This is a genomic window from Stenotrophomonas sp. 71799_Sma (assembly GCF_056482505.1).
In genome coordinates this window covers 780145-1229643 of sequence record NZ_CM151202.1, presented here as the reverse complement: position 1 = coordinate 1229643, position 449499 = coordinate 780145, and the positions used below count along the sequence as shown (strand labels likewise).

Sequence of the window (449499 nt, the reverse complement as noted above, 5' to 3'; positions counted from 1 at the left end):
TCCGAACCATCGGCATCGGACAGCGCCGCCTGCACATCCAGCGTCAGCGTGCCACTATCAAGTGTCTTGCCGACCTGCACGGCACGGGTAATCACCGGCGCGTCCACTACCGGCGCCACATTCATGAAGAACACGCGCTCGGTCACCAGCCCACCGGCATCGGTTGCGATCAGCTTGATCGCAACGCGTCCGCTGGCGTTGCCCTTCGGCACCAGCGTCACCGTACGCTCGCCGTTGGCCCCCGCAGTGATCGTCGGAGTATTCATCCAGGCCACCACCGTCGTGAGGTCAGTGGCATCCACCGCCACGGCACGTACGGTGACCCCGGATGCCGGGGTCAGGTCATCACCGACGGTGAACTGCAGGGCGACCTGGCCATCCTCGTTGATCGACTGATCCGGCACGATGCTGATCGACGGCAAGCCGTTGCCATCCCAGTAGTGCCGCCACTGGTTCTCGAACGTGCCGTCGGCATGCAGTGCCTGATAGGCCGCGACCGTGGCCGGCCTGGTGCGACCGGCCATCAGCGCGACCAGTGCCTCCGCATTGATCGTGCTGCTGGCGTGCTCGCCGGCCAGGAAGAAATCAATCTTGTAGTTGGCGCGATCATTGGCATTGGTGGTCGTGTACCAGCCCTTGATCGTGGTCACCACGCTGGTGCCGATCACCGAGATCACCAGGTCATCGCCGGTTCGACTGAACCACAGATCATTGCGACTGATGTCGCGATAGCCGATGACGTCGATATCGTCGCCACTGGAGTCGTAGTTGCGGATTTCGTCGGCACCGGAGTTGCGGTCGATCAAGTAGACGTCGCTATCATCGCCACCAATCAGGATGTCGTTACCGGCGCCGCCATACAGGGTGTCATTGCCTGCCTGCGCATCGAGCAGGTCGTCACCATCACCGCCATACAGCGTGTCATTGCCAGCGCCGCCGTAGAGCTTGTCGTTGCCCGCGCCACCCTCGATGTAATCATCCCCCGCGCCACCAGTGATGACGTCGTCGAACCCACTGCCGATCAGGCGCTCGAACGCATCTTCCAGCACATCGCCGGCGGCCGCCCCGCCATGTGTTCCGGTAGCCAGGTTCAGCACGATGCCCGCAGTCGCCGAGGCGTAGGTCAGCGTATCGACACCGGCGCCTCCGGACAGGGTGTCGGCACCGACGCCGCCATCGAGGATATCGTCGCCATCGCCACCGCGCAGGATGTCGTTGCCGACGCCGCCGCGCAGCGTGTCATTTCCGATGCCCCCTTCCAGCAGGTCATTGCCGGCACCGCCATCGAGGATGTCATTGCCGGCGTCGCCGTACAGGCGGTCATCACCGTCTTCGCCATACAGGTTGTCATCGCCATCACCACCACGCAGTTCGTCGACGCCTGCGCCACCGTACAGCGTGTCGCGACCCAGCTCGCCCCACAGTTTGTCGTCGCCAGCCTCACCGCGCAGATTGTCATCGCCATCGCCGCCGTACAGGTCGTCGTTGCCACCGCCGCCGTTGATGATGTCGTTGCCGCCGAGCCCCTGGATCACGTCCCGGTTGGCCTGGCCGACCAGCGTTTCGCCAGCGGCAGTGCCGTACAGGTAGTCATCCCGGTTGACCACGGTGAAGACCAACTGCTTGCTGACGCTCAATCCGGCGCCGCCGCGATCGGTCGCGGTGACCGTCACGGTGACGTTGCCTCCCGCTTCATAGTCAACGATCGCACCGGCCTTAAGGCGCAGCTGGTTGCCGTTGCTGATCTCGAAGCGGCTGTCGGACACGCTGAACACCATCGTGGCGAAATCACTGCCGGCGGTGGTGTCTGGATCGGTGGCCGACAGCGTGCCGAGCAGGATCGCCGGCAGCGCGGTTCCGGTGGGAACGCGATCGGTTTCGCTGAAGCTGGTGGTGGTGGCCGCGAACAGCACCGCCGTCGGCGCTTCGTTCTCATCTTCAATGGCATAGGTGAAGCTGAGCGTCGAGGCCGATGCCAGGCTGCCGTCGTACGCCCTCACGCTGGCGGTCAGCAGCACCTCCTTGATGCCATCGCCATCCAGATCGACCAGGGTCGCGCCCTGCGCGGCGGCCAGCGTCTCGAAGTCGATCGCAACGCCCGCACGCACACGCACCTGGTTGCCCACCACTTCCAGCAGGCCACCCGGGTTGGTCACCAGCTGCAGGGTCGGCGTGGTCTTGTCGGGGTCCCCGATCACGAAGGTGCCCACCACCGTACCGGCCCCGGTCTTCTCGCCGGCCAGTACGGCCGCAGTGTTCGGTGGCCGGGTCGGCGTGAACGGCGCCTCGTTGACGTTGCGGACGTCGATCTTGAAGTCCTTCTCGAACCACGCGCCGGCGCCGTCGGTCACGCGCACCCGGATGGTGTGCGCGGTGGCGGTCTCATAGTCCAGCTTGGTGCCATCACGAACGCTGAGCGTGCCATCGGCGGTGAGCTTGAAGCGGCCGCCGCCATCATTGATCAGGGTGAAGCTGGCCGTATCTTCCGCGCCGTCGCGATCGACATGGCCGAAGCGGCCCAGCGACAGGTTGTTGGCGGCGTTCTCGTCCACGGCCAGCGGACCGGGTGCGAGGATGTCGCTGGGCGCGTCGTTGACCGAGCGCACCTCCAGATCGACGATCTGGTCGGCGGTATTGCCGTCGGCATCGGTGACCCGGACCACGAAATGGTCATTGCCGTGGCGGTCCGCCGCCGGCGTGTAGACCCAGGCGCCGGTGGCCGCATTAAGCGTGACGGTCCCCATGCCGGGGGCGGTGATCACCGTGTACCCGGTGATGTTCCCGTCATGGTCGACGGCATTGACGCTGCCACTGAGCGGCACGTCCTCGTCGGTGGCCAGGTACTGCGTTTCGACCAGCGGTGCCGGCTTGCTCGAGTTCTGCCAGTAGCTGCCGAGCATGCCCTGCAAGCTGGAGGACATCCCAGCCGGCACGGACGCCGACTCTGCCGCCATTGCCGCAAGCAGCGGCTCGGCGTGGGCGAGGAACAGCGAGCCTGCACCGGTCGCGATCTCGGTGATCCGGCTGGCGCCGGTGTAGTAGCCCGCGATGGCGATCCGAGTGCTGCCTCCAATCACGCTGACCAGCAGATCGTTGCCCACCTTCTGCAGCCAGACCTCGTGGTTGGCCACGTTCTGCAGCACGATGCGATTGACGCCCAGTGCGTCTTCGATGCGGTCGTTGCCACCCTCCCGATCGAACAGGTAGGTGTCATTGCCATCCCCGCCCCGCAGCAGGTCGTTGCCGGCCTCACCGGCCAGGGTGTCGTTGCCGGTGCCGCCATCCAGCAGGTCGTCGCCTGCGCCGCCCACCAGGGTATCGTTGCCGGCCTCGCCATAGAGCTGATCGTCTCCGTCCTGGCCCCCCAGGGTGTCATTGCCTTCGCCGCCCCAAGCCTTGTCGTTGCCCACATCGCCGCTGATCTGGTCGTCGCCCAGCCCGCCGTAAAGCTCGTCGGCACCGGCGCCGCCGGCCAGCACATCGTTGCCCCCGCCACCTTCAAGCCGGTCATCGCCGGCATCACCGGACAACGCGTCGTTGCCGTCGCCGCCCATCAGGGTGTCATTGCCATCACCACCGATGAGCACGTCGTCGCCCCCCCGCCCATCCAGCCAGTCGTTGCCACCCAGCCCGATCAAGCGATTCGCGCGTGAATCACCACTGATCGTATCGGCGAAGCCGTCGCTGCCAACTACGTTCTCCAGCGTGCTGACGCCGTTGACTGCAACCAGGGTATCGCCATCGGCGTGCCCGCCCGACAGAGTACCCGCAGCCAGGTCCAGCACCAGCGACGCAGTGGAGGTCACGTATCGGACGGTATCGCCATAGGCTTCACCCGCCACCGCGGCCTGGCCGAGGCTGATGCGATCGCTGCCGCCGTCGAGGATGTCGGCACCGGCGCCGCCCTCCAGCGTGTCGTCGCCGTCGCCGCCCCGCAGCGTGTCATTGCCATCTCCACCCGCCAGCACGTCGTGACCTGCAAGACCCGTAAGCGTGTCCGCGCCATCGGACCCGAACAATACATCGTCACTCGCGCTACCGCCTTGGGAAAGCTGGCGGAACTGGCGCAGATCCAGCACCAGTCCGTCCTTCAACTGCATGAACTCGACGCGACGCTGGGCATTCGTATGATTGGCGAGCTTGATCGTACCGTTCTGTGCGGCGAAGACATCCACCTGGAGCGTCGTCCCGCTCAGCGCCAACCGAAGATTTGAGAGGCTGAGCCCTGCTCCCAGTACCAGCGTATCCTGGCCCCCGTCGGTGGCCTGGAACACTTCGCGCACGATCTGTTGCCCATTTGGCCCGTTTCGCCAGGTCGACGAACGGAACTGCCCCTGCGCCGATGGCCACGTGGTGGAGGCTGGCGCGTTCGCCACTGGGGCGTCAAACAGGAAGTCCACCTTGTCCACGCTCTGGTAGACAACGGTGCCGGATGCGATCTCCTTGACCGTCAACCGATACTGATGCTTGTTGCCCGCCGTTGTCTCGCCAAGGCCCAGATACTCCCAGGACGCCGTGTAGGCTGATCCAAACGTCCCTGAGCTGGACATCACCTCATCCAGATAGAAGGCGCCTTCATAGATGACATCACTACCGTCGCCGACGTTGTACTCATAGGCATCGTCGCCCTCACCGCCGTACAGCGCATCCGCGCCACCACCACCGCGCAGCACGTCCGCGCCGATGCTGCCGCCGAGGCGATCGGCACCGGCACTGCCTTCAATACCCTCGATGCTGCTGTAGACATCTCCCTTGGCGTCGCCGGTATTGGCGAACGTGCCTTCCAGGTAAACGCGCACCGCCGCACTTCCCGCGTAAGAGGCGATGTCCACGCCACCGCCGCCGAACAGGGTGTCCGCGCCGGCACCGCCGTGCAGCAGATCATCGCCCTGGCCGCCGTACAGGATGTCGTCACCCGCACCGCCACGCAGCGTATCGTCGCCTTCGTTGCCCATCAGCAGGTCATTGCCCGCGCCGCCGTCGATGACGTCATCGCCACCGTTGCCGGTCAACCAGTCCTTGCCGGCCGTACCGGCAATGGTGTCATTGCCATCGCCGCCCCCCAGCAGGGTCATGTCGGTGAGCGCATGGCGGCCGGTCGCGGCAAACACCATGTTCTCGATCGATCCACCCAGCGCGTACCAGTCCTTGATCGTGATGCGGTCACTGGACGCCGAGAGGCGCTCCTTCTCACCATCGCGGCCGATCACCAGGCGCAGGTCATTGCCATCGCGCTGCAACATCACATCCTGGATGTCGATGCCAACGCCAAACTCCAGCGAATCAACACCCGCGTTGCGCGCAATCAGGCCATTGAGCGCGCCCTTGTGCCGGCGCAGCACCTGCGCCTCATCATTCCAGTCGTTGTGGCTGATCCAGGTGGAGCCATCGAAGTAGACCACGCCATCCTTGCTGACAGTGCCATCGGCATTGCGCACATAGCCGTTGACATAGGCGCCCCTTTCCCAGACCAGATCCCAGTTGTCGACATAGTCGTCCATGACGATGTCGTCGCCATCGCCGCGCTGGTAGCGGAAGACGTCATCGCCTTCACCGCCCACCACTTCGTCGTTGCCACGGCCGCCGACCACCAGGTCCGAACCCGTACCGCCATACACACGATCATTGCCATCATCGCCAAACACCGTGTCATTGCCCGCGCCGCCCAGCACCTGGTCGTTGCCGGAGCCGCCCATCACCCAGTCCTGGTCGCCATCGCCAGCAACGAAATCGTCGCCCGAGCCACCATTGCCGAAGTCATTGCCGGCCAGGCCCCGGATCTCGTCATTGCCGGCGCCGCCATAGAGGAAGTCCGCACCGTAGGTGCCCAGGATCACATCCGAGCCACCGGTGCCGATGATGTACGAGGTCATGTCGCCGATGCGGATGTCCTCGCCATCGGCAAACCGCAGCCACTCCACGCGATGCGAGGATTCGAACCAGTCCTTGATGGTCAGCTCATCGCCGGTGAGGGTCGCGTTGCCGGCGGCGTCATAGCTGACCAGGGCGATGATCAGGTCGTTGCCGGCACCGCTGGCCGAGGAGCGGCGCATCTGGATGTTCTGCAGCGACAGGCCGGTGCCGAACACGATCGCGTCCTCACCGCCCTTCACCGAACCGTTGACCTCGTACTCGCCGCCACCGGCCCAGTTGCGCGCCAGCTGTCCATTGGCGATCTTGGCGAGGCGATCATTCAAGCTGTCGCCGCTGCCACGGATGGCGCCTGCGCCCTCTTCGTCGTAGATCACGTCGCGGCCGTCACCGAGCCGGAACAGGTACTGGTCCGCGCCGCCCCCACCGAACAGGCGTGCTTCGCCATTGGCACCCCGATCATCGCCGGCGCCACCGGCGATGATGTCGCCGCCCTCGCCACCCACCAGCAGATCGTTGCCGGCGCCGCCTTCCAGCCAGTCCGAACCGGTGCCGCCATACAGGCGATCGTCGCCGGCACCGCCGTCGAGGTAGTTGCCGTTGCCACCACGCGCGGCGATCGCCAGCGCCTGTGCGCTGGCATCACCGATGGCGAAGTTCACATTGGTGACATTGCCGGCGAACAGCACGTCGTTGCCGTCACCGCCAAGCAGCCAGTCATCGAGCAGGCCCCCCACCAGGGTGTCGTTGCCGCTGCCGCCGAGCAGATCGTTGCCGAGGTCTCCGCCGCGGACCAGATCGTCGCCAGCACCGGCATCAATGACCGCAGCGATGCCAATGCGATGGGTGGCCGGGGCGGCCTTGCCATTGATCAGCAGGTCGGTGGTGCTGGACAGCGTGGCACCATTGACGATGATGCTGTCGTTGCCGATGCCACCGAGAATGCGATCCTTATCCGCGGTGACGATGGTGTCGCTGATCGAGAAGAGCTCTTCGTCGCTTCCGCCAGTCAGGACGAACTTTCTGCCATCAATGGCATTGTATCGCGCACTGACGTTCGCGGCGTTCAAGCCACGCCCGTCCAGCTCACCGTCAGGAAGCTGGTCCATCCACGCTGCAAATCCCCCTGTCCAATCGGTCGATGCGCGCTTGTTGAGGCCCAATTCGATCGCACGCGCAAGCGTGATCGCCCATTGAGCTGCCAACCCGCTGTCTGGCGCACCGGCGATGAGCGAATTGACCTGGAAAGGATCCATTACATACTGACCATAATCAGCAGCCATGGCCAAGTCGCCAATCATTGACGTCACATTGAAACCGCGAGGCGAAGGCAACATGCCCAGATGTTGGACGATGGCCCGCTTGATATAGATGTTTCCGCCAACCATCTTGTCCGCCATCCCCGCCAGAGCCAGCGCAGAGCCGTGACCGATAAGCTCCTCAGCCGTCGCAAACCCGACGGGCGTTGCAGACCAGTATCGATAGTCCTTTCCGTAGGTACCGTAGGTACCGCCATCGATGCTGGCCCCCGAAGCCACACGGCTTCCCGACATCTTCAGCACCGCGTTGAGGTTGTCCGCTACGGCATTGGCAAGAACCCTCGCCCCAGCCTTGGAGCCACCCGATCGGGAACGAATGCCGGTGACCACGAAGCCGTCCGATGCCTCTTCCCAGCTGACCGACGCCCACGAACGCGGCTTGCCACTTGAGAAGAACGAGCCAACGAGCCCGCCCAGGATGTAGCCCACCAGCGCACCGATTGCCGCTCCGATTGCGCCATACGCGGCACCTCCGACCTTGCTACCTGCTGCAGCCCAGGTGGTCGCAACGGACGCACCGACATAGGCGCCGATCGCCGAACCAACCTGTGCACCGATTTGCCCTCCGACCGTATCGAACTTGACCAAACTAGCGCCCAGCCGTGCGCCAACGTAGCCACCGACTGCGTTGAATATCTGCGTTGCACCCAGACCTTCGAACACGCTGATCTTGGCACCATCGGCGATCAGGTTCGCATTCTGGATAACTTGACTCAGTGCTGCACCAGCAGCGGTCTGTGCAATTTCACCGAGCGTCCCTTCGATACCCAGTGTCCTGAACAGCTCTGCGGTCAGGTAGGAAGAGACAGCTCCAGCCCCTGCGCTCCTGAGATTGGCCTGAAACTCCTCAGGAAGATCGGCAAGAATGCTGCTGAAGTCCCCACTGGACAGCCGAACCCCGAGGCCCCTGGCCGAGATCGCCTCGGCGAAGTTCTCTCCGATGGTCGACAGCGTTGCCGAGGAAATGACCTGCCATGCCGGGTCATTCAACTTCAGGGCAGAAGAGATTGCGCCACCAATCACCCCACCAAGCGCACCCGCCTGGGCAATCTGCTGCAGGCGCGTACGATCGAAGAAGGCATTCCATTGGTCCGGATCAAATCGCGGCCCCGTCGTGGTTCCGCTGCGCTGGAAGCCGTTGTTCGGGCCACCACCAAGGTCGGTATAGAAGAAGATATCTCCTTTGCCTTGGAATGTCAGACCCGCGACCTCCAGCGCTGCCTCTGTCGTTCCCAGAGCGGCAAGATTGATCTGTACCAGTGCCCTGTCGGGATCCCCGTACTGGTTGTTGTAGCGCTCCATGCGCACAATCAGGCTGACGCCGTAGGACAAGTAGTAATCGGTGTAGGAAGACTTTCCTTGAGGCCCCAGGCTTCCCTTGCTGCCATCAAAGTAGCACTTTGCGAATGCTTCAACGGATTGATCTGAAACATTTGCAGTGAGATCGGCATTCAGCACGATTCCGGCAGCCATCTGATAGACGCCATTGACCTCGATGACGCATCGCGGATTAACTTGGGCCATCCTCTCCAGAACTGCGGCTCGGTCTAGAGGACGGCCTCCACTGTCTGCGATCATCTTGGAAATGTTGGCGTTCCAGCCTCCGATAGCTGCGACAGCCTCATTCCTTCGTGCGGCAGCAAGGAAATTCTGGAGGACCGCGGTGTAATTGCGAGTCTCTGTTCTCTCAAACGCCAGCTTCTCTACTTCTTCACTCAGCACATTCAAGGCAAAGTCGTAGCCTTTATAGTGCGCATGCGCGATCTCGTGCCCCAAGGTATCGCGGAGCTGGTCCATGAACTCAGTGGTCGCGTTGCCCACGACGGCATCCCGGCCTATCGCGAGCACTCCCTCGTCCGACATATGAGCTCTTTCGGTCGCCGATCTAGGCAGCAACTCAATCGTTTTCAACTTGCCCTCGGCAATAGCCGATTCGAAGCGCTTGACCAAGCTTGGTGACGAGGAAATTGCCTGACGTAGCCTCTGCGCTGCGGTACGCGTATCCGCATTTCGCGATGCGAACTGGTCCAGCAAGGTGTTCAACCTGATGCTAAGTTCAGACATTGTCATGCTCCGGCGGGGCTATGGTCAGGGTATCTACACACTGTTCAGGCAGCGCGGCATTGATGGCCGCGTCGAACGTCGTGATATGGACAGAGACGGAACCCCGAGAGTAGGTTCGGGTATCCGGGCTGAGCGGCGCGGCGTTCCTTCCTCCATGGAATCCCGCAGCCAGCATTGAAGACGTCATTGCGTCAGCCTTGAACGTGCATGGCCGTTCAAGATCGTTGAATCGGCGGGACGCCAATGCGTCGAATTTCACCGCGCGACCTTCCCGCCTGTACTCCACCTTGATTGCGGCGGACCACCCTTCACGTGTCAGCAGCCTCGACTGAATCGTTCTCGAGTTGACATCCAGAGATGACAGATGTACACCGAATCTTCGCTCGACATCCGAGCGTTCGACGCCACGCCAACTACCGTGGCGCGGTTGCTCCAGGACCAATGCGATAAGCATCTTCTCCAGCTCGGATGCTGCCCAGACGTGACGCTCCCGCGCGTTTGCCGGGGATGCCGCAGTGAGGCAAAGGACTGAAGCGCCCAGGATTTGCCAGAACGGCATTCTCCTCATCGCTCCCTCCCCGCTTCCTGCACGCGCCTGGACAGCGGCGACAACAGGTATTCAATGATGCGGCGATCACCGGTCTTGATTTCCGCCGTTGCGGCCAGGCCCGGCGCCAGCGCGCGGCGCCGGCCATCCACTTCGATCCAGGGCCGCAGCAGGCGCACGCGCGCCGGATAGCGCAACCCTTCCTTCTCGGTCTGCACCGCATCACGGCCCACAGTCTCGACCACGCCATCCACCACACCGTAGCGGGTGAACGGATAGGCCTCCAGCTTCACCTCCACCGGCTGCCCGTCGCGGACGAAGCCGGCATCGCGATTGGGCAGCATCGCATCGACCACCAGCTCGCCGTCATGCGGCACCAGCACCATGAGCGCGTCAGCCGGCTTCACCACGCCGCCGATGGTGTGCACCTGTAGTTGCTGCACGACGCCATTCACGGGTGCGCGCAATACCGTGTGCCCAGCCTTGTCATGGGCCTTCTTCAATTCTTCGCCTCGCAACGCGCGTGCCGCTTCCGCCTCAGTCAGGGCGTCCAGTGCTTCACGTGCGAACTCGCTGCGGCTCTTGCTCATCTGCTGGCTGGCCGCCAGCTGCGCAGCGGTCGCTTTACGCTGCTCTTCGCGACGGATCGCCAGGTCCTGGCGCATGCCGACAACACGCTCCTTTACTTCGGCCACCTGCAGTCGCGGCACATAGTTGTCGCGGCTCAGCTCCTCCAGCTTGTTCAACTGGTCGGTAGCCAGCGGCAGCTGCTCTTCCAGCTTGGCGATCTCGGCCAGGATCATGCCGTGCTCGCCATCGCGCTGGCTGCGCTCCTGCTGCAAGCCACCCACAGTGGAATCGAACTCGCGCTGCTTGGCGGCCACCAGTGCCTGCTGGATGGCAATGATGCTGTCAGGTGCTCCCTCCGGTGCGATGAAGCGACCGGCCCGACCGGCAACGTGGTCAACCACGGCCTGCGCCCGTGCCACATCGATCTGCGCGGTCAGCAACGCCTGGCGCGCCTGCTCGACTTCGGCATGGCTGACCGTCGGGTCCAGTTCGAGCAGCGGCGTGCCGGCCTTCACCGACTGCCCTTCAACCACGTGGATCGCACGGACCACACCCTGGTCCGCAGCCTGGATCACCTTCACGTTGCCGCGCGGAATCACCTTGCCTTCGGCCACCGCGACCATGTCCAGGCGGCCAAGGCACGACCAGGCCAATGCGATGGCGAGAAAGGCGATCAGCAGCCAGAGAACGGTGCGGCCGATCGGGTTCGGGGGCTTTTCCAGGATCTCCAGCGCCGCCGGCAGGAAGTCCGGCGCCGCCGAGTCGCGTTGGTCCGGCTGCGCACGCTCCGCGCGCAGGCTCTCGCGCAGGATGCCCAGGTGATGCCTCAGTCCCTTCAACATGCGTGCTGTCCTTGGCTGGGCCCGCGGTGGTCAGTTCAGCGGGGCCGCCACGGCGGGCAGGCCCATCTGTTTGGTGTAGAGCAGTGAGTAACGGCCTCCCGCGCGGAGCAGATCCTCGTGCGTGCCGGTCTCGGTGATGCGGCCACGTTCGAGGGTCACGATGCGGTTGGCCTGGCGTACCGCCGAAAGACGATGCGCGATGATGATCACGGTGCGGCCAGCGGACATCCGCTTGAGGTTGTCCTGGATGACTTCCTCGCTCTCCGCATCCAGCGCCGAGGTCGCTTCGTCGAAGATGAGGATCTTCGGGTCGATGGCCAGCGCGCGAGCGATCGCCAGGCGCTGACGCTGCCCGCCGGAGAGGTTGCCGCCGCGCTCGTCGATGCGCGTGTCGTAGGCCTCGGGCAACTCCAGGATGAAGTCGTGCGCCCCCGCCAGCTTGGCCACCTCCACCACCCGGCTCATCGGCATCGCCGGGTCGGCCATGGCGATGTTCTCGCGCACGCTGCGGTTGAACAGCAGGTTTTCCTGCAGCACCACACCCACCTGTCGCCGCAGCCACGCCGGATCCACCATGGACAGATCGACACCATCCACCAGCACACGGCCGCGCTCCGGGGTGTGCAGGCGCTGGATCAGCTTGGTCAGGGTCGACTTGCCGGATCCCGAGGGCCCGACCACGCCGAGGATCTCACCCGGAGCAATCTCCAGACTGACCGACGACAACACTTCCTGCCCCTCAGGCCGATAGCGGAACGACACGTGCTCCAGCGCGATGCGGCCATCCACTGCCGGCAGGCTGGCACGCGAGGGTGAGCTGGCCGGTTCGGTAGGGGAGTTGAGGATGTCGCCCAGCCGCTCCACGGCAATGCGCGCCTGCTGGAAGTCCTGCGCCAACTGCGCCAGGCGCAGCACCGGCCCGGCAACCTGCCCGGCAAGCATGTTGAACGCCACCAGTTCGCCCACGGTCAGCTTGCCGTCAATCACCAGCCGCGCGCCGAAGAACAGGAGTGCCACGGTGGCCAGCTTGTGGATCAGCTGCACCGCCTGCGAGCCCCAGTTGGCCAGCATGCTGGCGCGGAAGCTGGCCTGGATGTAACCCGCCAGCTGCTTGTCCCAGCGGTTCTGCGCCTGCGGCTCGACCGCCAGCGCCTTGATGGTCTCCACACCGGTCACTGCTTCGACCAGGAACGACTGGTTTTCGGCACCGCGCACGAACTTTTCATCCAGGCGGCGCCGCAGCATCGGCCCGACCACCATGACCACCACCGCGTACAGAGGCAGCGTGATCAGTACGATCAGCAGCAATGCAGGGCTGTACAGCCACATCACGGCCAGGAACACGATGGCGAAGAACAGGTCCAGCACGACCGTCTGCGCCGAAGAGGTGAGGAACTCGCGGATGGTTTCCAGTTCGCGCACGCGCGCCACCGAATCGCCCACCCGGCGCGCCTGGAAATAGGCCAATGGCAGATGCGTGAGGTGGGAGAAGAGCTTCGAGCCAAGTTCGGCATCAACGCGGCTGGTGGTGTGCGAAAACAGGTAGGTGCGCAGTCCGCCCATCAGCACTTCGAACACCGAAACCACCAGCAGGCCGAGGGCAAGCACTTCCAGCGTGGTGATGCCTTTGTGCACCAGTACCTTGTCGATCACCACCTGGAAGAACAGCGGCGTGATCAGTGCCATCAACTGCAGGAAGAACGAGGCTACCAACACGTCACGCAGCAGGCGGCGATACTTCACCAGGGCAGGAATGAACCAACCGACATCGAAGCGCCTCACGGCGCCGGCCACGCTTTCACGCGTGGTCATCAGCAACAGGCGGCCATCGAACTCCTGCGAGAACTCGCCAAGGGACAGCGTGACCGGGCGTCCGTCGGCCGCCGCGTCGAAGCACAACACGTTCTCGGCGTCGGCCTTGAGCACGAGCGTATAGCGCCCGTCGGCCAGGCAGGCGATGGCGGGCAACGGATGGTCGCGCAGCGCGGTTACCCGCGCCTGTACCACGCGTGCTTTGACGTCCATCCGCTTGGCCAGGCGCAACAGATCCTGTGTATCGATACGGCCTTCGGGGTGGCCCAGCTGGTGCCGGAGCTGGTCGGGGTCGGCAGGCCGATCCAGAAACCCCAACAGGGCGACGAAGCACGCCAGCGCGCCTCCATCGTCCACGCACAGTGACTCCTGCAGATCGATCCCTGATCCGTTACTGCCCACGTCAACTGCCTTGTTGTCCCCTGGTGCGCGGACTCTAGGGCCATGCCATGGCAGCTGTCCATCTGCTGAATGCGCTTTTGTGCAAATCAGGTCAAAGTGACAAATTGGTCACATTTTTCAACATCAATCCCGTTCATCCAGACAGGAGCGCACCTGCGAGCGGAGGGCCAGCCTCATGGCATCATGATCGCTGCACGTTCCCTATCCGTTCCCATGACGATCAAAGGCAAAGCCACCTCCCTGGACATCGCCCACCTGGCCGGGGTCTCCCAGCCGACCGTGTCGCGGGCGCTGCGTGGCAGCCCGATGGTCAACGCCGAGACCCGCGAGCGCATCCTGCGCATCGCCCGCGAGCTGAACTACAAGGTCGACAAGAACGCCTCCAGCCTGCGCCTGCGCAACGCCGGCACCCTGGCCCTGCTGTTCTTCGAAGACCCGACCAACGACGACTCGCTGATCAACCCGTTCTTCCACTCGATGCTGGGCTCGATCACCCGCGCCTGCGCCCTGCACGGGCAGGACCTGCTGGTCTCGTTCCAGCAGTTGTCCACCGACTGGCAGGCCGATTACGAGGACAGCAACAAGGCCGACGGCATCATCCTGCTCGGCTACGGCGACTACCACGAATCGCGCGACCGCCTGCAGCGGCTGGTTGAACAGGGCACGCACTTCGTGCGCTGGGGCGCCGCCCTGCCCGGCCAGCCCGGCGTCTCGATCGGCAGCGACAACTTCCAGGGTGGGCATGACATCACCACCCACCTGCTGCAGCAGGGCTGCCGCCGCATCGCCTTCCTCGGCCATGCCTCCAGCCATTACCCCGAATTCCAGGAGCGCTACCGCGGCCATGTCGCGGCCCTGCAGGACCACGGCCTGGCTGCGGAGCCGGCGCTGCAGCACGATGCGATCACCACCGAGGCTTCCGGCCAGGAGGCCTGCCAGGTGCTGCTGGCGCGCGGTGAACCGATCGATGCGATCTGCGCCGCCAGCGACCTGATCGCCATCGGTGCGATGCGCGCGCTCCGCGAGGCTGGCCTGCGGGTGCCACAGGACGTGGCGGTGACCGGCTTCGACGACATCCCACTGGCGGCCTCGGTATCCCCGGCGCTGACCACCGTGCAGCAGGACACCAAGCAGGCCGGACAGCTGCTGGTGGAGCGCCTGCTGGCACTGATCGGCCGGCAACCGGTGGAGAGCCAGAGCATCCCGGTGAAGCTGGTGGTGCGGGAATCTTCGCTGCGCGGGTAAGCGCTGCCAGGCCACCGCCCCACGCCCCAACGTGCGACGACGGAATTCTCCCCCCATGACCAACGGCGGATGCGCACGGAAGCTGATGCGCGGATAACGCGCAGACATCGCCCATGGAAAGGTGTACGTCGCATGCTGAAGATCGATTCGCTGTCCAAGACGTACGCCAACGGCGTGCATGCCCTCAACAACGTCAACCTGGACATTCCGCGCGGCATGTTCGGCCTGCTCGGCCCCAACGGCGCCGGCAAGTCGTCGCTGATGCGCACGCTGTCCACCCTGCAGGAGGCCGACAGCGGCACGGCTACCCTCACCATTCCAGGCGAGGCGCCGATCGACGTACTGCGCGACAAGGACGCGGTGCGCCGCCGGCTGGGCTACCTGCCGCAGGATTTCGGCGTGTACCCGAAAGTCAGCGCGCTGGACCTGCTGGAGCATTTCGCGGTGCTCAAGGGCCTGACCCAGCGCGCGCAGCGCCGCGAGGTGGTCGATGGACTGCTGCAGCAGGTGAACCTGTGGGACGCCCGCAAACGCAAGCTGGGCACCTACTCCGGCGGCATGCGCCAGCGCTTCGGCATTGCCCAGGCGTTGCTGGGTGACCCGCGGCTGGTGATCGTCGATGAACCCACCGCCGGCCTCGACCCGGAAGAACGCAACCGCTTCCTCAACCTGCTGGCGGCCATCGGCGAGAACGTGGCGGTGATCCTGTCCACCCACATCGTCGAGGACGTAACCGATCTGTGCCCGACGATGGCGATCATGAACAAGGGCCAGGTGCTGCTGACCGGCCGTCCTGCCGAAGCCATCGACGCCCTGCAGCACCAGGTCTGGCGCAAGCAGGTCGATCCTTCTGAACTGGCCGACCACGAAGCGCGCTACGTGGTGCTGTCGACCCGCCTAGTCGGTGGCCGCCCGGTGATCCACGTGCACAGCGCCAACGACCCCGGCGACGGCTTTGCGGCCGTAGCTCCCGACCTCGAGGACGTGTACTTCCAGCGCCTGCGCCTGCAGGCCCGTGCCCGCGCGGCAGCCTGAGCGGAGCACGCCATGATCCTCAACTTCTTCCGCTTCGAGCTGCGCGAGCAGCTGCGTTCCCCGCTGCTGTGGCTGCTGGCCGGGCTGTTCGCCCTGCTCGCCTTCGCCGCCGCCTCCAGCGACGCCGTGCAGATCGGTGGCGGCACTGGCAACGTGCACAGCAACGCGCCCACCGTGATCGCGCAGATGCTGGGCATCTTCACCCTGCTCGGAATGCTGGTCACCGCCCTGTTCGTCAGCAACGCGCTGTTGCGTGACTTCGAACTCGGCACCGCCGAACTGATCTTCGCCAGTCCGGTGAAACGCCGCGATTACCTGGCCGGACGCATCGCTGCCGCCTTGGCGGCCGGGCTGCTGGTCTACGTCCTGATCGCGTTCGGCCTGTGGCTGGCGCCGTTCATGCCGTGGGTCGATCCCGAGCGCATGGGCCCGATCAGCTGGCAGGGCTATGCGTGGACGTTCGCGGTCATCGTCATTCCGAACCTGCTGTTCACCACCGCGCTGCTGTCGCTGCTGGCGGCGCTGACGCGCTCGATCCTGTGGGTCTACATCGGCCTGGTGGCCTACCTGGTCTTGTACGGCGCCAGCGCGGCCCTGCTGCGCGACATCGACAACACGTGGATCGCGGTGCTGAGCGAACCGCTGGGCATGCGCGCACTCGGCCGCACGATCCGCTACTGGTCCACCGCCGAACGCAACAACGGGATTCCCGAGCTCGCCGGTTACCTGCTGGTCAATCGCGCCCTGTGGTTGGGCGTGGCTGCCGCGCTGTTCGCCGCCACCTTCGCGCTGTTCCGCACCGAACGCAGTGGCAGTGGCCGTCGGCGCTGGGGCCGCAGGCAGGCGCAACCGGTTGCCGATGCCAGCGTGGTCCGTCCCACCCGCGCGACGCTGCCGCGCGTGGTACCGGCGTTCACTGCCACCACGGCGTGGCAGCAGTTCCTGCGCCAGGTGCGCTTCGATACACGCGGCGTCCTGCGCAGCGTGCCGTTCATCGTGCTGCTGGTGCTGGGCCTGGCCAACTTCCTGCCCAGCGCGCTGTTCCGGCAGACCTTGTACGGCACCTCGATCTGGCCGGTCACCTCGCAGATGATCATGGGCTTGCAGGGCGCCTTCAGCTGGCTGCTGGTGATCATCGTGCTGTTCTTCGCCGGCGAGCTGGTCTGGAAGGAACGCAGCGCGCGCATCAACGAAGTGACGGACGCCATGCCGGTGCCGAACTGGGTACCGCTGCTGGCCAAGTTCACCGCGCTGCTGGCGGTGATCGTCTGCTTCCAGACCGCCGGTGCGATGGCGGCGATAGGCGTGCAGCTGGCCAAGGGCTACACGCATCTTGAGCCGCTGCTGTACCTGCGCAGCCTGGCCCTGGATTCGGTGGTCTACATCCTGATGGGCGGCCTGGCGCTGGTGCTGCAGGTGCTGACCAACAACAAGTTCGTCGGCTACGCACTGCTGATCGTGGTGATGATCGGCCAGGGTGTGCTCGGCCTGCTCGACTACACGCAGAACCTGTACAACTTCGGCAGCTGGCCCAACGCGCCCTATTCGGACATGAACGGCTACGGCCACTTTCTGACCGGACAGCTGGCGTTCCAGGGCTACTGGGCCCTGTTCCTGCTGACGTTGATGTGCCTGGCATCGGCATTCTGGGTGCGTGGCGTCAGCCAAGGGCTGCGCCAGCGACTGGCCCTGGCCGGCCGCCGCCTGCGCGGTCCGACCGGCGTCTTCGCTGGAGTAGCGGCCTTGGCCTTCATCGGCGTGGGCGGCTGGCTCTACTGGAGCACCAACATCCGCAACGAGTTCATCTCGCCCGACCAGCAGCTGGATCTGCAGGCCCGCTACGAGCGCGAGCTGTCGAAGTACCGCACTTTGCCGCAGCCTCGCATCGTGGCGGTGGACAACCGCGTGGACCTGTTCCCCGAATCGCAGTCGATGGTGATCGATGCGAACTGGACGGTGCGCAACACGCATGCCGTGCCGATCCAGGACGTGCATGTCTCGATGGGCGACGACAAGCAGCTGGTCGCGGCTGACCTGGGTGGGCAGACCTTGTCGATGCACGACGCCGACCTTGGCTACCGCATCTACCGCCTGGCCGCGCCACTGCAACCGGGTGAAAGCCGCAACGTCCACTTCCGGGTGGTGCAGAAACCCAATGGCATCACCGCCGGCCAGGCGCCGAGCAACATCGTCGACAACGGCACGTTCTTCAACAGCCGCGTACTGCCGTCGTTCGGCTACAACGAAGGCGCCGAGATCAGCGACCGCAACGAGCGGCGCAAGCGCGGCCTGGGTGAGCCGCGGCGCATGCCCAAGCTGGAAGACGAAGCCGCGCGCGCCAACACCTACATTTCCAACGACGCCGACTGGCTCGATTTCCACACCACGGTCTGCACCGCACCGGACCAGGTGGCGCTGGCGCCGGGCTATCTGCAGAAGGAGACCACGGTGAATGGCCGCCGCTGCTTCAGCTACGCCATGGACCGGCCGATGCTGAACTTCTACGCCTATCTGTCGGCACGCTGGGAGGTGCGCAAGGCGAAGTACAAGGACATCCCGATCGAGGTCTACTTCGACCCGGCGCACGGCTACAACGTGGACCGGATGATCGAAGCGGTGCAGAAGTCGCTGACCTACTACGAAGCGAACTTCACGCCTTACCAGCACCGCCAGGTACGCATCATCGAGTTCCCGGGCTATGCGCGCTTCGCGCAGTCGTTCGCCAACACCATCCCCTACTCCGAGGCCATCGGCTTCATCGCCGACCTGCGCGATCCGGACAAGGTGGACTACGTGTTCTACGTGACCGCGCACGAGATCGCGCACCAGTGGTGGGCGCACCAGGTGATCGGTGCCAACGTGCAGGGCGCGACGGTGCTCTCCGAATCGTTGTCGCAGTACTCTGCGCTGATGGTGATGGAGCAGGAGTACGGCCGCCAGCACATGCGCCAGTTCCTCAAGCGCGAGCTGGATGGCTACCTGTCTGGACGCGGTGGCGAGGCCATCGAGGAGCAGCCGCTGGAGCGCGTGGAGAACCAGCAGTACATCCACTACCAGAAGGGTTCGCTGGTGTTCTACCGGCTGCGCGAGGAAATCGGCGAGCAGGCGCTGAACCGCGCGTTGAAGCGCTTCCTGCAGGACAAGGGCTATCAGCAACCGCCGTACACCACCTCACGCGAACTGCTGGACTACATCCGGGCGGAGACCCCGGCCGACCGCCAGCAGCTGGTCACCGACCTGTTCGAGAAAATCAGCTTCTACGACAACCGGGTGATGGCCGCCAGCGCCCGCAAGCGTGATGACGGCCGCTACGAGGTGACCCTGGACCTGCACGCCGCCAAGCAGTACGCCGACGGCAAGGGCAAGGAGAGCGACGGCACGATGGATGACTGGGTCGAGATCGGCGTGTTCGCCAACGGGCCGTCGGGCAAGGAGCGCGACCAGAAGGTGCTGTACCTGCAGCGCCACCACATCACCAGCGCCGCGCCGAAGATCACGGTAACCGTGGATGAAAAGCCGGATGAAGCGGGCTTCGACCCGTACAACAAGCTGATCGACCGGGTGAGCGATGACAACCGACGCAAGGTGACGATGTGAGGCAACGGGGCGCCGGCCTGTCCGTCGGCGCTCCACGCAACACCTGCGGGCTTGGCTCGGCCTTACTGTAGTGCCGAGCCATGCTCGGCACATTGTCCACGACAGCCGCGAAGATTCAGTGCACCGGGGCTTTCGGCCCCAGCAACGCCAGCAGCACATAGACCACGATCGAGGCGGCGGTACCGAGCGCTGCCGGCAATCCGTATACCCACGCCGAACGGCCCTGCTGGCGCGCCCACTGGGCCAGATGCCAGGCCGCGCCCAGATTGATCAGCCAGGCAATGACGAACACCGGCCACAGCACCATGCCCACCGCGCGCAGCAGGGGCATGGAGACCAGTGCGGCAACGATGGCTGCGATCAGGAAGATCAGTGCTGAGCGGGGGTGCCGGGCCGTTGCGGCGCTCATGCGGCCAACCTGCGCACCATCACCAGCACGCGGTGGCTGCGGTTGTCCGCTTCCTGCAGCGGCTTCCAGCCCAACCGCGCATACAGGCCGCCATCCAACGATTCGGTCTGCAGGTACAGTTCGGAAACGCCCATCCGCACCGCCTGCGCCGCGGCCTGTTCGACCAGCGCGCCAGCCAGCCCACGCCCGCGATGACTATCGGCCACGAACACGCTGCCCAGCCAATGCTCGTACTGCGGGAAGGCCTGCATTTCCCGGCGCTTGAGCTGCACGGCACCGACCACCTGGTCTCCATCGAAGGCGGCGATCAGGTGCGGGAAACCCTCGGCGTCCTGAGGTGTGTTCAGCCGCTGCAGTTCCTGTTCCAGCGACAGGCCGGCGTCGCGGCCCCATTCGGCGTGGTACCACCGGGCCAACTGCTGCCGTTCCGGTGCATCGGCGGGTAATACCCTGAATTCCATGGCAATGCCTCGATGGGGAAGCGTTCTGTAGAGTCGAGCCATGCTCGACTGATCTGGCACTGTGCGAAAGGCAGTCGAGCATGGCTCGACTCTACAAATATAGCGCGGTGGCGGTTCAGCCCTGGGCGAAGTCCTTCAGGATCTCGCCCACGCCGCTTGGCGAAATCTCAAAGCCCAGCGAAGTGCCCGGATTGATCACCACGCCATAGCCACCCGGCACACGGCGCAGCACGTCCAGCATCAGCCAGCGGATCTGGTGTTCGGCCTGCTGGCTGTAGATGCCCACCCGCGACGGGTCGGTGAACACGGCCACGTGCAGGGTGCCCTGCTTGTCGAACAGCAGCGGGTCGAAGCCGCTGCCGTCGGGAGTGACCAGGCTGCCGGTCAGCAGCACCACTTCGGAGGCGACGAAGGCCTCCATGAAGGCGCGGATCGGCACCGCCCCGTCCATCGCCGCCTTCAGCAGGGTTTCGATCGGGGTCTGCGGGGCGAGCTCGGTCATGGCGGTACGGCGGGGCGTGAGGGGTGCCTATTGTAGAGTCGAGCTTGCTCGACTGCTCGAAAAGCGTGCCAACCAAGGTTGGCACCCACCAGAGCGGTAGGCAGGTGCCATGGATTCATGGGTTGCCGGCCAGCGGCCGGCACTACCGCCCCAGCCGCTGATCCCGCGCCTTCTGGTCGGCCATCGCCTTGTCCAGCTCGGCCTGCAATGCCGGCTGCTGCACGGCGGCGTCCAGCACGTAGACCTTCACGCCGTGCGCGGGCACGTCGGCCTTCAGGGATGCATCCACCTGCAACGAACCGCCGTCCAGTGCATCGCGCCAGCGGCCCGCCTGCACGTAACGCGACACGGTGAGGGTCCTGGTCCGGTCGCCCTTGTTCAGCAGCACCAGCGCGGTCTGCGCCACGTCGCCATACTGCAGCACGCGGAAGAACACCGCTTCATCACCCTGCAGGCGCTCGTTCACCTGCAGGCCACGCTGCAGCGCGGGCGTGGCTTCGCGCAATCGCGCGATACGCTGCAGCGGCGCGAAGATCGGACTCTCCGGTGCGGCGTCCACACGCGGCTGGCCGAAGTAGGCACGATTGCCGGCATGCTCGGCGCGGCCGCGCATGAAGCCGGTTTCCGAGCCGTAATAGACCACCGGAATGCCGCGTGCGGTGAACAACCAGTTGTGCGCATCGATGAAGCCGCTGTCGCTGGCCTGCAGGCGCGGCATGTCGTGGTTGTCGTAGAAGCTCATCAGCTCGTACGGATTGGCGTACGGGCCGCCGGTCAGGTGCAGTGGCTCGGCCAGGGTTTCAAAGCCCTTGCCGGCGATGCCGAAGGTCTGTTCCAACGCGCCGCGCAACGGGAAATCCAGCACGCTCACGTTGGCATTGGACGGCCAGGTGTGCTCGGCGATGCTCGCCGCGTTGTAGTCGAACGCTTCGCCGAACATGAACATGCCCGGATGTTCAGCGCGGATGCGCTTGACGAAGGCATGCCACCACGGATGCGGTAGCCAGCCGATGGTATCGATGCGCAAGGCATCCACGCCCTGCGCGGTCCACTGCAGGTAAGCACCCACCAGATAATCCATCACCGCCGGATTGTCCTGGTTGAAGTCGGACAGCTCGGCAAGGTTGCCGTCGAAGATCGATCCGTTCTTGCCGTCGACCGGACCGATGTTGTTGTAGAACGCGTGCAGCGGGTTGTGCTTCGGATCCAGCTTCCGCGGTGGCAGGTTCTGGTGGTCGGCGATCAGCGTTCCGTCCTTGTCGAAGATCTGGCCGAACTGCGGCTGCCGCGTCGGCATGGTCCAGGCTGGCGAGCCGTGGTTGCCGACGATGTCCAGCACCACCTTCAGGCCTGCGCCGTGCAGGCCCTTGGTCAACCCCGCGAAGTCCAGGTCCTTGCTGGGCAGGTGCTCATCGAGCTTGTAGAAGTTGATGCCCCAGTAGCCGTGGTAGCCGGTCTTGCCGCGATCGGTCAGCGTACTGGTGCAGCTGATCGCCTTGCTGCCGGTGAACGCCTCGTCCGGGTTGTCGATGATTGGCGTGATCCATACCGCGCCGAAGCCGAGGTTGCGGATGTACTGCGCATTGTCGAGCACGCCGCGGAAGTCGCCACCGAGGTAGCCGATATTGCCGTCCACCTTGTCCGGGCACGGCACCGGGATATCGAAGGTGCGGTGCGTGCCGCCCTGGTCGCGATGGTCGTTGGACGGGTCGCCGTTGACGAAGCGGTCGGTGACCACGAAGTACACCGCATCGCTGGCGAACGGCTCGGTGGTGCCCACATAGTCCGGGCGTGGCGCGGCCGTCGCATGGCCGGCCAGCAGCACCAGGGAAACAGCAACAGACAGCGCACCACGCATCACACCACCTCCGGACGGGACGGAACCCGCAGCACGCACAGGCCGGCGACGAACAGGCTGCAGCCGCCCAGCACCAGCACATGCATCGGCTGGCCACCCAGCCAGGCGCGCAGGGCAAAGCCGAGCGCGCTGGCCGCGACCAGCTGCGGGATCACGATGAAGAAATTGAAGATGCCCATGTACACGCCCATCTTCGAGGCCGGCACGCTGTCGGACAACAGCGCATAGGGCAGCGAAAGAATGGACGCCCAAGCGAAGCCGACGCCGACCATCGACAGCAGCAGCCAGTGCGGGTCGCGGATGAACATCAGCGAGACCAGGCCGGCGCCGCCCAGCCACAGGTTGACCAGGTGGCTCCAGCGCAGGCCGATCGCACGCACCATCGGCGGGATCAGTACCGCGGCCAGCGCAGCGAAGCCGTTGTAGGCACCGAACAGAACGCCCACCCAGTTGGCGCCCTCGTTGTAGGCCGCTGACTGCGGATCGGTCGAGCCGAAGTGGGTACCCGCCACCGCGGCGGTGGTGTAGATCCACATCGCAAACAGCGCGAACCACGAGAAGAACTGCACCCACGCCAAACGACGCATGGTCACCGGCATCGCGCGCAGGTCGCCGACGATGGCGGCCAGCATATGCGTGGCCGGCAACGCACGCGCGGCCGCCAGCAGCAGGCCGTAGCCGGCGCACAGTCCTGCCAGCACATACAGCATCCTGTCGCCCTGCCGCCAGGCGATCAGCAGCGCCAGCACCACGCCGAGCCCCAGCCACAGCGCCACCTGTGCCCACGGCGCGGGGCCACTGATCGCAGCCCCTGCGTGGTGCGCCGGCGGCTCGGCATCGTCAAACCCGGCCAGCTCCGCCGGCGAGTACTCGCGGGTGCTGACCACCGTCCAGGTGATCGCCGCCAGCAGCACCACCGCGCCGAAGTAGAACGCATAGCGCACGGTATCGGGCACTTCGCCGGCAGCTGCGGTATTGGCAACACCGAAGTGGGCCAGGATGAACGGCAGGAAGCTGGCGACGATGGCGCCCACACCGATGAAGAAGCTCTGCATGGCATAGCCGGCCGGACGCTGGCGCGGCGCCAGCTGATCGCCGACGAAGGCGCGGAACGGTTCCATCGACACGTTGATCGAGGCGTCCAGCACCCACAAGGTACCGGCGGCGATCCACAGCGTCGGCGAATTCGGCATCACCAGCAGCGCCAGCGTAGTCAGTACCGCACCGATCATGAAGAACGGGCGGCGACGGCCCCAGCGCGTCCAGGTGCGATCGGACAGGTAACCGATCACCGGCTGCACCAGCAGGCCAGTCAGTGGCGCCGCGATCCACAGCCCGGGCACCGCGTCCATGTCCGCGCCCAGTGTCTCGAAGATGCGGCTGGCGTTGGCGTTCTGCAGGGCGAATCCGAACTGGATGCCGAGGAAGCCGAAACACATGTTCCAGATCTGCCAGAACGACAACTGCGGTTTGACGGGACGACTCATCGTGCGCCCTCTTCCATCGCCACCGGCGCCACCTTCAGCGCCTGCACCTGGGCCTGGTTGAGCACACCCTCACGTCCACCCTTGCCGCCCGTGTAGTGCGCGAAGTGCTGCAGCGCGCTCATGTTGAAGCCCTCTTCAAGCGCGACCGTGCATTGCCCCTTGGGCACCGTGAATGTCGCCGAGGTCGAGTCCTGCATCGCCACGCTGTGCGGCAGAGTGACCGTATGCCGCTGCAATGGCTGGCCCGGGCACTGCAGCACCAGCTGCTTGACCGCAGCGGTGACGCCGGTGTTGATCGGCCCGTTCGCGTTGCGGTACTGCAGGCGCAGGCGCACCTGCCCGGCCTTGACCGAGGTGAACTGCCAGCGTTCCTCGCCCTTCAGCACCTGCTGCGGACCGACGCAGAGCGTCGGGCTGTGCAGCGACTCCAGCGCACCCTCGCGCAGGGTCAGGCTGAGGCAGTGCTGCAGGCCATCGTCGCTGATGTGCACCGGGCCATTGCTGGCGACGAGGGCCCTGCCGTCCTTCCACAGAACCTGCTCGGCTTGCACCGGAACGTTCCAGCCCGTGCCCATGCGCAGGGCCTGCGGTGCCGCCGGTGTTGCGGGCGCACGCGCGTTGGCATCCGCAGTCGTGGCAGCGAAACCGGTTGCTGCCGGGGCAGCGACCAGCTGCACCGTGGTAGTCGTGCCACGTGTGATGGTGCTGCCGGCCACCAGCAGGCCATCGCCCACGTTCTGCGGGCGCTCCAGCACATAGCGCCTGCCGTTGGCTTCCAGCGTGATGCGGGGATGCGTGCCGAACAGCTCCGGCACCAGCACGGCCGGCAGCTTGGGCTGCATGCGGCCATCGTCCTGCACGCCGAACACGCCCTCGACCACCATCGACAGATAGCCGGCCACCGACCACAGCTGGCGTTCGGAGTTGACCACCGGGCCGCTCAGCGCTCCTTCCTCGACATGCACGGCCTGGCTGACCAGTTCGTAGTTTTCCATGTTGGAACCGGCCAGCGCCGCGCCCTGCATCAGCGAACGGATCTCAGCGGCGATGCGCGGCGCATCGTCCAGCTGCCGCGCCGCACGCAGAGAGTACGCGCTGACAAACGGCCAGATCGCACGGTTGTGGTAGATCGGCTGCTGCGATTCCTGCGGCCAGACCACCGGGCTTCCGGCCGGCCCCATCGGGTAAGCGGCCAGCGCACGGCGCGCACGCTCGGCCGGCAACACCTCGGCGAGGATGCCCAGCGACAGGCCGAGCAGATCGACCTTGGCGTAGGGCACCGGGTGCGCGGCTTCGCCGATGTAGCTCATGTACTGGCCCATTTCCTCGCGCCAGAAGCGCGCATCGATCTGCTGCGCCAACGCATCGGCCCACGCCTTGTAGTCAGCCGCGCGGGCATCACCATGTTGGCCAGCCAGGCGTTCGGCCAGGCGCAGCGCCTGGTAGTGCAGCACGTTGGTGGACAGCGCATAGGAATCGCCGATGAAGCGCACGTCCTCGCGGGTCCAGTCCGGATAGGTCTGCTCGCGCCAGTCCAGGAACGAGGTCTCACCACGGTACAGGCCCACCTGCGCGTCGAACACCATCGCGCGGTCCTGCGCCAGCGTGCCCTGCAGCGCCTGCCAGACCTGGTCGGCAAACGCGCGATCGTCCAGCAGGTGGCGTGCCGCCAGGAACCACACCACCCGGTCGCTGCTGATCGGCCAGCTGCCGCCGGAACCGGTGTCCTGCGCGACGAACAGGCCGGGCGTATGGCCATCGCGCGCTGCCGAGAGCTTGAACTGAAGCGACTGCCGGGTGCGCTGCGGGTCCAGCCGCGCCAGCGCCAGGTCGGCGGCGAAGCTGACATCGCGGGTCCACACGTAGGGCCAGCGCGCGCCGGTCTGGAAGCACTCGCATGGCACCGGCCGGCCTTCATCGAACGCGGGATCGCGGATCGCATCCACGCGGTCCTGGTCCATCTCCTGCTGGGCCAGCGCGAACAGTGCATCGAACATCACGCTGCCGGTCTGGCTGCGCATCGGCATGGGCGCGATACGCACCTCAGCCTTCGGCGCATGCAGCACGTAGCTGCCGTTGGCAGCGGCTTCGGCGCGCGCATGGCGGCCGTCGAATTGCAGGTCGGCCGCCTGCGCGGTCGATCCCAGCGCTGCCCCCAGGGCAGCGGTCAGGCAAATGATCTTCAGCATCGAAGCGGCGGACCGGCTTTCGCCCGTCGGCCTCCCTCCCTCTCTGCACGCGTTGTAGGTCCGCACCGTCGTTGTCGGCGGGCGGGCGCGGCCCCTCCCTCAAGGTGCCTTGGCCCCATGGTAGACGCGGGGCTGTCGGCTGCGTCCAGCTGCATACGTATTCATGGCGTTGCGCGGTAGCGGGCCTGCCGCGCTGGCTTATGGTCCGGGTCTGCCAACGGCGCCTTGGGAGGGGAAATGCCGATGTCACCCACTGCTGTACGCGCGGTGTTCGCGCACCTGCTCGGTCTGGCTCTGCTGGGCCTGGCCACGCTGGCGCAGGCCGCGCCGCAGGTGGCCAGCGTCGAATCACCGGGAAAGGTGCTCAAGGTCAGCCTGGTGCTGGACGGTGGCACCGCGCGCTATCGCGTCGAGCGTTTCGGCGAGACCGTGGTGGAAGATTCGAAGCTGGGCTTTGCCTTGCGCGATGGGCGCCTGGACCGGGATTTCGCCCTGCTCGGCCAACAGCAACGCAGCGTCGATGACAACTGGGAACAGCCCTGGGGCGAACGCCGGCTCACCCGCAACCACTTCAACGAACTGACCGTGCAGCTGGCCGAGACCACCGGCAGCAAGCGCCGGCTGGATGTGGTGTTCCGCGTGTACGACGATGGCCTTGGCTTCCGCTACGTATTCCCCGAGCAGCCGAACCTGCGCGAAGCCATCATCGATGACGAGCTGACCGAGTTCGCCATCGCGCAGGATTCCACCGCGTGGTGGATCCCTGCCGGCGAACCGATCCACTACGAGTACCTGTACCAGCGCACGCCGCTGCGCGAGGTTCCGCTGGTGCATACGCCGATGACCCTGCGCAGCCGCGATGGCCTGCACGTGGCGATTCACGAGGCTGCGCTGGTCGACTACGCCGGCATGTGGCTGCGCCGCACCGAGGGCCAGCGCCTGCGCGCGCAGCTCTCGCCCTCGGCCGAAGGCTGGAAGGTGCGCCGCGGCCTGCCCTTCGCCACGCCGTGGCGCACGCTGCAGATTGCCGACCGTGCCGGCGGCCTGGTCGAATCGGACCTGATCCTCAACCTCAACGAACCCAATGCGCTGGGTGATGTGAGCTGGGTGAAGCCGGCCAAGTACCTGGGGGTGTGGTGGTCGATGCACCTGGACAACGAGAGCTGGGCGACCGGGCCGAAGCATGCGGCCACCACCGCGAAGACGAAGAAGGTGATCGACTTCGCCGCCGCACACGGCTTCCGTGGCGTGCTGGTGGAAGGCTGGAATCCGGGCTGGGACGGCATGTGGGTGAGCAATGGCTACGACTTCGATTTCACCCGTGCCACGCCCGATTTCGACATTGAAGCGCTCTCGGCGTATGGCCTGAACAAGGGCGTGCACCTGATCGGCCACCATGAAACCGGCTGCGCCATCGAGCACTACGAGGACCAGCTGGGCGCCGCGCTGGACCTGTATGCGCGGCTGGGCGTGGACCAGTTCAAGACCGGCTACGTCTGTGACGACGGCCAGGTCGACCGCCGCAATCCCTCGGGCGGCCCGCTGTGGCGTGAGTGGCATGACGGGCAGTTCATGGCGCGCCACCATCTGAAGGTGGTGCATGAAGCAGCGCGCCGCCATCTGTCGGTGAACCCGCATGAGCCCATCAAGGACACCGGCCTGCGCCGCACCTATCCCAACTGGATCTCGCGCGAAGGCGCACGCGGCATGGAGTACAACGCCTGGGGCCAGCCGCCGAACCCGCCGGAACATGAGGTCAACCTGGTGTTCACCCGCATGCTGGCCGGGCCGATGGATTACACCCCCGGCATCCTCAGCTTGAAGGGCCGCCACGGCCAGGCCATTCCCAGCACGCTGGCACGCCAGCTGGCGCTGTACGTGGTGCTGTACAGCCCGATCCAGATGGCCGCCGACCTGCCCGAGCACTACCTGCAGCATCGCGAGGCATTCCGTTTCATCGAAGACGTCGCGGTGGACTGGGAGCAGAGCCGCGTGCTCGATGGCGAAGTGGGCGACTACGTGACGATCGTGCGCCGCGACCGCAACAGCCGCGACTGGTTCCTCGGCAGCATCACCGACGAGCACGGCCGTGTGCTGCCGGTGTCGCTGGGCTTCCTGGAACCGGGCGTGCGCTACCGCGCCGAGATCTACCGCGATGGCGAGGGCGCGGATTTCCGCAGCAATCCCTTCGCATTCGCGCGCGAAACCCGAGAGGTGACCAGCGCCGACGTGCTGACGCTGGTGTTGGCACCGGGGGGTGGGCAGGCCATTCGTTTCACGCCGCTTTGAATGCCGCGGTAGTGCCGGCCGCTGGCCGGCAACCCGGTGAACGCGATTGCCGGCCAGCGGCCGGCACTACCGCAAACAGAACCTGAAAGCGATTACATCCCTGCAAACGCCATTGAATACGTATGCAGGGTGATTCCCGCGAAGAACGCGCTGCCTACCATAGCGGCGACGACAGCGGCCACCGCGTCGCACGTCCACGGTCACTCCGGGACGTTCACGAATCGATCTGCAACATTGCCTGGGAGGGGAAAATGTTGAACCACAAGCGCAGCGCGCTGAGCATCGCGCTGGCCGTTGTCCTGGCGCCGACGCTGGCGTCGGCACAGTCCACGCAGAGCACCACCACGCCGGCCGCCACCGCCGCCACCAACCTGGATACGGTGCAGGTCACCGGCATCCGCCGCGGCATCGAGAACGCAATCGCGATCAAGCAGGACGCCACCTCGGTGGTCGAAGCGATCTCCGCCGAAGACATCGGCAAACTGCCCGACGTCAGCATCGCCGAATCCATCTCGCGCCTGCCCGGCCTGGCCGCGCAGCGTGTGGCCGGCCGTGCGCAGGTGATCAGTGTGCGTGGCCTGTCGCCCGACTTCGCCACCACCCTGCTCAATGGCCGTGAAGTGGTCAGCACCGGCGACAACCGCGGCGTCGAATTCGACCAGTACCCGTCCGAGCTGGTCAACGGCGTGACCGTGTACAAGACCCCGGACGCGGCGCTGGTCGGCCAAGGCCTGTCGGGCACCATCGACATGCAGACCGCACGCCCGCTCAGCTTCGGCGAGCGCGTGATCGCGGTCAGCGGCCGCTACCAGAAGAGCTCCCTGGGCCGCGCCGCCAACATCGACCCGTATGGCAACCGTTTCAGCGCCAGCTACATCGACCAGTTCTTCGACAACACCCTGGGCATCGCCATTGGTTATGCGCACAGCGACATGCCGATCCAGGAGAACCAGGTCGGCCTGTACGAGCCCTGGACCACCGAACACACCGACAAGGGCGAGCGTCGCGGAATCGCACCTGGCACCTACTTCACCGATGGCATCAAGGCCCTGCGTCGCACCGGCAACAACAAGCGCGACGGTGTGATGGCAACGATCCAGTTCCGCCCCAGCAACAGCTGGACCAGCACCTTCGATGCGTTCCATACCGAAGCCGAGCAGATCGACACCGCCAACCAGTTCGAGCTGAGCCTCAGCGGCAACGGCGAGGACAGCAACAATCCCAACGCGATCCTGCCGGTGTTCAACAATGTCGGTCGCAATGCCGATGGCAGCTTCACCGGTGGCACGATCAACAATGCGTACCCGCTGGTGCGCGGCATGTACAACAAGCGCAAGGACAAGATCGATGCGTTCGGCTGGAACAACGAGTTCAACGTCGGTGGCGTGAAGCTGGTCGCCGACCTGAACTACTCCAAGGCGACCCGCCGCGAGATCAACCTGGAAAACAACCTGCAGCTGGTGCCGCGCCCGCAGTTCGACACGATCGGGCTGGTGGTGAACAACAACAGCTTCTCGCAGATCACGCCGGGGCGCGACTATTCCAATCCGGACAGCCTGTTCCTGACCAACACGATCTATGGTTCCGGCTACGGCAAGGTGCCAGAGGTCGAAGACCGCTTGAAGGGCGCCAAGCTGGCGGCCACGCTGCCGGTTCCCGAGGCCATGTCCAGCTGGTTCTCCGATGTGGACGTGGGCGTGAACTATGCCGACCGTCGCAAGCAGAAGGCTCAGGCCGAAGGCAACATCCTGCTCGGCGCCCAAGGCGAATCCACCATCGCACCGGACCTGCAGTACCGCCCGGTCAACCTCGGTTTCGCCGGCATCGGCTACATCCCGTCGTGGAATGTGCCGGCAGCCGTCGGTCGTTACATGACCTTCAACCCGGTCGACAACCTGGACTACCTGATTCCGAAATCCTGGACGGTCGAGGAGAAGATCACCACGGCGTGGGCACGCCTGAACATCAACACCGACATCGGCGTGGTCGGCGTACGCGGCAACATCGGCGTGCAGATGCAGCACACCGACCAGAGCTCGGATTCGCGCTACTGGGACAGCTCGCAGCCGGCGGGCAGCAACATCCAGCCCTTCTCTGCCGGCAGGACCTACAAGGATTGGCTGCCTAGCTTGAACCTGGTGTTCATGTTCCCGCACCAGCAGACGCTGCGCTTCGCCGCCGCCAAGCAGGTCGCGCGCCCGCGCGTGGACCAGATGCGTGCCGGCCTGGAATTCGGCGTGGATACCAACAACGGCCGCCCCGGTGGCAGCGGTGGCAATCCGCTGCTGGATCCGTGGCGCGCCACCGCGCTGGATCTGTCCTATGAGAAGTACTTCGGCGAGAAGGCCTACGTGGCTGCGGCGATCTTCTACAAGGACCTGAAGAGCTACGTCTACACGCAGTCGGTGGACAACTACGACTTCAGCGGCCTGCTCGGCAACTACGTGCCACCGCCGGGCATGACCGCACCGGTGCTGACCACCGGCACCTTCTCCACGCCGCAGAACGGCAAGGGCGGCACGTTGAAGGGGCTGGAGCTGACCGGGTCGTTCCCGCTGGAGATGCTGACCGACAGCCTGCGCGGCTTCGGCGTGCAGGCCAGCGCGACCTTCAACAAGAGCGACATCACCATCCTGGATCCGGAGAGTGCCTCCAGTGTGGGCACCGACCCGATCAGCCTGCCGGGACTGTCCAAGCGCGTGTACAACTTCACCGCCTACTACGAGCGCAGCGGCTTTGAAGCACGTGTGAGCCAGCGCCGCCGTTCGGACTTCATCGGTGAGATCGGCAACTTCAACGGCAATCGCACGCTGCGCTACGTGGTGGGCGAGAACGTGACCGATGCACAGGTCAGCTACACCTTCAGCGACAGCAGCAGCCTGCGCGGGCTGACCCTGCTGCTGCAGGGCAGCAACCTGACCAACGAGCCGTACCGCACCTACGCCGGCAGCAAGGACCGCCCGCTGGAGTACATCGAGTGGGGCCGCACCTACATGCTGGGCGTGAACTACAAGTTCTGACCACGACCGGGTAGTGCCGGCCGCTGGCCGGCAGCGACTCATCGGAAACCCGCTGCGCAGGCAGCGGGTTTTCTTTTGCGCAGATGCCGGCCGTTGGTCGGCAAGGCCCATCCACGCATGGCGTGGATAAGGGCCATCCCCAGTAGATCCACGCCATGCGTGGATGCCTTTCGCCGGAAGCCCACCCACAAAAAAGGGACGGGGCGCTTCGGCCCCGTCCCCGCAAGTACCGCCACCGGAGAAAACGGTCAGCTGCGTCGGGCGCAATACACCGCGCGCGGCGGCAGCTGGAGTTCATTGCCCTGCACCGTGCCCGCATCCGGGCCCGGCACCGCCACCTGCTGCCAGTTGCCCGGCGGCAGCGGATGGCTCACCGCCTCGGCCGACAGGTTGAAGGCCAGCAGGAGGGTTTCATCTGCAAGCATACGCTCGAACAGCAGCACTGGCTCGGCGCTTTCGATGAATCGGATGCTGCCATGCAGGAGTGCCGGCTGGCTATGCCGCCAGGCCAGGAACCCGCGGAACGCAGCCAGGACCGAGTCCGGGTCGCGCTCCTGCACCGCCACGGCCGCGGCGCGGTGCTCGGGCGGAATCGGCAGCCACGGCTGGCCGGCGGTGAAACCGGCCAGCGGCGCGTCGGTCCACGGCAGTGGGGTCCGGCAGCCATCGCGGCCCTTGAAGTTGGGCCAGAAGGTGATGCCATAGGGGTCCTGCAGGGCCTCGAACGGCACCTCGGCCTCGGCCAGGCCCAGTTCCTCGCCCTGGTACAGGCAGACCGAGCCGCGCAGCGAGCACAGCATCGCCACCAGCATCCTCGCCAGGCGCGGGTCAGCCGGGTGGCCGCCCCAGCGGCTGACCGCCCGCTCCACATCGTGATTCGAAACCGCCCAGCACGGCCAGCCTTCGGTCATTGCCGCTTCCAGCCGCGAGACCGTGTCGCGGATGTAGGCCGCGCTGTAATCGTCCACCAGCAGTTCGAAGCTGTAGCCCATGTGTAGGCGGCCATCCCGGGTGTACTCGGCGGTGGTGGCCAGCGAGTCCTCCGAGGAGATCTCACCCAGGCTGACCGCCCCCGGGTACTCGTCCAGCAGCGCGCGCAGCCTCTCCAGGAACGGCAGGTTCTCCGGCTGGGTGTTGTTGTAATAGTGGTACTGGTAGGCGTACGGGTTGTCCGGGCTGAAGCCGCGACCGAAGCGCTTCTCCGCCGGCTTGGCCGGGTTGTCGCGCAGCTGCGCGTCATGGAAGCAGAAGTTGATCGCATCCAGGCGGAAGCCATCCACGCCGCGGTCCAGCCAGAAGCGCACGTTGTCCAGGGTCGCCTGCTGCACGTCCGGGTGATGGAAGTTCAGGTCTGGCTGGTCGACCAGGAAGTTGTGCAGGTAGTACTGCTCTCGGCGCGGCTCCCACTGCCAGGCGCCGCCGCCGAACAGCGACAGCCAGTTATTGGGCGGCGTGCCGTCCTCGCGCGGGTCCGCCCATACGTACCAGTCGGCCTTGGGGTTGGTCCGGTCCTGGCGGCTCTCGCGGAACCAGGCGTGCTCGATCGAGGTATGGCTCAGCACCTGGTCGATCATCACCTTCAGGCCCAGACCGTGCGCCTTGGCCAGCAGGCGGTCGAAGTCGTCCAGGCTGCCGAACAGCGGGTCGACGTCGCGGTAGTCGGCGATGTCGTAGCCGAAGTCGGCCATCGGCGATTTGAAGAACGGCGAGATCCAGATCGCGTCCACGCCCAGCGTTGCGATGTGGTCCAGGCGCTGGATGATGCCCGGCAGGTCGCCTACCCCGTCGCCGTTGGCGTCAAGGAAACTGCGCGGGTAGATCTGGTAGATGACGGCTCCGCGCCACCATGGATAGTGCGACATCGACAGCCCCCCTCCGGGCGTGCGGGACCCGCCGGGAGCGGGCCGAAATCCTGATGCCGCAAGCTTAGCGGTGGCCTCACGGGCATGGCGCAACCTGCATACGTATTCACGCAGGCGGCATCCGTGGCCGGGCCGCGGACGCCGGCCTGCCCGGTTTGCGCCCGAATTCACAGGCAACGCCTATAATCAGCGATGAGCCTGAAAGCCTGATCGCATGACCATCACCGAAGACACCCGTCCCGCCCTGGGCCTGCCCCAGATCCAGTCGCTTGCCGCGGCCGACATGGCCGCCGTCGACGCCCTGATCCGGCGCCGCCTGTCCTCGGACGTCGTGCTGATCAACCAGATCGCCGATCACATCATTTCCGCCGGCGGCAAACGCCTGCGCCCGATGCTGGTGATGCTGGCCGGCCATGCGGTCGGCCAGGCCGGCCCGGACCACCACCAGCTGGCGGCGATCATCGAGTTCATCCACACCTCCACCCTGCTGCACGACGACGTGGTGGACGAATCCAGCCTGCGCCGTGGCCGCAGCACCGCCAACGCGCTGTGGGGCAACGCGCCCAGCGTGCTGGTCGGCGACTTCCTGTACTCGCGCAGCTTCCAGCTGATGGTCGAGCTGGAGCGCATGTCGGTGATGCAGATCCTGGCCGATGCCACCAACCGCATCGCCGAGGGTGAAGTGCTGCAGCTGCTGCACGTGCACAACCCGGATACCGACGAAGCCGCCTACCTGCGCGTGATCGAGCGCAAGACCGCGGTGCTGTTCGCCGCCGGCACCCGCCTGGGCGCGCTGGCCAGCGGCGTGGATGAAGCCACCCAGCAGGCCCTGTTCGACTACGGCATGCACCTGGGCTACGCGTTCCAGATTGCCGACGACGTGCTGGACTATTCGGCCAATGCCGAGGAGCTGGGCAAGAACCTGGGTGACGACCTCGCCGAGGGCAAGGCCACGCTGCCCCTGATCCATGCCATGGCCCATTCGGACGCCGCCACCCGCGAACGCCTGCGCACCATCGTGCAGGACGGCGACGCCTCGGCGATGCCGGAAGTGCTGGCCGCGATCCGCGCTACCGGCGGCCTGGAGTACAGCCGCGCGCGTGCCGAGGAATATGCCGAGGCCGCCGAGCGCGCGCTCGATGGCCTGGCCGACAATGATGCCGTGGCTGCCCTGCGCGGCCTGGCCCGCTACGCGGTGCAGCGCTCGCATTGATGGGTTGAGGTGTGCCGACCAACGGTCGGCACGGAAACATCGGTGACTACCGACCGATCGCGTTTACCGCATTGTAGTGCCGGCCGCTGGCCGGCAACCTCATGATGCTGCGGATGTCACGGGAATGCCGGCCAGCGGCCGGCACTACCGCTGCACGGTTCAACGTTTCTCGAAGCGCTCCTCGAAGAACTCATCCAGCGCCTTCCACGCACGCTTCGCCGCGCGCTCGTTGTACTGGCAGCCCGGCGGGCTGTTGGCATCGCGCTCGGCAAAGCAGTGCACCGCGCCGCTGTAGTTGGTGAACTCCCAATCGACCTTGGCCGCGTCCATTTCTTTCTGGAAGCTGCCGATGTCCTCGGCGGTCACGCTGGTGTCGTCGGCGCCATTGAGCACCAGCACCGACGGGTGGCTGCCACCAGCCTGTGCCGGCAGCGGCGAACCCAGCCCGCCGTGCAGGCTGACCACCCCTGCCAGCGGCGCACCGGCACGGGCCAGCTCCAGCACCGTGGTGCCACCGAAACAGAAGCCCACCGCACCGATCCGGCTGGCATCGAGCGGCGCCTTGCCGGCCTGGGCCTTGAGCACGTTCACCGCCTCCAGCGCACGCGCACGCAGCAGCGGCCGGTCGTTGCGGAGCTTGGTCGCCACCGGCCCGGCCTCGGCATCGGTCTTCGGCCGCACGCTCTTGCCGTACACATCGGCCACCAGCACCACATAGTCATCGCCAGCCAGCTGCTTGGCCTTCTCCACCGCCGACTCGTTCACGCCTTTCCAGTTCGGCACCATCACCAGCCCGGGGCGCTTATCGTTGTCGCCGTCGTCATAGACCAGCACGCCACTGAAGGTCGTACCCTGGTGCTTCCACTCCACCGGCTGCGTCTTCATCGCCGCCCACGCCGGCATCGCCGCCAGCCCCAGAACCACCGCCACACCGCATCGCCAACGATTCATGCGCCTGCTCCGCAAGAAAAAGGGGACGGAGGGGATTAAGCCGTATTCGCCCCTCCCGCGTCGCATTCTGCATTGGCGACGTGACGCAGGTGTGGTTGGATACGACTTAATCCCCTCCGTCCCCCTTTTTTCGCATGAATCTTGTTGATCGCTTCCTGTCTGGCCTGATCCCCCGCCTGCCTGCCGAGGATGCCCCGCAGTGGGCCCACGTGCAGGGCGCCAGCGGCGAAGACCTGCAGCGCCTGCGTGCGCAGTGGCCGCAGGTGCCGGACAGCCTGCTGGAACTGTTGTCCCGCGTGGATGGCACCCACTTCCGTGAGTACCCCGGCGGCGAGGTCTGCGTGCTGGTGCTCGGCTCGGACGTGGAGGACGGCGGCTATCCCTACTACCTGCGTTCGGTCGCGCAGATCTTCGAGGACCAGCAACAGTGGGACGACAGCATCCGTTCCATCTACGAAGAGTGGCTGGATGACGAGCCGGAGATCCTGGGTGAGGGCATCGACGCCGATCTGCCGATGAACCGCCGCCTGTGCTTCTCGCACTGCATGAACAACGGCGGCACCTCGATGCTGTACCTGGATTTTGATCCCGCGCCGGGCGGCGCGGTCGGCCAGGTGGTGCGCTACCTGCACGATCCGGACAGCTATGCGGTGATCGCGCCCAGCTTCGATGCGTACCTGCAGCAGCTGATCGAAGGCGGCTACGCGTTCATCGACGAGGAGCAGTAGATCCACGCCATGCGTGGATGAATTTCTCCGGAGGTTGCCGGCCAGCGGCCGGCACTACCTTCAAGCGATACCCAGCCCGGGAATCGCGCTGATGCTCTCCGGGTCAAACCCAGCCAGCTCAGCGAAATGACGGCCACGCGCCACGTAATCCCGGTAGGCACCAAAGCTCGGCGCGCCAGGCGACAGCAATACCACCCCGCCCTCAGAACCCAGCGCAGAACGCGCCAAAGCGATTGCCTCCGGCAGATCGCCGGCGGCGTGCAGACCGAAGCGACCGGCATCGGCCAGCGGCTGCAGCATCGCGTGGATGCGCGGGCCGTTGCTGCCCATCGTCACGATCTCCACCGGCGGCACGTCGTGCGCCATGTGCTGCATGAAATCGGTCCAGTCCAGGCCACGGTCATGCCCGCCCACCAGCAGCGCGATGCGCTGGCCGGCGAAGCACTCCAGCGCGGCCAGGCTGGCATGCGGCGTGGTGCTGATCGAATCGTTGACGTAGGTCAGGCCATCGGCCGCGCCGATGCGCTGCAGGCGATTCGGCAGCGGACGGAAATCCTGCACCGCCGGTGCCAGCGCCACGGCGTCCAGCCCCAGCGCTTCCAGCGCCGCCAGTACCGCACACAGGTTGCCGCGGTTGTGGCGACCCGGCAGCGGCGTGTTGCGGGTATCGAACACGGCCTGCTCGCCGCGATGCACGATGTCACCGCGCATGTGCCAGCCCTGCGGCTGGTTGAACCAGACCACTTCGCTATCGGGCAGCGACAGCGCAGCCAGATGCGGATCGGCGGCATTGAGCACGGCGATGCGCGGTGCGGCTTCAGTCACCAGCCGCAGCTTGTCCTCGATGTAACGCTGCTCGCTGCCGTGCCAATCCAGGTGCTCCGGGAACAGGTTCAGCACCACCGCTACCTGCGGATGGGCGCCACTGCGCGCCACTTCGCCGGTCTGGTAGCTGGACAGTTCCACCGCCCAGTACTCGGGCGCGGGCTGCGGATCCAGCACTTCCAGCAGCGGCAGGCCGATGTTGCCGACCAGGCCGGTGCGGTGGCCGGCGGCACGCAGCAGGTGCGCGACCAGCGCGGTGGTGGTGCTCTTGCCCTTGGTGCCGGTCACGCACACGGTGTCGTGCACGATGCCATCGGCACCCGCATGCTCGGCAAACCACAGCGCGGTGCCACCGATGAAGGTGGTGCCCTGCCCCGCCGCCGCCAGCGCGACCGGCTGGTAGGGGCTGATCCCGGGCGACTTGATCACCACGTCGAACGCGGCCAGCGCTTCAGCAGAAGGCTCGCCACGCACATCCAGCGCGCCCCGCGTTTCTGCGCGTGCGGCCTCGACTTCTGCCGCCGGGCAGAACAGGCTCAGCGGCAGCGTGGGCAGGCGCTCGCGCAGCACCGCAAACGCGGCGCGGCCCTCACGGCCCCAGCCCCACAGCGCAACGCGCTTTCCTTCAAGCTTCGAAATCTTCACGCACCCGTTCCCACAGCGCAGCCGGAACGCGGTGCTCGCCCTGCAGCTGCAGCAGCGGTGCCAGTTCCAGTTCGGCGGCATCCAGCTGCGGCTGGATCTCATTGCAGAAGCGCTTCACCAGCACGTCTTCCTTCCACTCCGGGCGCTGCGCCAGGGTCGCCATCGCCGCACGCGATTCGCGGCCTTCGCCCACGCACTCGAACGGCTTGTGGTCCTGGAATTCCAGCAGTGCATCGAAGCCACCGGCCTGCTCGGCATCGTCCAGCAGGTTGCGGCCAAAGATGCGCACCAGGCGCGTCTTGGGCATGAACGGGGCCAGCGCCAGGAACACGAAATGGCACTTCGGGCAGACACCGCACCAGCGGTTCACCGGGCGCTCGCCGAGGATGTGGAAGTTACGGTTGCAGCTGGAGAAATGCGCGTCGTAGAAATCGGTCTTGGCGAACTGGCGGGCCACTGCCAGCTCCGACATCGGGCGCAGCAGCGAGTAGTACTGCAGGTCCGCCGCTACGTGCGTCTGCACATGGCTGCCGAACGCCTGCTCGAATGCCCAGCCCTTGGACCACTGGTGGTTCACTTCGCCGGTGCCCGGAATCTGGCTGCCGTAGCTGGCCGAACGTTCGTTGGAGAACACCACCTGGTCCACGCCCTGCAGCAGCGCGGCCAGCACCATGATCGCCGAGTTCACCGCAGTGACCGGGATATGCCCGTTCCACGCACCCTGGCGGTTCAGCTCGAACAGTTCCGGCGCCAGCGCGCGGCCCAGGTTCAGCGTCGGCAGGCCGGTGCGTTCAGCGCAGGCACGGATCAGCTGCGAGCCACCGATCCAGGTCACCGTCTCGTCCACGCCGGCACGGCGCAGCGCTTCGATGCTGACCAGCGAATCCTTGCCGCCACCGATCGCCACCAGCGCGTGCGGCTGCAGGCCCAGCACCGGCGCCTGCACTGCCTCGCCTTGCACCGGCAGGCGGAAGCGCCCGCGCAGGTTCAGGCCGTTGCGGTAGGCAAATTCACCCAGGCCATTGAGGTAGACCGTCTCCACCAGCGCAGCGGTATCGGCATCGATGGCGTAGCTGTCGATGCTGACCGTCTCCGGCACGCCCGCCTTGTAGTAGCTGACACCGGCGATCAGGTGCAGCAGCTGCAGCGCGCGCTGCACAGCGGCGGTACGCGCTTCGTCCAGCATGAACGGGGCGCCCGGCACGGTGATGGTTTCCACCATCTCCGGGCCGTCATCAAAGGCGTAGACCAGCTTGGCCACGCCGGTGTCCGCGGCGAATTCGCAGCGGACGAAGCGGAAGCGGGAAACCTGGTGTTTGTCGAAAGCAGTCATGGTGTATCCGGTCAGGCACGGGCCCGCGCGATGGCGCGGGGCGTGTCGGTGGGCGGGTGCAGGGCGCGCGCGGCGATCATTCGATCACGTCTTCGCGCGGCAGCATCCGCTGGTTGTAGGTGTTGGCCATCGAATAGCCGTAGGCGCCGGCATCGGCGATCAGCATCACGTCGTCCGGTGCGGTCGACACCGGCAGCTTGCGGCGCTTGCCGAACACATCGCTGGATTCGCAGATCGGGCCGACCACGTCGAATGCCGCTTCGGCATAACCGCCCTGGCGGCTGAGGTTCTCGATGTCGTGCCAGGCGTCGTACAGGGCCGGGCGCATCAGTGCGTTCATGCCGGCATCCAGGCCAACACGGCGCACGCCGTCCTTCTCCACCACCTGGGTGACATGGGTCAGCAGCACGCCGGACTCGGCCACCAGGTAGCGGCCCGGCTCGATCGCCAGCCGGAACGCCGGGTGCAGCGCCTTGACCTCGGCCAGGCCCTCGGCCCAGGCATCCAGATCGAACGGCTCGTCTTCGTCGCTGTACGGAATCGGCAGGCCACCGCCGATATCGATGGTGTGCACGCTGCCGATGCGGCGGGCGAAGCCGGCCAGCTCATCGCACATCAGGCGCCAGTGCTGCGCGGTTTCCACGCCGCTGCCCAGGTGCGCATGCAGGCCGACCACGCGGCTGCCCAGATCGGTGGCCGCGCGCACGAACTCATCGACGCGGGCGATCGGCAGGCCGAACTTGGAGTCCTTGCCGCCGGTGCGGACCTTGGCATGGTGGCCTTCGCCACGGCCCAGATCCACGCGCAGCCACAGCTCGCGGTTGCGGAACAGGTCCGGCCAGCGCTGCAGCGCTTCGACGTTGTCGACGGTGACGGTCACGCCCAGCGCGAACGCGGCTTCGTACTCGCTGCGCGGGCAGAAGCTGGGGGTGAACAGCACACGCTTGGGCGACAGTTCCGGCAGGTGCTGGAACACGTGCTTCAGTTCGCCGTGCGAGACGCACTCCAGGCCGAAGCCCTCGGCTTCCAGCAGCTGCAGGATGGCCGGGTGGCTGTTGGCCTTGATCGCGTAGTAGCGCTGGTCGATCGGCTTGATCGCGGCCAGCGCGCGGGCACGGGCGCGCACGGTCGGCAGGTGGTAGACATAGCGCGGCGTACCGGCGTCGGCCAGCTGCAGCAGGTGCGCCCGCTGGCCCCGCCACCACGGCGTGCCACGCGGGCGCACGGTGCCGGCGATCTCGCGCCAGCGTGGGCCGAACACTTCGGTCTCTTCCACCGGCATCGCACCGCTGTCGATCAGCTCGGCGTGCAGGATCGGCAGCAGGCCATCGGCATCGGCTTCGTCGATGACGAAGGTCAGGTTCAGGTCGTTGGACGACTGCGAGATCATGTGCACGCGCTCGCGGCCGAAGGTGGCCCACACGTCCGACAGCTTGTGCAGCAGCGAGCGCATGCCGCGACCAACCAGGGTGATCGCCGCGCACGGCACGATCACCTTCACCTTGCAGATCTGCGACAGGTCGGCCGACAGCGCGGCCAGCACATCGGTGTTGACCAGGTTCTCGGACGGATCCAGCGATACGGTGACGTTGGTTTCGGCCGAACCGATCAGGTCCACCGACAGGCCATGCTTCTTGAACAGGTTGAACACATCGGCCAGGAAGCCGACCTGCTGCCACATGCCGATGCCTTCCATCGACACCAGCACGATGCCGTTGCGGCGGCTGATCGCCTTCACGCCCGGGACCGGTGCAGCGCTGCCATCGATGCTGGTGCCCGGCAGTTCCGGGCGCTCGGTATCGAGGATGGCCATCGGCACGCCGGCATCGCGGCACGGCTTGATCGAGCGCGGGTGCAACACCTTGGCGCCAGTGGTGGCGATTTCCTGCGCCTCGTAATAGTCCAGGCGGGTCAGCAGGCGCGCGTCCGGCACGTCCTTCGGGTTGGCACTGAACATGCCCGGCACATCGGTCCAGATCTCCACGCGGCTGGCACCGAGCAGCGCACCGAAGTACGCCGCCGAGGTATCCGAGCCACCACGGCCGAGGATGGCGGTACCACCATCGGCATGCCGCGAAATGAAGCCCTGAGTGATCAGCAGGCGGGTCGGCTGCGCGCGGAAGCGCTGCATCCACTCCGCATCGGCACGCCACTGGCAGTTCACCGACAGCCGCTGCGACCAGTCGCTCTGGTTCGGCTGCGGCGGCATCGCGTCCAGCCACTGGCGGGCATCCATCCAGCCCATGTCCAGGCCCGAAGCGTGCAGATAAGCCGCGCCCAGGGTGGAGGACAGCAGTTCGCCCTGGCCCAGCACTTCGGCCTGCCACTGCAGCGGCCGGGTGGCCGCGCGCGCGTCGTCGAGCAGCCCCTGCAGCGCCGCCAGGCGCTCGGCCAGCACCTCGCGGCCCAGGCCGAGTTCAACCAGGAAGGCCTCGTGGCGTTCGACCAGCGCCGCCACGCGATCACGGCTGTCCGGCGCGCCATCGGCGATCGCGGTCAGTTCGTTGGTGACCCCGGACAGCGCCGAAACCACCACCAGCACGCGCGAGCCGGTCTCTTCCGCACGTTTTTTCGCCAGCTTCCCGATCGTGTCCCAGCGATGACGACGCGACACCGAGGTGCCGCCGAACTTCAGTACGATCCAACGATCGACAAGGGGGGAAGCTGACATGGATTGGCTATGTAGAATGTGGGGAAGCCGCCCTCGGGGGCGGAACCTTTGATTCTAAGCGCAATATCCTCGTAGATGGCCGTCCTCCGTTACCTGCAGCTCGATGTCTTCGCCCCCCGCCCCGGCACCGGCAACCCACTGGGCGCCATCCTGGACGCCGACGAGCTCTCCAGCAGCCAGATGCAGGCCCTGGCCGCCTGGCTGAACCTGTCCGAGACGGTGTTCTTCCTGCGCCCCAGCGCGCCCGGCGCCGATTACCACATCCGCATCTTCACCCCGACCCGCGAGCTGGCATTTGCCGGCCACCCCAGCGTCGGCGCCGCCTGGGCGGCGGTGATCTGCGGCCTGGCGCAACCACGCGACGGTGCCCTGCTGCAGCAATGCGCGGCGGGGTTGCTGCCGGTACGGGTGAGCGGCCCGGCCGAGGCACTGCAGATCCAACTGGCCAGCCCACCGGCGCAGCAACTGGACACAGCGGCGGACGGAGCGCCGGAAACGCTGCTGGCGCTGGCTGCCAGCGGGCACGTACCCGAACTATGGGACAACGGCGCTCGCTGGTGGCTGCTGCCGCTGCGCGACGCCTCCGCCGTACGCAACCTGGTGCCGGACATGGCCGCACTGGCCGACTGGAGCCTCGCCACTGATGCCACCGGCCTGGCCGTGTTCGCCGACGAAGCTGGCACCGACCACACCCGGGTGGTGCGCGCTTTCTGCCCCGCTGATGCGGCCGCCGTACCCGAGGACCCGGTGACCGGCAGCGCCAATGCCCTGATCGGTGCCTGGCTGCGGCAGCGCGATGCCCTGCCGGGCCGCGAGGGCCACTACGTGGCGAGCCAAGGCCGCGAAGTCGGCCGCGATGGCCGCGTGCAGGTGCAGGTCGATGCGCAGGGCACGGTCTGGATCGGCGGCCAGGTGCAGCCGGTCATCGACGGCCACATCCACTGGTAGCGCACGGAAAAAAGGGGGGACGGAGGGAATTAAGTCGCTTATGGCACATGGGGCAAAAGCGACTTAATTCCCTCCGTCCCCTTTTTGGTGCCCCGCGCTACGCTATGCGGCCTGTTTACTGGAGTGCCGCCTGATGTCCACCCGCCGTTTCCTGCAGCTGGATGTGTTTTCCCCGCGCGCCGGCGCCGGCAATCCGCTGGCCGTGGTGCTCGATGCCGAGGGCCTGGACGACGCCAGCATGCAGGCCATCGCGCGCTGGACGCGCCTGCCCGAAACCACCTTCGTGTTCCCGCCGCAGGTCGCCGGTGCCAGTTACCGGCTGCGCATGTTCAGCCCGCAGAAGGAAGTTCCGTTTGCCGGCCACCCCAGCGTCGGCACCGCGCATGCGGTGCTGCAGGCCGGCCTGGCCGCAGCGGTCGATGGTGTGCTGGTGCAGGACGGCATTGCCGGTGCCCTGCCGCTGCGCGTCAGCGGTGAAGGTGCGCAGCAGCGCATCGCCATCCGCACGCCGCGCGCGCAGCTGGCCGAGACTGCCGAGGCGACCGATCCACGCCTGCAGGCCGCACTGAAGGACTGGCCGCTGGGCACGCTGCCGCCGGCGCGGATGCAGGGCGGACGCAGCTGGTGGGTGGTGCAGGTGGCCGATGAGGCCGCATTGCGCGCATTGCAGCCGGACTGGGATGCGGTGGCCGCACTGGCCGAGTCCACCGACAGCATGGGCGTGTTTGCCTATGCCTTCAGCGATGGCAGCGAGGGCTTCGATCTGGCCGTACGTGCCTTCGTCGGCAATGGACGCCGCTTCGAGGACGCCGCCTCCGGTGCCGCCAATGCGGTGCTGGCCGCATGGCTGGACCTGCGCGATGCGCTGCCCCGTGGTCGCGCACCGTTCGAAGTCAGCCAGGGCCGCGAAGTCGGCCACGACGCGCGCCTGACCCTTTTCGTCGATGAAGACGGGGAAGTCTGGTCCGGTGGCCAGGTGCAGACGGTGATTACCGGCACCCTTGATTGGTGATTGTGATGGGGGGTGGTAGAGCCGAAGGCAGCGGCAGGAGCCGCTGCCAACGTCGGATGCGACGGCTCGGAGGGTGGCGGCCAGGAAGGCCGCCATAACGCTGGCCGGCTGTTACCTGGACCTCGACATCATGCGGTTGCCGGCCAGCGGCCGGCACTACCCTCAGCCCAGCTCGGCTTCCAGGCTGATCGGCACCGCGCTCAGCGCCTTGGACACCGGACAGTTCTGCTTGGCGTCATCGGCAATCGCACGGAACTGCGTCGCGTCGATGCCCGGCACCACCGCCTTCACCTTCAGCCGGATCTGCGACAGCTGCGGGCCGCCTTCCAGCGACAGATCGACCTTGGCTTCGGTATCCAGCGAAGTCGGGGTGAAGCCGGCTTCGCCGAGCTTGGCCGACAGCGCCATGGTGAAACAGCCGGCGTGCGCGGCAGCGATCAGCTCTTCCGGATTGGTGCCCTTTTCGTCGCCGAAGCGGCTGTTGAAGCCGTAGCGGGTCTTGTCCAGCAGCCCACTCTGCGGCGTGCTCAACTGCCCCTTGCCCGACTTCAGATCGCCTTCCCAGTGCGCGGTGGCGTGTCGCGAGATTCCCATGTGCTGCTCCTGCGTGACGGTGATGAACGGTCACCCTCGCACGGGAGGCGTTAGCCCTGCGTCGCTCCGCCACACGCCACAGGTCCACCGGAAACCGGACAACTGGTCACTTCTTCGCCAGGCCGGCGCGCATTTTTCCCTTGTTTTCAGTGGTTTCGCGCATTCCTCCGATGGGCGGGCGCGGACCATCGCGCGCGCTGCCACACCCCCTTCCCCCACTGCCAGCCATGTACTGAATCGGCCTGGATATGAAAAAACATGCACTTTCCACGCTTCGGGCTATTGGCGGCGCCCGAGAGTTGCCCTACATTGCGCTTGCCGACGGGGTTCGGCGCCGACCAAACAACCAACCGTTCACGGAACAGGAAACCATGGCAAAGACCGCTAAGAAGGCTGCCCCGAAGAAGGCAGTGAAGAAAGTCGCGACGAAGGCAGCCGCCAAGCCGGCCGCTCCGAAGCCGATCAAGGAAGTGCTGACCAAGTCCGGCCTGGTTGCACACATCGCTGAAGCCTCCGGCGTCATCGCCAAGGACGTCCGCGCTGTGCTGGCCTCGCTTGAAAGCGCCGTCGCCTCCTCGGTGCACAAGAAGGGCGCTGGCTCCTTCACCCTGCCGGGCCTGCTGAAGATCACCACCGTCAATGTGCCGGCCAAGCCGAAGCGCAAGGGCATCAACCCGTTCACCAAGGAAGAGCAGTGGTTCGCTGCCAAGCCGGCCACCACCAAGCTGAAGGTGCGTCCGCTGAAGAAGCTGAAGGACGCCGCGCTGTAAGCGCGCGCCCCAACGCGGATTCCGACGGGACGGCTCTGGCCGTCCCGTTTTTTTTGTCCCAACCACAGCCCGCAACACAGCGTTGCCGCATCCCCGGGAATGCGCGTACAGGCCCGTCGCCATTGGCTGGACGTGGTCCGTTGCGGCCCCGGAACGTACCGGGTGGAACACTGCGTGCAGCCCCGGCCATCGCCGCCGAGCACGGCCTTGACTAAGGTGGGCACATCCTCCACAGCTACGGCGAGCACACCCTCATGGCCAGCCCCTCCACCCGCTACCGGATCTCGGTGACCCCCATCGAAAAGGACGGGTTGCAGTGCACCGGGCGCTGCACCATCGAACTGGAACATCGCGCAAGCCGCGACCTGATGCGCCTGCTGGAAGCAGCACCGCGTACCGCTGGTATCAGCGGCGACGAGCGCGCGACGCTGGTGATCGCCACCCAGCTGCTGCGCGACATCGTGCAGCGCCACGCCGACACCGAAGGGCATGCCCTGGCCGCCATCGCCACGCAGGTGCTGCCGGCGCTGGATGCACTGGAACAGCTGCCCTCCTCCCGCTGATCGCGGAACAGCCGATACACTGCCTCCTTCCGTTCGCCTCGGGGAGGAGGCAGACATGCGCAGGTTCCTGATACTGCTCGCACCGCTGGTGCTGCTGGCCTGTTCCCGGCCGACATCGCAATCCGATCCAGCGGATGCCACACCGTCGGCCACGGCCGAGGCGGCTGCCCGCACGAAGTCGCAGACCGCCGCAGAAGGCGATGCACCGACCGTGCAGGCCATCGATGTCGATCCCCTGTTTGCCGCCGTCGCGGCCGAGGCCGAGCTGCCGGCGGGAATGCTCAATGCCTATGTCATGGCCCTGCTCAATCGCGATCGCAAGGCCGTCGACGCCGCGTGGACCTTCCCGCCCAGCGATGCACGACGCGCCGACGATGCCGCATTGCGCCAGCTCACGGACGTGCGCAGCCTGCGCCTGACCAGCGAACTACCGATCGCGCGCGACGGTCACCAGCCGCCGCAGCTGCTGGAGGTTCCGGTACAGATCCGCGCAGTGACCCCTGAGGGCACCTTCCGCTTCGGCGGCTGGTACCGGGTGCAACCCCGTGCCGATGGCCGCGCCTGGCAGATCCAGTCGGCGCAACTGCGGCCAACGCTGGACTGAACCGTTGCAGCGGCATGCACGCGCGATTCAGCCGGCACGGCTACTCTTTGATTCGTCCATTCATATCCACCGGTCACCGCCATGCGCCTGCGTTCACTGATGACCCGCCTCGCGGCCTCCACCGTGCTGATCGCCGCTGCGATCGGCGCCCAGGCCGCCCCTTCCATTTCCGGCCGCGAACTGTCGGTCGGCGCCAGCGACGTGCAGCAGTACCTCGATGGCAGCTTCCCGCGCACCCAGGACGCCCTCGGCGGCCTGATCGCCCTGACCATGAGTCACCCGCAACTGAGTCTTCCGGCCGGCGAACGGTTGAACCTGGGCATGGATGTGGCACTGGCCACCGCCGGTGGCAACCCGGCCAAGCTGGGCACGGTGAAGCTCAGCAGTGGACTGCGCTACGACGCGCAGACCCAGGGCTTCCACCTGCAGCAGCCGAGCGTGGATGACTTCACCCCGGCCAACCAGGGCGGTCGCCTCGATTCGCGCACCCGCGGCCTGCTCAATGCCTGGCTGAGCGACTACGCCCAGCGCGAACCGATCTACAAGCTGGACCCGGCCGTGGCCGGCCTGCTCGGCGCCCTGCAGGTGCAGTCGGCGCAGGTGAAGAACGGCAAGCTGGTGGTCACCTTCAACCAGAACCTGGGCAACCTGGTGCCGGCAGGCGTCCTGGGTAAGTAAGGTAGTGCCGGCCGCTGGCCGGCACGCTTTTCACATGTGTGCCGGCCAGCGGCCGGCACTACCCGCTGCGGGTCAGCGCTTGGGCTGCAGCATGGTGCCGGTGCACTTGGGCGAGCCGCAGCGGCACTCCCAGATCTTCTTCAGCTTGGCGGTGTGACGCTCGGCCAGGGTGATGCCGTAGTTGTAGGTCAACTCTTCGCCGGCCTTGATATCGCGCAGCGCCTCGATGAACACCTTGTCGCCGCGGCTGTCGCCGTCCTCGTCTTCCTCGATCACCGCCTCGCAGTTCGGGTCGCAGCTGTGGTTGATCCAGCGCGCGTCATTGCCCTTGTAGTTGGCATCGATCACCCAGTCGTCGTTGAGGGTGAACAGGAAGGTATGGCCACTTTCGACGTCGCCGCTGTCATCGGCATCAACGTCGCCGTGGCTGCGCAGCAGGCCCTTGTACTGGATCACGCGCTCGCCCTGCTTGATCGGGGCCACGGCGAACACGCCGTTGCCATGGATGGCGGACTTGCGGGCTTGGATCTTCTTCGGCATCGGCACGGGCTGTTTGCAGCGAATGGAACAGGGATTCTCGCCCATTCCGGGTGATTGCGAAAATCACCCCGTTGGCGCAGCATTGCGCCCTGGCAACGGCCCCGGTGTGTCCTCCCGGCCCGGCCCCAGCGCCGGCTGAATGCCCGGGTTGGATGGCGGCGAATAAAAGCGTACAATTTCAGTCCGCTTTAAGAACCACTCGCATCCCCATGTTGCGCGTCACCAAACTCACCGATTACGCCACCGTCGTGCTGACCGTGCTCGCCGCCCGTCCGGGCGAGGTGCTCAGTGCCACCGAGCTGGCCGAATTCACCGGTCTGGAGCCGCCCACCGTCAGCAAGGTGCTCAAGCCGCTGGCCCAGGCCGGCCTGGTTGAAGGCCTGCGCGGCGTCCGTGGCGGCTATCGCCTGACCCGCCCGGCCATCGAGATCTCGCTGTTCGAAGTGGTCGAAGCGATGGAAGGGCCGCTGGCCCTGACCGAATGCAGCCACGACCACCATCAGTGCGGCATGGCGCCCAAGTGCGGCGCGCGCAGCAGCTGGCGGCTGATCAACGACGTGGTTTCCGAGGCCCTGCGCGATGTCACCCTTGCGCAGATCCTGCCCCCTCTCCCCCTTGCCGATGACGAACAGCGCCGCACCATCGCTGTCGACGTCGTCTCCTGATCCGTAGGCAGCCCCCCATGGCCACCGAAACCATCGAAAACGTCGCCCACGACGACACCCCCAACCGCGAGATCCACGAGCAGCTCGGCCGCAAGTATTCGGCCGGCTTCATCACCGAGATCGAATCGGACTCCCTGCCGCCGGGCCTGGACGAGGACACCATCCGTGCCCTGTCGGCCAAGAAGGAAGAGCCGGAGTGGATGACGCAGTGGCGCCTGGACGCCTACCGCCACTTCCTGACCATGCCGATGCCGGACTGGGCCAAGCTGGAGATCGCGCCGATCGACCTGCAGGCGCTCAGCTACTACTCCGCGCCGAAGGGCCCGAAGTACGCCTCGCTGGATGACGTGCCGAAGGAACTTCTGGACACCTACGACAAGCTGGGCGTGCCGCTGCACGAGCGTGCCAAGCTGGCCGGCGTGGCGGTGGACGCGGTGTTCGACTCGGTGTCCGTCGGCACCACGTTCCGCAAGGAACTGGCCGAGAAGGGCATCATTTTCTGCTCGATGTCCGAGGCCATCAAGGAACACCCGGAACTGGTCCGCCAGTACCTGGGCACCGTGGTGCCGGTGGGCGACAACTACTTCGCCGCGCTCAACTCGGCGGTGTTCTCCGATGGCAGCTTCGTGTTCATTCCCAAAGGCGTTCGCTGCCCGATGGAACTGAGCACCTACTTCCGCATCAATGCCGGCCACACCGGCCAGTTCGAGCGCACCCTGATCGTGTGCGAGGACAAGGCTTACGTGTCCTACCTGGAAGGCTGCACCGCGCCGATGCGCGACGAGAACCAGCTGCACGCTGCGGTGGTCGAGCTGGTCGCGCTGGAAGATGCGGAGATCAAGTACTCCACCGTGCAGAACTGGTACCCGGGCGACGAGAACGGCGTCGGCGGCATCTACAACTTCGTCACCAAGCGTGCCGAGTGCCGTGGTGCGCGCAGCAAGGTCACCTGGACCCAGGTCGAAACCGGCTCGGCGATCACCTGGAAGTACCCGTCCTGCGTGCTGCTGGGCGACGACTCGGTCGGTGAGTTCCACTCCGTGGCGCTGACCCATCACCGCCAGCAGGCCGACACCGGCACCAAGATGATCCACGTCGGCAAGCGCACCAAGAGCAAGATCGTCAGCAAAGGCATCAGCGCCGGCCGCGGCCAGAACACCTACCGCGGCCTGGTGCGTGTGGACCGCAATGCCGATGGCGCGCGCAACTACACCCAGTGTGATTCCCTGCTGATCGGCAAGCAGTGCGGCGCACACACCTTCCCCTACATCGAGGTGAAGAACCCGGGCGCCACCGTCGAGCACGAGGCCACCACCTCCAAGATTTCCGACGACCAGCTGTTCTACTGCCGCGCCCGTGGCATCAGCCAGGAAGACGCGGTGTCGATGATCGTCGACGGCTTCTGCAAGCAGGTGTTCCGCGAACTGCCGATGGAGTTCGCGGTGGAAGCCAAGAAGCTGCTGGAAGTCTCGCTGGAAGGTTCGGTGGGCTGACCGCCCGCCCCTGCCCCTCGCAAACGCATTCTCTTTACCGGCGGGCCGCGGCCCGCCCCACGGAAACCCCCACCATGCTGAAGATCGAAAACCTCCACGCCCGCATCGGCGACAAGGAAATCCTCAAGGGCCTGTCGCTGGACGTCCAGCCGGGCCAGGTGCACGCCATCATGGGCCCGAACGGCGCCGGCAAGTCCACCCTGGGCAATGTCCTGGCCGGCCGCGACGGCTACGAAGTGACCGAAGGCAGCGTGCAGTTCGACGGCGTCGACCTGCTGGGGCAGGACCCGGAAGCGCGCGCCGCCGCCGGCCTGTTCCTGGCGTTCCAGTACCCGGTGGAAATCCCGGGCGTGAACAACACCTACTTCCTGCGCGCGGCACTGAACGCCCAGCGCAAGGCGCGCGGTGAGGAAGAACTCGATTCCATGCAGTTCCTCAAGCTGGTGCGCCAGAAGCTGGCCGTGCTGCACCTGAAGGACGAACTGCTGCACCGTGGCGTCAACGAAGGCTTCTCCGGCGGCGAGAAGAAGCGCAACGAGATCTTCCAGCTGGCCGTGCTGGAACCGAAGCTGGCGATCCTGGACGAGACCGACTCGGGCCTGGACATCGACGCGCTGAAGAGCGTGGCCGATGGTGTCAACGCACTGCGCGCCGCCGACCGCTCGTTCCTGGTCATCACCCACTACCAGCGCCTGCTGGACTACATCAAGCCGGACGTGGTGCACGTGCTGGCCGATGGCCGCATCGTCAAGAGTGGCGGCCCGGAGCTGGCACTGGAACTGGAAGCGCACGGCTATGATTTCCTGAAGGACCGGGTTGTGCCCGAGGCGGCGGTCTGATGAGCGCCCTGCTTGATTCGATGGCCCAGGCCTTCTGCGGCAGCGATGCGCGCCGCGAAGTGCTGGATGCAGCCCTGCGCGACGGCCTGCCGGCCGCCCGCAACGAGGCCTGGAAGTACACCTCGCTGCGCCAGCTGGAACGCCGTGCGTTCGCGGCTGCACCACTGCAGGGCCCGGCGCTGGATGCCGCGCTGCTGGAGGACATCCCGGCACCGCGCCTGGTGTTCATCAACGGCCGCCTGGATGCCGCGCTGAGCGACGTGCAGGCGCTGCCAGCCGGCGTGCAGCTGCAGCCGCTGTCGGCCGCACTGGCCGCCGGCGAAGACGCCGTGCGTTTCCTTGGCCGCCGCTACGAGCACAGCGAGGAGATCTTCGCCCGCCTGAATGCCGCGCTGGCCGATGAAGGCGTGGTGCTGCGCGTGGATGAAGGCGTACAGGTCGACGTGCCGCTGCAGCTGGTGTTCGCCAGCGTTGCCGGCGAGACCGACCTGGCCTGGCACCACCGCCACCTGATCGAACTTCGTGCCGGCGCCAGCCTGGGCGTGGTCGAGCATCGCTTCAGCGTGGGTGACTCCGCCCACCTGGACAACACCGTGCTGCATGCCCACGTCGCCCGTGATGCCGTGCTCAAGCACGCCCGCGTGCAGGCCGGCAGCGCGCGCCAGACCAGCTTCCTGCGCACCGACGCGGTGCTGGCCCGCGACGCGCAGTACCACCGCGTCGACCTGGAACTAGGCGCCGCGCTCAGCCGCCATGAACTGAACGTGCGCCTGGAAGGCGACAATGCCCAGCTGACCGCCAACGGCGTGCTGCTTGGCAATGGCCGCCGCCACGTCGAAACCCGTCTGGGCATCGACCACATCGCACGCGATACCGCCTGCGAACTGCTGTGGCGCGGCGTCGCCGCCAACCGCAGCCGCGTGGTGTTCCATGGTGGCATCCAGATCCGCGAAGGCGCCGATGGCACCGATGCCAACCTGTCCAACAAGAACCTGCTGCTGTCGGCCGATGCCGAGATCGACACCCAGCCGACGCTGGTGATCGATGCCGATGAAGTGAAGGCCGCGCACGGCGCGACCGTCGGCCAGCTCGATGCCAATGCGCTGTTCTACCTGCGCTCGCGCGGCCTGCCGCAGGCACAGGCGCAGGCACTGCTGAGCGCCGCGTTCTGCCACGAGCCGCTGAAGATCCTGCCCGACGCACTGCGTGCGCAGCTGGCACGTCGCCTGGACAAGGCCCTCGCCGAGGCGGGTGTGGCATGAACCTGTCCACGCCGCGACCGATCGAAGAACGCACCGGCGCCCCCGACTGGGACCGCGTCCGTCTCGACTTCCCGCTGTTGATGCGTGAAGTGCACGGCAAGCCGCTGGTCTATTTCGACAACGCCAACACCGGCCAGAAGCCGGTGCAGGTGATCGGCGCGGTGGACGAGTTCTACCGCCGCTACAACGCCAACGTCAGCCGCGCGGTGCATGCACTGGGCAGCGAAGCCACCGATGCCTACGAAGGCGCACGCAACAAGCTGGCGCGCTTCCTCAACGTGCGCCCCAGCGACCTGGTGCTGTGCAGTGGCACCACCTTCGCCATCAACCTGGTGGCCTACTCGTGGGCGCTGCCACGGCTGAAGGCCGGTGACGTGATCCTGATCACGCGCATGGAGCACCACGCCAACATCGTGCCGTGGCAGCTGGTCGCGCAGCGTACCGGCGCCACCATCCGCGTGGCCGAGATCACGCCCGACGGCGCACTCGATCTGGATGCGCTGCGCGCGGCAATGACCCCGGAGGTCAAGCTGCTGGCGGTCACCCACGTCTCGAACGTGCTGGGCACGGTCAACCCGGTGCGCGAGATCTGCCGCGAAGCGCGCAAGCGCGGCATCATCACCGTGGTCGATGGCTCGCAGGCGGTACCGCACCGCAAGGTCGACGTCGCCGCGATCGGCTGCGATTTCTACGCCATCACCGGCCACAAGATGTGCGGCCCGACCGGCACCGGCGCACTGTGGGCGCGCCGCGAGCATCTGGATGCGATGCCGCCGTTCCTCGGCGGCGGCGAGATGATCAAGGAAGTCAGCTTCGACGGCACCGTGTTCAACGATGCCCCGCACAAGTTCGAAGCCGGCACCCCGAACATCGCCGGTTTCATCGGCCTGGGTGTGGCTGCCGACTACCTGCAGCAGCTTGGCCAGGAGAACGTGGAAGCCCGCGAAGCCGAACTGCTGGCGCACTTCACCGAAGAGCTGCGCCGCGTCGACGGCCTGCGCATCATCGGCGAAGCGCCGGAGAAGGCTGCGGTGGTCTCTTTCCTGATCGATGGCGCGCATGCGCACGACCTGGCGACCCTGCTCGACCTGGAAGGCGTGGCCGTGCGCTCGGGCCAACACTGCGCACACCCGCTGCTGCAGTACTTCGGCGTCGCGGCTACCTGCCGAGCTTCGCTGGCGTTCTACAACACGCATGCCGAGATCGAGCGGTTCATGACGGCATTGACGAAGGTGCGAAAGCTGCTGGGCTGAGGATTCGCCAGAATCGGGGAAGTATGAGAGCGCCGCAGGAAACTGCGGCGTTTTTTTATTGCGCGCTGGACGAAAGCAAGCAGAGGCGTGACCGGGAAACACCGAGTGATGCCAGGAACGGGCAATCTCACCGTAATGCCGATCCATCCACCATCAACGGCCTTGAGGCGCCGTCTTTTACATGCCAACAAGCATGGATACCCCGGAGGCAATCAAGAAGACGTACATCATCACGACGCCCCTCAACACCCACCGTTCCCCCTGATGGAGCGTCTGCCCTTTGGAAGTAAGGGCAAGCACTGCAATACCGCGCAAGCACCTAAGCCACCAATCAACCTTGATGATTCCGACTGCAGCGAGTACTTCCGGCCGTTCACGCTCGATTTTAAGCAGTATCCTGTGAGCCGCAGATGCGTTTATCCACATGGCGCCTAGAATAATGGAAGCCAAAATGGGGAAGCTTTCAACAAACCCTGGCACTCAGCTCCTCCTTTTGAGGCTACTCCATCAAATAGCACCTGCACACCCAATCTTCTACGCAGCAAACAGCTATGGAACCGATGCGTTCAAGGGCGCAATATGACCTCTGATGTATTCCGCGGGGCCATCAACGTCCTCAGCTGCGCCAGCAAACCCTCCTCATCTAGCGGCCTTCCTTAATTCCGTCATCAGAGGCAGCAATGCCATCATCAATGTAGAGGTGAACATTGTCTTTGCCAATCAGACGCGCATACAGGGTAACCACCTGATCTGCTCTTACCAGTGCGGAGCAAATCTCTCGAGTAGCGAAGACCCTGTCCCCCGCGACCACGCGTCGCCACAGGTCACCCAGCAGCACGTCATCCGCTGAAGTTAATGTTTCAATGGCTGAAACCTCCCAGATATCTCCAGGTCCCGCGAGCGACTCGAGTGCATCAGCAACTGCTCTCCCTGTAATAGGAAATTGGGCAAACCCTTCACTCATGACCTACCCTCCATTCAATGGTCTTTCATCGCCACGCATTGGTGTTCCGCCCGTCTTATTCGGAACATACGGGTGTTCATGTGGATTCACATGCTGACTTGGGCGACCGTGGTCAGTGAAATCAATGTCTTTCACCGGCTTTCCATCCCCATCGAACTCTCGAGCCTGATCATATCGTGACTTCCTTCCGTCCTTCTGACCAAGCTGAGTATGTGGTCCTTTTGCACCAGGATCCGGGGTGGGATTTCCGTGTTGATCTCGCGGTAGATCTCGATCAGGAAATCGATTTCCAGAACCTTCGCCACCTGCTGATTCCGGCTTAGAACTATCAGGCTTTTTCTCCGTGCGAGGAGAACCTTTGGGAGCAGCCTTGGGAGCGGGCTTTGGCGATGCCTTTGGCAAAATCTTAGGAAGAATTTTCTTTATCAATTCCGCGATTAGCTTACCGATCCGCCCATCTGGATCGGCATACTTGTAAGGATTCCCATTCGCATAGAGATATCTCGCAAAATTTCCTCCCGTCACCGTATCCGCCGCGACGGGATCAACTGAAAGGAATACGCCAGTACTTGGGTCGAAATACCTCTGCTGCATGTAGATCAACCCGGTCCCCGAGTCCGTCACATGCCCCGTATATCCCGGCCCATCCTTCAACGGCCGGTTGACCACCGCCCCATACGGCTCATACACCGTACGCTCGATGACATTTCCACCAGCATCGGTGATCGCCACCGGTGAACCCAGTGCATCAGTGTGGATGTACTCGACGACTTCCTGTGCAACTGCCGGAGCCACGCAGGCCACCAGCACCACCACCGCGAGTACCGCCCGAATCAACAGCGAAGAGAGTCCGTTCATGGCTTAGTCCCAACTCAGTACGCCGCGGGTGACCGGCCGTTCGGCCGACCACGGTGAGCAACCACCTGCGTTGCAGGCACGCACGCGATACTCATGCGCGCAGTATGCCCCGCCACTGTCGTTCACGTAGGTCTGGGGGCCCGTGTACAAACGCTGGCCACCGCCACCGCTTTCGAGCTGATACTCCGTTGCATCTGCCACCGGGCTCCACCCGGCAGAACACTGGACCTGATAAGGCGGCCTGCGTGTGGTCAGCCACTCTGCCAGATAAAGGCTCGTCGCCCCCGGCGGCAACACCACCGCAACAGTCACGACTCCGGAGTACGGACTGCACCCAGCGAAGTTGCACGCCCTCACACGATAGGCGTAGCTGCCTTTGCCACGGCTGGCACCAAAGCTGTTCCCGCCGCCGTTATGCACCACCGTCCAGCCACCACCATTGGCACTCTCCTCCAGCACGAAGCTCTCGCTGTTGGCCGGCACCGACCAGCTCAGGCTGTACTGCGGCACGTTCACCAGGCCCGGCGCGCTGATCACCGGCTCGATCGTCGGCGGCCCGATCACCGCTACCGTCGACGTGGCCGACCACGGCCCGCAGCCTGCGCCATTGCAGGCGGCAACCCGATAACCATAGCTGCCCACACCACGCACAGCGGTGGCATAGGAACCCGCGTTGCCGTCGAACAGCGTGACCCATCCGCCACCATTACTGCTCTCCTGCAAGGTGTAACGCGTGGCACCAGCCACCCCGTTCCAGCCAATGCCGATACTACCCGGCGCAGCGCGTGCCGGCGCAGAGAGACCTGGCGCAGTGGCAGGCGGATACACCACCGTCACCGCAGCCGTGGCGCTGTATCCCGTGCACCCCACCGGGTTACATGCGCGAACCCGGTAGTTGTAGCTTCCCGCTGCCTTGCCACTGAAGGCCTTGGACTGACCGATGGCGTTGTGCACCTGGACCCAAGCGCCGCCATTGGCGCTTTCCTCCAGCTCATAGCGCTCGGCACCGGAGGCCGCAGACCATGCCACGCTGTAACTGCCATTGAAGGCCGTGGCAGGCAGGTTCAAGGTCGGTACGGTGGATGGCGCCAATGCCACGGCCACTGATGCGACATTGCTCCATCCGCCGCACACCGTCCTGCAACCGCGCACGCGGAACTGATAGGTTCCCGTGACCAGACCGGTGCTGGTGAACGATTGCGCCGCGCCATCGAAGACCGTACTCCAGGTGCCTGCAAGGGCACGCTGCAACTCATAGCGGTTGGCACCACCGGCAGGGCTCCAGGTCAGGTTCACGCTGCCCTGGGTGATGTAGCCCGGCGCACTCAGCGCGGGAACGCTGGGTGCGGCTTCACCATGCACCTGGGAGACCAGGCTGCCTGACAGATAGAGATAGTCGGTCTGCTTGCCGGTGCGTTCGTTACGCTGGAATCGCAGCACGCCGCCGTTGTCGTAGAACGAGTAGATTGCCCCCTTGCCACTGGCCCCGCCCTTCACCCGGCGACCGTGGGCGTCGTACTCGTAGCTCTCTGCCGTCCCCGCCGCGCGCAGCCGGTTGCCGTAGTCAAACGTGAAAGCTTGACCATTGCGCACCGAAAGATTGCCCTGCACGTCATAGCCAAGACCGGTCACGGTCGCCCCGGTTCCGGTTTCGATCACGTTGACCAGCCGATTGGTCGGATCGAAATAGTGCGTACGATCGCGGCTGCCAACCTTGGCACGGCGCAGGTTGTCCAGCGCGTCATACTCATACAATGCGTTGCCGAAGCCCGGTGCAGTGACCGTCCGCAACCGGTCCAGGCCGTCATAGGTCATATCCCGGTTACCGGGCGCCCCGGGCAGGCCATCGGAAATGGCCATCACGTTGCCGCCAGCATCGTAGTCATAGCTGTCATCCAGCACTGCGGCCGCTGCGGTGGCATCGCGGCTGCGGTCGGGCAGCCCGCGGGCATTCTGGGTCAACGTGTGCACGATCCCATTGCCATATACGAAGCGGGCCAACGCGCCGTTGGCAAAGTAACTGGCCTCCTTCGCATAGCCGCCGACCGTCGTCGCCCGACCCAGTGCGTCCGGCGTATAGCTGACGACACGCCCACCCGGATAGGTATTGCTGGCCAGTGTGCCGTTGGCATCGTAGCCATAGGCCAGGCTCAGGCTTCCCAGATCCGGATGCTGCAGGGTTTCGCCGCTGAGCAGGCGGCGGCGGTTGTACTGGTAGCGGTTGACGACCATCGGCCGGGCCGGATCGTTCTGCGTGCTGATCTCGGCCGGCAGACCATCAGGCGCGTAGGACCAGTTCTGATTTCCGCGCCCATCCGGGAAGATCAGGGACGACAAGCGGTTGGCGGCGTCGTAACTACGCTTCACCGCACGTCCGCTGGCCAGGGCTTCACTTCGGTTGCAGTCGGTGGTGCTGGTCAAACCCGTGCCGGCCGCCGACCACAGCACGTTGCCTGCCGCGTCGTAGTCCTGCACGGTCGCACCGGTTTCCGGCTCGATGGTCTTGCACAGCTGCTGGTAGCCGTCATAGACGTAGCGGCGGGTGAGCGACTGGCTGCCGTCTGCATTGCGGCGGGTGATCGCCAGCGGCTTGCCCAGCGTGTCGCGCTGGATCTCGGTCACCACGCCTTCCGGGTGCTGCAGCGTCAGCGGCATCTCGTAGCTGGGCTGGTCGTAGGCAAGATGACGGGTCGTCGTGGCCTGGCCGCGGGGGTTGGTCACCTTCACCGACAGGTTGCCCACGTACTCGGTGCGGGTAACCAGTGCCCCAAGCTCGGACGATTGACTGACCACGGTGGGGCGGCCCAACGCGTCGTACTGCGTCGTGGTGCCGGTCAGGGCGGCATTGATATCGGAGAGCTGCCGCGTGGGATACGAGGCAAACACGGTCTTGCCGCTGGTGTCGTAGCGGGTCACCACGGCGCTGTCCAGCACGTTGTTGGCGTTCTCGGTCACCAGCACCGGGCGGAACATCGCATCCAGGTAGGTATCCGTGCGCCGCCCGCCCTGCGTGCGCGAGTGCTTCCATGCGCCGGCGGGCACCCCCAGCTGCGCGCCACCCAGTCGCTGCAGGTCCATGGTTACGCCATTCCAGTTCACGCTGTCGCCGCCAGGGAACTGCTGGCTGCGCAGCCTGCCCATGCTGTCGTAGCTGAAGCTGGTGGTTGCGCCGGTTTCGTCGGTCAGCGAGGTGATCCAACCGTTGTCGTCCACGGCAACCGTGCGCACTGCACCATTGGGCGCTTCGGGCGTGGCCGGCATGCGGAGCTGCTGCGGAACACCACGCTTCCATCCCGACAGATGGCTGGTATTTCCACGGCCATCGGCCACCGAGGCAACCGTGCCGTCGGCTGCGTAGGTCACCTGCTGCGCCAGGCGGCCAAATGCGTAGGCTCGCAGCGGCAGTGCTTTGGCCGTATCGAATTCGGTGCGGGACTGTTCGATGCCATTGAGCACACTGCGCGCCGTCTGGCCGTTCACCCATAGCGCGGGATTGTCGTAGTAGCTGGTGCTGGTGGTGCGACTCTGGCCTGCGGAATTGGCTTCTGCGACGGTGACTTCGCGGACGAAGGCATCAAAGGCCTGCACAGTACGCGTGAACTGCACGCCATCCTGATTCACAACCGTGCTCTGCACTGGGCGATTCAGATGCTCTCCCAGTTCCCTGGCCCCGTACTTGAGATTCCGGCCCGCCTCGCGCGGGAACGGCGCGCTGGCAAGCTGCGCGTCCGGGTAGTAGTTGCTGCGCTCGATGCGAACCACCGCGCCACCAGAGCTGGTAGTCGTGGACAGCAATAGACCGTCGTTGTAGCCGACTTCCTTACCGAATTCGTAGGTCCGAATAACCCCATCGGGTAGGGTTTCAATCGTTATCTTGGGCTCTGCCTGCCCCACCGGAATCATCGGCCACCCGGCCTGGTCGACTCTCCTGTCGTACTGCCACCCCAGATTGGTGTACTGATAGCTCCACTGCGCGGTGGGCATCCCCGGGCCGCTTATCCGCTTTGCCACCAAAGACATCGCGTCCCGATAGAGGGGCGTGAGATTCCATCCGTCGGCCAGCAACTGATCGTCGCCGGAGGTCTGGCAGTTGAACGGAACATTCTTGCGCCCGTGTCGGAACGGTCGAAACACAAAAGTACCGAGTGCGCCAGAGGGATGTGTGACAGTAGCCGTGACCTCGGTCTGCACAATCTTGTTCGTCTTCGCGCACAGCCCAGCGAAGTCCATGTAGGCTGAAGGGTCCTGCCCGGTGTATTCGGGGTACTTCTTCGTCACGTGGACCGGAGGCAGGTCGTAACGCCAGGCGGAGCCATCCGGCAGCGTCACCGACTGCAACACACCGGCCGGAGTGTAGCCATAGGTCCAGGTGCGGCCCGCTGCTGTTGCGGTTGCGATGCGGCCCAGGGAGTCATAGGCAAGGCTGATGCTGCGCCCATCGTTGGCAACGATTCGATCCAGCCGCCCGCCACTCCATTCGTAGCGGACCCAGTTGCCGAAACGATCGACAACCTGGGATGGATAGAGGAAGACCTTTTTCCGTTTCAGCGTGGCATGGGTGATGGTGTCGTAGGGCTGGAGAACGGCAGACTCGTTCTCGCGCGCCACCATCCAGTCGAAGTAGTACTTGGTTCCGTCTGGCGCGTGGCCCAGGAAACCTTCGCCCGGCTGGCCGCTCTTGAGCGCACTGAGGCATGAGAAGAACCATCCCCCTTTTGTGTTCCAAGGCGTTGGCGTGCCAATCTGGGGCGTTGGCTGGCGTGCGTCCCCGCTGCCCGCCAGGACGGTTTCACCGCCTCCGCCCGGCAATGAAAGCCTCACCCCATCCCAATAGGTGTGGGGAGAAAAATTGATGGTCTGGGTATGCTTGTAATTCCAGACATCCAGCGACGGGGGTGCGGTAACTGTCGAGCAACGGGCGCTTGGCATCCAATGCCCGCCGATCGCGGTTTCGGGCTGGTCTCCGTATGTGCCTGAAAGCGACGGAATGTCGAGATCCCAGTTTCCATATTCCTTGTCATTTGCACCGCCGCTGACATCCCCGTAGCTGCGGCTGAGTGAAACCGCGAGCCCGCCATTGCCTGGAATCGAAATATCCGTGGCCTTGAAGCTGATCGAGCCGTCATAGAGGTTGACCTGCTCGCCGAAGATCTCGCCCTTCAGCGGTTCGACAAGGTCCCCGTACTTCAGCCGCTTGTCGTACTCCTGGCGCCAGGTGGGAACGATCTGGGCTGAAACGCCGACCGGTGCCAGCACACACAGGGCAATGACACCGAGAAACAGACCCTTGGCAGCCGTTGCGGCGCGCGGATGAGAAATGAGGCCAGACTGCATGAAGATCCTCCCTGGATCGACGTCCCTGTGTGCCCCACCTGCGCCGAACGGCAGTTGGCCTTCGACCAGGCGGCACCCACTCCGGCAGACAGCCACGCGTTGCTTCACGGTGGGCGGGTGCTGACCATGGATATGAACGAATAATGAAGACGACGTCAACCCTGCGTATTGGCCACACTCGGCAAAGTCGACCCAAGCGGCAGCCTCCCGCGCCCTTCCCCGCTCCACCTAGAATGTCCCCATGAGCACCCTGACCTTCCGCGCCGCCACGCCGGCCGACATCCCCGCCCTCATTGCCCTCGTCACCTCGGCCTACCGGGGTGATGCCAGCCGCGTCGGCTGGACCACCGAAGCCGACCTGCTGGACGGCGCCCGCATCGATGCCGAAGGCATCCAGGCCGACCTGGACCGCCCGCGCTCCACCATCCTGCTGGCCGAACGCGACGGCCAACTGGTAGCCTGCGCCCACGTCGCCGATGTCGACGGCAAGGGCTACTTCGGCATGTTCTCGGTCGACCCGGCCCAGCAGGGTGGCGGCGTCGGCAAGCAGCTGATGGACGCCGCCGAAGCGCACGCCGCACGCGAATGGAAGGTGCCGGTGATGCAGATGACGGTGATCGACGTGCGCGACGAGCTGATCGCCTTCTACGAGCGCCGCGGCTATCTGCGCACCGGCATCAAGAAGCCGTTCCCGTACGGCGACGAGCGTTTCGGCATTCCCAAGCGCGACGACCTGCGCTTCGAAATCCTGGAAAAGCCGCTGGCCGGAGCCGCCGCGTGAGCAATACCTGGACCTTCGTCTGTGCCGGCACCGAGCTGCTGCCGGGTGAAATGAAGAGCGTGTTCGACGAAGTGACCGGCACGCCGATCGTGGTGTTCAACCTCGACGGTGAGTTGTACGCGCTGGAAGACCAGTGCACACATGAAGAGTTCGAGCTGTCCTCGGGCGAGTTCAACACCACCGAGGGCAGCGTGGAGTGCGTGCTGCACGGCGCGCGCTTCGACGTGCGTGACGGCCGCGCCCTGTGTGCCCCGGCCTACAGCCCTGTGCCCAAGTTTCCGGTGAAGCGCGAGCACGACGCTGTCTGGACCCGCGACGACCGGGATTGAGGCGGCGCTCAGCCCAGAGAGCCCCCCCCCCCAGAGGGCGCCCCGCGGGAGAGCATCCACCCATGAGGTGGATCTACCGGAAGGCCATGAGGGCGCCCCCAGGCCGCTCCGGGGCGGCCCCAGCGGCCCGTCACGCCCCGCAGATGCGAATCATTATCGTTGATGTTATTCTACGTAACATCTTCGTAACGACTCCGCCCCCGCGCCATGGCTTCGCCCGCGCCCACCGCCACGCTGTGCCAGCTTGCCCGTCAAGGGTGGCCGCTGCTCGTAGCCGTGCTGCTGACGCTGGTGTTGGGCTGGTCTGCGTTGCATGAAGGCAGGCACACGGCGACCGCCGATGCGCCGACTCTGTATGCTCATGATGTGTCGCCCGCGTCCCCACCACACGTGCTGCCGCACGAACAGGCGATGCACCCCGCTGAATCCGAACCCGATGGCAGTCGCGGTGACAAACCTCGTGCCCTGCGGCGACTCTGCCTGCAGCACCCTGACAATGCACCTGCAGACGCTCCGGCGCCGGTGACACCGACCCCTCCGGTGCTCGCACCGGGCCGGCGCCAGCCCCCATCCCACGCACCGCCCGCGCTGCTGGCCTGACGCTCTGCTGCGCCATGCGCAGCCGCATCCGCACGCCCCCCCCCCCTCGTTCTACGTACTGCTGCCGCGCGGCCCGCGCCGGCCGCCTCTCCCTGTTCCCCTTCTGCAGACGCCCATGAACCCGATCAAGAGCCGCAAGCACGCTTCGCCGCTTCGTACCCTACCGCTGGCCACCGCCAGTCTTGCCGCCGGCCTCGGCCTGGCCACCCTGCCCACGCTGGCCCACGCTGAAGCCACCGACAACGCCCGCACGCTGGACAAGATCGACGTGCACGCCACCCGGGGCTACAAAGCCGACAAGGTGGCCTCGCCGAAGTTCACCCAGCGCCTGCAGGACACGCCGCAAACCATCCAAGTGATTACCAGCGACCTGTTCAACCAGCAGGGTGCCACCACGCTGACCGAGGCGCTGCGCAACAGCCCGGGCGTGGGCACCTTCTATGCCGGCGAGAACGGCAACACGACCACCGGCGATGCGCTGTTCATGCGCGGCTTCGACACCTCCAACAGCTTGTATGTGGACGGTGTGCGCGACCTGGGCTCGATCTCGCGCGATGTGTTCAACATCGAACAGGTGGAAGTGACCAAGGGGCCGGCCGGCACCGACAATGGCCGTTCGGCGCCGACCGGCGCGATCAACCTTGTCAGCAAGCAGGCCAACCTGCAGGACGCGACGTCGGCCAGCATTTCGCTGGGCAGCGACCAGCAGCGCCGCGCCACCACCGACTGGAACCAGTCGCTGGGCACCACCAGCGCGCTGCGCATCAACGGCATGTGGCAGGACAGCGACCAGCCCGGCCGCGACCACGTGCAGAACAAGCGCTGGGGCATCGCACCGTCGCTGGCCTTCGGTCTGGGTACCGCCACCCGCTACTACCTCAACCTGCTGTATGTGAAGCAGGACAACGTGCCAGATGGTGGCGTGCCCACCCTGGGCCTGCCGGGCTGGACGCCGCAGCCGACGCTGGAAGCGCTGGCCGGGCACCCGGTCGATCCGGAGAACTTCTACGGCACCCGCGCCGACCACGATGACGTGACCGCGAAGATGGCCACGTTCCGTTTCGAGCACGACTTCAACGACAGCGTGCGCCTGACCAACACCGCCCGCTGGGGTCGCACCGAACAGGATTACCTGCTCACCGCCTTCATGGGCACCGGCGTGCGCGGCGCAGGCGGCCGCCCGACCGGCAACATCACCTATGCTAACCCGGCCGACCTTTCCAGCTACGCCATCGCGCGCAGCCTGCCGACCTTCAAGGACCAGCGCAACACGATCCTCACCGATCAGCTGAACCTGCGCGCCGACTTCGCCACCGGCGCGGTCGGGCACGCATTGAGCGCTGGCCTGGAATTCACCCGTGAAGAACTGGACAGCTACGGCCAGGCCGCCGCTGCCGGCACCAGCTGGCCCGCTGCGAACCTGTACAACCCGGACTGGAACGTCAGCGGCCTGAACTGGGCGCACAACGGCGCCGATGCACATGGTAAGACCACCACCTCCTCGGTGTACCTGTTCGATACCCTGTCCTTCGGCGAAAGCTTCCTGTTGACCGCTGGCGTGCGTGCGGACCACTACAAGACCGAGTACGCCAGCGCGTCGGTGTGTGGTGGCCGCGGCGGCCCGGCGTGCGGCGGCAATCCTACCGGCACGGTGCTGCGCAACCCGACGCTGGACGCGTCCGATACGCTGCTGAACTGGAAGCTGGGCGCCCTCTACAAGGTCGGCGATACCGTCAGCGTCTACGCCAACTATGCTATCTCGCAGCAACCCCCGGGTGGCGCCAACTTCCAGCTGAGCAGCTCGGCCAGCAGTGCCGACAATCCCAAGCTGGATCCGCAGAAGGCCAAGACCTTCGAAGTGGGCAGCAAGTGGGCCTTCCTGGATGACGCTCTGGCAGTGAACCTTGCATTGTTCCAGACGGACGTGGACAACGAGATCAACACCACCGTGCTCGACGATGCCGGCAACCCGACCCAGACCGGCAGCAAGCGGGTCAAGGGCGTGGAGCTCTCCGCAGTCGGCCGCCTGACCGACAACTGGTCGGTCAGCGCCGGATACAGCCACCTGGACACCGACGTAAGGGAAGGCGCGAAGGTGGCCGCCGATGGCACCACCAACCTGACCTATACCCCGGACGACACATTCACCGGCTGGACCAGCTACACCCTGCCCTACGGCATCACCGTGGGCGGCGGCGTACGCTATGCCGCCGGCATGCACCGCGGCACCGACGGCGCGGTGGGCACCCCGTCGTTCACCAAGTCCTACGTGGTGTATGACGCGGTCGTGTCCTGGGCAATCAATGAGACGATCTCGCTGCGCTTGAACGGCTACAACCTGTTCGACAAGCAGTACGTGGCCAGCATCAACAAGAGCGGCTACCGTTACACCCCGGGTGCCCCGCGCACCTTCCTGCTCAGCGCGGACATCCGCTTCTGATGCAGCACGCGGGGGAGCCCACTCCCCCGCGCCCCCCAAAGGAACCGCCATGCTGCTGCACATTCCCGACGTGCTTTCACCCCAGGACGTGGCGCAGGCACGCAGGCGACTCGACGCTGCAGACTGGACCGACGGTCGCGAGACCGTCGGTGCACAGGGCGCGATGGTCAAGCACAATCTGCAGCTACCCGATGCATCTCCCCTGAAAGCGGAGCTGGGCAGGGACCTACTGGCCGCGCTGAGCCGCAGCCCCTTGTTCTTTGCTGCCGCGCTGCCCCTGAAGATCCTGCCGCCGCGCTTCAACCGCTACAGCGGTGGCGGCACCTATGGCTTCCATGTCGATGGCGCGGTGATGAACCTGGCCAACGGCGAACAGCTGCGCTCGGACATCTCCTGCACCCTGTTCCTGTCCGATCCGGACGAATACGAAGGCGGCGAGCTGATCATCAGCGATACCTACGGCGAGCACGAGGTAAAGCTGCCGGCCGGCGACCTGATCGTGTATCCGTCCAGCAGCCTGCACCAGGTGCGGCCGGTCACCCGCGGTGCGCGCGTGGCCTCGTTCTTCTGGGTACAGAGCATGATCCGCGACGATGTGCAGCGCCGCCTGCTGTGGGAAATGGATGGCTCGATCGAGCGCCTGCGGCAGACCGGCGGTGACGCCGAGGCGGTGCTGCAGCTGACCGGCGTGTACCACAACCTGCTGCGACGCTGGAGCGAAGTCTGAGCCCCATCCGGCCGATCCGCGACAATTTAGCAATCATTCTCATTTGCAACAGCTAACAGCTCTCATTACAATCACGCCCCGTTGATGCCGGCCGCTGCCGGCAGACCCTTGGGGACCCCTGCTTGCTGCGCCCGCTTCGCCCTCGCCCACTCATCCATCGCAAGATGGGCACCGCCATGCGCGGCCAGCGTCCTGCGCTGGCCAGTCTGCTGGCGTGGGTGGCGATGCTGGCTTTGCTGCTGGGCACCCTGCCGCTGCTGCCACACGGCCGGGCCGGAATGGCCGTGCAGATGCCGCTGGAAGAGCGCGGTGGCGAAGCGTCCCCGCAGGAAGAAGCACCGGCCAAACTGCGCCGCTGTGCTGCCGCCCCGGTGAAATCGGCCGAGAAGGCGCGCCCGCCGTTGCTGCTGGCCAGCCAATGGCTGCGCACCGAGCTTGAACTCGTACCCGCCACGCCGGCCATGCCCGGCGTGCGCCCGGACTGGCCGCTGGCCGCTCCGGACACGCCCTGGGCCGACGCGCCCGGGCGCCGCCAGCAACGCGGCCAGGCGCCGCCGCTCGCCTGAATCACGGCCCCGCGTGACCGCCTGCGCGGTCGTGCCCGCACGCCGCTGCCTGCTTCATCCCTGCCGCCCCTGACCGGGCCTCCCCGTGCATGCCGCGCCGTTCGCGCTTGGCATTGCACCACCCTGCATCCTTCGAGGTTACTGCCATGGCCCAGCGCCATCGTGTCCGTTCGTCCCTGTCCCGTACCCTGCTGACCAGCGCCGTGCTGGCAGCCATGACCGCCCCAGCCTTCGCCCACGGTGACGCTTCCGGCGCGCCACAGACGCTGGACAAGGTGGTGGTCACCGCCTCCGGCTTTGAGCAGAAGGTGGTCGATGCACCCGCCAGCATCAGCGTGGTCAGCCGCGAAGAACTCAGCAAGCGCCCGTACACCAATCTGGTCGACGCGCTGCGCGACGTTGAAGGCATCGACGTCGGTCTGGAAGCCAGCGACAAGAACGGCCGTGCCACCATCTCGATGCGCGGCCTGCCCTCCGAGTACACCCTGGTGCTGATCGACGGCCGCCGCCAGAGCAATGTCGGCCAGCTGTATCCGAACAACTTCGGCGGTGGCCAGTTCGCCTACCTGCCGCCGCTGGATGCCATCGAGCGCATTGAAGTGGTGCGCGGCCCGATGTCCACGCTGTACGGCTCGGATGCAATGGGCGGCGTGATCAACATCATCACCCGTCGCAACCAGGACAGCTGGCACGGCGCGCTCACCCAGGGCTTCACCGTGCAGCAGGACGATCAGTTCGGCGATGCACGCACCACCGACGTCTACCTCAGCGGCCCGCTGCTGAAGGACCGCCTGAGCCTGGCAGTACGCGGCAGCTACTACGACGCCAAGGCCTCCAATCCGGAGTGGGATGCACTGACCCTGCCGGACGGCAGCCTGTGGGAGCGCAGCATCGGCTTCGGTGGCGGCGGCAAGTCGGTGGCCAACACCAACTGGAACACCGGTGTGCGGCTGAACTTCCACGTCAACGATGACCACGAACTGTGGCTGGACTACGACGTGTCGCGGCAGAAGTACGACAACAGCGAGGGCCAGACCGGCACCCTCGACAGCCTGGCCAGCCTGTGGCGCGTCGGCAATGCCGTCATCCCCAACCCGAACGGCAGCGGCACCGTCACCCGCCGCGTGGTGCAGCCGCGCGTGGGCTACACCGCCTACCAGCGATACGAGCGCGACCAGTTGTCGCTGACCCACCAGGGCCGTTACAGCTTCGGTACCTGGCAGACCTCGCTGACCCACAGCAAGAGCAGCAACCTGGGCCGCTCGCTGCCGCTGACCCTGGACGAACGCGCCAACCTGCAGACACTGTGGAACGACGTCTGCCGCCGCACCGGCGGCGCCAACAACTGCGCGGCCGGCCGCGGCAATGCACTGGCCGCCCTCAACCCAAGTGAAATGGCACGCCTGCAGGCATTCCTGCCGCGTCCGCTGCGCACCATGGAGCTGGAAGGCTACGTGCTCGACACCATGCTCGACCTCGACTTCGGCGCGCACAAGCTGACCGTCGGCGGCCAGTACAACGACACCGACATGATCGACGGCGTGTTCGGCATGGATGGCGCCGGCTACCGCAGCAACACCAAGCAGAAGCACCGCATGTGGGCGATGTTCGCCGAGGACAACTGGTCGCTGACCGACACCCTCACCGCCACCTTCGGCCTGCGCTACGACGACCACAACGTGTTCGGCAGCCATGTCAGCCCGCGCGGCTACCTGGTGTGGAACGCCACTGACGCCTGGACCTTCAAGGGTGGCGTCAGCACCGGCTACAAGACCCCGCGACCGGATCAGCTGTTCCCGGGCATCACCGGCTTCGGTGGCCAGGGCGTGCTGCCGCTGGTGGGTTCGCCGAACCTGAAGCCTGAAACCAGCACCAACTACGAGCTGGCCGCGTACTACGAAGGCCAGCGCTGGGGCTTCAATGTCACCGGCTTCTTCAACAAGTTCGAAGACAAGATCGCCAGCGGCGGCACGTTCCCGAACTGCGAAGTGGCCCGCGCCGGCAGCGGTTACTGCGTGGACATCGGCCCGGGCTGGGCAGCACTGGGCTACAGCACCTTCACCCAGAGCGTGAACATCGACAAGGCCGAGACCCGCGGTGCGGAACTGGCCGGCCACGTCGACCTGCTCGACAACCTGCAGCTGCGCGGCAACTACACCTGGACCAAGAGCGAACAGACCAGCGGCCCCGACAAAGGGCGCCCGATCTCTGGCACCACGCCGGCAAAGCACATGGCCAACGCCAGCCTCAACTGGCAGATCAACGAAGCGGTCAGCCTGTCGCTGATCGGCGAAGGCCGCTACGACCGCTATCGCGACACCCTCATCGACAGTGCCGGCGCCCGCCACGTGCGCTACTACGAGGACTACACGATCTTCCATCTCGGTGGCAGCTGGAAGGCCACGCCGTGGCTGACGGTCAACGCACGGGTCAACAACCTGTTCGACAAGGACTTCGTTTCGCAGTCGTGCCTGCTGCTCAATCCCAGCGAGTTCAGCTGCGTGGACGACTACGCGACCAAGGACCAGCGCCGCAGCTACTGGATTTCGTTGAACGCGAAGTTCTGATCTCTGCGCCCTGCCCTGGCGGGTGCCGACCTTGGTCGGCACCGCTCATCCACGCATGGCGTGGATCTACTGATCCGTGGGATTGCCGGCCAGTCCGTAGTGCCGGCCGCTGGCCGGCAATTCCCCCCAGGGATACAGAACGACACGCAATTGCGAGCTATTCTCATCAATGATGTAATGGGGAGTCCCCGTCCGCCTCGAACCGTGCCGTGAGCCGTCCTGCCCCTTCCACCGTGCAGCAGCAACAGAACCGTGGCTTCTGGCTGCGGACGCTGCACCAGTGGCACTGGATCAGCTCGGCGGTCTGCCTGATCGGCATGCTGCTGTTTGCGGTGACCGGCCTGACCCTCAACCATGCCGCGAAGATCGAGGCCAAGCCCGAGGTGCAGAACCAGCATCTGGAACTGCCGGCCGCGCTGCTGGGCCAGCTGGGCACGCGCGAGGACGGCAACGCGCCGATCCCGCGCCCGGCCCGGCAATGGCTGGACACGCAGCTGGGCATCGCCATCGGCGGGCGCCCGGCCGAGTGGTCGGCTGAAGAGATCTACCTGTCACTGCCACGCCCGGGCGGCGACGCCTGGCTGAGCATCGATCGCGCGACCGGCGCGGTGGAGTACGAATCAACCTCGCGCGGCGCGGTGTCCTACCTCAACGACCTGCACAAGGGCCGCAACGCGGGCCCAGCGTGGGGCTGGTTCCTGGACCTGTTCGCCGTGGCCTGCCTGGTGTTCTGCATCACCGGCCTGTTCCTGCTTCACCTGCATGCACGGCAGCGGCGCATGACCTGGCCGCTGGTCGGCCTCGGCCTGATGATCCCGCTGCTGATCGCCCTGCTGCTGATTCACTGACTTTCCTTCGTTTCCGGAGCCGCCCCATGCGCGTCACCCTGACCATCGCCCTCAGCGGCCTGCTGGCCACCTCGCCGGCCTATGCCACCACCCTCGACATCAACGTCGAAGTGCCCAAGCTCAACGTGGCCGAGTACCACCGCCCGTACGTGGCGGTGTGGCTGGAAGGCGCCGACCAGAAGGTCGCTGCCAACCTGTCGGTCTGGTACCAGCAGACCAGCAACAGCGAAGGCCACGGCACCAAGTGGCTGCCCGACCTGCGCCAGTGGTGGCGCAAGAGCGGCCGCACCCTGCAGGTGCCGGTGGACGGCGTGACCGGCCCGACCCGCCCGGCCGGCAAGCACGCGCTGTCGTTCAACGACAAGCAGCCGGCGCTGAAGCAGCTGGCTCCGGGCAACTACACCCTGGTGGTGGAAGCGGTGCGCGAAGTCGGCGGCCGTGAACTGCTGAAGATCCCCTTCACCTGGCCGGCCACCGCCGCACAGAACGGCAAGGCGCAGGGCGCCACCGAACTGGGCCAGGTCACCCTCGCCGTCAAACCCTGAAAAGGGGACGGAGGGGATTAAGTCGTAATTCCCCTCCTCTCGCCGCACCACCCTGCATCCACCTGGAGTCTTCCGCATGAAGCGCACGCTCGTCCTCGCCGCCGCTCTGGCCGCTGCCCTTCCCTTCTCCGCCCTGGCCCACAAGGCCTGGCTGCTGCCCTCGCAGACCGTGATCGCCGGCAATGCGCCGTGGATCACCGTCGACGGTGCGGTCTCCAACGACCTGTTCTATTTCAACCACGTGCCGCTGCGCCTGGAGTCGCTGGTGATCACCGCGCCGGACGGCAGCACCGTGCAACCGCAGAACGCGTCCACCGGCAAGTACCGCAGCGTGTTCGATGTCGAGCTGAAGCAGCCGGGCACCTACCGCATCGCGTCGGTCAATGACGGCCTGTTCGCCACCTACGAGCAGAACGGCGAGCGCAAGCGCTGGCGCGGCAGCGTCGCCACCTTCGGCGAACTGCCCAAGGATGCGAAGAAGCTGGAAGTGAGCCAGTCGGTCGGCCGCGTGGAGACCTTCGTCACCAACGGCGCCCCGAACGACACCGCGCTGAAGCCGACCAACCGTGGCATCGAGCTGGTCGCCGTCGGCCACCCGAACGATCTGTTCGCCGGCGAGGAAGCCACCTTCCGCGTGCTGGTCGACGGCAAGCCGACCGCCGGCCTGGAGTTCGAGATCGTGCGTGGCGCCACCCGCTACCGCAACGCGCAGGACGAGCTGAAGGTCACCAGCGATGCCAAGGGTGAGATCAAGGTGACCTGGCCGGAAGCCGGCATGTACTGGCTGGAGACCGGCACCGAAGACAACAAGACCTCGGTGAAGCAGGCCGCCAAACGCCGCCTGAGCTACGTCGCCACGCTGGAAGTGCTGCCGCAGTAATGACGTGGACCGCGATGCCGGGCACGCCCCGGCATCGCGCCTGCAGCACACCACCATGACCGATCCCCTGCTCGACATCGCCCGCCTCGGTGGCACCACCATGGGCACCACCTGGAGCGTGTCGCTGGTCGCGTCGCGCCAGCGCGACCTGCACCCGCTGCATGCTGGCATCCAGGCGCGGCTGGACGAGGTGGTCGCGCAGATGAGCACCTGGGAGCGTGGTTCGGATCTGAGTCGCTACAACCGCGCCGACGCCGGCCAATGGTGCGTGCTGCCGGCCGAAACCCGTCACGTTCTGGTCTGCGCACAGGCCATCGCTTCCGCCAGTGGCGGCGCCTTCGATCCCACCATCGGTCCGCTGGTTGCACTGTGGGGCTTCGGGGCACATGCCGGTGAACGCCGCCAGCCCGACGACGCTACCCTGCAGGCCACGCGTGATCGCTGCGGTTGGCAGCGCCTGCAGTGGCAGGACGATGCGCTGCTGCAGCCGGGTGGACTGGCACTGGATCTCTCTGCGATCGCCAAGGGCTTCGGCGTCGATCACGTGGCCGCCTGGTTGCCTGGACAAGGCATCACTGCCGCGCTGATCGAAGTCGGCGGCGAACTGGCCGGCTACGGCCGCAAACCGGACGGCCAGCCGTGGCGCGTACTGGTGGAATCCGCACCCGAAGAAGACGTGCACACCGATACCCCGCCAAGGGTGCTGGCGCTGGACGGCAAGGCGGTGGCCACCTCCGGCGATCGCTGGCACCAGTATCAGGCCGATGGCGAGGCCTACAGTCACAGCCTGGACCCGCGCTCCGGCAGACCGGTGCGGCAGGTTGCCGCGGCAGTAACCGTGGTGGCCGACGACGCCATGCACGCCGATGCCTGGGCCACCGCACTGACCGTACTCGGTCGCGAACAGGGCATGGCACTGGCCGAGCGCGAAGGACTGGCTGCGCGCTACCTGCAGCGTGCGGCAGACGGCCCGCAGGAATTTCTCAGCAGCGCCTTCCAGCGCCTGCTCGACGAGCAGGACGCATGAGCGCACGTCCATCGCGCGCCTGGCTCGGCAACGCACTGGTTCTGCTCCTGCTGGCAGCGATCGGCTGGGCACTGCTTCGCCTGCATCTCGGCGAAGCGTGGTGGCGGGGCGCACCACCGGCGCGGCAGTCGCAGATCGCGGTGCTCGCCACGGTGCTGTATGCGCTGGCCTGCGCGGCCCTGTGGTGGCGTGGGCGCCCGCGCGACGACGCCGCAACCGGAGACACCGCGCCCATCCTGCTGGTCTGGTCCAGCCAGACCGGCTTCGCCCGCGAACTGGCCGAACGCAGCGCCGAGGCCCTGCGCGGTGCCGGCGCGCCAGTGCGCGTGCGCGGACTGCATGAGGTGGATGCAGCACTGCTGGCTTCCAGCCAGCGCGCGCTGTTTATTGCCAGCACCACCGGCGAAGGCGATCCACCCGACCACGCCCTGCCGTTCCTGCGCGGGGTGATGGCCACCCCGCCCCCGCTGCAGCACCTGCACTACGGGGTGCTCGCGCTGGGCGACCGCAGCTATGGCCACTTCTGCGGATTCGGCCACCAGCTGGACACTTGGCTGCGCCAACACGGCGCGCATCCGCTGTTCGACGCCATCGAGGTCGACAACGCCGATCCGGCAGCGCTGCGTCATTGGCAACAGTTGCTGGGACAACTCGGCGGTAACGCCAGCGAACTGCCCGACTGGAGTCCGGCCGAGTACCAGCCGTGGACGCTGCTGCAACGCGAGCATCTGAACCCGGGCAGCCCCGGTGGTCCGGTGTACTGGTTGCGCCTGCAGCCACCGGCCGATGCAAATGCGCAGTGGCAGGCCGGTGACATCGCCGAGATCGGCCCGCAGCACGCATCGCACACCGTGCGTGCATGGCTGGATGCACAACGCTTCGACGCGGACACCGTGCTGGATGACGGGCAGACGTTGCTGGCACGCGTCGCGCGCTCGCACCTGCCCTCATTGGTTCCCCCGGGTGATCTGCCTGCCTTGCTGGCGACCCTGCAACCGCTGCCGCATCGCGAGTATTCCATCGCCTCGGTCATGGCCGACGGTGCGGTTGAGCTGCTGCTGCGCCGCCAGCTGCGCGCTGACGGTACACCCGGCATCGGCAGCGGCTGGCTGTGCGACCACGCTGCCATCGGCGAACCGGTACAGCTGCGTCTGCGCCGCAACGACAATTTCCATGGCGCGCCCGCCGACGTGCCGCTGCTGCTGATCGGCAACGGCACCGGCATCGCCGGCCTGCGCGCGCATCTGCACGAACGCGTACGCAGTGGCGCACGCCGCACCTGGCTGCTGTTCGGTGAGCGCACCGCCGCGCATGACTTCCACTTCGGTGAAGAACTGCAGGCGATGCTGGCCGACGGCACGCTGGTGCGGTTGGATGCAGTGTTCAGCCGCGATGGCGGTGCGCACCGCTATGTGCAGGACCGGCTGCTGGCCGAAGCGGCAACGCTGCGCCAGTGGGTGGATGAAGGCGCCACGATCCTGGTCTGCGGCAGCCTGCAGGGCATGGCCCCGGCGGTGGATGCAGTGATCGAGCAGGTGCTGGGTACCGCGGGCAAGGAAGCGCTGTTGCTGGCCGGTCGTTACCGGCGCGATGTGTATTGAGGCCGCCGCATCCACGCATGGCGTGGATGTACTGCTCCACTTCAGCGGATGCGAATCGCCTTCTGGTGGGTGCGAACCGCTTTCTGGTGGGTGCGAACCTTGGTTCGCACCATGACGCGGTATCGGCGGCCGCATCCACGCATGGCGTGGATCTACTGAACAGATTCGGCTGGCGCGAGCCGCATTCTGGTGGGTGCGAACCTTGGTTCGCACCATGACGCGGTGTCGGTGGCCGCATCCACGCATGGCGTGGATCTACTGAACAGATTCGGCGGGTGCGAACCGCTTTCTGGTGGGTGCGAACCTTGGTTCGCACCGTGACGCGGTGTCGGTGGCCCCATCCACGCATGGCGTGGATCTACTGAACGGCGTGTCCAGGCATGGTGGCACCCGCACCCCAGTAGATCCACGCCATGCGTGGATAGTGCCAACCGGCGCCCAGGAATCATCCCGCCGCCGCACTGATCCGGATCGCCAGCAACTCGCCACCGCCCTGCAACGCATGACGCTGCCGTGCACCCGCCGCCAACCACGCAGTGTCTCCCGCCTGCAGCGCCGGCAAGCCGCTATCTGCACCGAACTCCGCCTGACCAGCCAGCAGATGCAGCGCCCAGGCCACACCCGGTTCGCAGAAGAAGAACATCGTGCCCACCAGCGGCCGGTGCAGCAGTTCGGCCTGCAGCAGCTCGCGCTTCCACATCAGGTTGAAGTCGTGGGTGGTGCCGTCCACCAATTCGCCGTGCAGCGCTTCCTCACCGGCAAAACGCACACGCCCGTGCGGTGGCAGCACCTCGGCCACACGGCCATCGTCGAAGCGCAGGCGCACGCCATTGCCCTGCAGCAGCACCAGCTCGCGCTCCACGCCGGGGAAGGCGGAGAACGCGGCATCCTGCTCGATCTCGGCCACCGACAGGCGTAGCGCCCAGTCATCACCCTGCGCCGGCAGTCGCAGGATCTCGCGGGTCCAGCCCAGGCCGTTGCGCCAGCGTTCGCGGCGGTAGTCCAGGCGGGAGATCACCTGGCTCGGAGTGTGCAGCAGGGAGTCGATGTTCATCGGCGCATTGCATCATGCCGCGCGCCGTCATGCATCACCGCGTGGCGAGCGTGCCCTGGCCACCGCACTCACCGCCCAGCAGCTGCGAGTGCTTCAGCCAATCCTGGTCGGGGTAGTAGGCGAACACCATCGTGCCGCCACGCAATGCATCGATCAGTGGCTTGGCCACCGACAAGCGCACTGCCGGACAGCCCAGGCTGCGGCCGAGCCGCCCCTGCAGCTGCGCAGTCGCCGGATTCACATAGGGCGCGCCGTGGATGACGATGGCGCGTTCGCGCGCGCGGTCGTTGAAGCCCGGTTCCAGCCCGGCCAGGCGCAGCGAATAGCCGTTGCCGCCCATGTAGGTCTCCTGCGCGGTGAACGCGCCAAGACTGGACATGAAGCTGCCATCGCGGTTGGAGAAGTGTTCGGTGCGGTTCTCACCGCTGTTGCGGCCATGCGCCACCCATTCCTCGAACAGCAGGCGCTGGTGGGCCAGGTCGAACACCCACAGGCGCGGCTCGGTGGACGGCCGCGAATAATCGATCACGCTGAGGCGATCACCATTGATGCCCAGCTCCGGCCGCTGCAGCGCGCAGCGCATGGCGTGCGCCGCCAGCTGCAATACGTGGCGGTCGGCCTTGGGCGCACTGCGCGACAGCAAGGCGGCCAGATCATCGGCACTGGTGGCAAGGGCGGGCGTCTGTGCCAGCGCCGGGGCGCTGGCCGAGGTCGCCAGCAGGCCGAACGCGGCCAGCCGGCACAGGCGGGATGCAGTCATGGGCACAACAGGGGGACTCAGTTGCCCTTGAGGGTGGACCCTGGCGGCTCGGATTCCAAGACCGGCTGCATTCCGGATTCAGCCGGGCTTGGGCGGACCGCCGGCAGCGAGGTCACCAGCAGGGTCGTGCCCGGTACCAGCACCTGGTACAGCTGACGGGCGAAATCGGCCGGCAACGCCATCGGCAGCGAGGGCGTGGCCAGCAGGTCCGGCGTGGCCTGGGCACGGTCCTGGCCCAGCAGCGGATAGGCCGTCCACTGGTGCAGGCGCTGGTTCGCGTCCAGCGGGCTGGGCGTATCGCTGTAGCCCTGCCCCATCACGAACAGGGTGGTGCCCTGGAACGCCGGCAGGGCGTCGGCCTTCAGCGGCGACTCGCCAATCATCACGCCATCGCGCAGCACGTACAGGCGCTGGTCGTGCAGGCTGACCAGGATGCCGACCTGCCCCGCCGGGGCCGCGCTGTCATCCCACCAGGCCTGCGCCGGCGCCGCGCCCTCGGTCTCCGGCAGGGCCTGGCCGCGCGCGTTGACCGGTGCCAGCACCGACGGATAGGCCAGCGTCATCGGCGAGCTCTTGGCATCGGCCACGACCACGGTATCGCCGCGCTGGGTTTCACTGAACAGCTTCTGCGCGAAGGCCTGCGGCAGCCGCACGCAGCCATGCGAGGCCGGATGACCGGGCAGGCTGCCGCCATGCAGGGCGATGCCGTCCCAGGTCAGCCGCTGCATGTAGGGCATCGGCGCGCTGTTGTAGAGGTTGGACTTGTGATCCTTGTCCTTCTGCAGGATGGTGAACACGCCGGTCGGCGTCTCATGCCCGGCCTTGCCCGAGCTGATCGTGGTCAGGCCGATGGCAATGCCGTTGCGGTACACGTAAGCGCGCTGCTCATCGAGGCTGACCACCAGCACGATCGGGCCGGTCGGCGAGATTTCCGGATGCCACAGATACTCGCCCGGCTTGAGGTCGGTCGGTCCGCGCACTTCGGCGGTGCTGGCTGCGGCAGCGGCAGGCTTGGCGGCCGGCGTCGGCGCAGCGGCATGGCCCAGCAGCGGCAGAGCCAGTGCAAGGGCGAGCATCAGGGTGGTGGGGCGGTGCAGAAGCATCCAGCGGGGGTCCTTTCCATGCGGTGCGGCCACCGTACACCATCGACCCGTGGTGGCCGCGGCAAAACCAGGCGCCGGAAATGAAACTGCCCGGCGACACAGCCATGTGTCGTACCGGGCAATCGTTACGTCCTTGTCGGCCTGCTGCCGCCCCCTCGCATCCTGCGCTGTGGGGGTAGCGTTGCATCCTGCACGCGGCCGCGTCTGTCCTGTTTGTATCTCAGCCCCTTCCACAGGTCTGTGATGCCACCATCCTGGTGATTGGTGCCGCGTCCTGCGGCGGTCGGTGGTCACGGCCTTCCTGTCCGTGTCCGGTGAACCAGCCTCCTGCCGGTTCCGACGATTCCTGCTGTCAGCGCCTGGGTGCGGTTCGCACCGGTACCGATCCGGGTACCGGATCCGCCGGCAACAACCTGTTGCCTACGGTGATCCGCTGTCGATTCCGTTCGACGATTGCTTTCCCTATCCCCTTCACCTGCGTCAGGTCCTCGACGCGATGAAACGGGCCGTGTCTGCGCCGGTGCTCGACGATCGCCTCGGCCTTGGCGGCTCCGACCATCGTCAATCCCTGCTGCAGCGCCTGGGCATCGGCGCGGTTGATGTCGATCGGTTCGGCGGCATGCGCCCCAGCGATCCACACGACCAGCACCAGTGCCCTCAACACGACACTCCAAGGCACGACGTGTATCTCCTTGTGATTCTGGCCGTCCCGACCGGCAATCCCGTCGGTAGGAACAGTGTCCGTCACCACATGCACACAGCCTATCGGTTTCCTGGATTTCTAAAAGCCAGCCAAATACCCGACGTGATGTAGGAAAAACCCTACCCGCGGCACAGGCGTAGAATGGCTGGATCAGCCCATGCAACCGGAGTTTCAGATGGACAGCGCCAAGCTCGGCCAATTCGTCAATGACAAGTGGGACAGCGAAATCGTCCCGCAGTTGGTCGACTACATCCGCATTCCCAACAAGTCGCCGATGTTCGACGCCAATTGGGTGCAGAACGGCTACATGGAACAGGCGGTCACCCTGATGGAGAACTGGGCCAAGGCCCAGCAGCTGCCCGGCCTGAAGGTTGAAGTGGTGCGTCTGGAAGGCCGTACCCCGCTGATCTTCCTGGAAATTCCGGCTACCGGCGCCGAAACCGGCGACGACACCATCCTGCTCTATGGCCACCTCGACAAACAGCCGGAAATGACCGGCTGGGACGACGACCTCGGCCCGTGGACCCCGGTCCTGCGCGGCGACAAGCTGTATGGCCGCGGCGGTGCGGACGACGGCTACGCCATCTTCGGCTCGCTGGCCGCGGTGCTGGCGCTGCAGGCCCAGGGCCTGCCGCACGCCCGCTGCGTGGTGCTGATCGAAGCCTGTGAAGAGTCGGGCAGCTATGACCTGCCGGCCTACGTCGACCACCTCGCCGACCGCATCGGCAAGCCGTCGCTGGTGGTCTGCCTGGATTCGGGCTGCGCCAACTACGACCAGCTGTGGTGCACCACCTCGCTGCGCGGCCTGACCGGCGGCAACTTCACCGTGAAGGTCCTCAACGAAGGCGTGCACTCCGGCGATGCCTCCGGCGTGGTGCCGTCCAGCTTCCGCCTGCTCCGCCAGCTGCTGTCGCGCATCGAGGACCAGGACACCGGCCGCATCCTGATCGACGGCATGAACGTTGAGATCCCGGCCGAGCGCCAGGAACAGGCCAAGCGCGCCGCCGAAGTGGTCGATACCGAGATCTTCGAGAAGTTCCCGATGGTCGACGGTCTGCGTCCGATGAACGAGGACCTGACCGAGCTGGTGCTCAACCGCACCTGGCGCCCGGCACTGTCGGTCACCGGCGTCGGTGGCATGCCGGCGCTGGAATCGGCCGGCAACGTGCTGCGCCCGCAGACCTCGGTGAAGCTGTCGCTGCGCCTGCCGCCGACCGCCGATGGCAAGACCTGCGGTGAGCTGCTGAAGGAAGCGCTGCTGCGCGATCCGCCGAACGGCGCGCAGGTCACTCTGGATCTGGAAAAGGCCTCCACCGGCTGGAACGCCCCGGCCATGGCGCCGTGGCTGACCCAGGCCATCGACGACGCCAGCCAAGCCTTCTTCGGCAAGCCGGCGATGTACATGGGCGAAGGTGGCTCGATCCCGTTCATGGGCATGCTGGGTGAGAAGTTCCCGGGCGCCCAGTTCATGATCACCGGCGTGCTCGGCCCGCACTCCAATGCACACGGCCCGAACGAGTTCCTGCACATTCCGATGGGCAAGAAGGTCACCGCCTGCGTGTCCAAGGTGATCAGCGAGCACTACGCCGCCAGCCTGCGCGGCGAGACCAGCGGTTCGCCGGTGGCTGCCGACAGTGGCACCCGCCACGGCGACCACGGCTGCTGCTGAATCCGGCACACCGTGACGGACGCAGCCTGGCCTTGCTAGGCTGCGTCCACCCTTGGTGGAAATCGCGCGCATGAATGGTCTGTTCGGCAGCAGCAGCTGGCTCTACATCATCCTGGTCGGCTTCTTCGTCGGCCTGCTCGGGCGATTCTTCATGCCCGGCAACAACCGCATGGGCTGCCTGCTGACCATCGTGCTGGGCATCGTCGGCGCGCTGCTGGCGGGGTGGTTCGGCCAGTACATGGGCTGGTACGCCCCCGGTGAGCCGGCCGGCTTCCTCGGTGCGGTGCTGGGCGCGGTGGCCGTGCTGGCCGTCCTGCGTCTGTTCAGCGGTCGCCGCTGATCCCGCACCCTCTTCCCTTCCTGTTCCCGACGTAGGCGCGCCCGGCGCGCCCGGATATGCCTGCATGACCGAACCCGCCTCCGATCCCCAGCGCAGCGCGCAGCGCCTGCAGTGGGCCCGTACCCAGCTCGATGACTCCAGTGCGGTGGTCGAACGCGCCTCGGTCGATGCCGGCATGCGCAGCTACTGGCGCACCACCAGCACGCGCGGCAGCCACATCGTGATGGATGCCCCGCCGGGGCTGGAAGATCCGCGCCCGTGGCTGCGCATGCGCGGCCTGCTGGATGACAACGGCCTGCGTGTGCCCGCGCTGCTGGCACAGGATCTGGATGCCGGCTTCCTGCTGCTGGAAGATCTCGGCGGCCCGACCCTGGCGAAGATCCTCGACGAGCGCAACGCCGATGAATGGTTCGGCCGTTCGATCGAACAGCTGCTGCGCCTGCAGGCGATCCCGGTGCCGGCCGACTTTGGCCAGTTCGGCGAAGCACTGCTGCAGCGCGATGCCGGCCTGTTCGACGAATGGTTCCTGCAGCGCCACCTGAACCTGGAACTGGACTGCGGCGAGATTGAAGGGCTGCAGCTGGTGCACCGCCGCTTGATGGACAACGCGCTGGGCCAGGCCCAGCTGATGACCCATCGCGACTACATGCCGCGCAATCTGATGCCGGTCGAGAATGGTCCGGCAGTGCTGGATTTCCAGGACCTGGTGCGCGGCCCGATCGCCTACGATGCGATGAGCCTGTTCAAGGACGCGTTCCTGAGCTGGCCGCTGCAGCGTGTGGACGAGTGGCTGGCGCAGTATCACGAGCGCGCCCGCAACGCCGGCCTGCCGGTGCCCGACCGCGCCACCTTCCTGCGCGATGCCGACTGGATGGGCATCCAGCGCCACGTGAAGATCCTCGGCCTGTTCTGCCGCCTGCGCTATCGCGACAACAAGGGCCATTACCTGGACGACGCGCCGCGCTTCATCACCTATCTGGATGAAGTGCTGCCGCGCTACCGCGAGCTGGCACCGCTGCAGCAGCTGCTGGAACACCGCATCAAGCCGGCGCTGACCGACCTGGCCGCACCGATGCGCGTGGCCCGATGAAGGCGCTGGTCTTTGCTGCCGGCCTCGGCGAACGCATGCGCCCGCTGACCCTGCACACGCCCAAGCCGCTGCTGGACGTGGCCGGCAAACCGCTGATCGTCTGGCACCTGGAACGCCTGGCCGCACTCGGCGTGCGCGAGGTAGTGGTCAACACCGCATGGCTAGCCGAACAGTTTCCAGCGACGCTGGGCGATGGCAGCCAATGGGGCCTGCGCCTGCATTTCATGTACGAAGGGCAGACCCCGCTGGAAACCGGCGGCGGCATCCTCAACGCGTTGCCGGTGCTGGGCGACGCCCCGTTTCTGGTCGTGAACGGCGACATCTGGACCGATTTCGATTTCGCCACGCTGCCGCGCGAGCCGCAGGGCCAGGCGCATCTGGTTCTGGTCGACAATCCGGTTCAGCACCCGAACGGTGACTACCGCCTCGATGCGCAGGGGTTGCTGCACCACGACCGCGAAGGACCGTGCCTGACCTATGCCGGCATCGGCGTGTATCGCCCTTCCATCGTGGCCGACTGGCGCACGGTGATCGGTGATGCACCGGGCAGCGAGCGGCTCCCACCGAAGTTCTCGGTGGTGCCGCTGCAGAAGCACTTCATGGTGCAGGGATTGATGACGGGGCAGCACCATCGCGGGCGCTGGACCGATGTCGGGACGGTAGATCGCCTGCGCGCGCTGGATGCTGAGTTGGCCGCGAACGGCTGAGCCCCTCGTGGCTGGGCTTATTGAAAGCAGAAGCCTTGCTTGGCCGGGCGGGGTGGGCTGCGCAGGGGACGCTGCAAGTCCCCCTCCGGGGCCCGGCCCAGCCGCTGGCGGCTGTGCGTTCAGGCGCTTGCGAAGCAGTGCTTCGCAAGCAAAGCGCCTTCACCCCTGTAAGCTCGGTCGCCGCATCCATGCGGCTCACGCCCCTGCGCAGCCCACCCCGCCCGGCCTCTGACAGTTTCCGTGGGCGACCAGCCACGGAAAAGAAAAAAGAAAAGCAAAAGCGGGTCGCGTCGCTGCGCTTGCTCTGGTGACGACCAACGGTCGTCACCCACCACAAGCAAGACACGTGTCGACCAAGGTCGACACCCACCAACAGCAGTGCAGTATGCAGTCCCGGCAGATCGCGGGAACCTGTCGAAGGCGGGGTGGCTCAGGTTGCGGGGGCGTGAGCGCCATGGATGGCGCGACCGAGGCTACATGGACGTACTTGCGCCGTCCCCCGCAACCTGAGCCACCCCGCCTCCCCTCAGGAAGCCAGCTTCTGCTGTTGCTTCAGCTCTTGCTGTTGCCGGCCAGCGGCCGGCACTACGGCGGGTGCAGGGCGCAGCCCTGCAAAGCAAACCCCACCCTCAGTAACGCGGCCGGCCTTCTTCCAGCACCTGGCGCAGGAACGGCACGGTGATCCGCCGCTTCGCCGCCAGCGACTCCCGGTCCAGCCAGTCCAGCAGCGTGATCAATCCACCCAGCTCGCGACCGGTGTGCGACAGCAACCACTCGATCGAGGCCTCGTCGATCGCCAGCCCACGCCGCAGCGCGCGCTCACGCAGCACCGCTGCCCGTCCTTCCTCATCCAGCGGCTGCAGCAGCACACGCACGCACTGGCCCAGCCGCGAACGCAGATCGGGCAGTACCAGGCCCAGTTCTTCCGGCGCCTTCTGCGCCGTGTACAGCACGGTCACGCCCGCAGCGCGCGCGCGGTTGTGGAAATCAAACAGCGCGATCTCGTCCTCGCGGTTGCCGGCCACCTCGTCCAGGCCGTCCAGCGCCACCAGCTCGCGCGCCTCCAGCCCATCCAACGCCGCGCGTACGCGGCCGGCGGCGCTGGCCAGCGGTACGTAGGTCGGCAGTCGCCCGGCCTGCTCGGCGCTGGAGCACATCGCCAGTGCCTGGTGGGTCTTGCCCGTGCCCGCCGCACCTTCCAGATAAACCCAATCGTGGCTGGCACCCACCGCGATCGCGCGCAGCTGCGCCAGCGCGCCGTCCGGCGCGCCGATGAAGGTCTCCAGGCGCTGGTCCCGCGGGTAATGCAGGGCCAGCGGCAGTTGCGGCACACCCATCACTTCAGGTCGGGGCCCTTGTCGTTCGGAATGATGATATGGGGGGCATCGACCACGCCATCAAGCACGATCGCCGGCTTCTCACCCACGTACAGCTCGCTCTGGCGATAACGCTGGTGCGCGTAGCGCAGCAGCACGTTGGTCACTGCTGCCACCGGCAGCGCCAGCAGCATGCCGAGGAAGCCGAACAGCTGGCCGCCGGCCATCACCGCGAAGATCACTGCCACCGGGTGCAGGCCGATCTTGTCGCCGACAATCCGCGGGGTCAGCACGTAGCTTTCCAGCAGCTGGCCCACGGTGAACACCACGCCGACCAGGATCAGCAGCTTCAGGTCGAAGCCCTGTGCCTGCACCAGTGCGGCGACCACCGCCATCAGGATGCCGGTGGTCGCGCCCAGGTAGGGAATGAAGCTGATCAGGCCGGCAATCAGGCCGATCAGCAGACCCAGCTTGAGGCCGACCAGCGACAGGCCGCCGGCATAGATCACGCCCAGCGCCAGCATCACCAGGAACTGACCGCGGATGAAGGCGCCCAGCACCTCGTTGGACTCACGCGCCAATGCGCTGATGGTGCCGATCTGGTTGCGCGGAATCACCGACGCCACGCGCTCGACCAGCTTGTCCCAGTCACGCAGGAAGTAGAACGCCAGGATCGGCAGCAGCAGGATGTTGACCACCCAGGTCACCATCGCAAAGCCCGAACGCGAGACGTAGCCCATGAACGTGGTGGCGAAGCCGCCGGCCTGCTGCCAGTGGCTGCGCACCCATTCGATCAGGCGGTCCGGGTCCAGCCACTGCATCACTTCCAGGCCGGTCTTCTGCTCGAACCAGGGAATGCCCTTTTCCATCAGCCACGCCTGTGCCTGCGGCGCGACCGCAATCAGGGTGGTGATCTGGCGCTCGATCATCGGCACCAGCACCAGCAGCAGCGCCACGATCACCAGCACCATCGCCGCGAACACCAGCACCACGCCGGTCATGCGCGAACGGCCGGTGGCCTCGATGCGGTCCACCAGCGGATCGCCCAGCCAGGCCAGCGCCAGCGCCAGCACGAACGGGGTCAGGATCGGCGCCAGCAACCACACCACCCAGCCGATCAGGCCGGCGAACAGGATGTACTTCAGGCGGCGCAGGAACTGCGCGATTTCCGCTTCCGGGGTCAGGTTCATCGCAGGCGGTACTCGTTGCTGACCGGCGCAGCGACCGGGGCACCGGTGGTGTCGTCGATCGGCGTCGGCAGGGCCGGCAGCGGTGCGCTCGGCACCAGCACGCCGTTGTCGCCCAGCATGCGGTTGAAGCCGGCCAGGCCGGTGGTCATCTCCAGGCTCAGCTCCAGCTGGCCGGCCGAAGCGTGCAGCGGGGTGACGTTGCGCACCACCGGCACCTCACGCAGGCCGGCAGCCAGGCGCAGGTAGTCGTCGGCACTGCTGATGCCGGTGACCACCACCCGATAGGTGCCGGCCTGGCCGACGGCCGCGCCGGCCTTGGCATAGCGCTTGACCAGCGCATCGGCGGCACCATCGGCACCGGCGGCCATCGCGCGCATGGCGTTGGCGTCCTTGCTGGTCCACTTGTTCAGCTCACGGCCGTTGTCGACGAACACCCAGTCCGCCTGCCAGCCGCCGTTGGCGCGGTACAGCTTGCCGATCAGCTGCATCGGCGGCGAGTAGCGCGAAGAGGCACGGGCCACGGCGGCACTGTCCTGGCGCCAGATGGCACCGGCCAGCGCCTGTTCGGCGGCACCACCGCTGGGCAGGCCCAGCTTGTAGCCGCGCTCGATGGCGCGGTTCAGCAACGGGCGGGCGGCGTTGGCCTGCTGCACGCTGACCAGGCGCGGACCGCTGCCGTCATCGACGGCCAGCCACAGCACCGGCTTCGGTCGCGGCTGCGGCCACAGCGGCAGGCCCAGCGCCGACACCAGCGAATCGACATCGTCCTCGCGGAAGCGGGCCACCAGCAGGGTACGGAAGCTGGGGGCGCCACTGGCGCTCACGCTCTGGTCCTGCTTGTAGTCGTAGCTGGCCACGTAATCCTTGGCATTGCGCAGCGCCTGCGCCACGCCAGGGCGCGACATCACGCTGCGATCGCCGGACAACTTGCCCAGTACAACGCTCAAGGCGCGGGCCAGCGCACCGTTGCGGTCGGCTTCGGCCTGGCTGTTGACGGGCACTTCGGCCTCGTACGCGCCAGTGGCGGTGGCAACATCACCCTCGGTGCGCAGGCCGCTCTGGGCCATCGTGGCCACCGGCAGGCTCAGCGCAAGGAGCAGGGTCAGAATCAGGCTGCGGCGCATCAGGACATCCATTGGCTCGACGTATCCGGGGGAATTGTTGCCCGAATACGGCCTTTGCGCCAATGCGGCCTGTTAAAATCGCCCGTTCAACCCCTGCCAGCGCCGACGCCCGTGACCAACACCCCGTCTTCCGCCCCCTCCCCCCTCACCTACCGTGACGCGGGTGTCGACATCGACGCCGGCAACGAACTGGTCGAGCGGATCAAGCCCCTGGTCAAGCGCAGCTTCCGCCCGGAAGTGATGGGCGGCCTGGGCGGCTTCGGCGCCCTGTTCGACCTGTCCAACAAGTACCGCGAGCCGGTGCTGGTGTCGGGTACCGACGGCGTGGGCACCAAGCTGAAACTGGCCCACCAGCTGAACCGCCACGATACGATCGGCATCGATCTGGTCGCCATGTGCGTGAACGACGTGCTGGTGCAGGGTGCCGAGCCGCTGTTCTTCCTGGACTACTTCGCCACCGGCAAGCTGGACATCGACACCGCCGCGGCGGTCGTGGGCGGCATCGCCAACGGCTGCACCGAGGCCGGCTGCGCGCTGATCGGCGGCGAAACCGCTGAAATGCCCGACATGTATGCCCCGGGCGAGTACGACCTGGCCGGCTTCACCGTCGCCGCGGTCGAGAAGAGCGAGCTGAAGGATGGCGCCAGCGTGGCTGCCGGCGACGTGCTGATCGGCATCGCTTCGTCCGGCCCGCATTCCAACGGCTACTCGCTGGTGCGCCGCATCTACGACCGCGCCGGCCGCCCGGCCGAGCTGGAGCTGGAAGGCGGCGTGAAGCTGGTCGATGCGCTGATGGCGCCGACCCGCCTGTACGTGAAGCCGATCCTGTCGCTGCTGAAGTCGCACGGCGCGGCCATCCACGGCATGGCCCACATCACCGGTGGCGGCCTGACCGAGAACATCATCCGCGTGGTGCCCGACGGCCTCGGCCTGGACATCCAGGCCTCGGCCTGGACCCTGCCGCCGGTGTTCCAGTGGCTGCAGAAGGAAGGCGCGGTCGCCGACAGCGAGATGTGGCGCACCTTCAACTGCGGTATCGGCTTCGTGCTGATCGTGGCGCCAGACCAGGTGGCCGCGGTATCCGATGCGGTCAAGGCGCAGGGCCTGGAGCACTGGACCATCGGCCAGGTGGTCACCGCCGAAGGCGCCGAGCGCGTCCACATCGCCTGATCCCGACAACCCAGGAGCCCGCATGGACGCAACGCCCCCCTTGTCGCCCGACCCCGTGCCGCCGCCGCTGGCGACGGTACCGGTGTTCAACGCGCAGGATGCCGACCACCTGCGCATGCTGGCCATCGCGCACTACGTGGTCGGCGGCCTGATCGTGCTGTTCTCGCTGATCTTCATCATCCACATCGTGCTGGGCATCACCGCGCTCACCGGCAACCTGCCGATGAATTCCGGCGGCCAGCCGTCGTCGCCGGCCGAACAGCGCCTGTTCGGCTGGATGTTCACCCTCATCGGTTGCGTCGCCGTATTCGGTGGCGTCACCCTGGGCGCGTTCGTCGCCTATGCCGGCCGCTGCCTGGCCCAGAGACGCCGCTACCTGCTGTGCCTGATCGCGGCCGGCCTGGCCTGCCTGTTCACCCCCGTCGGCACGGTGCTGGGGGTGTTCAGCCTGATCACCCTGCTGCGCCCGCAGGTGAAGGCCGCCTTCGACCTTCCCGCCACGCCCGCATGACCGCCTCCGGCAATCCGCCGCCGCTGCCGCATCAGACCCTGGCGCAGCTGCAGCTGACCAGCCATCTGCAGACGCTGAAAGTGCTGTTCTACGCGTTGGCCGGCTTCCATTGGTTCGCCACAGTGGCGTTCCTTGGCCTCAGCGGATGGGTGGCCCACTCGCGCGGGCTGGACGATGCCTGGATGCTGACCACGGTCTATGCGTCCATCGCCGTGCTGGCGGCCGTGCTGGGGTTCGTGCAGTTGTATACCGCGCGCCAGCTGTCACATCGCACCGGGCTGGCCTGGTGCCGGCGCGCGGCGTGGCTGGGCGTACTGGCCGGCCCGCTGGGCATGGCCTTGGCCGCCTATGCCTGGGTGTTCCTGTCCAAACCTGACATGGCCGCGCTGTTCGACCGCGGCGACCACCTCAGTGTCTGAACCTGCCGGCAGACGCCCCGTCCTTTCCTGATCGATTTCCCATGTCCGCGCCTGCCCTCCCCACGTCCGCTTCGCCCACCACCCACCGTTTCTCGGGCCCCAAGAAGCTGGCCTTTGCCGCCGTGCTGGCGGTGTTCGCAATCAGCTGGGTCCACCCGCTGTGGCCTACCGAACAGGCCCTGCACAGCACCCTGACCGTGATCGGGCTGGCCGCGCTGCTGTGGGTCGACCGTCGCGGCGGCTGGCTGGGCAACGGTGCCTTCATCGCGATCTGCGGCTTCATCGCCCTGCACTGCGTGGCCGCGCGCTGGCTGTATTCCAACGTGCCCTACGACGCCTGGGCGCAGACGCTGAGCGGCTGGTCGCCGAATGCGGCCTTCGATTGGCAGCGCAACCATTTCGATCGCCTCATCCACTTCCTGTTCGGCGTCTGCTTCACTCCTGCGCTGCTGCAGCTTGCCCGTCATGCGTGGCCGGCGCTGCGCCTGGGCCAGGCCTTCACCCTGGCGGTGATGACGGTGATGTGTGCCAGCCTGGTCTACGAATGGTTCGAGTGGGCCATCGCGCTGGCGCTGTCGCCGGATGCTGCCGAGGCCTACAACGGGCAGCAGGGCGACATGTGGGACGCGCACGCCGACATGCTGATGGCCACCCTCGGCAGCCTGCTGATCTGGCCGCTGATCCGCCGGAGCGCCCAGCAGTGACCGCGACCACCCGCATTGCCGTGCTCGCCTCCGGTCGCGGCAGCAACCTGCAGGCCATCCTCGATGCCATTGCCGACGGCCGACTGCCCGCCGAGGTGGTCGGCGTGTTTTCCGACCGCCCCGCCGCAGAGGCCCTGCAGCGCGTCGCACCGAACCTGCGCTGGGCGCATGCACCGAAGTCCTTCAGCGACCGCGCCAACTACGAGCAGGCGCTCGGCGATGCGCTGGCCGCAGTACAACCGGACTGGATCGTCTGCGCCGGCTACATGCGCATCCTCGGCGCGGCCTTCGTACAGCGCTTCAATGGCCGGCTGGTCAACATCCATCCATCGCTGCTGCCGCTGCACAAGGGCCTGGACACCCACGCACGGGCGCTGCAGGCGGGCGACGCCGAGCACGGTGCCAGCGTGCATCTGGTCGTGCCCGAGCTGGATGCGGGCGCCGTGCTGGCGCAGGTGCGGGTGCCGGTGCTGCCCGGCGATGACGCCGACAGCCTGGCCGCGCGCGTGCTGGCGGTGGAGCATCCGCTGCTGATCGCCACCCTGCAGCTGTTGTGCGCCGGCCGCCTGGCTGAACGGGAGGGCCAGCCGCAACTGGACGGTCACCCCCTGTTTAGCCCGTTGGCCCTAGATTCCGCCGGGAACCTGAACCGGTAGTCCCCATGCACACGCCCCGCTGACTGCGGGGCTGGCATCCTGCCCCCTCCTGCGGTCCCTGTCCTCCATGAAGACCACGACCCTGCTGTCCACTCCATTGCTGTTGTCGCTTGCCGTGTTCCCCGGCGTGGGCTGGGGCCAGGCACAGGCGCCCGCCACCCCGCCGGCACCCGTGCCCGCAGCGCAGCCGCCAGCCGATGCGCCGGCCGTACCGATGCCACCGGCACTGGCCTGGGAGCCACCGCCGCTGCAACCGTTCAGCGCCACCTACCAGGCCTTCTACAAGGGCAGGGAAGCGGGCGATGCCAGCATGCAGGTCACCCACACCGGCGGCAGCCAGTGGCGGGTGGACATGCAGGTGGTCGGCCGCCGCGGCTTTGCCAGCGTGCTGGGCCTGAACATCGAACAGAGCACGGTGTTCGAGGAGCGCAGCGGCGTGTATGCGCCGCTCAGCCAGAGCACGGTGCGCAAGGGCCTGTTCCTGGGCAAGAAGGCGGTCGGCACCTACAACTGGCAGGCCGGCACCGCGCAATGGACCGGTGACGTCAAGAAGGAACGCGCGCAGCCGATCCCGCTGCAGGCAGGCGACCAGAGCGCGCTGCTGATCAACCTGGCGATCATGCGCGATGCGCGTCCAGGCGCCTCCATGCATTACCGCTACGTGGACATGGGCAAGGTCCGCGAACACGACTACCAGGCCGCGCCGCAGACCGAGAACGTCGAGGTCGGCGACCTGTCCTACAACGCACTGCGGGTCTACCGGACCAACGGTGGCAGAAACGAAACCATTCTCTGGATCGCCAACGGTGTCCCCACCCCGGTGCGCATCCTGCAACGCGAAGACGGCGAAGACCGTGTCGATCTGCGCCTGATCGAATACCAAGGAGTCTGAGCATGAATACCCTGACCCGCCCCCTCACCTGGATCGCAGCCGCTGCCCTGACCGTGGCCAGCCTGCCGGCCATGGCGCTGGAACCGTTCAAGGCCGATTACCTGGCCAGCTACATGGGCATGCAGGCCAACGGCACCATGACCCTGGCCAGCGAAGGCAGCAACAAGTGGCGCTACAGCCTGCAGGTGAAGAACCAGCTGGCCGACCTCAGCCAGAGCACGGTGTTCGAGGAAGTGCGTGGCCAGCTGCGCCCGCTCAGCAGCCAGGACCGTTCGGCGCTGCTGGTGAAGAAGCGCAACGTGCAGGCCAACTACAACTGGACCAGCAACCAGGCCACCTGGACCGGTGACATCAAGCCGGATCGCGCTGGCCCGATTGCGCTGAAAGCCGGTGACATGGACGCGCTGCTGATCAACCTGGCGATCGCCCGTGACCTGGCGGCGGGCAAGCCGCTGACCTATCGCATGGTCGACGAAGGCCGCATCAAGAACATGACGTACCGTGTGATCGGCAAGGAATCGATCACCGTGGGCGGCAAGAGCTACGAGGCCACCAAGGTCTCGCGCGCCGACGGCAACAAGGAGCTGATCGCGTGGATCGTGCCGGAATTCCCGGTGCCGGCGCGCATGCTGCAGCGTGAGAGCGGCCGCGATGCGCTGGACCTGACCATCAAGGCGATGAACTGACGCGCGAACCGGTAGTGCCGGCCGCTTCCCGGCATTCTCGCGATGCTCCACGAGGTTGATGGGGTTGCCGGCCAGCGGCCGGCACTACCGAAAAGAAAACGCCCGCTTTCGCGGGCGTTTTCTTATTTCTTCGCTTCAGCCGGTTTCTGTTCCTCGGCCGGCTTGAACTCGGTCCGGCAGTCCACGCGGATCTGCTCACCGGTGCTGCGCCAGACGAAGGTGCGGCAATGACGGTTGCCGTCCTGACTGTCGTTCACCGCGACCGCATAGAACGACTCGATGATCTCGTCACGCGAGACCGTGCCGTCGCCGTTCCAGTCCATGTCCTTCTGCTCGATGCCCTGGGTGATGGCGATGTTGGCGTACCAGGCATAGCCCAGCCACGCCAGCACGATCAGCACCAGCGCCAGCAGCGCCTTGCGACGCGGGCTGAACTTGCCGCGCAGGATCATGGCACGCGCCGGATGGTGGCACCGAGCGAAGACAGCTTCTCTTCGATGTTCTCGTAGCCACGATCAAGGTGGTAGATGCGGTCGATGGTGGTCTCGCCGCTGGCCATCAGGCCGGCCAGGATCAGCGAGGCCGAGGCGCGCAGGTCGGTGGCCATCACCGGCGCGCCGCTCAGGTGCTCGTTGCCACGCACGATGGCGGTATGCCCTTCGACCTGGATGTCCGCGCCCAGGCGCAGCAGTTCGTTGACGTGCATGAAACGGTTCTCGAAGATCGTTTCGTTGATCACGCCCACGCCGTCGGCCACGCAGTTGAGCGCCATGAACTGCGCCTGCATGTCGGTCGGGAATGCCGGGTACGGCGCGGTGGTCAGGTTGACCGCCTTCGGCCGCTTGCCCTGCATGTCCAGGGTGATGCTGTCGTCGGTGGTCTCGATCTTCGCACCGGCTTCGACCAGCTTGGACAGCACCGCGTCCATGGTGTTCGGGCGCGCACGGTTGACCGTGACCTTGCCACCGGTCATCGCTGCGGCCACCAGGAAGGTGCCGGTCTCGATGCGGTCGGGCAGCACTTCATGGCGGCCGCCGGACAGGCGCTCGACACCTTCGATCACCAGGCGGGCAGTGCCCAGGCCTTCGATCTTCGCGCCCAGCGCGATCAGGCAGTGCGCCAGATCGGTCACTTCCGGTTCCATCGCGCAGTTGTCGAGGATGGTGGTGCCTTCGGCCAGCACCGCGCCCATCAGCACGTTCTCGGTGCCGGTGACGCTGACCATGTCGAAGGTGAAGTGGCCCCCCTTCAGCCGCTTGGCGGTGGCCTTGATGAAGCCGTTCTCGACCACGATCTCGGCGCCCAGCGCCTGCAGGCCCTTGATGTGCTGGTCGACCGGTCGCGAGCCGATCGCGCAGCCGCCCGGCAGCGACACTTCGGCGGCGCCGAAGCGGGCCAGCAGCGGGCCCAGCACCAGGATCGAGGCGCGCATGGTCTTGACCAGCTCATACGGTGCGACGTGCTGGTTGACCGGACGCGGGTCGACCACGATCGCGCTGCCGCGCGACAGCGTGCCCTGGTCGATGGTGACCTTGGCGCCCAGCTCGCCGAGCAGCTTCACCGTGGTGACCACGTCGTGCAGGTGCGGCACGTTGGTGATCTCCACCGGCGCATCGGCCAGCAGGGTCGCGCAGAGAATGGGGAGGACGGCGTTCTTGGCGCCGGAGATGCTCACTTCACCGTGCAGCGCAGCGCCGCCGGTCACAACGATCTTGGCCATGTATTCGGGATCTTCTGCGGTTCAGCCGGCTTCGGCCGGGGTCACGGTTTTCAGCGCCAGCGCGTGGATCGCGCCGCCCATCAGGTCGCCCAGCGTGGCATACACCATGCGGTGGCGGGCCAGCGGCATCTTGCCGGCGAAGGCCTCGCAGACCACGGTCGCTTCGAAATGCACGCCATCGTCGCCCTGCACGTCGGCGCGGGCGCCGGGCAGGCCGGTTTCGATCAGATTGCGGATGGTGTCGGCGTCCAACGGGCTTTCCTAATAAAATGTGCCTCCATTCTACTTCCGCTGCGTGGCGTCCGCATGGCCGAATCCCTGTTGCCCCCCCGTTCCGTCGACCCTGCCGGCCTGGTCGCCAGCGGCCGCCGCGTCTTCGAGATCGAGCGGCAGGCGCTGGACGCCGTGGCCGACCGCCTTGGCGAGGCGTTCCAGCAGGCCTGCCAGGCGATCCTGGCCAGCCGCGGCCGGGTGGTCGCCACCGGCATGGGCAAGTCCGGGCACATCGCCCGCAAGATCGCCGCCACCCTGGCGTCCACCGGTACGCCGGCGTTCTACGTGCACCCGGGTGAAGCCGGCCACGGCGACCTCGGCATGATCACCGAGGACGACGTGGTGCTGGCGCTGTCCTATTCGGGCGAGTCGGACGAAGTGCTGATGCTGCTGCCGGTGCTCAAGCGCCAGGGCAACGTGCTGATTTCCATGACCGGGCGCCCACAGTCCAGCCTGGCCACCGCCGCCGACATCCACCTGGACGTGAGCGTGCCGGCCGAGGCCTGTCCGCTGGCGCTGGCGCCGACCTCCAGCACCACCGCCTCGCTGGCGATGGGCGACGCGCTGGCCGTGGCCCTGCTCGACGCACGCGGCTTCACCGCCGACGATTTCGCCCGTTCACACCCGGCCGGCAGCCTCGGCCGCCGCCTGCTGCTGCACATCACCGACGTGATGCACACCGGCGACGACCTGCCCAGCGTGGGCGCCGACGCCAGTCTCAGTGAAGCGCTGATGGAGATGAGCCGCAAACGGCTGGGCATGACCGCCGTGGTCGATGCCGGCGGCGTGCTGATCGGCCTGTTCACCGACGGCGACCTGCGCCGCGCGCTGGACAGCGCGCTGGACGTGCGCACCGCCAAGATCGCCGATGTGATGACGCGCAACCCACGCACCATCGGCGCCGACCAGCTGGCGGTGGAGGCGGCCCGGCTGATGGAGACCCACAAGATCACCGGCCTGATCGTGGTCGATGACCAGGGCCGTGCGGTCGGCGCCCTGAACATTCATGACCTGTTGCGGGCCCGGGTGGTTTAACCGACAGTCCGTAGACCCCATTCAGTCTGTACTGCCCCACCCGAACCCACCGAGCCTGCCGCCCTGATGCCCTGGTCCCCCCTGCCCGCCTTCCCTGCCCACCTGCATGCCGCCGCGGCCCGTATCCGCCTGGCCTGCTTCGACGTGGACGGCACCCTCACCGACGGTCGGCTGTACTACGACAAGGACGGCAACGAGAGCAAGGCATACTTCGTGCAGGATGGCCTGGGCCTGAAACTGCTGCAGCAGCACGGCATCCACCCCGTGCTGATCACCGCGCGCAACAGCCAGTCCGCGCTCAAGCGCGGCGCCGACCTCGGCATCGACACCCAGATCGCCGTGGGCGACAAGCTGGCCAGCGTGCAGGCGCTGTGCGCGCAGCATGGCATCGGCCTGGAACAGGTGGCCTTCATGGGCGATGACCTGCCGGACCTGGCGCCGCTGGGCGCGGTCGGCCTGGCCGTGGCGCCGGCCAACGCCCATCCGTGGATCGCCGAGCGCGTGCACTGGCAGACCCGTGCCGATGGCGGGCGTGGCGCCGCGCGCGAGCTGTGCGACATCCTGCTGGCCGCGCAGGGGCATGTGGATGCGGTGCTGGCGAGGTTCGGCGCATGAACCTGCCGACCGTGAACTGGCGCACCCTGCTCGGCATCGGCCTGCTGCTGGCCGCCCTGCTGAGCAGCTGGGCGGCGCTGCGCAACCGCGACAAGGGGCCAGCCAGTGGCGGCCAGGAAGTGGGCGTGGATTACATCCTGCACGACTTCCAGATCGTCGCCCTGGATGAGCAAGGCAAGGAATCGACCACGCTGCGTGCGCCGTTGCTGGAACGCCAGCGCGGTGACCAGACCATCAACATCGCCACGCCGTTGTTCGAGATGCCGGACAAGGATGGCAGGCACTGGACCCTGCGTGCCGAAACCGGCTGGCTCAGCGCCAAGGGCGACGAGATGAAGCTGCGCGGCAATGTCGCCGGCGACAGCCCGGTCGGCCCGGGCACGGTGCCGACCACCTTCCGCACCGATCATCTGGACGTGTTCCCGAAGGAAAACCGCGCCCGCACCGACGCCCTGGTGACCATGACCCGCCCGGGCATGGAACAGTCCGGCGTCGGCTTCGAAGTGGATTCGAAGAACAACACGTATCATTTCCTCAGCCAGTCCAAGGGCCGCTACACGCCCAAACGCTGATTCCGCCGCCAGCCTGCGACGTCTCCGGACAGGCGCAAGGCCGGCAGCCCCACCCGCCCGCCCCCGGTCCACCCGGGAGGCCCCCACCGGTAGAACGGACCCCGATGAAGATTCCCTTTGCCGCCGTACTCGCGCTTGGTCTTCTTGTCCCCAGCGCCGCCTTCGCCAAGTCCACCGACCGCAACGAAGACATGCACATCGATTCCGGCGCCCAGTCGGGCATGCTCACCGGCGACGGCAAGACCGTGCTGTCGCAGGGCGTGATCATCACCCAGGGCACGCTGGACCTGCGCTCGTCCGAGGCCGAGATCTACCTCAAGGACGGCGAAGCGGTGCGTGTGGTGTTCACCGGCAAGCAGGCCAAGATGAAGCAGCAGCTCGATGATGGCACCTGGATGGACGCGCTGGCCGATCGCATCGACTACGACATCAAGACCGAGATCATCACCCTGACCGGCAACTACAAGGTCACCAGCGCGCGCGGCACCAATGCCGGCCAGCGCATGATCTACAACACCCGCACCGGCGAAATGAACTCCGGTGGTGACGGCAGCCGCGTGCGCACCGTCATCCCGCCGAAGAACAAGACCCCGGCCGCACCTGCGGCACAGCCCAAGGCCACCACGCCGGCACAGCCGGCCGGGAGTAGGAAGTAATGCTCGTCGCCAAGGGCCTGCGCAAGAAGTACAAGCAACGCGAAGTCGTCAAGGACTTCGGGCTGACCCTCGACGCCGGTGAAGTGGTCGGCCTGCTCGGCCCCAACGGCGCCGGCAAGACCACCTGCTTCTACATGATCGTCGGCCTGGTTGCCGCCGATGCTGGCAGCATCGTGCTCGACGGCAAGGACATCACCGGCGACCCGATGTATACCCGGGCCAAGCAGGGCGTGGGTTACCTGCCGCAGGAGCCGTCGGTGTTCCGCAAGCTGACCGTGGCCGACAACATCCGCCTGGTGCTGGAGCTGCGCGAGGGCCTGGATTCGGCTGGCCGCGAGCGTGAATTGAACAGCCTGCTCGACGAACTGCAGCTGGGCCACGTCGCCGACCAGCTCGGCGCCAGCCTGTCCGGTGGCGAACGTCGCCGCTGCGAGATCGCCCGTGCCCTGGCCGCGCAGCCGCGCCTGATCCTGCTCGACGAACCGTTCGCCGGCGTCGACCCGATTTCCGTCGGCGAGATCCAGCGCATCGTCACCCATCTCAAGCAGCGTGGCATCGGTGTGCTGATCACCGACCACAACGTGCGCGAGACCTTGGGTATCTGCGACCGCGCGTATATCCTCGCCGAGGGCAGCGTGCTGGCCCAGGGTTCGCCGGAAGCGATCCTGGACAACGCCGATGTACGTCGCGTCTACCTCGGGGATTCCTTCAAGCTGTGAAGCAGTCGCCGGGTTCCTCTCCTTCCCTTCGGCACAGGCATGAAGACTCGGCTGCAGACATCGTTGGGACAGCAGCTGGTGCTCACGCCCCAGTTGCAGCAGGCGATCAAGCTGCTGCAGATGTCCACCACCGAGCTGGAGCTGGAGATCGCCCAGGCGGTGGAAAGCAATCCGCTGCTGGACTGGGCCGACAGCAGTGACAGCAGCAGCGCCGGCAACGAAGGCAGCGATGGCAACGACGGTGACGCCCCCGCAGAACGTACCGATGCTGGTGACGACTGGGCACCGGCCGAACTGGACTGGAGCGCGGCCGGCAGCGGCGGCAGCTTCGACGATGACGACGACACCGGCAGCGCCGCCGAGCGCGTAGCCGAAACCGAAACACTGGCCGACCATCTGCTGTGGCAGCTGCATCTGTCGCATCTGTCCTCGCGTGATCGCAGTATCGGTGCCGCACTGATCGATGCGCTGGACGACGACGGTTACCTGCGCGAGCCGCTGGCCGGCATCGCCGAAACCCTGTTGCCGGCGATCCACGCCGACGAGGACGAGATCCTCGCCGTGCTGCATCGCATCCAGCGTTTCGATCCGGTCGGTGTGGCTGCACGCACGCTGGGCGAATGCCTGCTGCTGCAGCTGGATGTGCTGGCCGGTGACACGCCCGGCCTGGTGCTGGCGCGACAGATTGCCGCAGGCCCGCTGGAACGGCTGCCGCGCAGCGGCGTCGCCGGGCTGGCCCATGAACTGAAACAGCCCCTGGACGAGGTCGAGACGGCAGTCACCCTGCTGCGCTCGCTGGACCCGCGCCCGGGCACGCAGATCGCACCGCTGTCGCAGGACACCTACGTGGTGCCGGATGTGGTGGTGTGGCGGCAGAACGGCGTATGGCGCGCAGCGCTGGCCGCGCATGCCGGGCCGAAGGTGGTGATCCACCGCGGCTACGAACAGCTGATCCGACGTTGTGGCGACGCCGATGCCGGCTACCTGCGTGCCCAGCTGCAGGAAGCGCGCTGGCTGCTGAAAGGGCTGCAGCAGCGTGGCGAAACCCTGCTGCGGGTGGTACGCAGCCTGATCCTGCAGCAGGCCGGCTTCCTCGAATTCGGCGAGCAGGCGCTGCGTCCACTGACCCTGCGCGAGATCGCCACCGAGCTCGGCCTGCACGAATCCACGGTCTCGCGCGCGATCGCCCGCAAGCACGTGCGTACCCCGCGCGGCACCCTGCCGCTGCGCGCCTTCTTCGCCTCGGGCATCGATACCGAGGGCGGTGGCGAGGCGTCCAGCACGGCCATCCAGGCGATGATCCGGCGCCTGATCGACGACGAGAACCCACGCAAGCCGCTTTCTGACGCCAAGCTGGCTGACCTGCTCAAATCGTCGGGAATTCCAGTAGCGCGACGCACCGTGGCGAAGTATCGTGAAGCCATGAACATTTCCGCCTCGCACGAAAGGGTCAGAATCGCTTGACGCGCCGCCGCGCCCGGCGGAGAGGTTCATTGGCACATCCGAACACAGGAGAAACCCGATGCGCATCGAAACGTTTGGCAAAGATGTCGAAGTCACCCCGGCCCTGCAGTCCTATGTAGAGGAGAAGCTGGCCCGGATCGGCAAACACTTCGACCAGCACTGCGAAGCGCGGGTGACCCTCAAGCTGCAGAAGACCGAACACCACGTCGACGCCAGCCTCAACATTCCCGGCCAGACCCTGCACGCCGAGGCCAATGCCCAGACCATGTATGCCGCGATCGACCTGCTTGCGGACAAGCTTGACCGTCTGGTGATCAAGCACAAGGAGAAAAAACAGCAGCACGCACCGCTGCCGGTGGGCGACAATGGTGGCTGATCGCCACCGTTCCCCGCAGACATGCCCCTGACTGACCTCCTGGCGGCCGTGCAGACCCAGCTCTGCACGGCCACCGACCGCGACAGCGTCCTGCAGGCCGCCGCCGGGTTGCTGGCCTGCCGCCAGGCCAACGCCGAACAGATCTATCTGAACCTGTGTCAGCGCGAAGCGCTGGGCAGCACCGCGATCGGTCACGGCATCGCCATTCCCCACGGCCGCGCGCCAACCCTGGACCGCCCCCGCGGCGCCCTGCTGCGGTTGGCCACCCCGGTCGACTTCGGTGGCGACGAGCCGGTGGACCTGGTGTTCGCCATGGCCGTCCCCGCCCACTACACCCACCAGCACCTGATGCTGCTGTCCGAGCTGGCCGAGCTGTTTTCGGCGCCCGACATCCGCCAGGCCCTGCGCGAAGCGGGCGATGCCCGGGCGCTGCGCGAGGCGCTGGACATGACCCCACCTGCGAGTGCCGCATGAATACCAGCATCACCGCCCGTGAACTGTTCGAACAGCAGCGCGAGCGGCTGGGGCTGCGCTGGGCTGCCGGCAAGTCCGGCGAGAAGCGCGAGCTGGAGGCCGGCAACACGGTCTCGCGGCGTCCATCGCTGGCTGGTTATCTCAATGCGATCTACCCCAACAAGGTGCAGATCCTGGGCACCGAAGAGCTGTCCTGGCTGGATGCGCTGGAACCACGCCAGCGTTGGGAGACCATCGAAAAGATCATGCAGTCGCACCCGCTGGCGCTGGTGCTGACCCGCAACCAGGCCTGCCCGGAAGACCTGCGCGCCGCCGCGGATGAATCCGGCACGCCGCTGTGGCTGTCACCCAAGCGCGGCCACGAACTGCTCAACCATCTGTCCTACCACCTGGCCCGTACGCTGGCGCCGCGGGTCATCCTGCATGGCGTGTTCATGGAGATCTATTCCATCGGCGTGCTGATCACCGGCGAGGCCGGATCGGGCAAGAGCGAACTGGCGCTGGAGCTGCTCAGCCGCGGCCACCGCCTGGTCGCCGATGATGCGCCCGAATTCACCCAGATCGCGCCCGACGTGCTCGATGGCACCTGCCCCGAACTGCTGCAGGACCTGCTGGAAGTGCGCGGCCTGGGCGTGCTGAATGTGCGCGAGATGTTCGGCGACACGGCTGTAAAGAAGAACAAGTACCTTCGGCTGATCGTCCACCTGACCAAGCCGATGACCGAACCCACCCCGCATGGCTATGAGCGCCTGACCGGCGACTCGGGCACCCGCCATGTGCTGGACCTGGACGTTCCGCTGATCACCCTGCCGGTGATGCCTGGCCGCAACCTGGCCGTGCTGACCGAAGCCGCCACGCGCCTGCATATCCTGCGCACCAAGGGCATCGACCCGGCGGCGATGTTCATCGCCCGTCACAGCAACCTGCTGGAACGGCGAACGCCCTGATTCCCCTGTCCCCCGAAGAGCCTGTCCATGAGCACCGCAACCCCCTCCGCCCCGACCCTGATCATCGTCAGCGGCCTGTCCGGCTCGGGTAAATCCGTCGCCCTGAAGACCTTCGAGGACCAGGACTACTACTGCTCGGACAACCTGCCGATCAATCTGCTGCCCGACTTCGTGCGCAGTCTGCTGGCCAACCACGACGGCAGCGCACCACGCCGCCTTGCCGTAGGCATCGACGTGCGCGGCCAGGCCGACCTGAGCCAGCTGGGCGACTGGCGGCAGCTGGCCACCGATGCCGGCGTGGAAGTGAAGGTGCTGTTCTTCGAGGCCAGCGACGAGGCCGTGCTCAAACGCTACGCCGACACCCGCCGCCGCCATCCACTGAGCCAGCTGGGCCTGTCGCTGCCCGAAGCGATCGCGCGTGAGCGTGAATTGACCGCACCGCTGCGCCGCGAGGCCGATGCGGTGATCGATACCAGCAATCTCAACGTGCATCAGCTGCGGCGGCGGATCATCACCGAGTTCACGATGGACCATGCCACCGGCCTGTCGCTGCTGTTCGAATCGTTCGCCTACAAGCGCGGCGTGCCGGCCGAGGCTGACTTCGTGTTCGATGCGCGGGTGCTGCCCAATCCACACTGGGACCCGGATCTGCGTGCGCTGAGTGGCCGCGAACCGGGCGTGCGCGACTACCTGGAAGCGCAGCCGGACGTGCAGCGCTACCTGACCCAGCTGATGGATTTCCTCGATACCTGGCTGCCGAAGCTGGGGGATGGCACCCGCAGCTATGTGACCGTGGCCTTCGGCTGCACCGGCGGCAAGCACCGTTCGGTGTTCCTGGCCGAGCGCCTGGCCCGGCATGCCCGCGAGATGGGCTGGGAAGACGTGGCGACCTACCACCGCGAACAGGATTGAGGGGTGCGGCCGGGCTGCGCCCGGCACCCGCGGGTAGTGCCGGCCGCTGGCCGGCAACAGCAAAAGCAAAAGCGGCATTCCCTGGGATGGCGAGGCGGTGTGCTGTTGGTGGGTGTCGACCTTGGTCGACACAGTAGATCCACGCCATGCGTGGATGAATCCCGGTCAGGCATCGAAAAACGGATGGGGTCGGATCCTTTTCCAACGGAAACGGGCTCTGACCCGAGCAACGCTGAATACGGGACACAGTGCCCCTCATCTGCTGCTATCGCCAATTCACCTTGACCTGTTAACGTGCAGTAATGACCTGTGGCATTCTCCTCGTAACACATCCCGGGGTCGGGACCGCCCTGCTAGACGTGGCGACCCGGCTCCTGCGGCAATTGCCGCTGAAAACCGAAGCTTTCGAAGTACCGTTCGACGCAGACCTGGACGCCCTGCTCCCGCTCGCCTCGGCCGCTCTGCGGCGGGTCGACAGTGGTGAAGGCGTGCTGATCCTGACCGACCTGTACGGCGCCAGCCCCGCCAACCTTGCCGGGCAGCTGGCCCGGCTGGGGACCCCGGTTCGCCGGGTGTCGGCGCTGAGCCTGCCGATGTTGCTGCGGGTGATGAATTATCCGGAACAGGGACTGGATCAACTGCCCGCCACAGCCGCGGCGGGTACCCGTAATGGAGCGATAGTCGACGATGCTTGAACGAGAACTCACCGTCAGCAACCGCCTGGGCCTGCATGCCCGGGCCACCGCCAAGCTGGTGCAGACCCTGGCGCCGTTCCGCTGCAACGTGACCATGGCCGCCAAGGGCCGTGAGATCAACGCCAAGAGCATCATGGGCGTGATGCTGCTGGCCGCCGGCCAGGGCACCCCGGTCACGGTGCGCATCAACGGCGAGGACGAAGCCGCCGCGATGGAAGCGGTGGTCGGCCTGTTCGAACGCCGCTTCGACGAGGACAGCTGAGCGTGCCACGCGCGCGCGCCGGCCAGGTCCCTTCCGGCCAGCGGCCGGTACAGCTGCTGGCCGGGCACGGTGCTGCCCGTGGCGCGGCGATGGGCCGGGCGCGGGTGCGCCTGCCACATGCGCTGGAAGTGGCCGAGCAGCGCGTCGCCGCCCATCAGGTCGAGGCCGAACTGGCCCGCCTGCACCGTGCCGTGGATGCCGCGCGCACGGAAATGCACGAGCTGCGACAGCGCCTGCAGGGTGCACTGAACCAGGAAGTGGGCGAGTTCCTCGACCTGCATGCACTGCTGCTGGACGACCCCGAGCTGCTGTTCGGGCTGGACGAGCTGATCCGCAGCGGCCCGTACAGCGCCGGCTATGCGCTGCGCCTGCAGCGTGACCGCTTGGCCAAGGTCTTCGATGGCATGGACGATGCCTATCTGAAGAGCCGCATGGACGACCTCGACCATGTGATCGGCCGCATCCACGCCTTCCTGCAGCCCGAACGCCCGCCGGTAATGAAAGGCCTGGCCGGTGAAATCCTGGTCTGCGACAACATCGCGCCCTCCGAGCTTGCCCAGTTGCAGGCGCAGGGCGTGGTCGGCATCGTCACCGCCGCCGGCAGTGCGCTGTCGCACAGTGCGATCCTGGCGCGCAGCCTGCACCTGCCCTTGATCGTCAACGTGCCGCAGCTGCTCAGCCGCATCGCCGATGGCGACGTGCTGATCATCGATGGCGCCGACGGCAGCATCACCGCCAACCCCCAGGCCGACAACCTGCGCGACTACCGCGCGCGCCTGAAAGAACATGCGCGCGAGCAGCGCGAGCTCGGCCGCCTGCGCAGCAAACCCAGCCGTACCCGCGACCAGGTCGACATCGCCCTGCTGGCCAATGCCGAATCGCTGGAGGACGTCACCCAGGCGCATGCGCTGGGCGCGCAGGGGCTGGGCCTGTACCGCACCGAATTCCTGTTCCTGCAGCGCAACGAGCTGCCGGACGAAGAAGAACAGTTCCAGACCTACCGCGATGCCGCGTTGGGCATGAGCGGGCGACCGGTCACCATCCGCACGCTCGATCTGGGCGCGGACAAGGCCGACCGCACCGGCCTGACCCTGAGCAACGAAGAAAACCCGGCTCTGGGACTGCGCGGCGTACGCCTGTCGCTGGCACGGCCCAAGGTGGCCGACACCCAACTGCGCGCGATCCTGCGCGCCTCGGCCTACGGCAAGCTGCGCGTGCTGGTGCCGATGGTCAGCACCCGCGAGGAACTGCTGGCGGTGCGCCGGCGCATGCTCAAGCTGACCGAACAGCTGCGCAGCGAAGGCCACATGGTGTCCGACCATGTGCCGCTGGGCGCGATGATCGAGGTGCCCGCTGCGGCGTTGGCGCTGGAGAGCTTCATCGACCTGGTCGACTTCCTGTCGATCGGCACCAACGACCTGGTGCAGTACCTGCTGGCCGCTGACCGCAACAACGAGGCACTGGGCGAGCTGTATTCGCCGCTGCATCCGGCCGTGCTGCGGTTGCTGGAGATGGTGATCGAGACCGGCGCGCGGCATCGCATTCCGGTGGCGGTCTGCGGTGAGATGGCCGGTGATGCACGGATGACTCCGCTGCTGCTGGCGCTGGGCCTGAGCGAATTCAGCCTGCACCCCGGCACACTGCTGGAGGTGCGCCGCGCGATCCGCGAGGCCGACCTGGCCGCGCTGCGCGCGCGCGCACCGAAGCTGCTGGCCGCACGCGACCGTCGCGCGATCGAGCGCTGGCTGGCGCTGGTGGCGGATACGCCCTGAGCGCCAAGGGTAGTGCCGGCCGCTGGCCGGCAACCTCATGGCCTCCGATGGGGCCGCTTGCCGGCCAGCGGCCGGCACTACCACCACCCGGCGGCTATGCGTTGAAACATCCCCTTGCGATAATGACGCGCTGAACACCCCTGTTGCCGCATCCTTGCCGGGATCGCGGCTTTTCTTATCCCGCGGGAGCTGCGATGGCTGAGGCTGTACGCCACGACAAGACTGCGCGCCAACTGCGGATGCTGTCCGACGCACTGGACAGCGGTCGGCTGGGCCCGGTGCGCCGCCTGGTCAACACCTTGGCCCCGGCCGAGATCGGCAACCTGCTCGAATCGCTGCCGCCGGGCAAGCGCGAGGTGGTCTGGGGCCTGGTCGATCCGGAAGATGACGGTGAGGTGCTGGTCCACGTCGGCGACGACGTGCGCGAGAGCCTGCTCGCCGACATGGACCCGGACGAGATCATCGCCGCGGTCGAAGACCTGGACATCGACGATCTGGCCGACCTGGTCGAAGATCTGCCGGACACGGTCATCGACGAAGTCCTCAAGTCGATGGACCGCGAGAACCGCGAGCGCCTGGAGCAGGTGCTGTCCTACCCCGAGGACAGCGCCGGCCGCCTGATGAACCCGGACGTGGTGACCGTGCGCGCCGACGTCAACGTTGACGTGGTGCTGCGCTACCTGCGCCTGCGTGGCGAACTGCCCGACCACACCGATCATCTGTTCGTGGTCAGCCGTCGCCATCAATACCTCGGCCGGGTGTCGCTGGCGGCACTGGTGACCCACGAGGACACCACCCCGATCAACCGCCTGATCGACGACGAGCAACCGGCGATCGATGTCGGCGAAAGCGACCAGGAGGTCGCCCGCCAGTTCTCCGACCATGACTGGATCTCCGCGCCGGTGGTGGACGACAACAACATCCTGGTCGGCCGCATCACCATCGATGACGTGGTCGACATCATCCGTGGACAGGCCGAGCACCAGGCGCTGGGCGCCGCCGGCCTGGACGAGGACGAGGATCTGTTCAGCCCGGTCTGGCGCGCCATGCGCCGCCGCCTGATGTGGCTGTCGGTCAATCTGTGCACGGCATTCCTGGCGTCCAGCGTGGTCGGCCACTTCGAGGGCACCATCGACAAGCTGGTGGCGCTGGCGGTGCTGATGCCGATCGTTGCGGGCCTCGGAGGCAACGCCGGCACCCAGGTGCTGGCGCTGATGGTGCGTGGCCTGGCGTTGGGCCAGGTGGGCGCCTCCAACGCGCGCACGCTGCTGTGGAAGGAAGTGCGGGTCGCCTTGTTGAACGGCGTGATGCTGGGTTCGGTGCTGGGCCTGATCGTACTCGCTTGGTTCCACTCGCCCGGGTTGTCGGCGGTGATCGCCATCGCGCTGACCTGCAACCTGCTGTTCGCCGCGTTGGCCGGCGTGCTGGTGCCACTGACCCTGAAACGCTTCGGCTTCGACCCGGCGCTGGCCAGCGGCATCTTCCTGACCGCCGTGACCGACTCGATGGGCTTCTTCACCTTCCTCGGCCTCGCCACCCTGGTGCTGCTGCACTGACCCTATCAAGGGTCGGATCCCCACCGCGCGGGGCGCTGACCCGATCCCAACTGGAACACCCATGGCAACAACGATAGAAAACTACTTCCAGCCCGGCTGGCGCGACCAGCAGCACACCTGCCCGGCCTGCGAATGGAAGGGCAGCTCGCGCGCCATGGAGATGGAGCTGGACGAGGACGCCACCGAGTACGACTGCCCGGTCTGCGAGAACCCGCTGCTGGTGGTGCTGCACCCGGATATGGCGCAGGTGCAGGCTGCGGCCGCCGAAGGCAATGCCGAGGCACAGGAACAGCTGGACATCATCGCCAGCTTTCCGCGCCCGCAGTGACGCGGCGCATGATGCCGGGCCGACGTTGGCGGACTACGATGCAGGCGTTCTCGCCGCTTCGGAAAACCCCATGGTCCGTCTGCTGTCGCGCTGGCTGCCATTGCTGGCCCTTCTGATGATGAGCGGTTGCACTTCGCTGCCGGACAGCGCGCGTGGCCGCTTCGAAGCACGTGCGGTGAAGGTGGACGGGCACACGGCTTACTACCAGGTGTTCATTCCCGCGGGCCTGCAGGCCCGCAGCCCTGGTGGGCAGACGCCCGCAACCTCCAACGTCCCGGTCATCCTGTTCCTGCACGGTTCGGGCGAGCGCGGCGCCGATGGCATCAAGCAGACCCACGCCGGGCTGGGGCCTTATCTGCGCGAGCATCCCAACTTCCCTGCCTTGGTGGTGTTCCCACAGGTACCGGGCCATGAGGAATGGAGCGGCCGCAACAACCGTGCGGCCGTGGCCGCGCTGGACGCGACAATCGCCGAGTTCGGCGCCGACCCGGCACGGCAGTACCTGACCGGCATGTCGATGGGCGGCTACGGCAGCTGGAACATCGCCCTGGACGACCCGCGCCGCTTCGCCGCGATCGTCCCCGTGTGCGGTGCCGTGCTGGCACCACGCGCAAAGCGCCCGACCCTGTTCGTCGAGCAGGTCGCCCAGGAAACCGATCCGTATGCCGTGATCGCGCAGCGCCTGCAGCACACGCCGATCTGGATCTTCCACGGCGCGCTGGACGACGTGGTGCCTCCGGATGACGACCGCAGGCTGCATGCCGCATTCCAGAGCGCCAACGCACGCGATGTGCGCTACACCGAGTACCCGGAAGGCAATCACAATGCCTGGGACGCTACCTACGCCGACCCGGCAATGTGGGCGTGGCTGTTCGCGCAGAAGCGCTGAACCGCAGTTTCTGCTGGGAAACAACTGTTGGTGGATGCCTACCCGTTGCTCGGCTTGGGTATTGGTGGATGCCTACCCGTTGCTCGGCTTGGGTATTGGTGGATGCCTACCGTTGCTCGGCTTGGGTATTGGTGGGTGCCTACCGTTGCTCGGCTTGGGTATTGGTGGGTGCCGACCGTTGGTCGGCTTGGGTATTGGTGGGTGCCGACCGTTGGTCGGCACTATCTCTCCGCCTCGGGGTAATCCATTGCTTGGTACCTCCCATCGATCTCCCATCGGCACCAGGCATACGGATACTCTCCCACGCAGCTCACCAAGTTCGCCCTGACCGGGTTGGCGACGATGTACATCGCATGGCGAAACAGTGATTCTTCAGAACGAATGGCATGATCGTGATAGCTCGATTGCCAGAATGGTCCTGTCCTGCCCAGCATGCGGTTGATCCGCAATGCACTGCTCGATTTGAATCGTTGCATGATGTAGTCCAGCGAGAACGCACGGAGCTCCACAAGCCAATGGATGTGGTCCGGCATGACTACATAGGCAAGTGAGTACGTCAGGCCTTCAGTATCAAGGCGACGGACCACGTCCATCACCAACTGCGCCGCTGTGGCATCGTCGAAGTAGCGTCGACGCCCCTGGGTGACGGTCGTCAGGATGTAGGATTGCCCGATCCGGGAATGGCGGCCAAGCCTCAGGCGTGCGCGGTTCATGGGTACAAGCGTGTGCCTCCCGACCGCCTTCTTCTATCGGGCAACCCCATCAGTCCAGGTAGGCCCGTAGCTATTCAATGTCTGAGCCCGGCACTTCACGGGACTGATGGTTCTGTGCCGACCAACGGTCGGCACCCACCCAGACAGTTCAAGGTGAATCCTATTTGTGCCGACCAACGGTCGGCACCCACCCAGACAGTTCAAGGTGAATCCTATTTGTGCCGACCAACGGTCGGCACCCACCCAGACAGTTCAGGGTGAATCCCTTTTGTGCCGACCAACGGTCGGCACCCACCAGGGCAGGTCAGCCCAGCAGCGTTTCCAGCACGGCCATGCGCACGGCGACGCCGTTGGCGACCTGGCGCAGCACCCACGACTGCGGGCCGTCGGCCACCTCGTCGGTCACTTCCACGCCGCGGTTGATCGGGCCTGGATGCAGCACCGCGGCATCCTTGCCGGCGCGGGCCAGGCGTTCGTTGGTCAGGCCGTACTGCGCGTGGTACTGCTCCAGCGACGGCACCAGGCCTTCTTCCATGCGCTCGCGCTGCAGGCGCAGCATCATCAGCGCGTCGACGCCTTCCAGCATCGCGTCGAAATCATCGCCGACCACGCAGCCCTTCAGGGTCTCGTCGTCCGGCAGCAGCGACTGCGGGCCGCACACGCGGATCTCGCCCACGCCAAGCGTACGCAGCGCATGCAGGTCGGTGCGGGCCACGCGCGAGTGCTTCACGTCGCCGACGATCACCACTTTCATCTTCGAGAAATCCGGGCCCTTGGCCTGGCGCAGGGTCAGCATGTCCAGCAGGCCCTGGGTCGGGTGCGCGCTGCGCCCGTCACCGGCGTTGATCAGTGCAGTGCCCTCACCCGCTGCCTCGGCCAGTGCGGCCACGGCGCCATCATCGGGGTGGCGCACCACGAAGCCGCGCACGCCCATCGCCTCCAGATTGCGCAGCGTGTCGCAGGCGGTTTCGCCCTTGCGCGTGGACGAGGTCGATGCATCGAAGTTCAGTACGTCGGCGCCCAGGCGCTGCGCGGCCAGCTGGAACGAGCTGCGGGTGCGCGTGGACGGTTCGAAGAACAGCGTGCACACCGCCGAACCGGCCAGCACGTGGCGCTTGTTGCCGACACGACCGACCGCGGCGTCGCGGATCTGCCCTGCCCGGTCAAGCAGCTGCAGCAGGGTGTCGCGCGGAAGGCCTTCGAGGGTCAGCAGGTGGCGCAGGCGGCCGGAGGCATCGAGTTGCTGGGCGGTCATGGCGGTGTCGGGCAGTCAGGGAATGGGGGTGGCGTCGTCCGGCGACGACAGCCAACGGTCGATGATCACCGCCGCGGCAACGGCATCGAGGGCGGCCGCATCACGGCGGCGCTTGCGCCCTTCGGCGCGCTCGACAGCGAAGCGGCGGGCGGCCTCGACCGAGCTGGAACGCTCGTCGATCATCACCACCGGCAGCTTGAAACGTTCCCGCAGCTGGCGGGCAAAGCCCTGCGCGCGCTTGCGGTTGGGCTGGTCCTGGCCGTCCAGGGTCAGCGGGTCGCCGACCACCAGGCCATCGGGCTTCCATTCCTTGATCAGGCGTTCGATCGCGGTCCAGTCCGGGCCGTTGCCGTGCACATCGACCACCGCCACCGCGCGCGCATGCGCAGCGAAGGCACTGCCGATGGCCACGCCGATGCGGCGCGAGCCGACATCGAACCCCAGAACGGTGCCATCACGGCGGATTGCCGAGGCAGCAGAATCCGGCGCGGGCGCGATGGGCTCAGACATGGCCGCTGTAGTCGGTCAGCCGGAACAGGTCCACACCGATACGCGAGGCTGCACCCTGCCAGCGCTGCTCCAGCGGCAGCTGGAACACCAGCTCGGCATCGGCCGGCACGGTCAGCCAGCTGTTCTCGGACAGCTCGCTTTCCAGCTGCCCTGCGCCCCAACCCGCACAGCCCAGCGTGACCACGGCATTGGCCGGGCCTTCGCCACGTGCCATCGCTTCGAGGATGTCGCGCGAGGTGGTCAGGTACAGGCCTTCACCCACGATCAGGCTGGAATCCCATGCGCGTGCGTCGTCATGAATGACGAAGCCGCGCTCGGGATGCACCGGGCCGCCGTTGAGCACCATGCGCGCCTGCAGGTCGCCATCACCGGTGGTGATGTCCATCTGTGCAAGCACTTCCCCCAGCGTGTACTCGGAAGGCTGGTTGACCAGCACGCCCATCGCCCCGTTCTCGTCGTGCTGGCAGATCAGCGCGACGCTGCGGGCGAATGTCGCGTCGAGCAGCGACGGCAGCGCGACGAGCAGGTGATCGGCAAGGGAAGTCGGCGTAACAGGCATGGGCCCATTCTACCTGCTGGGGGCGGGATGGTCGCGCGATGGCGCCGAACCGCGATGGGCTAGGATGGTGCTTTGCCATGGAAGGTCATCGATGCAGTCTTCATCGCCCCTGACCCTGCCGGCACGCAGCGCCATCGTCCTGATCGCGCTGCTGCAGGGCCTGATGCTGTATGCCGCGCAGGAGCTGTCCGATGCGTGGCCGTTCCGCGATATCGGCTGGCGCTACTGCTGGTACGCCTGGGTGCTGGCCATTCCCAGCGCGGTGGCGCTGAGCCTGGTCGAGCTGGGCCAGCGCCGCCTGTGGCTGCAGGCCGCGCTCGGCTCGGCGGTGGTGCTGGCGCTGGCCGCCTGGACCGGCTGGAACCTCAACGGCGAGACCGCACTGGAATCGGGCGCGCTGCAGTTCCCGCTGACCCTGGGCATGGCCGTGGCGGTGTTCGTGGCCCTGCCCTGGTGGCAGTTCCAGCTGCAGCACGGGCATTGGCGTGCCAGCTACCCGGAGCTGTTCGAGCGCGCCTGGCAGAATGGTTTGACCCTGGCCCTCGCCGCGCTGTTCACCGGGCTGACCTGGCTGCTGTTGTGGCTGTGGGCGGCGCTGTTCCAGCTGCTCGACGTGACCGTCTTCCGCGACCTGTTCCGGCAGGACGCGTTCATCGCGCTGGCCACCGGCAGCCTGGCCGGGTTCGGCGTGCTGATCGGGCGCACCCAGCACCGCGCGATCCAGATCACCCGCCAGGTGCTGTTCGCGATCTGCCTCGGGCTGCTGCCGCTGCTCTCGTTCATCGCCGTGCTGTTCGTGCTGAGCCTGCCGCTGACCGGGCTGGAGCCGCTGTGGAAGACCCGCTCGGCCGCCAGCCTGCTGCTGGTGCTGTCGCTGCTGCTGGTGTCGTTCACCAATGCGGTCTACCAGCAGGGCGACGACACCGCGCCCTACCCCGTCGTGCTGCGCCGGCTGGTCGAGGCCAGCCTGCTGGCGCTGCCGGTCTATGCGGTGCTGGCGCTGTATGCACTGGGCCTGCGCGTGGTGCAGTACGGCTGGACCCTGGACCGCTTCTGGGCGGTGCTGATCGCGTTGGCCGTGGCCGGCTATGCACTGGGCTACGCGCTGGCGGTAGTGCGCCGGCAGGGCCGCTGGCTGCAGACGCTGGAGCCGGTCAACCGCTGGATGTGTTGGGCGGTGCTGGCACTGGCATTGCTGGGCAACTCGCCGCTGCTGGACCCGGTGCGGCTGACCCTGTCCAGCCAGTTGGCGCGCCTGCGTGCGGACCCGCCAGCGATCACCAGCAGTGACGTCAACGTGCTGCGCTTCGATCTTGGGCGCCGTGGCGTGCAGGCGCTGCGCGAGCTGCAGCGTGATCCGGCCATCACCGCCGATGCCAACGCGCCACAGGTGATCGCTGCCGCGCTGGCACGTACCTCGCGCTGGGACGATGGACAGCGCCTCGACAAGGGTCTGCAGGACGTCGCCGCCCTGCAGCGCGCGCTGAAGCTGGCCAAGGGATCCAGCTCGCCACCGGACGATTGGTGGCAGGCACTGGCCACCCGCGCGATCAATGGCGAATCGTGCGCCCAGAGCGAGCGCGACTGCCTGATCGTGCATCGCGACCTGGATGGCGACGGCAACGCCGAGGTACTGCTGTGCGAGCTGTACACCCACCGCGGGCCGGACTGCGTGCTGTACGCACGTGGCAGGGATGCCCAGTGGCGCCGCGCCGGTTCGCTGTTCGGCACCGTCAGCGGCCAGGCCGAGGCGATCAACCAGGCCCTGCGTGACGGCGAACTCATGCTTGTGCCACCGCGCTGGCCGATGCTGTCCATCGGCGGGCGCCCCGCGGTGGCCATCGATCCCGAACCCGAATCCAACGAGTCTTCTCCATGAGCGGTTACTGCCTCATCGCCCCGGGCCATCCGGTGCACGACTACTACCACGCCAACGAATACGGCTTCCCGCAGCGTGACGAGCGCGAGCTGTTCGAGCGGCTGGTGCTGGAGATCAACCAGGCCGGGCTGAGCTGGGAGACCATCCTGAAGAAGCGCGAGGGCTTCCGCGCGGCCTATGACGGCTTCGATGTGGACCGCGTGGCGGCGTATGCCGAGCAGGACATCGAACGCCTGCTGTCGGACGCGGGCATCATCCGCAACCGGCTGAAGGTGCTGGCGGCGATCCACAACGCACAGGTGATCCAGCAGCTGCGGGCCAGCCACGGCAGCTTCGCGGCGTGGCTGGACGCGCACCATCCGCGCAGCAAGGCCGACTGGGTGAAGCTGTTCAAGAAGACGTTCCGCTTCACCGGCGGCGAGATCACCGGCGAATTCCTGATGAGCCTGGGCTACCTGCCCGGTGCGCACGCCGAGGACTGCCCGGTGCATGCGCGGCTGCTGACGCTGTCGCCGCCGTGGTTGCAGGCCTCCCGGTAGCGCCGGCCGCTGGCCGGCAACCTCGGAACGCCTCAGGTGTTGCCGGCCAGCGGCCGGCACTACCGTCGAATCGTCACACGCCCATGTAACGGCCCGGGCGGTGGTTGAACATCAGCACCAGGCTGAGCACCACCGCGCCGATCGCCGAGTACAGCACCTTCGACGGCGACAGCACGAAGAACGCGGCCACCATCAGGCAGGCGTCGTAGGACATCTGCACCTTGCCCGCGCTCCAGCCGCGGGTGCGCTGCAGGTACACCGCCAGGATACCGATGCCGCCGAGGCTGGCGCGGTGGCGGATGAAGAACAGGATGCCCAGGCCGGACAACGCACCGCCCACGATCGCCGAATACAACGGGTTGATGTGCGAGAAGTCGATCCAGCGCGGCAGCAGGTCGGTCAGCACGCCACAGGCGGTGACCGCGGCGAAGGTCTTCAGGGTGAATTCCCAGCCCATGCGCCGCAGCGCCACCCAGTAGAACGGCAGATTGACCAGCACGAACACCAGGCCGAAGTTCCAGCCCATCGAGTAGTGCAGCAGGAAGGCCATGCCGGCCATGCCGCCGATCATCAGCCCACCCTTGGCGAAGATGGCCAGGCCCAGCGAGGCCACCATCGTAGCCAGCACCATGCCCTGCACGTCCTCGGCAATCGAGTGGCGAAGCGCTTTTTCGTCGGCGGTGGTGCCGGCGCTGTCGGGCGGCGGGGTCAGCGGACCAGCGGTGACCAGGTGGCCGTCAGCGTCGTCGCACGGCGCAGAGCCATGGGCGGGAAGGGACATACGGGTGGGGGAACAGCAGGTGGGGAGCGATATTAGACACGATCTGCATGACAGTTGCAGATGAAATCGTTCAGCTGCGCTCGCCCATTCAGGTTATTCCGGAGGCATCACCGGCAGCACGGCCAGCATGTCCTCGCCATCATCGTCCATGCCGGTCTCGACGAAACCGAAGCTGCCATAGAAGGCGCCCGCCACCGGATTGCGCGGGTTGTAGCAGATCTCGATCTCGGCCAGGCCGGGCGTGTCCCGGATCTGCGCCAGCGCCACTTCCAGCGCGCGCCGCCCGATGCCACGCCCCTGCCAGCGCTGATCGACCATGAAGCGCCAGATCGAGATGCGCTGCGGCGTCTCCGGCACCCACATGAAGAACCCGACCAGCTCGCCATCGGCCTGGATGGCGCGGGTCTGGTAGCCGGGATGGAATGCTGCCTGCACCAGCGACCAGGTATTGCCGGCCACGAAGTCCTGCTGCGCCTCGCTGACGTCGAGATCGCACACGGCTTCGTAGTTGTCGACGGTGATCGCGTCCAGCGTGACCTGCATGAGGGCGTCCTGCCTCGGGATGAACGCCCAGTCTGCCTGACCCCGGAGGCCGTGTAGCCTGACCCCCACACGACCGTTCAGCGCCGGGTTGCCTGCTCAGCCCTTTCCGGCCAGATGGTGCGCCACCAACGCATTGGCATGGCCGTGGCCCAGCCCATGCTCGCTTTTCAGGAAGCTGACCAGTTCCATGTGTTTCAGGCCCTTCTTGCCCGCCAGCAGCCCGAACCAGTGCGTCACCGGCTGACCGTAGGTCTTCTCGATGGAGGGAAAGTACGAGGCCGGGCCCTTGGGCTTTTCAGTGCTCATGCGGAAGCTCCTTGCGATGGATGTACCGGTACGACGAACCGGGGAGCCGGAAATCGACAGATCCGTTCAATCCGGGAGCCGTATCATCCCGTCATGCCCCGTGAAAATCTCAACGACCTGCAGGCCTTCGTCCACGTTGCCCGCGAAGGCAGCTTCACCAGGGCCGCCGCCCAGCTGGGCGTTTCCCAGTCGGCGCTCAGCCATGCCATGCGCGGGCTGGAAGAGCGACTCGGCGTGCGCCTGCTGACCCGCACCACCCGCAGCGTGTCCACCACCGAGGCTGGCGCCCGCCTGCTCGATACCCTCGCCCCGCGCCTGGCCGAGATCGAGCACGAACTGGCCGCACTGGCCGAGTACCGCGAGCGACCGGCCGGCACCATCCGCATCAATGCGACCGGCCATGCCGCCGAGTACATCGCCTGGCCGCGGCTGGCGCCATTGCTGCAGCAGTATCCGGACCTGAAGGTGGAACTGGCTGCCGACTACGGGCTGGCCGACATCGTCGCCGAGCGCTACGACATCGGCATCCGCCTCGGCGAACGGCTGGCGCGCGACATGATCGCCGTGCCGGTCAGCCCGCCGCTGCGCATGCGCGTGGTCGGTGCACCCAGCTACTTCCGCCAGCATGTGGTGCCACGGCATCCGCACGACCTGGCCAACCACAACTGCATCACCCTGCGCCTGCCCACGCATGGCGGGCTGATGCCGTGGGATTTCGGCCAGGACGGTAACGAGCTGAGCGTGCGCGTGACCGGTCAGTGGACCTTCAACACCATGGGCATGACCCGCGCGGCTGCACTGGCCGGCAGCGGGCTGGCCTGGCTGCCGGAAGACCAGGTGCAGCCGATGCTGGACGATGGCCGCCTGCAATCCGTGCTGGACGATTGGTGCCCGCACTTCGATGGCTACTACGCGTATTACCCGTCGCGCCGCCACGTCACCGTGGCGATGCGGACGGTGCTTGATGCGTTGCGCGGGCCGATGGCTGGATGAGGTGTGCGGACCAACGGTCCGCACCCACCTCAGTTTGCACCCACCCCGGTCCGCACCCGCCAGAGTCAGGGTGGCCCGGCGGTCAGCCCTTGGCCTGCGCGGCGCGCTGCGCGTTGTAGCGCTCACCGACAATCGACACTTCATCCAGCGCCTGCGCGATGCGCTGCAGCTCTTCCGGTGCGAGCTGCAGGTCAGCCGCGCCCAGGTTTTCTTCCAGGCGATGGACCTTGGTGGTGCCCGGAATCGGCACGATCCACGGTGCCTGCGCCAGCAGCCAGGCCAGCGCCACCTGAGCCGGCGTCGCGCCACGTGCGGCAGCAATCGTGCTGATGCGATCAACCAGTGCCTGGTTGGCACGACGCGCTTCCACTTCGAAACGCGGCACGGTGTTGCGGAAGTCGTTGGCGTCGAAGGTGGTATCGGCGTTGATCGCGCCGGTCAGGAAGCCGCGGCCGAGCGGACTGAACGGCACGAAACCAATGCCCAGTTCCTGCAACGTCGGCAACAGTTCGCGCTCCGGCTCACGCCACCACAGCGAGTACTCGCTCTGCAGGGCGGCCACCGGCTGCACTGCATGGGCGCGACGCACGGTGGCGGCACTGGCCTCGGACAGGCCGAAGTGGCCGACCTTGCCTTCGGCGATCAGGTCGCGAACGGTGCCAGCGACATCCTCGATCGGCACGTTGGGGTCGACGCGGTGCTGGTAGAACAGGTCGATATGGTCGGTACGCAGGCGCTTGAGGCTGGCCTCCGCCACCGCGCGGATGTTCTCGGGACGGCTGTCCAGCCCGGTATCGACGCGCGCATCCTTGAAGCCGAACTTGGTGGCGATCACCAGCCTGTCGCGGTACGGCGCCAGCGCCTCGCCGAGCAGGTCTTCGTTGGTGTAGGGGCCATACACTTCGGCGGTGTCGAAGAAGGTCACGCCACGCTCGACGGCGGCCTGCAGCAGGGCGATGCCCTGGCTGCGCTCCACCGGTTGGCCGTAGCCATGGCTCAGGCCCATGCAGCCCAGGCCCAGGGCGGAGACCTTCAGGCCACTGCGGCCGAGTTCACGTGTCTGCATCGTCGTGCTCCAGAGGGGGAGCGCTGACGATACGCCTGCAAGGGCAACCGATTGAATGGGCAGCGTTGCAGTTGGTCATGACTGGAATTCATCAATTCGCGCAGCCGCCCGCCCGTAGAGTCGAGCTTGCTCCACTCGAAAAGAACAGTCGAGCAGGCTCGACGCTACGGAACACCCAGGTCAACGGATCTCGGAAATCTCCACGCCATCCAGCCCCTGCGACAGGGTGCGGGCGTCGCCGCCCTGGCTGAGCTTGATGCGCAGGCGCACTTCGTTCTGCGAATCGGCGTAGCGCAGCGCGTCCTCGTAGCTGATCTCGCCCGCCTGGTACAGCTCGAACAGGCTCTGGTCGAAGGTCTTCATACCCAGCTGGACCGAATCCTTCATCACTTCCTTCAGCTTGTGGATCTCGCCGTCGCGGATGTAGTCCTGCACCAGCGGCGTGCCCAGCAGGATCTCCATCGCCACCTTGCGCGAGCGGCCATCGGGCGACGGCACCAGCTGCTGCGCGACCACGCCCTTCAGGTTCAGCGACAGGTCCATCAGCAGCTGGTTGCGGCGGTCTTCCGGGAAGAAGTTGACGATGCGGTCCATCGCCTGGTTGGCGTTGTTGGCATGCAGGGTGCACAGCACCAGGTGGCCGGTTTCGGCAAACGCGATGGCGTGGTCCATGCCTTCGCGGGTACGCACCTCGCCGATCATGATCACGTCCGGCGCCTGGCGCAGGGTGTTCTTCAACGCGGCTTCCCAGCTGTCGGTATCGATGCCGACTTCGCGCTGGGTGATGATGCAGCCCTCGTGCTTGTGCACGAATTCGATCGGGTCTTCGATGGTGATGATGTGGCCGGTCGAGTTCTGGTTGCGGTAACCGATCATCGCCGCCAGCGAGGTCGATTTACCGGTACCGGTGGCACCGACGAACAGGATGATGCCGCGCTTGGTCATCGCCAGCGTCTTGATGATCGGCGGCAGGCTCAGCTCTTCCACGGTCGGAATGCGCGTCTCGATGCGACGCAGCACCATGCCGACCTGGTTGCGCTGGTAGAAGCAGCTGACACGGAAGCGGCCGACACCGGACAGGCCGATGGCGAAGTTGCACTCATGGGTCTTTTCGAATTCCTCGCGCTGCGCCGGGGTCATCACGTTCAGGACCAGGTCGCGGCTCTGCTGCGGGGTCAGTGGTGTCTGGGTGATCGGCGAGATCTTGCCGTTGACCTTCATCGCCGGCGGCATGCCTGCGGTGATGAACAGGTCCGAGGCGCGCTGGTGCGCCATCAGCTTGAGGAACGAAGTGAAATCGATGGTGGTCGCGGTGGTGTTCACGGCGGGCTCCCAATGGGGCATGTACCAGGAAACGGTCGGAGGCGGAAACGGCGCGGAAACGGCGGCGCACTGGCGCCCGCCGCCCCGTTGCTGCCCGCCTTACTCGAACAGGCGCTTGTCCTTGGCGTAGTCGCGGGCCTGGTTGCGGGTGATCAGGCTGCGCTTGACCAGGTCCTGCAGGTGCTGGTCCAGGGTCATCATGCCGTACTGCTGGCCGGTCTGGATCGCCGAGTACATCTGCGCCACCTTGTCCTCGCGGATCAGGTTGCGGATGGCCGGGGTGCCGACCATGATTTCCCACGCAGCGGTTCGCCCGCCACCGACCTTCTTCAGCAGCGCCTGCGAGATCACCGCACGCAGCGATTCGGACAGCATCGAACGCACCATCGGCTTTTCGCCGGCCGGGAACACGTCGATGATACGGTCGATGGTCTTGGCCGCCGAGCTGGTGTGCAGAGTGCCGAACACCAGGTGGCCGGTTTCCGCGGCGGTCAGTGCCAGGCGGATGGTTTCCAGGTCGCGCAGTTCGCCGACCAGGATAATGTCCGGGTCCTCACGCAGTGCCGAGCGCAGCGCTTCGTTGAAGCCATGCGTGTCGCGGTGCACTTCGCGCTGGTTGATCAGGCACTTCTGCGAGGTGTGCACGAATTCGATCGGATCCTCGACGGTGAGGATGTGGCCGTATTCGTTTTTGTTGATGTAGTCGATCATCGCCGCCAGCGTGGTCGACTTGCCCGAACCGGTCGGACCGGTCACCAGGATCAGGCCCTGCGGCTGCTGGATCACTTCGCGGAACAGCGGCGGGCAGGCCAGGTCCTCGAGGGTGAGCACCTCGGACGGAATGGTACGGAACACCGCACCGGCACCGCGGTTCTGGTTGAACGCGTTGACACGGAAGCGCGCCAGCGACGGGATCTCGAAGGAGAAGTCCACTTCGAGGAATTCCTCGTAATCGCGGCGCTGCTTGTCGGACATGATGTCGTACACCAGCGCGTGGACCTGCTTGTGGTCCAGGGCTGGGATGTTGATCCGGCGCACGTCGCCGTCCACGCGGATCATCGGCGGCAGGCCTGCGGACAGGTGCAGGTCGGACGCTTTGTTCTTTACGGAAAACGCCAACAGCTCGGCGATATCCATGAGCGGCTACTCCCCAATAACGGCTTCGACTGGAAGGATCTTTCCCCGGGCGGCAGTATAGCCTCCTGATTCAACGGAACGCGTTACGTGGCCACTCCCCTGCCCCAGATCCTGAGCAACCTGCACGCCGCCGCCGAGGCCGCTGGCAGGCCCGACCCACGCCTGCTGGCGGTGTCCAAGACCCAGCCGGCCGAGGCCGTGGCCGCGCTGGCCGCACAGGGCCAGCACGCCTTCGGCGAGAACTACGTGCAGGAAGCACTGGCCAAGATGCAGGCGCTGCAGCACCTGGCGCTGGAATGGCACCTGATCGGCCACCTGCAGTCGAACAAGGCCGATGCCGTGGCCAGCCATTTCGACTGGGTGCAGAGCGTGGACCGTTCCAAGCTGGTGACCGCGCTGGCACGCCATCGCCCGGCCGCGCGTGGCCCGCTGAACGTACTGATCCAGGTCAACATCGACGATGAATCCAGCAAGCATGGCTGTGCACCGGAAGAAGTGGATGCACTGGCCGCCGCGATTGCCGCCGAACCCAGCCTGCGCCTGCGTGGCCTGATGGCGATTCCCGCACCGTGGCCGGAAGCGGAGCGCCGTCGGGATGCATTCGTGCGCATGCGCACACTTTTCCAGTCGCTGGCTGCCCAGCACGCGCAGATCGACACGCTGTCGATGGGCATGAGCAGTGACTACGCCGAAGCCATCGCCGAGGGTGCCACCCTGGTACGCATCGGCACCGCCCTGTTCGGCGCCCGCCCGCGCCCGGCCTGATTTTCCAAGGAGACTTCCATGGCAGCTGATTCCATCACCTTCATCGGCGGCGGCAACATGGCCCGCAGCCTGATCGCCGGCCTGATCCGCCAGGGCGTGCCTGCCGCACACATCCACGTGGCCGAACCGATTGCAGCACTGCGCGAGTCACTGGCGGCGGACTTCGGCGTGCAGGTGCACGACAACGCCGCCGATGCCGCCGCGCACGGCCGCACCTGGCTGCTGGCGGTGAAGCCGCAGGTGCTGCGCGATGTGTGCCAGTCGCTGCAGGCGCTGGCGCAGGCGAACCAGCCGCTGGTGGTGTCCATTGCCGCCGGCATCACCAGCGCGCAGCTGGAACGCTGGCTGGGCGGCAATCTTCCGGTGGTGCGCGCGATGCCCAACACCCCGGCCCTGCTTGGCGCCGGCGTGACCGGCCTGTATGCCACGCCATCGGTGGATGCACAGCAGCACGCGCGCGCCGAACAGGTGCTGGCCAGTGCCGGGCGCACGGTGTGGATCGACAGCGAATCGCTGATGGATTCGGTCACTGCGGTGTCCGGCAGCGGCCCCGCCTACGTATTCCTGCTGGCAGAAGCGATGGAAGCGGCGGGCATAGCCCAGGGCCTGCCGGCCGACGCTGCGCGTGCGCTGGTGGTGCAGACCCTGCTGGGAGCCTCGCGCATGCTTGATGAGGCCGGTGAAAGCCCGGCCGAGCTGCGCCGTCGCGTGACCTCGCCGAACGGCACCACCCAGGCCGCGATCGAGAGCTTCCAGGCCGGTGGTTTCGAGGCGCTGGTGGACACCGCGCTGCGCGCCGCGCAGGTACGTGGGCAGGAACTGTCTGCGGCGAATGATTGATCCCGATGTGTGCCGACCAACGGTCGGCACCTACCATCATCCACGCATGGCGAGGATGTTCATTGCCCCAATGTGGCCATGACGAAATCGACGAAGCACTGCAGGCGCGGGCGCGGCCGTCGATCCGGCAGGTAGATCAGGTGCATCGGTCGCGGTTCGGGCAGGTAGTCGCGCAGCAGCGGCTTCAACCGCCCGGCCGCGATTTCGCCGGCCAGCAGCGCGGTCGGCTGCAGCACCAGCCCTGCGCCGGCCACGGCGGCCTCGCGCAACGCGACACCATCATTGCAGGTCAGGCGCGCTTCCCAGTCCACCTGTTCGCCGTTGGCCAGCTGCCAGCCATGGCCGCCGCGCCAGGCCAGGTGGCTCAGGCAGTCATGCCCGGCCAGATCCCCAGGGGTGCGCGGCGTGCCACGCCGGCGCAGATAGGACGGTGCCGCGCACAGGCTCATCGCGTACGGCGGCAACGGCCGCGCCACCACTTCCTGTGACGGCAGCGGCCCAACGCGGATTGCCACGTCGAAGCCATCCTCGATCAGGTCCACGCGGCGGTTGCTCAGGTCCAGTTCGATGTTCAGCAACGGCTGCTCACGCAATAGTCCGGACAGTACCGGCGCCAGCACGCAGCTGCCCCAGGTAGTCGGCGCGCTGACCCGCAGCAGCCCGCGGGGTTGTACCTGCAGTCCGGCCACGTCCGCCTCCGCCTGCTGCACCTGCTCCAGCACCTGCCGGCACCCGGCCAGGTAGGCGCTGCCGGCTTCGGTCAGGCGCTGGCGGCGGGTGTTCCGTTGCAGCAGCGCGGTACCCAGGTGCGCCTCCAGCTGCTGGATGTACTTGCCGACCATCACCGCCGACACCTGCAGCTGTTCGGCGGCGCCTGCAAAGCTTCCGCACTCGGCCACGGCGACGAAGGCCTGCATGCAGCGAAGCGTATCCATTGCTAATCCAGAGTTAGGAATCTGCGAAGCATACGCCGCTTACCTAACCCCACTGTGAGGGCGCAGACTGCGCCCATTCCCCCTCTCGCAAGGAACGGCCATGAAGATCCTCCTCGTCGGTGCCAGCGGCACCCTCGGCCAGGCAGTCGCCCACCAGCTCGGCCAGCAGCATCAGATCCTCGCCGCCGGCCGCAACAGCGGTGAGCTGCGCGTCGACCTGACAGACGACGCCAGCGTCGCCGAACTTTTCGCGCGCACCGGTCCGGTCGATGCAGTGATCTCCACCGCTGGCAAGCTGCACTTCGGTCCGCTGAAGGACATGACACCCGAGCAGTTCAACCTCGGCCTGCAGGACAAGCTGCTGGGCCAGGTGCGGCTGGCACTGGTCGCCCAGCACCACCTCAACGCCGGCGGCTCGATCACCCTGACCAGCGGCATCGTCAGCGCACAGCCGATCCGCGATGGCGCCAACGCCACCTCGGTGAATGCCGCGCTGGAAGGCTTCGTGCGTGCCGCCGCGTTGGAGCTGCTGCCGCGTGGCCTGCGCATCAACGTGGTCAGCCCGAACGTGCTGATCGAATCGATGGCGGCTTACGGGCCCTACTTCCCCGGCTTTGAAGCGGTGAGCGCACAGCGCGCGGCACTGGCCTTCCAGCGCGCGGTGGAAGGCATCCAGAGCGGCGAGACGATCACGGTCTGGTAAGAAAAAGGGGACGGAGGGGATTAAGTCGTTTGTGCACTTGCGACTTAATCCCCTCCGTCCCCTTTTTGTCGGTCACTCCCAGCGCATCGGGCCGTCGCCGCGTTCGCCGAGGACGTCTTCGGGGTTGGCCAGGCGGCAGCGCTGCAGCGACAGGCAGCCGCAGCCGATGCAGCCGGTCAGTTCATCGCGCAGCAGTTCCAGCATGTGGATGCGCTCCTCCAGCTCGGTGCGCCAGCGCGCGGACAGCTTGGCCCAGTCGGCCTTGGTCGGCGCGCGGCCCTCGGGCAGGCTTTCGAAGGCACGGCCGACAGCTTCCAGTGGCATGCCCACCCGTTGCGCGACGCGGATCACGGCCAACCGTCGCAGCACATCACGGCTGTAGCGCCGCTGGTTGCCCGAGGTGCGCAGGCTGCTGATCAGCCCCTTGCGCTCGTAGAAATGCAGCGCGGAAACCGCCACGCCACTGCGCTGGGAGACTTCGCCAACGCTGAGTTCCTGGGAAACCATTGCTTGACCTAAACTGCAGTTGAGGTGGCATGCTGCTATCTTCGCCGCCAGTTGACAAGCGCGGCCCGCATCTGACTCGTATGTCCCCCACTCTTTCGCCCGCCGACGCCCGTGCGCCGGCTGATACGTCGATCCTGTCTCCCCGCTATCGCGCCACCACCATCGGCATGGTGGCACTGGTGGCGCTGCATGCCTTCGAGGCCCTGGCGGTGGCCGCCGCCATGCCGACCGTGGCCGAGGCGCTGGATGGCCTGCGCCTGTATGCGCTGGCCTTTGGCGGCACCCTGGCCACCAGTGTCATCGGCATGACCCTGGCCGGACGCTGGGCCGACCTCCATGGGCCAGCTCGGCCGCTGTGGTATGGCCTGGGCTGCTTCGTGCTGGGCCTGCTGCTGGCCGGCTTCGCCATGCGCATGGGCATGCTGGTGGCCGGGCGCCTGCTGCAGGGCCTGGGTGCGGGCGCGATCTCGGTTTCACTGTACGTTATGGTCGGGCGCAGCTATCCCGAGCACCTGCGCCCGAAGGTATTCGCCGCGTTCTCGGCCGGCTGGGTGGTGCCGTCGATGATCGGCCCCGCGCTGAGCGGGTTGATCGTGCAGCATCTCGGCTGGCGCTGGGTGTTCCTGGCGGTACCCCTGCTGGCGGTCCCGGCCGCGCTGCTGCTGCGCCCGGCGCTGGCGCGCATGCAACCGACCGATGCAGGAAACAGCGACGATGGTCGCGGCAACGTGGTGCGTTGGGCCAGCGGCGCCTCGCTGGCGGCGCTGCTGCTGTACTTCGGTGGCCAGCAGCGCGGCCTGCCCGCCCTGCTCTGCATTGGCGCAGCGCTGCTGGCGCTGCTGTTCTGCGTGCACCGCCTGCTGCCGGCCGGCACGCTGCTGCTGCGCCGCGGGTTGCCCAGCGTGATCGCGCTGCGCGGCATCGCCGCTGCGGCCTTCTTCGCCTGCGAAGCCTATCTGCCGCTGCTGCTGCAGCGCGAACGCGGACTCTCGCCCAGCTGGGTCGGCGCGGTGCTCAGTCTTGGTGCACTGGGCTGGTTCGCCGGTTCATGGCTGCAGGGCCACCAGCAGCGCGGCTGGTCACGCCAGCAGCTGCTGCGCGTTGGCACACCGCTGATGACGATCGGTATCGCCGCCACACTGGCCGTGCTGTTCAACGCAGTGCCGCTGCCGGTGGCATTGGTCGGCTGGGCCATGACCGGCTTCGGCATGGGCATGATCTACGCTAGCCTGTCGGTGCTGACGCTGTCGTTGTCCGCACCGCACGAGCAGGGTGCCAACACCTCGGCGCTACAGTTGAGCGAGGCGCTGTCGGTGACCACCGCGCTGGCGGTTTCCGGTGCGCTGTTCGCGCTGTTCGTGGAAGCCGCGCCACACACCGGCTACCTGTTGTGCCTGGCGATCACCTTCGGCCTGGCGCTGCTGGCCACGGTGATCGCACGACGGGTGTAGCACCGCCGCATTGCGGGATTGCCGGCCAGCGGCCGGCACTACCGGGTACCCGTCCCCATGTCATCGATATCCCGGTGCAGGATGCGCCTCACCTCCAGCACCGCCTGCGGGGTTTCCTGCACGCTGTGGCCGGAGATGATCACCTTCTCCGACAGCGCGCCCGGCAGATGTGCGCTCCAGTACGGCACCAGCCCATCATCGGATTTTTCCACCGGCAGCTCCGGCTTGCGCTGGGCGATGATCGAGTGGTACTTCAGGCCCGCCTCAATCGGCAGCTGTGCGGCCGCCTTCACGAACGGATCGCTGGCCTTGAGGTTGTCGATGCTGTTCGGGATCTTCGGCTTGGCGGTGCCATCGACCTGCTGCTCGGCCTGCGCCAGCGCCATGAACACGTCCTCGAACTTGCCGAGGATTGTCAGCGGCAGGCGTACCAGGCGACCAATCAGGCGACCGACCTTGTTGCCGGCAATGTCGGTGCCCTGGTGCGGCGCGGCGATGAAGATCGCACGCTCCACGTTCGGCTGTGCCTTGAAATGCAGCAGCGGACCCAGCTTGTTCTGCACCCGCTTCAGCCGCTCCCCCTTCAGGTCGTAGTTGGCCAGCAGGTCGTTCCACAGCACATCACCCGAATCGCTGACCAACAGGCGCGCCAGCACGCCGCCCATGCTGTGGCCGATGTAGACCATGTCCTTCGACGCACGCGTGCTGCCGTTGGGATCGAAATGCTTCAGCGTGTCGTTGAATGCATTGGCGATCTCGTAGCGGTTCAGCGCGATCGGCGCATTGGTCGGGTAATAGACCTGCCACACCTGGAACTGCTGGCGCAGCTCGGGGTCACCCATGATCTCGTTGGCCAGGTTCACCCACGCTTCCGGGCTGCTGGCCAGGCCGTGCAGCATGAAGATGATGCGGCGGTTCGGGTCCCACGGCTGCATCAGGTAGATGTGCGGCTCGCCGATGCCCTCGCTCATTCCGAACAGGGTGCGCAGCGACTGCCGGGCGAAGCCACTCTGCGCCAGCCACAGGCCGTAGGCGGCGGTGAAATTGCCGGCCAGCGGCACCTGCTCGCCATGCAGGGTGATGCGCTCGGTCGCTTCCGGCGAATAGGCATCCAGCTCGACCCGGCGCGTGCGCATCACGTCTTCCAGGCTGCTGCCCTCGAACCGCAGCAGTGCGGTGACGTTGATCGAGGACATCTCACTGAACTCGGGCACCGAATCGTCATGGCGGTGGCGGCGGCCACGACGCTCGTCGTCCTCGTCGTCCTGCGCGGTTTCAGCCTTCGGGCCGTCGGGCGCGATCACTGGCGCGACCAGTTTCGGCGGGTCCATCACCATCACCAGTTCGGCACCGAAGCCATCGCGGCGATAGGTGCTGCGCAGGCCAACGAAGCTGACCGTTCCCGCTGGCACCAGCTGCGCCGGAATGCTCTTCAGACCCAGCTGCTGGTAGTTGGAGGCCAGCGACCAGCTACCGACCGTGAGCGGCTTCGTATAGTCCTCGCCGGCCAGCGCAGCGGCGCGTGCGCGCACGAACAACACCACCGCCGCCTTCTCGGCCGCGTAGTTGTAGTAGTCGCGCACCTGCGTCTGCCGGTCCTCGAAGGCCCGGTCGGACGGTGAGCGGCCACTGTAGAACAGGTAGGCATAGGCATAGCGCGCGGCTTCCAGCCAGGCATCCAATGCCGCATCGCTCATCGGCGGGTCGCCTGCGGCGGTCTTCTTTGGCGTCATCGCCAATGCAGCCTTCACCCACAGCTCGGACAGCGCCGACAGCCGCTGCTCGACATTGAGGTCGTCGGTCATCAGCAGCGTGCTGCGGCAGACCAGGAAGTCCTTCTCGCACTGCGATTCGTCCAGGCCCGCTGCGCTGAGCGTTTCACGCGCGGCCGGGCTGAGCTTGCCGGTGTTGAGCACATCCGCGCGCTTGTTGACCAGCGAATCGCTGGACTTGACCTGCTTGACGGTGACCATCGCGCAGCCGCTGCTGCCCAGCAGCAGGAAGGCGGCGAACAACACCGGCAGCAGGCGCTGCCAGCGGCTCAGAAAGAGTTGGGTCATTACTGCGGGTCCTGCTCGGTGCCGGGCACGCCCTGGCGGATCACGGTGGAGAAATGCTCGCCATCACCCAGGTCCAATGCGCGCTGGGTGATGCGGCCCTTGTCGTGCAGCTCGGCGTACGGCATGCCCGGCGTGAGCGCACCGACCTCCTGCGCGTACTCGGCCAGATAGCCGGACAGCAGCAGGCGGTAGTCCAACGGCAGGCGCGGTGCGATGTGGCGGGCCAGGTCGAAGACGATGGTCGTGCAGTTGCTGGTCAGCGTGTTGTAGAAACCCGGCTTGGCATCCAGTTCACGCGCCTGTTCGATGTACGCAGCGAACAGTTCCTTCAGCTGCGCGCGGTCCATGCCATGCAGACGGTACAGGTAGACATCCTCGCCCCGCGCGTTGGTGCGGGTGCGGATGATGTCGGTCTCCTCCGAAGCCACCAGGGTCATCTCGAACTTGCGGAAGAAGCCGCCCAGCGCGGAGAACGACTCACCGCGCTCCTTGCGGATCTCCAGCGAGAACACCACGTGGCGACCATCCTCGAAACCGAACGAGATCAGCGTGTGGGCGATCGCCGGGCCCATCCAGTACGACAGCACCAGGTCGGCCGAGCGCAGCTGGTCCAGGTCGTATTCGCGGCGCACCCAGTGCGCGTCGTAGTCGGTTTCACTGCGCCAGCTGAAGTCGCGCACGTTGTCCAGCACCACATGGCGCCCGTCGAAGGACACCACATGCAGGCGCTGGGCCACGTCGTCGGCCCATACGCGGTCCTGGCGCGGGGTCAGCAGCAGCCACCACAGGCCGGCCAACGCCAGCGCCACACCGAAGGCCGTGCCCAGGCGGCGCGAGGCACGTCCCCGCGCGCCCCGCCAGGACGCCCACAGCGCCACCAGCAGCCACAGCACGGCCACGCCGGTGGCCAGCCAATCCGGCCCCGGCAGCTGGTAGGCCAGCAGCCCGCTCACCCACAGCGCCGCCAGCGCCATGGCACTCCCTGTCATCCAACGTCCTGCGGCGTTCACTGGCATCCTGTCGCGGTCTTGAAGCCGCATAGTTAGCCACAAGCGGGTTCACCGTGGCATCTACGGACCGTTCAGGCTGGGCAGCGCACCGTCGGCGGCGGCCTCTGCGGCCAGGTTCACTTCACAGGAGCAACGATGGGCATCACTTCCGTGGCCGGCGTTCCGGTCCAACCCCGGCACCGAGCCACCTGCCACTGCGGCACGGTCGAACTGCTGCTGGACCTGCCGGACGGTATTGTCGAACCCCGCCGCTGCGACTGCTCGATGTGCCGGCGCCGGGGGGCCATTGCCGCCAGCGTCAGCCGCGCGGGCCTGCAGGTGGTGCGCGGGCAGAACCACCTGCAGCGGTACCAGTTCAACACCCATGTGGCCGAGCACTATTTCTGTGGCGTGTGCGGCATCTACACCCATCACCGGCGCCGCTCCAACCCGGAACAGTACGGCTACAACGTGGCCTGCCTGGAAGGCATCGACCCGTTCGCGCTGGGTGTGATCCCGGTCAACGATGGGGTCAACCATCCCGCCGACCGCACCGGTTAGTGGCGCGTGCGCCGTGGCGGTGCGGCAACCTTCTGCCAGGGGGCCATGCCGCTGCGGCCTGCCCGCACCGGGCGCTTCAGCCAGGGCCGGCGGGGCGTCGCCTGCGGTTCGGTGACGACCGGGGGAGGAACAGGTCTGCGGCCGGGCCAGAGATGATCGAGCAGCCACATGGCAGGTCTCCGTGGGGGACGGGGACGACCTACGCTAGCGGCACCTGGGCAAAGAACGGGTGAGGGTGCTGCGGCAGCCAGATGACAGCCGCGCCCCCCTCAGTCCTGCGGCCGTGACCGGCCCAGGCGACGCACCAGCACGAAGAACAACGGCACCAGCACCACCGCCAGCACCGTGCCGGAGACCATGCCGCCGATCACGCTCATGCCGATTTCACGGCGGCTGACTGCGCCCGCACCGGTCGCCAATGCCAACGGAATCACACCGGCCACGAAGGCCAATGACGTCATCACGATCGGGCGCAGGCGCAGGCGTGCGCCCTGCAGGGCCGCTTCCACCGCTGAACTGCCGGCACGATAGCGGGCCTCGGCAAACTCCACGATCAGGATCGCGTTCTTGGCCGACAGGCCGATGGTGGTCAGCAGCCCCACCTGGAAGTAGATGTCGTTGACGAACCCGGCCGCGGTGGTCGCCAGCACCGTACCAATCACGCCCAGCGGGATCACCAGCACCACCGCCACCGGCACCGTCCAGCTCTCATAGAGCGCCGCCAGGCACAGGAAGATGAAAGCAATGGAGGCGGTGTACAGCCACAACGTCTGGTTGCTGGCCAGTTGTTCCTGGTAGGACAGGCCACTCCACTGCAGGTCGAACCCGGGTTGATCGGCAACCAGCGCCTGCATGCGCTGCATCGCTTCGCCCGAGCTGCGCCCTTCAGCGGCGCTGCCCTGGATCTGCATTGCCGGCAGGCCATTGAAACGCTGCTGTAGCTGCGGCCCGCGTGCCCAATGGCTGCTGGCGAAACTGGCGAACGACGCCATCTGGCCGTTGCCACCACGCACATACCACTGGCCGATGTCGTCGGGCACGCTGCGGTAGGGCTGGTCGCCCTGCATGTAGACCCGCTTGACCCGGCCACGATCGAGGAAATCGTTGATGTAACTGCCGCCCCAGGCCGCCGACAGCGTGGAATTGATGTCGGCCTGTGCAAGGCCCAGCGCGCTGGCCTGGGCGTGGTCGATGTCCAGCCGCAGCTCGGCCTTGTCGCCCAGACCGTTCAAGCGCACCGAGGTGAGCCCATCGTCTTCGCCGGCTGCGCGCACCACCTGTTCCTGCGCTGCCTGCAGGGCCACGCGCCCGGCCGCGCTGGTGTCCTGCAGCCACAGTTCGAAACCGCTGGACTGGCCCAGTCCACGCACCGCCGGCGGTGCCAGTACATTGACCTTGGCATCCGGCAAGCGGCGGAAGTAGGCATTGGCTCGCGTGATGATCGCTGCAGCGGTGTTGTCGTCCGTGCGCTCATCCCAGGGTTTCAGTGCGAGAAAGCCCTGCCCCGCGTTCTGGCCGGTGCCGGCATTGTTGCGGCCGACCACCACGAACACCACATCCAGGTTCTGCTTTTCGTGCTCCATGAAGTAGCGGCTGATCTGCTCGCCCAATGCTTCGGTACGCGCCATCGGCGTGCCTTCCGGCGTGGAGAACTGGAAGGTTACCTGGCCCTGGTCTTCCACCGGCAGGAAGCCGGTGGGCATGCGCGCGTACAGCGCGACCATGGCGACCACCAGCAGCAGGTAGAACGCCATCCAGCGCCGCGGCCGGGTAACGACGCCACCGAGCTTTCCCTGGTAGGCCAACTGGCTGCGCTCGACGCCCCGGTTGAACGCCCGGAAGAAACGACCCTGTGGCTTCTGCGCCGAAGACGGCTTGAGCAGGGACGCGCACAGCGCCGGGGTCAGCGTCAGCGCCACCAGCGCCGACAATGCCATGGCAGATGCAATCGTGATCGAGAACTGCCGGTAGATGATGCCGGTGGAACCACCGAACAGCGCCATCGGCAGGAACACCGCGCCCAGCACCACGGTGATGCCGATCAACGCGCCGGTGATCTCGCCCATCGATTTTTCGGTCGCTTCGCGCGGCGGCAGATGCTCGTCGTGGATGATGCGCTCCACGTTCTCCACCACCACGATCGCATCGTCGACCAGCAGCCCGATCGCCAGCACCATCGCGAACAGGGTCAGTGTGTTGATGGTGAATCCGGCAACGGCCAGCACGCCGAACGTGCCCAGCAGCACCACAGGCACCGTGATCGCCGGAATCAGCGTGGCGCGCAGGTTCTGCAGGAACAGGAACATCACCACCACCACCAGAACGATGGCTTCGATGAGGGTATGGATGACCCCCTCGATCGAGACCCGCACGAACGGTGTGCTGTCACGCGGGTAGGCCACCTGCAGGCCGGGCGGGAAAGTCGGCCGCAGCCGCTCGATCTCCGCGCGCACCGCATCGGCCGTGGCCAACGCATTGGCGCCGGAGGCCAGAGTGACCGAGAAGCCAGCCGCCGGATAGCCATTGAGATAGCTGCTGGTCTGGTAGTTCTCCGCGCCGATCTCGACCCGTGCGACGTCGCCCAGCAACACCGCCGCGCCATTGGGCAGCGTGCGCAGGATGATCGCGCGGAACTGTTCGGGCGTCTGCAGGCGCGACTGCGCGGTGACCGTGGCGTTGAGGCTCTGCGTCGGGCTGGACGGCATCGCGCCCAGCTCACCCGCCGTCACCTGGGTGTTCTGCGCCTGGATCGCAGCGCGAACGTCCGACGGCATCAGGTCGTAGGCGCGCAGCTTGTGCGGGTCCAACCACACCCGCATCGCATAGGCCGAGCCGAACACGTTGATCTCGCCGACACCGGGAATGCGGCTGATCGGATCCTGCACATTGCTGACAAGGAAATCGGAGACGTCCACGCGCTCCATGCGCCGGCTGGTGTCGTACAGCGAGACCACCATCAGCGAATCGCCCTGCGACTTGGCGACCGTCACGCCCTGCTGCTGCACTTCCTGCGGCAGCCGGTTGATCGCCTGATTGACGCTGTTCTGCACCTGCACCTGGGCGATATCCGGGTTGGCGCTCTGGTCGAAGGTGACCGTGATGCGCGCCTGCCCGGACGAGGAACTGGTGGACGAGAAATACAGCAGGTGGTCGATGCCCTTGATCTGCTGCTCGATCACCTGGGTGACGCTGTCTTCCACCGTCTGCGCCGAGGCACCGGTGTAGTTGGCGGTGATGTTGACCTGCGGCGGCGCGATGTCCGGGTACTGCTCCACCGGCAGCTGGGTCACCGCGATGGTGCCGAAGGCCATGATGCAGATCGCCAGGACCCAGGCGAATACCGGGCGATGGATGAAGAAGCGCGGCAGCATCTGCTCAGTCCTTCCCGACCGGTGCCGGTGCAGGCTTCACCCGCACCGTCATGCCATCGGCCAGGCCCTGCGCGCCGGCCACCACCACCTGCTCGCCGGCGGCCAGGCCATCAAGGACCAGCCACTGGTCGCCGATCGCACGCGCGGTGCGGAACAGCCGCAGCCGCGCCTTGCCGTCCTTGTCCACCAGCCACGCCTGTGCCTCGCCCTTGGGGCTGCGGTCGACCGCAGCCTGTGGCACCAGCAGCGCCTGCTGGCGGATTCCCTGTCCCACCAGCGCGCGCACGTACATGCCTGGCAGCAGCTGCCCATCCGGGTTGGGGAAACGCGCCCGCAGGGTGATGCTGCCGGTCTCCTGCTGCACGTCCACGTCGGCGAATTCCAGCGTGCCGGGCAGCGGGTAGTCGGTGCCATCGGACAAGCGCAGCCGCACCGGTGCTGTGTCGGCCTGCACGCCACCGTCGGCGATGGCGCGGCGCAGTGCCAGGTACTCATTGCTGGACTGGGTGATGTCCACGTTCATCGGGTCCATCTGCTGCACCCGTGCCAGTGGATCGGCCTGGCCCGAGGTGACCAGCGCCCCCGGCGTGAACAGCGCGCGGCCGATGCGCCCGGCAATCGGCGAGGTCACCGTGGCGAACCCCAGCCGTGTGCTGGCCGTGTCACGCGCGGCCTGTGCGGCCTGCGCCGCGGCGGCAGCCTGCTGGTCGCTGGCGATCGCATCGTCCACGTCCTGGCGCGCGGCCAGCTGGTCCTTGCCCAACGCCTGCATGCGCTGCGCCCGCAGGCGCGCGGTCACCGCAGCGGCCTCGGCGGTCTTCAGGTTGGCCTGCGCCTCGTTCAGCGCCGCCTGGTACAGCGCGGGCTCGATCTGGAACAGTGGCTGCCCGGCCTTCACCCACTGGCCCTGCTCGAACAACCGCTTCACCAGCACGCCATCGACCTGCGGGCGCACGTCCGATTCCTGCGAGGCGACGCTGCGCCCGGGTAGTTCCTGCTGCAGTGCCAGCGGCTGGCTGCGCAGGGTCAGCACGGTCACCTCCGGTGCCGCGGCGCCGGGCTTGGGCGCGTCCTTGCCGCAGGCGCTGAGCAGGCCCGCCAGGGCAAGCGCCAGCAGCGGCAGGCCCGCGGTTCGCGGCAGCCGCCAGGCACGGTACGGACGGGAGGGGTTCGGAAGGATCATCGGCTGCAGGGTTCCACGCGTGGGGGAGCGTTCGGCGCCGAATATAGAAGACGTGGCGGCACGATCCTGCTAAATCGCGCATGAAACATTTTTCATTTGCAGTCGCTGCCCACGATTGCGAGGATGCCCCTGTCCCACTCTGCACACTGGCCCATGCCGCGCGTACTCACCATCGAGGACGATCTTGTCACCGCCGAGGAGATCGCCACCGAACTGCGCAGCCACGGCTTCGACGTGGACCTGGCCAGCGACGGCAGCAACGGCCTGGCGCTGGCACGTGCAGGCGACTACGCGGTGATCACCCTGGACCGCATGCTGCCCGGCATCGACGGGCTGGCCTTGGTCACCACGCTGCGCCGTGAAGGCATCACCACGCCGGTACTGATGATCAGTGCGCTGTCGGACGTGGATGAACGCGTGCGTGGCCTGCGCGCCGGTGGCGACGACTACCTGACCAAGCCCTTCGCCTCCGATGAGATGGCTGCACGCGTGGAAGTGCTGATCCGGCGCCAGGGCCCGACTGGCGCCATCGATAACGTGCTGCGCGCCGGTGACCTGGAACTGGACCTGATGACCCGTTCGGCGCGACGCGGCGGGCATGAAATCGCGCTGTTGCCGACCGAGTTCAAGCTGCTCGAATTCCTGGTGCGCAACGCCGGCCAGGTAGTCACCCGCAGCATGCTGTTCCAGGAAGTCTGGGGCTACCACTTCGATCCGGGTACCAACCTGATCGACGTGCATATCGGTCGCGTGCGCAAACGCATCGAACAACCCGGCCGGCCGCAGCCGATCATGACCGTCCGTGGAACCGGCTATGTCTTCGACGCGCAATCCTGACCACTGGCGCTCTTCCAGCAGCAGACTGCTGGGCCTGTACTGCATCCTGTTCGTAGCGTGGTCGAGCCTGCTGCTGGGCGTGATGTACTGGCGCATCTCGGACTACCTCAGTGACCTGACCGAATCGGGCCTGCAGCAGCGCGCCCACCTGTTCATGAGCTTCGACGGGCCGGCACTGGATGAAGCATTGCGCGACAGCCAGCGCTTCGATCTGCACCAGGTTTATACCTATGGGTTGTTCGACAAGGCCGGCATGCCGATGGCAGGCCCGCTGACAGCGATCCCCGCGGGACTGCCGCTGGATGGCAACTCGCATGCGGTGGACGGTTGGACGCTGGCTGATGGCCGCCACGACAACGGCGGCAGTGCGCTCGGCGTGGTGACCCGCGATGGCCGCACGCTGGTATTTGTGCGCCAGAACGGCAAGCTCATGGCGGTCAACAGCATCATCCTTGATGCACTGCTGTGGGGCGTGTCGCTGACCGTCATTCCCGGCCTGGTGGGCTGGCATCTGCTGCGCCGGCGCCCGTTGAAACGGATCCAGCAGATCGAAGCGGCCACCAACCGCATTGTTGCCGGCGACCTCGGCCAGCGCCTGCCGGTCTCCAGCCGTCGCGACGAGATCGATCGGCTGTCGAGCATCGTCAATGCCATGCTGGAACGCATCGAACAGCTGATGACCGAAGTCAAAGGAGTCTGCGACAGCATCGCCCACGATCTGCGCACCCCGCTGACCCGCCTGCGCGCGCATCTGTACCGCATGCGCGTGGGCCTGGACGAACAGAACCCGCATGCCGATCCACTGGACAAGGCGCTGGCCGAGACCGACATGCTGATGGCGCGCTTCGCCGCGCTGCTGCGGGTATCCGAGCTGGAGAGCCACCAGCGGCGTTCGGCCTTCGACGCGGTGGACATCGCCGATCTGCTGCAGGAACTTCACCAGTTCTACCTGCCGCTGGCCGAAGAGAAGCAACAGCTGCTGGAACTGCAGGTGGACCCGAAGCTCGGGCAACTTCGTGGCGACCGCGAACTGCTGTTCGAAGCGCTGGCCAACCTGCTGTCCAACGCCCTGCAGTTCACGCCGGCGCAGGGCCGCATCCTGCTGCGTGCGGTCGATGACCAGGGCGTCCCCAGGATCGATGTGATCGACAACGGGCCGGGCATTCCGCCACAGGACCGCACGCTGATCTACCAGCGCTTTTTCCGCGGCAGCAGCAGTGCCGGCCAAGGACCGGGATTCGGCCTGGGCCTGTCGATCGTGGCCGCCATTGCCGGCCTGCACGGCTTCCGTGTCCGCGCCGGCAGCGCCCCCGGTGGTGGCGCCTGGATGAGCATCCGCGGCGCGACGGACGGCCTGCCCTGAGCAATGGCCTTCGAGCCAATGCGCGGCCCCGCGCAGGAAAGGAAAATCAGCTGGCAACCGCCGCCCCCCCCCGGCTACCCGCGCGTGGTGACCGGCACCATCAGCTATCGGTTCTGATCACGGCCAACGCTGGCCGCCGCAGCAGCAGGTGCAACAGCACCGCGCATGCGGCGGTCAGCAGCGCCAGGACACGCAGCAGTATCGCCAGCGCCTCGGCACTGGCCTGCTGCAGCTGTGCGCCACTCATCGCCGGAAGCAGTGCCTGTGCCTGTGCATGCGCACCCGTTGCCAGATAGGCACCGGCGCGCGCCAGCGATGCGGGCGATGCTCCCTGCAGCTGGTGGCCGATCAGCAGCGCAAGTAAGGCCGTGACTGCGGCCAATGCGATGCCTTCACCGGCCACCCGCACGGTTCCGAAGATGCCAGCGGCCATGCCCGCACGCTGCACCGGCACCACGCTGACCGACAGCCCATCCATCAGGCCCCACGGCAAGGCCGTTCCTGCGCCGATCAGCATCAGCAACGGCACCCACTGCGACGGCGACGGATGCGATGCACGGCGCGACAACAGATACAGGCCAGAGGCACAGACCAGCAGGCCCAACGTGCACAGCCGCGCACTTCCAACGCGCTCCGCCCAGCGCGCGGCCAGCATCGGCAGCACCAGCATCGGCGCGGACAAGGCCAGCATCTGCAGCCCGACCAATGTCGCGCTCTGTGCATGCACGCCCAGCAGCTGCAGAGGCAGCACCACCAGCAGCACCACGTAGCCGAAGCAGGTTGCGACCGGCAGCAGCTGGACACCCAGGAACGCCGGTTGCGAGAACAGCGAGAGGTCCAGCAACGGTGAGCGGTGCAGCCGTTCGATGCAGACGAATACCCCGCCCAGCATCAGCGTCGCCAACAGCGCCAGTTGCACGCGCATGGCATGCAGGCCGAATTCACCCAGCCACAGCAGGGCCAGGGTCAACGCCGCCAGCATCAGGCTGAAGCCCAGCATGCCGCCGACATCCAGCCGCCCGCGTTCGCCATGGCTTTCGGACAACGCGCGCGCACCCACGGCGAACGCCGCCAGCGTCAGTACACCGCCCGCGGCGAACACACTGCGCCATCCCAACGCCTGCAGCAGCAGACCCGCGAGCAGCGGCCCCAGCGCCAGCCCCGCACCGAATGTGGTGCCCAGCAGCGCGAACACACGGGCACGCACCGGGCCCTGCCAGGCATGCGCCAGCGCAGCGGTGCCGGACGCCAGCGCCGCTGCAGCGGCAACGCCCTGCAGCCCGCGCGCCAGATCCAGCCACAGCAGCGTGGGCGCAAGGCAGACGACGGCAGTGGCGATGCTGAAGCCCGCGGTACCCAGCAGGAACAACCGCCGTCGGCCATAGCGGTCCGCCAGGCCACCGGCAGCAAGCAACAGGCTGCCGAAGGTGAGCATGAAGGCGTTGGTCACCCAGGCCAGCGCAGTCGGCGACGACGCCGCGGAACGGGCCAGCGCCGGCACCGCGACGGCACCGGCCGAGAAGGACAACGGCAGCGCCAGTGCAGCCAGGCAGACGGCAAGCAGGGCCCAGCGCTGCTGCGTGTGGGAAGGTACGGGAAGCATCGAAACCGGGGCCATGCGGGCCTCCATCCATCAGGGGCATTGATGATGGACAGGCCGCTATTCCAGAAAAACAGGCTCGATGGACGTTGATTACGGCCCATGGTTCCGTAATCATGCCCCGCATGGATTCCATCTCTGCCCTGCTGGCCTTCGTCCGTACCGCCGAAGCAGGCAGCATCGTCGGCGCCGCTCGCGTCCTCGGCCTGTCCGCGTCGGCCGTGGGCAAGCGCATCGCCCGCCTTGAACAGGAACTCGGCACCCGCCTGTTCCAGCGCACCACCCGCCGCGTGCACCTCACCGACGAAGGCGAACTGCTGCTGCAGCGCTGCCGGCGGGCACTGGATGAGCTTTCCGAAGCACAGGCGGATCTGGCGCAGCGACAGCACGCGCCGAGTGGACTGCTGCGCATCGGCCTGCCCACCATCGGCTACCGATTCCTGTTGCCGGTACTGCCCGGTTTCCAGCAGCGCTACCCGCAGGTACAGCTGGAGCTGGACTTCAACGACCGCATCGTCGACGTGGTCAGCGAAGGCCTCGACGCGGTGATACGCAGCGGTGAACTGGCCGATTCCAGCCTGACCGCACGGCGGCTGGGCGGCTTCCGTTTCATCCTCTGTGCGGCGCCGGGCTATCTGCAGGCGCACGGCACGCCCGATGATGTGAGCGAGCTGCGCCTGCATACCGCGCTGCGCTTCCGTTACCCCACCACCGGAAAGCTGCATCCGTGGCAGCTGCCGGGCATCGAAGGCGATGCTGGAGCGCGCCTTCCCACGGCGATGACCTGCAACAACATGGAGGCCGTGCTGGCCGCTGCGATCGGTTGCATGGGCCTGGCCTGGATGCCTGACTTCCTCGCAGCCGACGCGCTGGCCGATGGCCGCCTGCAGCGGGTACTGCCAGCACTGCCCACGCACCAGGGGCAGTTCTCGTTGCTATGGCCCGGTGGGCGCCATCCCAGTGCACGCCTGCGGGTGTTCATCGACTATGCCATTGCGCATCTGTTCCGCGGCCACCCGGAAAAGGGGACGGAGGGGATTAAGTCGTTTCAGGCACAGTAGGGCCGATTACGACTTAATCCCCTCCGTCCCCTTTTTCGCTCAGCGGCTGAAGCGGCGCGCGCCTGCCACGCAGATCACCGCGACCACGGTCACCAGCACCATGCTGAGGCTGACCGATTCGTGCAGCAGCAGCGCGGCCAGGGCCAGGCCGAAGAACGGCTGCAGCAACTGCAGCTGGCCAACAGCGGCGATGCCGCCCTGGGCCAGCCCGCGGTACCAGAACAGGAAGCCAATCAGCATGCTGAACACCGCCACGTAGCCCAGTGCCCACCACGCCGAAGCACCGACTGCGGTGAACGAGGCCGGGCGCATCAGCACTGTCAGCGGCAGCATCACCGGCAACGCCAGCAGCAGCGCCCAGCTGATCACCTGCCAGCCACCCAGATGGCGGGCGAGCCGACCGCCTTCGGCATAGCCGAGCCCACACACCACGATCGCCGCCAGCATCAGCAGGTCAGCCTGCAGCGAGGCCTCGATGCCGTTGCGCACCGCATAGCCGACTACGCAGGCACTGCCCAGCAGCGAGAACAACCAGAATGCCGGGCGCGGTCGATCGCCGCCGCGCAGCACGCCGAACACCGCAGTGCTCAGTGGCAGCAGGCCGAGGAACACGATGGTGTGTGCCGATGAAGCGTGGCGAAGGGCCAGTGCGGTCAGCAGTGGAAAACCGACCACCACGCCGAGACTGACCACGGCCAAGCCCGCCAGATCGGTGCGCTGCGGACGCGGCTGGCGCAGCAGCAGCAACAGGCTGACGCCCAGCACGGCGGCAATGGTGGCACGCGCAGCAGTGACGAATCCGGCGTCCAGCTGCAGCACCGCCAGGCGGGTGGCCGGCAACGAGCCCGCGAAAATCACCACACCGATGAAGCCATTGATCCAACCACTCGCCGACCGTTCCACGCCTGTACTCCTGAAGGTGCCGGACGATGCCCGGCTGGACCTGTATGGAAGCATCCAGCGCGGAACGACCCCAGCTACAATCCAGTACAGTCGCAAGTAACTGTACTGCCCACACTTCCACTACAGCCCGCCATGCCACGCCCCCTGACCCGCATCGAATCCGTCATCCAGGCGGTACGCACCCGCATCAACGCGCGGGTCGATGGCCCCGGCTCGCGCCTGCCTTCGGTACGTGCGCAGGCGGCGGCGATGGGGGTGTCGGTCTCGACCGTGGTCGAGGCCTACGAGCGCCTGGCGGCCGAAGGTCTGATCAGTGCGCGCGCAGGATCCGGCTTCTACGTCAGTGGGCCGGCCGCCCCGCTGGCGCTGGCTGAAATGGAGCCGCGGCTGGACCGCGCGGTGAATCCGCTGTGGGTGTCGCGGCAATCGCTGGAAACGCCCGCGGGCCACCTCAAGCCGGGTTGTGGCTGGATGCCCAGCGATTGGCTGTACCACGATGGCGTGCGCCGCGGCCTGCGTCGGCTGGCGCGTGCCGATGCATCACAGCTGGTCGACTACGCCGGCCCGCTCGGGCTGCCCCCATTGCGCCAGCTGCTGCAACGGCGCAGCGCGGCACTGGGCATCGATGCGCCGATGGAGCAGATCCTGCTGACCGAATCCGGTACGCACGCGGTCGATCTGCTCTGCCGTTTCCTGCTGAAGCCCGGCGACTGCGTTCTGGTGGATGACCCGAGCTACTTCAACTACCACGCGTTGCTGAAGGCGCACCAGGTGCAGGCCATCGGCGTGCCGTACACGCACAGCGGCCCGGACCTGGAGGCGTTCGCGCAGGCAGTTCAGGCGCATACGCCGCGGCTGTACATCACCAACTCGGGCCTGCACAACCCGACCGGCGCCGTATTGTCGGCCAGCACCGCCCACCGCCTGCTGGGCCTGGCCGAACGCAATGAACTGATCATCGTCGAGGACGACATCTTCGCCGACTTCGAACTGCAGCCTGCACCGCGGCTGGCCGCGCTCGATGGGCTGTCGCGGGTGATCCACGTCGGCAGTTTCTCCAAGACGCTGTCGGCAGCTTCGCGCTGCGGCTACATCGCTGCGCGCCATGACTGGATCGAGGCGCTGACCGACCTGAAGCTGGCCACCAGCTTCGGCGGCGGTCACCTGGCGATGCAGTTGATGCACATCGCGCTGACCGACAGCGGCTACCGCCGCCACATGCAGTCGGTACGTTCGCGCCTGGCCGATGCGCGCCGGCACACGCTGCGGAAGCTGCAGGCGCTGGGCATCACGCCGTGGCTGCAGCCGGAAGCCGGGCTGTTCCTGTGGTGCCAGCTGCCCGATGGCCGCGATGCCGCCGCACTGGCCCGGCAATGCCTGCGCGAGGGCATCGTGCTGGCACCGGGCAACGCGTTCAGTCAGTCGCAGCGCGCGGCTGACTATGTACGTTTCAACGTTTCGCAGTGCCAGGACCCGAGGATCTGGCAGGTACTGGCGCGCGCGCTGCGTTGAGCTGGTAATGCGCGGCCAGCGCATCCACCACCACACGCACGCCCGGCAACTGGCCGCGACGATGCGGCAGCAGCACGCTGGTGGTCACTTCGCCGGCATGCCACGCCGGCAGCACCTGCTGCAGGCGGCCGGCGGCAAGGGCTGCGGCACACAGGCTGTGTGGCAACACGGTGATGCCAAGACCCGCTTCGGCCGCCGCGATCAGCAGCTGCGATTCATTGCCGACCAGCGCCACCTTCGGCTCCACCTGCACGGTGCGGGCGTCGGGGCCGTGCAGCGTCCAGCGCGTTGCATGACGCGCGGTCAGCAGGCCGGCATGCACACGTAGCTGCTCGGGCGTATCCACTGCCGGCGCGGCTGCCAGATAGCCAGGGGACGCCACCAGCACGATGCGCTCGCTACCCAGCGAGCGCTGCACCAACCCGGAATCCGGCAGCGGACCGAAGTGACTGCGCAGAGCGATGTCGATGCCCTCCTGAGCCAGATCGATGAAACGATCACTCACTTCAACTTCGATGCGCAGCCGTGGATAGCGGCGGGCCAGTGCAGGCAGGCACGCGGCGAGCTCGCCCTGCACCACCGGAATCGAAGCGCTGATGCGTACGGTGCCGCTGGGTTCGGCCTGGCGGTCGCGGACGATGGCCTCGGCGGCCTCGACCTCAGACAACGCTGCGCGTGCGCGCTCGAAGAACTCCTGGCCGACCTCGGTCAATGCGAAGCGGCGCGAACTGCGTTGCAGCAGCCGCACCTGGAGCTGTTCTTCCAGCAGCGCCACGCGCTTGCTCAACGTCGAGCGCGGCAGGCCCAGATGGCGCCCGCCTGCGGCGAAACCGCCCTGCTCCACCGCAGTCACGAACAGGGCCAGATCGTTGAGGTTGAGCATTCGCAACGTCCACATATGTAGACTTCAGGATGCCATTCGGACGGCTTCCGGAGCAATGTCCACGCGGGCACGCTTTCCTCACCCGCCGCATCGCGGCTCGAACCGGAAACCTGCCATGACCCCGATCCTCTTCTACGGCGTGCCCTCGGGCTGCTCGTTCGGCTCCATCATCGCGCTGGAGTGGCTGCGCCAGCCGTATCACCTGTGCCGCATCGAGATGCCCGGCCAGGTGCAGGGCGAAGACTACCGCCGCCTCAATCCACTGGGCGAAACCCCGACCCTGCGAACCACACAGGGCGAACTGCTCAGCGAGAGCCTGGCCATCCTCAACCACCTGGCCGCGAAGGGCATCGCACAGGGCCTGGGCTTCGCACAGGGCACCTCCGGCTTCGATCGCCTCAACCATCGGCTGGCCTATCTCAACACCAGTTTCTTCGGTGCCTACGCGCCGCTCTGGCACGCACTGGAGCATGCGGAAGGCGATGAAGGCGAGGCGCTGCGTGCCTATGGCACGACCAAGGTGCGCCACGCCCACCAGGCGCTGGAGCAGATGATCGGCACGGGCCCGTGGCTGCTGGGCGAACAGCGCAGCTTTGCCGACGCCTACTTCGCAGGCATCGCGCGCTGGAACGACTATCACCAGGTGGTCGATCGACGCGAGTTCCCAAGGGTGCAGCAGCTGTTCGAGCGCCTGCAGGACGACGCCGGCGTGCAGTTCGCCCACGCCATCGAAGCGCAGCAGCCGGCAACCAGCGGCGGTGGATTCCTCGGCGAGGTGCGGCTGGAAGACGTGCTTGAGGCCGCAGCGGCCTGAGCCCTGTCCTGCCCGTGCGGCAGCGGCGCGCAATGCCTCTTGCGCGCCGCGCTACAGTGGTATGTCCCCCGCTGCAGGAATCCGCGCATGTCCACGTTCTCCGATCCGCAGGCGGTGGCCCGCTATGCCGAAGCGCCGCTGCGCCAGGTGCCCGGCTTCCTCGCCCTGCAGCAGATGAGCCGACTGCTGCTGGCCGAACGTGTCCCTGCGCAGGGCCGCGTGCTGGTGCTGGGTGCCGGTGGCGGGTTGGAACTGAAGGCCTTCGCCGAGGCGCAGCCGGGCTGGCAGCTGCTGGGGGTCGACCCGGCCGCGACGATGCTGGCCCTGGCCGAGCAGACACTGGGTCCGCTGATGTCGCGCGTGCAGCTGCTGGAAGGCTATATCGACGATGCACCGGATGCGCGCTTCGACGGCGCCAGCTGCCTGCTGACCCTGCACTTCCTCGATGCCGGGCAGCGCCTGCACACGCTGCGCGAACTGCGCCGGCGCCTGCAACCCGGTGCGCCGCTGGTGGTGGCGCACCACAGCGTGCCGCAGGACCCGGCCGGCAAGCTGCGCTGGTTGCAGCGCTACGCGGCGTTCGCCGAAGCCTCGGGGGTTGCCCACGCCGATGCGCAGCGCGCGATCAACGCCATTGCCGAACGGTTGCCGCTGCTGGCACCCGAGCAGGAGGTCGCACTGCTGCAGGAGGCCGGCTTCGACGGTGTGGAGCTGTTCTATGCCGGCTTCAGCTTCAAGGGCTGGGTGGCGTACGCCGGATGATGCCTACGGCACCACGGTAATGCCGATGCGCTGCATCAACAGCGCCACCTGCTGCACATCCAGTGTGGCGCCACGCAGGTTGGTGCTGCGCAGGTCCAGCTCGCCCAGCTCCGAGTTGGTCAGGTTGCAGTCGGTGAAGTTGGCACTGTTCCAGTCGATCCCCTCGAACTGGCCACCGGACAGGTCTGAGCCCGCGAAGCTGGCACCGCTCACGTTCGCGCCGTCCCAGCGGTTCTCCCACAGTTCGCACTTTTCCAGCGTCACTCGCGAGAAATTGGCATAGCGCAGGTTCGACTTCTTGATGAACGCGCTGCAGAACCAGCTGCGCGTGGTGATCTGATTCATGAAGCTGGCGTTGCTGAAGTCCGCGCCCTGCGCACGGCACTCACTGATCTCCAGGCCCAGCGCCTTGATGAAACTGAAGTGGCACATGCTGATGTCGCAACTACGGAAGCTGGCTTCCTTCAATGTGGCGCCGTTGAAGCGGCAACCGGCGCGGTTTTCAGCGTCGTAGAAGCTGCAGTTGATGAACTCGGTGGCGGTGAGGTCAGCGCCGGAGAAATCGCATTCGTAGAACTGCTGGTCGACCACTTTCTGGCCGGTGTACTGGTCCGCGCCGATGCGCAGCTTGCGGTGAACGGTGGAGGACATCAGGGATTCCATGCCAGGTGCCCCGCCATCATGCCGGGCCGCGAGGGCGATCCATAGACGTGGACGCGGGCGAATTCACCAGCAGTCCAGCCGCCCTGTGTCCCCCCAATGCCGGATGCACGTTGTTGCACGTTAATGCACGAATGTGCAGACTTGCGGCATGAGCTCCGATCCCAGCCCCCTCCCCGCCCAGCGCACCCTGCAGATCCTCGAGGAACTACGCCAGCAGGGCCGCGTGGTCGCCGCCGAACTGGCGCGCCGCTATGCCGTCTCCGAAGACTCGATCCGCCGTGATCTGCGCGAGCTGGCCGCCCAAGGCCTGTGCCAGCGTGTCTACGGCGGCGCCGTGCTGCCGCCCCCCAAGGAACGCCCACTGCGCGAACGACTGACCCGCGACCGTGGTGACAAGGCGGAACTGGCCGCGCGCGTCTGCGCGTTGCTGCACCCCGGCCAGGTCGTACTGCTCGACGCCGGGTCGACCAACCTGGCGATCGCCCAGCAGCTGCCGACCGCTCTCGGCCTGACGGTGATCACCAATGCTCCGCAGATCGCCACCGCCGCCAGCATGCTCGAAGGCACTTCGGTGCAGCTGATCGGCGGCCGCCTGGCCAGCGGTGGCGGTGCGGTCGGCGCCGAAGCGTTGGCGCAGGTGCAGCGCCTGCGCGCCGACGTATACCTGCCCGGCCCCTGCGCGGTGGACGGCGACACCGGCGTCTGGGCAATGGATTCGGAAGAAGCCACGCTGAAACGCGCGATGGTGGCCTGCAGCAGCCGCGTCATCGTCGCCGCCACCACTGAAAAGCTCGGTGCCCGCGGCAACTGGCAGATCGCCAGCCTCGATGAAATCGACGATCTGGTGCTGACCACCTCGGCTCCGCCGGCGCTGGCCGCGCGCTTCCGCGCCGCCGGCATCGCGGTACACCCCACTCCGCCCTGACCGTACCGCCCATGTCCCTTGCCAACCGCGCGCGTGCCGAACAGCACGCGACCCGCGCTGCGTTCTTCATTCCCGGCTTCGCCACTGCGTTGTGGGCCACCCTGGTGCCATTCGCCAAAGCACGCACCGAGATCAATGACGCCACGCTGGGGCTGGTGCTGCTCTGCCTCGGTGCCGGTTCGCTGCTGGCGATGCCGTTGTCCGGCGTGCTGGCCGCGCGCCTCGGTTGCCGCCGGGTGATGGTGGCCAGCAGCCTGCTGATCTGCCTGACCGTGCCCGGCCTGGCGCTGGCCGGTTCGGCCTGGACGCTGGGGCTGGTGCTGTTCGTGTTCGGCGCCGCCGTGGGCGCGATGGACTGCACGATGAACGTGCAGGCCGTCATCGTCGAGCGCGAAGCACGGCGCGTGATGATGTCCGGCTTCCATGCCTTCTTCAGCATCGGCGGCTTCCTCGGCGCGGCCACCATGACCGTGCTGTTGTCCGCACAGCTGCCGCCACTGGCATCGGTGCTGATCGGCGTTGGCGCCATGCTGCTGGTGATGCTGTTGTCGGCAGCGCACTGGCACAGCGAACGCATGCCACACGACACACCAATGCTGGCCCTGCCGCACGGCATCGTGCTGTTCATCGGCGTGCTGGCCTTCGTTGCCTTCCTCGGTGAAGGCGCGATGCTGGACTGGAGCGCGGTCTTCCTCAGCGATGTGCGTCGCGTCGATGCCAGCCTCGCCGGTATCGGCTATGTGACCTTCACCCTGACCATGACCGTCGCGCGCCTGTTCGGCGACGCACTGGTGGAGCGCGTTGGCCGTGAGCGCGCGATCGTGTTCGGCGCGCTGCTGGCCGCCGCGGGCGTGCTCGTGCTGACCCTGGTCACGCCGTGGCAGGCGTCACTGCTCGGCTATGTGCTGGTCGGCCTTGGCTGCGCCAACATCGCACCGGCGCTGTTCTCGCTGGCCGGCCACCAGACCCGCATGCCCGGCGCACTGGCAATCACCGCCGTTTCCACGCTGGGCTTCGCCGGCATCCTTGCCGGACCGGCGCTGATCGGTTTCGCTGCCAATCACTTCGGCCTGATCGCCGCCTTCATCGGCGTGGCCATGGCCTTGTTGCTGGTGGCGATGTCCACGCGCTGGCTGCGGGTGTAACCCAAGGCATCAGCGCCGCCTGTGCCGCAGCTTCATCCGCAATCGCCGATAGCCGATCACCGTCGCCGTGGCACACAACGCGGTGCCAGCAGCGCTCAGCAGCAGCACCACCGCCAGCCGGGCACCCTCTTGGCGCAGCATCGCGGGCAGATCCCAGCTGTGCAGGAAGTAGAACAGCCAGCGTCCCACTCGTTCCCGATGCCCCATCGTCAGCAACGGATCGCCGGTAGCCAGATCGAGATAGACGCGCGTCGCCTCGGCATCACCGAAATCCGCCACCGCAACCGGGAAGCGCCGCACCGCCGCGCCGTTCATGGCTTCCGGTGCACGCGGATAGAAGTAGGCATCCGCTGCCTGCTGCACCACGAACTCCTGCATCGGCGCATCGGACAGCGCACGCACCTTCTGCTGCAGCCACGGGGCCGGCAGCAACCGCGCCACCTGCAAATGCCCATTGCCGCTGGACACGATGCGGGTCTCGCCCCGCCCGTCCAGCAGCACTGCGAACAGCTCGCCTCCGATGCGGCGCCACTGGATCTCGACCAGTTGGAAGCGCTCAGCATCGGCCACCGCCAGAAGCTTCACCGGCTCACCCAACGCGCCATCCACCGTTACCGCGCTGCCACGATAGCGTTCAACATCGATCGCCTCGGGCGTGCTGCTGAAGACCCCCAATGGATTCATCGACATCAGCCCGCTGAAGATCCAGGTGAACACGAAGGCCGCAGCCATCAGTCCGATCAGATGGTGCCAGCGCATCCACGGTTCGACGTACGGCGTCTTCGCACCGGAGCGGTAGCGCCCGCGAAAACGCCGGCGCCACACACCCACCACGATGCCGCTGACCGCCGCCACCGTGCACAGCGCGGACAGCACGATCACCACCCACGTCCAGACCGGATCCACCGACTGCATGCGCAGGAAATACAGCCAGTGCAGCCAGGCCCCCACATAGTTCCAGCGCTGCTGCACATGCGGTGCGTCCAGCACCACTTCACCGGTGCGCGAGGACACATACAGGTCACCGGGCTGTGCGCCCCCCACCTCCACCCGGTACAGCGGCCGGTGCGCGTCCAGCGCGCGCGAATGCGTCCAACGGTCCTCTTCCACGCGCATTGCACCGACAAAGGCCGGGCCGCCAGCAAACTGTGCCGCTGACGCTTCGGCGCGCTGTGCCGACACTGGCAGCAGGGCCTGGCCGGTGACGGCTGACCACGCCCCCACGTTGCTTCCCGTGCGCACCACATACGCAGGCTCGCCACGCAGCGTGTTCAGCGCCACGGCCTCCGGCTCGGCCTGCACGGCTGCAGGCAGCACCGACAGCCCGCGCAGATCGCGGGCCTCCGGCAGCACCGGCAATGCCGCCAGACGTTCACCGGGCGTCAGCTTCGGGTAGCCAATGAACAACATCACCATGCCGCTGACGAACCACAACAGCATCAGCAGGCATCCGCCGATGCCGAGCCAACGGTGCACCAGGTAGGTCCAGCGCTTGGCAGTGGATCGCAGCGACATGGTGCGTGTCCTCAGAAGCGATGGTCGACGGTGAACTCGACGCGACGATCCGCGCCCAGCAGCCACTGCGTGCTGGTGTAGTACGCGGTGGCGTAGTACGCCTTGTCGAATACGTTGAACAGGCGCGCTGACAATCGCGTGCGCGGTGCTGCCTGCCAGGTCAGCGCCAGATCAGTGGTGCTGTAGCCGGGCAGCTCCAATGTGTTGGCGTTGTCGGCATAGCGCTTGCCGACATAGCGAACGCCACCCGCCGCGCTCCAGTCCGGTGCGAACTGCCAGCTCAACCACACATTGGCCAGGCGTTCGGCCACGTTCGGCGGCACGTTGCCATCGCGCGACACCAGCAGCGGCGGCGAACCGGTGGTCTCCAGGAAGTCCTCGAACTCGGCCTTCAGCACCGTGGCGTTGGCATCCAACGTCCAGTGCGGCGCGACGTTCCAGTTCAACGACGCCTCGATACCACGCGAGGTCTGCGCGCCCACCTGCACGCGGCGGTCCGGCACCAGCGGATCGCGGCTGAGCAGCCCGGTCTTGCGGATGCGATACGCCGCCAGCGTCCACTCGCCGCCATCGAAGGCCTGCTTCAGGCCCACCTCGATCTGCCGCCCCTTGGCCAGGTCGAAGGCACCGTTGGCCGGGCTGATCATCAGCAGGCCACTGACCGGGTCCGCCGCCTGCGAGTACTGCGCATACAGGCTCAGCGTCGGCTGCAGCGCGAATACCGTGCCTGCACGCCAGCCGGTGCTGCTGTAGGTCTTCGAGAACGCGTTCTGGCCGCTGATCAGATCGGTACGGTCGATGCGCGCGCGGTCGTGGCGCAGCCCCCCCAGCACCGACCAGCGCTCGCTCAGCGCCAAGCGGTCTTCCGCGAACAGCGCGTACTGCTCGGCACGGTTGCGGTAGCGCGGCAGGTTCGGCGCGTCGCTGGCGAAATGGCCCGGCACCGGATCGAACGGGTCGACCGGGCCCGAGCTGCCGGCATAGGTGTTGTTGGTGTGCTTGAAGTGCGCACGGTTGGCATCCAGGCCCACCGCGAAGCTGTTCTGCAGGCCACCTGCGGTCCCCTGCACGCGCAGCGTCGAAGTCAGTCCGGTCTGGTCCTGGTTGTGGGTGATCTCGGTATTGCCTGAACGATCGATCAAACCGGTGGCGCGGTTGTAGACATAGGCCTCGGCATTGCGCCAATCGCGCTGGCTGTCGATCTGGTAGAGGCGCGTGCGCCATTCGACATTCGCGGTCGGCGTCCACAGCGCATCGAGCTGGGTCCAGCGGTCGCGATAGCGGATCTCGCTGTCATCCACGTTGTAGTTGCGGTGGCGCAGCGCCGCCAGCTGGCGGCCCTCGACCAGCGGCGTACCGAAGTAGCGCATCGGCTGCTGGTAGCCCTGCGCATGGGTGAGGGTCAGCTGCAGGTCCGCGCGCGGCTGCCACAACAACGCACCGGAGAATGTCGCGTCACTGTTGCGCCCGCGGTCGACCCAGCCACCGCTGTAATTGCCACTCACATCCAGCCGGTAGGCCAGCTCGGGCGTCAGCGCGCCACCACTGCCGAAGCCCAGCCGCGCGGTGTCCTCGCTACCCACGGTTACGCTGATCTCGTTCTCGATCGCACCGCGCGTGGGCTTCTTCGGCACGATGTTGATCACGCCGCCGATCGCACCGTCGCCGTGGATCACCGACGCCGGCCCGCGCAGCACTTCGATGCGCTCGATCGACCAGGTATCGAACGGGAACGTGATGCCCACGCCGCCGTACTGGCGCAGCCCGTCGTACAGCCGCATCACCGAAGCACCGTCGGTGAAGCCGCGGCTGGACAGCGCACTCAGGCCGTTGCCCGGGTGCGGCATCGCACTGATCGCACCCGCCCGACTGATCGCATCGTTGAGGTTGCTGTCGCCGCGCTGCTCCAGTTGTTCGCGCGAAATCACCGTCAGGCTGGCCGGTGTCTGCAGCACGCTCAGGCCCAATGCTGAGCCGGCGCTGGCGGTGGATGACAGCTCGCCGCTGCGGGTATCGACCACCCGCACGGTATCCAGCGTGGTCGGGGGTGCCGCATCAGCAGCAAGCAGGGGCGCTGCGTGCAGGAGCAACGCGCACAGGACGGGCAGCGTCGCCCGGCGCAGGCGCGCGGAGGTGGGGTTCGTTTTCATTTTTTCACGGCATGCAAGGCCACCCCGCAATGGCAGGGCAGCAATCAGAAAGGGACAAACACGCGCGTGCGGGCACCGGCCGTGGCCGGAAACCTCATGGAAAAACGATCAATGCAATGCGCGTGCGGCTCAGGCAGCCATGGAAGCCGGCGGCCCACGCGCTCCCAACGTGCCGCTGATCCGTTGCGGCAACGCCCGCACCGCACCGCGCAGCGCGCGGCACACCGGTGCCATCGGCGCCAACAGCAGCACTGCCGCCACCAGCAGCGTGATCAGCCGCGCTGCGATCAGGCAGTAATCGCAATCCACGCCCATCTCATGATCGGCATGTCGATCGGCGGCCGGTTTCTTTGCGGCCTCGCCGTGCGGCATCGCCATCGCGTGATGGTCGTGATGCCCGTCCATCGCGTGCTGCGCATGCTCTGCGTGCATCGCGTGATCCATCACCTCCGCCGGCACTGCAGCAGCCACGTGACCGTGCGCCAGCCAGCGGCTCACCAGCGGGGCAAGCAGCACCAGCAGCATGGCAAGCCATGCCAGAGCCTGGAACCGGCGGTGGAGGACAGAACGACGCACCCGGCCATTCTACGGACCCGCAGCCAACCTTGGACCCCGTTCAGGGTTTGCCCCCTGCGACACGGTGACGCAGGGCTGCCCTCCCCCGCGCACGCCCTCCATTCAGTAGATCCACGCCATGCGTGGATGCTTTTCGCGCATCAACTCACGTACTGCGCCTGCCCGTTCCCGAACGACCAGTTTTCCCGCTTCACTTCCACCAGGTTGATGAACACATCCTCGCGGCGGATACCCACCGCCGCGTGCAGTCCATCGGCGATGCCGGCGTACAGCGCCTTCTTCTGCTCCAGCGTGCGCCCTTCGTTCCAGGTGATCTGGATGCAGATGAAATCGTCGGTGCGGTCCACGCCCAGGTAGCCGGGGTCATAGATCAACGTGCCCGGCTCATGTTGCTGGAAGATCTGGAAGCGATCGTTCACCGGCACGCCCACCGCGCGCATGGCCTGGTAGATGGTTTCGCCGACGCGTTGCAGGTAGTCGGCGGATTTACCTTTGCGAAGATCGATACGGGCGAGCGGCATGGTGGCACTCCAGAGTGGATGGGCACGGCAACGGGCCGAGACTACGCCTGCCCGGGGCGGTGGGACAGCGCAGGGATGGACCCCTCTGGCTCCATGCGTGGCATGGTCCCGCCTCCGCCGCGCGGGGTGACGCGATTGCCTTGGCGGCGCCGCTCTGGAGTCGTCTTGTGCACGGTTGGCATGGGCGGCGATGCGCGCCATCAGTGATGGGCCGCACTACTCGCGCGTGTCGAACGACACACATCGGAAAACGTCTGGCCTGCCTAGGGACGGTTGAGAATTTTCCTTACAGACCGATGTGATTGCCCGGCTTGAAGATCGCCGCGCCGAGGCAAGACGCTTTGGCCGGGATTGGCGTCTCGAATAAACGAACAGGCTTCAAGGACTGCGAGAGAAATCGCAGTTGAGAGAATGCATCGACTGCCCTCATTGGCGGGCGGTGCGTGGGGATCGCAAGATCCGCCAGGCGTTCTTCTCCCTTGAAGCTTGTTTGCCTTGGTACGCCAACCCGCACCGTCCGCCACCTTCACTCCGGAAGGTGGCCCTACGCCAGTGAGGGTTTCGCCATGACCAACCGCACCGCCATCCATCCCCGCCTGCACACCTTGATCGGCGACGTCGCCGCCGATGTGCCGGGAGACCTCGCACGCGAGATCGAGTGCGCCCTGAACGCGCAGAATTTGTCCGCGCAGCTGCCCACTTTCTTCGCCCGTCTCAATGCGATCAATCAGGCCGACGGTGATGACGGACAGCCGTGCATCAGCCTCACCCTCGGCGCCAGCAATCACGCTTCGTTGCGCCGCTCGCTATCTGGGCTCGGCGCATTGCTCGATCTGCTGCAGGCCGCCGACCATGCGCGCAACGAAGGCGGCCCGGACGAACAGTTGGGCGCGTTCCATATCGACGGACTGATCGTGGCCGCACGACAACTGGTTCGCGAGGCGCATCATTGTCTGGCAGAGGACCACACCTGACCGGCTCGGACGCAGTCCCGCTACAATCGCGCAGGGAACGCATGGGACCGCAATGGACGCCCAAAGAAATGCACCTCTCGGAGCACCTATCGGATTCAGTTAACCAAATTGCATTCTGCATAAGGCGCACGCGAATGCTTGCAGCAATGTCGAGGTTGGCCGTCCCCTCGCGCTGGCGGCGCAGGCCAATAGGGGCCTCGCAATTCACGACAGTACGGAAATGACGTCGCGCAACTAATTGAACCCAGAATCCCGCCACCTAAAATGTCATGGAATTCGGGCGCAATTTAATAAAAATAGAAACAAAATGTGAAACGCCAGAACCTTCAACACACAGAAGATCCAGCCATTATACCGACCGGAAACAAAGTGAATATTAAATACAACCAATTAGCAATGATATTTTTCGGTGCACTTTTAACACCAAAATCAAATTCGACGCTTCCATGTCGCTGATATTGACTCCCTCAATGTACGGGGAGTAGTTGCAACCGACTGAGCAGCCTTCAGAATCTGGCGATCAATACTGGCAACAGCCGCCTCAATTTCAACAATCACTTTTGAATCCAAATCTTGCGCAACATATGAAGATTCGGAGTCACAATTATTTAGAGTGATTGAACGCCTTAAATCAAATACATCCTGACTGGTAGAGAAAGCGATACATCCACACTCCCTCAAATACGCCAATTCATCAGAAATGGTCTTGATAGATTTGGTAAGAGACCTGGCCTTTGCGAGATCAAATTTAGTTGTATGGTATTCGATGGCAGAACTCTCAATTTTCCTTAGCTCATCTCGAATGGCGTAGAGTCTCGTGTACCTGCTTTTCGCAAGTTCTCGAGCCTCCTGCTGATCGCTGACAACCATCCATCCAAGAACAACTAGCGATGACGTAAGAAAGATCTTAATCGCCTCCCAAACGGCGGAAGACAAACTTACATCTTCCATTGATGCCCTCCTTCAGACCGTCAATCGCTACTTGGCTGATCCCAGCTCGCGCTGGGCATCTGAAATATACTGCCTAATCTCAAGCTTCATAGATTCATCTGAAGTCACAAGCTCAAGATCTGACTCCAGTCTTTTCTGATTGTAACCAGCCCTTACCAAACCACCGAAAGCCTCTTCCAAAAAAGACGAGCCATACCCCAGCGCGTCATCGAACAGAACCCGCAGTTTTCTCCCTGCCACTAGCGCAGGTATAAGAAATTCATCTCTAAATCTCTGACCATTAGAGTTCCCGTCATCCAAGTACCTCCCAGCCGGGAATCGACTGTAGTCCTTGCCAATATTTATCACAGTTAAGCCGCTCACTTTTCGCCACCAGTTAACTCAAAGGAATTGTCCAATGCACAAGCGTTCCCTTAATAGAACGCTCGAACCCGCGTTTTGAAAAAACTCCATTTGAATATACAATCCTACCGCGATTACTAATAAGAACCAGACTGCCTCCAGAAACTTCGTCCACGATCCTACGCAGATCAGTAAGCCCCTTTCCACGCCCGGCGACGCCAGTACGTGTTCTGTTTATCTCCATTGCGGCTAAGATCATATTTGCGTCAGCCTTACCAACACGTGTAGACGCTCGTAGTACGCCAGCAACTGTAGCCAAGGCAGTGTGAATGAGCTCCGTCGGGTACTTGATGGGAAGCGACCGAGGGATCCCAATCCCGAGATCACAGAGAGCAACAGTTAGCTCACCTTCAGCTTCGCGGACAAACATCCACCATTTCTTGCTTGTCGGTTCGGGTAGACCATCCCTCCGATCCTCAAGATATGCGTGCCTTACAGCATTGCCCATTGCTTCAGTGGCACTCCGGAACAAGTACCAGGACCGTTCTTTCAACGAACCATACTTTTCAATGAGCTCCCCCACCGCGTCGGAATCGTAGACAGCAGACGAAATCGTTCGCCAAGCTACAACGTCCGGCCGGGAAGGTACTACTGCGCTCTCGTAACCGAATAGCTCAAAGATGCGGAGGTGCTGTAGCACCTGGTTCACACGATTGATCTTGGATGGGATGCAAGAAAGACGTACCTGCGGGAACATCTCCTTGAGCCTGCTAAGTTCGGAGAAGAACAGCAGTGTTCCATCCGAGTACATCATCTCCGTCTTACGAAAATCAACTCGGACTGGTCCGCCGCTTCCGACGGCAGTTCGCAACTGCTGAAGGAAATCTATCAGTCGACGATGCTGATCATCATCTTTGAGACTGAACTTTTGCGGCGCTACAAGCTGGTCTTTCGCGACGAAATCGAGCTCTTCAAGGCCGCGCGAACGATGACTCTCGTTGATTGCCAATCGGCGCTCAGCGATAGACTCCCTAGCCCTCCTAGCTTCTAACCGCCTCAAGCGGCGGATTGCCTTCCATTGACGAGTCTTCTTCAAGGCACACCTGTGAGTTAAGACTTTGAAGCATCCTGCGCAGCCAAACCCAACAAAAAAGCCAGCTAGTGAGCTGGCTTTTTAGCTTTCGCAAAAGCCCACGGTAAGGCTTTTCTATTCATGGTGGGCGGTACAGGGATCGAACCTGTGACCCTTGCCGTGTGAAGGCAATGCTCTACCGCTGAGCTAACCGCCCGGTGTGTTGCTGAGCCGCTCATTATAGGGGCTTTTCAGAGGCCGTCAACACTTTTTCACATTCGTGTTCACAGGCGTTTTCGGGGTGCGCAGCCGAGCGTGGCTCGACTCTACAGAACAACGGGTTCACAACGTTTCAGGGCATGCAGCCGAGCATGGCCCGGCGCTACCGCAATCACATCGTGTGGGTCGGCTTGTCCGAGCTGGTCAGGCCGGCCAGCAGGGTCTCGATCTTGTGGCGCACGCCCTCGCCTTCGGCGCCATCGGCCAGCTGCACGCCGATGCCGGCGGTACGGTTGCCCTGCGCACCGGCCGGGGTCACCCAGATCACCTTGCCGGCCACCGGCAGGCGTTCGCTGGAATCGGGCAGGGTCAGCAGCAGGAACACCTCGTCGCCCAGGAAGTAGCGCTTGGGCGTGGGCACGAAGATGCCACCGTTCTTCACGAACGGCATGTACGCGCTGTACAGCGCGGCTTTGTCCTTCACGGCCAGGGACAGGATGCCCTGGCGGGCGTTGCTGGCACTCATCGATTTCCCCTTGCGGCAGGCCGCTCGTTCACCTTGTTCCAGGCCAGCAGCAACTCGACCACCGCAAGGTCTGCACGCACCGTGGTGCGCAGCAGGTCGCGGGTGCGGTTGGCCGCATCGAACCAGGCTGCAAGCTTGTGCAATCGCTCCGGCGTGGTCAAGGCATCGGTGCTGGCCTGGGCCAGCGCCAGGTCGGCGGCAAAGCGCAGGCGCAGCGCCGCGTTGTCATCGGCGCACCACTTCTGCGCCAGCTCCACCGCGCCGGTCTTGCCGGCGGCCAGCTGTTCCAGCTCGCGGCCCACTTCGCGGCGCAGGCTCAGGCCATCTTCGCGCAGCCAGTTGTCGGCCTGGCCGGGGTGGCCGCGCGCCGCGTCCAGCGCTTCGCGTGCCGATGCTTCGCTGTGGCCCTGCTGCTGCAGCCAGGCCAGCGCTTCGTGCTGCGGCGGCAACTTGAATTCCAGGCGCTGGCACCGGCTGCGGATGGTCTGCGGCAGGCGTGCCGGGTCGCTGCTGATCAACCACAGATAGCGGCCGGGCTGCGGCTCTTCCAGCGTCTTCAGCAGCGCGTTGGCCGCCGAGCGGTTGATCGCATCGGCCGGGTCGACGATCACCACCTGCGCCACGCCGTACTGCGGGGTCAGCGCCAGCTTGTCGGTGATCTCGCGCACCTGCTCGATGACGATCTCGGTGCGCAGCTTGTCGCCGCTCTTGTTCGGAATGAAGCTGACCAGCTGCAGGTCAGGATGGGTGCCGGCGGCGATCAGCTGGCGCGTGCGCATGGCATGCGCGGCATCGCCGCGCGCCAGCACGTGGTCGGCCAGCGCCAACGCCACCTCGCGCTTGCCCAGTCCGGCCGGGCCGCAGATCAGCAGGCCATGACCAAGGCGGTCGGCATCGAGCGCTGCCACGGTCTGGTCGAACGCGCGCTGCTGCCACGGCGAGAATGTGCTCATGCGCCCTCCCCGTCCTGCAGCCAGCGCTCGACCTGCGCGACCACATCGGCCGCTACACGCGCCTGCACCTGGCCGGCGTCGATCAGCGCGAAGCGCTGCGGGTCCTGCTGCGCGCGGCTGCGGAACACTTCGCGCACGCGCTGGAAGAAATCATCCTGTTCGCTCTCGATGCGGTCTGGCCACAGGTCGCGGCCATTGGCGCGTGCGCGGCCTACTGCCACGTCCACGTCCAGCAGCAGGGTCAGGCCCGGCAGCAGGCCCACCGCGCGTCGTTCCAGATCGGCAATCCACTGCGGGTCGAGGCCACGGCCACCGCCCTGGTAGGCATAGCTGGAATCGGTGAAGCGATCGCTCAGCACATAGGCGCCGCGCTGCAGTGCCGGCTGTATCACCTGGCGCACATGCTGCGCACGTGCAGCGAACACCAGCAGCAGCTCGGCTTCGGCGCTGAGCGGTTCGGCAGCAATCTCGGCATCGGGTTTCAGCACCAGGCCACGGATGCGCTCGGCCAGCGGCGTACCACCCGGCTCGCGGGTCAGCACCACCTCATGACCGTGGCTGCGCAGGCAGTCACGGATGGCATTGATGGCGGTGGTCTTGCCTGCGCCCTCGCCGCCTTCCAGGCTGACGAAACGCGGGTGGCGAAGCAGCGCGGGACTCATTGCGCCGGGGTCTCCTTGGTACGTTGCTGGCGCAGCTGCTGCAGGTAGCGGGCCACTGCGGCATTGTGCTGGTCCAGGCTGGGCGAGAACACGTGCGCGCCACTGCCATCGCCCACGGCGACGAAGTACAGCGCGTCGCCCGCTGCGGGTTGCGCGGCCGCCATCAGCGCATCGCGGCTGGGCATGGCGATCGGGGTCGGGGTCAGGCCGGCGCGGGTATAGGTGTTGTAGGGCGTATCGGTGGTCAGGTCGCGGCGGCGGATGTTGCCGTCATACGCAGCACCGATGCCGTAGATCACGGTCGGGTCGGTCTGCAGGCGCATGCCGATCTTCAGGCGGCGCATGAACACGCCGGCGATCTGCGGGCGCTCGCTGGCCAGCGCGGTTTCCTTCTCGATGATCGAGGCCATCGTCAGCAGTTCGTAGGGCGTGTTGATCGGCAGGTCCGGCGCACGGCTTTCCCAGGCTTCATCCAGTGCGTCCTGCATTGCGGCGTGAGCACGCTTGAGCACATCCAGATCGCTGTCGCCACGCTGGTAGACGTAGGTCTCCGGCAGGAAGCGGCCTTCCGGATGCTGGCCACCGAAGCCGAGGCGCTGCATCAACGCGGCGTCATCGAGGTTGTCGGTGGTGTGCAGCAGCGGCTCGGCGCGCTTGAGCGCGGCACGCAACTGGCGGATGTTCCAGCCTTCAATGATCGTGACGCGGTGCTGCAGCACCTTGCCGGCGCGCATGCGCAGCAGCAGATCACGCGGGGTCAGGTCGTTGCTGAGCGCGTACTCACCCACCTTCAGTTTGCCGGCCGCATCGAGCTGGCGCGCCAGCAGCTGCCACTGCGCGTCCTGGCCCTCGTCCACGCCGGCGTCGCGCAGCTTGCGCAGCACCGTGTTCATGCCGTCGCCACTGGCGATGACCACGCTTTCGGCGGACGGGGTAATCGGAGCGTCGGCGAACCGGGTCTGCTGGTAGAAGAACCACGCGCCCGCGCCGGCCACGACGGCGGCCAGCACCACCACCAGCGTTACCACGAACAGACACCCGCGCTTGGCTCCCGCCATGGACTACCTCTGAACTCGATTCCGTCGTGCAGGATACCGTGCCGGTGGATTGGGGTCATGACCGGGGGCATGCGCCTGTGCCGACCGACGGTCGGCACCCACCCGAACAATGGCACCCACCGGTACCGGTAGTGCCGGCCGCTGGCCGGCAATCGCGCGGATCATGGGTGCATGAGGTTGCCGGCCAGCGGCCGGCACTACCGGAATACGCCTACCCCTGCTGGCCCAGCGCGCGTAGCAGGCCGCGGGCCTTGGCGCAGGTCTCGTCCAGTTCCTTGTCCGGGTCCGAGTCGACCACGATGCCGGCGCCGGTGCGGAAGCTCACCTCGTGGCCATCCACTTCGGCGGTGCGGATCAGGATGTTCAGGTCCAGGTCGCCATCGCGGTTCAGCCAGCCGAACGCGCCGGTGTAGGCACCACGCGGCACCTGCTCCAGCTCGCTGATGATCTGCATGCAGCGCACCTTCGGGCAGCCGGTGATGGTGCCGCCGGGGAAGGTGGCGGCGATCACCTCGCCGGGGGTGACCTCCGGGCGCAGATGGCCGCTGACGTTGCTGACGATGTGATGCACGTGCGCGTAGCTCTCCACGGTCATCAGCTCATCGACCACCACGGTGCCGGGCAGGCAGATGCGGCCCAGGTCGTTGCGTTCCAGGTCGATCAGCATCACGTGCTCGGCACGCTCCTTGGGGTGACCGACCAGCTCCTGGATGCGCGCGGCATCATCATCCCCCTCGAAGCGCGGACGCGTGCCGGCAATCGGGCGGGTCTGCGCGTGGCCGGCATGCACCGACACCAGCCGTTCCGGCGAGGAACTGACCACATGGCGGCCGTGCGCGCTGAACAGGCCGGCGAACGGTGCCGGGTTGGCACGGCGCAGCTGCGCGTACAGCGCCTGCGGACTGACCGGCGCGGCGAACTGCGCGCTCCAGCGCCGCGACAGGTTCACCTGGAACACATCGCCGGCACGCAGGTACTCGATCACCCGGCGCACACCGTCGGTGAAGCGCTGCGGCGCATCCTCGCCCACCGACTGCGGCGGCTGCCAGCCCTGCCCGGCTTCGGGCAGCACGGCCGAGGCCAGTGCCACCAGCGCATCCAGCAACGCCTGCTCACCGGCTTCGGCGATGACGAAGCTGGCCTCGTTGTGGTGGTCGTGCAGCACCGCGGCCGGGCAGCGCAGCGCCAGCGCGGTCGGGCGGCCGTCCTCGCGTGCGCGCGCCGGCAGCACCGGTTCTATCTGGCTGGCCACTTCGTAGTCCAGCATCAACGCCCAACCGCCGCGGAACGGCAGGCTGTGGCTGCCGTCATGCGGCAGGCGTTCCTGCTGCCAGGCGCGGTCGAGCACCTGCAGGAAGCTGCCGGCCTGCACCGCGTCGTGCTGGTCGCGCACCTGGCCATCGGCATCCAGCCGCAGGCTATCGCCCTGCGCCGCCAGCAGCAGGCTCCAGCGGCCCTGGGCGGTGCCCGAGGCGGTGGATTCCATCAGCAGCGGGAAGCGTGCCGGGTCGTGCTGCTGCAGGGCCAGCAGATCGATCGGGTGCGGCAGCGGGTGGATCAGCGGTGCGTGGGTCATGGCGGCCAGTTCGGGGATTCAGATGCACGGAAGCCGCCTTGCGGCGGCCTCCTCGTGCGTAGAGTCGAGCTTGCTCGACTGTGTTGCACGTTCAGTCGAGCATGGCTCGACTCTACACAAGGGCGGAGTCGAGCAAGCTCGACTCTACAACGTCGGTCAGACGCGCTTGAAGATCAGCGTGCCGTTGGTGCCGCCGAAGCCAAAGCCATTGGACATCACCACGTCGACCTTGGCCTGGCGTGCTTCATTGGGCACGTAGTCCAGGTCGCAGCCTTCGCCCGGCTGCTGCAGGTTGATGGTCGGCGGGATGACGTTGTCCTGCAGCGCCATCACCGAGAAGATCGCTTCCACGCCGCCGGCGGCACCCAGCAGGTGGCCGGTCATCGACTTGGTGGAGCTGACCATCATCTTGTAGGCGTGGTCGCCGAAGGCGGTCTTCATCGCCATGGTCTCGCCCAGGTCGCCCAGCGGCGTGGAGGTGCCGTGCGCGTTGAGGTAGCCCACCTGTTCCGGGGTCACGCCGGCGTCCTTCATGGCCATGACCATGCAGCGCGCGGCGCCTTCGCCGTTCTCGCTCGGTGCGGTCATGTGGTACGCGTCGGAGCTGGCACCGAAGCCGGCCAGTTCGCAGTAGATCTTCGCGCCACGTGCCTTGGCGTGCTCATACTCTTCCAGGATCAGGATGCCGGCGCCGTCGCCCAGCACGAAGCCGTCACGGTCCTTGTCCCACGGGCGCGAGGCCTGTTCCGGGGCGTCGTTGCGGGTGCTCATGGCCTTCATCGCGCAGAAGCCGCCCAGTGCGGTCGGCGACGAGCCACGCTCGGCACCACCGACCACCATCACGTCGGCATCGCCGTACTGGATCATGCGCATGGCGGTGCCGATCGAATGGTTCGAGGTCGCGCACGCAGACACCGCCGAGAACGACGGGCCCTTCAGGCCGGTGATGATGCTCAGCTGGCCCGGCAGCATGTTGATGATGGTCTTGGGCACGTAGAAGGGCGAGATCTTCTTGCCCTCGTGGAACTCGATGGTCTGCTCTTCGATGCCGAGCAGGCCGCCGATGCCGGCACCGACGATGGCGCCGATGCGCTCGGCATTGGCGTCGGTGATTTCCAGGCCCGAGTCGTGCAGGGCCATGAACGAGGCACCGAGGCCGTAATGGATGAACGGGTCCATCTTCTTGGCATCCTTGCCGCTGACCCGGAACTTGCCGAACAGTTCATTGTCGGCGGTGATGTCGAATCCCTTGACCTCACCTGCAATCTTGGTGGTGAACCGATCCAGATAGGCATCAGAAACGTTGGTCAGCGGACCGATGCCCGAACGACCCTGGGTGATGCCTTCCCAGCTGCTGGCCAGATCATTGCCCAACGGCGAGACGATACCCAGGCCGGTTACGACGACGCGACGCTTCATTGCTGATTCTCCTGGCCCGGATGATTTCAACGGGCAACTCGGTTTGCTTCGGTGTGATGCTCAAACACACGGGGCCGCAACAGCGGCCCCATGGGGTGCGGTGCGCGGCGAGCGTGAGCCCGCGCGCGCACTGCCGTCTGACATCAGGCCTTGACGTGGGCCTTGATGTAGTCGATGGCGGCCTGCACGGTGCTGATCTTCTCGGCTTCTTCGTCCGGGATCTCGCACTCGAATTCTTCTTCCAGGGCCATCACCAGCTCGACGGTGTCCAGCGAGTCAGCGCCCAGGTCATCGACGAACGATGCGCTGTTGGTGACTTCTTCTTCCTTGACGCCAAGCTGTTCGACGACGATTTTCTTGACGCGTTCTTCGATGGTGCTCATGGGATCTCGCTCCAGATGGAGTTGTGGTTCAAAAGTGGTCGCCATCAAAGGCGATGGCCGTGGGATAGTGTAGTGGAAACCGGCGCGGCCTTGCATCGCAGCAAAAACCTCCGCAGATCAACCACTTGCGGCGCAATCCCTGCGCCCCTTGCTTACGGCATGTACATGCCACCGTTCACATGGAGGGTTTCGCCGGTGATGTAACCGGCAGCCGGGCCGGCCAGGAAGGCCACCGCATGGGCGATGTCTTCCGGCGAACCCAGGCGTTCGAGGGCGATGTCGTTGATCAGCGCGGTACGCGCTTCTTCCGGCAACGCCTTGGTCATGTCGGTGTCGATGAAGCCGGGTGCGACAACATTGACGGTGACACCGCGCGAACCGATTTCCTTGGCCAGCGACTTGCTGAAGCCGATGATGCCGGCCTTGGCGGCAGCGTAGTTGGCCTGGCCGGCATTGCCGGTCACGCCCACCACCGATGCGATGTTGATGATGCGGCCCTTGCGCGCCTTCATCATGCCGCGCATCACCGCCTTGCTGGTGCGGAACACGCTGGTCAGGTTGGTGTCGATGATCGACGCCCAGTCCTCGTCCTTCATGCGCATCAGCAGGTTGTCGCGGGTGATGCCGGCATTGTTCACCAGGATCGAGATCGGGCCGAATTCCTTGGCGATGCCATCGAGCACACTGTCCAGCGCAGCTGCGTCGGTGACGTTCAGCGCGCGGCCGTGGCCACCGTGGGCGGCCAAGCGCTCACCGATCGCGGCGGCGCCGGATTCGGTGGTGGCGGTGCCGATGACGGTGGCGCCCTGGGCGGCCAGCAGATCGGCGATGGCGGCACCAATGCCACGGCTGGCGCCGGTGACCAGTGCGATTTCACCCTGCAGGGGCTTGCTCATGATGTTTTCCTCAGGCTGGGACGGCCGCCGTTCCCGTACCGCTTGCAGCGGCCACCGGTACGGTCGGCAGGAACAAGGGGGATCAGGCCGACCATGCCTCGCGGGCGGCTTCGAAGTCGCCTGGCGTGGCCAGCGAACGGCCGTCGATGGCCTTGTCGATACGCTTGACCAGACCGGTCAGCACCTTGCCCGGGCCGCACTCGGCGATCCGGGTGACGCCACGGCCAGCCAGCGCCTGCACGCACCCGGTCCACTGCACCGGCTGGTACAGCTGCTGGACCAGCGCGGTACGGATCGCGTCAATGCCGTCATGCACCTTGGCGTCGACGTTCTGCACCACCGGCAGCTGCGGCGCCTGCCAGGCCAGGCCGGCCATCACTTCGGCCAGGCGGTTGGCGGCTTCGCGCATCAACGGGGTGTGCGAGGGCACGCTCACGGCCAGCTTGACCGCCTTGCGCACGCCCTTCTCGGCCAGCAGCGCCAGCGCACGGTCGACCGCGTCGGCGTCGCCACCGATCACGATCTGGCCCGGCGAATTGAAGTTGGCCGGCACCACCACCTGGCTGCCTGCGGCTTCGGCGCAGACGTCCAGCACCAGCTGGTCTTCGGCGCCGAGCACGGCGGCCATGGCACCGACGCCGGCCGGTGCGGCTTCCTGCATCAGCTGGCCGCGCAGGCGCACCAGGTGCGCACCGTCATGCAGGCTCAGCGCGCCAGCGGCAACCAGGGCGGTGTACTCGCCCAGGCTGTGACCGGCCAGCACCGACGGGCGCGGACCGCCCACGGCGTTCCAGGCGCGCCACACGCCGATGCTTCCGGCCAGCAGGGCCGGCTGGGTGTATTCGGTGCGGTTGAGCATTTCCTCCGGGCCACCCTGGGACAGCGCCCACAGGTCCACGCCGGCACCATCGGATGCCTCGGTGAAGGCTTCACGCACCTGCGGGTGCAGTTCAGCCAGCTCGGCCACCATGCCCACAGACTGCGAGCCCTGGCCGGGGAAGACAAAAGCGAGGGTGGATACGGTCACGCGGTCATCCGCTTGTTGCAATCGAAGCGGGCCATGATAAGGGGGAACATGCCGTGTCGTCTGTACGTGCGCGTATGCACGCGTATGGTGGGCCAGCCGCGGAACGCCGCCGGGCATGGCCCGACGGACGCACAGTCAGCAGAACAGCTGCAGGACGTCCAGATCGCCGTCGGCGAGGAAATCCACGCACAGGCCCACCAGCATCAGCACGCCAGCGGTGCTGGCGCCATGGGCGATGAAGATGGAGTGGGCCAGCGCGCGCGCCGAGCGGCCCAGCTTCATGCAGACCCGGGCCAGGCTGCGCAGGCGGCCAGTGACCGCGTGCACGTGCTCGCGCACCGGCGCCTGCGCATCGCCCATCGCCTCGGCCATCATCGCCTGCAGGTGCTCGGGGCGGTCGGCGTAGTACTTGGCCACGCCATAGCCGAACATCAGCCAGTCGCGGGCCTGCGCTTCGGACAGATCCATCACTTCCAGCGGATCTTCCTCGAAGTCGATGAAACCGACCCTCTCGCCATCCCAGGTGAGATTGCGCGGCAACGGCTGGCCGAAATAGGCGCCGCGCGCATGCGCTGCGGCAATGGCCAGCATGGCCGCCATCACCAGGCGGTCGCGACCGGCCTCGTCGGCTTCGCGCAGGCAGGTATTGAACGAACTGCCGTTGTCGCCGATCACCAGCGCAGCATGGCCGGTGCCCAGCACATCGGGCACGTTCACGCCCTGCGCCTGCAGTTCTGCAAGGCGACGGGCTTCGGTTTCGCGCGCGGCGTCACCACCACGGTGCGGCGGCGGGCGCAGGGCATCCAGATGAAAACGACGGGCAACAAAATTGAGCAGGCCAAGGGCCAGCGCGCGGCTTCCCTTGCCGTACTGCTTCAGCCAGGCACGTTGCCCTTCGATGACGATGGGCTCAACCATGACAGGTCCTCCTTAAACGCGTTACGGCCCCAGAGGGGCCGCAACGACAAAGCTTCACGTTGTCGTAACTTGCACTATCAATAGCGCAGCAGAGCCGAACCCCACGTGAAGCCGCCGCCGAAGGCTTCCAGCAGCAGCAGCTGGCCACGTTCGACCTTGCCCGAGCGCACGGCGGCGTCCAGCGCCAGCGGCACCGAGCCGGACGAGGTATTGCCGTGCTTGTCGACGGTGACCACGACCTGGTCCATCGACATGTCCAGGCGCTTGGCGGTGGCTTCGATGATGCGCAGGTTGGCCTGGTGCGGAATCAGCCAATCCAGGTCGGACTTGTCCAGGCCGTTGGCAGCCAGAGTCTCGTCCACGACCGAGTCCAGCGCCTTGACGGCGTACTTGAACACGTCGTTGCCCTTCATGTTGATGGTGCCGCCGCCATTGGCGCCGTCCTTGAAGCCGGTCGAAACGCCAACCGGGTTCCACAGCAGCTCCTTCTTGCTGCCATCGGCATGCAGGTGGGTGCTGAGGATGCCGGTGTCTTCGTCCGCCTTGAGCACGACAGCACCGGCGCCATCGCCGAACAGCACGCAGGTGGTGCGATCGTTCCAGTCGACCATGCGGGTCAGCGTTTCGGTGCCGATCACCAGCACGTGCCTGCAGTCGCCGGAGCGGATGAACTTGTCGGCCACGCCCAACGCGAACACGAAGCCCGAGCAGGCGGCGTTGACGTCGAAGGCGGGGCACCCGGCCACACCGAGCTTTGCCTGGATCAGGCACGCGGTGGACGGGAAAATGAGATCAGGGGTGGTCGTGCCGACCACGATCATGTCGAGCTGCGAGGCGTCGATGCCTGCGGCTTCAAGCGCGCGCAGGGCGGCGTTGTAGCCAAGGTCGCTGGTGGTTTCGCCTTCGGCCGCGATGTGCCGCTCACGAATGCCGGTGCGCGACTGGATCCACTCATCCGAGGTTTCGACCATTTTTTCCAGGTCGGCGTTGGTCAGGACTTTTTCCGGCAAATAGCTACCGGTGCCCGCGATCCTCGAGTAGATCCGCTTGCTCATCATGTTTCCTGTTGCGCGGGCCGCCGATCACCGGCACACCCGGGAAAGAAGGCAAAGGCCGCTGCCCGGGGGCAGCGGCCTTCCCGGCACATCAATCTTCTTCGACGGCCGAGGTCTTGGTCTGGATGACCTTCTTGCCGCGGTAGAAACCATCGGCAGTGATGTGGTGACGCAGGTGCACTTCGCCGGTGGTCGGGTCGGTCGACAGCTGCTTGGCGCTCAGGGCGTCATGCGCACGACGCATGCCGCGGCGGGACGGGGTGACACGGGATTTCTGCACAGCCATGGGATTGCTCCAAACTCGGTTCGTTTTGCTTCGTCGTATCGTCGCGCAGGACGCCAGCGCCCAGCACACTTTCGCTTTCGCCGCAGCCGCCGACGACAATCCGGCTGCTATTGTTTCTTCAGTGCCGCCAACGCCGCGAACGGGTTGGCCTGCTTTGTTTCTTCTTCGCTCGGCGCCCAGTCCTTGTCGACTGCTTCACCGTCGGGCGACAGCGGCACCACAGGCACCGCCAGCACCAGCTCGTCCTCGACCAGGTCCAGCGGACGCAGCTGGCCGTCTTCCGGCACCAGCAACGCCTCGTACTCCTCCGGCAGGGACGATTCCTCGTCCTCGTCGCGGATCAGGCCAAGCCTCTGGGTCATCTTCACCGGCAACAGGAATCGCTGCATGCTGCGCTGACAGGTCAGCGGCAACGCGGTGTCGATGGTCAATTCCACATAGGATACCCGCAAGACGTCGTCGCGACCGAATTCAAGCGAGTAATTGCACTCACCGTCGGTATCTGCGACCAACCCCTGCAGGCGGGTCAATTCAGCCAGGGACACCTGACCGTCGAAGCGCCTTCGCGCTACAACCATCCGCCAGGCATCCAGCGTTTCGGGCACGTTCGCGGACATAAGCCGCTGAATACTAAGGATCGGGGCGGCGGCTGTCAAATGCCCGCCATACAGGACTTGCCGCTGGCGCTGCGGACACGCCAGACTGCCGCGCCCTGCCCCGGTATTCTCGCATGTCACTGGTCCTGGCCTCCACCTCCCGCTACCGCCGCGAGCTGCTGCAGCGATTGGGCCTTGCCTTCGACTGCGCGCGCCCGGAGGTGGATGAAACCCCGTTGAATGGCGAAGCGCCGCGGGCTCTGGCCACGCGCCTGGCTGCGGCCAAGGCCGCCGAGGTGGCTGCCCGCCATCCGGGCGCCTGGGTAATCGGCTCGGACCAGGTCGCGGACCTGAACAGCCAGCCGCTGGGCAAGCCCGGTACGGTCGAGGCCGCCTGTGCGCAGCTGGCAGCGATGTCCGGGCAGACCGTGCGCTTCCACACCGCCGTCTGTCTCAGCCGTGATGGAGAATCATTCACGGCCGTCGATCTGACCGAAGTCTGCTTCCGCGCACTGGAACCGGACGAGATCGCCCGCTACGTGACCACCGAGCAGCCACTGGACTGCGCCGGCAGCTTCAAATGCGAGGGCTTGGGCATCAGCCTGTTCGACGCCATCGACAACCGCGACCCGACCGCGCTGGTCGGCCTGCCGCTGATTGCGGTATGCGGATTGCTGCGCAGGGCGGGATACGCGGTGCCCTGAGGGCTTCCGCCAACCTGTAGAGCCGAGCCCATGCTCGGCTGCCCTTTTTGTAGAGTCGAGCCATGCTCGACTGTCTTTGGAGAAGCAGTCGAGCATGGCTCGACTCTACAAAAGCAGGACTCAACGAACTTCGAACGGCTGCTCCTGCCACTCTTCCACGCTGCCATCGTTGCCATGCAGGCGCAGGCCCAGCCAATGCCTGCCCGGCGCCAGCGTGGTGGTATCCAGCGATGCGTCGAAGCCCACCGCCGGGTGCTGCGGATCGGTGCTGTCCGGCCACACGGGGCGCACGTCGAACACACGCCCATAGCGGGCGTCACCGATGGAACGGCCATCGACCAGCACTTCGACACGTGCCAGGCCGACGCCATCCTTGAACGCCCAGCCCTTGATCGCGAACGTGCCGGACACCTTCTCGCCATTGGACGGTGCATCCAGCCACGCCATCGCCGGCGTCACGCACGGCCCTTCCGCGCGCTGCACCGGCAGGCGGAACAACAGGAAGCGCTGGAACCCGTGATCACTGCTGACCACGCGCGGCGCCGGCATCGGCCCCACCTGATCGCAGATGGCGTGATAGCGCTCCAGCAGTTCGCGATAGCGCTGGTCACTGGGTGACAGCACCAGCAGCATCGGCGCCGTGCGCTCGCCCTCATGCAGCAGGCCCCACTGTGCCAGCTGCGCGGTGCGGCCATGCTTGTCATTGAGCGGATGCGGCAGCACCTCGATGTTGCCATTGCCCAGCTGGAAGCCCAGCTCGGCGCCAACCTTGAAGTTGCCGGCCAGCACGCGCGTCCCTTCCGGCATCTGCCGCAGCTCTTCATGGACCGCTACGGCCAGTGGTTGCCAGCCAGCGAAATTGCGCGGGTAGTACTTGCTGCCGGCCATCTGCTCGCGCAGTGCCGGCGTGGATGCCATCAGGTAGTAGCCGAACGCCAGCACCATGCCCGCGCCTGCCAGCCACCAGCCGGTGCGGCGCAGCCAGCGCGGCCAGCCGTTGAGCACTACCGGCACCGCCACCAGCAGTGCGAGGTAGCCCGGCAGCGGCCAATGGAAACTGATCCGCTCGACGTCAGTGAAGAAGCCAAGCACGAAAATGCCCAGCGTGGATACGCCGCCCACCAGGCCGAAATAGCGCCACTGCACGCGCGCACCGCCACCGCTCCGGGTTCCTGCCAGCGCCACCTTCCACATCGCCATGCACAGGATCGGCGTCACCAGCATCGGCTGGATCACCAGGAACCACAGCCCGCCCCATTCAAAGGCCCAGGGATGACGCTCGACCACCTGGAATTTCAGACCGGCATCGTGGTTGTCCGCATTCCACGCCAGCAGTGGCAGCCATGCCAGCACGCCCACCGCCAGTGCGACCCACACGCGCGGATCGGCCAGCATGCGCCGCCCCTGCGGCAATGCCAGCAGCGCGATGAAACCGACGCCGATGACACCGATGAAACGGTAGTGGCTGAGTGCACCGATCAGCAGGCCCAGCGCCAGCTTCATCGCCGAAGAGGCATCCACGTTGTGCAGCAGGCGCGCACCGGCGTGCAGGCAGATCACCGCCGCCAGCGCCATCGGCACGTCGGGTACCGCCAGCAGGCCCAGCGTCGCCGACAACGGCATCAACAGCGTGAGGCTGCCCGCCTGCCAACCCGCCACATTGCCGAACCAGCGCGTGGCCGTGCGCACCACCAGCAGCGGCAACAGCGCACCGATGGCCAGGAACGGCAGGCGCAGCGCAAGCACGTGATGACCGCCGAGCTCCACGCCCAGGCGGGCCAGCCAGGCGGTCAACCCGGGCAGATCCGAATAGGCCGCGGCCAGATGCTGGCCTTCCTGCCAATAGAACGCTTCGTCGACGAACAGCGGCAAGCGCGCGGCAACGATCAGCTTGGCCGCTGTGACCAGCGTCCATAACCAGAGAAATATCGTCCGTGCGCGCTGTTCGCCTTGCATTGCTCTATGGATAATCGAGTGGATTCCAGATCTGAGACGATCATGCCAGCTTCGTCCCCCAACCCCAGCATGCTAACCGATCAATTGCGTCAGGCCCTGCGGGAGGCACAGGATCAGGTGAACGCACTGGTACTGGGCAAGGTGCCGGAAGTCAGGCTGGCGTTCGTCGCATTGCTGTCCGGCGGTCACCTGCTGATTGAAGATCTGCCCGGCCTGGGCAAGACCACGCTGGCGCATGCGCTGGCCAGCAGCCTCGGCCTCAGCTTCCAGCGCGTGCAGTTCACCTCCGATCTGTTGCCCGCCGATGTGCTGGGCGTGTCGGTGTATGAAGCCGGCAGCCGTCAGTTCCAGTTCCACCCCGGCCCGGTGTTCACCCACGTACTGCTGGCCGACGAGATCAACCGCGCACCACCGCGCACGCAGAGCGCGTTGCTGGAAGCGATGGCCGAGCAACAGGTCACCCTGGATGGACAGACCCATGCCCTGCCCGATCCTTTCTTCGTGATCGCTACGCAGAACCCGGTGGATCTGTCCGGCACGTTCCCGCTGCCGGATTCGCAGCTGGACCGCTTCCTGTTGCGGCTGGCGATGGGTTACCCCAGCGCGCAGGCCGAGCGCGAGCTGCTGCGCGGCAGCGATCGCCGCGACCTGATCGCGCGTGCCGTACCGAAACTGGATGACACCCAGGTGCGCGCGCTGCGCGACGCAGTGAACCAGGTGCATGCCAGCGACGCGCTGATCGACTATGTGCAGGCGCTGCTGACCCGCAGCCGCCAGCATGCCGGTGTGCGCGTGGGCCTGTCGCCACGTGCGGGCCTGGCGCTGCTGCGCGCGGCCAAGGCACATGCCCTGCTGCTGGGGCGCGGCCATGTGGTGCCCGAAGACGTGCAGACCCTGTTCGTGGCGGTGGCCGGTCACCGACTGGTGGCGGAAGCCGAATCCAGTTCGGGTCCGGCACTGGCGCGCGCGATCCTGCAGACCGTCGCGGTGGACTGAGCGTGGCCACACGCTGGGCACGCATGCAGCTGCTGGCTCGGCCACGCAGGCCCGAAGCCTTGCCGAGGCGGCTGGACCGCCATCGCATCTATGTGCTGCCCACCCGCTTCGGCCTGTTCGTTGCCACCCTGCTGACGGCCATGCTGCTGGGCGCACTGAACTACAACAACAACCCGGCGCTGCTGCTGGCCCTGCTGCTCGCGGCAGCAGCAATCGCCAGTGCCATTGCCGCGCATCTCCAGTTGTCCGGCGTGCAGATCGATGCGATCTCCGCCGAGCCGGTAGCGGCCGGGCAACCGTTGCGTCTGCGCGTGGACCTCTCACTGCGTGACCCGCGTGCGCGGCACGGCCTGCATCTGCAGCTGGGTGACAGCAACGCCTGGACCTCGCTGCCTGCGCACGGCCGTGGCGAAGTGGAACTGGACGTTCCCAGCGAACGCCGTGGCTGGCTGGAACTGCCGCGCATCCGACTGTCCACCACCCAGCCGCTGGGCCTGGTGCGGGCGTGGTCGTGGGTGTGGCCGGAACAGCCGCTGCTGGTCTACCCGCTGGCCGAAGCCGTGGCGCCTGCACTGCCGGAGAGCGGCAGCGATCCGCTGCACACCCGCGCCCATGCCAGCGGCGAGGAACTGCATCAGCTACGCCCCTACCGGGCCGGCGATGCGCCGCGCAGCATTTCCTGGAAGCACTCGGCACGCCGCGACAGCCTGCTGGTGCGCGAGTACGAAAAGCCGGTCGGCATCGAAGTGATCCTCGACTGGCGCTCGTTGGCGCCGTTGGGCCATGAAGCACGCATCGCTCGATTGGCGCGCTGGGTGGATGTGGCCGAGCGCGAGGGCCGCCGCTACACCCTGCTGCTGCCTGCACACCCGCCGTTCGGGCCCGGTCAGGGCGCCAGCCACCATCACCTGTGCCTGCGCGCGCTGGCGCTGATGCCGCATGACTGAGACCCCCGCCCTGCTCGACCGCAATGCCCGCAACTGGACCCTGGCCAGCGCGGCGCTGGCCTTGTTGCCGTTGCTGCTGCAGCTGCCGCCACTGCTGGCTGGTGTGATCGCGCTGGCGGCGATCATCACCGCCGCCCTGTCGTGGCGGACAGTGTTGCCGATGCCGGTACGCCTGCTGCTGGTGCTGGGCATGCTCGGCGCCATCGTCTGGCAGATGGGCATGGTGCGCCCCGGGCGCGATACCGGTTGCGCACTGCTGGCCGCGATGCTGGCGATCAAGTCCAGCGAGCTGCGCAGCCTGCGTGATGCCCGCAGCCTGCTCGGCTTCGCGCTGTTCTCGCCCTTTGCAGCATTCCTGCTCGACCAGGGGCCGCTGACAACCGCGCTGGCCGCGCTGGCCGGGGGCAGCGCACTGATCGCGCTGCAACGCCTGGCCCAGGATGAAGGTCATGCCGGCCGCCTGCCACTGCGCGGGCAGCTGCATGGTGTCGGCCGCCTGTTGGCGATCGGCCTGCCGCTGGCATTGGCCTGCTTCTGGCTGTTCCCGCGCCTGGCCACACCACTGTGGGGTGTTCCCGAGCGCGCCGTGGGTACGCCGGGGTTGTCCGACAGCATGGAGCCCGGCCAGTGGTTGGACCTGATGGCCGACGACAGCCCGGCGCTGCGCGTGCAGTTCTTCGGCATTCCACCCGAGCCGGCGCAGCGTTACTGGCGCGGCCCTGTACTGACCGCCTTCGATGGACGGCGCTGGACACGCGACCGCGCCAGCGCGCGGCGGCCTGCTGCGGTGGTTGAAGCAAGTACACAGGGCTGGGATTACCAGATCGACTACGAGCCGACCGACCGCCGCCAGCTGGTGGCGCTGGACCTGCCCAGCCGCGCGCCTGCAGGCAGCATGCTGGATGCGGACATGAGCCTGAGCAGCGAACGCCCGCTGGCCTCGCTCAGCCGCTGGCGGTTGCATTCGGCCCCTCCACTGCGTTTCGACAGCACGCTGTCGCCCTATCTGCGCCGCGCGACGCTGCAGCTGCCGACCGGCTTCAACCCGCGCACCGCCACGTTGGCGCAGCAATGGCGACAGGAGGCTGGCAGCGATGACGAGGCCATCGTGCGCCGCGCGCTGCAGTGGATCACCACCGACTTCTCGTACACGCTGGACACCCCTGCGGCGGGACGCGACCCGATCGACGAGTTCCTGTTCGGCTACAAGGCCGGCTTCTGTGAACACTTCAGCTCGGCCTTCGTGGTGCTGATGCGCAACGCCGGCGTCCCGGCGCGGGTGGTGACCGGTTTCGCCGGCGGCACCCGCAACCGCATCGGCGACTACTGGGTAGTGCGGCGAATGGATGCCCACGCCTGGGCCGAGGTGTGGCTGCCGCAGCGCGGCTGGGTCCGGGTCGACCCGACCGCAGCCGTGGCACCGGAACGCATCCTGGACACACTGGATGACCGCCTGCAGGCCGGCACGGACACGCCACTGCAGCAGCGTTGGCTGCAGCTGGGCCAGCTGGGCGACTGGCTGCGCCGCGGCTGGAACGACCTGGTGCTGTCATTCGATGCGCGCCGCCAGCAACAGCTGCTCAAGCCGTTCGGGCTGGACGATCTGGGCCCCGGGCAGCTGGTCGCTGGCTTCGTGGTGGCCGCACTGCTGGCGCTGGCGTGGATGGCCTGGCTGCTGGCCCGTGGCGAGCGCGAACGCGACCCTCTGCTGCGCGCCTGGCACCGGCTCGGACGGCGCTACGCCCGCCTCGGCCTGGCCCGTGAACCGCACGAAACCGCCCAGGACTGGGCACAGCGCGTACACCGGCAGCGTCCTGACCCGGCCCTGCTCGCGCTCAGCCAGCGTTTCGCTGATGCGCGTTACGCTGGAACTTGCACCGACCTCGCTTCATTATTGCGGGACCTGCGCAGGCATCGCCCGACTTCCGGAGCCTCCCCATGAACACCAAGTTCCTTCTCACCGCTGTGGCCACGCTGGCCCTGTCGGCCTGCGCCACGGCCCCCAAGCCGCTGCAGGGACAGTTCAGCCTGGTCTCCCCTCGCGATTCAGTCGCTACCCAGCAGGTCGGCACGCCGGTCCGTTGGGGCGGTCGCATCATCGAAACCAAGCCCGGCCAGGGCGAGACCTGCTTCCAGATCATCTCGCGCCCGCTCAATGGCAGTGGCCGCCCGAACACCACTTCGTCCGATGCCAGCGACGGTCGTTTCATCGCCTGCCGTGCCGGCTTCTACGACCCGGCGGTGTTCGAAGCCGGTCGTGACGTGACCTTCATCGGCAAGATCGACGGCTACCAGAACACCCGCATCGGCGAATACGACTACCGCCTGCCGAAGCTGTCGGCCGATGTGATCTACCTGTGGCCGGAACAGCGTCAGGTCGACGTGGTGCCCTATCCCTATGGCCCGTGGGGCCCGAGCCCGTATGGCCCGTACTGGGGCGGCTATGGTCGCTGGGGCTGGTGGTGATCATCACCGCACAGGCATGACGGAAAAGGCCGCCCTCGGGCGGCCTTTTCCATCCACGCCGGGATACGGTAGATCCACGCCATGCGTGGATAGGGGCTTCAACGCCCCGGGGTACCGAAGTGCCCCAGCGGCGCACCGGCCAGCAGGTGCATGTGGATATGGAACACGGTCTGCCCGGCATCCTCGCGGCAGTTCATCACGATGCGGTAGCCGTCCTGAGCAAAGCCCTCGCGGCGCGCGTACTCGGCGGCAGCCAGCGCCAGCTTGCCGATCAGGTGCGCCTGCGACGGCTGCAGGTCATCCAGGGTCGGAATGATCTCGTTCTTCGGAATGAACAGCACGTGCACCGGCGCCTGCGGTGCGATGTCCTTGAAGCCCAGCACCTCGTCATCCTCGTAGACGATGGTGGCCGGGATCTCGCGACGGATGATCTTGCTGAAGAGGGTTTCGTTGCTCATGATCGGCCTCGGCGGGTATGTCGTCCGCATTGTAGGCCGCCCGCGCCCGGCCATGCCGGCCGTTGCTCAATCGCGGAATTCGCTGCGGGTCCCGAACGCGTGCGACAGCGTGCCACGATCGACGTATTCCAGTTCACCGCCCAGCGGCAGGCCCTGCGCCAGGCGGCTGGGCTGCACCTTGCGTGCGCGCGCCAGCTGCGCCAGGTAATGCGCGGTGGCCTCCCCCTCCACAGTGGCGCTGGTGGCGATGATCAGCTCCTGCACCTCGCCTTCGGCCAGCCGCCGCTCCAATTGCTCCAGGCCCAGCTCGCGCGGGCCGATGCCATCGAGCGGCGACAGCCGCCCCTGCAGCACGAAGTAGACACCGCGGAAACCTGTGGCGTTTTCGATGGCCAGGCGGTCGGCCGGCGATTCGACCACGCACAGCTGGCTGCGTTCGCGGCTGCTGTTGGCACAGGTCGGGCACAACTCGGTTTCGCTGAAGTCGCGACATTGCGAGCAGTGGCCAATGCGCTCCACCGCCAGCGCCAGGGTTTCGGCCAGGCGCTGGCCACCTTCGCGCTCGCGCTCGAGCAGGTGGTAGGCCATGCGCTGCGCCGTCTTCTGGCCCACGCCAGGCAGCACCCGCAGTGCGTCGATCAATTGTTCAAGCAGGAGTGCGGACACGGCGGCAGGCTTTCATTGCGTCGAGCAGGCTCGACGGCTGTTTGTAGAGTCGAGCCATGCTCGACTGAAGGTTGGAGCAGTCGAGCAAGTTCGACTCTACGGGATCCGTGGCACCCGGTTACACGGGTGCCACGCTGAAAATCAGAACGGCAGCTTCATGCCCGGCGGCAGCTGCATGCCGGCGGTGGCCGAACCCATCTTCGACTTCGACTCGGCATCGATCTTGTTCGAGGCATCGTTGAAGGCGGCGGCGATCAGGTCTTCCAGCATCTCCGGGTCGCTGGCCAGCGACGGGTCGATGCGCACCTTGCGGCATTCCTTGGCGCCGGTCAGGGTCACGCTGACCATGCCGCCACCGGCGCTGCCGGTCACTTCGATCTTGGCGATTTCTTCCTGGGCCTTCTGCAGGTTTTCCTGCATCTTCTGGGCCTGCTGCATCAGTTGGGCGATGTTGCCGCGCATAGTGTCCTACTCGTCAAAAGAACGGATGGAATCGGAAACAACCCGGGCGCCGTGCTGTTGGATCAGCACCTGCACTTCCGGATCGTCCATGAAAACAGCCTCTGCCACCTGCTGCCGCTCGCCACGCTGGCGATCGGCACGCTGGTGCAGGGTCTCGGCCGGAACGTGTTCGGTTTCCACGGTCTCGACCACGATCTTCGGCGCCTGGCCGAGGGCCTTCTCCAGCATCTCGCCCAGGGCGGCCAGCGCGCGCTCCGAGCGCAGATATTCAAATCCGGGCGAAAGACCCAGTTTCAAGGTCCCGTGCTGGCAACTGATGAAGGCGGCGTTGGCGGCCAACTGCCGCGACGGGCCGCTCAGGCCACTGTTGGCGACCAGATCCAGCCAATCCTCGGCGCTGGCCAGATCGCTGACACCTTCCTGCGGCACGGCATCACGTGCCGGGGCCGGCTCGGCCGGCGCGATGGCAATGCCTTCAGTGCGGAACGGGCGCTCGAGCGGCGCAGGCTCGCTGGGAGCCGCGACGGGAGCTGGCGGTTCATGCCAGGGCGCCACCATGGCAGCGTCCGGCCCAGCCATCTCGGCCGCCAGCGCCTCGTCACGCGCCTCGGCTTCGTCGGTGGCCCACGGGGGCAGGTCGTCGCCCGCTTCGGCTTCAACGGATGCCGGTGCCGCTGCTTCGGCCTTCACCGGCGGCGGTGACACGGGCTCTTCCACCGGAACCGGCTCGGGCTCCGGGGTCGGGTCCGGTTCGGGTCGTGGGGCCGGCTCAGGTTCGGGTTCAGGTTCGCGCGGCGCGGCCTGCGCCGGAGCGGCCACCTGCGCTACTACGGCCGGGCTTGCCGAAGTGGCGGCAGCAACCGGTGTCGCTTCGTGGGTACCCGTACCGCTGCCACCACCGGCAGCATTGCCACCCGGCGCATTGCCTGCACCGTCCACCGACTTCGGCACCGGCGGGACCGCCGCGGCCGGGCGGAACGCCAGCATGCGCAGCACAGCCATTTCAAAGCCCGCGCGCGGGCTAGGCGCCAGCGGCAGGTCACGACGGCCGTTCAAGGCCATCTGATACCAGAGCTGCACCACTTCCGGACGCAGGCGTTCGGCGAACACCGTCGCATCCAGGCCTTCGGCAGCCGCTGCGGCACCCGGTACCAGCTGCTGCACCTGGATGCGATGCAGGCCTTCGGCAAGCGCTTCCAGTACGCCGCTCCAGTCCGGCGAGAACTCCGCCAGCGCAGCCACCACCTGCAACAGGCGCGGACCATCGCCTTCGGCCAGCGCATCGAGCATCGCTGCCACCTGGGTGCGGTCGACCGTGCCCAGCATGGTGCGCACCACGTCCTCGCGCAGCGCGCCGCCGGCGTAGGCGATCGCCTGGTCCAGCAGCGATAGGCCGTCACGCAGGCTGCCGTCGGCGGCCTTGGCCAGCTGCACGATGGCGCTGCCGTCGGCCTCGATTTCCTCAGCCGCCAGGATGCGGGTCATCTGGCCCTGGATCTGGTCCTCGTCCAGGCGCTTGAGGTTGAACTGCAGGCAGCGGCTGAGCACGGTGACCGGCAGCTTCTGCGGGTCGGTGGTGGCCAGCAGGAACTTCACATGTTCCGGCGGTTCTTCCAGCGTCTTCAGCAGCGCGTTGAACGCCGCCTTGGACAGCATGTGCACTTCGTCGATCAGGTAGACCTTGTACTTGCCACGCGAGGGCATGTACTGCGCGTTCTCGATCACCTCGCGCACGTCATCCACGCCGGTGTTGGACGCGGCGTCGATTTCCAGCAGGTCGATGTAGCGGCCGGCGTCGATGTCCAGGCAGGCCGCGCACTGGCCGCATGGGTCTGCGCTGGTGCCCTGCTCGCAGTTGAGCGACTTGGCGAAGATGCGCGCGATGGTGGTCTTGCCCACGCCGCGGGTACCGGTGAACAGGAACGCATGGTGGACCCGGCCGCTGTCCAGCGCGTTGCTGAGCGCACGGACCACGTGTTCCTGGCCCACCAGCTCGGCAAAACGCTTCGGACGCCACTTGCGGGCAAGGACGAGATAGGACATCAGGCCACCGTTTTCCATCGGATGTTCCATTGTGCCATGCCTGTCCAGCCCCCTCGCCTCCGGCACGTCCTTCGCAGGTTCCTGACCGGGGTGCTTGTGAAGTGCCGCGCAGCCCGCTAGAATCTGCGCCCCTGCTGAGGCGTTTGCCGATGGCAGGGATCCGGAGAGGTGTCCGAGTGGTTGAAGGAGCACGCCTGGAAAGTGTGTAAGCGTCTAAACCGCGCTTCGGGGGTTCGAATCCCCCTCTCTCCGCCAGATAACTGAAAAAGGCTGCCCCCAGGGGCGGCCTTTTTCAGTTATCTGGCGCGGGACGCGAAGTGCGCTGCGCGCGCTTCGCCCCAAACGTTGCTGCGCAACCTTTGGGCCCCTCCCTTTGCCGGCCTCTCCCCGCCCCTGTCGGGGCAGCCCCTCAACAGAGGGGCGTGTTCCTCCAGATCCATCAGTAGATCCACGCCACGCGTGGATGCTTTTGATCGCCTTACGCACGCTCGTTGGCACTCCAAAACAAAACTGAACGAAACCTGAAAATTCGCTATCGTAGACGCCTTCATCCGACGCCTGGCCCATTGCCCATGAGTTCGACCGACAGCGCTCACGCCGACTGCGAGAACTGCAACACCGCCCTGCAGGGCCACTACTGCCATCGCTGCGGGCAATCGGCGCACAACCCGCTCAAGCACGTGGGCCATGCCATCGAAGAAGTGTTCGAATCCTTCTGGCACCTGGACGGGCGCATCTTCCGCACGCTGCGCGATCTTTGGGTTCCCGGCCGCATCACGCAGAACTACCTCAAGGGCCGCCGGGTCGGATACGTGCAGCCTTTACGACTGTTCGTCATCCTCACCCTGTTTACGTTCTTCATCGGCAAACTGTTCGTGCACGTCGACGACATCCGCATGGGCGGAGGCGATTCGCTGTATGCCAAGTCCATCACCGTTGAACAGGTCGAGGCCGCACGCGCGAAACAGCTGACGATGATCGATCAACAGCAGGCCAGCTCACCTGCTACCGGCAACGCCGGCTTCGCCATGGCCAGAGCGGCGGTGAATGCGGCAGCCGCACAGCGTAAAGCCGAGCTCACCGGCACCAGCAAGGAGGTCGCCACGACCGAGCCCGGCACCTTCTTCAACCACACCGTCAACGGCAAACCGTGGGACGCTGACACCAACCCCATCGTGGTGGCCGGCTGGCCCCGGTTCGCCAACAACTGGCTCAACAAGCGCCTGCACAACGGCAACGCCAACATCCACCGCATGGGGGGCAAGACCGATCTGTACATGCAGGCGATCCTGACCGCATTGCCCGGTGCCCTGTTCTTCCTGATGCCAGTGTTCGCGCTGGTGCTGCGCATCGCCTACATCCCGCGGTCGATGGGCTATCTGGAACACCTGGTGGTGGCGCTGTACAGCCACTGCTGGCTGATGATGGTGCTGCTGGCAACCTTCCTCATCGCCGGCATCAGCAGCGCGCTCGCATCCCCCGCCTTCGCCGCCGCCAGCCAATGGCTGTATGCCCTGCTGTGGCTGGCGGTCCCGGTCTATCTGCTGTGGATGCAGCAACGCGTGTATGGCGGCAACAAGGCGCTGACCGTGTTGCGCTACCTTGCCATCGGCGGCGTCTACCTGTTCCTGGTGAGCTTCGTGGTGATGTATGCGGTGCTGGCGGGAATCTCGGCCTGAGGGATACACGCACGGCATCCGGCCCATGAATCCACGTGTAGCGTGGATCTACTGACGATCGTCTATCGTGGGCCCATGAACCTCCGCCTCTACCGACCCGCAGATGCCAGCGCCTGCCTGTCGATTTTCGACAGCAACGTGCCCACCTACTTCGCGCCCGAAGAGCGCAGCGACTTTGAACGCTTCCTGCGTGAGCAGGCCATGGACTGCGCCTTCCAGGTGATCGAGCGCGACCACCGCATCGTGGCCTGTGGCGGCCTGTCGCGACGCGGTGATGGCAGTGCCGGTTTCTGCTGGGGCATGGTGCAGCGCGCGCTGCACCGGCATGGACTGGGACGCGAACTGGCGCTGGCGCGCCTGCGCCAGGCCGAAGCGGATCCCTCGATCAAGCGCATCGCGCTCAGTACCAGCCAGCACACCCAGGGCTTCTATGCCGGCCTGGGCTTCCAGGTGACACGTGTGGTGCCCGATGGTCACGGCGCCGGGATCGACGCTGTGGAAATGGAGCGGGAGCTCTAGCGCTCCCGCCCCGGCCCCATCCACGCCCGCCGTGGTTCTACCGCTGGCCCGCTCCCCTCAGAAGCCCACGCGCAGGTTGATCTGCCCGCCGACATCGCGGCGACCGTCGCCGTGCTGGCCCTGCACGAACATCGACAGCTGGCTGTTGCGGCCGAGCCCAACCGCCACGCCGACCTGACTGACCAACGCATTGCGTGCCATCACCGCGCTATAGACGTCGAAGGAATTGCCACCGACCGCGAAGCGGTTGCGGCTGGCCACGTCGGTGTCACCCGAAGCATGCTGCCAGCCGAGGCCGACCGTCAGCTGTGCAGGGAAGCGCTCGCCGCTGCCCACGTCCCAGCGGCCCCGCACGCCCACGGTGCTGACATTGAGCGTGTCCTTGCCACCTTCCAGCTCCAGCGCAGCAGTGCCGCCCTGCTCCACCGCGCGATCACTGTCGACCCAGTGCTTGGTGAACTGCACATACGGCTGCAGCTGGGTCCTGCCGTGGGTCCAGGTCCAGCTGCCTTCCACCTGGGCGATGGTCACATCCGAGTCCTGGCGGCTGTACAGGGTCTGGCCCAGCAGCGGCACCTCACGTGTGGTGCGCGTGCGGTAGTCGCCGCGCGACACGCTGCCACCGACCGCAAAGCCGTTGTTCCACTGGCCCTGCGCATACAGGCCGAAGGTGTTGCCACGCAGGCGGGCGCGCGAGCTGCGATCGTACAGGCGCGTATCCAGCCGTTCGTTGCCGGCCGCTGCACCCAGCACCACGTGCTCGCCCAGCTGCCAGTCCACGCCGGCCATCAGCGCATTGCGATTGGAGCGGATGTCGTCGCCGTTGCCATCACCATCCTGCCTGAACACCTTGCCGCTGCCGGCCAGCCAGGCCGAGGCACGCTCACCGCGCACGGTCGGCAGCTCACTGCCCAGACGCTGGCGGATACCCTCTTCCAGGTAATTGTCGTACAACAGCACCGCACGGCTGGCCGCATGCACTTCACCGGACAGCTGGTCGAAGGCCGCGCGCGCGGTACCCGCGTCATACATCAGCAGCGTGTTGTACAGGCCCAGCGCCGAACCACTCTGCGGCAGGCTGTCCAGCGCTGCGGCGGTGTTGTACTGGTTGCGCGTCTTCGCCGCCGTGGTGAAGGCTGCGGTCTGCGCCACATCGATCTGCAGATTGGCCGTGTTCGCCGTGTAGACCGGGGTGATGGTCAGGAAGGCCGACGGCGTCTTCGCCGAAGCGAACTGCCCGCTCACGCCACCGCCCGCATTGACCACAGTGTACTGCTGGCCCTGCTGGTAGCTGGTGCTCGGCGAGATGGTATTCACCTGCACGCTGCTGCCACCCACGTTGGCACTGCCACCCACCTGCACCGTGTCGCTGCCGGTGGCACCCAGATCGATGCCCAGCGTGCTGCCCGGCGACAAGGTCAGGTTGCCACCCACCGTGATCGTGCCGGTGCCATTGCCCGCACCGCTGCCATTGCCTGGGCCATTACCCGGCGACAGCACGCCGCCACTGGATACCGTCACGCCACCACCGGTACCCCCGATGGTGCCGGTGCCGGACAGCGTGGTACCGCTGCCGATGGTCCACTGGCCGCCGATGTTGCCGGTGACATTCAGGCCACCGCCGGTGACCTGGCCGGTGCCGCTGAAACCACCGCTGTTGCCGCCAAGGTTCAGGCCCCCCGGACCGGCCTGCACGATGCTGCCGCCACCGCTGATGCTGCCGCCCAGCGTGGTGCTGCCACCGGTGTTGATGATCAGCCCACCGTTGTTGGTGATGTTGCCGGTGATCGAGCCACTGGCGCCGCCATTGCCAACCTGCACGGTGCCGCCCGCATTGATGGTCGTGCCACCGGTGTAGGTGTTGTTTCCGATAAGCGTAATGGTGCCGTTGCCAGCCTGGGTCAGGCCACCGCTGCCGCTGATGGTGCCACCCACGGTGGTATTGCCACCGACGTTGAACACCAGGCTGCCGTTGTTGCTGACGTTGCCGGCAATCGATCCGCTCGCGCCGCCGTTGCCGACCTGCAGCGTGCCGCCGGTGTTGATGGTGGTGCCGCCGGTATAGGTGTTGTTGCCGCCCAGGATCAGCGTGCCGCTGCCGGCCTGGGTCAGGCCACCGCTGCCGCTGATGGTGCCGCCCAGCGTGGTGTTGCCCGCGACGTTGGACACAAGCGTGCCGTTGTTGGTGATGTCGCCGACGATCGAGCCGGTCGCACCACCATTGCCCAGCTGCAGCGTGCCGCCGGCATTGATGGTGGTACCGCCGGTGTAGGTGTTGTTGCCGGTCACGGTCAGCGTGCCACTGCCGGCCTGGGTCAGGCCACCGCTGCCGCTGATGGTGCCGCCCAGCGTGGTGTTGCCGGCCACGTTGGACACCAGCGTGCCGTTGTTGGTGATGTCGCCGACGATCGAGCCGGTCGCACCACCATTGCCCAGCTGCAGCGTGCCGCCGGCATTGATGGTGGTACCGCCGGTGTAGGTGTTGGTGCCGGTCAGCACCAGCGAGCCACTGCCCGCCTGGGTCAGGCCACCCGTACCACTGATGGTGCCGCCCAGCAGGGTGTTGCCCGCGACGTTGGAGATCAGCGAACCATTGTTGGTGATGTCGCCAGCGATCGAACCGGTCGCTCCACCATTGCCCACCTGCAGCGTGCCACCGGCAGTGATGATGGTGCCGCCGGTGTAGGTGTTGTTGCCGACCAGCGTCAGCACGCCGGCACCGGCCTGGGTCAGGCCACCACTGCCACTGATCGCGCCGCCGACCGTGGTGTTGCCCGCCACGTCGAACACCAGGCTGCCGTTGTTGGCGACATTACCGGTGATCGCACCGGTCGCACCGCCATTGCCGACCTGCAGCGTGCCACCGGCATTGATGGTGGTGCCGCCGGTATAGGTGTTGTTGCCGGTCAGCACCAGCGTGCCAGCGCCGGCCTGGGTCAGGCCACCACTGCCGCTGATGGTGCCGCCCAGCGTGGTGTTGCCCGCCACGTTGGACACCAGCGCGCCGTTGTTGGTGATGCCGCCGACGATCGCGCCGGTCGCACCACCGTTGCCCACCTGCAACGTGCCGCCGGCATTGATGGTGGTACCGCCGGTATAGGTGTTGTTGCCGGTCAGCACCAGCGTGCCGCTGCCGGCCTGGGTCAGGCCACCGCTACCGCTGACCACACCGCCCACGGTTGCGGTGCTGCCCAGGTTGTAGACCAGGCTGCCGTTGTTGGTGATGTCGCCCAGCACCGAACCGGAGCTGCCACCGTTGCCGAGCTGCAGCGTGCTGCCACCGTTGATGGTGGTGCCACCGGTATAGACGTTGTCGCCGCTCAGGGTCAGCGTGCCGGTGCCGCTCTGCACCAGGCCACCGGTGCCACTGAGCACACCGCCGAAGGTGGTGCTGCCGTTGTTGCCGCCGGTGGTCAGGGTCGCACCGCCCAGCACCACGCTGGATCCGGCTACGCCGGCCAGGCCACCAATGCTCTGGTTGCCACCGGCACTGATGTCCAGCGTACCGGCACCGGTCAGATTGACCGTGCTCGCACCCGACAGGGTGCCACCGGCCGCCACCGCCAGCGTGCCGCTGTTGATGGTGGTGTTACCGGTGTAGGTGCTGGCACCGCCCAGGGTGACCGTTGCTGCGCCATCCTTGAGCAGGCCGCCAGCGCCGCTGATAGGGCCGTTCAAGGTCAGCGCGTGGCTGCCGGCAAGGGTCAGCGTGCCGCTGGCCAGCTGCACGGTATTGGCCAGGGTCAGCGCGCTGGTGCCGTCCAGGCTGGCATTGCCGCCCACGGTCAGCGTGCCGGTTCCCAGTGCATTGTTGTTACCCAAGGCAAGGCCACCGGCGTTGAGTGCCACGCCACCGCTGAAGGTATTGCTGCCGGTCAGGCCCTGGATGCCAGCACCATTCTTCACCAGGCCACCGGTACCGGTAATGTCACCAGCGAAGGTCGTGTTTCCTACGCCATTGAGGGTCAGCGTGCTGCCGCCGAGCGCGACCGTACTGCCGGTAACACCGGCCAGTGATCCGATGCTCTGCGCACCACCGGCAGAAATATCGAACGCTGTTCCGGCGTTGGCCAGTGTCACCGCGCCATTCGCTGCCAGGCTTCCTCCGGCGCCAATCGCCAGCGTGCCCGCATTGATGGTGGTGCCACCAGTGAAGGTATTGGCACCGGTCAGGGTCTGGGTGCCGGTGCCTTCCTTGATCAGCCCACCGGTGCCCCCCACCGAACCACTGAACGTGCCATTGACGGGACCACCAATGGTCAAGGTGTTGCCGCCCAGGTTCACCGTGCCGTTGCCGATCAGGGTACCGAACTGCTGCGTGCCGCTGCCCGCCGACAGATCGAAGGTCGCACCACTGGCCAGGTTGACGATGCCACTGGCATTCAAGCTCGCGCCGGCGCCCAATGCCAACGTACCGGCATTGATGAAGGTGCCACCGGTATAGGTATTGGCACCGTTCAAGGTCAGCGTTGCCGCGCCCTCCTTGGTCAGCGAGCCGGTGCCACTCAGGCTGCCGTTGAGGGTGAGGTTGTTGCTGCCGAGTACGGTCAGCCCGGCGTTGAGGACGAAGTTGTTGGCCAACGTCACCGCAGTGTTCGAATCGAGCGTACCGTTGCCACCCACCGTTACCGCCCCGGTGCCGAGAGCGGCATCGTTGCCGACCACCAGGCCGCCTGCATTGAGCACTACACCGCCACTGAAGGTGCTGGCGCCGTTGAGGGTCTGCACGCCTGCGCCGTTCTTGACGAGGCCACCATTGCCGGTGATCGCACCGTTGAACGTGCTGTCTACCGTGCCACCCAGGGTCAGCGCGCTGCCACCGAGTGCCACCGTGCTGCCGGCCACGCCGGCCAGCGAACCGATGGTCTGGTTGCCCGCAGAGATATCGAGGGTACCGGTACCTGCCAGGTTCACCGCGCCGGTCGACGCCAGGCTGCCGCCGGCGCCGATCGCCAGCGTGCCGCTGTTGATGGTGGTGCCTCCGGTGTAGGTATTCGCACCGGTCAGGGTCACGGTGGCCGCACCGTTCTTGATCAGCCCACCGGTACCGGAAACGATGCCGCCCAAGGTCAGTGCATTGCTGCCCAGCAGGTTGAGGTTGGCACCTGATGCCAGCGTGATGTTGTTGGCCAGGTTGGCCGCGGTCGAAGCATCCAGCGTAGCGCTGGCCCCCACCGTCAGCGCACCGGTGCCGAGCGCAGCGTTGTTGCCGACCACCAGGCCACCGCCGTTGAGCGCCAGGCCGCCGCTGAACAGGTTGGCGCCGCCCAGCGTGAGGATGCCGGTGCCGTTCTTGACCAGGCCACCGGTGCCGGAAATCGCGCCGTCGAACACGCTGTTGCCGTTGCCGCCGAGGATCAGCGACTGCGCGCCCAGAGTGACCGTGGAGCCGGTCACGCCGGCCAACGAACCAATGGTCTGGCTGGCACCGGACGTCGAGATGTCGAAGCCGGTTCCCGCTGCGGTAAGTGTCACTGCACCGGTGGCCGCCAGGCTGCCGCCCGGACCGATCGCCAGTGTGCCGGCATTGATGAAGGTGCCGCCGGTGTAGGTGTTGGCACCGGTCAGCGTCTCGATGCCCGCACCGACCTTGGTCAGGCCACCCGTACCTGCGATAGAGCCACTGAAGGTGCCATTGGTCGCCCCGCCGACTTCGATCGAATTGGCGCCCAGGTTGACCGTACCGTTGCCGACCAGGGTGCCGAACACCTGCGTGCCACTGCCGGCCGACAGATCCAGCGTCGCGCCGGTGGCGAGGTTCACGGTACCGCTCGCCGCCAGGCTTGCACCGGCACCCAGCGCCAGTGTGCCGGCGTTGATGTTGGTACCACCGGTATAGGAGTTGATACCGTTCAAGGTCAGCGTTGCGCCACCATCCTTGGTCAGGCTGCCGGTACCGGAAATCACCCCGTTGAGCGTCAGCGCATTGGTGCCCAGTACGGTCAGGCCTGCGTTGAGTGCGATGTTGTTGGTCAGTGCTGCCAGGCCGGTGGTGTCCAGCGTGGCGGCCCCGCCGACGGTGAGCGCGCCAGAGCCCAGCGCCGCGTCATTGCCGAGCACCAGCCCACCTGCGTTGAGCGTCACGCCGCCGCCAAACGTGTTGGCACCGGACAGCGTCTGCACGCCCGCGCCCACCTTGACCAGACCGCCACCACCACTGATCACGCCGTCGAAGGCGGCATTGCCGGCCGTGCCGAAGGTCAACGAATTACCGCCCAGCGCCAGCGTGCTTCCGCCCGCACCGTTGAGCGCGCCGATGGTCTGGCTGCTGCCGGCACCGGAGATATCGAAGCCAGCGCCTGCGCCCAGCGTGACATCACCCGCCGCGGCAAGGCTGCCACCTGTTCCCAGTGCCAGCGTACCGGCGTTGATGGTGGTACCGCCGGTATAGGTGTTGGCACCGGACAGCGTCAGCGTGGTGGCACCGTTCTTGATCAGGCTGCCGTTGCCATCGATCACACCCGACAGCGTCAGCGCATTGCTACCCGGCAATGTCAGTGCGACACCCGAGCCCAGCGTGACCGCATTGCCGAGCGTCGCTGCAGCACCCGCATCCAGCGTGGTGCTGGCATTCACCGCCAGCGTGCCGGAACCGAGTGCGCCGTTCGCGCCGACCACCAGGCCACCACCGTTCAAGGTCAGGCCGCCACCGAAGGTATTGGTGTTGTTGAGCGTCAGCAGGCCTGCACCGTTCTTGATCAGGCTGCCGCTGCCGGCCACCACGCCTGCAAGGGTGAGATCGCTGCTGCCGCCCAGCGTCAGCTGCGTACCCCCACCGAAGTTCACGGCGTTGGCCAGATTCAGTGACGTCGTTCCGTCCAGGCTGACGTTGCCGCCGATGCCCAGCGTGCCCGTGCCCAGCGCCCCCGAATTCCCGAGGATCAGGCCACCGGCATCAAGCGCGACACCGCCACTGAAGGTATTGACACCGGACAGCGTCTGCACGCCAGCACCGACCTTGATCAGCCCACCGCTGCCATCGATGACACCGGCAAAGCTGCCATTGCTGGCGCCACCGAAAGTAAGGGTCTGCGTGCCCAATGCCACATGGCTGCCTGCCACGCCGTTCAACGCGCCAATGGTCTGCCCGGCACCCGCTGCGGAGATGTCCAGCGTCGCGCCGGCACCGGCGAGGTCCACCGCACCGATGGCGGCAAGACTGCCACCCGCGCCGAGTGCCAGCGCACCTGCGTTGACCGTGGCGCCACCGAGGAAGGTATTGGCACCGGACAAGGTCAGCGTCGAGGCGCCGTCCTTGATCAGGCCACCGGCACCACTCACCACACCGCTCAGAGTGAGATTGCTGCTGCCCGGCAGGGTCAGCGTATTGGCGCCCAGGTTCACTGCATTGACCAGCGAAACCGGGGCGCTCGCATCCAGAGAAACATTGCCGCCGATGTTCAGTGCACCGGTACCCAACGCACCGTTGGCGCCGACCGACAGACCGCCCGCATTCAGCGTCAGACCACCACTGAAGGTGTTGCTGTTGTTCAACGACAGCACGCCAGTGCCGGTCTTGATCAGGCCACCGGTGCCAGTGATCAGTCCGCCCAGAGCAACATTCTCATTGCTGGTCAGGCTCAGCTGCGCACCGGCATCGAGATCGATGGCATTGCCCAGGTTCAATGCCACCGTACTGCCCAGGGTCGCGTTCGCGCCCACGGCAAGCAGCCCGGTTCCCAGTGCGCCAGCGTTGCCCAGCATCAGGCCACCGCCGTTGAGCGTCAGCCCACCGACGAAGTTGTTGGCGCCGTTGAGCGTGAGCGTGCTGGCGCCGTTCTTGATCAGGCCACCGGCTCCGGAAACCACCCCGCCAAGCGTGATCGCCTGCGAACCCGGCAGCGACAGCGCAGCCCCACTACCCAGAGTGACATTGTTGACCAGGTTCAACGCCGTGCTGCCATCGAGCGATGCATTGCCACCCACGCTCAATGCGCCCGTCCCGAGTGCACCGCTGTTGCCCAGCAGCAGGCTGCCGGCATTGAGGTTCAGGCCGCCGCTGAATGCATTGGTACCGTTCAAGGTCAGCAGCGAGGCACCGTTCTTGGTCAGGCTGCCGGTGCCGGTGATGTTGCCGCCCAGGGTGAGGTTCTGGCTGCCCGGCAGCGTCAGCACCGCGCCAAGGTTGATGGCATTGCCCAGATTCAGTGCTGCGGTTGCGTCGAGCGAGCCATTGCCGCTGACCGTCAATGCGCCGGTACCGAGTGCACTGCCGTTGCCCAGCAACAGGCCACCGGCCGCCAGGTTCAGGCCACCACTGAAGGTATTGGCGCCGCTGAGCGTCTGCGTGCCCGTTCCCTGCTTGACCAGGCCACCGGTACCGCCGATCACGCCGCCGAATGTCTGGTTGGTGGCATCACCGAAGGTGAGCGTGCTGCCGCCCAGCGAGAGGATGCTGCCTGCCGAACCGGACAGCGCACCGATGGTCTGGTTGCCGCCGAGCGAGATGTCCAGTTCGGCGCCGGCCCCCGCCAGGCTCACCGCCCCGGTGGCCGCCAGACTGCCGCCACTGGCCAGTGCCACCTTTCCTGCGTTTACGTTCAGACCGCCGGTGAATGCGTTGGCCCCACCCAGCGTAAGCGTGGAGGCGCCGTTCTTGACCAGGCTGCCGGTACCACCGATCACGCCGCCCAGCGTCAGCGCGTTGGAGCCCAGCACGTTGAGCGAACCACCCACCCCCAGGTTGATGCCGTTGCCCACGGTCAGTGCCGAGCTGGCATCAAGCGTCACCGCGCCACCGACATTCAATGCGCCGGTTCCCAGCGCACCGCCGTTGCCGAGCACCAGTCCTCCAGCCGTGAGCGACAGCCCTCCACCAAACGTGTTGGCGTTGTTGAGGGTCAGGGTGGCCGCGCCGTTCTTGACCAGGCTGCCGGAGCCACCGATCACGCCGTTGAAGGTCAATGCCTGGTTCCCGGACAGATTGAGGATGCTGCCCGCGCCCAGATTGACCGCGTTGGTGAGAGCGAGCGCCCCGGTGCCATCGAGAGACACGTTGCCGCCAACACTAAGTGTTCCAGTACCCAGCGCGCCTGCATTGCCCAGCAGCAGGCCACCGCCGTTGAGCGTGACGCCACCTGTGAAGGTATTGGCGCCCGACAGGGTCTGGGTACCCGTACCGACCTTGACCAGCGCGCCGCCGACACCGCCGATGACGCCGGAGAAGCTGGTGCTGGTGTTCAGGCCACCCAACGTGAGGCTGCGCGCGCCAAGGTTGAGCGCACCGGATCCGGCGAGTGAGCCGATGGTCTGGCTGGCCGCAACCGAGAGATCGAGGTTGGTACCTGCGCTCAGCGAGATCGCACTTGTCGGTGACAGGCTGCCACCGGCGCCCAATGCCAGCGCACCACCGGTGACCGCGAAGGAGCCCGTAAGCAGGTTGGCACCATTCAAGGTGAGGGTACCCGGACCCGCCTTGACCAGGTCGCCAGCGCCGGAGATCGAACCATTCAGGCCCAGCGCGTTGCTGCCCAGCAGGTTGAGCGTGCCGCCACCGTTGATGACGAGGTTGTTGCCCAGATTGAAGTTGGCCGAGGTATCCAGCGAAGCGTTGCCACCGACGGTCAGACTGCCGCTGCCGAGCGCACCGGCATTGCCGAGCACCAGGCCGCCAGCATTGAGGTTGACGCCACCGCTGAACAGGTTCGCACCGCCCAGGGTGACGATGCCGGTGTTGTTGACCGTCAGCCCACCGGTACCGGATAGCACGCCACTCAAACCGAAGCCTTGGGCACCGCCCAGGTTCAACCCGCCATTGAGGGTGAAATTGTTGCCCAGCGACAGGCCTGCACCACTGGCCGCGATCGAGCCGCCAGTGACGGTAAACAGGCCGGAACCGAATGCGGCGTTGTTGTTGAAGTTCACCACGCCGCCACCGAGGGTGATCGCGCCCGTGCCCGACCACGGCCCCTGCAGGTTCCAGGTGCCGCTGTTGACGGTGAGCTTCTGGAAGCCGATGTAGTTGGTCCAGCCGATGCTCGACGCAGGCCCGTTGTTACTGGCGTTGTCCTGCAGCACCAGGGTGTTGTTGGCGGCACCGGTGCCGATGCCTGCATCAACCGTGCCCGCCGCTGCGACCTTGACCCCGGTTACGCCGGCGAGCAGGCCTGCAGGTGCGCTACCGCCACCGGTAACCACGGTGGACCCTGCCACGGCAGTGAAAGTATTGCCGCCGGTGGAATCACCCAGATGCACACTGCCCGAGATCGTGCCCGAATTGGTGAACGTATTGCCTGTCGAAGCGCCCAGGCCGACACGACCGGTGATGCTGCCACGGTTGGTCACGTTGGCCTGTGCTCCGCCATAGGTCACCACCGACGTCGCATCCGCAAGCTGCCCTATCCCCAGCAGCGACATTCCAATCGAACCATCATTGACCAGCGTGGTGGTCCCACCTGCGGCATTCTGCGCGGTGACCGCCTGGCCGCCGAAACCCAGCAAAGTGCCGATGTTGAAGATGCCCTTGATCTGGCCGCCAGTCTGGTTGTTGACCGTGATCGCGCTGCCACCGGCGGTGTTGTTGCCGACCACCAGGCCGGCCGCGGCCAGGCTGAGACCACCGGTCAGGAACGGATCGATCGTGCCGGCGTTGTTGACCGTGGTGTTGCTGCCGCTCAACGTCACCGCATTGCCGCCCAACAGCAGAGGCACGCTGAACACCGCGCCATTGGCGATGTTCAACGTCAGGCCGCTGGTCGGGTTGACGTAGTTGTTGATGTTGGTGGAGCTGTCGCAGTTGACGGTCGTGGTGCCAGTGCACGCTGCGAAGGCCGAACCACTGGCCAGCGTGGCAGCCAATGCCACCACCAGCTGGTGCGCCCGCAATCGCGGCACCCGCCCTGCGCAGACCGCGCTTCCGCCGGGATTCTGGGTGACCTCCGAAGCAACCTGCATTACGCCGAGGGCGCGATTGAAAACCAGACGGTAAATGCGGTTCATCGGTAAATCTCCATGAAAAGACCGGATGGCACTGCAGGCAGGTTTTTTTTGAAGACAATGCGGCCCACCCCGGCTCCCGACACGGGAACAAGGCCTGGCTTCATTAACTTCTGAAAATCTTCACATCTTCACGCGACCGCACCTGGAAAAGGCAGGTCAACGTGTCCGTCAAGGCGAAAACTCCCCGATTTCGCATGACGAATGGCGGCACTGTGCGGCCGATGGCGCCAGCGGCATGTGAATCACGCGCGTTATTTTCATGACGCACGTCAAATAAAACGGGCGGACAAAATGGTTTTGCCGAAAATGCATATACCTGCAGCAGGCGGAAATTCCTTTCTCCGCCCAACTAAATGCATTCAGCTGCTCGAGAGTTTCATCAGCACCAGGCCGGAAACGATCAGCACCGCCGCACCGATCCGCATCGGGCTGACCTGCTCACCGAGGAAGACGATGCCGACCACGAACGCACCGACCGCGCCGATGCCGGTCCAGATCGTGTAGGCGGTGCCCAGCGGCAGGCTGCGCATGGCCACCGCCAGCAGCCAGAAGCTGGCGATCATGCCGATGATGGTGACCACGGTAGGGGTGAGCTTGGTGAAGCCTTCGGACTGCTTCATGGACACGGCCCAGACGATTTCCAGCAGGCCGGCGAACAACAGATAGATCCAGGCCATGACAGCCCTCCTCTTGGTAGGGCCAGGCCGTCCTGGTCATTGATTCCCGATGTGGGGGAGGTCGTTCCTCCTGGCCGGCATTCTAGCAACGCCGGTCGGCGCGGGGCGTTGCCGGCAGACGCGGGTTACAGCCGATTCAGTGCACGAAGCTGGCGTCGATGTACCTGCCTGCGCTATAGTTGCCGTCTGCCATCGGCCAGCCGATGTGCAGTCCGGCTGTGGTCTCCGGCGCATCGCGCGCTGCTTCCCCTGATCCGTGAACCGGCCGCCCACTGGGCGGCCAACGTCTCTATGGTGGCCCCGTCGGCCCCTCGCGACGCTAGGTCGAAAATCCCGCCAGGGCCGGAAGGCAGCAACGGTATCGATCGACGCGGGCGCCGAGGTCAGCCGGCGGGGCCACCGCCTTTTCCGGCGATGCCCCGCCTCTGGTAGATGCCAGCCTTGGCTGGCGCCCTTCACCGGGCATCGCCCACCACTACCCCGCCGCGGGCGTGCCCTGGTGAAACACCACCCTCCATTCCTGCGCATGCCGTCGCCACAGCGAACTGCGCAACACCCAGCCCTGGGCCTGGCCATCAACGTGATAGCGGCTGCGGTAGCGCACCTGGGCCAGATCCTCGGCCAACAGCCACACCGCGTACTGTTCCGATTCGATCAGCACCTGCGCGCGCTCCAGCGGGATCTCCTGCAACGCCGCATCACGGCCGTAGCATCGCCCGGAACTGCCGATCTCGCTGAAATCCTCGTCCAGAAGTGCCGCCAGTTGCTCGCGATCGGCGCGCACCTGCGGCGCATGCAGCGCGCGTTCCAGCGCCTCCAGCTCGGCAGCCAGCGCCGCGTCGGCGGGCTGGCCAGCACCGCTCACGGCGGATCCTGCACCAGCACGTGCGCTGCCGTGGGGTTGGCCAGCGGCACGCACTGCCCCGGCTGCGCCACACGGTGCCCCCGCGCGGCCAGCGCCTGGCCGTCGGCCGCGCTCGCATAGTGGTAGAGCATCATCCGCGCCTGCAGTTCGGCGCTGTACTCGCGCTCCAGGTCGTCCACGCCAGTATGCGACGGGTTGCCGTGCAGGCCGCAGTCGTGCGCGATCAGTTCATTGTCGTTGGCGAAGCGGGCCAGCATCTCCGGAATCGGCCGGGTATCGCCGCTCCAGGTCAGCGCACCCTGCAGGCGCAGGCCATAGGCCGTCTCCGGCCAGTGGTGGCGCACCGGGAACACTTCCAGGCGTACGCCCTCATGCCAGAACGCATCGCCCACCACGATCAGCTGGAACGCATCCCAGAAGTTGGCACCGCCCTCGGCCAGCACGTTCGGGTAGTCCCCGATGCGCTTGTGCAGCAGCGGCACCACGGTGGCAGGCACATACAAGCGCACCTTGCCGCGCCGGTGCGCGTTGAAGAAGGTATCGACGAACAGGCGCTCGAAGCCCGCTACGTGGTCCAGGTGCACATGGGTGACGAACAGCGCCTGCGGCATGTGCCCGTAGTGCGCCTTGAACGCGGTCAGGCCTTCGCCGCCACAGTCGATGGTCAACCACGGCCGACCGTCCCGTTCGATCACCGACATCGGCGACCCCAGCTCGACCGCCGACGCATTGCCGACGCCGAGGAAACGCAACGACCAGTCCATCAGGTGCCCCGGTTCCAGGCCATGTCATAGGCGCGGCGCAGCCGCGCGTAATCCTTCTGCACGTCTTCCATGCTGCGCTCGCCGCGCAGCTTGATCAGCGAGCGCAGCAGGCGCTTGAGATTGCGTTCGCGCCAGGCGGTCGCCGGGATGCGGATCACCCCGCGGTCGAAGTCGATCAACCAGCCGTGGCCGTTGCCGTCGAACAGGATGTTGTGCGCATTGAGGTCGGCATGGTCCAGGCCGGCACGATGGAAGCGGGCGATCAGCCGCCCGGTCTCCTCCCACGGTGCGCCCCGGCCCGCGACCAGCGCGCGGTCGGCCAGCGAACGGACACCCTCGATCCGCTCCATCAGGATCGCAGCCCGGTAGCGCAGGCCCTCGCGCATGTAGAACGCCGCCAGTGGCCGGGGCACCGGCAGCTTTTTCTCGCGCAGCGCGCGCATCAGCCGGAATTCGGCGAAGCTGCGCGTCCGGTCCGCGCCGCGCCAGAGGTACTGGTCATGGCTGATCTTCGCCGCCAGGCCACCGCGCAGGTAGTGGCGCAGCACGCTGGCGCCGAACGGCGCATCGACGAACCAGGCGCTGCCACGACCGCCCTCGCCCACCGGCCGAGCCCTGCTGCCCCAGTGCTGGGGCGAGAACAGGCCGATCTCGGCTTGCCGCAGCCGCTCGCGGTCGAACAGAATGGCCCCGATGCCGCGACCCTCGCGGCATGGCGTCAGCGCTTCATTGGCGTCGAATGCGACCATTTCATTGAGTCTAACAACACATGGCATCAGCGTCCTCCTCCTTGTGCCTCCTGCGCCTGTCCGCACTTGGCGATGTCACCCACGTGGTGCCCCTGGTGCGCACCCTGCAGGCTGCGCGCCCGGATACGCCGATCCACTGGATCATCGACAAGGCCGGCCACAAGCTGCTCGACGGCCTGCCCGGTGTCACCTTCCATGCCTACGACAAGAAGAGCGGCATGGCCGGGGTCAAGGAACTGCGCAGGCAGCTGCCGCCGGGGCGCTTCGAAGCGCTGTTGCAGATGCAGGTGGCGTTCCGCGCCAACCTGCTGTCGGCCTTCATTCCCGCAGAGCGTCGCATCGGCTATGACCGCAGCCGCTCGAAGGACCTGCATGGTCTCTTCATCAACGAACGCATCCCCGACCGCCCCGGCATCCATGTGCTGGATGCCATCGGCAGTTTCTGTGAACCCCTTGGCCTGCGCCAGACCGAGGTCAGCTGGGACCTGGCGGTGCCGCAGTCCGCATATGAGTGGGCCGCCGCGCAATGGCAGGACGATGGCCGCCCGGTGTTGATGATCTCGCCCTGTTCCAGTCACGTGCGCCGCAACTGGTATGCAGACCGCTACGCCGCCGTGGCCAACCACGCCGCACAGCGCGGTTGGCAGGTGGTGCTGTGCGGAGGCCGGAGCGAACTGGAGCGCAGCATGGCCGATGCCATCCAGGCACAGCTGCACACACCGGCGCTGGACCTGGTCGGCAAGGACACCTTGAAGCAGCTGCCGGCGCTGCTGGCCCGCGCCAATCTGGTGATGACCCCGGACTCGGGCCCGATGCACATCGCCAACGCGATGGGCGCCAAGGTACTGGGCCTGCACGCGGCCAGCAACCCGAACCGCAGCGGTCCCTATTCCGACCGCCGCTACTGCGTGGACCGCTACGACGATGCCGCGCGCAAGTACCTGGCCAAGCAGGCCTCGGATCTGAAGTGGGGCACCAAGATCGAGTTCGACGATGTGATGGAACTGATCACCGTGGAAGACGGTATCGCTGCGTTCGAACGCTACGTCGCCGACCACCTGGGGTGAGCAGCAGGCTGCCCCGGATTACGCGCGCTGCGCGTAATCCTGGTAGGACTTCTCTTCCACGTACGCCGAACCCAGCGCCAGGTTGATCGCCTTCTTGATGCGCGCGCGTTCGTCATTGCGCAGGTAGACGCTGCGCGCCAGGTCGATGAAACCCTGGTCGAACGCCTGCGCCTTCTCTTTCAGGCGGATGTCGTCCTCGATGTCCCACAGCTGCTCGTTGACCGCCTTCAGCTCGGCACGCAGCTTGGCGATGTCCTTCACCGCCGCCGGGTGTGCCATCCAGGTCTGCTCCAGCGCCGACAGTTCTTTGCGCACATTGGCCAGCTTGCCCTCGTCACTGATGCGCTCGGACTTGATCTGCAGGATCGAGATCTTGTCCAGCAGCTCGCCGAAAGAAACGGGGACGAGGATTTCAGCAGTCATGGGGAAAGCTCCAGCAGGTGATGCAGGCAGTTTAACCCGCAGCTCGCGATGGAATGGGTAGATCCACGGCATGCGTGGATGAGCCTGCCAGCAGGAACAGCATCCACGCATGGCGTGGATCTACTGATGCACCTGCCCCGACAGGGGCGGGGAGAGGCCGGCAAAGGGAGGGGCCCACAGGTTGCGCAGCAACGTGTGGGGCGACGCGCAGAGCGCGGCGCGTCCCGCGCCAGATTAAAGAAAAAGGGCTGCCTTTCGGCAGCCCTTTTTCTTTAATCTGGCGGAGAGGGGGGAGTCTCAGCCACTCAATCCCCCGGAACCCTTGCCACACTTGACTTGGCGCCCGAGGCACCCGCGCAAGGTGTCCAAGGAAGTGTCCACGATAGCAGTCTCGTCACTAAGGTCCAAGTCTACGGCAGGGATGCCCCGACCTGCCGATAGAGCAAAAAATAAACGACAGTTAAATCAATGGAAAAATAACATAACACTCATATCAAACTAATGCTACAGAAAATATACAAGCTATTGTTTTATAACACTATTTTCAAATTTGACCGAACCACAACTATCAAATCTAATGATATCGCCATCGCATCGGTGGCGCGATCGGATCCAATCATGAAAACAACGTATCAGATCCCATATACCGAACTTTTTAACCCGGAATTTGTTTCCACCGAAACGGATTTCGCTCACATCCAAGAACTATTGGACTTTGGCCAGATTGAAGCCGATACCGCGGAAGAGTTTAGCCGCGTTCCTACTTCTCATTTTGACAATCTGGCACAGCGGACTACGCGCTTCCAGACATGGCGTGAGTTCCAATTGGCTGCGGTAGCAAGTTGGCTAAAACGCACACCGCAGTCGTGATGTAGGACACAGCGAAAAAGTACTTAACGGCGCCACTGCAGGGCGCCAACAACTACCTTAACGCTGACTCAATCCTCGCCTTACGCTTTCTTCCACATGTTTCTCTGGCCTTCCAAACAACGGGCTCTCGGTCTTTTCGACTGACCTAATGGCTGCGGTTTCTCCTCCAGCGCTACCTACTCCGGCGATCTCGCTTGCTACCGCCTCAGCGCGCGCCAGTGCACGCCGCACCCTGCCGCGTTCCTGCTCCAATGCCTCTAACGCACGCAGATTGGCTTCAGCCATCGCCTGCTCGTAGTACTTGCGAGCGGTTCTCACAGAAGACATCCGCCGTTCAAAAGACGCCAGCCACTTCTTGTGCGCAGGCCAGTAGCGCCATGGCTCGGGGTTGGCCACCTTCCAATGGCGAAGCGAGGCTTCAACCGTCTCAACTTCGCGCTTGCGCCTCTCCCGCTCCCGGAACCGCCGCTGTTCCTCGTGCTCGTTGTCAGTCAACCATGCCTGGCATCGAGCAATCTGTCTCTGCGCTTCCCTTAAGCGAATAGCATCAGCACTCGAAAACGCCGCCAGCAGCGTCTCCGTTTCACGTTGTTGACGTCTAATCGATTGGCGGGCCTCCTCCTCCAAGTCCAAACGCTCTTGCATGAGCATCAGCGCTTGGCGCGAGGATGCATCCCCGTCGATGGTCAGCCTGACGCGCCCGCCACCGGAACCGCCACCAGCACCTAGGCGTGCGGTCGGAACGCCGTGCAGCGACGCACCAGCACTTCTATGTCGCGGTTCATTGCCCCGCAGTGGACCACCACTGCGTTGTTCCCCCCATCGAGGCTTGAGAGTTGCAAGACGGTTGCCAACTGGCACTCGAAGCACCGGCTCGGCGCCATCGCTGTCAGATCGCAATCGACAAGTATCGACGTGATCTCGGGTGAGAGGGGGGCAAGCGCGTTGCTTGTTTGGTCGGGTTCGGGATTGGTGGCTTTTTCCATTATTACTCCTGATTTCGATTTGGGTGTCGTTGGCAGCGGGCATCAAACGTCCTTCGTTGCGGGCTTTCTGCTCCCACATGTCCCACTTGCGCTGCGTGGCGGCGTTGCTGTTGCGAATGCGGGCATTGATAGCGCGCCGAGCGCGCCTCTGCCCCGGGGCGTGCCCCTCTTTAACCGTGGGCAGGCGATCTGTTTCTCGGGCCTTCGTCCAATCCCCTTGCTCTATGGCGTCTAGGTTCTGGTCCACCAGAGAACGGGCGTCCACGCGTTCGAAGTAGCCTCCACGCTCTAAATGCCGGTTCACGATCTGAGCGACTGCTGCGCGCAGCGCGGTAACTTCCTTCCTGCCCTGCTTGAAATCGTCGAGGATCTTGGACGCGTACGCGCCCAAGCCCTCTGCCCCAACCTGACGGGACGTGAAAAGAATATGGGCGTGGTGGTTGCGCTGGTCGCCCTCTTTATCTGGCGCGTGCAATGCAACTTGGGCGGCCACGTTATAGCGGTCCACAAGCATTTGCCCAATCCCAATCGCTAGGTCACGCCGCTGCGCGTCGCTCATTTCGTGTGGCAACGCCACAATCATCTCCCGGCCCACCCGCGCGTTCTTTCGCGTTTCAGTGGCCTCGGCCGCGTTCCACAGCATGCTGGGATCAGCAACCCAGGTCGGGGCACCGACCGGAGCCAGCATGTCCACCGACACCACGCCCTTCTTCCGGGTGTAGTCGTGTACGAGCCCCGTGGTGTCGTCCTCGATCCGAATGCCGGCCCGGTAGGCAGCGGCGGCGGTGACGCTGCTTCCTTGGCTCCGGCTGATGCTTTTGATCGAACAGTGATAAATGGCCATGACGCTTTTTCCCCAAAACCCCAACAAAGCCGCTTTTGGCTCCTTGGGGTGTCGGGGGCGGAGCCCCTGACCGCAGGTTTTCACCCGAAGGGGGAAAACATAACTGCGCTTTTAATAGGCCCTGTCGGACCTTCTCAAAGAACCCGCACCCAGAAGCGCGGCATATATTTATTTAAACAGGAAATCGGGACTTGTCGAATCCAAATTTTCTGTTTATCTGAGAGAACATCCAAATCAGGAAAATTTATGAAAAAGAAATCATTGGAAGAGCGAGCGGCGGACGCCGACAAGCGCGCAAGGCAACTCAAGGCTCAGTTAAACCTCAAGAACAAGCGCGAGCGGACACGGGAGGCCAATGCCCAGAAACGAATACGATTGGCTCAGGCCGTGAGTTGGACCCGACAAAAGGACGCCCACCGCAAGATCGAACTTGGGGGCGTCGTGATCGCAGCAGGTGCCGATCAGATGGACCCGGCTGAACTGTGCGGACTTCTCTTGGTAGCCCTGCGCAACCTCACGCCGGACAGATTGCCTGCACTCAAGGAAATTGGATTGACGCATTTCGAAGCGAGAAAATCTGCGAGAGGAGAAAATTGATGAAACCCAAGCCAGTCCCAGATCAAAAGAATACTGCCCTTACCTCAGAGCAACTGCGTGTCATCCGAGTGGTGCTTGACTACAACCATTCGCATTTCGTTCGGCGCTACCAGATGCATCCCGGCTGTATGTGCCCAGAGGAAATGGTGGCGCAGATCGCGTCGGCACTGTCGGGCACGCCGAACGATCCGCTGCAACCGCCCCTCGGAGCGCCGCCCGCTGCTCCAGGTCACATCGCCGATAGGACCTCCACCTAGCAACCGCAACTCAGCATGCGCTATGTTGTGCTAATTGAAAGCCACAGGGGGAAAGCGCGTGGACTATACGTTAGGCAGGCTTCTCGGCGGCGTCGCCAACGGATTGGATGTTCCCAGTTATTGGGACACGATTGCGGAGTGGGAAGAGCGAGGCACAGGCAGAAAAACCATATACGAGAAGCGATACTTCTTTCATCGCGGTGACAAGTTCACAGTCTGGGTTGCAACAGGAATTCCGGAACCTGACTTCCAGGCAATTATGCAGTGGCACCGTGAGATGTACCGCGGCGACTTTGTTGCGATCCAGAAAGAAGTGCTGAAGGAAAGCATTGCAGCAGCGACCAGTTACACGAATGTAATTCTCGCCGTCGGTTACGCCGCAATGGCGGCCCTGCTTTCGGCAGGGAAGCCAACGTTCACACCTGCCACCTACTTTTCAGCAACAATCTTTCTGTCGATTTCCGTCTTCGCATTCATTGCGTGGGAGGTGTACGGAATGATTGTTCGTTCGAAATCGAATATTGCGCTTGCACAGGCCGTCAATGATCCGGAGACCTTCGAAGCCCGAATGAGCAGGCATCAAGAAGAGATGGCGGGGACGATGCGACGCCTTCAGCCGCTCTGGGTTCTTAACGTCGCTGTTGCCGCCGGATGCGGCATTGTGTCCTTCGGCATCATGGTATTTGCATACATCCATGCTGCATGGATGGCGCTTTAGGCTGGCCACTTGCCGCTTTCATACGGCCGCCCCTTCAGTGCACTGAAGGGGCGCTCGCCACTAGACTCGAATTCCGCCCTGCTTCAACAATGCATTGCTGCCACCATTGATGGACAATTCTTTCATCGCCCCAATGATGAAGATCAGCCCAATCCCCATGAACGGCAGACCGATGATGCCCAGCACCAGCAGGAACAGCGACCCAAACGGTTCCTTCTTCCAGCAATAGGTCTTCCCCTCAGGCGTTGTAACGCCGTAGATGAAGTTTCCTTCGACGTAGAGCGTTGTCGGGCCGTTCGTGTAGACCGCTTTTTCAAGAAACGTGTTGATCCCAGCAGGCGCGCGGAATTTCGAATAGACGTTGCCACCAATTTCGATGACCGAATACTGGCGAACGCCGTTCGGCCCGAACTGCGCATCGCCCAACAATGTGAGTTCACCCGTAATTTTGTAGCCCATACCCGCTCCTTGGTGTGCGATCAGCCACGGTTGCCGCTAGGCTCAAAGCCAGCGATCCACATGCGGTAGTCATAGAAGATGGACGCGTGCGAGAGGTCGTTGCCCTGCCCGTAGAAGCCCGAAACCCACGCCGCGTTGATGACGATTTCGCGCATTTTGTCGCGCATGGGCTTATCCACATCGACTTGGAACAGCAGTCGAGGCGGATTGGGGCCGAGCGTGCGACTGTCGCCCGTGGTGGGAACGGCACCGAAGCGCGGCTGCGCGTTCAACAGTCCGACGAACCCGACTGACCGGCCAAAGGTGCTGGTCTCCCCCAGGTCGTTGGTCTTGGTCAGTTTGGCGTCAGCGCAGGTCTTGAACGTCTCATCCCGGGATGCCGTAGGACTGGTCCAGATCGTGGCCTTGACCGTCCAGCACGGCAGGTTCCGCCCGTATTCCACGAACGTGAGAGCCGCCCGAGGCCACTGCAAACGCCCTTGAATGGCTTGGTCGTGGTCTTCGTTGCGGAACAGCGTCGCAAACGTCTGCCCGCCACTGATGGGCGTGTACAGGCCCCCACCCCCTGCAAGGCTTCCGCCACCGTCGGGGTACTCGATGCGAAGGCCCAATTTGTCCTTCACGCCCTTGAAGAACCCTCCAATCCCACCGGGTTTGGGGCCATCACGTTCAGCGGCCGCCTGCGCAAACACGCTTGCAGTGAGCGGCAACAGGCACACCGCCAACAAAGTCCGTTTCATCTTCTGCCCCCTCTCGGGCCGTTGTGGAGACCCAATTCTACGATAAACGCAGAGTTGTGCGCACAGCCGATGTGTCAGGTATTTCCTGACAGCCGTCAGTCAATCAGGGTTGGGCCCACCAGCCGTCGCAAACGGCGCAGAAGCCGATCCTTGCTGGGATCGTCCAACTTTGCGTACATGAGGATCAGTCGCGCCATGCGGTCGTCCTCGGCAAAGAAAAACGGCAGCGGCACGCCAAGCGTTTCAGCGATCTGCTTGGCGCTTTCAATGTCCGGGGTGTGATGCCCCTTCTCGTAGCGGCTAATTCGAGGCGAGCCCACGCTTTGATCCAGTCCGATCATTTCGCCCAACTTGATCTGCGACAGCCCAGCCGCCAAGCGGGCCTGGCGCAATCGTGCCGCGTAGATCGAGGAAGACATAGGCTGCGAGGGCTTTGCTAAGACAGCCACAAAGAATGCCCACCCAGTGGATCAAAGAATACTACGAAAAACGCAGAATTGTCAGCGTGCCTTTATAGTCTCGGGAGACGCTCCTAAGCGCGTTGTTCAAGGGAAGGAAATGCCAAAATATGTCCAATTGCAGTCGGACGACCAAGCATGGACAGAGATACAACCTTTAAAGAGCATTACTTTTGGGAACTCCAACGAAGGGACGCACTCAACTCAAGCCTGTCGTTTCTGGTCGGCGTTGTGACACTTCTGCTTGGCGGCACTTACACGATGGCGAAATCCAGCAGTTTCGACTTCAGTCCGTGGACTTTCGTGTCCACTGCCGCGCTCATGGTCACCACCGGGCTTCTCTTTGCATCTGTGTACTTCGTAGTCCGCGCATACACTGGGTACAGTTACGCTCACAGCCCTGATGCTGAAGGACTGATGAGAACAAAGAAGCAACTGCTTGATTACTATAAGAACCAAGGTGAAGATGAAGAAGCAGCACAGCGCTTGGCATCGGTTGACTTCTTTCAGCAGATCGATGAGCGCTACGCCAAAGACGCCTCCACTAACGGGGAGTGTAACGATACCAAGGCGCGTTGGATCCGACGGGCAAATAGGTTCGTAGCCTGGGCTCTGGTTGGCTTTGCTGCATCTGGTGTAACCTACTTGGTGCGGCCGTCAACTGCGGATCGCGAACCTGTCAAAGTCCAAGTGACAAATCTCAGCGAGGTTTCGATGAGCGAGAATAAGCCAGCAACGCCCCCACCACCACCTCCGCAGACGACAAACCAGCAAAGCCCGCCCAAGCCCGCAATTCCGCCTAGCAGAATTATTATGGATGGGGTTGAACCGTCTCGACGCAAATAAAAAAAGGAGGGGCTAGCCCCTCCTTTTTTTTCCAAAGATGCGGAAGAACCGCAATCCTTCAAGGGATAAGACTGACTTGACAAAATACAGACATGCTTTACCTTGATTTCATGGCCCCAAGATCAGCAAATCTTGAGGCGAGTAAAGCAAAGGACAATTTGCAATACCCAAGCGTTCGCTCCTGTCAATCAAGTTAGCGAAACAGTGCAGAAAGTCAAATGCCATTGCCCGCCCCAAGATCGACCATCCGAAGGGCCTGCGGATACCGAACATACGTCCCGCCTTGTAGTGAGTGGTGAAAAACCCACGTGAGGAAGCACAAGGTCTAAGAATTGGAATTCTGAGAACACGGTCATAGGTATCGCCATTTTTCACCCCACCAGGGTGACAATGGCAACGCGCGCTAGACGGGCCTGAGCGCGGTCCAAGAGAAGAGCACGGCGCCTGTAGTCGTGTGGGGTGACTGGTGGCATGAACACCCCAGGCGTGGAAACACGTCAGGCCGATGTAAGTCCATCGGGACAGTATCTCAAGCACGTCAAACTTCTTTTTGGGTTTGCCTAGGGGCACCTATTACCCGCAGCGCGCCCGCAAACCGACGTTGTGCATAAGGCCGGTAGGCCCGAAGCAAAGCGAAGGTGACACGGCGGCGCCAGCCCGCAGTGTCGGCGGTGGGGGAGCGCCGCAAGGCGCGGGGGGAGGGGAACGCTCCCCTCCCCCGCTTGTCACGGCAGGCAAGCAAGCCAGCGCGGTTCAGCAACGGGGTACAGCGTGCATGCGGCCAGCCCGTAGGGGGGCGCTCGTCCCGCGAGGGGGCTTCAAAGCCAACCCCCTTCCGACGACGCCCCCACCCTTGGGGGCTGTCGGGTCTTTGTGGAGTATTCACACGCGGGGACAGAGCCCCGCACGCATCCGCGCTTTATTCAGGAGCAAACAGCGGGGCCAGCGCGGCGATATTTACCACCCCGGCTTCTGCCCAGTTCAACGCCGGAAAACACTGCGCGGACAGTACAGCCGGAGAAATCTTCTTGCCGTACACGGCGGAATGGTCGTCATCAGTCTCTCGCCCACCCTCATGCCCAACGTAGGCAACGCGGTACTCCTTCCCCACCAATGCGTCTTGCATCCGCTGGATGACGGTCTTGCGGAAACTGTGCAAGCCAATGCGCCCTTCCCCACGCGCGGAAATTTTCAGCGTGTCGCTCAGGAGATGACTGAACGCTTTCTGCGGTCCGTTGGCCGGGCCGTTCTTTGCGTCAAACGTGAGATTGGGGAACAACTTGCTTTCGCCCCTTCCCCGCAAACGCTCCACAAGCGCCCACAGGCCCAGTCCCAACAGGTCCGGATGAATTGGGATGATGCGTTCGCTTGCCTCGGTCTTTAGGCTCTTGTCTTGGCCTTCGGTGGTGATGTGGATGCACTTGACGCCATCCACCACTTTGAAGTCCTCCAATTCCAACTGCGCGATCTCATTGCTGCGCGCCCCGGTGTACAACGCAATCACCGCCACCCAGCGCGACGACTGCCGCCGCATGGCCTTAAGCGCCGTGAAACTAAAAATCAACTTCAGTTGTGGCAGGTCGAAGGGCTGCCAGCCGGTCTTTTTGGATTGCAAGCGCTTGGCCTTCTTGCTGATTTTGATGTGACCTCGGGCAATGTTGTCGCCCTTAGGGTAGTAGCCCGCCGCCATGGCCCAGTCAAAGAACAACGACAGCCACCGCGTCTTGGTCTCAATGTAACTGTCCGCCAGCGGCTTACCGGTTCGCTCGGCGGGTGTCTGTTTGAGGTGGATAACCCACTCAGCGCAATCAGTCTTGGACAGGTCACCGAGCGCCACGCGCGCGGGAGAGCGCTTGCGCGTGGAGTTCTTCCACGCCACAAACGCCTGCACCGCCTCCAGTTTCTGACCTGGGGTTTTGCGAGCCCCGCTGGTCAGGGTCTTGGCCCACTTTTCAACAGCCATTTCCAGCGCAATGCGCTGGCTGGGAGGCAGAGGCGCACCGCCGACAGCAGTCACGCCATTGGCGTTCAACAGACGGACGGCCTCGACGGCGGCTGCGTTGTCCTGCGCCGATCCGTCCGTTTTGACCGTATAGCCGTGGGGACCAGCGACGACTTCAAAGTCGGCCCGCCCCTTCTGCGCGCTGCGCAGCAATTCGTCCACGCTCTTTGCCATATCGCCCCCTTGTGCAGCCACAGCATACCGGGAGGCGAGCACGAGGGCTTGCAGATGCGCCACACGGGCGTCGCGCGTTCCGAGCGAGCGCTTCACCACCTTCAGGCCCAATGGGCCTTGGAAGCGCTTGGGGACCTTCCAGCGGAAGTGATACACGCCAGTGGATGAAACAACGAGATAGTTTGGCAATCGCATGAGTGTCCAAGCGAGTGCCCAAGAGCCCCAAAACAGAAACGCCCGCAAGTCATTGACTGGCGGGCGCTTCGTTCAATCTGGCGGAGAGGGGGGGATTCGAACCCCCGAGGCGCTATAAACGCCTGCCTGATTTCGAGTCAGGTACATTCAACCACTCTGCCACCTCTCCGGGTGGTCCCCGGCGGACCGGGGACGCGCATCATACGAGGAAGTGGGGCCGACGACAAGTCATTCCGGCCAACGAAGTGAAAATTTCCTGAGCGCATGCCTTGCCGGATGCCTGCAGCCACCCGATGATGCCTATCTCCCCAGCAATACCCCGCCCCAGCCCCATGATCGAATTCGGACACCTCACCCACCCCGGCATGCGCCGCGAGCTCAACGAGGACACCTACTACGGTGACAGTGAGCTGGCCCTGTGGCTGGTGGCCGATGGCATGGGCGGGCACGCCTGCGGCGAAGTGGCCAGCGCGCTGGCGCGCGAAACCATCGTGCGCGAGATCCGCCGTGGCGCGCCGCTGGCGCAGGCCATCCGCACCGCCGACGAAGAGATCATCCGCGCCTCGCGCCGGCGCAACGACACGCTGCCGATGGGCACCACCGTGGTCGCCGCACGGGTACAGGGCAACCGCTATGAAGTGGCGTGGGTCGGCGACAGCCGCGCCTACCTGTGGCGCGATGGCCAGCTGGCGCAGCTCAGCCAGGACCACAGCGTGGTGCAGGAGCTGGTCGCACAGGGCAACCTGACCGCCGAACAGGCGCGTGCGCATCCGCACCGCAACGTGGTCACCCAAGCGCTGGGCGTGACCGATCCGGCGCATCTGAACGTGGCCACCACCAGCGGCGAACTGCGTCCGGGCATGCAGCTGCTGCTGTGCAGTGACGGCCTGACCGAAGAAGTGGACGACCGCGGCATTGCCCGCACCCTCGCCTTCGAGGATGCCAGCGCACAGGAATGCGTGGACACGCTGGTCGCGGCCGCGCTCGATGGCGGTGGCCGCGACAACATCAGCGTGATCCTGGTGCGCTGCCATTAACCCGTAGATCCATGCCATGCATGGATGCGGCGCTGCCGGCCAGCGGCCGGCACTCCCCCATCCCAGGCATTACGCGCTGGCGGGCTCTTCCACCTTCGGGCCATCCCACAGCGCATGGCCGGCCTTCTTGCGCAGCCGCTCCAGTCGCGCCGCATGCGCTTCCAACTCGGACGGAGTGGCGACCACACGCGGGCGTGGCAGCAGCTTGCTGGTGTCGAAGGCCTGCAGCGCCGCACCGGCACCGCCCCCCTCTTCGTCACCCAATCCGAAGCCGATCTCTTCCTGACCCGAGGTCAGTGCGATATAGACGTCGCCCAGGATCTGCGCATCGAGCAGGCCGCCGTGCAGCGCACGGTGCGAGTTGTCCACGCCCAGCCGCTTGCACAGCGCATCCAGCGAGTTGCGCTGGCCCGGGAAGCGCTCACGCGCCATCACAAGGGTATCGATCACGGCGCAGCGGTCGGTGATCTTCCCGTACTGCGGCCCCAGCAGCGACAACTCGTTGTCGAGGAAGCCGAGGTCGAACGCCGCGTTGTGAATGATCAGCTCGGCGCCATCGATGAAGGCCAGGAACTCGTCGGCGATCTGCGCGAAGTCCGGCTTGTCATCGAGGAACTCCAGGGTCAGGCCGGTGACTTCCTGCGCGCCCTGTTCGAACTCGCAGTCCGGCTTGATGTACTGGTGATAGTTGTTGCCGGTCGGGCGGCGCTTGAACAGCTCCACGCAGCCGATTTCGACGATGCGGTTGCCCTTCTTCCACTCCAGGCCGGTGGTTTCGGTATCGAGGATGATCTGACGCATGGGCTCAGTTTACCGGGCTGGCGTCGCGGATCTGGATCGCCGCGTTGCGGGCCAGCGTATCCACCCGCTCATTGTCCGGGTCGCCGGAGTGACCCTTCACCCAGCGCCAGTCGATCTGATGCCGCAGCGTGGCCGCCTGCAGGCGCTCCCACAGCTCGCGGTTCTTTACCGGATCGCCGCCAGCCGTCTTCCAGTTCTTGCGGATCCAGCCCGGCATCCACTGGGTCAGACCCTGCCGCACATACTGCGAATCGGTATAGAGCACGATGTTGCACGGCTCGGTCAGCGACTCCAGCCCGGAAATGGCCGCCATCAGCTCCATCCGGTTGTTGGTGGTGTGCGCCTCGCCACCGCTCAGTTCGCGCTCGTGGCCCTTGTAGCGCAGCAGCGCAGCCCAGCCGCCGGGGCCGGGATTGCCAAGGCAGGAACCGTCGGTGTGGATTTCGATGGTTTTCAATACAACTCCAGAATCAGGTAGCTACGGTGCCGTGCCAGCGCACCGGCAGCGGTTTCGGCCCAGGCAGGGCCAGCGTACGTTTTTCCGCATGGAACAGGCAGGCCGCGCGCAGCGGCGCCCAACCTCCGGGACGACGGCTGCCCGCACCGCGCCAGAGCGGGCCCAGGTAACGCATATCGTCGCATTCCAGCCCATGACGGCCGAGCAGCAGGCGGATCCGCTGTGGCGTGCGCACCACCAGTCCATGCTGGCGCCATCGCGTGCGATACGGACTGAACGGATTGAGGCTGCTCAGCCACAGATGGCCGCCCGGCATCAGTACGCGCTCGCACTCGTCGAGCAGCCGGTCGGCATCGGCCGCGGTGACATGCTGCAGCACGATCGCATTTACGCTTTCATTGGCCAGCGGCAGCGGCAGCGCACAACGGGTGTCGCCGGCATAGCCCTGCCCCTGCCGGAACAGGCGCAGACCGCGTCCGCCCAGCTGTGCATCGTCCAGCCAGGCCGCACTTGGTGCGATCCACAGCCAGGGCTGCGCCGGCAGCACCGACAGCTGCGGCAGCAGCAATTGCCGCTCCAGCACGCGCAAGGCCTCCGCCGGTTCACTGTCGAACCACGGGGTCTGGCTCGCTTGACGGGTGCTCTGCAACGCGGGCATGGTCCAATTCTATGCGACTGACTGCCCTGCCCGCATTTGCGGATAACTACATCTGGACGCTGGTCGACAACGAGGGCGCTGCCGTGGTCGTCGACCCCGGCGATGCCGCGCCAGTGCTCGCGCTGGCCGATCAGGGCCTGCGCGTGGACACGATCCTGCTCACCCATCACCACGACGACCACATCGGTGGCGTGCCGGCATTGCAGGCGCGTTTCCCCGGCGTACGGGTCATCGCGCCGGTCGAGGAACGCATTCCCACGGCCACCGAGCGGGTCGGCGAAGGTGAACGCGTTCAGGCACTGGGCCGGACGTTCCACGTACTATCCGTGCCCGGGCATACCCGCAGCCACATCGCGTTTCACACTGCTGAACATCTTTTCAGCGGAGATTCGTTGTTCAGCCTGGGCTGTGGACGCCTGTTCGAAGGTACGCCGTCCCAGCTGCTGGCGTCGATGCGCAAGCTGGGTGCCCTGCCCGCGCAACTGCTGCTTTGTTGCGCTCATGAGTACACCGTGTCAAATGCCGTCTTCGCGCGGCATGTCGACCCCGCCAACGCTGCCTTGTGGCAGCGCCAAGAGGAGGCTTTGGCCATGCGCCGCGATGACCGTTCCACCCTGCCGGTAACCCTGGCCAACGAATTCGACTGCAATCCCTTCCTGCGTGTGCACGCTGCACCGATCCGTGCGTCGGTGTCGGCACACCTGGGCCGTGACGTCGTGGACGACGTCGACGTGATGGCCGGTCTCCGGCACTGGAAAGACGGCTTCCGCGCATGATGCGCCGAAGTCTGCCGCTGGCCCTGGGCCTTGCCCTGGGGCTGGCCGGAACCGCGGGCGCACAGTCGCTGGGCGCCGGCATCAGCCAGAACCTGACCGCCGCTGCGGCGCTGCCGCTGGATCCGTCCGCGCTGCCTGCGCCCTCGGTGCGCAATGGTCAGGAGATCTTCACCAGCTTCCGCGACGGCCTGGCCGAGCCCAGCTGCGATGCCGAGGCTACCAGCCCGCGCTGGCAGAAGCAGTTCGCCCACGCCCCCTCGCGCCTGGCCAACCAGGATGACGATGCGCTGGTGCTGTTCGGCTATGTGGTCGAAGAGCTGCGCAAGGCGAACCTGCCCACCGAATTCGCGCTGATCCCGTTCGTGGAAAGCGGCTACCGGCCCAATGCCCGCAACGGCAGCGGCCCGACCGGCCTGTGGCAGTTCATCGCCACCACGGCGCGCAACCACCGCGTACCCATGGCCAACGGCTACGACGGCCGCCTGTCGGCCGTTGATTCCACCCAGGCCGCGGTGCGCTACCTGAAGACCCTGCACGGCATGTTCGGCGGCGACTGGCGCCTGGCCACCATGGCCTACAACGCCGGCGAGTACCGGGTACTGCAGTCCATGCGCAAGGCCGGCATGAACGCGCAGAATGCCAAGCCGGCAGCCCTGCCGGGGCTGTCGCCGGTTACCCATGCCTATGTCGAGAAGCTGCATGCCCTGGCCTGCGTGCTGGAAGACGTGGAGGACCAGCCTCGCGTGATGGCCTCGCTGGACCGCACCGTGCCGGTGTTGAAGGACCACACCCTGCCGGCTGGCACCAGCGTCCAGCAGTGGGCCGCACAGCGCGCCCTGGACCCCGCCAGGATCGCCCGCCTCAACCCGGCCCTGGCCGCCGGCAACCGCGCCTCCGGAACCACCCGGGTCCTGGCCCCGGTCTCGGCCGCCAATGCGACGGTGACGGAAGCCGCGACCACGCAGGTGGCCAGCACCGCACCGGTTGCCACGACCACGCCGACGCCGCAGGTGGCCAAGACCGTGGCCGCGATCGCCGATCGCCCGCGCAGCCGCCGCCACACCGTGCGTGATGGCGAGTCGGCCTGGACCATCGCCCGCCGCTACGGCATGCCGGTAAAGGCCCTGCTGTCGCTGAACGGCCTGAGTGGCAGCAGCGTGCTGAAGCCCGGCGCAGTGCTGCGCGTGGAAGACTGACGGCCCCCAACACCGCGGTATCTGCTCTCTGTAGAGTCGAGCCATGCTCGACTTCCGCTCGCGGGATGGTCGGCGCAAAAAGCAGTCGAGCATGGCTCGACTCTACATAGCCGCAAGCACAAAAAAAGGCCCGGCATTGCCGGGCCTTCTTCGATCCTGCCCCGCCGCGAGGCTTACAGGTTCTCTTCGGTGGTCTGGATCACGAACTTCCTGCGCATCGCCTCGACGTAGGCCTTGGCTGCGGCCATGCCGTCGATCTGGCTCAGCTGATCCTTGAGCTGCTTCTGCTGCTCGGCGGTCACTTCCTTGATGTCGCCCGGGTTGACCTTGTTCACTGCGAACAGCAGCGCGTGGCCGTTGACGTCGACCTTGCCGTAGCTCGGCTTGCCTTCCGCCGGCACCGGCGCACTGAAGATCGCGCGGTTGATTTCCGGGGTCGGCACCGGCTGGCTGCGCGGCAGGCCCGGCATCGGGCTCAGCTGCAGCTTCTCGCTGGCGGCCAGCGACTGCAGGGTGGCACCAGCCTTCAGCTTGGCCAGCACGGCGTCGGCGGCCTTGTCGCTGGCCTGGCGCTGGCGGTCGGCGCGGATCGCGGCGATCACCTGTTCACGCGCCTTGTCCAGCGGCGTTGCCTGTTCCGGGGTATGCGCGGCAACGCGGATGACCACGCTGTGGTTGGTGGCACCGCCCAGGGCGATCGGGTCGCTGGCAGTACCATCCTGCACCAGCACTTCGGAGAAGGCCGCACGCAGCACAGCCGGATCGGTGGCGATGCCACTGGCGGTTGCGCGGGTGATCGGGCCCAGGGTCTGCAGCGGCAGGTTTACTTCCTTGGCCGCAGCAGCCAGATCACTCGGGCTCTTGTTGATGGCATCGACCAGGTGGCCGGCCAGCTCGTTGAAGCCGCGCTCGCCGTCGGCCTTCAGCTGCTCGGCGGCCAGCGTGTCACGCACTTCCTCGAACGACTTGCCTTCGCCGCCACGCACCGCGGCGACCTTGATGACGTGGTAGCCGAAGTCGGTCTTGACCGGGCCGATCACGTCACCCGCCTTGGCGGCGAACAGGGCGTCTTCGAACGGCTTGACCATCGCGCCACGCTCGACCCAGCCCAGATCACCGCCCTGGTCCTTCGAACCCGGGTCTTCCGAATTGGCCTTGGCCAGTGCAGCGAAGTCGGCACCCGCCGCCTTGGCTTCGGTGGCGATCTTGTTCGCCTTGGCTTCGGCACCGTCACCGGTGATCAGGATGTGCGCGGCCTGGCGCTGTTCCGGCGAAGTGAACTTCGCCTTCTCGTCCTCATAGCGCTTGCGCAGGGTCGCTTCGTCGGCCGCGGTCGGTGCCGGCAGGTTGGCGCCATTGATCTCGACGTATTCCAGCGACACGCTTTCGGCCTGGCGGAAATCCTTGCCGTGGCTGTCGTACCACTGCTTGATCTGCTCATCGGTGACCGGCGCGGTATCGGCCGGAACCTCCGGCAGCGCGGCCAGTTCGACGTCGCGGGTCTCACCCAGCAGCTTCAGCAGGCGCTCGGTCTCGGCCTGGGTGACGAAGCCCGAATTCTGCAGGCCCGACGGGATCACCGACTGCTGCAGGCTCTCGCGCACCAGCTCCTGGAACTGCGTGGGGGTACGCGGCGGATTGCCACCGGCCAAGGCCAGGCGGTAGTTGTTCTCGTTGAACTTGCCGTTCGAATCGAGGAAGGCCGGGATGGTGGCGATGTACTCGCGCACCGCGCCATCGCCGATCACAACACCGGCCTGCTCGCCCACCAGGCGCACGACCTGCTCGTCGATCAGCTGATCGAGCACGGCCATCTTGTTTTCAGTACTTTCGAACGCGCGCGGGTCGAAGTTCTCGCCCTGCTGCTGGCGCTCACGCATGCGCTCCTGCTCGAAGCGGGTGCGGAAATCCTGCGCGCTGATCTCGTGGTGCTGCCACAGCATGCGCACCGGCCACCACGACGGTGCCGAACGCCACCAGGTCGGAGGCGCGGAAACCTTGGCCACGTTCTGTGCGCCAACGCCACCCAGGTAGCTGTTGTCGATCACGAACAGGAACGGAATCATCAGCAGCCCCAGGATCACGGTGACGATCCAGCCTGAGGTCTTGTCGCGGAGTTTCTGCAGCATGGTGAGGAATCACAAGGCCTGATTGGCGAGCCCGGCAGTGTAACCCGCTTCGTCGCAGGGACCAAAAGCAGCGCCGGCGCGGCCTGCGCCGATCTCCGCGGACCTGTGCCGTCAGCACCTCGGCAGGCCTGCCGCAGGGCACAAAGAAAAAGCCCCCGGCTTGCGCCGAGGGCTTTTAAAGTTGGCGGAGCGGACGGGACTCGAACCCGCGACCTCCGGCGTGACAGGCCAGCATTCTAACCAGCTGAACTACCGCTCCGCGCTGAAACTTTGCAGGCGCCCAGTATATCCGAAGACTCCCTGGAAACCCAGCCCGATGAACACTTTTTTCAAAGTTTTTTCACAGGGACTTAAGAATTCTGCAATGGCGGAGCGGACGGGACTCGAACCCGCGACCTCCGGCGTGACAGGCCAGCATTCTAACCAGCTGAACTACCGCTCCGTTCTTGCAAAAACCTTTTCGCCTTCCTTCCGAACCTGTCGGTGAGAAGACAAGGCCCCCAGCTTTAGGCCGGGGGCCTCGATGTAGTGGCGGAGCGGACGGGACTCGAACCCGCGACCTCCGGCGTGACAGGCCAGCATTCTAACCAGCTGAACTACCGCTCCGCATTGTTGCTATTTCCTGTTTTCCCACCGGCCTGGACCAGGGAGAAAACAAAGCCTCCAGCTTTTGGCCGGAGGCCTCGTTGAATGGCGGAGCGGACGGGACTCGAACCCGCGACCTCCGGCGTGACAGGCCAGCATTCTAACCAGCTGAACTACCGCTCCACACTCAAACTTTTACCGCGGTGCTGTGGTGGGTGCTGAGGGTTTCGAACCCCCGACCCTCTCCGTGTAAAGGAGACGCTCTACCGCTGAGCTAAGCACCCCAGCGAGCCGCTTAGTTTACAGCATCCTTCAGGGCCTTACCAGCCTTGAACGACGGATTCTTCGAAGCAGCGATCTTGATGGTGTCGCCGGTCTTCGGGTTGCGGCCGGTGCGGGCAGCACGGTCGCGGACCTGGAAGGTACCGAAGCCAACCAGGGTGACCGCATCGCCGTCCTTCAGCGCCTTGGTGACGGCAGCAACGACGGCATCGACAGCGCGGCTGGACTCGGCCTTGGTCAGGTCGGCAGCTTCAGCAACGGCATCGATCAATTCGGTCTTGTTCATTCTCTACAACTCCTTTGGCGGTGGGTTCCGCTTATTCGACAGGGAAGCAACCGCACGCCTTCTGCATGCGGCCGCCATGTGGAAACGGTTCGCCGATTCAGTCATCGCTGACAGCGATCACTCATTCGCGAGTGCTGCTTTTATACCAGTGGCCCTACCCCCACGCAAGCTGGAAAGCCAGCAACGACGCGGGTTTCGGGCCATCGGACAGCGCGCGTCAATGCTTGACGCGCGCGCTTCCACTCGGTTTGGCCTTGCTGCGCACCGTGACACGCTGCGCACTCTTGCGCGCCTTCTTCGGTGCCAGCGGGCGCTCCAGCGCCAGGTCCAGGACTTCTTCGATGTACTTCACCGGCACGATCTCCAGATCGCGGGTGACGTTGGCCGGAATGTCTGCAAGGTCCTTGCGGTTCTCTTCCGGAATGATGACCGTGCGGATACCACCGCGCAGTGCGGCCAGCAGTTTCTCCTTCAAGCCACCGATGGCGGTGACACGACCACGCAGGGTGATCTCACCGGTCATCGCCACGTCGGCACGCACCGGCACCTTGGTCAGCATCGACACCAGCGAGGTGACCATTGCCGCACCGGCACTCGGTCCGTCCTTCGGCGTGGCGCCATCGGGCACGTGCAGGTGCACGTCGTGCTTCTGCAGGAAGTCGCTGTCGATGCCAAAGCCCACGGCGCGCGAACGCACCACCGACAACGCCGCCGACGCCGATTCCTTCATCACGTTGCCGAGCTGGCCGGTCAGGATCAGCTGGCCCTTGCCCGGCACCAGCGTCGATTCGATCTGCAGCAGATCGCCACCGACTTCGGTCCACGCCAGGCCGGTGACCAGGCCGATCTCGTTCTCTTCCTCGGCGCGGCCGAAATCGAAGCGACGCACACCCAGGTACTTGTCCAGGTTCTTGCTGGACACGCTCACCAGCGCCTTGGACTTCTTCGCGCCCTTCTTCGCCTTCACCGGCTGCGGACCGGCCAGCGCGATCTCCTTCACCACCTTGCGGCAGATCTTGGCGATCTCGCGTTCCAGGTTGCGCACGCCCGATTCGCGCGTGTAGTAGCGCACGATGTCCTGGATCGCATCGCTGCCGATCTCCAGTTCTTCCGGCTGCAGGCCGTTGGCCTTGATCTGCTTCGGCACCAGGTAGCGGGTGGCGATGTTGAGCTTCTCGTCCTCGGTGTAGCCGGGGATGCGGATCACTTCCATGCGGTCCAGCAGCGGGCCGGGAATATTGAGCGAGTTCGAGGTGGCCACGAACATCACTTCGGACAGGTCCAGGTCCACTTCCAGGTAGTGGTCGTTGAACGCGTTGTTCTGCTCCGGGTCGAGCACTTCCAGCAGCGCCGACGACGGATCGCCACGGAAGTCCATCGACATCTTGTCGATCTCATCCAGCACGAACAGCGGGTTCTTGCTGCCGACCTTGTTGAGGTTCTGCACGATGCGACCCGGCATCGAACCGACGTAGGTACGACGGTGGCCACGGATCTCGGCTTCATCGCGAACGCCGCCCAGCGACATGCGCACGAACTTGCGGTTGGTAGCCTTGGCGATGGACTGGCCGAGCGAGGTCTTGCCCACGCCCGGCGGCCCGACCAGGCACAGGATCGGGCCCTTCATCTGCTTCACGCGCGACTGCACCGCCAGGTATTCAAGGATGCGCTCCTTGACCTTCTCCAGGCCGTAGTGGTCGGCGTCGAGGGTGTCCTGCGCGGCCTTCAGGTCCTTGCGCACCTTGCTGCGCTTCTTCCACGGCACGCCCAGCAGCCACTCCAGGTAGTTGCGCACGACCGCCGCTTCGGCCGACATCGGCGACATCTGCTTGAGCTTGTTCAGTTCATTGCGTGCCTTGGCTTCAACCGCCTTCGGCATGCCGGCTTCGGCGATCTTGCGGGCCAGCTCTTCCAGCTCGCCTGGTGCGTCGTCCAGGTCACCCAGTTCCTTCTGGATGGCCTTCATCTGTTCATTGAGGTAGTACTCGCGCTGGCTCTTCTCCATCTGCGACTTCACGCGGCCGCGGATGCGCTTTTCCATCTGCTGCACGTCGATCTCGCCATCGACCAGGCCGACCAGCATCTCCAGGCGGTCACCGACGGCCAGCGTTTCCAGCAGGCGCTGCTTGTCGGCCAGGCGCACGCTGATGTGCGCAGCGATGGTGTCGGCCAGGCGGGCCGGCTCATCGATGCCCGACAACGTCTGCAGCAGCTCCGGCGGCAGCTTGCGATTGGTCTTCACGTACTGCTCGAACAGCGACATCAGCGAGCGGGCGATCGCCTCCACCTCGCGTGCTTCGCGCTCGTCGGTGGCGTCGATCTCCACGGCCTGGCCGTGCAGCGAGCCGTTACGCTCGTCGACGTGGGTGACCTGCACGCGCGACAGGCCTTCGACCAGCACCTTGATGGTGCCGTCGGGCAGCTTCAGCAGCTGCAGCACCTGCGCCAGCGTACCGACCTGGTAGAGGTCGGCCGCATGCGGGTCGTCGGTCTCGGCCGACTTCTGCGCCAGCAGCAGGATGCGCTTGTCCGCTTCCATTGCCTGTTCGAGCGCGTGCATGGACTTGTCACGGCCGACGAACAGCGGGATGACCATGTGCGGGAACACCACTACGTCGCGCAGCGGCAGGACCGGCAGGTCGAGGGTTTCACTTGGGGAACGGGCCATGGGGGCTCCAGGGAAGGGGAAAACCGCCTCCGGGAGGGCATCTTCCGGAGACAAAAAAAGCCGATGGCCCCGTTATGGGGCCATCGGCTTTCAGATGCAAGGCATTCCTTGAAAATCCTTTCCAATCAACAACCTGGAAGGATCACTCGGCGCCTGCGGCCTTCTGTTCAGGGGCCGCCGGGGTCTGGTAGATCAGGTACGGCTCGGACTTGTGCTCGATCACCGACTCGTCCACCACCACCTTGCTGACGTTTTCCTGCGACGGCAGGTCGTACATGGTGTCCAGCAGGACCGATTCGACGATGGTGCGCAGGCCGCGTGCACCGGTCTTGCGCTTGAGCGCCTTCCTGGCGATGGCCGACAACGCGTCCGGACGGAACTCCAGCTCGACGTTCTCCATCTCGAACAGCTTCTTGAACTGCTTGGTGATGGCGTTCTTCGGCTCGGTCAGGATCCTGATCAGGGCCGGCTCGTCCAGCTCCTCCAGGGTCGCCACCACCGGCAGGCGGCCGACGAACTCGGGGATCAGGCCGAACTTGATCAGGTCTTCCGGCTCGACTTCGGCCAGCACCTTGCCCACTTCCTGCTTGCGCTCGCTGCTCTTCACCTTGGCGCCGAAGCCGATGCTGCCGACGTCGGTGGAACGGGCCTGGATCACCTTGTCCAGCCCGGCGAACGCTCCGCCGCAGATGAACAGGATGTTCTTGGTGTCCACCTGCAGGAATTCCTGCTGCGGGTGCTTGCGGCCGCCCTGCGGCGGAACGCTGGCCACGGTGCCTTCGATCAGCTTCAGCAGGGCTTGCTGCACGCCTTCGCCGGACACATCGCGGGTGATCGACGGGTTCTCGCTCTTGCGCGAGATCTTGTCGATTTCATCGATGTAGACGATGCCCTGCTGCGCCTTCTCGACGTCGTAGTCGCACTTCTGCAGCAGCTTCTGGATGATGTTCTCCACGTCCTCGCCCACGTAACCGGCTTCGGTCAGCGTGGTGGCGTCGGCCATGGTGAACGGCACGTTGAGCAGGCGGGCCAGGGTCTCGGCCAGCAGCGTCTTGCCCGAACCGGTCGGGCCGACCAGCAGGATGTTCGACTTCGCCAGTTCGACGTCGTCGTTCTTCTGCCGGCTCTCGATGCGCTTGTAGTGGTTGTACACGGCCACGGCCAGCGTGCGCTTGGCGCGGTTCTGGCCGATCACGTACTGGTCGAGGACCTCGAGGATCTCGCGCGGTTTGGGCAGCGAACTGCGCGCCGACTGCGCCTTTTCCTCAAGTTCCTCACGGATGATGTCGTTGCACAGCTCCACGCACTCATCGCAGATGAATACGCTCGGACCCGCAATCAGCTTGCGCACTTCATGCTGGCTCTTGCCGCAGAAAGAGCAGTAGAGGATCTTGCCGGTGTCCGTGGAACGACCTTGGCGGTCTTCGCTCATGCTTCGCTTACCCAGTTACCCCACCCGCTGAACGGGGGTTCGATTCGAGAATAGCACAGGGCCGAGGGGACACCAGTCCCGCCCGACCCTGCAGGAACGGGGCCTCCATGGCCCCGTGATGGCCGGTCAGCCGGCCTGGATCGACTCGTCCGGACGACGCTCCAGGACCTGGTCGACCAGACCATAGGCCTGCGCCTCGAAGGCGCTCTTGAAGTTGTCGCGCTCGGTGTCGCGGGCGATCGTCTCCAGCGACTGGCCGGTGTGCTTGGCCAGCACCTCGTTCAGGCGCGAACGCAGGGTCAGGATCTCACGCGCGTGGATGTCGATGTCGGTGGCCTGGCCCTGGTAGCCACCCAGCGGCTGGTGGATCATCACGCGCGAGTTCGGCAGCGCATAGCGCTTGCCAGCTTCGCCCGCGGCCAGCAGCAGGGCGCCCATCGAGGCGGCCTGGCCGATGCAGGTGGTGCTCACATTCGGCTTGATGTACTGCATGGTGTCGTAGATCGCCATGCCGGCGGTGACCACGCCACCCGGCGAGTTGATGTAGATGTTGATGTCCTTTTCCGGGTTCTCCGACTCCAGGAACAGCAACTGCGCCACCACCACGTTGGCCATGTGATCGTCGATCGGGCCCACGAGGAAGATCAGGCGCTCCTTCAACAGGCGCGAATAGATGTCGTAGGCACGCTCGCCGCGGCTGGTCTGCTCGACCACCATCGGAACCAGGTTCAGGGCTTTGGTTCGGTTGTCCATTACGTGAGGTACCTATTTTGGGGGGCAACAACCCCGCGCCGGCAAAGGCGCGGGGCATCCGGTGATCCGCCCGGGCTTACTGGCGGATCGCGTCCTGGAACGACAGCTTCTCTTCGGTGTGCTGGGCACGCTCGGCGATCCAGTCGATCACCTGCTCTTCCATCACACGGTTCTGCAGGCCAGACATCAGCTGGGGGTCGTTGCGGTACATCTCAATGACCTGTTCCGGCTCTTCGTAGGTCGAAGCGATCAGGCGCATCGTTTCGTTCAGGCGCTTGGCTTCCAGGCGCAGGTCGTTGATGCGGGCCACTTCACCGACCAGCAGGCCGACCAGCACGCGCTTGGCGGCCGCTTCCTTGAAGCCTTCGTGGGCATCGGCCGGGATCTCGCCGACGTTCTGGCCGTTGCGGCGGATCTGCTCGACCTGCTGGGCCAGCATGGCGCGGGCTTCGTTCTCGACCAGGCGCGGCGGCATTTCCACCGACGAGTAGGCGGCGATCAGCTGCTCGCCCACTTCGCGGCGCAGGCGGTTCATCAGAGCGCCCTTCAGCTCGCGCTCCAGGTTGGCGCGGATGTCGCTGCGGAACTGCTCGACGTCGCCGCCCTTCACGCCGAAGCTCTTGATGAAGGCTTCGTCGACCGCCGGCACGACCGGCTCGGACACTTCGGCAACCTTGACGGTCACCTGCACGGTCTTGCCGGCCAGCACCGGCACGCGCCAGTCAGCCGGGAACTCGACGTCCAGGGTCTTTTCTTCGCCCTTGGCCAGGCCGACCAGGCCCTTTTCGATGGTGTCGAACATCATGCCCTGGCCGAGCACGATCGAACCCTTCTCGGTGCCCTCGGCCGGCAGGCGCTCTTCGCCGGCCTGCGACCAGGTTTCCACCGCGACCAGGTCACCGTCCTGCGCGCCACGGCTGACCGGGGCCCAGGTACGACGCTGGTTCTGCAGGTTCTCGATCATCTGGTCGATGTCGGCGTCGGTGATCTCGGCACTGTGGCGCACGACGGTCAGCTTGCTGACGTCGATGTCGCCGAAGTCCGGCACCACTTCCACGGTGGCCACGAAGGAGAATTCACCCTCGTCGCCCTTGTCGATGCGCGGGCTGCCGACGATGCGCAGGTCGTGCTCACGCACGGCGGCATCGAAGGTTTCGCGCAGCAGGCCGTCCAGCGCCTCGCCACGGACCTGCGCGCCGAAGCGCTGCTCGATCACCTTGGCCGGCACCTTGCCCGGACGGAAACCCTTGATGCGGGTGGTACGGGCGATTTCGCCCAGGCGGCCGACGATGTGGCTCTGCAGACGCTCTTCCGGCAGCGAGAAGCTCAGGCGGCGTTCCAGGTTGCCGGTGGATTCGATCGAAGCTTGCATGTTGACTCCTGCCACCGGTGGCCCACGCCCCCGGCTCGATGATTGGGATGAAACGGTTGTAAGGACACGACGTCTGGGACGCGCCTGCTTGCCGCAGCCCTTTAGTTTCGCCCAATTCGGCCTGCACTGCCAGCGCGTGCCGGTCAAGGGGGCGCAGATGGCCCGATCAGGGCGGGGACAGGCCGGCACTGGTGCGAAAGGGGGGACTCGAACCCCCACGCCTTGCGGCACTGGAACCTAAATCCCGAAGCCCCTGCCGATTAGTGCTGACCACTCAACTACTTACAGCGTTCCAGTCTATCAGGTGACGCTTCGGGTGACATATAGGTGACGCCGGGTGCCGCGACAGGTGACACCAGGTGACGCCGAATAAAGTGGTCATCTTCGGCGGACCTCCTCCTAGGACAACCATTCAGAACTACTCATTGCTGTTCACCACCGAGGACTACTACAGTTCCACATAGGTCCACCCAGGACCAACAACCGAACCACTCAGGACCGTACCGGGCAGCCCCCGGTGCGGTCCTCCCGTTTTGACTTTTGCATCCCCCGAGGGCAAACGATGACGACTTGGCAAGAGAACGACCTGCACGCCGCCCAGCTCGAACTGGAGAAGGAAAGCACCAGCCTGGGCATTGCCCGCTACGAGAAGATCAGGGAGCAGCGCCAGGAGGCCGAGACCGGCCCCGGCCGCAAGCTGGTCATGGAGAGCATCGACGCCACCGCCGCCGCGATCATGGCGTTCGTGGCCGAAGCCGACACCGGCAAGCCGGGCAAGCGCCACGCCGCCCTCAAATTCATCCGCCACCTGAACCCCCACGCCCTCGCCTATCTGACCAGCTTCACCTGCGTCAACGCGCTGGTCGCCGATCACCGCAAGGCGGTGTCCGTGGCGATCACCCTGGGCCACGAGGTCGCCAACGAGATCAACTTCTCCCTGCTCCGCGAGAAGCACCCCGGCCTGTACCGGGTCGTCCAGGAGCAGCTCAAGAAGTCCACCTCGGCCCGGCACTCCACCGCCGTCATGCGGCACGTCATCGCCGACGCCGAGTTCGCCCCCGAGGACGACAAGCGCCTCTACCTGTCCGACAAGGACGCGCTGCTGGTGGGCATGAAGCTCATCGAGCTGTTCGTCGAGGCGACCGGGCTGGTCGAGCTGGTCACCGTCGCCGAGCGCGGCAAGCGCCACCTGCTCATCGCCGGGAATCAGAAGGTGCTCGACTGGCTGACCAAGGCCCACGACAGCGCCGCCCTGTACCAGCCGGTGCTGATGCCGATGGTCGTCCCGCCCCGTCCGTGGACCACGCCCCGCGACGGCGGCTACCTGACCGACATCGGCGGCCGGGCTGACCTCGTGCGTACCCGCAACCGCGCCTACAAGCGCGAGCTGGCGCTGGTCGATATGCCCAACGTCTACCAGGCCCTCAACGCCATCCAGGCAACCGCCTGGAAGGTGAACGTGCCCGTCCTAGAGGTCATGCGCGAGCTGTGGAACGCAGGCGGCGGTGTCGCCGGGCTGCCGGAGCGTGAACTGATGGACCTGCCGAGCCGCCCTGCCCTGCTGGAGACCGACCCGGACTACTTCAAGGAGCACCACGCCGACGAGTTCAAGGAATGGAAGCGCGACCGCGCCAAGGTCTACGAGGCCAACGCGCGCAGCGTGTCCACCCGCCTCGCCGCCGCGCAGAAGATCGCCTTGGCGGAGAAGTTCGCCGAGTACCCCGCGATCTACTTCCCTCACAACCTCGACTTCCGCGGCCGGTGCTACCCCCTGCCCCCGACGCTGACCCCGCAGGGTGATGATGCGGCCAAGGGCCTGCTGACGTTCGCCCAAGGCGTGCCGCTCGGCGAGGACGGTGCCTACTGGCTCGCCATCCACGTCGCCAACTGCTTCGGCGTGGACAAGGTGTCGTTCGAGGAGCGCGTGGCCTGGGTGCGCGAGCACGAGGAGCAGATTCTCGACAGCGCCCTCGATCCGCTGGACGGCCAACGCTTCTGGATGGACGCCGACAGCCCGTTCTGCGCGCTGGCAGCGTGCTTCGAGTGGCTCGGCTACAGCCTCAACGGCCGCGATCACGTCTCCCATCTGCCCATCGCGCTCGACGGCTCCTGTAACGGCCTCCAGAACTTCTCGGCCATGCTCCGCGACTCCGTGGGCGGTGCAGCCACCAACCTGATCCCGCAGCCGAAGCCCGCCGACATCTATTCGCGCGTGAAAGACGTGGCCCAGGAGAAGCTGCGCGCCCGTGCCGAGAGCGGCGACCCGCTGGCGATCAAGCTGGACGGCCAGCTCACCCGCGACATCGTGAAGCAGCCGGTGATGACGCTGCCCTACGGCGTCACGAAGTCGGGCATGCGCGCCCAGGTGCTCTCCAAGTTCAAGAAGCTGGGCATGGAGGACGATTGGGAGACCGCCGAGTACCTGGCGACCCTGCTGTGGGAGTGCATCGGCGAGGTCGTGATCGCAGCCCGCGCGGCGATGGACTGGCTGCGTGACGCCTCCAAGGTCGCCTCGTCGGCCGACCTGCCGGTGAGCTGGACGACCCCCGCTGGCTTCCCGGTCCTCCAGGAGTACCGCGAGGAGGAAGGCGTCCGCATCCGGCCGCACGTCGGAGGCCGCGAGGTGAATTTAGTGGTCAACATCGGCGGTACTAAGCTCGACCGTCGCAGGCAGACCCTCGGGATCAGTCCGAACTTCGTCCACTCCTGCGACGCCAGCCACATGATGCTGACCACCTGCCTCGCGGCAGAGAACGGCATCGAGTCGTTCGCCATGATCCACGACTCCTACGGTACGCACGCGGGCCAGGCAGCAATCCTCGCCGCCGCACTCCGGCAGGCGTTCGTCGATCAATACAGCGGCGACGTACTGGCCGACTTCCGACAGCAACTCGTCGAGCAGCTCCCGCCAGAAGCGGCAGAGAAACTCCCACCCCTCCCGCCGCATGGCGACCTGGACCTCAGCCTGGTGCTGGAGTCGCGCTATTTCTTTGCCTAGTCCATCCCCCTTTGGCAATTGATACCCCAAGCGAGAACATCAACATGAGCATCAACTACCAGCACGCACTGAACACCTACGTTGCCCAGGACCACTTCGGTGTGGTCCTCGGCATCTACAACCCGGCCGAACACGGCACGGTCGAGGAGTTCAAGCACCGCATGACGGAGCTGCACGCAGGTGCGTGATCGCGTCATCGACGGACTGCACTCACGTTCTGCCGAGAGCGCCGCACGCGGCGCTTTCGTAGTGATCGACAGCGTGCAGTCCCTCGGCCACCCGGCCGATCAGGTGATCGGCTTGGCGTGCGCCTTCAAGAACTTCTGCGAAGTGCTCGGCCTCGATCCGATGGAAGTGCTGCGGGTCGTCTCGCGCATGGAGCAGGACTGCCGCTACCGGCAGGTCAACACCCTCAACGCCGTGCGCCGCTACGCGGAGCGCGAGCTGAAACCGCACTACCCGTGATGCGTGACCCGATCACCGACGCCTTCATCGACGAGGCGCTCATCGGCTTCGACATCGACGAAGCCTTCGGCATTTCCGCCGACACCCCGTTGACCGCCGCCGCTGACCTGTGGCGCGCGGGCATCTATCTCCCGACCAACTACGAGACCGACAACTGATGGCAACCAAGAAGCGCGAACGATTCGTCTCCCCCAAGGGCACCGCCGTGTGGCCGCGCCTGAACGAACCGGACACCAAGTTCAAGCCGGAAGGCGAATACACCGTGAGCCTGGCGTTCGACCCGAACGACAAGGACTTCAAGGCGCTGGCGAAGAAGCTGGAAACCCGGCGCGACGAGCTGTTCCAGGAGTTCCTGAGCGAGAACCCGAAGAAGAAGAAGGGTGCCGAAGTGGCCCCGGTGTTCACCGAAGAAACCGACGAGAACGGCGATGACACCGGCCGCGTGCTGGTGAAGTTCAAGATGAAGGCCAGCGGCGTCAGCAAGCGCACCGGCAAGAAGTTCACCATGCGCCCGGACATCTTCGACGCCCGCGGCAAGAAGATCGACAACCCGCCGCAGATCGGCGGCGGCAGCGAACTCAAGGTCTCCTACGAGATCGGCGGCTCGTTCGTCGAGTCGGCCAAGAAGTTCTACCTGACCTGCTACATGGTCGCCGTCCAGGTGATCGAGCTGGTCGAGTTCGGCCAGCGCAACGCCAAGGACTACGGCTTCGGCGAGGAGGACGGCTACGAGGCCGCCGACAGCGCGCCGTTCAGCGACAGCGATGACGACTCGGACGACGACAGCGACTCCGACGACGAGGGCGATGACGGCGACTACTGATCCGCTGTCGGTCATCGTGAACACCGCGAGGGGGGCCAAGCATTTGGCCTCCCTCACGTTCCCGTTTGACCCGGTGCCCGCCTCGCGCCCGAAGGTTTCGCGCTGGGGCGTCTACTACGGCAAGACCTACAAGACCTGGAAGGAAGCCGCAGAGAAGCATCTGCCAGCCGGTGATCTGGACCTGTCGCCGACCGATCCGGTTTTAGTGGTCATCATCGCGGTATGCAAACGCGCCAAGACCTCGAAGGCCGCGTTTCCCAAGGGCGACGTGGACAACCTCGCCAAGGGGCCGATGGACGTTGTGACCAAAGCCACCGGCTATTGGGCCGACGACAAGCAAGTCATGTGGCTGCTCTCCGGTAAGCGCTGGGCGCAGCCGGACGAAGAACCACGCACCGAAGTCCACCTCTACAAACTCTAAGTGCGCCTCAAACCTCTGGAATCGGTAGAGGCGCTGTTCGTCCTCGCCAGCATGACCCGCCCCGAGCAGGTCACGACCGGCGAAGAACTCGCACGCCTGCACCGCTCGCAGGGCTACTCGAAGATCGCCGTCCACTTCGTCATCGAACGTGACGGCTCGATCTACGACGGTCGCCCGCTGAATCAGCCCGGCGCTCTCGCCGGTAAGCACAACCAATCCGCATACCAAGTCTGCCTCCTGGGCGGCGTCAACGACGCCATGCAGCCCGAGGACAACTTCACCGAAGCCCAACACGCCGCGCTGCGACGCCTGCTCGCCGCCTACGGCAAGCCCGTCGTGTGGGCACCTGACTTCCCTCGATAGGAGAACCCAACGTGAAACCGCTGCCCCCGCAAACCCAGGTCGTCCTGGATCACCTGCGTCGCCACTCGCACCTGACCTCGTGGCAGGCCGAAGGCGTCTACCGCATCCGCCGCCTCGCCTCGCGCGTCGATGAGCTGCGCGCTGCTGGCTTCGAGATCGAAACGCAGACCTGCGAGGACGCCTCGGGGCAGCGGTACACGCGCTATCGCCTGTCGCGCCGTCAGCGCCGCAGCAAGGCTCCGCTCCTGGAAGCGCGCCGCGCTCCGAAGCAGTACCGCGTCGATGCGCTGCTCCAGCTGTATCGCAACTACTGCACCGACGAGCTGGGCCTCGACGCCAACGATGCGACCGAAGAAGTCGCCGCATTCACCAAGTTCCTGCTGGAGAAGAACGCATGACCAACACCGCTACCACCGTCATTCCGTCCGCGATGCGCCTGGCTTTCGAGCGCGCATGGGCGCGCGCCGACAAGCCGTTCCGCGGCCTGGGCCGCACCGTCAAGGGTGCGCTGAATCGTCGCCTCGGCATTTCCTACCGCAAGCGCATGTGGTCCGTGGAGCGTGCAAAGCGCTGACTCCGAATACCTCCACAAAGAGCCGTGCCCGAACTGCGGCAGCAAGGACAACCTTGCGCGCTACAGCGACGGGCACGGCTACTGCTTCGGCTGCGGTCACTACGAGCCAGCCGAAGGCGAGGAGGTCTCTCAACCCACCAGCAGGAAAACCATGAGCGACTTTGCGAAGGGTGAACCGCAAGCCCTGGCGAAGCGCGGTATCACTGAGGAAGCATGCCGTAAGTACGGCTACTGGATCGGCAAGGACAAGCACGGCAAGACCGTGCAGATCGCCAACTACAAGCGCGATGGCGGCATCGTCGCGCAGAAGCTCCGCTACCCCGACAAGAAGTTCTCATTCATCGGCGACTCGAAGGCGTGCGGGCTGTTCGGCCAGCACCTCTACGAACCGGGGCGACGCCTCGTCATCACCGAAGGCGAGATCGACGCGCTCTCCGTGGCGCAGGCACTCGGCCTCCGCTGGCCGGTGGTGTCCGTTCCGAACGGAGCGCAAGGCGCGGCCAAGTCCATCAAGCGCGAGCTGGAGTGGGTCAACGGCTTCGACGAGGTTGTGCTCATGTTCGACATGGACGAACCGGGCCAAGCCGCCGCGCAGGAAGTGGCGCTGCTGCTGACTCCCGGCAAGGCCAAGATCGCACAGCTCCCGGCGAAAGACCCGAACGAGCTGCTCCAGCGTGGCGATGCCGAGGCGATCACCCGCGCCATCTACGAAGCGCAGACCAAGCGCCCCGATGGAGTGGTGACGTTCGGCTCCCTCAAGGAGAAGGCACTCAAGCCGGTCTCGATGGGCATGCCTTGGCACGACCCGCGCCTCACCGCGCTGACCTACGGCAAGCGGTACGGCGAGGTCTACACCTTCGGCGCGGGCACCGGCATCGGCAAGACCGACTGGCTGATGGAGGAAGCAGCCTTCATCGCGCAGGAAACCGGCGACCGCGTTGGCCTGTTCTTCCTGGAGCAGCAGCCGGTCGAGACGGCGAAGCGCATGGCAGGCAAGGTTGCTGGCCGCCGCTTCCACGTCCCCGATGGGAGCTGGACGCAGGAGGAGCTGGAAGCCGCGTTCGAGATTCTCGACAAGGGCCAGGTGTTCATCTACGACCACTTCGGCTCGTCCGAGTGGGACGTGATCGAAGCCAAGATGGCCCACATGGTCGTCGCCGAGGGCGTCAAGCACATCGTCCTCGACAACCTCACGTCGTTTGCGGCCGGTGCCGAGGACGAGCGGAAGATGCTGGAGGACACGATGGCGAAGATCGCGCAGTTCGCGCAGCGCCACCTCATCTGCATCTACCTGGTCTCGCACCTCGCCACGCCGGAAGGCAAGCCACACGAGGAAGGCGGGCGCGTGATGCTCCGCCACTTCAAGGGCAGCCGCGCGATTGGCTTCTGGACGCACTTCGCGTTCGGCCTGGAGCGCAACACGCAGGCCGAGAACGAGGCCGAGCGCAACTGCACGACCTTCCGCGTCCTAAAGGATCGCTTCACCGGCCAGTCGAACGGCCAGGTTCTCTACTACAGCTACGACCACGCATCCGGCCGCCTGCTCAATGCAGATGCTCCGGGCGAATACGGCGACTTCGCCGACGAGTCATCCGATGTATCCACCTCCGACTACTGACGGCCGCTCGGTCGTCGGCTTCATCCCAGCTGATGCGCCGCTCTCCTTCGCTGAGAGCCTCGTTCTCCCCTACCAACTCCCGCGCTCCGACCAAGCCTGCCGTGTCATGTACGGCAAGCCTGGGCGGCGCGTGGTCATCCACATCAAAGCCGAGGAACTACCCCAATGAAAGAGATCGTCGCCATCGCAATCGACCTGCTGACCGCTCCGTTCCGCAAGGACACCGTGACCGACGTGGTGAAGGTGCTGGAGGGCCAGGTGGACAAGCTGTTCAAGATCAGCGCCGACCGCATCGCCACCGCATCGACGCTGCGCGACAAGGCCGATGTCCTGCACTCGCAGGCCGACGAGCACGAGGAAGAAGCCGAGCGCGCCCTGCGCGTCGCCGAGCGCTTCACCAACCTGATCCGCTAAGGGACCAACCATGACTGCCGAGCAACACGCTCGGTCCCTGTTCGACGTGTTGCCGGCCGAAGTCCGCCACCTGGTGATCCTGGGTGGCGGAAGCCTGCGCGCGTTCTACGACGGGACCGAAATCAAGGACATCGACTGCTTCTTCGTGTCACTGGCGAGCTACACCTACGTGGCCGCGTACCTGAGCGGCCGTAACGACTGGACCAGCGAGGCCGCTCCGAACGGCATCCGCAACTTCCGCTCGCCCGAGGGTCACCTCGTGAGCCTGATCGGCTTCGAGTTCGGTACGCCGCACGAGCACTGCGCCCGGTTCGATCTGCGGTGCTGCGCCCACGTCGCCATCTACGAACCCAGCACCGACGAGGTGGTGGTCGTATCCCTCGAAGGCGCGGTTGCCGACGCATCGGAGAAGCTGCTGTTCGTGCTGAACAACAACGGCACCGAGCGCACCATCCGCCGCATCACGCACTACGTCGAGGATTACGGCTACACGCTGCATCCCGACCAGCCCGAGCAGGACGAACTGTTCGAGGACGACGACTTCCCCGGCCACGCGCCGCAGGGCGTCCACACGCCGCCGAAGGCCCCCGAGCCGGAGTACATCCTCCGCGCCCGCCGCCGCGTCCGCGCAATCCCCGTAACCAACCACGGCTACCCGTAAGGAGGACCGCCGTTGATCCTCGTATTCGACTGCGAGACCAATGGCCTCCTCGACGAACTTGACACGATCCACTGCATTTCCCTCCAAGAGGTAGATGAGACCGGCGCACCGCGCGGTCCCATCCTGTCCGCCAACGATCACGGCACGGGCGAAATGACAGTCCGTCAGGCCGTCGAGAGGCTCAAGAAGGCCAAGCGCGTTGTCGGCCACAACATCGCCGGATTCGACATTCCGGCTATCGCCAAGGTGTTCCCGGACTTCAAGGTCCAGGCGTACTTCGACACGTTGCTGATGTCCACGCTGGTCTACCCGGACCTCAAGGACCGCGACTTCAAGGCCCGCAAGAAGCAGGGAGCGAACCCGGTGTTGCCGGGCAAGCTGATCGGCCGCCACGCCCTCGAAGCGTGGGGCTACCGCCTCGGTCGCTGGAAAGGCGACTACGCGGCGCAGATGGCCGCACGCGGCCTCGATCCCTGGGCACAGTGGTCTCAGGAAATGGACGACTACTGCGACCAGGACGTTGCGGTCACGCAAGCGCTGTTCGCGTTGCTGATGAGCAAGGGCCTCCCTACCGAGGCCATCGAGCTGGAGCAGGCCGTCGCGCCGATCCTCTCGCGTCAGCAGCGCTACGGCTACCTGTTCGATCAGGAGAAGGCGCGTGAGCTGGAGTGCATCCTCGTGTCCCGGCGCACTGCGCTGGAGGCCGAGCTGCGCAAGGTCATTCCGCCGTGGAAGGTGGTGAAGCGCAAGTTCGTACCGAAGCGCGACGACAAGCGCCGCGGTTACGTCAAGGGCGTGGAGGTCACGACCTACAAGGACGTGGTGTTCAACCCGGCAAGCCGCCAGCACATTGCTGACCGCTTGACTGCAATGTACGGCTGGCAGCCCCAGGAGTTCACCGAGAAGGGCCAGCCGAAGATCGACGAAGAAGTCCTGGGCGCGCTCAAGTTCCCGATCATCCCGCTCCTGCTGGAGCACTTCATCGTCAACAAGCGCCTCGGCCAGCTCGCCGAAGGCGACGAGGCGTGGCTCAAGGCCATCAAGAAGGACGGCCGCATCCACGGCAGCGTGAATCAGAACGCAGCGGTGACCGGCCGCATGACGCACTCGAAGCCGAACATCGCTCAGGTGCCGAAGGTCCAGCACTCGAAGGAGAAGGGAATCCTCAAGGGCCAGGAAGGCGGCTACGGATTCGAGTGCCGCTCGTTGTTCTGCGTCCCAACAGGGAAGCTCCAGGTCGGCGCGGACGCCTCGGGATTGGAGCTGCGCTGCCTGGCGCACTTCATGGCAAAGCACGACGGCGGCGAGTACGCCAAGGTCATCCTCGAAGGCGACATCCACTCCGTCAACCAATCGGCGGCAGGACTGCCAACCCGCGACAACGCCAAGACCTTCATCTACGCCTTCCTCTATGGGGCAGGCGACGCGAAGCTCGGCTCCATCGTTGGCAAGGGTCGCCAGGCCGGGGCGAAGCTCCGCTCGAAGTTCCTGGCCGGGCTGCCTGCGCTGGAGAAGCTGGTACGCGGGGTCAAGAAGCGCGCGGCCGAGAAGGGATACCTGATCGGTCTCGACGGCCGGAAGCTGCACATCCGCAGCGACCACGCCGCGCTCAATACCCTGCTCCAGTCGGCCGGTGCGCTGGTGATGAAGAAAGCCCTGGTGATCCTCGACGCCGACCTGCAAGCCGCAGGGTTGGTGCCGGGCGTCCACTACGAGTTCCTCGCCAACGTCCATGACGAGTGGCAAATCGAAGTGGACGAGGACAAGGCCGAGTTCGTGGGCAAGACCGCCCAGGCTGCCATCCGCAAGGCTGGCGATTACTTCGGCTTCCGCTGTCCGCTCGATGGCGAGTTCAAGATCGGAAGGAATTGGGCCGAGACGCACTGACCCGCGGCAAGCGGGACATTGCACTCGCCCTGGTGCGCCAAGCGAAACGCCGGGCAGCTAGGAAGGGACTGCCGTTCGACCTCACGTCGGACGACATCGTGGTCCCCGACTTCTGCCCGGCACTGGGCATCCCGCTGTACCGCGCTGTCGGGCGCAAGGCCCAAGGCCCCAACTCACCCACGCTCGACCGCATCGAACCTGACCTCGGCTACGTCCGGGGCAACGTGCGCGTGATCTCCGCACGCGCGAATCAGATCAAGTCCGACGCGACTCCCTCGGAGCTTCTGCGAGTCGCCTGTTACGTCCAAGAGAACCGATGAACCCAACCAACATCCTGCGCGCCCTCGCGGCGCTGCTGGTCGTTGCCGCGCTCGCGGCAGGCGGCTTCGCAGCCTGGAAGTACACCGCAATGGCCCAGCGCGTGACGGAGCTGGAGGAGTCGGCAAAGGAACTGGCCGACCTCAAGCAGACCGTCGAGACCCTCAACCGCGAAGCCGTGCGCCGCTCTGCCTTCGATGCAGCGCTGCGGAACGCCCGCGCCACCACCAACCGCTCTGTGGAGATTGCAGCAAATGCTGACCCGGAAACTGGCGATTACCTGTCTCGCCGCATTCCTGACGAGCTGCGCCGCGCACACCTCGAAAGTCGTGCCGGAGCAGTTCCTCCAGCCGACCGTCATTGAGGGCACGCACTCCTCACTCGACGCCGTGATGGCTGACCCGACCACCACCACCTACGACCTCTACCGCTTCGGCGGCAACGCCGAGGACGGCCTCCAGCGTTGCAACGCCGACAAGGCGAGCGCCCTGGAAGTCCTCAAGGAATCGAACCGATGAACGAGAACCGGCTTCGCGTGCATTTCATTGGCGGCCCCGCTGACGGCGATGTCCGCGTGATCGATCCGTGTACCACCTACCGCGTGGCTGTGCTCGAACACCAGCCCGAGGTTCATGCCTACAACGCCAAGTGCCCGTGCTGCACCGAGCGCATGCTGCGCCCCGTGGAGTGGAGCACCGCGACCTACTTCATCCGCCGCGTTAGCGAGAAGTGCTGGGTCGCCGTACACGAGAGCATGGTATGAAGCGCGCTCTCCTGATCCTGGCGCTGTGTGCTGGCCTCGCTGCGTGCGATATGAAGCCCTGGCCGCCGAGTGCGGACTATGGCTCGTGCCTGAAAGGGCACAGCGAGAACTCCTACATCATCATGTGGCAGTCGATGTGTACGGGGAACTCCTGCACGCAGATTCCGTACACCATCCCGACCACCGACTTCGTGTGCGACGAGCACGAGTACCCGCTCGGCGACGGCCCGGAGTACCAGGCCGGAATGAAGCGCTACGCCGCCGAGCTACAGGCGTGGTATGAGCGCTACCCGGAGAAGCGGCCATGACTTCCTACGTCACCTATCGGCCACCGCAGGCGGCCGGTTCCTGGGTCATTGGCGGCAACTTCTTCGTGCAGGTCCGGGAGCGTCCGAACTGGCTGCACCGCTGGTTCGCGCTGGCGTTCCTGGGATGGCAGTGGGTGGACGCATGAACAAGCGCGGCCCCCTGCTACTGATCGACGCCGATGTGCTGCGCTACCAGCTCGCGTTCTCGAACACCGCGAACATCGACTGGAACGGCGACGGCAACAAGGTCGAAGCGATCCAGCCCGAGCGCGCGAAGGCGAAGCTGGAGGACTACATCGACGAGATCGTCGAGAAGTTCGGCGCGCGTGATTACCTGCTGGCCCTGTCCTGCAAGAAGCACAACTTCCGCAAGGACATCGACCCAACCTACAAGCTCAACCGTGCCAGCAAGGACAAGCCTGCCCTGTGGTACGTGCTCGACGAGTTCGTCTACGACGAGTTCGGCGACAAGATCGTGGAGATCGAGAACCTGGAAGGTGACGACGTGCTGGGGCTGCTGGCCTCGCACCCGAATCCGAAGCGCGCGCCAGGCAGCCGCATCGTCGTGTCCATCGACAAGGACATGCAGACGATCCCCGGCATCCGTCTCTACAACCCCAACCGTCCCGACGTGGGCGTCCGGCCGATCTCGGCTCACGACGCTGACCTGTTCTGGATGAAGCAGGTGCTCACGGGCGACCAGGTGGATAACTACCCCGGCTTCCCCGGCATCGGCCACAAGGGCGCGGACGAGCTGCTCATGCCCATCCACGAGGCGTACCGCGATGCGTCCGTCGAGGAGCACCTCGGCGCGCTGTGGAACACCGTCGTCACCACCTACACCACCCGCATCCCCCGCGGCGGCACCGAGCCGCTGTCGAAGCACGATGCGATCCGCCAAGCACGCCTCGCGCGAATCCTGCGCTACGGCGACTACAACCCCAAGACCAAGGAAGTGAAGCTGTGGAAACCCTGATCCTGTTCATCACCATCGTCGCCGTGCTGGCCGTGCTGTTCGCCTTCGTCGCCTACGGCGCTGCCTGGCTGTGGTGGCGCAGCCTCAACACCCTCGAACGCACCCTGTACCGCTCGGCTGGCAGCGTCAAGCTGTGGCCGGCCGCTGTCGGCGTTGCTGGCGCGGCTTGGCTGATCGCCCGGTGTTTCGCCTGACGACAACCAAGCCACCTGATCCTGCTTACCGCAACTCGTCCACGTAGAACTGCTTCCAGTGTGCAATCTCTGACGGATTCCGACTTACGGGTTCTCGGCTATTGAAAACCCAAAGCTGGATCGCCTTCGGCGTAGTCAACGTTTCATACGTGCAGCTGAACTCAGTGAGCTTATCTGTGATGAGCTGCTTGGCCGCATCGTAGCGCTCTCGCTGAATTCCTTGTGCTTGCCCTGATGCCACGAGCGCATCCATCGCCTCCTGTAGGCCATAGAGCTTCTGTGCAAGCTCAGAGATTTCCGCTCCGTTTGTGTTACTCGGCGTAGAACTCGCCATACCTGTCTCCTTCCATAACGAACACGAATTGTACCCGGCTAAGGCCGGGTTTCTCTTTTGGAGTCCCCATGAAGATCATCGGAATCACCGGCCGCGCCCGCAGCGGCAAAGACACCCTGGCCGAGTTCCTGGTCAGCGACCACGGCTTCGTGAAGCTGTCCTTCGCGGCCCCGATCCGCGCCTTCGTGGCGGACATCACCGGCCTGCCGGTGTCCGCGATGGAGGACGGCCCGCTCAAGGAGGAGCCGCTCGACTGGCTCAACGGGCAGACCCCGCGCCGCCTGATGCAGACCGTGGGCACCGAGTGGGGCCGTGAAATGATCGACCGCGACCTGTGGGTCAAGGTGGTCGCGCAGAAGATCCGTCAGGCCCGCCGCGACGGCGCTGCTGGCGTCGTGGTGTCGGACGTTCGCTTCGACAACGAGGCGCAGTTCATCCGTGAGTGGGGCGGCCAGGTGGTCCAGGTGCTCCGCGACAGCGCGGCCCCGGTCTCGGCGCATGCCTCCGAGGCAGGCGTCCACGGCGACCTGATCGACACCGTGATCGACAACAACGGCCCGATCCACCGCCTGCGGATGGTCGCGGAATCGCTGGCCCGACTCTAAGGGTTTAGTGGTCATCATCGGGGGAAACGACAGTTTCCCCACCTATTCATAACCCAGGAGTTCTATGCAAATCCCTCTGCACTCCTACGACCTGATCGACCTCCTGGACGAACTGCACCCCGAAGTGATCTACGACCCCGCCAAGCCGAAGGAGGAGTTCCTGCTCCGGCAGGGCGAGCGCCGCCTGATCCTCCGGCTAAAGGCGCTGCGGAAGGTCGAGCAGATGGAGCACCGCGCCCGCTAATCATGTGCAGCAAGCCCAACATGCCGGACCAGCAGGAGAAAGACCCGATCCTGCTGACCCGCCAGGACACCCAGCCGACCGGCCACGCGGCCGATCAGCGGCGTAAGTCCAAGGTCCGACTGGACCTGAACAACGCAACGCAGTACCAAGGACTGACCATTCCGAATGGCTGACGCCAAGCAGACCTCGGCCGAGAAGCAGACGGCCGCGAAGCGCTACGGCGATCTCAAGTCCAACCGCAAAGAAGCCGAGACGCGCGCCAAGCGCTGCGCCAAGGTTACCCTGCCCCGCCTGTGGGTGGACGAGGGCGCGAAATCGCGTACCCCCGGTTCCGCCTACATCGACACCGGCCCGAAGTGCGTCAACGCCCTGGCCTCGAAGATCGTGCTGGCCTGGCTCCCGCCGAACGCCTCGGTGTTCAAGCTCGCGCCTGACCAGGCAGTCGCCGAGAACATCGCCGAGCAGGCTGGCGTGGAGACCTCCGAACTGGAGGCCGCGCTGGTGGACGTGGAGCGGGTCATCGTCAACGACCTGGAGACCAGCGGCGTCCGCCCGGTCCTCAGCGAGGCGGCCAAGCACGCCATCGTCCTCGGCAATTTCCTGCTCTACGACCCCGACGAGGGCAAGCCTAAGCTGTATCCGCTGACCTCCTACGTGACCGACCGCGACGGCCTGGGCAACGTGCTGGAGATCATCACGCTCGACAAGATCGCCCCGGCCATGCTGCCGGACTCGATCCGCGCGGCGGTGATGCAGAAGCTCGCCCAGGAACGCGACGAAAAGACCAAGAACGACGACGTGAACCTCTACACCTGGGTGCGTCGCTCGGAAGATGGCAAGGAGTGGGAAGTGGTCCAGGAGGTCGAGGGCGTCGAAGTCCCCGAGACCGTGGGCACCTACCCCATCGACGCCTGCCCGTGGATTCCCCTGTGCGCGCCGCCGTCCCTCGTGGACGACTACGGCGAGGGCTTGGTCTACGACTACGTGGGCGCGTTCGAGTCGCTGGAGGCGCTGCGCAAGGCGATCCGTAAGGGTGCCGCCGCGCTGGCGAAGATCATCATGTTCCTCAAGCCGACCTCGACGATCCGCGAGCGCCAGCTCACCGAGGCCGAGTCCGGCGCGGTGCTGCGTGGCGAGGCCAGCGACGTGACCACGCTCCAGCTCCAGAAAGCCTACGACCTGAACTTCGTGCGTCAGGAGGCCGAAGGGCTGGCGAACTCGCTGGAGCTGATCTTCGGCGTGAAGTCCGCCGTGCAGCGCCCCGGCGAGCGCGTGACCGCCTACGAAATCCGGGTGCTCACCCAGGAACTCGACGACGCCCTCAGCGGCTTCATGGCGATGTCGGGCGAGCAGCTCTTGCTGCCGCTGATCCGCCGCCGCCTGCACAAGCTCCAGAAGCAGGGTCGCCTGCCCGAGCTGCCGCAGGAACTCATCAAGCCGCGCATCACCGTTGGCATCGCCGCCCTCGGCCGCGGCCACGACCTGAACAAGCTGATCGAGTTCGGTCAGGCAGTGGATGCGCTTGTCGGCGCAGAGGAGAAGGCGCGCCGCCTCAACAGTGGCGAGGCGATCTCCCGACTGGCCGCCGCTTCCGACATTTCCACCAAGGGCCTGATCCGCTCCGACGACGAGCTTGCTGCCGAGCAGCAGGACGCCTCGGCGCAGGAGGCGATGGTCCGTGCCGCTCCGAATATCGCCTCAGCGATGACCCAAACCCCGTAACCCCGAGAAGGACGCAATGTCGAACGAAACCACCGAGAAGCCCGCCAAGCCGACCAAGGAAGCCCCGAAGGCTCCGAGCGTCGAGCGTAAGGGCAAGGCCGAGATCACCCGCAAGACGAACGGCCTGGTCATCGTCAACTACAAGCCCGAGGACAAGTAATGTCGCAGCCGGGCAAGTCCGAAGTGACCGTCAGCCTTGACGGCATCAACGGCCAGCCGACCCCAGGTCAGCAGCCGCCGCAGAACTCCCAGGACACCCAGCAGCCCGCACCGGGCGCGCAGGGTGGCACCGATGGCGAGCGCCTGTTCGGCGGCAAGTACAAGACCGTGGAGGAGCTGGAAGCCGCCTACGCACAACTGAGCACGCCAGCCGACGACAAGGGTGGCAAGGGCGGCCCCGCGACCATCGACGACGCCACCGCGGATGACGCGCGTGACGCCTTGGCGCGGGCTGGCCTGAACCTGGACGACTTCGCCACCGAGTTCAACTCGAACGGCTCGCTGTCCGAGGAGAGCTACAAGAAGCTCCAGGACGCGGGCTATCCGAAGGAGCTGGTGGACGTGTACGTCGATGGCCTGCGCGCTCGCGTGCAGACCTACGAGAACGCCGTCTACTCGCCCGCAGGTGGCAAGGCCGGTTACGACGGCCTGGTCCAGTGGGCTAAGACCAACCTGAGCGCCGAGCAGAAGCGGGCGTTCAACGAAGCGGTGCAGTCCGGCGACGCCGGCCGCGCAGCGCTGGCAGTCCAGGGCCTCGTCGCCCTCCGTGGCGGCAACGGCCGCCTTCTGAATGGCAAGACCGCATCGAACGCCGATGCAGGCCCCAAGCCGTTCCAGTCGCAGGCGCAGGTCGTCGAAGCGATGCGCGATGTGCGCTACCACCGTGATCCGGCTTACCGCGCGGAAGTCTCCGCCCGCCTGGCCGTGTCGCCGCTGTTCAAGTAATCCACTCAACCTCAAGCAAGGACTAAATGTCGGACGCAATCCCCTCCCGCCTGGGTCAAGCCCAGGCCAACGGCGACGCCTGGGCGCTGTTCAAGCAGAACTACACTGCTGAAACCATCACCAGCTTCGTCGAGAACTACAAGCTGGACGGCCGCGTGTCGGTGCGCAACATCGAGAGCGGCAAGTCCGCCTCGTTCCCGAACGTCGGCACCATCGGCTCCGAGTACCATGTGCCGGGCACCGAGATCAAGGGCCTGGTGGTCGAGCACAACGAGACCATCATCACCCTCGATCCGATGCTGATCTCGCACGCCTTCATCGCCAACATCGACGAGGCGATGAACCACTACGACGTGCGTTCCGAGTACACCCGTCAGCAGGGTGCGGAGCTGGCGCTCAAGCGCATGCAGAACGAGCTGCGCTGCGCGATCCTGGCCGCTCGTACCACCGAAGGCAAGGTCGAAGGCCAGCCGGGTGGTGCCATCATCAAGGCCGCCACGATGGCCTCCGATCCGACCGTGCTGGCCGATGCGTTCCGCAACGCCCGCATGCTGTTCGACGAGAAGCTGCTGCCGGACAACCCGCAGGAGTTCACTGGCGCACTGGCCCCGGCTCAGTGGTATCTGCTGACCGAGAACAAGGACTTGATCGACCGCGACATCAACGCGGAATCGAACGGCTCCTACGGCCAGGCGATCATTTCCTCGGTCGCCCGCATCCCGCTGGTGAAGATCAACGCGATGCCGCGTGTCGATGAGTCGGCCCTGGCCTCGATCCCGGCCAAGTACCGCGGCAACTTCGCGGACACCGTGGGCGTGATCTTCCACCGCTCGGCGGTCGGCACCCTCAAGCTGCTGGACCTGTCCCTGGAGGACGTGTACCAGGGCGAGAAGCAGGGCACCCTGATGCTGGCGAAGTACGCGCTGGGTCACGGCATCCTGGCTCCGCGCGGTGCCATCGAGCTGTCGAAGGCCCCGTAAGCAATACCGCGCCGTTGGGCAAATCCCGCGGCGCTTCAATCTCTCTCCATCTACGGGGGACATCCACATGGGTGTCCCCCGTTTTTTTGCCCCGAATCCATGAACCTCGAACTCACTCCGACCACGGAACTCGAAGCCGTCAATGTGCTGCTCGGTGCTATCGGCGAAGCGCCGATCAGCGACCTCGAAGCGCTCGGCAACCTGTACGCCTCGCAGGCGCGCGACACCCTCCGCGCGGTGAGCCGCGAGGTCCAAACCGCTGGCTGGTGGTTCAACACCAGCGAGTCGTTCACCTTCACGCTCAACGCGGAAGGCAAGGTGCTGCCGCCGCAGTCGATCCTCAAGCTCGTCCCCGCACGCGGAAGCGAGCCGCTGGTGATCCGAGGCACGCGCCTCATCAACCCGCTCACCCTCGCCGACACGTTCTCGTCGGCCCCCACCGCCGACTTCGTGACCTGGTTCCTCGCCTACGAGGAGCTGCCCGAGTCGGCCCGCCGCTACATCGCCGTGCGCGCTGCGCGTCTGTTCCAGACGAGCGTGCTGGGTAGCGACCAGCTCTACGTGTTCACCGAGAAGCACGAGGAGGAGGCATACCTCATCTTCGCGCAGGAGCACGCCGACTTCACCTACGCCCGCGGCCACAACTTCCTCAGTGGCTCGACGGACGTGTCTGATATTTGGGACCGCTGATGCCGCTAATCACGGGGGACTATCCCTCGTTCCTGGGAGGCGAGTCGCAGCAGGACGATACCGTCCGCTCGCCGAACCAGCTCACCAAGGCGATCAACGCCTGGCTGCATGCCGCAATGGGCGCTGGCAAGCGCCCGCCCGCCGAGTTCGTTGCTGGCCTTGGCGTCACCCTCGATCACGACTGTGCCTTCCACTCCATCGTCCGCGATGAGAACGAGCGCTACATCGTCGCCGTGGGTCACCGCAGCATCCGCGTGTTCGACCACGAGACCGGCAAGGAATACACCGTCAACGCCACGGGCGACGCGCTCAACTACCTGGACACCCAGGGACAGCGTGCGTGGTCGTGCTTCGCGCTGGCGACGTTCTCCGACACCACCTTCATCGTCAACCGGCTGGTAGACGTGAAGCAGAGCGATGAGCTGTCGCCCGGTTCGCTGTACGGATCGGCGCAAACGATGTCCGACCTGCCGAAGCCCGGCGACAAAGGCTCGGCCGTTGTGCCGACCGGCGCGATCTACAACATCATCGGCTCGTCCGAATCGCAATTCGACGACTACTACGTCCAGAAGCAGTCCTCCTCGGTCTACCTGGAGGTCGCCCGGCCGGGCATCAAGCACCGCTTCGATGCCAAGACGATGCCGCACATCCTCAAGCGCATCCCCGATCCAGTGCATGCGGACGGCTTTTGGTTCTCCTTCGGTGGACCGGAGTGGACCGCGCGCCTCGCGGGTGACGAGCAAAGCAACCCGTTCCCGTCCATCGACGGCCAGCGCATCCGCGAGGTGTTCAAGCACCGGGACCGCCTAGGCTTCCTGGCCGGGGAGAACGTGCTGATGTCCGAGGTCTCCGATCCGTTCAACCTCTGGCGCACTTCGGTGACCCAGGTGCTCGACGCCGACCCCATCGACGTGAGCGTCAGCGGGTCTAACGGCGTCACCACGCTCTACCACGCAGTCCCGTTCCAGTCGGCCCTGTTCCTTGCCGCTGCGGGCGGCCAGTTCCTCCTGACCGCCGAGCCGTACCTGGCCGCCAAGAACGTCAAGAGCGATCCGGTCAACAGCTACAGCAGCTCGCCGTACATCCGGCCGAAGCTGATGGGCGAGTCGCTGTACTTCACCGAGGACAGCGGCGCATACGCCAGCGTGCGCGAATACTTCATCGACGACCTGTCGGTGACCGGCGACGCCGCCGACGTGACGGCGCATGTGCCCAAGCTGATGCCGGGCCGCATGCGAGCGATGGCGAGCGCAAGTGGTGCCGACTGCGTGTTCTTCGCTCCTGACGAGCCGACCGACGCGCAGCTCTACGTCTACTTCGTCCGCTGGATCGGCGACGAGAAGCAGCAGTCCGCATGGACGCGCTGGTCAATCTCCGGCGTCGGTCGCATCGTCCACATGCACGCCATCAACGACGTGCTGTACGCCGTCGCGGAAGCCCCAGGCGGCGGCTGCGAGCTGCTCAAGTTCCGCATGGTGCTCAACCAGCACGACACGGATGCCACGGGCGACTACAACTTCCTGCTCGACCGCATGCTGGTGGTGCAGCCCACCTATCAGCAGTTCGGCAACGAGACCTGGATCGACCTGCCCTACATCGTGCCCGATGGCATGACGGTCACCGTCCTCAAGACGGACGACTGGCAAGACCCCGGCGCGTACCTGGACATCACCAAGGCGCGCTGGGACAACGCCCGCACCCGCCTTGCGCTCCCCGGTAACCACACCGAGGGCCGCGTGGTCGTCGGCATGGACTACGAGCACCGCCTCACCCTGACCAAGCCCATCGTTCGCGGTGGGCAGAACCAGGCCGTGCTGGTGGGCCGCACGCAGGTGCGTGACATCGAGGTCGCCTACAAGGATGGCGCGTACTTCGAGCTGGAGGTCGAGCAGCACGGCAATGGCCGCGTCGAGACCTACGTGGCGTCGCACTCCGGTGCGTACACCGCGCGCGTCCTCAACGACTCGGTGTTCCGCACCAGCGCCCCGACGTTCCACTCCGGCTCTCGCCGGTTCCCCGTGCTGGGCGACGCCAACAGCGTCCGCATGCACCTCGTCAACCGCCTGCCGTTCCAGTGCTGGTTCCAGTCAGCACAGTGGCGCGGCATGTTCGTCTCCCGCAGCCGAGTATGACCCTGACCTATCGAAGCCCCACCGCCAGCGACATCCTCCACGTCGCCGAGAACATGCGGCAGGAGGACATCCTGGAGGTGGCGGCTTCGCATGGTCACACCCCGCTCCAGGCGCTCGCATTTGCAGTGACCGCGAGCGACCGCAGTTTCGCCGCGATGCACGACGGTTCCCCCGTGTGCATCTTCGGCTTCAGCCAGCACGCCGAGGGTATCGCCTCGGTTTGGCTGCTGGGCACCGACGCCCTGGTGGCTCCCACGTTCTGCCGCACGTTCCTCCGAGAAGCTCGGCGGATCAGCGACGAGTGGTCGGCCACCTTCGGCACCATCTTCAACTTCGTCGATGTCCACGCCGTCACCACGCGGCGATGGCTCGGCTGGCTTGGCTTCCGCGAGAGCGGCGTCGAGTCCGCCTACGGCTTCGCCAAGACACCCTTCGTCCGAGTAACCAAGACCCCATGTGCAACCCCGTAGCAGTCCAGGTCGGTATCGCCGCAGTCAGCGCGATGGCGACCATGTACGGCCAGGATCAGAACAACAAGGCCATCGAGGAAGCCGCGGAGCGTCAGCAGGAGCAGATCAACGACCAGGCCGCCGAGCGCACCCAACAGCGCATGGAGGAGGCCCGCGCACTGCGATCCGCGATGCGCGCCTCCGCAGCAGAAGCGGCAGTGTCCGGCAACTCGGTCGAGCTGCTGGCGAACGACATCATGGCCCAGGCTGGCCGTGACGTGGCCCTCATCGAGAAGAACCGCAGGAACGGAGTCGTCGAAAGCGGCTCCGAAGCACGCGCTCGTATCCGCACCGGCAATGCCGAGGCGCTGGGCGGCGTGATGCAGTCAGGCGCGAATGCCTACAGCAACATCCAAACCTACAAGCGCTATTCCATTCCCGGAGACGAGTAACCCGTGGCTCGCACGAAACCCCAAGAGATCATCCGCCGCGCGCAGGTGCCGCAGCGTCTCGCCGAGCGCCCCGTTCTGGCGGTGCAGGCTGACCAAGCGTCCTCCGCTGGTGCCGGTGTCCTCTCTCGCACCGCCGCTGCGGTGCTGACGCGCGTCTCGGATTCCGTCAACTCGCAGATGATCTCAAACAGCCGCGAGCAGTACAGCGCCGCGGCGACCCAACGTATGCAGGAGGACGCCGAGGGTACGCCCCGGCAGGCCGAGGACTTCGTTGCCCAGCAGTCGGAGTCATGGCGTCGCGGCTACCTCAAGGCAGACGGCATCATCCGCGTCCGCGACTGGCAGATCGAAGCGGCCAAAGAGATCGCCAAGGCCGAACCCGGCACCGACATCGAGCCGCTCATCAAGGAGCGGATGGCTGCGCTGACGCAGAACCCCGAGTTCCAAGACCCGCAGGTCCGCAAGGCCCTGATGCCGGTCGCCATGCGCGCCGCGCAGCAGGTCCGCCAGCAGTGGCAGGCCGACTCGATGCGGGAAATGCTGGTCCGGCAGAAGGAGTCGCTGACCGCGATCATCCGCGACGGCATCAAGGGCGGCACGTTCCTCACTTCCGAGGGCATGAACGGCCTGTACGCGATGCTGGACCAGGAGGAGTACGCCTATCTCAACAAGCGCGACGTGGACGAACTCTACGTCGAGGCCGCCAAGGAGGAGCTGGCCGCAGGCAACCGCGATCCTCAGTCGATCCTGGCGTTCCTGGAGCAGGACCGCGGCGACGGCCAGCCCGGCTTGATGAACACCGAGCACGGCGACGAGCTGCGCGCGGCGGCTGCCGCTGGTGCCCGCGTGATCGCACACCGCGAGGACGAGGCACGCAAGCAGGCGATGGCCGAGGCAGAGTGGACGCTCCAGGGCCTCGCGGATCGCGGCCAGCTCACCCACAAGACCATCGACACCTGGGCCAGTAAATTCGGCCTGAGCGGTGGCGACCTCCAGTCCTTCAAGCGATACTGGAACAACCAGCAGGAGCAGACGCTTCGCCGCTGGGAGCAGGAAGCGAAGGAGCGCGCCCGAGAGGAGCGCATCCGCAAGCTGGTAGCCGGGGGCAATCCCTACGAGATCAGCGACGCCGACCTCAAGAAGCAGGCCGGTAAGGAGTGGGAGGAAACCCCGCAGGCCGCACGCGGCCAGGTGCTCCAGAAGTGGGCACGGCAGGGCATCGTCATCCCCCAGCTCGAACGCATCCTCAAGCGCGCTGACCCGGCGTTCCAGGAGAACTTCCAGAACGCCGCGACGCTGTACGAACAGCTCCGCAAGGTCTCGCCCAAGTACGCCGATACGGTCGCTGGCGGCGAGGCTGCCGCAATGCTGGACCAGTACCTCTACGACACCCGGCGCAGCGGTCAGTCTCACCAGGAGGCCGCTCGCGTCCTGACGCAACCGAAGCGGGAAGTCGAGGAGGCCCGCTCGGTCATCAACGACACCTGGAAGTCCGGCATCAAGGACTACCTGGAGATCGACGGCAAGCCGCGTGACCCGCGTGAGCTGCACCGCATCCGCCAGGAAGCCGAGCGCATCGCCTCGCGTGGCGGAGTGTCCGGCGAAGCTGCCATCCGTGCAGCGGTCGGTCAGATCGACGCCCAGCGCACGACCGTCAACGGCCGCCGCGTGCCAAACATCGGCATGCCGCAGGGTGCCGAGCCAGCGGTAGACGAGCTGATCCAGACGGTCGCGCGCAAGCTCGGCCGCGACCCGGATGAGCTGTCGGCCCTGCCCAATCCCCGCAATCCGGGGCAGTGGCAGATCGTCGGCCCCGACAACTGGCTGATCCCTGACCCGGACACCGGCCGCGCCATCGGTTTCGACCCGCGTGCCATCGCGGCACAGCACCAGCGCTGGAAGGGAGACCTTGCGGAATCCCAGGCGCGTCGTCGGGTCGAGCAGCGCACCACCTGGGCGGACCAGTCCCGGAACATCCGCGACCTGCGCTCGCAGTCGGCGACCACGGAAGTCCCTGCGGCCATCGCCAAGCGCGACGCCAGCGCCGCCGAGGCTCCCGCCTTCGAGCTGCCCAAGTTCGACCTCACCAAGCCGCTGGTTCCCAACGCGGGCACCAAGCAAACCACCACCACCCCGGCAGTCCCCGAGGACTTCCTGGAGTACCTGACGAGGAAGTAAGACCGCATGTTTGAATCCCTACCCGGCGCAGACGAGAACATCGTCAAGCCGGCAACCCAGCAGCCCATCGTGCAAGCCGTGCGCGAGCGCAAGGAGCAGCGAGAGGCCGCGGAGCGCCGGAAGGATCAGACGACCGTATGGGACGGATGGGGCGCTGCCCAGGCAAAGGGCGGCATCGGCTTCATCGACCGCTTCATCACCGAGCTGGGCTACGAGCCGCAGCAGGGCTATCGCATTCCCGCAGACGCGCGCAAGCGCTGGGAGTCGATGGGCCTGCGCCCGGAGCAGTGGGAGCTGTTCGGCCGGGCCACGTCCGACGAGCACCTCTCCTATCTGGAATCCGTGGCCTTTATGAATCAGATGGCGGACGACGACCTGGCGCAGTTCGGCCTGGGCGGACAGATCGCCCTCGGCTTCACCGACCCGGTGGCAACCGGCCTCGATCTCGCCACGGGCGGCCTGGGGTACGCAGCCAAGGCCGGACGCCTCGCCAACGCGGTGCGTTCCGGTCTACAGGCTGCGGGCACCTCCGCGCTGATGTCGGCCGCAACCTCCACCTACGACCCCGAGCAGACGCTCGCGGATGGCGTGCAGAGCGCCGCCCTGTCGTTCGCGTTCGGTGGTGCCCTCGGCGCTCGCCGGGGTGCCCTGTTCGACGGCGAGGTGAAGCCTGACGTGGTGAAGCGGCTGGCCGGTGACGACTCGCTGTCCGCCGCCCGCGTGGCAGGCACCGCCGCCAACGACCTCACGCCAGGCGTCCTCCCGCTGCGCAACGAGAGCGCATTCGAGCAGGAGTTCACCGACAAGGCGCTGGTCAACGCGCACATCACGCCCCACTTCGCCACCGTCCGCCGCGACCTTGCTGCCCGCATGGGTAGCGCCAAGTCGCCGCTGGTGCGCGAGGCGGGCCGCCTGCTGTTCCGCGATGGCGTCGGCTACACCGATCGCTCCGTCGCGGTCCAGGAGTCCACCAGCGAGTTCGCCAAGCGCCACCTGGCCGTCATGGAGACGGAATGGCGGAGCGGAGTGAACGCCGCATGGGACGCCTACAAGCAACGGACAGGCACCCATTGGTGGAACTTCTCCGAGCGCGCAAAGTTCAACGAGGAGGTCGGCCGTGCCGTGCGCGGTGCGCCTGACGTATCACCGGAAGCCGCCAAGGCGGCCGGCAGCGTCGCCAAGGCGATGCGCGATGCGCTCAAGCTGGCGCAGGACAGCAACCTCGACGGCTTCGCCAACGTGGCGCAGAACGGCAGCTACCTGCCGCGCTACTGGAGTGGCAAGGGCTTCAAGCGCCTGTTCGGCGAGATGCAGCTTCACCAGGACGACGTGATCGAGCAGCTCATCAAGCCCGCCATGCGTCGCGCCTGGGAGGCCACCACCGACGAAGGCGACGAGATCGACGACGAGCTGCTCGGGGCGGTTGCACGCTCCTACCTCAAGCGCGCCCAAGCGAACTTCGAGGGCGACGGGATGGACCTGCTGGTCCGCCCGCTGGACAGCGATTCGGTCGAGGAGATCGGCAACATGCTGACCGAGGCGGGCGTCTCGCCCGTGCGGTCGCAAGAGCTACTGTCCAAGCTGGAGCGCAAGACCTACGAGTCGGGCAAGCTCGACCGCGCGAAGAAGCGCATCGACCTCGACGAGACCTACTCCACCACCATCCGCAACGAGGCTGGCGAGGACGTGCAGGTCTCGATGGCCGACCTGTTCGACAACGACGTGGACTCGGTGATGACCCGCTACATGCGCGAGATCACCGGCTGGTCGGCGCTGTCGTCGAAGGCTGGCATCAAGAACCGCGCACAGCTCGACCGCTTCGTGTCGAAGCTCAAGAGCGACGCCCGCAAGTCCGGCGACGACGTGAAGGACATCGAGCGCCTGATCGACATCGGCCTCAAGTCCACCTTCGGCCGCAGCACCGAACTCGATCCCGCCAGCCGAGGCGCACGCTACGCGCGGTTCCTGCGCAACTGGAACTTCGCCCGCGTGATGAACCAGGTCGGCTTCTCGCTGTTCGCCGAGCTTGGCCCGACCATCGCGCATGCCGGTCTCCGCAACTTCTGGAACTCCGTGGGTGCCGCCCGCGACTTCCTGGTGCGCGGCGCTGACGGCAAGCTGTCCTCGCAGGAGGCGCGCGTCATGGAGCGGCTGTTCGCACCCGGCACCGACTGGCTGCGCAACCCGCCGTTCCTGCGCCTGGACGAGGATGCGCTAGTGCCGCAGACGTTCAACGTCAAGCACGGCGAGAAGATCGACAACGCGATGAACATGGCGACGCACGTCACCTCGGTCGCATCCGGCATGGCCCCGATCAACACGATGCTCCAACGCATCGCCGGTCGCGCCACGCTGCTGCGGCTGCTGGACATGGCGAACGCCAAGAAGCTGTCGGACGCCGAAGTGGCCCGCCTGCGCACCTGGGGCCTCGACGAGAAGGCCCAGGCCGACGTGTTCGGCTACCTCAAAGGCAAGCGGCAGATCGAGCAGATCGACCCGGACAAGCTGCCGTTCCAGACGCGCGAGCGCATGGCGGCCTTCCTGTTCCGCGTGACGCGACACCAGGTTCTCGAAGGTGACGCCTCGGACAGCATCGAGCTGATGCACTCCACCACCGGCCGCATCGTCACGCAGTTCCGCAGCTTCATGGTCAACAGCTACACCCGCCACTTCCTGAACTCCGTCCACCACTACGACGACTGGCGCACCTACGCGATGGTCGTGCTGTCCACTTCGGCAGCAGGCATGGGCTGGGCGGCTCGCACGTACATCAACACTGCGGGCAACCCCGAACAGCGGAAGAAGCAGCTGACGCAGGAGAACTTCTACAAGAACGCTGTCGCGCAATCGAGCTGGTCGAACGTGATCCCCGCGGTCACCGACGCCGTGTGGGCGGACGCCTTGGGTAACGACCCGGTGTTCGCCAACAACCGCTCGACCGGCCTGGAGAACGGCGTGATGGGCATCCCGTCCATCGACCTGTTCAACAAGGTCTACGGCAGCACGCGGATGATCGGTTCGGCCATCCGCGACGATGAGGAGATCACCGAGAAGCAGATGCGCGACTTCTGGAAGATTTGGTGGTTCAACAACATGACGGGCGTCCGCAACATCGCGGATCAAGCCCTACAGCAGTTCCCTGACCGCAAGGACGGGACTGATCGACCGTAACCAGGAGGCCCTTCGGGGCCTCCACCTTTTTGAGGACGCATGATCGAACTATCGCGCGGCCTTTCCTTCGTGCTCTACACCTACGAGGGAGGCCCTACGCGGTTCACCGTGCCGTTCCCGTACATCGCCCGCGAACACATCCGGGCGTTCGTCGGTGAACCGGACGCGGCCCGCGCTGTCTCCGTGTCGTGGGTGGACGCCAGCACCATCGAGATTCCGTCGCAGGATGGCGTGCTCGACGCACCCTACACTGTGACCATCCGGCGATTCACGCCGATTGACGCCCTCCTGGTCAACTACAAGGAAGGCGCAAACCTCCCGGCGCGCGACTTGTCCAAGTCGTTCCGCCAACTGCTGTACGCACACCAGGAACTCGCCGAGTTCGGTGGTGGCAGCGGCCTCCCCGGTGGCGGCCCCGGTAACCCCGGTGGCGACCCGGACCTCAACGCAATCATCGAGCAGCTCCTCCGCTCGCCAGCACTGCAAGACCTGCTGACCCGCATCGACCTTATCGACGTGAACGCCGAGGCGATCCTGGAGGAAATCATGCGCTCGCACGAGTTCTTCGACGTGCAGCGCGACTATGGCGACAAGATCAGCACGGCCACCCACGAGATCGGACTGCTGACCGAAGGCAACAAGGTCATCGCGCAGCAGATCATCGACCTGTTCGCGCGGGTGGACTACGGCGAGCAAAGTAGCCAGGCACGATTCCTGGAGGTCAATCGCGCCATCGCTGACGAGCGCTCCGCGCGCGTCGAGGCGATCACCGAGCTGCAAGGCCAGGTGGTCGAGAACGGCAAGACGATCTCCGCAGCGCTCAACCAGCGCATCGACGAGGTGGAGAGCACCACCGAAGCGGCGCGTGCGGCCACCGAGCAGCGCCTCGGCGCAGAGATCGAGGACAGCGCGGCGCAGGTCCGCACCGCGGTCATGGCCGAGGTTGACGCAACCAAGGCCCGCGTGTCCGACGTTGAGACGGCAGTAGTCCGCCACGGCGAGAACATCGCTGGCCTGGCCGAGACCACCGAAGCCCTGACGGACGCCGAGGGTGCCAACACGGCATTCCGACAGCAGATGGCGGCCAGCTACGGCGCGAACGTGCCGCAGGGGATTGCCAATGAGATCGACGGCCAGGTGTCGGCGGTTTCGGCCGCCTTCGAGCAGCGCATCGACACCGAAGCGTCCGCGCGCGAAGCCCTGGCTTCCCAGGTATCCACGCTGGAGACCAGCACCGCGCCGACGATCTTCTCGGACGCGCAGCCCTCCCCGCCCGCTGGCGGCTTCAAGGTTCCGACCTTTTGGGTCAAGACCGTGCAGACCGGCGCGTACCTGACGCAGATTTGGGATGGCACCGGCTGGCGCAAGGCCGACCTGGATGTCACCTCTCCGACCGGCGCGCTGGTGCAGCAGCTCAACACCACCAAGATCACCGCCGAGCAGGCACAGGCCATCGCGGCCACGCAGGTCCAGGCGTTCAAGGACGGCGACTTCGCCACCATCCGGCAGGAGTTCAACGTGGTCGCCGGGCAGCACTCCGGCATGTACGGTCAGTGGCAGGCCAACTACTCGGTCAAGATCAACGCGGGCACCATCAACGGCGTCCCCGTGGTCGCCGGTATCGCCCTCTCCGCCAACCCGCAGACCGGCAGCGACTTCATCGTCACCGCGGATCGCTTCGCCTTCGTCCACCCGCAGTACACCTCGGGCGGCACCTTGGCGAGCATCAAGTATCCGTTCGTGATCGGCACTGTCGGCGGCCAGTCCACCGTGGGCATCCAGGGTGCGCTGGTGGTGGACGGGACGATCACTGCGGACAAGATCAGGGTGAACTCCCTGGCCGCGCTCACGGCAAACGCAGGCACGATCAACGGCGGCACGTTCAAGACCCACACCCTCGACGGCAACGGCAACATCGTCAACGCTGCCGAGTTCCGCGTGGAAATCTCCAACCTCGGCGACTGGCCCCTGTGGGTCGGCTCCGGCGCGAAGAACGCCAACAACGCGGTGTTCTACGTGGACCGCAACGGCGGCGCGTTCTTCCGAGGCCGCGTCAATGCTCCCAACATCGTTGGGCAGTTCCAGTCGGCGACCGGCGTGTGGTGGACCGGGGCAACGAGCCTCTGCTACCAGGCGGGCAACAACTTCATCCCGCTCGGCGATTGGGTGGCGATCCACGAGTTCTGGCTCGGCGCTCCGGTGCTGGCTGGCGAGGGTCATACGCCCTCCGTGTCGGTGACCGTCACCGCGAACACGCGCGTCTACGGGCTGCACGTCATCTTGGAGGAGCTGCGCGACTCTGTGTGGGTCGTCATCGCCTCGCACGAGCCGCCGATGTACCGCGCGTTGATTCAGCAGATGGGCGGCGACGGCAACACCTTCACCGCGTCCAACTTCTACACCTACGAGCAGTCGGTGACGCTCTCGGCGTCCGGCGCATGGACAGGCGGTGCCCGCGCATTCCGCGTGCGGTGCCGCGCATCCAGCCCGCCTCCGCAGGTCCACGGCTACGACGCCCCGGCCTACCCGAACTACCTCATCACGTCGATTGGCGGCTTCGCCTTCGGCATCCGATAACCCTCAGAGAGAACCCAAGCACCGCATGAGCACTACCCCCGGCTACGTCTCCAACGCCGAGCTGGCCTCGCGCCTCTCGACGCTGGTAGACCGCTGGAACCGGCGCGAGAATCAGATGATCGCGCTGCTGACTCAGGAGGAAGGCACCGTCGTCGTGACGGACGGCCTGGGCAACAACCACACCCTCCCCTCGTTCCCGCAGCTCCAGAAGGACGTGGCCGGGCTGACCGACGAGCTGACCGGCTCGGTCGTGCAGGTGCGCGACCTGGTGTCCGTGGCAACCGGCATGGCGAACGCCGCGCAGGCGTCCGCAGATGACGCCTCTGGCTTCGCCGACGCTGCCGAAGCATCCGCCGTGCGCGCTGCGGAATCCGCCGCGAGCATCGACGACGACGTGCAGGCCACCGCCGACGCGGCGACCTTCGCTGCTGCCAAGGCGGCCGAGGCTTCCGACAGCGCGACCGAGGCGGCAAGCTCCGCAGTGGACGCCGCCGCTTCGGCGACGGCCTCGGCCACCTCGGCGCTGGCTTCGGCTGGCTCCGCAAGCCAGGCGGGCACGTCGGCCACCGCAGCGGGTCAGGCGCGTTCCGACGCGCAAGCAGCGGCGACTGCTGCCGCCACGTCACGGGATCAGGCGCAGACCATCCTGGGCTATGCGACCGACGCGGCCGACCGCGCGGAAGCTGACGCCACCGCTGCCGCAGCATCGGCTGCCGCAGCCGCCGACAGCGCGACCGCCGCAGCGACCTCGGTCACTCAGGCGACCACCCAGGCCAACCGGGCGGAAGCCCAGGCGTCCGCCGCGGCGACCAAGGCTGGCGAGGCTGCTGGCTCGGCGACCACCGCAGCCGGTCATGCCTCCGCTGCGTCCGGCTCGGCGTCTGCCGCCTCGATCTCGGCGCAGACCGCATCGTCGGCCAAGGCCGCTGCCGAGGCTGCCCGCGACAAGGCTGGCCTGTACGCGAACGCGCCGCAGGGCACCGAGGTCTCGCCGGGCGAGTTCTCGGCGAAGCATTGGGCCGCCCAGGCGCAGGCTGCCGTCACTGGCTCGCTGGTCTACATGGGATCGTGGGATGCCGGCACTGGTGCGTTCCCGGCCAACCCGGTGAAGGGTCACTTCTACAAGGTGGTCGGCGAAGGCACTGTGGGCGACATCCACTGGCGAGTCGGCGACCAGGCGCTCTACGGCGCTACCTGGGAGAAGATCGACAACACCGATCAGGTCACCAGCGTCGCCGGTAAGCAGGGCGACGTGACCCTCGTGGCTGGCGACATCGGCGGCCTGGGCGCGCTGGCGACCCGCGACGACGTGGACTTCAACACCCACGTCACCGGGAAGCCGACGACCTACCCGCCGAGCACCCACACGCACACCAAGGCGCAGGTCGGCCTCGACAAGGTGGACAATACCGCCGACCTCGACAAGCCGATCAGCACCGCGACGCAGACGGCGCTCGACGGCAAGGCGGCGGCGACGCACACGCACACCATCGCCAACGTGACCGGCCTCCAGTCCGCGCTCGACGGCAAAGCGGCGGCGTCCCACTCGCACACCATCGCAAACGTAACCGGGCTGCAAGCGGCGCTCGACGGGAAGTCGGCAATCGGCCACACGCATACCGCCGCCGAGATCGCCAACGTCGTCAACGTGACCGACGATCAGTCCATCGGTGGCGTCAAGACGTTCGCCTCCGGGCAGATTCGTGTGCAGGGATTTGGCGGCGAGGCCACGTCCGGCGTCATGTACCTGGGGTCGCTGGATCGCTATGTGTACGTGCCGCCAGCTGCGAACTCGCTGGAGTTCCGATTCGGCGATGGCACGGGTGGCGTCGCGTCCCTCAACGCTGGCGGCACCGTCTGGACCTCGGCGAACTTCAACCCGGCAGGAAAGGCCGACGCCGGTCACACGCACACCATCGCAAACGTCAGCGGCCTCCAGTCCGCACTGGACGGCAAGGCGAGCCTGGGTGGCGCAACCTTCACCGGGCAGGTCACTCTGGCCTATGGCGCGCCGCTGCGGTTGACCGGCATGGGTGCAGCGGGAACCGCGTACATCCACGGAACGAACGGCGCTGGCGATGACGTTTGCTCGATCACCCGCGTGAACACGAACAGCTGGTACAACCTGTACTGGAACGGTGCTGCGAACATTGCGGGCCGCCTGACGGTCGGCGATCAGATTTACCTCAACGCTGGCTGGTTCCGCTCCCAGCAGTCCGGCACCGGCTGGTACTCGGAAGCGCACGGCGGCGGCATCTGGATGCAGGACAGCACCTGGGTTCGCACCTACGGCGGCAAGGGATTCCTTATCGCTGGCCCAGGCGGTAGCGGTGGCGACCTCCGTTTGGAGAGCTACTCGCCAACCATCACCTGTTACGACTCCGACAACGGGACCACGCACTGGCTCCATTGCAACGACAACAACCACGGCTTCCTCGCCAGCAACGCCTTCTCGTGGTGCGCCTACCGCGACGGCAGCAACAATTGGGTCGCCACGGGCAACATCGTCGCCTATGCGTCCGATGCGCGTCTAAAGAAGAACATCGTGGACGCCTCGGCCTCCAAGGTGGCCGACTTCTTCGACCGCTTCCGTGTACGCGAGTTCGATTGGGATGCCAAGGCAATCGCCGAGCTGAATCCCACGTTCCACCCGAGCGCGGATCACGAGGTCGGCGGCATCGCGCAGGAGGCCGAGGAGGTCTACTCGTTGATGGTCGCCACGCACGCAAACGGCATCAAGACGATCCAGTGGGAGAAGGCTATTCCCTTCCTTATCGCTGAGGTGCAGGCGCTGCGTAAGCGCGTCGCGGACCTTGGGGGAGGTGCCTGATGGCCCTCCCCGGCTCCGGCCCTATCTCCTGGGAAATGATCCGCGCCGAGTTTGGCGGCGGCTACCCGATCTACGCGGACCAGTATTACCGAGGACGTGGATTGGTGCCCGACGTTCCGGCCAACTACGGCGTCCCCACGAGCGGCCCGATCTACGCCTCGCAGTTCTACAACGCGGTCAAGGCGACGCCGTTCCAAGCATCGCTGTCGCCGAGCTACCTGATGGGTAACTGGCCTCAGTCCACCAACGGCACGGTCAGCGAGTCGTTCAGCGTTTATTGCTCGGGCGGCACCGGCAACTACTCCGTGGTCTCCCGCTCCGTCACAGGCGGCGCGTCGATCTCCGGCAGCGGCCTCGGTGGCACTGTGACCGCCTCTGGGCGGAACACCTCCCGCATGGGGCAGTTCACAGTCGTCGTCACCGATGGCGTCACGCAGATCACCCTGACCGGCAACTACGAGTACAGCTTCGGTCGTCCGCTCTAACGCATCCACCACCTACAAGAGACCTAATGCACGATGAAGTGAAGCTGGTCGGCGCTCTCGCGGGCGTCGGCCTCATCGTGGGCATCGCAAAGATGCTCACGTCGAACGATCCGATCACCTGGAAGCAGGCGCTCGGCCGCGCAATCCTCTCTGGCGCTACCGGCCTTGCCGCTGGTGCCATCGTCATTTTCATCCCCGGCGTCTCCTTCGTCGCCCAGGTCGCGCTCGCGTGCATCCTGGCGTCGCTCGGCACGTCCGCGCTGGAGACCGTACTGAACCGCGTCGTCAACAAGTGACCGCCCCCAAGGATGCCTTGGAGCGACTGCACGCCGCAGTCGCTGACAAGCTCGCCGACACCATCGACTCGATGGAGTCGGACGCGAAGGGCCTGGCCTCGATCCTCAACGTGGCCCGGCAGTTTCTCAAGGACAACGGCATCGACGTTGCGGCCACGCCGCCCGGCTCACCGCTGGGCAAGCTGGCCGACAAGGTGTCCGAGTTCCCGTTCGATCCCGCTGAGGATGGGCGGCTGAACTGATGGAGGGCATGACGAGCCTCCACGTTCGTCACCCTTTCGAGGACTTCCGCAACTTCGCCTGGTACGTCTGGAAGGAGCTGGGGCTACCAAGCCCCACTCCGATCCAGTACGACATCTGCGAGTTCCTGAAAACCGGCCCGCGCCGTCGCGTCATCATGGCGTACCGCGGCGTCGGCAAGTCCTGGGTGACGGCCGCCTACGTCTGCTGGCTCCTCTGGAAAGACCCCCAGCACAAGATCATGGTGGTCTCGGCATCGAAGGAACGCGCCGATGCGTTCTCGGTGTTCGTCAAGCGCCTGATCGAAACCCTGCCTGAGCTGCAACACCTGCGCCCGCGTCCCGACCAGCGCAACTCGAACCTGGCGTTCGATGTCGGTCCCGCGCAGCCCGATCAGTCGCCCTCGGTGAAGTCGGTCGGCATCAACGGCCAGCTCACCGGCTCCCGCGCCGACACCATCATCGCGGACGACATCGAAGTCCCAAAGAACTCCATGACCGTCGTGCAGCGCGAGAAGCTCGCCGAGCTGGTCAAGGAGTTCGACGCGGTGCTCAAGCCTGGCGGCGAGATCATCTACCTCGGCACTCCGCAGACCGAGGAGTCGCTCTACAACAAGCTGCCCGAGCGCGGCTACGTCATCCGCATCTGGCCTGCGCGCTACCCGAAGGACACCAAGCACCGTCAGGTGTACGGCGACCGCCTCGCGCCGATGATCGCCGATGCGTTCGACGCGAACCCCAAGCTCGCCTGGAAGAACTGCGAGAGCGTCCGCTTCTCCGATGAGGACTTGATGGAGCGCGAGGCGTCCTACGGACGCTCCGGCTTCATGCTCCAGTTCATGCTCGATGCGTCGCTGTCCGACGCCGAGAAGTACCCGCTCAAGCTGTCCGACCTGATCGTGATGGACGTGGACCGCGAGGTCGCTCCGATCCGCGTGGTCTACAGCAGCGGCCCGGAGTACATCGTCAGCGACATCCCGTCCGTGGGCTTCACTGGCGACCGCCTGTACCGGCCCATGTACCTCGCCTCGGAAATGGAGGAGTTCACCGGCAAGGTACTCGCCATCGACCCCTCGGGCCGAGGTGGCGACGAAACCGGCTACGCGGTCGTCGGCATGCTTCGCGGCATGCTCTACGCGCGCCGCGCTGGTGCGACCAAGGGCGGCTACGACGACGACACGCTGGAGACCCTGGCGCACATCGCGCGCGCCGAGAAGGTCTCCGCAGTCCTCATTGAGGCGAACTTCGGTGACGGCATGTTCGCCAAGATGCTCTCCGGCGTCCTGGCGCGCGTGTACCCGTGCTCCATCGAGGAGGTGAAGCACTACGGCACCTCGAAGGAGAACCGAATCATCGACGTGCTGGAGCCGGTGCTGAACCAGCACCGCCTGGTGGTCGATGCCTCGATCATCCGCGCCGATCAGAAGTCCGAACAGAAGTACCAGCTGTGCTACCAGCTGACGCGCATCACGCGCGACCGCGGCGCACTGCGCCACGACGACCGCCTCGAAGCGCTGGCGATGGCCGTGAAGTATTGGGCCGACCAGCTCTCCCGAGACGTGTCCAAGGAGGAGCAGCGCTACCTGGAGGAGCTGCTCGACCGCGAGTACGCCTCCTTCATCCAGTCCGTGACCGGCCGCATGCCGTCACCCGACAACTACCTCGACATCCTGTAGGAGACCCAATGTCCAACACGCTCGCTGCGTGGCTGATGGCGCTCGCCGCCGCTGGCCTGCTGTACCTGTTCCTGCGCCGCAAGAACGACGACGACAACGACGGCCCGAGCGCACCCGCGCCGGTAACGCCGTGCGACTGCAACCACGCTCCCTGCTGCCACACCCAGGGCGGCCAGTCGAACCCCTACGCGCCGGTATGACCGACGCAAAGCTGCCGAGCCTCGTGGAGGTCAGGGACAACCTGATCCCCGCGGCGGCCCGGCTGCTCCCCGGCGTGGCCTTCACTCCCGAAGCGAAGGTCATGCTGCTCGCCATTGGTCTCCAGGAATCTCGCTTCGAGCACCGCAGGCAGATCAAAGGCCCCGCACGCGGCTTCTGGCAGTTCGAGGCGGGCGGCGGCACCGCAGGTGTACTCCGTCACCCGGCGACCTCCGCACGCGCCTCACAGCTCGTCTCCGCGCGTCTGGAGCGTCCCTCGACCGCTGCGGTCAACGAGGCGCTCGCCTCCGACGACGTGCTCGCCTGTGCGTTCGCTCGCCTGCTGCTGTTCACCGATCCGCGTCCGCTGCCCGCCCTGGGTAACCCCCAGGCCGCATGGGACTACTACGTCCGCAACTGGCGGCCGGGCAAGCCGCACCGTGACACCTGGGACGCGCTCTACGCGAAGGCCCTGGCAACCATCCGCAACACCTAACCGGAACCCATGAACTTCAAGACCATCTACAACCGCGCCAGCGAGCGCCTGGTGCGCGCCTACGAGCGCGCTAAGGGGTACGTAGCGCTACGCATTGCCCTCGCCTCGCAGTGGCTCCTGGAGCGCCTGCGCGAGACCTCCCGTCGCACCTACACCGGCTGGCTGTTCGTCGTCGTGTTCCTGGCGCTGCCCTACGTCGTCCTCGGCGGCCTGTGGGAGCACCTGCGGAATGCCGCGGAGCGCCTGTGGGATGACGTGAACGACATCGAGTGGGCTGCGTTCACCCCGAGCTACTGGCGGGAGCACATCAAGCAGTGACCACGCTGGCCTTTGACGGCCGGCTCGTTGCTATCGACTCGCAGGTCACCGCTGGTGATCTGCGGTACGAGGAGGAGAAGTTCTACCGCACCACCGACACCACCGGGCGCGACCTGGTGGTGTTCGGCGCGGGCACCACTTCCCACATCCAGCGAGCCGTGCGCGAGCTGTCGGAGGGATTCGACGAACTGACCAAGGGCGAGTACACGATCCTCGTGGTCGGCCTGCGGGACAACCCGGTGGCCTTCTACCACGACGGTCTCCCTCTCGACCTCCGGCGCGACTTCCTCGTCGCCGGTAGTGGTGGTGCGATTGCCCTGGCCGCCATGAAGGCAGGCCACAACGCGACCGAAGCAGTCCTCATGGCCTGCTCGACGGACCTCTACAGCGGTCCTCCGGTGCAGACCTACGACACGGTTACAAAGCGTTTCCTAAAACGCCGGACCTGAACTACTGGCGCATGGACGCGCCTAAACAGGAATGCCGATTTGGCGAGTCCTATCAAGGGCGCTCATGAGTTCTTTGATGCGGTACGGCTTCGGGAGAAAGGTCGCCCACTGGTGAGCGTCAGGGAGCTGCGGGTTCGGCACCCCGGACGCGAACATGTAGGGAATTCGGTGCGACAGCAGGTAATCGGCGACGGACATTGATGCTCCGTCCTGCGTCTGGATGTCTAAGATCGCCGCGTGAAATGCTTTCGCCTCTATGCGGTCGAATGCATCGGCAGCGGAGGCGACCACATCGACCTCGTAACCCTGCATCGCCAGGATTTCCTTCAACATCCCTGAGAGGTCAGGATCATCTTCCATGACCAACAACGAGCCGAGCCGACCCTGGCTGTATGCATCCGTAGCCATCGCGCGTTCTCCCACGCCTACGTTCCCCAAACGGTTCGTACCGTACACGACGGCCAGTTAAAAGACAGGAAACGACTCTACCTGAAAGTGAACAGTTCAGCTATCACGCCAATTCTTCATCCTTGAACCACCACATTACAGCCAAGACGACAAACCAAACGATCAGCGGGACGCCAATCGTGAATTCCACGAGTAGGCCTCTCATGTGCTCGTGCTGCGCGGCCTCAGTCAGTGCAGAATCCAGAATTGGCACCGCATCGGCCACCACGCTGTACGCGGTCGTGTCATCGTTTATGACCTCGCGGGTACGTTCGACCAGCTCCCGTGCTGCTCGAAGCTTCGCGTGCTGATATGCGGCGGGCACTCCAGCACAGACCAGCGAGAGGACAGTGACCAGCGCCGCCAAGCGAATGAGGAGGGTATTGAGCGATGCCATAGATGCTCGTTGTAATGTCTATGCCAACCGCTAAGTTTATTCGACCACGGAGCACTGGGAGGGCTTGACAAGGGTGCTATCATAGTAAGACCTAAGTATTACTCTAGCAGGACTATAGAGTTCTATTCATTGGTATTCACCATCAAGTAGAGCTACAGTTCTCCTATGCACTCCTGGGGTGTTCCTCTGTCCTCCTTGGGTGCCACTGCGGCGGACTAGACCTCCGTCCCATCCTTGATGACCCATAGCACCACGCCCGCACCAATCCAAGCGAGCGCCGGGATGCCCAAAGCGAGCTGGAGAAACAGGTTGCGGGAATTGCGGTTGCTGATGAGGTCATTCGTCGCGGCGTCAAACGTCCGCACCGCCTCATCAACCAACACCTGCGGCGAGGCGTCGTTCTCGATGATCTGCTCGTTCCAGGAACGCAACTCCTCAGCGCTCCTTACGCCGGTCTGAAAGTACGCGGCAGGGAGTCCTGCGAGCACTAAGGCCAGGACGGTGATCGCGGTAGCGGTTCTTATCGTGTATCGGCGGGCGTACATAACGTCTCCTCGAAGTGACAGAGGTGGTCGAAAGGTTTGCGGCAAATTTCCGAAGGAGTATCCAACTACTTGGAACGGCGCGATCACCCCCCGTAGGGGGTCGCCCCCTGTAGCGTAAGGCACGATGCGCCCCCTTCGCGTCACCTGCGGCGTCACCACCTCGGCTAACCTACTGATTCCAAAGGTGAACCACCGGATTAGGTATCCAGTGCCTAGGCAATCCCATGCGATACCTGGGCAACCTGCGGACATCCGCGCTCAAACGTTCGCGCCCCTGTCTGTCCCTATCTGTCTTTTTGCCCTGACCGCCACGCGCCCACCTCGGCACCACCTCGGCACACCTGCCGACCACCTCGGCACACCCTGCCCGGCCTATGCCCACCTGCCGCCCACCACGGCCAGCCAATGCGCCACCACGGCCCACGCAAGGCCCGCCACGGGCACCCCTACCGCCCCGCCTATAGAAGCTCCCCACGCGCGCGCTAGGCGCTCCCTGCGACCATCCAAAATCGTTGCCATCGGGGTATTGACAGCCATGCGGGGATTGATCTAATCTATACCCGTCGCCAGCAACACGGCGGCAGCGGAAAAGGCGGCGACAGACGTGCGACCGATGGATCGACAGCACCTAGAGCTTATCCCGCCAGCACTGAGGACTAGCCCCAAAGGCCCCTAAGCGCACCGCAGGTAACGTCCGGCTCAACCATCCCCCTACCGGGAGTGATTGACAAACCGGGAGCAAAAGGGCATAATGCCCACCATCGAACAACGGCCGCAGGGTGCGGTCGGGACAGTAGGAAAGGGGCAGGCAGGAGCGCCGCCCACGGCAGAACGCGGGGAGCTGGGAACACTAGCCGCGCCGGGAAGTGTAAGGGCCGATGAAGGCCGCCACGGATACCGGGTCACCGCCAGAAAGAGCGGGGCCATCTGTACGGGATTCCTAGGCGAGCTGGAGGCGCTCCCGGAAGCTGGCGACGGTCAGATTCCATGCCTTACGAGCATGAGTCTGACCGCCAAAGCGCCCCTACCGTTGTGATGGGGCGTTTTGGTGGTCCGATTCACTGGAGAGCAACCCATGACGATGATCCCGTTTGATATGACCGCCCGCGACTACTACGTGGCCGGTTGCATCCGCCGCGGCATCCGCGAGCACCGCGCCCGACTCAACGAGCGGGAGCGCCAGGCGAACAAGAACCGCACCCAAGTTGCGCCTTGTCCATCCCCCGTTGTCATCTGATCCCCTTTCGTCAACCCGATTTTCCACACCCCGCCGACGTGTGACGGCGGGTCTTTTTTGGAGCTACCATGAGCACCAATGGACCACTGGAGGACTTGCAAGTGCGCAAGCTCACCGCTGAGATTCGCAAGATCAACCGCGAGATCGACAAGCTGATGATGGAGACCCGGTGGTATCCGCTGGTGGTCGCCACGGCCTTTGTGGCTGGCATCGTCACGCTGACCAAGTTGTTCCTCTAACCGCGCCCTACCCCAATCCCCCGAAGCCGCCGCAAGGCGGCTTTTTTGTTGCCCGGAGAAAGCCATGAATCTCGACAAGTACGCACCGAAGATCGCCGCCGACATAGCGCGGGCGTTGGTGGACCTCGCGCTCGCCAAGGGCTATGCCATTTCCGTCAACGATGGCGAGGAGTGGACGGTGAAGCGTGGACGCGACCGGCAGATGGTGCTGGAAGCGCTGGCGACCACCGACGCCGACACGCTGGTATTCCGCCGCGAGGATGGCAGCCGCGTCGGTTTCGTGTGGCTGATCTGGCAGAACGGGGCCGACGTAGCGAGCGACTGGAGCGCAAACGAGGACACCGACGCGCTGGTGGAGCCGGTGCTGCGCGGGCTGGGGGTGCTGTGATGGAACTGCGCACCTACGGAACCCGCAACGTGTTCCTGGCACAGCCGGGGCGCTATCACGAACAACTGGCGGCGACCGCGATGACGCCGCAGCAAGCCGAGGAGTTCGCCACCGTGGTCAACCGCGCAATCAGGGATACCGACTTCGACCCCATCGACCTCGCGCAGCTGGCGAGTGGGTGGACGTGGCCCGAGCCGAGCAGCACTGCGCCGCTGGGCATTGAGGACTCGCAATTCCTTGTCGAGGTGGCGCGCATGCTGCACCGCCTCTGGCAGGAGGTCGGCGAGCAGTGGAGCGGCGTGTGGGCCTACGACATCGCCGACCCGCTGGGCGGATGGCTGTCGAGGAACGGCATCGACCACGAGACCGCCGATGGTGTGGCGCGCGCCGAGCAGCAGGCCCGCGCATGGATCGCCGAGGGCATGGGAGCCGCGCGATGAGCTACCGCGAGGAGGACATCATGTTCGAGACCGAAAAGGCGTGGGTGCTGCGCAAGGGACCGAACCATTTTGAGGTCTACAAAATCGGCCTCACCCACTCGACACGCCACGGCATTTTTCACAACATCCCCGGCGCACTGGATCGCGCCATCGAACACGCAAAGGGCCTGTCGCAATGAGCAATGACAACGAGCTGGCTGTACCTGCCGGTGACAAGCTGGTCACCCTGGGCGACCGATCGGTCTCCTACGGTCCCCGCCAAGAGTTCGACGGGAGCGTCGAGCCTTGCGCACCGATGGCCGCGCAGTTTTGGGGCGTCTACCGCTGGGCCGGTAAGGACCGCTGGTGGTGGATTGCCGACGTGGCCGACGAGGACACCGCCCGCGCAGTGGCCGCCGCCTACCTGCTGAACGTCAAGCCCGATTGGGCGCACTGACCGATAACCACCCCTGATCCCGAGGCCCGCCTAGTGCGGGCCTTCGCATTTCTGGAGCACACCATGCAAATCTACGTTGCCTGCCTTGCCTCATATAACGCTGGCGTCCTGCACGGCGAGTGGATCGACTTGGAGGGACGCGACGCCGACGACGTGCGCGATGAGATTGCCCGCATCCTGCGCGAGTCGCCGCACCCGAACGTGACCGTTGATTGCCCGGATTGCGGCGGTACTGGAACCACATACGTCCCCCGAGTATTCGGCGGGGCGGAATGCACGGCGTGTGGCGGAAGCGGCAAGGTCGCCAGCGCCGAGGAGTGGGCCGTCCACGACTACGACGACGTGTTCGGGGATACCTGGGGCGAGCACCCCGACCTGGACAAGCTGTGCGCATTGCAAGAGCGGCTGGACGAGTTGCACAACGACACCGAACGCGCTGCCTACACGGCCTTCTGCGACCACGAGGGCCTCGACGATGTGACCGTGGAGCAGTTCCACGAAGCCTACGTGGGCCAGTTCGATAGCTGGGCCGACTTTGCCGAGAACTATGTGGACGAATCGGGGCTTCTCCACGGCGTGCCCGACGCCCTCTCCCGCTACTTCGACTACGAGAGCTATGGCCGCGACATTCGGCTCAACGGTGACGCGTTTGAGGTGAGCGGCTTCTACTTCTGGAGCCGCTAACGCCGCTTCCGCAAGACCCTGCGCCAATACAGGTATGTGCGATGCGCCGGCACCGAGCTAGTCCACACCCATACGACTAGGTGAAGGGCCGTAATGGCGACTTCTACGCGGGGGTCAATCATCGAACGGTCCTTGGGGTCGGGAGTGGCGATCACGCCCTTCAGCCCTAATCATAAGGCCAATCTCGATATTTGGCACTCATTGTTCCATTTGTAGCACTTGCATAACAGGAGACTTACATATGCGTAACGCAGATTTCACCGCAAACTCGACCCTGGTGATCGTCAACGTGGCCCTCCGCGTCCACCAGTTCGGCCCGTTCTTGGTATTCGAGCGGGAGGTTTTGGTCCTGCATGAACGGACCTACGAGGTGCCCGAATGATTCGGACCATCAATTTCGACCATAACGAGAAGCGCGGCGCTCTCCGCGCGATGCTCGGCCTACTCAACGAGCGCGTCCAGTTCTCGGTCGTCCCCGAGGACTGTGGCTGGCGGGTGTCGTATCCGGTCCCACCCGCGGCCCCAACGGAGACCCCGCGGCCATGACTTCACTGCACCAGTCGGGATCAATCTCTCCCGTGGTACTTGATTCCTACGGACGCGCCATCATTGTGGCCTGTAGTCTGCCCGACGGCAGCGTCATGCTGTCGGGCTGCGCATCCGCAGACGACCAGGGGGGCGTTCTCAGTCTATGAGTACGGTGAGACGGACAATAGCCAGCGCGGTAGTCCGCGTAGGGCAAGGACTGTTTTTTGCATCCGTGGTCGGGGCCATTGTGACCCTGGCGGCGATGCTGGCACTACCGTTCTTAAAACACTGAAACGTAAGACCTTTTTGTGGAGCGCAGCCGGGGGTGGCGGCGCATTACAACGCCGTGAGCAGGGGACAGGACGGCCCCTTCGCAGGGCAGAAGTACCTGGACCTGTTCGTGAAAGCCTTTGGATATGAGATCGGAATCGACCCCTCCCCCACGCCTTGGCAGCGTGGTTTCTGGATGGACAAAATTGGCAAGAATGCCATCAACATTGGCTTGGGCCTTGTAATCCTTACATTGCGGCTCCAAGATAGACCCTGATGGTTTCCCAAGGGGGAACCATCCCCTTACGGAAAATGAGCGCACCATGAATCTCTCGCAGAAAGAACTGACGGCCATTCTCACAACCGCACTGTCAGCCTTCCGGGAAGAGATCGACGAGGACATCACCGCCACCCGCATCCTCACCCTACTCGCCGTTGTGGACGAGCCGGGCATTCAGCAGGTGGACCTTGAGCGCGTCCTCGGCGGACTCTCTCCCTCCGCAGTGAGCCGCAATGTGCTCGACCTGTCGTCTATCAAGCGTAACCGCGAGCCGGGGCCTGACTTCCTAGAGCAGCGCCCTGATCCCGCCTACCGCAAGCGCAACCTGATCTTCCCGACGACCAAGGCGCTGCACTGGCTGGCTTCGCTCGCAGAACGTGTCAACCGCAAGGTGACGGCGCGCGTCGCAGCCGCCTAACCCCCAACACCCCGTTGTGCCCCGAGGCCCGCCTAGTGCGGGCCTTTTTCATTTCTGGAGATACACATGGCCCTTCGCCTCAAAGGGACCGCGCCCAAGCCGGGTGCGCCCGATAAGCGCTACTACATGCTCGACGTGCAGGAGGGATACCGGCGCGTGCGCTTGTCCACCGGCACCCGCGACCGCGTGGCAGCCGAGCGCAAGGAGCAGGCGGTCCTCGACGCCCTGCGCGACGACCCCGAGATTGCAGAGGACGCGCTGCGGGAGCTGATTCGGGGCAAGTCCCGGTCGGTGCAGATGGCCGTGGCGAAGGCCAAGGTCCGCCAGCGCACCCTCAAGGACGCGATGGACGACGCGCTGGACGACCGCAACTTTTGGGGCAAGCTCCGGTCCATCGACACCGTGCGTACCAACTGCAAGGTGGTCCAGAGCTACCTGGGCGAGGAAACGCCCATCAACGACATCACGCAGGCCGCGGTCAACGACATGGCGCAGCGCATGCTCGCCGACAAGGCGGCTCCCGCCACCGTGAACCGCAAGATGCAGTGCCTCCTTGCCCTACTGAAACGCGAGAGGAAGGCCGGCCGGTTCTTGGGAGAGCTGCCCGAGTACAGCTTGGCCGACGAGAGGGACAACGCACGCACGTTCGTCCTGAACGTTGAGGACGAGGAATTGATCCTGGCGCGGCTGCTGGAGTGGGACACGCTCCCGAACGGCCCTGCCGGAGGGCACCCACGGGTGCGCGACGGGGCGGACTACCGCGACCTGTTCGTGTGCCTCGCCGACCTGGGCTGCCGCATGAGCCAGGCCATCGGCATCCGGTGGTCCGAAGTAGTCGATCAGGGCGGAAGGCTCCACGTCCGCTTCTGGCGGCACGCTACGCTCAAGAAGGGGCGTCCCCGCACCCTACCCTGCACCGCCCGTGTCGCCGAGGTTCTACAGCGGCGCAAGGACGCCCTGGCGGCCACATCGGACGGCCCCTTCACGATGCTCAATCGCACGCGCGCCGACCGGCTGTGGCAATGGGCCATCAAGGGGACACATCTCGCTTCCGAGAAGGAGTGCGTACCGCATGCGCTCCGCCATACGTGCGCCACTCGGCTGCTGCTGGCGACCGGCAACATCAAGCTCGTGCAGGAGTGGCTCGGACACCGCGACATCCAGACCACCTCAGCGGTCTACGCGAAGGTACTGGCCGAGCAATCGCTCCAAGGCATGTCTGCACTGGAGCAGTTCCGCCTCCCAGCCGCCTCGAACGGAACAGGTGACGTTCCGAGACAGGGATCAATTGCCAAAGCGGGAATCCAATAGGACAACTGACCGTCGCCAGCTTATTTTTCAATCACTTAGGCAATCTGTGCTCGGCCAGATGGTGCGAAAGGCGGGACTCGAACCCGCACGAGGTCACCCTCACTGGAACCTAAATCCAGGGCGTCTACCAATTCCGCCACTTTCGCGTGGCCGGCTCAGGCGTTCATTGTCGCAGGCGGGGGCTGGAAGCGGAAGGCCTGCACAAAACTGAATCTGCCGCGATGCGCGCGGCCCCTGCATCGCTGCCGCCCCGGCGGGCGCACCACCCGCCAGGACGACTGCGGCTTACTGCTGCGGTACAGCGCGGGCCGGCGCCATGCCGGCATGTTCGGCGGGCGCCTCCCCCTTGCGGATCTCCACGCCCCCGTCATCGGTGCGCCGCAGAGCCACCGACTCCGGCATGGCCTTGCGCACATCCACCGAACCGTCCGCATTGCGCTGCACATCCACCGCGTCAGGCAGGACCTCCGCTTCCGCAGGCTGAGCCGGCCGCATCTGCATGGCGTCACCCACCGGGCGCGCCGGAGTGCTCTCCGTGCCCGCATCGCGTTCAACGGTCTTCGCGGGATCATTGGCTGGCGCGCAGGCAGCCAGCGCCATCAACGCGAAGGGAACCCACAGCGTGCGGTGCAATCGATTGATATCAGCCATCAACATCTTCCTTCGTGCATGCGCCATCGGCGCGGAAGATCCATTGGGTGCGATACAGGACGCGATGCGGTGAGAAGCAGCGCACAGCATTGAAAACACTGATGACGCGTATGTCCCTGATTTCAGCATCGCTTCAGTAGATTCACGCCATGCGCCGTTTCAGCAGATCCACGCCATGCGTGGATGAAGCGCAACCCGGCGTGCAGACAAGAAAAAAGCCACTTGGATGACCAAGTGGCTTTTGTCTGGTGGGCTGTCAAGGATTCGAACCTTGGACCTATTGATTAAGAGTCAACTGCTCTACCAACTGAGCTAACAGCCCGAAATCGGGGCGCGAATTATGACCCGATCCGCTCGGTGGGTGCAAGCACTTTTTTCAACATCGTTGAAACCAGCACTGCGGTCCCGCTGCATTGCAGATCCACGGCCAAGCGGGGCTCTGCAACCCGTGATCCATCGAAACGATGGGAGTCACACTTATAAGAAAAAAGCCACCTGGGATACCAGGTGGCTTCTGTCTTGGTGGGCCGTCAAGGATTCGAACCTTGGACCTATTGATTAAGAGTCAACTGCTCTACCAACTGAGCTAACGGCCCGTGAAACTCAGACGCACATTGTAGCGTGCTTTCTGTTTATTGCAATACCGTTTCGGCTGCGCCGATGCGGTTGAATCAGTGGGGTGGCTGAGGGGATTCGAACCCCCGACCACCGGAATCACAATCCGGTACTCTAACCAACTGAGCTACAGCCACCACTGAAACTTTCGCTCCACCGCCGATGAGGCTGACGCTGGACCTTGATGCTTTGCTAGCGGGTGGAACCAGAAGTCCGTCCCCCGAAGCGAGTCCGGCATTTTCCGGGAGTCGCGAAGGAATTGCAAGCACTTCTTCACATTGATGTGCAGGGGCCGGAACAGGAGATCAATGCTGCTCCGCCGAGGTCACGCGCGCGATGTCCGCATGCCCATCCAGGAATGACAGCGTGGCCTCCCCTTTCGGCGTGACCTGCAGCTGCAGGCGTGGCTGGCCCGCTCCGTCGAGCAACTGAAACATCACGTTGCGCGACTGCGTCCTGCCAAGAAGCACTCGACGGGTAATCGCTTGCACACCCTGCGCGTGCAAGCGCTCATCGTCGGCCCAGAACATCGGTCGCAACTGTCCATCGGCGACATCGTTTCGATCACATCGAACGACGTGTTGCGTTCGGCCGTCACCTCCATCAGCAGGCCAGCAAACGCCCGCAAGGCGACAGCACCGCGGCAGAAGGTAAGCCGCCGTTGGCGCCTGCGCCGCCGATGTACTTCGATCAGCACCTGCTTCACCTCACCCACGCCGTTCGAATCTGCATCCATCCCGAGCTAGAGAAGGCGCGTGCCGCACGCACCGGATGTCAGGCGCTGGCGAACAGCCCGCCCGTCGTCGGGCACGCCCCGAGAGCATGAACGTTTAGTGAACAAATCGTGAATGAATCTCAAATAGGGATGGGGGAGATCCATTCATACAACGTTAGCTGCAGGACATGGAACGCAGGGCGCGCGTTTGCAACCATGCCGATTCCTGCAATGAAGGTGAGATCAATAGATGAGCAAGCGGCTAATCGGATTCGTCGCGCTGGCAGCCGTGCTGGCAGTGGCAGCCGTTGCAATGTCCGGCTACCGGCAGCAGGCAACTGCGGATGCCACGGCAGAGGAATCCGGGAAGAGTGGCAGCCTCGATGAACGGCCTGACCAGGGAAGGCAGCTTCCGGCGTCAGGTGCGGCGGCCGCGCAAAGGCTTGAGCGGGACAACAAGATCCCGCCGGGCTCGTACAAGGCCGTGGGCCCCAAGGCCTACGAAATCGTAAGAGGCAATGAGTTCCGGCCTCCCGGTGACGCGCTTGCCCACGTCAAGCAACTGATGCTGCGCTCCGAATCCGGAGATGCCACGGCAACCTACGAAATCTATCGAACCATCGAGCAATGCCAGACCTTCATTTCGGATCGCGCTGACAAGCTGGCGGATTCGGCCACCACGGTCGGGGCCGGCAACTGGTTCCTGGAGCGGTCGGAACGAATCCTCAAAGAGTGTGAGTCGCTGGCTCTGGATCAGGACATCTATCACGCCGATTGGCTTTCGAAGGCCGCCGCCATGGGCTCGCAGGAAGCGATGCGCGCCTACTCGCGATCGCCGGAGAAAGTCATCGGTTCGCTTGATGACGCAATCCGTGATCCCGCGGCGCTCGAGGCGTGGAAGGACACCGCCACCGGATATCTGCGCGAACTGGAATCACAAGGGAACGTCAATGTCATCAGCGACATGGCGATGGCCTACACCTATGGCGGCATCGTTCCTGCGGATCCCGTTGCGGCCCTGGCGTACACCCGCGTCCTCAACCGGCTGGACCCACGTTTTGCCACCACCAATGACATTGCCAACCATGAGAAAAACCTGAGCAGCCAAGAGAAAGAGAAAGCCCGCATTTCATCGAACGAAATCTTCAAGAACTGTTGCATCCCACGATAAGGACCTATTGTGAAAGCTAGACTGATTGGGATTATCCCTTCGCTTGGTAGAAACTCCATTCCCGCCATTGCAGGCGTGCTGCTGTTCATGGCGGCCGGGAGCCTTCAAGCGAAAAAGCTTCCTGGCGTCATCAACTGCACCGCCGGATGCACGCTGACAACCCCGTATCCCGATCCGGTGACCAACCAGCAGCTTTCCCAAGAGGTCCAGAAGCTCAATGACGGCCGGACCACGGTCTGGACTGCCCAGACGCGCGTCCAGACCGGCGATGTCCTGACCGTCTGCAACGGTATTTCCTGCGTCAACTACACGTGGCGAGGTGCAGGTTTCGACTCCGGCGAAGTGATTTCGACCGTCCTCCCGCCCAACTCCCGCGGCGGTGGTGGCGGTGGTGGCGGCGGCGGTGGCGGCGGTGGCGGCGGTGGTGGCGGCGGCCCGATCAGCGGCGGCTGCCACGGCAACTGCGGCGGTGGCGGCAAGGTGCGGGTGGGCGAACTGGAACAGATGTGATCCATCCGGGGTGCACTCGACCAGAGTGCATCCATCGCGACATTGAAAAAGGCCAGCGCATAGCGCTGGCCTTTTTTCTTTGCCGGGTGCATTGCCCCATCCCAGGCGGCGCTGCTCAAGCACCTGCGGAGTGAGCCGATCGACGTCAGACGCCGGTCAACCGCAACCGGAATGACATCACGTCGTGCGACTGCACCCCATACAAAGGGCATCTTTCATCGGAAAAGAGGAAGGTGGAATGCTCGCCACCCAGGGTCGTGCAGCCATCGAATGGGAACCAATGTTCACGGATGTGAGCACTTAAACCATTGATTCCAATGGCGCGCCCGACAGGAATCGAACCTGTAACCGCCGGCTTAGAAGGCCGGTGCTCTATCCAGTTGAGCTACGGGCGCCCGAACCGGAACGGTGTCCAATCCGACGTGATGTGGGATTGGTCGGGGTAGAGGGATTCGAACCCCCGACATCCTGCTCCCAAAGCAGGCGCGCTACCAGACTGCGCTATACCCCGGTCTTGCAATCCCCTCGGGCCATGCCCGGGGAGCTGGTCATTGTCGCCAAGCGCATTGGGAACTGTCAACGCAGGATGCGTAGATCCGGCGCCTGCCACAACGCCGAAAGCAGTCATCGGCTATGCTCACGCCCATCGGCCGGATGGCCGTCCTGACCCTCATTCGCACGGAGAACGCGTATGCGCAGCGGCAACCCGGCTCTTTCCGAGTCCACCTTCCTCGACCTCGCCAGTGGCTCGGTGGTGACCAGCCCCGACCAGGCCATGACCCTCAACGGCACCGTCAACAAGACCGGTTTCCTGCTGCTGTTGACCGTATTAACGGCCGCTTTCGCCTGGAACCAGACCATCGGCGACTACGGCCAGGTCTTGCCCGGTGCCAGGCTGTATGCCATGGGCGGCGCCATCGGCGGCCTCGTGCTGGCGCTCATCACCGTCTTCAAGAAGGAATGGTCGCCGGTCACCGCACCGATGTATGCGCTGGTGGAAGGCCTGTTCCTGGGCGCCATCTCGGCCGTGTTCAACGCCAAGTTCCCGGGCATCGTGTTCCAGGCGGTGCTGCTGACCTTTGGCACCCTGTTCGCGCTGCTGTTCGCGTACCGCAGCGGCCTGATCAAGGCCACCGAGAACTTCAAGATGGGCGTGGTCGCCGCCACTGGCGGCATCGCCCTGCTCTACCTCGCGTCGTTCGTGCTGGGCTTCTTCAACATCGACGTGCCGGTGATCCACGACTCCAGCTGGCTGGGCATTGCTTTCAGCCTGTTCGTGGTAGTCGTGGCCGCGCTGAACCTGGTGCTGGATTTCGACTTCATCGAAACCGGTGTCGCCCAGCGTGCACCGAAGTACATGGAGTGGTATGGCGCATTCGGCCTGATGGTGACCCTGGTCTGGCTGTATGTTGAATTCCTGCGCCTGCTGTCGAAGATCCAGCAGCGCTGAGCCGAAACATGCCGTAGACGACAAAGGGCGCCCTTCGTGGCGCCCTTTTTTGTTCTTCCCTCAGCGCGCCAGCAGTACCGGCAGCGACGACGCCAGCAACGCGATGCCTGACGCGGTCAGCAGGCCCAGCACGACCTGCCGGAAGCGTGCCTCGCTGATGCCGATGTAGACCCGCGCGCCCAGCAGGGTCGGCACCAGCATGGCCGGTGCCACGATGGCGAAGTACGGCAACATCTGCCGGCTCACCAGGCCGCTGCCGACATAGGTGGCCATGGTCACCGCCAGCATCGCCAGGTTGAAGTTCTGGATGACCGCGCGCTGCTCGTCCTTGCCGAAGCCTCGCAGGGTGCTCCACAACGTCGGCACCGGCCCGGCAAAGCCGCCGATGCCACTGAGCACGCCACCGGCCATGCCAGCAATCGCATCACCGATACGGCCGCCGACGCGGACCGGAGGCAACGAGCGCGCCATCAGCATCACCGGGCACCACAGCGCCAGGAAGCCACCCAGCAGCGCCTTGAACCAGTCCATGTCCAGCCGTGGCAGCACCGTCACGCCCAGCGGAATGCCGGCCAGCCCACCCAGCACGAACGGCAGCAGCAGGCGCAGGTTGAAACCGCGGCGCACGGTGAACACTGCGACCAGCTGCCCGACCAGCGCACCAAACACCGAAAGCGTCGCCGCCAGCCGCGGCTCCAGTCCCCACGCCCAGAACGACATCGCCACCATGCCAAAGGCGAAGCCGGACAGGCCCTGCACGAATCCGGCGACGATCGCGCCCAGCGCGACCAGCAGATACACCGACTCCATCACCACCTCGGTTGCTGCCGCGCGACTACCCCGCCGCGCCCACCTGTGCAGCGTAGTGCGCCGCAAGGTGCTCGACCAGCGCACGCACCTTCGGCGCCAGCGCCCGCGCGTGCGGATACAGCGCGAAGTAGCGCCGCTGTCCGGCGTGCCAGGCGGGCAGCACGCGGATCAGGCGGCCGGCACGCAGGTCCTCCTGCACGGTCAGCGCAGTGAACAGGCTGATGCCCATGCCAGCCAACGCAGCGGCATACAACGCTGGCGTCGCATCCACCCGCAGGCGCTGCCCCGCCTCGATGCTCGCGGCGGCACCGCGTGGCCCCTGCAGCTGCCAGGGCGACATCGCCGCTGTGGGACTGAAACCCAGCAGCGTGTGCTGTGCGAGGTCCGAAGCCTGCCGGGGCAGACCGTGCCGCGCCAGATAGGCCGGTGCGGCGACCAGGATGCGTGGGCAGCTGGCCAGCTCGCGGGCGACCAGCTGGCTGTCCGGCAAGGAAGGCGCGATGCGCAGCGCCAGGTCGAAGCCGCCACCGACGACATCGACCAGTTGATCATCCGCCGACAGGTCAAGCGCGACCTGCGGGTAGCGCTGCAGGAACGACGGCAGCCAATGCGGCAACTCCTGGCTGGCGACCACCTGCGGCACGCTGATCCGCACGGTGCCGCTGGGCTGTGCCTGCCCTGCGCGTGCGCGGTCATCCGCCTCCTGCAGGCGATCCAGCAGCGCTGCCGCCTCGCGGTAGTAATCGCGACCGGCTTCGGTCAGTGACAGCCGACGGCTGTTGCGATCGAGCAGTCGAACCTGCAGATGTTCTTCCAGCTGCCGCAGTTGCCGTGACATCGCCGAATGGGTGGTACCCAGTCGTTCGGCGGCGGCGGTGAAACTGCCTGCATCGACGATGGCGCGCAGCGCACGCAGGGCGGCGAAATGGTCCATCGGCGGGCAGCTCCAGGTGGCGGGGCCCGCGGCGTGCGGGCCCCGTCAGCTTATCAAGCGCCGTCGCCGGCCTTGCGTACCGGCAGGGCCAGGATTGCATCGGTGCCCAGGACGTCGCCGAAGGTGTCTTCAATCTGCGCCAGCGAGGCGTCATGCAGCGCGCGATGACCGATGCGCTGGCCTCCGGCAAGATCCAGATCACGGCTGGCGGTTGCATCGGACGATACGATCACCCGGTAGCCACGCGGTGCCGCTGCGGCATCGCGGGCGGCACCGGCCACGCAGGCATGGGTCTGCAGGCCGGTGACGATCAGGGTGTCGATGCCGGCATCCTTCAGCACCTGGTCGAGCACTGCGGCCGAGTCACCGGCGAACACGCTGACGTTGTCCTTCTGCACCACGGTCTCACCTTTGCGCGGCTGCAGGTCGCGATGGAAGGCGGCATTGACGCTGCCCTGCGCGAACAGCGGCGCACCAGCCGGCAACACGTGCTGCACATGGATCACGCGGATGCCGTGGGCATCGGCGAACTCGACCACCCGCTTCGCCTGCCGCAGTGCGGCCACGCCATCGGGGATGACCATGCGGCCACCGGCGAAGCCCGGCGCAGCGCTGCCGTCGAAGTATTCGTTCTGGAAGTCGATCACCAGCACGGCGGTCTTCGCCGCATCCAGCGAAGCCACAACGGGTGCGCCAGCCATGTGGCGAATGGTGGGATGGGCCGGTTCGGCAGCGGTGACGGGGGTAACGGCGGCCATGCCGATCAGGCTGGCCAGACCAAAGGCGGTGAGGTTCATGTTCAAGCTCCTGTGCGGTGGAAAGTGGGCACATGATGCGGAGCGGACGGCGCACGAACCAGCCGTGTAGAAGCACATGATCTGTGCGAATTTCGCACAGTATGTCCTTGTAGCGTCGAGCCATGCTCGACTACGCAGGAGCAGTCGAGCATGGCTCGACTCTACTGGGCCAGCTTGACCCCATTGAGTCGCACGATCATCGCGTGGTCACGACCCAGCACCACTTCGGCGGTATTGCTGCCCGCGCGCACGGCACGTGCAAGGCCCGCCGGATACTTCACTGGGACGCCGGCCAGGGTCTGCACATGCTGGGCCGGAGAGATCCTGCTCCTGATCACGAACTCGGCACAGCTGCCTTCGAGCAGATACACAGGCGATCCTGCCGGAAATTCGATCAACCGCAGGATGCGCGCCTCGCCCTCCTGCATGCTGCGGAGGGGCGCCCCCTGCGTCCGCAGGCGGCGCAGCGCGCGCTGGGCGCGGGACCACGGCCAGTAGAAGATGGCGTAGATCGCCACGCCGACAGCATAGACGGCAACGGCCGCCACGACCCACACGGCCGCCTCAGGCATCTGAAAAAATCCTGTCGGTGAAAAACCGCAGTTGAAAACGCAGACGGGCCGTACAAGGACGGCCCGTCTTCAACGCATGCAGGCCCGGCCTGGACATCGCCGAGACGATCTCCAGCCGGATCGCCGGCCGCTTACAGGCGGCTGGCGATGGCCTGGGCGAAGCTCATGGTGGTGCCGGTGCCGCCCAGGTCGCCGGTCAGCGAATCCTTGGCTTCCATGGTCGCCACGATGGCCTTGCGCAGGCGCTCGGCATTTTCCGGCTGGCCGACATGGTCCAGCATCTGCGCGGCTGCCAGCAGCAGCGCGCACGGATTGGCCTTGCCCTGGCCAGCGATGTCCGGCGCGGTGCCGTGCACGGCTTCGAAGATCGCCGCGTCCTTGCCGATGTTGGCACCCGGGGCCAGGCCCAGGCCGCCGACGAGGCCGGCGCACAGGTCGGAGATGATGTCGCCGAACAGGTTGGTGGTGACGATCACGTCGAACTGTTCCGGACGCATCACCAGCTGCATGCAGCAGTTGTCGACGATCATTTCCTGGAATTCGATGTCCGGGTACTGCGCAGCCACTTCACGGGCGACATTCAGGAACAGGCCCGAGGTCGACTTGATGATGTTGGCCTTGTGTACGGCGGTGACCTTCTTGCGGCCGGTGCTCTTGGCCAGCTCGAAGGCGTAGCGCACGATGCGCTCGGAGCCCTTGCGGGTGATGCGGGTGCCGGAGAAGGCGGTCTCGCCGTCGGCCGACACTTCCTGGCCTTCGGCCAGGTAGGCACCTTCGGTATTCTCACGCACGGTGATCAGGTCGACGTTGTCGAAACGCGACTTGGTGTTCGGGAAGGTGTGGGCCGGACGCACATTGGCGTACAGGTCGAAGTGACGGCGCAGGCTGACGTTGATCGAGGTGAAGCCACCACCGACCGGGGTGGTCAGCGGGCTCTTCAGCGCGACCTTGTTGCGCGCGATCGATTCCAGGGTCACCGCCGGCATCAGGTCGCCGTGCTTTTCCAGGGCCACCAGGCCGGCGTCGGCGTCTTCGTACTCCAGGCCAGTCTTGAGCTGGTCGAGCACGAACAGGGTGGCGTCCATGATTTCCGGGCCAATGCCGTCGCCGCGGATGACCGTAATTTTCTGCGTCATTGATCGATGTTCCGAACAGGGGGAAAAACGCCGTCCGGACGTGCCCGGAAACGCCGGCGCAAAGGAAGTTTCACCGGCAATTATGCCTGAGCCGGGGCCGAGGTCCCAAATAGACCATGGTCCCAGTGCCCGGCTCAGGCAGAATTGCCCGCGCATCCCACCTTATCCCCGCACCTGTCGGCGCGCCCCCTTGAACAACAAGGGGGCTCCTGGGCTGATGGATCGCGGGGAAGCGCTCGGTAGGGCCGGCCGCTGGCCGGCAACCTCGGCCATGTGGGGTTCACGGGATGCCGGCCAGCGGCCGGCACTACCGGGAGGGCCACAGGACCCGGTTCCCGGCGCCCGTCAGGTTCAGTGCGCGTGCGCTTCCGGGGCGGCGGCGCCGCCTTCGAGCTGGTCGAGGAAGTCGACCGCGCGGCGCAGGTGCGGGATCACGATCGAGCCGCCGACCACCAGGCCGACCGAGAAGGTCTCGAAGAACTCTTCTCGGGTCACCCCGGCGTCCTTGCACTGGGCCACGTGGTAGCTGATGCAGTCGTCGCAGCGCAGCACCATCGAGGCCACCAGGCCCAGCAGTTCCTTGGTCTTCACATCCAGCGCGCCGGCCTGGTAGGTCTGCGTGTCCAGCGCGAAGAAGCGGCGCACCACCTGGTTCGGCTCGCCCAGGATCCGCTCGTTCATGCGCTTGCGGAAGTCGGTGAACTCGGCGATGCGGTCCTTGCTGCCGTCGTCGGCCGCGCTCATGCCTGGCCCTGCCCGGCCAGCAGCGGCTCGAGCTTGCCTTCACGGTGCAGGGCCATCATGTCGTCGTAGCCGCCCACGTGGACGTCGCCGACGAAGATCTGCGGCACGCTGGTACGGCGGGTCAGTGCCATCATCTTCTCGCGCTCGACCGGGTCCAGGTCGATGCGGACCTCGGTCCACTGCTGGCCCTTGCTCTTCAGGAAGTTCTTGGCGGCCACGCAGTACGGGCAGACGGCGGTGGAATAGATGGTGATGGCGGGGGCACCGCCGGCGGTCTGGGCTGTCACGGGAAACTCCACGATGGATCGACGGTCTACATATGGTACCGGTGCGCTGGAATTTCCACGCCACGGCCGCAACACTGTGGATTAACGAATGGTTGCCCCCCACCCTGCCACGCTTGGCGCGCCCTGCCCGAGGACCCACTGCTTGCGAGCCCTGCTGCTGACTACCGCCGTCACCCTGGCCCTGGCCATGCCACTCGCCCAGGCCCAGGAGAAGCTGCCCGACATCGGCTCCTCGGCCGGCGAGCTGCTGACCCCGGCCCGCCAGGCCGAGTACGGCGCGATGATGCTGCGCGAGCTGCGCAACTACGGCTACCTGCTGGATGACCCGCTGGTCAACGACTGGCTGCAGACCATGGGTACCCGGCTCGGCTCCAACAGCGACCAGCCTCGCCAGCCCTACACGTTCTTCGTGATGAAGGACCGCCAGATCAACGCCTTCGCCACGCTGGGCGGCTACATCGGGGTCAATGCCGGCCTGGTGCTGACCGCCGAGCGCGAGGACGAGGTCGCGGCGGTGCTGTCGCACGAAATCGCGCACGTCACCCAGCAGCACGTGCTGCGCGGGGTCGAGCGTGCCCAGCGCGACCAGATCCCGATCCTGCTCGGCATGCTGGCGGCGGTGGTGGCCGCACAGGCCAGCAACAGCACGTCGTCCGGCAACGCGACCATGGCCGCGATCAGCTCGGGCATGGGCCTGATGCAGCAGCGCCAGATCAACTACACCCGCTCCAACGAATCCGAGGCCGATCGCCTCGGCATCCGCACGCTGTCGCGCAGCGGTTACGACGTGGACGCCATGGCCGGCTTCTTCGAGCGGATGGCATCGGCGATGCGCGGCAACGAGGGTGGCTACAGCGTGCCCGAGTTCCTGCGCACCCATCCGGTCAACATCACCCGCATCAGCGAGGCGAAGGCCCGCGCCGACCAGATGAAGAAGGACACGGTGCTGCTGACCACCAGCACCCCCAGCGGCGAGCGCAGGGAGCGCGTGGACCCGGCCGATCCCAGCCTGGCCGAACCTCTGTTGCGCGGAACCAACCCGCTGCTGCCCAGCAGCGTGCTGCGCATCCCGATGGGCCAGCTCAGCCGCGGCGCCAGTGGCGACTTCGACTGGGCCCGCGAGCGCCTGCGCGTGCTCAGCGCGGATTCCACCCCCGAGCTGGAACGCGAGTATGCCGATCTGGCCAAGCGTCAGAAGGACGGCCTCAACGATGCCCAGCGCTATGGCCAGGCGCTGGCGGTGATGCGCAGCGGTCGCGCTGGCGCCACCCAGGCCCGGCAGACCCTGGCAGGCCTGCTGCAGACCCGCCCGGACAACCTGTGGCTGGCTCTGGGGCTGGGCGAGGCCGAATCGCGTGCAGGCCAGACCGCCCAGGCCAACAGCCGCTTCGAGCAGTTGCTGCGTCAGCACCCCAACAGCCGTCCGGTGGCGCTGACCTATGCCGAGATCCTGAACGAACAGGGCAGCCGCGAGGCGGGCCAGCGCGCGCAGGCCATGCTGCGGCCCCTGCTGTCGCAAAGCGGTAACGATCCGGTCTTCCAGCAGCGGTACGCCCGCGCAAGCGAGTTGGCCGGCGACAGCGTGCGTGCCAGCGAGGCCTACGCCGAGGCGGCCTTCCTCAGCGGCCGGCCGGAACAGTCGCTGATGCAGCTGCAGGCGCTCAAGCGCAACCCGGCGTTGGACTACGTAGGCCGGGCGCGGGTGGATGCGCGCATCGAGGCGATCACCCCCACCGTGCTGGAGCTGCGCCGGCAGGGCGTGCAGGACCCGGACCTGGACCGCCGCTGAGCGCTGCATGACCGGCCGATGGCAATCCCGAACGGTTCCGGCCAGGTAGTCACAAACATGTCATCAAACCGTAGTCTACTGGCACCACTCCAGTAACCGAGCCCTACGGTGTCCTCGTGCAGAAACGCATCCTGATCGTCGATGACGAGCCCGCGATCCGTGAAATGGTCGCCTTCGCCCTGCGCAAGGGCGATTACGAACCGGTCCACGCCGGCGACGCCCGTGAGGCCCAGACCGCCATCGCCGACCGCGTCCCCGACCTGATCCTGCTGGACTGGATGCTGCCCGGTACCAGCGGCCTGGACCTGGCCCGGCGCTGGCGCAAGGAAACCCTGACCCGCGAAGTGCCGATCATCATGCTGACCGCCCGCGGCGAAGAGAACGACCGCGTGGGTGGCCTTGAAGCCGGCGTCGACGACTATGTGGTCAAGCCGTTCTCGGCGCGCGAACTGCTGGCCCGCATCCGTGCGGTGATGCGCCGCGCCCGCGAGGACGACGAGGACGGCAGCGTGGCGGTCGGCCCGATCCGCATCGACGGCGCCGCCCATCGCGTGTTCGCCAACGACCAGCCGGTGCCGATCGGCCCGACCGAATACCGCCTGCTGCACTTCTTCATGACCCACCCGGAGCGCGTCTATACCCGCGCCCAGCTGCTGGACCATGTGTGGGGCGGCAGCGTGTACGTGGAGGAGCGCACCATCGACGTGCACATCCGCCGCCTGCGCAAGACGCTGGAACCGTTCAACGCCGAAAACATGGTGCAGACCGTGCGCGGCGCCGGCTACCGCTTCTCCACTGCTACCTGAGCCTCGTCGTGCCGGCACCGCGCACCTGCGGGTGCCGGCGCCGGCAACTCTGCTATAACCCTCGGTTCACCCCAGTGAACCGCCGCACCTCAACGACGAGATCGCAATGCCCCGCCACATCCGCTCTGCCTGGTTGAAGACCCTGGCCACCGTTGCCGCGGTACTGCTGTTCGCCGGACTGGTGGGGTGGTTCACGGGCCATCTGTGGTTGTGCATCGCGTTGGGCGCGCTGGCCACGCTGGCATGGCATTACTGGCGCCTGCGCAGCGTGCTGCGGCGGCTGACCGCGCGCCAGCGATGGGATACCGCCGAAGAAGGCACCGGCGTCTGGAACGAGCTGGACCGCCTGCTGTACCGCAACCAGGTGGAAATGCGCGTGCGCAAGCGCCGCCTGCTGGACATGCTGCGCAGCTATCGCGCTGCGGCCGCCGCACTTCCCGATGCGGTGGTGGTGCTGGACCGCAACAGCCAGCGCGTGCAGTGGTTCAACGAAGCGGCCACCGCCCTGCTCGGCCTGCATCACCCCGGCGACCTCGGCGAAGCCCTGGTTGAACGCCTGCAGCCGATGCCGCTGGCGCACTGGCTGGCCGGCGGCCGCAACGCCGAACCGATCCTCGACGTGCCTTCGCCGGTCGATCCGGCGATCCGCCTGAACCTGCGCCTGATTCCCTATTCGTCGGATTACTGGCTGCTGATCGCCCGCGACGTCAGCAAGCTGCTGCGCCTGGAACAGGTGCGCCGCGATTTCGTGGCCAACGTTTCACACGAACTGCGCACGCCGCTCACCGTGGTGCACGGCTACCTGGACATGATGGACCCGGAGGACTTCCCGGGAACCGGACCGATGCTGGAAGAAATGCGCAAGCAGAGCCAGCGCATGGCCCAGCTGGTGGAAGACCTGCTGACCCTGTCGCGCCTCGAATCGCAGGAACACAGCGAGGAAGAGACCGTGGCCATGCAGCCGATGCTGGCGACGCTGCGCCGCGAAGCCGAAGCGCACAGCCAGGGCCGCCACCAGATCAGCATCGACGACCTGGCCGGCGTTGACCTGCAGGGCTCGACCAAGGAACTGCACAGCGCCTTCTCCAACCTGGTCACCAATGCGGTGCGCTATACGCCGGCCGGTGGCCGCATCGCCGTGGAGTTCCGCCGCGAAGGCGACGGTGCCGTGCTGGCGGTGCGCGATTCCGGCTATGGCATCCCGGCCTCCCACCTGCCGCGCCTGACCGAACGTTTCTACCGTGTCTCCAGCAGCCGCTCCCGCGAAAGCGGCGGTACCGGCCTGGGCCTGTCCATCGTCAAGCACATCCTCGGCCTGCACCACGCACGGCTGGAGATTGAAAGCGAAGTCGGCAAGGGCTCGGTGTTCTCCTGCCATTTCGATGCCGACCACGTGCGCCCGCGCGAGTCCGCCCCCTGACCTCCATCGAAGAATGACGCCATGAGCAGCCTCGGATCCCTCCCCCTCCCCGTGAGCCCGGACAACGATCCGTTGCGCGACCCGGCGCTGTACATCAACCGCGAGCTGTCGCAGCTGGATTTCAACTTCCGCGTGCTGGCCCAGGCGATGGACCCGCAGGTGCCGCTGCTGGAGCGCCTGCGCTTCATGTGCATCTCCTGCACCAACCTCGACGAGTTCTTCGAGATCCGCGCCGCCGCCGTACGCCACGCGCAGGAATTCGGCCTGCCGCCGGCGCCGGACGGGATGAGCCCGCAGGCCATCCTCAACGCCATCCATGACCGCGCCGCGGAACTGGTGGACCAGCAGTACCGCTGCTGGAACGAGACGCTGCGCCCGGCGCTGATGGACGCCGGCATCGGCGTGCTCGGCCGCCATTCCTGGACCGATCGCCAGAAGCGCTGGCTGCGTGCGTACTTCCGCAACGAGATCATGCCGGTGCTGTCACCGCTGGGCCTGGACCCGGTGCACCCGTTCCCGAAGATCCTCAACAAGTCGCTGAACATCGTGGTGGTGCTGAAGGGCACCGACGCGTTCGGCCGCGCCGGCCACCTGGCCATCGTGCGTGCGCCGCGCTCGCTGCCGCGCATCATCCAGCTGCCGGAAAAACTCGGCGGTCCGCAGAACTTCGTGTTCCTGTCGTCGGTGCTGTCGACCTTCGTCGATGAGCTGTTCCCGGGCATGGAAGTCCAGGGGGCCTACCAGTTCCGCGTCACCCGCAATTCCGAGCTGGTGGTGGACGAGGAGGAAGTGGAGAACCTGGCGCTGGCGCTGCGCGATGAACTGGTCGACCGCGGCTACCGGCCGGCGGTGCGCCTGGAGATCGCGCAGGACATGCCACGCGACATCGTGCGCACCCTGCTGCAGAACTTCGGCCTGACCGAGAACGCGGTGTACCGCATCGACGGCCCGGTCAACCTCAACCGCATCATCCAGCTGTACGACCTGATCGCACAGCCGGACCTGAAGTACCCGCCGATGACCCCGCGCACGCTGCGCGACAGCGACGGCATCTTCGAGACAGTGGCGCGCCACGACCTGCTGCTGCATCACCCGTTCGATGCCTTCACCGCCGTGCTGGACCTGATCCGGCAGGCGGCGGTCGATCCCAACGTGCTGGCGATCAAGCAGACCCTGTACCGCACCGGCAAGGATTCGCTGATTGTCGATGCACTGATCCAGGCCGCACGCAACGGCAAGGACGTGACCGTGGTGGTCGAACTGCGCGCCCGCTTCGACGAGGAAGCCAACCTCGGCCTGGCTGATCGCCTGCAGGAGGCCGGCGTGCAGGTGGTGTATGGCGTGGTCGGCTACAAGACCCACGCCAAGATGCTGCTGATCGTGCGCCGCGAGGGCCGCAAGCTGCGCCGCTATGTGCACCTTGGTACCGGCAACTACCACAGCGGTACCGCCCGTGCGTACACCGACATCAGCCTGATCACCGCCGATGCGGACATCGGCAACGATGTGCACCTGCTGTTCCAGCAGCTGTCCGGGCTGGCCTCGAAGATGAAGCTCAAGCGCCTGCTGCAGTCGCCCTTCACCCTGCACACCGGCATCCTCGGCCGCATCGAGCGCGAGACGCGCATCGCCGCCGCCGGCCGCCCGGCGCGGATCATCGCCAAGATGAACGCCCTGAACGAACCGCAGGTGGTGCGCGCGCTGTACGCCGCCTCGCAGGCCGGCGTGCAGATCGACCTGATCATCCGCGGCGCCTGCACCCTGCGCCCGGGTGTGCCGGGCATCTCGGACAACATCCGCGTGCGCTCGATCGTCGGCCGCTTCCTGGAGCACAGCCGCGTCTACTGGTTCGGCAACGACGGCGCACCGGAGATGTACTGCGCCAGCGCCGACTGGCTGGAACGCAACCTGCTGCGCCGGGTCGAGACCTGCTTTCCGATCCTCGACCCGGAGCTGGCCAAGCGGGTCTACCGCGAGGTCCTGCAGAACTACCTGGACGACAACCTCAACGCCTGGGAACTGGATGCCGACGGCATCTACCACAAGCGTGCGCCCGCCCACGACGAGGCACCGCATTCTGCGCAGATGGCACTGATGCAGGGTCTGTAACCCGGTGTGTCGACCAAGGTCGACACCTACCAGGAGCGGTAGGCACCGATTTGGGGCTGGATAGGATCAGTGCCGACCAACGGTCGGCACCCACCATCAGATCGCAGAAATCTGTCGAAGGCGGGGTGGGTCCGGTTGAGGGGGCGTGAGCCGCATGGATGCGGCGACCGAGCTTACATGGACGTACTTGCAGCGTCCCCCTCGACCGGACCTGCCCCGCCATCCCACGGATAGCCAGCTCTTGACGTTGACGTTGCCTCTGCAGGTGCAGGGCGCAGCCCAGCCGCACTCCCCTCTTCCAAAATGTGAAGGTCGCGCGGTGACGAGCACACCGCCCCTTCGGCTAACATTCGTCCATGCCGCACACCACCACGACTCCGCCCGCATTGCAGGATGGCGACCTGCTGGCCGCCATCGACCTTGGCTCCAATAGTTTCCACATGGTCATCGCGCGCTACACGCTCGGCCAGCTGCGGGTAATCGACCGCCTGCGCGAGACCGTGCGCATGGCCGACGGCCTGGACGGCAAAGGCGGGCTCTCCTCCGCTGCCCGGCAGCGCGCGCTGGAATGCCTGGCCCGCTTCGGCCAGCGCATCCGCAATGTACCGCCGCACCGGGTGCGCGCACTGGCCACCAACACCGTGCGCCAGCTGCGTTCACCGCAGTCGTTCCTGGTTCCCGCCGAAACCGCGCTCGGGCACGCCATCGAAGTGGTCAGCGGCCGCGAAGAAGCGCGCCTGATCTACCTGGGCGTGGCCCATGCACAACCGCCCAAGCCCGGCCAGCGCCGGCTGGTCATCGACATCGGCGGCGGCTCCACCGAATTCATCATCGGCATGGGCATGCAGACCCTGGAGCGCGAAAGCCTGCAGGCCGGCTGCATTGCCAGCACCCGGCGTTTCTTCCCCGGCGGCAAGCTGAGCAAGAAGCGCTGGAAGGACGCGCTGGCCGAGATCGGTCGCGAGTTCCAGCCCTTCGCCAGCAAGTACCGCGCGCTGGGCTGGCAGGAAGCGCTGGGTTCTTCGGGCACGCACAAGGCGATCAGCGAGATCTGCGCGACGATGAAGCTGAGCAAGGGCGCGATTACCGCCGAGGCCCTGCCGCAACTGCGCGACGAACTGCTGAAGGCCAAGAAGATCGACGACATCCAGTTGCCGGGACTGTCCAGCGACCGCCGCCCGATCATTGCCGGCGGCATCCTGGTGCTGGAGGCCGCCTTCCAGGCGCTGGGCCTGCAGAAGCTGCTGGTCAGCAAGGCCGCGATGCGCGAAGGCATCCTCTACGACATCGTCGGCCGCGCTGGCGAGAACGATCTGCGCGATGAATCGGTGTCCGCGCTCAGCCAGCGCTACGGCATCGATACCGTGCAGGCCGACCGTGTGCAGGACACCGCGCTGTCACTGCTGGAACAGGTGCAGGAACGCTGGCGGCTCGATGCCGACGACGCGCGCATGCTCGGCTGGGCTGCGCGCCTGCACGAGCTGGGCCTGATGATCGCGCACAGCGGCTACCACGTGCATGGCAGCTACGTGCTGGAACACTCGGATATCGCCGGCTTCTCGCGGCAGGAACAGCAGATGCTGGCCGCGCTGGTGCGCAGCCATCGCCGCAGCGTGACCAAGACCGCCTTCGACGCCCTGCCCGAGCGCCTGCTGCTGACCGCTCGCCGGCTGGCCGCCCTGCTGCGCCTGGCGGTGCTGCTCAATCGTGCCCATGAGGACGATCCACTGCCGGCGTTGGAACTGACCGCCGACGACAACCGCCTGTCGTTGATCGTGCCGCAGGCCTTCATTGATGCCCGGCCACTGCTGCGCGCCGATCTGATCGGCGAGACCGACGGCATCGCCGGGCTGGGCATCCAGTTCCGGCCCTTCGTAGCCTGAGGCTCACGCTTTCCCGCGAGGGAAAGAAGGTCACACACCGTTACGGTTCGCGCATGCGCCCCCGGTTGACCTGCTGCGACGCAGCAGATCAAGTCGGGGGAGCGCATTCAGCGTTACAGCTAAGCGACTGCTTTTGTTGAGCTTTCGTGAAATCTGACGATGAAGCCTGGTACAAATCGACACGACCTCTTTACACAGCATTAACCAACGAGACTACTATCGGGTCATCGGTCCGCTTGTGGGCGGCCGATTTCTTCGACGCCCCTTTTGGCGTCCCTGCACGACCTGAGAGAGAGAGAGCTCGTCATGACTTCACGTACCACCCCCCTGGGGCAGGCCATCCGCTACGCCCTGGCAACTACTGCGACGCTGGCCGCCCTGCCTGCGTTCGCCCAGAGTGGCAGCACCGCCGCGCCGACCACCCTGGATCGCATCGAGATCACTGGCTCGCGCATCCGCCAGGTGGACGTGGAGACCGCTCAGCCGGTCCTGGCACTGAGCCGGTTGGACATCGAGCGCCAGGGCTTCAGCTCGGTGGCCGACATCCTGCAGAACGTGACCGCCATGGGCAGCCCGGCGATCAGCCGTGCAAACGCACTGAGCTCGGGCGAAAACACCGGCGGCACCTACATCGACATGCGCAACCTGGGCGCGCAGCGCACCCTGGTGCTGGTCAACGGCAAGCGCCTGGGCATCAGCACCTCGGGCCTGCAGGACGTGTCCTCGCTGCCGGTGTCGGCGGTGGAGCGCATCGAAGTGCTGAAGGATGGCGCGTCGGCCATCTACGGTTCCGATGCGATGGCCGGCGTGGTCAACATCATCACCCGTTCCAACGTCAACGGTGTGACCGCCAACGTCTACCACGGCCAGTACAGCGAAGGTGACGGCGCGCGCGACCGCTTCGACGTGGTGGGTGGCTGGAGCAATGACCGCGTGTCGCTGACCCTGGCACTGGAACACTCCGAAGAAAAGAGCGTCTGGGCCAAGGACCGCTGGTTCAGCAAGTACGGCGTGAGCGACCGCCACCCGAACGATGCCTCCAACTGGACCACGCTGAGCCAGTGGGGCCAGGTCACCGGCCTGAAGGGCGGCCCGGGCTGCACCAACACCAAGGACGGCTGCGGCTACTCGCTCAACCGTGGTGCTGACCCGACCAACCCGGCCAACTACCACCTGACCGATGCGACCCCGTTCACCGGCGACGTCAGCAACGCCAACGAACAGATGCACGTCATGTATCCGCTCAAGCGTGATTCGGTGTACTTCGACGGTCGCTTCAAGATCACCGACCAGGTCAACCTGCGCACCGAATTCGGCTACAACAAGCGTTCGGCCGAGCGCCAGATTGCAGGCTACCCCCTGCAGTCCAGCTCGGTGTCCATCTCGGGCGACCCGACCGCCACCGGCCTGATGTCCAAGGACAGCTACTTCAATCCGTTCGGCAACCAGCACGGCTATGCCAAGCCTACCGACGTGGCCTGGAACCGCCGCACCTGGGAAATCCCGCGTGTGAGCACCAGCGAACTGAAGACCTACCGTGCGGTAGTGTCGCTGGATGGCAGCTTCGAGATCGGCCAGCGCTACTTCGACTGGGACGTGGGCTACCAGTACAACCGCAACGAGCTGACCGCTACCGCCACCGGCAACCTGCACAAGAAGCGCGTGCGCGATGCTGTGGGTCCGTCGTTCCTGGATCCGGCCACCGGCAAGGTGATGTGTGGCCGTCCGGGCGCGGTGATCAGCGGCTGCACGCCGTGGAACCCGCTGGTGCCCTACGGCAAGAACGATCCGAACGGGCTGACCGGCAATGAAGAACTGATGGCCTGGCTGTTCCCGGCGGAACGCACCACCGGCCGCACCACCACCAAGAACGCGTTTGCCAACCTGTCCGGCAGCATCATGACCCTGCCGGCCGGCGACCTGGGCTTCGCTTTCGGCGTGGAAAGCCGCAAGGAAGATGGCCGCTACACCCCCGATGCCCTGGCCCAGACCGGCGCCACCACCAACCTGGCCGCAGGCCCGACCGGTGGCAGCTACAACGTGAAGGAAGCCTACCTGGAGCTCAGCGTGCCGGTGCTGGCCGACCTGCCCGGTGCGCGTGAGCTGAGCTTCAGTGCCGCCACCCGTTACTCCAAGTACAACACCTTCGGCAACACGCTCAACAGCAAGTTCGGCTTCAAGTGGAAGCCGATCGACCAGCTGCTGGTCCGTGGTACCTGGGCAGAAGGCTTCCGCGCCCCGACCATCAACGACCTGTACGGTGGCGGTTCGGAAACCTTCGCGCAGTTCAGCGATCCGTGCGACACCGTGTTCGGCTCGGCCAAGGGCAGTGCTGAAGTCCGCGCGCGATGCGCACGTGACATCGCCGATGCCGGCAACTTCCGCCAGCTGAAGCAGGGCAACACCCCGGTGACCACGGCGCAGGATGCGACCCCGACGCCGTTCGTGTCCGGTTCGAACCCGCTGCTGGTTCCGGAAACCTCGACCAGCAAGACGCTGGGCCTGGTGTGGAGCCCGACCTTCCTCAGCAACCTCAACGTGGCACTGGACTGGTGGAAGATCCGCATCGACAACACCATCGTCGGTGACAGCCCGAACCAGATCCTGAGGGACTGCTACGAGCAGGGCATCGAATCGCGCTGCAGCCGCTTCAGCCGTGACCCGTCCAACGGCATCGTCACCGGCCTGAAGTTCGGCAACCGCAATGCCGGCTTTGCCGAGACCGAAGGTTACGACCTGGATGTCAGCTACCGCGTCGACACCAGCTACGGCAAGCTGAGCGCAGGCTGGACCAGCACCTATGTGAGCAAGAACGTCTACCGCTCCACCAACGATGTCCGCGAAGCGATCACGCCGATCAACGGCGTTGCCAACACCATCGGCACCGCCACCAGCCTTGCGTTCCGCGTGCGCTCGAACCTGGTGCTGGGCTGGGATGTGGGTGACTTCGGCGTCAGCTGGACGGCACGCTACTACTCCGGTGTGAAGGAGCGCTGCCTCAACGCCTCGCGTTATGCGGACGAATGCTCCGATCCGACCTTCCTGGCTCCGTGGCTGAAGTCGCCGACCGCGTACAACGAGCGCGGTGCCGTGACCTTCCACGACGTGCAGTTCCGCTACAACCTGCCGTGGGATGCCACCGTTTCGGTGGGCGCGAACAATGTGTTCGGCAAGGAAGCGCCGGTGATGTACAGCAAGCCGAACTCGTCGTTCTCCTACTACGGTGGCTACGACATCGGTCGTTTCATGTACATGAAGTACCAGCAGCGCTTCTGATCCATCCGCGCTGTTGAAGCTCGACGACCACGGCCCTTCGGGGCCGTGGTTTTTTTCTGCCTCCGCGCAGACTGTCGCTTTCCACATTGACCGTGATGCGTTCAATCAGGGACACGGTCCTCTGCGCTGCGTCCGCCGCGATGCCACAGGTTGGAGCAATCGATTGATTTGCTTCCGCTTTGTGCAGAAGCGTCACGGCCGTCTGCAGCGCTTTCGTCGCTTGCCCATACGTCTCCCCATCCATCTTCACTAGGTTCGAACATCCACCGCCGCGGTGGAGTTGACGCAGCCCCGCTTGGCTGTGTTCCGAAGACTTCGAAGACTGAGAGAGAGACCCATGACCATCCGTATTCCCGAGCTCGGGTTGGCGATCCGTCGTGCACTGGCGATGACGGCCACCACCGCACTGGCCGCCCCCGCATTCGCCCAGCACGCACCGGAAGCCACCACGCTGGACCGTATCGAGATCACCGGTTCGCGCATCCGCCAGGTCGACCTGGAAACCGCGCAGCCGGTGCTGACCATCAGCCGCGCCGACATCGAGCGGCAGGGCTTCAATTCCGTTGCCGACATCCTGCAGAACCTGACCGCAACCGGCAGCCCGGCCTTGAGCCGTGCCAGCCCGCTCAGTGCGGGCGAGGCCGCAGGCGGCAGCTACGTGGACATGCGCGGCCTCGGTGCACAGCGCACCCTGGTGCTGGTCAACGGCAAGCGCCTGGGCATGACCACTTCGGGTTACCAGGATATATCCAGCATTCCCGCCGCTGCCGTGGAACGCATGGAAGTGCTGAAGGACGGCGCCTCGGCCATCTACGGTTCCGACGCGATGGCCGGCGTGGTCAACATCATCACCCGGCGCAACGTCCAGGGCGTGACCGCCAACGTCTACCACGGGCAGTTCAGCGAAGGCGATGGTGCCCGCACCCAGTACGACGTGGTTGCCGGCTGGTCGAATGACCGCGCTTCGATCAGTGTCGCCGCCGAGCATGTCGAAGAAAAGGGCGTTTGGGCGAAGGACCGCGGCTTCAGCGCCTACACCTATACCGATCGTCATCCGGACGATGGCTGGACCACGGTCGGGCAGTGGGGGCGCATCGTCGGCTTCAAGGGCCCGGGCTGCAGCAGCGCCCGTGGCTGCAGCTATTCGCTCGATCGCGGCAGCCAGCCGGGCGGGCCGGACAGCTTCCACCTCAGTGACAACACACCGTTCACCGGTGATGTCAGCAACAGCAATGAACAGATGCACGTGCAGACGCCGATCAAGCGCGATTCGCTCTTCGTCGATGCACGCATGGATCTGAACGACCAGATCCGCTTCAACACCCAGCTGGCCTACAACCGACGCACCACCACGCGCCAGATTGCCGGCTATCCGTTCCAGTCCGGTGCGGCCGGCATCACGCCGATGTCCGCCGACAGCTGGTTCAATCCGTTCGGCCGCCACCACGGCTATGAACGCCCAAGCGACGTGCACTGGAACCGCCGCACCTGGGAGATTCCACGCATCAGCACCAGCGAACTGACCACCTGGCAGGGTATTGCAGCGTTTGAAGGCAGCTTCCAGTTCGCCGGTCGCGACTTCGATTGGGAAGCCGGCTACCAGTACAACCGCAGCGAGCTGGAGCAGCGTGCCACCGGCGACCTGCACAAGCAGCGCGTTGCCGATTCCACCGGTCCTTCGTTCTACAACCCGGCCACCGGCAAGGTGGAATGCGGTACACCGGATGCACCGATTGCCGGCTGCAAGCCCTGGAATCCACTGGTGCCGTATGGCCAGGAGGACCCGTACGGCCTGACCGGCAATGGCGAACTGCAGGACTGGCTGTTCCCCGAGGAACTCACCCGTGGCCGCAACACCACCCGCAACCTGTTCGCCAGCCTCAGTGGCGGCCTTGCCACGCTGCCCGCCGGGGAACTGGGCTTCGCCCTGGGTGTGGAGAGCCGCCGCGAGGAGGGTCGCTTCATTCCCGACGCGCTGGCCCAGACCGGCGCCACCACCAACCTGGCGGCGGGCCCGACCGGCGGTGGCTACCGTGTCGACGAGGCCTATCTGGAGCTGAGCGTGCCGGTGCTGAGCGACCTCCCCGGTGCACGCCAGCTGACCCTGGACATGGCAACGCGCTACTCGGACTACACCACCTTCGGCGGAACCCTCAACAGCAAGTTCGGCATCTCGTGGAAGCCGATCGACCAGTTGCTGGTCCGTGGCACCTGGGCCCAGGGTTTCCGTGCGCCGACCATCTCGAATCTGTACGGCGGCGGCTCGCAGACCTTCACCACCGGCTTCCGTGACCCCTGCGATACGGTCTATGGCGCCGCCGCCAGCAGCCCGGAGGTACGTGCACGTTGCGCCGCCGACATCGCCAACGCGGACAGCTACCGCCAGCTCGGCCAGGGCAACGAGCCGATCACCGGCAGCAGTGGGCAGACGCCCCTGCCCTTCACCAACGGCTCCAATCCCGACCTGAAGCCGGAAACCTCGACCAGCCGCACGCTGGGGCTGGTCTGGAGCCCGACGTTTGCCGAAGGACTGAACATTGCGTTGGACTGGTGGAAGATCCGCATCGACAACACCATCGTCGCCGACCATCCCAACGACATCCTCCGCGACTGCTACGAACTGGGCATCGCCGAGCGCTGCGGCAGTTTCACCCGCGACCCGGAACTGGGCATCGTCAACACGCTCAACTATGGCAGCCGCAACAGCGGGTTCCGCCAGGCCGAAGGCTATGACCTGGAGATCGGCCACAAGATCGAAACGTCCTGGGGCACGCTGAGCGCCGACTGGAAGACCACCTATGTGGTCGCCGCGGAAGAACGGACCACCAACGAGGCGGATGCCCCGCCCATTCCCAGCAATGGCATCGCCAGCAACGGCGGCATCGGCTTCCGTGTGCGCTCCAACGCATCGTTGGGCTGGGAGCGTGGCAACCTCGGCCTTAACTGGGGCCTGCGCTATTTCTCCGCGGTCAAGGAGCGTTGCCTGGATGCAGCCACGTATCCGGGTGAGTGCTCGCACCCGGGCCAGCGCGCGCCGTGGTTCAGTGGCAGCCGTGACTACAACCGTCGCGGATCGGTCACCTTCCACGACGTGCAGGCGCGCTACAACCTGCCATGGGATGCGACCGTCTCGATCGGTGCCAACAATGTGTTCGGCCGCCAGGGACCGGCCATGTACAGCCAGCCGAGCGCCAACTTCTCCTACTACGGTGGCTTCGACATCGGTCGTTTCATCTACATGAAATACCAGCAGCGCTTCTGATCCACCGCGCCACCTGCACGACCGCCACGGCCCTTCGGGGCCGTGGCTTCGTACAGGGACCTGACCACCGTCATCCCGTGGTCGCAAAGCGGTCATATCGGCTACATCGCCAGGCCCGAGCATGCCGGAAACCCGGAGGCCCGCCATGCGCTATGCCATCGTCACCGAGACCTACCCGCCGGAAGTGAACGGCGTTGCCCTCACCGTGCAGGGCCTGGAGCAGGGACTGCGCAATTCCGGCCATGACATCGACCTGATCCGGCCACGCCAGACCAGCGAAGCACTGGACTCGGCACCGGGCACGCTGCTGGTGCCGGGCGCCGCACTGCCGCGCTACCCCGGCCTGCGCTTCGGCCTGCCTGCACCGATCCGGCTCAACCGTCACTGGCAGCAGCAGCGTCCCGATGCGGTCTACATCGCCACCGAAGGCCCGCTGGGCTGGTCGGCGCTGCGCACCGCGCGCCGCCTTGGCATTCCGGTCGCCAGTGGTTTCCATACCCGCTTCGACGAGTACCTGCCCGACTACGGCGTGGCCTGGCTGCAGGCTGCCGCGATGCGCTGGATGCGCCGGTTCCACAACCAGGCCGATGCAACCCTGGTGCCCACCCGCGAGCTGCAGCAGTTCCTCGGTGAACAGGGCTTCGAACGCGTGCGCCTGCTGGCACGCGCGGTCGACAGCCAGCAGTTCGATCCGGGCCGGCGCGACCCGGCGCTGCGCGAGGAATGGGGCGTGGACGGCAACGGCCTGGTCGCGATCCATGTCGGCCGCATCGCTGCGGAAAAAAACCTTGGCCTGGCGGTGAGAGCCTTCCGCCGCCTGCAGCAGATCCGGCCCAAAGCCCGCTTCGTCTGGGTGGGTGATGGTCCGGCCCGCGAAAAACTGGCACATGAAAACCCCGATTTCATTTTCTGCGGCATCCAGCGCGGCGAATCCCTGGCACGGCATTTCGCAAGCGGTGACCTGTTCCTGTTCCCCAGCCGCAGCGAGACCTTTGGCAACGTGACCCTGGAAAGCATGGCCAGCGGCCTGGCCACCGTCGCTTTCGACTACGGTGCGGCCCGCGAATACCTGCGTGATGGCGAGAACGGTGCGGCCGTGGAAAACGATGAGCAGTTCATCGAGGCAGCGGTGCAGCTGGCCGCCGATGATGCACGGCGCCGCGAATTCGGCAGCAGCGCCGCGCGTGCGATGAAGCGCCTGCATCCACAGCAGGTGGTTGCCGAATTCGATGCCCTGCTGGCCGAGCTGGCCCAGTCGCGGAGGAGCGGCCATGCGCACCACGCCGCTTGAGCTGCTGGCTGGCCGCGAGGCGCGGCTCTGCCGCCGGGCCAACCACTACTGCCGGCGTCGCCGCGTGCGTCGCCTGTTCTCGGTCATCAGCCGGCTCGGCGATGGCGTGTTCTGGTACGTACTGATGGGCGCGCTGGTGGCGCTGGACGGCTTCGACGGACTGCGTGCATCGGTGCACATGGCCGCCACCGGCCTGGCCGCACTGCTGCTCTACAAAGGCCTCAAGCGCTGGACCCGGCGTCCCCGCCCGTATGCGGCCGATCTGCGCATCCGTGCCTGGGTGGCGCCGCTGGACGAGTTCAGCTTCCCCTCCGGGCACACCCTGCACGCAGTGTCGTTCACCATCGTCGCGCTGGCCTACTACCCGTGGCTGGCGCCGCTGCTGGTGCCGTTCACCTTCGGCGTCGCGCTGTCGCGGGTGGTGCTGGGCCTGCACTACCCGTCCGATGTACTGGCCGCCACCGGCATTGCCATCCTGCTGGCATCGGCCAGCCTGGCTTGGTTGCCGCTGCCGGTGTAGCCCCCGGGGTCAGATCCCTTCGGTAGCGCCGGGCCATGCCCGGCGGTGGATGCCCTAGAATGCCTGCATGACCACGTTGTTCATTTCCGACCTGCACCTGGACCCCAGCCGTCCGGAGATCACCGACCTGTTCCTGCGCTTCCTGCGCGAGCAGGCGCCCGGCGCCGATGCGCTGTACATCCTCGGCGACCTGTTCGAAGCCTGGATCGGCGACGACACCCCCTCGCCCGCCGCCGATGCGGTGGCCGATGCGTTGAAGGTGCTGACCGACAGCGGCGTGCCTGCATACTTCATCCGCGGCAACCGCGACTTCCTGCTCGGCGAAGACTATGCGCGCCGTGCCGGCCTGCGCATCCTGCCCGACCCGTGCGTGATCGAGCTGTACGGCCGCCCGGTGCTGCTGCAGCACGGCGACCTGCTGTGCACGGACGACATCCCCTACCAGCAGTTCCGTGCACAGACGCGCGACCCGGTGTTCCAAGCGCAGTTCCTGTCGCAGCCGCTGGCCGCACGCATCGCCTTCGCGCAGAAGGCCCGGGAAACCAGCCAGGCCCGCCAGTCGGAAATGAAGCAGGATGATCGTGCGCAGTTCGAGTCGGTAACCGACGTGTCACCCGCCGAAGTCGATGCCACCTTCGTGCGCCATGGCGTGGACACCATGATCCACGGCCACACCCATCGCCCGGCGGTGCACACGCTGCAGGCCGGTGGCCGCGCCTGCAACCGCATCGTGCTGGGTGACTGGTACGAACAGGGATCGGTGCTGCGCGTGGATGCCGGCGGCTGGTCGCTGGATACGCTGGCGCGCGAATGATGGATCGCGGGGTGCCAACCAAGGTTGGCATCTACCAGGGCAGGTGAACGCACCCGGGTAGACGCCGACCTCGGTCGGCGGTTGGCCTCAGCGGAAGGCCGCGATGGTGGCCTTGGTATTGACCAGCACGCGCTGGTTGTCGGCGGTGCTGGCATTGCCCATCGGGATGCCGTTGTAGTTGATGTTCGGGTTGGACCAGTAGTTCAGGCGCGGGCAGCCGGCCGAGCAGTCATAAGCCATGATCGTGCGCCAGCGCGAACCGGAGGACGGCTCGTAGCGATAGCCGTGCCCATAGGCATAGGGCGACGTGCTGGGATCACTGGCGATATCGTGCCGCGCACTCTGCAGGTGGCCGATCTCATGCGCGAAGGAGTAATAGCCGGTCGCGCAATCCCAGTACACCGCCGCGAACGCCGTCGATGCCGTCGAACCGATGCCCGAGGCCAACCCGCAGTAGCTCGTGTTGTTGATCAGCAGCACGCCGACATCGGCCGCAGTGTTGTTGCGGCTGGTGTGGATGCTGTCCATGTAGCCGTCGCTGGTGTTGCGGAAGCGGGTCAGGTCGGTGGTGAAGTTGCCGGATTCGGTGTAGCTGGTGGTTTCATAGCCGGCCAGCTGCAGGGTGATGCCCACGTTGCTGTTGACGTAGCCCTGGTTGGATTCGGCCACCGCCAGCTGCACCAGCGACTGCATGTTGCCGCCATAGGCCGTTACCGCTGCATTGGTTGCCACCACCAGCACGCGGATGGTGGCCGGGGTACCGGACGAGGCCTGCGCGATGCCGATGCGGTCATTGTTGCCCATCGGGATTTTCGGCAGCTGGTTGTAGTCGGCCGGATGGTCGGCCGGCATCCGCGATTCATCCACTTCCACCAGTACATGCCGGTTGCCCAGTGGGCGCAGGCGATACAACTTGCCGTCCTTGCGGATCGAACCGGTGAGGGTGTTGCCCGAACGCACCAGGATCACTGAATTACCAGGATCATCCTGGCCATTCGAAGTGGCGGCAGTCAGCCGATCGGACGGCGAGCGCAACTGGCCGTACCAGATGCTGCCGCCATCGGGCAGGGCTTCCACCTTGCTGCGCACCGCCTGCACGCGCTGGCCAAGCAGTTCGAACTCCAGCTGCGGCTGCGCAGTGGCAGCAGCGTCGACACGCACTTCCTGTACCGTCGCGGTGGACGGGGTGGCCAGCAGCTTGCCCAGCGCGGGCTCACTGTTTGCCGATGCGCGGCTGATGACCGTCACCGGCTCGAACAACGGTGCCGCATGCGCGGCCGCTGCCACCGACAAACCCAACACCAGGCCACCTGCCGCTTTGCCAATCGATCTGGACAACATTGCGTCGCTCCTTGAATGATGTGAACAGCGTTGATGCAGCACGCCCGGGTCTACCGGGTCTGGCCATCTGGCCTGCGCGGGTCATGTGAATTCAATAGAAGATGGGAATGAAAATCAGGAACTGTGATCGACCGCATCTGCGTTAAGTAAGGTCAAAAGCGTCACTACACTTCGCCAATACACCGCTTTCGCGCTACCGTGACGCAGCCACGACGGGGAATGCACATGGCACCATCGCAGGACACGGACGAAGATGTCGGCTTGCTGCGGATCGGCCTGTTCTTCGATGGCACCCGCAACAACGCACACAACCTGGCACGCGGTCGCCCACAGGTTCCGCAGCCACGCCCGGCGCAGCTGCGCGCGGATGATGATTCGACCTACCAGAGCCGGCTGACCAGCAGCTACGACAACGGCCTGACCAACATCGCGCGCCTGCAGCAGCTGTATCCGGACAGCCGCCGCGATGCGATGGCCGCGCCTTCGCTGTCGATCTATGTCGAGGGCGTGGGGACCCGCGATGATGCCGATGACGATCTGATCGGACTGGCCTTCGGCATCGGTGCCAGTGGCGTTCGCGCGAAAGTGCAGCGCGCGCTGCAGGTGCTGCTGCCGGCGGCACTGGCCGAGCTGTCCGCGCGCTGGCAGCGACCGCTGCGTGGCGTGCAGCTGGATCTGTTCGGCTATTCGCGCGGTGCTGCCGCGGCACGTGATATCGCAAACCAGCTGCAGGCCTGGGACAGCGCGCGCTGGCGCCAGCTGCTGCAGGGCGCCGGCCTGCCCTGCGCTGCGGACTTCGCCGCCGTCACGCCGGTGCTGCGCTTCATCGGACTGTTCGACACCGTGGTTGCAGTCAATGGTGGCCGCGCCGATGAACACCCGCAGCTCGCCCTGCGCAGTGGCATCGCGGCACACGTCGTGCAACTGGCCGCGCGTGACGAGCATCGCCAACACTATCCATTGACCAGCGTCGCGCCAACGTTCACCGAGATCGCCCTGCCCGGCGTGCACGCCAACATCGGCGGTGGCTACAACCAGCTGGAAGAAGGGCCCAAGCTGCTCAGCCGTCCGCGCCGGCAGCAGCTGCGTCGCCCAGCGGTTTCCGACTACCAGGTCCCTCCACTGGCGTTGCTGCAGGCCACCACGGCCTACGCCGAAACGCAGGCCGACGCCGAACGCTGGCGGCAGCAGCTGGGCGTGGGTGAAAAGGAGATCTGGGTGGATGTCTGGCACCAGTGGCAGCAGCAGCGTCGCGCCGGCAGCCGCAGCGTGCTGTTGTCGCCGGTGCTGTATGTGACCGCCGCGGTGGTGCTGCGTCGGCGCATCGACTGGCGTTACCAGCTGATCGCACTGCAGGTGATGCAGCAGCAGGCCATCGATGCTGGCGTGCAATGGACCGCCAATGCCGCTGGAGTTCCCGGCTGGGAGCTGCCGTCCGCCCTGCAGCCGATTGCACGCCGACTGGTGGCCGGACAGCCGCTGACGCAGACACAGGAGGCGCTGCTGCGACGGCGTTACCTGATGCAGTCGGCGCACTGGAACTTCGATGCACTGGGCGACACCGCACTGACCTACGCCGCCGATGCCGGCGTCAGCGAACTGCCGTACCGGCCGGGTCCCGGCCTGTTCTACATCAACCGGCCAACGGTGGATGGCAAGCGCGTGGTGTTGCCGAACGCATGAAAAAAGGGACGGAGGGGATTAAGTCGTTTGTGCCACAAACGACTTAATCCCCTCCGTCCCCTTTTCTTCAACCGGCCTGTTCAATCAGGTTGGCCAACTCATCCGCATCGAACCCGGCCAGCAGGCGCGCTTCGATGTTGAATGGCCCATGCAGGTAGCCGCCGGCGTACTCCACCAGCAGTTCCTTGAAGCGCGCACGCGGCTCGACACCGGCGCGGTCGCAGTACCAGCGGTACCAGCGCGAACCGGCAGCGACGTGCGCCACTTCCTCGCGCAGGATCACTTCCAGCACATCGGCGGTTTCGCCATCGCCGACATTGCGCAGCTTCTCGATCATGCCCGGTGTCACGTCCAGGCCGCGCGCTTCCAGCACGCGCGGCACCAGTGCCATGCGTGCCAGGCCGTCATGGGCGGTCTTTTCGCACATTTCCCACAGGCCGTTGTGCGCTGGGAAATCGGCATAGTCGTGGCCATGCACCTGCAGGCGTTCGCGCAGCAGCATGAAGTGCCGCGATTCGTCGTCGGCACAGCTGACCCAGTCGGCATGGAACGCCGGCGGCAGGCCACGGAAGCGGTATACCGCATCCCAGGCCAGGTCGATCGCGTTGAGTTCGATATGGGCGATGGCGTGGATGAAGGCGGCACGCCCTTCCACACCGCCCAGTCCACGCCGCGGCACTTCACGCGGATGCACCAGCACCAGCTGCGCCGGCCGGCCGGGCATGCGGATCGGCTCCGGCGGCGGTGCATCGGCCTCCACCTTCAGGCGGCCAGCACGGAACGCGGCGGCATAGGCCTGGGTCAGCGCCACCTTGCGCAGCGGGTCGGCTTCGGCCAGGCACTGCTGCGCAGCGCGCAGCAGGTCGCCACCAACGTCGGGTACATCGACCACGCCTGGACCTCAGGCGCGGCGCTTGTGCTTGGCGTCGTCCGAACGCAGCTGCTGGATGCGCTCGAAGTAGCCCGGCTCGATACCCGTCGGGTAGTGGCCGTTGAAGCAGGACGAATCGAAGTTGCGCAGCGCCGGGTTGCCCTCGCTCACCGCCGCTTCCATGTCTTCCAGGTCCTGGTAGATCAGCCAGTCGCAGCCCAGGTGGGCCTCGATCTCTTCCACGGTGCGGTTGTGCGCGACCAGCTCTTCGGCCGCCGGCATGTCGATGCCGTAGATGTTCGGGTAGCGCACCGGCGGTGCCGCGCTGGCCAGGTACACCTTGCGCGCGCCCGCATCACGGGCCATCTGCACGATCTGCTGGCTGGTGGTGCCGCGCACGATCGAGTCGTCCACCAGCAGCACCACGCGGTTGCGGAACTCCAGGTGGATCGGGTTGAGCTTGCGGCGCACCGACTTCACGCGTTCGCCCTGGCCCGGCATGATGAAGGTGCGGCCGATGTAGCGGTTCTTGATGAAGCCTTCGCGGTACTTCACCCCGAGCACGTTGGAGATCTCCAGCGCGGCATCGCGCGAGGTATCCGGGATCGGGATGATGGTGTCGATGTCGTGGTCCGGGCGCAGGCGCAGGATCTTCTCGCCCAGCTTGATGCCCATGCGCATGCGCGCCTTGTGCACCGAGACGTTGTCGATCATCGAATCCGGGCGCGCGAAGTACACGTATTCGAAGATGCACGGGGTGTGCTCGGCCGGCTCGGCGCAGATTTCCGAGAACAGCTCGCCACGCGCGGTGATCACCAGCGCTTCGCCCGGCTGCACGTCGCGCACGCGCTGGAAGCCCAGCACGTCCAGCGCGGCCGACTCGGAGGCGACGATGTACTCGTCACCTTCGGCGTGGCTGCGCTTGCCCAGTACCAGCGGCCGGATGCCATGCGGATCGCGGAAGGCGACCAGGCCCAGGCCCAGCACCACGCTGACCACCGCATAGCCACCCTTGCAGCGGCGGTGCACGCCGGCCACCGCGCGGATCGCGGCTTCCGGGCTGAGCTGGCGCTGCTGCTCCAGTTCATAGGCGAACACGTTCAGCAGCACTTCGCTGTCCGAATCGGTGTTGACGTTGCGGCGGTCCTGTTCGAACACCTGCTGGCGCAGCGCTTCGGTGTTGATCAGGTTGCCGTTGTGGGCCAGCGCGATGCCGTACGGCGAATTGACGTAGAACGGCTGTGCCTCGTCCATGCCTTCCGAACCGGCGGTCGGGTAGCGCACATGGGCGATGCCGACGCTGCCTTCCAGGGTGGACATGGTGCGGGCATCGAACACATCGCGGACCAGGCCGGTGGCCTTCTGCACGCGCAGGCGGCTGCCGCTGGCGGTGGCGATGCCCGCCGCATCCTGGCCACGGTGCTGGAGAACGGTCAAGCCGTCATACAACTGCCCGGCGACGTTCTGGTTGCCGACGATTCCGACGATGCCACACATGGTGCGAGGTCTCCGCTGGGCTGTGCCCAGTTACAAGGAAGGTGGCCGTACCTGGCCGCGGTGGTCGCCGCGCGCGCGGTCGACGTTGGCCGGATCGCCCGGCTCGATACTGTCCGGCAGTGCAGGAGCGTCCGGGCGCACTTCGGCCGGATCGTAGGAATCGCCCTGTTCCGCTTTCGCAGGCCGCAGCCATCCGCTGCCTGCCACTACCTGGTTGAGGATGCCATTATCGCCTGCCGCGCCCGGCTTTCCCAACCCGGCGCCTGCGTTCTTGCCCAACTCCATCAATGCAGATGGGGACAGCGCGTCGGTCGGCAAGGCCTTGGGCAGCAGATCGGCCCCGGGAACCTCCCAGTGCGGCAGTTTGCTGTTCATCCAGGCCACGGTCGGGTTCAGCAACGGACGCACCGCCGAGCGCTGCCAGGAGGGTTCGGCGGTCAGCGGGGTGAAGCTGCCCAGCAGCAGCAGGACCGCGGCGATCAGGCCGCCTCGCACCGCGCCCAGCACCCCGCCCAGCAGGCGGTCCAGGCTGGTCAGCATGCTGCGGTGGACCAGGGCCTTGATGACCATGCCGATCACCGCGACCACGATCATCACGCCGATGCCGACCCCCAGGTAGCCACCGACGAAGTGCTCGCCTCCGGGGGCCGCCGGCGCGGCCCACCAGTGGGCCGCGTCATTACCGAAGGCGAAGGCCGCCCACGCGGCCAGCAGCCACGACAGGGTGCCGATGACGATTCCGACGAAGCCGCGCAGCATCCCCAGCAGGGTCGAGGCGGCGATCACGATCAGCAGCACCACGTCGATCATGGCGCCCCGCTCCTTCGGCGGCGCTGGCAACGGGGCTGCGCGTGGGTCATGGGTGCGGTCGGACCATGCCGGCCACGCCGACCTTGGCGGCGACCTGCGCCTTCAGCTGCTCGGCGTCAGCGCGGTTGGCCACCGGCCCGACGCGGACGCGATGCAGGGTTCCCTTGTCCGTGCGCACCTGCTCGACGAAAGCGCTGAAACCAGCGGCACGAACCTTGTCGCGCAGGGCATTGGCATCGTTGGCCTGACCGAACGCGCCCAGCTGCACGGCAAAGCCGACGCCGCTGGCAGCTGGTGCTGCCGGTGTGGTCGGCGCCGTCGCCGGCTTGCTGGCGGTGGCCTCCGGCTTCGGTTCGGGCTTCGGCGCCGGCTTCGGCGGTTCCGGCTTGGCGGCCGGCGGCGCGGTCGCCGTTGGCGTGCTCGGCGGCAGGCTTTCGCTGCGGACCGGGTTGCCGCTGGCCGAGGGCGCAACAGCTGCGGACGGGGTGCTGGCGCTCGGCGCAGCCGGTGCCGGGGCGGCCGCAACCGGAGTACTGCTGCCGGCCGCCGCGTCCAGGGTGATCACTTCGGCCTTCACATCCGCACGGATCTTCACCGCCTGCAGGCGGGCCGCTTCGGCCTGGGCACGGTCGGCGTAAGGTCCAACGCGCACGCGCCATGCCTGGCGGCCGTTGATGGTGGCCGTTTCAGCGAAGCCCGGCAGCTGCGAGCGCTTCAGGTAGGCGATCACCGCATCGGCGTCGGCCTTGCTGCCGTAGGCACCGAAGGTGACCGCATAGTTGCCGGCGGCGACTGCCGGCGAGGTGTCCACGGTCGGCGGCGTAGCCGGCGTGGCAGCCTCCTGCAGCGGCTTGGCCTGCCCGGTCTGCAGGCCGGTGGCACCACCGGCCGGGGCGACCAGCGGCAGCTCACGGGTTTCGAACTGGCCATCGGCCGGCGCATCCGGCGCGGCGATCGGCACATTGGCGACACCGCTGTCGGGTGCGGGTCCCTTGACCAGCATCGGCAGGAAAATCACGGCCAGTGCCACCAGCACGATGGCACCAATCAGACGCTGTTTCAGAGGCGTATCCACGTGAGGCAGGCAACTGTCCGGAGATTGCCGTCGATTATACGGGTGCCGGACCGGCCGGCGTCGGCGTTGGCTGAACGCGGATCAGGCGTCGCCCTGCAGCCACTGCAGGGCCGCAGCGGCGGTATGGAAGGAGCCGAACACCAACACCCGGTCACCCCGCTCAGCCTGGGCCAGCACCTGCGCCAGCGCCTGTTCGACGCTATCGGCCAGCGGTGCCTTGGCCGCCACCGTACCGCTCAGGCGTGCCTGCAGCTGAGCGGCGCTCTGCCCACGCGGACCGTCCAGCCCGGCCAGGGTCCACTCGCCCACCACGTCCTGCAGAGCCTGCACCACACCCGCCGCGTCCTTGTCCTGCAACGCGGCGTACACCGCCAGGGTGCGGCCGGCTGACACTTCGGCCTTCAGCGCACGCGCCAGCTGGCCCGCCGCCTGTGGGTTGTGGCCCACGTCCACGCGGATCTGCACGCCGTCGCGCTCGAATGCCTGCATGCGGCCGGAGATTCGCGCTGCTGCGATACCCGCGGCCCACGCCGCACGCGGCACCGGCTTGTCCAGCGCGCGCAGGGCGGCGATGGCAGCACCGGCATTGGCCAACTGGATCGGGCCGGCCAGCGCCGGGGTCGGCAGCTCCATGCGCAGGCCGACGTCGCGCCAGCGCCAGCGCTGGGCGTCGATCGGCTCGTAGAAGTAATCGCTGCCGCCGCGGATCGCGTTGGCACCGACCAGATAGGCACGCGCCAGCACGCTGGACGGCGGATCGGTCTCGCCCAGGATCACCGGCTTCCAGCCGCGGATGATGCCGGCCTTCTCGGTACCGATCGCTTCGCGGTCCTCGCCCAGCCACTCGGCATGGTCGATGTCCACGGTGGTGATCACTGCCACGTCGGCGTCGACGATGTTGACCGCATCCAGGCGGCCGCCCAGGCCCACTTCCAGCACCGCCAGGTCCAGCCCGGCGTCGGCGAACAGCTGCAAAGCAGCGAGCGTGCCGTACTCGAAATAGGTCAGCGTGGTGTCGCCGCGTGCCGCTTCGACGGCATTGAACGCAGCAACCAGCGCCGCATCGTCGACATCCTGGCCATCGATGCGCACACGTTCGTTGTAGCGCAGCAGGTGCGGCGAGGTGTAGGCACCCACCTTCCAACCGGCAGCACGGCCGATGGCCTCGATGAAGGCCACGGTGGAGCCTTTGCCGTTGGTGCCACCGACCACGATGGTGCGCCCGGCCGGCGCGCCAAGACCCATCGCCGTGGCCACGGCGCGCACGCGCTCCAGGCCCATGTCGATGGTCGCCGGGTGCTGGCGTTCAATGTAATCCAGCCAATCGGCCAGGGTGGTCGGGGTGTTCGTCACGGCAGTGCTTCCAGCAGGTACAGGTGGTTCGGTGTGGCGGATCAGAGTGCGCGGTGCTTGGCTTCGCCGAAGAACGGCGTGTGGTGGGCGCAGTCGTTCAGGCGCACCACTTCCAGGCTGTCCAGGTCGGCGCCTTCGAGCAGGTTGAGCGTGGTCGGTGCCTGGCGGAAGGTCCACAGGCGGGAAATCGGCAGGCCCAGCACCTTGCACAGGATCACGCGGTTGACCGCGTCATGGGCAACCACCAGCAGGGTGTCGTGCTCGCCGAGGCCTTCGGTGGCACGGGCCAGGCCACGCCAGCTGCGCTCCAGCACCAGCCGCAGCGATTCGCCGCCGGGCATCAGCACGGTATCGGGCTCCTCGCGCCAGGCCTGCAGGCGCGACGGATCCTTTTCGTTGATCTCGCTGGCAAGCAGGCCTTCCCACTCACCGTGGGCGATTTCCTGCAGCTCCGGCTCGGTCAGCAGCATGTCGGCACGGGCGGCGCCAAGCGCCAGCTGCGCGGTGCGCTGCGCGCGTGACAGCGGCGAGGCCACCGCACGGGTGATGTCCACCGAGGCCAGGCGGGCACCCAGTGCCTGGGCCTGGGCTTCACCGATCGGCGAAAGCGGAATATCGATCTGGCCCTGGTAGCGGCCTTCGGCGTTCCACGGCGTTTCGCCGTGGCGGGCAAGCAGGATGCGCATGCGTGCAAGGGGTCCTGGGGGGAGGAGGTTTCCGCGTTTCGTTCACATCCTGTGAAGTGCGCGGAACAGGGATGATACCTGTTCGGCGCACCGGGCCGGGCCGGGCATGAAAAAACCCCGCGACGTGGGTCGCGGGGTTTCGGAAACTCCGGCTATCTGGTCGAGGTTGCCGGCCAGCGGCCGGCACTACCCTCGGTACAGGCAGTAGATCCACGCCATGCGTGGATGGACCGCCCCGAACCGCGAACCTTACTTGACCAGGTTCAGTTCCTTCAGCAGCTGCGGCGCCGGCGCCACTTCCTGCATGATCCACTGCATGTAGCGGCTGTCGACGGCGATCATGCGGGTCATCACCGGGTCGAACACCCAGTTGGAGCTGACCGATTCCCAGTTGCCATCGAAGGCCAGGCCGACCAGCTTGCCGTTGGCATCCAGCACCGGCGAACCGGAGTTGCCGCCGGTGATGTCCAGGTTGGACAGGAAGTTCACCGGCACCGAACCAATGCGCTTGTCTTCCAGGCCGCCGTAACGCTTGGCCTTGACCGCATCGAGCAGCGCCTTCGGCGAATCGAACGGATCTTCACCGGTTTCCTTCGCCGCCACGCCTTCCAGGGTGGTGAACGGGGTGTACTTCACGCCGTCCTTGCCATAGCCCATGACGTTGCCGAAGGTGATGCGCAGCGACAGGTTGGCATCCGGATAGACGAACTCGCCCTGGCTCTTCTTGTAGTCGGCCACGGCCTGCAGGTACAGCGGGCGGGCGGTCAGTGATTCGCCTTCGCGGATCTTCTTCTGCTCTTCCTGCTTCAGCAGTGCCGGCATGACGGCCACGGCGTACTGGATGGCCGGATCGCTGCTGGCTTCAAACGCGGCACGGTCGGCCTTGAACCACTTCAGGCGATTGTCCAGGCTGCCCAGCTCGGTGCCGCCCAGCTTGTTCACCAGCGACTTGACCGCAGCGGCATCGCTGCCGGCCAGCCACTTGTTCAGCACTTCGTTGTCGCGCTGCGCGGCCGGCAGGGCCACGTACTGGTCCAGCCAGTAGGTCTGCAGCTGCTGGTCCATCTTTGCCACGTAGCGACGGTCCATCTGCTTCAGGCCACCTTCAATGGTGGTCAGGTCGCGTTCCTGGTAACCGGCTTCGCGCTCGGCATCCGGCTTGCTGCGTTCGATCGACAGGCGGTACAGGGTGATCGCTGCGCCAACGGCCGAGGTGTTGTTGAACTGGCCGACGAACAGGTCGCGTTCGCGGGTCGACTTGCTGGTATCCAGATGCTTGAGCAGCTGCGCGTGGGCGGCCAGGGCCGGCTTGCCGGCAGCACCCTGCTTCTTCAGCCAGGCCAGCACGGCGGCTTCTTCAGCCTGCTTCTGTCCGGCGGCGTCGATGCGCTTGAAGCCTTCCAGCTGGCCCAGGTAGTTCTTGGCCACGTTGTTCATGCTGGCGGCGGTCGCTGCGTACTTCACCTTGACGTCGGCGTCGGCCTTGCCGGCGTCGGCGATCATTTTCAGCACTGCGTTGTAGTGCTTGGCGATGGTCGGGTAGGTGAAGCTGGCGGTTTCGTTGAACTCACCGGCCAGTGCATAGCGGTTGGTGCGGCCCGGGTAGCCGGCCACCATCACGAAGTCGTCTGCGCCCAGCGGCTGGTCGGCGAACTTCAGGAAGTGCTTGGGCTGGTACGGCACGTTGTCGGCGGCGAAGGCGGCCGGCTTGCCGTCCTTGCCCACATAGGCCCGGTAGAACGAGAAGTCGCCGGTGTGGCGCGGCCACATCCAGTTGTCGACGTCGCCGCCGAACTTGCCGACGCTGCCCGGGGGCGCGTAGACCAGGCGCACGTCCTTGATTTCCATGTTGCGGAACAGGCGGTAGGTGTTGCCGCCGGAGAAGCTGTACAGGCGGCAGCGGAAGCCGGCATCGGCTTCACAGGCGGCGACCTGGGCCTTGTCGAAGGCGTCCAGCGCGCGGCTGCGGGCCAGCGGATCGTTGCCGGCGCCAGCAATGGCGGCCTTGGCCTGGGCGGTGACGTCGGTGATCTGGTCGAGCACGAACACGCGGGCGTTCGGGCCGGCGCTCAGTTCGTCCTTCAGGGTCGGCGCGTTGAAGCCGTCCTTGATCAGGTTCTTCTGCGCGGTCGAATTCAGCTGGATGGCGCCATACGCGCAGTGGTGGTTGGTGACCACCAGGCCCTGCGGCGAGACGAAGCTGGCGGTGCAGCCGCCGAGGGCAACGACGGCGCCCATCGGGTCGCCGGTCAGGTTGGACAGTTGTTCCGGGGACAGCTTCAGGCCGGCCTTCTGCAGCGGACCGGCGATTTCCGGCAGCTGCTGCGGCACCCACATGCCTTCAGCGGCATGGGCGACCTGGGCCAGCCCGAGGCTGGCGACGATGGAGAATGCAAGCAGGTTCGAGCGCATGGAGCGGCCCCTGGTAGTGGAACCTTCGATTGTAGCCCGCCGCCCTGCCCCGGCCCGAACCCCGGAAGTCATGGGCCGGGCGCACCGATGCCCTTCGCCGGGCATGGCCCGGCGCTACCGCTTGCGCGCACCCTCCCCGGTAGCGCCGGGCCATGCCCGGCGAGCGCAGCGGCGCCGCTGTTTGCAGCACGTTCGAAACGCCCGCCAACACACGCCTTTCGTTCCGCCACTGCACCCGCAGCGCAACATGGGAAATCCGCGCGGCACCCTATAATCCGCGCTTTCCCCCTGATGAGTTCCACCCCGATGGCGCAGCAAACGATGAAGGCCCTGGTCAAGCGCGAAGCGGCCAAGGGCATCTGGCTGGAAGAAGTTCCGGTGCCGACCCCGGGCCCGAACGAGGTCCTGATCAAGCTCGAGAAGACCGCGATCTGCGGCACCGACCTGCACATCTACCTGTGGGACGAGTGGAGCCAGCGCACGATCAAGCCGGGCCTGACCATCGGCCACGAGTTCGTCGGTCGCGTCGCCGCACTCGGCTCGGCCGTGACCGGCTATGAAATCGGCCAGCGCGTCTCGGCCGAAGGCCACATCGTCTGCGGCCACTGCCGCAACTGCCGTGGCGGCCGCCCGCACCTGTGCCCGAACACCGTCGGCATCGGCGTCAACGTCAACGGCGCCTTCGCCGAGTACATGGTGATGCCGGCCAGCAACCTGTGGCCGATCCCGGACCAGATTCCGTCCGAGCTGGCCGCGTTCTTCGATCCGTACGGCAACGCCGCGCATTGCGCGCTGGAGTTCAATGTGATCGGTGAAGACGTGCTGATCACCGGTGCCGGCCCGATCGGCATCATCGCCGCCGGCATCTGCAAGCACATCGGTGCACGCAACGTGGTGGTGACCGACGTCAACGACTTCCGCCTGAAGCTGGCCGCCGACATGGGTGCCACCCGCGTGGTCAACGTGGCCAACCAGTCGCTGAAGGACGTGATGAAGGAACTGCACATGGAGGGCTTCGACGTGGGCCTGGAAATGAGCGGCAACCCGCGTGCGTTCAACGACATGCTCGACTGCATGTACCACGGCGGCAAGATCGCCATGCTCGGGATCATGCCCAAGGGCGCCGGCTGCGACTGGGACAAGATCATCTTCAAGGGCCTGACCGTGCAGGGCATCTACGGCCGCAAGATGTACGAGACCTGGTACAAGATGACCCAGCTGGTGCTGTCCGGCTTCCCGCTCGGCAAGGTGATGACCCACCAGCTGCCGATCGACGACTTCCAGAAGGGCTTCGACCTGATGGAAGAAGGCAAGGCCGGCAAGGTTGTATTGAGCTGGAATTGACCCTTCGCCGCGCGCGATGGGTGGGTGGGTGCCGAGCTTGCTCGGCACACCTTGAAACTGAAAAAGGCGCCCGATGGGCGCCTTTTTCTTTGCCATCCCGATGTTGCCGGCCAGCGGCCGGCACTACCGGTAACGCCTGCGGCGTTACTTGCCGATGGCCACGCTCAGCATCACGCGGCTGTGGGCCAGCTTGCCGGAGTTGTCGCGGCCGTTGCCGTCGGTACCGTAGTAGCCTAGGCCGACCTTGGCCATCCCGAACTGGCGCTCAACGCCGACATTCCAGTCGGTGTAATCCTTGGCGATGCCGTCTTCAAACGTGCTGCGGCCGACATTGGCATTCAGGGTGAAATCCTTCGGCAGGCCCCAGCTGCCGCCCAGGCCGAAGTACCAGCCATCGGTGCTGCTGTTCCATACATCGTTGGTGTAGGCCACCGTCAGCTTGTAGGTGTCATCCAGCGTGGTGGTGGTGATCAGCTCGTTGTAGTTCTGGTGGCTGGACTTCAGGTAGGTGTAGCGGTTCAGCAGCACGTCGACGTTGACGCGCTCGGTGACGTCCACGCCGTAGCCGATCAGGTAGTCGACCTCGGTCTTCGGATCACCCGCACCGAAGTCCACGCCCGAACCCCAAACGCCGGCATACAGGCCAACCGGGCTGGTGTAGGTGAAACCGGCCTGCAGGGTCGGATCCTCGTCGGTCTGCGACACACCACGGAACAGGTAATCGGAAACAGCGGTGACGTTCCAGCTGTACGGCGATTCGTTTTCCTGGGCGCTGGCGGCGAACGGGGCGGCCAGGGTCAGGGCAGCGGCAATGGCGAGGCAGGCACGGGCGTGCTTCATGAGCGTCTCCGGTGGGGGCGGTGGCGTGGAAGGCGGGGAGCGGGCGTAGCGGCCGGAGCGGGACAGCTCCGGTTCACGAATTTTTAACCAGTTTGCTATTGCGATGCAACATGTGCCGGCCGTGGCGATGCCCCATCCGGGCCGGTCGGCAAGCGGCGATGCCCGGTAGAATCAGCGGTTTCCCCGTTCAGAGCCGTGCCCACGCCATGACCGACGCCTCCTCCGCCCTGACCCGCCACTACGCCGAGGAACTGGACGCCATCCGCGCCCAGGGCCTGTTCAAGTCCGAGCGGATCATCACCAGCCCGCAGTCGGCCGAGATCACCCTCGAGGACGGCCGCAAGGTGCTGAACTTCTGTGCCAACAACTACCTGGGCCTGGCCGACCATCCGGACCTGATCCAGGCCGCCAAGGATGCGCTGGACACCCACGGCTTCGGCATGGCCTCGGTGCGCTTCATCTGTGGTACCCAGGACCTGCACAAGCAGCTGGAGAAGCAGATCGCCGACTTCTTCGGCAAGCAGGACACCATCCTGTACGCGGCCTGCTTCGATGCCAACGGCGGCCTGTTCGAGCCGCTGCTCGGCGAGAACGACGCGATCATTTCCGATGCGCTGAACCACGCTTCGATCATTGACGGCGTGCGCCTGTGCAAGGCCAAGCGCTTCCGCTATGCCAACTGCGACATGGCCGACCTGGAAGCCCAGCTGCAGGCCGCCGACGCCGCCGGCTGCAAGACCAAGCTGATCACCACCGACGGCGTGTTCTCGATGGACGGCTTCATTGCGCCGCTGGACGAGATCACCGCGCTGGCGAAGAAGTACAACGCGCTGGTGCACATCGACGAATGCCACGCTACCGGCTTCCTCGGTGCCACCGGCCGCGGCTCGGCCGAAGTGAAGGGCGTGCTGGAAAAGATCGACATCATCACCGGCACCCTGGGCAAGGCCATGGGCGGTGCACTGGGCGGCTTCACCTGCGCCAGCGCCGAGGTGATCGAGCTGCTGCGCCAGCGTTCGCGCCCGTACCTGTTCTCCAACTCGCTGCCGCCGCATGTGGTGGCCGCCGGCATCAAAGCGTTCGAGATGCTGGCCGCCGCTGACGATCTGCGCGACACCCTGGTGGAAAACACCCGCTACTTCCGCGAAAAGATGGTCGCCGCCGGTTTCGACGTGAAGCCGGGCGTACACCCGATCAGCCCGGTGATGCTGTACGACGCACCGCTGGCGCAGAAGTTCGCCGAGCGCCTGCTGGAAGAAGGCATCTACGCGATCGGCTTCTTCTTCCCGGTGGTGCCCAAGGGCCAGGCCCGCATCCGCACCCAGATCAGCGCCGCGCACAGTCGCGAGCATCTGGACCGCGCGATCGATGCGTTCACCCGCATCGGTGTCGAGCTGGGCGTGATCAAGGGTTGATCCCCACCGGTCAAAGCGTGCCGACCAAGGTCGGCACCTACCAGGCGTGAGGGCGTGCCGACCGAGGTCGGCACCTTCCCGGCATCACTTCTTTTTCTTCTTGCCCTTCGGCTCGTCCTTGCTGGCCACCACCACCGGCTTGGCGGCAGCATCCTGGCCGTTGCCCTTGGCAACGCGGATGCCATTGGCCTTCATCCAGGCATCGAACTCATCGGCGGTCATCTTCTTGTCGCCGTTGCTCATCAGGAAGCGGTAGCTGCCGCGACCATCCAGCTCCGGGGTCTTCACTTCCACCACCGGGGTCTCGGCCGGCATTTCCGCCTTGGCCACCTTCTTGTGGCCACCACAGGCGGTCAGCAGCACCATCGGCAGCAGCAGGCCTGCGCAGCGCAGGGTTTGGTTGAGGGTCGGGTGGTACATGGGCAGGCTCCGTTCGGGAAATTCAGCAGCCAGACGCCCCCTACGCCTGGAACGGTGGCCGGCAACCGCCGGCCGCGGGCGATGATCAGCCCGGTGCAGCGGCCCCCAGCCGCTGCTGGTCACTGACCTCCAGCACCCGCCACTGGCCCTTGCCGAGATCGCCGAGCTGCAGCCCACCGATCGCGACCCGGACCAGGCGCAGCACCTGCAGGTCGAAGGCCGCCAACAGGCGGCGGATGTGGCGGTTGCGGCCCTCGTCGAGGACCACCTCCAGCCACGCGGTCTTATCGCCGCTGCGCAGCACGCGCACAGCCTGGGCGACGAGGAACTCGCCCTCGTCGTCCACGCCGGCCTGCAGGGCCGCCAGCGTGGCGTCATCGGGCAGGCGGTCGACCTGCACGTGGTAGGTCTTCTGCGGGCCGGTCTCTGGATCGGTCAGGCGCGCGGCCCACTGCGGATCGTTGCTGAACAGCAACAACCCTTCACTGGCCTTGTCCAGGCGCCCGACCGGCGCGATCCACGGCAGGCCGGCACCATCGAAGCAGCGGTACACGGTGTCGCGGCCACGTTCGTCCTGCGCGGTGGTCACCACCCCACGCGGTTTGTTGAGCATCAGGTACAGGCGCTGCGGCGCGCCCATCGGCTGGCCATCGACCTCGATCGGCGGCGCCGGCTGCCCAATCGGGAATTCGGGATCCCGCACGATGCGGCCGGAGACGCGCACGCGGCCATCGGCGATCCAGCGCGCGGCCTCGCTGCGCGAACACACGCCGGCCTTGGACAGCACGCGCGCCAGGCCATGACGGACACCGGCGGCTGTGGCAGCGGGAGTCGCACGCCCACGCGGTGCGTGGGAGCGGGCGGCGGGGGCGGCAGGTGGGCGGCGCGTGCGCAAGCCTCTGCTCCCCGCGGTGCTTACTTCTTGTCGACCGGCTTGGTCTCAGCCGGTGCTTCGGCCGGGGCCGGAGTGGCGGCCGGAGCCGGACGCGCCTTGACCACACGCACGCCACGCGCCTTCATCCAGGCGTCGAACTCTTCGGCGGTCATGCGCTTGCCGTTCTGGCTCATGTCGAAGCGCCAGGGCGTGTTGTCGAATTCGGTCTGCGGCTTGTAGGCCGCCGGATCGTTCGGCTTCACTGCCGGGGCGCTCGGAATGGCCTTGGCGATGTTCTGGCAACCATCGATGCGCAGGCGCTGCAGCACCTGGTCCAGCGACTGCGACGGATCGTAGTTGCTGCTCAGCACGCCGGCCGGCATGCCCAGCTGGTTGCCACGGATGTAGAGCTCGTCGGCCACCGGCGCGATGGTCGTGGCCGGCAACGGCAGCGGCGAGGCGCTGGTGTTGACCGAGCAATCGACCGCAGCGTGGGCGGCGGGAACCAGGGCCAGCGCCAGGAAGGCGGCCGATGCAGAGCGCAGCATGAAGGGCATCCAGGAAAGGAAGTGACGCGGCGAGTTTAGCAATGCCGCGACAGCTTTCAAGCGCCACTTTCAATGAATACGGCAACTCATTGGTTTTACGGATAAAAACCCGACGAACGGTTGTTCCCGGACCGACGGACACGCGGATTCCGGGCTACGGAAACAACAAGACCCGGCCGAAGCCGGGTCCTGCTGTGTCCTACTGGCAGATCGTCAGAACTTAGTTCTGGACGTTCAGCTCGGTACGACGGTTCTTGGCGCGACCTTCCGGGTTGTCCGAACCATCCGGGTTGGTGTTCGGAGCAATCGGACGGCTCTCGCCGTAGCCGATCGGGCCGACCAGGCGACCGGCGTCAACGCCGTTCTTGGTCAGGTAGTTGTACACGGCGGTAGCACGACGCTCCGACAGCTTCTGGTTGTAAGCGTCGGTACCCTTCGAGTCGGTGTGACCGGCAACTTCAACGCGCAGATCCGGGTAACGCTTCAGGATCTCGGTGGCTTCGCTCAGGATCGCCACGGCGTCCGGACGCAGGTTCGACTTGTCGAAGTCGAAGTTGACGCCCTTCAGGTCGATGGAGACCGGCACCGGGCAACCGTCCGGACCGATGGTCTGACCCGGCTGCGAGTTCGGGCACTTGTCGTCGCAGTTGTTGACGCCGTCACCGTCGTCATCCAGGTCGGCGCAGCTCGGGGCAACCGGAGCCGGAGCCGGAGCAGCCGCGACCGGAGCCGGGCCCAGCGGGATCACGACGCCGACCGAAGCCAGCACGTCACCGAACCAGTCTTCCTTCGGAGCGGCAACGCTCTGGTCGTCGAAGTCAGCGCGGTAGGCCACTTCGGCGCGGACAGCAACGCGCTTTTCGAAGGTGGTCTGCAGGCCGACGCCCAGCTTGGCGGCAACGTTGCCGTCCTTACGCTGGCGCGGACCGTTGGCATTCAGCGCCGGGTACTCTTCTTCCGACTTCTGGTAGCCCAGGCCACCGACGATGTACGGGTTCCAGCCGCGGCCTTCCTTGATGAAGTGGCGACGCAGGTCCAGCGAGACGCCGTACTGCGACCAGTTCAGGTCCTTGTTCGAATCGAAGTTCGGGTTCTGATAGTTCAGCTCACCGTCCAGCGACCAGTTCGGGCTGATGAACTTGCCCAGGCCCAGGGTCACGAACGGAGCGTCATTGGTCAGACGGTCGCTGTCCTGGAAGTTGAAGCCGGCCGAACCGGTCAGGTACCAGCGGTCATCGAACTCCTGCGCCGAAGCTGCCTGGGCAAAAGCCAGGCCGCCCAGCAGCGCGGCAGTAAGGATCTTCTTGTTCATTGAGTACAGCTCCTATTTCGGGGGTATGAAACCGGTAGAGGCATGGGCCAGCACAAGTGCGTCGATGTACGACAGCCGATTCAGCACGCCACCGCCGCGAACATTATGCTCAGGCGGGTGAAGGCCATGTTAACAGTCCCGTAACATGTGAAGTGTTGCGCCCGACCGTCCGCCGGTCCGACGTTGAAACCCTATACAGGATGATGAAAATCCGCAAGACCCTCACGCTGCAAGGGTTTGACGGGGTTTAGGCGGGGAAAACGACATATTGCGCGGCGCGCTGCATCAAACGGTTCAGCGCGTCTGCGGAAACGTGAGGAACCTTATGATGGAGCCACGAACCCAGCCGGAGCCGTGATGAAAGCCGTCGCCCTGAGTCGTGAATCCGCCCCTGCCCTGTGCGATATCCACCTGCCTCCGCCGCTGCCTCCCCGGGGCCGTGACCTGCTGGTCCGGGTCGAGGCGGTTTCAGTCAACCCCGTCGATGGCAAGCAGCGTGCCAGCACGGATCCGGCCACGCTCCAGGCACCCCGCGTGCTGGGTTGGGACGCTGCCGGCGTGGTCGAGGCAATCGGCGACGAGGCGAGCCTGTTTGCCTCCGGTGACGAGGTTTATTACGCAGGCGATGTCACCCGCCCCGGCTGCAATGCGCAGTACCACTGGGTGGATGAACGCCTGGTCGCGCGCAAGCCAACCACGCTGGATTTCGCTGAAGCCGCAGCGCTGCCGCTGACCACGCTCACCGCCTGGGAGCTGCTGTTCGAGCGCATGCCGCTGCGGCTGGACGATCGCCGCCACGCCGGCCAGCACCTGCTGGTGATCGGCGGTGCGGGCGGGGTCGGCTCGATGGCAATCCAGCTGGGCCGCCATGCGGGTTTCGAGGTGATCGCCACGGCGTCGCGCGAGGCCTCGGCCGACTGGTGCCGGCAGATGGGTGCCCGGCACGTGATCGACCATCGGCAACCACTTCAGGCCCAGCTGCAGGCGCTGGGCATCGACACGGTGCAGGTCGCACTCAACCTGGCCGACACCGATCACTACTGGGACGAACTGGGCCTGCTGCTGGCGCCGCAGGGACATGTAGGCCTGATCGTCGAGCCGCGTGGGCCGCTGCGCATCGGCGATCCCTACAAAGCCAAGTGCATCGGCATCCACTGGGAGTTCATGTTCGCGCGCTCGCGCTTTGCCACTGCCGACTGCATCGAGCAGCACCGCATCCTCAGCCGCACGGCCAGCATGATCGATGCCGGCCAGCTGCGCGGCACCCTCAGTGAAAGCCTGGGCCCGATCAATGCGGCAAATCTGGACATCGCGCATCAGCGCCTGGCCAGCGGACGCACGGTGGGCAAGCTGGCGCTGGCAGGCTGGGGCGACTGAGCCAGGCTGGAACGCCGATGTAAAGCCGAGCCCATGCCCGGCCGTGCGGTCTGATCGTAGCGTCGAGCGTGCTCGACTGATTCATCAGGAGCAGTCGAGCACGCTCGACGCTACTGTAGCGGCGGATTGGTCGGCATCTGTATCTATGGAAGTGACTGAATCGGGATTACGGTGGAAACAGATTCTTCTCCCCCGAGACCGCCATGCCCACCGCCCTGCCCTTGCGCCTGCTGCAACTGATCACCGGCCTGTTCCTATACGGCTTCGGCGCCTCGCTGATGATCCGTGCGGCCATCGGCGTGGCGCCCTGGGATGTCCTGTCACAGGGCATCGCCGCGCAGACGCCGCTGTCGTTCGGCCTGGCGACCAATGTCATCGGCGCACTGGTGTTGCTGCTGTGGTGGCCGCTGCGGCAGAAGCCGGGTGTAGGGACCGTGCTCAACGTGATGCTGATCGGCCCCTCCGCGCAGTTCGGGCTATGGCTGCTGCCGCCGGCCGTCGGCCTTGGCTGGCAGCTGGCAATGTTCTGCGCCGGCATGCTGCTGGTCGCGCTGGCCACCGGCCTGTACATCGGCGCCAGGCTTGGCCCTGGCCCGCGCGACGGCCTGATGACCGGCCTGCATGCCCGCACCGGCTGGCCGATCTGGAAAGTGCGCAGCCTGATCGAGGGCAGCGTGCTGCTGCTGGGCTGGTGGCTGGGCGGCAATGTTGGGCTCGGCACCCTCGCCTTCGCCCTGCTGATCGGTCCGCTGTGTGGTGTCACGCTGGGCTGGTTCGGGATCGGTCGCACCCCGGTAGTGCCGGCCGCTGGCCGGCAACCGCAAGCACCCTGATCTGCCCAGGATGCCGGCCAGCGGCCGGCACTACCCCCCGGAGTTCGGGGGGAGCGCCGCAGGCGCGGGGGCGTGGAGGCCGGTAAGTGGGGCCCGCGGTTCGCGCAGCGAATTGCGGGAGCGACAGCACGCATGTGCCGAGCGTACCCGGCCAGCGGCCGGCACTACCCCCCGGAGTTCGGGCGCAGCGCCGCAGGCGCGGGGGCGTGGAGGCCGGTAAGTGGGGCCCGCGGTTCGCGCAGCGAATTGCGGGAGCGACAGCACGCATGTGCCGAGCGTACCCGGCCAGCGGCCGGCACTACCCAAAGGCCGGCCCTTGCCCCGGCCGCCGTTTCGCGGCACGCTTCGCGCTTCCGTACGCAAGCGTATCGACAATGTCGCCAGCCAACGAAAGCGCCTACCCCCATCTGTTCGCCCCGCTGGACCTGGGCTTCACCCAGCTGCGCAACCGCGTATTGATGGGCTCGATGCACACCGGCCTGGAGGATCGCGCCCGCGACTTCCCGCGGCTGGCGGCCTACTTCGCCGAACGCGCCGAGGGCGGTGTCGGCCTGATCGTCACCGGCGGCTTCGCGCCGAACGTGGTCGGCTGGCTGAAGCCGTTCGGCGGCAAGCTGTCCTGGCCCTGGGAAGTACGCCCGCATCGGCAGCTCACCGCCGCCGCGCACCAGCACGGCGCGAAGATCTGCCTGCAGCTGCTGCATGCCGGCCGCTATGCCTACCACCCGCTGTCGGTGGCGCCGTCGAAGCTGAAGGCACCGATCAACCCGTTCACCCCGCGTGCGTTGTCGGCCAGTGGCGTCGAGCGCCATATCGCCGACTACGCACGCAGCGCGAAGCTGGCCCGCGAGGCTGGCTACGACGGTGTGGAAGTGATGGGCTCGGAGGGCTACCTCATCAACGAGTTCATCGCCCCGCGCACCAACAAGCGCACCGACCGCTGGGGCGGCGATGCGAACCAGCGCATGCGCTTCGCGGTCGAGATCGTGCGCCGCATCCGCGAGGCCTGTGGCCCGGACTTCATCATCATCTACCGCCTGTCGCTGGTGGACCTGGTGGAGGACGGCAGCAACTGGGAGGAGATCGTGCAGCAGGCGCAGGCCATCGAGGCCGCCGGCGCGACGATCATCAATTCCGGCATCGGCTGGCACGAAGCCCGTATTCCGACCATTGCCACCTCGGTGCCGCGCGCCGCCTTCGCCGGGGTCACCGCCAAGCTCAAGCCGCATGTGAAGGTGCCGCTGGTGGCGACCAACCGCATCAACATGCCCGACGTCGCCGAGCGCATCCTCGCCAGCGGCGGTGCCGACATGGTGTCGCTGGCGCGTCCGCTGCTGGCCGACCCGCAATGGCCGAACAAGGCCCGTGCCGGCCGCGCCGAGGCAATCAACACCTGCATCGCCTGCAACCAGGCCTGCCTGGACCACGTGTTCGAGAACAAGCTGGCCAGCTGCCTGGTCAATCCGCGCGCCGCCCACGAGACCGAGCTGGTCTATCGCCCCACCGCCACGCCGAAGAAAGTTGCCGTGGTCGGTGCTGGCCCGGCAGGCCTGGCGTGTGCCACCGTCGCTGCCCAGCGCGGCCACCAGGTCACCCTGTTCGATGCCAACGAGGAGATCGGCGGCCAGTTCAACGTGGCCAAGCGCATCCCCGGGAAGGAAGAGTTCCACGAGACCCTGCGCTACTTCCGCCACACGCTGGCCGAAACCGGCGTGCAGCTGCGCCTCGGCACCCGCGCCGATGCCGCCACCCTGGCCGGCTTCGACGAGGTGGTGCTGGCCACCGGCATCACCCCGCGCAAGGTCGACTTCCCCGGCGCCGACCACGCCAAGGTGGTCAGCTACCTGGACGTGCTGCTGGGCCGGGTTGAAGTGGGCACCAATGCGGCGATCATCGGCGCCGGCGGCATCGGCTTCGATGTCGGCGAGTACCTCAGCCACGCCGGTGAGTCCCCCTCCCTCGATCCGGAACGCTGGATGGCCGAATGGGGCGTGGACAGCGCGTTCGAGGCCCGCGGCTCGCTGGGCCGGCCCGAGGTCGAGGCATCACCGCGTCGGCTGTGGCTGCTGCAGCGCAGCCCGGGCAAGCCCGGCGCGCGACTGGGCAAGACCACCGGCTGGATCCACCGCGCCACGCTGAAGGCCAAGGGCGTGCGCATGCTCGGTGGCGTCGAGTACCTGGGCGTCGATGACGAAGGCCTGCGCATCCGCGTGGAAGGCAGCGAACAGCTGCTGCCGGTCGACCATGTGGTGATCTGCGCCGGGCAGGTACCGAATCGTGCATTGCAGGCCGAACTGCAGGCCGCCGGCATCAACGCGCAGCTGATCGGGGGTGCCGATGTAGCGGCCGAACTGGACGCCAAGCGGGCCATCGACCAGGGCAGCCGGGTCGCCGCCGCGCTCTGATGAGCGCCTGAATGGGGGGCGGAATGTGATTTCCGTCACCCCTGCCGAACCTGAATGTCAAGCCGAGCGGTTCACGATGCGTTCGGCTATCCCCCCCTACCTTGCGCCATCTTTCCGCTCACCAGCCAGTTTCCGGTGAGCCGGCGCAGCCCCTCGATCGGTACTGATCGTTTCTTTTGGGGCTGCCCACGGGGCGGCCCCGATGGCCGCCTCCCCATGACGCCAAGTCGTACCCCGCCTCCTGTCGCCCCCGCGGCCGGAACCGGAGCGTGCGGCCCATACGGAGCAAGGAGTTATATGAAACTGGCCTGGATTCTCTGGCTGTCGCAGTTGTTGCCTCAGCCGGCCGCTGATTCATTGTGTTTGAGCACCACCGTTTACCTGGAAGCCCGCGACCAGACCCTGCGTGGCCAGCAGGCCGTCGCCGAGGTCGCCCTGCGCCGCCTCGACAGTGGCCTGTGGGGCGACTCCATGTGCCAGGTGGTCACCGCGCGCAAGCAGTTCGCACCGACCATCGTCTCGCCCGGCACCCAGCTGGGCAATGATGCGGCCTGGAGCGAGGCGATGAACGTGGCCTTCGACGCCGAGCGCAACTGGGCGCTGCCGGCCGGCGAGCGCCGCGAGATCGTGCCCGGTGCCAGCCACTTCGCCGCGCTGTCCATTGCCAGCCCGAACTGGCGCAATGCCTACCAGGTGGCCACCATCGGCGATCACACCTTCTATAAGGTGCAGAACCTCAAGCCACGGCAGTCGTAACGATCCGTGCTGGCGGCAGCGTTGCCGCCCGCCGCCAGGCTCTGGGATAGTGGGCGCTTCCCGCCCGCATCACCTGGAGTTCCCATGAAGCTGTACAGCAAGCCCGGTGCCTGTTCCACCGCCGACCACATCGCCCTGCAGTGGACCGGCCAGCAGTTCGAGGTTGAACTGCTGAACAAGGACACCCTGAAGGGCCCGGAATTCCTCAAGATCAATCCGGCCGGTGCCGTCCCCGCACTGGTCGACGGCGACTTCGTGCTGCTGCAGAACGCCGCGATCATGGGCTATATCGCCGACAGCTTCCCGCAGGCCGGCCTCGGCGGCGACGGCAGCCCGCGCCAGCGCGCCGAAGCCACCCGCTGGCTGGCCTTCGTCAATTCCGATGTGCATCCGGCCTTCTCGCCGCTGTTCGCGCCGGGCAAGTTCATCGCCGACGAGAGCCAGTTCGATGCGATCCGCGCCGCCGCGCACAAGCGCCTGCGCGCCCTGTTCGAGACCGCCGACAAGCAGCTGGCCGACAAGCCGTGGCTGGCCGGCTTCCGCAGCTTCGCCGACCCGTACTTCTACATCACGCTGCGCTGGGCTGCTGGCACCAAGGTCGACCTGTCCGGCCTGGACAACCTGGCCGCCTACAAGGCGCGCATGGATGCCGATGCCGGCGTGCAGGCCGCGCTGAAGGCCGAAGGCCTGGCCTGAGCCAGACCATGGGTCGGAGCCGTCTGCACAGCAGACGGCTCTGCCCCCATCGGTGCAATCGCCACACTCAGCCGATCTGGCGGATCACTTCGCCCTTGGCATCGCGCAGGTAGGTCGGCACCACTTCGATGCGCAGCGCCGCCGCCACCGGGTAGATGCCGCGCTCGGCACGCACGCCCGCCAAGGCTTCCAGACCCGTCTCGTCCAGTGCCCAACGCGCGCTGTCGGCCGATACCTCGCCGGTTTCACCGCGCGCGGCCGGAATGAATTCCCACTGCCGCTCGCGGCTGACCAGTTCCAGCGATTTGCCGTGGCGCAGGCGCAATGGCAGCAGCTCGCACACGCTGGCCACCTGGCCCGCACCGAGCACCAGGGTGGTGACGCCCGCCTCCTGGCGCCAGTCCAGCGTCTCGATGAACAACATGCCGGTGCTGGAGCCCTCGCGCTCGCTGCCGGCCTGCACCTGTGCGGCCAATGCCGGATCCTCCAGCAGGTTGCCGCGATGCAGATCGCTGATCCACAGCGGCATCGCCGGTTGCAGCGCCTGCAGCACGCCGCGCGTCGACCAGCGCTTGACCGCTTCCATCTCCTCATCGGTCAGCCCGACCAGCTGCAGGAACTGCAGGTGGCCATTGGCAGTGTCGCGTGCGGGTAACTGCGGATCTGCGACGAAGGCCAGATGGCACAAGCGCGTGTTGGTCTCCAACGCGATCGGGCCGTTGGCATTGAGGTGGTGGCCATCCTCGAACACGTTGCCACTGCCGAACACATAGCGCGCCAGGTTCTGCAGCAGGTTCATCGGCCACACCGGCGGCGTGCTGCCGGCGTTCTCACCGACGTCGGCAGCGAGGCGGAAGGTCAGCTCGAAACCATAGCCGCTGGCGGTGGCATCACTGCTCTCCTTGGCGTACAGCTCGGAGAAGCCGTAGGTGATGTAATGCCAATGCGGTACCGGCGCATCCGCCCAGTACACGCTGATGCCATCCAGCGGATCCTGGCCACCGAGCGTGTACGGAAGCGCGGTGCCGTAGTGACGCGGCTCCTGCCCGGCATACAGCGGCGTCAGCGCCGCATTGATCGCGTCCCAGCCGGGGGTATCGGTGTCGTCGTGGTCGTCCTGCACGCGGGACTCCTTGTGGGGAAGTGAACCGATCACTTTACGCGGTGGCTCAGGCCTGCACGACCTCGCCGCCACCATTGACCACGGCCGCCTGGGTCTCCTGCCACCAGCGCTGCGCCAATGCCGGGCTGCGCGCCTTGCCCACCGCCGCCAGCAGTTCCGGGCACAGGCGTTCCAGTGCCAGCGCATCGGTGCAGCGTTCGATCTTCAACTGCATGAAATAGCCCTTCAGGCCCAGATGCCGACGCACGGCCTCACTCATCGCGTCGTACAGCTGCTGGTACAGCGCCGGGTCCTGTTCACGGCCGGTGCTGATGCTGCGCGTCGGTGCGGTTTCGACACTTCCGCCGATCACTTCAATCAGGCCCTGCGCGGCCAACTGCTCCAGTGCATCCGGCGGTGCCCGCAGGCCTTCGAACAGGCCGCGCAGTTCAGTGTCATCGCGATGGCCGTCGACCATCAGCAGGATCGAACGCAGTGCCGCCGGCAGACGCCGACCACGGTCTTCGATTTCCTGACGGCCAGCAGCCGTCTTGGCGTGCAGCAATGCCATTGCTTCCCCCTCCCTCGATGCGCAATGCCTGCGCGCCCTTGAGGGCACGCTCCCCTGTGTGCCATCCCCGGACGGCACGCGCCTTCCCCGGCGCGCACCGCGTGTTGCAGGTCGATGACAGGCCGAGCTTAGCGCAAGTGCTGCGGGTAGTGCCGGCCGCTGGCCGGCAACCTCAGGATTGATGGGGGTGCCGGACAGCGGCCGGCACTACCGGGTCAGCGTCCCAGCGCGCGGCGGATCTCCTCCAGCGCGCTGGGGTCGTCCAGCGTCGACAGGTCACCCGGGTCGCGCTGCTCGGCCAACGCCTGCAGCGAGCGCCGCAGCAGCTTGCCAGAGCGGGTCTTGGGCAAGGCATTGACCACGTGCACATGCGCAGGGCGTGCGACCGCGCCGAGCGAGGTGGTCACCGTGGCCATCATCTCGGCCACCACCGGCGCCGGATCCTCGCCATCCAGCCCCTGCTTGAGGGTGACGAACACCAGCGGCACCTGCCCCTTCAGTTCATCCTTGACCCCGATCACCGCCGCCTCGGCCACGCGCGGATGGCTGGAGATGGCCTCCTCGATCTCGCGCGTGCCCAGGCGGTGCCCGGCCACGTTGATCACATCGTCGGTACGGCCGAGGATGAAGGTATAACCATCGTCGTCACGGATCGCCCAGTCCAGCGAGCTGTACAGCAGCTCCTTGAAGTGGCTGAAGTAGCTCTGCAGGAAACGGCTGTCGTCGTTCCACACCGTGCTCATGCAGCCCGGCGGCAGCGGCGGCGACACCACCAGCACGCCCTTCTGCCCCGGTGCCACTTCCTCGCCGGTGTTCTCGTCGATCACCTTCATCCGGTAGCCGAGATTGGGGAACCCGGGCGAGCCGAAACGCACCGGCTTCATCTCCAGGCCCGGCAGCAGGGTCAGTGCCGGCCAGCCGGTTTCGGTCTGCCAGTAATTGTCGATGATCGGCTTGCCGAGCGCTTCGCTGATCCAGTGCGCGGTCGGTTCGTCCAGCGGCTCGCCGGCCAGGAACAGGTACTTCAGCGCGCCCAGGTCGTGGCGATGGATGAAGTCCGCGTCGTGCTTCTTCAGCACGCGGATGGCGGTGGGCGACGAGAACATCGTGCGCACGTTGTACTGCTCGCACAGCGCCCACCAGATGCCCGGGTCCGGATTCGTCGGCAGCCCTTCGTAGAGCAGCGAGGTACAGCCGCCGATCAGCGGGCCGTACACGTTGTAGGAATGGCCGACCGCCCAGCCGACGTCGGAGGTGGAGAACATCACCTGGCCCGGCCTGCAGTCGAACACCGTTTCCATCGACTGTGCCATCGCCACCGCATAGCCCCCCACATCGCGCTGCACGCCCTTCGGCTTGCCGGTGGTGCCGGAGGTATACAGCAGATAGCTCGGCTCGCTCGCTTCCAGCCACTGCACCGGCACGTCGACTTCACCGATCTGCGCACGCAGCTCGGCGTAGTCCACATCGCGGCCCGGCACGCGTGGTTCGGCGGCATCCAGCCCACGCGACACGATCAGCACGTGCGGCGGTGGCGACGTGGCTTCGGCGCAGGCTGCATCGACCATCGGCTTGTACGGAATCAGCTTGCCACCGCGCATGCCGGCATCAGCGGCGATCAGCAGCTTGGGCTTGGCATCGTCGATGCGCAGCGCCAGGTTGTGCGCGGCGAAGCCACCGAACACCACCGAGTGCACCGCACCGATGCGCGCGCAGGCCAGCATCGCGAACACGGCTTCGGCCATGTTCGGCATGTAGATCACCACGCGGTCACCGTGGCCGACGCCGAGGTGCTTGAGCACGGCGGCGAAGTCGTTCACTTCGCGATACAGCTGGCGATAGGTGATTTCGCGGGTGCTGTTGGTTTCGGTGGAGATGGCGACCAGCGCGAGCTGGTCGGCGCGCTCGGCCAGGTGGCGGTCGACGGCGTTGTAGCAGAGATTGGTTTCACCACCGACGAACCAGCGCCGGAACGGCGGGTTGCTGTAGTCGAGCACCTGCTGCGGCGGTTTGTGCCAATGGATGCGCTTGGCTTCCTCGCCCCAGAAGGCCTCCGGCTCGTCGATCGAGCGACGGTAGGTTTCCTCGTAGTTCATGACGCAGCCCTCCCAGACAAAGTCATGGGTTCGAGGATAGTCCGGCGCTGGCGCGCGGGCCGCCCTACCTTGGTAGGGGGTGGGGTTTTGTTCTGCAGGGCTTGCAGCCCTGCACCTGCAGAATCAACGTCAACGTCAACGTCAAAAGCGGGGCCATTGAGGGATGGCGGGGTGGGTCCGGTTGCGGGGGGCGCCGTAAATCCGTCCATGGAGGCTCGGTCGCCGCGTCCATGCGGCTCACGCCCCCGCAACCGGACCCACCCCGCCTTCGACAGTTTCCTGCGATCTGTCGGAAAGGCGTATTGCTCTGGTAGATGTCGACCTTGGTCGACTGCTCTGGTGGGTGTCGACCTTGGTCGACACGGTAGATCCACGCCATGCGTGGATGATTCATTCGATATCTGACAGAAGAATCGTGTCGACCAAGGTCGACACCTACCAACAGCCGCGCGGAACAAAGCCGCAGTTACCAACAGCCGCGGGAACCTGTCGAAGGTGGGACGGTGTCGGAGTGCGGGGTGTCAGCCGCATGGATGCGGCTGCCAAGCCTACAGGGACGTACTTGCGGCGTCCCCGCACTCCGACACCGTCCCGCCAACCCACGGATAGCCCGCTTCTGACGTTGACGTTGATTCTGCAGGTGCAGGGCTGCAAGCCCTGCCGAACCCCTAGAACGGAGTCGCGGACTCGAACGCGAGCGCCTCGCCCGTCACCGGATGGGTGAACCGCAGGCTGCGCGCATGCAGATGCACACGCTGCGCCGGCGCGGCGTCATACAGCACATCGCCAACGATGGGATGGCCGAGACTAGCCATGTGCAGGCGCAGCTGATGGCTGCGGCCAGTGATCGGTTCCAACGCCACGCGGGTGCGCTGCGCTTCAACATCACGTGCCATTACGTGCCAACGTGTCAGCGCCGGTTTGCCGCGTTCGTGATCGACCATCTGCTTCGGCCGGTTCGGCCAGTCCACGATCAACGGCAGGTCCACTTCGCCGGCATCGCCTTCAAGCAGCCCCTCCACGATCGCTTCGTAACGCTTGCCAACCTGGCGCTGCTCGAACTGCATCGACAACGCCACCTGCATGTCCTTGCCGCGCGCATGCAGCAGCAGGCCGGAGGTCACCTGGTCCAGGCGATGCACGGTCAATGCATCCGGGTACAGCGCCTGCAGGCGCGCGACCACGCAGTCCTGGTTCTCGGCGCTGCGGCCAGGCACGGACAGCAGGCCGGCCGGCTTCTCGGCCACCAGCAGCGCGTCGTCGATGTAATGCAGGTGGATCATCAGTTCCTGTATTCCTCAAACAGAAACGGGGAAGCCTGAGCTTCCCCGTTGCTGCGTACCGGCCAACGGCCGGTACCTACCTCGATGGAAGACGTACCGGCTCGCGCCGGTACCGCCTGCATCAGCCCAGCAGGTGGGCGACGCCGGCGCGCTCTTCTTCCAGCTCGGCCAGGGTCTTGTCGATGTACTTCTGGCTGAAGTCGTCGATCGGCAGATCCTTGACCAGGGTGTACTTGCCGTTCTCGGTGGTCACCGCGAAGCCGAAGATCACGCCTTCCGGAATGCCGTAGGAACCGTCGGACGGCACGCCCATGGTGACCCACTTGCCGTTGCTGCCCAGCACCCAGTCACGCACGTGGTCGATGGCTGCGTTGGCGGCCGAAGCAGCCGAGGACGAGCCACGGGCTTCGATGATCGCCGCGCCGCGCTTGCCGACGGTCGGGATGAAGGTGTTGGCGTTCCACTCCTGGTCGTTGATCGCATCGGCGATCGACGCACCATCGGCGGTGGCGAAACGGTAGTCCGGGTACATGGTCGGGCTGTGGTTGCCCCACACGACCAGCTTCTCCATGCCGCCGACCGGCTTGCCGAGCTTGGTCGACAGCTGGCTCAGCGCGCGGTTGTGGTCCAGGCGCAGCATGGCGGTGAAGTTCTCCGGCTTCAGGTCCGGGGCCGACTTCATCGCGATGTAGGCGTTGGTGTTGGCCGGGTTACCGACCACCAGCACCTTCACGTCACGGCTGGCGACCTTGTTCAGCGCCGCGCCCTGGGCGGTGAAGATCTTGGCGTTTTCCAGCAACAGGTCCTTGCGCTCCATGCCCGGGCCACGCGGACGCGCGCCGACCAGCAGGGCGATGTCGGCGTCCTTGAACGCGACTTCGGCATCATCGGTGCCGACCATGCCGGCCAGCAGCGGGAAGGCGCAGTCTTCCAGCTCCATCATCACGCCCTTCAGGGCGGCCTGGGCCTTGTCGACCGGCAGTTCCAGCAGCTGCAGGATGACCGGCTGGTCCTTGCCCAGCATTTCGCCGGAGGCGATGCGGAACAGCAGGGCATAACCGATCTGGCCGGCGGCGCCGGTCACGGCAACACGAACGGGTGCTTTCATGGGGGTTTCCTCTTGCTTGCAAGCGTTTGATGGGACGCCGCGGGCGTGGCCACGCAGGCCTGGCGGGCGGCGGGGAACAGGGAAACGGCCACCCGAGGGTGGCCGTTTCGAAGGGGGATCAGGCGGCGAGGTGCTTGTTCCACTCCGCGACGCGCTCGGCCTGGGCGGCCAGCACGGCGTCGACGTCGCCTTCCAGGGTGATCGAATGGATCACGTCGCCCTGCTTGACCGAATCGACGATGGCCTGGCCTTCCAGGACCTTGCCGAAGACGGTGTGGCGGCCGTCCAGCCAGTCGGTCTTGATGTGGGTGATGAAGAACTGGCTGCCGTTGGTGTTCGGGCCGGCGTTGGCCATCGACAGCGAGCCGACCTCGTGCTTCACGCCATTCTTCTCGTCTTCGAACTTGTAGCCCGGGCCGCCGGTGCCACGACCCTGCGGGCAGCCGCCCTGGATCATGAAGTCGGCGATCACGCGGTGGAAGATCAGGCCGTCATAGAAACCGTGCTTGACCAGGTTCACGAAGTTGGCCACGGTCAGCGGCGCCTTGTCGGCGAACAGCTCGACCTTGATCGGGCCCTGGGTGGTGTCGAAAGTGGCGATGAGGGACATGAAGATCCTTGATGCAGAGGGGAACGCGTCTAGCCACCTAGTTTACACCTGCCTCGTGGCGGCGGCGGCTTCGACCATGGGCGCAGATCCGGGCTTCAGCCACGGGACGGGGTGCCCCGTGGTGCAGGCCAGGCGGCCTCAACCGGCGCCGCGGACCGCCAGCTGAATGGGCCCCGTGACGGGCGTGAAATCCACCTTTTCGCGAATCGTCAAGTTCGACGTATAATGTTGGACTTCTTTTTCCAAATCCGGCGCCGACTGGCCCCCTTTCGTATGTCCATCGAAAATCTTCGCAACATCGCCATCGTCGCCCACGTCGACCATGGCAAGACCACCCTGGTCGACCAGCTGCTGAAGCAGTCCGGCACCCTGTCCGAGCGTACCGTCCTCGCCGAGCGCGTGATGGACAGCAACGACCAGGAAAAGGAACGCGGCATCACCATCCTGGCCAAGAACACCGCCATCACCTGGGAAGACAAGAAGACCGGTATCAAGAACCGGATCAACATCGTCGACACCCCCGGCCACGCCGACTTCGGCGGTGAGGTCGAGCGCGTGCTGTCGATGGTCGACACCGTGCTGATCCTGGTCGATGCGATGGACGGCCCGATGCCGCAGACCCGCTTCGTGACCCAGAAGGCCTTCGCGATGGGCTTCAAGCCGATCGTCGTGGTCAACAAGGTCGACCGTCCGGGCGCCCGTCCGGAATGGGTGATCGACCAGGTCTTCGACCTGTTCGACAAGCTCGGCGCCACCAACGAGCAGCTGGACTTCCCGATCGTCTACGCCTCCGGCCTGAACGGCTATGCCGGCCTGGAAGACACCGTGCGCGACGGCGACATGACCCCGCTGTACGAAGCGATCATGCAGCACGCGCCGCGCCCGGAAGTGGACCCGGAAGGCCCGTTCCAGATGCGCATCAGCCAGCTGGACTACAACAACTTCGTGGGCGTGATCGGCATCGGCCGCATCCAGCGCGGCACCCTGAAGAAGAACATGCAGGTCGCGGTCATCGACCGTGAAGGCAAGAAGCGCAACGGCAAGGTGCTGCAGGTGCTGGGCTTCATGGGCCTGGAGCGCATCGAGCAGGATACCGCCGAGGCCGGCGACATCGTGGCCATCTCCGGCATCCAGGAGCTGACCATCTCCGACACCATCTGCGCACCGGACTTCCCGGAAGCGCTGCCGGCACTGACCGTCGACGAGCCGACCATCTCGATGACCTTCCAGGTCAACAACTCGCCGTTCGCCGGCAACAAGGACCTGTCCGGTGGCAAGTTCCTGACCAGCCGCCAGATCAAGGACCGCCTGGACCGTGAAAAGGTCCACAACGTGGCCCTGAAGGTCGAGCAGCTGGAAGACGCCGACAAGTTCCTGGTTTCCGGCCGTGGCGAACTGCACCTGTCGGTGCTGATCGAGAACATGCGTCGCGAAGGCTACGAGCTGGCCGTGTCGCGCCCGGAAGTGATCATCAAGGAGATCGACGGCCAGATGATGGAGCCGATCGAGCAGCTGGTGGTGGACATCGAAGAAATCCACCAGGGCGGCGTGATGGAAAAGCTGGGCACCCGCAAGGGCCAGCTGAAGAACATGGAATCGGACGGCAAGGGCCGCGTGCGCCTGGAATACTCGATCCCGGCCCGTGGCCTGATCGGTTTCCAGAACGAGTTCAAGACCCTGACCCAGGGTTCGGGCCTGCTGTTCCACGTGTTCGACCACTACGGCCCGAAGGAACAGGGCGCGATCGCCAAGCGCATCAACGGCGTGATGATCGCCAATGCGCCGGGCACCACGCCGGCCTACTCGCTGGGCCCGCTGCAGGAGCGCGGCAAGCTGTTCGCTGCTGAAGGCGACAACGTGTATGAAGGTCAGCTGGTCGGCATCCACTCCAAGGACAACGACCTGACCGTCAACGCGATCAAGACCAAGCCGCTGACCAACATGCGCGCTTCGGGCAAGGACGATGCGATCCAGCTGACCCCGGCGATCAAGTACTCGCTGGAACAGGCCCTGGACTTCATCGAAGACGACGAGCTGGTCGAGATCACCCCGAAGGAGATCCGTCTGCGCAAGAAGTTCCTGACCGAAAGCGACCGCAAGAAGGCTTCGCGCGGCGGCTGAGCCAGCACCCCGTGAACCAGAGCGGCTACAACCCGGATCCACACCGGCATCCGGGTCTCCATGTCATCGCCCTGCTCGAAGCGAGCAAGGCGATGCTGGCGCTGTTGGCCGCCACCGGGCTGGAAGTGCTCGGACCGCAGCCGCTACGGCACGGCATCATGGCCCTGATCCGGCGTTTCAGCCTGGATCCGGACCATGGCACCCTGCCCTCGCTGCTGCACATGATCAGCCCCGACGCGGTCCACCTGGCCGCGGCGGGGATGATCGGCTACGGCCTGCTGCACCTGGTCGAAGCCTGGGGCCTGTGGCGGGCCAAGGCCTGGGCCTCCTGGCTGGGCTGCCTGACCGCCGCCCTGTACCTGCCTTTCGACATCTTCGCGATCATCCGCCACCCCGGCTGGCCGTCGTGGACGATCCTGGCGATCAACCTGATCGTGGTCTACGTGCTCGCCCGCGACCTGCGCAAGCGCCACCGCTGAGCACCGGCTACACTGGGGATTGGAGCCGACCAAGCCGCCCCATGCGCCCGTCCTTGCCGCCTCTGCTGACCTGCCTGCTCGCCGCGCTGCCGGCGCTGCTTTCGGCTGGCTGCAGCCCGGCCACGCCCAGCGCGCATGCGGCCGAACCTGCGAGCCGCAACGTGCCGTTCCCGTACGCCGAAACCGATGTCGCCGACCTGCAGGCGCGGATGACCGCCGGGGAACTGGACAGCACCACCCTGACCCAGGCCTACCTGCAGCGCATCGCCGCGCTGGACCGCACCGGGCCGCGCCTGCGCGCGGTGATCGAGCTCAACCCCGATGCCCTGAAGGAAGCCGCCGCGCGCGACCGCGAACGCCGTGACGGCCGCCTGCGCGGCCCGCTGCATGGCATCCCGCTGCTGTTGAAGGACAACATCAACGCCGCGCCGATGGCCACCAGTGCGGGTTCGCTGGCCCTGCAGGGCTTCCGCCCGGATGACGCCTACCTGGTGCGCCGGCTGCGCGACGCCGGTGCGGTGGTGCTGGGCAAGACCAACCTCAGCGAATGGGCCAACTTCCGCGGCAATGATTCGATCTCCGGCTGGAGCGCGCGTGGCGGCCAGACCCGCAACCCCTATCGCATCAGCCATTCGCCGTGTGGTTCCAGCAGCGGCAGCGCGGTGGCAGTGGCCGCCAACCTGGCCAGCGTGGCGATCGGCACCGAAACCGACGGCAGCATCGTCTGCCCGGCGGCGATCAACGGCGTGGTCGGCCTGAAGCCGACGGTCGGCCTGGTCAGCCGCGAGGGCATCATCCCGATTTCCTTCAGCCAGGACACTGCCGGGCCGATGGCACGCAGCGTCGCCGACGCTGCCGCCGTGCTGACCGCGATCGCCAGCCGCGACGATGCCGATCCGGCCACCGCGACCATGCCCGGCCGTGCGGTCTACGACTACACCGCGCGACTGGACCCGCAGGGCCTGCGCGGCAAGCGCATCGGCCTGCTGCAGACACCGCTGCTGAAGTACCGTGGCATGCCGCCACTGATCGAACAGGCGGCAACCGAGCTGCGCCGCGCCGGCGCCGTGGTGGTGCCGGTGGAGCTGCCCAACCAGGGCGCCTGGGCCGAGGCCGAGCGCACGCTGCTGCTGTACGAATTCAAGGCCGGGCTGGAGCGCTATTTCAGCACCCACCGCGCACCATTGCGCAGCCTGGCCGAACTGATCGCCTTCAACCAGGCGCACAGCAAGCAGGAACTGGGCCTGTTCGGCCAGGAGCTGCTGGTGGAGGCCGATGCCACCGCCGGCCTGGCCGACCCCGCCTATATCCGCGCCCGCAGCGATGCGCGCCGGCTGGCCGGCCCGGAAGGCATCGATGCCGCCCTCGCCGCCCACCAGCTTGATGCACTGGTGGCGCCCACCACCGGCGTGGCATGGCCGATCCGCAGCGAAGGCGACGACTTCCCCGGTGAAAGCTACAGCGCCGCCGCCGTGGCCGGCTATCCCAGCCTCACCGTGCCGATGGGGCAGATCGATGGTCTGCCGGTGGGTCTGCTGTTCATGGGCACCGCCTGGAGCGAGCCGAAGCTGATCGAGATGGCCTACGCCTACGAACAGCGCACGCGCGCGCGGCGCCCACCGCACTTCGATACCGACGCACTGATCGACGCTGGCGAGCCGTGATCCGGTAGTGCCGGCCGCTGGCCGGCAGATCCGGAGTTGCCGGCCAGCGGCCGGCGCTACCGTCCGGGTTCCGGCTCCACCGGCACGATTGCCGCCTCACCATCTTCAGCACCCGGCGAACGCACATCCGCGGTGCGTGCACGTGGACCGCGCGGCATATCCAGCTCATCTTCGTGTTGCAGCCGCGCACGCACCTGCGGCAGCGACTGCGGATGCTCACGGGCGAGGAAATCGAGCATGCGCTCGCGCACCAGGCAACGCAGATCGAAGGCATCGCCCGAGCTGCGCGCGCTGACCAGCAGGCGCACCTGGATCGCACGCTCGCTGGTCTCGGTCACCTGGGTCACGCAGACCCGGCCATCCCACAGCGCTTCGCCACGGCAGATGCGTTCCAGCTCAGCGCGGATCGCGGCAATCGGCGCACGGTAGTCCAACCACAGGAACGCGGTGCCGAGCAGATCGGCGCTGCGCCGCGTCCAGTTCTGGAACGGGTTTTCGATGAACCAGGTCAGCGGCACCACCATCCGTCGCTCATCCCAGATGCGCACCACCACATAGCTGCTGCCGATCTCCTCGATGCGGCCCCACTCGCCCTCGACGATCACCACGTCATCCAGCCGGATCGGCTGCGTCACCGCAATCTGCAGGCCAGCGATCAGGTTGCCGAACACCGGCTTGGCCGCGATACCCGCCACCAGGCCGATCAGGCCTGCCGATGCCAGCAGCGCGGTGCCGATCTTCTGCACCATCGGGAAGGTCAACAGCACCAGCGATGCGCCCAGCACGATGATGCCGCCCATCAGCACGCGGCTGAGCACCCGCGTCTGGGTCTGGATGCGGCGCGCTTCCAGATTGTCGGAGACATCGATGGGATGACTGCGCAGGATCGCGCGCTCGCCCGCCGCCACCGCGCGTACCAGCAACCAGATGAAGCACGCGGTCAGCGCGATGTGCAGCACATGCTGCAGGTTGCCCAGCACCGGCTCCTGCAGTGGCGTGGCCTGCAATGCGGGGATCAACAACAGCAGCGGCCATGCGGTGGCCAGTGGTAACCCGAGCACGCGACCGATGCGTGCACGCCGGCGATCACGCCCTTTCAATCGATGGTAGATCCAGAGGATCAGCCACGCGCCGATGCCACCCACTACTGCTGCCAATCCCAACGGCCATGCGTAGGCCTGTGCGCTTTGCCAGTGCACCGTTGCCACCTCCACTCGAACAGCAAGCGGACAGCCTCGCGCATGACGCATGAGTGTCACGTCAGTCGTTCGTAAGGAGGGTGTTGATCGGCAGGGCTTGCAGCCCTGCACCTGCTGCGAGCCGAAGCAACAGCAACAGCAACAGCCGAAGCAGAAGCGGGTTTCCTGTGGGGTGGCGGGGCGGGTCCGCTTGCGGGGGACGCTGCAAGTACGTCCATGTAAGCTCGGTCGCCGCATCCATGCGGCTCACGCCCCCGCAACCGGACCCACCCCGCCTTCGACAGTTTTCTGCGATCTGTCGGCATTTTTTGTAGAGCCGAGCCATGCTCGGCTCAAATCTCACAGATATCGAAATATTCGATTCCATTGGAAATTCATCCACGCATAGCGTGGATCTACCGTGTCGACCAAGGTCGACACCTACCAACAGCCGCCGGAATCTGTCAGAGGCGGGGCGGTGTCGGAGTGCGGGGTGTCAGCCGCATGGATGCGGCTGCCAAGCCTTATCTGATCGGAATCTGGCAGCGTAGGCGTCGAGAGCCGGCGTGGGCCGCCGTGCGAGCCTAGATCTCGACGATCCGTAACCAGGATCGCGACGATCGCCATGTAGCTTGGCGCCCACGCCGGAATCTCCCTTGATCCGCCCGAACAGTTGCTGGAGCGACCACTCGAAGCGATAAGACTGGGCAAGCGGGGGAGCTCTCGACCCTTCCAGACTATACGGAGTCAGGTGATGAACGGGATCGGGATTGATGTCAGCAAGCGTCAGCTGGATATCGGTACGACGGACGGAGAAACCCTGCAGGTCAGCAACAACCGCTCCGGGTTTTCTGAACTGGATGTTTGGCTGAAGAAGCGTCCGACCCGCCAGATCGTGCTTGAAGCCACGGGTGGCTATGAGCAGCCGGTGCTGGATTTCCTGCACAAGGCCGGTCATCCGGTGGCCCGTGCCAATGCCTTGCGCGCCCGGAAACTGGCTCAGGGGTTGGGTCAGATTGCCAAAACCGACCGTTTGGATGCCTACGCGTTAGCGCAGATGGCCGCCCTGGTGAAGCTGCCTCCCTATCAGCCGCTGCAGTCTTGGCAGCAGAAGATGCGGGAGTTCGTTCGGGCACGTCGGCAGGCGATGGACGCCCTGACCATCGCGCGGCAACAGCAGGAAATGGTGCTTGATCGTGAACTGCGCCGACTACTGCAGGGCAACATCACCCGCCTACAAACGTTGGTTGAGCGTCTGGGCAAGCAGATCGTCGAGCAGGTTGGTCAGCAGCCTCAACTGAAGATGCTGAAGTCGATGAAGGGCGTAGGGCCTGTGCTGCAGGCAGTTCTAGCCAGCTATCTGCCAGAGCTTGGCAGGATCACTGGCAAGCGCATCGCCAGCCTGGTCGGGGTAGCCCCGATGTCCCACGACAGCGGCACGATGAGAGGAAAACGAAGCATCCACGGTGGAAGAGCCGAAATCCGGCAAGTGCTCTACATGGCGGCAATGTCGGCCATGCGGCATGAACCTCGGCTGCGCGATTTTTACCAGTCGCTACGAGCCCGCGGCAAGGAAGGCAAGGTGGCCATCGTGGCAGTGATGCGGAAGATGCTGGTCATCCTCAACGCCCGTGTGCGCGACGCTGAAAGCGGGCTAGTCCCCGCCTGAGGCGAGCCAGGGCGAAAGACCAAAGGCTGCCGGCCAGCGGCCGGCACTACCGTGCCCGTTTACCTGACGGGCCTGAGACTCTCCAGCAACACAGTTGCTACACGGACGTACTTGCGGCGTCCCCCGCACTCCGACACCGCCCCGCCAACCCACGGAATGCCCGCTGTTGACGTTGACGTTGACTGCAGCAGGTGCAGGGCTGCAAGCCCTGCCGAAAAACCCTTACCGCACTTGTTCCTGCTTGCGCACGATCGCCATCGCGATCTCCAGCGACTGCTCGTAGTTCAACCGCGGGTCCACCGTCGAACGGTAGGCGCGCTCCAGGTCACGTTCGGTCAGTTCGCGCGCGCCACCGGTGCACTCGGTCACGTCTTCGCCGGTCAGCTCCAGGTGCACACCGCCCAGTCGCGTTCCTGCGGCCGCGTGCAGATCAAACGACATCTCCACTTCGCCACGCACGTTGTCGAAGCGGCGCGTCTTGAAGCCATTGGCGGTGCTCTCGGTATTGCCATGCATCGCGTCGCAGACCCACAGCACGCGGCGGCCATCGCGCTTGACCGCATCCAGCAGCGGCGGCAGCTTCTCGGCGATCTGCGCTGCACCCATGCGGTGAATGAAGCTCAGTCGACCCGGCTCGTCATGCGGGTTGAGCACATCAATCAGGCGCAGTAGCTGGTCCGGCGTCACCGATGGGCCGACCTTGATCGCGATAGGGTTGCGCACGCCACGCAGGTATTCCACGTGCGCGCCATCGAGCGCGGCCGTGCGCATGCCGATCCACGGGTAGTGCGTGCTCAGGTTCAACCAGCCCTGCTGGCGCGGCACCTGCCGGGTCAACGCCTGCTCGTAGGGCAACAGCAGCGCTTCATGCGAGGTGTAGAAATCGATGCGGTTGAGGTTGTGCACGCGGGCCCCGGCCAGGGTCTCCATGAAATGCACTGCATCGCCGATCGAGGCCACCATCTTCTGGTAGTCGGCGGCCAACGGCGAATGGCTCACCCATTCCAGGTTCCAGTACTCGGGGTGGTGCAGGTCAGCGAAACCGCCGTCGATCAGCGCACGCACGAAGTTCATGGTCATCGCCGAGTGCGCGTGGGCCTGCAGCATCCGCTTCGGATCCGGCAGCCGCGCCGCTTCGGTGAAGGCCGGCGCGTTGATGACATCACCGCGGTAGCTGGGCAGGGTCACGCCGTCGCGGGTCTCGGTATCGGCCGAACGCGGCTTGGCGTACTGGCCGGCGAAACGGCCGACGCGGATCACCGGCTGGCGCAGGCCATGCACCAGCACCAGGCTCATCTGCAGCAGCACCTTCAGCCGGTTGGAAATGGTGCCCGATTCGCAGTCGCTGAAGTTCTCCGCGCAGTCGCCGCCCTGCAGCAGGAAGCGCTTGCCTTCCTGCGCCTCGGCCAGCTGCTGCTTCAGCGCCAGGATCTCCCAGGAAGTCACCAGCGGCGGCAGCCGCTTCAGCTCGTGCAGGGCGGCGTCCAGCGCCACCGGGTCCGGGTAGATCGGCATCTGCAGCGCGGTCTTGCCACGCCAGCTCTCCGGCGACCAGGCGGCGCCAGTGGCGGCTGCGGCGGGATCGGGCACGGGCGGAACGGCGGACAGGCTCATTGCAGACTTCCGGGATGGGGGGCGGTCATGGTCGCAGAGCCAGCCGCTGGCGCAAAGGGCCGACCTGCTCGGCCAGGCCGCCTGAACGGCAGGGAAAGGCCGATGCGAGCAGCCAGATCCAGCATGGTCAGCCGCTCAAGGCAGGCGCATGAGCTGTTACGGAGTAACACTTCCACGTCATGGACCGGCCCCTTCCACGCCCTGCCATCACTCTTCCCATCATGAAGCCCTCGCCCCTCGCTACCGGCATCACCTTCGCCCTGGCCCTGGCCACCCTGCCCGCCTTCGCGGCCGCCGCCGATGGCGCCGGGCCTGCGGTCAAGGACCTGGACACGGTCACCGTCAGCGCCCAGCTCGACCAGGCCCGCAACGCGTTGTCGCCGGACATCGGCAGCAGCCAGTACCAGATCACCGCCGAGGACATCCAGAAGCAGCCGCTGGGCGCCTCCGCGCCGCTCAGCCAGGTGCTGCTGCAGGCACCCGGCGTGGTCCAGGATTCCTATGGCGGCGTGCACGTGCGCGGCGACCACGCCAACCTGCAGTACCGGATCAACGGCGTACTGCTGCCCGAGTCGATTTCCGGCTTCGGCCAGACCCTGGATGCGCGCACCATCAAGAGCATCCGCCTGATGGACGGCGCGTTGCCGGCGCAGTTCGGCGAGCGCACCGCGGCGGTGGTCGACATCACCACCCGCAATGGCGCCGAGCTGGGCAACGGTGGCAGCGCCGGACTGACCACCGGCTCGTTCGGCAAGGTGAACCCGAATGCCTCCTGGTGGGGCAACCAGGGACGCTGGAGCTGGTTCCTGACCGGCAACTACGACCAGAACGAAGTCGGCCTGGAGAATCCGACCAACTCGCGCAAGCCGTTGCACGACGATACCCACCAGGGCAAGGCCTTCGCCGACCTGACCTACCTGGTCAACGAGAACACCCGTCTGAGTGTGTTCGCCGGTTTCGCCAACAACCGTTTCCAGATTCCGGTCAATCCGGGGCAGACGCCGCAGTTCGGTTACCTGGACACCACCACCTTCGATTCCAGCCAGCTGGATGAGACCCAACGCGAGACCACCCGCTTCGGCATGCTGGTACTGCAGGGCACGCTGGGCAACACCGCCTACCAGCTGTCCGCCGGGCAGCGCTACAGCGATGCAGCGTTCAACCCGGACGTCATCGGCGATCTGGTGTTCAGTGGCGTCGCCTCGCAGGTGCAGCGCAGCAACCGTGCCAACACCCTGCAGGCCGACTTCTCCACACCACTGGGCAACGACCACACGCTGCGCTACGGCTTGTACGGCAACTACGAGAACGCACGGGCCAGCAGCAACAGCTGGGTGTTCCCGGTTGATGACGGCGGCCAGCAGTCCAGCACCACGCCGCTGCTGATTCCTGACCACAGCGCCTTCCATGCCAGCACGCTGGCGTTGTACGTACAGGATGAGTGGAAAATCGGCGACGACTGGACCGTCAACTACGGTCTGCGCGGTGACCGCTACAAGGCCTTCGGCCGCACCGAGGGCCAGCTCAGCCCGCGCGTGGGCGTGGTCTGGAATGCCAGCGACAGCACCACCGTGCATGCCGGCTATTCGCGCTATTTCACGCCACCGGCCAGTGAACTGATCGCCAGCAGCGACATCGCCCTGTACGACGGCACCACCAACCAGCAGCCCAGCGGCGGCAACAACACGCCGCTGGCCGAGCGCAGCGACTACTACAACATCGGCGTCTCGCAGCAGCTGGGTGAACACCTGACCCTGGGCCTGGACGCTTACGACCGCCGCGTCGCGCGCCTGCAGGACGAAGGCCAGTTCGGCGCCGCCTACATCTACTCGACCTTCAACTACCGCCGCGGACACATCCGTGGCCTGGAGTTCAGTGCCGACTACAGCAACGGCCCGTTCAGTGCCTACTTCAACGCGGCCTACAACAAGGCGATCGGCACCCAGGTCATCACCAGCGAGTACAACCTCGATCCAGATGCGCTGGCCTATGTGGCCGACCACTGGATCCACCTCGACCACGACCAGAAGCTGACGTCGTCGGGGGGGCTCAGCTACGCCTTCACCGGGCACAACCGGATCGGGGCCAACTACGTGTTCGGCAGTGGCCTGCGTTCGGACATCGAGGGCGTACCCAACGGTGGCGAGCTGCCGTCCTACCTGCAGGTGAACCTCAGCGCCGGGCACGACTTCAACGTCGACAGCGGCCATCCACTGCATGTGCAGCTGGCGGTGATCAACGCGTTGGACCGCAGCTACCAGCTGCGCGATGGCGGTGGCGTCGGCGTGTTCGCCCCGCAATGGGGACCGCGCCGCGGCGCCTACCTGAGCCTGCAGCAGGATTTCTGAGATAGTGCCGGCCGCTGGCCGGCATTCCCGCGGTGTGCCGGCCAGCGGCCGGCACTACCCTGCTTCAGCGCTTGACCTTGCGCAGCGACACCACCAGCGCCCACAGCGCCAGCAGCACGAACCACACGCCCGACCACATCGGCATGGTCAGGCCGAGGAAGGTCCAGTCGATGTTGCCGCAGTTGCCAGTGCCGGTCAGCACCGTGCGGAACACTTCCAGCGGCCCCATGGTCTCGCTCAGGAAGGCCAGCGGCGGGCCACAGGTGGACCCCATTTCCGGCGGCAGCATCTGCACGTAGACGTGGCGCGCGGCGATGCCGACACCCACTGCGGCGGCAATGAACGCCAGCACGCCATAGGTCGCGCGTCCGGGGCGGTTGGACGGACCATGCAGTGCACCGATCAGGAACAGCAGGCCAAGCGCAGCGAAGGCCAGGCGCTGGAAGATGCACAGCGGACACGGCTCCAGGCCCATCTTCAGCTGCAGGAAGATCGCGTAGCCAAGCAGGCCCGCGCAGATCAGGAAGCCCAGGAAGAACTGGGCGCGGAAGGGCCAGCGCAGTGGATTCATCGTCAACGCTCGAATGGATCAGGCGCCAAGCGTAACCGAGAGTGCGCGCCATTCGAACCGCCACAGGTGACGCCTGTCGGAACGGTGTGGGTCAGAGCCCTTTCCTGCAGAAAGGGATCCGCCCCCGGAAACGCAAAAGCCCGGCAGAGGCCGGGCTTTCGCTGTGTCGCATTGGAGCGGTCCGATTACTCGGCCACTTCCTCGGCCACGACCGGACGGTCAACCAGCTCGACGTAGGCCATCGGCGCGTTGTCGCCAGCGCGGAAGCCGCACTTCAGCAGACGCAGGTAGCCGCCCGGACGGTTCGCGTAGCGCGGGCCCAGGATGGTGAACAGGTTGCCCACGGCTTCGTTGTCGCGCAGGCGGGCGAAGGCCAGACGGCGGTTGGCGACGGAATCGACCTTGGCCAGGGTGATCAGCGGCTCGGCAACGCGGCGCAGTTCCTTGGCCTTCGGCAGGGTGGTCTTGATCAGCTCGTGCTTGAACAGCGAGGCAGCCATGTTCTTGAACATCGCTTCGCGGTGGGCGCTGGTACGGCTGAACTTACGGCCAGACTTCTGGTGACGCATGGTGATATTCCTTGGTTAATGATGAGACTGTGCGGATCGTTGTCGCCATCCTGGCGTTGCTGCGCGGACTGCGGTTGGTCCTGGCCGCCCGTCCTGGACGACCTGCCACGCGAACCTGGGGTTCGTCATGGCATGTTGTGTTGCGTTGAAGGCCCCACCGCGAACGGTGGAGCCTTCAGACATTACCGATATCAGCCCAGCATGCCGTGGCTGGCGACACCGGCCGGCGGCCAGTTCTCCAGCTTCATGCCGAGCGACAGGCCGCGCTGAGCCAGCACTTCCTTGATCTCGGTGAGCGACTTCTTGCCCAGGTTCGGGGTCTTCAGCAGCTCCACTTCGGTCTTCTGGATCAGATCGCCGATGTAGTAGATGCTTTCAGCCTTCAGGCAGTTGGCCGAACGCACGGTCAGCTCCAGATCGTCGATCGGGCGCAGCAGCACCGGATCCACGCCGTTGTTGGCCGGCTTGGCTGCACCGCGGTCGCGGTGGGTGAAGTCACCGAACACCGACAGCTGGTCGCTGAGGATGTCGGCGGCGGTGCGCACGGCTTCCTCGGCGTCGATGGTGCCGTTGGTCTCGATATCGATGACCAGCTTGTCCAGGTCGGTACGCTGTTCGACGCGGGCCGCTTCCACGGCATAGGCGACGCGGCGGACCGGCGAGAACGAGGCATCCAGGACCAGACGGCCGATGGCACGGGTTTCTTCGTCCGGACGACGACGCGCGGCAGCCGGCTGGTAGCCGAAACCACGTTCGATCTTCAGACGCATGTTGATCGCCGTATCCTTGGTCAGGTGGCAGATCACGTGTTCGCCGTTCAGGATCTCCACATTGTGGTCGACCTTGATGTCGGCAGCGGTGACAACGCCCGGGCCCTGCTTGGACAGGGACAGGGTGGCGCTGTCGCCGGAGTGCATACGGATGGCCACGTCCTTGAGGTTCAGCAGGACTTCGAGCACGTCCTCCTGCAGACCTTCGACCGTGGTGTACTCATGCAACACGCCGTCGATTTCGACTTCCGTGATGGCGAAGCCCGGGATGGACGACAGCAGCACGCGACGCAGGGCATTACCCAGCGTATGCCCGTAACCCCGCTCCAAAGGTTCGATAACGACCTTTGCACGGGTGTCGGTAAGGCGTTCGATCTGCGGACCGCGAGGACGCAGAACCTGGTTGGCGGTAACCGTCATGTTGCGGGTTCTCCTAGTGAACCCCCGGCCGTCGCCGGGGGCTCTCCAATGTGAATTACTTCGAATACAGCTCGACGATCAGCGCTTCGTTGATGTCCGCAGGCAGATCCGAACGATCCGGAACAGCCTTGAAGATGCCGGTGAACTTACCGGAATCCACTTCAACCCACGACGGGCTCAGGTCATGCTGGGCGGCGACGGTCAGGGCTTCCTGGACGCGCAGCTGCTTGGCAGCCTTTTCAGACAGAGCGATGGCGTCGCCAGCCTTGACCTGGTACGAAGCCAGGTTGACCGACTTGCCATTCACGGTGACGCCGCGGTGCGACACCAGCTGACGGGCAGCCGGACGGGTCACGGCGAAGCCCATGCGGTAGACGACGTTGTCCAGGCGGGTTTCCAGCAGCTGCAGCAGGTTCTCGCCGGTGTTGCCCTTCTTGGTCGAGGCCTTCTTGTAGTAGTTGCGGAACTGACGCTCCAGCAGGCCGTAGATACGCTTGACCTTCTGCTTTTCACGCAGCTGGGTGGCGTAGTCGGACAGCTTGCCCTTGCGGGCAGTGGCGCCGTGCTGGCCGGGCTTCTGCTCCAGCTTGCACTTCGAGTCCAGCGCACGCGCCGGGCTCTTCAGGGACAGGTCGGCGCCTTCGCGACGGGCGAGCTTACAGGTAGGACCGATATAACGAGCCATTTCTTATCGCTCCCTTTAGACGCGACGCTTCTTCGGCGGACGGCACCCGTTGTGCGGGATAGGCGTCACGTCGATGATGTTGGTGATCTTGTAGCCGACGTTGTTCAACGAACGCACGGCCGACTCACGGCCCGGACCCGGGCCCTTGATGCGGACTTCCAGCGACTTCACGCCGTAGTCCAGCGCAGCACGACCGGCCTTTTCAGCAGCCACCTGGGCAGCGAACGGGGTCGACTTGCGCGAACCGCGGAAGCCAGCGCCACCGGAGGTCGCCCACGACAGAGCGTTGCCCTGGCGGTCGGTGATGGTGACGATGGTGTTGTTGAACGAAGCGTGGACGTGGGCAACGCCGTCGGTGACGACGCGCTTGATCTTCTTCTTGGTCTTAGCAGCGGGCTTAGCCATTTCTCAGTCCCTTACTTCTTGATCGCCTTGCGCGGACCCTTGCGGGTGCGGGCGTTGGTACGGGTGCGCTGGCCACGCAGCGGGAGGCCACGACGGTGACGCAGGCCGCGGTAGCAGCCCAGGTCCATCAGGCGCTTGATCGCGATGCCGATCTCACGGCGCAGATCGCCTTCCACGATGTACTTGCCGACTTCGGCGCGCAGGCGCTCGATTTCCGGCTCCGACAGATCGCGGATCTTGGTGGTCGAAGCAACGCCTGCGACTTCGCAGACCTTCTTCGAACGGGTACGGCCGATGCCGTAAATGCTTTGCAACCCGACCCAGACGTGCTTCTGGGCTGGCAGGTTGACGCCTGCAATACGCGCCATGACGCGGTTCTCCAGCTGAGTGATGGCCGACAGCGCGCCTCGGGCACGCCAATCCGGCAGGATGGATCAAAAAAGTGAACTAGCGATACTAACAAGGTTCCGGTTTACATGGAAGCCCGTGAAACCATTGGTTTCATGAACCCGGCCTGGGGAGTGTGCCCAGGCTCCGGCGCCGGATGGGGTTGGACCTGGGGTTTCCCCCGGAGCCGCCCGCGCTACTCCAGCGCGGGACCACCTCATCACACCCCCACCCGGAACCGCTGCGGGGGCCGCCCTTCGTTTGTGTGGCCGGAGTCCGCGAAGCGGAGGGACCATCACGTCAGGAAGACGAAAGTATAACAGGCCAATCAGCCGCGGGCAAAACCGCCGCGGTTGCCACCCTTCAGGTTGGCCTTCTTCAGCAGGCTCTCGTACTGGTGGGACATCAGGTGCGCCTGCACCTGGGCGATGAAGTCCATCACCACCACCACCACGATCAGCAGCGAAGTACCGCCGAAGTAGAACGAGGCGTTCAGCTGCGTGCGCATCAGCTCCGGCAGCAGGCAGACGATCACCAGGTAGGCCGAGCCGGCCGCGGTCAGGCGGGTCAGCACGCCGTCGATGTAATCGGCAGTGGCCTTGCCCGGACGGATGCCCGGAATCAGCGCGCCCGACTTCTTCAGGTTGTCGGCGGTTTCCTGCGAGTTGAACACCAGCGCGGTATAGAAGAACGCGAAACCGGTGATCAGCGCAGCGAACACGATCATGTGCAGCGGCTCGCCCGGGCCGAGCGCGTTGGCGACCTTCTGCAGGGCCTGGCCGAAGCTGCTCTGGTTGGCAGCCTGGCCGGACCACATGGCCAGGGTGGCCGGGAAGGCCAGCAGGCTCGAGGCGAAGATCGCCGGGATGACGCCGGCCATGTTGAGCTTCAGCGGCAGGAACGAGGTCTGGTTCATGTACGCGTTGCGACCGCCCTGGCGGCGCGCGTAGTTGACCGTGATCCGGCGCTGGCCACGCTCGACGAACACCACGAAGAAGGTGAAGGCGAGCACGACGATGGCGATCAGCAGCAGCTGGATGAACTGGATGTTGCCGTCGCGGTAGGCGTCGAAGGTGTGGATGATCGCACCCGGCAGGCCAGCGACGATACCGGCGAAGATGATCAGCGACACGCCATTGCCGATGCCGCGCTCGGTGACCTGCTCACCGACCCACATCAGGAACATGGTGCCGGCGGTCAGCGCGACCACGGCGGTGAGCACGAAGCCCATGCCCGGCGCGTACACGACCGGAGCGCCCGACGGCGAGACCTGGCCCTGCAGGGCCAGTGCGATCGAGCCGCCCTGCACCACTGCCAGCAGCACGGCGCCGATGCGCGAATACTGGGTGATCTTGCGGCGGCCGGACTCACCTTCCTTCTGCATCGCCTTCAGGGCGGGGAAGATGTGCACGGCCAGCTGCATCACGATCGATGCCGAAATGTACGGCATCACGTTCAGCGCGAAGATGCTGAAACGGTGCAGGGCGCCGCCCGAGAACATGTTGAACATGTCCACGATGCCGCCGCCCTGCTGTTGCATCATGGCAAGCATGGCATCGGGATTGACGCCCGGCACCGGCACGTAGCAGCCGATGCGATAGACGATCAAAGCCCCGACGACGAACAGCAAACGTTGGCGAAGTTCAGTGAACTTGCCCATTCCGCCCGCGAGGTTACCGATGCCAGCTTGCGCCATGATTTTCTTACTCCGTTACGCTGCCGCCGGCAGCTTCGATCGCAGCCTTGGCACCAGCCGTGGCAGCGATACCCTTCAGGGTGAACGCCTTGGTCACTTCGCCCTTGACGACGACCTTGGCCTTCTTTGCAGTGCTCGGGACCAGCTTGGCAGCACGCAGGGCGGCGAAGTCGATCTCACCGGCCGGCAGCTTGTCCAGCGCGTACAGCAGCACTTCAGCGGTGTCCTTGGCGATCGGCGAACGGAAGCCGATCTTCGGCAGACGACGCTGCATGGGGGTCTGGCCGCCTTCGAAGCCAGCCTTGATCTTGCCGCCACCCTTACGGGCGAACGAACCCTTGTGGCCGCGGCCGGCAGTCTTGCCCAGGCCCGAGCCGATACCGCGACCGACGCGGGTGCGCTCGGTGCGGGCGCCCGGTGCCGGGCTCAGTTCATTGAGACGCAGAGTCATGATCGATTACTCCTCAACCTTGACGAGGTAGTGAACGGTGTTGATCAGACCGCGAACCTGCGGGCTGTCCTTCAGTTCACGCACATCGTTGAGCTTGTTCAGACCCAGAGCACGCACCGACAGGCGGTGACGCGACTGAGCACCACGCAGGCCGCGCACCAGGCGCACCTTCACAGTCTTGTTGGACTCATTAGCCATGGTTGAGTTCCTCCACCTTCTTGCCGCGCTTGGCCGCGATGCGAGCCGGCGACTGCGCAGCAGACAGGCCCTTCACGGTGGCACGCACCAGGTTGATCGGGTTGCGCGAACCGGTGGCCTTGGCCAGCACGTTCTTCACGCCAACGGCTTCCAGCACGGCGCGCATGGCACCGCCGGCGATGACGCCGGTACCTTCCGAAGCCGGCTGCATGAACACGCGGGCTGCGCCGTGACCATCCTTGATGGTGTGCCACAGGGTGCCGTTGTTCAGGTCAACGCTGACCAGGTTCTTGCGGGCCTGTTCCATCGACTTCTGGATGGCGACCGGCACTTCGCGGGCCTTGCCATAGCCGAAACCGACCTTGCCTTCGCCGTCGCCGACCACGGTCAGGGCGGTGAAGGTGAACTGGCGGCCACCCTTGACGGTCTTGCTGACGCGGTTGACCGCGACCAGCTTTTCGATCATGCCGTCATCGACTTTCTCTTCGCGGTTACGGTCGCGATCGCGACCCCGCTGCTGACGCTCTTCTGCCATTTTGATTCCTTGGTAGTTTGGGTATGTACGGCTCGGGGCCGCTTATGGTTGTGGAATGTCGCGTTGTTCCGGTGGGCCACTGCAGAAGAGTGGCGCCGTCCAGCCTCACTCAGGCGGGCGAGCAGGCGGGCAGGAGACCACAGGTCCCCTGCCCTTATCCCTTAGAACTGCAGGCCGGCTTCGCGGGCGGCTTCTGCCAGGGCCTTGATGCGGCCGTGGTAGCGGTAGCCCGAACGATCGAAGGCAACCTTCTCGACGCCGGCGGCCTTGGCGCGCTCAGCGACGATACGGCCGACCTTGGCGGCGGCGTCGGCGTTCTTGCCGTTCTTCAGGCCTTCCATGACGTCGGTCTGGGTGGTGTTGGCAGCAGCCAGCACCTTGGAACCGTCGGCGGTGAAGACCTGGGCGTACAGGTGCTGGCCGGTGCGCAGCACCGACAGGCGGGCGACGCCGAGCTCACGGATGTGGGCGCGGGTCGACTTGGCGCGACGCAGGCGGGCGATGTTCTTGTTCATTTTGATTATTCCTTGAAAGCTGAAGGTTGGGCTTTTCCCTGAGGAGTCCGCACAAGGATGTGCGGGCTCTTGCGAGGGACTCGCACTTACGCCTTCTTGGCTTCCTTACGGATGATGACTTCGTCGGAGTACTTCACGCCCTTGCCCTTGTACGGCTCCGGCTTGCGGAACGCACGGATCTTGGCGGCAACTTCACCGACGACCTGCTTGTCAGCGCCCTGGACCAGGATCTCGGTCTGGGTCGGGGTGGTGATGGTGATGCCTTCCGGCGCCACGAACACGACCGGGTGCGAGAAGCCCAGCGACAGGCTCAGGTCCTTGCCCTGCATGGCAGCGCGGTAACCCACGCCGACCAGCTCCAGCTTGCGCTCGAAGCCTTCGGACACGCCCTTGACCATGTTGGCCAGGATCGCACGCACGGTACCGGTCAGTGCGACCAGCTCGGCGTTCTCGGTGCTCAGGGTGGCAACGCCGTTGTCGACGTTGATGGCAATACCGGCCGGCTTGGCCAGCGACAGGGAACCCTTCGGGCCCTTGGCGGTGACGCTGTCCGACTGGACGTTCAGTTCAACCTTACCCAGGTCGATCGGCTTCTTGGCTACGCGGGACATAGTTCTACTCCTTTCGCCTTAGGCCACGAAGCACAGGACTTCGCCGCCGACGCCCAGCTGGCGCGCCTGCGCATCAGTCATGATGCCCTTGGAGGTGGAAATGATGGAGATACCCAGGCCGTTCATGACCTTCGGCAGCTCGCTCTTGCCGCGGTACTGGCGCAGGCCCGAACGCGAGAAGCGCTTCAGGGTCGCGATGACCGGCTTGCCTTCGAAATACTTCAGCACGATTTCCAGCTCGGACTTGTTGTTTTCCAGCTGGGTCACGCGCAGGTCGGTGATGTAACCCTCGTCCTTCAGGACCTGGGCGATCGCAACCTTGATCTTGGACGACGGGGCTTTCACCGTCTGCTTGCCAACCGCGGCCGCATTCTTGATGCGGACCAGCAGGTCGGCGATGGGATCAGTCATGCTCATATGAGTACCTTTGAGTGCACCGATATCCGCTTTCGCGAAAATCTGTTGTCTCCTGGAAACGGGCCAGGTCCCTTGATGCAGCGGGCCAAGGGCCCACTCCTACAACCCCGTTTGCACAGGGCAAGACGCGGGAGTATACGCCAAAAGAGCCCGGCTTGCGCCGGGCTCTTCGGTTTTTTTGCGTCGGGAAAGCTGAATGCCTCCCCTGCCCGGTTCAGGCACCCCCGAAGGGGCGCCTGATCGCAGGGCCGGCTGGGATTACCAGCTGGCCTTGCGCAGACCCGGGACGTCGCCACGCATGGTGGCTTCACGCAGCTTGTTACGGCCCAGGCCGAACTTGCTGTAGACGCCACGCGGACGACCCGACAGCTCGCAACGGTTGCGCTGGCGGCTCGGCGACGAATCGCGCGGCAGCTTGGCCAGCTTGGTTGCGGCGTCGATCTTCTCTTCGTAGGTCGCGTCCACGGAGGACACGATCTTCTTCAGAGCTGCACGCTTTTCAGCGTACTTCTTTGCCAGCTTTTCCCGCTTGATGTCGCGGTTGACCATGGAGGTCTTTGCCATTTCGGTTTCCTCGACAGATCAGTTACGGAACGGGAACTTGAACGCTGCCAGCAGCGCCTTCGCTTCCGCGTCGGTCTTCGCAGTGGTGGTGATGGCGATATCCATACCGCGGATCGCGTCGACGGCGTCGAAGTCGATTTCCGGGAAGATGATCTGCTCCTTCACACCCATGTTGAAGTTGCCGCGGCCGTCGAAGGAACGACCGGAAACACCACGGAAGTCGCGCACGCGCGGCAGCGAGATGTTGATCAGGCGATCCAGGAACTCGTACATCTTGTGGCGACGCAGCGTGGTCTTGCAGCCGATCGGCCAACCATCGCGGATCTTGAACGACGCAACCGACACACGCGACTTGGTGACAACCGGCTTCTGGCCGGAAATCTTGGTCATGTCGCCGACGGCGTTTTCCAGGATCTTCTTGTTGGTGGCCGCTTCGCCGACACCCATGTTCAGGGTGACCTTGACCAGCTTCGGCACTTCCATCGGATTGGTGTAGCCGAACTGCTTCATCAGCGCCGGCACCACTTCGTCCTTGTAGAACTTTTCGAGACGGGAACTCATCTTCTCATTCCTCAGGCGTCGAGCGCCTCACCGCTGGAGCGGAACACACGCAGTTTGCGTCCATCCTCCAGCACCTTGAAGCCAACGCGTTCGCCCTTGCCCGAAGCCGGGTTCAGAACATTCACGTTGGAGATATGGATCGAAGCTTCGCGCTCGACCACGCCGCCGGCAACACCTGCCTGCGGGTTCGGCTTGGTGTGGCGCTTGACGATGTTCACGTTGGCGACGACCACACGGTCGCCGTCGACGCGGACGACTTCGCCCTGCTTGCCCTTGTCCTTGCCAGCGTTGACGACAACCTGGTCGCCCTTCTTGATACGGTTAGCCATGATTATCTCCTGTCGCTCACAGCACTTCGGGAGCGAGCGAGACGATCTTCATGAACTTCTCCGAACGAAGTTCACGGGTCACCGGCCCGAAGATACGGGTACCGATCGGCTCCTGCTTGTTGTTCAGCAGGACGGCAGCGTTGCCGTCGAAGCGGATCAGCGAGCCGTCGGCGCGACGCACACCCTTGCGGGTACGCACCACGACGGCGTCATACACTTCACCCTTCTTGACCTTGCCGCGCGGAATCGCATCCTTCACGGTGACCTTGATGATGTCGCCGATGCCGGCGTAACGGCGCTTGGAACCACCCAGCACCTTGAAGCACATCACCTGCTTGGCACCCGAATTGTCCGCGACGTCAAGGTAGCTCTGCATCTGGATCATGATTCAGCTCCTTATTCAGCCGCGCGCGTGATGACTTCCACCACGCGCCAGTTCTTGGTCTTGGACATCGGAGCAATCTCGGTCACGCGGACGACATCGCCTTCCTTGCAGGCGTTGTCGGCATCGTGGGCGTGCAGCTTCGTCGAGCGCTTGATGTACTTGCCGTACAGCGCGTGCTTGACCTGACGCTCAACCAGGACGGTAACCGTCTTGTCCATCTTGTTGCTGACGACACGGCCTTCGACCGTGCGCAGCGTCTTCTTTTCCAGTATTGTCGCTCATAGCGGCCATCCTTACTTCGTGCTGCCGAGCAGGGTCTTGACGCGAGCAATCTCGCGACGGACCCGGCGAATGTCGTGGGTCTTCGGCAGCTGGCCGGTGACCTGCTGCATACGGACAGAGAACTGTTCCTTACGCAGGTCGATCAGGTGGGCCTTGAGTTCGTCAGCCGACTTTTCACGGAGAGTTTTGATATCCATCAGCGCACCGTACGGGTCACGAAAGTGGTGGTGACCGAGAGCTTGGCGGCGGCCAGGCGGAACGCCTCGCGAGCCACTTCCTCGGAAACACCCTCGATTTCATAGATCATGCGGCCGGGCTGGATCTGGGCCACCCAGTATTCCACGTTGCCCTTACCAGAACCCATTCGGACTTCGATGGGCTTCTTGGTGATGGGCTTGTCGGGGAACACGCGGATCCACATCTTGCCGCCGCGCTTGACGTAGCGGCTGATCGAGCGGCGGGCCGCTTCGATCTGACGCGCGGTCAGCTGACCGTGTGCGGTTGCCTTCAGGCCGTATTCGCCGAAGCTGACAGCGTTGGCGCTCCAGCTCAGGCCATCGTTACGGCCCTTGTGTACCTTGCGGTACTTGGTTCGCTTGGGTTGCAACATTGTCGTTACCTCGCTTCACGGGCCGGGCGCTGACGGTCACCACGGTCGCCGCGATCGTGACGATCGTTGCGCGACGGGGTGTCGTCCTGCTTTTCCTGGCCAACCTGGGAGAAATCGAAGACCTCGCCCTTGTAGATCCAGACCTTGATGCCGATGATGCCGTAGGTCGTCTTGGCTTCAGCGAAGCCATAGTCGATGTCGGCACGCAGGGTGTGCAGCGGCACGCGGCCTTCGCGGTACCACTCCGAACGGGCGATTTCTGCACCGTTGAGGCGGCCACCGACGTTGACCTTGATGCCCAGGGCACCCAGACGCATCGCGTTGCCGACCGAGCGCTTCATTGCACGGCGGAACATGATGCGACGCTCCAGCTGCTGGGCGATCGACTCGGCAACGAGCTGCGCGTCCAGTTCCGGCTTGCGCACTTCGGTGACGTTGATGTGCGCCGGGACGCCCATCATCTCGCTCACTTCCTTGCGCAGCTTCTCGATGTCCTCACCGCGCTTGCCGATCACCACGCCCGGACGGGCGGTGTGGATCGTCACGCGAGCGGTCTTGGCCGGACGCTCGATCAGGATCTTGCTGATGCCGGCCTGAGCCAGCTTCTTGCGCAGCATTTCGCGCACTTTCAGGTCGGCTGCCAGGTAACCAGCGAACTCGGCCTTGTTGGCGTACCACTTGGAGTTCCAGTCCTTGGAAATGCCGAGGCGGATACCAATCGGATGAACTTTATGACCCATGGTCTTTTCCTTATCCGCTTACTTGGCGGCGCCCACAACCACAGTGATGTGGCTGGTGCGCTTGAGGATGCGGGTACCGCGGCCTTTCGCCCGCGCCATGAAACGCTTCAGGGTCGGACCTTCATCAACCATGATGGTCTGAACCTTCAGCTCGTCGACGTCGGCGCCCTGGTTGTTCTCGGCGTTGGCAATTGCCGACTCCACCACCTTCTTGATCAGGTGGGCAGCCTTCTTGTCCGAGAACTTCAGCAGGTTGACCGCACGCTCGGCCGGCAGACCGCGCACCTGGTCAGCGACCAGACGAGCCTTCTGCGGGGAGATGCGCGCAGTGCGCAGGATGGCTTTCGCTTCCATTGTCATCTCTCCTTACTTGCCCGACTTCTTGTCACCACCGTGACCCTTGAAGGTCCGGGTGATGGCAAATTCGCCGAGCTTGTGGCCGACCATGTTCTCGTTGACGAGAACCGGGATGTGGTTCTTGCCGTTATGCACGGCAATGGTGACGCCTACCATGTCAGGCAGGATCATCGAACGGCGCGACCAGGTCTTGATCGGCTTCTTGCTGCCCGCAGCGGCCTCCACCTTCTTGACGAGGTGGTGATCGACGAACGGGCCCTTCTTGAGTGAACGTGCCATGGTCGATTAGCCCCTACGATCGCGGACGATGAACTGCTGAGTGCGCTTGTTATGGCGCGTCTTGTAACCCTTGGTCGGGACACCCCACGGGGTGACCGGATGCGGATTACCCTGGCCGGCCTTCGCCTCACCACCACCGTGCGGGTGGTCAACCGGGTTCATGGCAGCACCACGAACGGTCGGGCGGACGCCGCGCCAACGCTTGGCACCGGCCTTGCCCAGCTTTTCCAGGCTGTGCTCGTCGTTGCCGACTTCGCCGATGGTGGCGCAGCACTCGACCGGAACCTTACGCATTTCACCCGAGCGCAGGCGCAGGGTGGCGTAGATGCCTTCGCGAGCCACCAGCTGCACGGCCGCACCAGCGGCGCGAGCGATCTGAGCGCCCTTGCCCGGCTTCAGTTCGATGCAGTGGATGGTGGTGCCGACCGGGATGTTGCGCAGCGGCAGGGTGTTGCCAGCCTTGATCGGGGCATCCGAACCAGCGATCACCTGATCACCAGCCTTCAGGCCCTTCGGGGCGATGATGTAGCGACGCTCACCGTCGACGTAGCACAGCAGAGCGATGTGCGCGGTGCGGTTCGGATCGTATTCGATGCGTTCCACGCGCGCCGGGATGCCCAGCTTGTTGCGCTTGAAGTCGATGATGCGGTAGTGCTGCTTGGCACCACCACCGACGTGACGCACGGTGATGCGGCCATGGTGGTTACGACCACCCGAGCGGCTCTGCGACTCGACCAGCGCAGCGTGCGGAGCACCCTTGTGCAGGTCGGGAGTGACCACGCGCACGGCCGAACGGCGGCCGGGGGAAGTGGGCTTGAATTTCATCAATGGCATGGGATGTACCTCAGGCCTTGGCCGTTACATCGATCGACTGGCCATCGGCCAGGCGAACGTACGCCTTGCGCCAATCGCCGCGGCGGCCAGCACGGTTACGGAAGGACTTGTTCTTGCCCTTGACGTTGACCACGTTGACGGCTTCGACCTTGACGTCGAACAGCTGCTCAACCGCGGCCTTTACATCGGCCTTGGTGGCTTCGTTCGAAACTTCGAAGACATACTGGTTGGAGAGTTCCTGCAGGCGCGCGGTCTTTTCGGAGACACGCGGGGCACGCAGCACGCTGAAGATTTTTTCGTTGCTGTTCATGCCAGCCACTCCTCGACCTTCTTGACCGCGTCAGCGGTGATGACGACCGTGTCGGCACCCACCAGCGAGACCGGATCCAGACCCTGGACGTCACGCACCTGCACGTACGGCAGATTGCGGGCGGACAGGTACAGGTGCTCGGACGCTTCTTCGGTGACGATCAGCGGGCGCTTGCCCACTTCCAGGCCGGCCAGCTTGGCGATCAGACCCTTCGTGTTGGTCACTTCGACGTCGAAGGACTCCACGATGGTCAGACGGCCCTGACGGTTCAGCTCGGACAGGATCGCGCACATGGCGGCACGGTACTGCTTACGATTGACCTTCTGCTCGAAGCTGCGCGGCTTGGCCGCGAAGGTGACACCGCCGCCGACGAAGATCGGAGCCGTCAGTGCGCCATGACGCGCGCCGCCGCCCTTCTGCTTCTTCGACTTCTTGGTGGTACCAGCCACTTCGGAGCGAGTCTTCTGTGCCTTGGTGCCGGCGCGACCGGCGTTGCGGTAGGCAACGACGACCTGGTGGACCAGATCTTCGCTGAAATCGCGACCGAACACGGCGTCGGAGACCGAGACCTTGTTGTTGCTACCCGTGATAACGAGTTCCATCGTCATCTCTCCTTATGCCTTGCTCGCCGGACGGACGATCACGTCGCCACCCGCCGCGCCCGGAACGGCGCCGCGAACGGCGATCAGACCGCGCTCGACGTCGACCTTGACCACTTCCAGGTTCTGGGTGCTCTGCTGCACCGCGCCCATGTGGCCCGACATCTTCTTGCCCGGGAAAACGCGACCCGGGGTCTGGCGCTGACCCAGCGAACCCGGCGCGCGATGCGACAGCGAGTTACCGTGGGTTGCATCGCCCATACGGAAGTTGTGGCGCTTGATGGTGCCCTGGAAGCCCTTACCCTTGGTGACACCCTGGACGTCGACGATCTGGCCGACTTCGAAGATGTCCGCCTTGACTTCGCCGCCAACGGCGAAATCGCCGAGCTGCGCGTCTTCAACGCGGAATTCCCACAGGCCACGACCCGCTTCCACCTTCGCCTTGGCGAAGTGGCCGGCTTCCGGCTTGTTGACCAGGGCAGCGCGACGCGCGCCGACGGTCACCTGCACGGCGCTGTAGCCGTCGGTTTCGACGGTCTTGATCTGCGCGATGCGGTTCGGGGTTGCTTCGATCAGGGTCACCGGGATGGAGCGGCCATCTTCAGTGAACACGCGGCTCATGCCAGCCTTGCGGCCCACGAAGCCCAACGAATACTTCTTCGTCATGGTCGTAGTCCTCAGGTCAGCTTGATCTGAACGTCGACGCCGGCAGCCAGTTCGAGCTTCATCAGCGCGTCCACGGTCTTGTCATTCGGGTCAACGATATCGAGCACGCGCTTGTGCGTGCGGGTCTCGTACTGGTCACGCGCGTCCTTGTCGACGTGCGGGGAAACGAGAACGGTGTAACGCTCGATCTTGGTCGGCAGCGGGATCGGGCCACGCACTTGCGCGCCGGTCCGCTTTGCCGTTTCAACGATCTCGCTGGCCGAACGGTCGATCAGACGATGATCGAACGCTTTCAGCCGGATCCGGATCTTTTGGTCCGCCATGGCGGTAGGTTCCTTCGTTAAAAGAGCGACAGACAAAGCCTCTGGGTTGCTTTGTCCCATGAAATTCCTGAATACGGACGACCCACAGTCCTGCAGGCCGCCAAGGTCACTCCATAGACCTCAAAAACGTAGGCAGACCAGTTACCCGGCCTGCCCAGACGTAGAAGCATAATGGCACGCAAGGCAGCTGTCAACAGTCGCCTGTTGACGCCGCCTGAATGGCATTGACCCTTCCTGGTCCGGGGAACACAAGGCACATCCTGTGCCTGCTTTCCCATTTGATACGCCCCGATGCCCTACCCAGGCAACATCGGGGCGCAGATACTACCAGATTACTCGATGATCTTCGAGACCACGCCGGCGCCGACGGTACGGCCGCCTTCGCGGATGGCGAAGCGCAGGCCTTCGTCCATTGCCACCGGGTTGATCAGGGTGACGACCATCTTGACGTTGTCACCCGGCATCACCATTTCGACGCCTTCCGGCAGAGCAGCTGCGCCGGTGATGTCGGTGGTGCGGAAGTAGAACTGCGGACGGTAGCCGTTGAAGAACGGGGTGTGACGGCCACCCTCGTCCTTCGACAGGACGTAGACTTCGCCTTCGAACTTGGTGTGCGGCTTGATCGAGCCCGGCTTGGCCAGAACCTGGCCACGCTCGACGTCGTCACGCTTGGTGCCGCGCAGCAGCAGGCCAGCGTTGTCGCCTGCCTGACCCTGGTCCAGCAGCTTGCGGAACATTTCAACGCCGGTCACGGTGGTCTTCTGCACCGGACGGATGCCGACGATTTCGATTTCGTCGCCAACCTTGATCACGCCGCGCTCGATACGACCGGTCACCACGGTGCCGCGGCCCGAGATCGAGAACACGTCTTCCACCGGCATCAGGAACGGCTTGTCGATCGCACGTTCCGGCTCCGGAATCCAGCTGTCCAGGGCATCGACCAGCTTCAGGATGGCCGGCACGCCGATGTCGCTCTGGTCGCCTTCCAGCGCCAGACGGGCCGAACCGGCGATGATCGGGGTGTCGTCGCCCGGGAAGTCGTACTTGCTCAGCAGCTCGCGCACTTCCATCTCGACCAGCTCGAGCAGCTCGGCGTCGTCAACCATGTCGGCCTTGTTCAGGAACACGACGATGTACGGCACGCCGACCTGACGCGACAGCAGGATGTGCTCGCGGGTCTGCGGCATCGGGCCGTCAGCGGCCGAGCACACCAGGATCGCGCCGTCCATCTGGGCGGCACCGGTGATCATGTTCTTGACGTAGTCAGCGTGGCCCGGGCAATCGACGTGGGCGTAGTGACGGACCGGGGATTCGTACTCGACGTGCGCGGTCGAGATCGTGATACCACGCGCCTTTTCTTCCGGCGCGGCGTCGATCGAGGAGTAATCCTTGAACTCGCCACCGAAGCGCTCGGCACCGATCTTGGTCAGTGCAGCGGTCAGCGTGGTCTTGCCGTGATCGACGTGACCGATGGTGCCGACGTTGACGTGCGGCTTGGTGCGCTCGAACTTACCCTTTGCCATTGTTCTATACCTTGATTGTTCGTAAGTGGTTTCAAGAGAGGCTGAGCGAGGCTCAGCCCTTCTTCATGACGGCTTCGGCGATGTTGGTCGGAGCCGGCTCGTAGTGATCGAATTCCATGGTGAAGGTGGCGCGGCCCTGGGTCTGCGAACGCAGCGCAGTGGCGTAGCCGAACATTTCACCCAGCGGGATCATCGCGTTGATGATCGAAGCGGAGCCGTCACCGGTGGTGTCGGAACCCTGCAGCACGCCGCGACGACGGCTGACGTCGCCCATCACGTCACCCTGGTAATCCTCCGGGGTCACGATCTCGACCTTCATGATCGGCTCCAGCAGCACCGGCTTGGCCTTGGCGAAGCCCTGCTTGAAGGCCATCGACGAAGCCAGCTTGAACGCCATTTCCGAGGAGTCGACGTCGTGGTACGAACCGAACACCAGCTTCACCTTGACGTCCACGACCGGGAAGCCAGCCAGCGGACCGCTGGTGATGGTTTCGCGCAGGCCCTTTTCAACCGACGGAATGAATTCCTTCGGGATCACGCCGCCGGTGATGTCGTTGATGAACAGGAAGTCGTCCTTGATGGCCGGAGCCAGCTTCGGATCGGCACGGTCGGCAGCGGTGATCGGCGACAGTTCGATCACGACGTGACCGTACTGACCCTTACCACCGGACTGCTTGGCGTGCTTGTAGTCCGACTTGACGTCGGCCAGGGTGATGGTTTCGCGGTAGGCCACCTGCGGCGCGCCGACGTTGGCTTCAACGTTGAACTCGCGCTTCAGGCGGTCGACGATGATGTCCAGGTGCAGCTCGCCCATGCCCGAGATGATGGTCTGGCCGGATTCTTCGTCGGTCTTGACGCGGAACGACGGATCTTCCTGCGCCAGACGGCCCAGGGCCAGACCCATCTTTTCCTGGTCCGACTTGGTCTTCGGCTCGACGGCCATCGAGATCACCGGCTCCGGGAACGTCATGCGCTCCAGGATGATCGGGGCGTCCACGGCGCACAGGGTGTCACCGGTGGTGGTGTCCTTCAGGCCCACGGCAGCGGCGATGTCACCGGCCAGAACTTCCTTGATTTCCTCGCGGTTGTTCGAGTGCATCTGCAGGATGCGGCCGATGCGCTCCTTCTTGCCCTTCACCGAGTTCAGCACGGTGTCGCCACCGTTCAGGGTGCCCGAGTAGACACGGAAGAAGGTCAGCGCGCCGACGAACGGGTCGGTGATGATCTTGAAGGCGAGCGACGAGAACGGAGCCTTGTCGTCCGACTTGCGGGTCATTTCGACGGTGTCGTCGTCAACGTCCACGCCCTTCACGTCCGGCACGTCGACCGGCGACGGCAGCAGCTGGATCACGCCGTCCAGCATGGCCTGCACGCCCTTGTTCTTGAAGGCCGAGCCGCAGTACATCGGCACGATCTCGGTGGCCAGGGTGCGGGTACGCAGCGCGTTGATGATTTCAGCCTCGGCCAGCTCTTCGCCGCCCAGGTACTTTTCCATCAGCTCTTCGCTGGCTTCGGCAGCGGTCTCGACCATGAACTGGCGAGCCTCTTCAGCCGGGCCCTGCAGCTCGGCCGGGATTTCACCGTATTCGAACTTCATGCCCTGCGAAGCCTCATCCCAATGGATGGCCTTCATCTTCAGCAGGTCGACGACGCCCTTGAAGTTGTCTTCAGCGCCGATCGGCAGCTGCATCGGCACGGCAACCGCGCCCAGCTTGGCCTTCAGCTGGCCGACGACCTTCTGGAAGTTGGCACCGGTGCGGTCCATCTTGTTGACGAACGCGATGCGCGGCACGTGGTACTTGTTGGCCTGGCGCCACACGGTTTCCGACTGCGGCTGCACGCCACCGACGGCGCACAGGACGAAGACGGCACCGTCGAGCACGCGCAGCGAGCGCTCCACTTCGATGGTGAAGTCGACGTGCCCGGGGGTGTCGATGATGTTGAAGCGGTGCTCCGGCAGGGACTTGTCCATGCCCTTCCAGAACGCGGTGGTGGCAGCGGACTGGATCGTGATGCCACGCTCCTGCTCCTGCTCCATCCAGTCCATGGTGGCGGCGCCGTCGTGCACTTCACCGATCTTGTGGCTCTTGCCGGTGTAGAACAGGATGCGCTCGGACGTGGTGGTCTTGCCGGCATCGATGTGAGCCATGATGCCGAAGTTACGGTAACGCTCGATGGGAGTGGAACGGGCCACGGGAGCCTCTCAGATTTCTTGGATTTCGGATGGCCGAACGCCGCCTTTCGGCGGCCTTCGGATTGGCGCAGTCCTTCTGGGACCGCGAGGCAGCACGCACCGAAGTGGTGCTGCCCTGCCTGTTTTACAAGGCCGTCAAACTCACCAGCGGTAGTGGGCGAATGCCTTGTTGGCTTCGGCCATGCGGTGGGTTTCTTCGCGCTTCTTGATGGCGCCGCCACGGTTTTCCGAGGCGTCGATCAGTTCAGCAGCCAGCTTCTTCGGCATGGTGTTCTCACCACGCTTGCGCGCGGAGTCGATCAGCCAGCGCATGGCCAGGGCCATCTTGCGCGACGAACGCACTTCGACCGGCACCTGGTAGGTGGCACCACCGACGCGACGCGACTTGACTTCGACCGCCGGAGCGACGTTGTCCAGAGCCTTCTGCACCAGTTCAATGGCGTTGGCGCTGCTGTTCTTCTCGGTGATCACGTCCATGGCGCCGTACACGATCTTTTCGGCGACGGACTTCTTGCCGCTCTGCATGACCATGTTGATGAAGCGGGCGATGGTTTCGCTTCCGTGCTTCGGATCGGGCAGGACGGAACGCTGCGGAGTATTACCCTTACGCGACATAGTGCTCTCTCCTTATGCCTTCGGACGCTTGGCGCCGTACTTGGAACGGGCCTGGCGACGCTTGGCAACGCCGGCGGCGTCGAGCGAGCCACGAACGGTGTGGTAACGCACACCCGGCAGGTCCTTGACGCGACCGCCGCGGATCAGGACCACGGAGTGCTCCTGCAGGTTGTGGCCTTCACCACCGATGTAGGAAATCACTTCTTCCTGGTTGGTCAGGCGGACCTTGGCAACCTTGCGCAGAGCCGAGTTCGGCTTCTTCGGAGTGGTGGTGTAGACACGGGTGCAGACGCCACGGCGCTGCGGGCACTTGTCGAGCGCCGGCGAGGCACTCTTGTAGGTGGTCGCTTGCCGCGGCTTGCGGACCAGCTGGTTGATCGTCGCCATCAGTAGGTTCTTCTGATTGGTGGCCGGAAAATCCGACCAGAGATGCGGAAATGTTAAAGCAGGCCAAAATTCTGGCCTGCTGAGACAGACGATTGTAGCAACCTGCCAGGAAAGCAGTCAAACGCCTCCTGTCAAGCCCGTTCCTGATCCCGGAACGTTACTGGGGGGCCTCCATGTACCCCGTTCAGGTTGGCCGGGTCGATCGCGGACGATCTCCCCTGCCCTTTCCCTATCCCATCGATGGACCGATGGGGTGGTCCGGCCCTGCGGCCGGACCGGATACCTCATTCTTCGCCCGAGGCCTGTTCAGCTTCGGCTTCAACCACCGGTGCCTCGACCGCAGCCGGGGTGCCGGCCAGGGTCTGCATTTCCGACTCGGTGAGACCGGAAGCACCGCGACGGCGGTTGCTGTGGTACGCCAGGCCGGTACCGGCCGGAATCAGGCGGCCCACGATGACGTTTTCCTTCAGGCCACGCAGGTTGTCCGAGGTGCCGCGGACGGCCGCTTCGGTCAGCACGCGGGTGGTTTCCTGGAACGACGCGGCCGAGATGAACGATTCGGTCGCCAGCGAGGCCTTGGTGATACCCAGCAGGACCGGATCGAAGTGCGCCGGCAGCTCGTTGCGGGTCGACAGGCGCGCATTCTCCTCGATAACGCGCTGGCGCTCCACCTGTTCACCGTTCAGGAACTTGCTGCTGCCCTGGTCGGTGATCTCGACCTTGCGCAGCATCTGGCGGGTGATCACCTCGATGTGCTTGTCGTTGATCTTCACGCCCTGCAGGCGGTACACGTCCTGGATTTCCTTCACCAGGTAGGCGGCCAGCGGTTCGACACCCAGCAGACGCAGGATGTCCTGCGGGCTCGGCTCGCCGTCCACGATGGTTTCACCCTTGGTGACATGCTCGCCTTCGAACACGATGACCTGGCGGTACTTCGGGATCAGCTCTTCGTGCTCCGAACCATCGGTGTCCTTGATGATCAGGCGCTGCTTGCCCTTGGTGTCCTTGCCGAAGCTGATGATGCCCGAACGCTCGGCCAGCACCGCCGGATCCTTCGGCTTGCGCGCTTCGAACAGATCGGCCACGCGCGGCAGACCACCGGTGATGTCGCGGGTCTTCGACGCTTCCTGCGGGATCTTGGCGACCACGTCACCCACGCCGACGGCAGCGCCGTCCTGCAGGTTGACGATCGAGCGCGGCGGCAGCAGGTACTGCGCCGGCAGATCGGTGCCCGGGATCGACAGGTCGTTGCCCTTGGCGTCGACGATGCGCACGATCGGGCGCAGGTCCTTGGCCTGGGTACCACGACGCTTCGGATCGGTGATTTCGCGCGACGCCAGGCCGGTCAGCTCGTCGGTCTTCTCGATGACGGTGATGCCGTCGACGAAGTCGATGAAGCGGATGAAGCCGGCCACTTCCGACACGATCGGGTGGTTATGCGGATCCCAGTTGGCCACGGTCTGGCCAGCCTTGATCGCATCACCGTCCTTGGACGTGATGGTCGCACCGTACGGCAGCTTGTAGCGCTCACGCTCACGGCCGTGGGCATCGAGCACCGAGATTTCGCCCGAGCGCGACACTGCCACCAGCGAGCCATTGGCATGCTCGACGGACTTGAGGTTGCTGAACTTGACCGAGCCGGTGGTCTTGACGGTGATGTTGTCGACCGCAGCAGCTCGCGACGCCGCACCACCGATGTGGAACGTACGCATGGTCAGCTGGGTACCCGGCTCACCGATGGACTGGGCGGCGATGACGCCGACCGCTTCACCGATGTTGACCAGGTGGCCACGGGCCAGATCGCGGCCGTAGCAGCGACCGCAGACACCGAAGGCCGATTCGCACGAGATCGTCGAACGCACCTTGATGCTCTGCACGCCGGCGTCTTCCAGCTTGGCGACCCAGGCTTCGTCCAGCAGGGTGTTGCGGGTGACGATCGGATCTTCGTCGTTGCCCGGCAGGAACACGTCCTCGGCAACCACGCGACCCAGCACGCGATCCTTCAGCGGCTCGACCACGTCGCCGCCTTCCACGATCGGGGTCATGATCAGGCCTTCGGTGGTACCGCAATCCACCTCGGTGATCACCACGTCCTGCGCGACGTCGACCAGACGACGGGTCAGGTAACCCGAGTTCGCGGTCTTCAGCGCGGTATCGGCCAGACCCTTACGGGCACCGTGGGTGGAGTTGAAGTACTCCTGCACGTTCAGGCCTTCACGGAAGTTCGCCTTGATGGGCGTCTCGATGATCGAGCCGTCCGGACGCGCCATCAGGCCACGCATACCGGCCAGCTGACGGATCTGCGCCTGCGAACCACGCGCACCGGAGTCGGCCATGATGTACAGCGAGTTCATCGACTTCTGGTCGATGGTCTCACCCTTGGCATTGACGACCTTCTCGGTACCGATGGTGTCCATCATCGCCTTGGCGATGCGCTCGTTGGTGCGCGACCAGATGTCGACCACCTTGTTGTAGCGCTCACCGGCGGTGACCAGACCCGACTGGTACTGCTCCTGGATTTCCAGCACTTCGGCTTCGGCCTCGGTGAGGATGCCCTTCTTCTCGTCCGGGATCAGCATGTCATCGATGCCGATCGAGACGCCGGCGCGGGTCGCGTAGGCGAAGCCGGTGTACATCAGCTTGTCGGCGAACACGACCGTGTCCTTCAGACCCAGCTGGCGGTAGCTGGAGTTGATCAGGCGGCTGATGTTCTTCTTGGTCAGCTCGGTGTTGGCCAGCGCGAAAGGCAGGCCTTCCGGCAGGATTTCAGCCAGCAGGGCGCGACCGATCGTGGTGTCCACGATCGAGGTCTTGTTCTGCTTGACGCCGTCTTCGTCGGTCACCACCTCGGTGATGCGGACCTTGACGCGCGCGTGCAGTTCCACCACGCGGTTGTCGTAGGCACGCTTCACTTCGGCGATGTTGGCGAAGGCCATGCCCTCGCCCTTCTTGTTTTCCAGCGAGCGGGTCATGTAGTACAGACCCAGCACGACGTCCTGCGACGGCACGATGATCGGCTCGCCGTTGGCCGGCGACAGGATGTTGTTGGTCGACATCATCAGCGCACGCGCTTCCAGCTGGGCTTCCAGCGAGAGTGGCACGTGGACGGCCATCTGGTCACCGTCGAAGTCGGCGTTGAACGCGGTGCAGACCAGCGGGTGCAGCTGGATGGCCTTACCTTCGATCAGCACCGGCTCGAACGCCTGGATGCCCAGACGGTGCAGGGTCGGCGCACGGTTCAGCATCACCGGATGCTCGCGGATGACCTCTTCCAGGATGTCCCAGACTTCGGCTTCTTCGCGCTCGACCAGCTTCTTGGCGGCCTTGATGGTGGTGGCCAGGCCACGACGCTGCAGCTTGGCGAAGACGAACGGCTTGAACAGCTCAAGCGCCATCTTCTTCGGCAGGCCGCACTGGTGCAGGCGCAGGTACGGACCGACCACGATGACCGAACGGCCCGAGTAGTCGACGCGCTTGCCCAGCAGGTTCTGGCGGAAGCGACCCTGCTTGCCCTTGATCATGTCGGCCAGCGACTTCAGCGGGCGCTTGTTGGTGCCGGTGATGGCACGGCCACGACGGCCGTTGTCCAGCAGCGCATCGACCGATTCCTGCAGCATGCGCTTTTCATTGCGCACGATGATGTCCGGCGCGCTCAGTTCGAGCAGGCGGCGCAGGCGGTTGTTACGGTTGATGACGCGGCGGTACAGGTCGTTCAGGTCGGAGGTCGCGAAGCGGCCGCCATCCAGCGGAACCAGCGGACGCAGGTCCGGCGGCAGCACCGGCAGCACGGTCATGACCATCCACTCCGGACGGTTGCCCGATTCCAGGAAGGCTTCGATCAGCTTGATGCGCTTGGTGAGGCGCTTGAGCTTGGTTTCCGAACCGGTAGCGGCGATTTCCTCGCGCAGGCGGGTCATTTCCGACTGCAGGTCGATGGTGCGCAGCAGTTCGTACACGGCCTCGGCGCCCATCGCGGCGTCGAAGTCGTCACCGTGCTCCTGGCGGGCCTGCAGGTACTGTTCTTCGGTCAGCAGCTGGCGGCGTTCCAGGGCGGTCAGGCCCGGCTCGGTCACCACGTAGGCTTCGAAGTACAGCACGCGCTCGATGTCGCGCAGGGTCATGTCCAGCATCAGGCCGATGCGCGACGGCAGCGACTTGAGGAACCAGATGTGCGCGACCGGCGAGGCCAGGTCGATGTGGCCCATGCGCTCACGACGCACCTTGGCCAGGGTCACTTCGGTGCCGCACTTTTCGCAGACCACGCCGCGGTGCTTCATGCGCTTGTACTTGCCGCACAGGCACTCGTAGTCCTTCACCGGGCCGAAGATGGCGGCGCAGAACAGGCCGTCGCGTTCCGGCTTGAAGGTACGGTAGTTGATGGTTTCCGGCTTCTTCACTTCGCCGAAGGACCACGAACGGATCAGGTCCGGCGAGGCCAGCGCGATCTTGATCGCGTCGAAGTCCAGCGTCTGGCGCTGCTGGTTGAAGAGGTTGAGCAGGTCTTTCATGGTGTTCTCCAGAAGGAGGAATGCTGTGTCGATGGGCTTTCAGTTGACTGCCAGCGGCGCGGCGGCGGAGGCCGCCGCGCCGGCATGGATCAGTTGTCTTCCAGTTCCATGTTGATGGCCAGCGAGCGGATTTCCTTCACGAGCACGTTGAAGGATTCCGGCATGCCCGCGACCATCTCGTGCTCACCGTCGACGATGTTCTTGTACATCTGGTTGCGGCCCTGCACGTCATCGGACTTCACCGTCAGCATTTCCTGCAGGGTGTAGGCCGCGCCGTAGGCTTCCAGCGCCCAGACTTCCATTTCACCGAAGCGCTGGCCGCCGAACTGCGCCTTGCCGCCCAGCGGCTGCTGGGTGACGAGCGAGTACGGGCCGGTCGAACGGGCGTGCATCTTGTCGTCGACCAGGTGGTTCAGCTTCAGGTAGTGCATGTAACCCACGGTGGTGTGGCGATCGAACGCTTCACCGGTGCGGCCGTCGTACAGCTGGGTCTGGCCACTGCTCGGCAGGTCGGCCAGTTCCAGCATGCGCTTGATTTCCGCTTCGGTGGCGCCGTCGAACACCGGGGTGGCCATCGGCACGCCGTCGGTCAGGTTACGGGCCAGACGCAGCAGTTCCTCGTCGCTGAACTGCGACAGGTCGACACGGTTGGCCACGTTGGTGTCGTCGTGGTTGTAGATGTCGTCCAGGAACTTGCGCAGGTCGGCAACCGCCGCCTGGGCTTCCATCATCGCCTGGATCTTGCGGCCCAGGCCCTTGGCAGCCCAGCCCAGATGCACTTCCAGGATCTGGCCGATGTTCATACGCGACGGCACGCCCAGCGGGTTCAGCACGATGTCCACGGTTTCGCCCGAGGCCATGTACGGCATGTCCTCGACCGGCACCACGTTGGAGACCACACCCTTGTTGCCGTGGCGGCCTGCCATCTTGTCGCCCGGCTGGATGCGGCGCTTCACGGCCAGGAACACCTTGACCATCTTCAGCACGCCCGGGGCGAGGTCGTCACCGGCGGTGATCTTGCCGCGCTTGTCGGCGAAGCGACGCTCGAATTCCTTCTCGTGCGCCTGGATCTGCTTCTGCGCGCGCTCGATGGCTTCCGAGGCGTCCTCGTCCTTCATGCGCAGGGCGAACCAGTCAGCCTTCTTCAGGCCGTCCAGGAACGCGTCGCTGATGACGTCGCCCTTCTTCAGGCCAGCGCCACCGTTGACCACCTTGCCCACGATCTGCGAACGCAGACGCATGTAGATGGCGGCTTCCAGGATGCGGAACTGGTCGTCGAAGTCCTTCTTGACGCGCTTGATTTCAGACTCTTCGATCTGGCGGGCGCGCTTGTCCTTCTCGATGCCGTCGCGGGTGAAGACCTGCACGTCGATGACGGTGCCGTCCATGCCCGGCGGAACGCGCAGCGAGCTGTCCTTCACGTCCGAAGCCTTCTCGCCGAAGATCGCGCGCAGCAGCTTCTCTTCCGGGGTCAGCTGGCTTTCGCCCTTCGGGGTGACCTTGCCGACCATGATGTCGCCGGCGCGGACTTCCGCACCGATGTACACCACGCCGCTCTCGTCCAGGCGGTTCAGCGCCTGCTCGGAGACGTTCGGGATGTCGGCCGAGATTTCCTCCGGCCCCAGCTTGGTGTCACGCGCGACGCAGGTCAGCTCTTCGATGTGGATCGTGGTGTAACGATCCTCTTCCACCACGCGCTCGGAGAGCAGGATGGAGTCTTCGAAGTTGTAGCCGTTCCACGGCATGAACGCGATCAGCATGTTCTGGCCCAGGGCCAGTTCGCCGATGTCGGTGGACGGACCGTCGGCCAGCACGTCGCCGCGGGCGATGACGTCACCCACCTGGACCAGCGGACGCTGGTTGATGCAGGTGTTCTGGTTCGAACGGGTGTACTTGACCAGGTTGTAGATGTCCACGCCTGCGTCGGTGGCGCCAACGATCTCTTCCTCGTTGACCTTGACCACGATACGGGCGGCATCGATCTGCACGATCTCGCCACCACGACGGGCATTCACGGTCACACCGGAGTCACGCGCCACGGCGCGCTCGATGCCGGTACCGACCAGCGGCTTCTGCGCACGCAGGGTCGGCACGGCCTGACGCTGCATGTTGGCGCCCATCAGTGCACGGTTGGCGTCATCGTGCTCCAGGAACGGAACCAGCGCGGCCGCGATCGACACGGTCTGCATCGGCGAGACGTCCATGAAGTGGACTTCCGCCGGCGGCTTCAGCAGCGACTCGCCCTGGAAGCGGCACGGAACGAACTGCTCGGTCAGCACGCTGTCGGCATTGGTCAGGGCGTTGGCCTGCGCAATGACGTACTCGTTTTCTTCGATGGCCGACAGGAACTCGACTTCGTCATAGACCTTGCCGTCCACGACCTTGCGGTACGGGGTCTCGAGGAAACCGTACTGGTTGGTGCGGGCGTACACGGCCAGCGAGTTGATCAGGCCGATGTTCGGGCCTTCCGGGGTTTCGATGGTGCAGACGCGGCCGTAATGGGTCGGGTGCACGTCGCGCACTTCGAAGCCGGCGCGCTCACGGGTCAGGCCGCCCGGGCCCAGGGCCGAGACGCGACGCTTGTGGGTCACTTCCGACAGCGGGTTGTTCTGGTCCATGAACTGCGACAGCTGCGAGGAGCCGAAGAACTCCTTGATGGCAGCGGCGACCGGCTTGGCGTTGATCAGCTCCTGCGGGGTCAGGCCTTCCGACTCGGCCATCGACAGGCGCTCCTTGACCGCGCGCTCGACGCGGACCAGGCCCACGCGGAACACGTTCTCGGCCATTTCACCGACCGAACGCACGCGACGGTTGCCCAGGTGATCGATGTCATCGACCACGCCGCGACCGTTGCGGATCTCGGTCAGAACCTTGATCACGTCCAGGATGTCGGAGCTGTCGCCATGGGCGGCAACCAGGCGCTTGGACTCTTCGTCGTTGCGCTCACCGTAGTACTTGCGGTCGTACAGCACGGCTTCGCCGGTGGTTTCCTTGCGGCCCACGCGACGGTTGAACTTCATGCGGCCGACCGCGGACAGGTCGTAGCGCTCGAAGGTGAAGAACAGGTTGTGGAACAGGTTCTGCGCGGCGTCCTTGGTCGGCGGCTCGCCCGGACGCATCATGCGGTAGATCTCGACCAGGGCTTCCAGCTGGGTCTTGGTCGGGTCGATGCGCAGGGTGTTGGACAGGTACGGGCCACGATCCAGATCGTTCACCCACAGGGTGCCCACGGCATCCACACCGGCCTTGCGGAAGGCCTGCAGCTGCTCGTCGGTGATCTCGTCATTGGCCTGGGCCAGCAGTTCGCCGGTCGAAGCATCGACCACGTCGTGCGACAGGATGCGGCCGACGATGTAGTCGTCCGGCACGGCCAGGGCGGCGATGCCCGAGGCTTCCAGCTGCTTGATGTGACGCGCGGTGATGCGCTTGCCGGCTTCCACGATGACCTTGTCGCCGTCGGCGAGGTCGAAGCCCAGGGTTTCGCCACGCAGGCGCTCCGGCACCAGCTCCAGCTGGACGCCTTCATCCGGGTTGATGTGGAAGGTGTTGATCTCGAAGAACTCGGCCAGCATCTCTTCGTTGCTGTAGCCGAGCGCGCGCAGCAGGATCGACACCGGCAGCTTGCGGCGACGGTCGATACGGGTGAACAGCGCATCCTTCGGGTCGAACTCGAAGTCCAGCCAGGAGCCGCGGTAAGGAATGATGCGGGCGCTGTACAGCAGCTTGCCCGAGCTGTGGGTCTTGCCACGGTCGTGGTCGAAGAACACGCCCGGCGAACGGTGCAGCTGCGAGACGATGACGCGCTCGGTGCCGTTGACGATGAAGGTGCCGTTCTCGGTCATCAGCGGGATTTCGCCCAGATAGACCTCCTGCTCCTTCACGTACTTGATGGCCTTGGTCGACGACTCACGGTCGTAGATCACCAGGCGCACGGTCACGCGCAGCGGGGCGCCGTAGCTCATGCCACGCTGGCGGCACTCACGCTCGTCGAAGACCGGTTCGCCCAGCTTGTAGCCGACGTATTCCAGGGCAGCATTGCCGCTGTAGCTGGCGATCGGGAAGACCGACTTCAGCGCAGCGTGCAGGCCGTGGTCCGTGCGCTTGGCCGGATCGACGTTTTCCTGCAGGAATTCACGATAGGAATCCACCTGGATGGCGAGCAGGAACGGCACTTCGAGAATCGAGCGCTGCTTGCCGAAATCCTTGCGGATACGCTTTTTTTCGGTGAACGAATAGGACGTCATGAGGTCTTCCACCTTGTTGTGCGGATCGTGCGCCCACGATCCGAAGGGAACTTGAAATTGTCAGTTGGAAGTCGCTGGTATTGCCGGCACCAGCACGCCTTCTCCCGCTACTTCCAACTGCCAACTCGTCTGCATCCACTCCCCCGCTGCCGCGCTCTGCGCTGGCCTGCCGGGGTCTGACCGCAGCCCGTGTTGGGCTTTTTCTGCTTTTGAAACAGTCGACTAACAGTCGACCCTACCGGTACTGCAACAACGACCAAAGGCCGGGGGCTTACGCCCCCAGCCTTGGCTGCATCGCCGTGAATCGGTGACGATGCAAGGTAACTGCTTACTTGACTTCGACAGTCGCGCCAGCAGCTTCCAGGTCCTTCTTCATCTTCTCGGCGTCGTCCTTCGAAGCGCCTTCCTTCAGGACGCCACCGGCTTCGGCCAGGTCCTTCGCTTCCTTCAGGCCCAGGCCGGTGATGGCGCGGACGGCCTTGATGACTTCGACCTTCTTGTCGCCGGCCGACTTCAGGGTGACGGTGAACTCGGTCTGCTCTTCAACAGCAGCGGCCGGGCCAGCGGCAGCAGCCACGGCAACCGGAGCAGCGGCGGAGACGCCGAACTTCTCTTCGATGGCCTTGACCAGCTCCATCACTTCCATCAGGGACTTCTCGGCGATGGCGTCGACGATCTGTTCGTTGGTAAGGGACATGATTAATACCTTTGGATGATTTTCTGGGTTGAGGTTCCGTCAGGAACCACGGTAAGTCGAAACTCAGGCGGTCTCGGCGGCCGGCTCGGCAGCGTCGGCGGCGACGTCGCCACCACCCTGCTTCTCGCCAACGGCCTTGATGGCGCGGGCAAACATCGTGACCGGCTCGGTCAGGACGCGGGCCAGCATGGCCAGGGCCTGGTCGCGGGTCGGCAGCGAGGCCAGCACTTCGACGTGGCTTGCCGGGAACACTTCGCCACCGATGGCGACGACCTTAGCCTTCAGCTTGTCGTTGCCCTTGGCGGCTTCCTTGATCAGGCGACCGGCAGCGCCGGGCTCCTCGAGCGAGAACGCGTACAGCAGCGGACCAACCATCTGGTCCTGGGCGACTGCGAACTCGGTGCCTTCAACGGCGCGCGAAGCCAGGGTGTTCTTGACAACCTTCAAGAAAACACCGGTTTCACGAGCCTGCTTGCGCATCGCGGTCATCTGGGCGACCGTGGTGCCAGCGTATTCGGCTGCGATCAAGGAGTGGGCCTTGGCGGCGACGTCTGCCAGCTCGGCGACTACTTCTTGCTTCTGGGACAGATTGAGAGCCATTGCACTCCTCCTATTGAACTCCGCTTACGGCTCCTGCCGTGTGCGGTCCTGTGCGGCATCCGTCCTGGACGCCGGGAACATCGGGATGATGTTCCGGGGGTGGGCCGTTCTAGACCTGGAGTGGGCCAACCTGGGAAACCCAGACGTGCGTGAACCAGAAAAACTCCAGAAGGGCACCATCTACGCAGGGTGATTCCGGGGAATCGATTAAGCGCTCATGACTGCTCCGGCGGCGACTCCTTGCCAGATCGAGCTTCCGTGCCCGTCGCCGGTATTGCCACGACCGCGCCTGCGGTCTTTGACGGCTACCGCGGGCGATGTACGGCCAGCGATGCCTTCAAATGTCACGGTCACGGCACCGAAGGTACCGTGACCGCTTGAAACAATTACTTCAGGGTCAGCGACGACTGGTCGACGGTGACGCCCGGGCCCATCGTCGAGCTGACCGAAACCTTCTGCAGGTAGGTGCCCTTCGAGGTGGCCGGCTTGGCCTTGATCAGGTCCAGCAGCAGCGCGGTCAGGTTCGACTTCAGCGCGTCTTCGGCGAAGTCGGCCTTGCCGATGGTGCAGTGGATGATGCCAGCCTTGTCGGTGCGGTAACGGACCTGACCCGACTTGGCGTTCTTCACGGCTTCACCCGGGTTCGGGGAAACGGTGCCGACCTTCGGGTTCGGCATCAGGCCGCGCGGGCCCAGCACGGTGCCCAGCTTACCGACGACGCGCATGGCGTCCGGGGTCGCGATGACGACGTCGTAGTTCAGATCGCCGGCCTGCATCTTCTCGGCCAGATCATCCATACCGACGGCTTCGGCGCCAGCGGCCAGGGCTTCGTCAGCCTTGGCACCGGCCGGAGCGAACACGGCGACGCGGACCGACTTGCCGGTACCGGCCGGCAGCACGGTGGAGCCACGGACCTGCTGGTCGGACTTCTTCGCATCGACGCCCAGGCGCACAGCGACGTCGATCGACTCGACGAACTTGGCCTTGGTGGCGCTCTTCAGGATGTTGATCGCGTCCTCGAAGGCGTATGCCTTGCCCGGAACGACGGCGGCCTTGATGGCCTTCTCACGCTTGGTCTGTGCCATCTTATTAACCCTCCACCACGAGGCCCATGGAACGGGCAGAGCCAGCGATGGTACGCACGGCGGCGTCCAGATCGGCGGCAGTCAGATCCGGTTCCTTCGCCTTGGCGATCTCTTCCAGCTGCTTACGGGTGACCTTGCCGACCTTCTCGGTGTTCGGGCGCTTGGAGCCCGACGAGATGCCAGCGGCCTTCTTCAGCAGGGTGGTGGCCGGGGTGCTCTTGGTGATGAAGGTGAACGTACGGTCCGAGTAGGCCGTGATGATCACCGGAACCGGCAGACCCGGCTCGAGCTTCTGCGTGGCAGCGTTGAACGCCTTGCAGAATTCCATGATGTTCAGACCGCGCTGACCCAGCGCAGGACCGACCGGCGGCGAGGGGTTGGCCTGACCGGCCTTCACCTGCAGCTTGATGTAACCGACAACTTTCTTTGCCATGTGAGTACTCTCCGGGTGCTAGCGCCTTTCGACAACAGGCTCCCCATCGGACCGGGAATCACGCGTCCCGGCATCGCGTTTTGAAATCATGCTGAAGGCCACCTTGCGGCGGCCTCGTCCTGCTGGCTTCCCAGCGGGGAGCCGCGCACTATATCAGGTTTTTTCTTCACATGCCTGAAGCGGCACGTAAACGAACGAAACCGGGCAAAGCCCGGTTCCCCTTGTAGAGTCGAGCCATGCTCGACTGCACCGCCATCCGGAGCCTGGAGTCGAGCATGGCTCGACCCTACAGGACCGGTCAGACGGCCTTTTCGACCTGGCCGAACTCGAGTTCGACCGGAGTGGCACGACCGAAGATCAGCACCGAGACGCGCAGACGGCTCTTCTCGTAGTTGACTTCTTCGACGACGCCATTGAAATCGTTGAACGGGCCGTCGGTAACGCGGACCATCTGGCCCGGCTCGAACAGCACCTTCGGACGCGGCTTCTCGACACCTTCCTGAACGCGATTCAGGATGGCTTCGGCCTCGGAATCGGCGATCGGCAGCGGACGGTCGGCGGTGCCGCCGATGAAGCCCATCACGCGCGGGGTTTCCTTGACCAGGTGCCAGCTTTCGTTGTCGATGCGCGGAATACCGGCTTCTTCGTGGGTCTCGATCTGGACCAGCACGTAACCCGGGAAGAACTTGCGCTCGGAGCGGCGCTTCTGGCCAGCGCGCATCTCGACCACTTCTTCGGTCGGGACCAGGACATCGCCGAAGCGCTCTTCCATGCCGTCACGGACGATGCGATCGCGCAGAGCCTGCGCCACCGACTTCTCGAAGCCCGAATAGGCGTGAACGACGTACCAACGCTTCATGCAATTCTCCTTAGCGGCTCAGGAACAACTGAACCAGCCACTGAATGACGTAATCGAACCCACCCAGCAACAGACTGAGAATGGTCACCACCACCATCACGACCCAGGTCATGCGGATGGCTTCCTGGCGCGTCGGCCAGACCACCTTGCGCAGTTCGAAGCGCGACTCGGAGAGGAATTCGCGGGTGTCGCGCCCCTTGCCGGTCAGCATGAACACGCCGATACCGCCAACCAGACCGACCACAACCGCCAACGCACGCAGCTGACCCGCCCACGCACCCAGCTGGGTGGCGCGACCGGAGTCGGCGGAGAACCAGAACCAGACGAACAGACCGGCCAGCACCAGCAACGATGCGGCGACGTACTTGACGATATCCCCGCCGTTGGCGGAGTTGTCCTTGGAGTGTTCGATCTTGCTATTCATCCGGCTGTGTCTGCTTTAGCGGCCCAGGCCGCTGGATAAGGTGGGCAGATGGCACGCCAGGAGGGACTCGAACCCCCAACCTGCGGTTTTGGAGACCGCTGCTCTGCCAATTGAGCTACTGGCGTACGTGTTGAAACTTGCCTTCCCTTAGACGGCGAAGGCGGACCGAGGTTCCCGGCCCGCCATTCGCGTAACCGGCGGCGCTATGCAACCACCGGCACTGCAGGCTTACTCGATGATCTTCGAGACCACGCCGGCGCCGACGGTACGGCCGCCTTCGCGGATGGCGAAGCGCAGGCCTTCGTCCATTGCCACCGGGTTGATCAGGGTGACGACCATCTTGACGTTGTCACCCGGCATCACCATTTCGACGCCTTCCGGCAGAGCAGCTGCGCCGGTGATGTCGGTGGTGCGGAAGTAGAACTGCGGACGGTAGCCGTTGAAGAACGGGGTGTGACGGCCACCCTCGTCCTTCGACAGGACGTAGACTTCGCCTTCGAACTTGGTGTGCGGCTTGATCGAGCCCGGCTTGGCCAGAACCTGGCCACGCTCGACGTCGTCACGCTTGGTGCCGCGCAGCAGCAGGCCAGCGTTGTCGCCTGCCTGACCCTGGTCCAGCAGCTTGCGGAACATTTCAACGCCGGTCACGGTGGTCTTCTGCACCGGACGGATGCCGACGATTTCGATTTCGTCGCCAACCTTGATCACGCCGCGCTCGATACGACCGGTCACCACGGTGCCGCGGCCCGAGATCGAGAACACGTCTTCCACCGGCATCAGGAACGGCTTGTCGATCGCACGTTCCGGCTCCGGAATCCAGCTGTCCAGGGCATCGACCAGCTTCAGGATGGCCGGCACGCCGATGTCGCTCTGGTCGCCTTCCAGCGCCAGACGGGCCGAACCGGCGATGATCGGGGTGTCGTCGCCCGGGAAGTCGTACTTGCTCAGCAGCTCGCGCACTTCCATCTCGACCAGCTCGAGCAGCTCGGCGTCGTCAACCATGTCGGCCTTGTTCAGGAACACGACGATGTACGGCACGCCGACCTGACGCGACAGCAGGATGTGCTCGCGGGTCTGCGGCATCGGGCCGTCAGCGGCCGAGCACACCAGGATCGCGCCGTCCATCTGGGCGGCACCGGTGATCATGTTCTTGACGTAGTCAGCGTGGCCCGGGCAATCGACGTGGGCGTAGTGACGGACCGGGGATTCGTATTCGACGTGCGCGGTCGAGATCGTGATACCACGAGCCTTTTCTTCCGGCGCGGCGTCGATCGAGGAGTAGTCCTTGAACTCGCCACCGAAGCGCTCGGCACCGATCTTGGTCAGTGCGGCGGTCAGCGTGGTCTTGCCGTGGTCGACGTGACCGATGGTGCCGACATTGACGTGCGGCTTGGTGCGCTCGAACTTACCCTTGGCCATGGCTGCTTATCTCGAATTCGTCTGAGAGGTGATGCTTAAGATGGTGCTCACGAAAGGAATCGAACCTTCGACCTCTTCCTTACCAAGGAAGTGCTCTACCGACTGAGCTACGTGAGCCGAGTTTTGCATTATGACATGAACTCGATAATATTCAAAGTTCATTCAATGGAGCGGGAGACGGGAATCGAACCCGCACCATCAGCTTGGAAGGCTGAGGTTCTACCATTGAACTACTCCCGCGCCGGGAATGTCACAACGTGAAACTGGTGGAGGGAGGTGGATTCGAACCACCGAAGGCGTAAGCCAGCAGATTTACAGTCTGCCCCCGTTGGCCGCTTGGGTATCCCTCCTTACCACCCCATTCCGTTGCCGCCGAAGCGTTGCGGTGTGTGGTGGTGAGCCGCTTATTCTGCTGATGGGACGGGGGGCTGTCAACGCTTTTTTCCACTTTTTTCACACGCTGTCGCAAACCCATTGATACGCAAGGTTATTGCCCCGGGACCGCAAGGGTCTCGTTGGCGAAAATTGCGACATGAGGGACGCCGTCGCCGCCGATCCAGCCCCGATACATGCCCTGGGTGTTGAATGGCGTGGCCATTTTTCCGTCTGCAGCGAGCACGATCGCACCGCCGTCACCCCCCATCTGCGGAATCGTCTCGTTGATCACGCCCTTGCCGGCCTGTTCCGGCGTCTGCCCCTGGTAGCGCATGCGTGCGCAGATCTCGTGCGCGGCCGCGGTGCGGATGTAGTACTCGCCCCAGCCGGTGCCGGACACCGCACAGCGCGCATCGGCCCAGGTGCCTGCACCGATGATCGGCGAGTCACCCACCCGGCCATAGCGCTTGTTGGTCATGCCGCCAGTGGAGGTACCGGCGGCCAGGTGCCCCTGCACATCCAATGCGACTGCACCGACGGTCCCGAAGTGCTTTGCAGTCTCCAGGTCGGCATGCGCCTGGCCACTGGCCTCTTCTTTCAGTGCACGCTGCAGCTGCTGCCAACGCTTCTCCGTACGGAAGTAGGAGGGATCGACCAGAGACATCCCCTGCTCGACCGCGAAGGCTTCGGCGCCCTGCCCCACCATCATCACGTGCCTGGATTTCTGCATCACGGTCTGCGCCAGCAGGATCGGGTTGCGCACCCGCTGCACGCCGGCCACCGCGCCCGCCGCCTGGCTCGCGCCATCCATGACAGCCGCATCCAGCTCGTTATGGCCGTCGTGGGTGAACACCGCGCCCTTGCCGGCGTTGAAGGTGGGATCGTCCTCCAGGACGGTGATCGCAGCGGTGACTGCAGCCAACGCGGGGCGACCCGCCGCCAGCTCCGCATGCCCCTTCAACAGGGCCGCCCGCAGCGCGTCACGTGCGGCCTTTTCCTCGGCCGGCGACAGGTCCTTGCGCTCGACGCCGGCGCCGCCGTGGATGACCAGCAGCGGTGAAGCCGCCGGTACGGCCTGGGCAAGCATGGGCAGGGACAACAGTGCGGACAGCGCCAGGCGCAGTTTCATCGGGTACGTCTCCAGCAGAACGAGGGAATGGATTGCAGGGTAGTGCCGGCCGCTGGCCGGCAAGGGGCGCATCAGGGAAGGCGAGTTGCCGGCCAGCGACCGGCACTACCGAAGCGTGAACTCAATCTCGCCGTCGCTGACGTCGGCCACGGCCTGGTAGTCGGCGTCGGCCTGGAAGTCATCCAGGCGCATGCGGCTGCCGCTGGCGACCACCGTTACCGGCACCGCGTGGAAGCGCAGCGGCTCGCCCTCGACCAGACGGTCGGCATCGCGGCCGGGGCTGACCACCCAGACCTTGCCTTCGCCGTCGGCGCTGTAGACCTGTGCCTGGCCATCGGGCTCCACGCACAGGGCGGTGTCCTCGTCGACGCCGATGCCGACGATGTCGGGGTCGCCACTGTCCTGCGCGGCGCGCGCCACGAACACGATCAGGCGGCCGAGCCGATCGCGCTTGTCGAAGTGGGTGTCGGTGACCACGCGCTGCAGGTAGGGCATCTGCAGGAAGCCACTGTCCATGGTCACCGCACTGCCCATCGGGTCGGCCAGCGCACCGGCGGAGGTGATGCTGCCGCCGTCCATCGCGCCGTAGGCATAGCCACCGAGGATGGCCAGCCCGGCGCTGGTACCGGCAATCGGCTTGCCGGCGCGCACATGGGCATTGAGCGCGCGGTTGAGCGCGGTGCCCTTCCAGAAGCGGATGTAGCGCGACTGGTCACCACCGGCAATGAAGATGGCATCGGCCGCAGCCGCCACGCGCAGCACGGCCGGATCGTCGGCGCCGCGGCGGCTGTCGAAGACCAGCGTCTGCACTGCGGTGGTCCCGCCAATCTCGCGATACAGGCGGTCCTGCAGCTCATCACTGCCAGAAGCGCGCAGGATCAGCACGCGGCCGTTACCGGCCTGCTTCAGCCACCAGTGAAAGGCCTCCGGCACCCATTCGCCACCGCCCATCAGCATCATGGCCGGCGCGCGCGGGCCGGGCCGGGGTGCGTCGAGATCCCCGGCTTCGTAGTAGGCGAAGCCCGGGCCCTGCAGGTCCTGCGCAGGGGCGGCCAACGGCACGGCCAACACCAGCAGCGCCAGCCAGGCGAAGGGGGCACGCAGGGTGCAATGGAGGCGTCGCATCTTGATCTCCCTGAACAAAATCGACTTGCAAGCGTTTTCACTCTTTGCCAGATAGGGGCCCAGTAGTCAAGGGCATAAAAAAGGCGTTAAATGCGCGCGCCCATTCCGGAAATCTGAATGGGGGATAGGGCCCCTCCTCTGCGGGCCGGCTTCATTTCCGAGAATTCCTCATGCGTAGAAAGGCGATGGCGTGGTCGATCCAGCTGGCGTTGATGGGCGTGGCTGCTTCCGCGGCGGCCCAGGCACCGGCCTCCTCTTCGGTTCAACAACTGGATGCGGTGCAGGTCACCGGTTCGCGCATTCCGCGCGCCCAGGTGGAAGGCCCCGCCCCGATCACGGTGATCAGCGCCGAGCAGATCCGCTCCAGCGGCTTCACCAGCGTGCCCGACGTGCTGCGCTCGATGACCCAGAACGGCGGTGAGACGCAGAGCCAGCAGTCGTCCAGCGGCGCCGACTTCTCGCCGGGCGCCCAGCAGGTGGACCTGCGCGGGCTGGGCCCGAATCACACGCTGGTGCTGGTCAATGGCCGCCGCATCGCCGACTTCCCGATGCCGTTCAAGGGCCGCAGCAACTTCACCGATGTCTCCAACATCCCGCTGGGCATGATCGAGCGCATCGAAGTGCTGACCGGCAGTGCCTCGGCCATCTACGGTTCGGACGCGATCGCCGGCGTGGTCAACTTCATCCTGAAGAAGAAGGCCGACGGCACCACCGTCGACATGCGCATGGGCACCACCAGCGAAGGCGGTGGCGAGTCGTTCGACATGAGCCTGGCCAGTGGCTTCAGCCGTGGCAACTTCAACGCCGTATACAGCGTTGAACTGCAGTCGCAGACCCCGCTGTGGGCGTACGAGCGCGACATCCAGGATTCGACCCAGGACGGCCCCACCGAGGGCTCACGCATCGCACGCCGCGCTTACCTGCGCACGGACTACAACGACGACTACCTGGATCCGGGCGCGGCCACCTGCGAAGCGCTGGCCGGGCAGAACCAGGGCAGCACCTACCGCGCCTACCGCCCGCGCTACGGTTACTACTGCGGCAGCGACAGCTCGATCGGCTACGGCACCATCCTCAGCAAGCGCCGCGGCGCCAATGGCTACGCCTCGCTGAGCTACGACTTCGACAACGGCCAGCAGTGGTTCGCCGATGTGCAGCTGGGCTACCACACGATGTCGCTGATGCGCGACGTCACCAAGTGGGGCCGCATGGACGCCAACGGCGATGAGTCGGGCTATTTCAACAACCAGGCCACCGGCGAGATCGAGTTCTGGCAGCGCCAGTTCTCGCCCGAGGAGATGGGTGGCCTGCGCAATGCAATGGTGCGCAGCACGCAGAAGACCTTCAGCGTGACCACCGGCTTCAAGGGCAACCTGGCCGGCAACTGGGACTACGAAGCGGCCCTGAGCCATTCGCAGTACCAGTCGCGGATCAGCTGGGCACAGATCATCGCCGCCAAAGCCAATGACCTGTTCCTGGGCCCGCAGCTGGGCGTGGACGACGACGGCTTCCCGATCTACAACGCCGACCCGTCGCGCCTGTACCGGCCGCTGACCCGCGCCGAGTACGATTCGATCGCGGCGCGCACCACCTACACCCCGAAGTCGCGCACCGAGACGGCTGCGTTCACGCTGACCAATTCCGCGCTGTTCGGCCTGCCGGGCGGTGATGCCGGCTTCGCCGCGACCGTGGAAGTGGGCCAGCAGGCGTACTCGCTGAACCCCGATCCGCTGGCGACCCAGTACTACTACTACAGCTGGAAGGATTCGGACGGCAAGGGCTCGCGCAACCGCTGGGCGACCGCTGCGGAGCTGCGCATGCCGCTGCACGAGACGGTCAACCTGAGCGTGGCCGGCCGCTACGACCAGTACCGCTATTCCGGCCACACCATCGGCAAGGCGACCTGGAGCGGTGGCCTGGAATGGCGCCCGATCGACACCCTGCTGGTGCGTGGTTCGTACGGCACCGCGTTCCGTGCGCCGGACCTCCACTACGTGTTCGCCGGCCCGGGCAACGACGAGACCAGCGCAGTGGACCTGTACAGCTGCCGCGCCGACGATGCCGCCGACTGTTCCGACTACGAGCACAACCTGATCCGCAGCCGCACCGGCAACCGCCAGCTCGACCCGGAAACCAGCACCTCGTGGAGTGCCGGCTTCGTCTGGTCGCCGGCGATCGGCCTGGACCTGTCGGTGGACTGGTTCGACATCGACATGCGCAAGCAGGTGCAGGACATGGACGTGCGCACGATCCTGGCCAGCGAAGCGAACTGCCGCCTCGGCAGTGCCGACATCAACTCGCCGACCTGCGTGGACGCGCTCGACCGCATCACCCGCACCAGTGATGGCCGCCTGTACGGCGTGCGTGTCGCCCCGATCAACGTCGCCCGCGAATCCACCTCCGGCATTGACATTGGCCTGCGCTACCGCCTGCAGACCGGCATCGGCGACTTCATCCTCAACGGCACCCACACCTGGGTGAAGAAGCACGATTTCCAGCGCTACCCCGGTGATCCGATCCAGGACCAGTTCGCGGTCAACAGCAACTTCGACATCCCGCGTACCAAGACCAGCCTGAGCGTGACCTGGGAGAAGGACGCGTGGTCGGCCACGGTCTATGGTTCGCGCCTGGGCAAGCTGCCGACCTCGGACAGCTACGACCAGGTATTCAAGTGGGACAGCGGTGACAGCCCGTACATCAAGGCAACCTACCGCTACAACGCGTCGCTGCAGTACCGCTTCGACGACCACTCGCGCCTGTCGCTGTCGGTGGTCAACGTGTTCAACAAGATGCCGCCGAAGGACGCCACGTACACCGCGTATCCGTACTACGACGTGTCCTGGTTCGACAGCGTCGGCCGCACCATCAACCTGCAGTACACCCACAAGTTCGGTGGCAGCGCGCTGTAAGGCACGCCGCATTGCAGAACGTGGACGACAGGGCCCGCCATTGGCGGGCCTTGTTGTTTGGGAACCTGGCTCTGGTAGATGCCCACCTTGGTGGGCATTCGTTGCCGCGCACCCGCCCTGGGTTTTCCACACCGCACGTGGAAAGCGATGGGGGTTTGGTGTGGACAAGTCCCTGCGAGCCACGCATTGCAATGGTTTCGAAGGGTGGCAATTTTTTGTCCAGACAGAATCCGGGTTTTCCACATGCGCCGTGGAAAGCGATGGGAACTACGTGTGGACAAGTAAGTGGGAGTGTTGCCACGCAAGCGTTTCGAAGCATGGCGAAAATTTATCCACACTGCCCGGGCAATCCCTGCAGAGCCGACCCCATGCTCGGCTCCGGCTGGCATCAGCCGAGCATGGGCTCGGCCCTGCAGCGATACGCAGGGTTTTCCACACCGTGCGTGGAAAGCGGTGGGGGTTTGGTGTGGACAAGTACTTGCGAGCCCTGTGCCGCAGGCGCTTCAGAGCATGATCAATTTTTGTCCACGCATGCAACCGACGCCGGAAACGCGAACGCCCCGCACAAGGCGGGGCGTCTTGGGTCGATCCGATGCCGCTGGATCAGACGTTGAAGCGGAAGTGCAGGATGTCGCCTTCCTGCACGCGGTATTCCTTGCCTTCCAGGCGCAGGCGACCGGCTTCCTTGGCACCGGCTTCGCCCTTGTACTTGATGAAGTCGTCATACGCGATGGTTTCAGCGCGGATGAAGCCCTTCTCGAAGTCGGTGTGGATGACCGCGGCGGCCTGCGGGGCGGTGGCGCCCTTGCGCACGGTCCACGCACGGACTTCCTTCACGCCGGCGGTGAAGTAGGTCTGCAGGCCGAGCAGGCTGTAGGCCGCGTTGATCACGCGGTTCAGGCCCGGCTCGCTCAGGCCCAGATCGGCCAGGAAGGTATCGCGGTCTTCGTCATCGAGCTGGGACAGCTCCTCTTCGATCGCGGCCGACACCGGCACCACCTGCGCGCCTTCGGCGGCAGCATGCGCACGCACGGCTTCCAGGTGCGGGTTGTTGTCGAAACCGTCTTCCAGCACGTTGGCAATGTACATCACCGGCTTCAGGGTCAGCAGGAACAGATCGCGCACCAGCGCCTTCTCTTCCTCGTCCAGGCCCACCGAACGGCCGGACTTGCCGTCGGACAGCGCCGCCTGCAGCTTGGCCAGCACCGGCTTGCGCGCCGCGGCGTCCTTGTCACCACCCTTGGCCGCACGCTCGGCGCGGTTCAGCGCCTTCTCGACGCTGTCCAGGTCGGCCAGCGCCAGCTCGGTATCGATGGTTTCGATGTCCGAGATCGGGTCGACCTTGTTGTTGACGTGGATGACGTCGGCGTTCTCGAAGCAGCGCACCACGTGGGTGATCGCATCGACTTCACGGATGTGCGCCAGGAACTTGTTGCCCAGGCCTTCACCGCTGGCGGCACCGGCAACCAGGCCGGCAATGTCGACGAATTCGACCGCGGTCGGGATGACCTTCTGCGGGTTGATGATCGCTGCCAGCTCGTTCAGGCGCGGATCCGGCACCGGCACGATGCCGACGTTCGGTTCGATGGTGCAGAACGGGAAGTTCGCCGCGGCGATACCCGCCTTGGTCAGCGCATTGAACAGGGTCGACTTGCCGACGTTGGGCAGGCCGACGATGCCGCATTTGATACCCATGGGTTGAATCCGGGTTTGAGTGTAAGTGGATGATTCGGGATTCAAGGCTCGCCTGCGGGCATGCCTTCAATCCCCAATCGTCCTTCCAGTAGCCCGCGCTAGAACGCGGCGTACAACCTGTGACGTTCTGCGTACGCTTTCAGCAGTTCTTCAAGCTGGCCCTCGTCGACCAGTGCATAGAATCGCCCATCCAGCGCATCAAGTGCTGTTTCGACTTCATCGTCGAGCCACCCGTCAGCACGATAGATCTGCAGGCGTCTTTGCGCATGATGATCTTCCATGGCCTCATTGCCAAACAGTAGCTGCTGGGCAGCGAGCACGATGTCTCGCACGCCAAGCTGCTGCATCTCCCCAAGCCCTGCAAGCGCTTCAGCAATGTAGGCGCCAGCAGAATTGAGGAAATAGGCATCAAGCCCTCCACGATAGACATCATTGATGAGCGCGTTGATCGCAAAGTAACGCTGATCCTGCACTGACAATCCGGCAAATCCACAACCGTTCCCGTGGACCTGTTCGATCAACCAATGCCAATGCCGCCCCTCTGCGGATTCTCCGAAGCGCTTCCGCTCTTCGCGAATCTCCCGATCCCGCGTTCTCGCCATTTCCATGCTTTGCCGCGTTCCATTCCGGCACGGCATGCAGAGCCCATTGTTCCGGGCCGCCGTCGCCAGCAGGATCATGGCGCCACACACGGTGCAGGGAGTACGCGGGTCGGTCATGGTCAGCGCGGAGTGTGCAGCCGCTTCATCGCTTCGCTGAAATCGCCCTGCACCGCCAGCGGCAGCACGTCGATCGCATCATCGATGGCGCGCGCGATCAGCACGTCGTCGTCCTTCGACGGGCGCCCAAGCACCCAACCCACCACGCGGTCCTTGTGGCCGGGGTGGCCGATGCCCACGCGCAGGCGATGGAACTTGCCGTGGCCGAGCAGGCGGATGGTGTCGCGCAGGCCGTTCTGGCCACCGTGGCCACCGTCGAACTTCAGCCGCGCCACGCCGGGCGCCAGGTCAAGTTCGTCGTGTGCGAGCAGCGTTTCTTCCGGTTCGATCTTCCAGAACCGCTGTGCGGCGGTGACCGACTTGCCGCTGAGGTTCATGAAGGTGGCGGGCTTGAGCAGCCACACCGTCTGCCCGGCGATCTCGACCTTGGCGGTCTCACCGAACAGCTTGCTGTCCACATTCCATCGTGCACCGGCTTTTTCCGCCAGGGCCTCAACGAAATGAAACCCGGCATTGTGCCGGGTCCGGGCGTGTTCCGATCCGGGGTTGCCCAGACCGACGATCAGTCGCAGTCCTGCCATGGTTCCTTCCAATACGGTGCCTGCCCGGAGGCAGGCACCGTAGCGGTATTACTCGGCGGCAGCCGCTTCTTCGTCAGCCGCGTCGGCCTTGCCGGCCTTGGCGGTGACGATGGCGTCGTCGTGGTCCTTGCCCAGCGCCAGGGCCGGGATTTCCACGCCCTTCGGCAGCTTGATGTTGGACAGGTACACCACGTCACCGGCCTTCAGCTCGCCCAGGTCGACTTCGATCGACTCCGGCAGGTCCTTCGGCAGGCAGGTGATGGTCACTTCCTTCAGTTCGTGGGTGACCACGACGTCGGCAGCCTTGCCGGCCGGCGAGGTGTCTTCGTTGATGAAGTGCAGCGGGACCGAAGCGGTCAGGGCTTCGTTCTCGTTCACGCGCTGGAAGTCCAGGTGCATGATCAGCTGCTTGTACGGGTGGCGCTGCATGTCACGCAGCAGGACCTTCTGCACCTGGCCGTCCAGGTTCAGGTCCAGGATCGAGGCATAGAACCACTCGTTCTGCTGGGCCAGCCAGATTTCGTTGTGGTCCAGGCTGATGGCGACCGGCTCGGCGTTGCCGCCGTACACGATGGCCGGGATCACACCAGCGTGACGCAGGCGGCGGCTCGCACCCTTACGCTGCAGTTCACGCTTGGTGACCTTGATTTCATGGGTCTTCGACATTTTCGACTACTCAGGTTGTTGCCTTGCCTTGCGGCGTGGCGGTTGAAGATGCTTCCGCGACCAGAAGCACCCGGGGTATGTCCCCGCCGTTGCCGGCAGGGACGAAAAACTCAGTCGACGTACAGCGAGCTGACCGACTCGCCGAAGGCGATGCGGCGCATCGTTTCGGCCAGCATTTCCGCCACGCTCAGCTGGCGGATCTTGCTGCACACCCGCGCCGCGTCCTTCAGCGGGATGGTGTCGGTCACCACCAGCTCGTCGAGCTGGGAATTGGTGATGTTGTCCACCGCCGGGCCCGACAGCACCGCGTGGGTGCAGTAGGCGGCGACCTTGAGCGCACCGCGCGCCTTCAGGGCAGCGGCAGCGGCGCACAGGGTGCCGGCGGTGTCGACGATGTCATCGACCATCACGCAGGTCTTGCCTTCGACGTCACCGATGATGTTCATCACGGTGGAGACGTTGGCGCGCGGGCGGCGCTTGTCGATGATCGCCAGGTCGGCGTCATCCAGGCGCTTGGCCACCGCACGGGCGCGGACCACGCCGCCCACGTCCGGCGACACAACGATCAGGTTCTCGGTGCCGTAGGCGCGCCAGATGTCGGCCAGCAGCAGCGGGGACGCATACACGTTGTCCACCGGAATATCGAAGAAGCCCTGGATCTGGTCGGCGTGCAGGTCGACGGTCAGCACGCGATCAGCGCCAGCGGTGCTGAACATCTTCGCCGCCAGCTTGGCGGTGATCGGCACGCGCGAGGAACGCATGCGGCGATCCTGGCGCGAGTAGCCGAAGTACGGCACCACGGCGGTCACGCTGGCCACCGATGCGCGCTTGAGCGCGTCGATCAGCACCAGCAGTTCCATCAGGTTTTCCGCGCTCGGCGCGCAGGTCGGCTGGATCACGAACACGTCCTGCTTGCGGACGTTCTCTTCGATTTCCACCTGCACTTCACCATCGGAGAAGTGCGAGACCAACGCCTTGCCCGGGCGAACCCCCAGTTCCTTGCAGATGTTCTGCGCCAGACGTTTGTTGGCGTTGCCGGAAAAGACCAGCAGGTTCGGGGACTCTTGCATCATGATTGTCTCGGGCGGGGACGAGTGGCGGGGATCCGGAGTCGGCAAGGACCCGATGGACCCTTGCTGCTGACAACACCGCGGTTGTTTCCACGTCCCGCGCAGGCGATGCGCTGGAAGGCGCGGACACAGCCGCTATTGGCAGGGGCGGTAGGATTCGAACCTACGAATGCCAGGATCAAAACCTGGTGCCTTGGGCCTCTTGGCGACGCCCCTGCATTGATAAATCAGTGTTGCTCGAGTGCATCCAGCAGTGGCGAACGCGCAACGCCCGCTGCCACCCTTGCCCGCAACTCCTTCGGCAACTTCGACCGTCCCTGCTCTGCGGCAGACTGCGATGCGAACTCGACGAAACAACCACTTCCCGAACCGGTCAGCCGCGCCGTGCCGATGTCGCTCAACGCTGCGAACGCTGCCTCGACGGCAGGCTCACGGCGGCGCAGCACCGGTTCGAACGCGTTCCCGACCAGGGTTCCGGAAGCGAAGTCCTCTATTTTCGCCACTGGGCTGTCGCGCGTCAAATCCGGGTCTGCGAACAGGGCCGGGGTGGGAACATGAACGCCCGGTTCAACCACCACATACCAGGCCGGTTCCAGCACGATCGGCTGCAGGCGCTCGCCCACCCCTTCGGCCCAGGCATTGCGCCCGCGCACGAACACCGGCACGTCCGCACCCAGGCGCAGGCCCAGCGCGGCAAGCGCGTCCTCGTCCAGACCGGCCCGCCACAGGCGGTTCAGCACCACCAGCACGGTGGCGGCATCGGACGAACCGCCGCCGAAGCCGCCACCGGCAGATACATGCTTTTCAACGACGATGTCCGCACCTTGCGCGACATTTGCCACTTCTTTGAGCAATCGCGCGGCACGCACCGCCAGATCATCGGCCTCGGCCACGCCAGCCAGCCCCTCGCCCTGCCGGCGCACCTGGCCGTCTTCACGCAGGCGCAGGCCGATGCGGTCGCCCCAGTCCAGCAGCCGGAACACGGTCTGCAGCTCGTGGTAACCGTCGGCGCGGCGGCCGGTGATATGCAGGAACAGGTTCAGCTTGGCCGGGGCCGGCCACCAGGACCAGCCCGCGTCGTCGACTGCCCCGCTCATGGCGCGCCCTGCCCCCACTGGTCCACCAGCAGGCGTACCTTGGCGTCGCCATTGCTGGCTTCGATCCGGCGCGGCAACGCCGGGCGCCCGGCCTCGGCCGGGTACCAGTCCAGGTACTGCACCTGCCAGCCCATCTGCTGCATGCGACGCGGCCGGCCTTCACCATCGCGCTCGACCTTCTCCGGGCCAGCGGCGTCGCCGGCCACCAGGCCAAGGATCCACTCCGGCAGCTGGTTGACCGGAATGTCCCAGCCGGTCGCCTCCAGCAGCAGCTGCTGGGCATCCTCGCCATCGCGCGGACCGCCGGCCAGCCCTTCCAGGCGCCCAGCTTCGGAATGGGTATCGCCGGTCAGCTTCCAGCTCTGCCGGGTCACCGGCGCGCTCAATTCGACCACGTAGCGGCGGCCGTCCTGCTTCCAGTCGATGCGGCCACTGCCGCCATCCTTGCCCTTGCTGACCGCGACCCGGCCCTGGAAGGCCCAGTCCGGCTGTGCCTGCAGCGCGGCCACGCGTGCGGCCTCGGCCTGCGCCGCTTCGGCCGAAACGATCTCGACCACCGCCGGCGCCGGGGTCTTCTGCGTGCCCACGCTGGTGCAGGCGCTGACCGCCAGGGTCGCGGCCGCCAACAGCAGCGGCCGGATCAGGAAAACACTCATGGATTGAATTTCTCGCGGGCGCGCAGCAGCGCGCGGTTTTCAGGGTCGAGCTTGGCCGCTTCCTCGAAGAAATGACGGGCCTCATCGTGCTTGCCCAGCACCCACAGCACTTCGCCAACGTGCGAAGCGATCTCCGGGTCCTTGGCCAGGGTCCAGGCCCGGCGCAGCTGCACCAGAGCCTCTTCCTTGCGGCCCAGGCGATACAGCACCCAGCCGTAGCTGTCGACGATGGCGGCGTTGTCCGGTTCGGCCACGCGGGCGCGGTCGATCAGCTCCAGTGCTTCCTGCAGGCGGCCGGTGCGATCGGCCAGGGTGTAACCCAGCGCGTTCAAAGCCGGCACGTTCTCCGGCTCCGTCACCAGGATCTTGCGCAGATCGGCCTCGGCGCGCGGGATGTCGTCGCGGCGTTCCCAGGTGAGCGCTCGGGCGTACAGCAGGCCGTTGTCATCCGGGTAAGCGGCCAGGCCGCGGGCCAGCGCATCCAGTTCACCGGCGCTGTCGTCGGCGCGCTGGCGCAGTTCGGCTTCCAGCAGGTAGGCGTCGCGGCGCACGTCGTCGTCGACCACCGCATCGGACTGGATCGCATGCACTTCGTCCAGCGCCAGCGGCAGACGCCCGGCCAGGGCCTGGGCATTGGCCGCGCGCAGGCGCGCCTCGCTCAGCTCATCGCCACCGGGCACGCTGTGGTACCACTGCACCGCCTCGGGATAACGCTTCAGGTACTCGGCGATCTTGCCCAGCAGCAGGCGCTGCGCCGGGTCCGGCTTGGCCGCCTGCCGCGACAGTTCGTTGTAGAGATTGGACAGCGCGGCCTTGTCGCCCTGCTTGGCCAGCAGCGAGGCCCGCATGCCCCAGGTCTGCACGTCCTGCGGGCCGAACGCCAGCACGCGCTCGGCGGCGGACGGCTGGCCGAGACTGTCATAGGCAATGGCCACCGCATTGCGCAGTTCCGGGTCCTGGCGGGTCTTCGGCTCCACATCGTGCAGCAGCGACAACGCCTTGCCGGTCTCGCCCGCCTGTTGCAGCTGGCTGGCACGCAGCAGCGCCACACGTGGCTCTTCCGGGAAGCGCTTGACCACTTCATCGATCATGCGCCGGGCCAGCTCGGGCTTTTCCATGCGCAGGGCAAGGCGGCCAAACTCCTGCCAGGCTTCGATCTTCGGCGGAATGGCATTGGCGTCGACCAGCTCACCCAGCACCTGCGCGGGCACCGCTGGATCACGGCCGCCACCGATCAGTGCGGCCAGGGCGAACTTCCAGCCGCGCTCGTCGGGGTCGGCCAGCAGGCCCTGCAGTTCGGTGCGGGCAGCCTTCACATCGCCCTGGCGCATGGCCAGCGCACCGGCCGCACTGCGCATGGTCAACGAACGCGGGGCGCGCTGCTGCCACAGGGCCAGGCCCTTGGCGGCGCTGGCATCATCGTTGGCGAGCATGGAAATGCGGGTCGCGCGCTCGGCCAGGCCGGCGTCGCCGTCGGTCTGCTGGGCCGCCTGCAGGTACCAGCGCGCGGCCTCGGCCAGCTTGCCGGCCTGCAGGGCAAATTCCCCGGCCATCACCGGTTCCAGCGCCAGTTGCTCAGTGGCCGCGGCCCGCACGGGGGCCTTGGCCGGCACCGCTGCCAGGGCCTGGCTGCAGGCCAGGGACAGCAGCAGAACACTGGGGATGCGAATCAATGCGGGCATCGTCGGCATCGGGGCCTTAAAATGTCGTCCAATGGCCAGCAGCTTATCGCAAGCAACTGAACAATGACCCTGTGGGTGCTCGGACTGAATCACCAGACCGCACCGGTGGAGCTGCGCGAACGCGCGGCCTTCGCCGGTGAGGCGTTGCCGCGCGCGCTCGGTTCGCTGCGCGATACCCCGCAGATCGCCGAGGCGGTGCTGCTGTCCACCTGCAACCGCACCGAGCTGTACGCCGTGGCCGATTCGGCACAGGCGCTGGACCAGTGGCTGCACACCCAGGCCGGCGACCTGCAGGGCTACCTGTACCAGCACGCCGACGCCGAGGCCGTGCGCCACCTGTTCCGGGTCGCCACCGGGCTGGACTCGATGGTGCTGGGTGAACCGCAGATCCTCGGCCAGGTGAAGGATGCCTGGTCGACCGCGCGCGACCATGGCCTGCTCGGCCAACGCCTGGACCGCCTGTTCCAGCAGACCTTCTCGGTGGCCAAGCGTGCGCGCACCGATACCCAGGTCGGCGCCAACCCGGTATCGGTGGCGTCGGCGGCGGTGCGCCTGGCGCAGAACGCGTTCGCGCGGCTGGACGATTCCACCGTACTGCTGGTCGGTGCCGGCGAGACCATCGAACTGGCTGCACGGCACCTGAGCGAAGGCAAGGTACGCCGGCTGCTGATCGCCAACCGCACCCTCGCCCACGCGCAGGAACTGGCCAGCCGACATGGTGGCGTGGCGCTGCCGCTGACCGAACTGGACCGCCACCTGGGTGAGGCCGACGTGGTGTTCTCGGCCACCGCTGCGCGCGAACCGGTGATCCATCGCGAAATGGTGGCCAAGGCCCTGCGCGCGCGCCGGCACAAGCCGATGCTGCTGTTCGACCTGGCCGTACCGCGCGACATCGAGGCCGAGGTCGGCACGCTCAACGATGCCTTCCTCTACACCGTAGACGATCTCGAACGCGCGGTGGAAGACAACCGCCGTGGCCGCCGCGAGGCCGCCGCCGAAGCCGAGGCGATCATCGACCTGCAGGTGTCGCGCTTCGTCGAGACCCAGCAGGCCAGCGCCCATCAGGCGCCGCTGCGGCAGCTGCGCGCGTTCGGCGAAGCCACCCGTGCCGAGCTGCTGGAGCGCGCACGCCAGCAACTGGCCAACGGCAAGCCGGCCGACGAAGTGCTGGAGCTGCTTGCCCACGGCCTGACCAACCGCCTGCTGCATCCGCCGACCGCCGCCCTGCGTGCGGCCGCGCTGAGTGGCGATGCCGACCTGACCCGCGCCGCCGAGCGCCTGTTCCCGGCCACGCCGGGTTACCGCCACCCACCCGTGAGACCCGATGACGCCGACCCTGCGCCGTAAGCTGGAAGCGCTGGCCGAGCGCCGCGAAGAACTGGAACGCCTGCTCGCCGAACCCGATGTGGTCGCCGACAACACTCGTTTCCGCGACCTTTCGCGCGAATTCGCCCAACTTGAACCGATCGCCATCGCCCTGGCCGATGAAGCCCGTGCCAAGGCCGATCTGGCCGCCGCCGAAGGCATGCGCGCCGACCCGGACCTGCGCGAGCTGGCCGATGAGGAAATCGCTGCTGCACAGGCGCGCCTGCAGGAACTGGAGCAGGAGCTGGCGCTGCTGCTGGTGCCGCGCGACCCGCGTGACGAAGGCAACCTGTTCCTGGAAGTGCGCGCCGGTACCGGCGGCGACGAGGCCGCGATCTTTGCCGGCGACCTGTTCCGCATGTACGCCCGCTACGCCGAGCGCCAGGGCTGGAAGGTCGAGATCGAATCGGACAGCCCGGGCGAGCATGGCGGCTACAAGGAAGTGGTGGCGCGCGTGGTCGGGCGTGGCGCGTTCTCGCGCCTGAAGTTCGAATCGGGCACGCACCGCGTGCAGCGCGTGCCGGCCACCGAATCGCAGGGCCGCATCCATACCTCGGCGGCCACCGTGGCGATCATTCCCGAGGCCGATGAGGTCGATGACATCGTCATCAACCCGGCCGACCTGAAGGTGGATACGTTCCGTTCGTCCGGTGCCGGCGGCCAGCACGTCAACAAGACCGAATCGGCCATCCGCATCACCCACGTGCCGACCGGCGTGGTGGTGGAATGCCAGACCGAGCGCAGCCAGCACGCCAACCGCGACAAGGCGATGAAGCGCCTGAAGGCACAGCTGCTCGATGCCGAGCGCCAGCGCCAGGACGCCGCGCAGGCCGAGTCGCGGCGCCTGCAGGTGGGCAGCGGTGACCGCAGCCAGCGCATCCGCACCTACAACTTCCCGCAGGGCCGGATCACCGACCATCGCGTGGAAGGCCTGACCCTGTACGACCTGCCCAACGTGCTGGCCGGCGACCTCGACCCGCTGCTGCAGCGGCTCAGCCACGAGCACCAGGTCGACGCCCTGGCCCAGTTGTCGGCGGGCTGAGTCGCATGTCGGCCTGGCAGCAGCGGCAGCACCTGCAACAGGCGATTGCACGCCAGCCGGGCGACTTCGTCGCCTGGGTGATGCTGGCGGACCTGGAACTGGAAGCCGGCGACATCGCCGCCGGCGAGCAGGCCGCGCGCCGTGCACTGCAGCTGCGCCCGAACCACCCTGAAGCACTGGCACGGCTGGGTCGCGTGGCCTGGATGGCCGGCGCGCATGCCGATGCGGCGAAGCTGCTCGGCCAGGCCTCGGCCTTGGCCCCGCAGCACCCGGGCATTGCGCTGTGGCTGGGCCATGCGCTGGAAGATGCCGATGATGCCGAAGGCGCGGCAGCAGCCTATCGCCGTGCGCATGCACTGATGCCGGGCGAACCCTATATCGCCGCCCAGCGCCTGGCCTGGCAGCGTCGCCTGTGCGACTGGCAGGACGTGGACGTGCTGGCGGCACAGGTACGTGGTGCACTTGCCTCTGGGCAGGGCGTGGTCGAACCGTTCGCGTTCCTCAGCGAAGATGCCAGCGCAGCCGAGCAGTTGGCCTGCGCGCGTGCCCGTGCATCCGCCGTTGCCACTTCAGTGCGGCCGTTGCCGCCAGTGAAGGTGCGTTCCCAGGGCCCGCTGCGGGTCGGCTTCCTTTCCAATGGTTTCGGCGCCCATCCCACCGGATTGTTGACCGTGGCCCTGTTCGAGCAGTTGCGTCATGACCCGGCGTTGCAGCTGCACCTGTTCGCGTTGAACCACGATGACGGCAGCCGCATCCGCCAGCGCCTGCAGGTGGCCACGCAGCTGCATGATGTGGCCGCGCTGCGCCATGCAGACACTGCTGCACGCATCCGCGCACAGGGCATCGACCTGCTGTTCGACCTGCGCGGCTGGGGCGGCGGCGGTACGCCGGAAGTGCTGGCGATGCGCCCTGCCCCGCTGCAGTTGAACTGGCTGGCCTATCCCGGCACGTCCGGTGCGCCGTGGATGGATGCGGTGATCGGCGACAGCTTCGTTCTGCCGCCGTCACTGGAACCCCACTACAGCGAGCGCGTACTGCGCCTGCCGCGTGCGTTCCAGCCCTCGGACAACACCCGCTTGCTCGAACCGGCACCGTCCCGGGCCGAGTGCGGCCTGCCCGAACAGGGCGTGGTGTTCTGCTGCTTCAACAACAGCTACAAGCTCAATCCATGCAGCATGGGCCGCGCCTTCGCGGTGCTGCAGGCGGTACCCGGCAGCGTACTGTGGCTGCTGTCCGGTCCCGGCCAGGCCGACGCGCGCCTGCGCAGCGCCGCACAGGCCGCTGGCCTGGATCCGGCACGCCTGGTGTTCATGGCCAAGCTGCCACATCCGCAGTACCTGGCTCGCTATCCGCTGGCCGACCTGTTCCTCGACACGCATCCGTACAACGCGCACACCACCGCGTCCGACGCACTATGGGCCGGCTGCCCGGTGCTGACCTGCCCCGGCGACACCTTCGCCGCGCGCGTGGCCGGCAGCCTCAATCACCATCTGGGGCTGGCACGGATGAATGTCGCCGACGATGCGGCATTCATCGCCACCGCCAGTACGCTGGGCAATGACCCGTCGGCGCTGGCCACGCTGCGCGCCGAAGTGGCCCAGGCACGCGAGCGCAGTGGATTGTTCGACATGGCCAGCTTCGCCCGCGACCTGTCGGCGCTGCTGCAGCGACTGGCCGGCGAGCATGGCTGGCAGGGCCTCGACATCGCCTGAGCGATCCCTGCGCTACGCTCGGGCTCCCTCCCCGCGTGGTGTGATGATGGCCAAGCTCAAGCGCAAGGACTACGACGAACTGCTGCTGCCGCTGCAGCTGGAACTGACCGCGATGGCGCGCTGGGTGCAGCACAGCGGGCAACGCCTGCTGGTGCTGTTCGAAGGCCGTGATACCGCAGGCAAAGGCGGCGCGATCCAGGCCATCAGCCAGCACCTCAACCCACGCCAGTGCCGGGTGGTGGCACTGCCCAAGCCCACCGACCGCGAAGCCACGCAGTGGTATTTCCAGCGCTACGCCTCGCACCTTCCTGCCGCCGGCGAGATCGTGCTGATGGACCGCAGCTGGTACAACCGTGCCGGCGTGGAGCGGGTGATGGGCTACTGCAGCGAAACCGAGTACCAGCAGTTCCTGCATCAGGCGCCGGTATTCGAGCAACTGCTGGTGGACGACGGCATCCTGCTGTTCAAGTACTGGCTGTGCGTGGATCAGGAACAGCAGGAAAAACGCTTCGCCGAGCGCCACCTCGATCCGCTGAAGGGCTGGAAGCTCTCCCCGGTGGACCTGAAATCCCGCAGCAAGTACAGCGCCTACACCGAGGCCCGCGAGGCGATGCTGCGCGCGACGCATCGCGAGGCAGCACCGTGGACGCTGGTGGATTTCAACGACCAGCGGTTGGGCCGGCTGACGCTGGTGCGCAACCTGCTGGACCGGTTGCCGGACACGCGGGTGGATGCACCGTTGCCGGAGCTGCCGAAGCTGAAGGGCAAGCTGCATCGCGAGCACTACGATGTACTGAAGCCGATCGAGGACTTCCCGGTCGAAGATTAGGGTGGGTCGGCAGGGCCTGCGGCCCTGCACCTGCTCAACGCAACGGCAACAGCAACAGCGGCTATCCGCGGGATGGCGGGGCGGTGTGGGTGGGCAGGACACGCCGTAGACCCGTCCATGGGGGCTCGATGGCGCCATCCATGGCGCCAACGGTCCTGCCCACCCACACCGCCCCACCTCTGACAGATCCCTGCGGCTGTTGGTAGGTGTCGACCTTGGTCGACACAGTAGATCCACGCCATGCGTGGATGCTTTTCGATTCCCATTCGAAATATTCGATTCCGATGGAGATTCATCCACGCATGGCGTGGATCTACTGCAGATCGCGGAGATCTGTCGAAGGCGGGGTGGGTCCGGTTGCGGGGGCGTGAGCCGCATGGGCCCGAGGCATGCCTCGGGCGGGTTGGGCAGGAGGCCCAACCCCGGTCTTGCCGTGTGCGCAGGACAGCGCACACGAGCAAGCGGCTGCCAAGCCTACATGGACGTACTTGCAGCGGCCCCCGCAACCGGCCCCACCCCGCCATCCCTCAGGAGACCCGCCTTTGCTTCGGCTGTTGCCGTTGCTGTTGCTCTGGCCTCCACGGGTGCAGGGCCGCAGGCCCTGCCGACCAACCCACTACTTTGCGCTGGCGATCTGCTTTTCGATGTCGGCGGCCGTCACTGGGCCGAGGAAGGTGTGCGCCAGCTTGCCCTGCGGATCCAGCAGATGCGTCAACGGCAGGCCACGCGGCGTGGCGAAGTCCGCCGGCGGATCGAACGGGTCCACGATCACGATCGGATAGGTCACCGGGTGCTTGGTCAGGAACGACTGCATCTCCGGCACCTCGATATCCTCATAGGCCAGGCCAACCACCTCGATGTTGCTGCGCATCGCATGCAGCGCCGACAGCTCCGGCATCTCCTTGCGGCACGGGGCACACCAGGTCGCCCAGAAATTCACGATCACCCACTTGCCGCGGTGCGCGGCCAGGTCGTAGTCGCTGCCATCCACCGCCTTCATCCTCAGCGTCGGGAACTCGGCAGTGGTGCGCTCGGCCGGGGTCTCTTCGACCGGTGCCGGTGTGGTCGGCGTCGGTGCCTGTGCTGGCGGCTGGCTGCTGGCGGGGGTCGGCTCCTGGGCCGGTTTGCAGGCCGACAGCGCCAGCAACAGGGCCAGCGGGAGCAGCAACGGGGTCTTGCGGGTCATGGCATGTCTCCGGAATCGGTGTAGATATCGCTGACCTTGCGCTTGAGGCGTTCGCGCAGGGGCAATCGCAGATCGTCCAGTGCCGCCAGCGCAGCACGGCCCAGTGTGTCGTCGCGGTATGGCAGATGCTGCTCGGCTACCGGAATGCGCAACTGGGTACATTCGTACAGATCGGCCAGGCTGACCTGGTCCAGGTCGCGCGAGAGCAGCCATTCGCCACGTTCATCGCGGCGCAGCAGGCCGATCTCCTGCAGGTTGCAGGCCAGGTCCTGCAGCAGCGAATCGGTCAGCATCGGCTCCAGCCGCAGGATTTCATCATCGGCCAGGCCCTTGCCCTTGGCTCGGGCATGGTGGAAGCGGCCGAGCAGGCGCAGCAGGCCATAGAACTCGTAGCCCTGCGGCAGGCGCAGTTCCACCGGCTGGTAGCGGAAGGCGGCCATCGACGAGGACAGCGACGCGCCCAGCAGCACCGCCACCCAGCACAGGTAGATCCACAGCAGCAGGATCGGCACGAAGGCGACCGTGCCGTAGAGCTTCTGGTAGGACTGGAAGCTGCCCAGGTAGGCGCCGATGCCCCACTTCACCAGTTCCAGGATGACCGCCGCGAGAATCGCGCCGGGCACCGCGTGCCGCCATTTCACGGTGTGGTGCGGCACCACCCGGAACATCAGCGTGATGCAGACGAACTCGATCAGGATCGGCGCCAGCCGCAGCGCGAACTCGGCCAGCCAGCGGCCCTCCTGGGTGCCGAACAGTGGCATCGCGAACACCCGCGCCGACACCGCCAGCGAAGCGGCAGCGAGCATTGCGCCCAGGGTCAGCACGGTCCAGTAGACCAGGAAGCGGGTCAGCTTGGGCCGGGTCGAGCCGACCCGCCAGATCTGGTTGAAGGTCTCTTCAACGCTGTTGAGGGTGATCAGCAACGAGACCACCAGTGCGATGAAGCCGGCAGCCGTGAGCTGGCCGGCACTGGCCGAGAACTGCCGCAGGTAGCCTTCGGCCGCACGCGCGGCGTTGGGCACGAAGTTGGAGAAGACGTAATCGCTGAGCTGGTCGCTCCAGCGGTCGAAGACAGGGAAGGCCGAGAGCACGCCGAACACCACGATGGCCAGCGGCACCAGCGCGAACACCGTGGTGTACGCGAGCGCCGCCGCCGCCTGGAACAGGCGGTCGTCGAGGAAGCGATGCCACAGGAAGCGGCCGAAACTGATGGCCCGTGCGCGATCCCGCGCGCGCTCCATCCACAGGTTGAGCGTATCCAAAGGTTCCATCGGCGAAAGGGTACCCGATGCGGAATGCTCGCAGGATAGCCATACTGGTGGCCACACGACGAGGAGAAGCGGGCACGATGGGCGAGATTCTGGTGCTGTACTACAGCCGGGGCGGTTCAGTGGCACGGCTGGCGCGCCAGATCGCGCGGGGCATCGGCGAAGTGCCGGGCATGACCGCGCGCCTGCGCACAGTGCCGCCGGTGGCCGCCGTGACCCAGACCGCACAACCTCCGGTCCCCGACGATGGTGCCCCCTACGTGAGCGTGCAGGACCTGGTCGAATGCCAGGGCCTGCTGCTTGGCAGCCCCACCCGCTTCGGCAACATGGCGGCGCCGGTCAAGCACTTCCTGGACGGGCTGGGCGCCGAATGGGTCAACGGCACCCTCTCCGGCAAGCCGGCCGGCGTGTTCACCTCCACCGCCTCGATGCATGGCGGCCAGGAATCGACCCTGCTGTCGATGCAGGTGCCGCTGCTGCACCATGGCTGCGTGATCGTCGGCATCCCGTTCACCGAGCCGGCGCTGAGCCACACCACCAGTGGCGGCACGCCGTATGGCGCCAGCCATGTGGCCGGTGCAGCCGACGACCCGCAGCCGACCGACGATGAAGCCGTGCTGGCGCGCGCGCTGGGCCGCCGGGTGGCCGACATCGCGCAGCGGTTGGCCCGATGAGCGCCGCGCCGCGCACGGCCCTGCTGCTGGCCCTGATGGGGCTGGCCGCGCTGTTCGCCGGCTGGTTCATCAATGACAAGCACTGGCTGGCCACCCAGCTGGTGTTCACCGCGCCGCCGCTGGCGTTGGCCGTTGCCCTGCGACTGGGCTGGCGCAAGGCCGGTTTCTGGGCCTCGGTGCTGGCCCTGGGCTGGTTCAGCCACGGGGTGATGAGTGCCTGGAGCCACCCGGAAACACGCTGGCTGGCGCTGATCGAGATCGCGCTGGCCCTGCTGGTGATCTTCAGCGCCAGCCTCCCCGGGCTGCGCGCCCGCTTCGGCAAGCGACGCTGACGCTGCGCCCGCCGGGCCGTATCATCTGTGTTCCTGGCCCCGCGCCGCTGTACCTGTCCTGGTTTCGCGCATGCACATGATGGAAGAGCTCCTGGTCGTCACCACCGGTGGCACGATCGACAAGATCTACTTCGACGACAAGTCGGACTACCAGATCGGCGACCCCCAGATCGGCATGATCCTGCGCGAGCTGGGCGTGACGTTCCGCTTCAACGTGATTCCGATCCTGCGCAAGGATTCGCTGCACATCAACGATGAGGACCGCGAACTGATCCGCGCCACCATCGCCGCGCAGCCGACCCGCCACGTGCTGGTGACCCACGGCACCGATTCGATGGTGCAGACCGGCCAGGTGCTGGCGACGATCCCGGACAAGACCATCGTGATGACCGGCGCGCTGAGCCCGGCGCGTTTCCGCGGCTCGGATGCGGAGTTCAACATCGGCTGCGCGATCGGTGCGGTGCAGTCGCTGCCGAGCGGCGTGTACATCGCGATGAACGGGCGGATTTTCGACCCGCAGCACGTGCGCAAGAACGTGGCCGCGAACCGCTTCGAATCGGTGTGAGGAACAGCGTGCCGACCAAGGTCGGCACCCACCACGACGCGGCGGCTCGCATCACCGCGCGTCCCCATGCAAAAACGCCCCGGCCGGAGCCGGGGCGTGCCCATGGAGAGGGGCTTGGGCTCAGTACTGGGCGTTGAGAGTCAGGCCCGAGAAGGTGCTGTAGGCCTTCACCCGCACATACCACGTGCCGGCAGCCGGACTGTTGATGGTGCAGGTCTCGCTGTTGCCGCTCAGGTACGGGCGGCAGGTGTAGGCGGTATCGGTCGGGGCACTGCCCTGGCGCACGTACAGGTCGGCATCACCGCTGCCGCCACTGATCGCCACGCGCAGCTGGGTGCTGCCGGCCGGAACGTTCACGGTGTAACTCAGCGAAGCGCCACTGGCAGCGCCGAGGCCGGTGACCGGAACGTTGTTCTGCAGGACGTTGCCACCCGGGTTCGGGCCGCCACCGTTGATCGCCGCAGCCACGGCCGCGTCGGCGTCGATGATGCCGGCGCCGCAGCCGCCCGAGCAGGCGCCCGGCAGCGGACGTGCAGTGCTCTTGATGATGCTCTCCACCTGCGCCGGGCTCAGCGGGCTCGGGGCTACGGACTGCATCAGCGCGACCACGCCGGCCACGTGCGGTGCCGCCATCGAGGTGCCGTTGTACGAAGCGTAGCTGGCACTGCCCGGGGTGGTGGTGCCGCTGTTGAGGGTGGACAGGATGCCCTGGCCCGGTGCCGAGATATCGATGCCGTTGCCATAGTTGGAGAAGCTGGCACGCGCACCGGCCGAGGTGGTGGCCGCCACTGCGATCACGTTCGGGCAGTTGGCCGGCACCGACGAGGACACGTTGGTGTTGCTGTTGCCGGCGGCGACCACCACGGTGGTGCCACGCCCGACAGCGCCATTGATCGCGTTCTGGTAGGTGGTCGAACAGCTGCCGCCGCCGCCCAGCGAGAGGTTGATGACCTCGGCCGGATTGGCATTGGCCGGCACGCCGCTGACGCTGCCGCCGGACGCCCACACGATCGCGTCGGCAATGTCGGAGGTGTAACCGCCGCACTTGCCGAGCACGCGCACCGGCACGACCTTGGCGTTGAACGCAGTACCTGCCACGCCGGTGCTGTTGTTGGTCACCGCCGCTACCGTGCCGGCCACGTGGGTACCGTGCCAGCTGGAGTTCGAACCCGGGTAGCCCGCCTGGCACTCGTTGTCGCCGTACCAGTCGCCCTCATCGTTCGGGTTGTTGTCGCGGCCGTTGCCGTCGCGCGCCATCGCCGCATCACTGATGAAGTCGTAGCCCGGCAGGATGTTGGCATTGAGGTCGGCGTGATTGGTGATGCCGGTGTCGATCACCGCCACGACCACACCGGTGCCGGTGGCCTTGTCCCAGGCCGGCCGGATGTTGATGCCGGCATTGGAGGTGCCGAAGCCCCATTGCTCGCTGAAGCGGGTGTCGTTCGGGGTCAGCGTGGCGCGCATGATCTGGTCGACTTCGACGTATTCCACGTTCGGGTCGGCGGCCAGCTTACGCATCAGCTGCTCGGATTCGGCCTGGTCGAGCGGACGATCGGTCCTGACCAGGGTCGGGCCGACGGCCAGCTTGCGGACCTGCTGCAGGCCCAGCGCACGGCCCTGGCTGCTGGCCAGGCCGGCGGCGGCACTCTTCAGTGAAGAGGCCAGTGCGGTGGTGTTGGCCACCGGGGCACTGCCGTCGCGGTACTTCACGATGAAACGCTGGTGGGTCTGTGCGGACTGCAGGCCGCTGAGCTGGACATCACCGGCCAGCGCAGGCGTGGCCAGCAGCAGCGATGACAGAACGGACGCACCAAGGACCACCCACACTCGACGCACACGCGGTTGCGTTACCTGGGACATCGTATTTCCCTTTCTTGTGGTGTGAATGCCGGAATCGGCAGAAGCACCGGCCCGAACCCTGGGCTGGCTTGCGTTGGCGAGGTTCGAAGTCCGGCGAGCCAGCGGATCCCCCTAACGATCCGCCGTGCAGATGACGCTAATGACCAAAACCGGACACCACAAGATTTTCAGCGTCTTTTCAGCAAGATGAAATGTTCGTTCTGAGACTTTCCGGGTCGAGGGTTTGTGAAGGTGAAGGAACTTTCTCCTGCCCTGCACGCACCTGACTGGGTCATCACGTGTCCTGCGATGACTTTGCCGACATCGGCGTCCACTGCTGACACCAACGACGGCGCAGCGTGCCCGCGGCGTGCCTGCCCATCGCGTCGGACGCGCTGACTACTTTGCCTGCGGGAGGCGCGCCGGCCGGATCCGCTGCCCTTTGACCGGCTCGCCGCGTGCAACTGGCTGGTCATCGGCCACATAACCGGAGAACTGTGCCGGGAGCGCTTCGCCGACACCGAACACGGGCCCGGCCTGCAGCTGGTAGTGCAGGTGCGGCTCGGAGGAGTTGCCGCTGTTGCCACAGTCACCGAGGTGCGCGCCGCTGCGGACAGCCTGTCCCTGCGCCACACGCACACTGCCCTGGCGCAGGTGCGCCAGCACCGAGTATTCCTCGTTGCCGTGGTCGAGGATGACGCGGTTGCCGGTGAGCTGGGCGGCATTCATCTGGCCCGGCACGTTGTCGGCGACACCCTCGATCACCTCCACCACCGTGCCGTCGGCGGGCGCGAGGATCGGGCGACCGAAGCAGTAGTAATCATCGTTGCGCAGGCCATCGCCACGGTGCGAGCGGCCATCGCGGACCACCAGCAGATCCAGCGCGAAGCGCTGGCCGGCATGGGCCGCATGGTAGTTCTGTTCGACGGTACGCCCGCCCCAGAACACGTAGTACTCATCGTTGAACGGCAGTTGCAGCCGTGTGCGGGTCTGATAGTCGAGGAATCCGCTCGCTGCGGCCTGCGGTGGCGTGGTCTGGAGCGGGCGGATGTAGAAGCCGCCAATCCGCCCGTCGGCATCGATGGCCCACAGCACCTGGATGACGTCTGGGCTCCTGGCGAAGCGCGCCTGCCGCAGATAGGTGTCGAATCCATCAACCTTCTCGACCTTCTCACTGACCAGCTCGGTTTCTGCGCCCCAGCCCGCCAGCACCTGCTCGCGCAGCGCCACCAGGTTCTGCGGGGACTGCAGCCCCGCCTGCATCTGCGGCGTCATCCGTTCCCACAGGGCGTCGATGTGCCCTTCGTAGAACTGTGTGGTCAGCGTGGCTCCCTGATGGCGCGGATCTGCGGCCGCGGCCGCGCCGATGAGGGCAGAGAAGGAAACGACCAGAACTGCAAACAGGCGCGGGAGCAATGTCATGTCAGGCGTCCTTTCGATCCGGATCGGGAATGCCGGCAACGATCGCCGCCAGCTGTGTGCGGTACTCGGCCAAGGCAGTGCGGCCCATCGGCGTCAACTGCAGGGTGGTCAGCGGGCGCTTGCCGCGGAACGACTTGTCGATGGCGACCAGTCCAGCAGCCTCCAGCTTGCTCAGATGGCTGGACAGGTTGCCCTTGCTCAACCCGCTGAGATGTTCGACAAAACCGAACTCGGCGGATTCGGCACCTGCCAGGATCGACAGGATCAGCAGGCGTGCCGGCTCGTGGATCAAGCGGTCGAGCTGGAGCAGCGCTCTGGAGTCAGGCAGCTGGGTCATTCGGCGTTCGTCCGCGCCGCCATGAACGCGCGCATCTCTACCTGCAGCCGGTGGAAGCGCTGGTGGTCACGCCAGCCGACCACGATCAGTGCGATGGATGCCAGCGGGAACACCGCCGTGCTCGGGCCGAAGCCATACGTCTGCCCGGTGAAGGCCAGCGCAGCCTGGCACAACAGGAACACGCCCACGATGAACTCCAGCGGTGTACGCAGCCAGCGCCACACCACCCAGGGCAGCAGCGCTACCACGGCCAGGTAACCGATGGCGCGCAGGTCCCAGGGCAGCTCGCCCATCGGCGCCAGCCGGGTCAGCACGCTGCCGATCACCAGCACGCTTACCAGCGCGGTGAAGGCAATGAAGAAGCGCTGGAAATTGCGCTCGACCGGCGTGACCTGCTCCTCGACCTGGCCCAGCCGCTGGTAGTAACGGCGTGCCAGCCATTGCTTGCCGACGATCCACAGCACCGGCACGGCAATCAGCACGATGCGCAGCGCCAGGGTGGTCGGCAGCAGCGCGCCGGCAAGGAACGAGGCCAGGCAGGCAATGCCGCCTGCCATCGCCGACAGGCCCCCGGCACTTCGCGAGTACCGCGAATATTCACGGGTCAGCGCCTGCAGGCGCGAGGAAGGATCAATGACGGACGGCTGCTGCATGACACGCTCCATCGGGGTCGCTTGAATTTAGTTTGCAATGCAAACCTATTTGCGTCAAGCGCCCGCCTGCTGCGGTCGACGGGCGGGCCCACAACGCAGAAAGCCCGTCACTGGGACGGGCTTTCAAGAAGCGCCGCCGGGCATGGCCCGGCGCTACCGGTTCAACGCGGGCGATCAGCCCAGCTTGACCAGCCAGTTGTGGCGGTCCGGCAGGCGGCCGTACTGGATGTCGGTCAGTTCCTTGCGCAGCGACATGGTCACTTCGCCGGCCGGTGCGTTGATGTCGCCCACCGAGAAGCCTTCGCCCTTCAGCTGGCCGATCGGGGTGACCACCGCAGCGGTACCGCAGGCGAACACTTCGGCGATCTCGCCCGAGGTCACACCCTGCTTCCACTCATCGATGGTGACCTTGCGCTCTTCGACCTTCATGCCGCGGTCGCGGGCCAGCTGCAGGATGCTCTCGCGGGTGATGCCTTCGAGGATGCTGCCGGACAGCTGCGGGGTAACCAGCGTGCCGTCCTTGTAGACCAGGAACACGTTCATGCCACCCAGTTCTTCCAGGTACTTGCCTTCGACCGGGTCGAGGAACAGCACCTGCGAGCAGCCCTGTGCCTGTGCCTTCTGCTGCGGCAGCAGCGAGGCGGCGTAGTTGCCACCGCACTTTGCGGCACCGGTGCCACCCTTGGCCGCACGTGCGTACTCGGTCGACAGCCAGATCGACACCGGGGCGACGCCCTTGGCGAAGTACGGGCCGGCCGGGCTGGCGATGACGTAGTAGCCGGCCTTGTGCGCGCCGCGCACGCCGAGGAAGGCTTCGTCGCCGATCATGAACGGACGGAAGTACAGGCTCGACTCATCGGCCGACGGCACCCAGGCGCTGTCGACGGCGATCAGCTGCTTCAGCGATTCAACGAAGATCTCCACCGGCAGTTCCGGCAGCGCCAGGCGCTGCGCCGAACGCTGCAGGCGACGGCCGTTGGCATCCGGGCGGAAGGTCCAGATCGAACCGTCGGCATGGCGGTAGGCCTTGATGCCCTCGAAGATTTCCTGGCCGTAGTGCAGCACGGCCGCGGCCGGGTCCAGCTGCAGCGGACCGTAGGCGCGCACGTTGGCGTTGTGCCAGCCGGTGTCCTTGTCCCAGCGCACTTCCACCATGTGGTCGGTGAAGTGCAGGCCGAAACCCGGCTTCTCCAGGATCTGGGCGCGCTCTTCAGCGCTGCGCGGGTGGTCCGAACGGGTGACGGCGAAGCTGGGAATGGACTGGGACACCGGAGATTTCCTGTTCTGGTTGCGGGTAATGCCCGGCCCGCGTCACTGCGGGCCGTGGGTCAAAGCATGCCGGTCTCGAGCCGGGCCGCCTCGGACATCATGTGCTGGTTCCACGGCGGGTCGAACACCAGGTCGACGTCGGCCTCGGCCACCGTCGGAATCATTTCGAGCTTGCTGCGCACGTCGTCGACCAGGATCTCGCCCATGCCGCAGCCCGGTGCGGTCAGGGTCATCTTCACGTCGATCTCGCGCTTGCCTTCGTCCAGGTGCTTGATCTCGACCTCGTAGACCAGGCCCAGTTCGACGATGTTCACCGGAATTTCCGGATCAAAGCAGGTGCGCAGCTGCTGCCACACCAGCTGTTCCACCTGTTCATCGGTGGCGTCAGCCGGCAGCTCGAGCGGTGCCGGTGCCTCCTTGCCGATGGCGTCGCCGTCCTTGCCGGCGATGCGGAACAGGTTGCCCTCGACGAACACCGAATAACTGCCGCCCAGCGCCTGGGTGATGTACCCATAGCTGCCGGCGGGCAGGATCACGGTGTCGCCCTGCGGGACCATCACGGCCTCGCAATCGCGTTCGAAGTGGACAGGTTCGCTGCTACGGGAATACATGGGGACCGATATGGGGCCGTGGCCAAGGCCACGCAAGACGGCATTCTAGCCCAGCCGCCCTGCCGCCGCCGGTGCACTGCGGCAAACCACAGTATCCTGTGGGTGATCTTCAGGGAGCTTCGATGTCCTCCAATGCCGCGCGTGCCAGGACCGTGACCTGGCTCTGGCCCATCATGCTGTTGCTGGGTCTGCTTGTTGCTCCCCTCGCCTGGATGATGCTGGCGCTGATGACCGGCCGGCAGGTCGGCTGGATGGCGGTACTGACCGCCCTGGAACTGGTGTTCATGCTGCGCATGGGCACGCTGGGGCCGGGCCGGCTGCGCATCGCCCTGGTCGTGCTGGGCACCCTGCTGGTGGCGGCCGTGGCCAACTGGGCCATCGCCAGCGCGTGGATGGGCGGCTCGATCGGGCTGGACCTGTGGGACGCCACCCTGCGGATGGGCCCGCACCTGGCCTGGACCCTGATCACCCTCGCCAATGGCGCGATGGAATGGCTGTGGCTGGCCCTGGGCGTGGCCGTGGGCGCCTGGCTGGCGCGCTGACCCACCGGCAGGTAGTGCCGGCCGCTGGCCGGTAGAAGCGTGCGGACCAAGGTCCGCACCTACCCGATGCAACCACCACGCGTGGATTCGGTAGTGCCGGCCGCTGGCCGGCAGAAGCATGCGGACCAAGGTCCGCACCTACCCGATGCAGCCACCACGCATGGATTCGGTAGTGCCGGCCGCTGGCCGGCAAATGCGTGCGGACCAAGGTCCGCACCTACCCGATGCAGCCGCCGCTCAATGCCCGCCGTCGAGCGCCTTCAGTTCGCTCACCAGCGAGGCCGCCGCTTCCGCACCATCGCCGTACAGCATGCGGGTGTTGTCGGCGTAGAACAGCGCATTCTCGATGCCGGCAAAACCGGTGCCCTTGCCGCGCTTGATCACCACCACGTTGCGCGCGTTGACCACATCCAGCACCGGCATGCCGTAGATCGGGCTGGCCGGGTCGGTACGCGCGACCGGATTGACCACGTCGTTGGCACCGATCACCAGCACCACATCGGTGTTGGCAAATTCCGGGTTGATGTCGTCCATGTCGGCGATCAGGTCGTAGGGCACACCCGCTTCGGCCAGCAGCACGTTCATGTGCCCAGGCATGCGCCCAGCCACCGGGTGGATCGCGAACTTCACCTTCACCCCGCGCTGGCCCAACCGCTGCGCCAGCTCCCAGATCTTGTGCTGGGCCTGCGCCACCGCCATGCCATAACCGGGCACGATCACCACGCGTTCGGCGTAGGCCATCATCGCCGCGACGTCCGACGCTTCAATCGGCTTCTGCGCGCCAGTGATCTCCTGCGCTTCGCCGCCGGCGCCGCCGCCGAAGTTGGAGAACAACACGTTGCGGATCGGCCGGTTCATCGCCTTGGCCATCAGCCGGGTCAGCAGGATGCCCGCCGCGCCGACCATCATGCCGGCGATGATCAGCGCCTCGTTGCCCAGCACATAGCCTTCGAACGACACCGCCAGGCCGGTGAACGCGTTGTACAGCGAGATCACCACCGGCATGTCGGCGCCACCGATCGGCAGCGTCATCAGCACGCCCAGTGCCAGTGCCAGCACGAAGAACGCGACGATCGCCCAGGTGTTGAGCGTGCTGGCCGCGATGATCGCCAGCACCACCACCGCCAGTGCTGCCACCAGGTTCATCACCTGCTGACCCGGCCAGGTCACGCGCTTGTCCAGGCGGCCATCGAGCTTGGCCCAGGCAATCACCGAGCCGGACAGCGACACCGCACCGATGGCCGCGCCGACCACCGCCAGCAGCAGCACCATGCCCGAGGGTTGGCGGGCAGCGAGGTCGGCCAGCGCCTGTGCGCTCCAGTGGCTGGTATCGCGTTTGGCAAGGAAGGCGTAGCGCAGCAGTTCCACTGCACCGATGGCCGCGGCCGAGCCGCCGCCCATGCCGTTGTACAGCGCCACCATCTGCGGCATGTCGGTGATGGCAACCTTGCCGGCCGACCACCAGGCCAGGCCCGCGCCCAGTAGCAGCGCCACCAGGATCAGCGGCACGTTATGCAGTTCGGGCAGGAAGAACGTCGCCACCGTGGCCAGCAGCATGCCCAGCCCGGCCCAGCGGATGCCGCTTCGCGCGGTCAGCGGCGAGGCCATGCGCTGCAGGCCCAGCAGGAACAGCGTGGCGGCGACGAGGTAGCTGGCCTTGACCAGCCAATCGAGCAGTTCGACGGTGCTGATGTTCAAGCCTGCGGCTCCTTCGGCTCGTCCTTGCCGCCCTTGGGCGCGCTCGGCTTGAACATTTCCAGCATGCGCGCGGTGACCACGTAGCCACCGGCGGCGTTGCCAGCACCAAGCACCACGGCGAGGAAGCCCAGAGCTTTCTCCAGCGGTGTCTGCGCGTGCCCCAGCACCACCATTGCACCGATCAGCACGATGCCGTGGATGAAGTTGGAGCCCGACATCAGCGGGGTATGCAGGATCACCGGCACCCGCGAAATGATCACGTGGCCGGCGATGGCTGCCAGCATGAAGATGTACAGCGCTACGAACCCGTCACTCACCGGCAACGCTCCTGCTCTGTCTTCGTCGTCCCATCATAACCATGGGCTGAACCCGGTGCGCGCCCGGCGTCAACCGAAGCCGCGCTCACGCGTTGTCGATGGTGACCCCGAGCGAGGAACCGTACCCTGTGCTGGTGAGCAGCCCCGTCCCCCCGAGCGCCGAGACCGATGCCCTGCCGGCGTCGCTGGAGGCGTTCCTGGCCAGTGTTGGCCCGCGCGCGTTCCGCTTCGCCGAGGCCGGCCTGCGCCAGCGCGAAGACGCCATGGACGCGGTGCAGGACGCGCTGCTGCGCATGCTGGACTACGCCGACAAGCCGGCTGCCGAATGGGCCCCGCTGTTCTGGAGCATCCTGCGCCGGCGCGTGATCGACGTGCAGCGCCGGCGCCGCTTCCGACTGCCGTTCTGGCGCGACAACCAGGACGCCGACGGCGGCGAGATCGACTGGGCCGACCCCGGCCCGGACCCGGCACAGGCGCACGAACAGCGCCAGCAGTACCAACAGCTGGTGGACGCGTTGCGCCGCCTGCCCGCCCGCCAGCGCGAGGCCTTCACCCTGCGCGTGCTGCAGGACCTGGACGGGGCCACCACCGCCCGCGCCATGGGCTGCAGCGAAGGCGCGGTAAAAACCCATCTGGCACGCGCCCGCCAGGCGCTGCAGGATTATCTGGAGACCCACCCGTGAACCGCTCCCTGCCTTCCGATGACACCCTGCGCAGCCTGCACGCGCAGTCGCTGCACGCGCTGTCGCCGGCAACGCTGGCCCGGCTGCGCCAGGCTCGCCACGGCGCCACGGCCGCCCATCGCGGGCGCTGGCGCTGGTGGCTGGCCAGTGCCTGTTCACTGGTGGTGGCACTGGGTATCGGCCTGCAGTTCACCGGCCACGGCACCCTGACGGGCCCTGCGCCGGCACCTGTGCTTGCCTCGGCGGAAGACAACAGCGCGCTCTACGACGAAAATCCCGATCTGTACCTGTGGCTGGGCGATACCGACCTGGCGATGGAGTGAATCATGTCCCGACTGCACACCCTGCCCCTGCTGATGACCCTGTTGCTGCTGCCGGCCTTCCCGGCACTGGCGCAGAGCGCCGCGCCCGCCCCTGCCGCACGCCCTGCGCCGGCCGCACCGCTGCCGGCGTGGGAACACCTGAGCGAAGCGCAGCGCGAATCCCTGCTGGCGCCGCTGCGCGACCGCTGGAACAGCGCCGATGCCGGCCAGCGCCAGCGCATGCTTGCGCATGGCCAACGCTGGCAGTCGATGAGCCCTGAGGAGCGTGACAAGGCCCGCCGTGGCCTGCGCCGCTTCGAGCACATGAACCCGGAACAGCGTGAGCAGGCCCGGGCCCTGTTCGGTCAGATGCGGAACATGCCGCCGGAACAGCGCGACGCCCTGCGCGAGCGCTGGTCGCAGATGACGCCGGAACAACGCAAGGACTGGGTGCGCGACAACCCGCCGCCGGCGAAGCCGCGGTAACGCCGGCATCCGCAGGGTGGGTGCGGACCCTGGTCCGCACGCTGGGCCGTTCATCCACGCATGGCGTGGATCTACCGGGAAGGCAACCGGCGCTGCCGGCTCACGCCTGCCAGCGCGTCTTCGCCAGCAGCTCGTCTTCCCAGTCGAATGCCAGCTGTCCCTCGCGCACGAACAGCGCAACGAAGTTGAGCAGGTTGCGCGCGTACATCTCGCTGGCCTGGGTCGCGCCGCGGCTGGCCAGGCCAAGCGGGCCATCGATGGTCACGCCCTGATGTTCGATGCACTGCCCCGGCTGGGTCAGTGCGCAGTTGCCGCCGCTCTCTGCCGCCAGGTCCACGATCACGCTGCCGGTGGCCATGCCCTCCACCATCGCGGCAGTCACGATCGTCGGCGCCGGTCGCCCCGGTACCGCTGCCGTGCAGATCACCACATCCACGCTGCGCAGGTGGTCGGCCAGCCGGCGCTGCTGCTCGGCGCGTTCCTCATCGGTCAACGCACGCGCATAGCCGCCTTCACCGGCTGCACTCACACCAAGATCAAGGAAGCGCGCGCCCAGCGACTGGATCTGCTCGCGGGTTTCCGGGCGCACGTCGAAACCTTCCACCTGTGCACCGAGACGACGTGCGGTGGCGATGGCCTGCAGACCGGCCACACCGGCACCGATCACCAGCACCTTGGCCGGGCGCACGGTACCGGCGGCGGTGGTCAGCATCGGGAAGAAACGCGGCGCACGCTCGGCCGCGATCAGTGCCGCCTTGTAACCGGCCATGCCGGCCTGCGAGCTGAGTACATCCATCGCCTGCGCGCGGGTGGTGCGCGGCAGCTGCTGCAGTGGGAACAGGTGCAGGCGGTCGCCAGCGGCCAATGCCGCAAGCGCCGGATCACTGGCCGGAGTCAGCAGGCCGACCACGCTGGCAGCGGGCTTGAGCTGCTCCAGCACCGCCACCGGCGGTGCCTGCACGCACAGCAGGATATCGATCTCGGCCCAGCGACCTTCATCGAACACACGTGCACCGGCGTCGTCATAGGCAGCATCGGTAAATCCCGCCGCCAGACCGGCGCCGGCCTCATACCAGACAGTGATGCCCAAGACACCGAGCTTGCGCGCGGTTTCCGGCGTCAACGCCACGCGCCGTTCGCCCGGCGCGGTCTCCTTGATCCCCAGCAACGCCACGGCCATGCAGGTCCCCGCTGATCGGTGAGTTTTCCCGATCCTAGCAGGCGGCCACGGCTCAGTGCAGTGTTGCGCTGCCCGGGTCCAGCCGATCGATCACACCCTGCATCGCGCTGTCGAAGGCGCCATCGTCGACGTGGGCGCGCAGGCGGCCCAGCCGCACCATCACCGCCAGTTCTTCCGGCGAGGCCACGCAGAAGCGCACGCCGCGGCGGTTGACGAACAGCAGGCGCGAGGAAATCGGGCTGACCCAGGACAGCTTGCCGGCCTGCACCTTGCCGTCCTTGTCGACGAAGTCCAGCCAGTTGCCGATTTCCATGCGTCGGAAGCGGTCGGCGTCGGCGTTGTCGAAATCGTCGGCGTCGATCTGCCCGCCGAGCTCCACCGCTGGCGATTCAGCCACCGGCGGCGCCGGCAAGGCGACCTGCGGCAGCTCCGGCAGCGCGCGCTGCAGTTCCGGTCGCGATTCCGCAATGCCCTGCAGGGTGTCGTGCAGGGCGTCGATGGCACCGGTGGCGGCATCGCCGTGCACGCCGACGCTGGCAAATACCTTGGCCAGCACCGGCTGCCAGGCCTGCAGCCACGGCTTGCCGACGATCTGGCGGCGGGCCTCGGCCACTTCCTCCAGCAGGCCGTCAGCCAGGCTCAGTGCCTCGGCCACCGACGCGCCCTCCTCGCCCTCGCGCAGCAGCGCCAGGGTCAGGTGGTGCTGCCATGGCTGGCGCAGGAACTCAGCGATGGCCGGCGGCAGGGTGGCATCGCCGATGCGGCGATCCAGTTCGGCACCCGCCCGGCTGCGGGCCATTTCCAGCTTCTCCTGGCCGCGCTGCGTTTCGGCGGCGCGGCGCTCGGCGATTTCCACGCGGCGGCGGTGCTGCACGAGGAACTCGCGGAATTCTTCTTCCAGGGTCAGGAAGATCGCCAGGTTCTCGTTGAACTCGGCCACCAGGCGCTCGATGATTTCCTCGACCTTGGCCATCAGCATGCGCTCGGCCTGGCTTTCGCCGGTATTGCCCTCGCAGGCTTCGGCCAGCGAGTTGAGCAGCTTGCGGGCCGGGTGGGTCTTCTGCACGAACATGCGGCGGTCGAGCATCGCCACCTTGACGAAGGGCACCACCAGGCGGCCGATCAACTCGCGCGAACGGCCCTCCAGCTCGCGTTCGTCCAGCATCACGTCGAACAGCATGCCGACCAGATCGATCGCATCTTCGTCCTGCGGGTCCAGCCGGGTCTGGCCAGGATCGACGCCGAGACGGGTGGCGCTGGACAGCACTTCACTCTTCAGCCGCTGCGCCAGTGATTCGCCGTCCTCGCCGATGGCCGCACGCAGGGTGGCGCTGGGCGTGGCCTGCAGCAGCGACAGCACCGACATCATCTCGCGCTGGCTCAACGGGCGGTGCTGGCCGACCGCGACCTGCGCTGCCGAGGTGGCGTCCTCGCGAACGTGACGGGTCTGCTGCAGCAGCTCATGCAGGGCCTCCAGCAGCATTCCCTGCTGGCCGGCATACGCCTCGCCGTTGCCGGCATCCTCGCTCCCGAGGTGCTGCTGCATGTGGCCACGGCGCTCGGACCAGCGCGCAGCGAAGCGCTGTGCCCAGGCCGGCGCGGCCTGTTCATCATCGCTGAATTCGGATTCGAAGCCCGCCGCGTGGCGCGGCTCGACCAGATCGTCCGACCCGGGCGCCATGCGCGGGTCGGGCGCGGCAGACAGTGGACGCCGCGGCGCCCCCATCTGCGACATCACGCCAGCGGCGGCCAGCTGCTCGTCCAGCTTCTCGTAGATGCGGCCCACCGGCGCGCGCAGGTCGCGCTCGCACAGCTTGATCAGCACCAGGTGCACTTCCGGCGCCAGTTCGCAGCCGGCAAAGGCCTCATGGATGGCCACGCCCAGGTGTTCGGGGCTGACCGGGTTGTGGTCGGCGTCCAGCTCGGCGCCGCCGATCAGGCGGCCGAGGCGGCGGTCCAGCCGCGCCAGCACCGGCTTGAAGTCACGCAGCAGCACGGTGGCGAAATTGCGCACCGCCAGCCGCGATTCCAGTACATGTTCAGCCAGCAGGCTCAGGCCATCCTCGGCCGGCCCGGACAGGGTGGCTTCGGCCGACAACGGCTCGCCACTGGCCAGTGCATCCCAGGCCCGCTGCAGGTGGCCGGCGAAGGCGGCGGCGATGTCCTCACGGCGACGGCGCAGCTCGCGCATCGCATCCAGGAACAGCAGCTGCGACGAGCCAGCATTGCCGGCGCGGTCGAACAGTGCATCGTCGAAACGCGCCAGTGCGGCCCCGAACGCCTGGCACAGCGCCGGCAGGACCATGTCCCGGGCACGCTGAAGCTGGACCGGGTCACGGCCCGGCGATCCCATCGGTGTGGGCGCGCTCATCATTCGGGAAGGCTCCCCACCTTCTCTGGTACGACAGACAGCATGGACATCGCGACGGCCGGCACACCCCATGTGCCGGTACGTCGATGGTAGGCCGGCCAGCCCGTCACGGACAGTGAAACAGTCCTCACTTCAAACCTCATGACCGGCGGCCCGGCAAGATAGATATCGTAAGCCGTGCGAGGCCCACGAGGCGAGAGGAAGCGGTCGTCCCTTTCCCGCCAGTGGCATGATGTTCATCACAGTTTGATATTCAGGCGGGACGCGACACAGACGGCGTCATTGACCACCCCGACTATAATCAAACACCCGTGATGACCGGTTCAGACTCCATGCCCGACCCCGCTGCCCTGCTTGCCTTGGATGCCCGCCGCTCGGTGCCCTCGCGGCAACTGGGCGAGCCCGGACCGGATCCAGCCACCCTGCAGCGCATGCTGGCCTCGGCCGTGCGCGTGCCCGACCACGGCAAGCGCGTACCGTTCCGCTTCCTGAAGATTGCCGGCGATGCACGTCACACTCTGGGCGACTTCCTGGCCGAGCGCAGCCGCCAGCGCGACCCGCATGCCGGCGAGGCGGTATTCGAGAAGGACCGCCAGCGTTTCAGCCATGCGCCGCTGGTGATCGTGGTGGTCGCCAGCCCGCGCCCGGACCCGAAGGTGCCCGAACAGGAACAGCTGATGACCGCCGGCTGCGTCTGCTTCGCCCTGCTGCAGGCCGCGCAGGCGCTGGGCTTCGGTGCGCAGTGGCTGACTGCATGGATGGCCTTCGACCCGGTCGTGCAGGCACATCTGGGCCTGGCCGAAGGCGAAGGCATCGCCGGCTTCATCCACATTGGCACGCCCAAGGCCGATGTACCCGAACGCGAGCGCCCCGATCCGGCGGCCCTGCTGCGCGACTGGACGCCACCGGCATGACCCTGCCGGCTCCGCCGCCGTCGCTGTACCTGGTTGATGCCAGCATCTACGTGTTCCGCGCCTGGCACTCGCTGCCGGACCAGTTCGAGGACGCGCAGGGCTGGCCGACCAACGCCGTGCACGGCTTCGCCCGCTTCCTGCTGGACCTGCTGGAGCGCGAGCGCCCCCAGCACATCGCCATCGCCTTCGACGAAGCGCTCGACAGCGGCTTCCGCCATCGCCTGTACCCTGCCTACAAGGCCAATCGGGACCCGGCGCCGGAAGCGCTCAAGCGCCAGTTCGTACACTGCAAGGCGCTGTGCGCGGCGTTGGGCCTTGCGGTGCTTGCCCACCACGAATACGAAGCCGATGACCTGATCGGCAGCGCCCTGCACGTGCACCGTGGCAGCCACCGCGGGGTGATCATCTCCGCCGACAAGGACCTGTCGCAGCTGCTGCTGGATCACGACGAGCAGTGGGACTACGCACGCAACCAGCGTTGGGACGTAGCCGGAGTGAAGGCGCGGCACGGCGTGCACGCGCACCAGATCGCCGATTACCTGGCACTGTGCGGCGATGCGGTGGACAACATTCCCGGTGTCAGTGGTGTCGGCAGCAAGTCCGCCGCCGTGCTGCTGGCCCACTTCGGCAGCATGGATGCGCTGTACGAACGCCTGGACGAAGTGCCGTTCCTGCGCCTGCGCGGCGCGGCACAGATGGCGGTGCGCCTGCGCGAGCAGCGCGAGCACGTCCAGCTCTGGCGCCAGCTGACCACCATCGCGCTGGACGCGCCGCTGGACGGCAGCCAGCCCGGGCTGCTGCGCCAGGCAGCCGATCCGGAGCTGCTTGGTGGCCTGTGCCAGACCCTGCGCTTCGGCCCGATGACCCGCCGCCGGCTGTTCGATGCCGCCGGCGTGGCCGACCCCGTTCCCACTCCATCCTTTTCCAATTCCGGCGAGCCCGCATGAGCCAGCGCAACACCGAAGCCCCGCGTGTCGTCTATGAAGGCAAGTACCAGCGCATGCTGGTGCGCGGCACCTGGGAATACAGCGAACGTACCCACGCCGGTGGCCTGGCCGCCATCATCATTGCCGTCACCCCGGAGGACAAGGTGCTGTTCGTCGAGCAGTTCCGCGTGCCGCTGCAGGCACCCACCATCGAGATGCCCGCCGGCCTGGTCGGCGACATCCACGCCGGCGAATCGATTGAAGTCTCGGCCGTGCGCGAACTGGAAGAAGAAACCGGCTGGACCGCCGATCACGCCGAAGTGCTGATGATCGGCCCGACGTCCTCCGGCGCCAGCAGCGAGAAGATCGCCTTCGTACGCGCTACCGGCCTGCGCCGGATCGGCGAAGGTGGCGGCGATGACAGCGAGGACATCACCGTGCACGAGATTCCACGCAGTGAGGCCGCGGCCTGGCTGGTGCAGAAGATGGGCGAAGGCTACGAGCTGGACGCCAAGCTCTGGGCCGGCCTGTGGATGATCGAGCACCACCTGGACGGGCGCCCGCGTGGCTGACGCCGGCCTGCATGCGCTGCCGGCGCTGCTCGGCGCCGACGACCCGGCGATCTACACCCTTCACCGGCCGCAGGGCGCTTCGCCGTACCTGCTGCTGGCCGACCACGCCGGCCAGCAGGTGCCGCGCGCCCTCGCCGGCCTGGGCTTGCCACAGGTCGAACTGGACCGCCACATCGGCTGGGACATCGGCATTGCCGGCACCACCCGCGCACTGGCCGAACGGCTGGATGCATGGGCGATCGAACAGACCTATTCGCGGCTGCTGATCGACTGCAACCGCCCACTGGCCTCGCCGACGCTGATTCCGGAAGTAAGCGACCACACCGTGGTCCCGGGCAATGCCGGGCTGTCGGCGGCGCAGCGGCAACAGCGCATTGATGCGATCCACGCGCCGTACCACGCACGCATCGACGCCGAACTGGACGCACGCCGCGATGCCGGTCGCCCCACCCTGCTGGTGATGATGCACAGCTTCACCCCAGCGATGAACGGCGCGCAGCGGCCGTGGCATGCCGGCGTGCTGTACCACCAGGACACGCGCTTTGCGCATGCACTGCTGCAGGCACTGCGCGACGAAGGCGACCTGGTGGTGGGCGACAACGAACCGTATTCGGTCAGCAGTACCAGCGACTACGCGGTGCCGGTGCATGGCGAAGGCCGCGGGCTGGTGCATGTGGAACTGGAGATCCGCCAGGACCTGATCGCCGATGCCGCCGGGCAGCAGGCATGGGCGCAGCGGCTGGCGCGGATCTTCAGCGCGCTGCAGCCGCAGTTGCTGGCATTGGGTTGAACGCGCGTGGATCCATCCCGGGTTGGTAGTGCCGGCCGCTGGCCGGCAACCTCAGGGTAGTTGGGTCATTGTGTTTGCCGGCCAGCGGCCGGCACTACCACTACTGTTGCCGGGCGCAGGCCCAGCGCGATCACCACGCCGAGCGCGGCGAACAGCGCGGCGCCGTACTGTGCATTGACCATGCCCTGCAACGCATCAGGGCTGGTTGCCGCCTGCGTGCCGCGCGCGGCGTTGGCGACCATCACCAGTACCGCCAATCCCAAGGCGCCGCCGATCTGCTGGGCGGTGGCCGCCATGCCGGACGCGACGCCTTGCTGCGGACCCGGCACGCCCTGCCCGGCCACGATCCACATCGCCGTCCAGCTCATGCCCTGGCCGACGCTGAGCACCACGATGCCCGGCAACAGCGGCCAGTAGCTGGCGCCATGCGGCATCGCCAGCGCCACCGCGGCGATGCCGACGGCACCTGCGGCGAAGCCCCAGGCCAGCACCTGCCGTGGCGAACGGCGCCGCAGCATGCGTTCGGCAATACGGATGCCGAAGGTGCACACCAATGTCGGCAGCAGGAAGGCCATACCGGCCTGCAGCGGGCTCCAGCCATAGCCATCCTGGAAGTAGAGCGCCAGGAAGTAGTACTGCACGCCATAGCTGCTCATGAAAGCGAAGGTCAGACCCAGCGCGGCGCGGAGGCCGGGCAGGCGCAACAGCGAAAACTGCATCAGCGGGTCACGGCTGCGCTTTTCGATCTGTACGAACACCGTCAACAGTACGGCTGAAAGCAGCAGGCAGATGAGCGTAGCCGGCGCCGTCCAGCCCCACTCCGGCCCTTGCACCAGGGTGGTGACCAACAGGCTGCCGCCGGCGGTGACAGTGAGACAACCGGCCAGATCGAAGGAACGGCCCTGCACGCGTGGACCATCGGACGGCAGCCATGTACCGGCCGCGACCGCGCACGCCGTGGCCAGCGGCACGATCACCGCCAGCACCGCCGGCCAGCCGAACGCCTGGGTCAGCACGCCGCCGAGCAGCGTGCCCAGCGCCAGGCCCACCGCACTGGCCATGCTCCAGATCGCCAGCGCACGATTGCGTACCGGGCCTTCGGCGTACAGCGTGTTGATCAGCGCCAGCGTGGCCGGGAACAGCAGCGCCGCCCCGACGCCTTGTGCGGCGCGCGCGATGATCAACAGCGTGGCGTTCGGCGCCAGCGCGCCGAGCAGCGAGGCCAGCGCGAACAGCAGCATGCCCAGCCGGTAGAAGCGGCGGCGGCCGATCAGGTCGGCGGCACGGCCACCCAGCAACAGGCTGCCGCCGAACGCCACGGTGTAGGCACTGACCACCCATTGCAGCTGCTGCGCGTTGATCTGCAGCGCGCGGCCCATGTCATGCAGGGCAACGAAGATGATGGTGGCATCCAGGGCAATGATCAGCTGGGCGGTGGCCAGCAGGGTCAGCGCCCAGCGCGGGTATTTGAGGGGAGGCATCGGCGGTCTGGCGCGGTGGGGGAGCGCAGTCTCATTGATGCGAGCCAATCAATAAACCCCTCCCCGACCATATCTGTCATGATTTTCGGCATGAATGGAGCCTCGATGGACCTCAATGCGGTGCGCATGCTGGTGCAGGTGGCCGAAGCCCGCAGTTTCACCGTGGCCGCCGGCCAGCTGGGCCTGAGCCAGTCCGGCCTGTCGCGCGCGATCGGAAGGCTGGAAGCCACGCTGGGGGTGAAGCTGCTGCAGCGGAACACCCGCAATGTGGCGCTGACCCCGGATGGCCGCCAGTTCGTCGAACAGGTGGCACCGCTGCTGGCCGGCCTGGACGATGCCGAGCGGCAACTGGCCGACCGTCCGTGCACGCCCTCGGGCACGTTGAAGATCAGTGCGCCGTCGATGTTCGGGCGCAAGGTGCTGGTGCCGATGCTGGCGCCGTTGCTGCAACAGCATCCGCAGCTGCAGGTGGAAGCGGTGCTCAGCGACCGTCTGGTCGATCTGGTCGAGGAAGGCTTCGATGCCGCGCTGCGCACCGGCGTCATCGCCGACCAGCGCATCGTCGCGCGGCCATTGCGGCCGCTGCGCTGGGTGACGGTGGCCAGCCCCGCCTATCTGGCCCGCTGTGGCGCACCGGACGATGTGGCCGCGCTGCAGGACCATGCCTGCCTGGCGGTGCGCAACCTGCGCAGTGGCCGGCTGGTGGACTGGCAGTTCCTGCAGGACGGGCAACTGCGCGAGTTCACGCCGCCGACGCGGATGGTGTTCGACAGCGGCGATCCGCTGGTGGAAGCGGCCATCGCCGGTATCGGCATCGTGCAGGTGATGGATTTCGCGGTGGCCGACGCCTTGGCCGATGGCCGCCTGCAGCGCGTGCTGCAGCCGTTCGAAGGCCGCAGCCGCGAACTGTCGTTGATCTACCCACCGTCGCGCCAGCATTCGCCGAAGCTGCAGGTACTGGCCGACGCGTTGCTGGCCGGGCAGTGGTAGCGCCGGCCGCTGGCCGGCGTCTGCGCGCATCCAACCGTTTCCGGGTTGCCGGCCAGCGGCCGGCACTACCAGGCTGCGGTAGATCCACGCCATGCGTGGATGAGGGCCGGTAGCGCCGGGCATGGCCCGGCGTTACCGATCAGGCGAAGCTATCGGTGGCGCGCACCAGTGCGTCCACGTTCTCGGCTTCGAACGCCGAGTGGCCCGAGGCCGGCGTGATTTCCAGCTTCGCCTTCGGCCACACCTTGGTCAGGTCCCAGGCGTTGGCCAGCGGGCAGACCACGTCGTAGCGGCCGTGCACGATCACGCCGGGAATGTCAGCGATGCGGTGCGCGTCGCGCAGCAGCTGGTCTTCCACCTCGAAGAAGCCGCCGTTGACGAAGTAGTGGTTCTCGATGCGGGCAAACGCCAGCGCAAAATGCGGGTCTTCGTGGCTGTTGATGAAGTCATCATCGACGTGCAGGAAGCTGGTCGCGCCTTCCCACACCGCCCAGGCTTTGGCCGCTTCCAGGCGGGTGGTTTCGTCTTCGCTGGTCAGGCGGCGGTGGAAGGCCGAGATCAGGTCATGACGCTCCACCGACGGAATCGGCTTGAGGTAGTGCTCCCACGCATCCGGGAACAAGCGGTTGGCGCCTTCCTGGTAGAACCATTCCAGTTCCCAGCGACGCAGCATGAAGATGCCGCGCAGGACCAGTTCGGTCACGCGCTGCGGGTGGGTTTCGGCATAGGCCAGTGCCAGGGTCGAACCCCAGCTGCCGCCGAACACCTGCCAGCGATCAACCTTGAGGTGCTCGCGCAGCTTCTCGATATCGGCGACGAGGTCCCAGGTGGTGTTGTCCACCAGGTCCGCGTGCGGGGTGGAACGGCCGGCACCGCGCTGGTCGAACAGGATGATGCGGTACTTGGACGGGTCGTGGAACTGGCGCATCTTGTCGCTGCAGCCGCCGCCCGGGCCACCGTGCAGCATCACCACCGGCTTGCCGTCCGGGTTGCCGCACTGTTCGAAGTACAGCGTGTGGCGGTCGTCGACCTTCAGGGTGCCGACGTCGTAGGGGGTGATGGCGGGGTACAGCGTACGCATGCTTGCAGCTCCAGGGTGATGCCCTGCCGGGGCAGGAGAACCTCCATTCTAGGCCGGACGCCGGCCCAGGGTGATCCGGTCGCGCTGCTCCAGGTCCTGCACGGTCTGCACTTCCGCAAAACCCGCAGCGTCGAACAGCGCGCGGATCGCCGCGCCCTGGTCCCAGCCATGCTCGATCAGCAGCCAACCGCCGGGCAGCAGATGGGCCTGGCCACCGTCGACGATGCGGCGGATGTCATCCAGCCCGTCCACGCCGGAGGCCAGCGCGGTGGCCGGTTCAAAACGCAGGTCGCCCTGTGCCAGGTGCGGATCATCGCTGGCGATGTATGGCGGGTTGCTGGCAATCAGGTCGAAGCGTGCACCCTGCAGTGGCGCATACCAGTCGTGCCCGCCCTCGGCGAAGCGGACGTTGCGCAGTTCATGGCGCGCAGCATTGCGCGCGGCCACGGCCAGCGCGCCCGGGCTGGCATCGGTAGCCAGCACCTGCGCTTGGGGCCGTTCGGTGGCCAGTGCAAGTGCAATCGCACCGCTGCCGGTGCCCAGGTCAGCCAGCTGCAGCGATTGGTCTGGCGGCAGCCGCTCCAGCGCCAGCTCGACCAGCAGCTCGGTTTCCGGACGCGGGATCAGCGTGGCCGGGTCGACCTCCAGGTCCAGCGTCCAGAAACCGCGGCGGCCGGTCAGGTAGGCCACCGGCTCACCGGCCACGCGGCGGGCCAGCAACGCTTCGAAGGCGGCCAGGTCGGCGGCGGCCAGCGGATCGGTGGCATGCGCGAACAGCCAGCTGCGCGGGCGCTCCAGCACATGCAGCAGCAGCAGTTCGGCCTCGTGGCGGGCCTCGACGCCGCCGAGGCGGGCACTGGCCTCGGCCACGATCTGGCGCAGGGAGGGTTCGGTTTGGGAAAACATGCCGCAATTGTAGAGCGGAGCCCATGCTCGGCTGCTTCTGCCGCAGTCGAGCTACACATCCACAGGTCCGCAGTCGAGCATGGCTCGACCCTACAAAAGGCTGCAATCCGTTCAGGTTCTGCCCGAGGGGATAAGGAGGGACTATTGGCCCTATTCAGCCGTTCCGGAAGATTTTCCTTGTCACACAGGCAGTTGCAGGATGAAAGCGTCCGGGTTCAGTGCCTGCTCAGTGCATTTTGATAGACTACATCTATCAAATAGATGCAATCAATGGATTGTTCTTATCGATAGCGAGTCGGTACTCTAGGTCCTGTCGATTCACCCACTCCCCTTCACCCAGAGGAAAAACGATGTCCCTGATCAACACCCAGATCCAGCCGTTCGAAGCCAATGCTTACCTGAATGGCGAGTTCATCAAGGTTTCCGACAGCACCCTGAAGGGCCAGTGGTCGGTCCTGATCTTCATGCCGGCCGCCTTCACCTTCAACTGCCCGACCGAGATCGAAGACGCGGCTGACCATTACGCCGAGTTCAAGAAGGCTGGCGCCGAGGTCTACATCGTCACCACCGATACCCACTTCTCGCACAAGGTGTGGCACGAAACCTCGCCGGCCGTCGGCAAGGCCCAGTTCCCGCTGGTTGGCGACCCGACCCACCAGCTGACCAACGCCTTCGGCGTGCACATTCCGGAAGAAGGCCTGGCCCTGCGCGGCACCTTCATCATCAACCCGGAAGGCGTGATCAAGACCCTGGAGATCCACTCCAACGAGATCGCCCGTGACGTCTCCGAAACCCTGCGCAAGCTGAAGGCTGCCCAGTTCACCGCCGCCAACCCGAACCAGGTGTGCCCGGCCAAGTGGAAGGAAGGCGAGAAGACCCTGACCCCGTCGCTGGACCTGGTCGGCAAGATCTAAAGCGGTACCGGCCTGCCGTGGCCCCACGCCACGGCGCGCCTTTCATCCCCGTGCCGGTCCCCCCACCGGCGTGGGGGTGAACCCAAGACAGCCAACGCTCGCCCGCCTTGGCCAGCCAGCCCCTTCCACGGTCGCTGTCTTGGGTTCACCCCTACCCCCTGCTGGTCCGCTACCTTCTACAGCGGTGCCACGCCCCCTGTTTGCCTGAAGCCAGGAGATGACCCGATGTTGGACGCCAACCTGCAGTCGCAGCTGAAGACCTATCTGGAGCGCGTGACCCGCCCGATCCAGATCACCGCGCACGCCGACGACGGCGCCAAGTCGCAGGAAATGCTGGAACTGCTGCAGACCCTGGACAGCCTGTCGGACAAGATCTCGCTGCAGGTGCTGCGCGATGGCCAGGGCCGCGTGCCGTCCTTCGACCTGGGCACCCCGGGCCAGGATATCCACCTGACCTTCGCCGGCCTGCCGATGGGCCACGAGTTCACCTCGCTGGTGCTGGCGCTGCTGCAGGTCGGCGGCCACCCGTCCAAGGCCACCGCCGAGCTGATCGAGCAGGTGCAGAACCTGGAAGGTGAATACAAGTTCGAAACCTACTTCTCGCTGTCCTGCCAGAACTGCCCGGACGTGGTGCAGGCACTGAACCTGGCGGCGGTGCTCAACCCGCGCATCCAGCACGTGGCCATCGACGGTGCCCTGTTCCAGGACGAAGTCGAGAAGCGCGAGATCATGTCGGTGCCGACCGTGTACCTCAACGGCGAAGTGTTCGACCAGGGCCGTATGACCCTCGAGCAGATCGTGGCCAAGCTGGACACCAATGCCAGCAAGCGCGATGCCGAGAAGATCGCCGCCAAGGACGCCTTCGACGTGCTGGTGGTGGGCGGTGGCCCGGCTGGCGCGGCAGCGGCGATCTATGCCGCACGCAAGGGCATCCGCACCGGTATCGCCGCCGAGCGTTTCGGTGGCCAGGTGCTGGACACCATGGCGATCGAGAACTTCATTTCGGTGAAGGAGACCGAAGGCCCGAAGCTGGCCACGGCGCTGGAACAGCACGTGCGCGAGTACGAGGTGGACATCATGAACCTGCAGCGCGCCAGTGCGCTGGTGCCGGCCGGTGAAGACGGCCTGGTGCAGGTGCAGCTGGAAAACGGCGCGGTGCTGAAGTCGCGTTCGGTGATCCTGTCCACCGGCGCTCGCTGGCGGCAGATGAACGTGCCGGGCGAAGACCAGTACCGCAACAAGGGCGTGGCCTATTGCCCGCACTGCGATGGCCCGCTGTTCAAGGGCAAGCGCGTGGCGGTGATCGGCGGCGGCAACTCCGGCGTGGAAGCGGCCATCGATCTGGCCGGCATCGTGTCGCATGTAACCCTGCTGGAGTTCGATTCCAGCCTGCGCGCCGATGAAGTGCTGCAGAAGAAGCTGCGCAGCCTGGCCAATGTCACCGTGCTGACCAGCGCACAGACCACCGAAGTGCTGGGTGACGGCAGCCGTGTCACCGGCCTGGTCTACAAGGACCGCGTCGGCGGCGACGCCCACCGCGTCGAGCTGGAAGGCATCTTCGTGCAGATCGGCCTGCTGCCCAACACCGAGTGGCTGAAGGATGTGGTGGCGCTGTCGCCGCGTGGCGAGGTCGTCATCGACGACCGCGGCCAGACCAACCTGCCGGGTGTGTTCGCTGCTGGCGATTGCACGACGGTACCCTACAAGCAGATCATCATTGCCATGGGCGCCGGTTCGACCGCCGCACTGAGCGCGTTCGACCACCTGATCCGCTCGTCGGTGAGCAACAGCAGCGGTGCCGTTGCTGAAGCGGCCTGATCCACCGTTCCCAGATCACCGGGAACATTGTCTGCCTGTCGGGTAACCACGCCGTCAGCCGGTCCGTTACCCCTGGGGTGTAAGGATGAACCTACGTGATCTGAAGTACCTGGTAGCCCTGGCCGACCACAAGCATTTCGGCCGGGCTGCCGCCTCCTGCTTCGTCAGCCAGCCGACGCTGTCCACGCAGATCCGCAAGCTGGAAGAAGAGCTGGGCCTGCCGCTGGTGGAACGTGCACCGCGCAAGGTGATGCTGACCCCGGCCGGCCAGGAAGCAGCAGCACGGGCACGGGTGATCGTGTCCGAAGTGGAACAGCTGAAGGAAGCGGCACGTCGCAGTCGCGATCCGGAAGCCGGTACAGTGCGCCTGGGGATCTTCCCGACCCTGGGCCCGTACCTGCTGCCGCATGTGATTCCGCGCATCCGCGATCGCTTCCCGGAGCTGGAACTGCTGCTGGTCGAGGAAAAGAGCGATGTGCTGCTGGACCGCCTGCGCGAAGGCAAGCTCGACGCTGCACTGCTGGCCCTGCCGGTGATCGACGACCAGCTGCATGCCGAGTTCCTGTTCGAGGAACCCTTCCTGCTGGCCGTATCCGGGCGCCACCCGCTGGCCCGTCGCGAACACCTGGACGTGCAGGAGCTGGCCACGCAGAAGCTGCTGCTGCTGGAAGATGGCCACTGCCTGCGCGACCAGGCACTGGAAGTCTGCCGCCTGTTCGGTGCCAACGAGAAGTCCGAGTTCCGCGCCACCAGCCTGGAAACCCTGCGGCAGATGGTCGCCGCCGACGTCGGCATCACCCTGCTGCCAAGCCTGTCGGTGCAGCCGCCGGTGCCGCGCTCGAACAACATCCGCCTGCTCGACTTCACCGGCGAAGGACGCCCCAGCCGCCGCATCGCCATGATCTGGCGCCGCAGCTCGGCCATGAACGACTTCCTGATGGAGCTGGCCGATCAGTTCAAGCGCCTGCCGCAGGCGCTGTTCACCCTGGAAGCGGTCAACGCCGCCGGCGACACGACCGCCCTGCCCGGCCCCGCGCTGAACGGCTGAACCCCCGCAGCACCGGCCTGGAATCGGCAGGAGTCGATTCCGGTCGCATTTGTCCCCACAATACAGACAGGCGGCGCCAGCAGGTGCCGCCTTTTGCATGGCTTTCAACCAAGGAGCTTCACCATGAGTACCGCCAGCGGCCTGCCGCCGTCGATCACCGTTTCCACCTTCGACATGGACCGCCTGGACGCCATGCTCGAATCCCCTGCGCTGAGCCAGACGCCTGCCGCGCTCGCGCTTGCAGAAGAACTCAACCGTGCCACCGTGCTGGCACCGGACCAGATTCCCGAAGGCATCGTCATGATGCATTCGCGCGTGGAGTGCGAAGATGAAGTGTCGGGCGAGAAGCACGTCCTGACCCTGGTCTTCCCCCGCGAAGCCAACGTCGATGAAGGCAAGGTTTCCGTGCTGGCCCCGGTCGGCAGTGCCCTGCTCGGCCTTTCGATCGGCCAGAGCATCGACTGGAACGCGCCCGGCGGCCGCAAGCTGCGCCTGCGCGTGACCGCGGTCCACAACGACCGCCCCTGATTACCGCTGCGCACCGCGCGCGATTCGATCCCCCTGCACCAGGAGCCGTAATGAGTACCCCGTCCAAACTGTCCCAGCTGCGCGAACTGTCCGTGGTCGTTGCCGATACCGGTGACTACGAGGCGATCAAGCGCCTGCAGCCGGTGGACTGCACCACCAACCCGACCCTGGTGAAGAAGGCGCTGGACCTTCCGGTCTACGCCGAGCTGATCGAACGCGAACTGGCCTGGGGCCGCCAGCAGAGTGGCGACCGCGAAGCCGTGGTGCACGCCGTGGCCGACCGCCTGACCATCGGCGTCGGCGCGCTGCTGAGCACGCTGGTGCCGGGCCGCGTGTCCACCGAAGTGGATGCCGACCAGGCCCACGACACCGCTGCCACCGTAGCCAAGGCCCGCCAGTTCATCCAGATGTACGCCGATGCCGGCGTGCCGCGCGAGAAGATCCTGATCAAGATCGCCGCGACCTGGGAAGGCGTGGAAGCCGCGCGCATCCTGCAGGCCGAGGGCATCGACTGCAACCTGACCCTGATCTTCAACCCGACCCAGGCGCTGGCCTGCAGCGAAGCCGGCGCGTTCCTGATCTCGCCGTTCGTCGGCCGCATCCTGGACTGGTACGTGGCCAACGGCCAGACCCCGGCCAACATCGATGAAGACCCGGGCGTGAAGTTCGTGCGCGGCGTGTATGCCGAATTCAAGCGCCGCGGTTCGCCGACGGTGGTGATGGGCGCCTCGTTCCGTTCGACCGCGCAGATCGAAGCGCTGGCCGGCTGCGACCGCCTGACGATCTCGCCGGACCTGCTGGAGAAGCTGGACGCCGACCACGGCGAGCTGCCGCGCAAGCTGGTGGCCGGTGCGGCGGATGGCGCGGCGGTGACCCCGATCGATGCGGCGAAGTTCGCGGCGGATCTGGCGGCCGATCCGATGGCGACCGAGAAGCTGGCGACCGGTATCGATGCGTTTGCCAAGGATCTGGAAGCACTGCGCGAGCGCATTCGTTCGGAACTGTGATTCCGGCCAACGGCTGAGCCCCTCGTGGCGGGGGCTTGGTCGCGTTGAAGCAAGAGCGAAAGCCGCGCTGGGTCGGGCGGGTTGGGTTCGCGGGAGACGCCGTGAATCCGTCCCTGGAGGCTTGGCCGCGGCATCCATGCCGCGGACACTCCCGCGAACCCAACCCGCGCGCCCTCTGACAGTTTCCGGTGGCCGCCCGCCACGGATGAAAGAAAGAAGAGCAAAAGCGGGTCGCGCGCTTCGCTTGCTCGCAGTCGAGCAAGCTCGACTCTACGGAGCACTGCAGGATCAAACAAAAATGCAGGATCAAACAAAAAGGACGCGGCGAAGGCCGCGTCCTTTTTCTTTTCTTTCATTTCGTCAGTAACCCATGCTCTTGCCCACCGTCACCGGGAAACTGTCGGGGTGGGGCGGTGTGGGTTGGCAGGACCGTTGGCGCCATGGATGGCGCCATCGAGCCCCCAAGGACGGGTTTACGGCGTGTCCTGCCAACCCACACCGCCCAACCCGCAGAAACGCAGAGCCGCTTTGGCTTTGGCTTCTGCCGTAGATTCTGCCCGCCGCAGGCGGACCACCGCGCGTCAGCGCGGCGCCTCCACATCCAATCCGATCGGACAGCTCACCCCGGTGCCGCCGATGCCGCAGTAGCCGTTCGGGTTCTTCGCCAGGTACTGCTGGTGATAGTCCTCGGCGTAGTAGTACTCCGGTGCCGGGTACACGATCTCGGTGGTGATCGGGCCGTAGCCGGCCGCATCCAGCTGCGCCTGGTAGGCCTCGCGGCTGGCCAGCGCGGTGGCGTACTGCGCCTCGTCGGTGGCGTGGATCGCCGAACGGTACTGGGTGCCGGTGTCGTTGCCCTGGCGCATGCCCTGGGTCGGGTCGTGGCTTTCCCAGAACAGCTGCAGAAGCCGCTCCAGGCTCACCACCGCCGGGTCGAACACCACCTGCACCACTTCGGTGTGGCCGGTCAGGCCCGAGCACACCTCTTCATAGGTCGGATTCGGGGTGATGCCGCCGGCATAGCCCACCGAGGTGCTGTACACGCCCGGTTCGGTCCAGAACTTGCGCTCGGCGCCCCAGAAGCAGCCCAGCGCGAAGCGGATCTGCTGCAGGCCGGCGAAACGGTCCTTCAGCGGATGGCTGTTCACGAAGTGCTGGTTGCTGTGCAGCGGCAGCGGTTGGTCACGCCCCGGCAGTGCTTCTTCCGGGCGCGGCAGGCGCTGCTTGAAGGCGCCGATTCCGAGGATGCCTTGGCCAATTCCCAACATGATGCGCTCCTACGCCGGAAGGCCGGCTATGTCGTCTGCATCTGAAATGGGGGCGTCCGGCGCGTGGCCCAAGTCCAGCGCCGCCACGATGTCCTCGGCCTGCGGCCGTGCCGCATCAGGGATGCCTACCCGCAGCACGCCGAACAGCGGCAGCTCGCCCATGCCACCCAGCAACGACTCGCCGAACACGAAGGCCGGGATGCCGGCATCCTCCAGCGCGTGCTTGACCAGGTGGGCGTCGAACAGGTTGTCGGCCTTGTACACGATGTGCATGCGGCAGCTCCGTGGGACAGGGTTCCAGCATACGCCCGGGGGCTGAATGGTGGTGGTGACGGCGCATGACCGTTCTGCCGGCCAGCGGTCGGCACTACCCATCCACCTTCCGGTAGCGCCGGCAGCGGGCCGGCGGAATGTGGATCGCCGTGCAGTTGGGTAGTGCCGGCCGCGGGCCGGCATCCCCACACCCCACCGGGCAGCCCTGCCCGGTACGCGCTAGACTGTTGGTCTTTCTGCCTTTCTTTTCGCCGACTCATGTCCGAGCACACCCCCGCCAGCCCCGAGACCCCCGCCGACAGCCACGAAAAGCGCGATTTCATCCGCCAGATCGTGCGCGAGGACCTGGCCAGCGGAAAGCACCAGGCGATCAAGACCCGTTTCCCGCCGGAACCGAACGGCTACCTGCACATCGGCCATGCCAAGTCGATCTGCCTGAACTTCGGCATCGCCGGCGAGTTCAGCGGCGTCTGCAACCTGCGCTTCGACGACACCAACCCGGCCAAGGAAGACCCGGAATACGTGGCCGCGATCCAGGACGACGTGCGCTGGCTGGGCTTCAGCTGGAACGAGCTGCGCCATGCTTCTGACTACTTCCAGACCTATTACCTGGCGGCCGAAAAGCTGATCGAACAGGGCAAGGCCTATGTCTGCGACCTGTCGGCCGAGGAAGTGCGCGCCTACCGCGGCACCCTGACCGAGCCGGGCCGCCCGTCGCCGTGGCGCGACCGCAGCGTCGAGGAAAACCTCGACCTGTTCCGCCGCATGCGCGCCGGTGAATTCCCGGATGGCGCGCGCACCCTGCGCGCGAAGATCGACATGGCCAGCGGCAACATCAACCTGCGCGATCCGGCGCTGTACCGCATCAAGCACGTCGAGCACCAGAACACCGGCAACGCGTGGCCGATCTACCCGATGTACGACTTCGCGCACGCGCTGGGCGACTCGATCGAGGGCATCACCCACTCGCTGTGCACGCTGGAATTCGAAGCTCACCGCCCGCTGTACGACTGGTGCGTGGACAACGTCGATTTCGCCCATGACGACACGCTGACCCAGCCGCTGGTCGACGCCGGCCTGCCGCGCGAAGCCGCCAAGCCGCGCCAGATCGAGTTCTCGCGCCTGAACATCAATTACACGGTGATGAGCAAGCGCAAGCTGATGGCGCTGGTTACCGAGCAGCTGGTGGACGGCTGGGAAGACCCGCGCATGCCGACCCTGCAGGGCCTGCGTCGCCGTGGCTATACCCCGGCGGCGATGCGCCTGTTCGCCGAGCGCGTGGGCATCAGCAAGCAGAATTCGCTGATCGACTTCAGCGTGCTGGAAGGCGCGCTGCGCGAAGACCTGGACAGCGCCGCGCCGCGCCGCATGGCCGTGGTCGACCCGGTCAAGCTGGTGCTGACCAACCTCCCGGAAGGCCACGAAGAACAGCTGACCTTCAGCAACCACCCGAAGGACGAGAGCTTCGGCAGCCGCGAAGTGCCGTTCGCACGCGAAGTGTGGATCGACCGCGAGGACTTCGCCGAAGTGCCGCCGAAGGGCTGGAAGCGCCTGGTCCCCGGCGGCGAAGTGCGCCTGCGCGGTGCCGGCATCATCCGCTGCGACGAAGTGATCAAGGATGCCGACGGCACCATCACCGAGCTGCGTGGCTGGCTGGATCCGGAATCGCGTCCGGGCATGGAAGGCGCCAACCGCAAGGTCAAGGGCACCATCCACTGGGTCAGCGCCGTACATGGCGTGCCGGCCGAGATCCGCCTGTACGACCGCCTGTTCTCGGTGCCGAACCCGGATGATGAATCGGAAGGCAAGACCTACCGCGATTACCTCAATCCGGAATCGCGCTGCACCGTCACCGGCTATGTCGAGCCGGCCGCGGCCAGCGCCGCGCCGGAGCAGTCGTTCCAGTTCGAACGTACCGGCTACTTCGTGGCCGACCGCCGCGACCACACCGAGGCCAGGCCGGTGTTCAACCGCAGCGTGACTCTGCGCGACACCTGGTCGGCCTGAGGACCTGCGCGGGCGCCAGCACGGCGCCCGCATGACCCCGACGATGATCACCGCCCTCTCCGTCCTGTTCTGGTTCATCTCGCAGCATCCGCTGCTGACATTCTTTTCGGCGATGGTGCTGGCCGGGCTGGTCTCGTGGTGGCGGCGTTTTCCGGGCTACGCCATCGTGGTGTTCCCGCTGGCGATGCTCAACATCTTCCTCGGCCACTTCCTCAACGCCGCCTTCCTCAACGTGGTGGGCGAGCCTGGTGAAGCGGTGATCGTGAAGTCCGAGCGCACCAGTTCGACGATGAACGAGCAGTACATCTGGCGCTACGAAGGGGTGCTGCGCACCGCCGAGGGCCGCGACGTGGAGGTGGTGTTCCACACCAACACCGCCTCGCTGTGGCCGCTGGAGAACGCGATCCGCATCCCGGCGCCCGACCAGCCGTTCGTGGTCAAGTACACGCCGGGTTTCCCGCGCAACTTCGTCATCCTCACCAATGAATCGCCGCACGGCATCGCCCAGGCCCGGGCCAGCGCGCGCGAGCGGGTGGAAGTGGCGGCGCGCAAGCTGCACTTCAGCCCGGGCAATGCCGATTTCCGCGCGGACTATCGCCGCGAACTGGAAACGTGGCTGCGCGACCACGGCAACGATCCGCAGCAGCAGTCCGACGCGCAGCGATATCGCGCCGAACTTGACGCGCTCGACCGCTAGATCCCCAGGCCTTGCCTGGATGTTCCACCCCATCCATCCACAGGCCTGACATGACCACGACCTCCACCGCCCTCCTCCCGCTGCTGCAGCAGGTCCTGCAGGAGGCCGGCATCGCCAGCCACGTCGACGGCGACGCGCTGCTGCTGGACAGCGGCCTGCGCCTGACCCCGCATGCGATGGCCGCGCACGCGCGCGACAACGGCGGCTGGCAGACATCTACCGTCATCGAGAGCCAGCATCCGCTGCTGTTCGCCGATGGCCTGTTCGAGTACCAGCACGCCAACGGTGCCGATGAGCAGGCATCGCTGCTGTCTGGCTTCCAGACCTGGGTGCGGGTGGACCTGGCGACGCTGCAGACCGCGATCGGCGCCGAAGACGCGCAGGGCCTGCCGATGATGGGCCTGACCTATCCGGCCGGTGACGATGGCGAGGAACACGAGCGCACCGTGGTACTGGGGCCGCTGGCGCACTACCGCGCACAGGAGGTGGATGCCTCCACCTGCAGCGAGGACGACCACGGTTCCTGCCCCTGCTGCCTGTTCACCCGCAGCATGGAGGCCTTCGATGAGCTGCTGAAAGCCCGCCAGTTCCTCGCCATCCGCCTGTTCGCCTCGCGCGATGCCGACGGCCTGTGCGAAGCCGACTGCCGGGTCAACGGCCACGACTTCGCCGCCGCCCTGCCCCTGCTGCGCGCCTACGCGGCCAGCTGGCCGCAGGCCGGGCTGGAGTTCCGCAAGCAGTACGTAGTGATCCGCACCGGCTCGCCGGGCTGACCCACCGCCACACCCGATACAGGCCGGTGCGGCTACACTGCGCGCCGGTTTCCCAAGCAACCGCACCTTCTTCCATCCCATTACGAGGCACCCCCGCGATGCTGTACGCGCAAGTCCACCTGACCCTTCCCGCCTGGATCCACGACCAGATCGACCTGGATCGTCGATATCCGGGCGATGAGGCCAAGGTCGCGCTGGCGATCGAGCTGTCGCGGCTGAACGTCGAGCACGCCAGTGGCGGCCCGTTCGGCGCCGTGGTGTTCGGCCCGGATGACAAGGTGATCGCCGCCGGCGTGAACCGGGTGATGCCGCACGCGACCTCGCTGGCGCATGCCGAGAACATGGCCTACATGCTGGCCCAGCAGCGCCTGCAGACCCCGCGCCTGAACGCGGTGCTGTCGCCGGTCACCCTGGCCACCAGCTCGCAGCCGTGCTGCCAGTGCTACGGCGCCACGGTGTGGGCCGGCATCGACCGCCTGCTGATCGGTGCCAACTCGGCCGACGTCGAGGAACTGACCCCGTTCGACGAAGGCCCGCTGCCGGCCGACTGGGTGGGCGAACTCAACAAGCGCGGCATCGAAGTGGTGCAGGGCCTGAACCGCGACGCCGCACGCAGCGTGCTGCGCGCCTATGGGGAAAGCGATGGCGCCCGTTACTGAGGCCGGCATCGGCCTGCTGTGCCTGTGCCGGCAGGGCTTCGAGCCCGAGCTGGCCGGCGAACTGCAGTTCCGCGCCGGTGAAGCCGGTTTCGCCGGTTATGCGCGCACCCAGCGCAATGATGGCTATGTGCTTTTCATGTGCGACGAAGCTGCGGCACTGGCGCCACGGCTGCGCTGGCGCGAACTGATCTTCGCGCGGCAGAAGCTGGTGGTGCTGGCCGAGCTGCCGCAGCTGGACCCAGCCGACCGCATCACCCCGATGCTGGAGGTGCTGGCCGATGCGCCGCGCTTCGGCGACCTGTGGGTGGAGCATCCCGATTCGGACGCCGGCAAGCCGCTGTCCGGGCTGGCCCGTGCCTTCGGCAATGCGCTGCGCCCGGCGCTGCGCAAGGCCGGCAAGCTCACCGACAAGCCGAACGACCGCCTGCCGCGCCTGCACGTGGTGTTCGTCGACGGCACCCACGCCTTCGTCTGCGTGGCCGACCCGGCCGACAGCGCGCCGTGGGCACTGGGCATCCCGCGATTGAAGTTGCTGCCCGAAGCGCCGTCGCGTTCGGCGCTGAAGCTGGACGAAGCACTGCTGACCCTGTTGACCCCGGAAGAGCGCGAGGCGCTGGCCAGGCCCGGCATGCGCGCGGCCGACCTGGGTGCCGCACCCGGCGGCTGGACCTGGGTGCTGACCCGCCAGCACATGCACGTGCTGAGCATCGACAACGGCCCACTGCGCCAGCACGTGCTGGACACCGGCCTGGTCGAGCACCTGCGCGCCGATGGCTTCCACTGGCACCCGGAACAGCCGCTGGACTGGATGGTCTGCGACATGGTCGAGCAGCCGCGGCGCGTGGCCGAACGCATGGCCACCTGGTTCCGCGAAGGCTGGTGCAGGCACGCGATCTTCAATCTGAAGCTGCCGATGAAGAAGCGCTGGGACGAAACCCGCTTGTGCCTGGACCTGTTCCAGGAGCAGGCCGGCAAGCCGCTGGTGGTACGTGCCAAGCAGCTCTATCACGACCGTGAGGAGATCACGGTACTGGCCTCGCCGCTGCGCTGAGGAACATGCCCGCCGGGCATGGCCCGGCGCTACCGAGGAAGGGAACCATGCGATACCACCCGCTCGCCATGCTGATCACCGTGCTGGCAGCCGCACCGGCCATTGCCCAGCAGCTGCCGCACACCCCTGCACAGAGCCAGCCACTGGGCCCGACCGGCGGCGCGATCCGCCAGCAACCGCTGGATGCCGGCCGGGTCAGCGGCAGCGTCGAGATTGCACGGCCAGCCGGCGAGGCACAGGTGACCGTGCGTTCGCTGGAACCGAGCAGCGTGGTCGGCCAGTACCGCATCCACTTCGCTGCGCTGGATGTGAACAGCGATGGTTTCATCAGTCGCGAGGAAGCGCAGGCTAACCCGGCGCTGGCCGATGAGTTCAATGCGCTGGACGTGAAGCGTCGCGGCAAGCTGGATCGTGCCGACCTGGCTGGTTGGCTGGTTGATTGATCCACCGGCGCGATCTTCATCCACGCATGGCGTGGATCTACTGGATCAACGGCGGTAGCGGAGCCCGCTTCTGGTAGGTGCCAACCTTGGTTGGCACAACATCGGAAACGCCGTCGCCCCATCTGGGCCGACGTGACCTGACAGACGTGCCAACCAAGGTTGGCACCTACCAGAGCGGGTGTCCCGTGGTTGGTAACGCGCCAGCGGCGCCCGCAGCATCGTGCGGTTTGCGTTCCGGCTACACCCCGGCGGCGCGCTTCCAGAACGCCTGCACCAGCGGCGGCCACTTGCCGACACAGCCCAGCGCGCGGCCGCGGGCCAGGGTCAGGTGCATTTCGTCGTTGGAGAACAGGCGGTTGATCGCATCGAAACTGTAGGCGGCGATGTGGTTGTCGCTGCGCCGTTCGCGTGCCCAGCGCTGCAGGCGCTGCGGCGACAGCCGCGGCTGGCCGCGGCGTTCGGCCGACGGCGCCAGCCACTGCTGCAGGGCGGCGACATCGCGCAGGCCCAGGTTCACGCCTTGCCCGGCCAGCGGATGCACCACATGCGCAGCATCACCCAGCGCCAGCACGCGGCCAGCCACGTAGTGACGGGCCAGCTGGCGACGCAGCGGGAAGGCCGCACGCGGTGACGCCAATCGCAGTTCGCCCAGGCGCGCAGCGAAGGCACGGGTCAGTTCGCGGTTGAAGGCGTCCTCGTCCAGGGCCAGCACGCGAGCCGCTTCATCCTCGGGCAGGGTCCAGACGATCGAACTGCGACGCTCGGCCACCGGCAGCAGCGCCAGCGGCCCGGTCGGCAGGAAGCGCTGCCATGCGGTGGCCTGGTTGGGAAGATCGCTGTCCACATAGGCCACCACGCCACGCTGGTGGTAGTCATGCTTTTCAACCTCGATCCCGGCCAGCTGGCGCAAGGTCGACTCGGCACCATCGGCCGCCACTGCCAGCGCCGCTTCCAGGCGACGACCGTCGTCCAGGCGCAGGCGCACGCCGTCATCATCCTGTTCCAGCGCCTCCACCCGTGCCGGGCAGTGCAGCTGCACGCCCGCCGCCGGCAGCGCCGCCCACAGGCGATCCTGCAGCAGGCCGTTCTCGACGATGTAGCCCAGCTCACGACGGCCGAAGCGATCGGCGTCGAACAACAGATCCTCGCCACCGGCCGCATCCCACACCTGCATGCGCCGGTAAGGCCAGGCGCGGGCCTGCGCGATCGCCGGCCACACACCCAGGCGGTTCAACAGCTGCACGTTGTCGGCGGCGAAGGCGAACACCCGCAGGTCCGGCTGTGCGGCCTGCCACGGTGCCGGTTCGCGGCCTTCCACCAGCGCAACCGACAGGCCGGCATCGGCCAGCGCCAGCGCACACGCGGCACCGACCACGCCACCACCAACGATGGCCACATCAAGACGCGTGCGCCGGCTCATGCGGCTTCTCCGCGGCACAGGCGCGGCACGTCACCACGGAAGCCCATCGCACCACCGACCAGCATCGACTGCACCGACGCGCGCTGTGCGGCCACCAGGCCGAGGCTGCGCAGCGGCCGCATCAGCGGTGCCGGGTTGCTGGTCAATCGTGCCAGCCCACCGGAGAACGCCACCGTCTGCCGGCGATCTTCCTCGCGGCGCGCGACGTAGGCCTTCAGCAATGCATCACTGCCGGCATCCTCATGCGCATCCTCCAGCAGTTCGGCCAGGGTCAGCGCATCGCGAAGGCCCAGGTTGAAGCCCTGTGCGCCCAGCGGATGGATGGTCTGCGCGGCATTGCCGAGCAGCACCGTGCGCTCACCGGCCAGCGCGCGCGCCAGCACCTGGATGAGCGGGTAGGCACTGCGCGGGCCGGATTCAAGCAGGCGGCCGGCACGCCAGCCGATCGCGTTCTGCAGGCGTTGCAGCCAGGCCGCATCGTCCAACGCCATCACCGCATCGACCTGGTCGCGCGCTACGCCGTGCACGGTTCCGAAGTGACGATCGCCACGCGGCAGCAGGGCGGTTGGGCCGGTATCGGTGAAGCGTTCCCAGGCGGTGCCATCCGGCGCGCGCTGGCTGCGCACGCGGGCCACGAACAGGGTCTGCTGGAAATCATGGCGGTCGACTTCGATGCCCAGCGCGCCACGCACGCCGCTGGTGGTGCCATCGGCCCCCACCACCAACCGTGCCAGCAGCACGCGTTCGCCAGCCTCGTCAGCCACCCGTACCTGGCGGTAACCATCGACCACCTCACCCAGCCCCAGGAACCGCATCGGCCGGTAACGGCGCAGGCGCGGCAGTTCCTGCAGGCGCGCTTCCAGCGCCTGGCCGAAATCGCGCGCGACCACCACCTGGCCGAACCACGGCCGGTCGTAATCGGCCGCTTCGAGCTGCACACGGCCGAAATCGCCGGCACGACTGACATGGATGCGCCGGATCGGGCCCGGTGCCATCGCCAGCTTCTGCATCACCCCCAGCGCGGTCAGCGCATTGACGGTGGCAGCGGCGAAACTGAGATTGCGCTGGTCGAACACCGCAGGCAGCTCGCCGGCCGGGCTGGCCTCAAGCAGGCCCACGTCGCGGCCCAGGCGGTCCAGGGCAATGGCCAGGCTGGCACCCACCAGGCCACCACCGACAATCAGCACGTCATGTCGTTCACTCATGTGTTCATGATACGCGCTCGCCCCGACTGTACGCCGAACGGGCGGCACCTGCGCCAACCTGCGCGGCGGGCTAGAATGAAACCTGAATCCGCTCCGGGCCCCCACCATGTCCGATACCGCCAACCGCGCCTTCGTCCTGTCCGTACTCGTACTGCTGCTGGCGGCGACCCGGGTCAATCACTTCGCGGCCATTCCGGATGCCTCCTGGGCCGTGTTCTTCATCGGTGGCTTCTACCTGGCCCGCTGGACACGCTGGGCGTTCCCGCTGCTGATGGTGTTCGCGGTGCTGGTGGACTGGATCGTGATCCGCAGCAGCGGTCTGGATTTCTGGCAGCACTACTGCGTGTCGCCGGGCTACTGGCTGCTGCTGCCTGCCTACTTCTCTTTGTGGGCCGGCGGCATGCTGCTGGGCCGCAACTACCAGAGCGCGCGCTGGCCGGTACTGGCCAAGGGCGCACTGCTGCTGGTCGCTTCGGTGGCGGTCTGCCACCTGCTGGCACAGGGCGGTTTCTACTGGAGCAGCCGCAACGTGGCCGAGCCGACCCTGGCCGGCTGGGCACAGAACTACGCGCAGTGGTTCGGGCCCTACCTGCGCACCACGGCGATCTATGTGGCGCTGGCCGCCGCCCTGCAGCTGGCCGTGGAGCAGGTGCTGAAGCTCCAGCAGGCCCGCCGCGACATCCGCCACTGAGCCGCGCCATGGGTCATCGCCTCTCGCGCATCTACACCCGCACCGGCGACGACGGCAGTACCGGCCTTGGCGACGGCCAGCGCGTAGCCAAGGATGACGCCCGCGTGGCGTCCTACGGCACCGTCGACGAGGCCAATGCCGCGCTCGGCCTGCTGCTGGCCGCGCCCCTGCCCGAGGATGTGCGCGCGCTGGTGGTGCATCTGCAGCACCAGTTGTTCGACCTGGGCGCCGAGCTGTGCATTCCCGGCCATGCCGCGATCCACGCCGCCGACGTCTCGGCCCTGGAACAGCAGCTGGACCATTACAACGCCGACCTGCCGATGCTGAAGGAATTCATCCTGCCGGCCGGCGGCGAAGCCGCCGCGCGCTGCCATCTGGCCCGCACCATCGTCCGCCGCGCCGAGCGCGAGACGGTCACCCTGGCCCGCCACGAGGCCGTGCGCAGCGAGGCGCTGCAGTATCTCAACCGGCTGTCGGACCTGCTGTTCGTGCTGGCCCGGGTGCTGGCCCGTGCCGATGGCCACGGCGAAGCGCTGTGGCAACCACAGCAGCGCCAGCGCTGAGTCGGCACGATGCTGGTCTATACCCACCCGTCCTGCCTGCTGCATGACCCCGGCCCCGGCCATCCGGAGTGCCCGCAGCGCCTGCAGTACGTACTCGACGCACTGCACGCCGCCTTCCCTGATCAGCTGGACTGGCGCGAGGCGCCGCCGGCCAAGTTCGGCGAACTGACCCGGGTCCACGACAGCGCCCTGCTCGACTTCGTGCTGCAGCCGCAGACCGCGCCGCTGCGCCAGCTGGACATGGACACCTGGACCTCGCCCGGCTCGGCCAGCGCCGCCGTGCACGCCGCCGGTGCCGGCGTGGCCGCGGTCGATGCGGTGATGCTGGGCGAGGACCCGCTGGCCTTCTGCGCGGTACGCCCGCCGGGCCACCACGCCACCAGCAGCACGGCGATGGGCTTCTGCCTGCTGAACAACATCGCCATCGCTGCCGCCTATGCCCGTGACCGCCATGGCCTGGAGCGGATCGCGGTGGTCGATTTCGACGTCCACCACGGCAATGGCACCCAGGACATCTTCCAGCACGATGCCCGGGTCTCCTACTACAGCACCCACCAGGCCGGGCTGTTCCCCAATTCCGGCCTGCGCCGCGACCGCGGTGCCGGCAACCTGATGAACATCCTGTTGCCACCGGGCAGCGGCGGCTTCCGCTTCCGCAACGTCTGGGCCGACGAGATGCTGCCAGCCATCGACGACTTCCGTCCGCAGCTGCTGCTGATCTCCGCCGGCTTCGACGCCCACCTGCGCGACCCGCAGGCCGATCTGATGCTGGAGACCGACGATTTCGCCTGGATCACCCGTGAACTGCATGCGCTGGCACGCCGTCACGCCGCCGGCCGGGTGGTCTCGATGCTGGAGGGCGGCTACGACCTGCAGGCCCTGGCCGAGTGCAGCGTGGCCCATGTCCAGGCCCTGATCACCCCCTCTGCGGGTGCCTCCGCCGGATGAACCCGAACCGGCAGGCTCCGGCGCCCTTCATTGCCCCTATGCAAGGGATGGGGCAAGCTACCGTCCGTTTTCGCCCGAATCCGAACCGCGTGCGCCGAGCCCTCCGCCTGCTTCCCCTGCCTCTGAGCATCGCCATCAGCCTGCCGGCGATGGCCGATGATAAGCCGCTCAACTGGGGCCTGTGCCCGGCCACCGACGTCATTCCCGCGTTCACCGACGCCCCCACCCCGGTCCCGGCCCAGGACAAGGCTGCTGCCGCAGCCGCCCGCGAGAACCAGCCGACCGACATCGAAGGCGACCAGCTGCTGGGCACCACCACGGTGCCGCAGTACGAGGGCAACGTGGCGCTGCGCCGGGGTGACCAGTTCGTCGGTACCGACAAGCTCAGCTTCGACACCGAGACCGGCAACTACATCGCCGACGGCAATGTCCGTTACCAGGACGGGTCGATCCGGATGGTCGCCAAGCGCGCCGAAGGCAACCAGGAAAGCGACACCCACAAGATCTCCGACATCAAGTACCAGCTGGTGTCGCGCCGGGGCAACGGTGATGCCGAGTCGGTCGACCTGCAGGGCGCGGTCGGCCAGATGCACCGCTCCACCTACACCACCTGCGACCCGTCGCAGCCGGTATGGAAGCTGTCGGCGCCGCAGATCGAAGTGGACAACGACGAAGGCTTCGGCACGGCCCGCAACGCCGTGCTTCGCATCGGCAAGGTGCCGGTGCTGTGGGCGCCCTACTTCAAGTTCCCGATCGATGACCGTCGCAAGACCGGCCTGCTGTTCCCGCAGCTGGGCATGTCCGGCCGCAACGGTGTCGACTACGCGCAGCCGATCTACTTCAATCTGGCGCCGAACTACGACGACACCCTGACCCCGCGCTACATGAGCCGGCGCGGCCTGCTGCTCGACAATGAGTTCCGCTACCTCTACAACGGCGGCCGTGGCGAGGTGCTGACCAGCTACATGCCCAACGACAAGCTGCGCGACCGCGACCGCGGCCGGGTGATGTTCGACGGCTACCACAACGTGAACAGCCACTGGCAGGCCCGCGCCAACCTGGCCTGGGTGAGCGACGAACGCTATGTCGAGGACTTCGCCAACCGCCTGGTGGGGGTGACCGCCTCCAACCTGCAGAGCACCATCGGCCTGTACGGCACCGGCCAGAACTGGACGGCCGGCATCATGGCCGACCGCTGGCAGCTGACCGACTACACCCTCGACGAGCGCGCCCTGCCCTACAACCGCGAGCCACGCCTGTTCTTCAACTGGAACAAGCCGGTGCTACCGTGGCTGGAAACCGGCATCTACACCGAAGCGGTGCGTTTCACCCACGACGACGTCAACTTCAAGTACGACGCCAGTGCCGGCACCGACCTGCAGTACACCCGCAACGGGCAGGTGCAGCGCATGTTCGGTGGCTCGCGCCTGGACGTGAAGCCCTACGTGTCGTTCCCGATCAGTGGCGCAGCCTGGTACGTAACCCCGACCCTGGCCTACCGCTACACTGCCTATGACCTGGATCGCGGCCTGGCCGACAGTGTCCGCCGTACCGTGCTCACCTCCCAGGGCATCGATCCGAACACCGCCACGCCCGAGCAGCTGCGCGGCAATACCTCGCCCAGCCGCAGCCTGCCGATCGGCAGCCTCGATGCCGGCCTGTTCTTCGACCGCGAGACCACCATCCGCGGCAAGTCGTTCCTGCACACCCTGGAGCCGCGCCTGTTCTACCTGCGCACGCCCTACCGCAACCAGGACGAGCTGCCGATCTTCGACACCCGTGACTTCACCTTCAGCTGGGGCCAGCTGTTCCGCGACTCGCGCTATACCGGCGCCGACCGCCAGAACGATGCCAACCAGCTGACCCTGGCACTGGGCACCCGCTTCATCGACCAGACCACCGGCAAGGAACGCTTCTCGGCCGCGATCGGCCAGATCCAGTACTTCGACGAATCGCGGGTGAGCACCACGCCGGGCGGCGCGCCGGTGGAGAAGGGCAAGTCGGCGTGGATCGCCGACGGCAACTACATGATCAACGACCGCTGGACCCTGGGCGCCACCTACCAGTGGGACCCGAAGTACAAGCGCGAGGATCTGGCCAGCGTCCGCGCCCGTTATCTGATGCCCAACGATGGCGTGATCAACCTCAGCTACCGCTACCGCATCAATGCCGGCGCCCCGGCAACCGCCAACAAGCATGACCGGACCCTGCTGGAGCAGGCCGACCTGTCGTTCCTGTACCCGCTGAATGCGCGCTGGAGCCTGGTGGGCCGGTATTACTACTCACTGCAGGACAAGGAACCGCTGGAGATCATCGCCGGCGTGCAGTGGGACAGCTGCTGCCTGGCCGTGCGTGCAGTGGCCCGCCGCTACGTGCGCAACCGCGAAGGCGACATGAACAATTCCATCCAGCTGGAGTTCGTCCTCAAGGGCCTCAGCTCCATCGGCCAGGACACGGACCGTACGCTGCGCCGTGCTATCCTCGGCTACAACCGCGACGACCTCTATCTCGTGCCGCCCAGCAACACCGGGGCGACCCGGGATGACTACGATCCGAATCAGATCCCATGACCAAGCGCTTCCCCGTTCTTCTCGCCTCCCTGCTGGCGGTGTCCAGCGTGTCCGCCCCCCTGCAGGTGCTCGCGCAGGAGGCGCAGCCGTTGGACCGCATCGCCGCCGTCGTCGACGAAGACGTGATCCTGCAGAGCGAGCTCCAGCGTGCGATCGCCAACATCAAGGCGCAGTACGCCGGCCGTGAAAACCAGCTGCCGCCGGAAGACGTACTCAGCCGCCAGGTGCTCGAGCGCCTGGTGCTGGTCAAGCTGCAGGTGGCCCGCGCCCAGGGCAGCGGCATCCGCGTCAGCGACCAGGAGCTGAACCAGGCGATGAATGCCATCGCCCAGCAGAACGGCTCGAACCTGGATGCACTGCGCCAGCGCCTGGCCCACGACGGCATCGACTTCAACGATTTCCGCGCTTCGGTGCGCGATGAAATCACCGTGCAGCGCCTGCGCCAGAGCTTCGCGCAGAGCCGCATCAGCGTCAGCGAGGGCGAAGTCGACGCCGCCCTGAAGCAGCAGGCCACGGTTGGCAACCAGTACCACCTGGCGCACATCCTGATCGCCCTGCCCGACGGCTCCAACGCCGACCAGATCGCCACCGGCCAGAAGAAGGCCGAAGGCGTGAAGGCCCTGCTGGACAAGGGTGAGCTGGACTTCAACGCCGCCGCCGTGCGTTATTCGGACAGCCCCAACGCGCTGGAAGGCGGCGACCTGGGCTGGCGCAGCCTGGACGAAATCCCGCAGGCCTTCGCGCAGATGATGGAAAAGATGAAGCCCGGCGAAGTGGTCGGCCCGATCCGCGGCCCCAGCGGCTTCCAGCTGCTGAAGCTGGTGGAAGTGCGTGATGCCAGCGCCGCCAGCGGTGGCGAGCACACGGTCACCGAGTACCACGGCCGCCACATCCTGGTGCGCGTGGACGATCACCAGACCGACGCTGCCGCCAAGGCCAAGATCGATACCCTGCGTGCCCGCATCGCCGGTGGCGCGGACTTCGAGACCGTGGCCAAGGAGTCCTCCGAGGACAACAACAGCAAGGGCCAGGGCGGCGATCTGGGCTGGTTCCCGGCCGACGCGTTCGGTCCGGCGTTCGGCCAGCAGGTGTCCGGCATCCAGGACGGTGGCGTCAGCCAGCCGTTCCGCACCGATGCCGGCTGGCACATCGTGCAGCGCGTGGGCACCCGCCAGACCGACGTGACCACTGACAACCAGCGTGCCCAGGTCCGCGAGACCATCGGCCGCCGCAAGCTGGAAGACGAGTACAACCGCTTCCTGCAGGAACTGCGTGGCGAAGCCTACGTCAGCTTCCGCAGCGGCGACCGCGCGGAAAACACCGCCACGCCGCCGCAGTCCTGACCGATGCGCCCCGAGCTCGCTCTGGTACCGGGCGAGCCCGCCGGGATCGGCCCGGAGCTGTGTGTCCGCCTCGTCCAGCAGCCGCGTGAAGATTGCCGGCTGCTGGCCTTCGCCGACCCGGATACCCTGCGCGCGGCCGCGGCCGCGCTGAACCTGCCCCTGCAGCTGTTGCCCGAGGACGCCGAAGCACGCGTCCCCGGCGATCTGCGTCTGCGTGTGGTGGCCAATACCGTGCCCAGCCACTTCGGCCAGGCCAATCCGGCCAACGCCGGCGCCGTCATCGGCGCCCTGCTCGGTGCCGGCCAGGCCTGTCTGTCCGGCGAACTGCACGGCGTAGTCACCGGCCCGGTGCACAAGGCGGTCATCAACGAAGGCGGTATCGACTACAGCGGCACCACCGAACTGCTGGCCGACCAGGCCGGGGTGAAGGTGGTGATGATGCTGGCCAACCACATCGTGCGCGTGGCCCTGGCCACCACCCACCTGCCACTGCGCGAGGTGGCCGACGCGATCACCGCGCCCGGCCTGGAACACACCCTGCGCACCCTGCACGCTGCGCTGCGCCGCGAATTCGGCCTGCCCGCGCCACGCATCGCCGTGCTCGGCCTGAACCCGCATGCCGGTGAAGACGGTCATCTGGGCCGCGAGGAACTGGACCTGGTCATCCCGCTGCTGCAGCGCCTGCGCGCGGAGGGCATGGACCTGATCGGGCCGCTGCCGGCCGATACCGCCTTCCTGCCGGCCAAGCTGGCAGGCTTCGACACCGTGCTGGCGATGTACCACGACCAGGGCCTGCCGGTGCTGAAGTATTCGGGCTTCGAGCAGGCGGTGAACCTGACCCTGGGTCTGCCCTACCCGCGCGTGGCGGTGGACCATGGCACCGCGCTGGACCTTGCCGGCCGCGGCATTGCCGATCCTTCCAGCCTGCAGGCGGCAACGACGTTGTGTGCGCAGCTTGCGCGGCAACGTACACTGAGCGCATGAATTCCCCGCATTCCCCCTCCGGCCCGGTGTTCACCGCCCCGGCCAAGAAGCAGCTTGGCCAGCATTTCCTGGCCGACCGCCACTACATCGACAAGATCGTGATGGCGGTCAACCCGAAAGACGGTGACCGCCTGGTCGAGATCGGCCCCGGCCAGGGCGCGATCACCCTGCCGCTGCTGCGCGTGCATCCGAAACTGACGGTGATCGAGTTCGACCGCGACCTGATCGCGCCACTGACCGCCGCCGCCGAGCCGCTGGGCGAGCTGACCATCGTCCACCGCGACGTGCTGCGCGTGGACTTCACCGAGCTGGCTGCCGGCCAGCCGATCCGCCTGGTCGGCAACCTGCCCTACAACATCTCCTCGCCGATCCTGTTCCATGCACTGGAACATGCGGCGGTGATCCGCGACATGCACTTCATGCTGCAGAAGGAAGTGGTCGACCGCATGGCCGCCGGCCCCGGCAGCAAGGTGTACGGCCGGCTCAGCGTGATGCTGCAGGCCTACTGCCAGGTGACCTCGCTGTTCGTGGTGCCGCCGGGCGCGTTCCGGCCGCCGCCGAAGGTCGATTCGGCCGTGGTGCGGCTGGTGCCGCGTGACCCGGCCACGATCAACATCCACGACCACAAGCGTTTCGCCGAGGTGGTCAAGGCCGCCTTCGGGCAGCGCCGCAAGACCCTGCGCAACGCCCTGAACAACGTGGTGTCCGCTGAACAGTTCGTTGCCGCCGGCGTGCGTCCCGATGCCCGCGCCGAACAGCTGGACGTGGCCGAATTCATCGCTTTGGCCAATGCCTCCTGATTACACTGCCGGTATGGAAGACGCTGACGTTTATGCCATCTCCGTCGAAGTCGCACCGCGCTTCCTCGACGATCAATCCGCGCCGGAAGACGGGCGCTATGCGTTCGCCTACACGATCCGCATCCACAACCAGGGGCGTGTTGCCGCGCGCCTGGTCGCACGCCACTGGCGCATCACCGATGCCAACGGCCGCGTCGAGCATGTCGATGGTGACGGGGTGATCGGCGAGCAGCCGCGCCTGCGTCCCGGTGAAGACTTCCATTACACGTCCGGTGTCATGCTGGGGACCGATCACGGGACCATGCAGGGCCACTACGACATGGTCGCCGACGACGGCACCGAATTTGCCGCGCCGGTCGCACCTTTCGTGCTGGCCATCCCGCGTACCCTGCACTGACACGGAGGCCGAACGATGAGTGTGTGGGCGATCGGCGACCTGCAGGGCTGCTATGACGTCACCCAGCGACTGCTGGAGAAGATCCGTTTCGACCCGGCGCAGGACACCCTGTGGTTCTGCGGCGACCTGGTCAACCGCGGTGGCCAGTCACTGGAAACGCTGCGGCTGGTGCATTCGCTGCGCGAGCACAGCGTAGTGGTGCTGGGCAACCATGACCTTTCGCTGCTGGCCGTCGGTGCGCGCACCGAAGAGGAACAGCGCAAGGTCAACCCGGACCTGCTGCGCATCGTGCAGGCCGAGGACCGCGACGAACTGCTCGACTGGCTGCGCCTGCAGAAGCTGGTGCACGTGGACCGCGAGCTGGGCTGGATGATGGTGCACGCCGGCCTGGCGCCGAAGTGGACCACGCAGATGGCCGAGAAGCATGCAGCCGAAGTCGAGGTGCAGCTGCACGGCGCCGGCTACCGCAAGCTGTTCCGCAACATGTACGGCGACAAGCCGAGCTGGGCACCGAACCTGTCCGGCTACGACCGCTCGCGCGCGATCATCAACGTGCTCACCCGCATGCGCTACTGCACCCCGCGCGGGCGTATCGGCATCGAGGACAAGGGCACGCCGGGCACGCAGGAACAGGGGCTGTATCCCTGGTTCGAAGTGCCGGGCCGGGTCGAGCGTGACCTCAAGGTCGTCTGCGGCCACTGGTCGGCGCTGGGCCTGACCATCACCCAGGGCGTGCACGCCATCGACACCGGCGCGGTCTGGGGCGGCAAGCTGACCGCGATCCAGCTCGATACCGATGAACTGCGCGTGGTGCAGGTGCCAGGCCGCGATGTACCGGCACCCGTGCCCAACGCCCGCCCGCCAGCGCGCCCGGCGCACGAGCGCCCGGCCGCACCGGCGCAGGGCAAGGAACAGGGCGGCGGCAATGCTCCGGCCGCCAACCCGGGCAACCGCGGCCCGCGCCGTCGTCGTCGCCGTGGTGGCGGTGGTGGTGGTGGTGGCTCCGGCGGTCCCAACAACAACAGCCCCCCGCCGCAGGCATGACGCGGCACGGCTGGGCACCATGGACGGTGCTGCTGCTGACGCTGGCCCTGGCCAGCGGCTGCCAGCCCGGCTCGCCGACTGCTCCCACGGCTGCGGACAGCGCTGAACGCACACCGACGCCACCACAGGCGCCTTCGCCGCCACTGGTGGCTGCGGCGCGCGCGCAGATCGGCGTCACCACCCGCTACGACCCTGCCTATCAAGTGCTGGCCTATCCCGGCGGCGACGTGCCACTGGATCGCGGCGTGTGCACCGATGTGGTGGTGCGCGCCCTGCGCAGCCAGGGCATGGACCTGCAGGCACGCGTGCATGAAGACATGCGCGGCAACTTCAGTGCCTATCCGGCGATCTGGGGCCTGTCAAGGCCGGACCGCAACATCGATCATCGTCGTGTACCGAACCTGATGCGCTGGTTCGAACGGCAGGGCTGGCAGCAACCGATCACCGCCCTCGCCACCGACTATGCGGCCGGCGACATCGTCGCCTGGAAGCTCAACGGCAACGGCCTGCTGCATGTGGGTATCGTCTCCGACCGGCGCTTGGCCAATGGCACGCCGCTGGTGCTGCACAACATCGCGCGCGGCACGCGGGAAGAGAACCTGCTGTTCCAGCACACGATCATCGGGCATTACCGGATGCCGTAGGCAATCCTGTAGAGCCGAGCCATGCTCGGCTACGGGATGTGTCCGGCAACAGCAGCCGAGCATGGCTCGGCTCTACAGATGCGCAGCGATCAGCGGCGCACGTAGTGCACGAAGCGGAACGCGTAGGCGTGGCGTTCGTCGGCCGGGTGCGGCTCGCTGCTCACTTCCCGCCAGTCCTGCGCATCCACTTCGGGGAAATGCGTGTCGGCGGGCACTTCAGCATTCACCCAGGTCAGGTACAGGTCACTGGCCTGGTCGAGCAGCTGGCGGAAGATCTCGCCGCCGCCGATGATGCACAGCTCGCTCGCGCCCTCGCCTTCGGCAATCAACTTCGCTTCGTCCAGCGACGCCACCGCACGCATGCCCTCGAATGGCACCTGGCCGCTGCGGGTCAGCACCAGGTTGGTCCGCCCCGGCAGCACGCGGCCGATCGACTCGGCGGTCTTGCGCCCCATCAGGATCGGCTTGCCCAGGGTGAGCGCCTTGAAATGCTTGAAATCATCCGGCAGGTGCCAGGGCATGGCATTGCCCTGGCCGATGCCACGGTTGCGGTCCAGCGCCACGATCATCGACAGCTTCATTGCTACCACCTCCTCAGCTGGCGTCGATCTGCAGGCGTTCGCAGGCAGCGTTTGCGGCACTGGCGGCCTGCAACGCCGCAGCCAGCGCAGGGCTGGACGTGGTCTGCTCATCCAGGCCAGCGAGGATCTTCTGCTTCTGCGCCTCTTCGATCTCCTTCAGGCCCGGTCCCGACAGGATCTCTGCCGACAGCGCAGCGATATCGTCGCTGGCGCCGCGCGCCAGGAACGCTTTCAGCTGGTCGTTGGAATAGACGGTGGCCAGACCCTGTTCAAGCTCACGCTGATACGCCGGGTTCTCGACGCCCGCCTTCAGGTGCTCGGTCATCGCCGTGTACATGCCGGTTACCGCCTCACGCATCTGCGCCCGGCAGCCTTCCGGAACATCCTGGGGCAGCATCGTGCTGCCGTTGAATGCTCCGGCGAACGCCTGCACTTCCTCGCGCATGTGCTTGTGCACGATCTGCTCATTGACCTGCCTGGCCAGCGACAGTGTATCCGCCGCTGCGGCCTGGGCCATGCCCAGAGGCAGCGCAGCGCACAGCGCCAACAGACACCGGGACAGCATGCGCGCGCTCATACCGCCACCGGCGCCTTGATCGCCGGATGCGGATCGTAGCCGTCGATGCGGATGTCGTCGAACTGGAAGCCGAACAGGTCGGTCACCTCCGGGTTCAACCACAGCGTCGGCAGCGCGCGCGGTTCACGCGACAGCTGCTCGCGGGCCTGCTCGAAGTGGTTCGAATACAGGTGCGCATCGCCCAACGTGTGCACGAAGTCACCCACGCCCAGGCCGGTGGCCTGCGCCACCATGTGAGTCAGCAGCGCGTAGCTGGCAATGTTGAACGGCACGCCGAGGAAGATGTCGCCGCTGCGCTGGTACAGCTGGCAGCTGAGCTTGCCGTCCACCACGTAGAACTGGAACAGGTTGTGGCACGGCATCAGCGCCATCTGCGAGAGCTCGCCCACGTTCCAGGCACTGACCACCAGCCGGCGCGAGTCGGGGTTGCGCTTGATCTCGTCCACCAGCCACTGCATCTGGTCGATCTCGCGACCGTCGGCGGTAGCCCAGCTGCGCCACTGCTTGCCGTAGACCGGGCCGAGGTCGCCGTTCTCGTCGGCCCACTCGTCCCAGATCCGCACCTGGTTGTCCTTCAGGTAGCCGATGTTGGTGTCGCCCTTCAGGAACCACAGCAGCTCGTGGATGATCGAGCGCAGGTGCAGCTTCTTGGTGGTGACCAGCGGGAAGCCTTCGGCCAGGTTGAAACGCATCTGCCAGCCAAACACGCTGCGGGTGCCGGTGCCGGTGCGATCGCTCTTCTCGGCGCCGTGTTCCAGCACGTGCGAGAGCAGGTCCAGGTAAGCCTTCATGCCTTGCCCTCGGCAGCTACCAGCGGCTGCGGCTGCAGTACCGGCGCGCGGCGCGACATCACCAGCAGCACCAGGCCGAAGGCGATCAGCGGCAGGCTGAGGATCTGGCCCTTGGTCAGCCAGCCGAAGGCGATGTAGACGCCGTTGTCGGGCATGCGCACGAACTCGAGGCCGAAACGGAAGATGCCGTACATCAGTGCGAACAGGCCCGATACCACATAGCGATGACGCGGCTTGGCCGAGACCCACCACAGCACGGTGAACATCACCAGGCCTTCCAGTGCCGCCTCATACAGCTGCGAAGGGTGGCGCGCGTACTGGTTCAGCGCACCGGTTGCAAATTGCGCCTGCAGGGTCGCGTGGTCGAGCTGGTTCAGCGGAGCCGGCAGGCCGGACGGGAACACCACGCCCCAGGTACCGTCGGTGTACTTGCCCCACAACTCGGCACCGATGAAATTGCCAACCCGACCCAAAGCCAGGCCGATCGGCACCAGTGGGGCGATGAAATCAACAGTGTCGAACAGGTGCAGACGGTTGCGGCGCGACCACCACCAGCACGCAACCACGACGCCCAGCAGGCCGCCATGGAAGCTCATGCCGCCATCCCACACCTTGAACAGCAGCAGCGGGTTGTGCAGGAAATCGCCCAGCGCGTAGAACAGCATGAAGCCGATGCGCCCGCCCAGCACCACGCCGAGCATGGCGTAGAACAGCAGGTCGGAGAAGCCGTTGGCATCGACCCCCGGCAGGCGCCCGTCGGCGATGCGCTTGCGGCCCAGCAGCCAGGCCGCAGTGAAGCCGAGCAGGTACATGATGCCGTACCAGTGCACCTTGATCGGCCCCAGCGAGAGGGCGATGGGGTCGATGTCGTGGAAATAGATCATGGAAGGTGCCTTGCGGTTGAACGCCTATTCTCGGGCCAGTGCCGCCCCGGCTCAACCAAGGAGCTGGGGCGTGTTGGGCAGGCCGTCATCGTTCGACCGCGTCGAGGCCGGAAAGTGCCCTTCGATCAGGCTGGAGACCTCGTCGATGGCATCCTGCAGCGCTTCCACCGGATGGGAACCACGCAGCCCCTCGCGCAGGTGGGTGCAGACCCGCTGCCACTGTGCCGGGCTGACCCGGCCCTGCAGGCCACGGTCGGCGACGATCTCGATGGCGTGGTCAGCCAGCAGGAGGTAGATCAGCACGCCGTTGTTGTGGGTGGTATCCCAGGTGCGCAGGCGCGCAAAGGCGTGCTCGGCGGCCTGGCGCGGGGTCACCCTGTGCCACAGCGCACCCAGCGGCAGGTCCGCTTCCACTGCGAACATCACCTGCCCGCCATGGCGCTGCTCACCGGCCGCGATGGCCTCGGTGATCGCCTGCAGTGTGGCCGGCGGGAACGCGCGCCGCACCGAGGGCGAAAACACGTGCCGACATAGACGTTGGATCATCACCAGCCCCCCGAAGCACCGCCACCACCGGAGCGGCCACCACCGCCACCCCAGCCGCCGCCACCACCAAATCCACCGCCCCCGCCGAAGCCGCCTCCGCCACCCCAGCTGCCACCGCCCCAGCCGCCGCCGCCGGCAAAGCGGCCCGGATGACCGGAGAGCATGGCCACGATCAGCCCTACGACGCCTGCCAGGCCACTGGCCAGCAGCGTGGACGTGAACAGGAACGCCGCCAGCGCTGCACCGGCACCACCCAGCAGGCCACGCAGCGGTCGCGGCACGCGCGAGAACACGCCGCGCAGGATGCTGCCGGCGAACACACCGATGAACAGCGCCAGGAACAAGGTATCACCGCCACCACTGGGCTCACGCCCGCGATGGCCGCTGACCGGTGCCGGCAGCGTTTCGCCGTCGATCAGCTTGACCAGCACCGCCGTGGCGTCGGTGATGCCACCGGCGTAGTCGCCGCTGCGGAAGCGCGGTACCAGGTATTCCTGGATGACCCGGTTGGCGATGGCATCGGGAATGGCGCCTTCCAGACCGTAGCCCGGCTCGATGCGCACGCGCCGGTCGTCCTTGGCCACCACCAGCAGCACCCCGTCATCCACGCCCTTGCGGCCGATCTGCCACTGGTCGAAGACCCGCGTGGTGTACTGCGCGATGTCCTCCGGCTGGGTGGTCGGCACCACCAGCACCTGCAGCTGGCTGCCCTTGCGCTGCTGCAGTTCGATCGCCTGCTGCACCAGCGCCTCCTTCTGCGCGGCATCCAGCGTGCCGGTGGTATCGACCACCGGCGAATCCAGCGCAGGAACCGGCGCCAGCTGCTGCGCATGCGAGGCCAGCGGCAGGCACAGCAGCAGGGCCAGCAGCGCAGAGGCCAGGCGCATCGATCAGGTCCCCGGCTGCGGTGCCGGCTGCTGCTGCGGCGCGTTGCCGAAATCGACCGCCGGCGCGTTGGAGATCTGCGCTTCGTTGTCCACGGTGAAGTTCGGCTTGGTCTTGTAGCCGAAGATCTTGGCGGTGATCACCTGCGGGAACGAGCGGATGTAGGTGTTGTAGTCCTGCACCTGCTGGATGTAACGGCCACGGGCGACGGTGACCCGGTTCTCGGTACCTTCCAGCTGCGCCTGCAGGTCGCGGAAGTTCTGGTTCGACTTCAGTTCCGGATAGTTCTCGGTGACCACCAGCAGCCGCGACAGCGCGCTGCCAAGTTCGCCCTGGGCCTGCTGGAACTGCTTGAGCGAGGCTTCGTCGTCGGCATTGACGTTGATCTGGCCGACACGCGAACGGGCGTTGGTCACTTCAGTCAGCACGCGCTCTTCCTGGCTGGCGAAGCCCTTCACGGTCTGCACCAGGTTGGGCACCAGGTCGGCGCGACGCTTGTACTGGTTGATGACCTCCGACCAGCTGGCCTTGACCGCTTCATCCTTCTGCTGGATGGCGTTGTAGCCGCAGCCGGAGAGCAGGGAGGCCAACAGCATCAGGGGCAGGACACGGGTGAACAGGCGCATGGCGGAGGTTCCGGGTGGGCTTGGCGCCGAGCATGCCATGGTTCGGGTGAAAGACCGGCCATCGGGCGCCGCCCCCTCCGCGGTGGTTGGCGGGTTCTCTGTGGGTGGCCGGGAGGGTGGGTTGGCTGGGGGGCGCTGCAAGTACGTCCATGTAAGCTCGATCGCCGCATCCATGCGGCTCACGCCCCCAGCCAACCCACCCTCCCGGCCACGGACAATTTCCTGCGCACCGCGGAAAGATCACAAAGAAAAAAACAAAAGCAAAAGCCGGTTCTTCAGGCATTCGTGTCGACCAAGGTCGACACCTACCAGAGCGGAACGCCGTTCCGACAGACCGCGGAAAACTGTCGAAGGCGGGGTGGGACCGATTGCGGGGGTGTCCGCGGCATGGATGCCGCGGCCAAGCCTCCATGGACGGATTCACGGCGCGTCCCCCGCAACCGGACCCACCCCGCCAACCCACGGAATGCAGGCTGTTGCTGTTGCTGTTGCTTCGGCGGGTGCAGGGCGCAGCCCTGCCGGAAACCCTCCCCTCTCAGCAAGCCTCAGCCACCGCAGTGCGCGGACGCCCCAGCCATGCCAGCAGCAACCCCGAGGCCGCCAGCAGGCCACCGGCCACCGGAATCGCGGCGTAGCCCAGGCCCGAACTGATCACCGCACCGCCCAGCGCCGCACCCACGGCATTGCCCAGGTTGAACGCACCGACGTTGATCGACGACGCCAGTCCCGGCGCCTCGCTGGCCGCCTGCATCACCCGGATCTGCAACGGCGGCACGATGGCGAAAGTCGCCGCACCGAACAGCAGCACGCCCAGCGCCGCCGTGGCGTGATTCATGAAGGCCAGCGGCAGCACGAACATCAACACGGCCAGGACCGCCAGCAGGATGCGGGTGGCACCATCCAGCGACCAGTCGGCCATGCGCCCACCGATGCCGTTGCCGAAGGTGAAGCCGATACCGATCAGCGCCAGCGACATCGCGATGAAGGCGTTGGAGGCACCAGTCAGTTCGGTCAGCACCGGTGCCACGTAGGTATAGAGGGTGAACATCGCGCCGGCGCCAAGCACGGTGGTAGCCATCGCCAGCAGCACCTGCGGCTGCAGGATCGCTCTCAGTTCGCGGCGCACGTCCGGGCGCGGCCCCGGCGCGGATGCCGGCAGCGCGAGGCCGAGCGCGGTGATCGCGACCAGGCCCAGCACCGCCGTACCGGCGAAGGACAGACGCCAGCCCAGCTGCTGGCCCACCCAGGTGGCCAGCGGCACACCGCCGATGTTGGCGATGGTCAGGCCCATGAACATGGTGGCCACGGCGGCAGCCTGCTTGTCCTTCGGCACCAGGCTGGCGGCGACCACCGCACCGATGCCGAAGAAGGCACCGTGATTGAGGCTGGTGACCAGACGCGACAGCAACAGCAGGCCGTAGTTCGGGGCCAGTGCCGAGAGCAGGTTGCCGACCACGAAGATCGACATCAGCAGCATCAGCGCGGTGCGCTTGCCAAACCGTCCCATCAGCAGGGTCATCACCGGCGCACCCAGCATCACGCCCACGGCATAGGCGGTGATCAGCATGCCGGCGGTGGGAATGTTCACGCCGACGCCGTCGGCAATGACGGGCAGCAGGCCCATCGGCGCGAATTCAGTGGTGCCGATGGCGAAGGCGCCGACGGCAAGGGCCAACAAGGCGGCTCTGGAGTTCATGGGGTCATCCTGCGTGGGGCAGGTCCTGGAAAAGAGCGCGTAGCCTGCGCGCTTTGCTGCCGCGGATTAAGCCTCGCCCCGGGAAAACACTGTTGACCTCAATTCACAGCTGGCGGGAACCTCCCCGCCGGGCATGGCCCGGCGAGCCCAATGGGTCCCATAACGCAGAACCCCCGGCGCTGGCCGGGGGTTCTGGGACACACATTTGCCTGTGATCTGCTTACCAGTCGCCAGCACCCGGCACGTGGTGATCGCGTGCGCGGCGGCGCATCAGCAGGTTCAGCCATTCCACCAGCACCGAGAAGCCCATGGCGGCATAGATGTAGGGCTTGGGCACGTGCACGTCCAGGCCATCCAGGATCAGCACCGCACCGATCAGCAGGATGAAGGCCAGTGCCAGCATCTTCACGGTCGGGTTTGCGTCGATGAAGCGGCCCAGCGGGTTGGCGGCCAGCAGCATCACCAGCACCGACAGCAGGATGGCGGCGACCATCACCGGGATGTGATCGGCGATGCCGACGGCGGTGATCACCGAGTCCAGCGAGAACACGATGTCGATGATGGCGATCTGCAGAATGACCATGCCGAATACACCCGAGGCCTTGCTGGTGGCCGGGTTCTCGTCTTCGCCACCGGTGATCAGTTCCTTGATCTCCATGTAGCCCTTGATGATCAGGAACAGGCCACCGACGATCAGCACCAGATCGCGGATGGAGATGCCCATACCAGCCACGGTGAACAGGTTGGCGGACATGTGCGCCAGATAGGCCAGCGACACCAGCAGGGCGATGCGGGTAATGCAGGCCACGGCGATGCCGAGCTTGCGCGCGAACGGGCGACGCTCTTCCGGCAGCTTGCTGACCGCGATGGAAATGAACACCAGGTTGTCGATGCCGAGCACGATTTCCAGTGCGCTCAGGGTGAACAGGGTCACCCAGGCATTGGGGTCGGCGAGGAACTCAAAGGACATGGAAACTCTTCAGGGCAGTGGGGGAATGGGGATCAGCCGTAATTGCCGGCCATTGCATGCGGGACCACGACCAGCGCCCAGCACAGAAGCACGTTCATCATCAGCACGAAGACCGCCGCCGAACCCATGTCCTTGGCGCGGCCGGCCAGCTCGTGGATCTCGCTGCCGTAACGTTCGATCACCGCCTCGATGGCCGAGTTGGCCAGTTCCATCGCCAGCACCAGCAGCATCGAGCCGATCAGCAGCGCACGCTCGACCGGGGTCTGGCCCAGCCAGACCGCGACCGGGGTCAGCAGGATCAGCAGGTAGACCTCCAGCCGGAACGAGGACTCATGCAGCCAGGCGGCGCGCAGGCCCTGCCAGGACCAGCGGGCGGCCTGGAAGATGCGGCGCGGGCCGCGGGGCAGATGGCCGAACTGATCAGCCACGGGTGGAACATCCAGCAACAGGGGCGCGGCGCAGCGACCGCTCAGACGCACGGCAGGGAATCATGGGTGCACAGGGATAGGCAGATGGCCGCCATTTTGCCACAAGGCCGCCAGCCGCATCCCGGCACCGGCCCGGTGAATGGACTGCCAGGGGCAAGCCCCGGCCCGCCCCAGCTTCTATGATTGCTTTCCCCTTCCCTGCTGGAGCGCCTGATGTCCCGTCGCCGTACCTGCCTGCTGATGCTGGGCCTGCTGACCGCCGCCCCCCTGGCCCAGGCGCTGAGCCCGGCCAAGCCGCCGCGCGTGCCCGAGCAGGTCTCCAACGTGGCCTGGGCCGGCGACATGGCCCACTTTGCCAGCGCCGACCAGGCCAGCCCGCCGCCACGGGGCGGCATCGAGTTCATCGGCAGCTCCTCGATCCGCATGTGGGAAGGCCTGGCAGCCGACTTCCCCGGCCAGCCGGTGTTCAACCGTGGTTTCGGCGGTTCGGAAGTGCGCGACAGCACCTGGTATGCCGACCGCATCGTGGTGCCGTATGCACCGTGCAAGGTGTTCTTCTACGCCGGTGACAACGACCTCAACAGCGGCCGCAGCGCCGTGCAGGTGCGCGACGATGTGGTTGCCTTCGTGCAGCGCGTGCATCGCGACCTGCCGAAGACGAAGGTGGAGTACCTGTCGATCAAGCCAAGCCCGTCGCGCGCGCACCTGCTGCCGGCGATCAACGAGGCCAACACGCTGATCAAGGCAGCTCTGGCCAAGCTGCCCAACACCGGTTTCACCGACGTCTACACGCCGATGCTGGGCGCCGACGGCCAGCCGGATGCGTCGCTGTTCCGCGAGGACATGCTGCACATGACCCCGGCCGGCTATGCGATCTGGACCAAGGCGCTGGCGCCGAAGGTGAAGTGCGATTGAGCAACCCCATCCACGCATGGCGTGGATCTACTGCGGATCGCGGGAAACTGTCGAAGGCGGGGCGGTGTGGGTTTGCAGGACCGTTGGCGCCATGGATGGCGCCATCGAGCCCCCATGGACGGGTTTACGGCGTGTCCTGCAAACCCACATCGCCCCGCCATTTCACGGAATGCCCGCTTTTGATGTTGATGTCGCCTCGGCGGGTGCCGGGCGCAGCCCGGCAAAAGCCCTCTACCGGAAGATCACCGTGGCCTCGGTGCCCTGACCCGGCTCGCTGGCCAGGCTGACCTTCCAGCCAAAGCGATCGCACAGCCGGCGCACGATCGACAGGCCCAGGCCGGTGCCCTGCGGGCGGCTCGGCTCGGCGCGGTAGAACGGCTCGAAGGCCCGCGACAGTGCGTCGGTCGACATGCCGATACCGGTATCGCGCACCACCACCCGATCGTTGTGCACATGCACGTCGATGCGCCCCTCATCGGTGTAACTGCACGCGTTGCGCACCAGGTTGCTGACCACCACCTGCAGCACCCGCGGCGGCGCATGCAGCTGCACCGGGCCATCGCTGTGCAGGTGCACCGACACCGGGCGCGTACCCAGCAGTTCGTTGGCGTTGTCCACTTCGTAGCGGACGATGTCGTTGACGTCGAACAGCTCGACCTGGGGCTCGACGTCGGCCTCGCGGGCCAGGATCAGGAAGGCATCGATCACCGCCTCCATGTCACGGCCGGCACGCTGGATGCGCTGCAGGCTGCGGCGCAGGCGCGGCTCCAGGCTGTCATCGCCCAGCGCCATGTCGCTGGCCACGCGGATGACGGTCAACGGTGTGCGCAGTTCATGGCTGGCATCGCGGGTGAAATTGCGCTCGCGCGCCACGTGCGCGCTGACCCGGTTGGCCAGCGAATGCAGTGCGGCCGCCAGCTGCCGGGTCTCGCCCTGCATGTCCGCCGGCAGCTTGTTCGGCTCCAGGTCGGCCGCCTCCGGGTGGCCCGGGTCCCAGCGCGAGACGCGCCGCGCCAGCCAGTTCACCGGCGATACCAGGCGCTTGGACGCACGATAGGTGACCCAACTGGCGCCATACACCGCCAGCAGGGTCAGCAGCACCGGCACGATGCCGAACCAGAACGCCAGCATCTCCGCACGCGAACGCAGGAATACCAGGTAAAGGCGGCCGGCCGGGCGCACATCGACCAGCACCAGCTGGTCGTCCTTGGGCAGTTCGTGGAAGCCGGGCTCCAGGTTGCGCAGATTGGCCGGCAACGACAGGGCCGACTGCCCGCTTTCCAGCAGGTAGCCACGGATGTTCTGGGTGTTGGGTGGCGGCTGCACCGGCGAGGCCTCGTGCAGCGTCCAGAAGTACGCCGCCTCCTCGCGCAGGGCGGCGCCGACCAGGCTGTGCTTGATCACCAGCGAAACCAGCCACGCACCGAGCAGGATGCCCAGGCTGGCCAGCACTGCCTGCAGGATGAAAGCGATACGGATCTTGCGCGGCAGGCCGTGCGGCATTGCGGGGTCCCGGTCAGAGCGCTGCGATTATAGGCAGCGCACCGCGCCGTTGGGATGCACGGGCGATGACCGGCGGCACTGCCGGACGGTCATCCCCTGCCCTTGTGCCTGGCCGCAGCCCGGCCCGGCCTGCGGCTGCACCGGCGCGGGCCTGCTCAGGCCATCGGCTGGGCGATGTCGGCAATGCGGTAGCCGGCACTCTGCACGGTATGCAGCAGCGGACGGTCGAACGGCTTGTCGATGATCTTGCGCAGGTTGTACAGGTGGCTGCGCAGGGTGTCCGAATCCGGCAGGCCGTTGCCCCAGATCTCGCGTTCGATCTCCTGGCGGGTGACCACGCGCGGCGATTCGCGCATCAGGATGGTCAGCAGGCGCAGGCCGATCGGCGACAGCTGCAGCTCGGTACCGGCACGGGTGGCACGCATGCTGACCGGATCGAGCACCAGGTCGGCGACCTTCAGCACTTCCGAACCGACCTGGCGACGCTCGCGGCGGATCAGCGCGCGCAGGCGGGCTTCCAGCTCCTGGATCGCGAACGGCTTGGTCAGGTAGTCATCGGCGCCGAAACCGAGGCCGGTGAGCTTGTCGTCCAGCGTGTCGCGTGCCGTGAGCATCAGCACCGGGGTGGACTTGCGCGCATCGTTGCGCAGGCGACGGCACACTTCGATGCCATCCAGGCGCGGCAACATCAAGTCGAGCACCACGACGTCATAGCTGTTTTCCGCCGCAAGGCGGTAGCCATCCAGGCCGTCCTGTGCATAGTCGACTTCGAAGCCGCGACCTTCCAGGTATTCCCCGATCATCTCGGAGATGTTGCGGTTGTCTTCGACCACCAGCACCAAGCCGGAGGTCTCCTTCGTCTGACGCATGTGATTCCCTCTAACTTCAGCTTTGTGAAACATGCCGGATCGACGGTGGACGCGATGTGAAGTTCCGTCAAGAGGTAAACAAACGGTTCAGAGCAGCGGTCTGAGCAGCGGCCAGACGTTGTCCAGCACCTTCGGCTGCGCCTGTGCGGTCGGGTGCAGCCCGTCGGCCTGCATCATGCCCGGCTGCAGGGCCACGCCCTCCAGCAGGAAGGGCAGCAGCGGCACCTTGTACTGCGTGGCCAGCGCCTTGTAGGCCGCCGCCAGGCGCTGGCGATAGGCTGGCCCGTAGTTGGGCGGCACGTCGATGCCCAGCAGCAGCACCTTGGCACCGGCCTTCTGGCTGGCCTGCACCATCTTTTCCAGGTTGCCCTGCACCTGCGCCGGGGTCAGCCCGCGCAGTGCATCGTTGCCGCCGAGGGCAATCACCACCACGGTCGGGTTTTCCTTCGCCAGCAGGCCCGGCAGGCGGGTCAGCGCGCCGGCGGTGGTTTCCCCGCTCATGCTGGCGTTGACGATGCGCGCCGGTGTTTTCGACTGCTGCCTGACCCGCTGCTGCAGCAGGCTCACCCAGCCGGCGTCGGCAGGGATATTGTGGGCAGCACTGAGGCTGTCGCCGAGCACCAGCACGGTGCCAGCCGGACCTTTGGCATACGCCAGCCCAGGCAGCAGCAGGAACCCTAGCAGCAGCACCATCATCACGCCGGCTCGCCGGCTCCATCCCGTCTTGCGCATTGGAGTCTCCTCATCGACAGCCTGTCCCCCCGCAGCGCGTCCGTTGCCATCGCCGTCGACCAGGTCGGCAAATCCGTGCAGGGCCCGGAGGGTGAAGTCCACATACTGGACAACATCACCCTGACCGTCCATGAAGGGACCAGCGCGGCCATCGTCGGTGCCTCCGGTTCCGGCAAGACCACCCTGCTCGGCCTGCTGGCCGGGCTGGACCTGCCCAGCCGCGGCCGCATCGCGCTGGCCGGCCAGGACCTGGCGGCGCTGGACGAGGAGACCCGCGCCCAGCTGCGCGCGCGTGAGGTCGGCTTCGTGTTCCAGAGCTTCCATCTGCTGCCGGCACTGACCGCCGCCGAGAATGTCGCGCTGCCGCTGGAACTGGCCGGGCGCGAAGACCGGGCGCGGGTCGAAGAAGTACTGGCCCAGGTCGGCCTGGCCCATCGCGCCCGCCACTATCCGCGCCAGTTGTCGGGCGGCGAGCAGCAGCGCGTGGCACTGGCACGTGCCTTCGTCACCCGCCCGCGCATCCTGTTCGCCGACGAACCGACCGGCTCGCTGGACCACGCCACCGGCCAGCACATCAGCGACCTGCTGTTCGAACTCAACGCCGGCAGCGGCACCACCCTGGTGCTGGTCACTCACGACCTGCGCCTGGCCCAGCGTTGCCAGTACATCCACCGCATCGACGACGGCCGCCTGCTGCCGGTCGAGCGTGGGGCGCAGGCATGAACCTGCTGCGGCACGCGTGGCGCGCGCTGCGCCGCGAGGCGCTGGCCGGCGACCTGCTGACCGTGTTCGCCGCGCTGGTGCTGGGCGTGGCGGTGATGACCGCGGTCGGCACGCTGGTGAACCGGGTCAACCTGGCACTGACCGGCAGCGCAGCGGAAATGCTAGGCGGCGACCTCGGCATCGCCGGGCGCGATGACCCGCCGCAGGCGTTCGCCGACGAGGCGCAGCGGCGCGGACTGGCCTACACCCGTATCGCCAGCTTCGGCAGCGTGCTGTTCAACGGTGATGCCAGCCAGATGGCCAGCATCAAGGCGGTGCAGGCGGGCTATCCGCTGCGTGGCACGCTGCGGGTGCGGGCCACGCCCGGGGGCGCCCTGATCGACAACGCCGGCGTGCCGGCCAAGGGCCAGGCCTATGCCGACCCACGCCTTCTCCAGGGGCTGGGACTGAAAGCCGGTGACGACCTTGAATTCGGCGCTGGCACGCTGCGCATCGCCGGCATCATCGAGGCCGAGCCGGATACCGGCGGCGACCTGCTTACGCTTTCCCCCACCCTGCTGGTCAACCGCGCCGATGTGGAAGGCACCGGCCTGCTCGGTCCGGGCAGCCGCATCAACTACCGGCTGATGTTCGCCGGAGCAGCAGAGCCGATCGCGGCACTTCGGCAATGGCTGCTGCCGCAGGTGAAGGGCCTGCGCCTGCTGAGTGTGGACGACACCCAGCGTGGCGTGCGCCAGGCCTTCGACCTGGCCGGGCGCTTCCTCGGCCTCAGCGCGCTGCTGGCGGTATTGCTGGCCGGTGTTGCCACGGCGCTGGCGGCGAACCGCTTCGCCCTGCGCCGCATCGACCAGGTGGCGATCCTGCGCTGCCTGGGCGCGCGCCAGCGCGACATCCTGTCCGGTCTGGCACTGCAGCTGCTGATGCTGGCGGTGCCGGCCTGCGCACTCGGCATCGGCCTGGGCATGGCGGCGCAGGAGGGCCTGGTGCAGGTGCTGGGCAGTCTGGTGCCGCAGCGCCTGCCGCTGCCCGAGGCAATGCCTGCGCTGACCGGTGCCGGCATCGGGCTGTTGCTGCTGTTCGGCTTCGGCCTGCCGCCGCTGCTGCGCCTGCGCGGGGTGCCGCCGATGCGGGTGCTCAACCGTTCCTTCGCCGCCCTGCCGCCGGCCTCGCTGCTGGCCTACGTGGCTGCCCTGGCGGCCAGCCTGCTGCTGGCGGTGCAGGTCACCGGTGATCTCAAGCTGGCGCTGTGGGTGCTGGGCGGGTTGGCCGCGCTGGCGGTGGCGGCCGGCGTGGTCGGCTTCGTGCTGCTGCAGCTGCTGCGCGGCCTGCAGCACCGCCTGCATGGCCACTGGCGGCTGGGTCTGGCCGCGCTGACCCGGCGCCGGATGCTGGCGGTGATGCAGCTGGTGGGGCTGTCGCTGTCGCTGTGCGCGCTGTTGCTGCTGGCGGTGACCGGCCCCGGCCTGCTGCAGCAATGGCGCGAACGCCTGCCCGCGGATACGCCGAACTACTTCCTGATCAACATCCAGCCCGAACAGCGCGACAGCGTGCTGGCCGCGCTGCGTGGACTGGGCGCCAACGACGCCAGCATCGAACCGATGGCCACCGGCCGCCTGATCGCGATCAACGGCAAGCCGCCGCTGCGCGTGGATCGCTCGCCGGACCAGAGCGGGCAGCCGGCGTCAGGCGAAGCCCAGCGCAATGACGACGACGAGAACCGGCCGTTGAACTTCAGCTGGCGCAGCAGCTTCCCGCCGGCCAACACGCTGATGAACGGCACCTTCTGGAAGGCAGACAGCACCGCCGCCGAAGCCTCGGTGGAAATCGGCTGGGCCAAGCGCTACGGCGTGCATCCCGGCGACCGCATCACCATTGCGGTGGGCGAGCAGGAACGCGAGTTCACTGTCACCAGCGTGCGCAAGGCCGACTGGAACACCTTCCGCCCGAACTTCTTCGTGCTGCTGAACCCGAATGCGGTGGGCGATACACCACACAACCTGCTGTCGGCATTCCATCTACCGGCCGGCAAGGCCGCCGGACTGGGCGAGCTGGTACGCGCGCAGCCGAACCTGTCGCTGCTGGACGTGGACGCGGTGATCTCGCAGGTGCGCGATGTGATGGAACGGGTGGCACAGGCGGTGCAGCTGGTGATGGTGTTCAGTCTGCTGGCCGGCGTGCTGGTGCTGCTGGCCGCGCTGCAGGCCACGGCCGGTGAACGCCGCTACGACAGCGCGGTGCTGCGCACGCTGGGCGCGACCCGTCGCCAGCTGCGCGGCGCGGTGCTGGTGGAATTCGGTGCGCTGGGCACGCTGGCGGCGTTGCTGGCGGTGGGCGCGGCCGCTGCGATCGGTGTGGCGGTCTCGCAGAAGGTGTTCGAGCTGCCGTTGCTGCCGCCGTGGCCGGGCCTGCTGATCGGCGGCGTGGTCGGCATCGGCTTGAGCCTGCTGGCAGGCTGGTGGGGTACGCGGGCGATCCTGCATACGCCACCGGCACTGGCCCTGCGCGAAGCCTGACGCGATCGTGACACGCTCGGGTGGGGCGCTATGCTGCGCGCCCCACCCGATCAGATCGTCCGGAAGCGGAACCTCGTTCACCGCGCTCCCGATGTTCAAGGAATGAAGATGAAATACGGCGTCTGTCTGCGCATCCTTCTCGCCAGTTCCCCGCTGCTCACCGCGGTGCTACCCGCAGGCGCCCGCGCGGCGGAGGGCTATGTTCCTGACGCGGTGCAGGCTTTCGTGCTGGAAACGGTGCTGGCCGATGAAGCGCAAGCCTTCCACGAGGGCCACCCGACCTATCTGGTTCCGGCCAGCGTGTCACGCACGCGCAGCGATGCCGACGTGGTGGCCGACCTGCGTACTGAGTTCGACCGGTTCTACCGGGGCCAACCGAAGCCGAGAAAGGAAGTGGCGCACATGGCGATCCTCGTCGCACAGACCGCGCTGCTGCTGCCGGACCGGAGCGCCTGCAGCACGGATCGAGTGCGTTGCCACCAAGCTGCCATGGGCGTCCGCACCCGCGATGACGAGGCCAGCCTCCAGGCTACCCTGCGTGCCTTCCAGGACGCCGGGCTGGACCTGACCACCTTGAGTGGGCCGGCGTCCTGAGTGCATCGCATCCACGCATGGCATGGATGCAGCGTGCGATCACCGATGGAGAGCGTGCCGAGCAAGCTCGGCACCTATCAGAAGCGGATATGCGGCACGGTAGATCCACGCCATGCGTGGATGCTGCCGTGGAGTCGAGCATGGCTCGACTTACTGGGCCTTTTCCACGTACTTGGCGAACACGTCGTCGATCTGCTTGTCCTTCACCTTCTTGCCGGCCTGGATCTCTTCGGCCTGGGTGAACATCGGGATGATCATCGCCATGCCGTCGATCTTGGTCTTCAGGTGCACGCCCGGCGCCTGGCCGAGGAAGCCGTCCCAGCGCTGGCGCACCTTGGCCCAGTAACCGGCAGTGGCCTTCCAGTAGTTTCGCGCCGGGGTGAAATCGACCTCGGTGGTCTTCACGTAGTCGTTGAAGCCGAACTCGCGGGCGATCTCCACCTGGCTGCCATCGGCGTTGCGCTGCACCTTGGTGTTGAACTGCTCGTGGGTCCAGCCGTTCGGGGTCAGCGTGTGGCGGTTGATCACGGCCAGCGCGTTGTAGTCACTGCGCTTGGTGTACTCGCGGCGCGGCAGCGGACGCCAGCTCAGGTCGCTGGTCCAGCTCGGCACGTTGTTGGTGTAGGTCCAGGTGCCGGTGCCGCAATAGCGCGGTGCGTCGCTCACTTCGTATACGCACTGGGTCCAGGCGCCCTGGTTCACCGCCGCCGGAATGCTGCGCACCTTCCAGGTCTGGTCGGCACTGAACTCGAAACGGTTCGGTGCTTCGTACACCCAGTCCTGGCGCCAGTGCTTGGTGATGTGGCCGCTCTTCTCGTCCAGCAGCAGGTGCTGCAGCACGATGCGCTTCGGCGTGTCTTCGACCACGATGACCACTTCGCTGCCGCCGCTGCGCATCGCCGGCGCGCGCTCGTAGCCCGGCTTCAGCAGCACGGTCTCGTCGAAGGCGAAGTCCACGGTGTACTCACCCTGCATGGCAAGGATGCTGTCGTGGTCACGGGCGATATCGGAGGGCTGCGCGCTGGCCACGCCGCTGGCGGCGAGCACAAGCAGGGCGCTGGCTGTCTGGAGCTTCATCGGGGTCTTCCTTCGGGGTTGCAGATGCGTTGAGAGGCCGTCCGTGGCCGACAGGCGTTCCATCAGGAGTGGGTCACAGGCGGATCAGCGGCAGGTCGCCGGGAATCCGCGGCGCCGGACGCCGCGCGGCATCGGCACAGCAGCAATCGTCGATTGCCAGCTCGCCTTCGGCACCTTCCAGCCGTGCAATGCGACGCGCGGTGGCAGCGCCCAGCGAGGACAGGGTCGACAGGCTGGCGGCCAGGGTGCGGCCATCGTCTGCGGCATGCAGGCGCAGCGCGCACAGGCGCCAGCGCTGCCCCCCCAGATGGCCGGCCAGGCGCCGCCACAGGCGTTCACCGACGCTGGCATCGCTGTCGTGTTCCGGGCCCGGCGGCAGCGCGGCGACCAGCCGGTCCCAGGCAAGGAAGTCACTGTCTGGCAGCAGGTACAGGCGCCACACGCAGCGGCCCCGGCCATCGAGGAAGCACAGGCTTTCGCGCAGGCCCTCGCTGTCCACGCCCTGGCAGGCATGTACACGCACCGCCTGGCGCCAGCCACCCAGCTCATTACCATCGGCGTGGTACAGGCACAGCACGGTGCCGAGCGTGGCCAGCTGTGCCGGGGTCGGCCAGGCCGTGCTGTTCGGCACGGCGATGGAGTCATTCCTGCGGGCGGACAGTGCTCGGCTCATGAGGTCACCAGGAAACGGCAAGGCTGGCGGAGAAGGTGCGGCCCGGGCTGCTGAAGCGATCGCTCAATGCGCGATTGGTGATCAGGCTCGGGGTGATCGACGACCATTCGATGTAGCGCTTGTCGGCCAGGTTGAACACGCCGACATTGATGGTGGCACCCGGTGCGAAGTTCCAGTGCGCCATCAGGTCCAGCACGCCGTAGCCAGCCGGCTGGTAGACGAACGGCGCCGGTGCATTCGGGTTGGTCTGCGCGGCCGGCGGCGGCAGATGCTTCTTGCGCTGCACAAAGGTGCCGGCCAGCTCGACACCCCAGGTGTCGGTGTCGTACATCAGGCCCAGCGTGCCACGCAGCGGATCGACCGAGGCCAGCGGTTCGTCGTCGGTCTTGTTGTCGCCACGCGACCACGCCAGTGCGCTGCGCAGCGCCCAGCCCTTCAGCGCCGGGCTGAGTTCACCGAATTCGATGCCGGCCTTCATTTCCGCACCATAGATGCGCGCGTCGGCGATGTTCTGCGACTGGAACACCATCAGGCCCTGTCCGTTGCGGCCTGTGTTGACGTTGGACTGGATGAAGTCCTTGTAGTCGTTGTAGTAGCCACTGACGCTGACGTACGCCGCCGGCGCGATGAAGCGCAGGCCAAGCTCGTAGCCGTCGCTGGTTTCCGGCTTCAGGTCCGGGTTGGCGATGGCGGTGTAGCCGAAGGCCACGTTGGTCAGGCCGATGTTGACGTCGTTGTACGGCGGCGAACGGAAGCCACGCGCATAGCCGGCGAACAGCGACCACTGGTCGGTGAAGCGCCAGACCATGCCCAGCTTCGGCGACACGCTGGTCTTCTTCAGCTGCGCCACGGCCGTGGTCGGGTTGTCTTCGGCGAAGATGCTGTCCACTTCCGGCTTCAGCTCGTAACGGTCGACGCGCACGCCCGGCACCAGCGACAGCCTGCCGTCGGCCAGGCGCATTTCATCCTGTGCATACAGGCCCAGCTCGGTGGTCTTGCTGATCGGGAAGTCACGCACCGGGAAGGTGTCCGGCAGCACCGTGTTGCTGACCACGCCAGCCTTGCTGACCTGATAGCCGTCGCGCTTCTGGCGGATCTCGGTACGGGTGCCTTCGAAACCGTAGGTCAATGCGTGCTCGACGCTGCCGGTGGTGAACGCCTTGTTGAACTGCGCCTGCAGGCCATAGGCATGCTGGTCGAAGGAGAACACGCGGTGGCGGCGGGTGCCGTCGGTGCGGGTCTCGTCGGTCTGCTGCCGGGTTTCGCTGTTCTGCGCGTACACCTGCCAATGCAGGCTGTCGGCGAACGGCTGGTCCAGCGCATCCATTTCGTGGGCAAAGGACACGCGGGTACGCTTCTGCGTGTCGTGGGACTTCATGCCAGTAGCCGCAGCCATCGCGCCGGGGCGCGGTGCAACGCTGGCAATCGCCGA

Annotated in this window: 424 protein-coding genes, 19 tRNA genes, 1 other RNA gene and 1 pseudogene (2 of these 445 cut by a window edge); 212 read left to right on the top strand and 233 right to left on the bottom strand. The window is 65.9% G+C overall.

What is annotated here, in order from left to right:
- The 4 genes in view from ACZK4Z_RS05695 to ACZK4Z_RS05680 are tightly spaced (at most 30 nt apart) and all read right to left on the bottom strand, a layout consistent with a single transcriptional unit that may run on beyond the window.
- Window positions 1–9254, bottom strand: the 5' portion of a protein-coding gene (locus ACZK4Z_RS05695) for a cadherin domain-containing protein (protein WP_478451220.1). It extends 3271 nt beyond the left edge of the window; the window shows 9254 of its 12525 coding nt (coding positions 1–9254); its start codon is at window positions 9252–9254; the stop codon falls past the left edge of the window.
- On the bottom strand, window positions 9247–9813 hold the full coding sequence (locus tag ACZK4Z_RS05690) for a hypothetical protein (RefSeq protein WP_125893701.1): 567 nt from the start codon (window positions 9811–9813) through the stop codon (window positions 9247–9249). The genes ACZK4Z_RS05695 and ACZK4Z_RS05690 overlap by 8 nt, the downstream gene beginning before the upstream one ends.
- Before the next feature lie 5 nt (window positions 9814–9818).
- Complete coding sequence (locus tag ACZK4Z_RS05685; protein ID WP_125893699.1) at window positions 9819–11213, bottom strand: HlyD family type I secretion periplasmic adaptor subunit; 1395 nt, start codon at window positions 11211–11213, stop codon at window positions 9819–9821.
- 30 nt (window positions 11214–11243) lie between these two features.
- Window positions 11244–13382 (bottom strand): type I secretion system permease/ATPase, encoded by a 2139-nt coding sequence (locus ACZK4Z_RS05680; protein WP_235202901.1) that lies wholly within the window; start codon window positions 13380–13382, stop codon window positions 11244–11246.
- 258 nt (window positions 13383–13640) lie between these two features.
- Here ACZK4Z_RS05680 and ACZK4Z_RS05675 point away from each other — a divergent pair, with 258 nt between their 5' ends.
- The 3 genes from ACZK4Z_RS05675 (at window position 13641) to ACZK4Z_RS05665 (ending at window position 19304) form a co-directional block, all read left to right on the top strand.
- Window positions 13641–14672, top strand: a complete 1032-nt coding sequence (locus ACZK4Z_RS05675; protein ID WP_032129583.1) for a LacI family DNA-binding transcriptional regulator — start codon at window positions 13641–13643, stop codon at window positions 14670–14672.
- Between the two features lie 132 nt (window positions 14673–14804).
- Window positions 14805–15707, top strand: coding sequence for an ABC transporter ATP-binding protein (locus ACZK4Z_RS05670; protein WP_024956967.1), 903 nt, complete (start codon window positions 14805–14807; stop codon window positions 15705–15707).
- A 12-nt stretch (window positions 15708–15719) separates the two neighbouring features.
- Complete coding sequence (locus ACZK4Z_RS05665) at window positions 15720–19304, top strand: ABC transporter permease/M1 family aminopeptidase (protein ID WP_125893697.1); 3585 nt, start codon at window positions 15720–15722, stop codon at window positions 19302–19304.
- 115 nt (window positions 19305–19419) lie between these two features.
- Here ACZK4Z_RS05665 and ACZK4Z_RS05660 read toward each other — a convergent pair whose 3' ends face one another.
- From ACZK4Z_RS05660 to ACZK4Z_RS05635, 6 genes are all read right to left on the bottom strand, one after another.
- A complete protein-coding gene (locus ACZK4Z_RS05660; RefSeq protein WP_032129586.1) occupies window positions 19420–19713 on the bottom strand; it encodes a hypothetical protein in 294 nt (97 codons plus the stop codon).
- The gene (locus ACZK4Z_RS05655) at window positions 19710–20174 is read right to left on the bottom strand and encodes a GNAT family N-acetyltransferase (protein ID WP_032129587.1); all 465 of its coding nucleotides are present in this window, start codon (window positions 20172–20174) and stop codon (window positions 19710–19712) included. The genes ACZK4Z_RS05660 and ACZK4Z_RS05655 overlap by 4 nt, the downstream gene beginning before the upstream one ends.
- 115 nt (window positions 20175–20289) lie before the next feature.
- Window positions 20290–20676, bottom strand: coding sequence for an SseB family protein (locus ACZK4Z_RS05650; protein ID WP_125893695.1), 387 nt, complete (start codon window positions 20674–20676; stop codon window positions 20290–20292).
- 142 nt (window positions 20677–20818) lie between these two features.
- Window positions 20819–22534, bottom strand: coding sequence for an alpha-amylase family glycosyl hydrolase (locus ACZK4Z_RS05645; protein ID WP_125893693.1), 1716 nt, complete (start codon window positions 22532–22534; stop codon window positions 20819–20821).
- A complete protein-coding gene (locus ACZK4Z_RS05640) occupies window positions 22534–24021 on the bottom strand; it encodes an MFS transporter (protein WP_125893691.1) in 1488 nt (495 codons plus the stop codon). Before ACZK4Z_RS05640 ends, ACZK4Z_RS05645 begins: the two co-directional genes overlap by 1 nt.
- On the bottom strand, window positions 24018–26210 hold the full coding sequence (locus ACZK4Z_RS05635) for a glucosidase family protein (RefSeq protein ID WP_125893689.1): 2193 nt from the start codon (window positions 26208–26210) through the stop codon (window positions 24018–24020). The genes ACZK4Z_RS05640 and ACZK4Z_RS05635 overlap by 4 nt, the downstream gene beginning before the upstream one ends.
- Window positions 26211–26447: 237 nt before the next feature.
- Here ACZK4Z_RS05635 and ACZK4Z_RS05630 point away from each other — a divergent pair, with 237 nt between their 5' ends.
- Together ACZK4Z_RS05630 and ACZK4Z_RS05625 are read left to right on the top strand one after the other, a co-directional pair.
- Window positions 26448–28499, top strand: coding sequence for a glycoside hydrolase family 97 protein (locus ACZK4Z_RS05630; protein ID WP_125893687.1), 2052 nt, complete (start codon window positions 26448–26450; stop codon window positions 28497–28499).
- Between the two features lie 251 nt (window positions 28500–28750).
- Entirely contained in the window at window positions 28751–31519 is a 2769-nt protein-coding gene (locus ACZK4Z_RS05625; RefSeq protein WP_185749958.1) for a TonB-dependent receptor, read from the top strand.
- A gap of 248 nt (window positions 31520–31767) precedes the next feature.
- Here ACZK4Z_RS05625 and ACZK4Z_RS05620 read toward each other — a convergent pair whose 3' ends face one another.
- Complete coding sequence (locus tag ACZK4Z_RS05620) at window positions 31768–33381, bottom strand: alpha-glucosidase (RefSeq protein ID WP_100437487.1); 1614 nt, start codon at window positions 33379–33381, stop codon at window positions 31768–31770.
- 214 nt (window positions 33382–33595) lie between these two features.
- Between ACZK4Z_RS05620 and ACZK4Z_RS05615 the strand changes: the two genes are divergently transcribed.
- A complete protein-coding gene (locus ACZK4Z_RS05615) occupies window positions 33596–34594 on the top strand; it encodes a polyprenyl synthetase family protein (RefSeq protein ID WP_100437486.1) in 999 nt (332 codons plus the stop codon).
- Between the two features lie 159 nt (window positions 34595–34753).
- Here the strand turns inward: ACZK4Z_RS05615 and ACZK4Z_RS05610 are convergent, their stop codons facing one another.
- Complete coding sequence (locus tag ACZK4Z_RS05610; RefSeq protein ID WP_125894214.1) at window positions 34754–35545, bottom strand: dienelactone hydrolase family protein; 792 nt, start codon at window positions 35543–35545, stop codon at window positions 34754–34756.
- A 134-nt stretch (window positions 35546–35679) separates the two neighbouring features.
- Between ACZK4Z_RS05610 and ACZK4Z_RS05605 the strand changes: the two genes are divergently transcribed.
- Window positions 35680–36273, top strand: a complete 594-nt coding sequence (locus ACZK4Z_RS05605; RefSeq protein ID WP_125894212.1) for an SMI1/KNR4 family protein — start codon at window positions 35680–35682, stop codon at window positions 36271–36273.
- Window positions 36274–36333: 60 nt separating this feature from the next.
- Here ACZK4Z_RS05605 and murD read toward each other — a convergent pair whose 3' ends face one another.
- The 3 genes from murD to ACZK4Z_RS05590 all read right to left on the bottom strand — a co-directional run bounded on the left by murD (window position 36334) and on the right by ACZK4Z_RS05590 (window position 41747).
- On the bottom strand, window positions 36334–37743 hold the full coding sequence (murD, locus tag ACZK4Z_RS05600; protein WP_125894210.1) for a UDP-N-acetylmuramoyl-L-alanine--D-glutamate ligase: 1410 nt from the start codon (window positions 37741–37743) through the stop codon (window positions 36334–36336).
- The gene (murL, locus tag ACZK4Z_RS05595; protein WP_125894208.1) at window positions 37724–39076 is read right to left on the bottom strand and encodes a UDP-N-acetyl-alpha-D-muramoyl-L-alanyl-L-glutamate epimerase; all 1353 of its coding nucleotides are present in this window, start codon (window positions 39074–39076) and stop codon (window positions 37724–37726) included. Before murL ends, murD begins: the two co-directional genes overlap by 20 nt.
- A gap of 76 nt (window positions 39077–39152) precedes the next feature.
- The gene (locus ACZK4Z_RS05590; RefSeq protein WP_100437481.1) at window positions 39153–41747 is read right to left on the bottom strand and encodes a bifunctional aspartate kinase/diaminopimelate decarboxylase; all 2595 of its coding nucleotides are present in this window, start codon (window positions 41745–41747) and stop codon (window positions 39153–39155) included.
- Window positions 41748–41822: 75 nt separating this feature from the next.
- On the opposite strand from ACZK4Z_RS05590, the gene ACZK4Z_RS05585 reads away from it, so the two are divergent.
- Both ACZK4Z_RS05585 and ACZK4Z_RS05580 read left to right on the top strand, forming a co-directional pair.
- On the top strand, window positions 41823–42695 hold the full coding sequence (locus tag ACZK4Z_RS05585; RefSeq protein ID WP_293794692.1) for a PhzF family phenazine biosynthesis protein: 873 nt from the start codon (window positions 41823–41825) through the stop codon (window positions 42693–42695).
- Between the two features lie 133 nt (window positions 42696–42828).
- On the top strand, window positions 42829–43707 hold the full coding sequence (locus ACZK4Z_RS05580) for a PhzF family phenazine biosynthesis protein (RefSeq protein ID WP_125894204.1): 879 nt from the start codon (window positions 42829–42831) through the stop codon (window positions 43705–43707).
- Between the two features lie 162 nt (window positions 43708–43869).
- Here ACZK4Z_RS05580 and ACZK4Z_RS05575 read toward each other — a convergent pair whose 3' ends face one another.
- The gene (locus tag ACZK4Z_RS05575) at window positions 43870–44301 is read right to left on the bottom strand and encodes an OsmC family protein (RefSeq protein ID WP_005408443.1); all 432 of its coding nucleotides are present in this window, start codon (window positions 44299–44301) and stop codon (window positions 43870–43872) included.
- A 371-nt stretch (window positions 44302–44672) separates the two neighbouring features.
- On the opposite strand from ACZK4Z_RS05575, the gene ACZK4Z_RS05570 reads away from it, so the two are divergent.
- The 4 genes from ACZK4Z_RS05570 to ACZK4Z_RS05555 all read left to right on the top strand — a co-directional run bounded on the left by ACZK4Z_RS05570 (window position 44673) and on the right by ACZK4Z_RS05555 (window position 46916).
- Complete coding sequence (locus tag ACZK4Z_RS05570) at window positions 44673–45071, top strand: HU family DNA-binding protein (RefSeq protein ID WP_010483539.1); 399 nt, start codon at window positions 44673–44675, stop codon at window positions 45069–45071.
- A gap of 254 nt (window positions 45072–45325) precedes the next feature.
- Window positions 45326–45634 (top strand): DUF3861 family protein, encoded by a 309-nt coding sequence (locus ACZK4Z_RS05565; RefSeq protein WP_032129232.1) that lies wholly within the window; start codon window positions 45326–45328, stop codon window positions 45632–45634.
- A 55-nt stretch (window positions 45635–45689) separates the two neighbouring features.
- Window positions 45690–46238, top strand: a complete 549-nt coding sequence (locus tag ACZK4Z_RS05560) for a hypothetical protein (protein WP_125894202.1) — start codon at window positions 45690–45692, stop codon at window positions 46236–46238.
- An 81-nt stretch (window positions 46239–46319) separates the two neighbouring features.
- Complete coding sequence (locus ACZK4Z_RS05555; RefSeq protein WP_012510326.1) at window positions 46320–46916, top strand: YceB family lipoprotein; 597 nt, start codon at window positions 46320–46322, stop codon at window positions 46914–46916.
- A 72-nt stretch (window positions 46917–46988) separates the two neighbouring features.
- Here the strand turns inward: ACZK4Z_RS05555 and ACZK4Z_RS05550 are convergent, their stop codons facing one another.
- On the bottom strand, window positions 46989–47456 hold the full coding sequence (locus ACZK4Z_RS05550) for an SET domain-containing protein (RefSeq protein ID WP_012479369.1): 468 nt from the start codon (window positions 47454–47456) through the stop codon (window positions 46989–46991).
- A 209-nt stretch (window positions 47457–47665) separates the two neighbouring features.
- On the opposite strand from ACZK4Z_RS05550, the gene ACZK4Z_RS05545 reads away from it, so the two are divergent.
- The 5 genes from ACZK4Z_RS05545 to ACZK4Z_RS05525 all read left to right on the top strand — a co-directional run bounded on the left by ACZK4Z_RS05545 (window position 47666) and on the right by ACZK4Z_RS05525 (window position 52968).
- Window positions 47666–48121, top strand: coding sequence for an SUF system Fe-S cluster assembly regulator (locus tag ACZK4Z_RS05545; protein WP_005408436.1), 456 nt, complete (start codon window positions 47666–47668; stop codon window positions 48119–48121).
- Window positions 48122–48138: 17 nt separating this feature from the next.
- Window positions 48139–49614, top strand: coding sequence for a Fe-S cluster assembly protein SufB (gene sufB, locus ACZK4Z_RS05540; protein ID WP_043396952.1), 1476 nt, complete (start codon window positions 48139–48141; stop codon window positions 49612–49614).
- Between the two features lie 74 nt (window positions 49615–49688).
- Window positions 49689–50453, top strand: a complete 765-nt coding sequence (sufC, locus tag ACZK4Z_RS05535; RefSeq protein WP_125894200.1) for a Fe-S cluster assembly ATPase SufC — start codon at window positions 49689–49691, stop codon at window positions 50451–50453.
- Entirely contained in the window at window positions 50453–51715 is a 1263-nt protein-coding gene (sufD, locus tag ACZK4Z_RS05530; RefSeq protein ID WP_125894198.1) for a Fe-S cluster assembly protein SufD, read from the top strand. Before sufC ends, sufD begins: the two co-directional genes overlap by 1 nt.
- Entirely contained in the window at window positions 51712–52968 is a 1257-nt protein-coding gene (locus ACZK4Z_RS05525) for a cysteine desulfurase (protein WP_005408431.1), read from the top strand. The genes sufD and ACZK4Z_RS05525 overlap by 4 nt, the downstream gene beginning before the upstream one ends.
- A gap of 643 nt (window positions 52969–53611) precedes the next feature.
- Here the strand turns inward: ACZK4Z_RS05525 and ACZK4Z_RS05520 are convergent.
- From ACZK4Z_RS05520 to ACZK4Z_RS05510, 3 genes are read right to left on the bottom strand one after another with little or no spacing between them, the layout of a single operon-like run.
- Window positions 53612–53932 (bottom strand): apurinic/apyrimidinic endonuclease family protein, encoded by a 321-nt coding sequence (locus tag ACZK4Z_RS05520; protein WP_125894193.1) that lies wholly within the window; start codon window positions 53930–53932, stop codon window positions 53612–53614.
- Between the two features lie 3 nt (window positions 53933–53935).
- Window positions 53936–54790 carry an RHS repeat-associated core domain-containing protein gene (locus ACZK4Z_RS05515; protein ID WP_219630964.1) on the bottom strand — a complete coding sequence of 285 codons (855 nt, stop codon included), beginning with the start codon at window positions 54788–54790 and terminating at the stop codon, window positions 53936–53938.
- Window positions 54791–54793: 3 nt separating this feature from the next.
- Entirely contained in the window at window positions 54794–60124 is a 5331-nt protein-coding gene (locus ACZK4Z_RS05510; protein ID WP_125894191.1) for a wall-associated protein, read from the bottom strand.
- Between the two features lie 241 nt (window positions 60125–60365).
- Between ACZK4Z_RS05510 and ACZK4Z_RS05505 the strand changes: the two genes are divergently transcribed.
- The 11 genes from ACZK4Z_RS05505 to ACZK4Z_RS05455 all read left to right on the top strand — a co-directional run bounded on the left by ACZK4Z_RS05505 (window position 60366) and on the right by ACZK4Z_RS05455 (window position 73035).
- Complete coding sequence (locus tag ACZK4Z_RS05505) at window positions 60366–60905, top strand: GNAT family N-acetyltransferase (RefSeq protein ID WP_032129242.1); 540 nt, start codon at window positions 60366–60368, stop codon at window positions 60903–60905.
- A complete protein-coding gene (locus tag ACZK4Z_RS05500; protein ID WP_125894189.1) occupies window positions 60902–61234 on the top strand; it encodes a non-heme iron oxygenase ferredoxin subunit in 333 nt (110 codons plus the stop codon). The genes ACZK4Z_RS05505 and ACZK4Z_RS05500 overlap by 4 nt, the downstream gene beginning before the upstream one ends.
- Before the next feature lie 715 nt (window positions 61235–61949).
- On the top strand, window positions 61950–64274 hold the full coding sequence (locus ACZK4Z_RS05495) for a catecholate siderophore receptor Fiu (RefSeq protein ID WP_125894187.1): 2325 nt from the start codon (window positions 61950–61952) through the stop codon (window positions 64272–64274).
- Between the two features lie 49 nt (window positions 64275–64323).
- Window positions 64324–65001: a Fe2+-dependent dioxygenase gene (locus ACZK4Z_RS05490; protein WP_049463140.1), complete on the top strand. Its 678-nt coding sequence runs from the start codon at window positions 64324–64326 to the stop codon at window positions 64999–65001.
- A 164-nt stretch (window positions 65002–65165) separates the two neighbouring features.
- Complete coding sequence (locus ACZK4Z_RS05485) at window positions 65166–65567, top strand: hypothetical protein (RefSeq protein ID WP_125894185.1); 402 nt, start codon at window positions 65166–65168, stop codon at window positions 65565–65567.
- A gap of 146 nt (window positions 65568–65713) precedes the next feature.
- Window positions 65714–68134 (top strand): TonB-dependent receptor domain-containing protein, encoded by a 2421-nt coding sequence (locus tag ACZK4Z_RS05480; protein WP_125894183.1) that lies wholly within the window; start codon window positions 65714–65716, stop codon window positions 68132–68134.
- 209 nt (window positions 68135–68343) lie between these two features.
- Window positions 68344–68982, top strand: coding sequence for a PepSY-associated TM helix domain-containing protein (locus ACZK4Z_RS05475; protein ID WP_125894181.1), 639 nt, complete (start codon window positions 68344–68346; stop codon window positions 68980–68982).
- 26 nt (window positions 68983–69008) lie between these two features.
- Window positions 69009–69527: a DUF2271 domain-containing protein gene (locus ACZK4Z_RS05470; protein WP_004147429.1), complete on the top strand. Its 519-nt coding sequence runs from the start codon at window positions 69009–69011 to the stop codon at window positions 69525–69527.
- 76 nt (window positions 69528–69603) lie between these two features.
- Window positions 69604–70407, top strand: coding sequence for a DUF4198 domain-containing protein (locus tag ACZK4Z_RS05465; RefSeq protein WP_071228078.1), 804 nt, complete (start codon window positions 69604–69606; stop codon window positions 70405–70407).
- A gap of 55 nt (window positions 70408–70462) precedes the next feature.
- Entirely contained in the window at window positions 70463–71434 is a 972-nt protein-coding gene (locus ACZK4Z_RS05460; RefSeq protein WP_125894179.1) for an FAD:protein FMN transferase, read from the top strand.
- A complete protein-coding gene (locus ACZK4Z_RS05455; RefSeq protein WP_125894177.1) occupies window positions 71431–73035 on the top strand; it encodes a sulfite reductase subunit alpha in 1605 nt (534 codons plus the stop codon). The genes ACZK4Z_RS05460 and ACZK4Z_RS05455 overlap by 4 nt, the downstream gene beginning before the upstream one ends.
- A gap of 445 nt (window positions 73036–73480) precedes the next feature.
- Here ACZK4Z_RS05455 and ACZK4Z_RS05450 read toward each other — a convergent pair whose 3' ends face one another.
- The 4 genes from ACZK4Z_RS05450 to ACZK4Z_RS05435 form a co-directional block, all read right to left on the bottom strand.
- Complete coding sequence (locus ACZK4Z_RS05450) at window positions 73481–74089, bottom strand: HutD/Ves family protein (RefSeq protein WP_125894175.1); 609 nt, start codon at window positions 74087–74089, stop codon at window positions 73481–73483.
- Between the two features lie 34 nt (window positions 74090–74123).
- Window positions 74124–74849: a murein L,D-transpeptidase catalytic domain family protein gene (locus ACZK4Z_RS05445; RefSeq protein ID WP_004147404.1), complete on the bottom strand. Its 726-nt coding sequence runs from the start codon at window positions 74847–74849 to the stop codon at window positions 74124–74126.
- 17 nt (window positions 74850–74866) lie between these two features.
- Window positions 74867–75952 (bottom strand): L,D-transpeptidase, encoded by a 1086-nt coding sequence (locus ACZK4Z_RS05440; RefSeq protein WP_125894173.1) that lies wholly within the window; start codon window positions 75950–75952, stop codon window positions 74867–74869.
- Between the two features lie 352 nt (window positions 75953–76304).
- Window positions 76305–76616, bottom strand: a complete 312-nt coding sequence (locus ACZK4Z_RS05435; protein WP_260467340.1) for a ComEA family DNA-binding protein — start codon at window positions 76614–76616, stop codon at window positions 76305–76307.
- Between the two features lie 214 nt (window positions 76617–76830).
- On the opposite strand from ACZK4Z_RS05435, the gene ACZK4Z_RS05430 reads away from it, so the two are divergent.
- The 4 genes from ACZK4Z_RS05430 (at window position 76831) to murU (ending at window position 80461) form a co-directional block, all read left to right on the top strand.
- Complete coding sequence (locus ACZK4Z_RS05430; protein WP_010483606.1) at window positions 76831–78324, top strand: M20 family metallopeptidase; 1494 nt, start codon at window positions 76831–76833, stop codon at window positions 78322–78324.
- Between the two features lie 70 nt (window positions 78325–78394).
- Entirely contained in the window at window positions 78395–78664 is a 270-nt protein-coding gene (locus ACZK4Z_RS05425) for a GlsB/YeaQ/YmgE family stress response membrane protein (protein ID WP_125894171.1), read from the top strand.
- Window positions 78665–78728: 64 nt separating this feature from the next.
- On the top strand, window positions 78729–79754 hold the full coding sequence (locus ACZK4Z_RS05420) for an aminoglycoside phosphotransferase family protein (protein WP_100437460.1): 1026 nt from the start codon (window positions 78729–78731) through the stop codon (window positions 79752–79754).
- Window positions 79751–80461, top strand: a complete 711-nt coding sequence (gene murU / locus ACZK4Z_RS05415; protein ID WP_125894169.1) for an N-acetylmuramate alpha-1-phosphate uridylyltransferase MurU — start codon at window positions 79751–79753, stop codon at window positions 80459–80461. The genes ACZK4Z_RS05420 and murU overlap by 4 nt, the downstream gene beginning before the upstream one ends.
- Window positions 80462–81090: 629 nt before the next feature.
- Here murU and hda read toward each other — a convergent pair.
- Genes hda through ACZK4Z_RS05400 form a run of 3 tightly spaced genes read right to left on the bottom strand, consistent with a single transcriptional unit; the run spans window position 81091 to window position 84103 of the window.
- Window positions 81091–81798 (bottom strand): DnaA regulatory inactivator Hda, encoded by a 708-nt coding sequence (gene hda, locus ACZK4Z_RS05410; protein WP_032130359.1) that lies wholly within the window; start codon window positions 81796–81798, stop codon window positions 81091–81093.
- The gene (locus ACZK4Z_RS05405; protein WP_032130360.1) at window positions 81798–82967 is read right to left on the bottom strand and encodes an AI-2E family transporter; all 1170 of its coding nucleotides are present in this window, start codon (window positions 82965–82967) and stop codon (window positions 81798–81800) included. Before ACZK4Z_RS05405 ends, hda begins: the two co-directional genes overlap by 1 nt.
- Window positions 82964–84103, bottom strand: a complete 1140-nt coding sequence (locus tag ACZK4Z_RS05400) for a DUF2066 domain-containing protein (RefSeq protein ID WP_125894167.1) — start codon at window positions 84101–84103, stop codon at window positions 82964–82966. Before ACZK4Z_RS05400 ends, ACZK4Z_RS05405 begins: the two co-directional genes overlap by 4 nt.
- Before the next feature lie 99 nt (window positions 84104–84202).
- Here ACZK4Z_RS05400 and purM point away from each other — a divergent pair, with 99 nt between their 5' ends.
- From purM to ACZK4Z_RS05365, 7 genes are all read left to right on the top strand, one after another.
- A complete protein-coding gene (gene purM, locus ACZK4Z_RS05395; RefSeq protein ID WP_125894165.1) occupies window positions 84203–85261 on the top strand; it encodes a phosphoribosylformylglycinamidine cyclo-ligase in 1059 nt (352 codons plus the stop codon).
- Window positions 85262–85283: 22 nt separating this feature from the next.
- Window positions 85284–85772, top strand: a complete 489-nt coding sequence (locus ACZK4Z_RS05390; protein WP_125894163.1) for a hypothetical protein — start codon at window positions 85284–85286, stop codon at window positions 85770–85772.
- Complete coding sequence (locus tag ACZK4Z_RS05385) at window positions 85769–86191, top strand: hypothetical protein (RefSeq protein WP_032130364.1); 423 nt, start codon at window positions 85769–85771, stop codon at window positions 86189–86191. Before ACZK4Z_RS05390 ends, ACZK4Z_RS05385 begins: the two co-directional genes overlap by 4 nt.
- Before the next feature lie 41 nt (window positions 86192–86232).
- Window positions 86233–86895 (top strand): DUF2238 domain-containing protein, encoded by a 663-nt coding sequence (locus tag ACZK4Z_RS05380; RefSeq protein ID WP_125894161.1) that lies wholly within the window; start codon window positions 86233–86235, stop codon window positions 86893–86895.
- The gene (purN, locus tag ACZK4Z_RS05375; RefSeq protein WP_125894159.1) at window positions 86892–87551 is read left to right on the top strand and encodes a phosphoribosylglycinamide formyltransferase; all 660 of its coding nucleotides are present in this window, start codon (window positions 86892–86894) and stop codon (window positions 87549–87551) included. The genes ACZK4Z_RS05380 and purN overlap by 4 nt, the downstream gene beginning before the upstream one ends.
- Window positions 87552–87618: 67 nt before the next feature.
- Complete coding sequence (locus tag ACZK4Z_RS05370) at window positions 87619–88443, top strand: DUF3108 domain-containing protein (RefSeq protein ID WP_125894157.1); 825 nt, start codon at window positions 87619–87621, stop codon at window positions 88441–88443.
- Between the two features lie 2 nt (window positions 88444–88445).
- A complete protein-coding gene (locus ACZK4Z_RS05365; RefSeq protein ID WP_010483632.1) occupies window positions 88446–89129 on the top strand; it encodes a DUF3108 domain-containing protein in 684 nt (227 codons plus the stop codon).
- A 122-nt stretch (window positions 89130–89251) separates the two neighbouring features.
- Here ACZK4Z_RS05365 and ACZK4Z_RS05360 read toward each other — a convergent pair whose 3' ends face one another.
- From ACZK4Z_RS05360 to ACZK4Z_RS05350, 3 genes are read right to left on the bottom strand one after another with little or no spacing between them, the layout of a single operon-like run.
- On the bottom strand, window positions 89252–89581 hold the full coding sequence (locus ACZK4Z_RS05360) for a hypothetical protein (protein WP_032130368.1): 330 nt from the start codon (window positions 89579–89581) through the stop codon (window positions 89252–89254).
- A complete protein-coding gene (murA, locus tag ACZK4Z_RS05355) occupies window positions 89578–90849 on the bottom strand; it encodes a UDP-N-acetylglucosamine 1-carboxyvinyltransferase (protein WP_125894155.1) in 1272 nt (423 codons plus the stop codon). The genes ACZK4Z_RS05360 and murA overlap by 4 nt, the downstream gene beginning before the upstream one ends.
- Before the next feature lie 21 nt (window positions 90850–90870).
- A complete protein-coding gene (locus ACZK4Z_RS05350; RefSeq protein WP_005408396.1) occupies window positions 90871–91101 on the bottom strand; it encodes a BolA family protein in 231 nt (76 codons plus the stop codon).
- A gap of 54 nt (window positions 91102–91155) precedes the next feature.
- Here ACZK4Z_RS05350 and ACZK4Z_RS05345 point away from each other — a divergent pair, with 54 nt between their 5' ends.
- The 16 genes from ACZK4Z_RS05345 to ACZK4Z_RS05270 all read left to right on the top strand — a co-directional run bounded on the left by ACZK4Z_RS05345 (window position 91156) and on the right by ACZK4Z_RS05270 (window position 104394).
- Window positions 91156–92157: a KpsF/GutQ family sugar-phosphate isomerase gene (locus tag ACZK4Z_RS05345; RefSeq protein ID WP_032130370.1), complete on the top strand. Its 1002-nt coding sequence runs from the start codon at window positions 91156–91158 to the stop codon at window positions 92155–92157.
- A gap of 66 nt (window positions 92158–92223) precedes the next feature.
- A complete protein-coding gene (locus tag ACZK4Z_RS05340) occupies window positions 92224–92772 on the top strand; it encodes a KdsC family phosphatase (RefSeq protein WP_049398160.1) in 549 nt (182 codons plus the stop codon).
- Window positions 92769–93344 carry an LPS export ABC transporter periplasmic protein LptC gene (gene lptC, locus ACZK4Z_RS05335; protein WP_071228064.1) on the top strand — a complete coding sequence of 192 codons (576 nt, stop codon included), beginning with the start codon at window positions 92769–92771 and terminating at the stop codon, window positions 93342–93344. The genes ACZK4Z_RS05340 and lptC overlap by 4 nt, the downstream gene beginning before the upstream one ends.
- Before the next feature lie 104 nt (window positions 93345–93448).
- Window positions 93449–94000, top strand: a complete 552-nt coding sequence (gene lptA / locus ACZK4Z_RS05330) for a lipopolysaccharide transport periplasmic protein LptA (protein WP_049462882.1) — start codon at window positions 93449–93451, stop codon at window positions 93998–94000.
- The gene (gene lptB / locus ACZK4Z_RS05325) at window positions 94000–94719 is read left to right on the top strand and encodes an LPS export ABC transporter ATP-binding protein (RefSeq protein WP_049400688.1); all 720 of its coding nucleotides are present in this window, start codon (window positions 94000–94002) and stop codon (window positions 94717–94719) included. The genes lptA and lptB overlap by 1 nt, the downstream gene beginning before the upstream one ends.
- A gap of 39 nt (window positions 94720–94758) precedes the next feature.
- Window positions 94759–96183, top strand: coding sequence for an RNA polymerase factor sigma-54 (locus tag ACZK4Z_RS05320; protein WP_125894152.1), 1425 nt, complete (start codon window positions 94759–94761; stop codon window positions 96181–96183).
- Window positions 96184–96241: 58 nt separating this feature from the next.
- The gene (hpf, locus tag ACZK4Z_RS05315; RefSeq protein ID WP_004147311.1) at window positions 96242–96559 is read left to right on the top strand and encodes a ribosome hibernation-promoting factor, HPF/YfiA family; all 318 of its coding nucleotides are present in this window, start codon (window positions 96242–96244) and stop codon (window positions 96557–96559) included.
- Window positions 96560–96580: 21 nt separating this feature from the next.
- Window positions 96581–97033 carry a PTS sugar transporter subunit IIA gene (locus ACZK4Z_RS05310; protein ID WP_032130191.1) on the top strand — a complete coding sequence of 151 codons (453 nt, stop codon included), beginning with the start codon at window positions 96581–96583 and terminating at the stop codon, window positions 97031–97033.
- Window positions 97030–97980, top strand: a complete 951-nt coding sequence (hprK, locus tag ACZK4Z_RS05305) for an HPr(Ser) kinase/phosphatase (RefSeq protein WP_005408388.1) — start codon at window positions 97030–97032, stop codon at window positions 97978–97980. Before ACZK4Z_RS05310 ends, hprK begins: the two co-directional genes overlap by 4 nt.
- Before the next feature lie 27 nt (window positions 97981–98007).
- Window positions 98008–98892 carry an RNase adapter RapZ gene (rapZ, locus tag ACZK4Z_RS05300; RefSeq protein ID WP_125894150.1) on the top strand — a complete coding sequence of 295 codons (885 nt, stop codon included), beginning with the start codon at window positions 98008–98010 and terminating at the stop codon, window positions 98890–98892.
- 302 nt (window positions 98893–99194) lie between these two features.
- Entirely contained in the window at window positions 99195–99587 is a 393-nt protein-coding gene (locus tag ACZK4Z_RS05295) for a PTS sugar transporter subunit IIA (protein WP_014036239.1), read from the top strand.
- The gene (locus ACZK4Z_RS05290; RefSeq protein ID WP_005408385.1) at window positions 99580–99849 is read left to right on the top strand and encodes an HPr family phosphocarrier protein; all 270 of its coding nucleotides are present in this window, start codon (window positions 99580–99582) and stop codon (window positions 99847–99849) included. The genes ACZK4Z_RS05295 and ACZK4Z_RS05290 overlap by 8 nt, the downstream gene beginning before the upstream one ends.
- Before the next feature lie 2 nt (window positions 99850–99851).
- Window positions 99852–101621 carry a phosphoenolpyruvate--protein phosphotransferase gene (ptsP, locus tag ACZK4Z_RS05285; protein WP_125894143.1) on the top strand — a complete coding sequence of 590 codons (1770 nt, stop codon included), beginning with the start codon at window positions 99852–99854 and terminating at the stop codon, window positions 101619–101621.
- Between the two features lie 194 nt (window positions 101622–101815).
- On the top strand, window positions 101816–103177 hold the full coding sequence (gene mgtE, locus ACZK4Z_RS05280) for a magnesium transporter (protein WP_010483662.1): 1362 nt from the start codon (window positions 101816–101818) through the stop codon (window positions 103175–103177).
- Between the two features lie 61 nt (window positions 103178–103238).
- A complete protein-coding gene (locus ACZK4Z_RS05275) occupies window positions 103239–103505 on the top strand; it encodes a hypothetical protein (protein ID WP_010483664.1) in 267 nt (88 codons plus the stop codon).
- Between the two features lie 70 nt (window positions 103506–103575).
- Window positions 103576–104394 carry a carboxylesterase family protein gene (locus ACZK4Z_RS05270; protein ID WP_125895957.1) on the top strand — a complete coding sequence of 273 codons (819 nt, stop codon included), beginning with the start codon at window positions 103576–103578 and terminating at the stop codon, window positions 104392–104394.
- A 221-nt stretch (window positions 104395–104615) separates the two neighbouring features.
- On the opposite strand, the gene ACZK4Z_RS05265 is transcribed toward ACZK4Z_RS05270, so the two are convergent.
- The 4 genes from ACZK4Z_RS05265 to ACZK4Z_RS05250 form a co-directional block, all read right to left on the bottom strand.
- On the bottom strand, window positions 104616–105107 hold the full coding sequence (locus ACZK4Z_RS05265; protein ID WP_293798953.1) for an REP-associated tyrosine transposase: 492 nt from the start codon (window positions 105105–105107) through the stop codon (window positions 104616–104618).
- Between the two features lie 304 nt (window positions 105108–105411).
- Window positions 105412–106362, bottom strand: a complete 951-nt coding sequence (locus ACZK4Z_RS05260) for an aspartate carbamoyltransferase catalytic subunit (RefSeq protein WP_032130186.1) — start codon at window positions 106360–106362, stop codon at window positions 105412–105414.
- A 15-nt stretch (window positions 106363–106377) separates the two neighbouring features.
- Entirely contained in the window at window positions 106378–106872 is a 495-nt protein-coding gene (ruvX, locus tag ACZK4Z_RS05255; RefSeq protein ID WP_125895955.1) for a Holliday junction resolvase RuvX, read from the bottom strand.
- Window positions 106865–107431 (bottom strand): YqgE/AlgH family protein, encoded by a 567-nt coding sequence (locus tag ACZK4Z_RS05250; RefSeq protein ID WP_004147177.1) that lies wholly within the window; start codon window positions 107429–107431, stop codon window positions 106865–106867. Before ACZK4Z_RS05250 ends, ruvX begins: the two co-directional genes overlap by 8 nt.
- 91 nt (window positions 107432–107522) lie before the next feature.
- On the opposite strand from ACZK4Z_RS05250, the gene ACZK4Z_RS05245 reads away from it, so the two are divergent.
- Window positions 107523–109310: a DUF4153 domain-containing protein gene (locus tag ACZK4Z_RS05245; RefSeq protein ID WP_125895954.1), complete on the top strand. Its 1788-nt coding sequence runs from the start codon at window positions 107523–107525 to the stop codon at window positions 109308–109310.
- Complete coding sequence (locus tag ACZK4Z_RS05240) at window positions 109307–109849, top strand: DNA-3-methyladenine glycosylase I (protein WP_049400680.1); 543 nt, start codon at window positions 109307–109309, stop codon at window positions 109847–109849. Before ACZK4Z_RS05245 ends, ACZK4Z_RS05240 begins: the two co-directional genes overlap by 4 nt.
- 73 nt (window positions 109850–109922) lie before the next feature.
- On the opposite strand, the gene ACZK4Z_RS05235 is transcribed toward ACZK4Z_RS05240, so the two are convergent.
- From ACZK4Z_RS05235 to ACZK4Z_RS05225, 3 genes are all read right to left on the bottom strand, one after another.
- On the bottom strand, window positions 109923–110630 hold the full coding sequence (locus ACZK4Z_RS05235) for a YitT family protein (RefSeq protein ID WP_012510275.1): 708 nt from the start codon (window positions 110628–110630) through the stop codon (window positions 109923–109925).
- A gap of 93 nt (window positions 110631–110723) precedes the next feature.
- On the bottom strand, window positions 110724–111173 hold the full coding sequence (locus tag ACZK4Z_RS05230; protein ID WP_100437447.1) for a GNAT family N-acetyltransferase: 450 nt from the start codon (window positions 111171–111173) through the stop codon (window positions 110724–110726).
- 96 nt (window positions 111174–111269) lie between these two features.
- The gene (locus tag ACZK4Z_RS05225) at window positions 111270–111479 is read right to left on the bottom strand and encodes a DUF4287 domain-containing protein (RefSeq protein ID WP_125895211.1); all 210 of its coding nucleotides are present in this window, start codon (window positions 111477–111479) and stop codon (window positions 111270–111272) included.
- Between the two features lie 93 nt (window positions 111480–111572).
- Between ACZK4Z_RS05225 and ACZK4Z_RS05220 the strand changes: the two genes are divergently transcribed.
- Window positions 111573–112472, top strand: a complete 900-nt coding sequence (locus ACZK4Z_RS05220; RefSeq protein WP_125895213.1) for a LysR family transcriptional regulator — start codon at window positions 111573–111575, stop codon at window positions 112470–112472.
- A gap of 82 nt (window positions 112473–112554) precedes the next feature.
- Here the strand turns inward: ACZK4Z_RS05220 and ACZK4Z_RS05215 are convergent, their stop codons facing one another.
- The 3 genes from ACZK4Z_RS05215 to ACZK4Z_RS05205 all read right to left on the bottom strand — a co-directional run bounded on the left by ACZK4Z_RS05215 (window position 112555) and on the right by ACZK4Z_RS05205 (window position 115998).
- Window positions 112555–113538, bottom strand: a complete 984-nt coding sequence (locus tag ACZK4Z_RS05215; RefSeq protein ID WP_125895215.1) for an aldo/keto reductase — start codon at window positions 113536–113538, stop codon at window positions 112555–112557.
- A 180-nt stretch (window positions 113539–113718) separates the two neighbouring features.
- Window positions 113719–114882 carry a PilT/PilU family type 4a pilus ATPase gene (locus tag ACZK4Z_RS05210; protein WP_049400675.1) on the bottom strand — a complete coding sequence of 388 codons (1164 nt, stop codon included), beginning with the start codon at window positions 114880–114882 and terminating at the stop codon, window positions 113719–113721.
- 78 nt (window positions 114883–114960) lie between these two features.
- Entirely contained in the window at window positions 114961–115998 is a 1038-nt protein-coding gene (locus ACZK4Z_RS05205) for a type IV pilus twitching motility protein PilT (protein ID WP_006422551.1), read from the bottom strand.
- Between the two features lie 87 nt (window positions 115999–116085).
- On the opposite strand from ACZK4Z_RS05205, the gene ACZK4Z_RS05200 reads away from it, so the two are divergent.
- Both ACZK4Z_RS05200 and proC read left to right on the top strand, forming a co-directional pair.
- Entirely contained in the window at window positions 116086–116763 is a 678-nt protein-coding gene (locus tag ACZK4Z_RS05200) for a YggS family pyridoxal phosphate-dependent enzyme (protein ID WP_125895217.1), read from the top strand.
- 18 nt (window positions 116764–116781) lie between these two features.
- On the top strand, window positions 116782–117603 hold the full coding sequence (gene proC, locus ACZK4Z_RS05195; protein WP_125895219.1) for a pyrroline-5-carboxylate reductase: 822 nt from the start codon (window positions 116782–116784) through the stop codon (window positions 117601–117603).
- 59 nt (window positions 117604–117662) lie between these two features.
- On the opposite strand, the gene ACZK4Z_RS05190 is transcribed toward proC, so the two are convergent.
- On the bottom strand, window positions 117663–118538 hold the full coding sequence (locus ACZK4Z_RS05190; RefSeq protein ID WP_049421550.1) for a LysR family transcriptional regulator: 876 nt from the start codon (window positions 118536–118538) through the stop codon (window positions 117663–117665).
- Between the two features lie 100 nt (window positions 118539–118638).
- Between ACZK4Z_RS05190 and ACZK4Z_RS05185 the strand changes: the two genes are divergently transcribed.
- Window positions 118639–119241: a short chain dehydrogenase gene (locus ACZK4Z_RS05185; protein ID WP_125895221.1), complete on the top strand. Its 603-nt coding sequence runs from the start codon at window positions 118639–118641 to the stop codon at window positions 119239–119241.
- Window positions 119242–119313: 72 nt separating this feature from the next.
- Here the strand turns inward: ACZK4Z_RS05185 and soxR are convergent, their stop codons facing one another.
- Window positions 119314–119748 carry a redox-sensitive transcriptional activator SoxR gene (soxR, locus tag ACZK4Z_RS05180; protein WP_032127734.1) on the bottom strand — a complete coding sequence of 145 codons (435 nt, stop codon included), beginning with the start codon at window positions 119746–119748 and terminating at the stop codon, window positions 119314–119316.
- A 29-nt stretch (window positions 119749–119777) separates the two neighbouring features.
- Here soxR and ACZK4Z_RS05175 point away from each other — a divergent pair, with 29 nt between their 5' ends.
- The gene (locus tag ACZK4Z_RS05175; RefSeq protein WP_125895224.1) at window positions 119778–121199 is read left to right on the top strand and encodes an MFS transporter; all 1422 of its coding nucleotides are present in this window, start codon (window positions 119778–119780) and stop codon (window positions 121197–121199) included.
- A gap of 38 nt (window positions 121200–121237) precedes the next feature.
- Here ACZK4Z_RS05175 and ACZK4Z_RS05170 read toward each other — a convergent pair whose 3' ends face one another.
- Both ACZK4Z_RS05170 and ACZK4Z_RS05165 read right to left on the bottom strand, forming a co-directional pair.
- Window positions 121238–123259: an esterase/lipase family protein gene (locus tag ACZK4Z_RS05170; protein ID WP_125895226.1), complete on the bottom strand. Its 2022-nt coding sequence runs from the start codon at window positions 123257–123259 to the stop codon at window positions 121238–121240.
- Complete coding sequence (locus ACZK4Z_RS05165) at window positions 123259–124233, bottom strand: Lnb N-terminal periplasmic domain-containing protein (RefSeq protein ID WP_125895274.1); 975 nt, start codon at window positions 124231–124233, stop codon at window positions 123259–123261. The genes ACZK4Z_RS05170 and ACZK4Z_RS05165 overlap by 1 nt, the downstream gene beginning before the upstream one ends.
- 171 nt (window positions 124234–124404) lie before the next feature.
- Here ACZK4Z_RS05165 and ACZK4Z_RS05160 point away from each other — a divergent pair, with 171 nt between their 5' ends.
- Window positions 124405–124809: a GFA family protein gene (locus tag ACZK4Z_RS05160; protein ID WP_049421554.1), complete on the top strand. Its 405-nt coding sequence runs from the start codon at window positions 124405–124407 to the stop codon at window positions 124807–124809.
- Between the two features lie 269 nt (window positions 124810–125078).
- On the opposite strand, the gene ACZK4Z_RS05155 is transcribed toward ACZK4Z_RS05160, so the two are convergent.
- Complete coding sequence (locus tag ACZK4Z_RS05155; RefSeq protein ID WP_478451213.1) at window positions 125079–128180, bottom strand: efflux RND transporter permease subunit; 3102 nt, start codon at window positions 128178–128180, stop codon at window positions 125079–125081.
- A gap of 4 nt (window positions 128181–128184) precedes the next feature.
- Entirely contained in the window at window positions 128185–129363 is a 1179-nt protein-coding gene (locus ACZK4Z_RS05150) for an efflux RND transporter periplasmic adaptor subunit (RefSeq protein ID WP_125895230.1), read from the bottom strand.
- A gap of 153 nt (window positions 129364–129516) precedes the next feature.
- On the opposite strand from ACZK4Z_RS05150, the gene ACZK4Z_RS05145 reads away from it, so the two are divergent.
- A complete protein-coding gene (locus ACZK4Z_RS05145) occupies window positions 129517–130200 on the top strand; it encodes a response regulator transcription factor (RefSeq protein WP_032969121.1) in 684 nt (227 codons plus the stop codon).
- Window positions 130178–131563, top strand: coding sequence for a sensor histidine kinase (locus ACZK4Z_RS05140; RefSeq protein WP_125895232.1), 1386 nt, complete (start codon window positions 130178–130180; stop codon window positions 131561–131563). The genes ACZK4Z_RS05145 and ACZK4Z_RS05140 overlap by 23 nt, the downstream gene beginning before the upstream one ends.
- Before the next feature lie 100 nt (window positions 131564–131663).
- On the opposite strand, the gene ACZK4Z_RS05135 is transcribed toward ACZK4Z_RS05140, so the two are convergent.
- Window positions 131664–133181, bottom strand: coding sequence for an MFS transporter (locus ACZK4Z_RS05135; RefSeq protein WP_125895234.1), 1518 nt, complete (start codon window positions 133179–133181; stop codon window positions 131664–131666).
- 107 nt (window positions 133182–133288) lie between these two features.
- On the opposite strand from ACZK4Z_RS05135, the gene ACZK4Z_RS05130 reads away from it, so the two are divergent.
- A complete protein-coding gene (locus ACZK4Z_RS05130) occupies window positions 133289–134224 on the top strand; it encodes a LysR family transcriptional regulator (RefSeq protein ID WP_125895236.1) in 936 nt (311 codons plus the stop codon).
- A gap of 39 nt (window positions 134225–134263) precedes the next feature.
- On the opposite strand, the gene ACZK4Z_RS05125 is transcribed toward ACZK4Z_RS05130, so the two are convergent.
- Window positions 134264–135127 carry a DMT family transporter gene (locus ACZK4Z_RS05125; RefSeq protein WP_125895238.1) on the bottom strand — a complete coding sequence of 288 codons (864 nt, stop codon included), beginning with the start codon at window positions 135125–135127 and terminating at the stop codon, window positions 134264–134266.
- 132 nt (window positions 135128–135259) lie between these two features.
- Here ACZK4Z_RS05125 and ACZK4Z_RS05120 point away from each other — a divergent pair, with 132 nt between their 5' ends.
- Window positions 135260–136639 carry an aminotransferase-like domain-containing protein gene (locus ACZK4Z_RS05120; protein WP_125895240.1) on the top strand — a complete coding sequence of 460 codons (1380 nt, stop codon included), beginning with the start codon at window positions 135260–135262 and terminating at the stop codon, window positions 136637–136639.
- Here the strand turns inward: ACZK4Z_RS05120 and ACZK4Z_RS05115 are convergent.
- Window positions 136578–137522, bottom strand: coding sequence for a LysR substrate-binding domain-containing protein (locus ACZK4Z_RS05115; RefSeq protein WP_125895276.1), 945 nt, complete (start codon window positions 137520–137522; stop codon window positions 136578–136580). The two genes, ACZK4Z_RS05120 and ACZK4Z_RS05115, sit on opposite strands and share 62 nt — an antisense overlap.
- A gap of 115 nt (window positions 137523–137637) precedes the next feature.
- On the opposite strand from ACZK4Z_RS05115, the gene ACZK4Z_RS05110 reads away from it, so the two are divergent.
- Both ACZK4Z_RS05110 and ACZK4Z_RS05105 read left to right on the top strand, forming a co-directional pair.
- Window positions 137638–138336, top strand: coding sequence for a glutathione S-transferase family protein (locus ACZK4Z_RS05110; RefSeq protein ID WP_049421564.1), 699 nt, complete (start codon window positions 137638–137640; stop codon window positions 138334–138336).
- An 87-nt stretch (window positions 138337–138423) separates the two neighbouring features.
- Window positions 138424–139098, top strand: a complete 675-nt coding sequence (locus tag ACZK4Z_RS05105; protein WP_478451210.1) for a class I SAM-dependent methyltransferase — start codon at window positions 138424–138426, stop codon at window positions 139096–139098.
- Between the two features lie 3 nt (window positions 139099–139101).
- On the opposite strand, the gene smqnr is transcribed toward ACZK4Z_RS05105, so the two are convergent.
- On the bottom strand, window positions 139102–139749 hold the full coding sequence (smqnr, locus tag ACZK4Z_RS05100; RefSeq protein WP_125895243.1) for a SmQnr family pentapeptide repeat protein: 648 nt from the start codon (window positions 139747–139749) through the stop codon (window positions 139102–139104).
- Between the two features lie 160 nt (window positions 139750–139909).
- Here smqnr and ACZK4Z_RS05095 point away from each other — a divergent pair, with 160 nt between their 5' ends.
- Complete coding sequence (locus ACZK4Z_RS05095; protein WP_125895245.1) at window positions 139910–140686, top strand: DeoR/GlpR family DNA-binding transcription regulator; 777 nt, start codon at window positions 139910–139912, stop codon at window positions 140684–140686.
- A gap of 11 nt (window positions 140687–140697) precedes the next feature.
- The gene (locus ACZK4Z_RS05090; RefSeq protein WP_125895247.1) at window positions 140698–141831 is read left to right on the top strand and encodes an MFS transporter; all 1134 of its coding nucleotides are present in this window, start codon (window positions 140698–140700) and stop codon (window positions 141829–141831) included.
- A 9-nt stretch (window positions 141832–141840) separates the two neighbouring features.
- Here ACZK4Z_RS05090 and ACZK4Z_RS05085 read toward each other — a convergent pair whose 3' ends face one another.
- From ACZK4Z_RS05085 to ACZK4Z_RS05070, 4 genes are all read right to left on the bottom strand, one after another.
- Window positions 141841–143346, bottom strand: coding sequence for a PepSY domain-containing protein (locus ACZK4Z_RS05085; protein ID WP_478451208.1), 1506 nt, complete (start codon window positions 143344–143346; stop codon window positions 141841–141843).
- An 11-nt stretch (window positions 143347–143357) separates the two neighbouring features.
- On the bottom strand, window positions 143358–145496 hold the full coding sequence (locus tag ACZK4Z_RS05080) for a TonB-dependent receptor (RefSeq protein WP_185749971.1): 2139 nt from the start codon (window positions 145494–145496) through the stop codon (window positions 143358–143360).
- Window positions 145497–145625: 129 nt separating this feature from the next.
- On the bottom strand, window positions 145626–146021 hold the full coding sequence (locus tag ACZK4Z_RS05075) for a DUF2946 family protein (RefSeq protein ID WP_125895251.1): 396 nt from the start codon (window positions 146019–146021) through the stop codon (window positions 145626–145628).
- A gap of 191 nt (window positions 146022–146212) precedes the next feature.
- Window positions 146213–146593, bottom strand: coding sequence for a tautomerase family protein (locus ACZK4Z_RS05070; RefSeq protein ID WP_125895253.1), 381 nt, complete (start codon window positions 146591–146593; stop codon window positions 146213–146215).
- A 566-nt stretch (window positions 146594–147159) separates the two neighbouring features.
- Here ACZK4Z_RS05070 and ACZK4Z_RS05065 point away from each other — a divergent pair.
- Window positions 147160–147567 carry a hypothetical protein gene (locus tag ACZK4Z_RS05065; protein WP_125895255.1) on the top strand — a complete coding sequence of 136 codons (408 nt, stop codon included), beginning with the start codon at window positions 147160–147162 and terminating at the stop codon, window positions 147565–147567.
- 429 nt (window positions 147568–147996) lie between these two features.
- On the opposite strand, the gene ACZK4Z_RS05060 is transcribed toward ACZK4Z_RS05065, so the two are convergent.
- From ACZK4Z_RS05060 to ACZK4Z_RS04980, 17 genes are all read right to left on the bottom strand, one after another.
- Window positions 147997–148518, bottom strand: coding sequence for a hypothetical protein (locus tag ACZK4Z_RS05060; RefSeq protein WP_125895257.1), 522 nt, complete (start codon window positions 148516–148518; stop codon window positions 147997–147999).
- A gap of 27 nt (window positions 148519–148545) precedes the next feature.
- Entirely contained in the window at window positions 148546–148758 is a 213-nt protein-coding gene (locus ACZK4Z_RS05055) for an STAS-like domain-containing protein (protein ID WP_425520563.1), read from the bottom strand.
- Window positions 148759–148894: 136 nt separating this feature from the next.
- Window positions 148895–149869, bottom strand: coding sequence for a hypothetical protein (locus ACZK4Z_RS05050; protein ID WP_125895259.1), 975 nt, complete (start codon window positions 149867–149869; stop codon window positions 148895–148897).
- Window positions 149870–150074: 205 nt separating this feature from the next.
- A tRNA-Val gene (locus ACZK4Z_RS05045) sits at window positions 150075–150149 on the bottom strand.
- Between the two features lie 174 nt (window positions 150150–150323).
- Window positions 150324–150677 (bottom strand): PilZ domain-containing protein, encoded by a 354-nt coding sequence (locus ACZK4Z_RS05040; protein ID WP_004146965.1) that lies wholly within the window; start codon window positions 150675–150677, stop codon window positions 150324–150326.
- Window positions 150674–151630, bottom strand: a complete 957-nt coding sequence (locus ACZK4Z_RS05035) for a DNA polymerase III subunit delta' (RefSeq protein WP_125895262.1) — start codon at window positions 151628–151630, stop codon at window positions 150674–150676. Before ACZK4Z_RS05035 ends, ACZK4Z_RS05040 begins: the two co-directional genes overlap by 4 nt.
- Window positions 151627–152292 carry a dTMP kinase gene (tmk, locus tag ACZK4Z_RS05030; protein WP_049400648.1) on the bottom strand — a complete coding sequence of 222 codons (666 nt, stop codon included), beginning with the start codon at window positions 152290–152292 and terminating at the stop codon, window positions 151627–151629. Before tmk ends, ACZK4Z_RS05035 begins: the two co-directional genes overlap by 4 nt.
- Window positions 152289–153350, bottom strand: a complete 1062-nt coding sequence (mltG, locus tag ACZK4Z_RS05025; protein WP_317217318.1) for an endolytic transglycosylase MltG — start codon at window positions 153348–153350, stop codon at window positions 152289–152291. Before mltG ends, tmk begins: the two co-directional genes overlap by 4 nt.
- 211 nt (window positions 153351–153561) lie before the next feature.
- Window positions 153562–154926 (bottom strand): aminodeoxychorismate synthase component I, encoded by a 1365-nt coding sequence (locus ACZK4Z_RS05020; RefSeq protein ID WP_125895266.1) that lies wholly within the window; start codon window positions 154924–154926, stop codon window positions 153562–153564.
- 156 nt (window positions 154927–155082) lie between these two features.
- The gene (gene fabF, locus ACZK4Z_RS05015) at window positions 155083–156345 is read right to left on the bottom strand and encodes a beta-ketoacyl-ACP synthase II (protein WP_049463472.1); all 1263 of its coding nucleotides are present in this window, start codon (window positions 156343–156345) and stop codon (window positions 155083–155085) included.
- Between the two features lie 143 nt (window positions 156346–156488).
- Window positions 156489–156728, bottom strand: a complete 240-nt coding sequence (gene acpP / locus ACZK4Z_RS05010; RefSeq protein ID WP_005415509.1) for an acyl carrier protein — start codon at window positions 156726–156728, stop codon at window positions 156489–156491.
- Between the two features lie 152 nt (window positions 156729–156880).
- Entirely contained in the window at window positions 156881–157624 is a 744-nt protein-coding gene (fabG, locus tag ACZK4Z_RS05005; protein WP_004146899.1) for a 3-oxoacyl-ACP reductase FabG, read from the bottom strand.
- A gap of 82 nt (window positions 157625–157706) precedes the next feature.
- Window positions 157707–158651: an ACP S-malonyltransferase gene (gene fabD / locus ACZK4Z_RS05000; protein WP_125895268.1), complete on the bottom strand. Its 945-nt coding sequence runs from the start codon at window positions 158649–158651 to the stop codon at window positions 157707–157709.
- 135 nt (window positions 158652–158786) lie between these two features.
- Window positions 158787–159569: a BUD32 family EKC/KEOPS complex subunit gene (locus tag ACZK4Z_RS04995; protein ID WP_125895270.1), complete on the bottom strand. Its 783-nt coding sequence runs from the start codon at window positions 159567–159569 to the stop codon at window positions 158787–158789.
- Between the two features lie 77 nt (window positions 159570–159646).
- On the bottom strand, window positions 159647–160624 hold the full coding sequence (locus tag ACZK4Z_RS04990) for a beta-ketoacyl-ACP synthase III (RefSeq protein WP_032127766.1): 978 nt from the start codon (window positions 160622–160624) through the stop codon (window positions 159647–159649).
- Window positions 160625–160715: 91 nt separating this feature from the next.
- Entirely contained in the window at window positions 160716–160910 is a 195-nt protein-coding gene (gene rpmF / locus ACZK4Z_RS04985) for a 50S ribosomal protein L32 (RefSeq protein WP_004154640.1), read from the bottom strand.
- A 107-nt stretch (window positions 160911–161017) separates the two neighbouring features.
- Complete coding sequence (locus tag ACZK4Z_RS04980; protein ID WP_032127767.1) at window positions 161018–161527, bottom strand: YceD family protein; 510 nt, start codon at window positions 161525–161527, stop codon at window positions 161018–161020.
- Window positions 161528–161640: 113 nt separating this feature from the next.
- Here ACZK4Z_RS04980 and ACZK4Z_RS04975 point away from each other — a divergent pair, with 113 nt between their 5' ends.
- Complete coding sequence (locus tag ACZK4Z_RS04975) at window positions 161641–162210, top strand: Maf family protein (protein WP_125895272.1); 570 nt, start codon at window positions 161641–161643, stop codon at window positions 162208–162210.
- Window positions 162211–162330: 120 nt separating this feature from the next.
- Here the strand turns inward: ACZK4Z_RS04975 and ACZK4Z_RS04970 are convergent, their stop codons facing one another.
- The gene (locus ACZK4Z_RS04970) at window positions 162331–164166 is read right to left on the bottom strand and encodes a glycosyltransferase family 39 protein (RefSeq protein WP_125894615.1); all 1836 of its coding nucleotides are present in this window, start codon (window positions 164164–164166) and stop codon (window positions 162331–162333) included.
- Window positions 164167–164208: 42 nt separating this feature from the next.
- Here ACZK4Z_RS04970 and ACZK4Z_RS04965 point away from each other — a divergent pair, with 42 nt between their 5' ends.
- Genes ACZK4Z_RS04965 through ACZK4Z_RS04950 form a run of 4 tightly spaced genes read left to right on the top strand, consistent with a single transcriptional unit; the run spans window position 164209 to window position 168575 of the window.
- Entirely contained in the window at window positions 164209–165162 is a 954-nt protein-coding gene (locus ACZK4Z_RS04965; protein ID WP_032127770.1) for an AAA family ATPase, read from the top strand.
- Between the two features lie 23 nt (window positions 165163–165185).
- Window positions 165186–166109, top strand: coding sequence for a DUF58 domain-containing protein (locus ACZK4Z_RS04960; protein WP_185749964.1), 924 nt, complete (start codon window positions 165186–165188; stop codon window positions 166107–166109).
- Window positions 166102–168051, top strand: coding sequence for a transglutaminase TgpA family protein (locus ACZK4Z_RS04955; protein ID WP_125894619.1), 1950 nt, complete (start codon window positions 166102–166104; stop codon window positions 168049–168051). The genes ACZK4Z_RS04960 and ACZK4Z_RS04955 overlap by 8 nt, the downstream gene beginning before the upstream one ends.
- The gene (locus ACZK4Z_RS04950) at window positions 168048–168575 is read left to right on the top strand and encodes a Slp family lipoprotein (RefSeq protein ID WP_032127773.1); all 528 of its coding nucleotides are present in this window, start codon (window positions 168048–168050) and stop codon (window positions 168573–168575) included. The genes ACZK4Z_RS04955 and ACZK4Z_RS04950 overlap by 4 nt, the downstream gene beginning before the upstream one ends.
- A 98-nt stretch (window positions 168576–168673) precedes the next feature.
- Here the strand turns inward: ACZK4Z_RS04950 and ACZK4Z_RS04945 are convergent, their stop codons facing one another.
- The 4 genes from ACZK4Z_RS04945 to dnaX all read right to left on the bottom strand — a co-directional run bounded on the left by ACZK4Z_RS04945 (window position 168674) and on the right by dnaX (window position 172222).
- Window positions 168674–169033 (bottom strand): histidine triad nucleotide-binding protein, encoded by a 360-nt coding sequence (locus tag ACZK4Z_RS04945; RefSeq protein WP_014646179.1) that lies wholly within the window; start codon window positions 169031–169033, stop codon window positions 168674–168676.
- A gap of 66 nt (window positions 169034–169099) precedes the next feature.
- Window positions 169100–169699, bottom strand: coding sequence for a recombination mediator RecR (gene recR / locus ACZK4Z_RS04940; protein WP_125894621.1), 600 nt, complete (start codon window positions 169697–169699; stop codon window positions 169100–169102).
- Window positions 169700–169840: 141 nt separating this feature from the next.
- Entirely contained in the window at window positions 169841–170161 is a 321-nt protein-coding gene (locus tag ACZK4Z_RS04935; RefSeq protein ID WP_004154630.1) for a YbaB/EbfC family nucleoid-associated protein, read from the bottom strand.
- Between the two features lie 6 nt (window positions 170162–170167).
- Complete coding sequence (dnaX, locus tag ACZK4Z_RS04930) at window positions 170168–172222, bottom strand: DNA polymerase III subunit gamma/tau (RefSeq protein WP_125894625.1); 2055 nt, start codon at window positions 172220–172222, stop codon at window positions 170168–170170.
- 144 nt (window positions 172223–172366) lie between these two features.
- On the opposite strand from dnaX, the gene ACZK4Z_RS04925 reads away from it, so the two are divergent.
- From ACZK4Z_RS04925 to ACZK4Z_RS04915, 3 genes are all read left to right on the top strand, one after another.
- A tRNA-Ser gene (locus ACZK4Z_RS04925) sits at window positions 172367–172459 on the top strand.
- A gap of 317 nt (window positions 172460–172776) precedes the next feature.
- Entirely contained in the window at window positions 172777–173883 is a 1107-nt protein-coding gene (locus ACZK4Z_RS04920; protein WP_125894639.1) for a DUF3667 domain-containing protein, read from the top strand.
- A gap of 75 nt (window positions 173884–173958) precedes the next feature.
- A complete protein-coding gene (locus ACZK4Z_RS04915; RefSeq protein ID WP_125894641.1) occupies window positions 173959–174402 on the top strand; it encodes a GNAT family N-acetyltransferase in 444 nt (147 codons plus the stop codon).
- A 57-nt stretch (window positions 174403–174459) separates the two neighbouring features.
- On the opposite strand, the gene ACZK4Z_RS04910 is transcribed toward ACZK4Z_RS04915, so the two are convergent.
- Together ACZK4Z_RS04910 and ACZK4Z_RS04905 are read right to left on the bottom strand one after the other, a co-directional pair.
- Window positions 174460–185340 carry an autotransporter-associated beta strand repeat-containing protein gene (locus ACZK4Z_RS04910; protein WP_125894642.1) on the bottom strand — a complete coding sequence of 3627 codons (10881 nt, stop codon included), beginning with the start codon at window positions 185338–185340 and terminating at the stop codon, window positions 174460–174462.
- Between the two features lie 359 nt (window positions 185341–185699).
- Window positions 185700–186017, bottom strand: coding sequence for a DMT family transporter (locus tag ACZK4Z_RS04905; protein ID WP_010483859.1), 318 nt, complete (start codon window positions 186015–186017; stop codon window positions 185700–185702).
- Window positions 186018–186317: 300 nt separating this feature from the next.
- On the opposite strand from ACZK4Z_RS04905, the gene ffs reads away from it, so the two are divergent.
- An RNA gene (gene ffs / locus ACZK4Z_RS04900) (signal recognition particle sRNA small type) lies at window positions 186318–186414 on the top strand.
- A gap of 78 nt (window positions 186415–186492) precedes the next feature.
- Here ffs and ACZK4Z_RS04895 read toward each other — a convergent pair.
- The 3 genes from ACZK4Z_RS04895 to ACZK4Z_RS04885 are packed head-to-tail and all read right to left on the bottom strand — an operon-like array spanning window position 186493 to window position 188395.
- Window positions 186493–186882: a nuclear transport factor 2 family protein gene (locus ACZK4Z_RS04895; RefSeq protein ID WP_125894644.1), complete on the bottom strand. Its 390-nt coding sequence runs from the start codon at window positions 186880–186882 to the stop codon at window positions 186493–186495.
- A complete protein-coding gene (locus tag ACZK4Z_RS04890; protein ID WP_049400635.1) occupies window positions 186879–187646 on the bottom strand; it encodes an MBL fold metallo-hydrolase in 768 nt (255 codons plus the stop codon). Before ACZK4Z_RS04890 ends, ACZK4Z_RS04895 begins: the two co-directional genes overlap by 4 nt.
- Complete coding sequence (locus tag ACZK4Z_RS04885; protein WP_049400634.1) at window positions 187646–188395, bottom strand: 3-deoxy-D-manno-octulosonic acid kinase; 750 nt, start codon at window positions 188393–188395, stop codon at window positions 187646–187648. Before ACZK4Z_RS04885 ends, ACZK4Z_RS04890 begins: the two co-directional genes overlap by 1 nt.
- Window positions 188396–188415: 20 nt before the next feature.
- Between ACZK4Z_RS04885 and ACZK4Z_RS04880 the strand changes: the two genes are divergently transcribed.
- Entirely contained in the window at window positions 188416–189462 is a 1047-nt protein-coding gene (locus ACZK4Z_RS04880; RefSeq protein WP_049400633.1) for a glycosyltransferase family 9 protein, read from the top strand.
- A gap of 18 nt (window positions 189463–189480) precedes the next feature.
- Here ACZK4Z_RS04880 and ACZK4Z_RS04875 read toward each other — a convergent pair whose 3' ends face one another.
- Complete coding sequence (locus ACZK4Z_RS04875) at window positions 189481–189885, bottom strand: DUF6165 family protein (RefSeq protein WP_046982834.1); 405 nt, start codon at window positions 189883–189885, stop codon at window positions 189481–189483.
- 618 nt (window positions 189886–190503) lie between these two features.
- Here ACZK4Z_RS04875 and ACZK4Z_RS04870 point away from each other — a divergent pair.
- On the top strand, window positions 190504–190755 hold the full coding sequence (locus ACZK4Z_RS04870) for a hypothetical protein (RefSeq protein ID WP_164076362.1): 252 nt from the start codon (window positions 190504–190506) through the stop codon (window positions 190753–190755).
- Between the two features lie 57 nt (window positions 190756–190812).
- Here ACZK4Z_RS04870 and mobQ read toward each other — a convergent pair whose 3' ends face one another.
- Window positions 190813–192585, bottom strand: coding sequence for a MobQ family relaxase (gene mobQ, locus ACZK4Z_RS04865; protein ID WP_164076361.1), 1773 nt, complete (start codon window positions 192583–192585; stop codon window positions 190813–190815).
- 246 nt (window positions 192586–192831) lie between these two features.
- On the opposite strand from mobQ, the gene ACZK4Z_RS04860 reads away from it, so the two are divergent.
- The gene (locus tag ACZK4Z_RS04860; protein ID WP_164076360.1) at window positions 192832–193182 is read left to right on the top strand and encodes a conjugal transfer protein TraD; all 351 of its coding nucleotides are present in this window, start codon (window positions 192832–192834) and stop codon (window positions 193180–193182) included.
- Window positions 193183–193497: 315 nt separating this feature from the next.
- A complete protein-coding gene (locus ACZK4Z_RS04855; RefSeq protein ID WP_164076359.1) occupies window positions 193498–194157 on the top strand; it encodes a hypothetical protein in 660 nt (219 codons plus the stop codon).
- Window positions 194158–194217: 60 nt separating this feature from the next.
- Here the strand turns inward: ACZK4Z_RS04855 and ACZK4Z_RS04850 are convergent, their stop codons facing one another.
- The 3 genes from ACZK4Z_RS04850 to ACZK4Z_RS04840 form a co-directional block, all read right to left on the bottom strand.
- Entirely contained in the window at window positions 194218–194616 is a 399-nt protein-coding gene (locus tag ACZK4Z_RS04850; protein ID WP_164076358.1) for a hypothetical protein, read from the bottom strand.
- Between the two features lie 20 nt (window positions 194617–194636).
- A complete protein-coding gene (locus ACZK4Z_RS04845) occupies window positions 194637–195356 on the bottom strand; it encodes a hypothetical protein (RefSeq protein WP_197591985.1) in 720 nt (239 codons plus the stop codon).
- Between the two features lie 95 nt (window positions 195357–195451).
- The gene (locus tag ACZK4Z_RS04840) at window positions 195452–195775 is read right to left on the bottom strand and encodes a helix-turn-helix domain-containing protein (RefSeq protein ID WP_164076356.1); all 324 of its coding nucleotides are present in this window, start codon (window positions 195773–195775) and stop codon (window positions 195452–195454) included.
- Between the two features lie 177 nt (window positions 195776–195952).
- On the opposite strand from ACZK4Z_RS04840, the gene ACZK4Z_RS04835 reads away from it, so the two are divergent.
- Window positions 195953–196660 (top strand): Pycsar system effector family protein, encoded by a 708-nt coding sequence (locus ACZK4Z_RS04835; protein ID WP_164076355.1) that lies wholly within the window; start codon window positions 195953–195955, stop codon window positions 196658–196660.
- A 919-nt stretch (window positions 196661–197579) separates the two neighbouring features.
- Here ACZK4Z_RS04835 and ACZK4Z_RS04830 read toward each other — a convergent pair.
- Entirely contained in the window at window positions 197580–199031 is a 1452-nt protein-coding gene (locus ACZK4Z_RS04830; RefSeq protein ID WP_164076354.1) for a site-specific integrase, read from the bottom strand.
- A 78-nt stretch (window positions 199032–199109) separates the two neighbouring features.
- A tRNA-Ser gene (locus tag ACZK4Z_RS04825) sits at window positions 199110–199200 on the bottom strand.
- Window positions 199201–199363: 163 nt separating this feature from the next.
- On the opposite strand from ACZK4Z_RS04825, the gene ACZK4Z_RS04820 reads away from it, so the two are divergent.
- Complete coding sequence (locus ACZK4Z_RS04820) at window positions 199364–200068, top strand: PP2C family protein-serine/threonine phosphatase (RefSeq protein ID WP_005408277.1); 705 nt, start codon at window positions 199364–199366, stop codon at window positions 200066–200068.
- A 69-nt stretch (window positions 200069–200137) separates the two neighbouring features.
- Here ACZK4Z_RS04820 and dnaQ read toward each other — a convergent pair whose 3' ends face one another.
- Genes dnaQ through ACZK4Z_RS04805 form a run of 3 tightly spaced genes read right to left on the bottom strand, consistent with a single transcriptional unit; the run spans window position 200138 to window position 201984 of the window.
- The gene (gene dnaQ / locus ACZK4Z_RS04815; RefSeq protein WP_125894646.1) at window positions 200138–200869 is read right to left on the bottom strand and encodes a DNA polymerase III subunit epsilon; all 732 of its coding nucleotides are present in this window, start codon (window positions 200867–200869) and stop codon (window positions 200138–200140) included.
- Between the two features lie 4 nt (window positions 200870–200873).
- Window positions 200874–201326: a ribonuclease HI gene (gene rnhA / locus ACZK4Z_RS04810; protein WP_032129326.1), complete on the bottom strand. Its 453-nt coding sequence runs from the start codon at window positions 201324–201326 to the stop codon at window positions 200874–200876.
- Window positions 201327–201339: 13 nt separating this feature from the next.
- A complete protein-coding gene (locus tag ACZK4Z_RS04805) occupies window positions 201340–201984 on the bottom strand; it encodes a methyltransferase domain-containing protein (protein WP_049400387.1) in 645 nt (214 codons plus the stop codon).
- Between the two features lie 11 nt (window positions 201985–201995).
- Here ACZK4Z_RS04805 and gloB point away from each other — a divergent pair, with 11 nt between their 5' ends.
- Window positions 201996–202760 carry a hydroxyacylglutathione hydrolase gene (gene gloB / locus ACZK4Z_RS04800; protein ID WP_125894648.1) on the top strand — a complete coding sequence of 255 codons (765 nt, stop codon included), beginning with the start codon at window positions 201996–201998 and terminating at the stop codon, window positions 202758–202760.
- Entirely contained in the window at window positions 202757–203956 is a 1200-nt protein-coding gene (locus ACZK4Z_RS04795) for a lytic transglycosylase domain-containing protein (RefSeq protein ID WP_121504046.1), read from the top strand. Before gloB ends, ACZK4Z_RS04795 begins: the two co-directional genes overlap by 4 nt.
- A gap of 173 nt (window positions 203957–204129) precedes the next feature.
- Here ACZK4Z_RS04795 and ACZK4Z_RS04790 read toward each other — a convergent pair whose 3' ends face one another.
- From ACZK4Z_RS04790 to tig, 11 genes are all read right to left on the bottom strand, one after another.
- On the bottom strand, window positions 204130–206085 hold the full coding sequence (locus ACZK4Z_RS04790; protein WP_100437402.1) for a peptidyl-prolyl cis-trans isomerase: 1956 nt from the start codon (window positions 206083–206085) through the stop codon (window positions 204130–204132).
- Between the two features lie 182 nt (window positions 206086–206267).
- Window positions 206268–206344: transfer RNA gene (locus tag ACZK4Z_RS04785), tRNA-Asp, on the bottom strand.
- Between the two features lie 106 nt (window positions 206345–206450).
- Window positions 206451–206527, bottom strand: a tRNA-Asp gene (locus ACZK4Z_RS04780).
- Between the two features lie 87 nt (window positions 206528–206614).
- A tRNA-Asp gene (locus tag ACZK4Z_RS04775) sits at window positions 206615–206691 on the bottom strand.
- Between the two features lie 85 nt (window positions 206692–206776).
- Window positions 206777–206853: transfer RNA gene (locus ACZK4Z_RS04770), tRNA-Asp, on the bottom strand.
- Between the two features lie 26 nt (window positions 206854–206879).
- A tRNA-Val gene (locus ACZK4Z_RS04765) sits at window positions 206880–206954 on the bottom strand.
- An 11-nt stretch (window positions 206955–206965) separates the two neighbouring features.
- Window positions 206966–207238: an HU family DNA-binding protein gene (locus tag ACZK4Z_RS04760; protein ID WP_004146343.1), complete on the bottom strand. Its 273-nt coding sequence runs from the start codon at window positions 207236–207238 to the stop codon at window positions 206966–206968.
- Between the two features lie 217 nt (window positions 207239–207455).
- Window positions 207456–209906, bottom strand: a complete 2451-nt coding sequence (gene lon, locus ACZK4Z_RS04755; RefSeq protein WP_049422624.1) for an endopeptidase La — start codon at window positions 209904–209906, stop codon at window positions 207456–207458.
- A 142-nt stretch (window positions 209907–210048) separates the two neighbouring features.
- A complete protein-coding gene (gene clpX / locus ACZK4Z_RS04750) occupies window positions 210049–211338 on the bottom strand; it encodes an ATP-dependent Clp protease ATP-binding subunit ClpX (RefSeq protein WP_032129320.1) in 1290 nt (429 codons plus the stop codon).
- 126 nt (window positions 211339–211464) lie between these two features.
- Window positions 211465–212091, bottom strand: coding sequence for an ATP-dependent Clp endopeptidase proteolytic subunit ClpP (gene clpP, locus ACZK4Z_RS04745; protein WP_004146318.1), 627 nt, complete (start codon window positions 212089–212091; stop codon window positions 211465–211467).
- A gap of 76 nt (window positions 212092–212167) precedes the next feature.
- Window positions 212168–213463: a trigger factor gene (gene tig, locus ACZK4Z_RS04740; protein WP_049400909.1), complete on the bottom strand. Its 1296-nt coding sequence runs from the start codon at window positions 213461–213463 to the stop codon at window positions 212168–212170.
- A gap of 562 nt (window positions 213464–214025) precedes the next feature.
- Here tig and ACZK4Z_RS04735 point away from each other — a divergent pair.
- From ACZK4Z_RS04735 to ACZK4Z_RS04635, 21 genes are all read left to right on the top strand, one after another.
- Window positions 214026–216461, top strand: a complete 2436-nt coding sequence (locus tag ACZK4Z_RS04735; RefSeq protein ID WP_005412423.1) for a DNA-directed RNA polymerase — start codon at window positions 214026–214028, stop codon at window positions 216459–216461.
- A 44-nt stretch (window positions 216462–216505) separates the two neighbouring features.
- Window positions 216506–216649, top strand: coding sequence for a hypothetical protein (locus ACZK4Z_RS04730; protein WP_005412422.1), 144 nt, complete (start codon window positions 216506–216508; stop codon window positions 216647–216649).
- Window positions 216642–216926 (top strand): hypothetical protein, encoded by a 285-nt coding sequence (locus tag ACZK4Z_RS04725; protein WP_005412421.1) that lies wholly within the window; start codon window positions 216642–216644, stop codon window positions 216924–216926. The genes ACZK4Z_RS04730 and ACZK4Z_RS04725 overlap by 8 nt, the downstream gene beginning before the upstream one ends.
- Complete coding sequence (locus tag ACZK4Z_RS04720) at window positions 216926–217084, top strand: hypothetical protein (RefSeq protein ID WP_154267700.1); 159 nt, start codon at window positions 216926–216928, stop codon at window positions 217082–217084. The genes ACZK4Z_RS04725 and ACZK4Z_RS04720 overlap by 1 nt, the downstream gene beginning before the upstream one ends.
- On the top strand, window positions 217084–217749 hold the full coding sequence (locus ACZK4Z_RS04715; RefSeq protein WP_004154595.1) for a hypothetical protein: 666 nt from the start codon (window positions 217084–217086) through the stop codon (window positions 217747–217749). The genes ACZK4Z_RS04720 and ACZK4Z_RS04715 overlap by 1 nt, the downstream gene beginning before the upstream one ends.
- Window positions 217733–218170 carry a RusA family crossover junction endodeoxyribonuclease gene (locus ACZK4Z_RS04710; protein ID WP_157178715.1) on the top strand — a complete coding sequence of 146 codons (438 nt, stop codon included), beginning with the start codon at window positions 217733–217735 and terminating at the stop codon, window positions 218168–218170. The genes ACZK4Z_RS04715 and ACZK4Z_RS04710 overlap by 17 nt, the downstream gene beginning before the upstream one ends.
- A complete protein-coding gene (locus ACZK4Z_RS04705) occupies window positions 218171–218533 on the top strand; it encodes an N-acetylmuramoyl-L-alanine amidase (RefSeq protein ID WP_004154593.1) in 363 nt (120 codons plus the stop codon). It abuts the gene before it with no gap.
- A gap of 11 nt (window positions 218534–218544) precedes the next feature.
- Entirely contained in the window at window positions 218545–218931 is a 387-nt protein-coding gene (locus ACZK4Z_RS04700; protein WP_004154592.1) for a helix-turn-helix domain-containing protein, read from the top strand.
- Window positions 218928–219107, top strand: a complete 180-nt coding sequence (locus tag ACZK4Z_RS04695; protein WP_004154591.1) for a hypothetical protein — start codon at window positions 218928–218930, stop codon at window positions 219105–219107. Before ACZK4Z_RS04700 ends, ACZK4Z_RS04695 begins: the two co-directional genes overlap by 4 nt.
- A gap of 151 nt (window positions 219108–219258) precedes the next feature.
- Window positions 219259–220725 carry a toprim domain-containing protein gene (locus ACZK4Z_RS04690; protein WP_005412418.1) on the top strand — a complete coding sequence of 489 codons (1467 nt, stop codon included), beginning with the start codon at window positions 219259–219261 and terminating at the stop codon, window positions 220723–220725.
- 165 nt (window positions 220726–220890) lie between these two features.
- Window positions 220891–221139 (top strand): hypothetical protein, encoded by a 249-nt coding sequence (locus ACZK4Z_RS04685; RefSeq protein ID WP_005412417.1) that lies wholly within the window; start codon window positions 220891–220893, stop codon window positions 221137–221139.
- Window positions 221140–221149: 10 nt separating this feature from the next.
- On the top strand, window positions 221150–221800 hold the full coding sequence (locus tag ACZK4Z_RS04680; RefSeq protein ID WP_005412416.1) for a Gabija anti-defense Gad2 family protein: 651 nt from the start codon (window positions 221150–221152) through the stop codon (window positions 221798–221800).
- A 12-nt stretch (window positions 221801–221812) separates the two neighbouring features.
- On the top strand, window positions 221813–223687 hold the full coding sequence (locus ACZK4Z_RS04675; protein WP_049417451.1) for a DNA polymerase: 1875 nt from the start codon (window positions 221813–221815) through the stop codon (window positions 223685–223687).
- A complete protein-coding gene (locus ACZK4Z_RS04670) occupies window positions 223669–224007 on the top strand; it encodes a hypothetical protein (RefSeq protein WP_050483582.1) in 339 nt (112 codons plus the stop codon). Before ACZK4Z_RS04675 ends, ACZK4Z_RS04670 begins: the two co-directional genes overlap by 19 nt.
- Complete coding sequence (locus ACZK4Z_RS04665) at window positions 224004–224369, top strand: hypothetical protein (protein WP_005412414.1); 366 nt, start codon at window positions 224004–224006, stop codon at window positions 224367–224369. The genes ACZK4Z_RS04670 and ACZK4Z_RS04665 overlap by 4 nt, the downstream gene beginning before the upstream one ends.
- Window positions 224370–224397: 28 nt before the next feature.
- Window positions 224398–224523, top strand: coding sequence for a hypothetical protein (locus tag ACZK4Z_RS04660; RefSeq protein ID WP_005412413.1), 126 nt, complete (start codon window positions 224398–224400; stop codon window positions 224521–224523).
- On the top strand, window positions 224520–224768 hold the full coding sequence (locus ACZK4Z_RS04655; protein WP_005412412.1) for a hypothetical protein: 249 nt from the start codon (window positions 224520–224522) through the stop codon (window positions 224766–224768). Before ACZK4Z_RS04660 ends, ACZK4Z_RS04655 begins: the two co-directional genes overlap by 4 nt.
- On the top strand, window positions 224765–225076 hold the full coding sequence (locus ACZK4Z_RS04650) for a hypothetical protein (RefSeq protein WP_005412411.1): 312 nt from the start codon (window positions 224765–224767) through the stop codon (window positions 225074–225076). The genes ACZK4Z_RS04655 and ACZK4Z_RS04650 overlap by 4 nt, the downstream gene beginning before the upstream one ends.
- The gene (locus ACZK4Z_RS04645; protein ID WP_005412410.1) at window positions 225073–225222 is read left to right on the top strand and encodes a hypothetical protein; all 150 of its coding nucleotides are present in this window, start codon (window positions 225073–225075) and stop codon (window positions 225220–225222) included. Before ACZK4Z_RS04650 ends, ACZK4Z_RS04645 begins: the two co-directional genes overlap by 4 nt.
- A complete protein-coding gene (locus ACZK4Z_RS04640) occupies window positions 225219–226052 on the top strand; it encodes a hypothetical protein (RefSeq protein ID WP_004154583.1) in 834 nt (277 codons plus the stop codon). Before ACZK4Z_RS04645 ends, ACZK4Z_RS04640 begins: the two co-directional genes overlap by 4 nt.
- The gene (locus ACZK4Z_RS04635) at window positions 226040–226246 is read left to right on the top strand and encodes a hypothetical protein (protein ID WP_005412408.1); all 207 of its coding nucleotides are present in this window, start codon (window positions 226040–226042) and stop codon (window positions 226244–226246) included. Before ACZK4Z_RS04640 ends, ACZK4Z_RS04635 begins: the two co-directional genes overlap by 13 nt.
- A 25-nt stretch (window positions 226247–226271) precedes the next feature.
- On the opposite strand, the gene ACZK4Z_RS04630 is transcribed toward ACZK4Z_RS04635, so the two are convergent.
- Entirely contained in the window at window positions 226272–226580 is a 309-nt protein-coding gene (locus ACZK4Z_RS04630) for a hypothetical protein (RefSeq protein WP_032961816.1), read from the bottom strand.
- Window positions 226581–226648: 68 nt separating this feature from the next.
- Here ACZK4Z_RS04630 and ACZK4Z_RS04625 point away from each other — a divergent pair, with 68 nt between their 5' ends.
- The 23 genes from ACZK4Z_RS04625 to ACZK4Z_RS04515 all read left to right on the top strand — a co-directional run bounded on the left by ACZK4Z_RS04625 (window position 226649) and on the right by ACZK4Z_RS04515 (window position 249712).
- Window positions 226649–227185 (top strand): deoxynucleotide monophosphate kinase family protein, encoded by a 537-nt coding sequence (locus tag ACZK4Z_RS04625; RefSeq protein ID WP_004154581.1) that lies wholly within the window; start codon window positions 226649–226651, stop codon window positions 227183–227185.
- Between the two features lie 64 nt (window positions 227186–227249).
- Complete coding sequence (locus ACZK4Z_RS04620) at window positions 227250–227429, top strand: hypothetical protein (protein ID WP_005412407.1); 180 nt, start codon at window positions 227250–227252, stop codon at window positions 227427–227429.
- Window positions 227430–227449: 20 nt separating this feature from the next.
- Window positions 227450–227602: a hypothetical protein gene (locus tag ACZK4Z_RS04615; RefSeq protein ID WP_005412406.1), complete on the top strand. Its 153-nt coding sequence runs from the start codon at window positions 227450–227452 to the stop codon at window positions 227600–227602.
- Complete coding sequence (locus ACZK4Z_RS04610) at window positions 227595–229151, top strand: portal protein (RefSeq protein WP_005412405.1); 1557 nt, start codon at window positions 227595–227597, stop codon at window positions 229149–229151. Before ACZK4Z_RS04615 ends, ACZK4Z_RS04610 begins: the two co-directional genes overlap by 8 nt.
- Window positions 229152–229167: 16 nt before the next feature.
- Window positions 229168–229311: a hypothetical protein gene (locus ACZK4Z_RS04605; protein ID WP_004154577.1), complete on the top strand. Its 144-nt coding sequence runs from the start codon at window positions 229168–229170 to the stop codon at window positions 229309–229311.
- Complete coding sequence (locus ACZK4Z_RS04600) at window positions 229311–230096, top strand: capsid assembly protein (protein ID WP_005412404.1); 786 nt, start codon at window positions 229311–229313, stop codon at window positions 230094–230096. Before ACZK4Z_RS04605 ends, ACZK4Z_RS04600 begins: the two co-directional genes overlap by 1 nt.
- Before the next feature lie 26 nt (window positions 230097–230122).
- The gene (locus ACZK4Z_RS04595; RefSeq protein WP_005412403.1) at window positions 230123–231076 is read left to right on the top strand and encodes a major capsid protein; all 954 of its coding nucleotides are present in this window, start codon (window positions 230123–230125) and stop codon (window positions 231074–231076) included.
- 99 nt (window positions 231077–231175) lie between these two features.
- Entirely contained in the window at window positions 231176–231766 is a 591-nt protein-coding gene (locus ACZK4Z_RS04590) for a hypothetical protein (protein WP_005412402.1), read from the top strand.
- Complete coding sequence (locus ACZK4Z_RS04585) at window positions 231754–233898, top strand: phage nozzle protein (protein ID WP_143565846.1); 2145 nt, start codon at window positions 231754–231756, stop codon at window positions 233896–233898. Before ACZK4Z_RS04590 ends, ACZK4Z_RS04585 begins: the two co-directional genes overlap by 13 nt.
- Entirely contained in the window at window positions 233895–234368 is a 474-nt protein-coding gene (locus ACZK4Z_RS04580) for a hypothetical protein (protein WP_005412400.1), read from the top strand. The genes ACZK4Z_RS04585 and ACZK4Z_RS04580 overlap by 4 nt, the downstream gene beginning before the upstream one ends.
- Window positions 234369–234400: 32 nt before the next feature.
- Window positions 234401–234799, top strand: a complete 399-nt coding sequence (locus tag ACZK4Z_RS04575) for a virion core protein, T7 gp14 family (protein WP_032961812.1) — start codon at window positions 234401–234403, stop codon at window positions 234797–234799.
- Window positions 234800–234802: 3 nt separating this feature from the next.
- Window positions 234803–236977, top strand: a complete 2175-nt coding sequence (locus tag ACZK4Z_RS04570; RefSeq protein ID WP_032961810.1) for a hypothetical protein — start codon at window positions 234803–234805, stop codon at window positions 236975–236977.
- Window positions 236978–237046: 69 nt separating this feature from the next.
- Window positions 237047–240148, top strand: a complete 3102-nt coding sequence (locus tag ACZK4Z_RS04565) for a hypothetical protein (protein WP_234500153.1) — start codon at window positions 237047–237049, stop codon at window positions 240146–240148.
- A gap of 39 nt (window positions 240149–240187) precedes the next feature.
- Window positions 240188–242725 carry a phage tail fiber domain-containing protein gene (locus ACZK4Z_RS04560; RefSeq protein WP_005412396.1) on the top strand — a complete coding sequence of 846 codons (2538 nt, stop codon included), beginning with the start codon at window positions 240188–240190 and terminating at the stop codon, window positions 242723–242725.
- A 25-nt stretch (window positions 242726–242750) separates the two neighbouring features.
- Window positions 242751–245555: a tail fiber domain-containing protein gene (locus ACZK4Z_RS04555; protein WP_005412395.1), complete on the top strand. Its 2805-nt coding sequence runs from the start codon at window positions 242751–242753 to the stop codon at window positions 245553–245555.
- Entirely contained in the window at window positions 245555–246040 is a 486-nt protein-coding gene (locus ACZK4Z_RS04550; RefSeq protein ID WP_126411773.1) for a hypothetical protein, read from the top strand. Before ACZK4Z_RS04555 ends, ACZK4Z_RS04550 begins: the two co-directional genes overlap by 1 nt.
- A gap of 26 nt (window positions 246041–246066) precedes the next feature.
- A complete protein-coding gene (locus ACZK4Z_RS04545; RefSeq protein ID WP_005412393.1) occupies window positions 246067–246336 on the top strand; it encodes a phage holin family protein in 270 nt (89 codons plus the stop codon).
- A gap of 17 nt (window positions 246337–246353) precedes the next feature.
- Entirely contained in the window at window positions 246354–246578 is a 225-nt protein-coding gene (locus ACZK4Z_RS04540) for a hypothetical protein (protein ID WP_005412392.1), read from the top strand.
- An 8-nt stretch (window positions 246579–246586) separates the two neighbouring features.
- Window positions 246587–248251, top strand: coding sequence for a phage terminase large subunit (terL, locus tag ACZK4Z_RS04535; protein WP_032961836.1), 1665 nt, complete (start codon window positions 246587–246589; stop codon window positions 248249–248251).
- Between the two features lie 8 nt (window positions 248252–248259).
- Window positions 248260–248451 carry an LPXTG cell wall anchor domain-containing protein gene (locus ACZK4Z_RS04530; protein ID WP_005412390.1) on the top strand — a complete coding sequence of 64 codons (192 nt, stop codon included), beginning with the start codon at window positions 248260–248262 and terminating at the stop codon, window positions 248449–248451.
- Window positions 248448–248945 (top strand): hypothetical protein, encoded by a 498-nt coding sequence (locus tag ACZK4Z_RS04525; protein WP_065426719.1) that lies wholly within the window; start codon window positions 248448–248450, stop codon window positions 248943–248945. Before ACZK4Z_RS04530 ends, ACZK4Z_RS04525 begins: the two co-directional genes overlap by 4 nt.
- A gap of 9 nt (window positions 248946–248954) precedes the next feature.
- Window positions 248955–249263 carry a hypothetical protein gene (locus ACZK4Z_RS04520; RefSeq protein WP_005412388.1) on the top strand — a complete coding sequence of 103 codons (309 nt, stop codon included), beginning with the start codon at window positions 248955–248957 and terminating at the stop codon, window positions 249261–249263.
- Complete coding sequence (locus tag ACZK4Z_RS04515) at window positions 249260–249712, top strand: hypothetical protein (RefSeq protein WP_005412387.1); 453 nt, start codon at window positions 249260–249262, stop codon at window positions 249710–249712. Before ACZK4Z_RS04520 ends, ACZK4Z_RS04515 begins: the two co-directional genes overlap by 4 nt.
- Window positions 249713–249733: 21 nt before the next feature.
- Here the strand turns inward: ACZK4Z_RS04515 and ACZK4Z_RS04510 are convergent, their stop codons facing one another.
- From ACZK4Z_RS04510 to ACZK4Z_RS04500, 3 genes are all read right to left on the bottom strand, one after another.
- Window positions 249734–250135: a response regulator gene (locus ACZK4Z_RS04510; protein WP_125899042.1), complete on the bottom strand. Its 402-nt coding sequence runs from the start codon at window positions 250133–250135 to the stop codon at window positions 249734–249736.
- Between the two features lie 88 nt (window positions 250136–250223).
- Complete coding sequence (locus tag ACZK4Z_RS04505; protein ID WP_032961798.1) at window positions 250224–250556, bottom strand: hypothetical protein; 333 nt, start codon at window positions 250554–250556, stop codon at window positions 250224–250226.
- A 215-nt stretch (window positions 250557–250771) separates the two neighbouring features.
- Window positions 250772–251101, bottom strand: a complete 330-nt coding sequence (locus ACZK4Z_RS04500; RefSeq protein WP_032961796.1) for a hypothetical protein — start codon at window positions 251099–251101, stop codon at window positions 250772–250774.
- 1075 nt (window positions 251102–252176) lie between these two features.
- Between ACZK4Z_RS04500 and ACZK4Z_RS04495 the strand changes: the two genes are divergently transcribed.
- The 10 genes from ACZK4Z_RS04495 (at window position 252177) to ACZK4Z_RS04450 (ending at window position 257332) form a co-directional block, all read left to right on the top strand.
- Window positions 252177–252338, top strand: a complete 162-nt coding sequence (locus ACZK4Z_RS04495) for a hypothetical protein (RefSeq protein ID WP_155029018.1) — start codon at window positions 252177–252179, stop codon at window positions 252336–252338.
- Between the two features lie 68 nt (window positions 252339–252406).
- Window positions 252407–252577: a hypothetical protein gene (locus tag ACZK4Z_RS04490; RefSeq protein WP_167692992.1), complete on the top strand. Its 171-nt coding sequence runs from the start codon at window positions 252407–252409 to the stop codon at window positions 252575–252577.
- Between the two features lie 64 nt (window positions 252578–252641).
- A complete protein-coding gene (locus ACZK4Z_RS04485; protein WP_134734692.1) occupies window positions 252642–252965 on the top strand; it encodes a hypothetical protein in 324 nt (107 codons plus the stop codon).
- Window positions 252965–253405, top strand: coding sequence for a hypothetical protein (locus ACZK4Z_RS04480; protein ID WP_111007479.1), 441 nt, complete (start codon window positions 252965–252967; stop codon window positions 253403–253405). Before ACZK4Z_RS04485 ends, ACZK4Z_RS04480 begins: the two co-directional genes overlap by 1 nt.
- Entirely contained in the window at window positions 253402–253584 is a 183-nt protein-coding gene (locus ACZK4Z_RS04475) for a hypothetical protein (RefSeq protein ID WP_049397876.1), read from the top strand. The genes ACZK4Z_RS04480 and ACZK4Z_RS04475 overlap by 4 nt, the downstream gene beginning before the upstream one ends.
- Entirely contained in the window at window positions 253581–253841 is a 261-nt protein-coding gene (locus ACZK4Z_RS04470) for a hypothetical protein (RefSeq protein WP_032961791.1), read from the top strand. Before ACZK4Z_RS04475 ends, ACZK4Z_RS04470 begins: the two co-directional genes overlap by 4 nt.
- A 63-nt stretch (window positions 253842–253904) precedes the next feature.
- Window positions 253905–254525, top strand: a complete 621-nt coding sequence (locus ACZK4Z_RS04465) for an antirestriction protein ArdA (protein ID WP_032961789.1) — start codon at window positions 253905–253907, stop codon at window positions 254523–254525.
- Between the two features lie 241 nt (window positions 254526–254766).
- Window positions 254767–254907 (top strand): hypothetical protein, encoded by a 141-nt coding sequence (locus ACZK4Z_RS04460; protein WP_005412379.1) that lies wholly within the window; start codon window positions 254767–254769, stop codon window positions 254905–254907.
- Between the two features lie 739 nt (window positions 254908–255646).
- Entirely contained in the window at window positions 255647–256021 is a 375-nt protein-coding gene (locus ACZK4Z_RS04455; protein WP_005412378.1) for a helix-turn-helix domain-containing protein, read from the top strand.
- Window positions 256022–256087: 66 nt separating this feature from the next.
- Complete coding sequence (locus tag ACZK4Z_RS04450) at window positions 256088–257332, top strand: tyrosine-type recombinase/integrase (protein WP_049417433.1); 1245 nt, start codon at window positions 256088–256090, stop codon at window positions 257330–257332.
- Window positions 257333–257391: 59 nt separating this feature from the next.
- Here the strand turns inward: ACZK4Z_RS04450 and ACZK4Z_RS04445 are convergent.
- The 6 genes from ACZK4Z_RS04445 to ACZK4Z_RS04420 all read right to left on the bottom strand — a co-directional run bounded on the left by ACZK4Z_RS04445 (window position 257392) and on the right by ACZK4Z_RS04420 (window position 259128).
- A tRNA-Leu gene (locus ACZK4Z_RS04445) sits at window positions 257392–257478 on the bottom strand.
- A gap of 139 nt (window positions 257479–257617) precedes the next feature.
- Window positions 257618–257983, bottom strand: coding sequence for a hypothetical protein (locus tag ACZK4Z_RS04440; RefSeq protein ID WP_125894652.1), 366 nt, complete (start codon window positions 257981–257983; stop codon window positions 257618–257620).
- A gap of 246 nt (window positions 257984–258229) precedes the next feature.
- Window positions 258230–258305, bottom strand: a tRNA-Lys gene (locus tag ACZK4Z_RS04435).
- A 198-nt stretch (window positions 258306–258503) separates the two neighbouring features.
- Window positions 258504–258579 (bottom strand) — tRNA-Lys (locus ACZK4Z_RS04430).
- 79 nt (window positions 258580–258658) lie between these two features.
- Window positions 258659–258735 (bottom strand) — tRNA-His (locus ACZK4Z_RS04425).
- A 168-nt stretch (window positions 258736–258903) separates the two neighbouring features.
- A complete protein-coding gene (locus tag ACZK4Z_RS04420) occupies window positions 258904–259128 on the bottom strand; it encodes a hypothetical protein (RefSeq protein WP_049422622.1) in 225 nt (74 codons plus the stop codon).
- A 435-nt stretch (window positions 259129–259563) separates the two neighbouring features.
- On the opposite strand from ACZK4Z_RS04420, the gene ACZK4Z_RS04415 reads away from it, so the two are divergent.
- A complete protein-coding gene (locus tag ACZK4Z_RS04415) occupies window positions 259564–260484 on the top strand; it encodes a hypothetical protein (RefSeq protein ID WP_032129316.1) in 921 nt (306 codons plus the stop codon).
- A gap of 9 nt (window positions 260485–260493) precedes the next feature.
- Window positions 260494–260994, top strand: a complete 501-nt coding sequence (locus tag ACZK4Z_RS04410) for a hypothetical protein (protein WP_478451199.1) — start codon at window positions 260494–260496, stop codon at window positions 260992–260994.
- 318 nt (window positions 260995–261312) lie between these two features.
- On the opposite strand, the gene ACZK4Z_RS04405 is transcribed toward ACZK4Z_RS04410, so the two are convergent.
- Both ACZK4Z_RS04405 and ACZK4Z_RS04400 read right to left on the bottom strand, forming a co-directional pair.
- Window positions 261313–261389, bottom strand: a tRNA-Arg gene (locus tag ACZK4Z_RS04405).
- Window positions 261390–261428: 39 nt separating this feature from the next.
- Window positions 261429–261505 (bottom strand) — tRNA-Pro (locus ACZK4Z_RS04400).
- Window positions 261506–261685: 180 nt separating this feature from the next.
- Here ACZK4Z_RS04400 and ACZK4Z_RS04395 point away from each other — a divergent pair.
- Entirely contained in the window at window positions 261686–262444 is a 759-nt protein-coding gene (locus tag ACZK4Z_RS04395; protein ID WP_010483901.1) for a Bax inhibitor-1/YccA family protein, read from the top strand.
- A gap of 60 nt (window positions 262445–262504) precedes the next feature.
- Here the strand turns inward: ACZK4Z_RS04395 and ACZK4Z_RS04390 are convergent, their stop codons facing one another.
- The 7 genes from ACZK4Z_RS04390 to grxC all read right to left on the bottom strand — a co-directional run bounded on the left by ACZK4Z_RS04390 (window position 262505) and on the right by grxC (window position 267724).
- A complete protein-coding gene (locus tag ACZK4Z_RS04390) occupies window positions 262505–263254 on the bottom strand; it encodes a sulfite exporter TauE/SafE family protein (protein ID WP_032129085.1) in 750 nt (249 codons plus the stop codon).
- Window positions 263255–263279: 25 nt separating this feature from the next.
- Complete coding sequence (locus ACZK4Z_RS04385) at window positions 263280–264188, bottom strand: LysR family transcriptional regulator (protein ID WP_125895356.1); 909 nt, start codon at window positions 264186–264188, stop codon at window positions 263280–263282.
- Window positions 264189–264241: 53 nt separating this feature from the next.
- Window positions 264242–264985, bottom strand: a complete 744-nt coding sequence (locus tag ACZK4Z_RS04380; RefSeq protein WP_125895357.1) for a cysteine hydrolase family protein — start codon at window positions 264983–264985, stop codon at window positions 264242–264244.
- Between the two features lie 161 nt (window positions 264986–265146).
- Window positions 265147–265557, bottom strand: a complete 411-nt coding sequence (locus ACZK4Z_RS04375; RefSeq protein WP_125895358.1) for a hypothetical protein — start codon at window positions 265555–265557, stop codon at window positions 265147–265149.
- A gap of 131 nt (window positions 265558–265688) precedes the next feature.
- Window positions 265689–266693 (bottom strand): isocitrate dehydrogenase, encoded by a 1005-nt coding sequence (locus ACZK4Z_RS04370; RefSeq protein ID WP_032129081.1) that lies wholly within the window; start codon window positions 266691–266693, stop codon window positions 265689–265691.
- A 351-nt stretch (window positions 266694–267044) separates the two neighbouring features.
- Window positions 267045–267437 carry a carboxymuconolactone decarboxylase family protein gene (locus ACZK4Z_RS04365; protein WP_004146041.1) on the bottom strand — a complete coding sequence of 131 codons (393 nt, stop codon included), beginning with the start codon at window positions 267435–267437 and terminating at the stop codon, window positions 267045–267047.
- Window positions 267434–267724, bottom strand: coding sequence for a glutaredoxin 3 (grxC, locus tag ACZK4Z_RS04360; protein WP_049400919.1), 291 nt, complete (start codon window positions 267722–267724; stop codon window positions 267434–267436). Before grxC ends, ACZK4Z_RS04365 begins: the two co-directional genes overlap by 4 nt.
- A 142-nt stretch (window positions 267725–267866) precedes the next feature.
- On the opposite strand from grxC, the gene ACZK4Z_RS04355 reads away from it, so the two are divergent.
- From ACZK4Z_RS04355 to lpxH, 10 genes are all read left to right on the top strand, one after another.
- The gene (locus tag ACZK4Z_RS04355; RefSeq protein WP_032129079.1) at window positions 267867–269513 is read left to right on the top strand and encodes a M48 family metalloprotease; all 1647 of its coding nucleotides are present in this window, start codon (window positions 267867–267869) and stop codon (window positions 269511–269513) included.
- A gap of 116 nt (window positions 269514–269629) precedes the next feature.
- Window positions 269630–270319: a phosphate regulon transcriptional regulator PhoB gene (gene phoB, locus ACZK4Z_RS04350; protein ID WP_005408258.1), complete on the top strand. Its 690-nt coding sequence runs from the start codon at window positions 269630–269632 to the stop codon at window positions 270317–270319.
- Between the two features lie 106 nt (window positions 270320–270425).
- Window positions 270426–271739 (top strand): phosphate regulon sensor histidine kinase PhoR, encoded by a 1314-nt coding sequence (phoR, locus tag ACZK4Z_RS04345; RefSeq protein WP_478451196.1) that lies wholly within the window; start codon window positions 270426–270428, stop codon window positions 271737–271739.
- Between the two features lie 21 nt (window positions 271740–271760).
- Window positions 271761–273848: a polyphosphate kinase 1 gene (gene ppk1, locus ACZK4Z_RS04340; RefSeq protein WP_032129077.1), complete on the top strand. Its 2088-nt coding sequence runs from the start codon at window positions 271761–271763 to the stop codon at window positions 273846–273848.
- Window positions 273849–274204: 356 nt separating this feature from the next.
- Window positions 274205–275731: an exopolyphosphatase gene (ppx, locus tag ACZK4Z_RS04335; protein ID WP_010483920.1), complete on the top strand. Its 1527-nt coding sequence runs from the start codon at window positions 274205–274207 to the stop codon at window positions 275729–275731.
- Window positions 275732–276037: 306 nt separating this feature from the next.
- Window positions 276038–279007 carry a TonB-dependent receptor domain-containing protein gene (locus ACZK4Z_RS04330; RefSeq protein WP_032129076.1) on the top strand — a complete coding sequence of 990 codons (2970 nt, stop codon included), beginning with the start codon at window positions 276038–276040 and terminating at the stop codon, window positions 279005–279007.
- 337 nt (window positions 279008–279344) lie between these two features.
- Window positions 279345–282269 carry a TonB-dependent receptor domain-containing protein gene (locus ACZK4Z_RS04325; RefSeq protein WP_125895361.1) on the top strand — a complete coding sequence of 975 codons (2925 nt, stop codon included), beginning with the start codon at window positions 279345–279347 and terminating at the stop codon, window positions 282267–282269.
- 145 nt (window positions 282270–282414) lie between these two features.
- A complete protein-coding gene (locus tag ACZK4Z_RS04320; RefSeq protein ID WP_125895362.1) occupies window positions 282415–283560 on the top strand; it encodes a glycosyltransferase family 4 protein in 1146 nt (381 codons plus the stop codon).
- On the top strand, window positions 283541–284080 hold the full coding sequence (locus ACZK4Z_RS04315; RefSeq protein ID WP_049400923.1) for a phosphatase PAP2 family protein: 540 nt from the start codon (window positions 283541–283543) through the stop codon (window positions 284078–284080). Before ACZK4Z_RS04320 ends, ACZK4Z_RS04315 begins: the two co-directional genes overlap by 20 nt.
- A gap of 67 nt (window positions 284081–284147) precedes the next feature.
- Complete coding sequence (lpxH, locus tag ACZK4Z_RS04310) at window positions 284148–284894, top strand: UDP-2,3-diacylglucosamine diphosphatase (RefSeq protein ID WP_125895363.1); 747 nt, start codon at window positions 284148–284150, stop codon at window positions 284892–284894.
- Window positions 284895–284981: 87 nt separating this feature from the next.
- Here the strand turns inward: lpxH and ACZK4Z_RS04305 are convergent, their stop codons facing one another.
- Entirely contained in the window at window positions 284982–286235 is a 1254-nt protein-coding gene (locus ACZK4Z_RS04305) for a zinc-dependent metalloprotease (protein ID WP_032129071.1), read from the bottom strand.
- Between the two features lie 225 nt (window positions 286236–286460).
- On the opposite strand from ACZK4Z_RS04305, the gene ACZK4Z_RS04300 reads away from it, so the two are divergent.
- Window positions 286461–287918 (top strand): DUF2235 domain-containing protein, encoded by a 1458-nt coding sequence (locus tag ACZK4Z_RS04300; protein WP_125895364.1) that lies wholly within the window; start codon window positions 286461–286463, stop codon window positions 287916–287918.
- A gap of 67 nt (window positions 287919–287985) precedes the next feature.
- Here ACZK4Z_RS04300 and ACZK4Z_RS04295 read toward each other — a convergent pair whose 3' ends face one another.
- The 7 genes from ACZK4Z_RS04295 to ACZK4Z_RS04265 all read right to left on the bottom strand — a co-directional run bounded on the left by ACZK4Z_RS04295 (window position 287986) and on the right by ACZK4Z_RS04265 (window position 296622).
- Window positions 287986–288810: a ferritin-like domain-containing protein gene (locus ACZK4Z_RS04295; protein WP_125895365.1), complete on the bottom strand. Its 825-nt coding sequence runs from the start codon at window positions 288808–288810 to the stop codon at window positions 287986–287988.
- A 9-nt stretch (window positions 288811–288819) separates the two neighbouring features.
- On the bottom strand, window positions 288820–290286 hold the full coding sequence (gene purF / locus ACZK4Z_RS04290; RefSeq protein WP_032129068.1) for an amidophosphoribosyltransferase: 1467 nt from the start codon (window positions 290284–290286) through the stop codon (window positions 288820–288822).
- 30 nt (window positions 290287–290316) lie between these two features.
- Complete coding sequence (locus tag ACZK4Z_RS04285) at window positions 290317–291096, bottom strand: CvpA family protein (RefSeq protein WP_049400926.1); 780 nt, start codon at window positions 291094–291096, stop codon at window positions 290317–290319.
- Window positions 291097–291142: 46 nt separating this feature from the next.
- Window positions 291143–292171 (bottom strand): SPOR domain-containing protein, encoded by a 1029-nt coding sequence (locus ACZK4Z_RS04280; protein WP_125895367.1) that lies wholly within the window; start codon window positions 292169–292171, stop codon window positions 291143–291145.
- Window positions 292172–292252: 81 nt separating this feature from the next.
- Window positions 292253–293524, bottom strand: a complete 1272-nt coding sequence (folC, locus tag ACZK4Z_RS04275; RefSeq protein ID WP_125895368.1) for a bifunctional tetrahydrofolate synthase/dihydrofolate synthase — start codon at window positions 293522–293524, stop codon at window positions 292253–292255.
- 41 nt (window positions 293525–293565) lie between these two features.
- On the bottom strand, window positions 293566–294210 hold the full coding sequence (locus tag ACZK4Z_RS04270) for a histidine phosphatase family protein (RefSeq protein WP_010483945.1): 645 nt from the start codon (window positions 294208–294210) through the stop codon (window positions 293566–293568).
- A 249-nt stretch (window positions 294211–294459) separates the two neighbouring features.
- Complete coding sequence (locus ACZK4Z_RS04265; RefSeq protein WP_125895369.1) at window positions 294460–296622, bottom strand: S46 family peptidase; 2163 nt, start codon at window positions 296620–296622, stop codon at window positions 294460–294462.
- Between the two features lie 321 nt (window positions 296623–296943).
- Between ACZK4Z_RS04265 and tdh the strand changes: the two genes are divergently transcribed.
- On the top strand, window positions 296944–297966 hold the full coding sequence (gene tdh, locus ACZK4Z_RS04260; protein WP_010483949.1) for an L-threonine 3-dehydrogenase: 1023 nt from the start codon (window positions 296944–296946) through the stop codon (window positions 297964–297966).
- A 144-nt stretch (window positions 297967–298110) separates the two neighbouring features.
- Here the strand turns inward: tdh and ACZK4Z_RS04255 are convergent, their stop codons facing one another.
- Window positions 298111–298806, bottom strand: a complete 696-nt coding sequence (locus tag ACZK4Z_RS04255) for a TorF family putative porin (RefSeq protein WP_071229157.1) — start codon at window positions 298804–298806, stop codon at window positions 298111–298113.
- A 206-nt stretch (window positions 298807–299012) separates the two neighbouring features.
- Between ACZK4Z_RS04255 and kbl the strand changes: the two genes are divergently transcribed.
- Complete coding sequence (gene kbl, locus ACZK4Z_RS04250) at window positions 299013–300221, top strand: glycine C-acetyltransferase (protein ID WP_005408238.1); 1209 nt, start codon at window positions 299013–299015, stop codon at window positions 300219–300221.
- Between the two features lie 84 nt (window positions 300222–300305).
- On the opposite strand, the gene ACZK4Z_RS04245 is transcribed toward kbl, so the two are convergent.
- The 4 genes from ACZK4Z_RS04245 to ACZK4Z_RS04230 all read right to left on the bottom strand — a co-directional run bounded on the left by ACZK4Z_RS04245 (window position 300306) and on the right by ACZK4Z_RS04230 (window position 303375).
- Window positions 300306–300641 (bottom strand): hypothetical protein, encoded by a 336-nt coding sequence (locus ACZK4Z_RS04245; RefSeq protein ID WP_049463434.1) that lies wholly within the window; start codon window positions 300639–300641, stop codon window positions 300306–300308.
- An 85-nt stretch (window positions 300642–300726) separates the two neighbouring features.
- Window positions 300727–301536 carry a pseudouridine synthase gene (locus tag ACZK4Z_RS04240; protein ID WP_125895370.1) on the bottom strand — a complete coding sequence of 270 codons (810 nt, stop codon included), beginning with the start codon at window positions 301534–301536 and terminating at the stop codon, window positions 300727–300729.
- Between the two features lie 20 nt (window positions 301537–301556).
- Window positions 301557–302063 (bottom strand): hypothetical protein, encoded by a 507-nt coding sequence (locus tag ACZK4Z_RS04235; RefSeq protein WP_010483956.1) that lies wholly within the window; start codon window positions 302061–302063, stop codon window positions 301557–301559.
- A 220-nt stretch (window positions 302064–302283) separates the two neighbouring features.
- On the bottom strand, window positions 302284–303375 hold the full coding sequence (locus ACZK4Z_RS04230) for an OmpA family protein (protein WP_010483958.1): 1092 nt from the start codon (window positions 303373–303375) through the stop codon (window positions 302284–302286).
- A 357-nt stretch (window positions 303376–303732) separates the two neighbouring features.
- Between ACZK4Z_RS04230 and ACZK4Z_RS04225 the strand changes: the two genes are divergently transcribed.
- The 5 genes from ACZK4Z_RS04225 to ACZK4Z_RS04205 all read left to right on the top strand — a co-directional run bounded on the left by ACZK4Z_RS04225 (window position 303733) and on the right by ACZK4Z_RS04205 (window position 309442).
- A complete protein-coding gene (locus ACZK4Z_RS04225) occupies window positions 303733–304752 on the top strand; it encodes a zinc-binding alcohol dehydrogenase family protein (protein ID WP_032130481.1) in 1020 nt (339 codons plus the stop codon).
- Between the two features lie 203 nt (window positions 304753–304955).
- Window positions 304956–305585, top strand: coding sequence for a membrane protein YczE (yczE, locus tag ACZK4Z_RS04220; RefSeq protein ID WP_032130480.1), 630 nt, complete (start codon window positions 304956–304958; stop codon window positions 305583–305585).
- 374 nt (window positions 305586–305959) lie between these two features.
- Window positions 305960–307990, top strand: a complete 2031-nt coding sequence (locus tag ACZK4Z_RS04215; RefSeq protein ID WP_125895964.1) for an NADPH-dependent 2,4-dienoyl-CoA reductase — start codon at window positions 305960–305962, stop codon at window positions 307988–307990.
- A gap of 297 nt (window positions 307991–308287) precedes the next feature.
- Window positions 308288–308746 (top strand): cell wall hydrolase, encoded by a 459-nt coding sequence (locus ACZK4Z_RS04210; protein ID WP_004154513.1) that lies wholly within the window; start codon window positions 308288–308290, stop codon window positions 308744–308746.
- Between the two features lie 84 nt (window positions 308747–308830).
- Window positions 308831–309442, top strand: coding sequence for a glutathione S-transferase N-terminal domain-containing protein (locus ACZK4Z_RS04205; RefSeq protein WP_125895963.1), 612 nt, complete (start codon window positions 308831–308833; stop codon window positions 309440–309442).
- A gap of 67 nt (window positions 309443–309509) precedes the next feature.
- On the opposite strand, the gene ACZK4Z_RS04200 is transcribed toward ACZK4Z_RS04205, so the two are convergent.
- The 6 genes from ACZK4Z_RS04200 to ACZK4Z_RS04175 all read right to left on the bottom strand — a co-directional run bounded on the left by ACZK4Z_RS04200 (window position 309510) and on the right by ACZK4Z_RS04175 (window position 316212).
- A complete protein-coding gene (locus ACZK4Z_RS04200) occupies window positions 309510–310565 on the bottom strand; it encodes a suppressor of fused domain protein (RefSeq protein ID WP_125895962.1) in 1056 nt (351 codons plus the stop codon).
- 46 nt (window positions 310566–310611) lie between these two features.
- Window positions 310612–311115, bottom strand: coding sequence for a hypothetical protein (locus ACZK4Z_RS04195; RefSeq protein WP_125895961.1), 504 nt, complete (start codon window positions 311113–311115; stop codon window positions 310612–310614).
- A 215-nt stretch (window positions 311116–311330) separates the two neighbouring features.
- Window positions 311331–313211 carry a propionate--CoA ligase gene (gene prpE, locus ACZK4Z_RS04190; protein ID WP_049400974.1) on the bottom strand — a complete coding sequence of 627 codons (1881 nt, stop codon included), beginning with the start codon at window positions 313209–313211 and terminating at the stop codon, window positions 311331–311333.
- 668 nt (window positions 313212–313879) lie between these two features.
- The gene (locus ACZK4Z_RS04185; protein WP_032129767.1) at window positions 313880–314494 is read right to left on the bottom strand and encodes an RluA family pseudouridine synthase; all 615 of its coding nucleotides are present in this window, start codon (window positions 314492–314494) and stop codon (window positions 313880–313882) included.
- A gap of 121 nt (window positions 314495–314615) precedes the next feature.
- Window positions 314616–315602, bottom strand: a complete 987-nt coding sequence (locus tag ACZK4Z_RS04180; protein WP_004153634.1) for a malate dehydrogenase — start codon at window positions 315600–315602, stop codon at window positions 314616–314618.
- Between the two features lie 118 nt (window positions 315603–315720).
- Entirely contained in the window at window positions 315721–316212 is a 492-nt protein-coding gene (locus tag ACZK4Z_RS04175; RefSeq protein ID WP_004153629.1) for a peptidylprolyl isomerase, read from the bottom strand.
- 273 nt (window positions 316213–316485) lie between these two features.
- Here ACZK4Z_RS04175 and typA point away from each other — a divergent pair, with 273 nt between their 5' ends.
- Genes typA through ACZK4Z_RS04160 form a run of 3 tightly spaced genes read left to right on the top strand, consistent with a single transcriptional unit; the run spans window position 316486 to window position 320476 of the window.
- Window positions 316486–318333 (top strand): translational GTPase TypA, encoded by a 1848-nt coding sequence (typA, locus tag ACZK4Z_RS04170; RefSeq protein ID WP_088024560.1) that lies wholly within the window; start codon window positions 316486–316488, stop codon window positions 318331–318333.
- Window positions 318334–318344: 11 nt separating this feature from the next.
- Window positions 318345–318812, top strand: a complete 468-nt coding sequence (locus ACZK4Z_RS04165; protein ID WP_005408223.1) for a DUF2127 domain-containing protein — start codon at window positions 318345–318347, stop codon at window positions 318810–318812.
- 41 nt (window positions 318813–318853) lie between these two features.
- Entirely contained in the window at window positions 318854–320476 is a 1623-nt protein-coding gene (locus ACZK4Z_RS04160; protein ID WP_478451194.1) for an amidase, read from the top strand.
- A gap of 56 nt (window positions 320477–320532) precedes the next feature.
- On the opposite strand, the gene ACZK4Z_RS04155 is transcribed toward ACZK4Z_RS04160, so the two are convergent.
- Window positions 320533–321675, bottom strand: coding sequence for a mechanosensitive ion channel family protein (locus tag ACZK4Z_RS04155; RefSeq protein WP_125896002.1), 1143 nt, complete (start codon window positions 321673–321675; stop codon window positions 320533–320535).
- Between the two features lie 733 nt (window positions 321676–322408).
- Here ACZK4Z_RS04155 and ACZK4Z_RS04150 point away from each other — a divergent pair.
- Window positions 322409–323323 (top strand): IS110 family RNA-guided transposase, encoded by a 915-nt coding sequence (locus ACZK4Z_RS04150; protein WP_107314970.1) that lies wholly within the window; start codon window positions 322409–322411, stop codon window positions 323321–323323.
- Window positions 323324–323545: 222 nt separating this feature from the next.
- On the opposite strand, the gene ACZK4Z_RS04145 is transcribed toward ACZK4Z_RS04150, so the two are convergent.
- Window positions 323546–324937: a class II 3-deoxy-7-phosphoheptulonate synthase gene (locus tag ACZK4Z_RS04145; RefSeq protein WP_125895984.1), complete on the bottom strand. Its 1392-nt coding sequence runs from the start codon at window positions 324935–324937 to the stop codon at window positions 323546–323548.
- A gap of 221 nt (window positions 324938–325158) precedes the next feature.
- Between ACZK4Z_RS04145 and ACZK4Z_RS04140 the strand changes: the two genes are divergently transcribed.
- Complete coding sequence (locus ACZK4Z_RS04140; RefSeq protein WP_125895985.1) at window positions 325159–327285, top strand: TonB-dependent receptor; 2127 nt, start codon at window positions 325159–325161, stop codon at window positions 327283–327285.
- Window positions 327286–327349: 64 nt separating this feature from the next.
- Here ACZK4Z_RS04140 and ACZK4Z_RS04135 read toward each other — a convergent pair whose 3' ends face one another.
- From ACZK4Z_RS04135 to ACZK4Z_RS03905, 47 genes and pseudogenes are all read right to left on the bottom strand, one after another.
- Window positions 327350–327856: a disulfide bond formation protein B gene (locus tag ACZK4Z_RS04135; protein WP_010483974.1), complete on the bottom strand. Its 507-nt coding sequence runs from the start codon at window positions 327854–327856 to the stop codon at window positions 327350–327352.
- Window positions 327857–328041: 185 nt separating this feature from the next.
- Entirely contained in the window at window positions 328042–328425 is a 384-nt protein-coding gene (rplQ, locus tag ACZK4Z_RS04130) for a 50S ribosomal protein L17 (RefSeq protein WP_005408217.1), read from the bottom strand.
- A gap of 191 nt (window positions 328426–328616) precedes the next feature.
- Complete coding sequence (locus tag ACZK4Z_RS04125; RefSeq protein WP_010483975.1) at window positions 328617–329615, bottom strand: DNA-directed RNA polymerase subunit alpha; 999 nt, start codon at window positions 329613–329615, stop codon at window positions 328617–328619.
- Between the two features lie 55 nt (window positions 329616–329670).
- Window positions 329671–330300 carry a 30S ribosomal protein S4 gene (rpsD, locus tag ACZK4Z_RS04120; RefSeq protein WP_004145446.1) on the bottom strand — a complete coding sequence of 210 codons (630 nt, stop codon included), beginning with the start codon at window positions 330298–330300 and terminating at the stop codon, window positions 329671–329673.
- Between the two features lie 15 nt (window positions 330301–330315).
- Window positions 330316–330705, bottom strand: coding sequence for a 30S ribosomal protein S11 (gene rpsK, locus ACZK4Z_RS04115; protein WP_004145443.1), 390 nt, complete (start codon window positions 330703–330705; stop codon window positions 330316–330318).
- An 11-nt stretch (window positions 330706–330716) separates the two neighbouring features.
- Entirely contained in the window at window positions 330717–331073 is a 357-nt protein-coding gene (gene rpsM, locus ACZK4Z_RS04110; protein ID WP_004154500.1) for a 30S ribosomal protein S13, read from the bottom strand.
- Between the two features lie 347 nt (window positions 331074–331420).
- Window positions 331421–332788: a preprotein translocase subunit SecY gene (secY, locus tag ACZK4Z_RS04105; RefSeq protein WP_125895182.1), complete on the bottom strand. Its 1368-nt coding sequence runs from the start codon at window positions 332786–332788 to the stop codon at window positions 331421–331423.
- A gap of 7 nt (window positions 332789–332795) precedes the next feature.
- Entirely contained in the window at window positions 332796–333239 is a 444-nt protein-coding gene (gene rplO, locus ACZK4Z_RS04100; RefSeq protein ID WP_004154498.1) for a 50S ribosomal protein L15, read from the bottom strand.
- Between the two features lie 6 nt (window positions 333240–333245).
- On the bottom strand, window positions 333246–333437 hold the full coding sequence (gene rpmD / locus ACZK4Z_RS04095) for a 50S ribosomal protein L30 (RefSeq protein WP_004145412.1): 192 nt from the start codon (window positions 333435–333437) through the stop codon (window positions 333246–333248).
- The gene (gene rpsE / locus ACZK4Z_RS04090) at window positions 333430–333972 is read right to left on the bottom strand and encodes a 30S ribosomal protein S5 (protein ID WP_004145411.1); all 543 of its coding nucleotides are present in this window, start codon (window positions 333970–333972) and stop codon (window positions 333430–333432) included. The genes rpmD and rpsE overlap by 8 nt, the downstream gene beginning before the upstream one ends.
- Window positions 333973–334133: 161 nt before the next feature.
- The gene (gene rplR / locus ACZK4Z_RS04085) at window positions 334134–334493 is read right to left on the bottom strand and encodes a 50S ribosomal protein L18 (RefSeq protein ID WP_024957318.1); all 360 of its coding nucleotides are present in this window, start codon (window positions 334491–334493) and stop codon (window positions 334134–334136) included.
- An 80-nt stretch (window positions 334494–334573) separates the two neighbouring features.
- A complete protein-coding gene (rplF, locus tag ACZK4Z_RS04080) occupies window positions 334574–335098 on the bottom strand; it encodes a 50S ribosomal protein L6 (protein WP_010483977.1) in 525 nt (174 codons plus the stop codon).
- An 18-nt stretch (window positions 335099–335116) separates the two neighbouring features.
- Window positions 335117–335515 carry a 30S ribosomal protein S8 gene (gene rpsH, locus ACZK4Z_RS04075; protein WP_005408210.1) on the bottom strand — a complete coding sequence of 133 codons (399 nt, stop codon included), beginning with the start codon at window positions 335513–335515 and terminating at the stop codon, window positions 335117–335119.
- 258 nt (window positions 335516–335773) lie between these two features.
- A complete protein-coding gene (gene rpsN, locus ACZK4Z_RS04070; RefSeq protein WP_005408209.1) occupies window positions 335774–336079 on the bottom strand; it encodes a 30S ribosomal protein S14 in 306 nt (101 codons plus the stop codon).
- Window positions 336080–336097: 18 nt separating this feature from the next.
- The gene (gene rplE / locus ACZK4Z_RS04065) at window positions 336098–336640 is read right to left on the bottom strand and encodes a 50S ribosomal protein L5 (protein WP_004154491.1); all 543 of its coding nucleotides are present in this window, start codon (window positions 336638–336640) and stop codon (window positions 336098–336100) included.
- A gap of 11 nt (window positions 336641–336651) precedes the next feature.
- Window positions 336652–336969 (bottom strand): 50S ribosomal protein L24, encoded by a 318-nt coding sequence (rplX, locus tag ACZK4Z_RS04060; protein WP_004154490.1) that lies wholly within the window; start codon window positions 336967–336969, stop codon window positions 336652–336654.
- Window positions 336970–336985: 16 nt separating this feature from the next.
- Window positions 336986–337354 carry a 50S ribosomal protein L14 gene (rplN, locus tag ACZK4Z_RS04055; protein WP_010483978.1) on the bottom strand — a complete coding sequence of 123 codons (369 nt, stop codon included), beginning with the start codon at window positions 337352–337354 and terminating at the stop codon, window positions 336986–336988.
- An 11-nt stretch (window positions 337355–337365) separates the two neighbouring features.
- A pseudogene (gene rpsQ / locus ACZK4Z_RS04050) lies at window positions 337366–337636 on the bottom strand (30S ribosomal protein S17).
- A gap of 11 nt (window positions 337637–337647) precedes the next feature.
- Entirely contained in the window at window positions 337648–337833 is a 186-nt protein-coding gene (gene rpmC / locus ACZK4Z_RS04045; protein ID WP_004154487.1) for a 50S ribosomal protein L29, read from the bottom strand.
- On the bottom strand, window positions 337833–338246 hold the full coding sequence (gene rplP / locus ACZK4Z_RS04040; RefSeq protein WP_004154486.1) for a 50S ribosomal protein L16: 414 nt from the start codon (window positions 338244–338246) through the stop codon (window positions 337833–337835). Before rplP ends, rpmC begins: the two co-directional genes overlap by 1 nt.
- 5 nt (window positions 338247–338251) lie before the next feature.
- Window positions 338252–338986, bottom strand: coding sequence for a 30S ribosomal protein S3 (gene rpsC, locus ACZK4Z_RS04035; RefSeq protein ID WP_004145350.1), 735 nt, complete (start codon window positions 338984–338986; stop codon window positions 338252–338254).
- Window positions 338987–339004: 18 nt separating this feature from the next.
- Window positions 339005–339340 (bottom strand): 50S ribosomal protein L22, encoded by a 336-nt coding sequence (gene rplV, locus ACZK4Z_RS04030; protein WP_004145348.1) that lies wholly within the window; start codon window positions 339338–339340, stop codon window positions 339005–339007.
- A 12-nt stretch (window positions 339341–339352) separates the two neighbouring features.
- Window positions 339353–339622 (bottom strand): 30S ribosomal protein S19, encoded by a 270-nt coding sequence (gene rpsS / locus ACZK4Z_RS04025; protein WP_004154485.1) that lies wholly within the window; start codon window positions 339620–339622, stop codon window positions 339353–339355.
- 6 nt (window positions 339623–339628) lie between these two features.
- A complete protein-coding gene (gene rplB, locus ACZK4Z_RS04020) occupies window positions 339629–340456 on the bottom strand; it encodes a 50S ribosomal protein L2 (protein WP_004145339.1) in 828 nt (275 codons plus the stop codon).
- A 10-nt stretch (window positions 340457–340466) separates the two neighbouring features.
- Window positions 340467–340766, bottom strand: a complete 300-nt coding sequence (gene rplW / locus ACZK4Z_RS04015; RefSeq protein WP_004145338.1) for a 50S ribosomal protein L23 — start codon at window positions 340764–340766, stop codon at window positions 340467–340469.
- Window positions 340763–341368 (bottom strand): 50S ribosomal protein L4, encoded by a 606-nt coding sequence (gene rplD, locus ACZK4Z_RS04010; RefSeq protein WP_004145337.1) that lies wholly within the window; start codon window positions 341366–341368, stop codon window positions 340763–340765. The genes rplW and rplD overlap by 4 nt, the downstream gene beginning before the upstream one ends.
- Before the next feature lie 12 nt (window positions 341369–341380).
- On the bottom strand, window positions 341381–342031 hold the full coding sequence (rplC, locus tag ACZK4Z_RS04005; RefSeq protein WP_004145336.1) for a 50S ribosomal protein L3: 651 nt from the start codon (window positions 342029–342031) through the stop codon (window positions 341381–341383).
- 11 nt (window positions 342032–342042) lie between these two features.
- Entirely contained in the window at window positions 342043–342354 is a 312-nt protein-coding gene (gene rpsJ / locus ACZK4Z_RS04000) for a 30S ribosomal protein S10 (RefSeq protein WP_005408208.1), read from the bottom strand.
- A 332-nt stretch (window positions 342355–342686) separates the two neighbouring features.
- Complete coding sequence (tuf, locus tag ACZK4Z_RS03995) at window positions 342687–343877, bottom strand: elongation factor Tu (protein ID WP_004154360.1); 1191 nt, start codon at window positions 343875–343877, stop codon at window positions 342687–342689.
- A gap of 52 nt (window positions 343878–343929) precedes the next feature.
- Window positions 343930–346071 (bottom strand): elongation factor G, encoded by a 2142-nt coding sequence (gene fusA, locus ACZK4Z_RS03990; protein WP_005408207.1) that lies wholly within the window; start codon window positions 346069–346071, stop codon window positions 343930–343932.
- 141 nt (window positions 346072–346212) lie between these two features.
- The gene (rpsG, locus tag ACZK4Z_RS03985) at window positions 346213–346686 is read right to left on the bottom strand and encodes a 30S ribosomal protein S7 (protein WP_004145321.1); all 474 of its coding nucleotides are present in this window, start codon (window positions 346684–346686) and stop codon (window positions 346213–346215) included.
- A 12-nt stretch (window positions 346687–346698) separates the two neighbouring features.
- Complete coding sequence (rpsL, locus tag ACZK4Z_RS03980; RefSeq protein WP_004145320.1) at window positions 346699–347073, bottom strand: 30S ribosomal protein S12; 375 nt, start codon at window positions 347071–347073, stop codon at window positions 346699–346701.
- 284 nt (window positions 347074–347357) lie between these two features.
- Window positions 347358–351581, bottom strand: a complete 4224-nt coding sequence (gene rpoC / locus ACZK4Z_RS03975; protein WP_125895178.1) for a DNA-directed RNA polymerase subunit beta' — start codon at window positions 351579–351581, stop codon at window positions 347358–347360.
- Between the two features lie 89 nt (window positions 351582–351670).
- Complete coding sequence (gene rpoB, locus ACZK4Z_RS03970; RefSeq protein WP_049401089.1) at window positions 351671–355825, bottom strand: DNA-directed RNA polymerase subunit beta; 4155 nt, start codon at window positions 355823–355825, stop codon at window positions 351671–351673.
- 328 nt (window positions 355826–356153) lie between these two features.
- Window positions 356154–356522, bottom strand: coding sequence for a 50S ribosomal protein L7/L12 (gene rplL, locus ACZK4Z_RS03965; protein ID WP_010480374.1), 369 nt, complete (start codon window positions 356520–356522; stop codon window positions 356154–356156).
- A 63-nt stretch (window positions 356523–356585) separates the two neighbouring features.
- Window positions 356586–357122 carry a 50S ribosomal protein L10 gene (rplJ, locus tag ACZK4Z_RS03960; protein ID WP_010480377.1) on the bottom strand — a complete coding sequence of 179 codons (537 nt, stop codon included), beginning with the start codon at window positions 357120–357122 and terminating at the stop codon, window positions 356586–356588.
- Between the two features lie 386 nt (window positions 357123–357508).
- Complete coding sequence (rplA, locus tag ACZK4Z_RS03955; protein WP_004154350.1) at window positions 357509–358207, bottom strand: 50S ribosomal protein L1; 699 nt, start codon at window positions 358205–358207, stop codon at window positions 357509–357511.
- 4 nt (window positions 358208–358211) lie between these two features.
- Window positions 358212–358640 (bottom strand): 50S ribosomal protein L11, encoded by a 429-nt coding sequence (gene rplK, locus ACZK4Z_RS03950; RefSeq protein ID WP_004145248.1) that lies wholly within the window; start codon window positions 358638–358640, stop codon window positions 358212–358214.
- A 298-nt stretch (window positions 358641–358938) separates the two neighbouring features.
- The gene (gene nusG / locus ACZK4Z_RS03945) at window positions 358939–359499 is read right to left on the bottom strand and encodes a transcription termination/antitermination protein NusG (protein WP_004154362.1); all 561 of its coding nucleotides are present in this window, start codon (window positions 359497–359499) and stop codon (window positions 358939–358941) included.
- Window positions 359500–359509: 10 nt separating this feature from the next.
- A complete protein-coding gene (gene secE / locus ACZK4Z_RS03940; protein WP_005408202.1) occupies window positions 359510–359923 on the bottom strand; it encodes a preprotein translocase subunit SecE in 414 nt (137 codons plus the stop codon).
- Window positions 359924–359972: 49 nt separating this feature from the next.
- Window positions 359973–360048, bottom strand: a tRNA-Trp gene (locus ACZK4Z_RS03935).
- Between the two features lie 103 nt (window positions 360049–360151).
- Window positions 360152–361342: an elongation factor Tu gene (tuf, locus tag ACZK4Z_RS03930; RefSeq protein WP_004154360.1), complete on the bottom strand. Its 1191-nt coding sequence runs from the start codon at window positions 361340–361342 to the stop codon at window positions 360152–360154.
- 41 nt (window positions 361343–361383) lie between these two features.
- Window positions 361384–361459 (bottom strand) — tRNA-Thr (locus ACZK4Z_RS03925).
- 49 nt (window positions 361460–361508) lie between these two features.
- Window positions 361509–361582, bottom strand: a tRNA-Gly gene (locus tag ACZK4Z_RS03920).
- 24 nt (window positions 361583–361606) lie between these two features.
- A tRNA-Tyr gene (locus tag ACZK4Z_RS03915) sits at window positions 361607–361692 on the bottom strand.
- Window positions 361693–361829: 137 nt separating this feature from the next.
- Window positions 361830–362846 carry an isoaspartyl peptidase/L-asparaginase family protein gene (locus ACZK4Z_RS03910; RefSeq protein ID WP_478451191.1) on the bottom strand — a complete coding sequence of 339 codons (1017 nt, stop codon included), beginning with the start codon at window positions 362844–362846 and terminating at the stop codon, window positions 361830–361832.
- A 105-nt stretch (window positions 362847–362951) separates the two neighbouring features.
- On the bottom strand, window positions 362952–363971 hold the full coding sequence (locus tag ACZK4Z_RS03905) for a cyanophycinase (protein ID WP_125895171.1): 1020 nt from the start codon (window positions 363969–363971) through the stop codon (window positions 362952–362954).
- 170 nt (window positions 363972–364141) lie between these two features.
- Between ACZK4Z_RS03905 and ACZK4Z_RS03900 the strand changes: the two genes are divergently transcribed.
- The gene (locus ACZK4Z_RS03900; protein WP_121504928.1) at window positions 364142–366880 is read left to right on the top strand and encodes a TonB-dependent receptor plug domain-containing protein; all 2739 of its coding nucleotides are present in this window, start codon (window positions 364142–364144) and stop codon (window positions 366878–366880) included.
- 603 nt (window positions 366881–367483) lie between these two features.
- On the opposite strand, the gene ychF is transcribed toward ACZK4Z_RS03900, so the two are convergent.
- The 9 genes from ychF to ACZK4Z_RS03855 all read right to left on the bottom strand — a co-directional run bounded on the left by ychF (window position 367484) and on the right by ACZK4Z_RS03855 (window position 375046).
- Window positions 367484–368575, bottom strand: a complete 1092-nt coding sequence (ychF, locus tag ACZK4Z_RS03895; RefSeq protein ID WP_049462700.1) for a redox-regulated ATPase YchF — start codon at window positions 368573–368575, stop codon at window positions 367484–367486.
- A 98-nt stretch (window positions 368576–368673) separates the two neighbouring features.
- Window positions 368674–369255 (bottom strand): DMP19 family protein, encoded by a 582-nt coding sequence (locus tag ACZK4Z_RS03890; protein WP_232528226.1) that lies wholly within the window; start codon window positions 369253–369255, stop codon window positions 368674–368676.
- A gap of 41 nt (window positions 369256–369296) precedes the next feature.
- The gene (gene pth, locus ACZK4Z_RS03885; protein WP_125895169.1) at window positions 369297–369875 is read right to left on the bottom strand and encodes an aminoacyl-tRNA hydrolase; all 579 of its coding nucleotides are present in this window, start codon (window positions 369873–369875) and stop codon (window positions 369297–369299) included.
- A gap of 48 nt (window positions 369876–369923) precedes the next feature.
- A complete protein-coding gene (locus ACZK4Z_RS03880) occupies window positions 369924–370541 on the bottom strand; it encodes a 50S ribosomal protein L25/general stress protein Ctc (RefSeq protein ID WP_014036085.1) in 618 nt (205 codons plus the stop codon).
- A 110-nt stretch (window positions 370542–370651) separates the two neighbouring features.
- Window positions 370652–371611, bottom strand: a complete 960-nt coding sequence (locus ACZK4Z_RS03875) for a ribose-phosphate diphosphokinase (protein WP_005415400.1) — start codon at window positions 371609–371611, stop codon at window positions 370652–370654.
- A gap of 139 nt (window positions 371612–371750) precedes the next feature.
- A tRNA-Gln gene (locus ACZK4Z_RS03870) sits at window positions 371751–371827 on the bottom strand.
- 11 nt (window positions 371828–371838) lie between these two features.
- Window positions 371839–372708 carry a 4-(cytidine 5'-diphospho)-2-C-methyl-D-erythritol kinase gene (gene ispE / locus ACZK4Z_RS03865; RefSeq protein WP_125895167.1) on the bottom strand — a complete coding sequence of 290 codons (870 nt, stop codon included), beginning with the start codon at window positions 372706–372708 and terminating at the stop codon, window positions 371839–371841.
- Window positions 372705–373364 (bottom strand): lipoprotein insertase outer membrane protein LolB, encoded by a 660-nt coding sequence (gene lolB, locus ACZK4Z_RS03860; protein WP_478451189.1) that lies wholly within the window; start codon window positions 373362–373364, stop codon window positions 372705–372707. The genes ispE and lolB overlap by 4 nt, the downstream gene beginning before the upstream one ends.
- Window positions 373361–375046 (bottom strand): tetratricopeptide repeat protein, encoded by a 1686-nt coding sequence (locus ACZK4Z_RS03855; protein WP_180838369.1) that lies wholly within the window; start codon window positions 375044–375046, stop codon window positions 373361–373363. The genes lolB and ACZK4Z_RS03855 overlap by 4 nt, the downstream gene beginning before the upstream one ends.
- Before the next feature lie 63 nt (window positions 375047–375109).
- Here ACZK4Z_RS03855 and hemA point away from each other — a divergent pair, with 63 nt between their 5' ends.
- Genes hemA through ppk2 form a run of 4 tightly spaced genes read left to right on the top strand, consistent with a single transcriptional unit; the run spans window position 375110 to window position 379994 of the window.
- On the top strand, window positions 375110–376393 hold the full coding sequence (gene hemA, locus ACZK4Z_RS03850) for a glutamyl-tRNA reductase (protein ID WP_010481752.1): 1284 nt from the start codon (window positions 375110–375112) through the stop codon (window positions 376391–376393).
- Complete coding sequence (prfA, locus tag ACZK4Z_RS03845) at window positions 376371–377453, top strand: peptide chain release factor 1 (RefSeq protein ID WP_010481754.1); 1083 nt, start codon at window positions 376371–376373, stop codon at window positions 377451–377453. Before hemA ends, prfA begins: the two co-directional genes overlap by 23 nt.
- Before the next feature lie 5 nt (window positions 377454–377458).
- On the top strand, window positions 377459–379165 hold the full coding sequence (locus ACZK4Z_RS03840; protein ID WP_478451188.1) for an O-linked N-acetylglucosamine transferase, SPINDLY family protein: 1707 nt from the start codon (window positions 377459–377461) through the stop codon (window positions 379163–379165).
- Between the two features lie 46 nt (window positions 379166–379211).
- On the top strand, window positions 379212–379994 hold the full coding sequence (gene ppk2, locus ACZK4Z_RS03835) for a polyphosphate kinase 2 (RefSeq protein ID WP_024957330.1): 783 nt from the start codon (window positions 379212–379214) through the stop codon (window positions 379992–379994).
- 616 nt (window positions 379995–380610) lie between these two features.
- Here ppk2 and ACZK4Z_RS03830 read toward each other — a convergent pair.
- Together ACZK4Z_RS03830 and ACZK4Z_RS03825 are read right to left on the bottom strand one after the other, a co-directional pair.
- Window positions 380611–381180: a TlpA family protein disulfide reductase gene (locus tag ACZK4Z_RS03830; RefSeq protein ID WP_121504922.1), complete on the bottom strand. Its 570-nt coding sequence runs from the start codon at window positions 381178–381180 to the stop codon at window positions 380611–380613.
- The gene (locus tag ACZK4Z_RS03825; RefSeq protein WP_032130426.1) at window positions 381177–382451 is read right to left on the bottom strand and encodes a YihY family inner membrane protein; all 1275 of its coding nucleotides are present in this window, start codon (window positions 382449–382451) and stop codon (window positions 381177–381179) included. The genes ACZK4Z_RS03830 and ACZK4Z_RS03825 overlap by 4 nt, the downstream gene beginning before the upstream one ends.
- A gap of 77 nt (window positions 382452–382528) precedes the next feature.
- On the opposite strand from ACZK4Z_RS03825, the gene wrbA reads away from it, so the two are divergent.
- The 3 genes from wrbA (at window position 382529) to ACZK4Z_RS03810 (ending at window position 384019) form a co-directional block, all read left to right on the top strand.
- Window positions 382529–383122, top strand: coding sequence for an NAD(P)H:quinone oxidoreductase (wrbA, locus tag ACZK4Z_RS03820; protein ID WP_012510135.1), 594 nt, complete (start codon window positions 382529–382531; stop codon window positions 383120–383122).
- Window positions 383119–383454: a DUF2069 domain-containing protein gene (locus tag ACZK4Z_RS03815; RefSeq protein WP_049422884.1), complete on the top strand. Its 336-nt coding sequence runs from the start codon at window positions 383119–383121 to the stop codon at window positions 383452–383454. Before wrbA ends, ACZK4Z_RS03815 begins: the two co-directional genes overlap by 4 nt.
- Window positions 383455–383533: 79 nt before the next feature.
- A complete protein-coding gene (locus ACZK4Z_RS03810; protein WP_032130424.1) occupies window positions 383534–384019 on the top strand; it encodes an asparaginase domain-containing protein in 486 nt (161 codons plus the stop codon).
- 120 nt (window positions 384020–384139) lie between these two features.
- Here ACZK4Z_RS03810 and ACZK4Z_RS03805 read toward each other — a convergent pair whose 3' ends face one another.
- From ACZK4Z_RS03805 to sufT, 6 genes are all read right to left on the bottom strand, one after another.
- Window positions 384140–385879, bottom strand: a complete 1740-nt coding sequence (locus ACZK4Z_RS03805) for a S8 family peptidase (RefSeq protein WP_100434086.1) — start codon at window positions 385877–385879, stop codon at window positions 384140–384142.
- A 378-nt stretch (window positions 385880–386257) separates the two neighbouring features.
- Window positions 386258–387280: a M23 family metallopeptidase gene (locus ACZK4Z_RS03800; protein WP_125895493.1), complete on the bottom strand. Its 1023-nt coding sequence runs from the start codon at window positions 387278–387280 to the stop codon at window positions 386258–386260.
- 1 nt (window position 387281) lies between these two features.
- Window positions 387282–387617, bottom strand: coding sequence for a transcriptional regulator (locus tag ACZK4Z_RS03795; RefSeq protein WP_012510131.1), 336 nt, complete (start codon window positions 387615–387617; stop codon window positions 387282–387284).
- Complete coding sequence (locus tag ACZK4Z_RS03790; protein ID WP_049463522.1) at window positions 387614–388270, bottom strand: hypothetical protein; 657 nt, start codon at window positions 388268–388270, stop codon at window positions 387614–387616. Before ACZK4Z_RS03790 ends, ACZK4Z_RS03795 begins: the two co-directional genes overlap by 4 nt.
- Before the next feature lie 174 nt (window positions 388271–388444).
- Window positions 388445–389539, bottom strand: coding sequence for a branched-chain amino acid aminotransferase (locus ACZK4Z_RS03785; protein ID WP_004144913.1), 1095 nt, complete (start codon window positions 389537–389539; stop codon window positions 388445–388447).
- A gap of 59 nt (window positions 389540–389598) precedes the next feature.
- Window positions 389599–390150 carry a putative Fe-S cluster assembly protein SufT gene (sufT, locus tag ACZK4Z_RS03780; protein WP_125895494.1) on the bottom strand — a complete coding sequence of 184 codons (552 nt, stop codon included), beginning with the start codon at window positions 390148–390150 and terminating at the stop codon, window positions 389599–389601.
- Window positions 390151–390272: 122 nt separating this feature from the next.
- Between sufT and ACZK4Z_RS03775 the strand changes: the two genes are divergently transcribed.
- The gene (locus tag ACZK4Z_RS03775) at window positions 390273–390692 is read left to right on the top strand and encodes a hypothetical protein (protein ID WP_125895495.1); all 420 of its coding nucleotides are present in this window, start codon (window positions 390273–390275) and stop codon (window positions 390690–390692) included.
- A gap of 237 nt (window positions 390693–390929) precedes the next feature.
- Here ACZK4Z_RS03775 and ACZK4Z_RS03770 read toward each other — a convergent pair whose 3' ends face one another.
- Window positions 390930–392390, bottom strand: coding sequence for an NAD(P)(+) transhydrogenase (Re/Si-specific) subunit beta (locus tag ACZK4Z_RS03770; RefSeq protein ID WP_125895496.1), 1461 nt, complete (start codon window positions 392388–392390; stop codon window positions 390930–390932).
- Entirely contained in the window at window positions 392387–392707 is a 321-nt protein-coding gene (locus tag ACZK4Z_RS03765; RefSeq protein ID WP_005408173.1) for an NAD(P) transhydrogenase subunit alpha part 2, read from the bottom strand. The genes ACZK4Z_RS03770 and ACZK4Z_RS03765 overlap by 4 nt, the downstream gene beginning before the upstream one ends.
- A 98-nt stretch (window positions 392708–392805) precedes the next feature.
- Between ACZK4Z_RS03765 and ACZK4Z_RS03760 the strand changes: the two genes are divergently transcribed.
- Genes ACZK4Z_RS03760 through ACZK4Z_RS03750 form a run of 3 tightly spaced genes read left to right on the top strand, consistent with a single transcriptional unit; the run spans window position 392806 to window position 394178 of the window.
- Window positions 392806–393390: an RNA polymerase sigma factor gene (locus tag ACZK4Z_RS03760; protein ID WP_080356593.1), complete on the top strand. Its 585-nt coding sequence runs from the start codon at window positions 392806–392808 to the stop codon at window positions 393388–393390.
- Window positions 393387–393713 carry a hypothetical protein gene (locus ACZK4Z_RS03755; RefSeq protein WP_032130086.1) on the top strand — a complete coding sequence of 109 codons (327 nt, stop codon included), beginning with the start codon at window positions 393387–393389 and terminating at the stop codon, window positions 393711–393713. The genes ACZK4Z_RS03760 and ACZK4Z_RS03755 overlap by 4 nt, the downstream gene beginning before the upstream one ends.
- A gap of 3 nt (window positions 393714–393716) precedes the next feature.
- A complete protein-coding gene (locus ACZK4Z_RS03750) occupies window positions 393717–394178 on the top strand; it encodes a DUF3106 domain-containing protein (protein WP_125895497.1) in 462 nt (153 codons plus the stop codon).
- Between the two features lie 100 nt (window positions 394179–394278).
- Here ACZK4Z_RS03750 and ACZK4Z_RS03745 read toward each other — a convergent pair whose 3' ends face one another.
- The gene (locus tag ACZK4Z_RS03745; RefSeq protein WP_125895498.1) at window positions 394279–395358 is read right to left on the bottom strand and encodes an NAD(P) transhydrogenase subunit alpha; all 1080 of its coding nucleotides are present in this window, start codon (window positions 395356–395358) and stop codon (window positions 394279–394281) included.
- Between the two features lie 52 nt (window positions 395359–395410).
- Complete coding sequence (locus ACZK4Z_RS03740) at window positions 395411–397732, bottom strand: DUF1631 domain-containing protein (RefSeq protein WP_049422876.1); 2322 nt, start codon at window positions 397730–397732, stop codon at window positions 395411–395413.
- Between the two features lie 329 nt (window positions 397733–398061).
- Between ACZK4Z_RS03740 and ACZK4Z_RS03735 the strand changes: the two genes are divergently transcribed.
- From ACZK4Z_RS03735 to ACZK4Z_RS03720, 4 genes are read left to right on the top strand one after another with little or no spacing between them, the layout of a single operon-like run.
- Window positions 398062–398643, top strand: a complete 582-nt coding sequence (locus ACZK4Z_RS03735) for a nitroreductase family protein (protein WP_088028247.1) — start codon at window positions 398062–398064, stop codon at window positions 398641–398643.
- A complete protein-coding gene (locus ACZK4Z_RS03730; protein WP_125895499.1) occupies window positions 398640–399590 on the top strand; it encodes a 5'-3' exonuclease in 951 nt (316 codons plus the stop codon). Before ACZK4Z_RS03735 ends, ACZK4Z_RS03730 begins: the two co-directional genes overlap by 4 nt.
- A complete protein-coding gene (locus tag ACZK4Z_RS03725; RefSeq protein WP_010481791.1) occupies window positions 399587–400141 on the top strand; it encodes an NUDIX hydrolase in 555 nt (184 codons plus the stop codon). Before ACZK4Z_RS03730 ends, ACZK4Z_RS03725 begins: the two co-directional genes overlap by 4 nt.
- A complete protein-coding gene (locus tag ACZK4Z_RS03720) occupies window positions 400134–400931 on the top strand; it encodes an N-formylglutamate amidohydrolase (protein ID WP_125895500.1) in 798 nt (265 codons plus the stop codon). The genes ACZK4Z_RS03725 and ACZK4Z_RS03720 overlap by 8 nt, the downstream gene beginning before the upstream one ends.
- Window positions 400932–400996: 65 nt before the next feature.
- Here ACZK4Z_RS03720 and ACZK4Z_RS03715 read toward each other — a convergent pair whose 3' ends face one another.
- On the bottom strand, window positions 400997–402412 hold the full coding sequence (locus ACZK4Z_RS03715; protein ID WP_125895501.1) for an MFS transporter: 1416 nt from the start codon (window positions 402410–402412) through the stop codon (window positions 400997–400999).
- Window positions 402413–402517: 105 nt separating this feature from the next.
- Here ACZK4Z_RS03715 and ACZK4Z_RS03710 point away from each other — a divergent pair, with 105 nt between their 5' ends.
- On the top strand, window positions 402518–403402 hold the full coding sequence (locus ACZK4Z_RS03710) for a LysR family transcriptional regulator (RefSeq protein ID WP_125895506.1): 885 nt from the start codon (window positions 402518–402520) through the stop codon (window positions 403400–403402).
- 139 nt (window positions 403403–403541) lie between these two features.
- Here ACZK4Z_RS03710 and pip read toward each other — a convergent pair whose 3' ends face one another.
- Together pip and prmC are read right to left on the bottom strand one after the other, a co-directional pair.
- Window positions 403542–404483 carry a prolyl aminopeptidase gene (gene pip, locus ACZK4Z_RS03705; protein WP_032130095.1) on the bottom strand — a complete coding sequence of 314 codons (942 nt, stop codon included), beginning with the start codon at window positions 404481–404483 and terminating at the stop codon, window positions 403542–403544.
- A 48-nt stretch (window positions 404484–404531) separates the two neighbouring features.
- Window positions 404532–405389: a peptide chain release factor N(5)-glutamine methyltransferase gene (prmC, locus tag ACZK4Z_RS03700; protein WP_125895502.1), complete on the bottom strand. Its 858-nt coding sequence runs from the start codon at window positions 405387–405389 to the stop codon at window positions 404532–404534.
- A gap of 350 nt (window positions 405390–405739) precedes the next feature.
- Between prmC and ahpC the strand changes: the two genes are divergently transcribed.
- From ahpC to ACZK4Z_RS03675, 5 genes are all read left to right on the top strand, one after another.
- Window positions 405740–406303 (top strand): alkyl hydroperoxide reductase subunit C, encoded by a 564-nt coding sequence (gene ahpC / locus ACZK4Z_RS03695; protein WP_004144811.1) that lies wholly within the window; start codon window positions 405740–405742, stop codon window positions 406301–406303.
- A 225-nt stretch (window positions 406304–406528) separates the two neighbouring features.
- Window positions 406529–408121, top strand: a complete 1593-nt coding sequence (ahpF, locus tag ACZK4Z_RS03690) for an alkyl hydroperoxide reductase subunit F (RefSeq protein ID WP_125895503.1) — start codon at window positions 406529–406531, stop codon at window positions 408119–408121.
- A gap of 85 nt (window positions 408122–408206) precedes the next feature.
- The gene (locus ACZK4Z_RS03685; RefSeq protein WP_032129919.1) at window positions 408207–409169 is read left to right on the top strand and encodes a LysR substrate-binding domain-containing protein; all 963 of its coding nucleotides are present in this window, start codon (window positions 408207–408209) and stop codon (window positions 409167–409169) included.
- A gap of 123 nt (window positions 409170–409292) precedes the next feature.
- Entirely contained in the window at window positions 409293–409697 is a 405-nt protein-coding gene (gene rnk, locus ACZK4Z_RS03680; RefSeq protein ID WP_005408156.1) for a nucleoside diphosphate kinase regulator, read from the top strand.
- A gap of 50 nt (window positions 409698–409747) precedes the next feature.
- Window positions 409748–410704 (top strand): transaldolase, encoded by a 957-nt coding sequence (locus ACZK4Z_RS03675; RefSeq protein WP_125895505.1) that lies wholly within the window; start codon window positions 409748–409750, stop codon window positions 410702–410704.
- 581 nt (window positions 410705–411285) lie between these two features.
- Here the strand turns inward: ACZK4Z_RS03675 and msrA are convergent.
- Together msrA and ACZK4Z_RS03665 are read right to left on the bottom strand one after the other, a co-directional pair.
- On the bottom strand, window positions 411286–411951 hold the full coding sequence (gene msrA / locus ACZK4Z_RS03670; protein WP_185749981.1) for a peptide-methionine (S)-S-oxide reductase MsrA: 666 nt from the start codon (window positions 411949–411951) through the stop codon (window positions 411286–411288).
- Window positions 411952–411981: 30 nt separating this feature from the next.
- Entirely contained in the window at window positions 411982–412245 is a 264-nt protein-coding gene (locus ACZK4Z_RS03665; RefSeq protein ID WP_010481810.1) for a putative signal transducing protein, read from the bottom strand.
- 258 nt (window positions 412246–412503) lie between these two features.
- On the opposite strand from ACZK4Z_RS03665, the gene ACZK4Z_RS03660 reads away from it, so the two are divergent.
- The 6 genes from ACZK4Z_RS03660 to ACZK4Z_RS03635 all read left to right on the top strand — a co-directional run bounded on the left by ACZK4Z_RS03660 (window position 412504) and on the right by ACZK4Z_RS03635 (window position 417875).
- Window positions 412504–414252, top strand: coding sequence for a glutamine--tRNA ligase/YqeY domain fusion protein (locus ACZK4Z_RS03660; RefSeq protein WP_125895685.1), 1749 nt, complete (start codon window positions 412504–412506; stop codon window positions 414250–414252).
- Between the two features lie 43 nt (window positions 414253–414295).
- A complete protein-coding gene (locus tag ACZK4Z_RS03655; RefSeq protein ID WP_032129916.1) occupies window positions 414296–414949 on the top strand; it encodes a membrane protein in 654 nt (217 codons plus the stop codon).
- Between the two features lie 50 nt (window positions 414950–414999).
- Window positions 415000–415722: a DUF6348 family protein gene (locus ACZK4Z_RS03650; protein ID WP_125895686.1), complete on the top strand. Its 723-nt coding sequence runs from the start codon at window positions 415000–415002 to the stop codon at window positions 415720–415722.
- A 98-nt stretch (window positions 415723–415820) separates the two neighbouring features.
- On the top strand, window positions 415821–416381 hold the full coding sequence (locus tag ACZK4Z_RS03645; RefSeq protein ID WP_004154307.1) for a nucleoside deaminase: 561 nt from the start codon (window positions 415821–415823) through the stop codon (window positions 416379–416381).
- Entirely contained in the window at window positions 416365–417432 is a 1068-nt protein-coding gene (gene rlmM / locus ACZK4Z_RS03640; protein WP_032129913.1) for a 23S rRNA (cytidine(2498)-2'-O)-methyltransferase RlmM, read from the top strand. Before ACZK4Z_RS03645 ends, rlmM begins: the two co-directional genes overlap by 17 nt.
- 47 nt (window positions 417433–417479) lie before the next feature.
- Window positions 417480–417875, top strand: coding sequence for an EF-hand domain-containing protein (locus tag ACZK4Z_RS03635; protein WP_100437916.1), 396 nt, complete (start codon window positions 417480–417482; stop codon window positions 417873–417875).
- A 238-nt stretch (window positions 417876–418113) separates the two neighbouring features.
- On the opposite strand, the gene ACZK4Z_RS03630 is transcribed toward ACZK4Z_RS03635, so the two are convergent.
- The gene (locus ACZK4Z_RS03630) at window positions 418114–419295 is read right to left on the bottom strand and encodes a UbiH/UbiF family hydroxylase (RefSeq protein WP_121504906.1); all 1182 of its coding nucleotides are present in this window, start codon (window positions 419293–419295) and stop codon (window positions 418114–418116) included.
- Window positions 419292–420500, bottom strand: coding sequence for a 2-octaprenyl-6-methoxyphenyl hydroxylase (gene ubiH, locus ACZK4Z_RS03625; RefSeq protein WP_125895687.1), 1209 nt, complete (start codon window positions 420498–420500; stop codon window positions 419292–419294). Before ubiH ends, ACZK4Z_RS03630 begins: the two co-directional genes overlap by 4 nt.
- A 106-nt stretch (window positions 420501–420606) precedes the next feature.
- Here ubiH and ACZK4Z_RS03620 point away from each other — a divergent pair, with 106 nt between their 5' ends.
- The 10 genes from ACZK4Z_RS03620 (at window position 420607) to ACZK4Z_RS03575 (ending at window position 430484) form a co-directional block, all read left to right on the top strand.
- A complete protein-coding gene (locus ACZK4Z_RS03620; RefSeq protein WP_019338105.1) occupies window positions 420607–421191 on the top strand; it encodes a hypothetical protein in 585 nt (194 codons plus the stop codon).
- Window positions 421192–421199: 8 nt separating this feature from the next.
- Complete coding sequence (locus ACZK4Z_RS03615; protein ID WP_049460916.1) at window positions 421200–421754, top strand: cob(I)yrinic acid a,c-diamide adenosyltransferase; 555 nt, start codon at window positions 421200–421202, stop codon at window positions 421752–421754.
- Between the two features lie 9 nt (window positions 421755–421763).
- Window positions 421764–422702 (top strand): histone deacetylase family protein, encoded by a 939-nt coding sequence (locus ACZK4Z_RS03610; RefSeq protein WP_032129908.1) that lies wholly within the window; start codon window positions 421764–421766, stop codon window positions 422700–422702.
- Between the two features lie 89 nt (window positions 422703–422791).
- Window positions 422792–425272, top strand: a complete 2481-nt coding sequence (gene lptD / locus ACZK4Z_RS03605) for an LPS-assembly protein LptD (RefSeq protein ID WP_125895688.1) — start codon at window positions 422792–422794, stop codon at window positions 425270–425272.
- Complete coding sequence (locus ACZK4Z_RS03600; protein ID WP_032129906.1) at window positions 425269–426615, top strand: peptidylprolyl isomerase; 1347 nt, start codon at window positions 425269–425271, stop codon at window positions 426613–426615. Before lptD ends, ACZK4Z_RS03600 begins: the two co-directional genes overlap by 4 nt.
- A gap of 3 nt (window positions 426616–426618) precedes the next feature.
- Window positions 426619–427599 carry a 4-hydroxythreonine-4-phosphate dehydrogenase PdxA gene (gene pdxA, locus ACZK4Z_RS03595; protein WP_125895689.1) on the top strand — a complete coding sequence of 327 codons (981 nt, stop codon included), beginning with the start codon at window positions 426619–426621 and terminating at the stop codon, window positions 427597–427599.
- On the top strand, window positions 427596–428399 hold the full coding sequence (gene rsmA, locus ACZK4Z_RS03590; protein WP_049398140.1) for a 16S rRNA (adenine(1518)-N(6)/adenine(1519)-N(6))-dimethyltransferase RsmA: 804 nt from the start codon (window positions 427596–427598) through the stop codon (window positions 428397–428399). The genes pdxA and rsmA overlap by 4 nt, the downstream gene beginning before the upstream one ends.
- Window positions 428400–428412: 13 nt before the next feature.
- Complete coding sequence (gene apaG, locus ACZK4Z_RS03585) at window positions 428413–428796, top strand: Co2+/Mg2+ efflux protein ApaG (protein WP_005412297.1); 384 nt, start codon at window positions 428413–428415, stop codon at window positions 428794–428796.
- Between the two features lie 15 nt (window positions 428797–428811).
- Entirely contained in the window at window positions 428812–429840 is a 1029-nt protein-coding gene (locus ACZK4Z_RS03580; protein WP_125895691.1) for a symmetrical bis(5'-nucleosyl)-tetraphosphatase, read from the top strand.
- A complete protein-coding gene (locus ACZK4Z_RS03575; protein WP_125895692.1) occupies window positions 429837–430484 on the top strand; it encodes a DUF1287 domain-containing protein in 648 nt (215 codons plus the stop codon). Before ACZK4Z_RS03580 ends, ACZK4Z_RS03575 begins: the two co-directional genes overlap by 4 nt.
- 89 nt (window positions 430485–430573) lie before the next feature.
- Here the strand turns inward: ACZK4Z_RS03575 and ACZK4Z_RS03570 are convergent, their stop codons facing one another.
- The 10 genes from ACZK4Z_RS03570 to ACZK4Z_RS03525 form a co-directional block, all read right to left on the bottom strand.
- On the bottom strand, window positions 430574–431065 hold the full coding sequence (locus ACZK4Z_RS03570; RefSeq protein ID WP_125895693.1) for a dihydrofolate reductase: 492 nt from the start codon (window positions 431063–431065) through the stop codon (window positions 430574–430576).
- Window positions 431066–431078: 13 nt separating this feature from the next.
- Entirely contained in the window at window positions 431079–431642 is a 564-nt protein-coding gene (locus tag ACZK4Z_RS03565) for a hypothetical protein (RefSeq protein ID WP_258015810.1), read from the bottom strand.
- Entirely contained in the window at window positions 431639–432433 is a 795-nt protein-coding gene (locus ACZK4Z_RS03560) for a thymidylate synthase (RefSeq protein WP_121504902.1), read from the bottom strand. Before ACZK4Z_RS03560 ends, ACZK4Z_RS03565 begins: the two co-directional genes overlap by 4 nt.
- Window positions 432430–433317 (bottom strand): prolipoprotein diacylglyceryl transferase, encoded by an 888-nt coding sequence (gene lgt, locus ACZK4Z_RS03555; RefSeq protein ID WP_125895694.1) that lies wholly within the window; start codon window positions 433315–433317, stop codon window positions 432430–432432. The genes ACZK4Z_RS03560 and lgt overlap by 4 nt, the downstream gene beginning before the upstream one ends.
- A 51-nt stretch (window positions 433318–433368) precedes the next feature.
- Window positions 433369–433863 carry a TPM domain-containing protein gene (locus ACZK4Z_RS03550; RefSeq protein ID WP_125895695.1) on the bottom strand — a complete coding sequence of 165 codons (495 nt, stop codon included), beginning with the start codon at window positions 433861–433863 and terminating at the stop codon, window positions 433369–433371.
- Entirely contained in the window at window positions 433863–434750 is an 888-nt protein-coding gene (locus tag ACZK4Z_RS03545; RefSeq protein ID WP_478451187.1) for a TPM domain-containing protein, read from the bottom strand. Before ACZK4Z_RS03545 ends, ACZK4Z_RS03550 begins: the two co-directional genes overlap by 1 nt.
- A 3-nt stretch (window positions 434751–434753) precedes the next feature.
- Window positions 434754–435374, bottom strand: coding sequence for a LemA family protein (locus ACZK4Z_RS03540; RefSeq protein ID WP_032130538.1), 621 nt, complete (start codon window positions 435372–435374; stop codon window positions 434754–434756).
- 535 nt (window positions 435375–435909) lie between these two features.
- Window positions 435910–437070 carry an MFS transporter gene (locus ACZK4Z_RS03535; protein ID WP_032129923.1) on the bottom strand — a complete coding sequence of 387 codons (1161 nt, stop codon included), beginning with the start codon at window positions 437068–437070 and terminating at the stop codon, window positions 435910–435912.
- 220 nt (window positions 437071–437290) lie between these two features.
- Window positions 437291–438040 carry a TerC family protein gene (locus ACZK4Z_RS03530; protein ID WP_004144462.1) on the bottom strand — a complete coding sequence of 250 codons (750 nt, stop codon included), beginning with the start codon at window positions 438038–438040 and terminating at the stop codon, window positions 437291–437293.
- A gap of 32 nt (window positions 438041–438072) precedes the next feature.
- On the bottom strand, window positions 438073–438468 hold the full coding sequence (locus ACZK4Z_RS03525; RefSeq protein ID WP_032129924.1) for a diacylglycerol kinase: 396 nt from the start codon (window positions 438466–438468) through the stop codon (window positions 438073–438075).
- 213 nt (window positions 438469–438681) lie between these two features.
- Between ACZK4Z_RS03525 and ACZK4Z_RS03520 the strand changes: the two genes are divergently transcribed.
- Window positions 438682–439383: an SGNH/GDSL hydrolase family protein gene (locus tag ACZK4Z_RS03520; protein WP_125895541.1), complete on the top strand. Its 702-nt coding sequence runs from the start codon at window positions 438682–438684 to the stop codon at window positions 439381–439383.
- Window positions 439384–439614: 231 nt separating this feature from the next.
- Here ACZK4Z_RS03520 and ACZK4Z_RS03515 read toward each other — a convergent pair whose 3' ends face one another.
- From ACZK4Z_RS03515 to ACZK4Z_RS03505, 3 genes are all read right to left on the bottom strand, one after another.
- On the bottom strand, window positions 439615–440886 hold the full coding sequence (locus ACZK4Z_RS03515; RefSeq protein ID WP_125895539.1) for a sensor histidine kinase: 1272 nt from the start codon (window positions 440884–440886) through the stop codon (window positions 439615–439617).
- A 155-nt stretch (window positions 440887–441041) separates the two neighbouring features.
- A complete protein-coding gene (locus ACZK4Z_RS03510) occupies window positions 441042–441755 on the bottom strand; it encodes a response regulator transcription factor (protein ID WP_002811889.1) in 714 nt (237 codons plus the stop codon).
- A gap of 87 nt (window positions 441756–441842) precedes the next feature.
- Window positions 441843–442487, bottom strand: a complete 645-nt coding sequence (locus ACZK4Z_RS03505) for an arylesterase (protein ID WP_125895538.1) — start codon at window positions 442485–442487, stop codon at window positions 441843–441845.
- Between the two features lie 75 nt (window positions 442488–442562).
- Here ACZK4Z_RS03505 and ACZK4Z_RS03500 point away from each other — a divergent pair, with 75 nt between their 5' ends.
- Genes ACZK4Z_RS03500 through ACZK4Z_RS03490 form a run of 3 tightly spaced genes read left to right on the top strand, consistent with a single transcriptional unit; the run spans window position 442563 to window position 446317 of the window.
- Window positions 442563–443210 (top strand): ABC transporter ATP-binding protein, encoded by a 648-nt coding sequence (locus ACZK4Z_RS03500; RefSeq protein ID WP_100437902.1) that lies wholly within the window; start codon window positions 442563–442565, stop codon window positions 443208–443210.
- Window positions 443207–445723 (top strand): ABC transporter permease, encoded by a 2517-nt coding sequence (locus ACZK4Z_RS03495; protein WP_125895537.1) that lies wholly within the window; start codon window positions 443207–443209, stop codon window positions 445721–445723. The genes ACZK4Z_RS03500 and ACZK4Z_RS03495 overlap by 4 nt, the downstream gene beginning before the upstream one ends.
- A 30-nt stretch (window positions 445724–445753) precedes the next feature.
- Window positions 445754–446317 carry a hypothetical protein gene (locus ACZK4Z_RS03490; protein ID WP_478451186.1) on the top strand — a complete coding sequence of 188 codons (564 nt, stop codon included), beginning with the start codon at window positions 445754–445756 and terminating at the stop codon, window positions 446315–446317.
- Between the two features lie 150 nt (window positions 446318–446467).
- Here ACZK4Z_RS03490 and ACZK4Z_RS03485 read toward each other — a convergent pair whose 3' ends face one another.
- The 3 genes from ACZK4Z_RS03485 to ACZK4Z_RS03475 form a co-directional block, all read right to left on the bottom strand.
- Window positions 446468–447394 carry a DUF6607 family protein gene (locus ACZK4Z_RS03485; RefSeq protein ID WP_032129933.1) on the bottom strand — a complete coding sequence of 309 codons (927 nt, stop codon included), beginning with the start codon at window positions 447392–447394 and terminating at the stop codon, window positions 446468–446470.
- 73 nt (window positions 447395–447467) lie between these two features.
- On the bottom strand, window positions 447468–448067 hold the full coding sequence (locus tag ACZK4Z_RS03480; protein ID WP_100434059.1) for a ChuX/HutX family heme-like substrate-binding protein: 600 nt from the start codon (window positions 448065–448067) through the stop codon (window positions 447468–447470).
- Window positions 448068–448071: 4 nt separating this feature from the next.
- Window positions 448072–449499, bottom strand: the 3' portion of a protein-coding gene (locus ACZK4Z_RS03475) for a TonB-dependent hemoglobin/transferrin/lactoferrin family receptor (protein ID WP_428993080.1). The gene runs 816 nt beyond the window's last position; 1428 of the gene's 2244 nt are visible here — the last part of the coding sequence; its start codon lies beyond the right edge, outside the window; it ends in the stop codon at window positions 448072–448074.

Bases quoted from the DNA above. Each gene is read 5' to 3' on its own strand.
- lptC (WP_071228064.1), top strand. From the start codon at position 92,769: ATGAACCTGCCGACCGTGAACTGGCGCACCCTGCTCGGCATCGGCCTG.
- rplP (WP_004154486.1), bottom strand. From the start codon at position 338,246: ATGTTGCAACCCAAGCGAACCAAGTACCGCAAGGTACACAAGGGCCGT.
- ACZK4Z_RS04850 (WP_164076358.1), bottom strand. From the start codon at position 194,616: ATGGGCTACAAAATTACGGGTGAACTCACATTGTTGGGCGATGCGCAG.
- ACZK4Z_RS05380 (WP_125894161.1), top strand. From the start codon at position 86,233: ATGTCCGCGCCTGCCCTCCCCACGTCCGCTTCGCCCACCACCCACCGT.
- ACZK4Z_RS05190 (WP_049421550.1), bottom strand. From the start codon at position 118,538: ATGGATACGCTTCGCTGCATGCAGGCCTTCGTCGCCGTGGCCGAGTGC.
- ACZK4Z_RS05470 (WP_004147429.1), top strand. From the start codon at position 69,009: ATGCGCGTCACCCTGACCATCGCCCTCAGCGGCCTGCTGGCCACCTCG.
- terL (WP_032961836.1), top strand. From the start codon at position 246,587: ATGACGAGCCTCCACGTTCGTCACCCTTTCGAGGACTTCCGCAACTTC.
- ACZK4Z_RS04160 (WP_478451194.1), top strand. From the start codon at position 318,854: ATGCGCCCGTCCTTGCCGCCTCTGCTGACCTGCCTGCTCGCCGCGCTG.
- ahpF (WP_125895503.1), top strand. From the start codon at position 406,529: ATGTTGGACGCCAACCTGCAGTCGCAGCTGAAGACCTATCTGGAGCGC.
- ahpC (WP_004144811.1), top strand. From the start codon at position 405,740: ATGTCCCTGATCAACACCCAGATCCAGCCGTTCGAAGCCAATGCTTAC.
- murU (WP_125894169.1), top strand. From the start codon at position 79,751: ATGAAGGCGCTGGTCTTTGCTGCCGGCCTCGGCGAACGCATGCGCCCG.
- ACZK4Z_RS03615 (WP_049460916.1), top strand. From the start codon at position 421,200: ATGGGTCATCGCCTCTCGCGCATCTACACCCGCACCGGCGACGACGGC.
- ACZK4Z_RS04620 (WP_005412407.1), top strand. From the start codon at position 227,250: ATGCAAATCCCTCTGCACTCCTACGACCTGATCGACCTCCTGGACGAA.
- ACZK4Z_RS05515 (WP_219630964.1), bottom strand. From the start codon at position 54,790: ATGAACGGACTCTCTTCGCTGTTGATTCGGGCGGTACTCGCGGTGGTG.
- ACZK4Z_RS03855 (WP_180838369.1), bottom strand. From the start codon at position 375,046: ATGCCCGCATTGATTCGCATCCCCAGTGTTCTGCTGCTGTCCCTGGCC.
- ACZK4Z_RS04505 (WP_032961798.1), bottom strand. From the start codon at position 250,556: ATGGCATCGCTCAATACCCTCCTCATTCGCTTGGCGGCGCTGGTCACT.
- ACZK4Z_RS05265 (WP_293798953.1), bottom strand. From the start codon at position 105,107: ATGAACCGCGCACGCCTGAGGCTTGGCCGCCATTCCCGGATCGGGCAA.
- wrbA (WP_012510135.1), top strand. From the start codon at position 382,529: ATGGGCGAGATTCTGGTGCTGTACTACAGCCGGGGCGGTTCAGTGGCA.
- ACZK4Z_RS05320 (WP_125894152.1), top strand. From the start codon at position 94,759: ATGAAGACTCGGCTGCAGACATCGTTGGGACAGCAGCTGGTGCTCACG.
- ACZK4Z_RS05240 (WP_049400680.1), top strand. From the start codon at position 109,307: ATGAGCGGTTACTGCCTCATCGCCCCGGGCCATCCGGTGCACGACTAC.
- ACZK4Z_RS05510 (WP_125894191.1), bottom strand. From the start codon at position 60,124: ATGCAGTCTGGCCTCATTTCTCATCCGCGCGCCGCAACGGCTGCCAAG.
- ACZK4Z_RS03655 (WP_032129916.1), top strand. From the start codon at position 414,296: ATGATCACCGCCCTCTCCGTCCTGTTCTGGTTCATCTCGCAGCATCCG.
- ACZK4Z_RS04225 (WP_032130481.1), top strand. From the start codon at position 303,733: ATGAAAGCCGTCGCCCTGAGTCGTGAATCCGCCCCTGCCCTGTGCGAT.
- ACZK4Z_RS04375 (WP_125895358.1), bottom strand. From the start codon at position 265,557: ATGCCTGAGGCGGCCGTGTGGGTCGTGGCGGCCGTTGCCGTCTATGCT.
- ACZK4Z_RS05040 (WP_004146965.1), bottom strand. From the start codon at position 150,677: ATGAGTGCCAGCAACGCCCGCCAGGGCATCCTGTCCCTGGCCGTGAAG.
- yczE (WP_032130480.1), top strand. From the start codon at position 304,956: ATGCCCACCGCCCTGCCCTTGCGCCTGCTGCAACTGATCACCGGCCTG.
- clpP (WP_004146318.1), bottom strand. From the start codon at position 212,091: ATGGACAACCGAACCAAAGCCCTGAACCTGGTTCCGATGGTGGTCGAG.
- ACZK4Z_RS05230 (WP_100437447.1), bottom strand. From the start codon at position 111,173: ATGCAGGTCACGCTGGACGCGATCACCGTCGACAACTACGAAGCCGTG.
- sufB (WP_043396952.1), top strand. From the start codon at position 48,139: ATGGCCACCGAAACCATCGAAAACGTCGCCCACGACGACACCCCCAAC.
- ppk2 (WP_024957330.1), top strand. From the start codon at position 379,212: ATGGCCAAGCTCAAGCGCAAGGACTACGACGAACTGCTGCTGCCGCTG.
- ACZK4Z_RS04695 (WP_004154591.1), top strand. From the start codon at position 218,928: ATGACCAACACCGCTACCACCGTCATTCCGTCCGCGATGCGCCTGGCT.
- ACZK4Z_RS03505 (WP_125895538.1), bottom strand. From the start codon at position 442,487: ATGCGCAAGACGGGATGGAGCCGGCGAGCCGGCGTGATGATGGTGCTG.
- ACZK4Z_RS04550 (WP_126411773.1), top strand. From the start codon at position 245,555: ATGGCCCTCCCCGGCTCCGGCCCTATCTCCTGGGAAATGATCCGCGCC.
- ACZK4Z_RS03710 (WP_125895506.1), top strand. From the start codon at position 402,518: ATGGACCTCAATGCGGTGCGCATGCTGGTGCAGGTGGCCGAAGCCCGC.
- mobQ (WP_164076361.1), bottom strand. From the start codon at position 192,585: ATGGCCATTTATCACTGTTCGATCAAAAGCATCAGCCGGAGCCAAGGA.
- ACZK4Z_RS03480 (WP_100434059.1), bottom strand. From the start codon at position 448,067: ATGAGCCGAGCACTGTCCGCCCGCAGGAATGACTCCATCGCCGTGCCG.
- ACZK4Z_RS05505 (WP_032129242.1), top strand. From the start codon at position 60,366: ATGAGCACCCTGACCTTCCGCGCCGCCACGCCGGCCGACATCCCCGCC.
- ACZK4Z_RS04645 (WP_005412410.1), top strand. From the start codon at position 225,073: ATGACTTCCTACGTCACCTATCGGCCACCGCAGGCGGCCGGTTCCTGG.
- hpf (WP_004147311.1), top strand. From the start codon at position 96,242: ATGCGCATCGAAACGTTTGGCAAAGATGTCGAAGTCACCCCGGCCCTG.
- ACZK4Z_RS05675 (WP_032129583.1), top strand. From the start codon at position 13,641: ATGACGATCAAAGGCAAAGCCACCTCCCTGGACATCGCCCACCTGGCC.
- ACZK4Z_RS04185 (WP_032129767.1), bottom strand. From the start codon at position 314,494: ATGATCCACCTGCATTACATCGACGACGCGCTGCTGGTGGCCGAGAAG.
- kbl (WP_005408238.1), top strand. From the start codon at position 299,013: ATGACCGACGCCTCCTCCGCCCTGACCCGCCACTACGCCGAGGAACTG.
- ACZK4Z_RS04230 (WP_010483958.1), bottom strand. From the start codon at position 303,375: ATGAACAAGAAGATCCTTACTGCCGCGCTGCTGGGCGGCCTGGCTTTT.
- ACZK4Z_RS04450 (WP_049417433.1), top strand. From the start codon at position 256,088: ATGGCCCTTCGCCTCAAAGGGACCGCGCCCAAGCCGGGTGCGCCCGAT.
- sufT (WP_125895494.1), bottom strand. From the start codon at position 390,150: ATGTATTCCCGTAGCAGCGAACCTGTCCACTTCGAACGCGATTGCGAG.
- ACZK4Z_RS03905 (WP_125895171.1), bottom strand. From the start codon at position 363,971: ATGCGACGCCTCCATTGCACCCTGCGTGCCCCCTTCGCCTGGCTGGCG.
- rplV (WP_004145348.1), bottom strand. From the start codon at position 339,340: ATGGAAGCGAAAGCCATCCTGCGCACTGCGCGCATCTCCCCGCAGAAG.
- ACZK4Z_RS04245 (WP_049463434.1), bottom strand. From the start codon at position 300,641: ATGTACCACCCGACCCTCAACCAAACCCTGCGCTGCGCAGGCCTGCTG.
- ACZK4Z_RS03880 (WP_014036085.1), bottom strand. From the start codon at position 370,541: ATGTCGAAGACCCATGAAATCAAGGTCACCAAGCGTGAACTGCAGCGT.
- ACZK4Z_RS05115 (WP_125895276.1), bottom strand. From the start codon at position 137,522: ATGCTCAACCTCAACGATCTGGCCCTGTTCGTGACTGCGGTGGAGCAG.
- ACZK4Z_RS05105 (WP_478451210.1), top strand. From the start codon at position 138,424: ATGTCCACGTTCTCCGATCCGCAGGCGGTGGCCCGCTATGCCGAAGCG.
- prmC (WP_125895502.1), bottom strand. From the start codon at position 405,389: ATGTTTTCCCAAACCGAACCCTCCCTGCGCCAGATCGTGGCCGAGGCC.
- ACZK4Z_RS05085 (WP_478451208.1), bottom strand. From the start codon at position 143,346: ATGTCGCTGCGATCCACTGCCAAGCGCTGGACCTACCTGGTGCACCGT.
- tig (WP_049400909.1), bottom strand. From the start codon at position 213,463: ATGCAAGCTTCGATCGAATCCACCGGCAACCTGGAACGCCGCCTGAGC.
- lptB (WP_049400688.1), top strand. From the start codon at position 94,000: ATGCTCGTCGCCAAGGGCCTGCGCAAGAAGTACAAGCAACGCGAAGTC.
- ACZK4Z_RS05060 (WP_125895257.1), bottom strand. From the start codon at position 148,518: ATGGAAGATGTAAGTTTGTCTTCCGCCGTTTGGGAGGCGATTAAGATC.
- ACZK4Z_RS05665 (WP_125893697.1), top strand. From the start codon at position 15,720: ATGATCCTCAACTTCTTCCGCTTCGAGCTGCGCGAGCAGCTGCGTTCC.
- ACZK4Z_RS03580 (WP_125895691.1), top strand. From the start codon at position 428,812: ATGAGTGTGTGGGCGATCGGCGACCTGCAGGGCTGCTATGACGTCACC.
- ACZK4Z_RS04495 (WP_155029018.1), top strand. From the start codon at position 252,177: ATGACGATGATCCCGTTTGATATGACCGCCCGCGACTACTACGTGGCC.
- ACZK4Z_RS03495 (WP_125895537.1), top strand. From the start codon at position 443,207: ATGAACCTGCTGCGGCACGCGTGGCGCGCGCTGCGCCGCGAGGCGCTG.
- ACZK4Z_RS05225 (WP_125895211.1), bottom strand. From the start codon at position 111,479: ATGAGCACTGAAAAGCCCAAGGGCCCGGCCTCGTACTTTCCCTCCATC.
- acpP (WP_005415509.1), bottom strand. From the start codon at position 156,728: ATGAGCACCATCGAAGAACGCGTCAAGAAAATCGTCGTCGAACAGCTT.
- ACZK4Z_RS04135 (WP_010483974.1), bottom strand. From the start codon at position 327,856: ATGAATCCACTGCGCTGGCCCTTCCGCGCCCAGTTCTTCCTGGGCTTC.
- sufC (WP_125894200.1), top strand. From the start codon at position 49,689: ATGCTGAAGATCGAAAACCTCCACGCCCGCATCGGCGACAAGGAAATC.
- rapZ (WP_125894150.1), top strand. From the start codon at position 98,008: ATGAGCACCGCAACCCCCTCCGCCCCGACCCTGATCATCGTCAGCGGC.
- ACZK4Z_RS05485 (WP_125894185.1), top strand. From the start codon at position 65,166: ATGGGCACCGCCATGCGCGGCCAGCGTCCTGCGCTGGCCAGTCTGCTG.
- ACZK4Z_RS04995 (WP_125895270.1), bottom strand. From the start codon at position 159,569: ATGGTTGAGCCCATCGTCATCGAAGGGCAACGTGCCTGGCTGAAGCAG.
- ACZK4Z_RS05035 (WP_125895262.1), bottom strand. From the start codon at position 151,630: ATGAGCACATTCTCGCCGTGGCAGCAGCGCGCGTTCGACCAGACCGTG.
- ACZK4Z_RS05620 (WP_100437487.1), bottom strand. From the start codon at position 33,381: ATGTCGCACTATCCATGGTGGCGCGGAGCCGTCATCTACCAGATCTAC.
- ACZK4Z_RS05685 (WP_125893699.1), bottom strand. From the start codon at position 11,213: ATGTTGAAGGGACTGAGGCATCACCTGGGCATCCTGCGCGAGAGCCTG.
- ACZK4Z_RS03545 (WP_478451187.1), bottom strand. From the start codon at position 434,750: ATGCGCCTGGCCTCTGCGCTGCTGGCCCTGCTGCTGTGCCTGCCGCTG.
- ACZK4Z_RS03635 (WP_100437916.1), top strand. From the start codon at position 417,480: ATGCGATACCACCCGCTCGCCATGCTGATCACCGTGCTGGCAGCCGCA.
- lptA (WP_049462882.1), top strand. From the start codon at position 93,449: ATGAAGATTCCCTTTGCCGCCGTACTCGCGCTTGGTCTTCTTGTCCCC.
- ACZK4Z_RS04600 (WP_005412404.1), top strand. From the start codon at position 229,311: ATGTCGCAGCCGGGCAAGTCCGAAGTGACCGTCAGCCTTGACGGCATC.
- rpsL (WP_004145320.1), bottom strand. From the start codon at position 347,073: ATGGCGACGATCAACCAGCTGGTCCGCAAGCCGCGGCAAGCGACCACC.
- ACZK4Z_RS03575 (WP_125895692.1), top strand. From the start codon at position 429,837: ATGACGCGGCACGGCTGGGCACCATGGACGGTGCTGCTGCTGACGCTG.
- ACZK4Z_RS05495 (WP_125894187.1), top strand. From the start codon at position 61,950: ATGAACCCGATCAAGAGCCGCAAGCACGCTTCGCCGCTTCGTACCCTA.
- ychF (WP_049462700.1), bottom strand. From the start codon at position 368,575: ATGGGTATCAAATGCGGCATCGTCGGCCTGCCCAACGTCGGCAAGTCG.
- rpsH (WP_005408210.1), bottom strand. From the start codon at position 335,515: ATGAGCATGACTGATCCCATCGCCGACCTGCTGGTCCGCATCAAGAAT.
- ACZK4Z_RS04215 (WP_125895964.1), top strand. From the start codon at position 305,960: ATGTCGCCAGCCAACGAAAGCGCCTACCCCCATCTGTTCGCCCCGCTG.
- ACZK4Z_RS04795 (WP_121504046.1), top strand. From the start codon at position 202,757: ATGATGCGCCGAAGTCTGCCGCTGGCCCTGGGCCTTGCCCTGGGGCTG.
- ACZK4Z_RS03715 (WP_125895501.1), bottom strand. From the start codon at position 402,412: ATGCCTCCCCTCAAATACCCGCGCTGGGCGCTGACCCTGCTGGCCACC.
- ACZK4Z_RS03800 (WP_125895493.1), bottom strand. From the start codon at position 387,280: ATGACATTGCTCCCGCGCCTGTTTGCAGTTCTGGTCGTTTCCTTCTCT.
- ACZK4Z_RS03630 (WP_121504906.1), bottom strand. From the start codon at position 419,295: ATGAGCCGGCGCACGCGTCTTGATGTGGCCATCGTTGGTGGTGGCGTG.
- ACZK4Z_RS05260 (WP_032130186.1), bottom strand. From the start codon at position 106,362: ATGACCGCCCAGCAACTCGATGCCTCCGGCCGCCTGCGCCACCTGCTG.
- ACZK4Z_RS05145 (WP_032969121.1), top strand. From the start codon at position 129,517: ATGCCGCGCGTACTCACCATCGAGGACGATCTTGTCACCGCCGAGGAG.
- ACZK4Z_RS04660 (WP_005412413.1), top strand. From the start codon at position 224,398: ATGGCTGACCCGACCACCACCACCTACGACCTCTACCGCTTCGGCGGC.
- ACZK4Z_RS04330 (WP_032129076.1), top strand. From the start codon at position 276,038: ATGACTTCACGTACCACCCCCCTGGGGCAGGCCATCCGCTACGCCCTG.
- ACZK4Z_RS04485 (WP_134734692.1), top strand. From the start codon at position 252,642: ATGAATCTCGACAAGTACGCACCGAAGATCGCCGCCGACATAGCGCGG.
- ACZK4Z_RS03565 (WP_258015810.1), bottom strand. From the start codon at position 431,642: ATGAGCGCGCGCATGCTGTCCCGGTGTCTGTTGGCGCTGTGCGCTGCG.
- ACZK4Z_RS04650 (WP_005412411.1), top strand. From the start codon at position 224,765: ATGAAGCGCGCTCTCCTGATCCTGGCGCTGTGTGCTGGCCTCGCTGCG.
- rplN (WP_010483978.1), bottom strand. From the start codon at position 337,354: ATGATCCAGATGCAGAGCTACCTTGACGTCGCGGACAATTCGGGTGCC.
- ACZK4Z_RS05245 (WP_125895954.1), top strand. From the start codon at position 107,523: ATGCAGTCTTCATCGCCCCTGACCCTGCCGGCACGCAGCGCCATCGTC.
- rplB (WP_004145339.1), bottom strand. From the start codon at position 340,456: ATGCCATTGATGAAATTCAAGCCCACTTCCCCCGGCCGCCGTTCGGCC.
- ACZK4Z_RS04145 (WP_125895984.1), bottom strand. From the start codon at position 324,937: ATGAGCCTGTCCGCCGTTCCGCCCGTGCCCGATCCCGCCGCAGCCGCC.
- ACZK4Z_RS03510 (WP_002811889.1), bottom strand. From the start codon at position 441,755: ATGCGTCAGACGAAGGAGACCTCCGGCTTGGTGCTGGTGGTCGAAGAC.
- ACZK4Z_RS05090 (WP_125895247.1), top strand. From the start codon at position 140,698: ATGTCCCTTGCCAACCGCGCGCGTGCCGAACAGCACGCGACCCGCGCT.
- ACZK4Z_RS03735 (WP_088028247.1), top strand. From the start codon at position 398,062: ATGCCCGACCCCGCTGCCCTGCTTGCCTTGGATGCCCGCCGCTCGGTG.
- rplJ (WP_010480377.1), bottom strand. From the start codon at position 357,122: ATGGCTCTCAATCTGTCCCAGAAGCAAGAAGTAGTCGCCGAGCTGGCA.
- ACZK4Z_RS03515 (WP_125895539.1), bottom strand. From the start codon at position 440,886: ATGCCGCACGGCCTGCCGCGCAAGATCCGTATCGCTTTCATCCTGCAG.
- ACZK4Z_RS05445 (WP_004147404.1), bottom strand. From the start codon at position 74,849: ATGACTGCATCCCGCCTGTGCCGGCTGGCCGCGTTCGGCCTGCTGGCG.
- ACZK4Z_RS05520 (WP_125894193.1), bottom strand. From the start codon at position 53,932: ATGAGTGAAGGGTTTGCCCAATTTCCTATTACAGGGAGAGCAGTTGCT.
- ACZK4Z_RS05565 (WP_032129232.1), top strand. From the start codon at position 45,326: ATGGCCAGCCCCTCCACCCGCTACCGGATCTCGGTGACCCCCATCGAA.
- ACZK4Z_RS04470 (WP_032961791.1), top strand. From the start codon at position 253,581: ATGAGCAATGACAACGAGCTGGCTGTACCTGCCGGTGACAAGCTGGTC.
- ACZK4Z_RS04380 (WP_125895357.1), bottom strand. From the start codon at position 264,985: ATGAACCTCACCGCCTTTGGTCTGGCCAGCCTGATCGGCATGGCCGCC.
- ACZK4Z_RS03530 (WP_004144462.1), bottom strand. From the start codon at position 438,040: ATGTCCTTTGAGTTCCTCGCCGACCCCAATGCCTGGGTGACCCTGTTC.
- ACZK4Z_RS05635 (WP_125893689.1), bottom strand. From the start codon at position 26,210: ATGCTGAAGATCATTTGCCTGACCGCTGCCCTGGGGGCAGCGCTGGGA.
- ACZK4Z_RS05065 (WP_125895255.1), top strand. From the start codon at position 147,160: ATGACCAACCGCACCGCCATCCATCCCCGCCTGCACACCTTGATCGGC.
- ACZK4Z_RS05610 (WP_125894214.1), bottom strand. From the start codon at position 35,545: ATGAATCGTTGGCGATGCGGTGTGGCGGTGGTTCTGGGGCTGGCGGCG.
- ACZK4Z_RS03570 (WP_125895693.1), bottom strand. From the start codon at position 431,065: ATGAAGCTGTCGATGATCGTGGCGCTGGACCGCAACCGTGGCATCGGC.
- ACZK4Z_RS03775 (WP_125895495.1), top strand. From the start codon at position 390,273: ATGTCCTCCAATGCCGCGCGTGCCAGGACCGTGACCTGGCTCTGGCCC.
- ACZK4Z_RS05385 (WP_032130364.1), top strand. From the start codon at position 85,769: ATGACCGCCTCCGGCAATCCGCCGCCGCTGCCGCATCAGACCCTGGCG.
- ACZK4Z_RS04655 (WP_005412412.1), top strand. From the start codon at position 224,520: ATGAACGAGAACCGGCTTCGCGTGCATTTCATTGGCGGCCCCGCTGAC.
- ACZK4Z_RS05210 (WP_049400675.1), bottom strand. From the start codon at position 114,882: ATGCCCCATTGGGAGCCCGCCGTGAACACCACCGCGACCACCATCGAT.
- ACZK4Z_RS04415 (WP_032129316.1), top strand. From the start codon at position 259,564: ATGAGCAAGCGGCTAATCGGATTCGTCGCGCTGGCAGCCGTGCTGGCA.
- rplF (WP_010483977.1), bottom strand. From the start codon at position 335,098: ATGTCCCGCGTAGCCAAGAAGCCGATCGACCTGGGTAAGGTTGAACTG.
- rpsN (WP_005408209.1), bottom strand. From the start codon at position 336,079: ATGGCAAAGACCTCCATGGTCAACCGCGACATCAAGCGGGAAAAGCTG.
- ACZK4Z_RS04270 (WP_010483945.1), bottom strand. From the start codon at position 294,210: ATGCGCATCCTGCTTGCCCGCCACGGCGAAACGCCGTGGAACGCCGAA.
- ACZK4Z_RS03660 (WP_125895685.1), top strand. From the start codon at position 412,504: ATGTCCGAGCACACCCCCGCCAGCCCCGAGACCCCCGCCGACAGCCAC.
- tmk (WP_049400648.1), bottom strand. From the start codon at position 152,292: ATGAGTCCCGCGCTGCTTCGCCACCCGCGTTTCGTCAGCCTGGAAGGC.
- ACZK4Z_RS04760 (WP_004146343.1), bottom strand. From the start codon at position 207,238: ATGAACAAGACCGAATTGATCGATGCCGTTGCTGAAGCTGCCGACCTG.
- ACZK4Z_RS05490 (WP_049463140.1), top strand. From the start codon at position 64,324: ATGCTGCTGCACATTCCCGACGTGCTTTCACCCCAGGACGTGGCGCAG.
- ruvX (WP_125895955.1), bottom strand. From the start codon at position 106,872: ATGTCTGAGCCCATCGCGCCCGCGCCGGATTCTGCTGCCTCGGCAATC.
- ACZK4Z_RS03900 (WP_121504928.1), top strand. From the start codon at position 364,142: ATGCGTAGAAAGGCGATGGCGTGGTCGATCCAGCTGGCGTTGATGGGC.
- ACZK4Z_RS05345 (WP_032130370.1), top strand. From the start codon at position 91,156: ATGGCCGAATCCCTGTTGCCCCCCCGTTCCGTCGACCCTGCCGGCCTG.
- lgt (WP_125895694.1), bottom strand. From the start codon at position 433,317: ATGATCTATTTCCACGACATCGACCCCATCGCCCTCTCGCTGGGGCCG.
- ACZK4Z_RS05655 (WP_032129587.1), bottom strand. From the start codon at position 20,174: ATGGAATTCAGGGTATTACCCGCCGATGCACCGGAACGGCAGCAGTTG.
- ACZK4Z_RS03745 (WP_125895498.1), bottom strand. From the start codon at position 395,358: ATGGCCGTGGCGTTGCTGGGGATCAAGGAGACCGCGCCGGGCGAACGG.
- rplK (WP_004145248.1), bottom strand. From the start codon at position 358,640: ATGGCAAAGAAAGTTGTCGGTTACATCAAGCTGCAGGTGAAGGCCGGT.
- rpoB (WP_049401089.1), bottom strand. From the start codon at position 355,825: ATGACGTCCTATTCGTTCACCGAAAAAAAGCGTATCCGCAAGGATTTC.
- ACZK4Z_RS04710 (WP_157178715.1), top strand. From the start codon at position 217,733: ATGACGGCGACTACTGATCCGCTGTCGGTCATCGTGAACACCGCGAGG.
- ACZK4Z_RS04845 (WP_197591985.1), bottom strand. From the start codon at position 195,356: ATGAAACGGACTTTGTTGGCGGTGTGCCTGTTGCCGCTCACTGCAAGC.
- ACZK4Z_RS04385 (WP_125895356.1), bottom strand. From the start codon at position 264,188: ATGGACCATTTCGCCGCCCTGCGTGCGCTGCGCGCCATCGTCGATGCA.
- rplX (WP_004154490.1), bottom strand. From the start codon at position 336,969: ATGGCTAACCGTATCAAGAAGGGCGACCAGGTTGTCGTCAACGCTGGC.
- ACZK4Z_RS04530 (WP_005412390.1), top strand. From the start codon at position 248,260: ATGTCCAACACGCTCGCTGCGTGGCTGATGGCGCTCGCCGCCGCTGGC.
- ACZK4Z_RS04665 (WP_005412414.1), top strand. From the start codon at position 224,004: ATGAACCCAACCAACATCCTGCGCGCCCTCGCGGCGCTGCTGGTCGTT.
- ACZK4Z_RS03520 (WP_125895541.1), top strand. From the start codon at position 438,682: ATGTCCCGTCGCCGTACCTGCCTGCTGATGCTGGGCCTGCTGACCGCC.
- ACZK4Z_RS03825 (WP_032130426.1), bottom strand. From the start codon at position 382,451: ATGGAACCTTTGGATACGCTCAACCTGTGGATGGAGCGCGCGCGGGAT.
- ACZK4Z_RS05270 (WP_125895957.1), top strand. From the start codon at position 103,576: ATGGTCCGTCTGCTGTCGCGCTGGCTGCCATTGCTGGCCCTTCTGATG.
- ACZK4Z_RS04555 (WP_005412395.1), top strand. From the start codon at position 242,751: ATGAGCACTACCCCCGGCTACGTCTCCAACGCCGAGCTGGCCTCGCGC.
- typA (WP_088024560.1), top strand. From the start codon at position 316,486: ATGTCCATCGAAAATCTTCGCAACATCGCCATCGTCGCCCACGTCGAC.
- rnk (WP_005408156.1), top strand. From the start codon at position 409,293: ATGAGTACCGCCAGCGGCCTGCCGCCGTCGATCACCGTTTCCACCTTC.
- ACZK4Z_RS05560 (WP_125894202.1), top strand. From the start codon at position 45,690: ATGCGCAGGTTCCTGATACTGCTCGCACCGCTGGTGCTGCTGGCCTGT.
- ACZK4Z_RS04210 (WP_004154513.1), top strand. From the start codon at position 308,288: ATGAAACTGGCCTGGATTCTCTGGCTGTCGCAGTTGTTGCCTCAGCCG.
- ACZK4Z_RS04560 (WP_005412396.1), top strand. From the start codon at position 240,188: ATGATCGAACTATCGCGCGGCCTTTCCTTCGTGCTCTACACCTACGAG.
- rpmC (WP_004154487.1), bottom strand. From the start codon at position 337,833: ATGGATATCAAAACTCTCCGTGAAAAGTCGGCTGACGAACTCAAGGCC.
- rlmM (WP_032129913.1), top strand. From the start codon at position 416,365: ATGGCGCCCGTTACTGAGGCCGGCATCGGCCTGCTGTGCCTGTGCCGG.
- ACZK4Z_RS03790 (WP_049463522.1), bottom strand. From the start codon at position 388,270: ATGCAGCAGCCGTCCGTCATTGATCCTTCCTCGCGCCTGCAGGCGCTG.
- pip (WP_032130095.1), bottom strand. From the start codon at position 404,483: ATGCGTACGCTGTACCCCGCCATCACCCCCTACGACGTCGGCACCCTG.
- mltG (WP_317217318.1), bottom strand. From the start codon at position 153,350: ATGGCGGGAGCCAAGCGCGGGTGTCTGTTCGTGGTAACGCTGGTGGTG.
- tuf (WP_004154360.1), bottom strand. From the start codon at position 343,877: ATGGCAAAGGGTAAGTTCGAGCGCACCAAGCCGCACGTCAACGTCGGC.
- ACZK4Z_RS05130 (WP_125895236.1), top strand. From the start codon at position 133,289: ATGGATTCCATCTCTGCCCTGCTGGCCTTCGTCCGTACCGCCGAAGCA.
- ACZK4Z_RS04840 (WP_164076356.1), bottom strand. From the start codon at position 195,775: ATGTCTTCCTCGATCTACGCGGCACGATTGCGCCAGGCCCGCTTGGCG.
- ACZK4Z_RS04970 (WP_125894615.1), bottom strand. From the start codon at position 164,166: ATGCAAGGCGAACAGCGCGCACGGACGATATTTCTCTGGTTATGGACG.
- ACZK4Z_RS04365 (WP_004146041.1), bottom strand. From the start codon at position 267,437: ATGAGCGCGGCCGACGACGGCAGCAAGGACCGCATCGCCGAGTTCACC.
- ACZK4Z_RS04680 (WP_005412416.1), top strand. From the start codon at position 221,150: ATGACTGCCGAGCAACACGCTCGGTCCCTGTTCGACGTGTTGCCGGCC.
- ACZK4Z_RS04325 (WP_125895361.1), top strand. From the start codon at position 279,345: ATGACCATCCGTATTCCCGAGCTCGGGTTGGCGATCCGTCGTGCACTG.
- ACZK4Z_RS05605 (WP_125894212.1), top strand. From the start codon at position 35,680: ATGAATCTTGTTGATCGCTTCCTGTCTGGCCTGATCCCCCGCCTGCCT.
- ACZK4Z_RS04860 (WP_164076360.1), top strand. From the start codon at position 192,832: ATGAAAAAGAAATCATTGGAAGAGCGAGCGGCGGACGCCGACAAGCGC.
- rpsE (WP_004145411.1), bottom strand. From the start codon at position 333,972: ATGGCAGAAGAGCGTCAGCAGCGGGGTCGCGATCGCGACCGTAACCGC.
- ACZK4Z_RS04455 (WP_005412378.1), top strand. From the start codon at position 255,647: ATGAATCTCTCGCAGAAAGAACTGACGGCCATTCTCACAACCGCACTG.
- ACZK4Z_RS04315 (WP_049400923.1), top strand. From the start codon at position 283,541: ATGCGCACCACGCCGCTTGAGCTGCTGGCTGGCCGCGAGGCGCGGCTC.
- ACZK4Z_RS04320 (WP_125895362.1), top strand. From the start codon at position 282,415: ATGCGCTATGCCATCGTCACCGAGACCTACCCGCCGGAAGTGAACGGC.
- ACZK4Z_RS04685 (WP_005412417.1), top strand. From the start codon at position 220,891: ATGAAAGAGATCGTCGCCATCGCAATCGACCTGCTGACCGCTCCGTTC.
- ACZK4Z_RS05630 (WP_125893687.1), top strand. From the start codon at position 26,448: ATGCCGATGTCACCCACTGCTGTACGCGCGGTGTTCGCGCACCTGCTC.
- ACZK4Z_RS04390 (WP_032129085.1), bottom strand. From the start codon at position 263,254: ATGGAGTCGGTGTATCTGCTGGTCGCGCTGGGCGCGATCGTCGCCGGA.
- tuf (WP_004154360.1), bottom strand. From the start codon at position 361,342: ATGGCCAAGGGTAAGTTCGAGCGCACCAAGCCGCACGTCAATGTCGGC.
- ACZK4Z_RS04460 (WP_005412379.1), top strand. From the start codon at position 254,767: ATGCGTAACGCAGATTTCACCGCAAACTCGACCCTGGTGATCGTCAAC.
- hemA (WP_010481752.1), top strand. From the start codon at position 375,110: ATGACCCTGTGGGTGCTCGGACTGAATCACCAGACCGCACCGGTGGAG.
- ACZK4Z_RS04305 (WP_032129071.1), bottom strand. From the start codon at position 286,235: ATGTTGTCCAGATCGATTGGCAAAGCGGCAGGTGGCCTGGTGTTGGGT.
- ppk1 (WP_032129077.1), top strand. From the start codon at position 271,761: ATGAGCAGCCTCGGATCCCTCCCCCTCCCCGTGAGCCCGGACAACGAT.
- ACZK4Z_RS05550 (WP_012479369.1), bottom strand. From the start codon at position 47,456: ATGCCGAAGAAGATCCAAGCCCGCAAGTCCGCCATCCATGGCAACGGC.
- ACZK4Z_RS04475 (WP_049397876.1), top strand. From the start codon at position 253,402: ATGAGCTACCGCGAGGAGGACATCATGTTCGAGACCGAAAAGGCGTGG.
- smqnr (WP_125895243.1), bottom strand. From the start codon at position 139,749: ATGTCCTCCACCGTTCACCGCAAGCTGCGCATCGGCGCGGACCAGTAC.
- phoR (WP_478451196.1), top strand. From the start codon at position 270,426: ATGCCCCGCCACATCCGCTCTGCCTGGTTGAAGACCCTGGCCACCGTT.
- ACZK4Z_RS04395 (WP_010483901.1), top strand. From the start codon at position 261,686: ATGCGCAGCGGCAACCCGGCTCTTTCCGAGTCCACCTTCCTCGACCTC.
- ACZK4Z_RS03550 (WP_125895695.1), bottom strand. From the start codon at position 433,863: ATGATCCAACGTCTATGTCGGCACGTGTTTTCGCCCTCGGTGCGGCGC.
- rpsD (WP_004145446.1), bottom strand. From the start codon at position 330,300: ATGGCTCGTTATATCGGTCCTACCTGTAAGCTCGCCCGTCGCGAAGGC.
- ACZK4Z_RS05625 (WP_185749958.1), top strand. From the start codon at position 28,751: ATGTTGAACCACAAGCGCAGCGCGCTGAGCATCGCGCTGGCCGTTGTC.
- ACZK4Z_RS04615 (WP_005412406.1), top strand. From the start codon at position 227,450: ATGCCGGACCAGCAGGAGAAAGACCCGATCCTGCTGACCCGCCAGGAC.
- ACZK4Z_RS04370 (WP_032129081.1), bottom strand. From the start codon at position 266,693: ATGACGCAGAAAATTACGGTCATCCGCGGCGACGGCATTGGCCCGGAA.
- rplD (WP_004145337.1), bottom strand. From the start codon at position 341,368: ATGGAACTCGTTATCACGGGTAGCAACAACAAGGTCTCGGTCTCCGAC.
- purF (WP_032129068.1), bottom strand. From the start codon at position 290,286: ATGTGTGGCATCGTCGGAATCGTCGGCAACCAGAACGTCGCCGGGCAG.
- ACZK4Z_RS03600 (WP_032129906.1), top strand. From the start codon at position 425,269: ATGACCAAGCGCTTCCCCGTTCTTCTCGCCTCCCTGCTGGCGGTGTCC.
- rpsM (WP_004154500.1), bottom strand. From the start codon at position 331,073: ATGGCGCGTATTGCAGGCGTCAACCTGCCAGCCCAGAAGCACGTCTGG.
- ACZK4Z_RS04640 (WP_004154583.1), top strand. From the start codon at position 225,219: ATGAACAAGCGCGGCCCCCTGCTACTGATCGACGCCGATGTGCTGCGC.
- ACZK4Z_RS05555 (WP_012510326.1), top strand. From the start codon at position 46,320: ATGCGCCTGCGTTCACTGATGACCCGCCTCGCGGCCTCCACCGTGCTG.
- mgtE (WP_010483662.1), top strand. From the start codon at position 101,816: ATGGCTGAGGCTGTACGCCACGACAAGACTGCGCGCCAACTGCGGATG.
- ACZK4Z_RS04175 (WP_004153629.1), bottom strand. From the start codon at position 316,212: ATGTCCCTCATCGCCACTTTCGACACCACCCAGGGCCCGATCAAGGTC.
- ACZK4Z_RS03620 (WP_019338105.1), top strand. From the start codon at position 420,607: ATGTCCGATACCGCCAACCGCGCCTTCGTCCTGTCCGTACTCGTACTG.
- ACZK4Z_RS05365 (WP_010483632.1), top strand. From the start codon at position 88,446: ATGAATACCCTGACCCGCCCCCTCACCTGGATCGCAGCCGCTGCCCTG.
- gloB (WP_125894648.1), top strand. From the start codon at position 201,996: ATGCGACTGACTGCCCTGCCCGCATTTGCGGATAACTACATCTGGACG.
- ACZK4Z_RS04720 (WP_154267700.1), top strand. From the start codon at position 216,926: ATGCGTGACCCGATCACCGACGCCTTCATCGACGAGGCGCTCATCGGC.
- rplW (WP_004145338.1), bottom strand. From the start codon at position 340,766: ATGAACAGCAACGAAAAAATCTTCAGCGTGCTGCGTGCCCCGCGTGTC.
- prpE (WP_049400974.1), bottom strand. From the start codon at position 313,211: ATGAACTACGAGGAAACCTACCGTCGCTCGATCGACGAGCCGGAGGCC.
- ACZK4Z_RS04545 (WP_005412393.1), top strand. From the start codon at position 246,067: ATGCACGATGAAGTGAAGCTGGTCGGCGCTCTCGCGGGCGTCGGCCTC.
- ACZK4Z_RS03540 (WP_032130538.1), bottom strand. From the start codon at position 435,374: ATGCGCCTGTTCACCCGTGTCCTGCCCCTGATGCTGTTGGCCTCCCTG.
- ACZK4Z_RS03610 (WP_032129908.1), top strand. From the start codon at position 421,764: ATGCTGGTCTATACCCACCCGTCCTGCCTGCTGCATGACCCCGGCCCC.
- rplL (WP_010480374.1), bottom strand. From the start codon at position 356,522: ATGTCCCTTACCAACGAACAGATCGTCGACGCCATCGCCGAGAAGTCC.
- ACZK4Z_RS04525 (WP_065426719.1), top strand. From the start codon at position 248,448: ATGACCGACGCAAAGCTGCCGAGCCTCGTGGAGGTCAGGGACAACCTG.
- ACZK4Z_RS04590 (WP_005412402.1), top strand. From the start codon at position 231,176: ATGAACCTCGAACTCACTCCGACCACGGAACTCGAAGCCGTCAATGTG.
- ACZK4Z_RS03535 (WP_032129923.1), bottom strand. From the start codon at position 437,070: ATGAACTCCAGAGCCGCCTTGTTGGCCCTTGCCGTCGGCGCCTTCGCC.
- ispE (WP_125895167.1), bottom strand. From the start codon at position 372,708: ATGAGCGGGGCAGTCGACGACGCGGGCTGGTCCTGGTGGCCGGCCCCG.
- ACZK4Z_RS03795 (WP_012510131.1), bottom strand. From the start codon at position 387,617: ATGACCCAGCTGCCTGACTCCAGAGCGCTGCTCCAGCTCGACCGCTTG.
- ACZK4Z_RS05310 (WP_032130191.1), top strand. From the start codon at position 96,581: ATGCCCCTGACTGACCTCCTGGCGGCCGTGCAGACCCAGCTCTGCACG.
- ACZK4Z_RS05140 (WP_125895232.1), top strand. From the start codon at position 130,178: ATGTCTTCGACGCGCAATCCTGACCACTGGCGCTCTTCCAGCAGCAGA.
- ACZK4Z_RS05590 (WP_100437481.1), bottom strand. From the start codon at position 41,747: ATGTCAGCTTCCCCCCTTGTCGATCGTTGGATCGTACTGAAGTTCGGC.
- rpoC (WP_125895178.1), bottom strand. From the start codon at position 351,581: ATGAAAGACCTGCTCAACCTCTTCAACCAGCAGCGCCAGACGCTGGAC.
- ACZK4Z_RS04235 (WP_010483956.1), bottom strand. From the start codon at position 302,063: ATGCTGCGCTCTGCATCGGCCGCCTTCCTGGCGCTGGCCCTGGTTCCC.
- ACZK4Z_RS04960 (WP_185749964.1), top strand. From the start codon at position 165,186: ATGCAGCTGCTGGCTCGGCCACGCAGGCCCGAAGCCTTGCCGAGGCGG.
- ACZK4Z_RS05525 (WP_005408431.1), top strand. From the start codon at position 51,712: ATGAACCTGTCCACGCCGCGACCGATCGAAGAACGCACCGGCGCCCCC.
- murA (WP_125894155.1), bottom strand. From the start codon at position 90,849: ATGGCCAAGATCGTTGTGACCGGCGGCGCTGCGCTGCACGGTGAAGTG.
- rplC (WP_004145336.1), bottom strand. From the start codon at position 342,031: ATGACGAAGAAGTATTCGTTGGGCTTCGTGGGCCGCAAGGCTGGCATG.
- soxR (WP_032127734.1), bottom strand. From the start codon at position 119,748: ATGGTTTCCCAGGAACTCAGCGTTGGCGAAGTCTCCCAGCGCAGTGGC.
- ACZK4Z_RS04205 (WP_125895963.1), top strand. From the start codon at position 308,831: ATGAAGCTGTACAGCAAGCCCGGTGCCTGTTCCACCGCCGACCACATC.
- ACZK4Z_RS05135 (WP_125895234.1), bottom strand. From the start codon at position 133,181: ATGGCCCCGGTTTCGATGCTTCCCGTACCTTCCCACACGCAGCAGCGC.
- ACZK4Z_RS05360 (WP_032130368.1), bottom strand. From the start codon at position 89,581: ATGATCCTGCGCGGCAAGTTCAGCCCGCGTCGCAAGGCGCTGCTGGCG.
- lolB (WP_478451189.1), bottom strand. From the start codon at position 373,364: ATGAGTGTTTTCCTGATCCGGCCGCTGCTGTTGGCGGCCGCGACCCTG.
- ACZK4Z_RS04980 (WP_032127767.1), bottom strand. From the start codon at position 161,527: ATGTCCGCGAACGTGCCCGAAACGCTGGATGCCTGGCGGATGGTTGTA.
- ACZK4Z_RS03810 (WP_032130424.1), top strand. From the start codon at position 383,534: ATGGAAGAGCTCCTGGTCGTCACCACCGGTGGCACGATCGACAAGATC.
- secE (WP_005408202.1), bottom strand. From the start codon at position 359,923: ATGAATAGCAAGATCGAACACTCCAAGGACAACTCCGCCAACGGCGGG.
- ACZK4Z_RS05120 (WP_125895240.1), top strand. From the start codon at position 135,260: ATGCCACGCCCCCTGACCCGCATCGAATCCGTCATCCAGGCGGTACGC.
- rplO (WP_004154498.1), bottom strand. From the start codon at position 333,239: ATGACTCTGCGTCTCAATGAACTGAGCCCGGCACCGGGCGCCCGCACC.
- ACZK4Z_RS05460 (WP_125894179.1), top strand. From the start codon at position 70,463: ATGACCGATCCCCTGCTCGACATCGCCCGCCTCGGTGGCACCACCATG.
- ACZK4Z_RS05150 (WP_125895230.1), bottom strand. From the start codon at position 129,363: ATGATCCTTCCGAACCCCTCCCGTCCGTACCGTGCCTGGCGGCTGCCG.
- ACZK4Z_RS05405 (WP_032130360.1), bottom strand. From the start codon at position 82,967: ATGAACCTGACCCCGGAAGCGGAAATCGCGCAGTTCCTGCGCCGCCTG.
- ACZK4Z_RS05275 (WP_010483664.1), top strand. From the start codon at position 103,239: ATGGCAACAACGATAGAAAACTACTTCCAGCCCGGCTGGCGCGACCAG.
- ACZK4Z_RS03760 (WP_080356593.1), top strand. From the start codon at position 392,806: ATGGTGACCCCGAGCGAGGAACCGTACCCTGTGCTGGTGAGCAGCCCC.
- lpxH (WP_125895363.1), top strand. From the start codon at position 284,148: ATGACCACGTTGTTCATTTCCGACCTGCACCTGGACCCCAGCCGTCCG.
- rpmF (WP_004154640.1), bottom strand. From the start codon at position 160,910: ATGGCTGTGCAGAAATCCCGTGTCACCCCGTCCCGCCGCGGCATGCGT.
- ACZK4Z_RS05220 (WP_125895213.1), top strand. From the start codon at position 111,573: ATGCCCCGTGAAAATCTCAACGACCTGCAGGCCTTCGTCCACGTTGCC.
- ACZK4Z_RS05670 (WP_024956967.1), top strand. From the start codon at position 14,805: ATGCTGAAGATCGATTCGCTGTCCAAGACGTACGCCAACGGCGTGCAT.
- ACZK4Z_RS04125 (WP_010483975.1), bottom strand. From the start codon at position 329,615: ATGACGGTTACCGCCAACCAGGTTCTGCGTCCTCGCGGTCCGCAGATC.
- ACZK4Z_RS05690 (WP_125893701.1), bottom strand. From the start codon at position 9,813: ATGCCGTTCTGGCAAATCCTGGGCGCTTCAGTCCTTTGCCTCACTGCG.
- ACZK4Z_RS03910 (WP_478451191.1), bottom strand. From the start codon at position 362,846: ATGAAACTGCGCCTGGCGCTGTCCGCACTGTTGTCCCTGCCCATGCTT.
- ACZK4Z_RS03830 (WP_121504922.1), bottom strand. From the start codon at position 381,180: ATGACCCGCAAGACCCCGTTGCTGCTCCCGCTGGCCCTGTTGCTGGCG.
- ACZK4Z_RS03730 (WP_125895499.1), top strand. From the start codon at position 398,640: ATGACCCTGCCGGCTCCGCCGCCGTCGCTGTACCTGGTTGATGCCAGC.
- ACZK4Z_RS04265 (WP_125895369.1), bottom strand. From the start codon at position 296,622: ATGCGCTCGAACCTGCTTGCATTCTCCATCGTCGCCAGCCTCGGGCTG.
- ACZK4Z_RS05650 (WP_125893695.1), bottom strand. From the start codon at position 20,676: ATGACCGAGCTCGCCCCGCAGACCCCGATCGAAACCCTGCTGAAGGCG.
- ACZK4Z_RS04975 (WP_125895272.1), top strand. From the start codon at position 161,641: ATGTCACTGGTCCTGGCCTCCACCTCCCGCTACCGCCGCGAGCTGCTG.
- ACZK4Z_RS05340 (WP_049398160.1), top strand. From the start codon at position 92,224: ATGCCCTGGTCCCCCCTGCCCGCCTTCCCTGCCCACCTGCATGCCGCC.
- ACZK4Z_RS04955 (WP_125894619.1), top strand. From the start codon at position 166,102: ATGACTGAGACCCCCGCCCTGCTCGACCGCAATGCCCGCAACTGGACC.
- hda (WP_032130359.1), bottom strand. From the start codon at position 81,798: ATGGGTGTGCCGCAACTGCCGCTGGCCCTGCATTACCCGCGGGACCAG.
- ACZK4Z_RS05580 (WP_125894204.1), top strand. From the start codon at position 42,829: ATGTCCACCCGCCGTTTCCTGCAGCTGGATGTGTTTTCCCCGCGCGCC.
- ACZK4Z_RS04520 (WP_005412388.1), top strand. From the start codon at position 248,955: ATGAACTTCAAGACCATCTACAACCGCGCCAGCGAGCGCCTGGTGCGC.
- ACZK4Z_RS04625 (WP_004154581.1), top strand. From the start codon at position 226,649: ATGAAGATCATCGGAATCACCGGCCGCGCCCGCAGCGGCAAAGACACC.
- ACZK4Z_RS05400 (WP_125894167.1), bottom strand. From the start codon at position 84,103: ATGGATGTCCTGATGCGCCGCAGCCTGATTCTGACCCTGCTCCTTGCG.
- ACZK4Z_RS03490 (WP_478451186.1), top strand. From the start codon at position 445,754: ATGCTGCGCGCCCCACCCGATCAGATCGTCCGGAAGCGGAACCTCGTT.
- pth (WP_125895169.1), bottom strand. From the start codon at position 369,875: ATGGCAGGACTGCGACTGATCGTCGGTCTGGGCAACCCCGGATCGGAA.
- ACZK4Z_RS05640 (WP_125893691.1), bottom strand. From the start codon at position 24,021: ATGAGTCGTCCCGTCAAACCGCAGTTGTCGTTCTGGCAGATCTGGAAC.
- ACZK4Z_RS04875 (WP_046982834.1), bottom strand. From the start codon at position 189,885: ATGACTGCTGAAATCCTCGTCCCCGTTTCTTTCGGCGAGCTGCTGGAC.
- ubiH (WP_125895687.1), bottom strand. From the start codon at position 420,500: ATGAGTGAACGACATGACGTGCTGATTGTCGGTGGTGGCCTGGTGGGT.
- ACZK4Z_RS04140 (WP_125895985.1), top strand. From the start codon at position 325,159: ATGAAGCCCTCGCCCCTCGCTACCGGCATCACCTTCGCCCTGGCCCTG.
- ACZK4Z_RS04580 (WP_005412400.1), top strand. From the start codon at position 233,895: ATGACCCTGACCTATCGAAGCCCCACCGCCAGCGACATCCTCCACGTC.
- rsmA (WP_049398140.1), top strand. From the start codon at position 427,596: ATGAATTCCCCGCATTCCCCCTCCGGCCCGGTGTTCACCGCCCCGGCC.
- rpsK (WP_004145443.1), bottom strand. From the start codon at position 330,705: ATGGCTAAGCCCGCTGCTAAGACCAAGAAGAAGATCAAGCGCGTCGTC.
- ACZK4Z_RS05020 (WP_125895266.1), bottom strand. From the start codon at position 154,926: ATGACCCACGCACCGCTGATCCACCCGCTGCCGCACCCGATCGATCTG.
- secY (WP_125895182.1), bottom strand. From the start codon at position 332,788: ATGGCGCAAGCTGGCATCGGTAACCTCGCGGGCGGAATGGGCAAGTTC.
- ACZK4Z_RS05575 (WP_005408443.1), bottom strand. From the start codon at position 44,301: ATGGGAATCTCGCGACACGCCACCGCGCACTGGGAAGGCGATCTGAAG.
- ACZK4Z_RS05160 (WP_049421554.1), top strand. From the start codon at position 124,405: ATGGGCATCACTTCCGTGGCCGGCGTTCCGGTCCAACCCCGGCACCGA.
- ACZK4Z_RS04805 (WP_049400387.1), bottom strand. From the start codon at position 201,984: ATGCCCGCGTTGCAGAGCACCCGTCAAGCGAGCCAGACCCCGTGGTTC.
- ACZK4Z_RS03840 (WP_478451188.1), top strand. From the start codon at position 377,459: ATGTCGGCCTGGCAGCAGCGGCAGCACCTGCAACAGGCGATTGCACGC.
- ACZK4Z_RS05420 (WP_100437460.1), top strand. From the start codon at position 78,729: ATGACCGAACCCGCCTCCGATCCCCAGCGCAGCGCGCAGCGCCTGCAG.
- ACZK4Z_RS05235 (WP_012510275.1), bottom strand. From the start codon at position 110,630: ATGTCCCTTCCCGCCCATGGCTCTGCGCCGTGCGACGACGCTGACGGC.
- rpsC (WP_004145350.1), bottom strand. From the start codon at position 338,986: ATGGGTCATAAAGTTCATCCGATTGGTATCCGCCTCGGCATTTCCAAG.
- ACZK4Z_RS05450 (WP_125894175.1), bottom strand. From the start codon at position 74,089: ATGAACATCGACTCCCTGCTGCACACTCCGAGCCAGGTGATCTCCCGC.
- ACZK4Z_RS05455 (WP_125894177.1), top strand. From the start codon at position 71,431: ATGAGCGCACGTCCATCGCGCGCCTGGCTCGGCAACGCACTGGTTCTG.
- clpX (WP_032129320.1), bottom strand. From the start codon at position 211,338: ATGAGCGAAGACCGCCAAGGTCGTTCCACGGACACCGGCAAGATCCTC.
- ACZK4Z_RS04920 (WP_125894639.1), top strand. From the start codon at position 172,777: ATGAGTTCGACCGACAGCGCTCACGCCGACTGCGAGAACTGCAACACC.
- ACZK4Z_RS04150 (WP_107314970.1), top strand. From the start codon at position 322,409: ATGAACGGGATCGGGATTGATGTCAGCAAGCGTCAGCTGGATATCGGT.
- ACZK4Z_RS04575 (WP_032961812.1), top strand. From the start codon at position 234,401: ATGGCGACCATGTACGGCCAGGATCAGAACAACAAGGCCATCGAGGAA.
- prfA (WP_010481754.1), top strand. From the start codon at position 376,371: ATGACGCCGACCCTGCGCCGTAAGCTGGAAGCGCTGGCCGAGCGCCGC.
- rplQ (WP_005408217.1), bottom strand. From the start codon at position 328,425: ATGCGTCACCAGAAGTCTGGCCGTAAGTTCAGCCGTACCAGCGCCCAC.
- ACZK4Z_RS03815 (WP_049422884.1), top strand. From the start codon at position 383,119: ATGAGCGCCGCGCCGCGCACGGCCCTGCTGCTGGCCCTGATGGGGCTG.
- ACZK4Z_RS04420 (WP_049422622.1), bottom strand. From the start codon at position 259,128: ATGTTCTGGGCCGACGATGAGCGCTTGCACGCGCAGGGTGTGCAAGCG.
- ACZK4Z_RS03890 (WP_232528226.1), bottom strand. From the start codon at position 369,255: ATGATCCTGCTGGCGACGGCGGCCCGGAACAATGGGCTCTGCATGCCG.
- ACZK4Z_RS05250 (WP_004147177.1), bottom strand. From the start codon at position 107,431: ATGCCTGTTACGCCGACTTCCCTTGCCGATCACCTGCTCGTCGCGCTG.
- ACZK4Z_RS05295 (WP_014036239.1), top strand. From the start codon at position 99,195: ATGACCTGTGGCATTCTCCTCGTAACACATCCCGGGGTCGGGACCGCC.
- rplA (WP_004154350.1), bottom strand. From the start codon at position 358,207: ATGGCACAGACCAAGCGTGAGAAGGCCATCAAGGCCGCCGTCGTTCCG.
- ACZK4Z_RS05440 (WP_125894173.1), bottom strand. From the start codon at position 75,952: ATGCTTCTGCACCGCCCCACCACCCTGATGCTCGCCCTTGCACTGGCT.
- ACZK4Z_RS05175 (WP_125895224.1), top strand. From the start codon at position 119,778: ATGCTGCTATCTTCGCCGCCAGTTGACAAGCGCGGCCCGCATCTGACT.
- ACZK4Z_RS05480 (WP_125894183.1), top strand. From the start codon at position 65,714: ATGGCCCAGCGCCATCGTGTCCGTTCGTCCCTGTCCCGTACCCTGCTG.
- ACZK4Z_RS03740 (WP_049422876.1), bottom strand. From the start codon at position 397,732: ATGATGAGCGCGCCCACACCGATGGGATCGCCGGGCCGTGACCCGGTC.
- ACZK4Z_RS03750 (WP_125895497.1), top strand. From the start codon at position 393,717: ATGTCCCGACTGCACACCCTGCCCCTGCTGATGACCCTGTTGCTGCTG.
- ppx (WP_010483920.1), top strand. From the start codon at position 274,205: ATGCCGCACACCACCACGACTCCGCCCGCATTGCAGGATGGCGACCTG.
- ACZK4Z_RS04195 (WP_125895961.1), bottom strand. From the start codon at position 311,115: ATGGCATTGCTGCACGCCAAGACGGCTGCTGGCCGTCAGGAAATCGAA.
- ACZK4Z_RS04945 (WP_014646179.1), bottom strand. From the start codon at position 169,033: ATGAGCAACGAAACCCTCTTCAGCAAGATCATCCGTCGCGAGATCCCG.
- lon (WP_049422624.1), bottom strand. From the start codon at position 209,906: ATGGCCCGTTCCCCAAGTGAAACCCTCGACCTGCCGGTCCTGCCGCTG.
- pdxA (WP_125895689.1), top strand. From the start codon at position 426,619: ATGCGCCCCGAGCTCGCTCTGGTACCGGGCGAGCCCGCCGGGATCGGC.
- ACZK4Z_RS03485 (WP_032129933.1), bottom strand. From the start codon at position 447,394: ATGAAGCTCCAGACAGCCAGCGCCCTGCTTGTGCTCGCCGCCAGCGGC.
- ACZK4Z_RS03645 (WP_004154307.1), top strand. From the start codon at position 415,821: ATGCTGTACGCGCAAGTCCACCTGACCCTTCCCGCCTGGATCCACGAC.
- ACZK4Z_RS05110 (WP_049421564.1), top strand. From the start codon at position 137,638: ATGACCCCGATCCTCTTCTACGGCGTGCCCTCGGGCTGCTCGTTCGGC.
- ACZK4Z_RS05570 (WP_010483539.1), top strand. From the start codon at position 44,673: ATGGCAAAGACCGCTAAGAAGGCTGCCCCGAAGAAGGCAGTGAAGAAA.
- ACZK4Z_RS03665 (WP_010481810.1), bottom strand. From the start codon at position 412,245: ATGCACATCGTGTACAAGGCCGACAACCTGTTCGACGCCCACCTGGTC.
- tdh (WP_010483949.1), top strand. From the start codon at position 296,944: ATGAAGGCCCTGGTCAAGCGCGAAGCGGCCAAGGGCATCTGGCTGGAA.
- ACZK4Z_RS05075 (WP_125895251.1), bottom strand. From the start codon at position 146,021: ATGCTGCTGGTGCTGCTTGCCCCGCTGGTGAGCCGCTGGCTGGCGCAC.
- ACZK4Z_RS05080 (WP_185749971.1), bottom strand. From the start codon at position 145,496: ATGAAAACGAACCCCACCTCCGCGCGCCTGCGCCGGGCGACGCTGCCC.
- dnaQ (WP_125894646.1), bottom strand. From the start codon at position 200,869: ATGCGTCAGATCATCCTCGATACCGAAACCACCGGCCTGGAGTGGAAG.
- rpsJ (WP_005408208.1), bottom strand. From the start codon at position 342,354: ATGGCGGACCAAAAGATCCGGATCCGGCTGAAAGCGTTCGATCATCGT.
- ACZK4Z_RS03685 (WP_032129919.1), top strand. From the start codon at position 408,207: ATGAACCTACGTGATCTGAAGTACCTGGTAGCCCTGGCCGACCACAAG.
- ACZK4Z_RS04950 (WP_032127773.1), top strand. From the start codon at position 168,048: ATGAACACCAAGTTCCTTCTCACCGCTGTGGCCACGCTGGCCCTGTCG.
- ACZK4Z_RS04990 (WP_032127766.1), bottom strand. From the start codon at position 160,624: ATGAGCAAGCGGATCTACTCGAGGATCGCGGGCACCGGTAGCTATTTG.
- ACZK4Z_RS05545 (WP_005408436.1), top strand. From the start codon at position 47,666: ATGTTGCGCGTCACCAAACTCACCGATTACGCCACCGTCGTGCTGACC.
- ACZK4Z_RS05645 (WP_125893693.1), bottom strand. From the start codon at position 22,534: ATGCGTGGTGCGCTGTCTGTTGCTGTTTCCCTGGTGCTGCTGGCCGGC.
- ACZK4Z_RS04610 (WP_005412405.1), top strand. From the start codon at position 227,595: ATGGCTGACGCCAAGCAGACCTCGGCCGAGAAGCAGACGGCCGCGAAG.
- hprK (WP_005408388.1), top strand. From the start codon at position 97,030: ATGAATACCAGCATCACCGCCCGTGAACTGTTCGAACAGCAGCGCGAG.
- ACZK4Z_RS05205 (WP_006422551.1), bottom strand. From the start codon at position 115,998: ATGGATATCGCCGAGCTGTTGGCGTTTTCCGTAAAGAACAAAGCGTCC.
- ACZK4Z_RS04480 (WP_111007479.1), top strand. From the start codon at position 252,965: ATGGAACTGCGCACCTACGGAACCCGCAACGTGTTCCTGGCACAGCCG.
- ACZK4Z_RS04885 (WP_049400634.1), bottom strand. From the start codon at position 188,395: ATGGTCGCATTCGACGCCAATGAAGCGCTGACGCCATGCCGCGAGGGT.
- ACZK4Z_RS03875 (WP_005415400.1), bottom strand. From the start codon at position 371,611: ATGCAAGAGTCCCCGAACCTGCTGGTCTTTTCCGGCAACGCCAACAAA.
- rpmD (WP_004145412.1), bottom strand. From the start codon at position 333,437: ATGGCTAATGAGTCCAACAAGACTGTGAAGGTGCGCCTGGTGCGCGGC.
- ACZK4Z_RS05095 (WP_125895245.1), top strand. From the start codon at position 139,910: ATGAGCTCCGATCCCAGCCCCCTCCCCGCCCAGCGCACCCTGCAGATC.
- proC (WP_125895219.1), top strand. From the start codon at position 116,782: ATGGCAGCTGATTCCATCACCTTCATCGGCGGCGGCAACATGGCCCGC.
- fabF (WP_049463472.1), bottom strand. From the start codon at position 156,345: ATGAAGCGTCGCGTCGTCGTAACCGGCCTGGGTATCGTCTCGCCGTTG.
- rpsG (WP_004145321.1), bottom strand. From the start codon at position 346,686: ATGTCGCGTAAGGGTAATACTCCGCAGCGTTCCGTCCTGCCCGATCCG.
- ACZK4Z_RS05185 (WP_125895221.1), top strand. From the start codon at position 118,639: ATGAAGATCCTCCTCGTCGGTGCCAGCGGCACCCTCGGCCAGGCAGTC.
- ACZK4Z_RS04910 (WP_125894642.1), bottom strand. From the start codon at position 185,340: ATGAACCGCATTTACCGTCTGGTTTTCAATCGCGCCCTCGGCGTAATG.
- ACZK4Z_RS04300 (WP_125895364.1), top strand. From the start codon at position 286,461: ATGGCACCATCGCAGGACACGGACGAAGATGTCGGCTTGCTGCGGATC.
- ACZK4Z_RS05425 (WP_125894171.1), top strand. From the start codon at position 78,395: ATGAATGGTCTGTTCGGCAGCAGCAGCTGGCTCTACATCATCCTGGTC.
- ACZK4Z_RS04180 (WP_004153634.1), bottom strand. From the start codon at position 315,602: ATGAAAGCACCCGTTCGTGTTGCCGTGACCGGCGCCGCCGGCCAGATC.
- ACZK4Z_RS03805 (WP_100434086.1), bottom strand. From the start codon at position 385,879: ATGTCCCAGGTAACGCAACCGCGTGTGCGTCGAGTGTGGGTGGTCCTT.
- ACZK4Z_RS04690 (WP_005412418.1), top strand. From the start codon at position 219,259: ATGAGCGACTTTGCGAAGGGTGAACCGCAAGCCCTGGCGAAGCGCGGT.
- ACZK4Z_RS03725 (WP_010481791.1), top strand. From the start codon at position 399,587: ATGAGCCAGCGCAACACCGAAGCCCCGCGTGTCGTCTATGAAGGCAAG.
- ACZK4Z_RS04465 (WP_032961789.1), top strand. From the start codon at position 253,905: ATGCAAATCTACGTTGCCTGCCTTGCCTCATATAACGCTGGCGTCCTG.
- ACZK4Z_RS05165 (WP_125895274.1), bottom strand. From the start codon at position 124,233: ATGGCGCTGGCGGCGCTGTGGGTGAGCGGGCTGCTGGCCTACCAGCTG.
- ACZK4Z_RS05155 (WP_478451213.1), bottom strand. From the start codon at position 128,180: ATGCTGCCGCGCTTCTTCATCCATCGCCCGGTATTCGCCTGGGTCCTG.
- ACZK4Z_RS03560 (WP_121504902.1), bottom strand. From the start codon at position 432,433: ATGAAGGCTTACCTGGACCTGCTCTCGCACGTGCTGGAACACGGCGCC.
- ACZK4Z_RS04630 (WP_032961816.1), bottom strand. From the start codon at position 226,580: ATGGCGAGTTCTACGCCGAGTAACACAAACGGAGCGGAAATCTCTGAG.
- ACZK4Z_RS05290 (WP_005408385.1), top strand. From the start codon at position 99,580: ATGCTTGAACGAGAACTCACCGTCAGCAACCGCCTGGGCCTGCATGCC.
- ACZK4Z_RS04790 (WP_100437402.1), bottom strand. From the start codon at position 206,085: ATGCTGCAGAAACTCCGCGACAAGACCTCAGGCTGGATCGTCACCGTG.
- ACZK4Z_RS04835 (WP_164076355.1), top strand. From the start codon at position 195,953: ATGGACAGAGATACAACCTTTAAAGAGCATTACTTTTGGGAACTCCAA.
- ACZK4Z_RS04735 (WP_005412423.1), top strand. From the start codon at position 214,026: ATGACGACTTGGCAAGAGAACGACCTGCACGCCGCCCAGCTCGAACTG.
- ACZK4Z_RS04880 (WP_049400633.1), top strand. From the start codon at position 188,416: ATGGCATCAGCGTCCTCCTCCTTGTGCCTCCTGCGCCTGTCCGCACTT.
- nusG (WP_004154362.1), bottom strand. From the start codon at position 359,499: ATGAAGCGTTGGTACGTCGTTCACGCCTATTCGGGCTTCGAGAAGTCG.
- ACZK4Z_RS05585 (WP_293794692.1), top strand. From the start codon at position 41,823: ATGGCCGTCCTCCGTTACCTGCAGCTCGATGTCTTCGCCCCCCGCCCC.
- ACZK4Z_RS04730 (WP_005412422.1), top strand. From the start codon at position 216,506: ATGAGCATCAACTACCAGCACGCACTGAACACCTACGTTGCCCAGGAC.
- ACZK4Z_RS05390 (WP_125894163.1), top strand. From the start codon at position 85,284: ATGGACGCAACGCCCCCCTTGTCGCCCGACCCCGTGCCGCCGCCGCTG.
- ACZK4Z_RS05430 (WP_010483606.1), top strand. From the start codon at position 76,831: ATGGACAGCGCCAAGCTCGGCCAATTCGTCAATGACAAGTGGGACAGC.
- ACZK4Z_RS05370 (WP_125894157.1), top strand. From the start codon at position 87,619: ATGAAGACCACGACCCTGCTGTCCACTCCATTGCTGTTGTCGCTTGCC.
- ACZK4Z_RS04715 (WP_004154595.1), top strand. From the start codon at position 217,084: ATGGCAACCAAGAAGCGCGAACGATTCGTCTCCCCCAAGGGCACCGCC.
- ACZK4Z_RS05615 (WP_100437486.1), top strand. From the start codon at position 33,596: ATGACCATCACCGAAGACACCCGTCCCGCCCTGGGCCTGCCCCAGATC.
- ACZK4Z_RS04605 (WP_004154577.1), top strand. From the start codon at position 229,168: ATGTCGAACGAAACCACCGAGAAGCCCGCCAAGCCGACCAAGGAAGCC.
- rplE (WP_004154491.1), bottom strand. From the start codon at position 336,640: ATGAGTTCCCGTCTCGAAAAGTTCTACAAGGACGAAGTGGTGCCGGCG.
- ACZK4Z_RS04870 (WP_164076362.1), top strand. From the start codon at position 190,504: ATGAAAACAACGTATCAGATCCCATATACCGAACTTTTTAACCCGGAA.
- murL (WP_125894208.1), bottom strand. From the start codon at position 39,076: ATGACTGCTTTCGACAAACACCAGGTTTCCCGCTTCCGCTTCGTCCGC.
- rpsS (WP_004154485.1), bottom strand. From the start codon at position 339,622: ATGGCACGTTCACTCAAGAAGGGCCCGTTCGTCGATCACCACCTCGTC.
- ACZK4Z_RS04935 (WP_004154630.1), bottom strand. From the start codon at position 170,161: ATGCGCGGCAACATCGCCCAACTGATGCAGCAGGCCCAGAAGATGCAG.
- ACZK4Z_RS04500 (WP_032961796.1), bottom strand. From the start codon at position 251,101: ATGTACGCCCGCCGATACACGATAAGAACCGCTACCGCGATCACCGTC.
- ACZK4Z_RS04830 (WP_164076354.1), bottom strand. From the start codon at position 199,031: ATGCGATTGCCAAACTATCTCGTTGTTTCATCCACTGGCGTGTATCAC.
- ACZK4Z_RS05465 (WP_071228078.1), top strand. From the start codon at position 69,604: ATGAAGCGCACGCTCGTCCTCGCCGCCGCTCTGGCCGCTGCCCTTCCC.
- ACZK4Z_RS05170 (WP_125895226.1), bottom strand. From the start codon at position 123,259: ATGACCCAACTCTTTCTGAGCCGCTGGCAGCGCCTGCTGCCGGTGTTG.
- ACZK4Z_RS04820 (WP_005408277.1), top strand. From the start codon at position 199,364: ATGATCGAATTCGGACACCTCACCCACCCCGGCATGCGCCGCGAGCTC.
- ACZK4Z_RS04965 (WP_032127770.1), top strand. From the start codon at position 164,209: ATGCCAGCTTCGTCCCCCAACCCCAGCATGCTAACCGATCAATTGCGT.
- ACZK4Z_RS03675 (WP_125895505.1), top strand. From the start codon at position 409,748: ATGAGTACCCCGTCCAAACTGTCCCAGCTGCGCGAACTGTCCGTGGTC.
- ACZK4Z_RS05215 (WP_125895215.1), bottom strand. From the start codon at position 113,538: ATGCAGACACGTGAACTCGGCCGCAGTGGCCTGAAGGTCTCCGCCCTG.
- ACZK4Z_RS04285 (WP_049400926.1), bottom strand. From the start codon at position 291,096: ATGATCGACGTGGTGCTGCTGATCGTGATCGCCGCCTCGACCCTGCTG.
- ACZK4Z_RS05070 (WP_125895253.1), bottom strand. From the start codon at position 146,593: ATGCCGCTCGCCCGTATCGATCTTCGCAAAGGTAAATCCGCCGACTAC.
- ACZK4Z_RS04595 (WP_005412403.1), top strand. From the start codon at position 230,123: ATGTCGGACGCAATCCCCTCCCGCCTGGGTCAAGCCCAGGCCAACGGC.
- ACZK4Z_RS04915 (WP_125894641.1), top strand. From the start codon at position 173,959: ATGAACCTCCGCCTCTACCGACCCGCAGATGCCAGCGCCTGCCTGTCG.
- fabG (WP_004146899.1), bottom strand. From the start codon at position 157,624: ATGAGCAAGCCCCTGCAGGGTGAAATCGCACTGGTCACCGGCGCCAGC.
- ACZK4Z_RS04890 (WP_049400635.1), bottom strand. From the start codon at position 187,646: ATGGACTGGTCGTTGCGTTTCCTCGGCGTCGGCAATGCGTCGGCGGTC.
- apaG (WP_005412297.1), top strand. From the start codon at position 428,413: ATGGAAGACGCTGACGTTTATGCCATCTCCGTCGAAGTCGCACCGCGC.
- dnaX (WP_125894625.1), bottom strand. From the start codon at position 172,222: ATGGAAAACGGTGGCCTGATGTCCTATCTCGTCCTTGCCCGCAAGTGG.
- ACZK4Z_RS04440 (WP_125894652.1), bottom strand. From the start codon at position 257,983: ATGGCTGATATCAATCGATTGCACCGCACGCTGTGGGTTCCCTTCGCG.
- sufD (WP_125894198.1), top strand. From the start codon at position 50,453: ATGAGCGCCCTGCTTGATTCGATGGCCCAGGCCTTCTGCGGCAGCGAT.
- ACZK4Z_RS04255 (WP_071229157.1), bottom strand. From the start codon at position 298,806: ATGAAGCACGCCCGTGCCTGCCTCGCCATTGCCGCTGCCCTGACCCTG.
- ACZK4Z_RS03650 (WP_125895686.1), top strand. From the start codon at position 415,000: ATGACCACGACCTCCACCGCCCTCCTCCCGCTGCTGCAGCAGGTCCTG.
- ACZK4Z_RS04905 (WP_010483859.1), bottom strand. From the start codon at position 186,017: ATGGCCTGGATCTATCTGTTGTTCGCCGGCCTGCTGGAAATCGTCTGG.
- ACZK4Z_RS05660 (WP_032129586.1), bottom strand. From the start codon at position 19,713: ATGAGCGCCGCAACGGCCCGGCACCCCCGCTCAGCACTGATCTTCCTG.
- ACZK4Z_RS04490 (WP_167692992.1), top strand. From the start codon at position 252,407: ATGAGCACCAATGGACCACTGGAGGACTTGCAAGTGCGCAAGCTCACC.